Raw genomic sequence first — 461,373 nt, forward strand, 5'->3', positions numbered from 1 at the left:
AGAGGCTAGCAAAGCTTTACAGATGGGTGCACATGCAGTAGTTGTTGGTGCGGCCATTACTCGACCGCATCTTATCACAAGACGTTTTGCAGATGCACTGGAAAATAACTTTCCAATAAAATCAGGAAACATTAAAAATTAAGGAGGAATTCTGATGAGGTTATTAAACATCGGCCTAATTGGTGCAGGAGGAATCTCAGATCTTCATTTTAATTCGTATGAAAAAAATCCAGAGGCAAATATTTATGCAATTTGTGATTTAAACAAAACAAGAGCAGAAGAGAAAGCTGAAAAATATGGCGCTTCAAAAGTTTATACAGATTATCGTGAACTTCTCACAGATCCTGATGTGGATGCTGTCAGCATTTGTACATGGAATAATTTACATGCCGAAATTATCATTGATGCATTACATGCTGGAAAACATGTATTAGTTGAAAAGCCACTCTGTACTACATTAGAAGATGCCTACAAAATTCAAGAGGCGGTTCAAAGAACAGGAAAATTCCTTCAAGTTGGATTTGTAAGAAGATATGGTGATAATACTCAGCTATTGAAAAAATTTATTGATAAGGGAGAACTTGGTGAGATTTATTATGCCAAAGCGTCCTGCATAAGAAGACTTGGCAATCCAGGCGGCTGGTTTGCTGACAAAGAGCGTTCTGGCGGAGGGCCTCTTATTGACATTGGGGTCCATGTCATTGATCTATGCTGGTATTTAATGGGGAGACCGAAAGTAAAAAGTGTAAGTGGAAATTCATATAAAAAATTAGGGAATCGAGCGAACATTAAAAATTTATCGTTTTATAAGGCGGCTGATTATGACGCGGAAAAAAATACAGTAGAAGATATGGCCAATGCCATCATCCGTTTCGAAAATGGGGCATCCCTAATGGTTGATGTCAGCTTCACCCTGCATGCTAAACAAGACGAGATTACCGCAAAAATTTACGGTAACAAAGGCGGAGCAGAAATTGAACCGGAGTTATTTATTGTTTCAGAAAAGCACGATACGATTTTAAATATCAGTCCGCAAGTCGATCATTCGACTTATGACTTTGAAAAAGGGTTCCAAAATGAAATTGATGCTTTTGTTGATAGCTGTCTAAATGGGACCCCAGTTATTAGCCCGGTCGAAGATGGGGTAGAGATTATGAAGATTTTAACAGCTATCTATGAATCTAGTGAAAAAGGCTGTGAAATCCAGTTTACACCAGCAGCAATTAAATGAGACGTCCATATTAAATAATCACTTACCTGCTAAGAAGCTTATGAAAAGAGAGTAAATTGAAAATGAATGAAGGTGGCGTTTCATGAGTACAGAAAATGAATATTACATTGGAATTGATATTGGAGGTACAAAAATTGCTGCAGGTATTGTTGGAAACAACGGTACCATTCTAAAAAAAATCCTTCATCCAACACCGGAAAGTGGCAGAGAGGAAGTTCTTTATACTTTAAAGGAAATCATTTTTGAACTAAACAGCTATTCAGTTAAAGAACAACTCCAACCGATTATTGGCATAGGTATTGGAACAGCTGGTCAAGTAGATATTCAATCAGGTGTAGTATTAAGTGGCACAACTAACATAAAAGATTGGAATAATGTCCCGTTGCGTGAAGAACTTTCAAAAATTTGTGATATTCCAGTCTATATTGACAATGATGTGAATGCTTTAGCGATTGCAGAAAAAATATTAGGTGAAGCTCAACCAGCAGATCATTTCGTTTGTCTTGCTCTTGGTACTGGTGTTGGTGGTGCTGTTTACTCTAATGGGAATCTATTAAGAGGTTCTTGGGGGGGAGCAGCAGAACTCGGACATATTTCGATAGATTTAAACGGGGCCCCTTGTAATTGCGGTTTTCGAGGTTGTTTAGAGCAATATGCATCAGGTACGGGAATTGCTAAAAGAATGCAAGAAAGAATAGCTGCTATAACGGATCCATTACATCCGTTATTCAGTTGGAAAAATAGCCCTGAACCAATAACAAGTTATCAAGTGTTTCAATTATATGAACAAGGTGAATCAACAGCGAAGGAAGTAATTGATCTAATGATCCAATCACTTTCTTATGGGATCGTATCGATTATTCATTCGTTTAATCCTTCTATGGTTATTTTAGGCGGGGGAATTATTAAGAATCATCAATGGATTTGCGAAACTGTGTCCGAAAATATAAAAAAAATGGGGATTTCTTCATTAGTTAACCCAGTTAAAATAAGACAGGCAGCCTTTGTAGAGGATGCAGGTTTAATCGGTGCAGCCTATCAATCAAAGTTTTACAGGAAGCATACTAGTTTGAAATTAATTTAACAGGATCTTTCTAATTTTTCAGTAGCAGGCTCTCCCTCGTCAAGGAAATAACTTTTGAGCAGGTTGAAGGATAAGCCACTTTTTTTTGATACGCTGGTACCAAAAAAAGATAACAATGAAATCAAATAAAAGGTACTCAAAAAAGAGTATCTTTTTCCTTTTTTAAGTAATTAAAACGCTTTCGAAACTACGAAAGAATTCCTTCTCTTAACAATAATCCAACTGCATGTGAGCGGTTCTGGGGCTCCAAGCTTTTTGATGGTAGATTTACATGTAAATGGAATTTTAACAAATTTCCGAAAGAATTCCCCTTCTTCAAGGCTTAATGACAGGGTTGCTGCTCTAGACCGCAAAGTAGAGTTTTTACCCTCTATTCAATAGTATGCATTGAATAGAGAAGACTTAGGTAACGGACTTCCGTCCGTGCGACAAAAAACAAGGTTTAAATCATGATGATATAGGGGTCCTAATGCAATTTTGTCTTCATTTTGTTTTTTAAAATTAAAATGAAGAGCATCTGCAAAACTTTTACTGACATTTGCTCTATCTAAGTCAATACAGTCAACTTCCTTGCCCTCAACTTTGAAATAAAATCTATATCTAATATCACCGTCAATATCTCCATTTTCATAATAACAAATGTAGTAATTTGATTTCTGCAATCCGATGGAGCATATAACCTCTGGACTTTCCTTATTATAAAATTTCCCTTTATTATCCTCAGTGCGAAGATGAATACAATTTCAAAAAATAATATGGTTAACAGACTATTTAAGTTTGTTAACTTGGGTAGCGCTACACCACCATCCCCAAAACGAAAATTTTATCTCTTCACAGTTAATGATAATAATTCATCTCATTTTTTTCGTTTTGGGGAACAACCAATTTCTTAACTTGATGGCGATGTGGCGCTACCCCTGACGCTACCCCAAGAATAGATAATAGTTTTTACTTTCTGATTGTTCTACTGCAATAGTTCGGTTATTTATTTACGCTCTGTTAAATTTACACATCATTTATACGTAATAAGAGAGATAAAGAGCAAACCTTTACAGAGGTTTGCTCTACTTTTAGTTATCGATATAATGTTGCAGCCGAAACCCCTGTTGCTTCCTGAATTTTCTTCACTGTCATCCGTTTAGAATGGCACATTATAATTGTGAATTAATTTTTGTTGATTGACTTTTGGTCTGCCCTGTTAAAAAGCCTACTTTTTAAAGACGTACTAAAATGAACAAATGTATTTCTAAAAAAAACCCCCACCAATAATAGGTGAGGATGGCAATAAAAATTTGCCGAATAATGACTTACTTAATATAACATATTTCACAGTAACGCAACAACGTAATAAAGTTATACGAAAAAGGATGAGCAATTTATCTTTAATACATATTATAGGAAAGTTTAAAGATCCACTTCTATGAGTGAAGTTCATTAAACAAGGTAAAAGACGGTAGAGTGATTCAAAACGTGCAACAACTATTCTAAGTTGTTCGCACGTTTCTTTCCTATTTCCACATATAGGGGTAGAGTCATTGGTAGGACCCCAATGAAACAAAATATCTATTTAGTAGGTAGTAGGTTGGATTTCTAAGAAATCCCGTTATCCGACTTAGTAAGGATACCCCCAGAATGCATAATAAAAATTGGTTTTTCTGATCTTGTACTAATCAAATCAGCATGAAGATTTTTGGATGGGAATTGATACGCCTAAAGATTTAGAAGATGCGAACAAAATTTGGGGGAAATATTCAACATAATTCTTTAAAATGAAAGCAGTCAGTTATGACTCCGGTATATGCCGGAGTCATTTTTATTAGATAGTGAAATGAATAGACAGTTTACTGACTGTATTTTTTTATCCTTAGTTTTTAAAATACTATATTGTTTTTAATGATACATATAAAACCAAATTTTGGTACCTCCTAATTCTGACGTTTCGAAGATTAATATTACGCTTTAGTTTTACACTTGGTTATATTGTTCCAAGGATTGAAATGCACAAAATTCTTAATGTTAAAAATTATTTTATATTTGAAAATTATTAATTATTGAACTAATAACAGAATATCTTAACATAGTTGCTCTTTATTTATATTATGCATACCTTTTTATATGTGAATCCTCATATAAAATAGTCCAGCATAAAATATCTGAGCTAATTAACTTCTAAAATGAAAAAGGTATCAATATTAGATAAATTGCAAACAAAAATCCGTAAATATAACACGGGAGGAATAGTATGAATAATCATGAAGAAGAACTGAAAAATCAGGACAGACAAGATGAGAAGAAAGGCGAAAAACTAAAGAAAAAAGAACTGAAAAAACAACAAAAAAAAGTGAAGAAAAAAGCTGAAAAACTAAAAAATGAAGAATTGAAACAACAAAAAAAGGAGAAGGCTGCCGCAGAAAATAACGCTTTGGAAGAACAAGCACTCCTGCAACAGGCTGCTGATGCTGCATTAAAAGCAGAGGAGGAGTTAAAAAGCCAGGATTCTCATGTGTCACTAAATACGGCAAGAAAGGTAATTCGACAAAAAGCAAATACAAGAATTCATAAATCTGGAAACAGCAAAAAACAGGCGTTGGAAGAACAAGCACTCGTGCAACAGGCTGCCGATGCTGCATTAAAAGCAGAGGAGGAGTTAAAAAGCCAGGAACAGGCTGCTGCTGAAAAACAGGCGTTGAAAAACAAGCACTCGTGCAACAGGCTGCTGATGCTGCATTAAAAGCAGAAGAGGAGCTAAAAAGCCAGGATTCTCATGTTTCACAACATACAGCAAGAAAGGTAATTCCACAAAAAGCAAATACAAGAATTCATAAATCCGGAAACAGCAAAACCCCTTGATTATGAACTGCACCTCCAATTGTTAGATAATGTCTAACAATTGGGGTACAGTTCAATTGGTGTCAGGTTTTTTTTATAATTCTAAATATTTTATTGAGTAAAAAGGTTTTATAAGAGCAATCAGCGAATATCTCTGGATGTAATAAACCTAAAAGGTTGTATGGTTAACGAATCTAGAATTATAAGAGAGAGAAATGTGGGTGATAGAACACTTTGGAGTAGCTCCAAGCGAAAGAAAACTAACTGGTAATAAAACAAGCGTTAGTCGTTTGTTTCCCATTCATATACGCCAGGCCCAAAACTACGTATAATTAGTAAAGAATTGCAGCAGTGTCTTTCTGAATTTTTCAGTGAGACACTTTCTCTTTATTTTACTAGAGCTGAAAATTATCGTATATTAGAGAAGAAAAGAATGTAAAAAGCATTTGATGTTTGGGAGGGAATTTGCAGAAAATGAAACTTGATACAAGTAAAGAGGCGGCACCCCTCTATATTCAGGTGAAGAATGATATCAAGAAGAAAATCGAAAACAAGGTTTGGAATCCAGGTGATAAAATACCTTCTGAATTAGAATTTTGTAAAACCTATGACGTCAGTAGAATTACTGTTAGGGAAGCCATTAATGAATTAGTTTGGGAAGAGTACGTAGTTAGAAAAAGACCGACAGGTACTTTCGTATTAGATCAAAAAGATCAGTTTGAAGAAAAAAATAACTATTATACATATGTTAAAGGCTTCACCTTTGAAATGAATGAACTAGGAAAAAAAGTAACTACTATAAAAGCAAAGATATCAATAGTCCAAGCAGACCAGCATGTTGCGAAGCAATTAAATATTTCTGCAGGGGAAAATGTATATGAGATAAGACGGGTACGAGGTACCGAAGATAATGTAATGGTCTATTTTAAAACGTTTATTAAAACAACTGTTATTTTACCAACAGACCCAAAGGATTATTATGGATCGTTATCCAAAATGTTAAATGAAAAAGGTATTCACATTTCGAAGATTAAAGAATATCTAGAAGCAGTAAAGCCAACGGAAGAAGTAATAGGGGAATTAAATATTGCAGAAGATATTCCAGTCCTAAAACGGGTAAAAAAAACTTTTTGTAAAGATGTTGATTTTGCAGAATATACAGAATGCTATTATAATGGAGACCAATATCGTTATTATATTGACGTTAATTCGACCATTTAAGGAGAAATACAAAATTTCAAAAAAATGTATTGCAATAGATATTTTTTGGGGCATTCTATTATCATAACATTATGATGTTGAATATCTTTTTTCTTTAATGATCGAATATCAGTTAGCTGCCATCTCTACTCCAGAGATGAATGAAAGTGATGAAATCATACATGGAAGAAAAGCAAAAGATTGGGTTTATGGATATAATGTCAATAGCGATGGAACAGACATCAATCAAAATCGTATCCATCCAGTCTATAATGCAGCTGCAACCGGTGTAAACAGCTCGATTGTTAATAGCTTAGTTGGCGAAAAACTTTCACTAGCTGCAAAATACAATTTGGACAATCTTTATAGTGGATTATCTGAAGCAACTTTACATCTCCACCGTATGATGCGCCGGGTGGAACAATTTATATAAAAGATTCTGGCGAAATATATTATCCTCAAGGTACGGACTGGGGCAATGATGTATTTGCCAATATTGATATTTCTGCTTACGTAAATGGATATGATAAAGATGCAAAAAAAATGGGCAGAATTACATGCAAATAAAATATTAGAACAACAAGGTCGCCATAAAGATGGTCATACATATGAGAAGTATCTCCAGAAGAACTAACATTTGAAAAGATTCTTAGACTCAATATTTTACAATTTTGAATATTCGTTAAATCCTGTATATACAGGATTTAAATTTTGAATTATATAGTTATAACAATATATCGATATTACAAAATGTTCACATTGGATTTACACTCTATTAATATTTATCACTTACCATTAAGCAGAAAAGCAAATTTGATTCTGAAGGGGGGGGTTCAAATGATAATGTTTGGTCGTTTGTAAAAAAGTTGCACCGTTTATAAAAAAGATTGATTAAAATACAGTACATATTTTATAAGAACATTGATAAATCAAGGTATGAATATTTTTTGTTCGAACTTTATTCTAAAAATGTTGTCTGAAACATGAGAGGATTAAAGGATTTGATCAACTTTTTTCAAAAAATAAACTTCGTCGTATTGATAAATTAATGTTCATAGCGTATTTTAAATCAAAATTTTTTACAAGGCAACACTTGCTACGCTTAGGGGTCCGTCCTCGGTTCAGACAGGATCTTCATTCAGCACCAATTTCGGCTTTGACAATGATAGCGCAAATTCCGCGGTATATGTGGCGGATATCTTATTAAGCTTTGGTACCAATGCCATTGATTTTGTATCGGTGGAACCGTTAAAGCCCGGATTTACAGTGTCGAATTATAGCTGCTAGCCAAGGCGTAACATTTAGTTGCTTAATCTTACAAAATTTCAATTAATGCTTAAAGTTCCCAAGTTAAACACGGCAGCTTAACGATTGATTCATACAGATCCGGAGAAGATGCAGCGTTTGACACTTACACTATTATCAGAAATGATAGCAAACCTAATGCGGTTGAAGAATTAGTGGCAAACAAAAATGATAATGGAGATATTGTACTTTCTTGGAGAAAGCCAATGGAATCCGACGATAAGGACCTTACACGCGGCATCCGAATTATTGAGAAACACGGTCGCTTAGGGTCAAATTGGAATGTCTATGTTCCAGTAGAAGCAGAGAAGAACAACTATCAATATACTGTGAAGGATGTCAAAGCTGGTCAAGCCTATGATTTTGTAGTCAAAGCGGTGGATGAGCGCGACAATTCAACTCCTAGCTTCGTAAACCACAGAGTCTATTAAACCTATGGCACCAACCAATCCTAAGGTTGACGATGGATTTAATACATATGGCTGGACGGATGTCCCTGGATATTCGGAACCAACAGATTATGAATACAGTGTCAACAATGGTCAGACATGGAAGCAAGTAACCAATCCACAGCCTGCCGGGGATGGCGAAATCTGAACTGGTGCAGTGCAGGTTCGGGTAAAATTCAGTGAAGAGACAGGAGACCCTGCAGGTTTGCCATTGAAATCGAATAAAGATTTTACCGAAAACAATGTTCACGATGTGTATTTTGTAGAGGGTACCTTGACTAGAGGTAATGAGCTAGCAGTGAATGTGAAAATTAATCAACAAGCTGCTTACAGTGATGACGCATATGTGGTATTCGAGCTGTTTAAGGGCAATAGATCAATGATGATCAATGCAATCCCTATTCATCAAAGCTCGATGGAAGTCACTCAGTATCTTAATATAAGAGGATCTTAATACAAGGTTAAAGTATTTGTGTTCCAACAGTGACATTCCTGTCCATTTGGCAGAACACTCGTGCTTAAGTAAAAGATAGAACTATAGGTGAATAAAAGATTCATAATTAATGATATTGGGAGGACAGATTAAAATGGGAAAAAAGCTTTTATCCATGTTTATGATCGTATTGATTCTATTGACTATGATGGAACCATTATCGTCGGACTCCGTTATGGCAGTATCCGAATCCCATCCGCAGGAATCAAAGACAACGAATGTGGCTTTGAATGCGAAGGCGACAGCCAGCGGTCAATGTAATGAATATGAAAACCCTAGTTTTGCCGTGGATGGCAGAACCGATACGAAGTGGTGTGACAATTCTGGTACTCCTCAGAAATGGCTAGAGTTGGATTTGGGCAAAGAATACAACATTAACCAATGGGTTGTACAAAATGCTTGTATTGGTGAATCAAAAAATTGTCCTTACTGGAATACCAATTCATTTCGTTTGCAGATGAGTGAAGACGGAAAGACCTGGGAAGATATCGATGTTGTAAAGGATAACTATCAGACAATCGTTGACAGATACGTCCCTACGTTTAAAGCTCGTTATATTAGGCTCTATCTAGATAGACCTTCCACTCAAGACTCAAACGCTAGGATTTACGAGTTAGAATTGTATGGCACAGATGTAGAACAAACGCCTGTTTATCCGGAGATTAACAAAAAACCTGTAGATTATGTCGATCCATTTATCAACACATTAGGCGATAATGGCCAGACGAATCCTGGTCCAACAACGCCGTTCGGTCTAGTATCATTGGGACCGGATTCCGATGGTGGGGCATTTAGTGGATATTATTATCAAGATAAATATCTGAAAGGGTTTTCACACCTTCGATTCAGCGGTGTCGGCTGCAGCGGTGCAGGTGGAAATATCTTGATGAAGCCTGGGATCGGTTCGTTTACGAATGACAGCAAAAAATATAAAGAGAAGTACGACAAAAACAGTGAGGAAGCATCACCTGGCTATTATAAAGTGAAACTTGAATCCGACATTGAAGTGGAACTGACTGCTTCGAAGCGTGTAGGATTCCATAAATATAAGTTTCCTAAATCACAAGATGGGTATGTGCTAATTGATCTAGCAAACTCATATGCAGGGATGCTAGATGCTAGTCTTAAGGTTGAAAATAACAATGAAATATCAGGCTATATTACAGGAAAAAATGTATGTGGTCATGGCTACTATAAAATGTATTATTCTATTCAGTTTGATCAAGATTTCGACTCCTATCAGTCTTGGTCTGGCGATGCTGTCGGAGACGATGAGAGTCGCAGCGGCACAAAGATTGGGGTATTTGCAAAATTTGACACAAACAAAAATCAGGAGATAAAAGCAAAAGTTGGTCTTTCTCCAATTAGTGTAGAAGAGGCAAAATATGAAAGAGATCATGATATTCCGAATTGGAATTTTGACCAGCAACGGAGCAAAACGAGAAAAATTTGGAGTAAGCTTCTAAACAAGGTGGAAATCACCGACAACGATGAGGAAAACAAGACGATTTTCTATACGCAGCTGTATCACTCCTTCCTTCACCCAAATAATGTCACAAGCTCAAAAGGCGAGTTCCGAGCGGCAAGGGATGAGAATACGATTCGCAGCACCTCTGAGTTTGGCAAGGACTTTGAATATTACTCAGGCTGGACGACATGGGATGATTTTAGGAAATACTCCTTGTATTCAATACTTGCTCCTCAGGAGTTTGATAATATTGTGAAATCTATGGTGGATGTATATAAGACTAGGGGCTCCTATGTCCAGTGGGGGCAAGGGTACTGGCCAAGTCCGACTGTACGGAATGAATTTAACGGTGCGGTAATCCTTGATGCTTATACAAAAGGATTTGATGATTTCGACGCGTATACGGCTCTTCAAGGGATGGCTGTCGATACAGATCATTATGTTCCTAATAAAGTATCCGGAGCACTAGAGAAAGCATACAGTGCTTATTACCCGATGAAGCTAGCTTCTCTTCTTGGAGACAAGGCAACCTATTTGAAATACCGGGAAATTGCGTTGTCTTATCAGGATCTCTGGAACCCAACACAGAAGGATGACCAACAAAATGTACGAGGATTTTTTACGCCGAATGCAGAAACAGTTGCAAGCGTTTCAAAGATCAATGAATTTGCTTATCAAGGAAATCTGTGGCATTACCGATGGTTCGTTCCGCATGATGTCCAAGGTCTGGCCAAACTAAGGGGGAGCTCTGAAAAGTTAGCTGATGACCTAGAGTATTTCTTTGAAATTGATGAATATATGGCAATCAACGAACCGGATATTCAAGCGCCGTATATGTTTAATTATTTGGGCAAGCCTTATTTAACCCAGAAATATGTGAGAGAATACACGACGGAAGTAGTTACACAAAAGTACCATAACCATGGATTGTATGCTTTGCCGATCAAATCACGTGTATACCGTGCTGATCCAGAGGGGTATTTGCCTTCGATGGATGATGATGCCGGGGCAATGTCTTCCTGGTTCGTGTATAGCGCAATGGGGTTATTCCCTGGAAATCCCGGAGACCCTTACTATATGATCGGTTCGCCTATCTTCTCTGAAATGACATTGCATCTTGAGAAAGGGAAGTCATTTACGATAAAGGCAAACGATGTATCTAGTAAAAATCGCTATATTCAAGAGGCGAAGCTGAACGGGAAAAGCTTTGATCAGGCATGGATCAGCTACGAGGATATTATGAAAGGCGGAAAACTAGAATTCCAAATGGGCTCAACCCCGAACAAAGAATGGGGAGCTGATCCAAGTAAAACTCCTCCTGCTACGGATTTCACAAAAGAGGTCGATCTTAAATTAAACAGCATCACTGCGCCTGCTGACATAACAGGGTTGACAACCGGAACGGCGAAGACAGCGGACGCCCTTGGATTGCCAAAGACAGTAGACTTGGTTACCGATTCAGGCAGCTTGAATGGGGTGGCCAAGGTGACATGGAATGTAGATGCTTCAGACTATGATCCTACGGTAAAGACTGTACAGACCTTTACTGTAAATGGAACTGTAATTTTGCCAAATGGGGTGGAAAATCCCAATAACGTCCCTTTGACAACAAGCATTAAAGTAACGGTTAATGTTAATAAGATCCCTCAGTCTCAAATGACGGCAACGGCGACAAGTCAGGAAACGATTGGTGAAAATAATTCAGCATCCATGGCGATTGACGGAAATTCACAAACTTTTTGGCATACAAAGTGGGATAAATCTGATGTTCTCCCCCAATCGATCACCTTAAATCTTGGAGGAACTTACGCAATCGATAAGGTCGCGTATTTACCAAGGCCATCAGGCAGCAACGGAAATATTACAGGATATAACGTTTATGTAAGTACAGATGGAGTGACCTTTACTAAAGTTGCAAGCGGAACTTGGGCAAACGACAATGCGGAGAAAGTAGCAACTTTTGATCCGACAGAAGCATCGTATGTCAAGCTCGAAGCAACGGCGGGTACTGGCGGCTTTGCATCGGCCGCGGAGATTAGCGTCCTTGAAACAGTAACTGTAAAGAATTAGCTTCTAAAAAAGAATTTATTGTATTGAATTCTGAATTTGAAGATGAGATTGCAGGTGAATTTGCTAAAGGAGAGGTTCAGGTAAGAGTGAAGGCCGACGAGAACAAAAACCGCCTGGCAGGGAAAGTGCTTGTTTCAGATCAAGCTTATTCTTACGACTAACTATGGAACGTCTACGAGTTAGATGGGAAGGTAACATGAAGGTTAATGTGAGCGGTTCATTAACTGCCGACTATGACGGTTCTGCAGTAGTTGTTTATCAAATATTAAATGGTAATAAACCGTATCGACCATTCGTGATCAAGGAGGTCGAGAAATTTCGAGGCTGTGGAGATAGGAAGAAAGGGTTCAAGCCCTTTCTTTGTGAGAGACTCCAAATGTTCGGAAAGTTCCTTATCGATGTAAAGGCCGATGTTGTAAGATCTGTTCAGTGGGAGAAAGCGAAGAATGGAGTCAGATTTTAGCTGAGGATGTGCTACAAGTGAATCAAAAAATGGCATCTTCATAACCAAAATGTAATTGTTTTTTACATTAGTTAAATAAAACCTATATATTAACTCTGTACAATTATGCTTGAGATCTAAGAGAGGTGAGGATGAAATGAGAAAGGTATCGTTCATGTTGGCTGTTATGGTTTTAGTTGTGTCACTATCATCTTTAGTCGGGAATGCTTTTGCCGAAGAGCAGGAATTCCCGCGCGGAAAATCGGTTAATGTCAATGTTATGTCTTATAATATTCATCACGGCGAAGGGGTAGACGGCGTTTTGGATTTGGAACGAATTGCAAGTATCATTGAAGAGGGGGAAGCCGATATTGTTGGTCTGCAGGAAGTGGACAACCATTTTTCCGATCGCAGTGACTTTCAAGATCAGGCAAAATGGCTGGCAAACCGGCTTGGAATGTTTTATACATATGCCGCAAACCTTGACTACGAACCGTTAAATGAAGGTGAGCCACGTCGCCAGTATGGGACAGCCATTTTAAGCAAGTACCCAATTTTAAAATCTGAAAATCACCTGCTGCCTAAAATTGGAAATACAGAACAGCGAGGACTGTCGGAAGTGACCATCAACGTGAAAGGGAATCACCTTCATGCTTATAACACACATCTATCACATCTGACTTCAGCTGAACGTCAAATCCAAATGGAGGAAGTTATCCAGATTACTGGTGAATCAAAAGGGCCAAAAGTTATTATGGGTGATTTGAATGCGACACCTGAAAGTAACGAAATGAAGCTAATGTATTCCAATTATATTGATGCATTTGCAAATCAAAATGAGGCATACACTTTTCCTGCGGAAAACCCAACAAAAAGAATCGATTATATTTTTACCTCAAATAATATTGAAACAAATGGTGCCCGGGTGATTGACACTCTTGCATCAGATCATCTTCCATTGATGACTACGATTGTGCTGGATCGGGCTGAGCCTTTTAATAATGGAGAAAAGTAATTCGGGGTCCCTTCGCTTTTTGCGAGGGGCTTTTTTAAAACGTGCAATCTGTCAGGTTAAATAAGAAAAAATTTTCAATTTTACCCTAATTATTTAAATGGTAAAAAGGGTAAATGATTTTTAATTTTTTTTGCTAAATCAGCTAATAGAATCTAATGTGTTATTCAATTAAAGGGCACGATTGTGAAAGATCCTAACTAAATATTTAAACGACTTTAATGTTATATTTTTAGTTTACGGTGGATGAATTTGCTAGTCGAATTTTGCTTAGCGTATGTTTTTCGCGAAATGTTGGTGAGACCCCATCGCCATCAAGCTAAGGGTGCCAAGAGGGTACATATGAGTGTTATTTCTTTAAATTTCTACGACTATACTAAAGATATGCATAACAAATAAACCTATTAAATAGGTGCTTTAAAAAATATTATGCTACTTTGAAACTTTGAGCTAACGTACAATTATACACAACGCCTAAGATATCAAAGACTGTTTTCTTTTCGTACCGATGAGATTTTTGCCCATTTTTCTCTAAAAGATAAAACAAACGCAGCAAAACTTTTAATAATTCATGGATGTCCTTTTGTAATCCTTCATAAAACAACAGATAATAATTCTTTATCATATAGATGGATTTATATTCACTTAACTCTTTCTTTTTCTTATCCAAGAGTAACTGACGCATTTTAAACATCGTTGATGAACAGAGTAAAATACTAATGAGTTTTCCATATAAATGGCATTCTAAGCGTTTTTTCTTGATTTCTTTGCACTTGTCAATTTGAAAGAAAGATTTCCATGTTTTAAATAAAATTTCAATTTGCCAACGTAATGAATAGAGGTCATGGACATGTTCCGTTGGAACGTTTTCTGCAGAAAGATTTGTAATATATACGTTTATTCCACTTAACCGTTTACTCCGTTCTTTGTAGGTAATACCTTTCTTTTTTTCTCTTTTGGCTTGTTCTTTCAATCTTTTCTCTGTTTGTTCCTTTGTTAATCTGTGAACAATAACACGAGCTGGTAATTTTTGATACTGTCCAATGTATGCTTCTGAAATTTCCATTGTTTGACCAGGATGTAATTGATCCATGAGTTCTTCCATGTCCAATGGAATATAGAGTGTTCCTTTCTTCACGGTCCCATTTCGAAAATACTCTGGTTCATCATTCTTACGATAGATTCGAGAATTTAATTTCAAACGTGAGACATAGTAAGCTCCTTTATCATGGATCTTCTGTAAGTCATGTAAGTCGAAATAGCCTAAATCTCTTATGTACAAGTCTTTTGGTTGAATGGTTTGTAGGCTTGTTGAACCAAAGGTTTTATCATTTTCTCTTCCTTCTCCTACATAAACGTGCAGGAACTTTCCACTCAATAGGTCATACTCCAATTGAATTTTAACTCCTGCCGTATGGCTACTTCCACCTGAACCTTGATAATGTGAAGAAAACTTATCTGGAAGCTGAAATGTTGTAGAGTCTAGAATCCGAATACACTTAAATATCGCAGTATATTGATGAATCATTTCTTGTGTTGAATGGATTCTTTGAGTTAGAAGGTTAGCTAGAACTTGTTCAAAAAACTGTACTGCGGAAACATTAAATCGTTGATTAAGTCCTTCAGGACTGATAAGAACACCTGTAGATACTTCAAGACAGCTACATAATTGTGTGAGTGATGTACTTGCGACCTGTTGACTAAGCCATACACATAAAGCAACTAACTCCTGTGCTTGATATTTACTCTTTCGCTGAACGAATCCTTTTTCTTTGGCTAGGTGTTCTAGAACATGAGGAGACATATGTCGTTGTAATTCTTCAGCAATCAGCTGAAGTTCATCAAGAATCGAAAGATTCATAAAGAAACGCCATCCTTTCGTATAATTCTACAGAAAGGATAACGCCTTTTTTACTTTATAGATAGTGCAAAACCTTAGCTTTATAGCGTTGTAGCGATGCCTCATATAGCCGTTTAATAATTATTTCTGTTACCTTTATATATTTACATAATCTTCGTTATTGGGAGTGAAATGAGCTTACACATCCAAGCTGTTGATGATAGCTAATACTTGATGATCTGTCCATTTGCCATTAATCTTTACATTTTCTTTAGCTATACCTTCTTTTTTAAACCCTACTTTTTCTAATACACGAATAGATGCTATATTGTCAGGCATAGCTCCTGCTTCAATTCTATGTAGTTTTAATTCTCTAAAAGCAAAGTCTACAACAAGTTGAAGAGCTTCTGTTGTATAGCCCTTTGCATTATACTCCTTATCTAAAGTAAATCCCGTATAACAGCTTTGGACGTTTCCCCTAACAATTTGAGTTAATGAAATGTCTCCGATAAGTTTATCAGTTGCTTTTAAAAAGATTCCAAAAGCATATACTTGCCCTTCATCTGTCTTTTTTAATACCTGTTCAATGCGTATTTTTTGATGTTCTTCTGTATAAAAGGCTTCTGGGAGTAATGGGGAAACTCGTTGAAAAAATTCACGATTTCTAGTATGTAAGTTAGCTAACTCGCTGGCATCAGAAGTTTTGTAAAGTCGAAGATAAATTTGTTGTCCTAGTAGCTTCATAAAATCCCTCCAATCTCTTTTTACTATTTTATTCTAATTAGGCAAAAGTATGATGTATATCCTATTCAAGTCTTGTTCACATAACGCAACATTATCAGTAGTCAACAATGGATAGAATTTTCGTTTTGGGGGGATTTTGATTTTTTAGGTTGATGGGCATGTGGTGAGACCCCTGATAGGGATTATTTTTTATAGTCCGTAAACGAAGCCTTTTCTATAGCAACCATTTTTATAATGAGTGAGTATTAGTATGAATATCCTTGATGGTACAACTTCATTATTTGTTCCCTTCCCATTCTTAATCTCCTTGGATATAGGTCAAAAGAGGTTATTTTTAATGAGCGTAAAAGTGATTCCTTTTAGTTGTCTAAGCTAGTGAGGCGAAGAGAAATGATAAGGATCCCTTGAACCCCGTTCGCAAAAATACACTTTTGTGAACAGTTTTATTACCCATACAAAATGCAGTTTTCACCGTTCATTAAAATACGAAAAGACTTTTTTCACAACCATATTCAGTAAGTATAATAATTTGCCGATTTAAGTTTTGGTCAATAGTAGAGACACGTGCATATCCGATAATCATATGTAACCTCCAATATACTTGTATTTTTTAATTTTAATAGAGGTATCTTTATTGTAAAGGTTTTTTGGAATCTTTTTGGTGACTAGTCATTCAAGATTAACAAAAATGATTCTTAACTGGAGGATTACTTTGCGGTTCATAGCAGAAACCCTGTCACCAAGCCTATTTAAACGTAATTTTATAAGAATTGGCTGGTCTGTGCTACCGACAGGATTATTAAATCGTATTCTCTTTCGGGGAAGGAGAGTTTTGTAGTTGGTGAGGCATTTTTATTGTATGATCCCTCTCCGCAAAGCTTCGGCCACTCCCTGCACTCGATTGAGTCCCCCGAGTTTTCGAATGGCGGTTCGGACATAATCCTGGACGGTAAATTCGCTAATCCCAAGGGATACAGCCATTTCCTTCGTGCTTTCTCCCCAAGACATTTTCTGCAATACTTCAATTTCCCGCTTGCTAAGTCTTTTGGGGTCTCGGGAGTAGTCATCATCTCCAAATACTTGTCCTAAATGTTGCCCATATATATCTAGAGAGTGAAGAAGGATATCTCTAACGGTAAAGGAATCGGTACTCCCCATACAGGCATAGCCAACTACGTGTGAGCCATGGCTAAGGGGAACTACTAGAATTTCAGTTTTCATACCATTGGTGTATTTTTTCGGTAATTGGTGAATTAATTGAGAATCCACATGTTTTGGCTTTCTCTCTTGAATGGCCGAATAGATGGGCGGCATGTTTCTAACATCTTCTCGCCATTCCCTTAAGGAAGATACCCCATGTTTATCGATTCGCAAAATACCTTCACCGATTTTGCTTAAAGTCGAATAGAAATAGAGACCCACACGAGAAAATTGGAAAAGATCCATAAATCCCCGAACGGCAAGGATTTGCTTTTCATCAAGGGAACGAGCTGACTCAATGGATTGAATTTGCTTTTTTATGGCTGTACTAAGCATGGATTGATCTCCTCTATTTTATCTAAATATTCATATTATACATAATAATCATTTAATTATAAACCCTATAGCCCCTGTTATTAATAATTTAATTTCAGTGTAATATTACACTTTCTGTACAATTTTATTGATGACAATAAGGTAAAGGGTGAATCATCTATAAATAATCGAGGAGCGGAAGAGAAGCTTAATGGGGAAGTACCCCCTATTTTTAGGGGATATAACATTCGAAAAAATTAGCTTATTATCAATATTGTAAGCGGTTACGATGGTGAAAGCCATGAAAGTTTAGGAATGATAAAAGTCATTTTCTATTCGAATGAATTCATATTTTCAGAAAGCAGGTGGTGGAAATGATTAGTTCTTTTTCTGAATTTCATTTAAGAACATCCATATTCAGCGGAGCGGGGTCAAGAAGCTTACTTCCGCAGATGATTCAAGGGTTAGGCGGAAAGCGGGCCATCCTGTTTACGGATAAGGGATTAATCCAGGCAGGCGTTGCTGCCCAAATCATTGGACTGTTTAAAAGAATACAGGAGAACGTAGAGATTGTTGGTGTCTTTGATGAGATCGAACAGGATACCAAAGCGGAAAATGTCACCAAGGCTGTCCGGTTTTTCAAAAAGCATCAGGCGGACGCTTTGATTGCTCTTGGAGGTGGAAGTGTTCTCGATGCTGTAAAGGGCATCAAGTGGATGCTGCACAAAGGGTATGACGATACGGAGGAAGTTCTCCATACCAGTATCAGAGAATTTCCGCCGGTAGCCCAACCAATGGGCATCCCGCATGTGGCGATTCCTACCACAGCGGGAACGGGTGCAGAAGTATCGCCGATGGCTGTCATTTTTAATGAAAAACTCGGCTTGAAAGTAGTGCTTAGGACTCCGTTTCTCAATGCCGACATGGCTATCTTGGATCCCGAGTTGACAGTTGGATTGCCGCCGAAGATAACGGCCTTTACGGGATTTGATGCCTTGACGCATGCGGTAGAAGGTTATTTCTCAACAACAGCCACCCCGTTTACGGATTCTTATGCTCTGCATTCAATCCAGTTGATTGTAGAGAATCTGCCGATCGCAGTTAAGGAGGGATCTAATCTGGAAGCCAGGGCCAACATGCTGATTGCAAGTGCGATGGCAATTACTGCATTCGGCTTTGGTAACAATGGAGTTCCGGTGCATAACATGGCTCATATATTTGGGGCCAAGTTTAGAATTCCGCACGGCCTGGCCAATTCAGTGCTCCTGCCGAACATGATGGCTGCCCTGCCTTCCTTATATTTGCCGAAGATTAAGCGGTTTGCCGAAGCACTGGGAATTGTAAAACCGTCTTCTAATCCTCAAGAGTGCTTGACGGAGGTGATCGGATTAATCCGTGATCTGCGGCACCAAATCGGGCTGCCTGATACCTTTGCTGAATTTACCATCGACCCGGATTTACTTCAAAGCATTGTGGTTGAAGTGCAAAGTGATCCCGCCTCCGCTCGGTTTCTCATCCCGGCTGATGTGATCACCAAAGTGACGGACGAAGTTTCCGGACTTGCTTCAGGAAAGGCTAACTCATAACACCTTTAAAGGAGGGATTAGTCCAATCATGTTAGATCCTCAAGCGAAAGCATTCCTGGATCTGTTAGGGGAAAGGGAACCAACCTCTGCTCTGACACCTGGGCAAAACCGAGTCAGAGCGGCGGAACTGAGAAGACTGGCAGGTCCAGCAGAGCCGGTCGCCAAGGTAGAAGAGTACTTGATTCCCGTGAAAAATGGTGAAATCAAGGTGAGGGTGTATACACCAGAAGGGGAAGGGCTATTTCCAATTTTTATCTACCTTCATGGCGGAGGATGGGTTTTTGGAGATCTTGATAACGCAGACTCACCTTGCCGCAGTCTGGCTAATCAGGCAGAGTGTATTGTGGTGTCCGTAGATTATCGTCTGTCTCCCGAATATAAGTTCCCTACCCCCCTCGAAGATTGTTATGCAGCAGCAAGATGGGTGGCCGATCATGCGAGAGAGTGGAATGGAGATCCGACGAGAATCGCCATCGGTGGGGATAGTGCTGGTGGAAACCTGGCTGCTTCCGTCTCCCTGAAGACAAAAGATCAAGAGGGACTCACTTTTGTGGCACAAATTTTGATCTATCCGGTAACGGATTTCTCTTTTAGTACGTCATCGTACGAGACGAATGGGGAGGGATATTTCCTCACCCGTGATAGTATGGAATGGTTTATTCGTCAATATCTAAATGAAGAAGAAGACAAGCTTAACTTCTACGCAGCACCGCTGCAGGCCGAAGATCTAAGCAAACTTCCCCCGGCACTCGTCATTACGGCAGAGTATGACCCGCTTCGTGACGAGGGATTGGCCTATGCTAATCGGCTACGTCAAGCGAGTATTCAGGTAGAATACATCTGCTACGAAGGAATGATTCACGGATTCTTCTGGATGGCGGGAATTATGGATAAAGGCAAGCAGGCAATTGAACAAGTAGCACATCACTTGCATTCGGCTTTTCATAATAAGTACGATTTTTCATAATTGTAATTAATGGGGAGGAATAAAAAGTGACAAAAACGAGTCAAAGCATAAACTTGGATGCAGTCGTTGTCGGGGCAGGTTTTTCGGGGTTGTACATGCTATATCGATTACGAGAGGCCGGATTTTCCACCCGTGCTTTTGAGGCCGCATCTGATGTCGGGGGTGTATGGTATGCGAATCGTTATCCTGGAGCGCGATGCGACTCAGAGAGCATCATTTATAATTATACTTTCTCTGATGAGCTACTTCAGGAATGGACATGGACTTCTAGATTTCCAGAACAGGCTGAAATATTAAATTACCTTAATTACGTGGCAGATAAGTTTAACTTGCGCCGTGACATCCAATTCAATACACGCATTACGTCTGCTCATTACGACGAAGTCAATAATAGATGGAGGATCCAAACGGACGATGGCACCAGCTTGACTGCTAAGTACTTCATCACAGGTGTAGGCTGCCTCTCTGCCTCCAATATACCCAACTTTAAGGGCTTAGATAGTTTCGAGGGTGAGGCATACCACACCGGACACTGGCCACATGAAAAGGTAGGCTTCAGGGGGAAGCGTGTCGGTGTGATCGGTACGGGTTCAAGCGGTATCCAGGCTATCCCAGTCATTGCGGAAGAAGCAGGCCACCTTACTGTCTTTCAGCGGACCCCAGCGTACAGTACTCCAGCGAGAAACTATCGGTATGACCCCGAGTTCATACGTCAAACTAAAGCAAACTACAAAGAGATTAAGAGACAAATACGTTGGTCCAAAATGGGCTATCTTCATACGGTGATCAATGATAAATCAGCGCTGGAAGATACACCAGAAGAACGCCAGCGGGAATACGTAAAGGTCTGGGAGAGAGGGGGATTGGGATTTAGCCAAACTTACAATGACTTGTTGGTAAACGGAGAAGCCAACGAAACTGCTAGTGAATTTATCCGCTCTAAGATAGGTGAAATCGTAAAGGACCCAAAGGTGACCGAGAAGCTGAAGCCAACCCATTACTACTCCGCTAAACGGCCAGTCCTGGACACCAATTATTATGAGACGTTTAACCGTGAAAATGTCACCTTGGTAGATGTAAAGGCTGCACCAATTGTGGAGATCACGCCCAAGGGGCTTAGAACCTTGGAAGCGGAGTATGAACTGGATGTCATTGTTTTTGCTACTGGCTACGATGCGATGACAGGACCGTTGTTTAAGATCGATATCCGTGGTAAAGATGGGGTGGCACTAAAGGAGAAATGGGCTAACGGAACACTAACAAGGACGTACCTCGGTATCGCAAATGCCGGTTTTCCGAACATGTTTATGATTACAGGCCCAGAGAGTCCTTCCGTACTATCCAACGTGCCTGTATCTATTGAGCAGCATGTTGAATGGATTGGTGATTGTATCGAGTATCTTCGCGAGCATGAGGTGGAAACGATTGAGGCAAAGGTGGAGGCAGAAGAGGCTTGGAGTAAGCATTGCAAAGAGTTGGCTGAATCCACGCTCCTTACTAAGGTTGACTCTTGGTACACAGGCGCGAATATTAAAGATAAGCCACGTGGATTCCTCATTTATATCGGGGGTGTTGGGGAATACCGTAAGATATGTGACGAAGTCGCGGCTAAAGGCTACGAGGGATTTTCTTTAATATACACGCCCTCAAGCGAGACGGTTTCCTAAATGACTGTATTACGCAGATAAGGTGTACCTGAATGTGTCTATCGTATTTTGAATACCCGATCCTATCACGGAGAAACCGTGATAGGATCGGGTATCGTTCCAAAAAATCCTGATGTGACGGAAGCGGAGATACTCGAATGATGCAACTAGAAGCTGGATCGTTACAAAGTACCTCGCGTCATTGAATTTCGAAAAAATGGCCCAAATCGGCTGTTGGCAAAATCCTACACAGTATATGGATAGAGAATGGAAAAAAGGAACAGTCCAATCTCACCATAGCTTGAAAGCAGATGTGCAGGAAGCATTCATGGTAGCATTCTGATAAGCTTCATTAATTCTGGAAAAGTCGACTATTCCTAGTTCGGCTTTTCCGATAGATATAAGATCGTGAGGGAGTGTTGATGATGTATATCAATGGTGAATGGTTGAGAACGGATCAGGTATTTGAAGTGAATAACCCGGCTACAGGGGAAAAGGTGGATACCGTTTATTTTGCCGGTGAAGAAGAGACGAATTGGGCGATTCAGGCCGCAGAGAATGCGTTTCCACAATGGGCCGCATTCACAGCAGAACAGCGCAGTTCCTATTTATGGCGGATTGTCGAGAAACTTCGGGAAAAGAAGGAAGAAATGGCTCAAATCATTACAAAAGAAATGGGGAAAACAATTCATCATGCCAGGCAAGAGGTAGCTTCGACCGTGGCTTTCTTTCAATGGTATGCCGAAGAGGCACGCAGAATTTACGGAGAAATCATTCCTCCATCTGCAGCCAACAAACGCCTTCAGGTGATTCGTCAACCTGTCGGTGTTGTAGGGGCCATTACTCCTTGGAATTTTCCGTTGTCCATGGCAGCCAGAAAGTTGGGGCCAGCCCTAGCTACCGGGTGTACAGTAATACTGAAGCCTTCGAAAGAAGCTCCGTTGTCTTCAGTTGCGTTATTTAAAATCTTTGATGAAATTGGTATGCCGAAAGGAGTGGCTAATCTCGTCATCGGGCAATCTGGTCCTATAGCCAACACGCTCATGAACAGCAAAATCGTAAAGAAAATTTCCTTTACTGGTTCAACGGAAGTGGGGAAAGTTCTCATTGCCCAGTCTGCACAAACCGTTAAGCGTGTATCGATGGAATTAGGGGGCCATGCTCCTTTTATCGTTTTTAATGATGCTGACATCGACTTGGCTGTTGAAGGCTTAGTGGGAAGTAAATTTGGTTCAAATGGCCAACAATGCGTTTGCCCGAATCGGGTTTATGTGCAGGAAGGAATTTATTCGGAATTTGCCGAAAAGTTGAAAGGGAAAGTCCAAAACATCAAAGTAGGTAACGGACTGGATGAACAAAATGAAATGGGGCCATTAGTATATGAAGAAGCCATTGGAAAGGTACAAGAGCAAGTTGATGATGCCGTTCGCCTCGGAGCTTGTGTACTTAACGGTGGCAAAAGGCTGTCGGGTGGAAGCTACTCCAATGGATATTTTTATGCCCCAACTGTTTTGGCGGATGTTACGGATAATATGCTGATTACCAGGGAAGAAACGTTCGGACCCGTCATTCCACTCCTAAGGTTCCGCAGTGAGGAAGAAGTGATCGAAAGAGCGAATAACATTGAATATGGACTTGCCTCTTATTTTTATACGAAAGATCTTTCCCGCATGTATCGCGTTTCTGAAAAACTTGATTATGGCATGGTCGGAGTGAATGATGCTATTCCCTTTGCAGTCCAAGCGCCATTTGGCGGTGTAAAAGAAAGCGGGTTAGGTCGAGAAGGCGGAAAGTATGGCTTAGATGACTATTTAGACACAAAAATGATTTCCGTACAGATTTAATGGATTATCGATACATTTAAATTTCGTTTTGCCTAATTAATGGGAGTGGAAAGCCAATTGCCGTTTGTTTTTGATACGGTATCTGATTCTCTGCTAGACAGGTATATGGGAAGAAGGTTCGCGTATGCCCGCTTGTCCTTGTTTATTGTAAGCTTCTGTATGAAACCGTTGTCACACATTTATAGCTAATTACCCGGTGTTGTGCATTTCTTTATAAATTGAGAATCAAGGTTTTTAAGCTGAAACATTTATATCCATAGATATGGGGGAATGCTTATGCGCTGGGCTGTTTTGGCCATGCTATTTTTCGGCTTTCTGATTAACTTTGCTGACAAGAGTATTGTCGGGTTTGCTGCTGGTCCTTTGATGAAGGAATTGGGTTTGTCTTATGGACAATGGGGAATTATTGGAAGTAGTTTTTTCTGGATATTTCCCTTGGCCGCGATCTTAGTGGGAGCCCTTACGGATAAAATCGGAGCCAAGAAAATGATAAGTATTATGCTTTTGGCATGGTCTATCCTCCAGTTTGGAGGATATGTGATCGCAGGGTTTTCGACGCTTCTTTTGTATCGCTTTTTGCTTGGCTTCGCTGAAGGAGGGTACGCTCCTGCAGCCCTTAACCAATTGTTTTCTTACTTCCCACCGCATATGCGGGCCCGGGCGACTACCATTTTCACCACCGGTTCAACGGTTGGAGCTTATGCTGTTGCCCCATTGATAGTGGCCCTGATTCAAATCGTAGGTTGGAGGCATACGTTTGCCATTACGGGACTATTCAGTTTACTTCTGTTAGTCGTGTGGATTATCGTAATCCCTAAGCGAAGTCCAAAGCTACAAGAAGTAGAAGAGAAGCCCGTCGCCAGCCAAAAAAGTAAAGTCACTTGGTCAGAATTATACTCGGTTTTGTTGTCACGGACATGCTTACTAACCTTATTTGCCACGGCTGGATTCTTTTTCCTGTCGACTTGGATGCAGATTTGGATGCCTTTATACTTCGTGAAAGTGGTTCAAATCTCTGAAATGGGAATGGCGTATTCCACGTTAATGGTCGGAGCGATATCGGTGATGACGGCGATAACAATGGCAACAATTTCTGACCGCGTATTTAAGAAAACACAAAATCTTCGTGCTGCACGGGTGTGGGTAACAGGAAGTGGAATGATGACCAGTGCCCTGATTTTTGGATCACTCTTCTTCATTCACTCAGCGGTGTGGGCTGTTATCGCTATTGGGTTGGCACATGGCTTTTCATTCATTATCCTTACAACATCTCACATCATTATGAGCCATCAGCTTCCCGAACGTACATCCACCCTCTCTGGGGTGATCGTAGCTTTTCAGAATATTGCAGCGGCTATAAGCTCGATTGCTACCGGATTTATTATTGAATTTGCCGGAAAAGATAATGTGATTCAAGGGTTTAATTATTCTTTTCTGATGGTCTCTTCAATCATCCTAATTATCTCATTGCTATTTACGATCTTTGTTTATCCTGATCGAAACAAGAATAAAATCAATTTGGCTGATATAGGGGAGGCATCATCTGTTTCCTAATGAATAGGGACTTGATACATGCAACAGAAAAAACTTTGCTCAAGGAGGAAGAATAATGGATTTTGCAGGAAAAGTCGTATTAATCACAGGGGCTGCAGGGGGAATTGGCAAGGAGACCGCTCATTTATTTGCCAAACACGGAGCGAAACTGGCGTTAGTCGATTTGAATCCCCAAGCACTAGAGTCGCTTACTAAAGAACTGGAGTTAGAGGATTATTTTCTTCAAACTGCTGATGTGACAAGTGAAGAGCAAGTAGAGAATTTTGTTCTGCAAATTAAGAAGAAGTACGGAAAAATTGACGTTTTCTTTAATAATGCAGGAATAGAAGGAAAGATTGCTTCTATTATAGAAACATCTTCCGAGGATTTTGATAAGGTTCTGAATGTCAATATAAAAGGTGTCTTTTTGGGTTTAAAGCATGTTATGGCTATCATGATGGAGCAAAGATCAGGAAGTATCATTAATATGGCATCCATTACGGGGTTAAGAGGCTCCGTCGGCTTGGCTCCCTATTCTGCCTCAAAACATGCAGTGATCGGATTGACCAAAACAGCATCCTTAGAATCAGCAGAAATGGGGGTTCGCGTGAATGCAATCTGCCCTGGATATGTCGACACCCGGATGATGCAGGCCATTGAGGAGGCCAAAGCACCAGAGCATGCGAAACTGGTGAGAGAAAAAGCTTTGGCGAAGGTACCGATGAAGCGCTATGCTCAGCCAGATGAAATTGCAGAACTTGTTTTGTTTTTAGCTTCAGATAATGCTTCTTTCATCACAGGAAGCCATTATGTCATTGATGGAGGGATTCTGGCATAAGATCGTGTGGAACAGCAGTCGATATGGCGGGCTATTTCTAAAGAATTGGCCACTGTTCGAAAAGACTCGATCCTCTCTAAATAAGCTAAAACTGCCTTTACTTTAGATTCCAAGGAAATTTGGCCATAGAAAAACTGCACTCTAATTGTTTGGTTTGTCTAGCAATTAGAGTTCAGTTCAAATAATCCACTTCACCAATTGAACCGAAGTGAATCTCTGCTTCGCCAGTTGCTTCAGAATATAGGAGTTACCCTCCCTTTTGAAGCCAAAGTAGTTTTTATCAATCCCGAGTTCATCCTATACCAACGGCAATCTAATACAAACTTTAAAACTATGCGGTCATAGATTGAATAAGGATACTCTTTATGCAATCTGGTATTGGGACAAAAGTAAAAGTGTGCAGCAATAGAGTATTTACATAACCTGGTTTTAATCTGTGAACTTCTTCAACTCCCTCAGTTAAATACGATTTTCTCACGAATACTCGCTTATTCGCAGGATTTCATAACCCTTGATATGGAGTTAACGATTAAATGATATGAATTTAGATCATCATGGCTTCGTAAAAGACCTTTGAGACATTCAAAACGTGCAACAACTATTCTAGGTTGTTTGCACGTTTCTTTCTAATTTCCACATATAAAGTTGCTTTAGGAACACTAGTGAGTTTCACAATGTCTTTCACACTTAATCCATTCGTGTTTCTACTATTATATAATCGTAATGCTTCTTCTATATTCTTTCTCGGTTGTGAAGGATGACCCATGTGTTTACCTTTAAATATAGCTCTTTCTCTGCCTTCAGATGTTCGTTCAACTATTATATCTCTCTCAAACTGCGCAAAAGAACCTAATACATTGAATAATAAAGATTTTAGAGGGTTTGCTGTATCATTGACCTTAAAAGATAGAATATCTTTGATAAAATAGATATGAACTTTTTTTCTTGCAGTGTTTCTATAATTTTATTTAAATCAATAATCGATCTGGCCAAACGATTTATTTTTGTTACCATCACTGTATCTCAAGGTCTCACATTTTCTAATAACTTTTTTAGCTCATTTCTATTCTTTGTTGTCGTGCCAGTAATTTTTTCTACATAGATACGTTCGCAGCCATTCTTAAACGCAAATTATCGGTCAAAGTGACAGAGTGGGTATGATAGGCTCGGATGATGAAACATTTGCTTCAGCCTTTCAAGACCGATCATTCCCACAGAGGCTCTATGTCAAGCCCTTAACCACTTATCTTGGCATACTCTTATACACAAAGATAAAAGGTGCATTCTATCGTCGATGAAACTGTAGACCACAGACGGCGATTAAGACAGCATTTATTGAGTTGATGGTTGAAAAGAATTTTGACCACATCACGATTCAAGATATTGCCGATCGAGCGAACGTCGGAAGAAGAACAGTCTATTCACATTACTTAGATAAATTTGATTTACTTGAGAAGTTAATCGATGAACATTTAGAGGAATTAAAGCTAATTTGCGAACAAAAAGCAGATGAAAGGTTTGTAGATGGAACCATTATCTGGTTCGATTATTTTGATAAGCATGAGTTATTTTTCTCCACGATGGTGGCGAGTAAGGGAGCTCCAACATTTAGAAGTCGTTTCTTGCTTTAATATTCATTCAGGTTCAGTTAATACTGACCAAGTTTTAATTTTTTGAATATCGAAATGTTCTTTCCTTTATTATACAAAACAATAGAAAAGACGATATGAAATTCCAATTCATACCGTCTTTTTTAAACAACTATTTTGCTGTTCTATCCATTTACCGTAGTAGAAAAGCTAAACAATTAATACTAGAACGTGGAGAAGGGGGTTTTTATTAAGTAATATAGAAAATAGCCTCGGCATTACTCAGTCGAGGTTTTCAGATTTTCCCTTATCAAAGTAGTCTTTAAGCAGTCTCATAATTGCTATCCCCGCAAGCACACTTCCCACAGCAATACCTGATAAAGCGACAACGAGCGAAATATATTCAAAAACAGAATAACCGGCAAGCTTGCTCCACTCAATTTTTCCCCGCCAGTCTTCAATCACCAGATTCATTCCGTAAATACCGGAGATAACGGTATAGGTCGTTAAGATCAGCAAAAGAGAATTATGGCGTTTGCTGGCAAGCTTTTCCTGGTTTTGATAAAGACTATCCATTGTGTTTTTTACCTCTTTGTAAAGGGTTCCGATTTTAAAACGATCTTTCATCATAACAGAAAGCTCTTGTCCTTCAGTCCGGCTGCTGATTTCAGAAAAAATATATTTGGCGGTAAAATTGGCGATCGATCGAATCAGTTTGTCCATTTTATCTTGTTTTTGGTCAATATAGAGCTGTGAATAGCTGTATGAAAGCTTTAAAAGGACAATTTTATAAAATATGTGCAAAATCATGTTGTAATAAAGCTGGCCATACATTTCTTCAGCAATGAGTTTTTCATTTTTTGTGTCTCTGCTGATGCAAGTAAATGTATGGTCGCTGATAATATGAAAACTATCCGGGGACCATCTGTCATAAACATGATCATTTACGTATTTTTCGATATACTTTTGATTGCTTGCAGAGGTGTATGGCTGTTTTTTTTCTTTATATCCATTCATGTGTCCGATTCTGAATAAATCGTTATTTGTTATTTGATCATCAGGTGCAGCCGTTAAAAAACTGGATACGAACATCCTTTCATCAATAAAATAAGGGAGGCTGCCCAGATAAGTTGATTGATTATTCTCGCTTTTTTCTATGAAGGGGACGATGAAAGGGCAAAGGTCCTTGAAGATAAAATCCTGTGTCTTGTCAAAACGCTTTTCCCCAGTATAGAGAACAGTACCTTTTTCTTCTGTAATTGAGGGCTCTAGAACGCGAAAATGATCCATAAAATCCAGTGCATCACTTAAAGAGAAATCTTCATTGGTATTATAAGGGTCTGTTCGAATCGTTACCATGCCGATAGAGAAGGGACAAAGGTAGATATCAATTGAATGAACTTTCATAGAAAATGTATTGTGTGCAGTCTCAAGTCTGCAATTCAAATTTAAAGGCTTTGAATAACGGTTTATGGCTTTTTCTTTATATTTGTCAGGGAATAAGATTTGTTCTATGTAGGGCATAAAATAATGATTTAATCGTTTATGCGGGATATCAATGCTCTCCCCGTAATATATATTTTGCTGGTTAACATTATCAATTGAAAAAAATTCAAACCCGTTGGCTAAGAGCTTCTCAGTTAACTCCTGAATGCAGTCCTTAGCCCATGAAAAGGGAAAAATGAATTGGCAATTCGTTCGCAGAATGGTTATTTCATCATAGTTAATTTTGGAATTCATAGGTTACCTCTTCTAAATTTTATCAACTATTATATTCCCCTTGCTGGAGCGCATAAAACCCAAAAATAAAAATCTTTGCTGCTCAGCAAAGATTTTTAATGAATATTCCGGTAAACCCCAATGACTTTCCCTAAAATCGTAACATTTCGCAGAATAATAGGATTCATAGTTGAATTTTCAGGCTGGAGGCGAATGAAGTCTTTTTCTTTAAAGAAACGTTTTACTGTTGCTTCATCATCTTCTGTCATGGCTACTACGATATCACCGTTATTTGCCGTCTTCTGCTGTTTAACGATAACCATATCCCCGTCCAGAATTCCTGCTTCTATCATACTGTCTCCCATAATTTCGAGCATGAATACTTGATCATCTGCTGCTGCAAACGTATCAGGAAGCGGAAAATATTCCTCAACATTTTCGATGGCCGTTATGGGAGATCCCGCTGTAACCTTACCGATAATCGGAACATTAATAACATTTGATCTAGGAATATGTGAAGTCTCTTCTTCTAAAATTTCAATGGCTCTGGGCTTAGTTGGATCGCGTCTGATTAGTCCCTTGCTCTCTAGCCTGGCCAGGTGGCCGTGTACAGTTGAACTAGAAGCAAGGCCGACAGCTTCGCCAATTTCGCGAACAGAAGGCGGATAACCTTTTTTCTGAACTTCTAATTTGATGAAGTTTAAGATATCCTGCTGTCTTTTTGATAATTTTGTCATCTTTTGCACCTCGCGTCCTGTAATTTATGTTGATTATAGCATGTTTTTCCTGTGCATACAAACATAAGTTCGAAAAAACCCGTTGACAGAAACGTTTGTTCTCATTATACTGAAAATATCAAAAGTGCGAACAAACATTCTATTTCGAGGTGGGGATTATGTTGAAAGAATCATTTTCTTATTTACTCTCATTTTTTATCGTCGTTATTGTCGCTGTCTTTGCTTTGTCTTATACTGGTGAAAAAGACAGAATGGATCACTACGTAAATATAGAAGTTACTGAAGGGGACAGCATCTGGAGCATTGCTGACCAATTTAAAGATCATCATAACCTTTCTAAGACAGATTTTGTCGAGTGGGTACAGGAAAAAAACGGCATGGAGACAGCAGTCATTAAACCTGGTGAACAAGTCTTTATACCAATAGAGAAAACAGCCTATTATGAGGTCAATCAAATAGCCAGCAAGAAATAGGGAAGTGAGTACACTGAACGCCATCATCTATTGCAGAGTCAGCACAGTGAAAGAAGAACAGGAAACATCTCTTTTAAGACAGAAGGAAGAGCTTATAAATCTTTCTGAGCAGCACAGCATGAATATTGTAAAAGTGATTGAAGAGCAGGCCAGCGGCTACGATATAGAGAGAGACGGAATATTTGAACTGTTTGACTGCATCAAAAATCAGCAGGTAGATGCAATCCTGATCCAGGATGAAACAAGGCTTGGGAGGGGAAACGCCAGAATTGCACTCATTCATTTTCTGCTTAAAGAGGGAATAACACTTTATTCCGTCACGCATAACGGCAGGCTTCTGCTATCAGAAGCTGATTCCATGGTACTTGAAATCGTCAGCATTGTTGAAGAATATCAGAGAAAAATTCACAATCTGAAAATCAAAAGAGGCATGCAGCGAGCGGTCAAAAACGGGTTTAAGCCTCAAAATAACCTGTCTAATATTCATGGGAGCCCCGGAAAGGACAAAAAAGAGCTTCCTGTTTCAGAAATAGTCCGCTTAAAACAAAACAAACTGACCTTTTCAGAAATTGCTGCTACTTTAAGAGGCTTTGGACATGATGTTTCAAAGGCAACGGTACATAGAAGATATCAGGAATATATAAAACAATCAGGAGACCAATAAGTTGTCTTTTACAGTCATTTTTAGTACGATAGCATAGTGAATCTACAAAAAGGAGTTACCATCATGCTTTCAAAAGAAAAAATGGCTAGAATAAATGAGCTTTCAAAAAAGGCTAAATCAAGCGCTTTGTCACCTGAAGAACTAAAAGAACAGCAAAGCCTGAGACAGGAATACCTGCAGGTGTTTCGCGGTTCCATGAAAAATACATTAAAAGGCGTTACGATCCTCGACCCAAACGGTACGGATGTAACACCTCAAAAACTAAAAGATGAGAAGAAGCGAAACCTTCATTAATAAGAGGAATACGTCAATTTGTGATGTATTCCTTTTCAATTTGCATATAATACATTAGAATAGTTTCTTACACATCTTAATGCACTATTTCATTTCATGATTAATGGTTGTATCATAAAGTGTGTACCGCTATGATAAGAAAGTAGAATGTTATTTCTGAAAGGATGATCAAATTATGACACATTCAATTCAAGACTTATCTATTGCTACGATTCGAACATTATCGATCGATGCAATCGAGAAAGCAAATTCAGGACATCCTGGAATGCCTATGGGGGCAGCTCCAATGGCTTACTCGCTTTGGACACAATATATGAATCATAATCCTAAAAACCCGGAATGGTTTAACCGTGACCGTTTTGTTTTATCAGCTGGTCATGGATCTATGCTGCTGTATAGTCTGCTTCATTTGTCAGGCTATGATCTATCTATGGAAGATCTAAAATCTTTCAGACAGTGGGGAAGCAAAACTCCAGGCCACCCTGAATTCCATCACACAGCTGGTGTTGATGCAACGACAGGTCCATTAGGCCAGGGAATCGGCATGGCTGTAGGAATGGCCATGGCAGAGCGCCATCTTGCACATACATACAATAAAGAATCATATTCTGTAGTAGATCATTACACATACGCTATTTGCGGAGATGGAGACTTAATGGAGGGTATCTCTTCTGAAGCAGCATCTCTTGCAGGTCACCTGAAGCTTGGCAAATTAGTCGTTTTATATGATTCAAATGATATTTCTCTTGATGGCGACTTAGATCGATCATTCTCTGAAAATGTTGAAGATCGTTTCAAATCTATCGGATGGCAGGTCATCCGTGTTGAAGACGGCAATAATTTAGAAGAGATTTCTAAAGCAATCGAAGCCGCTAAAAAAGATGAAACTCGTCCAACGTTAATTGAAGTGAAAACAACAATCGGCTACGGCTCTCCAAATATGTCCGGAAAGTCTGACGTACATGGCAAGCCGCTTGGGATTGACGAAATTAAATTGACAAAAGAAGCTTATGCTTGGACATTTGAAGAAGACTTTTATGTTCCAGAAGAAGTTTATGCTCATTTCAAGGAATCTGCTGAACAATTCGGATCTAAGAAAGAGCAGGAATGGAATGATCTTTTCGAAAGCTATAAAAAAGAATACCCAGAGCTTGCAAAACAGCTGAACGCCGGAATCAAGGGCGAATTGCTTGAAAACTGGGGCGAGGCAGTACCGGTGTATGAAGAGGGAAAAGCTCTTGCATCACGTGCATCCTCTGGTGAGGTATTAAATGCACTGGCAAAAAATATTCCTTATATCTTTGGAGGATCAGCGGATTTAGCGGGTTCTAACAATACATCCATTAAAGGAGCTGCTGATTTCACAGCAGAAGATTACAGCGGCCGTAATATTTGGTTTGGCGTACGTGAATTCGCAATGGGTGCTGCATTAAATGGTATGGCTTTGCATGGCGGCCTGCGAGTATATGGAGGAACATTCTTTGTATTCTCTGATTACCTGCGTCCGGCAATCCGTTTAGCTGCACTTATGGGACTTCCTGTAACATATGTATTTACACATGACAGCATTGCTGTTGGGGAAGATGGACCAACCCATGAGCCGATTGAACAGCTTCCATCTCTGCGTGCAATGCCTAATTTAACAGTAATCCGCCCGGCAGATGGTAATGAGACTGCTGCAGCATGGCGTATTGCATTAGAATCAGAAACGTCACCAACTGCACTTGTCCTGACTAGACAAAACTTAAAAACAATTAAAGGTACTTCTGAAACAGCTTATGATGGCGTTTCTAAGGGAGCTTACACGATCTCAGCAAGCAAAAAAGAAACAGCAGATGCCTTGTTATTAGCTACAGGATCTGAAGTTGGGCTTGCGGTTGAAGCTCAGGATGCCCTGCTTAAAGAAGGTATAGATGTTGCTGTTGTCAGCATGCCATCATGGAACCGATTTGAAAGTCAATCAAAAGAGTACCGTGAATCCGTTCTACCTAAGACTGTTAAAAAACGTCTTGCGATTGAAATGGCAGCTCCACTGGGCTGGGAACGCTATACTGGAGATGAGGGCGATGTTCTTGCGATTAACCAGTTCGGCGCATCTGCACCTGGAAATAAAATTATGAAAGAGTATGGCTTTACTGTTGAAAACGTAATGGCAAGAGTAAAAGCGCTGCTTGAACAATAATCACCTCTGAGAGAGAACGATTTTGATCGTTCTCTCTTTTTCGACAAAAAAAGTGATGCATTTCTCTGTTATTTAGACAAATTTCTAATACTTGATTCCATTATAATTGACGATAACAGTTATTTCGGAGGGGTGGAAGAATGAGGCACTATTATGTCTATTTAATAGAAGAGGAATTTGCGAACCACTTTTTTGGCCGAGAAGCGAAACTGTTCCATCTTTTTCAGGAATATCTCAGGACAAGCCCTGAGCAGCAGGAATTTTATCACTTATACAAACAAATAAGATATGTAACTAAATCAATTTCAGCTGATTCAATGGATAATATGATTGAATCAAGTTTAATGAACCAATACAATTATGTTCATACTGAAGGTTATCATCGAATCGTCAGCGAATCGAAGCAGGGGAATGCTATGCTGCAAGTAAGGGATCAATATATAGAAGTCACTTCTATTGGAAGTTTTGATATGGAAGCGATCTTTTTTGAAATACTGAGAAAAATTGACTCCTGTTTTTTAGCTATGGATTTTGAAGCTAAACGATATGGCTGGCTAAAACCGATAAAAGAAAGAAAATTTGTCTAAAAAGGCAGAAATTATGGAGTATTTGTTGTATAATATCCTATGGTTTAGTACACTGTAAAATAGACAACATGAAGGAGGAAATACGATGGATCTGTGGGTAGTCATTCTAGTAGGCGTTCTGGCATTACTTGCTGGAGTAGCACTAGGATTTTTCATTGCTCGCCAGTATATGATGAGTTACTTGAAGAAAAATCCGCCAATTAACGAGCAAATGTTAAAAATGATGATGATGCAAATGGGAATGAAACCATCCCAAAAGAAAATCAATCAAATGATGTCTTCTATGAATAAAATGCAAAAGTAATGAACCCTTATATATCAAGGGTTTGACCCTTGTTCAAGGAAATTCTGAGACAAGATTTGGTTTAACTTTTGTTGAAGAGTGAATCTTTCATCAGATATTTTCTTTATTTTTGCTTTATCTTTCATAAAACTAATCTGAAACCACTTTTTCTGATGGAAACTAAACCAGAGGAAGGTGGTTTTTTGTATGTTGTTAGAAGATATTCTTGAGGAATACATGTGCCATTGCCAAGCAAAAGGATTTACAGCAAAAACTATAAAGAACAAAAGGCAAGAGTATAAGCAGTTGAAGAATTTCTTAAAAGAAAAGAGAGCAATTACAGAAATTGAAAGCATCACTACAAAGCATATTTAAGAGTGAAACAGAAAGATGGATTGCAACCACAATCAATTGTGTCCATGTTTAAAATGATTAAGGCATTCTTTGCGTGGTGCGAGCAGGAAGAATATTTAAAGGGAAATATCGCAAAGAATGTTGAGACACCCAAGTACCAAAGAAAGTGTTGAAGGGTTTTACTCCCAAAGAAGTTTATTCCATGATTGAAGCATTTACTTATAAGAACTATCTAGAAACCAGAAACAAGGCAATCATTGCAATTTTGTCTGACTGTGGATTAAGAGCAATGGAGATTAGAGGGTTGACTGATAATGTAAGGGAAACATCAATCTTGGTTAATGGTAAGGGAAATAAGGAGAGGATTGTTTTTATATCTCCTGCACTCAAAAGAATCCTTATCAAGTACGAAAGAATGAAGAAAGAGTATTTCCAAGACAAAGACACAACAAATCATTATTTCTTATCTTACACAGGTAATGATATTTCACATGTGGCTCTGGACAATGTAATTAAAAAAGCGGGGAAAAGAGCAGGTGTTGAGGGTAAAAGGGTTTCACCTCATACATTCCGTCATTTCTATGCCGTCCAATGCTTACAGCAAGGAATTGATGTTTATTCATTATCAAGATTGTTGGGGCATTCAGATATTTCAATTACTTAAAGGTATCTCCATTCAATGGATGATGAACAGTTTTTGGATAAAGCAGTTTCTTCTAGTCCTCTAATGAATATTAGGAAGTTGAAGAAATGAATAAACAGTTGAAACATATTGTTTACTACACTAAGAAAGTTGCAGAAAAAGGTGCAAAAGCAAGTCCAACATAAGAATAAAATACTTAAAAATTAAATACATTTAGAACGGTCTTACGGAGGGTGGATGGTAAATTAGTGATACTAGGTCTTGTGAAAATTGAAAAATCATGGGCAGGGCTAAATGGCTATGATACAGATAACATTAGAGAAAAAGTAGAATTAACATTATACGGTAATAAGTTTTCAAAATTTATATTTAATGAACAATAAAAAATGTGCAAATATTATTAAAGCATCCATAAAGATATGGGTGCTTTTTATTTATGAAAGGAAGAAGGAAATGAATATACAAGAGTATATTAAAATCGTTCACTACGGAAATCCTTTCTGGTTCGTGGATGAAGTATCCCATTATACAAGTCAAAAACGTATTTTGGAAACTATTGAAAAGAAAAAATATTTAGATGACAGACACACTATTTCAAATAGGGTGGTAGAAAACTACAATGGTAAACCTTATGAGCGTAGCGTTGTACTTCAATATGCAAAATGACCTTGATGACTTCATTAATATCATTGATGCTATGGAAGACTTATTATTAAGCAAGTTTAGTGATTCATTCTATAAATTCCATAATCCAATCCCTGTTGTTATAGGTCAACAATTGAAGGGCGAAGGATTAAATCCCCATATCGTTGGTGGTGGTATTACATTAGATGATAATGCTGACTTTAAATTCGCTCATGGTGAATTGAATCATCAAGCGTTTGATACTATCTTAAATCGTTTTGGGGCAACGAAACTATGATATTACAGGTGTCTCTATTGAGAAAAAAGGATACCTTGATATTACTTGTTAAGACGACTGTTGAAGTTGGAGATGTGACAACATACACATTCAATCCTGTAAAAACAGGTCAATTTTACTTCTTACTTATCAGAGCAATGTATGTGAATAAGGGTAATGTATTTTATGCAACCATGCAGGAATCGCCAACTGTTGCAACAGAACAAAAACCACTATGGTAAAACTAGTTCGGCTTCTTCAGAAGTCGGCTTTTTTCATGAATTAAAATTTCAACTAAATAAAAAGATAAACCACTTTCCTACTATAATAATATAGGAAATGTAGACATGTACTAATAAACATGGTATATTTTTCATCATAGAATAAGTGATTCGGATTAGGCGTAAAAACGTTGATATATCAATGTTAAAAATGATGATGATGCAAATTGCAAATGGGAATGAAACCATCCCAAAAGAAAATCAATCAAATGATGAAAATGATGAACAATCAAGCAAAATAAAAATTCTGCGGGATTTTTATATGATAAAAAGCACGCTCAGAAGCGTGCTTTTTTGTATGGTTTTTAAGAATAAGTCATTCGTTTCATTGAACTGTAGCTATAACGATTGTATTCATTCAGCAAGTGATCGAGTTCCTGACTGTATTGAATGGACACGTTTGAGTTAATTCCATTTTTCGTTGCGATATCGATCATTTCCGCTCGTTTTTTTTCAATAAGTTTCAATAATTCTTGTTTAGACACGAAAACTTGTCCTTTCTGTATGTAAGTTCTATCCGATCCTCTTGCTAATAATTTCTATTATATCCTAATTTGGAAAATAGTTCGAAGGGAAAATAAGGATTTTTCCAATTAATATATGACTATTATAAAGGTAACAGCTCTATGAAGAAATCCCTTTGAATAGTTGTTAAGGAATTGACATAAAAATGTCACATAGTGAAACATATAATTCTCTGGATGTATTTGCTAAAATGTAATGTGACTCAACTAAGAGAGGAGGACAGTACAAATGACAGATTTGAATCTATTTATAGCCTTTGGAGCTGGTTTTTTATCTTTTGTCTCTCCTTGCTGCCTGCCTTTATATCCAGCCTTTTTATCATACATAACTGGTGTATCGGTCGGAGAGATAAAAACGGAAAATGCTATGCTGCAAAAGAGGAGTCTTCTTCACACACTGTTCTTTTTACTTGGATTCTCGATTATTTTTATCGCACTCGGTTTTGGGAGTTCTTTTATTGGGGAGTTCTTTTTTGGATATTCTGAATTGATCAGGCAAGTGGGAGCTATTCTTATTATCTTCTTTGGACTTGTGATCGTGGGTGTTTTCCAGCCGAAGTTCTTAATGAAGGAACACCGCTTTGAATTAAAAAACAGACCGTCTGGGTATCTAGGTTCTGTTTTAATAGGACTTGCATTTGCCGCAGGCTGGACGCCGTGTACAGGGCCAATCTTAACAGCTGTTTTCGCTTTGACGCTCAGCAACCCAGGTTCTGCAATGATCTATATGATAGCCTATATACTTGGTTTTGCTATTCCATTTCTTGTAATGGCTTTCTTTATTGGCAGGCTGGGATGGATCCGAAAACATAATTTGAAAATCATGAAGATTGGCGGATGGCTGATGATTCTTATTGGAATCATGCTCTTTTTCGACTGGATGACACAGATCATTATCTTATTCAGCAGATTGTTTGGAGGGTTTACAGGATTTTAGACCTAATAAATTTTATTTTTAGATCGATTTTACTACCTCTTGCTCCTTTTTTTGTTATAATAACCCATAGAATAGTAGAATTTGCTTTCGGAAAGACTGTGAGGAGGAGCTTGCATAGCTAAAGTACTGATAGTGGATGATGCCAAGTTTTATGAGGGTAACACTATCTAAAATACTTACAAGCAATGGACATGAAATTGCAGGAGAAGCTGATAATGGAGCAGAAGCAATTTACCTTTATCAAACATTGCAGCCAGACCTGGCTGCAATGGATATCACAATGCCGGAGATGAACGGCATCGAAGCATTAAAAGAAATTAAAAAAGAATTTCCTAAATCAAAGATTATTATGTGTTCAGCGATGGGGCAGCAGAAAATGGTCGTTGAAGCTATTGAAGACGGAGCGAAGGACTTTATCATAAAGCCTTTTGATGAAACAAGAGTGTACGACGCCATAAATCGTGTTTTGGGATAAACTCTCTGATAATATCAAAGAACCTTCGGATATTTGACAAGATGGTTTTTTATTTATGACTAAACTGTATTATAATATAAGTAACTCCGTGAAAAGGATTGATCATATTGGTCATTTTCTCAACAATTATTGCAATCGTGATGGCATTAGGTGTCATGATGATACGCAAGAGAGCTTCTAAAAAGCCTGCTAGTGCCAAAAAGATTATCTTGCCGCCAATCTTTATGAGCACTGGTGCATTGATGTTTTTGCACCCTATGTTCCGTGTGACTCCGTTTGAATTTATGGAAGCGATCACGCTTGGATGTATTTTCTCTATCTTTTTAATCAAAACTTCAACATTTGAAGTAAAAGAAGACAAGATTTATTTGAAAAGGTCAAAGGCTTTTGCGTTTATATTAATCGGACTGCTGATAATCCGAATCGTTTTAAAATTTTACTTGAGCAATACGATAGACGTAGGTGAACTAAGCGGAATGTTCTGGATCCTTGCGTTTGGAATGATTGTCCCATGGCGAATTGCCATGTATCTTTCCTATCGGAAACTCGAAAATCAGCTCAACCCGCCAAATATTCAGGCTACATGAAAAACCCACCAGGAGATCTGGTGGGTTTTTCAATGATAGAGAAGGATAAAATTTTGCACATTGATGTTCAGCTCCAGCGCATAACTCTTCGGTCAGAACGGCTCTGTCATGCCTGCGTAATAAGGCGCTTGTGCTTTCCTTAGAATAAAGCTCTGTATGGTGTATGATCGATTTCTTTTTCCTTAAGTCTTTTTAACAGGAATTTATGATCTCGTTTAGGAGTAGCTGTAATATAACCGCGAATCACCAAGTCCTGAGTGATTCGGTCTGCATTTTCCTTTAATGCAATCTCCCCGATTTTGCCTGCAATTTTAGCTCTTGCGACATCTCTGAATAATTCAGGCACAGGTTCTACAAGGTCTTCTAAAAGCTCTTTCTGCCTTGAATCCCATAGGTGCCTTGTTTGCTGTATGTAATAATCTTCCCAATCCAGGTCCGATTTTCCATCCTCTTTTGGTAAACGCTTTAAAAATTTGCGGAACATAAAAAAACCGCCTATTCCAAGCATTCCTGCCAAAAAAACGACCCAGAAAAGAATAAACCATAGGAACCAGCCGTCTAACATCTTTCAAACCCCCGATCCAGCCTGCAATCTGCCTCTATTATACACCACGAAATGGGGGTTGAAAAGTTGTCTTATCCGGACTGGACCTGTTTTGAGAGCTCCAGCAAGGATTTTTTTACCGCTTTGCGCTTATTTCGGTCTTTGCCTGATGAGAGGTGTCCCAGCAGCTCTGCATGTGCAATATAAAAAGAGCGTTTGTAAGAGAGGTCAATACGGATTGTCCCGGAATTTGTGGGAAGATACAGAATTTCATACAGTAACGTCATAAACACTCCTCCTCTTTCAGCAGTTTCTTATTCATTATATGATTAAAAACGACTATAAAAAAGAATTATTTACCTTATTAATGTAAATTTTTTTTAAATTTATTTGATTTTATAGTTCTATATACCCATAAAAGAAACTTCCCTACGTCAGGAAGTTTCATCCATTTCTTGAGTGAATTGGAAATAAAGGTTGCGGAGAACGAAGGTTTTATACAATTTTAATTTCCGTCTTTCAGTTGGGTGTTTAGTGATCCCCATTTCTCTCGTTTTTTAACATACCATCCTTTTGAACCGTAATAAGCCATAAGAAAACCCCTTTTTATATATTTAGGAGAAAATATGATAAAAAGAGGTTTTTCAGAACAAGTACAGTTTTTAATATGAAACTTTCAAGTCTCCCCATCATATATTGATCTATAGGAGGCTTAGACATGGAGAAGTATTATTGTACAAATTGTATGCTGCTTTTAAACCAAGACCAATTATGCAATCGCTGCGGTAACAAGGTGATTAATAAAATTGAAATAAATGTTCAAACCCACCAGCCGAAGAAAACTGGCTTAAAAAAAGAATCGGACTCTTAGCGGCGGCATCTTTATAGGTGCCGTTTCGCTCGTTTCCTGCTCTGAATCCTGAACAGTCTTACTTGTTTCATTTGACCCTGTATGAATGGAATTCCCAAAATTCACTACTCCGCCTGTAATTTCATGAATGACGAGATTTTTAATAAATACACCCAAACCTTCCACGCTCCTTCTCAATACTTATATGACAATTGAAAAGGACTTGTCTAAACCATTACCTAAACAGAAAGAAAAAGGCTTGCTCCTGATTTTGCTCAGGCATGGCTATAAAGAAATTTAGCCAAAACAAAAAGCAAGACAAAATCTTGCTTTAATTTGTAAATTGGACAGGAATGTGACATCCGTTGCGGGCACAGCTGCCTTCTTTGCATATTTTTACTTCCAGAATATCATTTGAAAAAAAGGCTTCTATCATTTTTTTCTCAAGTGAAAAAGGAAGAAGAATGGATCTTTCCAGCTGATCTTTATCTTCATTTGCAGATAGAGAAGGATGGGCCGAGATGATTAACGTTTCTTGATTGGTTACTATTTTTATATCTTCTGGATTTATATTTGTGAATTCTGCTTCTACAATATATTCATCACTTGTTTCAAATAAATCCACACGGAAAGAATGGTAATCAAGCAGAGCTGAGAATGGATCTGTGAAAAATTGATTCATCCAGTCTTCAATACAGCTTAGATCAGATGGCTTTGAACGTTTTTTTTTATCCATCTAAAATTGACCTCCAAAAACCATACTACTTAAATCATATTCAGTTCATAAACATTGCGTGAATGAAAGTAAATGAAATATAGAAGAGTAATAATAATGAAAGGGTCATACTTTTTTCTGGCGGATGATTATGCACAAGATAATTGAGCTTGAGGGGATGAAAAACTGTATAAAATATTTTATTATCTGTCAGGAACGATAATGCTTAGCCAAAAAAATAAAAAATAGATGAACGGATGCCTGAAGCAGAGCCGTTCATATTATTGATTACATGTCGTGGTGAGAGTTATGTTTTTGGCGGGTATGATTGCGGTTCTTCACTTTTTTAGATCCGCTTAAAGGTTCAGGCTGACCCGGATTATTGCCTTTAGGTGCATTCTTGCGCATATCTTTACTATCATTTTTATTGGTCATGTTTTTTCACCATCCTTTCTAATTAGGATGAAACTTTTAAGATGCAATCATACAAATTAAAGCCTGTATAATATGACCATTTATATCCCACAATAAGCTACATATAGCACATTACAGGAGGGAATTATATGCCATACCATAAAGACAAACAGCAGGCTTTTCAGGCTGCCCAGCAAGGAACTGCTCAGGCGGAAAATATGTACCAGCAGCTATCCGCTGACAGCTCAGATTACGGCATTCAGCTTAGCCACTTAAAAGAAGAAGTGAATGAAGCATATGAACAAATTAACAATGCACTTGAAGTGGCCTCAGAAACACAGCGTGCAACATTAGAGCAATACAGAAAAGATCTCTCAAGAATTGTTGCAGAGGTGAATATTGAGAATCAATAAGTTAAAAAACGACGGGAATTCCGTCGTTTTTTGATTACTGATTTTTTTTGCGTTTTTTATTATTCTGCTTTTGGGCTGCAGTTAGAGGCTCATTCGAAAATTCCTCATTATATCCTGTCCCTTTTCCTTGTGCTGAAGCAGCGTTCATGCCTTCTATGACATGGTTTGCTTTGCGTTTTGCCATTCTCTTTCACCCCCGTGGATATAGTGTGTGTTTTTTAAAGAAAATGATGTGCGCGTTTACAATTCTATATATTAAAAAAGTACTGAAGCTTTCAACTATAAGAACTACTTATGTAGTTTGATAACAGCATTGTTATTTACTTATGTTAAAACATGTATTAAGATGAAATTGTGCGAATAATTTGGTGGGAGAGACCGAGGTTTCGACACACTTCGATTTTGATTTAAAAGGGGAGAAAACATATGACGAAACAACAGCAATTATCACATCACGATGTTTTCCAAGCGCGTAAAAGTTTTACAGTAGGCGGAAAAACATACAACTATTACTCATTAAAAGCATTAGAAGATGCAGGAGTCGGCAATGTTTCAAAATTGCCATACTCAATTAAAGTTCTGCTTGAATCAGTTCTGAGACAAGTAGATGGAAGAGTCATCACAAAAGAGCATGTCGAAAATTTGGCAAAATGGGGAACTGCAGAGCAAAAAGAACTTGATGTGCCATTTAAGCCATCACGTGTTATTCTTCAGGATTTCACAGGCGTTCCGGCTGTAGTAGACCTTGCTTCGCTCCGTAAAGCAATGGCAGACATCGGCGGTAATCCTGATGTCATTAATCCTGAAATCACAGTGGACTTGGTAATCGACCACTCTGTACAGGTTGATAAAGCAGGAACAACGGATTCCCTTCAATTCAATATGGAACTTGAGTTCGAACGCAACGCTGAGCGCTATAAATTTTTGAGCTGGGCAAAGAAAGCGTTTAATAATTATCGCGCAGTACCTCCTGCAACTGGAATCGTTCACCAGGTAAACCTAGAGTACCTGGCTAACGTTGTTCATGCAGTAGAAGGCGCGGACGGAACATTTGAAACATACCCAGATTCACTTGTAGGAACGGATTCACATACAACTATGATCAACGGCATCGGCGTATTAGGATGGGGTGTCGGCGGTATTGAGGCTGAAGCTGGAATGCTTGGACAGCCATCATATTTCCCGGTTCCTGAAGTAATCGGAGTAAAATTGACTGGCCAAATGCCAAACGGCACAACGGCAACAGACCTTGCCCTTAAAGTAACACAAGTTCTTCGTCAAAAAGGCGTTGTAGGCAAGTTTGTTGAATTCTTCGGACCTGGTGTACCGCAGCTGCCGCTTGCAGACCGTGCAACAATTGCCAACATGGCACCAGAATACGGCGCAACTTGCGGATTCTTCCCGGTAGACGATGAGGCATTGGAGTACATGAAGTTAACTGGCCGTGACCAGGAGCTTGTAGATGTTGTTGAAGCATACTGCAAAGCCAACGAACTATTCTTCTCACCAGATGATGAGCCGGTATACACATCTGTTGTTGAAATTGATCTTGCTGAGATTGAAGCAAATCTTTCAGGACCTAAGCGTCCTCAGGACTTAATTCCTCTATCAGCTATGCAGAAATCTTTCCAGACAGCTCTTGCTGCTCCAAGCGGCAACCAGGGCTTTGGTTTAGAAGCAGCAGAAGCTAAAAAAGAAATCAGCGTTATTCTTGCAAACGGTGAAGAAACAAAAATGAAAACAGGAGCTATTGCCATTGCCGCGATTACAAGCTGCACAAACACTTCTAACCCATATGTATTGGTTGGAGCTGGTTTAGTAGCTAAAAAAGCAATCGAAAAAGGCATGAAAGTTCCTGCATATGTTAAAACTTCTTTAGCTCCAGGTTCAAAAGTTGTAACAGGCTACCTTGAGAACTCAGGATTGCTTCCTTATATGAACCAACTAGGCTTCAATGTAGTCGGTTATGGATGTACAACATGCATCGGGAACTCCGGTCCTCTTGCAGAAGAGATTGAAAAAGCAGTTGCTGAAAACGACTTGCTTGTTACATCTGTTCTTTCAGGTAACCGCAACTTTGAAGGAAGAATTCATCCGCTAGTAAAAGGAAACTATCTGGCTTCACCGCCGCTGGTTGTAGCCTATGCTTTAGCTGGTACAGTGAATATTGATCTTAAAAATGACTCATTAGGTAAAGATAAGGATGGCAATGATGTATTCTTTAACGATATCTGGCCATCAATGGACGAAATCAATGAGATCGTAAAACAAACAGTAACACCTGAGCTCTTCCGCCAGGAATATGGCAGAGTATTTGATGATAACGAGCGCTGGAATGCAATACAGACAACAGATGAGGCATTGTATCAGTGGGATCAGGATTCCACTTATATTCAAAACCCTCCATTCTTTGAAAACTTAAATCCAGAGCCGGGTCTTGTTGAGCCGCTTACGAATTTGCGCGTCGTTGCAAAATTCGGCGATTCTGTTACAACAGACCATATTTCGCCAGCCGGTTCAATCGGAAAAGATACTCCTGCAGGACGCTACCTTCAGGAAAAAGGCGTCAGCCCGAGAGAATTTAACTCATATGGTTCACGCCGCGGAAATCATGAAGTTATGATGCGCGGAACATTTGCAAATATCCGTATTAAAAACCAAGTAGCACCTGGAACAGAAGGCGGCTATACAACATATTGGCCAACAGGTGAAGTGACTTCCATCTATGACGCTTGCATGAAGTACAAACAAGACGGAACTGGTCTTGTCGTTCTTGCTGGCAAAGACTATGGTATGGGAAGCTCACGTGACTGGGCAGCAAAAGGCACAAACCTTTTGGGCATCAAAACAGTTATTGCTGAGAGCTTTGAGCGTATTCACAGAAGCAACCTAGTGTTCATGGGCGTTCTACCTCTGCAGTTCAAGCAAGGAGAAAGTGCTGAGGTTCTTGGCTTAACAGGTAAAGAAACAATTGAGGTTCTGATTGATGAAGCAGTTAAACCTCGCGACCATGTGAAAGTAAGAGCAACTGATGAAGAAGGCAGTGTAAAAGAATTTGAAGTGCTTGTACGCTTTGACAGTGATGTTGAAGTCGACTACTACCGCCATGGCGGCATCCTTCAAATGGTCTTACGCGAAAAAATAAAAGGCTAAATTGTGAAAAGGACGGAGTTTCCGTCCTTTTTTTGCGTGGTTTTATTGTCCTTTTTAATAAGAGATGATTTAATAAAATAGAACGTAAATAGGTGGTTGTCCTAATACCATCTTCCTTACATATAAATGAGATATTAGGGATATGCAGCAAGGGGGAAATGAAATTGAAACGAATACTTGCCATTTGTCTGCTTGTGTTTTTGGCGGGCTATGCAGTCTGGTTTGCGATCCTGCCTAAAGAACCAAAAGAAGGGCTTGAGATAGGAAATAAGCCACCAGAATTTGAACTTGAGATGCTAAACGGAGAAAAAGTTAATTTAGAAGACGTAAAAGGCAAAAAAGTGATGATCAATTTCTGGGCTACTTGGTGTCCGCCATGCGAAGCGGAAATGCCGGAAATGCAGAAGCTGCAAAATGAGCACCCTGATGAATTGGTTGTTCTTGCAGTTAACATGACAAATGCTGAAAAAAGCAGGGAAGATGTTGAAACATTTATTTCAAAACGGAATCTGACCTTTCCTGTAGCTTTGGATAAGGATGGAAGAGTAAGTGTTCAATACGAAGTTTATTCGTATCCGACAACTTATTTTCTCGATGAAGAAGGAAAAATCTTAAATATATCCCGCGGTGCGATGACACAGGAAACAATGGAGAAACTGCTTGAAATCTAACTTTTAAAGACTGTTTAGGTAAACTAAGCAGTCTTTTTTTGTTTTTTCTAAAAACTTGTACTATTTTTCTTGTTTATGGCAAAACTGAATTTAATACGTATGGAGGTGTCCAGCTTGAGAAAAATAAAAAAGATGACGTTTGAAGAGTTAGTTCTTGAAAATAAGAAGGAACTGCTGAAGGATCAGGAAGCTTTAAACCGGCTTGAAGAGAGAGTGGAGCAGCGTCTGTTCGATAAGCTCAGCTAAATCCAACACTTGGTTGTCATGTTTGCCCCTTAACTGGAGAAGATAATGGTGAGGAGGCGAGAGAACATGACAAATTCAAATGATAAACAAAGCCATTTCACTCCAAATCACATTGGAACAAAATCCAGAGGGTTTGGCGGAAATAAAGGGAAAAAAATGCAAAATAAATCGAATGAACATCCACAGGTAATGCAAACAAAAGGTGAGTAGTGTAAAATAAGTTTCCATAATAATATTATGTAAACTTATTGACTGTTTGCATTTATTCTTTTTTTAATCAAACTTAGTAAAGGATGTGTTCACATGGGTTATAAATCAAATCCAGATGATCGTTCAGATAATGTTGAAAAGCTGCAGGATATGGTTCAAAACACGATCGAAAATATAGAAAAAGCACAGGAAACGGCAGAGTTTTCAAGTGGCGAAGAAAGAGCCCGCATTGAAGCTAAAAACCACCGCCGTGAAGAAAGTCTTGAAGCCTTCCGTTCTGAAATCAGTGATGAAGCATCTGCACGCGAGAATGGCTATAAATAACTAAAAAAATTATTAAGGATGTCCCTCTTATACAGGGGCATCCTTTATCTTTTGTTGCAAATGACAGCATATGGTATGATAATATTTATTCGTTGTCCTAAATTTGGATGCTTCATAAGGAGAGGGAACACATATGCTTGTTTCAAAAAAAGAGATAGAAGTAAGGTACGCAGAAACGGATCAAATGGGTGTTGTTTATCATGCCAATTATTTAGTATGGATGGAAGTGGGCAGAACACAGCTGATTCAGGATCTGGGCTTTTCCTATGCAGATATGGAAAAAGAAGGGATTATATCTCCAGTCATTGATCTCCAGGTTCAGTACAAAAAACCGATGAAATACGGTGAAACCGTTAAAGTACATACTTGGATAGAAGAATATAATGGCTTTAAAGTCGCATACGGCTACGAAATGTACACACCTGACGGAGAGCTAGCACTTCAGGCAGTTTCAAACCATGTGTGTGTCAAAAAAGAAAATTTCAAACCGATACAAATCCGCAAAAAATATCCGGAATGGCACGCGGCATATGAAAAAGCGAAAAAGTAGGGATTTCTGTGGCATTTGGAATAAAACGCAAGGAACTGGCTGATTGGAAAGTGAAGATAGCAAAAGGAGAGCTTGCATTTCTGACCCATTTTTGGACAGATCCAAGATTTCCTGCTTCACACGCTGTTACAAAGGCAGGCTGCTCTAATTTACCAAAGCTCATCGAGTGGGGAGAAGCGTTTGGATTAAGGAAAGAGTGGATTCATCATGACAAGGAATATCCGCATTTTGACTTGATGGGAGAGGTACAGCTCAAAGTCTTGGAAGCACATAATTTAATGGACCACATCGAACGTTTCCGTTTACGTTAAAAAACCGCAGATTATTCATCTGCGGTTTTTTTATAATCAAAAACGGGTTCCCCTTTTTCTTCGTCAAAGCCAATGACCAAGTCATTTTGATCGAAATACCAAATGTCACTTTCTTCAATAAAGAAGGTAATGCCGTTTTTTTCTGTTTTTGCACCCATTTGCTTTGGCTGATCTTTCACTACACCTAAAGAAAAACCCTTTTGAATGGTGCTGCTGCCTCCGTATCGGACAAAAAATCGAAACGAATCTCCGCTTGCAACATTCATTTCACTTTGATACCACTCTGCCGCTTTGTCACTAATATGTATGTTCATCCTGAGTATCACTCCTTCTCTCATACGATACCACGAAAAGACAAATCAAAAACAGAACGAAGCAAATTTCTTATAACTTTCTTATTTTAAATTCTGAAACATATGCTCTTGGATCGCTTTATTTTGAGTCTGATCAACATTTTTCAGCTCTTTTACACGATAGGCCCGGTTGTTTTGACTGACGACAATCGTCGGAACGAAGCCTGGGTCTGTCAGCTCCATTGTTTTAGTTCCATCGGTAAGTTTTTTCGTAAGATTTATGGAGAAAATACCGCCGATTTCTTTGTATTCACCAACTTGACCTGATAAGAAGTTTCCTAAAGAATAGATGACAAATGTGTTATTTCCATTTTTTCCTTTTACCCATTCCATGGGCTGAAGGACATGCGGGTGATGACCAATGACCAAGTGAACACCCTGATCAGCCAGGAACTGTGCAAGCTCCTGCTGCTCCTCGTTTGGAAGCCGGATATATTCTACTCCCCAATGCATGCTTACGATGACGGCATCTGACAGCTTTTTCATTTCCTCAATATCTTTTATCATTTTCGGTTTATCAATTAAGTTTACGAGATGAGGTTTTCCTTCAGGAACTGGAATGCCGTTTGTTCCGTATGTATAAGCCAAAAACCCTAATTTCACGCCATTTTTATTAATGACCCGGGGTGTATCTGCATCTTGGCTGTTTCGGTAGCCGCCAACATAAGGCATTCCGATTTCATCATAACGGTCAGTAGCATTCAATATGGCTTTTTCGCCGCGGTCAAGCGTGTGATTGTTGGCAATACCAGCTATGTCAACACCTGCATCCTGAAAAGCATCTACAACCTCAAATGGGCTGTTAAATGAAGGGTAAGTGGACAAGCCAATTTCAGTTCCGCCAATCATTGTTTCCTGATTAGCAAATGTAATGTCGCTCTTGCCAATCAAAGGTTTTACATCTTTTAACATTGGTTTGAAATCATAAGAACCGCTTTCTGTTTTTGCATCATTGTATACACGCCCGTGAATTAATATATCTCCGATTGCCGAGAGTGTAACGGTTGATTTAAATGATTTGGGCGGCTGATTCACATTCATTCCAGAATGCGCTTTCACAGGGTGTTCTGTCTCTTCTTTCGGATTTGCAAAAAGAAAGAATGCTGTACCGATTGCGGCCAGCAAAACGAAAGCTGAGATAATCCATTTCTTCATCATGTTGTATTCTCCTATAAGGATTCTTTTTTACTATCATAAACGATAGGATAAAAAAAGGAAATCCTATTTAGATTGCACAAAACATGAAAAAAGCTGCCCGGGGACAGCTTTAAATCCATTTTACTTTCGGTTCTGTTTTATCTCTTATACGTTTAATATTGGCACGATGACGGTATATAACAAACAGGGACAGAATGCTGACAACTGCAATTAATACCGGATCACCGATGAAAATGCTGAAAATGATTGCATAGATGCCAGTGAGCATGGATGACAGTGATACATATTTTGTTAAGTATAAGAACAGGAAGAAGACAGCGAGCATCGTTATGAACATCAGCGGTGCAGAGAACAAGAGAATGCCTCCTGAGGTAGCAACTGCCTTTCCGCCTTTGAAATTGGCAAACAGCGGGTACGTATGGCCAATGACAGCGAAGATTCCGATCAGCAGCGGATGCACGTTCTCTAAACCAAAAAAGAATGGGAGGGATGCTGCAAGCGTTCCTTTTAGAATATCCGCGATGGTCACAAGCAGTCCTGCTTTTACACCAAGAGTGCGGAATGTATTCGTTCCTCCCAGATTCCCGCTCCCATGTTCACGGATGTCAATTCCGTAACCCACTTTCCCGACGATTAGGCCAGATGGAATGGAACCGAGTAAATAAGCTAAAATAATAATGGCTGCAATAATCAATGAATCCGCTCTCCTTAGTTTATAATTGAATAAAACTATTTTATCATGTAACTAGCACTTAAGACTACGTCATAAAATAGAAACGAAAAAAAATCATACAGAAGGAGTTTTTACTATGAGTATATCCATCCCATCGAGAGAAAAAATTGGAAAAATATTAAAAAAGAGCAAACGAATCGCTGTCGTGGGCCTGTCGGATCAGCCTGAGCGCACTTCTTACATGGTCAGTAAAGCGATGCAGGATGCAGGATATGAAATTATTCCGGTGAATCCGACAATCAAAGAAGCGCTTGGTGTGAAAGCAGTGGGCTCTTTAAAAGATATTGACGGTCATATTGACATTGTGAATGTATTTCGCAGGTCAGAGCATTTGCTCCCTGTTGCAGAGGAGTTTTTAGAGATTGATGCAGACGTTTTCTGGGCTCAATTAGGTCTTGTAAATGAGGATGCTTATCATTTATTAAAAGATAAAGGCTTCACGGTTATCATGGACCGATGCATTAAAGTAGAACACGCTTTAACAAAATGAAAATCACAGGGGATAACCCTGTGATTTTCTTATGCCAGAATTCTTTGAAGAAGATGATGGTTTGTATATCGCGGCCAATGCCCCTAAAACAATCGTCGCAGCACCTGCATACACTAGTACACTGGCTGAGCCTATCCAATTGGCGATAATTGCTCCCGCTGTTGGAGCAGAAAGCATAGCAAGTGTCTGCAAAGCCATGGCTGCAGCAGAAACCCTTCCCATCAGTTCTTTCGGCGTTTCAGACTGAAGCAAATAACCAAAAGGAATCGAAGAGACTGAACCGAGCAGGCCAAGCATGAACGCACTTGTAAACCAAACCCAATGATCCAGTACAAATACCTTTAATCCTCCCAGACCTGTCATGACAATGAATATGCCGCTAAAGAGTGTAGCTATTGCCATAAAGCGTAGTGAACGGTTCTTCCATGCAGTCCATTGCCCTATAATAAGGGAGCCGATAACGCTGCCAAATCCTACTGCACTCATGACAACACCGAAGCTGCCATCATCAAACCCCAGTTTTTGAATGATGAAGATAAAAAGCCCGTCATACAAAAAAATAATAAAAAAAGAAAGGGAAGCAAAAAGAATAGATGCTCTTAACAGAGCAGTCCTGTTAATATGCGATATTCCTTCTTTAAGTTCATGCAAATATGACTTTTTTTCTTTCTCGTTATGGACAGCTTCTGTTTTAAGCTCAGGAAGAAAGGCCAAAAATCCAATAGCCGCAGCAAAGCCAATGATTTCAGCAATAAAAGGACTTCTAACACCGTACAAAGCAATCAGTAATCCGCCTAAAGACGGCCCGATAATTTTCATTGAATTGACTGAAAGAGTGCTCAGGGTAACTGCTTCAGGAAGCTGTTCTTCGGAAACGGTCATCCGAATTGCACTTTGACGTGCAGGATCATAAAGAGCAGCTGCAATTCCTTTCAGCAAAACAAACAGCAAGAGAATATGGAGGCTGGGAGAAAAAAATAATCCGATAACAAATACAAGCCGAAAAAGCAAACAGATTAACATGACCTTCTTTTTCGGCAGGTGGTCAACAAAGACGCTTGCAAAAGGTCCAATAAGGACCCAAGGAAGGGCCATAATTGTAATTAATGCCGCAATCGCTCCCTCTCCATGATGCCAGTGATAGGCGATGATGACCTGCAGTGCGATAAAATCGAGCCAATTGCCAAGGTCGGAAAAGACCTGTGCACCAAATAAAGAGCGATAAGCGGGGACTTTCAAAGGTTTAAATAGACCTGCTTTCACAGCACAACCTCCTGTCAACTCATGAATTTATTACGCCGGTCAAGAAGCTTTTTTTCCATGCTCCGGGGTTCTTGTGATGGCGGCAGAGCACCCGTTTTTAATTGTTCAACAGATTCATTTATCCAGTGGATTTCAGTTTCCAATTTCATTTCTGCATAGCGGATGCCAATCATTCCGATACTTGAAATAAATGAAGTGCCATTTTTCTGCCAATGACGGACGTATTGAAGGAGCTCCGTACTTTCTGTTTTCCTTTTTTCTAGATGGGATACTAGGAGATTTTCGTCAATTTCCGTATGCCAGGCTGCCCATTTCATAAATAATTCATCATTCACAGATGGATAGGACAGGGCTTCCGACAGCCAGTTTTCAAGTTCGGTCCAGCCTTTTTTCGTCAATTCATATTGCTTTTTCTGCCGGCCGCCTTGTTCTTTTAAAACAGAGTAAATGTAGCCATTCTCCTCCAGGTTTTTAAGCTTGGGATAGATGCTCCCATAGTTATTCCCCAAAAAAGACTTGACGCTTTGGTCTCAAATTCACTTTTTATTTCGTATCCTGAAGCGGGAGTACTAATGACGGCTAAAATAGAGTGTTCAATCGACAATGAGAGGCCTCTTTATGGATTGATGTATCAATCTGATATATCATAATGTTATGTCTAAAAGGGAGTATTTTCAACATTTTTCCAAAATATTTTCAATTTCAGCGTGCATCTGCTAAGATTTAGTTTGCGAAATTTTTAGCAACAGATAAAATATAGCTAGGTATTTATTTTTATACGCTACTTTTTCTAAACAATGGTAAACTTGAAAAAGAGTAAAGGTGCAGGGCTTGTCACGTTGCCTGATGGTAGGATATGATATAGAAACATACGTTCTTAATGTATAGCAATGTCTGACGTGACATTTGTTTTTTTGAAAGGAGCTTAAATCGTTTGGGTAAGCAGCAGCAGTTTGATTACAATGATGATGCGATTCAAGTATTAGAAGGATTAGAAGCAGTGCGGAAAAGACCGGGTATGTATATCGGCAGCACTGATGCGAGAGGCTTGCATCACCTCGTCTATGAAATCGTTGATAATTCCGTTGATGAAGCATTAGGCGGATTTGGTGATCACATAATCGTTAAAATACATAAAGATAATAGTGTGTCTGTTCAGGACAAAGGGCGCGGAATGCCAACAGGGATGCACAAGCTCGGTAAACCGACAGCAGAAGTCATTATGACAGTCCTGCATGCCGGAGGGAAATTCGGCCAAGGCGGATATAAAACAAGCGGCGGGCTCCATGGCGTTGGCGCCTCTGTAGTTAACGCACTGTCTGAATGGGTTGTCGTCACCATTCATCGCGATGGATATGTCTATGAACAGCGATTTGAAAATGGCGGTAAACCTGCAACAACTCTAGAGAAAATCGGGAAGTCGGGTAAAACAGGCACAATCATTCATTTCAAGCCTGATCCAGCCATATTCAGCACCACAACATATAACGCTGAGACATTAAGTGAGCGCTTAAGGGAATCCGCTTTTCTTTTAAAAGGCTTAAAAATTGAGCTGATTGATGAACGGAATCAGACTAAAGACGTTTACCACTACGAAACAGGGATCGAAGCGTTTGTCTCCTATTTGAATGAAGAAAAGGATTCCCTGCACAATGTTGTCTCCTTTGAAGGGATACAAAACAGCATTGAAGTTGAATTCGCTTTTCAATTTAACGATGGATACTCAGAGAATATCCTATCGTTTGTAAATAACGTCCGGACAAAAGACGGCGGAACACATGAATCTGGTTCCAAAACGGCCATGACCCGTGCATTTAATGAATACGCAAGAAAAGTCGGCATTTTAAAAGAAAAAGATAAAAATCTGGATGGATCAGATATACGAGAAGGACTTTCAGCGATCATTTCCGTCCGGATCCCTGAAGAGCTTCTGCAATTTGAAGGGCAGACCAAGGGAAAGCTCGGCACAAGTGAGGCAAGATCTGCAGTTGATTCTGTCGTATCGGAAAATCTTGCTTACTTTTTAGAGGAAAACCCGGAGACAAGCACGCTGCTTGTCAGAAAAGCGATAAAAGCTTTCCAGGCACGGGAAGCAGCCCGGAAAGCCCGCGAGGAAGCAAGAAGCGGAAAGAAAAGAAAACGTTCTGAGGCCACGCTCAGCGGAAAACTTACCCCTGCACAATCCAGAAATCCTCAAAGAAATGAAATTTATCTGGTTGAGGGTGATTCTGCCGGCGGTTCAGCGAAACAGGGACGGGACAGACGCTTTCAGGCAGTTCTTCCATTGCGCGGAAAAGTCATTAACACAGAAAAAGCAAAGCTTGCAGACATTTTTAAAAATGAAGAGATTAATACAATCATTCATGCCATCGGAGCAGGTGTCGGAGCCGATTTTAATGTTGAAGATTGCAATTACGATAAAGTCATTATCATGACAGATGCTGATACAGACGGAGCGCATATTCAAGTTCTTATTTTGACTTTCTTTTACCGCTATATGAAGCCGCTCATTGAAGCAGGAAAAGTTTTTATCGCTCTGCCGCCTTTATACAAAGTCAGCAAAGGAACAGGAAAAAAAGCGGTCGTGGAATATGCCTGGTCAGATGAAGAGCTTCAGGATGTTCTAAAGAAAGTTGGAAAAGGCTATATGATTCAGCGCTACAAAGGTCTTGGAGAAATGAACGCAGATCAGCTGTGGGAAACGACAATGGATCCGGAGACTAGAACATTAATCCGTGTCCGCATTGACGATGCCGCACGTGCTGAGAGACGCGTCACAACATTGATGGGTGACAAAGTTGAGCCTAGACGGAAATGGATAGAAAGCAATGTAGCATTTGGCTTAGATGAAGAAACCAACATCTTAGAAAACGAGAACTTATCCGTCGCAGAGGAGGAATAACTAAATGACACAGCCAGAAAAATTTCGCGATCTCCCTCTTGAAGATGTGATAGGTGACCGTTTTGGGCGTTACAGTAAATACATTATTCAAGACAGAGCATTGCCTGATGCACGCGACGGGCTTAAGCCTGTTCAGCGCAGAATCCTTTATGCAATGCATGTGGATGGAAATACGAATGACAAAAACTTCCGCAAATCAGCAAAAACAGTCGGTAATGTAATCGGCAACTACCATCCTCATGGAGATACATCCGTATATGACGCCATGGTGAGGATGAGCCAGGATTGGAAGGTCCGGAATCTCCTGATTGAAATGCACGGAAACAACGGAAGCAACGACGGAGATCCTCCAGCTGCGATGCGTTACACAGAAGCAAGGCTTTCTCCGATTGCTTCGGAACTTCTCCGTGATATTGATAGACGTACGGTTGAATTTGTGCCAAACTTTGATGATACCAGCCAGGAACCTCTCGTCCTGCCTGCCATGTACCCGAATTTGCTCGTAAACGGCTCAACCGGGATTTCAGCAGGCTATGCGACGGATATTCCTCCTCATCACTTCGGTGAAGTGATCGACGCTGTCATGAAAAGGATTGATCAGCCGAACTGTTCGGTTGATGAGCTAATGACGGTGATTAATGGTCCTGATTTTCCGACTGGTGGAATCATTCAGGGAATCGAAGGCATTAAGAAGGCCTACGAAACAGGAAAAGGCAAGATCATCATTAGAGGCAAAGCAGAAATAGAAAGCATCAGAGGCGGAAAGCAGCAAATTGTCATTACAGAAATCCCTTTTGAAGTGAATAAAGCCAATCTTGTTAAACGGATGGATGAGTTCAGAATTGAACGGAAGCTTGATGGTATTGCAGAAGTCCGTGATGAAACAGACCGCACAGGCATGCGGATCGTGGTTGAGCTGAAGAAGGAAGCAGATGCACAAGGCATCCTGAACTATCTCTATAAAAACAGTGATTTGCAGGTGCCTTACAATTTCAATATGGTTGCCATTCATAACAGAAGGCCGACGTTAATGACGCTTCCGACAATCTTAGATGCGTATATTGCACACCAAAAAGAAGTCATTACTAACCGTTCCAACTATGACTTGCAAAAAGCACGCGAGAGACAGCATATTGTTGAAGGATTAATCAAGGCTTTATCGATTCTTGATGAAGTAATTGCGACAATCCGTGCTTCAAAAGACAAGCGGGATGCTAAAGATAACTTAATTTCTAAATTTCAGTTTACAGAGCTTCAGGCAGAAGCCATTGTCTCCTTGCAGCTATACCGATTAACCAATACGGATATAACGGCGCTTCAAAATGAAGCAAAAGAGCTTGATGAAAAAATCACAGCCCTTCTTGAAATCCTGAATAATGAAAAAAGATTATACCAAGTTATCAAAGCAGATCTGAAAAAAGTCAAAAAGATGTATGCTGATGAAAGAAGATCTGTGATTGAAAATGAAATCCAGGAGATTAAAATCAATCTTGAAGTGATGATTGCTTCAGAGGATGTCATCGTCACGGTGACGAAAGACGGCTACATTAAACGCACAAGCGGACGATCCTATGCTGCATCAAACGGCCAGGACTTTGGAATGAAGGAAACAGACCGTTTGCTTGCGAAGTATGACGTAAACACAACAGAAGTCGTTCTTCTCTTTACGAATAAAGGAAATTACATCTATTGCCCTGTGCATGAATTGCCTGATATCCGCTGGAAGGACCTTGGGCAGCATATCGCCAATATCGTAAATCTCGAGCGGGATGAACAGCTGATAAAAGCGATTCCGGTCAAAGACTTTACAACTGAGCAATACATGCTGTTTGTCACTAAAAACGGCATGGTCAAAAAAACGGAGTTAAAGCTGTATAAAGCACAGCGATATTCTAAGGCATTGATGGCTGTAAATTTGAAAAATGATGATGTCCTGATAGATGTGCATGTTACATCTGGAAGAGATGATCTCTTTATTGCAACACAGTTCGGGTACGGCTTATGGTTCTCAGAGGAAGAAGTGAACATCGTTGGAGCAAGAGCAGCAGGTGTGAAAGGCATTAACTTAAAAGAGGGAGATTCCGTAATCGGAGGCTCAGCATTTACAGCCGGAGAAATTCCTCAAGTTGTCATTGTTACTCAAAGAGGAGCCGCGAAAAAAATGTCACTCAAGGAATTTGAAAAAACCTCACGTGCAAAACGCGGATTGATCATGCTGCGCGAGCTTAAAAATAACCCTCACCGGTTAGTCGGCATGCAGATCATTCAGCCGGAGGATACGATTATGATCAAAACGGAAAAAGGACAGATTGAAGAAATTGCACCTAAAACCTTAAGAGCAAATGATCGTTACAGCAACGGTTCATTTTTCATAGATGAAGGAGATTCAGGATCTGTAAAAGAAGTTTGGCGCATAACGAAATAATTAATGATAAAAAAGACATCCTCAGAAAATAGAGGATGTCTTTTCGTTTTATTTGCTCTTTGTAAAGTAATCAGTGAATGCATGCATAATCTCGATTCCCTGATACAAAAATAGACTGACTGCCGTTAATGAAAAGCATGTCACCATAATAAATCTCAGCCAAAACATCGCGTCGCCCTCCTTTACATATAGTCTCTAGGTTGGAAGCGATGCTTTATCGAAATAAGATGATTGGTAAAAAACAGCCAGTAAAAATTTCTTTCTGAAATTCCATCCTGTCAGCATGGCAATGAAATAGACTGCAGCTAAAAGATACGATTCAATTTCTGCAAGACTGTGTTCAATGAAGAAAGGGAACTTCAGATCGTCTTTTTCATCAGCAGAGGATGGCTGCACATGATCTTCAAGATCAAAAGCAGGTGCAGCAAATGAATGATGATGGATTTGCGGAACGGTTCCTGCAAGGAGTAAGGCAATGAGAAAAAGTAAGATAGGCCGTCTCATAACTTTCCTCCTTTTTTTATAATAGAACTATCATAACGCACTATTTCAAATTAGAATAGAGGAAATTTCTTTGTTTTTTCTAGCCAAATCGACAAAAAGCGATATAGACTTGCTAAGTCATGATAGATAAATTGCCATAACAGACACTTGGTGTTTTTTTGACACAATCATTATATGCAGCACAACTGCATTCCTCATTCTTTGTTTGGTACGCCCCCAGACTTCGGCATAAGGCGGAATTCTGATTACCCAGGCTGCATGGCAATCGCATATCGGAGATTGGGCTGGAACATTCCTGGAAGTTGCGATCCTTCTGTTCGCATTCAGTTCGGTTATCGGAAATTACTGCTATGGGAAGACCAATATTGAATTTTTGAACGGGAACAAATCTGCGCTTTTCATTTACCGAAAAAGCTGTCATTTGCATGTTGGCTCTATAAATAAATGGTTTAAGGATTGTTCCAGGTATATCAGCTGCATAGATAAACTTTTGATAAGCCTATTTTTTAGATAGCATGGAATTGCGATCAATCTTAAGGTGATAGTTTTCAGTTTCAAAGCCTCTGGAAGTATTTAAATCAAGGACATCAATTGAAAGAGAAACATCTGAATAAGCTGAGCCTCTTAAATAATCCTCTAGAGGTACTTTTAATTCGCCAGTTTTATCAGAAGAAACCTTTAAAAGCTCTTTTGATTCCTTTTTGACACCATCTTCATAAAAAGTAAGATAGAATTTATAGGCTATTTGATCTTTATTTGCTATTCCAAACCGCAGCACCTGATCCTTGATGCCAAGGAAGTCAGGAGTTTTTATATAGGGGGAATCATCTATCTTCAAACCGCTTGCTTCTTCCAAGAACTGAAACATTTTTTTATTATCCAGCACATTTGGAATTCGTTTATTTTCATGCTGCGTTCTTAAATAAAAAGGTTCATTGCTGCTCTTGACCTCTTGTATGTCAGTTTCTTCAGCAGCTCCATATAAGAGGACATAATCCTCAGCAATAATCTCCTGCGGGTACCATTGGTGAGCATCGTCTGCATAATTCCAAAACGTATCCCATCGAATAGGTAAATCATCAATTTCTCTGATTTTACTCCACTCAGAAAAAGGCAAATGATGTGATAACACGTAATGATAAGCAAAATGATGGCCATATTCATGGGAAAGGGTGTCCCTTTACAAAGACACTTCAGTATATTTATCCCCTTGATATAATGTAATGCTGTCTGTCAAGGCATGAAAGCTTCCTTTAGTTGAAGATTCTCCTAAAGAACCGCCTCTGACCCGCACTTCCTGAAGCAGGGAAAGCTCATCTCCATGCTTATTTTGAATCAGCTCTTTGTATAACTGCTTAAGCTTCGTTTCATCCCAGGCATCTGTATAGCTTAAAAACATGATTCCTTCCGGAGATTGATAGCTTGCATGATAGTCAGAATCATAGACCAAAGGATCCAGACTGAGTAAAAACGGAAAAGACAGGAGAAGAATTAGCACCATTTTCATCTAACGATCACTTCCTCAAATGTCATTCTATCACGCATTCCAGCACAAATAGTCTGCATGATTTTTCCAATAAATGTTTGTAAAGGAAAGCATGCTAAATCTCCTAAACTTATTCACAGTAAAGATATTATTCTGATATATCCTCTTCACATTATATATACAATGATCTATTAAACTAAAGCTGTTGGAAAAAATAGCGAATGGGAGACGATGAAATGAATAAAAAGTGGGCAGCGGGAGCGGGTATTGCACTCGCATTGTTAGTTGGTCCAATCACACAGCCATCTTCAGCAGAAGCAGCGGGGACCAAGATTGATAATGTAGCACATCGGGGAGCTTCAGGATATGCACCTGAGAACACGATTGCAGCGTTTGACAAAGCTGTCGAAATGAAAGCTGATTACATTGAAATTGACGTTCAAAGAAGTAAGGACGGGGAATTAGTCGTCATTCATGATACTACAGTAGACCGTACCACAGATGGCAGCGGACCCGTTCAAAGTTTAACGTATGAAGAAATAAGAAATCTTGATGCAGGCAGCTGGAAAGGCACAGAATTTGCAGGTGAAAAAATTCCGTCATTTGATGAAATCCTTGATCGCTATCACGGGAAAGTAGGAATACTGATTGAACTTAAAGCACCAGAGCTATATCCAGGAATTGAAGAGAGCGTTGCACTTGAGCTAAAAGAGAGAAACTTAGATAAACCTCAAAATGAAAAAACAATTATCCAATCATTTAATTTTGAATCAATGAAGAAAATGAATGATCTTCTTCCAAAAGTACCAATTGGAGTTTTGACATCATCTCGATTACATACAACACAGCAGGCATTAAAAGAATTCAGCGCATACGCTGACTATTTCAACCCAAGCTATACAATCGTCACAAAAGACCTTGTTAATCAAGTACATGAAGAAGGAATGAAAATTCAATCCTGGACGGTTCGAAGTCAAGAAACGGCTGATTTTCTTTTAGAGATGCAAGTGGATGGAATTATTACGGATTATCCGGATTATGTAGATCCGAGATAAGGAATAAAAAAAGATTGATCCTTAATAGAAGGGTCAATCATTATTATTTTTAATTAAACTATGTTCTAAATACTCATAAATAAAATCGCCGCTCAGACACTATCAGCTAGATAACCATGTTCAGAAATACTTCGCCATGTCTTATTTACATAACACTGAATTAGAGGAAATCAAAAAAGCCTTAGATCAATAGAATCTAAGGCTTTTTTGAATATGGAAATAATTAATCTTTACAAATAAATAGGATGGGTTTTATAATCATGTTAACTTCAAAGTAAGGTGGGTTAACATAATGGAATTAAAAAAAATAGTCTATGTTTCTATGTTTGCGACAATTATGGGAGCACTAGGGATTGTTCCGCCAATCTTTTTAGGATTTTCTCCCGTTCCGATTACCTTACAAACGTTAGGTGTCATGTTATCAGGAAGTGTGTTGGGAGCGCGTTTAGGTCCCAAATATGCGGCCCTTAGTCAAATCTTATTTTTATTATTGGTAATGACCGGTTTACCTTTATTATCTGGCGGCCGGGGTGGAATCGGTGTTTTTTTCAGTCCATCAGGAGGATATCTCATGGGGTGGATCGTAGGTGCTTATGTGATCGGATTTTTATCTTATCGTATGAAAAACGTATCATTTGTTAAGATTTTGCTTGTTAATATTCTTGGTGGTATTTTTATTGTTTATTTATTCGGCATTCCGATTCAAGCCTTCATGATGAATATTCCTATTGCAAAAACGGTTATTCTTAGCCTGGTGTATCTTCCTGGTGATTTTATAAAGGTAATTGTTGCTTCCTTGCTTGCTATTAAGTTGCAAAAATCTATCCCAATTTCGAAAAAACTGGAGGCCTAAATGAGAATTACCAGCACTTATAGAACGTATGCTCAAAAAAATAACAAACGGCCTGCCATCGTAACAGATAAAGAAATAGTTTCATATAGTGAATGGTATGATTTAGTTCAGCGAACAGCTGCCTCTTTTTATAAAGAAACTGCGATTTATAAAAGAGTTGCCTTATTCTTGCCAAATGGACGCTTGTTTTTACAGCTATTCGCTGGAGCGAGTGAAGCAGGCTGGGCTAGTATGGTCGGAGATATGAGGTGGAAAGAGCAGGAAATAGAAGAACGGCTTCAACATATAACTCCTGATCTTATCATTGCTGATGAAAAGATGAAGGAATATTTTCATCAGCATTCAACAAAGACCATTTTTTCAGATGAAATCGAGAAATGGCTATGTGCCAGCATTGATTTTCAAGAGAATGACGATAATGTCCCTTTTTACATTGGTTTTACCTCTGGTTCAACAGGCAAACCAAAAGCATTCATACGTTCCCATGCTTCATGGATAGAAAGTTTTCGGTGTAATCAAATAGATCTCGGGATGACAGAGAAAGAACATGTGTTAATACCCGGTTCATTTATAAATTCTACCTTTTTATATGGAGCTTTAAGTACCTTGTTTTTAGGAGGCACGATTTATGTGCTGACAAAGTTTTCGCCCGCACGTTTGATGGATTTCTTACATGACTATCCGATTTCTACTGTATATGTAGTACCTACAATGATTCAGGGACTATTAAATGAAGGATATTATAATGAACAATCAGTTTCCTTTATATCTACAGGGGCGAAGTGGCTGCCAAGCGTGAAGACCAAAATGCGCCTTCAGTTTCCAATCGCTAATTTTTATGAGTTTTACGGGTCGTCCGAGCTTAGTTTTGTCACGGTTTTAAAAAATAACGAACAGATCCAACATGCGGATTCAGTTGGAAGAGTATTTCAGAATGTTGAAATTAGTATTCGCAATGAAAAGGGAGAAGAAGTAGGTGTTGGAGAAGAGGGAGTTTTATATGTAAAAAGCAAAATGCTTTTTGATGGATATTTAAATAATGAGGAAGAAACAAAAAAAATATTACAGGGAGATTGGGCAACAGTTTATGATATCGCCAAAATAGATGAAGAAGGTTTTGTATACATTCTTGGCAGGCAAAATGATATGATTATTTATGGCGGAATGAACATTTACCCCCAAGAAATAGAACAGGTATTAATGAAATACGATGGGGTCGAAGAAGCGATTGTTTTGGGAATTAAAGATGAGTATTGGGGGGAGAAAGTGGCTGCTTTCATTAAAGGAAATGTGTCCTTGCCCTCTTTAAAAAATTATTGCCTTCAGAATCTATCTTCTTATAAAATTCCACGCGTTTGGAGAAAAGTAGCAAATTTCCCCCACACAGCGGGAGGGAAGATTTCACGCCAGGAAGTAAGAAAATGGTTTGAGAAAGGGGGGTTAGAATGACGCGAGCGGTAATCGTCAAAGCAAAGAGAACCGTAATAGGAAAGAAAGGCGGTATCTTAAGAAAGTATCCCCCCGAACAATTAGCAGCTTTTGTTATTAGAGACATCGTTCAAGATCTGCCTGAACAAGTTGATGAAATTATTTTCGGAAATGCGGTGGGGCCTGGAGGAAATATTGCGAGATTGTCAGGCTTGGAGAGCGGTCTGTCTTTTACTGTACCAGGTATGACAATCGACCGGCAGTGCGGCTCTGGATTAGAAGCAATTCGCCTTGCTTGTTATCTGATCCAAGGCGGAGCGGGGCAAATATATATTGCGGGTGGTGTCGAAAGTACCAGTCAATCTCCGTACGATAAACGGGCGCGTTTTTCACCGGAACAGATCGGAGACCCTGATATGGGTGTTGCTGCGGAACATGTAGCTCAAAAATACGGGATTACACGGCAGATGCAGGATGATTATGCTCTGCTTAGTTATCAACGGGCCATTCATTCATTAAAAAAAGACTATTATTCTGATGAACTCGTTAAAATTGCTGATATTCCCTTGCAAGATGAAAGTTTAAATCCAAAGCTTAATTATGAGAGAATGTTGCGTCGATTGTCTCCTTGTTTTAAGGAAAATGGGACGGTAACGTTGGGAAACTGTTGTGGAATCAATGATGGGGCATCGGCGGTCCTTGTCATGTCTGAGAAAAAAGCCAAGGAACTAGGATACCAACCAATCATGTGTTTTGTAGATAGTGTGGTATCAGGAGTGAACCCAAACTATCCAGCCATTGGTCCAATTCCTGCCGTTTCCCAATTATTATCTAGGCATTCTTTATCGATTCAGGATATCGATCTGTTTGAATTAAATGAAGCTTTTGCTTCAAAAGTAGTTGCATGTGCAAGTGAGCTTTCGATTCCTTATGAAAAATTAAACGTAGAAGGCGGCGCCATTGCCTTAGGCCATCCTTATGGGGCATCAGGAGCTATTTTGGTGACAAGATTATTTTATGAAGTCCAGCGTTACAAAGCGAACTATACTATTTCTGCTATAGGAATTGGCGGGGGAATTGGAATCGCTGTTTTATGGGAGAGTATGATATGAAAACAGATGTGACTTTAGTTCCGATAACAGAAGAAATGGTCCAAAGATGCAATTTCTAAAACCAATATTTATGAATGATACGATTCATATATTTGCGGAAATGAAGCTGGAAAATGAGTCTACTTATCTTGTCATCATAGGCAGGAATGGAAAAGAAGTGGTAGTTAGGGGGCAATTAAAGTTGGAGGAAGCAGCATCGTTTTAAAACCATGAAAGAAACTAAATAGCAAATTTTTTGTTATTAGTCATTTCCATTGCGACTTCTCAGGAAATTCAAGGTATAAAATCGGTCTACCTTTTATTGCTTCAATTGGAAATACCGCTTTCTACAGTCATGAAAGCTGCCGAAATTGCAAACAAACACGGGGTGAAAATCATATTAAATCCTGCTCCTGTTCAATCGCTTCCTAGATCACTGCTAAATATGGTGGATTATCTGACGCCTTACGAATATGAACTGATGTATTTTAAAGGAGTGAAAGATCTTCAAGAAAAACTAATTGTAACTCAAGGATCTAAAGGAGTCCTCCTATATGAAAATGGAAAAGAAAAACAAATTGAGGCACATAAAGTAAAGGTTTTAGACACCACTGGTGCAGGGGACACATTTAATGAAGCTTTAGCAGTTTCTTTAAGTAAGGGAGATTCATTATATCAGGCATGCCGCTATGGAAATGCTGCGGCTGCTCTAAGTGTGATGAAGTTTGGGGCTCAGGGTGGAATGCCAGTTACAGAAGAAGTAGGAAAATTTTTACAAATAAATATTCCTGGTTAATGAGCATTGCTGGATAGCAGTGTGTTTTTTTTTTTGCACATAAAAGGAAATCAAATAACAATTCTTTAGTTAAGATATGTTCTAAATAATCAATAGTAGGCAAAAAAAACTGTACTCAAAATGAAAAAAGTACTAGGTGTTATGTAAACTAGAAAGAGAGAGTAATGTAAGAATTAATGAAGGGCAAACTTAAAAACAACGAGATTTTAGGAACTGAGCAATCTATAAGATCAAACCAACCAGAAGTGAACTAGATAAAACAATAATTTAAATAATAAATAATCAAATATAAATCGTCTCACTATCTTAAGTTTACTTAGATTGTGAGACGATTTATATACCTCATTATATAACTGCCTATAATATATATTATGTAAACTTCGAAAAAAGTGTATATAAAAAGGTATTGGATACCCCTCCTTTAACAACTGACGCCAATTCACATTAAACTTACACTTTCGTGTCACCCTACACTTCCCCTTTAATGCTGTTAAGACAAAGGCTATGTTATATCTTAGTGCTGATTTTTGACAAAAAAAAAACCGCTCACAAAAATGGCGGTTAATTGAACTATCGTTCCCGTTAGTTGTGCTGTAAAACCTCGAAAGTTGGCTTGTTTGTAGAAGTTAAATAGACTGGGCAAGACGAAATCCAAGGTCGTCTATGCAAAATGACGGATGGCTGCGACGACGACACGTTGCCCCACAACCCCTAGCCTCAGCTCCCTCCTCGAAAAATTCGGTAGGAGCCGTACACTTGTTCATCATATAAATCCCAACACCACTCCCAAACATTCCCTAACATATCATACTGACCCCATGCATTCGGTTCCTTTCTTCCTACTTCATGGATTTTGCCTCCAGAATTTTCATTATACCAGGCAATCTTATCAAGCTCTCCGTATCTATAACCAGCAGTCCCTGCTTTACATGCATATTGCCACTCTGCTTCTGAAGGAAGTCGATAGCCGTTTGATTTCCAATCACAAATAATGTTTTCACCGTTATTACTTATAGAATAACACTCTTTCAGTCCAGCTTTTTGTGAAAGTAGATTACAAAAAGAAACTGCATCATTCCAAGAAATATTCACAACCGGTTTTAGATCTCCGTCAAAAGGATTAGGTGTTTTATTAGTAATATCATAGTATAGACCCATAGTTACAGGATACCGTGCAAGAAGAAACGGTCTTATTTCAGCTTTCCATTTGCTTTTTATTCTATCGTCTCTTAATTCTATTTCTCTCCCTGGAATTTTAACCATTAGATAGTCAATGTAACTCTTTATTTCATTTGACACTCTACCTTCCTCCTAATGATCTTGATTTTACAAATTCCACCGTTGATGTTTTCCAGATAACTGTCCGTTAGTTCAACAAGAATACGCTGAACCCCGAAGTTTGATGGTTGGTCTCGTAAACTAGAGCAAAAATCCTCATCTTCCCATCAAAGTTATTCTTTGCTTATTCATGATTAAATTTTTTATTGGCAATCCAATAATTCGTTACAAAGAGTATCAGCACAATCCAAACAATCGTTACTAGTGCGTTGTCTATTGCTTTTGAATTTACTGATCCTGTGACCAGCACTTCCATTGCATGTTTGCTCATACTTGCAGCATTTACAAAATCGATAATTGGACTTAAACCAACAATAATTCTGCACCCTAAAAGGAAAACAATTGAAATTAATGCGATAATACCCTGACTGTTAAAAATAGTACTAATCATCGTTGTAAAAGATACGATAAAAAGAACCCATAAAAGATAAAATAATAGTGCAGAAATCATGTGTGAAAATGGAACATCTGTAAAAAGATAATTTACATATAGATAAGAAGCAAAGTATCCAATTGCTACACTAAAAGCTGCCATTAAATAATTTGCTGCAATTTTTCCAGCTATATATGAAATAACAGTAACAGGTCGTGTTAAAATAAAGGCCAACATGCCATTTGCTTTATCTGTTTGAATAATACCCATTAATGAGATTGCAAGAATCATAAGCCCGAGCTGATCAAATTGAGATCCTAATGTGCTGGCCAGTACTTCTCCGCCTTTTTGAGCTGTCATGCTCGGATCAATTGTAATTCCCTGACCACCGCCTAATGCTCCCAAAATTGCTGGCAAGAAATGAGTTACTATAGGCTGAGTTATCCCTAAAAAGATAAAGACGATCGGCAGCCAAAAAACTTTAAAGTCACGTACCATTTGAACAAATTCTTTTTTTATCAGTACAATAAAATTATTCATTTCTTCACCACCAATTTTAAGAAGATTTCTTCTAAAGTATCGTTATTAATTTCGAATTTTACGATATCTACTTCATGCTCAAGTGCATTTACTAGTAACATATTTTTGTTTTTTTCGATGTTTTCTACTTTTATTTTGAGTTTATACCCAATGACCTCTATTTCCTTCACATAAGGTAATTTTTTTACAACGTCAATCCATTTTTTATCCTTCGCAGTGATTTCTATGTTTAGCTTATTTTTGCTATTGCGGTTTAACAGTTCATTGATTGTTGTATCTTCAATTTTTGTACCATTTTTTATAATTACAAATCGTTCGCATATTTCTTCCGCATCTCCCAATATATGGGTTGATAGTAAAATCGTTGTTTCTTTTTTTATTTCTTCGATCAGGTTTAACACTTCTCTTCGGCCGATTGGATCTAATGCGGATACCGGTTCATCCATGACAATAAGCGAAGGCTTATGCAGTAGTGCTTGTGCAATACCGAGTCGCTGTTTCATTCCACCTGAAAAAGTGCCAACTTTTGAATTTTCTTCCCCTCTTAGTCCAACTTTTGTCAAAATTCCGGGTATTGAGTTTGTTAATTCTTCTTTTTGCAATCCAGAAAGCTGCCCCATAAACGTAAGAGTTTCCTTCGCTGTCATCCAATGAAAAAAATTAGGGTACTGTGGCAGGTAGCCAATTTCTCTTTTCATTTTCGTTATCTTTTTCCCGTTCAGTAAAACTTCGCCTGCGTTTGGGGCGATAATATCTGAAATCACTTTTATTAAAGTGGATTTCCCAGCTCCATTCGGCCCGATCAAACCGACGCATTCTCCCGATTGCAGTTCCATTGAGAAATTATTGACAGCGATTTTTTCTTTAAATGTTTTCGTCACATTTTTGATTTCCAATTTCATAATCTCTCACTATCCTCTCGCCCTATAACAAAGTACAGAATTGGACCAAGTGTATTAACAAAAAGAATAATAAATGTCCACATGAGAACACTTTTTCTCTTTTTTCTATGACTGTATAAATCAATTAATGCAATTAGAACTAATAGGATACCTACTGCAATAAACGGCAATATTATGGGGATAAAAGTCATAAAGTCAATATCTTTTAAATCATCAAACCCATAGTGAATTTGCATATTTAAACACTCCCTTTTCATCTCATTATCGTTCTTGATAATGATAACTTTAAAGGAAGTTCATTGCAATACCTATTCTCATTATTTATAATAAGAATAAAATTGATAGTAAATAGAAACACAATTAAGGAGAACATTATGGCGAATAAAGTTGAAGTTTTAATGCATCCAGTAAGAATGAAAATTTCTCAGGTGCTAATGAGGAATAAAGACAATGGATTAACACCATTAGAAATGGTGAAAATTATTAAAGACGTACCTCAGGCAACTCTATATAGGCATATACAAGTCATGTTGGATTCTGGTATTATTCGCGTTATTAAAGAAAAAAAGGTCAAATCTGTTTCTGAAAAATATTACGCTTTAAATGAAAGTGAGGCTAGACTTAATATAGAAGATTGGAAAAAAGCTTCTAGTGAGAAGAAGCTTGATTATGTTTCATATTATCAATTATCACTTATGACTCAATATCAAAGTTATCTTAAGAAATTAGAAGATCAAAACTGCCGGGAAGATGGAGCTACTTTTTCTTTAGTAGAATTAAAGATAGATGAGGAACACTTTATACAATTTCAAAATGAATTAAACGAATTAATGACTAAATACTACCATACCTCGAGGAATGAAATGGATGTTCCAGTTCGAACAATCGCTATTACAATTATTCCAGATACTTAAACGAATTAACATTACTGACTTTTGTAGTGACCGGTGATTTGAATGTTCGACAAGTAGTTCACTTAGGCATTATACAAGTCTTGAACAAATTCGACGCTGAAATCCCAATTATTCACCAATCCTCCATCACGAATGGTACAGACTGTCGATATGGGATTATCGGGTGGAGACAGTTCTAAAATAATAATCAGAAACTCTCCTACTAAGGGAGAGTTTCTTCAAATCTAGTCTCGGTCTGTTTTAAATTCATTATAGGATTTTTCTATTTACATGGTGGGAGACATATAACACGTGTTGTGGGCGTTAGGCACCTTTTGATTATTTAAAATTGTTCATCTCACGATATTCATAATTTCGGTAGAGATTCAGCATTTTCCAAAGGCTTGGATTGGTGATATCTGGAGTTCCGTTTTGGTCCAAACCAATAGTTGCACTTATTCCATACGGCCAGCGACTAATTCCAACCGGGGTGGCTATGCCGTTACTATTCGGATTTTTCCCAAGGAATTGTACCAAGAATGAGTAAGTTCCTGATGTTTGATTAGGGAACTCCCCGATTTTTCCAAACACTGGATGATTAATGGGAATACTTGGTCTTGGAACTAGCCATTTACTCATGTCTTGTGTTTTAAATTGAGTGGATAGCTGTTCAAGAGAACTGATAAAACTTTGTAAAACCAATTGATCTTTTGTTTCAATTTCCGGAGTTTGGGTGTTATCAAAATAATTCCGCGACATTGATGTTTTCTCATCTAATGCACGCAATAACATATTGATCCGATCATCTTCAGAGTTAGATTTAGAAACAAAACCGCTTAATTCATCATTAAATACATTATTCAATAATGTGGAAATCCACCTATCAAAAAGTAATTGTTCTGTATTTAATTGATTGCTAGTTACTACATCATCTATCCCTTGACCATTCCATTTGGCAAGAAGTTGGTAGGCACTATTCAGTTTTTCATAGTTTGTATCGCTTTTCGGAACTGTTTTTAGTGCATTTTCCAACAATGGCAAGAGATCCGAGATTAGATATCCAGCTTCATAAAGCCCTGTTGCGGTCCCCATAACGGTTCCAATTTTCTCTTGGAGTTCCTCCATCTCTTCCATTGTCATATTATTTATTTCCATTAAATCACGCTCTAGCCACAGTCCTCGATTATATGGACCAAAATACCTTGAATCCGGATTGTTGAAAGACGGAGTTGATTTTCCATTCCATCCTGTTACATGGCCTTTCTTTGGATTAATGGAAAATGGATTCGGAAGATATTCTCCTGTCCATTCCATATCGCCTTCACCGCTTAAAGGGAGTCGGAAATCAGAATTTTCTGAACGTACCGGCATTAAGCCGGTTTGAACATAGCCAATATTTCCTTTATCATCTGCGCTTACCATATGTAATGAGGTATTAACATTTTTTGATGCTTTAATAAGATCTTTAACAGAATTGGCCTTCATTAAATTTAAAAATCCGCCAACACTTCCTGCATCTTGCATCCAGTGGGCCGATTTCCAAGTAAACACTTTTTCCCCATTATAATTGTTTGGATCAAATTCTACAGGTGCAATAACCGGTCCGTGAATAGATCGGTAAACCGTGTATTGTACAGACTGTCCTCCTGCAACTGAAATGGTCTCTACTCTTTTTTCAAAATCTACCCATTTTCCATTGTATTTATATTGATTTTTGTTATTTGGATTCAAGGTTTCTTGATAGATATCAACGTTGTCACCCATACCAACCATGAAGGACCAAGCAGTGTGGTCGTTTAATCCTATTGCGATTACTGGCATCCCCAGGATGTTAAAGCCCTCAACCTCATATCCTGAGCCACCAGATAGACGTGCTTCGTACACAATACTTGGGTAATCAAATCCCATCTGCGGATTTCCTGACAACATGGGACGACCTGATTCCGTTTTATCACCTGAAACCACCCAAGCAAAACTTGCCAACTGAGCAGTTGCACTCAACCCTAATTTTTTTACTTCCACGTCTGCTTTTTGTTCGAGTCTTTTAAAGGAAGCAACTTGATTTTCAACGGTACTTAGTCCCTCTAAATATTTCTTTGCAGCTTTTTCATCAAATGTATTAGCAAGGTTTTTATTGTTTACCTCATTATCTTCATTTACATAAGTTGGTGCATATGGGTCGTTTGCCCAATACCTATCATTAAATATATTCCAGCCTTCTTCATCTCCATAGTGGCTAATAAGCTTTTGCAATTCATCCAGCTTGGTAAGTTCTGTCCCGCCGATTGTTCCAAATCTGCGCATCATTAGTGTTCCAGCGGCTAATGAGTCTGTAACTGTCCAATTGGAAGGCATGATTTTTAATGTTTTAAATTCTAATGGAAGGCTATTCGGTTTACTCTTCCATTCTTCTATTCTTTTATTAATTCCGTTTACATATGCCTTAACGGCTTCTTGTTCTTTTGGATCCATGGATACTAAAATCTGATTATACTCTTCCTCCGTGTAACCTTGTAATCTTGTTTTTTTATCAGCAGCTATGAAATTGGGACCGAAAATTTCGGCTAAAGTACCTTTTGCTCCTCTTTTAATGATTTCAAGCTGCCATAAACGGTCTGTTGCTACTGTATACCCTAATTTTTCAAATAATTGTTGATCCGTATTAGCTATAATTTTAGGGACGTCATAGCTGTCTCTTACGACTGAAGGTTCTTTTTTTTCAGCAAATGTTACTGGCTGTCCAACAAATGGAAAAAATGAGGATGCACATAAAGCTGCACTAAGGACAACGCTTGATATAACCTTTATCTTCATTGTTTTAACCTCCTTAGATTTGAAACCGCTTTCAAAAAATATTAAAAAACGTCCATTTAATCTAATATGTATTATGTATCTAAGAAGTTTTTAAAGAATAATAAATTCTAAGACTCTCCTTTCTTTTTTGGTAAATACATCCACAATATTCATTATAGAGAACAAAGTGAAAAAATTCAATCAAAGAAGTTTGACATTTATGGACCTTTACCAACACCTTTTTACTGTGTATCATGAGCGTTTAAAGTCTGTTTTATATCCAGCTTATGAGACTTCTACATGAGAATGAGTTCTCTAAAGTACAACATTAAAAGGGGAATCGGTTTAAACGCAAAGATTTGGCGGTTGATAGTATTATAAAAGAGTTAAAGCAAATTGCCTGGCAATATGAGGTGCCAACTTTCCTGTTGTCCCAGTTGTCGAGTGTGAAGCGGTGGACGGACAAACGTCCGGTGATGTCGGATTTGCGGAATTCGGAAGTATTGAGCAGGATGCCGATGTTATCATGCTATTAAGCTGGGATGAGTTTGAACAGCAGTTCAATCAAACGTAATACATGCAAAATAAGACTGAGTGACTGTGACTTAATTAAAGTCAAAATAAAGTTCAAAGGACCATCTTTGATGGTCCTTTTTCAATTTCACCAACTCTTTTCCTATGCATTCATCTAATCATTGCAAAATAAAGGGACATCCCCTCATTTTGTAGGTACGTCCCTTTATTTTAATCAAGCTGCATGTGAATAATATAAACGTGATCATACTGGATTTTACTTAGATGAATTAATTTATCAATCCCATTTTTTCCAGACAACCGCTAAGCACATTTTTATCTATCTCATTTATTTTTTCATATTTCTCTTTATACATAGCTCTAATAATTTCTTTAACCTCTTTAAGTGTTATTACGGAATCTTTCAAGCTTTTTAAATAAAGATTCAATAGGATACTGTTATCACCAGAATGCAGCGGAGGCTGCAGATAATGAATTCCTTCAAACCGTTTGTATTCATTTCTTCCAAAAAATGTCTTTCTCTTCAAACAGTTTTCTTTTTCTTCTGCTGTACGGGCCATTTCCTCTGTTTCTGTTTCCAGAATTAAAGATTCAAGGGCTGAATTTCCCGCTCGTATGGCATCTTCTTTTAATAATTGTTCCATTTTAACTAGTGTTTTTCCACCTAATCCTTTACTTCTTACAACAGGGTTAGTGACAATATAAACGATAAAACCTGAGTTAACATCAGCCAGATAGTGTCCAGTTGCAAAGGAAATAAGCTCCTCTCCATCGAATCCCGCTAAGAACCGAAAAGTGTTAAGCTTTTCATTTTCTGCATAGGCTAAACTCTTTAAAAAAATAGAGTTTGGCTCTCTTACTTCAAACGGAAATGTTTGGTTGTAAAGTTTGAATACTTCTTCCATATGATTTAAATGCTTACCTGTGATTTCTTCCCATCTAATCTCCATACTAACCTGCCTTCTTTCAAAAAACTTACATAGCTTTAAATTATGTATAGTTCTTATTTTATAACAAGAAGGATAATCAGTCTCCTAAAAAACAGACTCTATCTAAATTCTTAGCCCGCTCTCATAAAAATTAGTACTTTAGCACTCTATTCAACTAAAAATCAATAAACTAGTAGAAATCTTCAGAAAGTTCTGTTATAAATATGTTACTCTGCTAATATAACAAGTTTCCATATTAGTCAGGGTCTATCGTTCATTTTATATTTAGGAGGAATTTCTTTGAAGAAGAATGTTGTTGCCGTTGGTTTATCAGTCGGTCTTGCCTGCAGTGGTCTGCTTAGCACCAGTGGATTCGCTGCTTCATCCCTAGATTCACAGCCAGGTAAATTCATCAAAAGCTATGGAACTCCTGAGTTCACTGCTGGAAAACTGACGAACCCATCTACAAAAGCTGCAAAAGATGTGCTTTTCGATTATCTTGAAAAGAATAAGTCGAAATACAGCTTGGGTGCTAAGTCAGCTAAAGAATCTTTTATTATAAAATCTTCAGAATCTGATGAACTTGGCGGTGATGTAGTAAGACTTCAGCAAGTATACGACGGTATACCGGTTTGGAGCTCTACCCTGGCAGCGAGAGTCGATGATAACGGAGTTCTTCAGGCAGTCAGCGGAACTTTTTCAAAAGATCTGGATAAAAAGATAGGAAAACAACTATCAAAAAAGAAATCCCTTAAACAGGCAATTGAGCTTGCTGAGACAGATTTAGGGTTTACTCCTGTTTATGAACAAAAGCCTTCTGCAGAATTAGTCATTTATCCGATGACGGATACTGCTGTTTACGCCTATCATGTAAATCTGAATTTCCTCAGTCCTGAACCCGGCAATTATCAATACTTTATAAATGCTGAAACGGGTGCAGTCATCAATAAATACAACTCGATCGACACAGCAGGTAAAACAAATCCTCCTTTAACCGGAACGAATACGGTAGGATCTGGTATCGGAGTATTAGGAGATACGAAGACTCTAAACACCCTGCTCTCGAGCGGATACTATTATTTGCAGGATAATACAAGAGGATCCGGTGTTTTTACCTATGATGCCCAAAATCGTCAGAAAACTCCAGGCACCCTTTGGAAGGATGCTGATAATAATTTAAATGCTTCCTATGACCGGGCAGCTGTTGATGCCCACTATTATGCAGGACTAACCTATGATTATTATAAAAACACGTATAATCGCAATTCTTATGACAATAAAGGAGCGGCATTGAATTCAACTGTTCATTATGGAAGAAGCTACAATAATGCATTCTGGAACGGGGCACAAATGGTTTATGGCGATGGTGACGGCACTACCTTCATCCCTCTTTCGGGAAGCCTTGACGTTGTAGCCCATGAACTGACACATGCAGTGACAGATTTCAGTTCAGATCTTGTTTACCAGTATGAATCCGGTGCATTGAATGAAGCGATTTCCGATATATTTGGAACGCTCGCTGAATACTACGATAATAACAACCCTGATTTTGAAATTGGAGAGGACATCTTCACGCCTGCAAAATCAGGAGATGCCCTTCGTTCAATGAGTGATCCGACAAAATATGGTGACCCGGATCATTATTCTAAGCGATATACGGGTACTTCTGACAATGGCGGAGTTCATATTAACAGCGGTATCATTAATAAAGCTGCTTTTCTGCTTAGCCAGGGCGGTACTCATTACGGTGTGACTGTATCAAGCGTCGGAATAAGCAAAATGGGAGCCATTTTCTACCGTGCCAATACAGTGTACTTTACATCTTCAACTAATTTCAGCCAGGCTAAAGCTGGAGCGGTACAAGCTGCTAAAGATCTTTACGGCAGTACTTCACCCGAAGTAACTTCTGTTGTCAATGCTTTTAACGCTGTAGGTATTAACTAGACTTCTGACAATTTATAACTTCTGTCCAAAAAAAAGGGTTCCATTTGTTAAGTCATTTGGAGCCCTTTTGCTATTCACCTCAAAGTTTTGAAGCGGATTAATCGTTTTCTTTTATCGCTTTCCAAAATTCTTTCGCGATAGCCTTGTACCCTCTAACATTAAGATGATTATCTTCTGGGTTAATCATATATTTTTGGTTAGAGGGATCAACTCTTTCTCTTGTTGGCACATAGGTATCTCCATTCAACTGAGCAGCAGATTCAATCGCCTCATTTAAAGCATTTTTCAATGGAAGTAAGAAGTATTCCTGGCTTTCTGCTGTAATAGGCAAAAGGATTGTAATAGCCCATTACAAATACCTCTGCATTCGGATTAATTTCATCGATAGTCTGAAGAATCACCTGAAGGTTTGTGCGTGCTTCTGCTATACCTGATGTCTTATCTTTTTATATTCTTATCTAAAATAAAAACGCTCAGGAAAGATTATCCCAAGCGTTTTCTTTCACCAAACCTCTTTAAGTGTTTCCCTGAAAATTGCGTTTAATTTAGAAGTAGGATCTTCCTTCTTTAAGTTCAACTGATTCGCGTACTCTTTAAGTCTCATGATTTCAGAATCTAAAAACCCGTTAATAACTTCAATTTTAGGTTCTCTATCTAATTCATCTCCCATCTTCTTCCGTTCAAGCAAAGTTAATATTTCATTCTTCAGTAATCCATCCGGCAGCATTTCTTCTAAGAGGATTTGAAATTCCATTGGTGGAAACTCGCCTTTTAACTCAATCCATCGCGCTGCAAATAAAGGACGGAGCACATAGAAATATTTTTTAATTTTTACGGTACCCCCTTGCAGGTACTCCCGGTAGTTCTTGCTCGCCATGTTCAAGTAGTGATAAATAGCTGAATGCGGGGTGAATACCTCTGATTGCAAATAAGCGATTTTATCAATTGCTGAATATGCTTGATAATAAACAATCGGTGATTTCATCCACTCCATTAAAGGCGGATTTGATTTTCGGAAAAGCTTGAGTGCCTTAGTCAGGTCCCAGCCTGAAACATCCAGGAGGTCATTTATCGGACGTTCTATGACATCACGATTGGAGCCGACTCCAATTGGATCAATGCTCAGATAGTGATCTGCTTTATGTATATAGATAAACCTTACGTCATAGTCACTGTCTTTTGAAGGAAATCCCCAAGCTCTGCTGCCGGATTCACATGCATAAAGAATTTTCACTTGATGTGACTCTTCAATTTCTTTTAGGACTTCCAGAATTTGTTCCCTCATTGTTGAATTCTCCATAATGTTTTTTCTTTTAAGTATACATGAGGTTTTTCATACTCTAAATGGCAGTATATTTTACTTTCATAAAACTAAAAAGAAGCTGCCGCAACAGCTTCTCCTTAACCTTCTTATTCCAATCCCTCAAGAACTTCATCCAAACAGTCAAACTGAGAAGACATACCCTGTACGACTCCCATTTCAACGATTTTCTTCAATTCTTCTTCTGAAGAGAATTGGGAGCGGATCGTGAGGTTTGTTTTTTCACCCTGATCGTCAAACAGCATGGTAACAATCATTTCTGGCATTTGATCTGATGTGCTCCCGTCTTTGTCGGAGAATGCATCGACATAGACAATTTTTTCAGGGACAACAATTTCTTTGTAGGTAGCTTTGCCCCATGATTCCATACCATAAAAGTCTCCTTGGTTTTTATCCTCGCAGCGCATGCAATAGTGCCAAACACCTTCTGGTTTAAATTCAAACGTTTTGTTTTCTGTTTTCCATCCTTGCGGTCCCCACCAGCTGGCCAGATGTTGCGAATCCGAGAATGCTTTAAAAACAAGCTCTCTTGGTGCATTAAACGATCTTTCCATAATAAGTTCTTTTCCCTCAACACGTGAAGTCATGTTTACAATCCCTTTATTTGCTGACATCCTAATTCCTCCCAATTTTTTTAATTTTACCCTTTGTCTTTCTTCTCGCTATCCTTGAGTTCCTGCAAATAGTCATCAAGCCGGTCAAATCTGTCATGCCAGAGACGCTGAAATGAATTTAGCCATCCTTCTAGATCCTGAAATGGCTGCGGCCGCAGCTTATAAATTCGCCTGTTGGCAGCCGCCTCTGCCTCTACAAGACCTGACTGACTGAGAATACGGAGATGTTTGGACGTCTGCGGCTGAAGCAGCTGAAGCCGTTCAGCAATTTCTCCCACCGTATGCGGACCATCACGTAATAATTCTACAATTCGCTGTCGATTGGGCTCTGCAAGTGCTTGCAAAGTTGCTGTAATGTTGATGCCCATCATTCATTCTCCTTTCTGTTTTAATATACCCTAAAAGGAATATTCTTGTAAAGGAATATTTAAATATAATTGAGTTTTTTTTCCAGCACATAAAAAATGCTCCCGAATTTTCGGAAGCACTTTTTTAAAAAAACGTTATCTTTCTTCTCCAACTTTCACAACTTGCTTAGAAACTATTGTATTTTCTTTTAATTTAAATAGCGGGAGAATCAGCAATGTTCCTAATAAGAACAACACTCCTGAAACCGTGTAAACGCCAGATAGAGTAAGCGGAGTCTTGAAAAGACCTGAGAGTGACATACCGGCAACCATCATTCCCATAAACAATGGATTAAGAACACCATTCACACGGCCGACAAAGGATTCATCTGTATTTTTAAGAATCAGAGTATTGATTCCGATGTGGATGCATGGGAAAAAGAATCCGTTCAGCAGCTGAAGGGCAATAGTCAGCGGGAAGCTTGTTGACCAGCCGATGCTGATGGTAAAGATCATGCTGGAAAAAATACCTATTGCGAGCAGCTTTTGAGGCGAGATTTTTTTAGAAAAGGCAATGACAATACCGCCGCCGGCAAGCATTCCAATTCCATTCGCCATGATCAGCCACTGAAGATAATCCTTGGACAATCCAAGATTCTCGATTGTAATAAAAATCATCAGCGGAGAAATTAACCCGACTGCCAGACCGCAGGCAGCAAAAACGCCGCCCATTGTAGTCAAAACTTTTTTCCCGATAACATAACGGAAGCCGTCTGCGAGTTCTTTCTTGAAACTTGTTTCTTCCTCTGTTTTGGCTTTTTCAAGATCACGCGGAAGGAAGGTCAAAACGGCAGCTGATAGAAGGAACATAACGCCCATTACAATTATTGATGTGTAGATACCGTATGATTGGTATACAAGTGTCCCGATAACTGGACCGATGACCATAAAAACAGCCATTAGGGATTGGAAAATAGCCATTGCAGATTGCAATTGCTCTTCTGGTACGTGCTGCTTTAACAGTCTCATAGCAGAAGGCATCGAGAATTGCGACAAGATCGCTGAAACCAATGTGGCAAAGAAAATAGCATGCCAAGAACCGTATATCAAAGTTAAAAGAACAACAAAGATGGATACCGACGAAAGGACGTCACACCATACCATGGTGAGTTTGGGCTTCCACCTGTCGGCAAATGTTCCTCCGATAATAGAGAAAATAAAAATCGGTGCGAACTCTGCAATTGATATAAGGGATACATACACTGGATCATTGTTGGTAAGATCAGTTACGTATAATAATATGGCAAAGTTTCTGATCCAGATGCCGAGCTGCAGCAAAAAGTTAGAGCCTATGATCGCAAGCACGATCCTGTTTTTAAATAAGTTTCCTGAAGACTTCCCCTGCGCGGGCAAAGCTTCAGTTATGTTTTTTTCCATTTTTATCATGCCTTTCCAGCTATTAGAATTAGCACTTTAGTGATGCGATAAATTTAAATTCGTTTATCTTACATGTTCCCCTTTCATTTATCATTTAAGACCTAGAAAAAAACAGACACTCTCTAAAATTAATGTCATTTCCCAGAATCATTCGTCATTTATATTCTGTTCCTTTCCCTGAAACCCCTCTTTCTTTTTTCTTAAAAAAAGAGAACCTGAGAAGATACAGAGTAAATTATATACGATTCTATAAACAAATAGATATTAATTTTATAAAAACAAAAAAAGGGCTCAGCCCTTTCTTTAAATGATTATTTGATTTTTCTCGCCATTCCATGCCAAACGTGATAAACGTCATTGCACAATGCTGCAGTATCCTGCTGAATCCAGCCTAAAAGGTCTCTCATCCGCCGTTCCTCTTCGGAAATGGGAACGATGCCTTTTCCTGTTTCCAGCATGATCAAAATTACTTCCTTCTCAAGCTCCAGTACTTCTTTCAAAAAAAACCGGTAGACTTCTCTCAATTTGGAAGCATCCCGGTTGTCTTCCATTATCCATTGTTCAAATCCTTCGAAAACAAGCGGTGCTTTCGAAGAATTTTCTTCCTTCCATTGCAGCAAATGCTGCCCCTCATATGCTGAAATCCACGAGGCATCTTGCCACTTCCTTTTCACAAATGCTCTTTTCCCGCTGTAGGCTCCACCGATAATGAGATGCATTTCCAATTCCTCCTTTCTTCTTTTAACTCAAGGACGAGCGCTTTTCCAAAAGGCGCAGAAGTGTCCCAGAATGAGGCTCCAGAAACAAGGTCAGAAACGATTTTTCTAATAACCCCTCCATGAGTCATAATAGCTGCGCTTCTGAGGTTCGATTTGAGGATTTCCGATAAGAATGATGAAACACGTTCTTGAAATGCCATGCCGCTTTCTCCGCCGGGCGTGCTGGTTATCTCCCAATTATCGAGCCAGCAGGAATAATGCGGGTCATTTTTCAGATCTTCATATGTTAGGCCTTCCCAAACCCCAAAGCTGATTTCCCGCAAGCGCGGGTCATTGATAATGGATACTTCTGGGAACAAAAATGCTGCTGTCTGCTGACACCGGAGTAAATCGCTCGAATAAACTGCTTCAGGATGATTATTCATTATGTATTTTTTAAGAGGTTCGTACTCTATTAACGAATCATCTAGTACAGGAAGGTTCGTGCGGCCTAAATATCTTTTTGATTTATTCCATTCCGTCATACTATGCCGAATAAGAATAAGCTGCAAAGAACGGCAAGATTCCATAGCTCAGCCCCCTCAATTGAAGCACCGACTGTGTCTCCGTTTATTCCTTGAAAATGTCTGACAGCCCATTTTCCGAAGATAAAAGAAAAGCAGATTTGCAGACTGAACATAATAATAATAACCAGCGTTACTTGAGTGAATGCAAATGGCAGAAGCCAGCAGGCGGCGATGATCACATCCAGCATGGATAAATGCTGTTTCCAGTAATGCGCCATTCCCTGGCTTTGGAAAGGATGAAAAAAGAAAAGCTGCAATAAAGCCTGAAATCTGGCCATCATAGGGATGGCTATAATAAACAGATCGTTCTCACTAGAATCTAAAACTGCATACAACAGCACACTTTTCCAAAGCAGCAAAAAGATAACGATCAGCACCGCAAAGCTCCCTACGCGCGAATCTTTTAAAATTTCAATCTTTTTTTCTGTACTCCCATTTGAACCAACGGCATCAGCCACGTCCATGACACCATCTAAATGTAGACCTCCTGACAGGAAAACCCACAGAGTGAGAAGAATGAGTGTGAGCATATACAGGGGCAGGAGTCCGTTCAATAAATAATAGAAGAGATACAATATTCCTCCTATTGCTAAACCGGCGAAGGGATAAAACCGCAAGGCCCACTTAAGGGTTTTGTGATCCATAGAGCAGTTCACCGGGAGAGGAAACCTTGTAAGAAACTGCAGAGCAAGAATCGCTCCATACACTATATTTTTCATACTTGTCCTCCAGATGAAATCATTGAAACATTTTTGCTCAGGACGCCATTGATCTTCCAGTCGACTGGTATTCCGCAGATTACTTCAAGTACTGTGTCTGCTTCTCTGACAGCGGTTTTATGTAACTCTTCAAGACAGCTTATGTAGTTTGCAACATGTCTGTCTTGAATGGGAATTCCTTCATTTACGTCGTTAGACACAATGAAAAGGGAGAGTTCTTTTCTCCGGGCAATGGATAATGTCCAATCGAAACGCTTCAAAATCTTTTTTGGAGATAGGTTTTCACTGAACATTAAGCTGCTGATCCAGACGGTCAAACAATCAATCATGACGATGGCTTTATTTGGAAGGAGATGAAGTGTCTGATCAATATAATAGGGTTCTTCAATGGTTTCCCATGTTTCTCCCCTGTCCTTTCTATGCATCTCAATCCGCTCAGCCATTTCCTCTCCAGTATCTTTAGCTGCAGTTGCAATATAGTATGGCTTCTCATCACTAACTGCGTCCAATGCCATTCTTTCTGCTAAACTGCTTTTCCCGGACCGTGCTCCGCCTGAGATAAAGGTAATCATGATGGATCTCTCCATTTCCTTAATGCAGAAAGCAATTTTTTATTCTCTTCACTTGTCCGAATAGCGAGTCGGACAGATGACCCTTTTATGCCATGAAAATTCATTGTATGCCGTGCAAGGATTCCTTCATTAGCAAGAAATAACAGCAGTGGCTCATGGTTTTCAAGAAGCGGATCGTTTAATAAATAAAAGTTGACCGCTGAGTCTGAAACGCTGAAGCTTAAAGCTTGAAGCGCAGTTCTCAGCTGCTTCCATTCTGCTTGCAGCCATTTTTTTGTTTCTGCCAAATGATCGTATGTATGGGGCAAAGCATGAATCATAGCTAGAGCAGCGCAATTGACGCTCCATGGAACGGACATGGCTTCAAGTTTCTGGATGAGAGAATCATTGGCCAATATGTAACCTGACCTTATTCCCGGCACTGCATAAATTTTGGTAAGTGAACGAATGATGATGAGATTGGAATAGAGATGCAGCAGGTTTTCAAGACTTTCATCACTCTCCGTAAAATGGATGAAAGCTTCATCAATGATGACTGCCTGTTCATTCAGGGAAGCTGAATCCAGAAGGTTTAGAACGATTTCCTTAGAAATCATTTCTCCAGTAGGATTGTTAGGTCTGCACAAAAAAAGGACATCACCATCTTCTTTTTGAATCCTTCCGGTACCCGTCTTTAATTCCTCATGGCTCAGATTTGTCACTTGTATGTCGTGGCTGCGGCAGGCACGCTCATATTCACTGAATGCCGGCTGAAAGATGCCTGCTTTCCCGTTTTTAAAAAGACTCGTGACAAGGAAAATAGCTTCTGCACCACCATTTGTCAACAGAATGTTTTCAGGTTTTACCCCTTCAAATCCTGCAAGTATAGCTCTTTCTTCCGAATACTCAGGGTCAGGATAAACATTGCTAGAATGAGCGATGCTTTCTTGCATGGCTTTAAGAATTAATGAAGGTGTTCCAAGCGGATTTAAATTTGCACTGAAATCGATGAACTCTTTTTCGTTAATTCCCTTATTTCTTAGAATAGCTTTAATGCTAGCTGTTTTCCCGCCGTGCTGTGGCCACATTTTTTTACCTCCCTAATCCAAAAAGGATTAAATAACCTGTCAAAAAAAGAATCCAGGCACCGTTCATAATAAGAATCGTTTTTTTTATATGGATAAAAGACAAAGGTTCGAGCGGATCACCCAGCTGTGCACGTTCTGAGACAATTTTGCCATATATATTCATTCCCCCCAGCTGAACGCCGAGCAGCCCGGCAGTCATGGCTTCTGGCCAGCCGCTGTTTGGACTGGAGTGCTTTGATGCATCTCTTCTCGTGATGGAAATTGCGTACTTTCCTCTCATTTCTTTCATAAAATAACTGCCCAACCACATGCACACAGTGCAAATACGGGCCGGCAGCAAATTCATCAAATCATCAAGCCTTGCTGATCCGAAGCCGAAGTCTTTAAATCTTTCATTCTTATACCCGACCATTGAGTCCAGCGTATTGACTGCTCTGTATGCAAGAGCAAGCGGCGCACCGCCTATGATGGCAAAAAAGAGCGGGGATATTATGGCGTCCACGGTGTTTTCTGCAACGGTTTCTACCGTGCCCCTGACAACTTCAGGGGCAGGAAGCCCGTCAGTATCTCTCCCTACAATAAACCCCAGTTTTTTCCTGGCTTCGGAAAGGTCTCCTGACTTTAGAGGATGATAGACTTCCATTGCTGCATCTCTCAGCCCCTTAATGGCGATGGTCGTTGAAATCAGATAGATTTCAATCGCAATTCCCAGGAGATAAGAAATCGCATAAAGCAGTTTTAGTAGAAACAAAGAAATAATGAAAACAGAAAAAGGCAGGAACGCAGCAAGAATGATGCCTTTAAGCTTTTTCCTGCCCCCTTTATTCCATGTTTTTTCAATGGTGCTGATGATTTTTCCAAACAAAATGACCGGATGCGGCAGCCATTTCGGATCGCCGATTATAAGATCAAGCATCACACTCAGCAAAATGAGCAGGACAGTTTGCTCAGCGAAAGGCTGCATGAGGAGTTTCCAGCCTTATTAAAGCCGTCTGCAGAAGTTCTTCGGCTGCTTCAAAGATACGTTCTTGATCAGCTTGATTTTGCTGTTTTTTCTGAATGCCAACCACGATTTTACCAAAGTTCTGCTCAGAACGGCTTTTGATTGCATTTATTTTTAAAGCCAAATTAATTAAATCGGAGTCGTCCAGAGGTGCATCCGTCAAGATAGCTGCGTGCACTTTCCCGTCATAAGGAGAATGAGATACTATGGCACAAAACGAGAACCCGCTTTGATTTGCGATAAATGAATTCTGACGCAGCTCTTTTTGAGGCAATTTCGCATCTATAGACCACAGAATATAAGGCTGTTTGCTTGAGAAAAAGATGGATTCTTCCTTCTCTGCCTGTTCTGCTTGAGAAAAAATCCACTGCCTGCTCCAATGAAGACCTTTGCCGTCAGCCCCTGCAGAAAGTGTTCTGAAAGGTTTCTCCATTTTTATGTACGCTGTCTCCTCTGTTTGCTGAACTTGGACAGCAGATAGGAGATTTACAGGTTTTTCTTCCATATATTCAGGAGAGAGTGAAATTTGAGTTTTTGAAACAGATGGATGAGAGGTAAACTTGAGCTTAACTTCATACACATTCGAAAAGGAATTCTCGTTTTGCAGATGAAGTCCCTCATACTTCCCTTCCAGTTCTCCATTATTAAGCAATCCGATCGAATCAGCATAGAGGGATGCCAGATTCAGGTCGTGCAAAATGGCGAGGATGGTCAAATTCATATCTTTCTGCAATTTTTTCAGTAATTCCAAAAGCTCCTTCGTATGCTTCACATCTAAATGATTCGTGGGTTCATCGAGCAAAAGCAGTTCCGGTTCCTGAGCCAGCGCTTTAGCAAGCAGCACTCTTTGTTTTTCCCCGCCGCTTAAGGAATGATAAGGGCGTTTGCGGTACTCCCAGACGGAAGTCTGCTTCATGGCAGTTTCTGCTGCTATCATGTCAGCCTGAGTGTTTTCTCTAAAAAACAGCGCTTTTTGATAAGGATACCTGCCGAGCATGACTATCTCTTCTACTGAAAAATCCAGCCCTGCTTCATTTTCCTGGGTCATAACTGCAGCTTTTTTTGCGAGTTCCCTTTGTGAATAAAATGCAAGTGGCTTTGCATCGAGCGCGATTTCTCCATTGTGAACCGGCAAGGCGCCCATGATCAACCGGATAATCGTTGTTTTTCCGCTGCCGTTTGGTCCGATTAAAGCAAAAAAACGTCCTTTTTCAATGGAAAAAGAGAGATCCTTGATGACCGCTTTTTTATCATCGTAACCTCCCGTCAGATTTTTGACTTGCAGCATATGCATCCTTCTTTCCTTTAAAGATGTGCCTTCTTCTGTTTTCGGTTTTTGATAAGCAAAAAAGTGAATATAGGCGAACCGATCAGCGCAGTTACGACTCCTATCGGAAGTTCTTTAGGAGAGATAATGGACCTTGCGAGCAGATCGGCGAGAACAAGATACCCTCCTCCTATCAGCATGGAAAGCGGAAGAACATGCCGGTGATTCGCTCCGGCCATCAAACGGACGAGATGAGGAATAACAAGCCCGACAAATCCAATCGCTCCTGAAACAGCTACAGCGCTTCCTGTCAAAATGGATGCCGCAATCAAGACAATGGTTTTTTTCTTTTTTACGTTCATTCCCGAAAATTGTGCTGCCTGCTCACCTAGTGCCATGTTGTTCAGTTCACGGTAATGGAAAAGAATGATCGCAGCCCCCAGAACAAAGAATGGAACGATTAATTGAACATGCCCCCATCCTCTCATCGCCACGCTTCCCATGATCCAATAGAGAATCTGACTGATATCCTCACGGGGAATCAGGGCAATCAGCAGGGAAATGAAAGCACTGATGAACGAGGAGATGATAATGCCTGCGAGGATAATGGTTTCATTTGTAAGCTTTCCGCTTGCCAAATGAGTCAGAGCAAAAACGATGAACAGCGTTATCATACCAAAGATAATTGCGATGATCGGCAGTGTGAAACTGCCCAGAATCGTTACTTGAATCTGAAAAAAGATAATGATAACCGCTCCCAGAGAGGCTCCCGATGAAACACCGATTGTATACGGATCAGCAAGCGGATTTTGAAGCAGTCCCTGAAAGGCAGCTCCGGCAAGCGACAAGGATGCTCCAACAAAAAAAGCGAGCAGAACTCGTGAGAACCGGATCTCCCAAATAATCATTTCTGTACTTTTTTCTCCCTGATACAGCGGAAGATGAAACATTTTGCCTGTAATGATGTTTAAAATATCAGGGACGGTAACATTCACCGCCCCTACAAATACTCCTGATATTATGCTGATGATGGCAAAGACTGCTGCAAATAGAATGAGGAACCGATGTTTATTTTTTGAAAACATCTGGATAAATGAGTTTTCCAAGCTCTTCAACTCCATCCGCTAAACGGGGGCCAGGACGGGTCACCATGTCGCTGTTTACGTCAAACACCTGTTTTGACTGAACAGCTTTTACTTCCTTCCAGCCGCTTCTGTTTAGAACTTGTTCAGCTGGATTTTCAACGTAGTAGCCATATGTAGTGATGATCACATCAGGATTGCTGCTGACGATTTTCTCTTCGTCCATTTTTACCCAGCCTTCTTCAGATGCAGCTACATTTACCGCTCCAATCATTTCAAGCATTTCATTCATGAATGTTCCTTTGCCTGTTGTGTAAATATCAGGCTGAGGAGAGACTTCAACCCATACTCGTTTTTCGTCTTTGACAGCTTTTGCTTTTTCCTTGATGGTCTTAACTTTTGCTTCCATATCTGCGATGATGCTGTCAGCTTTATCTAACGTGCCTGTTGCCTTCCCGACTGTGCGGATCGCTTTGTATACTTGGTCAAACGAATTTTGTGAGCCGACAATAAACACCTTGATGCCTGCTGCTTCAAACTGTTTGATGATTTCCCCGTGATTTTGGGCATGGTAATCCTGCAGAAAAGCTACATCCGGCTGCAGGGCAATGATTTTCTCTGCATTTAAATCCTGTGCTCCTACTTTTTCCTTTTTTAAAGCTGCTTCAGGATAGTTATCATAATCTGAGACACCGACGATTTCCTTGTCCAATCCAAGGGCAAAAAGCATTTCTGTCGTGCTAGGAAGCAGAGAAACAATTTTCTCAGGTTTTTCCTCAAGCGTTATTTCGTTTCCGGCATCATCAGTGACGGTTACCGGGTAAGCTTCTTCCTTTTTTTCAGCCTGCTGTGTTTGTTCCTGGCTCTTGCTCGCTTGCTGTGTCTGTTCTCCCTGTGTGCATCCCGAAAGGATTCCTGCCAGTAAAAGAAGCATAATGGCAATACGATGAAAATAGGTGCCGAATGATGTTTTCATTTGTTTTCTCCGCCTTTTATGGAATTGTCTTTTTTATTTTATTTCACGTTCCTTTGATACTCCTGCCGTATCAAAGGTTGCCATCCCTTTTACCATTTCAGCGGCTGCTTCAACCAGCGGGTAGACAAGGACAGCTCCTGTTCCTTCTCCAAGCCTCATCCCCAGTGACACCAGCGGCTTTTTCCCAAGCAAATTCAATACATGAAGATGTCCCGGTTCAACCGATAAATGCCCGGCAATCATGTAATTACGCACATGCCGATTTAATTTAGAAGCAACGAGCGCAGCCGTTGTGCATATAAATCCATCTAAAATTACCGGAATTTTTTTAGATGCTGCGTAAAGCATGGCACCTGTCATCGCTCCGATTTCAAAACCGCCTACCTTAGAAAGAACATCGATCGGGTCATTGGCGTCAGGCTTCAGCTTATTTAGAGCTTTTTGAATAACCTCGGCTTTATAAGCAACCTGCTTCGACTCAATTCCTGTTCCTCTGCCTGTGATATCCTCAGGCTTTAATCCGCTCAGGGCGGATGCAATGGCACTGCTTGATGTTGTATTGCCAATGCCCATTTCTCCGAGGATCAGGAGCCTTGCGCCATTATTAATCATAGCTTCAGCCCTTTCCATTCCCACTTCCAGTGAACGGAGTGCTTCTTTTCTTGTCATGGCAGGTTCAACCGCGAAGTTTTTTGTTCCATAGCTGATCTTTTCAGAACGAACTCCTGGAATATCTGTTTTCACTCCTGCATCCACGATTTCCAGTAACCCATTTACCCGTTTTGTAAAAACGTTTATGGCTGCCCCTCCACTCAGAAAATTGCTTACCATCTGAGCAGTCACCTCTTGAGGATAGGCAGAGACTCCTTCCTCTGCTACTCCGTGGTCTGCAGCAAAGACGATTACACCCGGGGGAAATACTTCAGGTTTTACATTAGATGTGATTTCTGAAAGCTGCACAGCAATTTTTTCAATTTCTCCAAGGCTGTTCATTGGCTTTGTTAAGGAATGTATGTAGGCTAAAGCTTCAAGACCTTTTTGTTTACTGACAGGCTCTATCGCATCTATCTGCTGATAAATATCAATCATTTTATTTCACCTCCTTTAAATTAAACGTTTTCATTGCAGAATAAATCTTTTTCATTTCAACAGAGACTTTGACGTGGGCAGCAAGTCTGTCGTATTCGCTTTCTTTGAAAGAACGAAAGCGGAGCGAGCGCTCAATCGGCGTCAGGCCTTTTTTCTGGCGCAGCTTATTCAAATAAAGCCATCTGAATTCATCGTTATGAAAGACATCATGCAAGTACGTGCCGAACACCTGGCCATCTCGAGCGGTACAGCCTTCCTCTGTTCCGGCGAGGACTGAAAAAGGATCTACTTTTCTTGTTTCTGCTGTTTGTCCCATATGGATCTCATACCCTGATAAAGAAATTCTGCCAAAATCTTTTAGTGCGCAATAGCCCTCTGAGCGGATGGTTTTCTTTTCGGAGTAGATGGTTGTACGGAGAGGAAAAATACCAAGTCCACCGAGTTCCTGATGAGCTGATTCAACGCCGTTTGGATCCATCAGCTTTTCGCCGAGCATTTGAAAGCCTCCGCAAATGCCTGCTAGTTGAATTCCTTTTTCATAAGCAGATCTTATTTTGTCAAAGAGTCCTGTCTCCTTAAGAAACAGCAGGTCTTCAGCTGTGTTTTTCGTTCCAGGCAAGATAATGAGATCTGGATTTCCAAAATGCGCAGCTTTTTTAACAAAACGGATATTCACATCAGGCTCCAGTCTTAACGGATCAATATCTGTAAAATTGGATAATCTCGGATAAGAAAGAACAGCGACGTCAAGTTCTGCATCGTGATTGGTACCGTTTGAATACTGGCTTAAAACAAGGGAATCTTCCCCATCTATTTCAAGGTCTGGCAAAAAGGGAACAACTCCGAGTACCGGAAGCCCCGTATATTCTTCAAACCAGTCCAATCCAGGCTGAAGCAGTGAAAGGTCCCCTCTGAATTTATTGATAATGACACCAATAATCCGCTTCCGGTCACACTCGCTAATGAGCTGAAGGGTCCCGACCAGACTGGCGAAAACGCCTCCTTTGTCAATATCTCCGATTAAAATCACTGGAGCTTCTGCAATTGCTGCTACTCTCATATTGACAAGCTCGCGGTCATTTAAATTGACTTCTGCAGGAGAACCTGCGCCTTCTATCACAATGACCTCATATTTGTTCGACAGCTTCCTCAGCGATTCTTTGATCGCCGCAAGACCTAACTTAAAAAAGTCCTCTCTGTACTCGGATGCCTTCATATTTGCATAGGGCTTCCCGTGAAACACGACCTGAGATTCCGTCTCTTTTGAAGGTTTAATTAGGATTGGATTCATATCAGTTGTGGCTTCAATTCCGGCAGCTTCCGCCTGAATTCCCTGAGCTCTGCCTATTTCCTTGCCATCACTCGTAATGTAAGAATTCAGAGCCATATTTTGTGATTTAAAAGGCGCTGTTTGATAGCCATCCTCTCGAAATATCCGGCATAGTGCCGTGACGAGCATGCTTTTTCCAGCGTCAGAGTGTGTACCCTGAATCATCAGTTTTAATGTTTTATGCTCATTAGTATTCAATCCCATAGATGGCATCTACACCTTCTTCGTAGTAGTGCTTTTCCACATTGATAACAGACACAAGGTCAGCGATTTCTTTTATTTCATCCTTTGCATCTCTTCCTGTCAAAACAATGTGAACATGATTTGGCCGGTTTTGAATCGTATGTATGACATCCTCAATAGGCAGGACGTCATCGATCGGAAACGTATGAATAGCAAGCGCATTATTGATTTCATCAAGAATGACGACATCATACTCACCGCTCAAAATCTTTTCCTTAGCGATTTGCCAGGCTGATTTTAAAGCTTTCCGGTGCACATCAGGTGTTTTAGTCCAAGTGAATCCTGTTCCAAGCTGATGGATTTCAGCACCGCTGAGTTTTTCAAGCACGTTTTTTTCTCCATAGGTTCTCTCAGGTGATTTTATAAACTGCAGGATGGATACTTTCATATCTCTTCCAATCGCCCGGACAGCAAGACCGATGGCTGCTGTTGTTTTTCCTTTGCCATTACCCGTATAAACAAGCAATCTTCCTTTTTGATCATTTCCTGTCATTCACTCATCTCCTCTTTTTGTCTATAAACATAAAAAAGACCTTGAACTGAATGGAAGTCAGTCAAGGCCTTTAATAAGCAAAGTCATACACACTAAGGGTACCTGACTTATTCTTCCCACCGAAAAACAAGCAAACAATCATTAAAAGCAGGTTTCCTGGCTTGCGCTTCATTTTCCATTGAACCTCCCCAACTTGAAAAGTCAGTGGCGTCTCAACTGAATCTGCGCTTACAGTAGCGGGGGCTGCACCGGATTCTAACCGGTTTCCCTATTATCCTGAACACATCAGGCACTTTTAAAGAATCATATTTTTTGTTCATTGTAATCTATAAATCTGGAAATGTCATCAACTTCTTTTTCCTGAATCTGATAAAGGACTCAATTAGTCAGGCTATTTCTCGATTAGGATTAAATCCTCAAGCTCGAGGCGCGTCGTTGTTTCCATTTGAATTCTCTCGCCAAATTGCAGTTGGATCAGCTTGTTAAATAACGGGCCATCATACACAAAGGTATGATATTCTCCTGCCTCACCCATTGGACATATCTGTGTGGACTTCATTCTTTCTATAAGCTGCTGATCAATTTCCTGTCCGAGCCATGTGTCATCAAGCACATCATCCTGAGTTCTGATGATGACTGCTTTGTATCCGCTATCTGCAAAAGCTTGAAGGGCTTGAGGTGCTTCATCCTTCTTCATCCATAAAGGATATAGGGCTTCTAATCCAGCTGAGTCTGACGCATTTTCTCCCCAGCTGCGGTGTTCATCAAGATATAAATCTCCGAAAGCTGCACTTGTAAGATGGTACTTCTTCTTCAAATCTTTAAGTGAATCTATAAAACTTTGAGTATATCCTTTAAATGTGCATCTAATAAAATGTACAGGAATACCTAAGGCTTCGCTTTGTTTTAGTATTGCTTCCATTTTCTCACCATGACCGAACGTTCTTTCAAGCTCAACAGGTACAGTGGTTATAAGACAGGAAATTTCATGACCTTGGCCAATGAGCTTATGCAGTGCCATACAGCCATCTTTGCCGCCGCTCCATGATAGAGCAATTTTTTTCTTCATTTTTATTTCACCCCATATGTAAGATGCTTGACCATTTATTAATCATTATGATTTATCGGAAACCTTGTGTCAAAATGAATATTAGAATACAAAAATGGTCATTCGATAGAAAACAATTAGTTTAAAGGGTTTTAAAATTGAATTAATATACACCGGTTTGATTGACTTTACCGATAATTTTATAAAAATAAACGCCTGAATGAATATTTATCCATTTAAGCGCCAAAAAGAATGGATTGTTCTTTTGTTCTTTCATCTCTGCGAATTAATCAAGTGCCATTTTCATAGCCGTTCTGTATAATAGCTCCGTTCCAAGTGAGATATCCTCCATTGTTGAAAACTCTTTAGGATTATGGCTGATACCGTCTTTACAGCGGACAAAGATCATCCCATACTCACATTCGTACGACATCGCTAATGAATCATGAAAAGGGCCGCTCATCAATTCAATCGGATTCAGTCCGATATGTGCACTCTCCTTTCTCATTACCTTCATAATTCTTTCAGAGCAATACCGCGGTTCACTATTTGTATCTTCTGAAATGGTATAAGTTAATCCATGCCGTTCAGAAATGGTGTGGATTTTTTTTCTCAGCAGATTTTCAATAAAATCGCGTCTTTCAATCTCAATATCTCTTAAATCGATTGTAAAGCTGACTTTTTCCGGAATGATGTTTCGCGAGTCAGGGAAGATCTTCATGCTTCCGACTGTACCAACTGTAGGCGCAGTGACATCCTCACTTGTTAATTCATTAAGGGCAACAACAATTTTTGCAGCTCCAACCAGCGCATCCTGCCTCATATGCATGGGAACGGATCCTGCGTGACCTGCAAAGCCCTCGAGTTCTACCGTCAGCCATAATGGTCCTGATATACCTGTAACGATTCCAACTGGTGTATCTTTTGCTTCAAGAATCGGCCCTTGTTCAATGTGGAGTTCTATAAATGCGGAAATGCTTCCAGCAGGATATTCTGAGTCATTAAATTTTTCGGGATCGCATCCAAATTCAATCAATGCCTCTTTTCGCGTGATTCCATTTTTATCTGTCCGGTCTAACTCCCCTGCTTCCAGTTTGCCAAGGATTCCCCTCACTCCGAACAATCCTTTATTAAAGCGGCAGCCCTCTTCATCACAAAATGCGACGATTTCAATTGGCATATTGGGAATAATATTCAGCTCTTTCAATGTTTGAGCGGCCTCTAGTGCACCTAAAACACCGATTACTCCGTCAAATCTGCCCGCATACGGCTGTGAATCAATATGTGAACCAATCATTAATACGGGAGCTTCAGGATTCCTTCCTTCAAGCCGTCCGATCAGATTTCCAAAGTGATCAATTCTTGCGGTTAATCCTGCTTCTTCCATCCAGCCTTTTACTGTTTCGACTGCTTCTTTGTCTTCAGGTGACAGGGCAAGCCTGCAAACTCCGGTCTCACTGATTTTTCCTATCTGTGATAGAGCATTTATTCTTTTTTCCAGTCGGGCTTTGTTTATTGTCAGTGTTTTTTCAGCCATAAATATCCCCTCCTCTATTAATTTATAGAATATTCTGTATCAATAGTATAGCAAAATTAAATCTATTACATTTTTCTTAACGTAAAAGGAATCATGATATTTTTTTACACTTTGTCCAATTGAATTAGTTAGAATTATTATGCCGGTTCATTGTGCTTTTCTTTTTATAGCTATAAAATAGACTGTATAATATATACGGCCACTGGAGGTCCTATCATCAATGAAAGCAAGATATGAACTAAATAATATGAATATAACACTCAGCAATGTAACGCTGCGTGATTCGGTAGACAGCTATGTCCTTTTAAAAGCTGCGGATGAAAATAATAACGAAGTTACCATTAAGCTTTCGCACGATCAGGCTGAATTTCTTGAAGCAGAATTCAAAGATTTAAACCGGAGAAGAAAAACATACTCTGACACTGTGCGTGCAGTCGATAAAGAAGAAGAGGACACATATAACCTGTTTAGCAGTGAGTTCTTTAAAGAAGAATAAGAAAAGGTATGTCGGATATGACATACCTTTTCTTTATTATAGATTTTCATTCTGCTGCTTGATTTCATCTCCGCCCAACATGATGTTTGCTGATTCTGTATTTCTAAGTTCATCTATGGAGTCTCCTGATATGTCTTTGAAATTTGCATGTGCCTGATCATCTCTCAACTTCAGAAACGAAGCATCTTTTTCTTTTTTCATAATTAACCCTCCTTTTTCTAAAGGGTGTGTTAAAAGAAAGCTGTCTATTCGCCCTTTTAATTGAAATGATAAGACAAGTTTCCACTTCTCCTAACATATAAATTTAAAAATGAATAAGGAGGTTCAGTCATGCGCTTTGTTTTAATTAAAAAGAAATGGATTTTGGTTGTTGCCGCTCTTGTTGCTATAATAGGGTTTGGAGGCTGGTATTATTTCAATCCGGCAGCATCTCCAACCTTGAAGATGGAGAACAGCAGCGGGAATTTAGAAATTAATATGGTTACGGGCGAATTTAAATCAAAAACGGAAGATGGAAAAGAGATTGAAGCATACAGGTGGGACCCGGGAACGATTTATGTGCCTGAAGGAAAACAAGTTACTTTAACCATTTACGGCATAAATGGGAGTGAGCATCCCTTCCGGATTGAAGGAACAGATATAACAGGTGTCGTGAAGAAAGGTGCTAAAACAGTCATACCATTAAAATTCGAAAAAGAAGGGATTTATCGTCTCATATGCGATACGCACTCCCATCACGGACAAGGTGTGCCGATGATTGCATATATAGTTGTAGATTAAGAACAAAAAGCGCAGTCGACTTTGTCAGATTCGGGCAGGCAGATTTGTTCTGACCGCGGATCTGGGCGCAGGAGCTGGATGTAGATAACTTATTTCAGTATATACAACCTTTTACTTTAATAAATTTCTAAACCATAATGAAAAAGAGCTGTCATCAGCTCTTTTTATTCTTTATCCTCTCCAAAAATCGCGATGCTTTGCCGATCTGTCACAAATTCATGTCCATCCCACTTCAAAACATTCATCATGTATCCCAGCCTATCTGCACTGTACCTGCCTGCAATATTCTGATACGCATCCAGTTCATATATACCGTCACGTTCAAAATCAACAGGGTACAGCCCTGACAGTGCAGCTACCCACCCCTCTACAGGTTCCTTTAAAGTGCCGTCTTTCTTGTAAATTTCGTTCAGGTACTCTTCCCCTTTATACTGAAGATCAAGTATATATCGTTTAGCAGGCTTTAAGCTATCCACTTGTGCTTTGAATTGATCTTGATATAAAACTTCATATTTTTTTGAATCATTAAAAGCTTCAGAGTCGAAAATCTGCTTGAAGCTCCTGTCCGTGTACGTAAATACATAGGCGAATATAAAGCCGCCGCTGCCGCCGGAATTAATGACTACTAAAATATCTTCCACTTTATTGCCAGTAAAATCACCCAAAAATAAAGATGGATCATATCCTGCATTTTCTTTTAAGGGAATTTGCTGTACTTGGCCATTTCTTCCATTCTTGATATTAAGCGTGATATTGTTCAGAAAAGAACTATCAGGGGCAGTTTGATTGGCCGTCAAAAAAACAGTATCAGGAATGCCATCTCCTGTGACATCTCCCATTTCTTCTGTCACAATAAATCTGTCATACTCCGCAACAGAATAGAATTCTGCGAAAAAAGCGCTGTTTCCTTTCATATTCGCTGCCTGGTGCCATGTGTTATGATTATTTTTTAAGATCATAACATAATGCTCGCCATTCAAACGGTAAGCAGCAGCTATTTCAAAAATCTGATCGCCATCTAAGTCCGCTGTAAAGATAGCGATACGATTATCTGGCCCGGTCAGCTCAAAGACCTCTGCCTCAGGAGGCAAAAATTGTTTTACAAGCGGCAAATAATGATAATACTCACTCATTGTGCACCTCACATTAGAACATTTGTTAAACTATGATATGCACAGGCATGGTCAGTTAGGCAGAAATTAAAAGAAGTAATATAAAACTTCATGTATCGTACTAAATATAGTCAAAGGATGAATGGTATGAAAAAAATCATTATTGTAGGTGCAGGCATATTAGGTGCATCTGCTGCTTATCATTTAACAAAGCTCGGGGCGGATGTCACAGTCATCGACCGTAAAGATGCAGGACAAGCAACTGATGCTGCGGCAGGGATAGTTTGTCCCTGGGTGTCACAGCGCCGAAATCAAGCATGGTATAAGCTTGCCAAAGGCGGAGCGAGGTACTATCCTGAACTAATTGAAGAACTTCAAAAAGATGGAGAAACAGACACGGGTTATAAACAGGTTGGCGCGATTATCCTTCATCGTGAAGAAGATAAAATCAAGAAGATCCAAGAACGGGCCTTGAAAAGAAAAGAAGATGCACCAGAAATCGGCAGCATTACTCCTTTATCCAAAGAAGAGACAAAAAATAGCTTTCCTCCCCTCTCAGAAGACTTTTTTTCTGTTCATATTGAAGGAGCTGCACGTGTAGATGGACGTGCCCTAAGAGACTCCCTTTTGAGAGCTGCCGTGAAAAAGGGAGCCGTTTATATTCATGGGAATGCTAAGCTCCTATTTGAATGTGAACACGTTAAGGGAGTGTATGCAGATGGTAAATGTCTTTATGCAGATGAGGTCATAATCTGTGCAGGAGCTTGGGCAAATGAATTATTAAAGCCGCTTGGCTTGACCTTTAAAGTCACCTACCAAAAAGCTCAGATCGCCCATTTGAAAATGGAAGATGCAAATACATCCTTCTGGCCGGTTGTCATGCCTCCTAGTGATCAATATCTGCTTGCATTCGATGAGCAGCGGATCGTGGCCGGAGCCACGCATGAAAATATTATGGAGGGGTTTGATACGAGAGTCACAGCCGGCGGCCTTCAGGAGGTTTTTAATAAAGCTTTAGAAACAGCACCCGGCTTAGAAGAATGTACCTTTCTTGAAGCAAGAACCGGCTTTAGGCCATTCACTCCGGGCTTTTTGCCTGTTGTGGGATTCGTTCCTGGCTGGAGAGGCTTAGCAGCAGCAAATGGACTCGGAGCATCGGGGCTGACGATGGGACCTTATATTGGCCGTGAGCTTGCAAAGCTTGCACTAGGCATGGAGCTTGAAATTGATCTTAAGCAATATGAAATAAAAGGTGCATTGGGGGACTGAATCTCCCCCCTCCCTATAAGAATTCTATTCAGTACTAATCCCTGATTATCCGTGACTTGTTTCAGTTTCCTTTTGATTCCGATAAACAGACGCCATTTAACTTTTTTGTGTCCTTCTATTGTTCAATATTTTCAATCGTAATTCGATTTTTCTCTTGCATATACACGCTTTTTTTGACGCCCTTTTTTTAGGATGGAGACGATTTTACTGTTCCATACTCACGCTTTGACACGCTTTGACGCCTTTTTTTCATGCTGAAGACGATTTTTCTGCTCCATACACACGCTTTAACGCCTTTTTTTCATGCTGAAGACGATTTTTCTGTTCCATACACACGCTTTGACACTTTTTTTCAGGCTGGAGACGATTTTTCTGTTCCATACACTCGCTTTGACGCCTTTTTTTCAGGCTGGAGACGATTTTTCTGTTCCATACTCACGCTTTGACGCATTTTTTTCAGGATGGAGATACATGTGATGGCATCTCCGGTAAAGACAGGCCAGATAAATTCACTTGTCATCTCCCTTGCGATGTAATTCAAATCTCCCCCTATCTTCGTTCCAATACTTGCAGTCATTAAACCATGCACCATCAGCCTTCCCTTTTCATCATGCTCCAAATGATGCCTGCCTTTATCACCCGGCAACTCAGCAAATTGCAGCGTTTCTTCTGCAGTAAAAGTTCGTTCCCATGTAAAAATGTCTCCCAAATTAAGTTTCAGATCCTGCAACTCCCTTATTAATTAATAACTAAACTATGTCAAGATCCCGAATATGAATACTCATTCATTTTTTTGCTGTAAAAAAAGATATACGGTTACCGTATATCCTTTAAATTAACCCAATTAACTTTAATCCGATGAAAACAAAGATCCAGCTGTCCAGCCTGTCCAAAATTCCACCATGTCCAGGAAGCAGCTTGCCCGAATCTTTTACTTTGAAATGTCGTTTTAAAGCTGACTCTACCAAGTCCCCAACTTGTCCGGCAATAGAAACGATGAAAATGAGCAGAACCGTTTCACCGTAATTGTCAAATGGCTGAAAACTCATTTGCATAATAAGGCCAATAATAAGAGCAATGATGATGCCCCCGATTGAACCTTCAATTGTCTTATTCGGGCTTACCTTTTCAGCAAGCTTCGTTTTACCAAACTTTCTGCCGACAAAATAGGCTCCTGAATCAGTTGCCCAAATTGAGATTAAAACAGCCAATGTCCATATAAGCCCTTCATCAATTCTTGCTTCAGCCAAAAACACAAAGCCAAATCCGATGTACAGAACTCCGATCAGCAGCGTTCCAGCCTTTTCAATCGAATATTCAGTATTGAAGACAGTGGATGTCAGGAAAAACAAAACGAGTGCCAGCAGCACTTTAATTTGGATAATCTCAAACGCTACATTCAAAAACGGAAGCAGCGGGAGAAATAACAGAACGATTCCTGCAAGACCTACAAAATATTTCGTCCCATATTTCCGTATTTTTATGATGGTTGTCAGTTCATGAAAGGCAATTATGGCCAGTACCATTGCTAAATAAGTAAACCAGAATGCTCCAATGTAAAATGGAATCATGAATAAAATCAAGATAATAATGCCGGTGATGACACGTTCTTTCATTTGTTACACTTCCTTATCTTTTTTTCCATTAGAATTGATTGTACTATAAAGATAAGAAAAACGAAAAACAAATCTGTATTTTTATATAGATGTTTCCTGAATTCCTATTAAAATCCATCAAAAAAGACCAAATGCACAAATGCACTTGGTCATAGTATATGTAAATCAGTTTTCTTCTTCATCCATCAATTCGTCAAAAGCAGCAGATACTTTATCGAACTCATCGTCGCTCTCGATTGCAGTGAAATCTCCTTCTTCGTCTACTCGAAGGAAATAGATATCAATGTCTTCATCAGTTTCCTGCTGTATTTCTTCTACAAACCCGACTGCAGCATATTCTGTGCCTTCTACTGTTAATACCCCAAGAACTTCTACTTCCTGCTCCTGATCGTTCTCATCGCTGATTGTGAAAATCTCGCCTACTTCAATTTTATCCAACGTAAAATCTCCTTCCATTAGTTGAAATTCTGATGAATTCTTTGCTTTAGTTATTTTCTCTAACTCAAGTAATATAATCCTCTTTTAGAACCCAATTTATTATAACACTTTGAAAGGAAATTACCTATTAAACGTTAAACAGCCGCAGATTCACTAATGAAGCTGTTTTTCTTTTCTTTAAACACAAATAAAAAGTAGAGAGCCCCAATGAAATAGATCATGCCGGTTATCAAAAAAACATAGGAGTAGCCCCAATAAGATCCATACTTTGCTACAATGAAAGTTGAAAGCGGCCCCATCGTTGCCCAGCCGAATGAAAAGGCCATCTGGCTTAAAGAATTGGCAATGCCCTTCATTTCATCAGGAACTCTGTTCATCATTAATGACATTTGGATGGGGTTTCCGGCATTCATGAGCGCCTGACGGAATAAAAAGCCTATAACAGCAAAGTATATATTCGTTGTAAACCCAGTTAATAACAAAAACGGCAGGGAAAGCAGCTGCAGGAGAACTACCGCTTTTACTTCCCCCATTTTGTTCACTATGGCAGGACCGATAATCATTGCAATTGCGGTCGCACCCTGGCCAAGTGAGAGAATCATCCCGATTGCTGAGTAGGAGGTTTGAAATCGATCAGCAAAATAGAGATTTAAATAAGGTATGACTAGTCCTGATCCGATTCCGATAATCGCCTGTGCACCTACAAATAGAATCACAAGTTTCCATTGCTGTTTTTTATTTGCACGAACCTCTGTATTTTCTGCTTTCTTGCTTAATCTTTTTCTGTTCTCCTTCATTAAGAAAATGGGAATTAAGCCTATTATGTATAAAGCGGTTCCAAACAGCAGTGTGATTCTTAGACTGGATAGAGAACTGAGTCCTGCTGCAAACGTGAATAAATCAGTCAAAACCCCTCCAAGCAGGTTACCAATAACATTTGCAGCCATCATTACCGCAAAGTGGAAGCTGAAAAGATGAATTCTCTGTTTCTCATTTGAATTTTCCGCAAGCCATGGAATCATGGATACTTGAATAAAAGACATAAAAGTTCCGCTGGCAAAAGCGAGGATAAGGAGCATCATCTCCCATTCAAAAATAGATCGGCCAAGCAGGGTCATGGAGGCAAATAATGAACCGATCAGCATCACGTTTTTTCTGCCGGTCCTATCACTCAGAAAACCGGCCGGTACCAGAAAAATCGTTTGGGCAAGTGCTGTCAGTGCAATCACATTTCCATTCGTTAATTCGCTGTAACCTAGATCGCGCAAATATAGATTATAAAGGGTCATGAAAATGCCCATGCCGATTTGAGTCATGATATTTGCGGCGACGGCAAGCTTGATGTTCCTGTTATACGACTGATAATTATTGATTAATTCATGCAGATACATGCTCATAAAAGTATTTCGCCTCACTAAATTTTCGTCTTCTTAAATATAAGGCATTTATTAAAATTAACATACAATTTTTTCATTGGCTGTAAAAAAAGAGCATACGGAAGCGCCAGATGAAGGTTCTTTGTGAATTTGCTGTCAGATTACATCAGAATAATGAGCAAAATTACTCAAAAGCAATAACTGTCTGTCAGCATTATACTTTCAAACGCCAAGGAAATATAAAAATACAAATTAAAAAGCGGTGACATCATAGTCACCGCTTCAGAGTGTAGACAAACCCTATTTTCTAATATCATATTGTTGAAATAGGGTTTTTTCTTTCGTTTTATTCGTATATTTAGATGTCTTTTTGTAAAAAGACCACAATATCTTGTGCCTGACTTTTGGTATAAAAATAGCTGTCGACTTTGTCGACAGCCTGAAGCGGTGACATCATAGTCACCGCTTCTTGCTTATTATTTATAGAAAACTTTATCTACATTATATTTAGCCTGAAGCTCATTAATAATGTAAGTCTCGTATATTTCACGATCCACTGCGTTGTCTACGACACAAACAGCAATTTCATGTACTTCATCACGATTATTTTTGATTGGGGATACGGTATCTTCAAAATGCTTTTTGATTCTTTGTCTAAGTTTGCGAGCTTTTCCTACAAACAATAGCTCATCATTGATGTTGTAAAACATAAATATCCCGCCTTTATCGCGGGGAATTCTGTTGTAATCAGTAAATCCATATTCACTGCTTAATGGAGCCTCAACAGGCTGGCCTTTAACCGGATTTCTAGTCAGAACAACATCTGCTCTAGGTATTTCAATTTTGATCATTAAGATTCACTTCCTATATTATGTGACTTGTTCTTATCAATTTCGTGCGAAAAATGAACTTATGTATTATCTCATACGTATAGCGGAAAATGCCACCAAATCTAATAAAAAGACTATTCAATATATTAATTTGTTTTCGGCTATAAGGTACACATGATTTTGTTTTTCTGCGAATACCGCTGATTGCCCGGCCTTGAGAGAGTCATAAACAAATGCTGAAACTGACAAAAGTCTTCCTGATGAAAGTTTAATGTGATAAACCTGCTGAGATATGACATTTATTCCTGATTCTGCGATGTCTGTTGTCTGATATTTTTTCACAACATATCCTTTATGAGTTGTGACTGTCAGTTCACTTTTAACAAAGCCTGCCCAGGCAAAGTAGAGTAAAAACGCTGATATGAATAGAATGATTGTTCCAATTGGCCGTTTCAATGAAATCACCTCTGTTTAGTTATATCCAATTTCAAAAACGGCATAATAAAAAACTGCGATTTATTCCGCAGCTTTTTTCAATTTTATTTCTTTTACTTTTTGATGTATTTCATCAGGCCACCATGCCCCGCAATCATCAGAAACTATGCATGCTGCACATTTTTCGAGATCATAGACCTTCATTCCGGTGATTGGCGGAGAATAGAGGTGAAGTGTCACAAGGTTTGTGCCATTAGACTCCCCCATTTTATGCACCCCTCCTTTTGGTGCAAAAAAGCTCCTTCCTTTCTCTTTTTTTTCTGTAAATAATTCAGAAGGCAGCTGATTTTCTTTCACTTCATAAACCGTGTTTTCAGAAACCCCGTTTATGACCTGAATCCAACCATGCGACTTCCCGTGATCATGAGGTACACATTCCAATTCAGACCAGTTCATCACAAGTAATTCGAGTGTTTCATTTTTATATAGAAGCTTTCGGTAGTATGGTTTATTCTGTTCGTTTTTTAAGAAGGGCTTCAATTCTTCAATTTGTATGTTCAGACTTTTTAAAGCTTCCAATAATTCCATTTCCGATGCTGAATGAACACTTCCAAGAATGGTTTGCATCCTTTCAGAGAGCTTCAATTCTTAAACCTCCTCTCAAGTTCAAGTATCACTTTAAACAATATGATAAGATATCTCATCCATATGTAAAAAAATTTTTCATTTGTCTTTATTCACTCTGTCACAATATTCGTTCTAGGTGAATAACCTAATTCGCAGAGAAGGGATTATGATGAACAATTACCAGTATGGGTATTACCCTAATAATTGGCCGCAGGAAGAACCATTCGAAAATAGAGAGGATGCAATAGACAATATGGATATAGAAGAAGATTCAGACGGTACCGCAGACGCCGTTTTCCCTTTTACGTATTTATCTATCCATTCGATTATTAACAGCTAAAACTAAGGCAGTAAAGAGGCTTCATATAGAAGCCTCTTTCTTCTTCTATTCATTACACAGCAAAAATCCTGTGCTATGATAGGTATAATATCGATACATAGTAAGGAGTTTTAAAAATGAATTCAAAAGAAACACAAGAACAAATTATCCGCAATTATCAGCGGGACGAGCAAATGATGATTCTTGTCTTTGCGCAGTGGTGCATTAATTATGATCTTGATCCTGCAGAACTTTATTTACGCGCATATCCTAACCAGTCTGAAAATCACGAATTAAGGCAAGCAATTAAATTAGCTGTGTCCAAAGAGGAAGCTGGCGAAATTTCAAACGATACCCTTCTTGGCGTACTATCATTGTTTGGAAATGACGATCTTGCGTTTGTAGTAACGGAGGAGATTGCTAAATTGAAAAATAAATCATAATAAAAACCAACAATTAAGTTGGTTTTTTAGAATCAAAGGTTTGAAAGGTCTTTTTTCTTAGATGGTTTTGTAATGGTATATTCTTTAATAGATCCACTCTTTGAGAAAAGATTGAATATATACTCTTTTGTCACCTTGAAATTCTCTTCAACTTTTTCAGCAATATAAGATACTCTCTCATAAATAACCGATTTTAAGTGATCTATATCTCTTGAAATTTTTTCGGTCAAAGCTTCTTGATGACTGATCCTCTCGATTACACTCTGATGAAACACTTCTTGCAGTTCCAGCCTGCCTTTAATCTGTTCTTTAAGTTCAGCATTCGAATCCAGCTGGTCTATTATTTTTTCCTGCAAACTCTCGTACGTTTTAAATCTCCCTGAAAGTTCTCTTATGGACTGATCCTGGAAAGTGAGCTGATCAATAATTGCCTGGCTTATATGACCTTCACTTAATAACTTAAACATCAATTCTTTGTTTGATTTTTCAAGACTTTCTAAACGTTCACTCATTATTCTTGATGCAGACTGCTGAGTTTCTATATTTGACAGCAGCGGTGAAGTCGCAGCTTCCTGTTTTTCTAAATGCCTGTATACAGCATGAAAGTGTTGGGTTTGCTCTGATCTAGATTCATGCAGCAAGCTGTTTAAGGTTTCTGCAGCATGTGAAAGCTCAGTATTAACATGCTGCTGGTGTTTCATAAATTCTTGCATATAATTTACACGGAAACATTCCTGGTTTGAAGTACTTGCTTTTGCAGGAATCGTTAAATAAGCCTTTGATTGACCTTTATGGCTGTCATTTTTGGACACGCTTTTCCTCCTTTCTTCCCTATTCATTCTTTATAGTCTATGTAGGTGTCTTTGACCATGTGACCCGCATCTATTTGAGCTCCGTTTAAAAAAAGTGAGAATGTGAAATAATGGGAAACAGAAAAAAGAAATCGAGGAATACAGGAGAAGTTCTTTGTTCGGATAGATACCAAGAAATGATTTTTCATGTTGAACCAATTTTCAGGTTGAGAATAAATCTTTGCCGGCATCTTTTTCATTTGAACGTGATCAAGATGCCAGTCCTTAAAGTCATATGGATCAATTCGATGCGTTGTAAGGGCTTTCAATTTTGAAAGCATCAATTGTTTTTGTTATGGATGATATGATTAATTTATAAATAAATGATGCTGATTTTACAGGAGCTCCAATTTACATGAATCTGGGACATATGTCAGTTTTAAAAACATAAAAAACTGCCAAACTATTTAAGTAAGGACATAAATTTATTATTTACGCAGACCTTTATTTCTCTTTCAAGTTTTTTTGATTGAACGAACACTTTGAAATCTTCTTTTGAGACATCAGATTTTATTGCTGTTTCGACCAAGAATGCCAATTCTTTATTTGATATTATCGTTTTCATAATAGTCCTCCTGTATCTGAATTAGTATAATATTCGTTTTTAAGAACGGATTTCCGAGGGTTCATCAAAATTTGCTATTTAAATCCATGATTTAGGGCATAATAGGTGTGGAGGTGAATGAAAATGAGCAGTAAATTTACAGGATCAAACCGCGGTAAAGCAGCACCAAGCGTGAATCCACAGGGCCAAGGAAAAGATACTGAGTTTTCAACTGAACCTAAAAGCGAGCTTGAGAATCGAGCTAAAAAATCCAATACGAAAATATAGAAAACAGGAGGCACTGCTGCCTCCCTTCCTTCCCTTCCTAAGGATTTCTTAGGAGAGGTTATTGAATCAGATTATAGCAATCTTACAAATTTATATGATGAATTTAATTTAGATCATGAAGAAATGGTATTCCTATTAGAAGAAAATGGAGAAAGTTTAGAAGATTATATATTCATTGATTTATGATAAAAGCATTGCAAATTTTGAATCTGTTAAGCAGCTTGAAGATTTTCTTGGAGAAGTTATAAAAGCTGATTTGAGCAACTTGGTTTACTTTAAAGAAAATTATGATCTTGATCGGCAGTCATTGCTTCAATTGCTTGCTGAGAATGATAAGGATCTTCATGATTACATCTATATTTTCAAATTGGAAGAATCAGTATGGACTCACTTGAGGCGTCTTGATGATTTAGGAAACCGCATGTCGGCTATCGGGGAATTTGAAGTTACAGAAGATTTATCAGCAGGTAAAATAGCCGAGCTTGCTTCTATCTATGATGAAATTCTTTCTATTTTTAACTTAAAGGCATCGTACAGTCTTGTTAAAGATGGATCAGAAACTTCATTGTCACTTGCAGACTTAATCAGATTAGATGAATTAAAAGGAGCAAATTTAAAAGTAGCCCTCTTTTCAGCAGATGGAACGTTTCTTGCTGACCTTATCATTACTGGTGAAATGGTAAGTTCTGAAGTTCTTGAAGAAACGGGAGAGCAAGTTGAGGAATCAGCAAAGCAAGCTGCTAAAACAATTGAAGCTTCCGAACAGCCTGTAAAAAAACACATCACCAAACAAATGAATCATGCAGAACCGAAAACCGTAAAGGCGCTAAATTGCCAAAAACAGCAGGTCATTACCTCATCTATGCGGTATTTGGGGTAATCTTATTGGCAGCTGGAAGCTTCTTATATCGAAAGGTTCGCTATGTATAAATTGGAAAGAAGAAGAAGCAAAAAGCGGCTGATTCTCCTTTTCTTTCCTGTGTTTTTAATCCTGATCGGTTTGCTGTTTACTTCAACTAATCTCTATAAATTTGCTGCAGGATCCTTTGCTGCTTCCCCTGATTTCAATTCAGGAGAAGTAAAACAAAAAAGCATACCCGAAGAAAAAGATCCGGAAATAAAAAAAGTGCTGTACCCCAGCAGGCCTGAACCTGGAGAAGAAATGGGAGAACTTTATATTCCAAAATTAAAGGCGGTCCTCCCAATTTTTCATGGTACTGATGAAAACGAGCTCGAAAAAGGTGTTGGCCATTTTGCTGAAAGTGTACTCCCTGGCGAAAATGACAACTCTGTGCTATCAGGTCATAGAGATACAGTATTTAAAAGGCTTGGCGAAGTTGGCGAGGGTGAATTCATATTCAAAGTACAAAAAGTAAGAATTGTTGATGAGGATGACCGCACAGTAATTGTTCCAAAGCCGCGGGCAACACTTACAGTGAGCACATGCTACCCATTTGAATTTATTGGTTCGGCTCCTGAACGATATGTTCTTGTAGTACTTGACATCTAAAACAATTTATAAATAGTCTGCAGTAAAACCTCTCTTGGTAAAAAGAGAGGCTTTTTAATATGGCATCATGTATTTTGCCTCTTTCAAAAAATGTTTAGTCAGGAAGGATTTGTTAGCTTTAATTTTTTGAAAAATACAGAACCTATAACTGCATTAAAAGTAAATATGAAGCGGGTGAATTAAAATGAATAAAAACAATATCCAAATTCTTCCCATCATTGCTTCCATCGGCATTGGTGCAGCTGCTTATAGTTTGATGACAGGCCGCGGAGGACAGCTTCAGAATATGATGCCTCAATTAACAGGAATGAGCAGCCAAGGGGCAAATAATCAATTTTCTGCTCAGCCGGATCAAAACCAGTAAAATTTGCATGACTGATCACATAAAAAGGAGAAGCTATATGGATATTCATATATCTAACATGATAAATAGAACGAAAATGAATCTGATTCAGGCGGCTGCATATGTTAAACAGCGAATTGATTCTCTTACAGGAACTCAGGCAGTTACAGTTGAACAATTAGCTGCTTATATCCAATACCATCCAGATACTAAAAAAGAGACCAAGAATCTTTTAGGTCTGACCTTTTCATTTTATACTTTGGACCAAGTTGATGTTCATTACAAGCTGGAAACCAAGGGATCTGACATCTTACAGCTTGACGTCCGGACTTTAGAGCATCATGTTGTGTCTTATCGTTCTTATCGTGATCAAAATAAATTGAATGTACCGATACGCTTTTTTAAATTAACCATATAGAAAATAGAGCTAAATGTTTGTTTAGCTCTATCTTCCCTTTCATGTTTGTTTTATAGTTTTATCTCATCTGCTATTAATTCGTATAGATCAATAAAGCGTGAAGAAGTTTTTTCTCCTTTGATTTTCTCCAGCTGATCTACCAGTTCTTTCGCTTCTGACAGGTAAGTGATTGCTTCTTTCATTTTGTCCTTATAAGCTTTAGTTGTTCGATTGATTACGGCTGCGAATTTTTCATCTGTCCCGGGCGTTATGCAAGTTTGATACATATCAATAATCTCATCTGTTTCTCGTTCAGGTTCATATTCATGAGGTGCCGTGCTGTCAAATATTGCAATGCCTTTTTCACGAAGAATGACCATGTCCAAGCTGTTTGGATCAAAACCGCAATGATAAATTTCAACGTCATATCCCTTTTCTTCTCCAGCAGCTGCAATCTTTTTCAGCATAGTAGATTTTCCTGAACCTGCCCTGCCTTTTATAAAATACCGTTTTCCGATATCTTCTGTTAAGTTTTGGATAAAATCTACTGCTCCATCGGGTGTAGCAGCGCCTAAGAAGCGGTGTTTTACATTCGAAGGTTTGTGAGCCTCTTCCTCTCCAAAGAAAAGTTCAATCAAATCAACCGACAATTGATTGGCTTTAGTAAAATCCATATTTGCAATGTAAATATCTTCAATATCATCATGTGCTTTCAGTGCTGCGGCAAACGTTCCGTACGCATCCTGAAATTTAGAAGTGATATCGGCGGTTAGCTGTCCTATTGCATCCCTATTTGCAGAATGATGTTTCATTTCATTTTCAAGAACAATTACTTGCAGGTTTTCAACCGAAATTTGTTTGCGAATCTCAGGCACCGCATCATCGATTATACCGATACCGGCATCAGTAACAATAAATCCTTCAATCCAGTCATTATTAGAAGGGCAGTGTAAATATTCAATCGAATGACCTGCCAAAAGCAATGATTCACTTATTGTTTTCATGTATTCAGATTTGCAGGCTCTTGACCCGCCTTGTAGCAAAAATACCCGATTTAATTCTTTAACTGCAAATTTATACAGACTGAAATACCCTTTAGCCGTATTGCCGCTAGCATAATAGTGGATAGCTTTTCCTTTCATCCAATTCATCCTCTCCCTCTTTTCTACTAACATATGTTAAGAGTGAATAAGGGTGAACGCCTAATTTTTCAAAAAATGAAAAACCTGCATTTCTGCAGGCTTATGTACTCTATTATTGTCCTTTCCTATCTAATTCCTTCACAAGCTGAAAGAGGAAATCATAGATTAATTCAAAAGCTGCATTAAGGGATAAGTTTTCGTGAAAACCTTCTATCAGATCACAGTCGAAATTAACATCCCATAAACCGTCTTTGTCATTAAAAAGCAGCTGGAATTTTGTTGATTCACCATTTGCCTTTTCATTAAACCATTCGCGGATGCTGCTGCCTGCAGCTTTTTTTTGCTTTAAACCAAGAAGGCCTTTAAAGGATCCAAAAACATCATCATGCTCAAGGGTTAATCCATCAATTTTAATGATGTCAAACCATTCAGATTCTAAATAAACAAACTCTTTTTGATTGATTTTTAAGAAACTTACTTTTTCGTGAAGAAAATCAGATGGCTTCTCAGCAGCAATCAATTCCTCCGTTTCTTTATCCACTCGTTCAATATAGGAATGCATAAAACGGGAAAGATCTTTCTGCTCTTCTAAGGTAACTTGCTCAGGGACCAGACTGTGTGCCTCTGCATATTCCTTTTCTGCTTTGTAAATTCCAATTGATTGATTTTCAGGATGATTGGCCATTTCATTTTCAATGTATGCTTTTATTGTTTTTTTCAGCAATTTTTAGTCCTCCAGTTTTTTTGCGGCAATTCTATTACTTATCATAACCTAACATAATCATACTTCAAACAAAAAAAGAACCCGTTTCATGGATTCTGAAGTACTGTATAATTTTAAGAGAAATTATCCTGAATAGCCTTATCGAGAAGTTTTTGACACCGATCCAATTCTGTTTTCAGCTGTTTTTTGTATAGCTTTGCCTTCTCATAATCTTCAAATTTGTAATAAACGACTTCCTGCAGCTTCATGCCCTCTTTTTTACGCTTCACTTGCTTTAATACACCATCTTCAATTAATTCGTGTAATGATTTATAAACTTCAGAATGATTAGGCCTGTATCCATACCTTCTGAATTCATCCCGCAGCACATCCAGAAGCTTTAATCCATAAAGCCGATCCTGTTCTGTCATGCGAATCATGTAGAGCTTTAAAAAAGCTCTCTGTTTTAACAAAAATCCGCTCGCACTTCTCTTTTCACCCAATTAAACCATCTCCTTTTTGAAGATTGATTACATGCACTATGTTCTAATAATTCAATGTTTTTAGAAATTCCCCTGCATGAAGACGAAAATTGAGTCTTTTGACCCTTTATATACTTTTTTAGTTAGAATGTGAAATGTAGGAATGGTGAAATATAGTCTGAGCATCTTTATTAATATAATGATTATTTAGAACATAGTTTATTTAAATAATTATGTGAAAAGAATTCTTATTAAAAAGGAAAAATTTTACTAAATCAAAAATAAGATTTGCTGCTTTTGGTTTGCCTTTTATAAATGACCACAGATATGTCAATTATTTTGTGCGTCAAATTGATTAGTTAGAACATAGTTTAAAAAGACGAAAAAACAGCAGTTTTTATTCTGCTGTTTCATTTGTTTGAAAATCAATTTTTGAAAACAAAATACTTCTGCCCCAAAAAATTTAAGATCGTATAAAAACCTGTCCCCACTAGTACAGCAAGCATATCTTGAGTCAGGATAAAGGCATGGGGGGATCCAGTATAAATGAATTCAGCTGCCGCTTTGGCGAAGGAAAATGACACAAAATAACCAAAAACAATTACTATTATAAACCGCGGGAGACTCCTTTTGATGCTGGCCTGGCTTGAAAAGGTGAATGAACGATTTAAATAATAGCTGACGGCTGCACCTATGATATTACCCAAAAAAGTTGACAGCCAGTAAGAAACGTTTATAACGTTCAGAAAAAGAAAGATTGCTGATAAGCCTGCGGCTGTATTCATAATTCCTACGAGAATGAATTTTAATAAAAGCGGATCAATTCGAATAAAATTACTTTCTGAGCTCATAGCGATAGTCTTCTTCTTGAATCAAATTGTTTTTTGGGATGGGAAGATTGAATAAATCAATCTCGACAATATATTTGGGACGCCTTTTTGTTTCTTTGTACACTTTTCCGATATACTCCCCAACTAATCCTGTAGAAATCATCTGCAAACCTCCTATTAACCATATAGAGGCAATTAAAGACGTCCATCCTGTTTGAGTCCTTCCTAAATATTTCATCGTCAAACAGTAAACGCTGAATAGAAGACTAACAATAAAAGTAATCAAACCCATTGATAAAACTAAGCGGATCGGTGTAACAGAAAAGGAAGTGATGCCATCAAAGGCAAAGGAAAGCATTTTCCTAAAAGGATACTTAGTCTGGCCTGCAAGCCTTTCTTTCCGGTCATAATAGACCTTGGCTGATTTAAACCCAATGAGCGGAACGATGCCCCGCAAGAACATATTTGCCTCCTCAAATCCTTTCAATTCCTGTACAGCACGATTGCTCATCAGCCGAAAATCCGCATGATTGTATATGAGCTCGACTCCAAGCTTTTTCATTAACTTATAAAACCATTCAGCCGATTTGCGTTTGAAAAGAGTATCTGTTTCTCTTTTCTTTCTGACTCCATAAACGATTTCATACCCTTTTTGATAGTTGTCAATAAATTCATGAATGACTGTGATATCGTCCTGAAGATCTGCATCAATAGAGATAATGCAGTCAGATTCATCATTTGCGGTGAACATGCCTGCAAGCAATGCATGTTGATGCCCTGCATTTCGTGATAATTTTAACCCTGCCACCCTTTCCATATGAAGGCATGCTTTATTAATAATTGACCAAGTAGAGTCTTTGCTGCCATCATCAATGAACAGGACTTTGCTTTTTGAAGATATTTTCTTCTCTATAAACATACTGTCCAGCAATTGACTGAGTTTATGAATTGTTTGAGGAAGAATTTCTTCTTCGTTATAGCATGGAACTACAATAGTTAGCGTTGGTGCATTCATTATGTGAAGTCCCCCATGGTGTTTATTTGACTTTATAAAGATAAATTCTCCACACAGATTCGTGAGAATGAAATACTTTATCCAAAATTAAATGGTTCAATTCAGGATGTTCGATCGGCAAGCTTGAAAAAATATACCTTCCCCCCATTTTTTTAAATGGTTCCATATTCAAATCAAGATCTTCCAATTTAATTGTTGAATTTTTAGTAAACATATACCTTTTCCCGAGCTCGCTGCTGAAAAGATAGCATCTGCCTCCCCACTCATCAAAGTAAATCCGCAGTCTCTTATTTTTACTAAGTTCTTTTTCAATAATTTGCCGAAATTGATATTTATACGAGAGCGGGTAAAAGTTGTTGTACGTATCGAGAGTATAAAATCCGTTGTATTGTGCGATAGCAGGATGAAGACCCAGGCTTGCAACTCTGTAATCCTCAACAGGTATGCCGATATGTTTTTTAATTTCGGCGAATTGTTCCTCTGCGTAGAATTCTTTTACAGATGGTTTATTTTGATAGATAATTTCATCGTTAAAGATGCCAAGCAAAAATACTTGAGCTAGAATACACGCCCCGATTACCCATTTTTTCTGGAATTCACTGTATAAAATTTTTAGTCCGAGAGCAAATCCAATATAAATAATGATAGGACGCAAAAAGTGAAATCTAGCAAAGTTGAAGGTATCCAAGAAATGAAAACGTTCCGTTAAAGGAAGCCAGCCTTTATAAAACCAGAAAGCATACCATGCTGATAAACAGAAATTCAAGCTTAATAAAAAGACAAAAGGCTTTTCTAGTTTCCATATTCTTTTTCGAATAATTATGTATAAAGCAATCAGTGTAACCGGCAGGATAATCAAGCCATGGACGGTCATGACATGTGTATGGCCTAATACAAAGTTCTTAAATGTGAGCCTTATGACCCGCCATAAAGGAAGTCTCGCATGAAAGTATTCATCACGGCTATTTGGTTCAGATGAAAATAAAAAGGAATAGATTAATCGGTATTCAACTATAAAAAAGACAAGTGTCATGTATCCGATGGAGACAAAAAAAGGAAAATTCCATTTCTTTTCTTTCATCACATCCACAATCCATAGAATACCCATAGCCGTTAAAAAAAAGAAAAAACCTAAGACAAAGCTTGAGTAAAAAGGAAGCAAGGTTAAAACTGCAAGGTTGCGCCAAGAATGATTTCCCTTTCTGATATTTAAAAAGGCCCATAATGCAAGAGGCATTCCAAGCGTACTGAGCATCCCTTGGGGCCAGAAAGGTGTCAGGGCAAATGTTAAGGCCGTCCCTGCGACAATGAATAAATATTTCCTTTCTATCATAAAATGGTCCTTCAAGAGAAGAAACATGCCCAAAAAGGCAATAACTCTTGTTATAGATTGTGAAAATGCATAAGCTGTCATAGTCGGAAACCAATTATACAGCCAGATTTGAAGATTCCATTCTGAACCAAGAGCATTTCTTGGCAGTCCGTTTATGATTTTCGGCAAAGTTCCATTCAGTCCGCTGAAAAGATAACCATTTTCGGTCAGCACTTTATACCAGGCAAGGTTAGAATCCAGGTTATCATGAACGCGGATGTGCGCATTTTCATTTAGGATATAAAGTGGTGACAGATATAAAGCAATGGCCAACATGCATAAATAGATCAAAATGCGTTCGATTTTTTTATTCCTTTTTTGTTCCATAAATTCACCTCGGGGATAAAGCAGGTGTGCTTTCTTTAATTTTTACAACTTCAGATAAAATATTCCATTTTTATTGCGTATAAAAAAAGGGCTTGTTTTCACAAGTCCTTCTCGATTTTATTCATTGCTGTCAGAAAAATAAGGATTAAATCCAAAGTTTTTTCTAATTTCATCTGTTATTATGAGTTGTTCGTTCAAATAGATCTCCTCATCAGAAACAGCTTGTACACTGCCGTCATAATGTAAAGGCTTTTGTCCCATAATATACAATCCCCCCTTACCTTTTTGTGTCTGTTATGCCATTTAAAGTAAATATTTTACTTATTTTAAATATTTTTTCCTATTAATTAAAAAACATCCAATTTATTAAATAGGATGCACATGATTTTATTAATTATGATGGCTTACTGCATTAGACGGCCAATATAGTCTGATACAGATGCCCACCCAATTCGTCCAAAGCCATTAAATAACCCCATAATACCTACCATAGCAGCGGCTGCAGCTGCGCTTAATCCCGCTGCAAAACATAGCGTAGATAGAAGACCGGAAGCTCTGGGTCCATATTTTTCAACAAAGTGTCCCATAAATGCTGCAGATAATCCTAAAAAAAGTATCGCAATGCTGAATGCAAGCGAGATTTCGCTTAATCCCAATTATGTTCATCTCTGAGAGGATTGGTAAATACACTCCATGAATAAACAGAGCCAATTGAAATATGGATCCCTACCGCAGCAACTGCTATCAGCCAGCGATTTTTCGTTTTCGTCATTTTTTCTCCTCTTTTCTAAGCATTAGGGTGAAGGCAGACACATTTATTGCCTTCACCATTTCCTTATTCCAGAGTTTCATTTTTATGACGCACTTGATCTTCTTTACTTTGATTGGTTTTTTCAATGTGCTCCGTCTCCTGTCCCATACCCTTCAAGAAACTGATCAGCAATGTGACTGCCCGGTTTACTTCAGGATCCTTCAGCGAGCGGGCAAGATCAAAATAGCTCGTTTTTTCTGCTGGATCTTTATTTTCAGCTGCTCTTGCGATTCCTGCATTCACTTTTAATAAAAAGGGCTCCAGCTGCTTGACATTGATCATGCCAAGCACCCCTGTCATTAAAAGCAGGTTTTTTAAACTGTTGGTCGTTTCTTTTTTATCCACTGTCTTGACCAGAATGTCCATCACTTTGTCACCCTGTCCGAATAAGCCCTTCAATAACGGCAAAATCCCTCTATCCTGCATGTACTGAAGAATCTCAAGCGTATCAATAATGGCGTCTTTATGATCAATTAAAGCATCTTCAACTTCTCTTAAGTCTTCTTTTCGCTTTTCTTCTTCTGTTTTCTCAATTCGTGTAATGGTTTTAGTTGCCTTTGCCAACCTTATTTCCCTCCTTTTTAACGAGGTCGCCTGGGAACGCATAGTCTTTGCGCTTCCATTTTCTTTCTACTTCCACACCTCTTTGCGGATTAGGTTTTCCATACCTGAAATTATTTTTTGGCAATGGATTGACACCCTCGATTTCCAGCACCTCAAGCTTTGCTTTTACTTCTTTATATGCAGGTGTATCTGTGTCTTTATCCGCATAGCTGCTCGTAATGAGATTAATGGCTGATTCACCTGAATCATTCATCGGCAGGTACACTTCTTTTCCTTTCACGCGATCTGTTATTACACATTTAACCTTTACTTTTCCATATGGGGATATCAGCCTTACAAGAGATCCGTCTTTTAAACCGCGCTCTAAAGCAAGTTCAGGAGATACCTCAAGGAAAGCACCAGGAGTTTTTGAAGTAATACCTTTTGATTTATAGGTCATATTGCCTTCATGAAAATGTTCGAGCAGCCTGCCGTTATTCACGTGAATATCATATTCATCTCCAAATTGGAGCGGCTTCGTCCAATCGACTGGAAAGAGGCGGGCCTTGCCATCCGGAAAAGGAAACTCATCCAAGAAAAGAACAGGCGTATCCGTGCCATCAGCTGCTACAGGCCATAGAAGACTTTTGTACCCTTCAAGACGCTCATAGTTTACTCCTGCAAAAAGAGGGGCAAGCATCGCTGCTTCTTCCATGATGTCGCCTGGTTGTTTATAATCCCATCCAGCTCCGAGCTTATTCGCAACTTCCATGATGATTTTCCAGTCCGGCTTGGAGTCTCCCAAAGGTTCAAGGACCTGATATAAACGCTGAATTCTGCGTTCAGTATTCGTAAACGTTCCTTCTTTTTCAAGACTTGGACTTGCCGGAAGCACAACATCTGCATATTCCGCTGTTTTCGATAAAAAGAGGTCCTGAACGACGAAGAAATCCAATTTTTCATATGCAGCATGGACGTAGTTCAAATTAGAATCCACAATCCCCATTTCCTCTCCTTTTAAATACATGGCTCTCACGCTGCCGGCGTGAATACCGGCCACCATTTCGTGGTTGTTTAAACCCGGCCGCTCCGGCAATTTGACTCCCCATCCTTTTTCATATTTAGCCCTTACAGCAGGATCGGTGATTTTTTCATAGGACGGAAGCCTGTCTGGCATACTTCCAAAATCACTTGCTCCCTGCACATTGTTGTGGCCTCTCAAAGGATAGGAACCTGTGCCGGGACGGCCATAATTTCCTGTAATCAGCAGCAGGTTCGAGATGGCTGTACTGGTGTCGCTTCCGCCCGAATGCTGAGTGACGCCCATCGCCCAAAGGACAACTGTGCTTCTCGCTTCATGGATCATCTCAGCTAGTTTTATGAGCTCACTTTTCGAAATGCCTGTTGTTTTTTCTGCATATTCCAGTGTGAATTTCTCTAAGCTCTTCTTATATTCATCAAATCCATTTACTCTGTTTTTCAAAAATTGCATGTCCGCAAAGCCCCGGTCGATTATATAGTTGGTTACCGCAGATAGCCACACAATGTCTGTACCAGATTCAGGCTGAATAAATAAGTCGGAGCGGTCAGCCATTTCATGTTTTCTGAGGTCTGCGACAATCAGCTTCTGTTCATGCAGCTTGTGAGCCCGCTTCACTCTGGTGGACAGAACAGGATGCGATTCTGAAGTGTTTGAGCCGATGATCAGGACAAGCTCTGACATCTCAATATCTTTTATCGTGCCGGAATCACCTCCGTAGCCGACAGTTCGGAACAATCCCATTGTGGCCGGGGTCTGACAGTACCTTGAACAATTATCAATATTATTCGTACCAATTACTGACCGGGCAAGCTTTTGCATTAAATATGATTCTTCATTTGTGCATTTCGAGGAACTGATAAAGCTCAGTGCGTCAGGCCCATGTTCATTTTTTATTTGAGAAAACTTTCGCTCAATTAGCGTCAGCGCCTCATCCCATTCAGCTTCTCGGAAGGAATCTCCTTCTCTGATAAGCGGCTTCGTAAGACGTTCTTCGCTATTGACATAATCCCAGCCGAATTTGCCTTTCACACAGGTTGATATCCCGTTTGCTGGTGCCTCAGCTTGAGGTTCAACCTTTAAAATTTCTCTTTCTTTCGTCCAAATGTCAAAGCTGCAGCCGACTCCGCAATATGTACAGACGGTTTTTGTCTTCTTAATTCTTTCGTCACGCATAGCTGATTCCATGTCAGATATTGCAAGGATTGAACCGTATCCGGTTTCAACATTTTTCGTGATCTCAATCATGGGGCGCAAAGTTTGTTTGGAGATCCCTGTTAAATAACCCGCTTCCCCTTCCATCCCTTTTTCCATCATTGCGTTGCATGGGCAAACAGTTGAACAATGACCGCAGGAAACACAGGATGACTCATTGATTGCCACGTCGTTGTCCCAAATCACACGGGGCCTGTCTCGTTCCCAGTCGATTGAAAGGGTCTCTGTAACCTGTACATTCTGACATGCTTCTACACATCTGCCGCAAAGAATACATTGATCGGGATCATAGCGGTAAAAAGGATTCGTCTTGTCTATTTCATAAGGCTTCGGGGCAAATGGTATGCTTTGATGATTGATTTTCATTTCTTTTACCGTATTGTGTATTTCACAGCCACCATTATTGTAATCACAGACTGTACAATAGAGCTCATGATTGTGCAAAATCCGGTCCATGCCTATGAGCTGGGCCTCTTTTACTTCAGGTGATAGTGAATCAATCTCATCCCCGATCTTGATCTCAGTTGAACAGGCCCTCACAAATTCGCCGTTTACTTTAATGATGCATGTATCACATGTTTCAATTGCACCAAGGCTCGGATGAAAGCAAACGCTGGGTACCTCAAGTTTATGACCTGAAAGAATTTGTAGAGCTGTCTGATTTGCATATCCTTTAGCTTCAGCTCCGTTTATTTTCATGTTAAAACTATCTGACAAAAAGACCTCCCCTTTCAAGAATAGTTAAAATGTTCAATCCATTTTCAATACAGCATTTTATTTACCCTCTACTATCAGGAACAAAACAAGGCGGCAATTAAGCGCCCTCTAAATTGTAGCAAGATTCTGTCTTTTCAACAATCGATAAACCTAAAACTGTTCATGTCTTGAAGAAAAGGAACAAAAAAAGAGTTTCAGCTAAACTGAAACCCTTCTTATCCTACCCTCCGCTTACAGGAGGAATGAACGCAACAGTATCTCCATCTTTAATGACATTATCTTCATTTGCAAAGCTTTCATTAACCGCGGTCATGACACCGCTTAATCCTTGCAGCCCGTGGTTATCCTGCAGCCACTGTTTTAAATCGTGCACGGTAAGGCCCCTTTTGTCAATTTCTATTGCAGGGGTTCCGGCCTCGTCCTGTAAATGGGCAAACAGCAAGATTTTAATCATTTTTTCCGCCCTCTTTCTTGGGTTTTCCCTCAGGATATGGTGTTTGCCCAAGCTGATCTCCAATCCACATTGTCCCATCTTCCCAATGTTCTTTTTTCCAGATGGGAACAATCTGTTTGATCCGCTCTATCGCATATTCATTTGCTAGATATGCTGTTTTCCTGTGTGGAGAAGAAACGGCAATCACAACAGCTATATCTGAAATCTCGAGCTTGCCTATTCGGTGGGTAATAGCTGTTATGGCATCCGGCCAGCGTCCTTTTATTTCATCGCCGATTTGTTCAAGCATTTTTACAGCCATCGGTTCATAGGCCTGATACTCTAAATAAAGCGTTCTTTTGCCTTGAGTAAATTCTCTTACTGTCCCAATAAAAGTTGTAATGGCTCCAGCTTCTCTTCTTGCAACTTTATTCGTCACTAGATCAGCTGAAATTGAATCCTTCGTAATCTCAAAATATTCCTGACTCATGCTGCCCCCTCACAATTCCCATTATGTAGTCGATGTAATTCTGTTCATCTTCGATATGAAAGATTGGAACATTTATGTTTAAGCTGTGGATATCAGGCCATGTAATGACGCATAAGATTCCGTTTAATTTTAATAGAGAGAGATCGCTTTCTTCTTTTAATAAAACTACTTTTGGAAAATGTTCTTTCTTATATCCCTCTATGAAAATTGTATCAATGGACAGAGATTGGTAGATTTCCACCAGCTTTGCAAGCGGCCAATGCTGACCCGCCAAACTGAGCAAAAGGACACCGTCCCCTTCAACCCCTGCTAAAACAGCTCCTGCTTTTGAATGGCGATCACTGTCTTTCACCTGAAATCCATGATCTGGAATGCCTCCGTGTCCGTGATGCTTGATTGTTCCAACTTGATGACTGTTCTCTTTTGCTCTTTTTATGAGCTTTTCCAATAAAGTTGTCTTTCCTGTGTTTTGATGTCCGATTATTTGTATGACGGCACAATGTTTTCCCACGGCCAATCACTTCCCTTTTGATCATCCAATAATAAGACATCCACCATCATGCCGGCCTGATAGCCTCTCGTTCCGCCTGGAAGAATAATAAGTGCGTTTGCTTCTGCTAAAGATGAAACGGCACTTGATTTATCAAAGCCAGAAGGAAAAGCAGAAAGCCTGCCCTCATTAAAATGAAGCTCAGCCCTTACAAACCTGGTAAATGGATTAGCCTTAGAAAAATCCTCGCCCAAATAAGCTTTTTCTTTTCTTACATGCGGTGATGGGTGAAAGTTGTGATGCCGGATGACAGGCCGGACAAACAATTCAAATCCGACAAAACAAGCAGACGGATTTCCTGAAAGGCCAACCAGTAATTTTTGATCTAAAGCAGCAACGGTAGTGACACTGCCCGGCCTCATCGCAATCTTGTTAAAAAGAACATCTGCACCGAGCTTTTCATAAATGGCGGGCAAATAATCATAATCACCAACAGACACTCCGCCTGTTGTAATCAACAAATCGACTTGACTTAGTGCATCTCTCACGGCATTGATGCATTGTTCAAGATCATCACTGAATTTCCCGAAATATTTCGCCTCTCCCCCTGCCCGTTCAATTTGAGCGAGAATCATATAAGAGTTGCTGTTGCGGATTTTTCCGGGCTGCAGCGGTTCATTGACATCAAGCAGTTCACTGCCCGTTGCAAGCACTCCGATTACTGGCTTTTTCGCTGCCGGAACCTCACGATATCCGAACGTCGCAAGCAACGCAGCAATGCCTGGCGTAATGACGCTTCCTTTTGCCGCAAGTATAGTTCCCTTTTTTGTATCTTCCCCTTTAAAAGAGATGTTTTCCCCGCTTTTCAAGGGGCGCTTTAATTCAAATCTTTTTCCTTCTTCAGCTGCAATCTCTTTCGTTAGTTCGAGCATGACAACCGCATCTGCTCCAGCAGGTATTTGAGCTCCGGTCATAATCCTTACAGCCTGATTCCGTCCAACACTGTTATGAAAGACAGAACCTGCTCCAATTTCTCCGATGACTTCAAAAACGCCTGGGTTCGTCCTCGTGATTTGAACAGTATCTTCAGAACGGACAGCAAATCCATCATAAGGGGACCTGTCAAAAGACGGCACATCATGGTCTGCGATTAAATCTTCTGCTAAAAAGCGGCCATATGAGCTTTCAAGCGCCACAAGTTCAACTTTACCTCTAATCGCAAAATCCATGACTTTTTGAACAGCGTCAGAAACTGCAATAGGTGTCCTTTTTTCTACCAAACTGCCATCTCCTCTCTATTGATTATCCTCCGATATGAGACATCTCTACTTTATTCCTCTGGCGTGTCTCACTTGTCCGTTCATCAGAGTACCGGTCGCTGCGGTGATTCCATATTTCCCGAATGATCGCTTTTAGCTCCATATTGCTTTTTCCAGAACGAAGCAGTTGCCTAAGGTCTGTCCCTTTTGATGCAAAGAGACAGGTGTATAGCTTGCCTTCAGCAGATATGCGGGCCCTTGAACAAGTGGAACAAAAAGAATCTGTCACAGACGAGATGATGCCGATCTCAGCAGATTGATCTTGATACTCATATCTTTCAGCGACTTCTCCGGTATAGTTCGGAGGAATCTTATTTAAGGGATGACGCTCTCCTATCTCACTTAAAATTTCACTTTTTGCAACAACATGGTCCAGCTGCCAGCCATTAGAGTTTCCCACATCCATATATTCAATAAATCTGAGGGTATGACCTTGCGCTTTGAAATAATCGGCCATCGGAAGAACGTCTTCATCATTAACCCCTTTTTGTACAACCATATTAATCTTGACCTGTAAACCGGCTAAAGCAGCTGCCTCAGTTCCGGCCAGGATGTTTTTCAACTTGCTTCGGCGGCCATTCATCTCGGCAAAACGCTCTTCATTTAAAGAATCCAAACTTACCGTGACGCGTCTTAAACCTGCCTCATACAGTTCAGCTGCAACCCCTTTTAAAAGCGATCCATTGGTCGTCAGCCCGATGTCTTCAATTCCATCAACCTTTTTGAGCATCCTTATTAAGATAGGAAGCTCTTTTCTGAGCAGAGGTTCTCCTCCAGTAAGGCGGAGTTTTTTCACACCTAAAGATGAAAAGATGACAGCTAATCTCTCAATCTCCTCAAATGATAAGATTTTCTCAGATGACAAGAAAGAATAATCAGGGCCGAATATCTCCTCCGGCATGCAGTAGCGGCAGCGGAAATTACACCGGTCTGTGACAGAGATTCTTAAATCACGGAGCGGACGGTCCCATGAATCAAGTACAGAATTTTTCATATCCCTCGCCTCTCTTCTGTTATGTATTTTACATGCAAGCTTCAGAATATGCTAACTAAATGTAACAATCAGATATTTCGTTCCAGAATGATTCTTTGAGGATGTGTATAGACATTCAAGGATGAATCTCTAATAAATCCGACTACTGTAATTCCAAGTTCTTCAGCCATCTCCAGCGCTAATTCAGTTGGAGCAGATTTAGACAATACAATCTCACATCCGATTTTAGCAGTTTTCATGAGAATTTCAGAAGAGATTCTCCCGCTGAAAACAAGGATTTTATTATGAACGGAGATATTATTTTTAAGGCAGTGCCCATAAATCTTATCCAGCGCATTATGTCTCCCAATATCCATTCTGCAAAGGAGCACTCCATTTTCATCACATAGGGCTGCATTATGCACACCTCCTGTTAGATGAAAAACACCTGCCAGACTCTGCATATCATTCATAAGGGAAAAGCATTTATCTGAGGTTATTTGAACATGTATACCGTCGATTTTTTTTGCTGTCCTTGCATCACTGGCAAATACAAAGCCCTGCCGGCTCATCCCGCAGCATGAAGTCAGATAGCGTTTATTTTGAAAATGATGAAAGTAAGGATAGTCTTTCAATGTTTTCACGTGAACAAACCCTGCTTTTTCCTGAATCCAGATTTCTTTTATATCCTCGCAGGTCTGAATGATTCCTTCTGACGCCAGATACCCGATCACCATGTCTTCAATAAATTCAGGCGAGCAGATCATCGTTACAAATTCTTCCCCGTTAACCTTAATGGTTACCGGATATTCTGTAACGATTGAATCCTCTTCCCCCATAGCGATGCCGTCTGAAATGCGGAGTATTTTGCGTTTTATTTCTACTGGTTTCAAAATGGCTGCTCCTTTACCCCTTTTTTCTCACATATTTACATTATGATAATCCAACTTTTGTTTTTTTGAAAGCAGCAAATATAAAGGCTCTCCCACATTTAAGTGAGAATGCCCCCATTTTTCATCCTGAAAATGGCTTCATATTCTTTCCGTAAAAAATTTCGTCCATTTCAATTTTTAATCGGTCTGTAATTTCGTTTCTCTCATTTTTACTGAGCTTGTCCTTCGTATAACCGAATAAATAATTATTTAAATCAAATTCCTTCAGTTTGCATTTAGTGTGGAAGATATTCTGAGGGTACACATTTACATCGATCATGTCGTATGCGTCCTTCACCTTTTCCGGGATGTAATTTTGAATAGAATTGATGTCGTGGTCAATAAACAGCTTCTCGCCGTTAATATCCCTCGTGAAACCTCGCACCCTGTAATCCATTGTCATTATATCTGTATCAAAGGAATGGATTAAATAATTGAGTGCTTTAAGGGGTGAGATTTCCCCGCAAGTTGACACATCAATATCCGCTCTGAAGGTGCTGATTCCTTCATTCGGGTGGTATTCAGGATATGTATGGACGGTAATATGGCTTTTATCAAGCTGCATAACGACCGAATCAGGAAGCGGACCTGGTGATTCTTCGTACGATTCATTAGGAACTTCTACAACTGGACCCTCGGATACGAGAATTGTCACGCTTGCCCCCTGCGGCACATAGTTTTGCTGTGCCACATTCAGTACATGCGCACCGATAATATCCGTAACATTTTTTAAGATTTTGGTTAAACGCTCCGCATTGTACTGCTCATCAATATAGTGTATATAAGCTTCACGTTCTTCTTTTGTTTTCGTGTAACAAACATCGTACATATTGAAGCTCAGCGATTTTGTAAGGTTATTGAATTCATGCAGCTGAATCCTCTGTTCAGAAGTTAGTTTCAAGATTTTGTTCTCCCTTCGATTTAGAAAAAATCTCTCTTAAGATGCTAAGTTTTTAACAGGTCATTTTGTTAATATATTACCCACTTTAAAGAGGAAGAAACGGACCGTTCTCAATTCAGAAAAACATTTCCTTGAAAATAGGAGTGTTTATTCACATTGTATGGGATTTTCGCCAATTCAACTATCTATACTCATTCATATAAATAGAGTATATAAACTAAAAAGGAGATCATCTTATGTCAGGAAGGAAGAACATTAAAAAAAGGCGGCGCTGTATTTTCCCTGAATACAGATGGTGTGGTCCCGGCTGCAGCGGCCCAGGACTTCCGATCAACGATGTGGATGCCTGCTGTCAAAGACATGACCGCTGCTTAGACCGCGGAATTTCATCTTGCGAATGCGATTATGCTTTTATTGAGTGTCTTCGCCCGAAAATCAACAACCATACTCAAAAGGGACGAAACGCTGCGCTTATGTACAAAGTAATGAAATTAAAAACATTATTTACATGCGGCGGCTGATTTGATTTTAGATATCTGCCGTAATCAACAATCATAAAATATCCCATATGCTGTAATAATGAAAGATTTATTATGGCCGCGAGGTGCCTGCATGAAAGAAACTTGCATGAGAAGATAGAGGAGCCTTCATCAGAGGCTTCTCTTTTCGTTTCCTCTCTTAAAATTTCCTGTTGATTTAGCTAACAGAAGCTGGATATCTTTCTCTGTTTCTGCCGAGTCTGCATTCGAAAGGAATTTAGCTGCTGCCTTGCCTTTCAAAGCTTTTATTTGTTTTTTTCCAGACCAATAAATAAGGACCGTTTTATCTTTTGATGTCTGATAACTAAAAACCCCTTCATTTAACTTATTTCTCTTATCCACATTTCCCATTTATTTAATCTCCTTTCAATTGACAATCTTTCCATTCATTCGTTTAGCGGAAAGCAAATTGGGTATTGAATGATTACTATGATTTTTTAGGAGGCTAATCTTATGACTTGGAAAAAGAAATGCCTTGCAGGCGGAATGACTCTTGCTATTATGCTTGGAGGCCTGGCTGCTTGTGATGATGGCGAACAGGATGAAATGAACAATGATGTTGAAGAAGAAGTGGAAGAAGAAACGGATGGCGATATCACAGATGAAGATAATGAAGAACTGGAAGAAGAGGGACAATAATGTCCCTTTCATTTTTTTAAGAGATGTCTAGCTCCATCGCCCAGCTCCTCAGCCACTGCCAGATAACTTATCGGCCATGCCTGAGTCAAATAGGCTCTTGTTCTTTTCTATTCTTCTCGTTCAATGGTTAATTCAGAATGTCTCTTGTTCATCTGCACTGCTTTTTTTCGATTTTCGGCTGATTCGAAAATGATGTCAAAATCGTAATCCTCAGGATAAAGGTCTTTAGCTGAAATATGAAGCTGCATTCGTTTATGATTGACGGATCGTTTTGTCCCTTTCACAAAGACCGTGTAATTTCCGCCTTTATCTGGACCAGTATAAACGATAGCATGCTCATTTGTTGCTTTTATAAGCACGTTATCTCCTTTTAAAAAAGTCTGAACCTCCGCCTCTTTTGCTTTTGGCTGTTTCGTCTTGTAACGATTAATTGAGATTTGTTTATCCAGTTCCTTTTTTTCATATAAATCATATTGATCTTTCCCATACTTTTTTGTCTCTTTATAAGTGATAGCATGGGCTTTTTCAATTAATTCGGGATGCATGCCTAAGCGCAGTGCGATTGAAAATGCCTGACTCTCTCCGCCTTCGCCTATCTTCAGATTATATGTGGGCTGAAGGGTCTCTAAATCAAAATCCATCGATCCATTTATGAATCCTTCTTCACTTTCAGCAAAATCCTTTATTTCACTGTAATGTGTGGTGGCAAGCAAGGTGGCGCCTTTTTGATGAATCTTTTCAAGGATGACACTTGCAAGCCCCATTCCTTCACCCGGATCTGTTCCTGAACCTAATTCGTCAAGCAAAACAAGGCTATATTCATTTGTTTTCTTTAAGATTGAAATAATATTCGTCATGTGAGAACTAAACGTGCTCAAGTTTTGTTCAATGCTTTGACCATCGCCAATATCCAGCAGAATCTGCTGATAGATGCCGATATAACTTTCCTTATCAGCAGGTATATGAAAACCGGATTGCGCCATCAGAACAAGTAGACCTACCGTTTTTAAAACCACCGTTTTTCCGCCCGTATTTGGACCGGTAATGACGAGTGCCTGAAAATCCTTGCCGATTTCGAAAGTCAAAGGAACGGCTTTGCTGCCTAAGAGCGGATGCTTGGCATTTTTAAGATAGATCATTTTTTGATCATGAACAGCTGGTGCGGTTCCTCCAATAGCGCGGCTGTATTTTGCTTTTGCAAATAAGACATCGTAGTGCACCATCACTTCTATAGATTGAAGAAGCTGTTTTTCATGGGACTCTGCCAAGCCTGTTAAATAGCTTAAAATCTTTTCAGACTCCAGCTCTTCCTGTGACAATAAAAGATTGATCTGATCCTGAATGGCGGCTGCATCTTCCGGTTCAACATAAAGTGTTGAACCGGAGGCTGATGCATCAAGAACGGCTCCTCTGATTTTTCCTTTATATTCTTTTTTAACAGAAACACAAAAGCGGCCGCCTCTTTCACTTATAATTGCATCCTGCAGATAGCTCTTATATTTTGAAGACTTAATGATGGAATTCAGTTTTTCTTTCAAACGTTCATTTGCAATCGCCAGCTGCTTTCTTACTTTTGACAGTTCTTTGTTCGCCATGTCGTCAACTCTTCCGTTGCGTATGCATCTGATGATTTCAGCAGCGATCTCCGGAAGCTCTTCAATCCCAAATACATACGAAGAAACACGAGGTGCCAGCATTACTTTATCTTTCATGAAACGTTTCATTTTTAAGCCATCTTCAATAAATGACAGGAGCTGGGAAAAGTGATGCGGTCTTAAAGCAACACCTTTATTGAACTGCTTTACGATGGCTTCAATGCCCTCAAGTCCTGAAATAGGAACACTGGAACTTTTCTCTATAATTGCTGCTGCTTCGTCTGTCTCTGATAAAAGTGCCTGTATTTGCTTTACATGATTAAGCGGCATAATGGCTAAAACACGCTGCCTGCCTGAATCTGTCATTGCATAAGTGCTGATTGTTTCTTTTATAGTACAGTAATCTAAAATGTTAAAAGTATTGTCGTTCATTTGAATATCCTCCTTAGTAACGAAAAAAAGCCGCAGTGAACAAATGTTCATTGCGGCTGAAATGGTATATAGAGCGCTTTTTCTCCATACTGCTCTCATCCTTTTTTGGACAAATAAAAAACTGTGCATAAAAACACAGCTGAGCAGGCACCTCTCATATGCTATGATTTGTTCTTAACTCATCGATCTGCGCATAGTTAAATAAGCGCTGCAAAAACTTTTTTTTGCACGCTGGACACAGAGATGACCGTATGAAATTACGGATTAGTTAAGAACGACACCTAACATATAACAAAACCCCTTTTTAAGGATGATTGTATGGAGAATGATAAAAGCTTACCTCAAATTTACTTCACTTTCCTTTTCTTGTCAAACCCAAATTATTAAAAATCTTATTTGAATTCTGAGCGCTCTTATTATAAGATGAACTACATCTAATATGAATAACTTATTCATATTTATACATCAATTTTAGGAGGTGCTGAAATGGAGTTTACCCTAAGTCCCTTAGGTGATGCCGCAATAATTATCGAACTTGGAAAGAAAATTGAAATGAATATTCATGAAAACGTTCAGCATGTTTTCTCCTATTTTGATCATCATTCGCCTGATTGGGTGATTGAATGCATTCCTGCGTTCACAACAGTCACGCTTATTTATGATCCTATTAAAGCAGGCAGGGCCAACCAGCATTCCCTTCCCTATCAGATTGTTTCAGAATACATAACAGAAACGATGAAAACCTTGGATAAAACACAATCTGAGTTTGGAAGAACAATTGAAATCCCAGTGTGCTATGGCGGAGAGCTCGGTCCGGATCTGGAATTTGTAGCAGAGCATAACAAGTTATCAGCTGAGGAAGTGATCGGCATTCATTCAGCCAACGAATATTTAGTGTATATGATTGGCTTTGCTCCCGGTTTTCCTTATATTGGCGGAATGTCTGAAAAAATCGCAGCACCAAGAAGAAGTTCTCCAAGATTAAAGATACCCGCTGGCTCAGTTGGAATTGCAGGAAGCCAGACAGGTATCTATCCGATTGAGACACCAGGCGGATGGCAATTAATTGGACAAACCCCTTTAAAACTGTTTCAGCCTGAAAGGAAATCTCCTAGTCTATTAAAAGCCGGGGATGTTATTCAATTCAAACCGATCTCATATGATCAATTTCTTGAAGAAAAGGAGAAAATGATATGACGATTAAAGTCAAAAAATCAGGACTTCTGACATCTATTCAAGATCTTGGCAGATATGGTTCCCAAAAGTATGGTGTAATCGCAAGCGGTGCGATGGATACCCTCTCTCACAGAATCGCCAACATGCTTGTAGGAAATTCTGAGAACGAGGCAGCAGTTGAAATGACGATGCTCGGAGCCCATTTTGAATTTCAGTCAGATTCACTGATCTCTATTTGCGGCGGAGATTTATCACCCGTTCTGAATGACCGGCCTGCAAAAATGTGGCGGCCGTTATTTGTGAAAAAAGGCAGTTTGCTTACATTTGGAAGGGCTAAAAAAGGATGCAGAGCTTATCTTGCAGCCGCTGGGGGATTTGATGTTCCCGAGGTGATGGGAAGCAAATCAACCTATTTACGAGCAGGAATTGGCGGATATGCAGGAAGAGCTATCGAAAATGGGGACATACTATCTTTTGGAAAGATGTCTGAGCAGTCCACTACCCTTTTTGAACGTTTTTTTGACTCTGCTCCTTATTCGGAAATTGATTGGTCCGCATCTCCGGAATTTTTTCCTTTCTTAAGAGAGGATGTATGCGTACGTGTTGTAAAAGGAAGGCAATTTGATGACTTTACAGAGGAAAGCCAATCTCTGATCTTCTCTGAACCTTTTAAAATCACGCCTCAATCTGACCGCATGGGCTACCGGATGGAAGGTCCCAAGCTTACATTAGAAAACAAAGCAGAAATGATTTCGGAAGCTGTCACCTTTGGAACCATTCAAGTTCCTGCTGACGGGAACCCGATTATTCTGCTTGCTGACAGGCAAACAACGGGAGGATATCCGAAGATCGCACAGGTAGCATCTGTCGATTTGCCCTACCTTTCCCAATTCAAACCTGGAGAAGTTGTTCAATTTAAGGAAATATCGCTCGACGAAGCTCAGGAGCTGCTGATTGATAGAGAAAGAAGATTGCAGCACTTAAAACAGGGGCTGTTCCTAAAAACGAGTTAGGGAGATGATTATCATGCATAAAGTTGATTTAAACTGCGATATGGGAGAAAGCTTTGGCGCTTATAAAATGGGGAATGACGAAGAAATATTGAATTACGTTTCTTCGGCTAATATTGCCTGCGGCTTTCATGCCGGTGATCCCTCAACAATGAGAAAAACGGTTAAACTTGCGATTGATAAAAGCGTTGGAATCGGGGTCCATCCCGGTTTTAATGATTTATCAGGGTTTGGAAGAAGAAATATTGACCTCACTCCTAAAGAAGTATATGACCTGGTTGTCTATCAAATTGGAGCATTATCTGGCTTTGCCGCAGCTGAAGGAGGATCTCTCCAGCATGTGAAACCGCACGGTGCCCTTTATAATATGGCTTCTGTAGACAGCCACATCTCAGAAGCCATTGCTGAGGCGGTTTACAAAGTTGATTCGAACCTGATTCTCTTCGGCCTTGCCGGCAGTGAATTAATTAAAGCCGGAGAAAAATTAGGTTTAAAAACTGCAAGTGAGGTCTTTTCTGATAGAACGTATCAGGATAATGGCACGTTAACCTCAAGACGAGACCCCCGCGCATTGATTGAGGATCACGAAACGGCAGTAGCTCAAGTGATACGAATGGTGAAAGATGGGAAAGTCACATCGCTTTCCGGAAAGAACCTGTCAATTAAAGCAGATACTATTTGCATTCATGGAGATGGCGCACATGCCCTTCAATTTGCAAAATACATATCCGATGCCCTGCAGCATGCAGGAATAAGCATCAAAAAAGCAAGCAAAGTTCTTACTTAAAAACATTCAGGAGGTATCACCATGAAAAAACAATCAAACTTCAGCCTGCTGCTTGGAGCAGCCTTTTTGATGGCAACTTCTGCCATCGGCCCTGGATTTTTAACTCAAACCACTCATTTTACACAGGTTCTAGCTGCAAGTTTCGGGTTTGTGATTTTGATGTCTGTCATTATTGATATTGGTGCACAGCTGAATATATGGCGCATCATTGCAGTGGCTGAGAAACCAGCTCAGGATATAGCGAATGCTGTACTCCCTGGTCTTGGGTATTTTATCTCTATCTTAATCGTGCTTGGGGGACTTGCATTTAATATTGGGAATATCGGCGGAGCTGGACTAGGCACAAATGTGATGTTCGGGATGTCTACTCAAACAGGAGCCATCCTGAGCGGCATCATTGCAATTGGGATATTTCTTGTAAAAGAAGCCGGTAAAGTGATGGACCGTTTTGCACAAGTAATGGGTTTTGTCATGATTGCCCTTACCCTTTATGTCATGGTTTCTGCCCAGCCGCCTTTAGCTGAAGCAGCTATAAAAACGGTTAAGCCTGACACTATTGATTATCTGGCGATTGTCACTCTTGTAGGAGGAACTGTTGGAGGATATATCACATTTGCCGGAGGACACCGATTGCTTGAAGCTGGCATTAAAGGACAAGCAGCCCTGCCTCAAGTAACGAAAAGCTCCATCTCTGCAATTGGCATTGCATCTATCATGCGCATATTCTTATTCTTAGCTGCCTTAGGTATTGTTGCTCAAGGGCTGGTTTTAGATCCTGCCAATCCTCCAGCTTCTGTTTTTAAACACGCTGCAGGAAATGTCGGATACAGAATGTTCGGAATTATTATGTGGGCAGCTGCTGTGACGTCTGTAGTCGGTGCTGCTTATACATCTGTTTCTTTCATAAGAACCTTCAACCCAATGATTGAGAAATATCATAAATGGTTTATTGTTGGATTTATTGCAGTCTCCACGTTTGTATATGCTATAATCGGGGAACCTGTTAAAATTCTTATTCTGGTTGGTTCACTCAACGGGTTAATTTTACCTATCGCCCTTGCAGTTATGCTGATTGCTGCACATAAAAAGAAAATTGTCGGTGATTACAAGCATCCTGTATGGTTAACTATTTTTGGCGCATTGATCGTTGTAGCCATGTCACTTATGGGCGGATACTCGCTTATTAATGGAATTCCGAAATTATTTGAATAAGTATAATACCCCGTCTGCCATCCAAGCAGCCGGGGTTTATTTATAAGATCTATTTATCATGAACAACAATATAGGATGCTTTTATCGGCCCGTGAACCCCAACAATCAGATTAAGTTCGATATCGGCACTGTTGCTTGGTCCCGATATAAAGTCAACACATGACGATAAATGATTACCCTTTTTAATTAGGGCACTTATTTGTTCAGCCGCTTGAGTCAATCTTGGTACAATCGTGCTTTTTGGAATGATGCAGAGACAGGTTTTAGGAAGGAGATTTATGGACCTGCCTTTGCTTTTATCACTGAACACCACAACGGTTCCTGATTCAGCGAGGGTCATGTCGCTGAATATGATTCCGATATCGGCTCTTTCCGAAGCTTCAATATTTTTCTCTTTTAATTTGTGATCCCATTCGTGAACATGTATGCCAGAATTTGGCCATGCTTTCGTGATTTCATTAACCAAACCAAATTCTAGAAAGCGTTCGTCTTTGGCGATTACCGCTGATTTTACCTCATATTCGTCAAAAACATGCATCATTTTATCAGAAAGCTGAGAAGCAGTCGTTTCAATAAACTGTGTATGGATTAACAGACACTGCTTTTTTAAAACTTCTACTAGCTCATCTGCATCCGCATGTCTTAATACTTCCCATTGAGGAGTAGTGGACCAATCGGGTTTAGTAACTTCTTTTCTTCTGCCCCTGCCGAGTTTTGCAGCAACTGTTTCAAGAAATGGATCCCGATTTTGTATGTTGCCTTTTATCATTTCTCCTCTCTCCCCTTCATCCAATCTCTAAATCTCTCTTTACTTGGAGCAGGAAAGTCCCGTACATCTGTCCAAGGCTTGATAGGGCCAGGTCCTTTTTTGATGCTGCCTGAACTCGTAAATGGCGACATCACCGCTGATGCTGATTTTGTTCCAGCTCCATATAAATTTGGCGAGCTTGCAGCCAACTGGTAGCCTTTCATTGCAAGCTTTTCCCCAAATGTCGATTTCCCTTCATCTTCGACAATTTTTCGGCGGTGCTTGATTAATAGTTCATGCAGAGGAATTTTAACAGGGCAGGCATCTGTACATGCTGCACATAGAGATGATGCGAAAGGAAGCTCTTTGTAATCTTCATAGCCTCCAAGCAGCGGCGAAAGGACGGCACCGATTGGACCCGCATAGATTGATCCGTAGGAATGACCTCCAATATGACGATAAACAGGACATACATTTACACAGGCAGCACAGCGGATGCAATGAAGAGCACTTTGAAACTCAGTGCCTAGTATATTTGAACGGCCGTTGTCTACGATAACGAGATGAAATTCTTCTGGACCGTCTGCATCCCCATCGTCTTTTGGACCAGTTAATCCCGTAATATAGCTCGTTAACTTTTGTCCTACTGCGCTTCTGCACAGCAAACTGACTAACACATCAAGCTCTTCCCATGTAGGCACGATGCGCTCCATCCCCATCACCGTTATTTGTGTTTTCGGCAATGCTGTTACAAGGCCTGCATTTCCTTCATTCGTTACCAAACTGATTGAGCCGGATTCTGCTACTGCAAAGTTACATCCCGTGATGCCCAAATCTGCGCTTAGGAAATCCTTGCGAAGCTGCTCTCTGGCGAACAGGGCGAGCTCTTCAGGCATTTCTGTTTTTTCGTAGCCGCGTTTTTCTTTAAATGTATCACGAATTTGTTCTTTGTTTTTATGAAGTGCAGGAACAACAATATGCGAAGGGGGATCATGGTCATCAAGCTGAAGAATATATTCCCCAAGATCTGTCTCAATCACTTCACAGCCTGCTTTTTCCAAAGCATCATTCAGGTTGATTTCTTCTGTTACCATCGACTTTGATTTGACAACCTTTTTTGCTTGTTTCTGCATAGCAATATCTGTTATGTATTTGTTAGCTTCTTCTTTTGTTGCGGCAAAAAAGACATGGCCGCCGCGTTTTGCAACATTATCACTCAGCTGCTCCAAATAATAATCCAGGTTTTCCATTGTATGTGTGCGGATTTCTTCCCCAAGTTTCCGCCACTCTTCCCAATTACCAAGCTCTTCCGTTGCCTGAAGGCGTCTTCCCTGCATTCGTTCTTGTGCAGAAGCAACGGCATTTCTCATGAACGGATTGTTTACTCCTTTTTCAACCCGGTCGAAAAAAGCTTCGTTTCCTATTTTCATTGGCATGTCATTTCACCCCGCTATTCAGTACTTCTGCAATATGCATCACTTTTATAGGAATCCCTTTGCGGTTGATTCTGCCGCCGATGTTCATCAAACAGCCGCAGTCTGCACCTATTAAAAGTTCAGCATCCGTATCTTGAATATGCTTTACCTTCTCGTCTACCATTTGCTCTGAAATAGGAACCATTTTAACAGAAAACGTTCCGCCAAATCCGCAGCAATCATGACTGTTGGGAAGCGGCGTAACATTTAAACCGCTTACATTCCGAAGTAATGTTTCAGGAGCATCCGTCACCCCTATGAGCCTGGTCATATGACACGATTTATGATAAGTAGCATGGACTGGAAGATACGCATTTACATCTTCAACTTTCAGCACGTCGACTAAAAATTGTGTAAGTTCAAATGATTTTGCAGCAAGCTGATGTGCCTTTTCTCTCCAATCAGGATCATTTGCAAACAGTCCCTTATATTCATGCAGCATGGCCACACATGAACCGGATGGCCCTACAACATAATCAGATTGTTCAAAAGCTGTGATCATATGCTTTGCCACTTCTTTTGTTTCCTTATGATAGCCGCTATTATAGGCAGGCTGGCCGCAACAGGTCTGACTGTTTGGGAAATCAACCTCACAGCCAAGCTTTTCAAGCAATTCAACCGTGCTTTTACCGACATTTGAATAGAATACATCTGCTAAACATGTAATGAACAAGGATACTTTCAAAAAAACTCCTCCTATTCTTTTAGTCTATTTCTTTATTATACACTATTTGAATATTTGGATATTTCTAAAAGGTTCTATAATGATATAGAACCTTTTACCTCATTATTCAGTTTCAATTGATTCAATCAGCAAATCGGCCAGGTGAATGGCACGGGTATTTTCTTCAAGTCCTTCTCTAACAATGCCAAGCTTCATTTGCAGCAGACATCCTGGATTTGCCGTTACAATGGTATGCGCTTTTGTTTCCTTAACACGCTCCATTTTATAATCAAGAATCTGCATGGACATTTTTTCTTCCGTCAGATTGTAAATGCCTGCTGAACCGCAGCACTGATCGGCTTCTTTCATTTCTCTGAATGTGACTCCCGCTATTGAATGCATTAGGATTCTCGGTGCACTTGATGTTTTCATAACATTCCGCAAATGACAGGAATCCTGATACGTGATGATTTGATCTGGCAGTGATAAATCCTGTTCCATGAAATTTTGCAGTATCAAGATTTCTGAGAAATCTTTCACTTTTTCAGAAAAAGCCTTTGCCCGGTCTTTCCACTCCTGCTCATCCTTTAACAGGTGATCATATTCAACAAGTAAAGCACCGCAGCCGCCGGCATTCAGAACGATATCATCAACTTCGAGTGATTCAAATGCTGCAATGTTTTGCTTTGCAAGTTCCTTAGCTGCCGACTTTTCTCCGCCATGTGCATGCAAGGCTCCACAGCATACTTGCATCTCTGGAAGAATGACGTCACACCCGGCCTTTTGCAAAAGCTTTATGGTTGCATTGTTAGTATCCATGAACATCGTATCCATTAAACAGCCCGTGAAAAATGCAACCTTCCTCACTGTTGTTCCTTCAGCTTTAAATGATGATGGCCGGTTATTCAGTTCTTTTTTTCCTGGAATAACAGGCAGGATTTTTTCCATGTCAGCTAAATTACCCGGCAAAATATTCAGTACTCCCGTTTTCTGAACCGCCTTTTGTATTCCGCTCTTTTGATAAAAACTTAATAAATAATGAACTTTCTTTAACCGCTCTTTATGTGGGAAAAGCTGATCAAACACTACATGTCTGAGTACTTTGACAGGCCACTTGTGCTTCTTTTTCTGCTGAATGATATCTCTTGCCTCTTCAAGCAAATGTCCATATTTCACGCCAGAGGGACAGACCGGTTCACATGCACGGCAGCCCAAGCAGAGATTTAATTGCTTTTCAACCGAGTCATCAGGCTCAATTAAGCCGTCAACTACTCCTTTCATAAGCGCAATTCTCCCTCTTGGTGATGCAGCTTCATACTGATTGGTTTGACCGTAAGTTGGGCAGGAAGGCAGACAAAAACCGCAGCGCATGCAGTTCATGAGCTCGTCATAGTCTAGTCGTTCTTTAAATTCAGTTTGAATTTCTTTAGCAGTTGTTTGATTCATGAAGAGATCACCACTCTTTTTCTTGAATCCTTTGCAAATATCTTTCCGGGATTCATGATTCCATGTGGATCAAGAGATGATTTGATTGCTTTCATGGCAGCTATTCCTTCTTCCCCTATTTTCATGGCTAAATAAGGAGATTTCATTTCACCTACGCCATGCTCACCAGTAATAGTGCCTCCCAGTTCGATCGCTTTTTGAAAAATTTCCTCAAAAGCAAGTTCCACCCGGTGAACCTCTTCCTTATCACGTGCATCTGTCAGGCAAGTAGGATGAAGATTTCCGTCTCCGGCATGGCCAAATGTACATATCTTCAGGTTGTATTTTAAAGCAATCTGATTAATCGCTTGAACCATTTCACTTATTCTTGAACGAGGAACTGTTGCGTCTTCAAGAATGGTTGTCGGCTTCATTCGTGCCAGGGCAGACAAAGCTGATCTTCTTGCCGTACTCAGTGCTTCTGCTTCTTCTTTTGATTTTGCAATTTTAACAGAAACAGCGTTACCCTGTTTGCAAATCTCTGAGATTGCCAATATATCACGTGCAACTACCTCTGGAGGACCATCTTGTTCGATCAGCAAGACAGCGTTTACATCAGTCGGCAAGCCCACCTTTGCAAAATCTTCGACTACCTCGCATGTAGGCTGATCTAAAAATTCCAGGGTAGCAGGAATGATTTTATTTGCGATAATGGCTGAAACCGTTTTGGCTGCTGCATCCATGTCTTCAAAAAGAGCCAGAAGTGTTTCCTTTGTTTCTGGGATTGGAATCAATTTCAAGATGGCTTCCGTCACAATTCCAAGTGTTCCTTCCGAACCAACAAAGAGACTGGTCAAATCATAACCGGCTACATCCTTAGCGAGTTTTCCTCCGGTACGAATGATGTCTCCGTTAGGCAAAACGACTTCAAGGCCCAGAACATAATCCTTCGTTGTACCATATTTAAGACCTCTCAATCCGCCAGAACACTCATTAATATTTCCGCCGATTGTCGAGATTTTCATTGAGCTTGGATCTGGCGGGTAAAACAAGCCTTTTTCTTCAACGGCTTGAATGATATTCAGCGTAATCACGCCAGGCTGAACAATTGCTGTTAAATTCTCTTCATCAATTTCCAGAATTTTATTCATGTGATTAAACAGCAGAACGATGCCGCCTTCTGTCGGACAAGTGCCTGCACTTAAGTTAGTGCCTGATCCGCGTGGAACAATCGGTATACCTGTTTCGCTGCATATTTTTAAAATCGCTGAAATTTGTTCTTTATTTTGAGGCATGATGACTCCGTCTGGCATCGCTTGAAAGTTTGGCGTAGCATCATATGAATATACCAGTCTCGCTTCATTCGAATCTTGAAAATAGTCCTTTCCTACGACGTCGATCAATCGTTTCTTTATGGATTCATTAAGCATTTTGAACGCCCCTCTCTATACTATTCATTATAAAGAGAACTATGCGAAAAACCTATGTATGAACATACAAAAAAACATATAAAAATAACTATATTTTTGTATGTTTATCTTCACTTAAAAAAGACAATGCGAGATAAAACATAGCAATCCCCTCAGCACATTTTGGATCGATACCCGTCAGTTCTTTTATTTGCTTAAGTCGATAATGAAGCGTATTAATATGGATATGAAGAGCATCAGCAGTCTTCTTTAATGAATGATTATGTGAAAAGAAGGATTTTAAGGTGATCAGCAATTCGGCATCATTTCGGATTGATGAAATGACTCTGTCTAAAAAGACCTCTCTTGTCTCCTCAGTCACTTCCTCTAAAACAATATCCAGCAGCAGATCATCATAGCAAACAGCACGATTTCTCTTTTGAGAAACTTTTAATGCTTTTCCAGCCTCCTGATACGATTTTTGTACATTTTCAATTGATTTTCCGCCGCCAATTGAAATGGAAATTTGACAGTTCGTTAAAAAATCCAAACGAAGCGCTTCCAGCTCCTGTTTTAAAATCTTCACCGATTTTGAATGGCGTGTATCTTTAAATAGGACAAACCGTCCATGACCCCAGCGCAAAAGAAAGTCATTTTTGCAGGCTGCAAATTTTGAGTCAAACCATGATGAAAGTTTAGTTTGAACTTCTTTATACTCTTCTGCAGATAAGGATTGATCCACTTGAAAAAGAAGACATAAATAGGGAATTGTTAAGTCAACGCCCAAAATATGGCCTCGATCAATAAAATCCTGATCTATGTTATTCGTATAGATCCATTCATAAAAGAATGATTCAAGTCCCCTTTGTTCCCATTCTCTTTTCTCCACAAACGCGGCCTCGCGGATGATGAGTTCGGTCATTCTTCTGATTATTTCTGCATAGGGTTCGACATTTGAGGGAATTCCGGTGATGCCGATGACGCCAATAACTTCATGTTCAAAAAAGATTGGTAAATTGATGCCTGGTTTCACTCCTTTAAGTTTTTCAGCTTTTCCTTCTGTTATGTACAGCTTCTTTTTAGTCTCCATCACTATGGATGCGCCTTCATGAAAAGAGTTCACCCTCTTTTCATCTGTTGAAGCAATGATCGTTCCGCTTGGATTAATGACGATGAAATCTTCGGAGATCACACGCTGCACTTCATTTATGATTTTTTTTGAAAGTTCAGGCACAAGCTGCACAGGGACACCTTCTTCATCTAGTTTTCTTAAGTTTAGCAGGTTTTTTTATAAAAAGACTGCAGGAAAGTCATTCCTGCAGTCTTTTTTGAGTTATCGGCATCGGTTATTTGCGGAACGTACAGACGCCTGCGCTCGCTGCTTATACGTTTGCTTCTTTTTTTACATTTAATAGTTTAAAGAATTCTCTCATAAATCCAGGTAAATCAGGCCATGCATGCCCTGTAACTAAATTTCCGTCCACATGTAGCATTTCTTCTATATATGTAGCTCCGGCTGCCTCTACTTCTGGACGACATGCTGAATACGCAGTCATTTCACGTCCTTGAATGTATTCTCTGACAGTTGTTAAAACTAGCTGTCCGTGGCAGATGACGCCCAGCGGTTTGTCTTCTTTTAAGAAATGGGCAGCAATTTCCTGAACCTTTGTATTCATTCGGATATATTCCGGTGCACGTCCTCCCGGAATAATCAATCCGTCATAGTCAGCTGGATCAATGTCATCAACAGAAGCATGAGAATCTATTTTATATCCCCATTTTTCTGTGAAGGTTTCCATCTCAGGTAGAAAATCATGAACAACGGTCTGCAGCTTTTTTTTCACAGGTGAAGCAATGGTACAATTAATATCATCTTCCAGACAGCGATAATATGGATAAAATACTTCCAAAGCCTCTACAGCATCCCCAGTTAAAATTAACACATTTTTACTCATAACTATTCATCCTTCCCATTCCTAAAATTTATTTCAAGAATGCAATGCATTCATGATCCAAGTTTTATCTTTCTGCAGGTTTTGCTGGTAAATCATACAGACCTCTGCAGTACTGGCCTCCTATATCCATACTGAGTTCGTTTTGCTCCAGGCAAATACTCTGAAAATGTTTCTCGAATGAGTGCATCCCGTCAGGAGTAGTAAAAGCAAGGGATGTTTTATGGTCAAATAATTCTTTTTTGGACAACTCATTTTTAAGAAGATATTTTATTATTTTTTCCTGTCTGGCATAAAACGCTTTTATTTGGAAGGTTTGACGCAGTTCCTCTAAATCACCGCCAGATAATTTGCTGAAAGACTCACTGAAGCGTTTCCGGTCTTTCACACCATTGTTAATTTCATCTGAAGCACAGTGATCAATTAAATTGACCTTTACCTCTTTAACCCAGCCTAATTCGGACACATATTTATTGATATCCTCTGCCATGATGAAAGCGAAGTTGGATGAACACCAATAGGCTGGCAGACGGAATATGACCTCTACACTATCCTGATCAATATCTATAGAATCAATAAATCCTAATTCTGTTAAGGGCTGATCTAACTCAGGGTCATGAACTTTATCAAGCCTCTTATATACTTGTTCTTCTTTGTTCATCGGAACACCTCCCTGTTTTAATAGATTTCTTTTTATACTCTATGAGCTGCAAGTTCACAGCCGCTTAATAGTACTTTCTGTGCTTCAATGTCAATGTTATATAGCCTTGCTGCATTTTCAGCCCTACATGCTCCACAATAAAATTCAGCTCTGGAAATGCGCTTGCAGCATGATCGATATCAGCAACATTGAAAGCATCTCGATTAAGAGGAGTCACGATAGGACCTTTAAAGTTAATAAAACGATGTCTTAACAACGGGTTCTGTAAATGATATCTGTATATTTGTAATATTCCAACTGAATTATAGTAGCCGTTTTGTGAAAATGATATATAGATAAATCCAAAATTAAGAAGAGATTACTCATTAATTTTTGTAAAAAGAAACAAATGCATTGGATAAAAAAACATGTGCAGTCTAATCAGCACATGTTTTTTCTGCATCTCACTATTTGTTATTTTCCTTCATTAAGACTGTTTTTTTATTAGCATCTAAAGTAATTATGACATCGGCCATTTTTGTAAACAAACCATTTTCGACTACACCAGGGATCATATTAAGAACGGTTTCCAATTCATTAGGCTGTGAATTTTCAGGAATCTCACAGTCGAAGATATAGTTGTGATTATCAGTAATATAAGGATTCCCATCCGAGAGCCTCATTTCAGGGATACAGCCAGTTGAGCTGATTTGTTTTGCAGTCTGCTCATATCCAAATGGAATCACTTCAACTGGAAGCCGAAATGACCCCAGTTTTGCTGACAATTTAGACGAATCTGCTACAACTATAAAGGTATTAGCTGCTGCCGCAATGATTTTTTCCCTTAATAGGGCTCCCCCGCCTCCTTTTATCAGATTAAGGTCAGGATCTACTTCATCCGCACCATCGATTGCCAGATCAAGATAAGTGATCTCTTTAAAACTTGTAAGTGGTATTCCGAATTCTTGTGCCAGTTTTTCTGTTGCCTTTGAAGTAGGGATCCCTTTCATTTGGAGTCCTTCTTTAACCAGCTGACCAAGCTTCTCAAGCGTGTAGTATACAGTTGAGCCAGTACCAAGACCTACGGCCATGCCGTCTTTAACGAATTCAGCAGCTTTTTCACCGACTAGTTTTTTTTCATTCATTGGTTTCTCCTTATACATTTGAATTAATCATATCCTATTTCTTTTAAATCCCTGTTTTCTGAAAGGTTATTTTTACAATTAAATTTGTTTAATTGAAGGGTATATGGTGTTGACAGAATGTTTTTGGATCTGAGCAAACTGGTTCTTTTAAAATATATAACGCTATATTAATCGCACATCCAGCAAAGCAAGCCGCGGACAGAAAGAAACGACATGTTAAGAATTGTTTTAGGTTTTTTATCTAATAATTGAGTTCTCATCTTATATCGTCTTTACTTTGCATCGTGAAAAATAATTCCCAATCCATATCGCGTTCCAGTTAACAGGGTGCTGACCCCATGTCGTACCGTATTTTTGTAAAAGCCGCGCTTTCCTTCTACCGGCCGGTGGCTTGCAAGGAAAAATAAGCGCTTCCCCTTGTTCTAATGTAATCACATGCCCCCTGCAAGAATGGATTCGCCACCAGTGTAATCCTCTCCTCGCTTGCTTAACGTAATCAGAACTTGAAACGGAAAAAATACTTCCCCATATAAATCTTGATGCAGACAGTTATAACCCCCATCTTCATATTTCAGTATTAAAGGTGTTGGGCGGTTCTGTCCTTTTTTATGGCAAACTTCTAAAAATGCTGCCAGTGTATCTGGGTATTCAGCTTCCTTGCCCAACAGCTCTAACCATCGATTGGCTGCTTTTGAAAGCTCCGGGTAGAATGAAGTGCGCAGCACCTGCAATAATGAAGGTAATGGAGAATCAAAATATTTATATTCCCCTTCACCGAAGCGATAACGACTCATATTTATAGTGCTGCGATACAGCCCTTCTTGTTCATACAGCATCATAAACTCTCGACATTGTTCAGGATTAAGCAGCGGGGGCAATTTTACAAACCCTGCCTTGTCTAATGCCTGATGAATTTTGTCCCAGCTGAGTGAATTAATTTTAGAACTCACTTCATTATGCATTTGGCATCCCCACATTTTGAGTTTCTAATTGGAGCAGATATTGTTTCATTTCCGTGCCTCCCCTGTAACCTGTTATAGCTCCATTCTTTCCAATGACACGGTGGCACGGAACAGTAATCAAAACCGGATTGGCACCAATTGCTGTTCCAACAGCACGGACCGCTGCAGGTCTTTGAACGAGCGCAGCTATATCTGAATAAGAACATGTTTTCCCATAAGGAATTTGCTTTAAGGCTTCCCAAATTGCTTCTTGAAATGGTGTTCCTTTTACATCTAATCTTAATGAAAAAGATTGCCGAATACCTTCAAAATATTCTCGCAGTTCATTCATATATGGCATTAAAGATTCTTCATTTTCGATTAGGCTCGCATAAGGAAAGCGTTTTTGCATCAAGGCGTAAAGCTCCTCAAACGTTTGACCTGGTGAACCTATATAACAAAGTCCTTTTTCAGTCTTAGCTACATATAATTGCCACTGGCCGTATTCCAGAATGCCCCATTTAATGATTTGTTTTTCCGTGTTCATCTCTATTCACCGGCTCCTTCTTCAAGTTTTGGCGGTAAGCTATTCGATAGCCTGATGGTGTATATCCCAACTTCTTTTTAAATAGCGTAATAAAATATGGTGTGCTTGAGAATCCCACAGCAGGCCCGATGTCAGATATCGATAACCCGGTTGTCTCAAGCAGATAGATTGCTCTTTCCAGACGTATTTGCTGTACATATTCAGATGGTGATATGCCTTTAACACGTTTAAACAATCGCTGCAGGTGATAAGGACTGCCATGGGATATATCCGCCAATGTTTGCAATGTTAGAGACTCAAAATAATGCTGATCAATCCATTGAACAATTTGTTCGATCCATTCCTCAGCAGGCAAATGCAAGCCGTCGGGTTTACATCGTTTACAAGGTCTGAATTTTTCTTCTAAAGCAATGTATGCATTTTTGAAGATTCGCACATTTTCTTTATTGGGCTTCCTTGATTTACAGGAAGGACAGCAAAAGATGCCTGTCGTTTCTACACCATAGTAAAACTTGTCATCATACGCTGAGTCACATTCTGTAATGGCCTTCCAGTAAACATCAGAAATGTTCGGTTTTTTCATATCCAACTCGTTCACCTCCGTTTTCAGTATATACTTTTAACGTTGGGAACCAAACACTTACTCAATATAATAGCAAGATAAAGTAATTTAATAATAAAACTATTAATAGCAGATTTTTATATGATTCAGAAAGGTGCTTCCTTTCAACTATACCTTCTTGCAATAACAGAAAAAGCCTATTTCATCTAACATAAAAAGCTGCCATTTAAAATGGCAGCTTCTGCAAAAATAAATCCTATGATTTCATATTTCGATCATTGCCCACAATCAATGCTGCACGCTTCTGATTCGTTGCCACTATATAAATGGCAGCCATTGCAATCGCTGCAGCAACATAGGAGCCAAGATTGAAGATTCCTTTTTGTGAATACCATACAATCGAATAGCCGACTGCACCAGATAAAAGAGCATAATAACAGAATGGAAATAACGTTTTCCTAATCACAACTCCTTCTTTTCCAATTAACCCTACTACCGCTGATGCCGCAACGACATTATGAACACAAATCATGTTTCCTGCAGCTCCTCCTACGGCTTGAAGCGCTACAATCCAAGTAGGATCTACACCAATTTGTGAGCCAACATCATATTGGAATAAACTGAACATCATGTTGCTGACCGTGTTGCTTCCGGCGATAAATGCTCCAATTCCACCTATGAAAGTAGCGAAAAACGGCCAAAATTCACCTGCTATTGCAGCTGCTCCGTTTGCGAGTTCGATTGGCATCGCGTCAAAACCCGCTGCTCCTCCTTTTGAATTTGTAAATACCTGAACCATTGGCACTGTAAATACAAGTGCTGTAGAAGCGGCTAATGTAGTTTTAGCTGATTGAGACCATGCCAATTTGTATGCGCTCCCATTCATCCCATGAAGAAAGAAAGTAATGAGTGATACTAAGATAAAGATGGTTCCAGGCAAATAAAGCGGCTGAAAGCTTGCACTGACTTCAGAGCCGAACATGTTCGGAAACGACACAACCCATGATTGAAGCCAATCTATTACAGGAAGCGCTTTCAATCTTGAAATTACTAAAAATGCTCCAACTAGAATATAGGGTGCCCACGCTTTAAGCATGCTCATATTTCCGCTCTTGTGAGTGATATCTTTCATTTCAAGTGAACCCGTCCACTCAGGATCCCATTTTGACTTTTCTTCAAAATCCCATGCTTCTTCTTTTGGCGGCATCAGGAAACCCTTTTTAGCAGCGAAAACTACAATTGCAAGTCCGGTCAAACCGCCGACCATTGATGGAAACTCGGGTCCTAAAGTATTTGCTACGATGACATATGGAATCGTCATAGCAAATGCTGAAAACAATGCAAATTTCCAAACTTTCAATCCTTCAGTAAATGATTTGTTTTTACCGAAATATCTGGTCATCAATGCGACTACGAACAGCGGAATCAGCGTTCCGGCAATCATATGTAAAATCGCAACCTGACCTCCAATTTCGGTGACAAGTGCAAGGAAATCATCCGTAATGCCAGCATCTGCAGATAAGCCTGTTTGAACGCCGACAAGCATTGGTGTTCCAACGGCACCAAATGAAACTGGAGTACTTTGAATGACCATTCCAGCAATAACAGCTGCCATTGCCGGAAATCCAAGTCCGACCATCAAGGGTACAGCAACAGCGGCCGGTGTTCCAAAGCCTGATGCTCCTTCAATAAATGAACCGAACAGCCACGCGATGATGATGACCTGAATGCGTCTGTCCACTGAAATATCCGTAAAGCCCTGACGAATGGTTTTTATTCCTCCGCTCTCCTGCAGTGTGTTTAACAGCAGGATCGCCCCGAAAATAATATACAGCAGCGTGGCTGCTACCACTAGTCCATTGACAGATGCTGCTGCAACTGTTGCTCCAGGTACTTTCCATACAAACAGCGCAAGTCCAATCGCGGTTAAATACGATATTGGCATGGCTTTGCTGGCTGGCCACCTGAGACCTACCAAGAAGATTCCCACAACTAAGATCGGCAGCAGTGACAAAAATCCCAACATCCCGGTACTCAAAAACATTTCCCCCTTTTTGTTTCGAAATGCGCAGCATTTACAAGTAAAGAAACATGTTATACAAAAATATTTATTATTGTTGTATAACAAAAGTTACCTCGATAATATTTGGAATATTTAATTTCTTTTATTTCTCAAAAAAAATTTGTCCGGTATACCTATAAAAAAGTGAACCCGAACAAATCATACAATTTAAGATCATTCTTTCTTTTCAAAGCCAAGTCTTGCGGATATTTGCCTGCCGATGTGCTGCATGCGGGACTGAAGCTGTTCCAGCCTATGTTCTGTCATTCGTATAGTTGGACCTGAAATACTGACAGCTGCGATTGCATTGCCTATATGGTCAAAAATCGGCACGGCAATGCATGTGATCCCGTTTTCATTCTCTTCAAGGTCCAAAGCATATCCCTTTTGTCTGACGGTATTCAGCTCCAAAAGGAAATCATCTTTATTTGTAATCGTTTTGTCCGTATGCATTGGCAGGCCTTTCCGCTCTAAAATATCCAAAACCACACTTGATGGAAGATGGGCAAGAATCGCTTTTCCAACTGATGTACAATGCATTGGAGCACGCTTGCCGACTTTTGAGTGCATCCGCAGTGTTTCACTTCCATCAAGCTTTTCTATATACACAACCTCACCCTGATCATACACGACTAAATGGATGACCTCATTTGTTTCATTTTCAAGCTCCTGTAAATACATTCTTGCCTCAGCTCTAAGATCGATTGATTCAAGCAGCTTTGAGCTGATTTCCAGGAATTTATAGCCAAGCTTGTACTTTCCCGTCTCAGCATCCTGTTCTGCATATCCGTATTGCACTAGCGTAGACAATATCCTGTAAACGGAGCTTTTGTTTATATCGATTTGATTCGCTATTTCGGTAACCCCAAGTCCGCCTTTTTTTAAACTTACGAGCGTGATTATATCAAGTGCCCGGCTGACGGACTTTACCATATTTTCTCGATCCAATGCTCTCACCTCTGGTGCAAATTGACTTTAACTCTAGTATATCCTGCCTGATTCCGGGTAAAGAAAAGGATCATTTAACTTTTAACGCTTTCTCGTGCTTTGGCAAATGAATTCCTCAGAATGCCGATTTCCTTGATTTCGCATTCAATGACATCACCTGTATTGACTAATTCTGCCCCAACAGGACTTCCTGTTAATATCACGTCCCCTGCATTTAGGGTCATAACGCTGGTCAAATAGGAAATCATTTTTCGAATCGAAATAATCATGAGTTCGGTCGGGCTATCCTGTTTCAAAGTCCCGTTTAATCTGGCTTCCACATTCACATTGAATGGATCCAGCTCTGTTTCAATCAATGGTCCTAAAGGCGTGAATGTGTCAAATGATTTTCCGATTGTCCAGTGTCCGTCTCCGTGGAAAAAGGCTGGAGCTGTTACGTCATTTCCTACAGTGTAGCCAAATACATAGTCCAGAACATCTGATTCACGGACATTTTTTGCCTCTTTCCCGATGATAATTGCAAGCTCTGACTCGAATTTCACCTGTTTTGCACCATCAGGTATGACAATTTTTTCTTCCGGTCCAATTACGGATGATGTCGGCTTGAAAAAAAATACCGGAATTTCAGGCAGAACCTCAGGCAGATCCTTCTTATCAGAAACATAGTTTGCACCTATTCCGATAATCTGATTTGGCTGTAAGGGCGCTAGAAGCTGAGCCTGTTCTCTTTGAAAAGAACGGCCTGTATACTCCCAGTCTTTAAACATATCACCTTGTATTTCTTTGATTTCAGAGTCTTGTAAAACTCCATGATAGATAGCTGACTGATCTGTAAATCGGACAAATTTCATGGCTGTAATCCTTTCAAACAGTTGATTTGCGGGCAGCTCCAGATCTGACGGCTGCTTTTGCAACAGCTTCTGATACAGCGGCGGCAACTCTTTTATCAAAAGCATGCGGAATGACATACTCATATTCAAGCTCTGATGGTGTAATTAAATCCGCAATGGCATAGACAGCAGCCATTTTCATTTCCTCATTGATTTCAGTGGCATGCACTTGCAGGGCGCCTTTAAAAATCCCTGGAAATGCCAGGACATTATTGACTTGATTAGGCAAATCTGACCTTCCTGTTCCAACGATCACTGCTCCAGCCGCTTTTGCAGCTTCAGGCATGATTTCCGGATCAGGATTCGCCATGGCGAAAATAATTGCATCCTTATTCATCCCTTGAACCATTTCAGATGAAACAGCTCCCGCAGCAGAAACGCCAATAAAAACGTCCGCATTCTCTAAAGCCTCGCCGAGCGAACCTTGGAATAAGCTTTTATTTGTCAGCTCTGAAATCAATTCTTTCATCGGATTCATGCCGGAAGATCTTCCTTTGAATATTGCGCCTTTCGTATCACACATGATGACATTTTCTGCTCCCATTTCAAGGAGCAGCTTAGTAATCGCAATTCCGGCAGCACCGGCGCCATTTACAACGATTTTCACTTTTTCAAGGCGTTTATTAACCATCTTTAGAGCATTTATCAGTCCTGCTGCTGTTACAATTGCTGTTCCGTGCTGATCGTCGTGGAAAACCGGGATATTCATTTCCTGTTTTAAACGTTCCTCAATGATAAAACAATTTGGAGCTGAGATATCCTCTAAATTAACTCCGCCAAAAGTAGGTTCCAGCGCTCTCACAATTGCAATGATCTCATCAGGATCATTCGTATTCAGACAAAGCGGAAAAGCATCAATGTCGGCAAATGCTTTAAATAAAGCGGCTTTTCCCTCCATTACAGGCATTGAAGCGGCTGCTCCGATATTCCCTAAGCCTAATACAGCTGATCCGTCTGAAATGACAGCTACCAAATTGCCCTTCATCGTATAGTCGTATATTTTTTCTGGATTTTGATGAATTTCTCTGCAAGGCTCTGCCACCCCTGGGGAATAAACAAGACTTAAATCATGTGAATTTTCTACAGAAACTTTAACAGTAACACTTAATTTCCCATTTGAACGCTTGTGAAGTTCCAGCGATTTTTCCCGAAGGTGCTGCATTGCCTCATCTCCTTAAAATAAATGAATAGGTTATTGCTTTACAGCAAATTTAGCTTTAGCTTCTAAACGGCGTCGATGCAGAATTGGTTCTGTGTATCCATTTGGCTGATCGTAGCCTTCAAAAACAAGGTCGCATGCTGCCTGGAAAGCAACCGAATTTTCGTAATTAGGCGCCATCGGCAGATAACGCGAATCTCCTTCATTCTGTTTGTCTACAACTTTGGCCATGCGTTCAAGTGTTTCTTTCACTTGCTCTTTCGTGCAGATGCCATGGTGCAGCCAGTTTGCAAGATGCTGACTTGAGATCCTGAGCGTTGCACGGTCTTCCATCAGGCCGACATTATAGTAATCGGGCACTTTTGAGCATCCGACGCCCTGTTCGACCCAGCGAACAACATATCCAAGTATTCCTTGTGCGTTATTATCAAGCTCCTGCTGAATTTCCTCCTTGCTCCAGTTTGCTTTTTCTGCAGCAGGAATGGTGAGGATGTCATTTCTTAGATCCTTCACATCATCCTTAAGCTGATTCTGGACTTCTGTTACATCTATCTTGTGATAGTGCAAGGCATGAAGTGTAGCTGCTGTAGGTGAAGGAACCCACGCGGTGTTTGCTCCTGCTTTTAAATGGCCAGACTTTTGCTTAAGCATCTCTGCCATTAAATCCGGCATCGCCCACATGCCTTTGCCAATTTGGGCACGGCCCTGAAAGCCGCTTTCAAGGCCTGCATAAACATTTGATTTTTCATAGCCCTGAAGCCATGCTGAAGATTTCATATCATTTTTAGGAATCATTGGGCCAGCTTCCATAGAAGTATGAATTTCATCGCCGGTGCGGTCCAAGAATCCTGTATTAATGAATGCGATTCGGTCTTTAACTTCACGTATTGCTGCTTTCAAGTTTAGAGACGTCCGTCTTTCTTCATCCATAACCCCGATTTTAATGGTATTGCGTTCAAGCCCGAGCAAATCCTCGACTTTATTAAAAAGAGTGTTGGCAAAAGCAACTTCTTTTGATCCATGCATCTTCGGTTTAACAATGTAGACAGATCCTTTTGAAGAGTTTTGATATTGTCCGGTTCCGAGTAATGAGTGTTTTGCAAGCATTGCAGTCATCACGCAATCGAGGATGCCTTCTTGTATTTCATCACCGTTTTCATCAAGAATGGCATTGTTCGTCATAAGATGACCTACATTTCTTACAAACATGAGCGATCTCCCTGAAAGAGTAAACTCTTCGCCATTTACTGAGGTATACGACCGGTCAGGGTTCAAGGTCCGGATCATTGTTTGGTTGCCTTTATTGAAAGTTGCTGCTAAATTTCCTGTCATTAATCCTAGCCAATTTCGATAGACGATAACTTTATCATCAGCATCAACAGCTGTAACGGAATCTTCACAATCCATTATAGTGGTCAGCGCTGCTTCAAGCAGAATATCTTTTACGCCGGCTAGATCTGTTTTGCCGATTGGATGCCTGCGGTCAATTTGTATTTCAAAATGCAGCCCGTTGTTTTTTAATAGGATTGCAGCTGGAGAATTTGCTTCCCCCTGGTAGCCAGCCAATTTTTCTTTCTCTTTAAGAACTGTTTTTTGACCGTTGCTTAACGTGACTGATAATATTCCATCCATAATCACGTATTCTGCAGCATCTTTATGGGATGCATCTTTTAAAGGCACTGTTTCATCAAGGAAATTGTGCGCAAATTCAATGACTTTTTCTCCGCGCACTGGGTTATATTGTCCTTTGCTGTGTGCACCGTCCTCTTCACTGATGGCATCTGTACCGTAAAGGGCGTCATATAGGCTGCCCCAGCGTGCATTTGCTGCATTGATGGCATAGCGCGCATTATTGACCGGCACGACTAATTGAGGTCCAGCCTGAACAGCAATCTCATCATCAACATTTTGTGTTGTAATCTTAAACTCTTCTGCCTCAGGCTCCAAATATCCAATTTCATACAAGAATGCTTTATACGATTCAACATCAAATGTTTTATTGTTTTCCCTGTGCCATGAATGAATTTTGTTCTGAATCTCATCGCGGATTTTCAATAGTTCTTTGTTTTGGGGAGTCAGCTCCTTAACAATGGCCTCAAAACCTGACCAGAATGCATCCTGATCTAAACCTGTCTGCGGGAGTGCTTCTGAATTAATAAATTTATAGAGAGTGTCTGCTACCTGGAGATTGCCTTTTTGAATATAGCCTTTCATCATTCGTTCCTCCTTGTGTTTGTTATTACGAAACGTTGTTTTTCTTTTTGTTAAAAAAATAATAGCATGAAAATCAAAGCGGTTTCAATCATTTTCAGAACATTTTACCAATTTATTTTACAGCGCTGCAGCTTTCATTTCTTTTTTCACTTCAGCACAGCGTCCCGGACTTGGAAATAATTTACCTGCATTCAATAGATTATCAGGGTTAAAGACTTCCCGGACTTTTGTTTGGGCTAAAATCTCTTCATCCGTAAAGACAAACCGCATTTCTTCTCTCTTTTCAATACCCACCCCATGCTCGCCTGTAATGGTTCCGCCAACTTCAGCACAAACCTTTAGACATTCACTGCCTGCTTTTAAGGCTGCTTCTGTTTGACCGGGAATCCTTGAATCGAACAAGACAAGCGGATGTAGATTGCCGTCTCCGGCATGAAAGATATTGGCGATCCGAAGACCCGATTCTTTGCTGATCTGATTGATTTTTTCAAGGACTTCTGGAAGTCTGCTTCGCGGAATGACTCCATCCTGTACAAGATAATCCGGTGAAATAGCCCCCATTGCTCCAAAGCCTGTTTTTCGGTTTGCCCACCATCTTGCACGCTCTGCTTCACTTTCAGCAGCCTTTACTTCACGGACATTCCATTTTGTGCACACCTCAAGAATCTGCGCGATCTGTTCATCGATACCGGCGGAAATGCCGTCTACTTCTATTAATAAAACAGCTTCAATGTCTCTTGGATGGCCCACTGGAAAGGCAGCAGCTTCAACTCCTTCAATTGCAGCCTTATCCATCATTTCAAGTGCTGCTGGAACAATTCCTGCTGAAATAATATCTGAAACAGCTCCGCTGCCGTCTGAAACACTATCAAAGTAAGCAAGAACCGTTTGCTTTGACTCTGGATTTTTTAAGATTCTAACAGTGATCTTTGTGACGATCCCGAGCGTTCCTTCTGATCCAGTTATTAATCCAAGCAGGTCATAGCCCGGCGAATCAGGGATTCCGTTTTTTCCAATTTCAATAATCTCTCCGTTCGGCAGTACAACCTCCAGTCCAAGGATATGATTTGTCGTTACACCATATTTAAGGCAATGGGCTCCGCCTGCATTTTCAGCAACGTTGCCTCCGATTGTGCAGCAATATTGACTGGACGGGTCCGGTGCGTAGTAATAACCTTTATCTGCAATAGAATTTGTTAATTTTAGATTAATAAATCCGGGTTCAACCACCGCACGTCTATTTTCAAGATCTACACTGATCAGCTTTTTCATCTTTACCAGACTGATTATGACTTCACCGTTAATTGGAATGGCGCCGCCGCTTAAACCTGTTCCGGCACCTCTCGCAAGGAATGGCAGCTGATTTTCTGAACAGTATTTGACAATTGACGCAACTTCCTCTGTATTTTTCGGAAAGACAACCGCTTTTGGCAAATGTTTGTGAATGGTAAAACCATCGCAATCATAGGCAATTAAATCTTCCTTATGATAGAGAATGTTTGATGGACCCCCAGTCAGCTTTGCAAGGCTATGAATATGTTTATCTTTCGTTTTAAGTCTTTTAATAGCCATTACAGTTCTTCCTTTCCTTTTTTCTCCATTTGATAGGCCCAATCCAGCAGCTGGACAGTATGAACAACCTTTTGATTTCTTCCGAATTTTTGAACACCCATAGCCATTTGCAGCATGCAGCCCGGGTTGCCCATTGAAATCATTTCAACATCATCAGGGACATTTTCCATTTTGCTTTCAAGCACAGCCCCTGCCATTTCCGGATTTGTTATATTGTAGATGCCTGCACTTCCGCAGCATCTGTCAGCGTTTGGCATATGAACCATTTCCACGCCCGGAATATCGAGTAAGATATCGCGGGGCTCTTGGCGCACTCCCTGTCCATGTGCCAAGTGGCATGCATCGTGATACGTGATTCTAGTGTTTAATTCAGCTTTAGGCTTTTCATAGCCGGTGCCATGGAGGTATTTCGAAACATCCACTACTTTTGCCGCAAATTCTTCTGCTTTCTCATGCCATTCTGTCTCTACTTCTCTGAATAATTCCCCGTACTCCTTAAGCATGCATCCGCAGCCTGCTGCATTCACAATGACTTTATCCGAATCTTTAAAAGCCTCAATGTTTTGCTTTGCAAGTTTGCGGCCTGTATCTCTGTCGCCCGCATGAACGTGAAGGGCTCCGCAGCATGTCTGATTTTGCGGAATGGTGACTTCATTTCCGTTCTTTGTTAACACATTTATTGTAGATTCATTAATATCACTGAACATAACGTCCATTACACAGCCTGTCAGGAAGGATACTTCAGTCTTTGTCTCCCCCTGTGCCGAAATGACCGTATGATTTTTGTACTTTTTGCGGACCGGCTGCTTGATTTCCGGCATAATGGCTTCCATTTCAGCAAGATGTTTTGGCATGACCTTCAGCATCCCCGTTTTGCGCACAGCTTTTTGCATTCCGCTTTTTTGATAAAATTTAAGCAGACTGCCCACAGTGTTCAAACGGTTTTGATGAGGGAACAGCCCATTTAAAAAAAATTTGCTTACGGTTCCTTTTACACCCGTTAATGGCATAGCCTGACGGATTTGGCCCCTTGCTTCTTCAATGAGACCCCCGACATCCACATCTGCCGGACATGCCGTCGTACAGGCTCTGCAATCCAGACAGGCGAAGACAGGATCCATGAATTGTTCGTTTACTTGAAGCTTCCCATCTGCTACTGATTTGATCAGATGCACCCTGCCTCGCGGAGAGTGCTGCTCCTGACCGGTGATCTCATAGGTTGGACAGGACTCCAGACACATGCCGCAATGGACGCAATCTGCCCACTTGCTCTCGTCCGGATGATCCTTCCACAAATAATTGCTGAGACTTGTGTCCTTGCATGCCGGGGCAGCTTGCTTTAAGTCGCTTTCTCTTATGCTCAACTAGATCCCTCCCAAGTAACGTTTGTAATTCAGGACTGAATGTGGATCAATTGCGGTTTTAATTCCTTGAATCAGAAAGAAGCAGGATGGCTTTTCTCCCCATACTTCCGTTTTGTGGCGCAATGCGTAAGGCAGATGCTTAATGATTGTATAGCCTCCCAATTGAGATGCAGCTTGCTGTATACGCTCAATTGCATTCATGACGTCATTGCTGCTTCCCTTCAGGATGACTTGGCATAATCCGTGTCCTAATCCGCCATGAGCTTCAATAGACGACGCCGTCTTGTGCAATTCGGCACATTCCTTCACGATTTGGAAAATATCCATGTTTTTTACGCCTATTTTTAAGCAAGCTTCCGTAATAGAACCAGGCTTTGAGGTAACACCATTAGGCGCTGTCTTGTAAAACGCATCCCAAAACAATTCTGCTTCCGCTTGGGGCAGGAGAGAGAACAGTGAACCCGCAGGCACAATGCTTTTAATAAATTCTTCCTGATAGCGGACTGATGGCTCGAAATCCTCAAAACTAATTGCAAGCGTATACATATCGTGATTTGTTAAACGTTTAGATATGGCAGGGCTCAGCAGTTCTAAAGCAATGGGCTCCATCATGGAATCCAGCAGTTTAATCACAAACAGCCTCATTTCTTCCTGAAGTTCAATTGGAAAAGATAAAAGAATAAGACTTTCGTATTTTGGGATCGGCCTAAGCTTTAAAGTTATCTCCGTCACAACTCCAAGCGTGCCCATTGATCCTATAAAAAGTTTATTCATATCGTAGCCAGCAACGTTTTTTACCACTTTTCCGCCAGAGCGAATAACGCGTCCATCAGGATAAACGATTCTAAGACCAATAACTGAATCTCGTGCTGATCCATATCCAAGCCGTTTGGGACCGCTTTCATTCGAAGCGATAATTCCTCCAATAGTTGAATACTCCGGCCAAGCTGGATCGAGTGAAACTTTCTGCTGATGCTTTGCTAAATAATCCTGCAATTCTTTAAATGTTGTCCCTGCTTTTACGGTTACTGTCATATCACCGGGAGTATGCTCTGTAATACCGCTGTAATGAGTCATGGATAATTGGATATCTGCATATTCTGATAATCCTCCAAATCCGCGCTTTGTCCCGCCGCCGATTATGGAAACTTTTTTGTCATTCTGATCAGCAAATTTAAGGACTTGTATGATTTCCTCTTCTGTAGTTGGAAAAACAGTCATTTCTCCATTATTGCCAAGCAAGTGATTTGCCTGTCCCTCCGTCTTTACTTTTTCTTCAGGTAAAAGAGAAATTAATTCTGTCAATATCAAAACCAAACCTCCTATTGTTTCGTAATAACAAACAACGTTTCGTTTTATTTTCAAAAAAATTCAGCTTCTCTGCTGAAGACTCTTGTGAAGGATGGATTCTACGAATGTTAAATGCTGCAGCATGTAATCATTTGATAGATTTGGAGTTCCGGATGAAATGCTTTCGAAGATGCGTTCATGGTGTTCTGCAATGGTTTCTATCGCCTCAGAATCACTTTTGATAAATTGGTGAAAATCAATCATTGCATTTTTAATCGTGGTGGAAATAACTTGTACAAACTGAATCAGCAGCGAGTTTCCGGTTGCTTTTGCAATCGATAAGTGAAACTGATAATCATCATCCCAGGGGGCATCTGTCTGAGTTGTTAAGATCATTTTCATTAGCGTAAGATCTTTTTCAGAGCGATTACATGCAGCCATTTCAGCCATGCCAGTTTCGACGATTTTTCTTACTTGAAAAAGCTCAGTAATATCATTCGCATTTGGAAGCATAACAGCTTTGTTGAAAATCTTTGAGGAGTCAAACTTGCTGACGTACGTGCCCTCGCCCTGTTTCACTTTTACAAAGCCTTTTCCTTTTAAAACAGTTATGGCATCACGTACGGCTGATCGTCCTACTCCAAACCTCTCGCAAAGCTCTCTTACTGATGGAAGCTTTTCGCCTGCAGGTATCGAGCCGTCTAAAATTATTTTCTCGATTTGCTCGCTGACGGTATCTGAAACTTTCTTTGTTGAAATTTTTTCAATTAGCACCTATTCACAGCCTTTCTTTTCAGACATCACATATCTGACAAGTGATCAGTTATAATTACATTTAAACATTATGAATTACATTTTTCAATTAATTATTAGAATTTACTGAATAAATATAAAAATCAGCATAAAAAAGCAGCCTGCTGTTATGCAGACCGCCAGAAATAGTTTTTTATAAACCCAATGCCTGTTTGGCCATAATATAATGCTCATCTGCCCCAGTGGTTAAAGCAAACTCAGCAATATCGATGCCATAGGCAGCCTTAAATTCCATAATATGCTCTCTCATTTTTGGCCATACTATTCCGCCGGATTTTTCATACTCTCCCAATAAATAGCCGAGTTCTTTTTCTCCAAAGATAGTAGCAAACAAGACAAAATCCTTACCAGGATCTGTCACTTTTGCTTCTGTCCAGTCGAGAATTCCGCAGACCCTCTCCTCTTTATCTATTAATATGTGAGGCGGATGCAGGTCTCCATGGATAAATGAAGAATGTCCCGGCCAAAACGAATCATCTGATAGCCATTGCTGCCATCGTTTCCACAGTTCATCAGCTGTCCCTATTTCTTTTTTCACTTTATCCATTCGTTCACTGAGTGATTGACGTACTTGGTCAGGGCTTAATACTTCAACTCCGCATTTGGCTGCTTCAAAATGGTCTATGTTATGCAAGGCAGACATCACTCCTGCCAATGATTGAACAAATGATCTTGAAAGGTTTTCGGTGTTTATATTAAAGACATAGTTACGAATGTTCATATCAATCGAACCTGTCTGGATTCCCGGAACCGTCGGATAGGCAATTAATTCAGGGGTATTTAATTTCCACTCTGGCACACTCACAGGGAGGTGTTTTTGAACTAAATTCAAAACTTTCCCTTCATTACCGCCTCTTTGAATAACATCAGGACGTCTCGGCTTTCTGAGAACCCACGAAACGCCGCTCTCATCTTCTGCAATTAAGACCTGAAAATCCATTCCTGACTCATTCAATACGGCCGTTTCTTCAATCAGGTTTAAACCATTCTTACGTGCAAGCTTTAATATATCAACAGTCATTCGTTATCTCTCCTCTTTAAGATCGGAAGAGGACCCGCCTTTGGCTGAAACTTTTTTTGCAAAGCAAAAAGAGGCAGAAAGCTCTCCCTCTTCTTTAAAATACTATTAGAATTTCTATAAAAGGCAGACCTATCCGATTTATTTGTCACTATTCAATTAGCAGAACAATGTACGCAGTCGGATACGCATGAATGCCATTAGAAATCCCTCCGTTCAATAAGGTTACACCCAGTGTAGCATTTAACAGCTTAGTTAATCCAGCTTTTTTCACATAGTAAAATGCTCGAGAACAATTTTGCCGATTGTTTTTCCAGACTCAAGAGATTGATGTGCTTTCTTTATATTTTCAGCATTTATTGGGGATAAGGTTTGATTTATAGTTGTTTTTAGAATTCCCTGATCAATCAATTCGCTGATTTTGTTCAGCAGGATCTGCTGCTCTTGCATATCTGCCGTTTGATACATCGCTCTGGTGAACATAAATTCCCAGACAAAGGTAACACTCTTGCTTTTTAACAAATTCAAATCAAGAGGCTCTCTGTTTTCTACGATTGAACAAATCTTTCCTTGTGGCTTAATGATTTCGCTCATGCCACTCCAATGCTGATCCGTGTTATTCAGACAAAAGATATATTCTACTTCTGAAATTTGGATGGTTTTAAGTTCAGCTTTTAAAGATTTATGATGATTTATGATATGATCTGCACCGTACCGCTCTGCCCATTCTTTTGTTTCAGGGCGTGAAGCTGTTGCAATGACTGACAGTCCGGCCCATTTAGCAAGCTGAATGGTTATAGAGCCCACTCCCCCTGCACCGCCAATAATCAGAATACGTTTCCTGCTGTTTCGTTCTTTGTCAGCGGGATCAATTTCCAGGCGATCGAACAGCCCTTCATAAGCTGTAATCGCAGTCAGCGGAAGAGCAGCTGCTTCTGCATGGGTAAGAGCAGCAGGCTTCTTTCCGACAATTCTTTCATCAACAAGATGGAATTCGCTGTACGTTCCCTGTCTCGTAATACTTCCTGCATAAAACACGTCATCGCCAGGTTTAAAATCTGTACAATCCTCACCGGTTTCGACAACTGTGCCGCTTGCATCCCAGCCGAGTATTTTAGGCTCTTCCTCTACTTTTTCTTTTGGTGAACGTACTTTTGTATCAACAGGATTGATGGAAATGGCTTTAACCTGGACCAGCAGATCTTTTCCTGAAGGGATTGGTTTTTCAATTTCAATGTCGAGCAAGCTTTCTTCATGTTCGATTGGCAAATATTTATGCAGTCCAATTGCTTTCATAAAATAATTCCTCCACTCCTTTTTATATTATTTAGTATGAGGAGAATATTGTTATAAATCAATTAATTCAACTCGTTTAACATAACAAAAAACGCCTAAATTCATAGGCGTTTTGGTAAACTGACATACTTAAACAAATACCGGAACCTTAATATCTACTTCTTTACCTAGAGCAGAGGAACGGAGCACTCCGTCAATAATCGCCTGATTGATTAAGATTTGTTCTGCAGGAATTGGGGCTGGACGATTTTCTTTTATCGCTGACACAAAATCTCTTACTTTTTCATGGAAAATATCTATTTTATGATCAATTACAGGAACCAGCGTTTCGGAATGCTGTCCGACAATATCATGGAAGAGTGAGATACTTCCAATACCGCCGTCCCAGACTCCGCTCCAAGGCCCTTGCCCTGCAGGTGTCAGTTTAAGTCCGGCGTTTGTACCGAGAAAAATGGTAGGGCCTAATGAATCCATGTGCATCGCCCATGAAATTTTAAAATTGAGCACCTTCCCTCCCTCTAAACGAACCATAGCTACACCAAAGTCTTCTACCTCAAATCTGCCTGCTTCATGATGATACAATGGATTTTTGCCAAAATGACTCGATGTATAGGCTGAAACTGTTAAAGGTTTAGGATAATTCAATGCATTTAAAGCTAAATCCAGGGAATAACAGCCGATATCCGCCATTGCGCCAGCTCCTGCCAGCTCCTTATTAATGAAGGTTCCCCCCGGCATCCCCCTTCTTCTTCCTCCGCCTGTTTGAATATAATAGACATCGCCAAGCTGACCTGATTGAACAATTTCTTTAATGGTTTTCATATTTGGATCGTATCTTGGCTGAAATCCTACTGTCAGCATTTTCCCAGTACGGCGTGAGGTCTCAACCATTTCAATGGCTTGTTCTAAGGTGACGGCCAGCGGTTTTTCAACTAAAACATGTTTATCCGCAAGCAGTGAATCAATGCTGGTTCTGTGATGTGTAACATTTGGCGTGCAGACACTTACACCATCTAAATCAAGTTCAAGCAATTCAAGATGACTGTCGAATGCCTGGGCATCGTGAATTCCAAGCTGTTCAATAAACTCCTTTGCTTTTCCGGGAATGACGTCTGCAACTGCAGCAATCGTTACATCGGTCATTTGCAAGTAAGCTTTGGCATGTACTGCAGCAATTCCTCCGCTTCCAATAATCCCAATTTTAATGTTTGACATCTGCCATTCCCCCTGTGTTCTTTTTATGAAAAACGTACTGAAGAAAATCTTTAGCACGCTTAATGCCTTCTTGTTCAGAAGCAAGAGTACCCCAATAATGATGATCCTCAAGCTCGATGCTGATTGGACCTTTATACCCGAGAGCATCTAATCTGACAGCGACCTTCCTCCAATCAACCTCCCCATGACCAGGAATCGTATAGCGCCAGGCTCCTTCAGAAAAGTCATACTTAGAATCGAATACGCCAGGCAAATTGCCTAAATCATATTGTTCCTCATTGAGCAGCGCTGTATCTTTTCCATGACAGTAAAGAACTTTTTCCCCAAACTCATCAAGAAAGCGAAGATAATCAATCCCAAGTCTCACCAAATGAGATGGATCATAGTTTACTCCGAAATGCTTGGACGGCACCTCGTTGAACATATATCTGAGCACTTCTGGCGTCGCTCCAAGCGTTGGATATGCCGGTGCAGGACCAGGCCAGCCTTCAAGTGCTAGATAAAGATTGTTTTTCTCGGCTAGCCCGACTACCTCTGGAAACGTTTCTTTCCATATTTCTAAGCTTCTTTTTTTGGGGATCAGGCTGTTTTCCGGCACAAGACACATGAAAATTACCTTTCCTCCCAATGCTGATACTTGTTCAAACTGTTCCTTTAAAGAGAGGACTGCATTCCAGCGTTTCCCTTCATCCTCGCTTAAAAGATCTGTGTTCCCAACACTCCCTTTTCCGTCGATTGAGCCAATATCTAATTGATAGTTTGATACTATTTTTTTAACTGACTCATCAAGGTTTGGAAGGTCAAGTACCTCAATCCCATTTTCATTCGCCCATCTTGCTGTGAATTCAATCCCTTCTTTCCCGAAATACGGGGGTATCCTCATGCCGATTTTATTGTTCATTTTTATCCCTCACACTCTCTTAGATTGATAGTCAATTTGAGATTTTTCAGTACCAGCTTCATAGATTGCTTTTGTAAACTTCAAAACCTGAACGGCAAATTCGCCGGGAACTTGGACCTCTTCATCCCCAGTAATGGCGCTGATGAAGCTTTTATCAGTGTTTGTACTCGCAGCTTCAATGCTTTGTATTTCAGGCGCTTCCCCGTTTCGAACGAGTGATACCTTTCCATTCTCGTAGAAGATGGCTCCTTTATCTCCTAAAAATGAATACGTTTCATGCCAGCAAGGCGACATGCCTGCAATCGTGATCGTTCCCATTACATTTTGTGTGTATTTGACTGTTGTAAATGAATCAATATCTACTTCTGTTCCGCGCTGATGAATAAATGATTTTGTTTCAACCGGTGTAAGTCCAGTAATCCATAGAATAGAATCTAAAATATGACTGCCTGAATCAAACAGCATGCCGCCGCCTGATAAAGCTGGGTTCTGTCTCCATGTACCGGCTGACAAGTAAATCCAATCCTGATAAAGAGATGCATTTACACTAGTAAGTGTGCCGATTTGATTTTCTTCGATCAGCTTTTTTATATGAAGAAATTCAGGCTGATAATGACGCTGGTACGAGATTTGCAGCACGCATTTTCTCTCTTTGGATAGGTCAATCAATTCTTCCGCTTCGAAGGCAGAACATACCATTGGCTTCTCAAGCAATACGTGACAGCCTTTTAAAAGAGCAGCTTTGGCATGATTGTAATGAAGCGTATGAGGAGAGCAAATAATCACTCCTTCTACTTCAGATTGATTCAGCATTTCTTCAAAATCATCAAATTCCAAAGCTTCAATTTCATGAGTTTGCAGGAAACTGCGCCTGCTATCAGGATTCGGGTCGGCAATTGCTGTGATAAGGACATTCTCTAATTCTTTTAAATGTGAGGCATGGTAATGGGCAATTCCTCCAGAGCCTATAAAACCAATTCTGATCTTTTCCACGCGGATTCATCTCCTGTCATCCTTTTATACCGCTGAACGTAATGCCTTTAATAAACGTTTTTTGCAGGAAAAAGAATAAGATAATGATAGGAAGCGTCATTAATGTTGAGACTGCCATCATCAATCCCCATTCTGTTCCTCTTTGGCTCTGAAATTGCTGCAGGCCTAAGGAAAGGGTGTAAGATGTTTCGTCAGTCAGATAAAGCAGCGGTCCTAAAAAGTCGGTCCAGCTTCCCATAAATTGAAACAGACCTACTGCAAGCACTGCTGGTTTTGCAAGCGGAAGCATAATCTGCCAGTAAATGCGAAATTCTCCTGCACCATCAATTCTCGCTGCATCCATTAACGTATCAGGCAATCCGAGAAAGAATTGCCGCAGTAAAAAGATGTAGAAAGGAACACCGAAAAAAACAGGTACAATCAGCGGGAGAGGGCTGCCAACCCAGCCAAGTTTTTCAAATAGGATGAACAGGGGAATCATTGTAACTTGTCCAGGGATCATCATGACGGCAATGGTCACTATGAATAAAGCATTGCTGCCTTTAAATTTTAATTTCGCAAAACCGTAAGCTACCAAAGGGCACGTGATAACAGCACCGATTGTGCTGAAAATGGTAATCACAACTGTATTTTTCAAATAGCTGAAAAAAGGAATATATTCTACAGCCTCCTGATAATTGCTCCATTTAAAAGGGGTTGGAATCCATTCAGGAGGAAACGAAAAAATTTGCGTTTGATCTTTTAACGAAGTAGACAGCATCCAGAAAAACGGAACTAAAAAGAGAATCGAAATCAGAATCAGAAATGCATGTGCAAAAATACGGTTTGAAGTTTTTGTTTTCATCGTATCCCTCCTTATTTTCCTTGATAATGAACCCACCTTTTAGATGTAGAAAAGATAACGGCTGTTAAGATCATAATGATGGCAAAAAGGATCCAAGCCATTGCTGAGGCATAGCCCATTTTGAAGAATTTAAATCCATTGTCATATAAATACATGACATAAAACGTTAAGGAATTTGCGGGAGTACCCTGTCCGCCTGTAAGCGCGTATGGCAAGGCAAACTGCTGAAATGCGCCAATGACACCCATTACGAGGTTAAAAAAGATCACAGGAGTTAACAATGGCAAGGTAATATGTAACGTTTTCTGAAGCCAATTTGCCCCATCCACTTCAGCAGCATCATAGTAATCTTCAGATATATCCGTAAGACCTGCCAAATAGATAACAACTGCCTGTCCGATGCCCCAAAGCGACATCATAACGATAGATGGCTTAGACCAGGTTTCACTGCCTAACCATGCGGGACCTTGAATTCCCAGAAGATCCAGCATTCCATTGACTAACCCAAACTGCGGGTTTAAGAGCCACATCCAAAGTACGGCAAGTGCAACCTGAGGCACTAGTGTTGGCAAGAAGAAAATCGTGCGGTAAACTGTCATCCCTTTTACCTTTAAGTTCAAAATCATCGCCAGACATACACCAAATATGATGCTTAGCGGAACATAAAAGACTGCGAAATAGATGGTATTTGAAACAGACTTCCAAAAAAGATCATCACTCATCAGCTCTTTATAATTCTGCATTCCCACAAACTCTCCGGGCTGAAGGATGCTATATGTTGTGAAACTGAAATAGATGGATGAAATTAATGGAAAGGCATAAAAGATTATAAGTCCTAAAATCCAGGGTGTTACAAAAAGCAACCCGTATAAGGATGATTTGTTTCTCCATACTTTCTTTTTTATGACCGGAACCTCTTTTACAGTGGCTGAGTTTTTTATAACTGGCTGCTGCATGAAAACATACCTCCTTTAGTTTTGTTTCAGGGATTCCCCAAATGGAGAATCCCCTTGCAGCCTTATTTTAATGATTTCGTGACTTTATCATTTACTTTTTTCAATAATTCCTCAGGCGTGCCATTGCCTCTGGTGGCATTTTCAACTGCACTTGCAAGTTCGTTCCAATACAAGCTTCCTTGTGTCATTACAGGTCTGTGCTTGCTTGAAGGCAAAATCTCAACAAATTCTTTAAGTATTGGATCATCTTTGTACCCTAATTCTTCATTTACAGAATCAATAATTGAAAAGTCTTTTGCAATTCCGCTGAATATTTTTTGTCCTTCTTCTCCACTGAAGAACTTAAGAAATTCCCAGGCAGCTTCTTTTTCTTTCGCACCTTTTGGAATGACAACTGACCAGCCCCCAGACCAGGTTGAGTAGTTATCACCTGTTGGAGTAGGGATAGGGAATACACCATACTCTAAATCGGGCTTGAATTTATTGATTGCAGATACTGTCCATGGACCGCTTACTTTCATGCTTATTTGCCCAGTTAAGAATGGATCCATCGCACCAGTGCCTTGTGAATTTGTGAAAGCTGTAATGTCCTCAATATTGTATTTTTTAGAATAATCTGTGATCCACTTAAGTGCTTCAACATTTTTCGGATCATCAGCTGTTACTTCCTTTGTTTCAGGATTATAAAATTCTCCTCCAAAAGCCCATCCCCAGCCGTAGAACCAGCCTTGGTCAAGCCATGGAATAAATCCGATCTGAGAGAATCTTTTTCCTTTTTTTATCGTTAATTTTTCTGCAGCTTCTTCAAGTTCTGCAATTGTCTTAGGAGGGTTTTCTGGATCGAGTCCAGCTTTTTCGAAATGTTTTTTGTTGTAGTAAACTAAGCGGGAATCTGTCGTTGTAGGTAATCCGTAAAGTTTATTTTCAAAGGTAGCTTCCTCCCATGCAAATGGGTAGAAATTTTCTTTGGAAATATTATCTTTCTTGGCGAGATCACTCAAATCTTCAAGCGAGCCTTGTGCGGCCCAGGAAGCTATCTCAAATCTGTCGAAGTAGGCGACATCTGGAGGATTTCCTCCGGCAATGGAAGAAAGCAGTTTTTCATTAGAGCCTTCGCCTTGGTTTGCAATATAAACTGATTTCACTTTAATATCAGGATTTTCTTTTTCAAAAGCTTTTACAACCTCTTTAACCGCATCACCAGTAATATCTGTCATTGGATGCCAAAATGTAATCGTCGTTTTGCCATCAGCACTTTCCTTGCTTGATGCTGAGTCAGAACTGCATCCTGACAAAAGGAGTAAAAATGAAACAGCTACTAAAAAAATACTTTTCAAATGCCTCATGAAAAATCCCCCTTTATTCTTTTAATGGAATAACGATTGTTAGTAAAAATCCCCCTTTCCGACATAAAATAAAGCGCTTACACATAATATAATGACATGTCATGTTGTTATGTTTTATAGTTACTATATTAATAGCTTGGGAAATTGTAAGTCAATATATTTTTTCAGAATTTTTAAAAATAAATAAAAAAGGCCTGATTATTCAGACCTATTTCATAGAAAAAGCTTTCGCTGTTTCTCCTTCAATAATCGTGTGAGGAATAAATATCTGCTGCACAGCAAAGTCTGAATCCAGCATTTTTTCTTTCAGAAGATTTACCGCTTTAATAGCAATACTCTGTTCATCCTGTTTGATATGAGTAAATTGAATTCTCGAATTCTCCGGCGAATCAAAACAAACTACAGACACCTCATCCGGCATTCGCCTTCCAAGTCTCGATAATCCTGCTGCTACTTGTTCTCCAATAGAATGTTCGCAGGCTACAATGGCTGTTATACTCCGATGCTTTTTCAGGAAATTGTCTAAAATTATGCTGTCCTCTTTAAAAACGTCTGAATCTGTTAATTCGTGTATTGGCATATTGTTTTTAATTTCAGTCAAGATATAGTCTCTATTCAGCTTCACGCCTTGTTCTGAATGGGCAATATGAAAACCCATCACTCTCTCCTCAATAGCTGTCGTTCCCTCTGAAGGAGAAGAAATGAACCCGATTTCTCTGTGTCCCATCTTAATTAAATGATTCGTTAACTCTACCGTTGCTTTTCTGTGATCAGTACATACAAACGATGCAGGAATCCCTTTTATGAATCGATCAATCAAAACGACGGGAAAATTCTTTGAAACCAGCTCAAGAAGTTTATTATTTACATGCTCTCCATGAACCGGAAAGACAATCAAACCTTCAGCCCCCATATTCAGGAAATCATTCACTGCCTGTTCCTCAATTTCCTTCCTTCCATAGCTGAGTTTCAAAAGAATCGTAAAACCAAGTTCACTGCATCTCTTTTCAATCCCCTTTACAAGTTCTATTCCATAGCTCTCATCAAAACCCGGCAGAATAAATCCGATTAAATGGCGTTTTGAATTATCCTGCTTTGCAGAATAAGAAGCATCACTAGTAGTGTCAGGATGAATAACAAATGAACCCTTTCCTTGAATTCTTTCTATATAGTTTTCTTCTGAGAGAAGATCCAATGCTTTTTTGGAGGTAATACGGCTTACTTCAAATTGATCTGCAAGCTCTTTTTCAGAAGGAACCTTATCTCCCTGCTTTAATTTTCCGCTCTTAATCTGGTTTAACAGTAAATTATACACTTTTAGGTAAAGAGGATTAAAAGTTGTCATAGCGTCACCTTTCAACGGTTGATATATTCAATATAACAACTATTTCTTCTACAGAAAAGTGTTTTGTATGGTAAATAAGAATATTCATACATTATTTTAAAAAAACCTCAATAAAACATAAAAAAAGCAGGATTCCTCCCGCTTTAGCTCAATTGTTCAATTTTCTTTGGAATGGAAATCCATTTCTTTTCTTTAGATGAACGCTCAATAGCATCAAGAATGAGCTGATTCTGCAAGCCATCATAAAAATTAGGCTGTTTATGTTCATTTTTCGAAATCGCTTTCATCAATTCAGATATTAAGTTCACAAATGTATGCTCATAGCCTATAATATGACCTGCGGGCCAGTATGCATGGGCATAAGGGTGCTCTTCTTCCGTACAGTTAATGACCCTAAAGCCCTGCAGGCCTTTGTCATCTTCACTTAAGTACACATGCAAATTGTTCATGTTCTCAAGGTCCCATTTGATGGATCCAAACTCAGCATTGATCTCAAAACAATTACGATTTCTATTTCCTGCTGCAAAACGAGTTGCTTCAAATACTCCCATTGCTCCATTTTCAAATTTTGCGATGAAAGAAGCAGCATCGTCTACATCAACCTTCCCTTTTTTCCCTGCTTCCCCTTCAATCGGCCGCTCTTTTATGAATGTCTCCATTGCACCAACTACCTCTGAAATCTCACCAACTAGAAATCTTGACAGATCAATGATATGTGCCCCGATATCACCCAAAGCTCCAGAGCCAGTGACCTCTTTTTTTAATCTCCATGCAATCGGGAAATCAGGATCCATAATCCAGTCCTGAAGATATGTTGCACGAACATGATAGATACGCCCAAGCCTGCCCTGCTGAATCAGCTTCTTCGCATATTGAACAGCTGGGGCAAACCGGTAATTATGCGAGATCATATGAATGACCTTATTTCGGGTCACTGCTTCAAGCATCCTTTTTGCCTGATCAACATTTAATGCTAAAGGCTTTTCACATATTATATGTTTTCCGGCTTCGGCAGCTGCAATTGCTATTTCTGCATGAGAATTATTTGGAGTGACAATATCAATTAAATCAATATCGTCTCTATCTATCAATTTCCGCCAATCTGTTTCATAGCTTTCAAAGCCAAGCTCATCAGCTGCCTTCTTAACACCCTCTTCCCTGCGACCGGCAATTGCCTTGAGTACAGGCCTTGCTGCTCCCGGAAAAAAGAATGGAACATTCCGATAAGCGAGACTGTGAGCTTTTCCCATAAACTTATACCCAATCATACCAACTCGAATCTCTTTCATCACAGATCACCAGCTTTCATATATTAGTTGTTATAAAAATGCTGTCATTATAATCACTAATTAGTCTTAAAAAGGAAAAGTCCTCTTTTTCTCGTCACAATTTTTTGATTTGGACCAATAAGACTAGATTTTTTTAAAAAAGCCTTGCTTTGAAAGCAAGACTTTTCCTTTATTTATCGGCCAATATATCTTCAATTCTATCAAGCTCAGCCGCAGTAAACTCAAGATGATTCAGAACAGCAACATTCTCTTTGATCTGGCTTACTCTGCTTGCCCCAATAAGTGCTGAGGTCACGCGTCCTTCTCTTAAAACCCATGACAATGCCATTTGGGCAAGGTTCTGGCCGCGGTCTGCTGCGATCTCATTAAATTGTTTGATTTTATGTACCATTTCTTCAGTCACACGTTCTTCATTAAGGGCGCCAGTTGATCTGGCAGCTCTTGAATCAGCAGGAACTCCAGATAAATATTTGCTTGTTAATAAGCCCTGTTTTAGAGGACAAAAGGCAATTGATCCTATCCGATTTTCCTGAAGAACATCCTGCAGGCCATTTTCAATCTACCGGTTCAGCATCGAATAACTTGGCTGATGGATGAGCAGCGGTGTGCCGAGACTGTTAAAATTTTTGCTGCTTCTTCCGTTTGCTCAGCTGTGCAGCTTGAAATTCCAACGTATAAAGCTTTTCCCTGACGCACGATTTGATCTAACACCCCCATTGTTTCTTTAAGAGGTAGGTGTATTTGGATCAGGACGGTGGGAATAGAAAATATCTACATAGTCCAGACCCATTCGTTTTAAGCTTTGATCTATGCTTGAAATCAAATATTTTTTTGAACCCCATTCACCATATGGGCCTTCCCACATGTGATAGCCTGCTTTTGAGGAAATGATTAATTCATCCCGGTATGATGCAAAATCCGTTTTCAGAACTTGTCCAAACATTTCTTCTGCAGATCCAGGCGGAGGTCCGTAATTGGTTTGCGAGATCAAAATGAGTAATCCCGAGATCAATTTTCCAATATTTAAAAAATGAAATTGAAACGTCACTCGGCGAGCCTTATAGAATAAGATAAGAATATGCCACGACAATGGAGGCGGAATCATGGCAGTTGTGAAAGCGACAAACTCAGATATTGATTTAATGGCCAGATTGCTTCGAGCCGAAGCTGAAGGCGAAGGAGTCAGAGGCATGCAACTGGTAGGAAATGTAGGGATTAATCGGGTTAGAGGAAATTGTTCGGACTTTAAAAACATACGTACCATACCTCAAATGGTGTATCAAGAACACGCCTTTGAAGCTGTACAGCACGGTTATTTTTACCAAAGAGCAAGAGAAAAGGAAAGGAGGCTGGCGAGGCAGAGTATAGCGGGAGAAAGGTATTGGCCTGCAAAATTCAGCTTATGGTATTTCAGGCCGCCTGGAGACTGCCCTCCTACATGGTATAATCAGCCGTTCGTCGCACGCTACAAGCTGCATTGTTTTTATCAACCCAGAGCTGGTGAATGCGATAATATTTATAACACGTTTTAGAACGAAAAAATCCTCGTCATTAAATGAGGATTTTTTGTTCATTATAATGGCAGTAAGCAAGCTTTTTCTTTTGTCTCCAAATTTCCGATCATTTCTGCCCATGCACCCACAATCTCTCCATTGTTAACGGCAACAAAAAAATGCGAATACCCGGATCTTCAAGCCTTTCCAAAGATCAAATTCAAGTACTTCCTCAGTAAGGGAGACTTTTTGCAATCATTCATGCATGGATTTGAACAAAAGAGTCAGCAATGCTATTTATTTTTTTATATTCCATACTTTTTATTTTTTATAAGGATTTCTCCACTCCATTAACGTGCCATAATTGCACGATTCCTCGTCCTCTAAATAATTGGGTACAACTTGGACAGGCGTTCTTCCGCAGCGCAGCAAGAATGAGATAACTGGATCTTTTAAATTTCCCTCTACCACACAATCAATATATTGCTCTGGCGTCCATTTATCTGAATGCTGCTTATAACCAGGCATTCTTCCCCCGCCAAGCAGCCTATCCAATCCCTTGTGTACAACCACATCATACATGGAAAACATCAGCCATTTTCCAAGTCCTGCCTTTCTGTAGGCGGGACGAACACCAATATCAACTACATAAAGAGTATTTCCGTTTGGATCATGAGTACGAATATACCCATTGTCTGTGATCTCCTCCCATGTTTGCACAGGGTGATTTGGATCAAACTGTACAAGCAGTCCTGTCATGGAACCCGAGACTTCTCCATTTATTTCAATACAAAGTGCGCCCTCTGGAAAGAGCGTGATATGATTTGTCAGCTGTTCATCATTCCACCACAGTTCAGACGGAAATGGAGGAGGAAAGCTCTCCTGCTGAATGCGTATTAATGCATCAAAATCCTTTTCCGTATAGTTTCGAACGACTGCTTTAACAGGCTTGTCACCATCAAAAACAAAAAATTCTTTTACATACAAGAGAACTCCTCCTTATAGCAGAGTCCGATCCCCCTGCTTTGCTTCCCAATCAGGGTATAAATCTGTACGGCGATCACGCCATGTTGTAACTGAACCGCTCGCACGGACTTTATAAAGAAGCTCAAGATCAAGATCTGCCGTTACAATCATAGGCTGATTGATTTCACCTTCAGCCGCTATCCCTTTCGGAGGAAAAGGTACATCATTTGGTGTAATAACAGCTGCTTGACCAAAGTTCCCTCTCATAAAGTCAACAGTTGGAAGGGATCCTACAGTACCAGTAGTTACTACATACACTTGATTTTCGATTGCCCGGGCATGACTGGTATAACGAACTCTGTGGAAACCGTGACGATCATCGGTACAGGATGGACAAAAAATAACATCTGCACCTTTTGCTTTTGCAATACGGACTACTTCGGGGAACTCGATGTCATAACACGTCAGCATGGCGATTGTTCCTTTTTCTGTTTCAAATACTTCAAGATTGTCTCCAGGCGTCATATTCCACTCATGTACCTCTGTCGGTGTAATGTGAAGCTTTGCCTGTTCAGCCACTCTTCCATCCGGATAAAATAAGTGAGCTACATTATAAAGGCGATTTTCTCTTTTAGTAACATGCGTCCCTCCGATAATATGCATACCAGTTTTTTGCGCAAGGTTTATAAATAATTCCCGATATTGATCTGTAAAATCAGGCAATTCGTTTATGGTTAAAGCATTTCCATCTGCATCACCTATGGACATAAGCTGAGTTGTAAAAAACTCCGGAAATAAAACGAAATCAGAACCGAATTCCTCTGCTGTTTTCATATAATGCTCCACCTGATCTGCAAATTCTTTAAAGGAACGGATGCTGTGAAGATCATATTGTACTGCGGATACTCTAAGTTGCATAAAACCCCTCTCTTTCTCTTTCACTTAATAAAAACATTATTAGATAAATAAGCAAATTTAACAAGTACGCACTTTTGTGTTAGTTAGTCAAAAAAGTATACTGTATGAGATTTTTTTGAAAGGAGAAAATAATAGAAATCCATTATAACGAGGGAACTATGCTGGCAAAACATGAATTTAATAAAAAAAAACTGTATATATACCTTGCTCTAAACGTATTCATGATCACCCTGCTTTTGATAGAAACATTTTTAACACTAAATATACCTCATTACATACTTTTAATAGCTTTATTATTTATGCTCCTCATTTGTTTGTTTTTTCTTTTTGAATTTATTATCACTATCCCCAAAACGGAGGAAAGCCTTCAAAGCATCTTTACAGGCTCTGGCTTTCTTCTCTCATTAATTATTACAACTTATGCAAATCTTTTTATGCAAATATACCGGATTAAAGGAGAAAAATCCTTTAAGTTCTCGGGAAAAGAGCTTTCAGGTGATGACTTTTTGTACTACAGCATTACGACGTTTACAACAACTGGATATGGAGATATTACTTCGATTGGTGTAGTCTCTAATATGATTGCTGCTTCTGAAATGCTGATTGGATTTATTATCAGTACTTTATTTATGGCGATTATCACTTCAAAATTAATAAAGAATTTAAAATAGACCTGGATTCTATTCCAGGTCCTCTTTTATGCGGTAATATGCGGAAGTGATAAGGAGAACCGGGTCGATTGCTCATCAGAAGAACATTGAATCGTCCCTTGATGACTTTCAATTATTTTTCTGCAGATGTAAAGGCCGATTCCCGTTCCTAATTCTTTTGTAGTGAAAAACGGTTCAAAAATCGATTGAATTTGCTTTGGCGGAATCATTGGACCATTGTTTCCAATATATACATATGTCATGTTATCAATCATTTCAAATTCAATCGTAATCGTACGGTCAGACTCTATTTTCTGAAGCGCATCAATGGAATTAAGCAAAAGATTTAAAAATACTTGCCTTAATTCATCTTTGCTCGCCATAACCGTGGTTTCTCTTTTGGAGATTTCCTGCACTTTGACGCTACCGTCAAGAAGACTGGGATACATAAATGATAGAACCTCATCTAATAATTCACTGAGGTCAAGCAGTTCACGTTTACTCTCTATCGTCTCTTTTTTGGATGCATGGAGAAATTGTGACACCCTAAAATTCAGCTGATCAACCTCATGACTGATGATGTCCAAATACTTCAAATCAGGATGATCATTTTGCATCAGTTTTATGAAACCTTTTACTGCTGTCAGCGGATTCCTGAATTCATGGACAAAGCTTGATGACATTTGACCCAATATGGTCAGCCTCTCTTTATGGCTTTGATCAATGAATGAAATTTTTTCCTGCAGTATTTCTTCTTTAACCTCAGTGTATTTCTTCACAGCAAAATAAGAAAACTGATCAAAAAGAGCATTGATTTCTTCAATATAAGGCTGCAGGTCATTTCGCGGAATTCCAGAACTGACAATATACCCGATCACTGCACGTCTTCCAAGATTCACATTATTTATGAAATCACCCATGTTTACATTTGCTTCTACTCTTTCTAGAGCTACTTTACTAGCCAGAATATCAATTTCATATGAGCTTAACGGCTTCTGAATGGTTTTTTTTACCAATCCGTACATCCTCATCCCGTTTTTCTCTACTTCTTCCTGATGAAGATCGTCTTCTGAAATCGTAATATTTTGCCTCCATGCAGTGATAAAACTAGAAATATTATCATCTAAAAACCGAATTAACTCTGAAGCTGTCATAAGTAAAAGCACCCCTAATTCTTGCAAAAGAATCATATGTATTTCTATTCTTGTTTAGAAGAGGAATAATAAATAGGGCTAAAGTTTGGAATATTCCTGCTAAACTATACAATTTACATTCTATCATAATATGTATTATTACGGTATTTCCCTTTTTACTTTTGGTATAATAAAATGTGCGGAAGGATGTGTCTGCCATATATGTTAAATATTAGAATGAAACAATTCGTTACCCTATTATTTAAAATAATCCTAATCATTCTTGGCAGCTGCAGTATTGCAGCTTTACCCTCTTTAGTCTTCTTAGAAAAAGATGGTTTTCCTGTTGAATTTGGATTTTTCCCAGTATCCTATCTAAATGCCATTGGGCAAATAACTGCTGAGATTCTTACTCCTTTTGATTTAACGTTTGAAAGCCATGGAGATAAGCTTGAATTAGTTCCTTTTATTTTTAATGCCTATTTTTATTCCATCAGCATATTATTCCTTTCATTTTTGATTTCACTGGCTTCAGCATTTTTACTATCAATCATGTATATCCTTGCTTCATCCCATGTGCGGAAAATCGCTCGCGGCATCCTGATGATCTTAGAATCAATACCAGATGTTATATTGATTTTGGCCCTTCAATACGGAGTTATCTCATTTTTCAAAAGCACGGGAATAAAGATGCTTCAGATTTATGGTTTAGAAGATAAGGTTTACCTATTTCCGATTCTGTGCCTAAGTTTTGTTCCAATCGCCCTGATGGTTCGCTCACTTATCAATATTTTAGAAGAGGAGCATGAAAAACTATACGTCCAGTTTGCAAAAGCCAAAGGAGTATCCAATTTGCATATTCTCATTAAACATGTTCTGCGAAATGTTTTTATTTCTTTGCACCATCACATTTCCTCTATTTACTGGTTTATGCTTTCCAGCTTAGTGGCGGTTGAATTTCTTTTTCAAATGAATGGCATCACGGGATTTTTATTTGGATATAAGGAACAGGAAGTAATCGCAATTGGCATTCTGCTTATCCTGATTCCATTCGGGTTACTGCAGTTGATTTCTAAAAAATGGTATTCTTTGTTATTGAGAGGTACTCAGTATGAATAAAAAGAAGCTATTATTTGTCTTTTTTCCCTGCGTGCTTATTGGGCTGCTTCTCCTTATGAGTTTTATTTATGAGTTTGGATTTAAAAGCCAGACAACTTCTGTGATGATAAAATACGATGAAAATGGCGATATTGCGGGCAGAGCTCCTTTTCCTCCATCTCTTAAGCAGCCATTTGGGACAGACAGAAATGGAAATGATTGAGGACTCAGATTATTGGAAGGAGCAAAATACACTATTACTTTCGCTCTTGGCGTTTCGATTCTAAGAACACTGGCTGCTGTGGCTGCGGGATCTGTTTTTGCCTTTTTGCCCAGGTCCATCCAATCATTCGCAAAGTGCTTTTTGATTCCTTATCAGTACATACCTGCGTTTATTTTGGTGTTTGTCTTGATCTGGCCTGTGAATTTTATTAGAGATGAAATTGGGTATACATCTTTGGTTGCCTTTCAGTTTTCAGTTATTGTCATCGTTGGAATTGCACCGGTCATGCTGCTGGTTTCCGGCGAAATTAAACAAACCCTTAAAGAACCGTATATTGAAGTTTCCTATCATTTAGGGGCCAGCAATAGACATGTTATTTTTAAACACATATTACCCGTACTGAATAAACGAATTCTGATTATCTTTTTCCAGCAGATGATTCAAACCCTTTTGTTGCTCATTTATTTAGGGATATTTGAAATTTTTATTGGCGGAGATAAACCTGGCGGGGTTTTTGGAGATGACGAACGCTCTCTTTCTCAGTCAGGTGAATGGGCAGGCATGATCGGCCAAAGCAAATTTGATTTGATAACGGCGCCCTGGATTGCATTAGGCCCAGGAATTGCATTTATCATTTTGATTTTACTTTTAAATATCGTATTAAACTATTTGCTCTATCCTGAGAAAAAGTAAAATGCAGAGGCTGCCCTCTGCATTTTTCACACTGAAGCATCTTCTTCATTTGTACCTGTTCTTTTATAAGTTCCTGTGTAATCTGTATTGTATCCTGCTGCAATTTTGCAAGTCTCACTTTCGACAATAGCCAGATTGATTAATCCTTTACGCGGAGGAATAACCTGAACTGTACCAGGTATTTTCTGATTAAAGCATTCCCACCTTAAGTCAGCAAACGCACTTTCTTCTGTTAGCAAAACAATCTTTAGTTCCAATCGCAACTCAAGCAGAAGCAGTAATGATTGATGGAATTGATAAAGAGGACATTGAATCGCCCCTATTTAGATAAAAGATAATTTCAAGCTTCACTTTTTTTCATTCTTTCCCTTCTCACCTATCTATAAATATCCCCTGCAAGTTTTCGCAGTTCACTCTCATTCATTACTTCATAAGCATTCTCACTTTTTCGGATTGTTCCTTTTTTACAAAGCAAATCAAGTGTCCTCAGCAGATGGCGATAGCTGGTGCCAAGCATTTCAGAGAGGTACGTCAGGTTTTCTTTAAACAGGATGCTTTCCTTTTTACCACCAGTAGCTAAAATATAGCTTGAAAGTCTATGTTCAAGCGGATAATACAGATTGATGGAGCTATTTTTTGAAAGCCTGTTCAGCTTGTCGGATAGAGAATATCCCATAAAGGTTAAAAAAACAGGATCCCGCAGCAATTTTTCTCTTACTTGCGGCAAATAAATGCCAATACAATATGTATCGTCAATAGCCTGAACACTTGATGCTGCTCCCCGCACCTGGAATAGTTCTACATCTCCCAGCACTTTAAATCCTTCATAAAATGAGAGCAGCAGGGATTTCCCGTTGCTTAATGTCGTGAAAACCTTCGCACGTCCATCTACAAAAAAATAGAGATAATCCATTTCTGCTCCTTCCCGGCATAAATATTCATTTTTTGAAAAGACGTACAGTTCCATCCATTCTTTCATATCCTCGGAAAAATACCCGGCAATTTTGTTCACCGCAATGTACTCTTCAAACAATTTCTGATTTTGTAATTTTTTCATAAAAAAACCTCTGGCAATGTGACATATGTCATCATTATATCTCTTTTATATATGGATAATGAAACAAGACATCTATAGAAGGAGTGAATATTTTTGTACAACCTGATCTCTGCTGCAGTTGGCGCTTTTATTGCCATCATGATTGTATTAAACGGAGAACTCTCAAATGGCATAGGAAATTACACCTCTAGTGTTGCTATTCATCTCGTCGGGCTTCTTGCCATTTCCGCCGTTTTCTTATTTATAAAAAAACCGATTCATTTTCAAAAAGGACTGCCGCTTTATTTGTATAGCGCTGGCGCCATTGGAGTGCTTACCGTCCTTTTTTCAAACATTAGCGTCATGTCGCTCGGAGTTTCTGTTACGATTGCCCTTGGATTGTTAGGGCAGTCACTGGCTGCCATTATCATCGATCACTACGGGCTGCTTGGCATGAAAACAGTAAAATACCACAAATCAAAATGCATTGGTCTGGCATTTATTCTGCTGGGCAGTGCTGTTATGACGTTTTATTAAGGAGGTATTTACAATGGTCTATTTAATTATTTCTATTTTAGCGGGTGTTTCAATTGTTATCGCAAGAATTATCAATTCCAACCTTGCAGACAAAATCGGGTTACTAGAAGGAACACTCATCAATTTTGCAACAGGTCTGATGTTATCCTTGGTTTTTCTTTTCTTCAGCAGCGAGGCTGTTTCCTTTTCGTCTTTAACCTTGTCTGAAGTTCCAAGCTGGGCATATTTAGGCGGTGCAGCAGGAGTCATAGTCATCTTTCTCTCAAGCTACCTCACGCCGAAAGTATCTGCTTTTTATTTAACTCTCTTTATTTTCATTGGACAATTATTTACGGGGATCGTGATTGACTACTTTACACTTGGTGAATTGTCTCAAGGGAAAATACTTGGAGGATTGCTTGTATTATTTGGTCTTGTGTTTAATTTAAGAATTGACAGGAAAGAAGAAGTGGGATCTGCATAAGATCCCATTTCTAATTAATCTTCCTGATATGTATATGAATTTTTACCTGCATTTCTCACTAAAGCAACAAGTCCTCTTATGGTTAAAAGTGTAAAGCTGATACTTGCAAATGTATGAAAGACAGACCACTTCTTCCATTTAAATAAACGGGTTGTTTTTTCCATATACCACTGGGCAATGGACATCGGCACGCTCCAGGTTAAGCTTTTCAACAGAACCCCAGGTAATTTATCTTTGTATGATTGACGGACCCAAATCACACTTAATAACGGAAAAAACAACATATCAAACAGAATATTTGTTTTGAAAATTTTTGAAAAGGGCCTTACAGGGTACTCGACTCTTTTAGTGTTGACAACATTAGCATCAATAATGGTAGACAATATACCCTTGGCAAAAAAGACAATCAGCATTTCCTTTACATTTGGCTTCCGTATTACAAAAGGAAACAATACCGCACAAAGTGCAAACAGCCCTTTGATCATCGTTTTTTCCATCTTCAACATCCTTATCATTTTTTTGATAGTATTTGCTTTTATCAAAAAAAATAATACGGATTATACAGGAACTTATCCGTTTATCCTGAATATGCTAATGATGATCATCTTGAGGAGGTTTTACATTGTATCATTACATGCCATATCCATACGCACGATATCCTAAGCCAGTCATGCAAAAACTAAAATCATCAACATTAAGTGCTGTTCAGCCATTTGTACAGCATGGTTTAAAAGAAGCACATTTCACTTCGTACCAGCATGCTCTAATGGAGGTAGCCGCCATGTCCTATCTGCTCGGAAAAGGATATGATTACAATGCTGCCTATCAATTAGTAGAAGCCTGGGAAGTAAATGAATCTTTTTAAAAGGCTGGATATCTAGCCTTTTTTTCTGGAATGAACCCTCTGCCAATAAAATTTGCTCCAACAGGCTCCCTCCCAATGTCCCTTGCCCAGACAGACAGCTGTCCCGCGTGATGAATTTCATGGGCTATGACATGGCGGATGATTTCCCCTTTTTTATAGGTGCCGTCCATCCAAGGCGGAGATACATTTTCATTTTCCCATGCGATGTTCCAATTCTTTAGATACGTGATCATTTCTGGCTGCAGCTCTCTGGATAATCGGATAATCTTTTCAAGTGAGTCGTATTCCCTGATTGTAAAATCGATGACCGCATCACTCTTAAGTACATTGATCCAGCTGTATTCTACATCAATGATATGAAGCAGTGTTTCGATAATACTACCTGCCCCTCCTGACCGTTTTTCCTGCAATTCTTCGCCATTCAGGTCTTTGCACCATTCAAACCACTCTTCTCTGACGCGCCAATTGTATTTAAAAAATAGCTGCATTACTGATTACCCAGATATAAGGGGATTTTTTCTTCTTCGTATATCGAATCTTCTGATTTATTGACAAAAAATGCTTTAGCATCCTGTCTGGAGCTGACGATTTTATAAATTTTTTCATCTGTAAAGTGAATCGCAGCACCATCATCAAGGCCGTATCCTGCTTTCATTTTTCCGGATAAAATATGTACCTGATAAGCAGGTCTGCGTTTTTCCTCCCCATCATAATGAGGGCAGCAGCTGCCATGCAGGAAGCCAAGTCCGTTTAATTTATACAGCGGAGCGTTCATGGGATCTGTCAGCCCCTCTTCAAACCAGCAAATAGCCTCCGCACTCAAGCCTGCAAGAATGGTCCCGTTCTCATAAGCCTTTTTAATAATCGAATCCAAACCCCACTCTTTCCATAAAACAAGCAAGTTTCTCGTACTGCCGCCTCCAACATAAAGAATATCCTGCGACATGACAAAATCCTCCAGATCATGAAAATGGGGATCAAACAATGCTAGATGATCAGGAATACATGAATAGGAATGAAAGGCATCATAAAACCTTTCTATATATTGATTCTGATCTCCGCTCGCAGTCGGCACAAAACAAACTTTCGGAAGATCCTTCATGCTTTGCTTTACTATGTATTGATCAAGCAGCGGATTTTCAGGCTCCATCGAAAACCCTCCGCCCCCCATCGCAATAATCTGCCTCACTGACAACATCTCCTCCTGTTAAATTAAAACTTCCCTCAGCAGCAAGCCAAAGAAAATGCCAAGAAACATGGATGTTAATGTCCCAAGAAGAAAATACTCAGCCCAATTCCGGTCGTCCATCTGCTTAAATCGCGCGATCGACTTAGCCGTTACAATAAATGCAATCGCAGGATAAGCACTATAAAAAGTTAAAATTATGACAAGCAGCCTCTCGATGTACCCAATCAGCTTTCCCCGCGATAGATCATGTTTATTAAAAGTATAATAATTGTACTCCTCTACAAGTCCGCCGGCTGAATTCATCTGCTCCTCTTTCCGCTCATTCTTAAAAGCATACCTGCCCTCAAACGAAAGCAGCTGAGCCGGCAGCGTTCCGAGCAAGATCCGTATTATATGCCCGCTCACACTTGTCACCAAAATCACAATGATGATTATAAAAAGAACGGAATTCAGTATACTTAAAGAAGAATTCTCTGTTAAGAGCTCAATTCCTTTTTCCTGCAGTTCAGAAAAAGTCACCTTAAAAAACAAATGACAAGCAATGATAATCATTGCCAGATGGATGATCTGATCTGCAATAAAATAGAAAAGCTTTTTCATGTTTTGCTGGCCGGCTGTTTTGTCCAGCAGCTTTATTTTTAGAAAATCGATCAGAAAATGAGTGCCTAATAAAAATAAAATCGGCAAAACTACATATTTCAGAGGCTTTGCAAAATCAAAGGACAACGCCCAGAACACAAGCGATACCGGTAAAAGGACTATAAAATGATGCAGCATATGCTTTTTCAAATTCTTCAGCTTTTCTCTCACCATCTCATCCGATTGGAGAAAAAAATCAGCAATTAAATGAGCCAGAATGAGACTTAATAAAATCATGTGTTCCCCTTTCCTTCCTCTTTTGAATACCATTCGCTGATGTGCATCTGTAAATGGGTGCGGATGGACTGCTGCAATTTTGGCAGAGCTGGATGTGAATCAGGGAATTCTTTTTGCTGAAGCAAGTTCATAACAATGATCAAATTATTGAAAATCATTCTCAAATCATCCCCGCTGCCTTTCTTAAAGTGACTTGATATTGTGGATGGGGATTTATCTAAGATGCTTGCTGCTTTTCTCTGCTGATTAAAAATCTCCAATAAGGAAAACACAAGCTTCTGCAGATCTGTTTGTTCATTCACCAGCTTTTGATGCATCATCAGCAGGGAATTCATCAAAAGTTGAACCTCAGCCCTGTTTTCTTTTATATAAAACTTGAACTGAGATCTGTTATCTCCCTCTTTTTTCAGAGATTCATTGGCTTCCCTCGCAAGCTTGATCATAGGATGAATCCACGTTTCAATCTCGATCTCTTTCAGTTCTCTATTGATGTCTCCAAAGGAAACTCCGAAATATGGAGGATTGTCTGGCAGGTTCCATATGATGCTGATGAAATGGGCAATTTCATATGCTGTTGAATACCCATTTGCAATCAAGATGATTTCATCTCCCCTGCGATGTTTCACAATCACATCTTCATTTGTCCAAGTCTTAATCCATTTTACCATTTTTTCTAAATAGGCTGATAATTCTTCACCCATTCCCTCTGCAGAGGAATTTTGGATGTCCATGATGAAAATTGAGGCTGGGTGTTGGGGCATTTAATGAAACCTCCTAGAAATTCGATTATATAAGCAAATATATCAATAATTCGATTATATAGTCAAACTTTTATAATGTGCTACTATTTAGACGAATAATCATTAATTCTTTAAAAATGTGAAAATAGTACTGTTTGTCGAAAAATAAAACTACCATCGGACGTTAATAAGAACTATAATTTATTTTATAAAGAACAAAAGTCTTCTATGCTATTCTGAAAAAAATAACTACAAGCATTTTGTTCTTTATAAAGAATTATATTAAGAAATGAGGACTACTATGAAGAATGAACGTGAAGGAAATGTATCACGTCCAATGGTTTTAAGTCACCAGCCGGTTCGGTTTGAGACAGCTCAAAGCTGGAATAAAGGCCATGGAAATGTGGATCACCCTGGAAATGGAAATGGCGGGATTCATTATCCTAATCCACCATATACCGGTCCCCGCCATGATAATGGGGGAGGAAAGGGAAAGGGAAAGGGAAATTAAAATCCACAATAAAGAAGGTCCATATGTCTTATGGCCTTCTTTATATGATGATTGAGGAGAACTATATGACCTTTATAAATACTAAAATTGGTGAGTATAACATTAGACTGCATTGTGAAAATAAGAAACTAGTTAAATTTTTAACTCACCAATTCCTATTAATAGATAATGGCAGAAATATAGATTTATCGGTATTTATTGCTGAAGGCTACGGTCAGCCCTTTAAAAATTATGATGTAGAGATTTCTGAAACCCGAAATTCCATCACTTTTAAAAGAGCAGATTACAAAATTACAGTTGACCCAAATTACACGCAAGCGGAACTACATGTTCACAACGAACTAGCACTAAAACACGCTTTAATGAGCCTTTACAGTTCATTTATTGTTCACAAAAACTGGGGGATTCTTCTTCATTCTTCTTGTGTCCTTGAGACAAATGGTGCACACATTTTCACAGGACATTCTGGAGCAGGAAAATCCACAGCAGCAAAACTGTCTTCTCCCCGCCCGCTTTTGTCTGACGAAGCAACAATCATAAAAATCGAAAAAGACGGAGTTAGGGCCTATGACTCACCATTCAGAAGTGAATTGCATGGACATGCACCAGTTTCTAATACAAAACTGCTGAGCATTGACCTTCTCCATCAATCTCTTTCAATTGAAAGAAACCGGGTCGATAAATCATCAGCCCTTTTAGCATTATTAGATAAGGTATTCTATTGGCCCAGCAATAAAGAAGAAACGAAAAAAATTCTTACCATGCTGCGATTTCTCGTAGAGCATGTTGACATTTATGATCTTTATTTTCAAAAAAACAATCGATTTTGGGAGATGATTTCATGACAACTTATTATAAACAAGCACCAGATTGCGAAACAGTAGAAATCGATGGAGAATGGATGATTCTTCACTCCGTGCATTTCACCATTACAAAGTTAAATGAAACGGGCGGATTCTGCTGGTCATTGCTAAAAGATGCACACACTGTAGACGAACTGGTTCTGACTTATCAAACTCAGTTTAACAACAACAAACAGAAAACAAAAAATGAGCTTCAGTGCTTTCTAAAAGAACTAGAACATTACGGATTGATTGAGCATGCGGTTTGATCAGAATACAATCAATCTATTGAAAGCGACCATTGAAAAACACGGATGGATTGACTTGCCTGCTGAAGGCTTCAGCATGTATCCCTTTATTCAAAAAGGTGAAATTTGCCGATTTATAAAATTCGATAATAGTAACCTTAAAAAAGGGCAGATCCTTCTCTTTTATTCAAAATCAGGGAAGTTGATTGCCCACAGATTATACCGCTATGAAAAGGGGCATTACATCCTAAAAGGCGATACAAACGAATGCCTGGATGAGCCAGTATCACCTGCTCAAGTGATTGGCTGCCTGGAATCTGTTCAAAAACAGAAAGGCATGATCAGTATGTATAAGCCTTTTGCATTTCTATACAGTCAAGCAGTCGTTACATCTCCCTTCTCAGCACGGCTGTTCCGCTTCTATTTAAAAAGAAGACTCGGTAAAGCGCTATGATCAAAAAGAAATGGACCACATTCAAAAACATGTTTTTAATAGAAGATATCCGCAGGACATTCACTTTGCTTGGTCCCTATCTATTAAAGTACAAAAGTTTCTACATATCTCTTTTTTTGATTATGCTCTCACAAATTTTATTAACGATCGGTTTTGCTTGGTTCTTTGGAACAATCACAGATGCTGCCGTTCAAAATGAAACGGATAAACTAAAATGGCTGCTGCCACTGGGTCTTGGCTTACTAAGTATAAGTTTGGCAACGACGTACTCTTACACTTATTTAGAGTCCATAACAATCAATAAAGTAAAACTTGAACTCAAAAAACAAGTATTAAAGCATCTTCTACTTTTGCCCGTGAAAAAAACAGCAAACATGCGAACTGGAGATTTAATGACCCATTTTACAAACGATGTCAATTGCATCGAAGGAGTCATCGGCAGCAACCTGCTTTATCTCATTCAGCTCCCTTTAACATTTGCTGCTGTTTCTGTTTACATATTTATCATCAATTGGCAGATGGCTTTAATAGGTTTTACTGTGATCCCTCTTGCCATTATTATTGGGGCTGTTTTTGGCATCCTGCTCAGAAACAACAGCAGAAAAATGTTTACTCAAATCAGTGATATTAACAGTACACTTAATGAAATTTTCCAGGGTTTATCCGTTATTCGATCTTTTCTTTTAGAGAAAAAAATGTCTCAAAAGCAAAACAGTCAAAACCAGGAACTCTTTACATTAGAAATGAAAAATACAAAGCTCCGCGGCTTTTTTTATATTGGCGGAGAAGCCATTACTTCCATCACATATATAACTGGACTTTGCTTGGGAGCTTATTTTGTTTCTAAATCAATGATTACAGTTGGTTCGCTGCTCACCTTCGTTACTCTGATGCAGCACCTGATCTCCCCGCTTACCGGTTTAGCAGGAATTTGGGGCAGCTTCCAAAGTTCAGCATCAGCAGTTGAAAGACTATCAAACGTATTAAATGAAGAAGTTGAACTAAACCATTTTCCTGAATACGTTCCATCAAAAATTAAAGGCTCTATTCAACTGAAGAACATTACCTTCAGTTATGATCAGCAAAAAAATTCGATAGATAACATGACATTAGACATACCAGCCGGCCAAACAGTTGCGATTGTCGGTCCAAGCGGTGCAGGAAAATCAACACTCTTTCACCTTATCCAAGGCTTCTATCAGCCAGACAGCGGAACGATCATGCTGGATCACAATCCAGAAGAACACCTTCCGCCCTCTGTGGTAAGAAGTTCTTTCGCATATGTTGCGCAAGAGACCTTTCTTTTCTCTGGAACAATCAAAGATAACCTCTTGCTCGCACGGCCAAATATCTCAAATTCAGAGCTGATCACTGCAGCAAAACAAGCAAACATTCATGATTTTATCATGTCATTGCCAAATCAATATGACACACAAGTTGGAGAAAGAGGCGTCCGTCTTTCAGGAGGGCAAAAACAAAGGCTTTCTATTGCAAGAGCCATCCTAAAAAATGCACCTATTCTGTTACTAGATGAAGCAACATCCGCACTCGACAGTGAAAGTGAGCTATTAGTTAAAAATGCGCTGGAAGCTATTAAAAGTAAAACAACTTTAATTATCGCCCATCGCTTATCAACTATACAGCATGCTGATTTTATTGTAGTTATGGATGAGGGGAAAATTGTTCAGATGGGGAGACATGAGGAGCTGATTACTCAAGAAGGTCTATATAGAAAATTATCAAACCTGCAATTTAAAACAAAAGAAAAACTGCCTTCATTACAAGCAATCTCACAATAAGGGATGGATGAAAGATGATCATACACTTTTTACAATCATTATATAATCAAACAAAATTACCAGAAATAGAAAGCGATTATCAATATTTAATAGAAGACATCCATCACTTTTCAATTGAACCTCAAGTTTATTACCTATTAAAACAACATGACCGTCTTAATGAAACACCTGCTTTTTTCACTGACTACTTAAGGAAAGTAACAGATCAAATCTTGCTTCAAAACCTTTTTATTAAAGTACAAATGGAAAAGATATTAAAATTATTTGAAACTCAAAAAATAGACACCATCCCTTTAAAAGGTGTCTATTTTGCGGAAAAATACTTTGGCCATATCGCTGCAAGATCTACTTCTGATATTGACTTACTGATACATCAAAAGGACAGACAAACGGTTGATGAATTACTAAGAAATCGAGGATTCATCTATGAAGATGAGGGTCCTAAAGATCACTTTCACTGCAGCTACAGATTGTATTTGCCTGGTTCTTCCATTCCATTAAGAGTCGAAATACATTGGAACCTATTAAAAGAAAATACCTCAGATCTGGACATTATTGAGTTTTGGAATGATGCGGTTCCTATAACGGCTTATCAACATATTAAAGAACTCTCCAACCAGCATGCTTTTTATATGATTGTGCTTCATGCATGGCGTCATAATTTAGATTCATTGAGGCATTTTATTGATGTTGTACAAATGGTGAATATTTTGGATGAAAAGATTTGCTTTGAATCTCTTTTTAACCAGGCAAAGAAAGATAAAACTTTGAAAAGAGTTCAGAGAACGTTAAAAATCGTTTATAGGGTGTTTGGAGAAATAAAATATCCTGAACAACTATCTGTACAAAAGAATTACGGTAAGTGGTGGGAATATGAAAAGATTAGGGATCGGGAGTATCGGAGTTTGAGGGTTTATTTGGATTTCGTGGATTACTTATTGTTTAGTGTTGATAAAATAATATAAATAAAAGCCACTATGAAAGATTAATAGTGGCTTTTAACGTTATCATTCAACTATTAGACGTTAAAGGCTTGCATCTTTTTGATTATTTAATAATTTCCCAAAAAGATTTTTCTTATCTTTCGCCAGCTGACCAAACTCACCTTTTTGGATGACATTCCCTTGATCTAAGACAATAACCTGATCCGCGTTTCTTATTGTTGACAGTCGATGAGCTATGACAATGATTGTCATACTTCCTTTGAGCCTTTCTAATGCTCTTTGAATATTTGCCTCGTTTTCGGTATCTAAAGCACTTGTAGCTTCATCTAAAACAAGTATAGAAGGCTTCCTTAATATTGCTCTTGCAAGGACAATTCGTTGTCTCTCCCCACCTGATAGACGTATACCCCTATCTCCAACTAATGTATCTAATCCATTTGGCAGTTTTTTAACAAATTCAGCAGCTGATGAAAATTCTAATGCTCTCCATATTTCTTCATCTGCAGCTTCAGATTCAACCATTAGAAGGTTTTCTTTAATACTCGCATTGAATAAAAATGGATCTTGCGGCACGTAACTAACTGCTTTACGCATTGAAAGAAGGTTTTCACTTGTCAGAGGTGTGCCGTCAATTAAAACTTGACCTTTTTCTGGAAGATTTAAACCCATTAAAATATCAATTAATGTACTTTTTCCTGCGCCAGATCTGCCGACAAATGCAGTCATTTTATTTGCAGGAATAACAACATTTATATCTTCTAAAGCATATGAGTCAGAAGGGTTCTGAGAATAGCGAAAATATACACTTTTACATTCAATCTCTTTCTTGATTCGAATAGGAATAATTGTAAGGTTCTCATAGTCTTTGAATTCAACAGCTTTTCTGGATTCATTTTGTAGATTCTTTACAGCATGAAATGAGGGAAGCATAGTAGCAATCTGCTCTAAAGAACTTTGAATTCCTGCCACTCTTGGCCATAACCTTGAAAAGATCACAACAATCAGCATTAATTCCCCCGCCTGTGCATGAAACATGTTTACTGCAATGAAAATAAACACAGCTATAAGTATAGAAGAAGCCACTTTGTAATATAGTTGGGACATGGTCCTTAATGTGGTGTATTCAATCTGTTCATCTTGCATTCCTTCAGTTACGTTTAGAAACCAATTCATTTTGGATTTTTCAAGAGTATTACTTTTAATATCCTTAATACCATTAATTTGATCGGTAATCCCAGCAAGGTATTCTTTCCCCAGAGAATAATTTTTTTTCCCTAAAGCCAGTGACATCCTTAAAAATTTCCTGTTTAGAAAGACAATAAGAGCCCCGCAAAGCAATAAGAAAAACGTAATACTGGGAGAAAGAAAGAAGGCTAGACCGATTTGAATAACGGTAAAAATAAGAGATGCCAAAAATTGCAGCAGCGAATGAGTTCCGGCGCTAGAACGGGCAACTTCAGTTGTTAATAAATTGATTAAGTCTGATTTTCTATTTTTTATAAAAAAAGCCCAGTTTGCGTGGAGCAAAGAATGGTAAGTGTTTACTCGCAAGTGGCGAAAAAAACCATGCTGGATTTTTATGTTCTGAATCGTTATGTGACGATGTAAAAAATTTTGTAAGATCACGATAAGAACAAAATTTAATAGAATAAATGGCAGACCGAAACTGCTTGGAATACGGTCAAAAAAAGAGAAAATCTCGTTAAAAGGGGTATTCCCCACATTAAAATCGATAATGCCAGTAATGCTTATCATGGGAATAAGCAATAAAATACCTACACCATCTAATAAACTTATAAACACAGTAGCTAATAAGTTAATATATAGTCTTTTCCCAGCATAAGATTGTATTTGCTTCAGAAAATACAAGATTAGATTCAAGATTTTTGCCCCCTAAGGTATCTTGTTTCTCTTTTCGTTTTCCTCCATGCCCATAAAAAGGGGCGTAAAAGGAAATACAAAAAATGAAGCCGATTTGGCAACGGGAGTGTTTCGGCGTCTTCTGGCAAAGGATGAATGCAACTAAGTAGAAAGAGTAATTTTTGTTTTGGCGACATTAAACTAAATAAATGTTTTGCATGATATTTACAGATATCATCAGGCACAGGATCTGTATGTAAGTTAACCATTCTTTCAAAATAAAAAATTGCCTCCTGAGCGAGTCCTCTTGATTTTTTATTTTCCACCATATGTGTCATATCGGTATTAACTTCTGCATTTAACAATTCCGATGCTAAAACCAAAGCCTGTGAACCTTGATTAATGAAATGGTACTTTTTTAGCAATACCTGTATTCTATTCCAGTCTATATCCTGCCCCATCATATGCTGAATATCTGACAGCCACCTTAATCTTGACCATCCATGTCTTGCTCCGTGCGACACCAGAAACAAAAATAAGTCTTCTTTTCCTAAAAAGTAGATTGGTGAAAATGTCAGGTTACTTTTACGTCTTTCCTTCCATAGATCATCAAAATGAGGTTCAGGGCCAGGTCCTGGATTCAATCGCCAATGAACCTCAGCTTTAATTTTTTTGACTGGATGAAAATAAGTAAAATGATGATGTCTCCACTTCCAATCGCCTAGCACAGAATGTATATATTCATCTTTTTTATAACCAAGGCTTTCCAAAAGTTCTTCTGTGATTTCAAGTTTTTCAAAAGGTACAAGAAAGTCCAGATCACTAGAAGTCCGGAGAGAAATATCTCCGTATAAATCATGGGCAATTACTGGCCCTTTTAAAAAAAGAACACGTATCTGTTCTTCTGTTAATTTCATGCTCAGCTGCTCCATTTCTGCACTTAAGAAAAGCATTTTGAATGTATTATTCTTGTATTTGTCGGCCAGATATTGAATAACGTTTGATGGGATCATGTCTTCAGGAAGCTGTTTTAAGCGGGGATAAATCATTGTATAAACACGATGATGTGTACATAATTTTAAAAATAAAGTCCAATCAATCTTAGTAAACAAATACCTGCCTTTTTCGACTAAGTTTTCAACACTTTCGTCCTTTAAAAGTTCGAAAATGATCTTTAATTCTCTAGGCACCTTTGCTAAATTAAGTCTCATTCTCAAATCCTCCAATTTTCTTAGCAAATTTGCCAACAACCGTATAATTCTCCTTACCCTCTGAACCCGTGACAAAATATGGTCCACTGCGCAGCCAAGCATGAGCTACAAGCTTCCCTGACTCATCTCTTGCTGTTCCCAAATATAAAGTGCTTTCAATGTTTCGCTTCTCCAGCATTTTCATTGCTGCAATAGCTTTTACAAGACATTGGCTTTCCCAAAATGTATATTTGCTCATTATCTTAATAGCTTGAGAGACACTGGCTATCGTTTTTTTGTTAAAATTAATAGTTTCATAAGCTGTCTCTTCCATATGCTGCCCCAACGAAGGAGCTACTTTTGAAAAAGGTATACTTTTAAGATACCGACCAAGTCCTAAGTAAAAAAAAGATTCTGCCAAAAGTAATTTAGTCTTCATATCCATTGAATGAAGCAGTAATAATTTATTCAAGATCTCACTATCCCTTACTTAAAATAGATCGCACAATAAACTAAATATCTTTTTCTAATTTAATTAATTTTTCTTTATTTAAGGACTCTAAAAAAGAAAGTACCTGTTTCTGGCATTCTTCTCTTTCAACTTGATATTGTGAAAGCAAACTTTCGATTAATTGATTAAAGTTTATAGGGCTTTCTATAAGATCCCAAATTACACCGCCCATTTCACCTAGATTATAGTATTTTCCATTACTTATACTGAGCATCACTTTTTCCCCGTTCATATCACTTACGATGTTTCCTTCTCCTTGGCGTACAATAAAATTTGTCGAAGACATTAGTGCGTTAACCATACAAATTTTTCCTCCTCTTTGATAGCATTTATTATTTCTTCAGCCAGTTCATGTGAAGTGAAACGGTTAGCTGGCCTGCTAAGCTGGTATAAATTGATTTTCTCAGCCATTGCTACAGTTATATTAAAATGCCATTCCATCAAACCCATTTGAGCGATAAAGAAATTACGATATGTATGTTTGAACAAAGTTTGAAGACTGTTTAGTTTATGGATTGGGTTTAATATTATCTCTGCAGTGTCCGATTTAACTAACTCAAAAACCCCCGAAAGCTGAAGCTTCTGAGAAACAAATTGATTTTTCACTGGAACTGCGTATTTAGTTTCTCTATTAAAAATCTGTTTATAACCATTTGCATCCATTCCAAACTCATTAAGACTTTCTAACCAAAGTTTTTGCTGAGGATAAGCCGGAGTTATTAAGGGAAGTTTTTCTTCATTTAGAGTTACGGGAATAACATCATCACTGATAAGCTGATACCCCTTATTTAATAAAGAAGAAGCCAAAGTTGATTTGCCTGCTCCTGAGTCACCTATAATGGCGTATGCTTTACCGTCGATTGCTATAGCACTGCCGTGCAGGGGCAAAACTCTTCTTTGCATTAATATTGCACCCATACATGTTCCAAGCAGGTAAAGACGAATTAGATCATCATCAGCATCAGCCAAAGGAGAATAGAGAATTTCTCTTCCTTTTTGCACCAAAAAAATACCAACTGCTTGAATTTTGAACATGATAAATTCTTTTTTTATAACAAAAGATTTATTTTTATCTGATAGTTCTTTCCAGATCGAGGTCAAATCTGATATTTCTATTATTATTTGAGGTTCATTCTCTTCTATTATAATTAGAGGCAGTTCAAGCAAATCTATGTCTGACTGTATATTAAATCCAAAAGCATGGTACAGCTGTGTCTTCAAACGAACTTTATTCAAGAAAACATCCCCCGAATTTTTATTAAAATCATGTAGATAAGATTATCAGTAAGTACCCCTATACTATAAAAGTATAAGGGTACGATTTAAATTTATTAAAATAATTAACTATAATGGACTACCTCATCTTCATCAGGCTGAACTGCGTCTGGTGTTTTAATTCCTGGTCCAGCCATTGTCAAACTTACATCCAATACTTCTAGTTCTGGTGTTTGCCAAGATTTCATGTAATCACCTCCCTTCAATTTTATTTAAAAATCTATATAATATTAAACTTCGCATTAAAATTCTAAATTCATATTCAAAGATAAGCCTAGGTGTGTAGTCCATTTCAATTCTCTTAATGTATTTCGCCAATAGTTCGTTATTTACAAAAGATGAAACTTTAGGATCTTTAAGTAGTTTGTAGAGTTCATCTATAAATGCTTTCCATGAGCTTATCATTCTATGAACTCCATCAGCCCCTTGTACTCCACGGGATCTCTGATTAAGTCTTATATCTTCTGGCAATAGTCCGTTAGTAGCTCTGCGGACAAGTGCCCGATCAAGTCCACTCTGGACGAATTGTTCATCTGGAACAGATAGACAAAATTGAACTACCCTTATATCGTTTGTAGGATCGCGCTCCCATAATGAATGTCTTAATGATAATTTGGTGCCGATAGTCCCATTTAAACCCCAAAAATGTAATTGTTTAAACTGATTATTTTTTATGTGATAAGCATCAGTCGTATTAGTTCCGCTTATATCGATTTCCTGCTCTTCCAGTTTTTCAAAAACTTTAGTTCGAGATGCAAATTCAGGATTTATCCAAATAGGAAAACTTTCTTGATTTTTCGAGTTAGAAAGCCTTGCAATTTCAGGAAACGCTTTTCTACTTACAAATTTCATAATTCTTGATTTTTTCACACCTATATTTTTACTATATAGGTTCACTTCTTTATATAAGCTCGATAATTTGAATTGCCTTAACAAGCGGGCATAGTAATCTAAAGCTGGTCCAAAAGAAATTGTCCAATTGCCTCTTTGACCATTTAGAAGTAATCCAACTCCCTGACTACTTGCTTGCTCATAAATTCCTTTTAGCCAAAAAGAGTTTTCAAAAAATTTATAAGGCATCTCCAAAGTTTGCAGCCAATCATCGATTTCAGAATATGGATTAGTATCCGAAAAGCTTAAATACTTATCATTAATGTTACCTACAAAGTTAACCGTCGATTCAATTAACGGTCTCTCATTAGCCACTCTATATCTATGTGTCCAATCAACAAAGTCATCCACTGGAACGTAACTAAATGTATGTAATCTTTTCTTTTTCTCTTTCAAAGCTTTAGCTGCAAAGCTAACAACGGAGCCAGAATCTAACCCTCCGCTAAGGTGAGCACCGACACTTCGATGAGTCCGAAGTCTATCAATAACTGCTGTATTAAATACTTCTTTAAAAGCTTCTTCATATTCTCCATTAGATTTCAATTTCAATTTAACCGAATAATCAAATTTAGAATATTGTCTCAGGTATAAACGTCCATTTTCGAGTTTAATAGTATGTGAAGGCGGCAATTGCTTAATATTGTCATAAACAGTCGTGTCGGTGGAAATGGAATCCGTTGTAACAGGTATTGCAATAAATTCAGCAAGCCACTGGTCATTCAGTTTTTTACTAATATTAGAGATGGAGAAAAGAGGTTCAATAATTGTACTAAACGCAAATTTTGAACCGTCATTATAAAAATAAAGGGTTCTAGTACCAGAAAAGTCTCTTGCCCCGAAGAGCAATTGACGCTTTTCATCCCAGATCATAAAGGCAAAATCACCAACTAAATACTTGGGGGCTTCTTCTCCCCATTTTTCATATGCAAGCAATATTAACTTGCTGTCGGTAATATCTTTTCTCAAAAATTTACCCACTGCTAATCTATCAAATAGTTCCATACGATTATCAATAATGGCATCTGCAGTAATTGCCATTTTTAACTCATAATCATAGTAAGGCAGTACTTCGCCCACTGATTCAGGTGTGATCCATTGCGCGTGGCAGCCAAGAAACAAATTCTGAATAGTCCATGTCTGAACATCATCTGCGGGAAACTTTTGCAAAGTTTTCATTACATTCTTACATTCTTCAATTCTTATTGGTTCACCGTCAAAATGATAAACTCCAACTATTGCACTCATATTTCCCTCTCCTACAGATCATTTCATTAGTTAAATAACTTCTCATTAAAGAACGAATAAACTAATTGTATTCTATATTAAGAACATTACATTACTTTTTTACTAAAAGCAATAACTTTATAGCTATTTATCTGGAATAAATTTCACCTTTTTATTACAGTAATATATAAACTAATTAACAGAAACGGGCATCGATTTTAAAACAACTATCTGTTTTTTGTTTTCTACCTCATATCCATTCGGATTATTGAGTTGCCAACGCCAAGAGTCAGAACACATTTCTTCAATTCCTTTTTTTGCAACCCAATCTAACTCCTTTTGTGCTTTTGTAGGATCCGCATAACTAATTCCGATATCTCCTGGTCTCCGGTCAATTATTTTGTATGGTATATTCTTACCTATTACTTTTTCAAATGCGTGGATCATTTCCAACACACTATACCCTTTACCAGTCCCAAGATTATAGGCACTGACACCTACAGAGGATATTACCTTTTCAAGTGCTTTTATATGACCAGCTGCAAGATCAACAACATGTATAAAATCTCTTATTCCTGTTCCATCATGGGTAGAATAATCATTGCCAAAAACGTTCAGCTCTGTCCTCTTTCCTATCGCCACTTGTGTAATATAAGGAACTAAATTATTTGGAATACCATTTGGATCTTCCCCAATTAGACCACTAGGATGAGCCCCAACAGGATTAAAGTACCGCAGGAGTGTTATGCTCCATTTATTGTTTGACACATATATATCTCTTAATATCTCCTCAATCATCAATTTGGTTCTGCCATATGGATTGGTTGCTTCAAGTGGTAATTCCTCAATAAGCGGAACATGTTCTTGCGTACCGTAAACGGTTGCTGATGAACTGAATACAAGATTTCTTACTCCGAATTTTTCCATCAATTCAAATAGAATAACAGAACCTGTTATATTGTTGTGATAATAATGCAGCGGCATTTCTACTGATTCTCCTACAGCTTTAAGCCCTGCGAAATGAATTACAGCTTCAATTTGATTTTCAATAAAAACAGATTGTAATGCAGCTCTGTCTAATAAATCTAAGTAATAAAATTTAAAATCTTTTCCAGTAATTTCTTTGATCCTGTTTAGTGAACTTTTATTTGAATTAGATAAATTATCAATAATAATAATGTCATATCCTGCGTTCAACAATTCAACACATGTATGTGAGCCTATGTATCCTGCACCGCCTGTAACTAAGATTGCCATTTCTACCAACTCCAAACTAATTAGTTTATTATAAGAATTCTTAATAAAGAACATTTTATGTTTAATTTTTATTAAATGAAAATAGGTCAGAAATACTATAAGTAAATTAAGTTCTTTATAAAGAACTTAATTTAAATTATACGTTGTAACTTTTCTATATTCAACTTTATTAAATGAAAATTCTAAAAAATATATCTCTGTCTCAACCTAAAAGAAATTCCCTATTTGTAGGTCTATTTTTTTGTATTCTACTTTTCCTTAAATTTCATCAGGAGACTTAGCCTAGTAGCTAGAAATGCAAAATGTTTTAGCTATTATTAAGTTCTTGAAACCTTTTTATGTAAACTGTTAAACTCGGTACACACACTTTTCATTTAACGACCTCTAGTATTCTCCTCTTGTAACGGTAACTTCTGTCTTCCATAAAATGTGCCTAAGTGGTGAAAGGTATCTGTAACACCTTTCTACTCTTAATGTAGATCCTTGTTTTCGTAATATGAATTTAATAATTCTAAACATAGTTGTTTTGCTTAATCAAACCTTTTTATAGTACATAATATATAGTATTTAATAGAAAGTTGTGTGATATTAGAAAATGAATATTGAAGATTTGGATAATGTTGATTTAACAACCGAGCCGTTATTTAATAATAGCGTTTTAAGTTACGACAGTAGTACTGCAAAATGGGTTTCAAAAAATGTAAGTAATTTTAGTTATCTGATTGAATTAGAAAGATGGGGAATAAAAAATGATGGTACTGAAGCTGTAAATACAACTAAAGGAATCAATGACGCTTTGAATTGGGCAGCAACAAATAGTTATGGAGAAGTAATGTTTCCTAAAGGGACCTATCTAATTGATGAAACTAACCCAATCTTAATCAAAAGCTTCATGACTTTGAACCTAAATGGATCAATGCTGAAAATACAAGACAATAGCTTAGAAAAATACGATGTTGTTATTTTTGATAATGTAATATTCTCTCGTATCACTAATGGTGAAATTAAAGGGGACAGAGACACACATATATATTTAAAAGATGGTGTAGATTCCGATACTCACGAAGGTGGGATAGGAATTAAAATATATAGAGATTGTAGATTTATTTCTGTAGATAATATAAATATATATAATTTCACGGGAGATGCAATTGTATCTGGAGGGACATTCCCTTCACTTCCCTATTACCTTAGGCAATCAAGTGCTGAACTGGGTGCATATAGCATAAGTGATGGCTCTCCTATAACTGATTCAAAAAAAATAAGATTTACAACAAAAATTTTAATGAACGATCCAAATATTGTTAAGGCTGGCCATTGGGGCATATATGGTGGTGGTTACGGTAATTTAGGTATCGATGTAAGTGCAGAATTTTATGATGTTATTTTTTATAAATCAGATGATACTTTTCATTCTGCTATTGAAAAAGTTCAATTTTTTGATGAAGTTCCTAAACCAGATGGTGTTAGTTATGCTAGAGTAGTACTTTATCAAAATACCATTCCTTCCGATAGTAATAATAGTTTATGGGTAAGAGTTAACAGTCATCCTGAAAACATATTTTTGGAAAAATTAGATATACATCATTGTCGAAGACAAGGTATGAGTCTTGGTGGAAAGCATATTTATGTTAGAGACAATAAAATTCATCACATTGGTGGAGATACTTTCAATATTGGAACTGACCCACAAGGTGGAATTGATATTGAAGATGGATATGATCTTAACCAACATTACTATATAGAACAGAATCACTTTTATAATAATTGGGGTTATGACTTAGTCATTACAAATGGCAAGTATATGTATATCAATGGAAATCGTTTTAATAAAGTAGCTAAATATGTCTCTGTAGCAATAAATGCACCAACAGATAAGTCATTTTTCATCAACAATATTCTTCATCTATGTAAAGTAGTTATAGCTGGAGAAGTCATCGTTTCAGAAAATCATTTCTATGGAACAGCTTGTTCTTTTGGAAGCAACGATTCTATAAAAAGGTATGGAAGAAGTATAGAAATTAAAGACTCTGTTTTCCATAACTCTGTTTTAACTATAGATCAAATAATTCCTTACACTATTAGAGTTGAAGGCTGTAAGTTTCTAAATGATTCTTCAAAAATAAGTACTTTTGGTTCACTTAATTCCACTCTAATACTAAAATCGGAACCACAAATAATAATGAATTGTTCATTTGATGGGGATGATGTTAACTATACCATTTATAATTTAAACTCCCCTAAAGGAGGATGGATCTTTGATACTTTAACTTTTAAAAATATTAATAAGCAATTCAGTTTCCCTCCGTCTTCAATTCGCAATTGCAAGTTTATGGATATTTCAACAATTGGAATAAATACTTCAATTTTAAACAATGATTTTGATGTTGAATTTATTGATTGTTGGATAAAAAGTAAAGATCAAAATAATCCTTTATTCACACTTAATAATATGAAGACATTTAAGATGGTGAACTGTTATATTGAAAAGAAAGATAGCCCATTATTTATTTTTCAAAATATTAAAGACCAAGTAATAATTAGAAATAATACATTTAAATATCCTTCATCTGTATTTAGCAACAGAGTCGTATTCAATATTAATTCTACTTTCTTAGGTAACGTTATATTAATTGAAAATAATATTATCAACTCATCTTTAGATAAACCACTTCTTTTAAATGAAACTACAAATGATCCTAAAATCTTAATAGCAGGTAATATTTTGAATGGAATTAATTTAAAGCGTGGAAAGGAAAAATTAATAAATAATATAATAAATGGTGTACTTGATCCTTATTACCACATGGATTCAGAACCCACATCAGGATATTATGTTAAAGGAGATATAATTTATAACACTAACCCAACCCCGGGTGGATATATCGGATGGATATGTACAACTTCTGGGTACGTTACAAAAAAAACATGGATACCCTCAACTAACTTTACAAAGGGAACATTAATTTACTTTAATGATCATATTTACCAAGCACAAAACGACGGCATTTCAGGTTCAACTCCTCCTTTTTTTTCGACTACCCCAGAACAACCAATTATTGATAATAATTTAATATGGAAAGTAGCAGGAAACGAGTCAATATTTAAGAAATTTGGCTATATTGAAAACTAACTTTACACCTCTAATTCTAATTCTAAAACAGAAATATATGCCGCCTTTCTCTTTGCAATGTTGCTGCTATATATTAATTTCATCCAAAAGATCATTATTATAGTCAAATGAAAATGTTCTAGTTTAACGGTACTCAAGCAGACGATTTGTTAAAAAACCTCTTGTAGAGATAATTTCCTCTACAAGAGGTTTTTTATAAACTATTTATGGTAATATTGTAAATAAATCCAAGAAACTAGAAGTTTAATTATATACCTCATTCTTCATAATTTTTCCTGAAGCTAGTAATTTAATTAAATCTATTATACGTTCTTGATCTTCAGCTGACATGCTAGAGCCAGAAGGAAGACATATTCCGCTATTAAACAGCTGTTCTGACACATTGTGCACACTACAGTGTGGATAATATCTTGTTTCTTTAAATAAAGGCTGTAAATGAAGTGGTTTCCAAACATGTCTAGCTTCAATATTTTCTTTATCCAAAAACCGAATTACTTTTGTTGTATTCAAACCACTTAATCTCTCATCAATCGTTAGAGCTGTTAGCCAACGATTTGACATTGAATTTTCTAATTCAGGCATGAATTTTATTCCAGGAAGATTTGATAATTCACGAAAATATTTATTATATATCTTTCTTCTACTACTTACTCGATCTTCTAGTACTTCAAGTTGAGCTCTTCCTATTCCGGCTAAAACGTTACTCATTCGATAGTTATAACCAACTTCAGTATGTTGATAATACGGAGCCACATCTCTTGCTTGAGCAGCTAAAAATTTTGCTCTAATTAATGCATCCTCATCATCAGAAACAAGCATTCCTCCTCCTGAAGTGGTAATAATTTTGTTGCCGTTAAAAGAATATATACCAAATTTTCCAATAGTCCCACTCATTCTATTATTATAAGTAGAGCCGAGAGACTCTGCAGCATCCTCAATTATTGGAACATCATACTCTTCGCACAATTTTTGAATTTCAAACATTTTAGCACTTTGACCATATAAATTTACCACTATTACTGCTTTTGGACGTCTGCCCTCATGTAATTCTTTTTTAAATGCTTTTTCTAAAGCTTGAGGAGACATGTTCCATGTATCAGGTTCAGAATCGATAAAAACAGGTATAGCACCTTGGTAGAGAATTGGATTAGCAGAAGCTATGAATGTCAGTGATGAACAGAATACAGTATCACCTTTTTTAACATCTAAAAGAATTAATGCTAAATGAATTGCAGCCGTACCAGAACTAACTGCAAGCGCTTTATTTACACCTAAAAATGAAGCTATCTCTTTTTCAAACATGTCAACATTTGGTCCAAGTGGAGCTATCCAATTTGAATTGAAAGCATCATTTATGTATTTTTCTTCTCTCCCTGACATATGAGGAGGAGATAAGAAAATTTTTTTGTTTTTCATCAATTACATCCTTTCAGCTTTTTTTAAAAAGAGATGTCTTAATATCGGCAGGTCTTCTAATTCTCTTAAACTTGTAACTTTATAATGAGCTGAATAATCTTCATTTAGATCCAACTTGAAATAAATCCCTTTTTCCCTCTCGACATGAACCGTGGTCCATCCTAATTTCTTTGCAGTTATAAAATCTTTTTTTTCATTATCTCCTATATAAATACATTCGTTATGTGCAACTTGCAATTCATTGCATGCAACTTCATATGGAACCTTACTTGGTTTCCATTGCTCTCTACCTAAAGTATCAGTTAAGATTATTGTTTCAATAATCTGATTTAAGCCTAAAGCTGCCACTTTCTTACTTTGAGCTTCATAATAACCATCAGATATTAACCCTAGTTTTACTTTATTATTCAATTTATCGAATAACCATTTGGTATCTTCACATAATTTAATAATAGGTGTATGTGATCTATATAGCTTAATCATTTGTTGAATAAATTTATCATCATACGTTACTTTTAAATAATCTAATGTTTTGTTAAAAACTAATTTATTTTCCCCTGATTCAAACAGATTAATAGCTATTTTGCTAAAACCCTCCACTTGAAATTCATATTTTAACCAATTGTCAATGTGATTAAAACCGCTAAATACATAATCTTTTTCAAGATATAATGTATCATCCATATCAAAAACAATGGCTTTAATCATACTCTAAAGTCTCAGTAAAAACAGCTTCGTCAAATCTAAGCATAGTAAAATTTTCTTTCCAATCAGTGTACATACTTGTAAAACCTTCACCCAATAGTAGCTGAATCGTCCATAGTGGAAAATTCGCACCAGCTGCAATAGATAAAGGGAGTCCTCCTCCAAATCTTGGATTAATTTCAATGAATGTAATATCTCCATTTTTTTGTTCAAAGCATTGCAATGTAATACATCCAAATGGTTCAGGAAGTACTTTTATTACTTCTTTTGTAGCACTGATAATTTTTTCATTCTTTTTTGTAATTCCTTTACTTACTTCTCCTGCCCTCGTTTCAATCCTCATTCTGGGAACTATTGTTTTAATATTGCCTTTTAAATCAACCATTACGTCAACGGTATACTCTTTCCCCTCAATATATTCTTGAACCAATGCATTTGGGATATAATCCTTAAAAAAGATTAATTCTTCTTTTGAATTTACTATAGTAACACCCTTACTCCCACTACCGTTATAAGGCTTGATCAACAAAGGATATAATAAATTATGTTCCATGAGTTCAAGACTGTTATATACTTTTGGCGTTTTAATACCATGTCCGATAAAAAATTCATATGTTTTATTTTTATCATTTGATATTTCATTTAACATTAAACCGGAAACCAAAATAGTAACATCTATTTCTTTAAAGAGACTTCGATTTTTTGATAATAAAGATAACTCTGTATCTATTAAGGGTATAATTAAATTTATTGATTCTTCTATACAAATATCCATTAATTTCGATATATACTCAGGCTCAGACACTTTTGGAACTATGTAATGATTATCTGAAAAATATTTAGTTGGAGCTGAGGATTGCAAATCAGCTGTAATAATTTTCCCATCAATATTCTGATCAATAAATGTTTTTTTAAAACTCTTAATCAAACTGACTCTTCTACCTGAACTTGTAAATAATATATTAATTTTCTCTCTCATTATTTATACTCCCCTTAAACACTGGCATTGTAGCATGATTTTCATGTTTTATTCCTTCTGTTTTTAAAACTTTAATAATAGTTATAAATAAAATTTTCACATCCAATAATAATGATTGATTTTCTACATACCAAATATCTAAATTGAATTTTTCTTCCCATGATAAATTGTTTCGACCGTTAATTTGTGCCCATCCAGTAACTCCGGGTCTCACCAAATGTCTTCTAGCCTGCGATTCCGTATATAAAGGTAAATACTCCATTAACAATGGTCTTGGACCAACTAAACTAATATCTCCCTTTATTACATTAATAAGCTGTGGAATTTCATCTAGACTATATTTTCTAAGCAGTGCACCAAATGGCGTTAATCGTGCATCATCAGGTAATAAAAAACCATTTTCATCTTTTTGATCAGTCATCGTACGAAATTTAAAAAGATAAAAAGGTTTAAATTTCAATCCTGGTCTTTTCTGTACAAATAAAATAGGAGAGCCTAACTTTATTCTTACAAAAATAGCAATGATTAGTATGAATATTGAAAAAATTAATAGTAGAATTGTTGCTACAATAATGTCAAATACTCTTTTCATGCTTTCATTCTCCTAATCATTATTTATAAATATATTCTTTTTATCGATTGAGGTACCAAATTTATAAGACTTGGCCAAATTAAATATGTAATTGAATTCTTTCGATTTTCTACAGAATATAAAGAAAATCACATTTACAACGATAATACATATTACCAAATTCAGTATTAGTGACTCGCTTTTTGTAAGATTAATTATACTATCTGTGATAAAAGATGTACTAAAGACTAGTGATCCATAATAGGTGTATTTGATGAAATACTTTAATGAATTTTCTTTAAAAACGATTTTATATATTAAGAATGGGTCGTACCAAAAAAATGTAAATGCTCGACTAATAATCGTGCCTAAAAATACGCCAGCTATACCAATAACCTTGACAAGTAGAATGGAGGTTATCAAATTGATAATCGCTGCTAAAACTGGTCTATATTTACCTTTCACAAATAATCCGGTAGTGTCTCTAAAAATCGTTGATGCATTTTGCATGCCGGTTGTATAAAAATTCAATAAAATCACAAAAACAACAAAACTATTAAATAAATAATTACCATTTAACCAATATTTGATAAATGGATTTATTAAGTTCCATAGACAAACCGTTGAGAAACCATAAATCCAAAAACTCATAAAAAAAATAACACGAAAAATAAGATATTTTTTTTCTTTTTCCTCTTCTACGTTTAAGTTCCCTACACTGGCAGTTATGGAGTAAAATATATAACTTAAGAAAGTACTAATTGTTGAGAGAATTAAAAGATAATTGGAATAAATACCTACTGCAGATATACCAATATAAGTAGATATAATAATATTATCTGTGCCATTAATTACTATTCCACTAATTTTATATAAAAACATGGAATACAAATTTTTAAAAAACACCTTTTTTTCTTCAATAGATAACCTTGCATTATTTTTCTGCATTAAAAAAGGATAGAATTTATTAGCTCTATTGGAAATAAAAGCATTTTCTGCGATTCTAAATGATACTTGAACAATTAGGACTAAGATATAATTCCCAGTAAGCAATAGAAATATTATTTGTATTAAGTTTGAAAGGATTATAAAAATACTGTGTATTTTGGAAATAATAAAGTTTTTTTGATCAGCAATTATTAAGGATTGTTTATAAACAAAATAATAGGACAAAACGGAATTTGATAAAAATATCAAGTATATAAGATTGATATTATTAATTGATGTCTCACCATTTATTAAAAAAGGTAAAAAAGGAAGTAATGTCAATCCTATTACTAATACAACTAGGCCAATTAGTTGATATGCATTTTTATATAAATTCATCAATGCCTGAATCTTTTCGATATCTTTTTCTGCAATTGGTTTATATAAGCTATAAATCATGGAGGTGTCGAATCCTAAATTAGCAATTGAAAGCATTAATAATATGCTTGTAAACAATCCGTCTATTCCCAAGTATTCAACACCTAAAGTATATATAAAAATGGTTCGAACCAGAAATCCCATAGCTGAACTAATAATTTGTCCAGACATGCCAAAAAACATATTTTGTAATGAATTTTTTATTCTCATTTTTTACCTTCAATTTATGACTTTTGAATGATTAATCTATCAAATTTATAAGTTATTTTCCTGATAATTATAGGAAAAAAATTAATAATTCTGTACTTTAATAGTTCTTTTTTTCGTTGAGAATTGAAATTATAGTCTAAAAACCAATCTAGCAGATCTTTATATACTATATTCTTCTCGTTTTCCTTCATTCTTTGTTGGATTATTGTCCAATAGATATAAATAAATATATCTGTAAAAAATTTGACTTCATTATTCAAATGATGTTTAACATGATCTGAAAGAGTTCCATCAAAATAAAAACCAAAATTATTTGGATCCTCACCTTCGGCTACGATACCCAACATTGTCCTTAAACATTTTTCACACTTACAGCAATTCTCTTCTCGCTTAAAGCAAACTCTGATATTAACTGGGGCATTTGTTTTTGAATAATAGTCCACTACGACCTTTACTTTTTCTTGTCTATTAAGTTCGTATGCGTCATGGAATACTTCGCCTGAAGAATATTTGATAAGATTATCAACTGTAGGATCTGATGCACATGGTACTTTATAAATTGGAGAATTAGAACTCGCTATATTTATACATTTTATTTTTAACTTATGAGCAATGGGGATAGCAGCTGTGATTATAGCTAACCCATGATGTAATCCATGCCACCAGGAATCACCTAGTCTTTTTTGAAAATCGTAGTCTATTTCTTGAGCATTAAGAATTGTTCCATAATTAGATTGAATTAGAATATTATTTAATCCATAACCTTTCGCAAAATTAATTGCATTTATTTTATCAGCATTCCAAACATCACTATTTTTAATAGTCTTTTCATGCCATCCATATTCTGTTATTAATAGTGGTTTTTTTGCTTTTTTTCTAATGAATGTAGTAAGTGCATCTAAACCGCCACTAAATAAGCATGCAACTTCATGTACAGGTTGATAAGAATTTTCAATAATGTTATTAATTTTTATTTCGCCTTTAAAAATAACTCTTGGAAACATTTCCTGATATGCATTTCTGATATTATTTATACTTTCTTTAAAATTTTTATCTAGTTCGTTTATTTCTAAAGTTGTATCCGTAATCCAAACTAATGGCATCACATTGGCAACAAATGTAATAGTTAGTATGCTAAATGGCACATCAGATAGGTCGTAGTTATATTCAAAAAACAAGTGATTTGATTTAAAATACTTTTTCAATTTACCTGTTACATTAAAGTGAAAATCCACTCTATTATTTTCCACAATTATATTATCAAGAGAAATAACATCCATATTTTATCTACCTCATTATTTGTCGAATTGGTCAAGCCATTGATTTACTACATCAAAATTAATTTTAACATCTGTAATAATTTCTGAATTTATCATTACTTCCAAGTCTTTTAAATTTTCTCTTTCAATTAAATTGAGGTTGTAAGTTGTACTCATTCCACGTGCTCTTTCATCAATAGATATTATTATTGATCTTTTTTTGTGTCTCATTGCATAAATACCACCATGCAAACGTGTTCCAATATAATCAACACCTAAATTAAGAATTTTTTCGTAATCTTCAATTGTAGGAGGAACGATTTGGATATTCTCAATATTTTTGAGTTTATTAAAATATACTAGATCCCCAGCATCTTGAACCCAAAAATACACCTTTTTGTAGTTTCTGTTTAATACATCAATTAACAACTGATCATTTTTCAAATCTTTAGAATGATGGGTTAAAGTAAAAATTACAGAATCAGATTTTACAGTTGGAATTTCCTTGCAAAAATCAGGAATAAGTGTCCATAGAGAAGCACAACCCGTATTTAATGCTTTAAATCCCATTTCTTCCAAAAAATATTTTGTCCTTTCATCCCTTACACTGTGTATGTATTTGTGAGATAGCACTTTTTTATATAAAAATTTTGTATAACCATTAATTTTGTTTCCTTTTCCAGCTCCCACACCAACCATTATGCTGCCCTTAAGAGGCCCAAAATTAAATAAATTAATATTCCATTGTGGAAAATGTGTTAACATATCCATTGTAAGTAGATTTGAACCACCTACAAATTTGTATTTAGCATTATCATATATCTGAACTCTACTTGAGTTTCTAGCTACTTGATACCAATGAAAAGGTGAAACATGAGTTGGTAATGTTAAAACGTAAGTTTTTTTTGTAATATCAGACAATTGATATCTTACACATTTCATGATGATATCGTCTCCCTTATTTAGGGAAGCTACTGATGTATCTAATAAAAGAATATTCTCCAAAATTAAACCTCCATTTAATTACATTCATAAACTAATTCTCTATAAGTTCATAAATCTTACTTAATTCATTAATATTACTATAGTTGTTATTTTTTATATTTTTCGTTAATTTATCTTTTAGCATCTGATTTCTGTATAATTCTTCAACTTTTGTTGCGATATCCTTTGGATTTAAATCACATATAATACCTTCTATTCCATCCTCTATTTGACTTTTTGCCGTAGGATAATTTGTAATCAATATAGGTTTTCCTAATATTTTAGCTTCCGTAACAGTAACTGCTTTTCCTTCATATCTTGATGGCTGTACATATAGGTCACAAGTTTCCATATATGGATATGGATTTTCTTTTTTTCCTAAGAGTATGAAACTTTCAAGTAAATTATTTTCTTGTATTAAGTTTTTAAGTTCAGACTCCATCCCGCCATAACCTATTATGAACCACTTTATATTTGTTAATCCTTTGTCGTGTAGTATTCTGAGAGCTTTTATAGCAAGGTCAAAACCTTTTACATAAGAGTATCTTCCAACTGATAGAATTTTATAACTGCTTATGTTCATTTCATTATTTGTAATTTCTTCTCTAGCCATTCTTATTATAAAGTTTGGTGCTGATATATTTTCTATTAAAGCAATTCGATCTTCTAAAGATGGATATTTTGAAAGGAATGATTTTGTACATTCATCAGATATTGATGCAATATAATCGAATTTCTTCCATGTCAAAAGATCGATTTTATTATCTATTTCTAACTTGCTATAATCGGTATGAATCCAGGCAATTTTCTTATAAGCAGATACATTGTTTGCCACTAGATCGTGCGGCCAGGCATAACTAATCGCTAAATCATATTTTTTATTCAACTTTGGCAAAATATATGAAGAGTACTTGATAGCCAACTGCATCTGAATATAGGCAGATCCTTCCTTAAATTTCTTTTTTCTTGCTTTCATGATAGATGCATATTTACTTAAAACTCTAACAATAGACGTAGCAAAATGTCCCTCTTTTAGACATTGAGCAATAGGCTTTCTAAAAACAGAGTAAGAAGAAAACTCAGGAAGGATATTTACCTGTTTTGGTATAAGCTTCATAAACTCTCCCTTATGTTCAAAAATCAGAAGATCGACATTGTAGTGTTCATAATCAAAGTTTTCAAGCATATTTATTAAGCTTCGTTCAATCCCACCAATTTCCATATCATATAAGCAGATGATAATATTCTTTTTCATGGCATCCTCTTTCAAATAGATTAAGTTGCTATGATTTTTTGTTTAAAGCTCTTTAGTTTATTTGTTCTTTCATTCAAAAATAATGAATTCTCAGGAACAACTCCCTTAACTACACTGCCAGCAGCAATCACAGAATTGTCTCCAATCCATGTGTCCTTTAAAATAACTGCGTTGGCTCCTATCCAAACGTTTTTGCCTATGTGAACCTCACCTTTTATCAAGTGTTGGTTACTACTGTTTTTATAATTGTGATCGTGATCGTTTATACAAACATTAGGAGCAATTTTAGTCTTTTTTCCAATCGTAATCTTATTTACGCAATTGATCGTGCAATTATCGTTGATAAATACTTTGTCATCAATAAAAAGTCTTCCATCGAAATCAAGTCTAAAGCTTGCATTTTTTCTAACAAAAACAAATTTTCCTATAGAGAAAAGTGCCCGCTTATTAAAGATTTCAATTTTGCTGTTTTGCTGCATGGAGAATACAGAGCATTTTACGTTTTTGAAATATAAACATTTATAAAAAATAGCTCTGGTCAATCCCCTTAAGTGGGAAACATTCATGATAAGAGCAATCCCTATCCCCCTATTTTTGGATTGAATTATAACTTCTCTTAAGATTTTCTGAGTTATACCAAACATTGAAAGAACTCCTTAGGAAAATAATTTTCTTACTCTAGCAATGTTATTTCCTCCGATTAATCTAGCAACAACATACTTTATAAAGCTCTTCACTTTCACCCTGAAAGGGAGCCAACTTTTATAAAAATAGTGAATAGCGTAGGTGTTTTCAGTGATGAATTTTCTGCTGTTAATATAGTCATAAGGTGAAAAATATGTCTGAGGATAAAAAGCCCCTATACCTTTAATTACCTGGTACTCTCCATTCAGGAGTAGTTTTTTGCTTTCCAATAATCTTGTGACAATAGCAACATTTGTTAGACTGTCAAAAGAACCGTCTTCTTTTAGAAAGCGTTTATTTTCGTAAGAGTTCAGAAATTTTTTTATAAACTGGTTACCCTTAACCGCTCCAATTGTACTCGTAGCAATAAAATTTTCTTGCTCAAAGCCCCAAAAGGATTCCTGCATGAGCATGCTTTCATCGAAAGGCTTGAAAATTTCTACATCTGTATCTAAATAGATCCCTCCAAAGTGATAAAGTGCGTATACTCTAACATAGTCACTTACAAAAGCGAATTTACCCGCTTCATACGCTTCCTTTACATATGTAAAGGAATTTATGTCAAAATTCTTTTCATTCCACTCAATGATTTCATAGCCAATCAGATACTTTTTCCAGCTTTGAATGCACTTTTTGATGATGGCGGGTTTTTCTTTCTTTCCGAACCAGCAGTAATGTATCTTTTTAGGAATAACGGAATCATTCTTCAATTAAATCTCCACTCAATCATTTAAATTTAATTTTGCTCATTATATTATTTCTTTATGATTGTTTATATCTTGATGAATTCTTGTTCTATTTTTATAAATATTCCTTATATTTTTACGCATTGGCTCTTCATAGCAGTGGTATAAAAAAACACTTAAAAGTATAGTACCGATAAAACAAAATGAAATTAATAAACTGTTATTAATATTGGGTTTCCACAAAAAATAGATATATGACAAAACTAGGTTATGAACCATATAAAATGAAAAACTTATTTCTCCTAGGTAACTAACTTTTTTAAATGATAATAATGTTGATATTTTTCCTTTTTGGAGACCAAAAATAAATATCAAAAATGTGCATGCAGGAATAAAAATTAACCCATACCTCAGATTTTGATTAAAGTAAGGTGAAACAAACACCAATAATATCAAAAGCATTAATGATGATACTTCTAAAGTCGTAGAATAAAATATAGATAATTTTCTTCCGATTTTTGGTGAATACTTAGTAAAAAATAATCCAGCCACCAAACCGACATAAAATTCAAACAATCTTGTGATAGGAAAATAAAAACTAATCCATACAGAATAATAACTCTCAGGTGAGAATTTAGAAAAAATAAACAACAAAGATATCCAAATTAAAAAAACAAAAAACAACATTTTTGAATTCTTCTTTAAGACGCCTACTGAAAAAAATAAAAGTATTGGAAACATAATATAAAAAAACAGTTCATCAGATAAGCTCCATGAAACACCATTAAACGAAATATTTCCAAATGGTATAAAGCTATGAATTAAAGTAATGTTAGTTATTGCTTGGAAAACGTAGAGGATAGGCTCATGTTTTAAAGGTATAAAAAAATAATAGGGAACTGCCAGGAAAAAAGTTAATAAATGTAATGGATATATTTTTGATACTCTGGCAACAAAAAAATATTTTAGTTGGCGTGTATTTTGAAAATTTAAGTTTTTATAGTTGTATGCAAGTATAAAACCTGAAAGTATAAAAAAGAAACTAACACCTAAGTAACCTAATTGAAAATCTTTAAACAAACCAACATGAAAAACGAATACTAAGCAAGCTGCAATAAATCTAAATGAAGTTAATGCTTCTAGTTTTTTAGGTGAATGTTGCAAACTTTTTTCCACTTTATACCACCCTGTGTTCTTATAAATTTATATAGTCACTAATATAATGAAGGTCAAAACTAATTACATGTTCATAATAAAAATAAAGAAAGTAACAAACTAAAATTCCATAATAAACCAATCTTTCATGATTTTTATTAAAAAGTTTTACTGACCATGATAGTAGGATTAGATTATATAAACCGAAGTAAATATTGAATCTGGCAAAGATCCAGCTTTGAGTAGCAATTACCATGAAGATAACACTAATAATCGACATGTTCACAATATAATCGCTTTTGGGCCAGAACTTTCTTAATTTCTCCCTCCCTAAAAAAGCAATAATTACTGGAACTGCAGATACAATGACGCGGATTTTATTTGCTCCTCCCTCTGCAAATTCACTGTAATGCCCATATTGTGTATTGCCAATGGCTGAAAAAAGAAGATTTGAAAACTCATTAAATCCTATGACTATTAAGACGGCTAAACCAAATAGAGCAAATGAAACCTGTGTCCAGGCTTCTCTCCTGACAATAAAGTAAATCGGCAGCAATACAAGGGCGCTTTTGTGTATTGTGGAGGCAAAGAGAACGACAAGTAAATACTTTTTGAATTGACCATTTAAGATATATTTTGTGGCTATGAAAACAATAGCAGCTGCAAGGTATTGTCTGATACCATTCATTGAAGTGGTATACATACCAGATGTTATATATACATAAATGCTAAGTTCAATCATTCTAGAATATTTAAATAGGACTGAAACTATTAATACATTTGTAATTAAAGCAGTTGTAATGATAAGGATTTGAGGATCTGATGAGAGATTTTGCAGTAACATTTGATATATATTAAAACCAAAATCTCCTGCATAATCAATCGTTTGCCATGTCAATTCATTTGTTTTAAAGGAGTGCATGTAATACACAGTGTCTCCAATGTTTTTTTGGAGCCCAGCAACAGTTATTAAAGAAACTGTTGCTAAAAAAACTAATAGTTTATTAGGTTTTACATAATCGATATGAATGGAAGGGCGGATACTGAAATAACGTCCGAAAAATGAAAATAAATAAACAATACCCAGATTTAACCACATGACAGTCATACATGATTTCCTTTCAATCTTGACTATTTACAATCGGAAATGTTTTTCTATTCGAATCCTTCATAAATAGAAACAAGGCTAAACCAAATGGAATAGCCGCCAGGGTTGTGAATCTTCTAGGTGATTCATTCAAAAACATTCTATTTTTCATCATCAAACTGCTCGATACATAATGAACTGATTCCCTGAACCTGTCCTTAAAAGTCGGAGAATATTGCATGCCAATTTTCCGAAAAAAAGCAAATCCTTTTGGATTCTTCTTATATTGATTAATCATGTTTAAACTTGAACCATCTGGTAAATATTCTACGTGACATAATATCTCGTTCATCAACAATAATGGACGAATCTGATCAATTAGAATGTATTTATAGCTGAGCGGACAGTATTTTTCCCCCTCAAAAATAGGATAAGGCGGAGTTTTACTTGTAATCTCTGTCCGATAGACAAGCTTTTTGTCCCCCTTCACTTTAAACCTTGAGTATAGTCCGGTTAATGTTGAGTGATGCAGATTTTCAGGCATCCTTGTTCCAATGATTTCACCATTTGGCGATGCATCCAAACCCACAATTCCTGCAAATTTTTCACTTCCGTATTTTTTCCAGAATTGAACGATTTTTTCTACAGCATCATCTGCCATGTAATCATCAGAATCAATGCACACGTTTAATTCTGTTTCGATTCTTTCGTATGCTGTATTGTGTGCTCCATGCATTCCTTGATTTTCTTGGTAGTGGTAAATGATAGGAACTGTATTTTTAGTCTGCCACTTTTTTACTAATTCGCTTGTACCGTCTGAAGATCCATCGTCAATGATGAGCCAAACAAAATCTTTGCTTGTTTGTCTTATTAGACTTTCATAACATAGATGGAGAGTGTAGGCGCGATTATAAGTAGGTGTAAAGACTGTTAAGGTTGGTTTCAAAGATTATACCTCCACTTCTTTACTAGATTGGTTGAAGTAGAATTCTGTTAGCCAATGTGACATGGTTGATGTATCATAACCCTTTTCACGCAAGATTTTTAAAGTATTTTTATGTTCATATGTGGAAGATAAAATCTTATTTGCCCAACTTTCAGATGGATCTTTAAGACTTAAAAAATCTAGCTGCCCAGTAACGTTTGTTTCTTCTGTAATCGTATTTGAAACAAACGACTTTAGGCCTGCTGCTTGTGCTTCTACTAAAACAACCGGCAAACCTTCGAATAATGATGGAAAAAGAAATACGTCCATAGCCTGCATCAGTTTGTGTACATCTTTACGAACTCCAAGGAAATGAACATTTTCTGAAAGACCAAGTCTTTTCACTTTATCTTCTATAGAAGGACGTAAATGACCTTCACCTGCTAAAAGCAGAAGAGAGTTAGGCATTCTGTTGTAAATAGATTTAAATACTGCGATTAAAAAATCGTGGTTTTTTTGTTTATTGAATCTTCCTATATGACCTATTACTAACTGATCTCCAATGTTGAGATCCTTTCGTATTTCAGACCTTACTTCTTGATTAAAACTAAAGTCATTCACATTTACTGCATTGTTGAGAACTGTAATATCATTCCGCTCTCCGAAAAGCCATTGACCGGCTTTTTTAGAGCAGGCAAAAAATTGTGTTGGATTATCTTTCATATAATATCGGGCATAAAGGCGAAATGGCAGTTTCAAATCAATTCCTAAATCACTTAAATGACTGTGAGCAATTCTACATGGTACCCCTGCCTTTTTTGCTGCTCTTAAAACAAAACTGCTGTTTTCATTGTTGTGAGCATGGACAACTTTATAATCTCTATTCTTTGCAAAAAAATCTTTTAATGAATGAAAGTATTTTCTGTAATTTCCTGGACGTATTGAAGGCATTCGATATATATGTCCGCCTAACCTTTCAATTTCATCGTCATAATGGCCTCTTTCCACACGGTGAACCATAAAATCGAATTGAATCTTGCACCTGTCCATTTTCCTGTAATAATTCATCAACATCGTCTCAAGACCACCGCGATTCATGATAGTAACTACTTGCAAAACACGCATTGGTTTCATCTTATTCCCTCCTAACGCACCGTTTTTCTTAGAAATTCTATGGATGTTAACATCAAAAATAATCCTACTGCAATGCGGTTTTTTGCAAAGAAAAAAAACGTTTTCCAAACAATTGGACAGTGATGCATGTCAAATTGGTTTAAAGAACGTTTTATATGCTTACTTTTTAATACTTCATCTAATTCAATTATTTTTTTTACTATCGAGTTTGAATTTCCTCTGCTGATAGTATTCAACCCTAATCCAAGTGTATTAAAGCTGATTCTGTTCGTTAATGCGGTTTGAAATTCTCCGCTGAGTTCTTTTTCTTGAAGGAAATCCTCCATTCTAGTATAGAGCGTTCCAAACTGATGTACCAATTTTTGATTATACTTGGATGTAACGGATGTCTCGTTCACCCGCCAGTAATGATATAAAGGCTGATTAAGGAATACAAATGATTTTGCATGATAAAAAGCTTGAATATTGAATAATGTGTCTTCATTACTTCCTATTTCTTTTAGATCCACAAATTCCAGTTTATTTTGTTTAATCAGTTCCGATTTATAAAGCTTCGACCAAACAGTACCCCAGGCATCTAAATATTCTGGATTAGATACCTCTTTTTCAATCGGACCAATAAGCCTTCTTAGAATTTTCGTCTTCAATTCCTCATGAACATATTTTCTATTGTCAGCTTCTTCGAAAATCTTCTCTTTTGAATGTGTTCCAAATTCACGAATGTACGAACACATAACGATGTCAGCTTGTTCTAGTTCCGCAGTTAGATAAAGGATTTCGTACATTCTTTCGTCAATCCAATCATCTGGATCAACAAATCCTATATATGTTCCCTTTGCCTTTTGCAATCCATCATTCCGTGCTGATGATACTCCATTGTTTTTTTTGTGAATTGCAATAATCTTATTATGCTTTTTAGCATATTCATCTAAAATACTTCCGCTTGAATCAGTTGAACCATCATTAATGGCTATAATCTCAAAATCTTTAAATGTTTGTAAAAGGAGACTGTCCAAGCATCTGGATAAATATTTTTCTACATTAAATATAGGCACGATTATACTGATCTTTGGTTTCATCTGTATCCCTCAACATGTATCTGGAGTAGATTTCTGAAAGTTCGTAACTGACGCTTGATAATTCATAATTTTTCACTCTTTTAATACTCATTGATCCTAAATTTTCGAGTAATATTTTTGATAGGGCGATGTCATTGATTTTTCTTGAAAACAGCTTAACATCCTGATTTTTAATCAAATAGCCATTCACCCCATTCTCCACCAGCTCCCCATGCCCTCGATTCTCCGTAGCAACAACAGGCAGCCCGCAAGCCATAGCCTCCATAATATTGACTGGAAGTCCCTCACGTAAACTGGATCCTACTGCTAAATCGCACATTGGCAAGATGGTATCGATATCTTTTCTGAATCCAAGGAAATGAACCATTTGCTCGATTCTGAGCGTTTTAGCAAGCTGTTTATATTCTTCCATAAGAGTTCCTTCGCCAGCTAGGAGAAGCTTAGAGTTTGGAAGGTTATCTTTTAATCGTGCCATGGCATTCAGCAAGAGCTGCTGATTCTTATTCTTGTTAAACTCTGCCGCGTAGAAAAGAACGAAATCATCATATGCAATTCCGAAAGATTTTCTTCTTTTCGTTTTCTCCGCTTCCGTTATAGGCTTGAACTTTTCAGTGTCTATACCCACGCCATGAACGTGTTCAACTGTCCCTGCAGCAAATCTGCGTTCTATTGCCAGAAGATAATCTTCCTCATTTATAGTAATCAGACAATCTGTATAGGAAGATAGCCATTTTTCAATTGGATAATATGTTAGCCAATTTTGAAGCGGCGCTCCTTTACAAAAGTGAAAACCGTGTGCCGTATAGATGACTTTTGTCCCTTTTTTTCTTGCTTCTCTCGCAGCCAGTCTAGTGAGAACACCTCCAACAGGTGTATGGCAGTGAATGATGCTGTAGTTATTTTCATTAATAATTTCCTTTAATCGACTGTATGCAACCGAGTTTCTTCTATTAAAAGGTGACCGTTGAATGGGAAGATTGAATTTCTGGTCAACATATGGAAGTTCAATATTTCCAAGTGCAGCCACATGAACTTCCCATCCCTGTTCTTTGAACCATTTTAGGATTGGAAGATGAAAGCTTTTAAAGTGGTAATCGACCGTTGCCGTAAAAAGCACTTTGTCAGGCATTTTTTTATCACCCTGTTCAATACGAAAAACACTCATGTTCATGAGTGTTTTCTTTTTTTTATTTTTTTCAACGCCCTTAACTCGGTATCGACAATAGTTCTTTAATAGGAACACGGTGATTAGCAAGATCTAACAGCTGTTCACGCAATTCGTTTTTCTCCATTTCCGAAAAAGTATCAATGATATGATGTATTTCTTCTATATAGAGAGTAGTTGTTTTTCCTACGTAGATTTTAGGATACACTTGCTGTTCATGAACTTCATCATCTTTAAGCAATTCTTCAAACAGCTTTTCGCCAGGCCTCATGCCGGTGACTTCAATATCAATGTCATCAAGTGAATGACCTGACATTTTTATTAGGTTTTTAGCTAGATCAATAATTTTGACAGGTTCGCCCATATCAAGTACAAAGATTTCTCCGCCACGTGCAAGTGAGCCTGCCTGAAGGACAAGCCTTGATGCTTCCGGAATAGTCATGAAATAACGGACCATTTCAGGATGGGTGATAGTTACAGGGCCGCCTTCTTCAATTTGCTTCTTAAAAAGCGGTATCACGCTGCCTCTGCTTCCTAAAACATTTCCAAAGCGGACGGCTACAAATTTTGTCTTGCTGATCTGGTCAAAGTGCTGGACCAGCATTTCAGCGAGTTTTTTAGTTGCACCCATGACGCTAGTGGGATTTACAGCTTTATCTGTTGAAACCATGACAAAGATCTCAACGTTGGCCCATCTCGCAGCACTTGCAGCATTACGTGTACCTATAACGTTGTTTTTGACAGCTTCTTCTGGATTTCGTTCCATTAGCGGCACATGTTTATGGGCGGCTGCATGGTACACTATATAGGGCAGATGCCTGCCCATGACATCAAACATTTTTTTCTCATCCTGAAGATCCGCAATTTCGGTGACAAGTTCAATCTGATGTTTTTCTGCTTCTGCTCTCAGCTCCATTTCGATGGAGTAAATGCTATTTTCTCCGTGACCCAAAAGGATCAGCTTCTTTGGTTTAAACTTTGTAATCTGTCTGCATATTTCTGAGCCGATTGATCCTCCAGCCCCAGTAACGAGAACGACTTTTCCTGAAATATTGTCAGAAATGCTTTCAATATCAAGTTCAACAGGCTTGCGTCCTAAAAGATCTTCTACACGGACTTCTCGGATTTGATTGACAGAAACTTTTCCGGTTATTAAATCTTCAAGCATGGGAATGATTTGTGTTTTTGCTTTTGTTTTTAGGCATTCGTTGAAAATATTCTGGAGTCCTTTTTTGCTTAAAGAAGGTATAGCTATGATAATATTTTCAATTTCAAGCTCATGGACTTTTTCTTCTATTGTACTTACACCGCCAATAACCGGAATGCCAAGAATATCAAGTTTCTGTTTGTGAACATTATCATCAATAAAAGCAACTGGATACATATCAGTATCGGCATTCTTTTTCAGCTGCCTTGCAACCATGGTTCCTGCTGAACCTGCACCGATTATTAACGTTCTTTTCTTGCTGATTGATTTGCTTATATATGTATCACGGACCATTCTCCAGCAAAAACGAGATCCGCCTATTAAAAGCATATGAATCATCCAAGTCACAGCCAGCAGTCTAAAATGCACTTCAGTTTCAATCAGCTGCTGCATAACAGCAGTAGCTGCGATTGAGTATGTTATAGCTTTAAAAATAATAAGCAGTTCCCCGATGCTCGCATATTCCCAGGCCTTGTTATATAGCTTATATATGAATGAAAAAATATGATGACTGATTAATAAGGTCATTGAGCTGATGACTAATGGGATTGTAAGGACATGCAGGTCTGCCTCTAGAAGGAATCGGCTGAAGAAGATGGCAGAAAGAACGATAAATGAATCAACTAAAATTAATAATGACAGCCTTCGATGGTAGGTCATCAGCTCATCCTCCTGCGCATTCTTTTTTTCTTTCGGTCCCTTTTGAAAGAAGCAGCGATCTTTTATAAATGGAAACATCGATGAGTTTTTTTATTTCATTCAGCTGCTCTAAGCTTGCATCCTGCTTAATAAAGCGGACCATTTTTTTCAACGATTTCGGGTACTGATCAAATGGATTCAAAATAAGTACTCCCTTCTCTTTAATATAAATCTTAACTTTATGCTCTTTTGAAAAAACATAAAGTTAAAATTTATATGAATTGGGGCATTTAACCCCTCCTCACACCACACTACCGACGACTCGCGTCTAAGGCTTTCAGGCCCACAGCATGATCGAGTGCCCCCATTGATAGTGGATAGGAGACATCACCAGATATTCTTAATCAAGAACGAATTTTGCAAATTTTTTTATTTGTATTCGTTGAGCACGATTCCGAGCAGTGTTGCTCTTACAGCTGACAGGATTTTGTTTGCTTCTAACGCTTCTTCTTTATCTGTTTTGCCGTTGTTAACGACCAGTACTACTCCATCACATTCATTGGCTAAGATTTTCGTATCAACCACATCAAGAACAGGCGGACAGTCAAACAAAATCAAATCGTATTGATCAAACAGTTGGGCCATCAAGTCTTTCATTGCCTGAGATGCAATGATTTCGGAAGGATTATGCGGTATCGATCCGCTTGTTAAAATAGCCAGCCTTCCAATCTCTGTTTGGTGAATCGCTTCACCTAAAACGGCATTTCCTATTAAAACATTTGTTAGTCCAACGTTATTTTCAAGTTTAAAAGCATTATGTATGGCAGGCTTTCTTAAATCACCGTCAATGAGCAGTACTTTTTCTCCCTGAAGAGCAAATGAAACCGCAAGATTTGTGACAGTGGTAGACTTCCCTTCTCCATACCCTGGAGAGGTAATAAGAAGTGAGCGATACTTCTGATCAATAGATGCAAATTGCAGATTTGTAAGGATCGTGCGATACTGATCTGATATCCTGCTGTTGGGATTAAAATAAGAAATTAAGCTTTTTTTTCTCGGAGGAACGGTGTTAAATGGATTTTGAACCAAAGGTTTCACTCCTTAATGGCTGTTTTTTTTTTACATTTCCTTTTGTTGTATTCCGCTTTGACATTTTTGAAACAGCACCCAGAATTGGTGCATCAAATATCTCTTCTACCTCTCTCTTGGTGCGGATACTGTCATCCAGTGAATCCAGCAGGAAGACCAGGCCGACTCCAATGATGATTCCTGCAATAACTCCCATCATAATATATCGGGAATGATTTTCATTGATAGGATAATAGTTTGGCTTGGCTATAGCTAATATCTTCATGCCGTCAATGACAATAAACCTTGGAATTTCATCTTTAAAGATTTCAGCTGTCGTATTAGCGATTTTAGCTGCTAGTACTGGATTTGAGTCTATCACTGAAATATTGATAATTTGTGAGCTTCCTATCGTTTCTGCATTAATCTGGCCGCTGAGAGCTTCTCCTGAACGGGGCAATTTCAGCTTTGCAGCTACTTTCTCAAGAACAGCTGGATCCTTAATAATGACGTTCAGTGTGTTTATTGTTTCTGCAGTCGTATTAATCATGATACGGGTAGATGTGGCATACAAAGGGCTAGTATAAAAGTAACTGTAAAATCCGGCTAAAAAAGTTGTAAACAGCGTAATCACCGCAATCATCCAAAAACGCCTTTTAATAACTGTGAAAATTTCTTTAAGGTCGATTTCCTTTTCTTTTCCGGAAATCAGAGGTTCGTCATGAAAATTTGGATTTTTCATAGGATCCACCTTTCAAGTGAGAGTTCTTCATAAAGAACATTAACGGTAAAAAAAGAGAGATTTGATTTCCTGATATGTGTTTTATTTTAGTTCTTTATAAAGAACGTGTCAAGCAGATAGTTCTATATTATTATGAATTTTTCAAATATAAATTCTATCATTCTATTTTTGTTTTCTTCTTATAGTGACAATTATCTTGTTTTCGATAATATGAGCTGTTCTTAATGTATGCTATTTTACCTAATTGTAAAAACTGTCAAAATTCATTGTTTTTTCGTTAAAAAGAACGAATAACTCTTGATTACTCAGTTATACTCGCTTAATCGTACAATTTTAATATTTTATAAAGAACAATATGTTCCTTATAATGAAAGAGCAAGTTACTATTTTATCAGAATTGACTGATTAAGGAGACAAGAAATGGTTGGTGATCGGTTACGGGAGCTAAGACAGGAAAAGGGGTATTCAATTAGCGAGCTTTCAGAGCTTGCCGGAGTTTCAAAATCTTATTTAAGTTATATCGAACGCAATATTCAAAAAAACCCGTCGCTGCAGTTTCTTCGTAAAATTGCCATGACTCTCGAGGTAGATTTAGAATATCTTCTAGGGCATGAAAGGAATCAGTTTAGTGAAAACATTGATGATGAGTGGCGGGAGTTATTGAACAAAGCAATTGAAGATGGACTAAGCAAAAAGGAATTTAAAGACTTTCAGGAATACGCCAAATTCAAAAAGTGGAAGCATGGAAAAAGGCAGATATCTGAATTTATTATTGATGATAAGACGCCTGGTTCTAAATAAAACATGTTTTCAGTGTTAATAAAGAAGACCTCTCATCCTTGGGATAAGAGGCTTATTTATTATATTCTCCTAAACACAACATCCCCCTTAGCAACTTCTGCCCCATCCTGATTAACAGTCCTCACATGAAACTTTGCAGATTCATCATTCATCTCATAAAGATCCGCCTGATGAGTCAGCACATCGCCCAGGAAAACCATTCCTTTAAACCGGATCGTATAATCTTCTATAAAGCCTTCTTCATAGAACGGAGAGAAGAGTTTGGACAAGCTGCCCATTGTCCACATGCCGTGTGCAATGATGCCCGGCAGACCTGCTTTTTCTGCTTCTTCGTCAATGGTGTGAATGGGATTGTAGTCGCCTGAAGCTCCAGCATATTTGATGAGGTCAAGCCTTGAGACAGGCGGAAGTGTGATGTCCTCTAAGGGCTCGCCAAGCCGAAAGTCATGGATTGTCATACTCTCATCACCTTTCTGACTGCTTCGGTAATAATAATGACTTGTTTCATTGTGAAAATGAGTTCTCCGTTTTTTGTTTCTCCCATTCTCTCAATTGTAAGCACGCCCATGCTTCTCCCGCTCCCTGTTCTCTCCCTGTAGTTTACAAGTTTTGAGGAGCAATAGACCGTATCGCCTACAAACAGGGGTTTTTCATAATGAAACGACTGTTCACCATGTATCAGTCCTTTTGACGGCAGCTCCAATCCTTCAATTGTGCCGTAGTTTAAGGTGACGGGAAATGTGGGCGGTGCCAGATTCCGCTTGTATTTTGAACGAGTGCCAGCTTCTTCATCAATAAAAAGGGGGTTCGCATCTCCGATCGCATCAGCAAATTTTCTGACTGCCCCCCGCTCAATTGAATTCTCCACTTTTTCAGAAGCGCTTCCAATTAAGTGTTTGAACATAGGTTTCGCCTCCTTTATTTAGATAAATTTGTATAGAGATGATTCTGTAATTCCAGTCTAATAGCGTCTGGAATTCGTTCTGATTGTTTTTCATAAATATTATAATGCACATAGATAACTTTCCCTTTTGCGCATAATTCCCCGTCCTGATGAATTTCTTCATAAAGCTCTAAGCTTGAGTTTCCGATTCTTTTCACCCAGGAATAGACTTCGACTTTTTTTCCGTAATAAATTTGACTGATAAATCGACATTCATGTTTAAAATAATCATTTTCCAGTCTTTAAAAGACCGCTCAGGATTGAATAAAGCAAAGAGCTGATTTCTTCCTGCTTCAAACCAGACTGGCACTGTTGTATTGTTGATATGGCCGACGGCATCTGTTTCGGAAACTCGCGGTTCAATTGTTGTATGGAACATGCTTCATCACTCCTTCTGCCTTTAACGTTCCGTATAGGGCTGCATTATAGACTTGTTTCACATCCTGGAGCTGAAAGGCTCTTGGACTTCTTGCAAGCAGTCTTGTTTGCTTGATGCCGCCCGCCGCTAATTTTTCAATATCCTCTTCAGTAATGCCATATGCTTGAAGAGTATGGGGCAGGCCAACATCTTCCATCAGATTTCTAATTTCTAAAACGGCTGACTGCGCGAACTCACGATCGTTTTTACCGTTTCTCTTAATACCCAGAGAAGTAGCAAGAATCGTCATTTTATGTAAGCAGGACGGCAAAATATAGTCAAGGACATATGGAAGCAGTACAGCGTTTGACTCTCCATGTGAAACTTTAAACAAGCCGCCGAGAGGGTAAGCTAAAGCATGTACACCGGCGACACCCGCATTAAAAAAACTGAGTCCCGCAAGCATACTTCCCCATGACATGCTTCTCCGGGCTTCGCGGTTTTCACCCTGCCAGACTGCAGTGCCGATACTCGAAGCAATTTTTTCTACTGCTTCTAAAGCCAGAGTATCTGTAATAACCGTTGCATTAATAGATAAAAAGGATTCAATTGCATGTGTCAGCGCATCACCCCCGCTTGCAGCAGTTACTCGCGGCGGCAGAGAATAGGTTAATTCCGGATCTATGATGACGGCATCTGCGAGCAAATAGTCATGAGTAATGACGTCCTTTGTTTCTTCTAATGAAAAAACGGCTATATCCGTCATTTCTGCACCGGTGCCTGATGTTGTCGGGATCATGATTTTAGGCAATCCCCGCTCTGACAGTTTTTTTGATCCTGATAAATTCAAAAAATCCGCAATTGTGCCTTCATTTTTTGCAAGAACGGATGCAGCTTTAGCTATATCAAGACAGCTTCCTCCTCCTATGCCAATGACAAGATCAGCTCCTGAGTTCCTGAGAGCTTTGACTGCACCATCACCAATAGAAACTTGTGGTTCAGGCTGAATTTCTGTATAGCATTCGAATTGGATTTTATTTTTTTCAAGCGTCTGTTCTATTGGAAAAAGAACTCCAAATTTGTTTAAAATTGGATCGGCAAAAATAAAAACTTTAGAAGCGTGATATTCTTTAATAAGGTGAAGAAGATTTTGAATAGATCCTTCACCAGTTACAATTTTATTAGGTGATCTGAATGTTTTCACAATGCTCCCTCCTGTTCTTTGGAACAAAAAGTTTGAATAACACGGCCATTTACCGCACGCTCTGCATAATCCCCGGCTGTATATTCTTCAATAACCTTTCTCCAAAAGCTTTGAGCCGGTTTATTCCTTTCAATTTGCACGACTTCCCATTTTCCGCTATGCAGCTGGAAAACATTGTGGGCAATTTTTTTACCGAGACCCGATCGCCGACATTTTTTCATGATGAAAAACTCCGCCATCGAAAAATAATTTTCAGATGCATCGTACCTTACCATGACAAAACCTGCATACTCTTCCCTAACTTTGATCAGATAAGGATACCGGCCTTTTTCAGTCCAGTAGTTTTCGAAATAGGGATAGTCATTGAATCTTCCTTGATCATTTACACTAGCGCCGTTAAATTCAGTGAAATCGTAAAAGTAATATTGCAGGAGATTTTCTACAATGGCCCTATCAGATATTCCTGCGGGAATTAAACTGTACCCCATTCTTTTCCACCCTTTCCATTCATATATAAAGGGTACTATTTCGAGAAAAAGATCCATGTTCCTTTTTTTATGAAAAGGAGATCTTCGTGAGAAAATGCTTAACGGTTTTTTCCGAATGCAGCCTCGCTGCTACATAGGGAGGCTGCACTCTGTTTGCTCCCGCAAATGGCTGTCCGAGCCATAATATTTGATCATCAATGATAACAAATGGAAATGGCAGATTTTCTTGAATCCAAGTACATTTAAGCACTGGCTTACTGTCAGAAATGACCGAAAGAGTGATTGCAGGTCCAGCTTTTTTCAGTACATTGGTTAAATCCTTTTCGAGACTCATAGATTTCGGCAGTGAAAGAATGATCCGGTGCTTTGCAGAACGGATGTCTTCAAATAGAGGTTCCTGTTTTGGAGCGTGCATCCATTTCAATTTTGGATGATGGTGCTGAACCCATTTTCCAATATGCTGATGAGGGACGGACTGATGATTTTTCTCCTGATGGTCAACAAGCTGTCTGAGCGCTTTGCTGCGGTAAACGTTTTTACGGATAAAGTCTGTATTGCTGACATGTATGAACTTTCCCTTAGTCCTTGTAATGGCAACATTGATAAGTCTTGCACTGTCCTTACCGGTAGTCAGCATTCCGGCACGATTCTCCGGAAAACTGTCAACACTGTCAAAAATCATCACATCCCGCTCGCTGCCCTGAAATTTATGAACGGTTGCTGCAAGAATATCTGCATTCAATAGTTCTTCTTCATATAAATCCCCTAAAAGCTCTTGCATCAGGGAAGCCTGTGCCCGATATGGTGTCACATATCCGATTGATCTTACTCCAGAGAGATAGGATTCGTGAATGCTTTGAAAGGAAAGCAGCAGATGCCACAAATTAAGCTTGGAATGCGACGTCCTTTCTTTTATGCAATGCTCGCCAGTATAACTTGCATCAAGCAAAATAGATGCTCTGTTGGGAAAAGGAGCGTTTATTACTAGCTGATTTCTGCTTTTTTTGACACTCTCATGGTCGCCTACTTGATTTTGATAAACATATTGATTGGTGAATGCAGAGATTTCCGGATGCATTCTTCGCTGTTCTTTCAATAGAAGCATTTGCGGGTGCAAGTCTTGTTTGATGTCTGAAACTCCTGAGCGGATGAAAATATCTTCTTTCAGCCATTTTTCAACAAGCTCATGACGTGAAGATGCAATAGGCGGCAGCTGTTTAAAGTCCCCGCACAGAATCACCCGCCTGCCAAGCGATGCAGCAAACGCTGCCTGCGGTACGTACGCCATGCTTGTCTCATCAACAATAACAACGTCAAATTCATCTTCATATATGTTTGAATCACTTGCTGCTTTAGCAAGGGTTGTTCCAACTATAAATGCTTCTTTTACAAATTCAGATTCCTGCTTGCGTATTTTCTCAAGGACTCTGCTTATTCTGGTTTCAAGATCAAGCAGCTGATTGGAATCCCGCTTGCTGAATGTATCCGATAAATCCTTTTTTAAGAGCTTTCTTTCATCGAGAAGCTGATGTCTGTCCTTTGATAATGCAGGGTCCTTCTGCAGAAGGAGTTCACTTGTTGTAAGGGGTACAGGAAAGGCTGTGTCTGCGCTCCCAGTACCATAGCGAAGCAGTTCCCCTTCTTTAAATTTCTCCTTTTTGTGAATAAAAGCTGCGATTTCCTTCATTAATACATCCACAGCACTGTTGCTGTGTGACAGAATCAGCACACGTTTTCCTTTAAAATAGTGATTGGCTGCTGTTCTTGCAAGCGTAAAGGTTTTCCCCGTGCCGGGAGGTCCCCAAACGAAAGTGACCGGATTGTATTTGGACCTTATAAACAATTCATGGACTGAGCTTTTCCCTTTCTCTGCCGGATGCTTTGGGGGCATCGAGGGATCCATCAGCTTTTTGATTCTGGCCCGCTTGATTTTGCTTTTTTTCATGTCCTCAAGCCTTGCAATCAGTTCCTCAAGCAGTTCCCACGGGTCGTGGAAAAGAAAAGCCTCATGGATGAGATCTCCAAACGATCTTTCAAAGGATAGAATGATGCTTTGTCCTTCTGAAGAGAGAACTCTTCCTTTGTGCTTCACGCCGTCCCATTCTAATTTGATTGAGGATCCAACAGGAATTTTCAGGTAGCCGCTGCTTTCAAAATAGTAAGTAAAGGCATCCCCAGTTGATAATAGATGTCCATTTGCAACACGATATTTCGTGCTGCCATATTTCTTTAAATAGCCGATTTCAATTTGAAGGGCCTGCTGCCATTCTTTTATATAGGTTTTCGTTGTAATCAAGTTAATCTGCTCCGTTCAATGAAAGAGGCAAGCCCGTTTAGCTGAGCCTGCCTGTCTGAGCTTTTAACTATACAATATTTTCACCTTGCCGTCATGTTAATTGAACCAGCGCTGTGTGACCACTTTTTTCCTCGTGTAAAATTCAACGCCATCTTTGCCGTTTGCATGAAGGTCTCCATAAAATGAATTTTTCCAGCCTGAAAATGGAAAAAAGGCCATTGGTGCAGGGACATTCACGTTGACTCCGAGCATGCCAGCTTCAATTTTTTCACGAAATTCCCGTACTGCTTTACCGCTTGATGTATAAAGAACGGCGCCATTGGCAAAATCAGATTCATTTGTCAGCTCAATGGCTTCCTGCAGGTTTTTCACACGGACAATACTTAATACCGGTGCGAAAATTTCATCCTTCCAGATGGTCATCTCTTTTGTTACGTTATCAAAAATGGTAGCCCCGATATAGTATCCTTTATCATGTTTTTTTGCATCGATTCTGCCGTCTTTAATAAGATTTGCTTTTTCCTTTTCTCCTAATTCAATGTAATTTAGGACCTTGTCGAGATGGGAACTTCTGATGACAGGACCAAGGAATACACCCTCATCCAGGCCATTGCCCATTGAGATGGCATTAGCTGATTGAACGAGTCTTTCAACAAATTCATCCGCAATTTCATCTACAACAGCGACCACAGAGCAGGCCATGCATCTCTCGCCTGCACTGCCAAACGCAGCTCCAATAATGCCAGTAACTGCTTTTTCAATCTCACAGTCAGATAAGACGATTGAATGATTTTTTGCACCGGCTAGGGCCTGCACTCTTTTTCCATGAGATGCTGCTGTCTTGTAAATATATTCAGCTACAGGCTGTGAGCCTACGAATGAAATGGCTTTGATCCCTTTGTGTTCAAGCAGACCGTTTACGACATCGTGCGCTCCATTGACGACATTTAGCACGCCGGCAGGCAGACCCGCTTCTGAAAAGAGCTCTGCCAATTTAGAAGCTAAAATAGGCGTACGTTCCGACGGCTTCAGAACAAACGTATTTCCGCACGCAATCGCAAGCGGAAACATCCAGCACGGAACCATCATAGGAAAATTAAACGGAGTGATTCCGCCAACGACTCCAACAGGGTAACGGTACATGGCCGACTCAATATCTGTTGCGATATCCGGCAGCACAGATCCCATCATCAATGTAGGGGCACCTGCGGCAAATTCAACACATTCAATCCCTCTTTGCACCTCACCGCGTGCTTCTTCTAAGCTTTTGCCGTTTTCCGTTGTAATCAGGGCAGCAAGTTCTTCAGCATGCTTGATCAGAAGCTGCTGATAGCTGAAAAGAATTCTTGCACGCTTTGGCACAGGTGTTTTGCTCCATGATTCAAATGCGGCTTTGGCTGCAATTACAGCTGCATCTACGTCTTCTTTGCCCGATAACGCAACCTTCGCAAGAACTTCTCCTGTAGCAGGATTTGGTACTTCATCAAATTTGCCGGTTTTACCTGCTGTCCATTCACCGTTTATATAATTTTCAATTGTTTTCATCGTTTTTCCCCCCCGCTGTTTGTTTGACAGGCTGAAATGAACACGTATAGGAATAACGGTAAAGCTCAGCTATTTCATCCATTGAAGGCACTCTTGGATTATGACCTGGACTGCCGCTTTCCAGTGCGTCAGAAGCCATTTTGGGAATGGCCTGCAGGAACGCTTGCGTATCTATTCCCCATCCCTTCAAATTTGGGATGTTTAAATCCCGGCAGAGTGCTTTTATTTCATCAATTGCAAGCTGAGCAGCTTCGCTGTCTGACATTTTTTCTTTTGAAAAAATACGGCCGACATCTCCTAGCCTGCTGGTACAATAATCCTTGCTGAATTCAAGCACAGCAGGCAGAAGCATGGCGTTTGATATGCCGTGCGGAACGTGAAAAAGCGCGCCGATCGGACGTGACATGCCATGGACAAGACAAACAGAAGCATTGGAAAACGCCATTCCTCCCTGAAGAGACCCAAAGGACATCGCTTCTCTTGCTTCACAGTTTGACCCATCTTCATATACAGCCCTAATGTTTGGCAGAATGTGATTCATGGAAGAGAGAGCAAGTATATCTGTCATCGGCTGGGCTTTTCTTGACAGGTAAGCCTCAAGCGCATGGCTGAGTGCATCTATTCCTGTAGCAGCCGTTATTTCTTTTGGTGAAGAGTAGGATAGAACAGGATCAACGATTGCTGCTTCAGGCATGAACGCAGGCTGCTTAATCATCATTTTGACATCATTTTTTGTATTGGTAATGATGGTGACCTCTGTTGCTTCAGAGCCTGTACCTGCTGTTGTCGGAATCGCGATCAGAGGAACAGGGGGATGCACGGCTATTTTTTTGCCTCCCATATAATCTCCGATATACCCGCCATTTGTCGCAAGTACAGCAACTGACTTAGCCGTATCAATACAGCTCCCGCCGCCAAGAGCGATGACCACATCGCATTTTTCTGTTTGCAGCTGATGTAGAGCTTCTTGTACATAAATATCCGTCGGTTCAGAAGCTACACCAAGATAAATACTGCTTTTGCCGCCGCACTCTGATATCAAATGCTGCGCTTTCTCAATATAGCCAAGGTTTTTCATCACACGATCACTGATAATGAGAGCATTTTTCCCATATTGAACCGTAATTGAGCCTAACTTCTCAAAAGAATGATTCCCATAAAAACAGGTTTTCGGACTTCTAAATACAGAAAATGTATTCAATCTGATCTTCCTCCCCTTTTATAAAACGCTTACATTTTAAGCAGGTGAATCAGCTGTTTATCCCGGATGTCTAAGCTCCCGTCTCCTGTCCCGCTATATTCATAAATACCTTTGCCGGTTTTTGAACCCAGATTCCCCTGCTTGACGCTTTCCACAATAAACCGCGGAGCTTCCTTGCTGCAGTCAAGTTCCGGGAACAAATTTCCAGTTACTTTTTCCCAAATATCAAGTCCACCCATGTCCGCAATCCGGAGCGGTCCGTTCAAGGCCCATCTCATGCCGGGTCCTTCTGACATGACCTTATCAATGTCATCTGCATTGGCGATGCCTTCTTCAAGCAGATAAAAAGCTTCCCTGACTACTGCAGCCTGCAGACGGTTCGCAATAAAACCCGGAATGTCCTTATTGAGCATGACAACTTTTTTGCCGGCAGCTTTTAAGAGATGGATAACCTCTTCTGCAGCCCAGGGAACAGTGTGCTCATGTTTAACTACTTCAACCAGTTTGACTAAATGAGCAGGATTGAAGAAATGCGTGATGAGCAAGCGCTCAGAAAAAGCGCACTCTTCAGCAAGCTTTGAAATTGGAAATGTGGAAGTGTTGGATGCGACGATTGCAGTTGAACGTATCCTCGTTTCAAGCAATTTGAATAACTGCAGCTTAAAATCAAGCACCTCAGGAATCGCTTCAATAATCAGATCAGCGTCATGAACAGCTTCACCTAGGTCCGTTGAATATGAGAGCATTTCAAGGGTAATGTTTTGTTCCTCGCTGTTTATGTAAAATTCCTTTTTCATCACCTCTAGATTCTGAATGATCATTCGCCGAGCTTTTGTTAATAGGTCTTCTCTTAAATCATAAATGGTCACCGGACATTGAGCAGCAGCAAATACTTGGGCAATGCCGTGTCCCATTGTTCCAGATCCAATGACAGCAACCTTCTTAATCAAACTTAGCTTCCTCCCCGTTTCTGAATTATCGGTATATTCTATCATTATATCGCAGTTCGAAAAAAATTGTCAGTTAAGAAGTGATGTCACCATTTGACGGTTAGCTCGAATATTCTTTAAATGGGAGTTTTCGATAATAAATACAGGATTTTCGATATGAAAAGTTCTAGTAATAAATAGCCCGCAGAGACATTCAGCTCCAAATCTATAAAAAAAGCACTGCTTCTAATCTGGCAGTGCTCCCTTTTCAATATTAAGCATAGACTCCGACAAAAAATTCCTCATAAAGTGCCTGAACAGCTTTTTTCTCCTGAGCTTCTTTTACACCGAACATCATGCTGACTTCTGATGACCCCTGGTTGATCATTTCGATATTGACGCCCGCTTCTGCGAGAGCTTTTGAAGCACGGGCTGCTGTGCCGATATTATGGCGCATGCCTTCCCCAACCATCATAATGAGAGACAGATTATGTTCCACTTTCACCTCATCCGGCTTCAGGTCTGTGCGGATCCTCTCTAGAATAAGCTCTTCAGTCTCAGCATTCATTTGTTTTTGTCTCAGAATAATACTTAGATCATCGATTCCAGATGGACTGTGCTCATAAGGTAACCCGAAATCCTCTAAAATAGAGAGCAATTTCCGTCCGAATCCAATTTCTTTATTCATTAAATATCTATTTACATATATACTGCAGAAATCATCATCGCTTGCGATGCCGATAACGGGTCCATTCGTATTTTTTCGTTCGTTCACAATTCTGGTGCCTGCAGCTTCCGGATTATTCGTATTCTTAATATGAACAGGAATACCGGCCTCAAAAGCAGGAATCAGCGCTTCATCGTGAAAAACCGAGAATCCGGCATAAGAAAGCTCCCGCATTTCCCGGTAGGTAAGCTCGCGGATTTCTTTTGGATTTGGAACCACATTAGGATTAACAGAATAAACCGCATTCACATCAGTGAAATTTTCGTATAGGTCTGCTTTTGTTCCATTTGCAAGGATGGATCCGGTAATATCTGAGCCGCTTCGCGAAAACGTCACAACTTCGCCTGCTTCGCTGTATCCAAAGAATCCTGGAAAAATAAGAATGCCGGGAAGGTCCCTTAAAGCTTTCAGATTTTCGTACGATTTTTTCAGAACTTGTGCCGTTCCGCAAGTTTCTTCTACAAGCAGCCCTGCATCTCTTGGATTAATATAAGAAGCTTGAATGCCTCTGCTTTTAAAATATTCAGCAATAAGCTTTGCATTGCTGTCTTCTCCGCTTGCTTTTATAGCGTCTATGTATCTGACTTGCCGAGTCTTATCTGCATCAAGCAGTTCAATAAGATCATTTTCGATTTTGGAAACGATCTCAGTCGGCAATTTCAGCTCTTCTGCCACTTGTGAATACCGGGCAATAACAGCAGTCAAATATTCGGTTGCTGCATCCCCTCGCAAAGACCTTTCGCCGAGTTCAATTAAAAGATCCGTCACCTTGCGATCTTCTGCATACCGTTTGCCGGGTGCTGACACAACGACCACTTTTCGATCAGGGTCAGATGTGACGATATCAAATACCTTTTTAACCTGATTTCCAGATGCTAACGAACTTCCTCCAAACTTCACCACTTTCATGCGAACATCCCCTAATGTTTAAATTTTCAGGTAAATTTTAAAATCTATTTTACTCTTTTTACATGAACATTCAAGGGTTTCTTCTCCAAAAGCATTTTTTATTTGAATTTTTTGATTTCTCACCTCTCATTTTGTGGTAAAATACTTTTCGTCTATCGAAATATTCAGTTGAGAAAGGACTTATAAAATGGAAAAGGCAGCTTCATTAAAAAAACCGGTTTCAAAACCGTCTCCGACTATTTACAACATCCTTTTCATCATTGGTTTATGTCATTTATTAAACGATTCGATTCAATCCGTTATCCCTGCGATGTTTCCGATTCTTGAAAATACGATGGGGCTCACGTTTACACAGCTTGGCCTGATTGCTTTTACGCTCAATATGGTTTCCTCTGTCCTTCAGCCGGTTGTCGGCTGGTATACAGATAAAAAACCAATGCCATATGCCCTGCCTATGGGCCTTACGAGCAGCTTAATCGGTATTGTCGGCCTATCTTTTGCTCCTTCTTTTTCAATGATCTTATTAAGTGTCTTTTTCATTGGACTAGGTTCTGCGGTCTTTCATCCTGAAGGATCAAGAGTGGCATATTTAGCAGCTGGAGAAAGACGAGGCCTCGCGCAGTCAATCTATCAAGTTGGAGGAAATACCGGATCCTCTTCTGCTCCGCTGATTACAGCGCTTATTCTCGTTCCATTCGGGCAGTTTGGCGCGATTTGGTTCACTATTGCAGCAGCTCTTGCAGTTATTTTCCTTATTTATATAGCAAACTGGTACACATTGAAACTTTCAGACATTAGAAGAGAAGAAAAGAAAAATGGCACTAAGAAAAAAGAAGTAAAACTGACGAGAGCCATTTTTTATGCCTTAGCAGTTATCGTATTTCTCGTTTTTGCACGTTCATGGTATGGAAGTGCCATTTCAAATTTTTACACGTTCTATGTTATTGAAAAGTATGATTTAAGTATTGCCCAGTCACAGGTTTATATCTTTATCTTTCTTATCATGGGTGCACTTGGAACCTTTGCAGGGGGACCTTTGGCAGACCGGTTCGGCAAACGTACAATTATCCTTTATTCTCTGCTTGCTACAGCGCCTTTTGCCCTCATTTTGCCGTTTGCAGGTCCAATTGCGGCATATCCGCTGATCGCTGCAATTGGTTTTATATTAAGTTCAAGCTTTTCTGTAACAGTTGTTTATGCACAAGAGCTCATTCCAGGAAAGATTGGCACAATGTCCGGTCTAACAGTTGGACTCGCATTTGGAATGGGAGCAATTGGTTCCGTTGCTTTAGGCTCATTGATTGACGCTTTTGGATTAACATCTGTTATGACAGGCATCGCTTGTCTGCCGATTTTAGGAGCACTTGCTTACCTCCTCCCCACAGATCAAACCTTAAAAGAGTGGCAGCAATAACCGACAGCCTTTGACGATTTGCCATGGATTATTTTCATTAATTTGTCGCATATTGAATGATTTAACAGATTTGTAATCTAAAAGACCCCTTTTTTGTGGTATAACTAAAATACAAGAAAGGGGTTGTTTTATGAGATTTTCAATGCGTATGATTGCCGCGCTTTCTGTCGGTTTTGTTACTCTATCAAGCTATAACACTGCCCTAGCGCAAACGAATCAGGACACCTTGCATAAAGCTGAGAAGCAGCTTGACCAAAATCAGGAAGTGCTGAATCAAAAAGAAAAACAAAAGCAAGCAGTACATACCGCTGTTCAGAAAATGGAAAACGAACTTCAGAACATGGAAGCTCTTATTGTGAAAAATGAAAAAGAATACGCCTCCATACAAGAAAAGATTAAAAAGACAAATCAATTAATCGATGAAAAGAAAATAGAAATTGTGGCACTTCAGGACAAGGTATTAAGCCGTGAGGAAATCATGCATGCAAGGCTTGTTGCCCTTCAGGAGAATGATCACGCTGATATTGTCATTCATACATTAGTAAATGCGGAAAGTGTTTCGAACTTTTTTGAGAGAATTGGAGCTGTTGCCACTCTCCTAAATGCTGATAATGACATTCTAGAGCAGCAGCAGGCTGATTTAAAGAAAATCGAAGAAGATAAAAAAGAGATCGACAGACAAGAGGTTCTGCTGACTGAACAGAAGCAAACATTAGCATCAAGCGGTGCCAAGATTGAAGAAACGATGCAAAACAGACAAAAGAAAATGACTGCCCTTCAAACTGAATATCAAAAGATTTCAACAGAAGTGACGCTTGCTGAACAGGAAAAATCAGCGCTTCAGACTCAAATGAAATCAATTGAAACAAGCATTAAAAAAGAACAGGAAGCGGCAATTGCACGGGCCGCAAGTATTGCCGCTGCGAAAAAGAAAGAGCAGGCCGCTCTTCTTGCTGAAGCTAACGCCCGGGCAGAAGCTGCAAAAGCAAAGGAAGCAGCAAAAGCAAAAGCTGCAGCAGCACCGGCCAAGCCTGTAGCTGCTGATAAACCTGCTGCCAATGAGCCTCCAAAAGAAGAAAATGATGAAAGCAAAATCTTCTATGTAACCGCTACTGCTTACAGCCACGAAGATACGGCCAGCGACTATACGGCCATTGGCATAAATATTAAAGAAAATCCAAATATGAAACTAATTGCTGTTGATCCAAAAATCATTCCTCTGGGCAAGAAAGTCTGGGTTGAAGGTTATGGAGTTGCTATTGCAGGTGATACAGGCGGTGCAATCGTCAATCATAAAATTGATGTTTTGATGCCTAATAGTGCAGAAGCCAGAAAATGGGGCCGTAAAACCGTAAAAGTCGAAGTATTAGATTAATAGAATCAAAAAAAGAGAACATTATGTTCTCTTTTTTTTGATTCTATAAGATTAGATGGACGAACCATTCCTTAAAATCCAACAGCGTAAAATAATTTCAATATAAAGACTATTTCAAAAGAACAGGGTCTTTCCTGAACAAATTCTTCATCATAGCTGTAAACTGACAGGTTTGAAACTCATAATCTGATCCGCTGTGGACGCTTCTCATTCTAAACCCTGAAGACATCAGGACAAACAGTTCAGCAGTCTGATTTGCATCAATCTCCGCGCTGATCACTCCATTTTTTTGACCGGATACAATCCAGAGCTTTGAAAACTCAAACATCCATTGATCAAATTCACGGAGAGCTTCCTTTGCATTTTTTTGTTCATTCCTGCCGATAAAGTATAACAGGATTTGATTCACTACATCTTTTGGATGATTAATTGCTTCGAAACTCTCCGATAAAACATCGATAGGGTCCGTCATATCCTCTTTTCTCTTCCCCATTTTTTCAAAGAATTTTTCATTTGTTTCATGAATCCTCGCTTCAAGCACTTTAGCGAATAGCTCATCTTTGCTTTTAATATAATGATAGATGGCTCCCTTTGACAGGCCTGTCCTCTCCATGATTTCTGAAAGGGTGGTTTTGGCGCAGCCCACTTCTTTAATCAATGCAGATGCAGCTTCAAGCAATGCCTTCTCTGAACGCACTCTTCTTTCAAATTGCTTCATGATTCGACGCCTCCTTTCTACATTTTAAAAACAGACCGATGGTTTGTAAAGTAGATTTATGTCACCAATTGTTGATTGAAGACTGAGTAACGCAATTGATGTTCTGATGCCGGTTCTGATCATGCGAAACTCACAGACCCAAAGTATGTTGTTTCCTTAATTATAGAACTTAAAGCAATAGGCTGAAAAAACAAGGCTGAAGGCAAGCCCTGTTTTTTCATGTCATTATTGTAAAATTATACTAAAAAAATAATTTATATGACATTTTTACCGTTTTTTTTTGACAATTCAATTTTAATAGTAGTATTATTAATCATGGTAAAAAGGAGGCTTCTTGTATCATGTCATCGATTGACAAAGACAAAATTGTACAAAGTGTACCGCAAAAAGGTTTTTTCGGTCATCCTAAAGGATTGTTCACGCTATTCTTCACAGAATTTTGGGAGCGTTTTTCTTATTATGGGATGAGAGCTATTCTTCTGTACTATATGTATTATTCCATGAAAGATGGCGGACTTGGTCTTGATCAGACTACTGCTCTTTCCATTATGTCCATCTATGGTTCCCTCGTTTATATGTCCGGAATCATCGGAGGCTGGATATCCGACAGATTGCTTGGAAATACACGAACTGTTTTTTATGGCGGAGTTCTTATTATGCTTGGTCATATTATTCTTGCTTTCCCTGGAAGCATTGCAGCATTTTTCGTGTCGATGTTCTTCATTGTAATCGGTACCGGGTTGCTTAAGCCGAATATTTCGAATATTGTGGGTGATCTATACAGCAAAGATGATAATCGCCGCGATTCGGGATTCAGCATTTTCTACATGGGAATCAACTTAGGCGGTCTGCTAGCCCCAATTATTGTTGGTACTGTAGGTCAAAAATACAATTTCCACTTAGGTTTTGGACTTGCTGCAATCGGTATGGCCATAGGATTAATCGTCTTCTTGCTGACAAAAAAGAAAAATCTTGGATTGGCTGGAAATGCAGTTCCAAACCCGCTTACTCCTTCTGAAAGAAAAAGTGTTTTCGGAAGATTGGCTATTGGTATAGCTGTTATCGGAATTTTAGGAGCTATTTCTATTTCAACCGGCTATCTGACGATAGAAAGATTTACTTTCTTAATCAGTATTTTGGGTATTTTAATTCCTACGGTTTACTTCATTGTGATGTACCGCAGTCCTAAGTCAACAGATGTTGAACGCTCTCGCCTTCTTGCTTATATTCCACTGTTCATCGCAGCAATGGTTTTCTGGGCGATACAGGAACAAGGAGCTACGATACTTGGAGCATACGCTGATACTCGAACTCAATTAAAATTTGGCGATTTTGAAATCCCATCATCATTGTTTCAATCGTTAAATCCATTATTCGTTGTCTTCTTGGCGCCGGTGTTTGCATGGCTCTGGATTAAACTCGGCAATCGTCAGCCATCTACATCGAAAAAATTTGCGTTCGGTTTGTTTTTTGCAGGTTTATCATTTTTGATTATGATTATTCCTGCTTACGTGAACGGAACAGATTCACTTGCTAACCCGATTTGGCTAATACTTAGCTTCTTCCTGGTTGTACTCGGAGAGCTTTGTCTGTCACCTGTTGGTTTATCTACAACGACAAAGCTTGCTCCAGCTGCATTCTCAGCACAGACTATGAGTCTATGGTTCCTGACAAGTGCATCTGCTCAAGCCATTAACGCTCAAATTGTAAAATTCTACAAACCCGAAACTGAAATTCTCTATTTTGGTATCATTGGCGGTATAGCGGTACTTTTAGGAGTTCTGATGCTTCTTCTTTCTCCTAAAATTCAAAGTTACATGAAAGGTGTCCGCTAAGATGCCTAACAAGCCTGTTCCTTTTTAGGAACAGGCTTGTTTTTTGATTAAACTGGAGAGACTTATACATTTGCAGCCTCTCTTGCTTTTTCTCTGCAGAATCAGTATCCACCCAGCGCCGGCATCTGCAAGCTCCTGAAGCACCTGAACGTATAAAGGAATCAATTTCTGAAGTACTTGGTCTTTATTTTCGCCTTTTGATAAAGTAACTAAGGTAAGCGGACCGACAATAACAGGCTTACCGTAAATGCCGAGCTCTTCTTTTGCTTAAAGGTAAAGATGCAAAAGCCGGTTTTCGGTCAGGCTTGGCTCTGCCTGACCCAGTTCCGGTACAATATAATGATAATTCGTGTTAAACCATTTTGTCATTTCAGCCGCCACTTGCTCAACTGCTGCCTCTTGCCATATTAAAGTATGTCTGAAGGGAATTTGCATCCTGATTCCGGAACCTCTCCGGAAGAAGACCAAACATAACAGCTGTATCCAGTATATGATCATAATAGGTGAAGTCACCAATAGGAATTAGATCAATTCCTTTATCCATCTGCTTCTGCAAATGAGACAGACTGATCTCTTTCATCTTCTGTTTAAATTGCTGCTCTGTTAAATCGCCTTTCCAGAATGATTCTAACGTCTTTTTCCACTCTCTTTTTTATTCGATTCTCGGATAACCTAAGTTTTAATTTTTAATGCTCATTGCTGCTCCATCGTTTCTCAACCTTCGGTGCATGAAAAAAACTCTCTTGCAAGAAGAGAGTTTGATGGACAAAGCTAACTTGAGTTGAGACACAAGACAGGTTTCTACATATCGCATCACCCTCCCTATTCCGCGTAGGCATGAAGTGCATACGATAGGCAGGTCTACTGACTCAGGTTCATTGTATTCTATTCCCTTCCCATTTTTCATTAGAAAAACAGTGGGCTTTTATTGAATTCTCCCCATTACAGTGGCGCGACCGTGTCGGATTTTCACCGAGCTTCCCTATTAAGCTAATACAGAAATGTACTCTTGTAATTAGCACCTATCGCTTGTAAAAATATTAAATTTTTAAAATTCATTAACAATTGTTTCTAAGCATAGCTGAAGCTTCGCTATCGTGCAAGCATAATATTAAGAGTCTTCTGAAATTCCAAGGACTTTCCATTTTGCTGCCTCATAAAATCCAAGCTGTTTATAAAGATTTCCTGATTCTGGATTATTATAAAACAAATAAATGGCCTTTTCTTCATTTGCAATCTCCTTGCAAATGGCACGAATCACTTCAGAAGCATATCCTTTCCTCCGATGAACCGGTGGTGTAGCTACACCGGCTATAATGGCAGTATGGCAGCTTTCAATAAACACGCCGGCCGTTGAAACCATTGTTCCTCCTACTGCTTTGTAGAATACTTTCAACTTGCCTGATTCTATGTTTTGATAGTGATCATTTGCAAAGAAGTCTTCATTTGGGCCAATCATTTTATATTCATCGACATCCATGAACAAATCGTATAGTTTTCGGCATTCTTCAAGACTAGTAATCATTTTAACATCCTGGCTTGCCTGAAAATCTGTGTTTCCTTCATATCTGAGCATGAACGAATCACTCTCAAGATCCATTTGAAAGTGACATTTAAACTCTTCGATCAATTCTTTTTTCCCGACAATTTTCCTGATGCCGGTTTCCCGTATGATTAATGCAAATTCTGCTAATGGGAGATTGATAACGGGGCTGTAGTAATAAATTTTTTCAGGATAGATCATTAAAATGGCGTTTAAATGCGTATTCAAATAACCTCCATAAACCATCATATGTTCTTGTGTCAAGTCTTCTATAATTAAGGCATTCAATTCCATATCAGTCCGCAAAAATTCTGCTGCCAGATCGTATTCTATTTTAGCGATTAACTTAATTTGCATGTGCTGTTTGCTCCATTACATTTCTCCTGACAAAAAATTTAAAGTCTTTTAGAATATTCTAACATTCTCTAGTAAATTTGATATATATTTTAATAGAGAAATTTTTTAAAACTTTTGCGGATAAGGTGAGAACTACATGGGAATGAAGGATGTATTACTGAATTTTTTACTCGTATTTTCCCCGCTGTTGATTATACAGCTGTTATATATGAGAAAAGAAACGAATAAAAAAATGAATAAATGGCTTTTTGCTTTATTGCCTGCACTTGCGATTATCTTAAGCATGCTTTATCCGTTTATGATTGAGGACGATTTTTTCTTTGACTTCAGACGGATACCTTATGTAATGGGACTTTTGTACGGAGGATATCCGCTTGGATTCTTTTTATTTGCTGTTACCGCTGTTACCCGCCTGCTTCTTGGAGGATTCGGCACCTATCCGACTATTGTGATGGCTGGCATTCTTGTTCTTTTCGTGCCGATGCTTTCATCCTATTATTTAAAAAGCAGACTCAGAAAGAAATTAATTCTTGTTGTAGCCATCGTGCTGGCATCTCTGCTTTTTTCAATCCTGCATATTGAAATGATTTATGGTTCTTTTTTTCATCTGGAATCTTATATTGAACTTTTTATCCTCCATATATTTGCAGCTTTCATAGGAACGATTCTTTTTGAAACGATTGTCCAAAACTTTAATTTGCTGAAAAGGGTGATTAAAGCAGAAAAACTTGAAGTAGTCAGTCACTTAGCAGCAAGCATATCTCATGAAGTCCGAAATCCTCTGACGACGACAAAGGGGTTCCTGCAGCTGCTTCGAGAAGAAGATATCAGTCAGGAAAAAAAGGAAGAATACATAGAAATTTCATTAAATGAGTTGGATCGAGCGACTAACATTATCAAAGATTATCTGACATTCGCAAGACCTGAAGCTGAAAATAATGATCCGATTGAGATCCATACTGAGCTTAGGAACTGCATCAACGTCATGACGCCTCTTGCACAAATGGAAAATGTGCAGTTTAATGAAAACTTCAGTTCTGATGACATTTTAGTTCTTGGAGATCCTTTAAAACTTAAGCAATCACTGATTAATATTCTCAAAAATGGTATAGAGTCTTATTCTGCAGGCGGTTTAATAGAAGTATCAACTTTAAAAGAAGACTCTTACATCAAAATCGTGATATCTGACTATGGTAAAGGAATGACAGAAGATCAGGTGCTTAGGCTTGGGGAGCCCTATTTCTCTACTAAATCAAACGGAACCGGTCTTGGGATGATGGTATCTTTCAGTATTATTAAAGCTATGAACGGACATATATATGTGACAAGCCAGCCTGGTGCCGGCACTTCATTTACAATTTTTCTGCCAATCTATTTGAAAAATGAGCGGTAGTCTGCCGAACCGACTTCCTGCATAGGGAAAGTTCTTTTACTTCATCAACAGCTCATCAATGAAGATAAAGCATATGTTTTCGGTGTATTCAGGTTAGCAGATGGAATGCATGTCGGATATGTCGATTTCTCAACTTTGCTCCGTGATGATTTTCAATGGGCCCGCATGGGATATACAATTCATAATCAATTCTGGAGAATGGGTTATGGCAAGGAAGCTGTTAAAACGGCTATCAGACTTGCATTTGATCAATTGAACTATCACCGTCTTGAGGCGCACATCAATCTTGATAACCACCCATCTGTAAAGCTGGCCGAGAGTTTGGGGATGGAGTTTGAGTGCCTGTGCAAAGGGTTTCTTTATGAAAATAAAGAATGGGCAGATCATCTTGTTTATTATATAAATAATGATCATTTCATGGCATAGAAAAGGCCGGTCTCATATTTGAGACCGGCCTTTTGTCACACTTGCTGCTTCGCATCCATCATCCGTTTTATCGCAAGCTCTACCCCGTCTTGATCATTTGTAAGAGTAATATCCTTGCAGATGGCTTTAATTTCTGGGCGGGCATTCCCCATTGCAATGCTTTTTCCCGCTATTTCAAGCATTGATTTGTCATTCATGCTGTCGCCGATGGCTGCAATGTCTATCAATTCAAACCCAAGATGGGCAGACAGTTTCTGAAGAGCAATCCCTTTAGATGCAAGCTCATGCTCAATTTCAAAGTTGTGTGCGGCAGATGTAACCAAAGTGATATTTTCTGTTTCTTTAAATTTCTCCCAGCCTGCATCAAGCTTTTCCTGGTGAAAAGAAAAAGCGAGAATATTATAGATCTCCCCAGTTTGATTTAGAATGTCCTTATACGATTCAACGAACCTAAAGCCTGTCTGGCTGTATTGTTTTGCAGCAGCCTGCAGAAGCTGAGCGCGGTCCGCATCCGGATTTGCACTTTCGACCCGGTCAATTTCGATATTTAATAGCTCTCTTCCGCTTTCAGGCGTATAGATGGCATCGCGGCCGAACACCTCATAGTAGTAATGATTCTGTTCCAAAAATTGAAGCACTGCAGCTGCTGTTTCATAATCCATAGGCTGTGAATGAAACAATACCCCCTCTGGATTATGAATCGTAGCTCCATTGGCAGCAATAATCCATGTTTTTACACATGTATCCTTAAAAATTTCTACTACATCAAAATGTGCTCTGCCAGTAGCGACAACCACTTCTATGCCCTCTTTTTGAGCAGCTTTTATTGCTTTCAAATTTTCTGCGCTGATTTTATTGTCACTGTTTAATAACGTTCCATCAAGATCTATTGCGATTAATTTGGTCATTCCATTTCCTCCTTTGCCTCGGCCACAAGCAATTCCACATTATGTTTATCAAGCAAGTCTCTGAATCCTTTATCCGGTTCTTTATCTGTTATAAGCAAATCGATTTCGTGAAGTTCTGCAAAAAGGAAAAAATCAGTAACACCGAGCTTTGAATGATCAGCAAGTGCAATAACTTGATTTGCCTGGCTGATCATTTTCCGTTTAACCATTCCATCTTCTTCATGAGCGATGGACAGCCCTCTCTCAGATATGCCAACAACCCCGATAAATACTTTATCAACCTGATATTTTGAGAGTTTTTCCACCACTTGGGATCCATATAAAAAACGGTGCTCCTTCTGAAGCTCTCCTCCGAGAAGATGAATATGAATGCCTGGTTTTGTTGATAAAATATCAGCCTGATTAATGGAATTCGTAATAATCGCTGCATTTTTGACATCTATAAATTCTGCACAAGCCTGAACAGTAGTGGAGGCGTCTAAAATGATTCTGTCTCCTTCCCGGATCAGACTGGCAGCTTTTCTGCCGATTAATTCTTTTTCATAAGACACCATTTGCAGGCGGTTTTGGTAGTCTTTGATTTCGGTGTGCGAGCTTGGCAAGATGGCGCCGCCTCTTGTTCTGATAATCAATTTCTGTTCTTCAAGCTTTACGAGATCACGCCTGGCAGTATCTTTGGATACATCATAAATTGAACATATTTGATCAGCGGTGATTCGCTTGTTTTCTTTTAAATAGTCAAGAATGGAGATTAAGCGTTCTTCTTGGTACAAAATGCCCACCTAACTTTCAGAAATGTTTCTACAATAACATAGAATTTAAGCTGTTATAAGTGATTATAATTGATATCCAATCAATATTCAAGTTTTTATAATGATATGTAAGTATTGTGTGCAGGTTTATAAGGATTATGCACAAAAAAAAGAAGAGGCCGATATGGCCACTCCTATACAGTAACGCGTTCTTCTATTGCTAACGGGTTTCTCACTTCTCCAAACTCTGAAGCATGCGGCCGGTCATCTCCGTCTCCATACCCATACTCAATCATCCGATTGCGGTTGAGACAAAGCTTTTTAAACGTTGGCCGCAAGAGGTCAAAGAGTTCAAAGCGTTCTTTCAGCTCCGGAAATTGAGCTTGATAGGAGAGAATCGATTCCCTTAGCTTATTCCAAAATACCGTTTCATGAAAGGCTGCTTTTCTGTGAAGGATATCGGCTAAATACCTGAAATGGCAGACAAATAATCCAGTGAAAATAAATTGACACAATCCCTCAGGCGCTTCACTTCTCAGCACATTTTTAAGCTCAGCCGAAATGGCATTCAGCTCAGGAAGCGGCTGATCGCTGATATTTACATCATCTACAAAATCCTTAACAGCCAGTCTGTGAGGTTTGCAGTCTTTTAAAATGACAACCGTATTTTGTCCATGGGGGGAAAATACGGTTCCGTATTGATAAAGATAATGAAGCAGCGGCGGCAAGAGGACATCAAACAGCTGCTCCGTCCATTCTTCTACGCTGAGCCCGGACTTTTCTATCAATTCCAGGGTATACGATTTCCCGTCTTCCCCTTCATATAAAAGAGCGGCAAGTGTAATAGCCTGTTCGCCTTCGTCTAAGAATGAGTATATGCTTTCGCGCCAAATGACTCCAAGCATCTCCATAAATTGATACGGTGCTCCTTCTAGTTTAACGTAATCAGGATGATGGTAATTCATGCTCGCCACTTCTCCAGGAAGAATGACCCGGCATGTATCTTTCAAAAACGAATCATTATCCCGGATTCCTTGAATATGAGCTGTTATTTCCGGCGCAAGCACAACACGCTCAGACGGCAGTCCCCTATAGACAAGTGTATTCAGAATACTCATTGGCAGCTTTACATGATGCTTCTTCTTATGATCCATATTGACAAATGTCCGGATAGACTGCTGAGGCAGGTATTGATCTTCTCCTCTGCCAAGGCAGATGATGCGCTGCTCAAAAAGTTCTTCAGAAAACAGCGGAACAATGACGTGATTCCATTGCCACTCGTGGACTGGCATAAAGAAAAAGTTTTGAGGCTGCAATCCTTTATTTAGTAGTTTCTCATTAAATTCTCTTATTGCTGATTCCCCGATCTCACTTTCTATTAAACGTTCATACTCTGCTTCTTTGGTTGCATGGTGGAATGTCCCCCACTCCTTTGAGACCGCAATCCAGTCAAGCGTTGTCTGCTGCTTTTGTTCTGGGGCATATTGCAAATAGTCCGAATAGGAGAATCCAATTCGCCCTTTGTTGTAGGTAATCCAGGGATGACCTGTCATCTCCCCTTCAAGCTCTGCATAGTCCAGATCCGTTAAGTCTGTTGTTGACCTGTGTTGCTGATTGGCGATTATATGGGTATCAGCAAGTAACGTGCGTTTATATTCTTCTATTAAATAAGCAGCGGTGAAAGGTTTTATTTTAATTTCTTTTTGCAGTTCCAATAAAAACTCAATGGGGTTCACAGTTACTGTCCATGAGCCATGTTTATTTGTTTCAATAGAATGCTCATCAACCCAATAACTGTCCATCAGCCTTTCTTCAGCAAGAAAGCGGTAGGATATTCCGCTGTCAAAGCTCAGAATATGTTTGCCATCCTTTTTTTCCGCCTGAATCATTTCTTCGTATAAAAACTCAGATATCATTTTAGCAAGCAGCCGTCTGCTCGCTTTCTTCCAATGATCTGCATTCCACTTTTGTTCAACCCTCATCTCACTCACTCTCCTAAACTGTTTGTTTGCTGCGGACAAGATGGCCTGCACCAAAATGCTGAAAGACATTTTTTTCGGGAAGGTCAAACACTTTTCTGCAAGCAAGCTGATTGATGATCTTTGCATTCCGGTAAGCGCCTAGCCCAAGATCCGGTGCTCCTACCCCATGAGTATGCATTTCTCCGTTTTGAATAAAGATTTTGTTTTCCCTTTTTTCCTGCAGCTCTATTTCATAGTCTTTTGAAATAACAGGACGATTATTGCTGTCCCATTTCATAAGATTTGATAAGTTTGCAAAAGCGCTTGGCCAAACTGTCTTATAGCCGGTTGCTGCGATGACGATATCCGAATGCAGGTTAAATGCTTCTCCCTGCTCCCATTGATGGCATTGCAGGTTTAAGTCTGAACAAATAATCTCTATATCAATAACTGCCGTTTTGGCCAGAAGCTGAACATCCGGCTTTTGTCCCGCAATCGTTCTTTCATATAAAAGATCATAGATTTCAGCAATTGTATCAGCACTTATTCCTTTATATAAGGAGTCCTGTTTTGGCACGATCGTATCCTTTAATGCCTGTGGAAGCCTGTAAAAGTATTCCGTATAGTCAGGCGAAAAATGCTCAAGCCCAAGCTTTGAATACTCCATCGGGAAAAATCCGTCCGTTCGTGTGAGCCAATTTAGTTGATAGCCTTGTTCATTTTGTTCCTTCAGCAGCTCAAGAAAAATCTCGGCCGCACTTTGACCAGAACCAATGACGGTGACAGCATCAGCATTTAAACTTTCTTTTTTCTTATGCAAAAATTGAGCAGAGTGAAAAAGACTTTCAGATTTTCCTTTCGCTGACCATTCTGGAATATTTGGAGCACTTCCCATGCCAAGGACCACATGCCGGGCAGTAAAGTGTTCCATTTCCCCAGTGCGAACATCTTCTACAAGAACTTCATAACCTTCAGCATGAAGCAAAACATCCGCAACCCGTTTACCGAATCGGCAGCTTTCAAGTTCTTCAGCCACCCATTGCAGATAGTGATTATACTCTCTGCGCGGAATATGGAACGATTCAAGGAAGTAGAAATGGTAAAGTCTTTTTTGTTGATGAAGATAATTCAGAAAGCTGTATTTGCTTATTGGATTGACCATTGAAACCGCGTCTGCCAAAAATGGCACCTGCAAGGTTGTCCCTTCCATTAAAAGTCCTTCGTGCCAATTAAACTGGGGCTTTTGATCAAAAAAGAGCGCTTCTACATCTTTTACATCCTCAAGCAATGCTGCCATTCCAAGATTAAATGGTCCAAGCCCTACTCCTATAACGTCATAAACCATTCTTTATCCCCCATTCGAAATCTTCTCTTTCACAAATCATGAAGAGAGCTTTTTTATCAGGCAGCTGAATTTCCTTCTGCGGAAGGAATCCGCATTTTTTGAAAACATGGATCATTTTCATATTTCGGCTGTCAGGCTCAGCGACTATCCTCTGTGTCCGCTTGTCCGTAAACATCTGCTTCATGATTTCACAGAGCATTGGCAGAGATAAACCTTTGCCAAGGTAAAAAGGATCACCAATCAGCAAATGAACACCCTGATCATAAGGCTCTGCTTCATAATAATCTCCAATGATGTCATCATCCGCCCAGTACGTTTCCCAATAGCTCATTGCCGCACCGTTCAGATGCCCGATCCACAGCGTTTGATGATCATCCGCCAAAAGTTTTTTCAGATGCTTCGTATATTGGCTGAATGGATAATCTTGATTCCAATAAGGAATAACATGCGGTTCATGGTGCCATTTATGAAGCATGGCAGCATCCTTTTCAAAGTCGGCTTTTCGAAATGATATGGATAAACCCGTCTCCAGCTGATTCATGTAAAGGCCTCCTTCTTTGTACATAAAGGGTTGTTCACTTGGACATAAACAGACTGTGTTTCAAGCGGTCCAACCAGTTCATCTAAATCATGAAATCTCGTTAATAGATTCGCTTTGCAGGGCAAAGTCTCGTCTTCCAGCAGCGTTTTCAGCAAAAGAGATGGATGAGCTGCCGGAATGGACTGCTCTTCCAATTCCTCCCGAATCAGGTGAAGAAGATTTTTCTCATCTGCCAGGTTTGACGTTCCAAAGGCATTCACAAGTCCGAATAAATGATTGAAAAAGAAATAATAGCGCAGCCGTTCATCTGCAACCGCATCTGAACAAACCGTTTCACTTTTCAAACCAATTCCCGGAAGATACGAATTTAATTCATTCTTTTTGGATTCGCAAAAGTAAAATCCCTGATTGTCTCTATAAAAAAATCGCGATGGATATCCATTTTCCAGCTGAACGACACTGTTTTGCTGATGGGCTTCAAGCGCAATGCCCTTTACAAAATAAAGCCACAGAATCGGCTTTAATGAAATAGCCAAATAGCGTTTCAGCCAGTCTGAGCTTATTTCTTCTGTTGACCGATTTTCCTTTTTTGAAAGGTCACGAACGATGCTTGCAAGTCTTGACGATTGTGGCAGCATTCCGTCCTGACAAAGGGCAACTAGAGCAGTTGCTTGTTCCGCACTCCTTTTATAAAAAGGATTTTCCCTCAGAATGACTTCAAAACCAGACTCCTTCTGATCGTGCAGCTTTAATGTAATAAATGCAGGATCGTGAATGATTTTAAAACCAGGAAATTGTTCAGATAACTCACTCCCAAGCTGTGTGTCCATCAATTCTTTCACTTCAACTCCGCGTTCAAGCTCTTTTAATAGGTTCACCCGGACAGAATTTGTTATTTTGATGTTAAGTGAAAACTTCAACATAAAGGTAACATCTGGATGATAGACCGTTCGCAAGGATGAAGTTGCATAAAAAGCCTGTCCATGCTGACCTAGATTTTCAAGCATGCCTTCTTGAATGAATTCTTGAACAGCTGAGTCTTTCAGCAAATACTCTGCCTGCCACGGATGGATTGGAAGAAGTGCGTATTCATCCTTTCCTGAGTACTTCTCTTTAAACTCATCACTGATCTCCGGGTCATCCTTGACAAGCTGCTTTATAAGTTCAATTGCCGACTGTGGCATTGTTGACTTTGAATAAATGGACGCAGCATGAGCTCTAAAATAATGCAGCGGAAATGCTCCTTTTAATTCAGGTGAATACACCTTAATATCTGATTCTGTCATTCCTTGTCTGCTTTTTGGTGTCGGATGAAGCAAGTGCCCAAATAAAAGGGACTGCTCTGCTGCAATAAAATCAAATGAGGTTTGATAAAGTTCATCCTCATCATCTGAACGCTTTTCAAGAAATTGAGCCATTGATTCGCAGCTTTGTTTGACACGCAAAAGCAATTCTTCATTTTTTTCAGCTGATGAAGCATTTGCACCCAGTTCTTTCAGCGTTTTTTCAATGCATGTTATGTAATCGATTTCCTCACTTTCACAGTACACTGGGTAGTCTAACAAGTGACGTCCTGTCTCAGATAGATAGCCTGCCGGAATATAAAGACTGGAATTTTGATGTTGTAAAATAACATGAATCCATTTGCCACTGTGCTTCTTTCTTAATTCTTCAGGTGCATCTGCACTTAGATTCCCGCTGTTTGTCTCCCGCAGAAAGCAATTTAAATAGCTTTGAAGAGTTGCTTTTTCAGCAAGAGCCATTGCTTCAAGTTTGTTCATACTGCAGCCTCCTTGTTTCATCTTCGCCAATTTCTTTCATTCTTCTTATGATTTTTTTAACATCAGCCATTTTTGTTAATGGATTCAAAAAGGTAAATTTCAGGCAGGCATCGCCGTCCACCTTTGTCCGGGCCATGATCACTTCTCCATTTTTCAGTAGAATTTCCCGAATTTGATAGTTTAGCTGATTGAGCTTCTCATGCGTGAGAAAGCCTGCCCCGATGTATCTGAAAACAACCGTGCTCAGTTCGGGCTGATGATAGACGCTGAACTCACGCTCTTTTTTCAGGAGCTCATACGTTTTCTGTGCTACAAGCAAAGTGTGATCAATCATTTCTGCCCATTCTTCTTTTCCGACTAATTGAAAAGAAAGAAACGGCTTCAGTGCATCAAAGCGTCTGGTTGTCTGAATGGATTTGAAGACTAAATTTGGGATGTCATCTTCCTCGTCTTCAATTGGATTCAAATAATCAGCATGATGCCTGATAAACGAAAATGACTCCCGGTTTTTTATCAGAAAAGCTCCGCAGCTGATTGGCTGATAAAACATTTTATGAAAATCTACTGTAATGGAATCTGCTTTCTCTAAACCTGCGAGTTTATGCTTATGGGTATCTGTTAAGACAAGCCCGCCTCCATAAGCAGCATCTGCATGGAACCACAGGTCATGATCTTTAGCCAGGCTGCTCATTTCCTCCAGCGGATCGATGCTGCCAAAGTCTGTTGTACCTGCAGTGCCGATCAGCGCAAAAGGCAATTCCCCATTTTCTTTCAGATTGAACAGGCATGCAGCCAAGTCGTCCATACACATGCGGTACTTTTCATCCGCTTTAACTAATACAACAGAATCTTCGCCTAAGCCTAATATCGAGGCTGCCTGCTGGACAGAAAAATGAGCGGCTTCTGAGCATAGAATTTTCAGACGATGCTGTTCTTTCGGAAGACCCTGCTTTTTAATATTCCATCCCCAAAACTTTAAGGCAGCGCGTTCCCTTGCAAGCAGGAGGCCCATTAAATTGGACTGCGTTCCGCCGCTTGTCATCACACCGTCTCCGTCCGGCAGCTGGAACATCCCGCACAGTCCATTTAATACATACTGCTCAACCATTGTAGCTGCACCGCTTTGATCCCATGAATCCATCGATTGATTTAATCCGGAAATAACGGCTTCAGCCGCTAACCCCGGAATCATTGGCGGGCAGTGAAGATGAGCAGCAGTTAACGGATGGCTGACATGAATGGTATTTGAAGTGATGGTATCCGTAAGTTTTTCAAATACTGCTTGCTGATTTTGATTCATTTTAGGATGAAAGACAGGAAAGTGTTGATTTATTTCTTTCTTCACATCAAAAGGAGTCATCCCGCTGTAGGGATTTTGTGACATCATTATCCTTTTAACGGAGTTCATTGCATGGGTCATTTGGGTTTCATAATTTTTCAAACTTGATTCATAATTTGATAAAAACAAATGTTCAAAGGCTGTTTTTTCCTGAATGGCTGTCAAATGATCCACATCCTAAACTAAACTTGGGCTGAGCGTTCTTTCTGCAGCTTTAATAGAATCGAAGAATATATCACATACTGTGTCTAGCTGTTCTCTTGTAATAATCAGCGGCGGCAAGAAACGAACCACGCTGCCGAAGCGCCCCCCAAGCTCTAGGATAAGGCCCCGTTTGAAGCATTCCTGCTGAATAAGCTTCGCGAGCTTCGGATGAGCAGGATAACTTCCGATGGCATCTGCAGCTGCTGTTTTATCTACAATTTCAGCGCCAACCATCAGTCCTAATCCCCGAACATCTCCTATAGATGATACTTCTTGCTTCATCTTTTTCAAACGGAGCATTAAAAACTCTCCAAGCAGAGCTGCCTGTTCTTCAAGCTTTTCCTGCTTAATATATTTCATTGTTGCTGTTCCGGCAGCAATTGCAATCTGATTTCCGCGGAATGTGCCTGAATGCGCACCCGGGTCCCATTGATCAAGATCTTTATGATAGACTACAACCGCTAAAGGAAGGGTTCCGCCGATTGCTTTTGAAAGAACAACAACATCAGGATTGATGTCAGCATGTTCAAAGGCAAACATTTTTCCGGTGCGTCCAAATCCCGTCTGCACTTCATCGATAATGAGAGGAATTTGCTGTTCTTTAGTAATATTCCGTACTTGTCTCACCCATTCATCAGGAGCTGGAATGGCGCCTCCCTCCCCTTGCACGATTTCCATGACCATGCCTGCGGGCTTCACAATACCGGATTCAGGATCGTTCAGAGTGCGCTCAATAAATGTAGAGCCGATTGCCGCCCCGTCGTCTCCCCCAATGCCAAATGGGCAGCGGTATGAATATGGATAAGGAAGAAAGTGTACGTCTGACATTAAATTGGGTATTTTGCTTTTAGGACCAAGGTTTCCCATTAGACTAAGAGAGCCATTTGTCATGCCGTGATATCCGCCTTGGAAAGAAAGCATGCCGCCTCTGCCGGTTGCTGTTTTCACGAGTTTCATAGCGGCCTCAACAGCATCTGATCCTGATGGTCCGCAAAATTGGATTTTTGCATGTTCAGCAATTTTTTTCGGAAGAGCGTCAAACAGCTCCTCCACAAACTCCTCTTTCATTGGTGTAGTAATATCCAGCGTATGGAGCGGACGCTTGCCTTTTATCACATTTTCCATTGCTTCTATAACAACAGGATGATTATGTCCAAGTGCAAGAGTACCTGCTCCTGCCAAGCAATCTATGTAGGTTTTATTCTCAACATCCTTCACATAAATCCCTTCTGCCTCACTGATCGCGATTGGAATTCTGCGCGGATAAGATCTTGCATTTGATTCTCTCTTGCGCTGGCTGCTTAAAAAAAATTCATTTGTTAGCATGAATAATCACCTTTCTTATTTGAAAATAATTCTCATTCTCATTTAAAAAAATTAAAAATTTTTTCTCAGCAAAATTTTAAGCTGGTTTGTCAAATCTATCATCGCAAGATCCGCCCTGTTTACTTGTCCAATCATATTTGGGAAGCTGTGAACTAACTGTTCATAGTACAAATATGTGACAGGAACTCCTGAATCTTGAAGTTTTTCAGCATATTGCTTCCCTTCATCTCTTAACGGATCGTATTCAACAGTTACAATCATTGCCGGAGGCACATTTACAGAATTTATTGCAAGCAGCGGAGATGCATATGGATTCTTCCCCTGCTCTTGATTGCTTAAATAATGATTCCAGAACCATTCCATTTTCTCTTTCGTCAGATTAAACGAATAGTCTGATTGATAAGACTCTGTGTAAAAATGGTGATTCAAAACAGGAGTGATTAAAAACTGCATTGTAAATGCTTGCTTTCCTTGATCCTTCAGCCAAAGTACTGCTGCAGCTGCAAGGTTTGCCCCGGAAGATTCTCCTCCAATTGCAAGTTGGGCTGGATCACCATTCCATTTAGATATGTTTTGAGGCACCCATTCTGAAACGGCAAGAACATCCATAAGCGCTGCAGGAAACGGGTGCTCTGGCGCAAGCCGGTAACCGACGGATACGATCACACAATTCGCGTGTTTTGCAAGATATCGGCACATAGAATCGGCACTGTCGAGATCTCCAAAAACCCACCCGCCGCCATGCATAAATACCAATACTGGCATCATTTTTACCGATGAAGGCTGATAAATTCTTACAGGGATTTGATGATCAGCGGATTCAATTTTTTCGTTGTAAATCATAATGTCATTCATTTCAATCTTTTGAAAGAATGTTCGTGCTTCCTTATAATAATACCTTGACTGCTCAGCCGATAAGTCGCTTAATGGAGGATGTTTGAGTTCACCCATTCTAGCACCTATTTTATCCAGCAGCTCTTTCATATCATCATCAATTGGGAGATGGGTTTTCACATAACGCTCCTGCCTTTTCATTTAATAGATCCTTATCTTCACTTGGAAGCATGATAAAGTTTACATTCTTGCTGGACATATAATTATTAAAACGATTATTTTCACCTATAACGAGGGCAGCTCTTTTATGAGGAAGCTGAATGGTATCCGCAACATATCCGCCAATCTCTTTTAAGATTGGAATGACGATCCTGTTTCTTATATCAGGTTCGCCAATGATTCTGCTGGATCCGAATTTTTTCATAAGAAATGCAGTCATTGCCCTCACAATCATTAAGCCATGCTCTTTATTCAAAAGCTCTCTTGGCCCAATTAATAAATGCATCCCAAGATCACCTGGTTCAGCTTGATAATAGTTCCTTATAGAATCATGCTGGATAGAATACGCAATCAAATAGCCAGCCGGCCTGTCATCTAAAAAACATAGAAAAACTCGTTTGTGCTCTGCTTTAACGGTGCGTTCTAAATAAGCCTTAAACTCTTCTTCACTTACATTCAGCTTCCAAAAAGGTGCGATATGCGGCTGATGCATCCAGTTGAATAAAACTTTAAAATCTGTTATTTTGACCTGCCGAAGAGAAATGGTATGATTTAACTCCCCATCTTCTATGATGGCTTCAAATTCATTTACGTTTTCTATATGATTCAGCTCCTTACTGTCTTGTTAGTGAATACATATGAATATTAATTGAAAATGATTATCAATGTCAATGAACTCTGAAAAATCAGTCATTCCTGCCTATGCATTTTCTAATAACAAGAATGAATTCTAGCACATCATACCTACATATACTTCCTTTCCATTTATTCACAAAAAAAAGAACAGAATTTAATCTGTCCTCCATTTTTCTAGTACAGTGATCCTTACTTCAGGTGCAACTTCAATCTCTCCTGTTTTCATAAATTTAAATGATTGATAAAGTGTTATGGCCGGGATATTTTTTGTGCCAGTAGACACTTTTACTCTTTTATTCGTATTCTGTTTTAATAAATAATCTAGCAAAGTTGATGCGATCCCTAATCGAAAGTAATTTGGATGTATGACTAGTCTGCAAATATTCAGGGACTCTGCATCCATTTCATAAGATAGAACTCCGCGTATTTCATTATCGATTATGCAGCCTATAAAGGTTTCTTCTGAATCAGCTATGTCTTTTGCTGTTTCTTTAAGCTGGGGGATATCTCTGAACCCTATCAAATCAGCTTCAATTTGGTAGGCTGGGATTTGAATTCTCAGAATTTTTTCTGCTGTGCAGTATTCTTTGTGGTTTAAGTGCTTAATCATTTTACTCGCTCCAGTTTACATAATATTATTATAAAAAATTTAGGGGACTTCTTCATCTTTTATTCTATGTATTTTCTCCGAATCCTTCTGAACCGCCTTAATATTCCAGTAATCCAGTATTCATGAGAAATTTACAGAAGAACCATACTAGATTTAATGTTATCGGAATCGGAAAAGAAATCGAACTGGATCGTACGTTAAAAAATCAAAACAATAAGAAAACGTGCAAATGATCATCAAGATTTGCACGTTTTCTATTACTCTCCTATTCAAGATACAGATTTCTTCAAAGCAGCCGCGCTTTTATAGACATCTTCAGCAAGACTTATCGATGTAATCACCGAGACCCCGTCAGCACCTGCTTCAATAACTGCACGTGCATTTTCAGCTGTAATGCCTCCAATTCCTACAATCGGAATCAAAATACCGCAGTTTCTTACTTCTTCTAGAAGAGAAGTCCCCTTAACAGGTTCTGCATCTGTTTTTGTAAGCGTAGGGTAAATAGGCCCTGCTCCGATATAATCGGCTCCATCATCGATAGCCTTCTCTACTTCTGCAAGGGTATGGGCTGAGACACCAACTATTTTTCCCTCGCCTAAAATCTTTCTTACTGTTCCGGCATCTTCATCATCCTGCCCGATATGAACTCCATCTGCATTAAGTGCAAGAGCAAGTTCTATGTCATCATTTATGATAAATGGGATTCCATGGTCCTTACAAAGTTTCTGCAGTTTTCTTGCCAGGTTCTTTTTTTCGGTGCCTGTTAAAGCATCCGTTCCTTTTTCCCGGAACTGAAACATGGATATGCCTCCATTTATTGCTTGGAACAGGACTTTTTCAGGGTCTTCCGTACAGTTTGTGCTGCCCATAATAAAATAAAGCTGAAGTTTCGCACGCACTTCCTCATTCCACATACAAAGGTCCCCTCTTTTTCTTTTGATATGCCCAATGATTTGTAGGTCCATGGCCCTGTCCTAATTTAAGATCTTCTTTTATCGCTTCCCGGATGAATGCAACGGCGGTTTCTGCCGAATGATAAATTGACTTTCCTTTTGCGATCTCGGCTGTGATGGAAGCTGCGAAGGTACAGCCTGTTCCGTGCGTATTTTTTGTATGAATACGTTCACTTGTAAAATAGCTGAACTCTGTTCCATCAAATAACAAATCTACTAACTGTTCCTCATTTTCAGCATGCCCCCCCTTAATCACAACATTTTTCACGCCGAAAGAGTGCAGGATTTTGGCTGCAGTCTGACGATCATCGAGATTGTGAATAGTTAAACCCGTCAGCACTTCAGCTTCTGGAATGTTAGGAGTAATGACCAAAGCAAGCGGCAGCAAATGATTTTTCAATGCTTCCACTGCTTCATCCTGCAATAATGAAGCACCGCCTTTGGCTATCATGACGGGATCTACAATCACTTTGCTCCAATTGAACCTCTTTATTTGTTCAGAGACTGCTTCTATAATTTCACTATTAAACAGCATTCCGGTTTTAATGGCATCAGCTCCAAAGTCTGAGCCAATCGCTTCAATCTGCTGCACAACCTCGTCCGAAGTTAATGGAAACACACCATGCACACCTAGTGAGTTTTGAGCGGTAACCGCTGTAATGGCAGACATTCCATAAACATTCAATTCCTGAAACGTTTTTAGATCCGCTTGTATTCCTGCTCCCCCGCCGCTGTCAGAGCCTGCAATCGTCAGTGCTTTAGAGATTGACATGGTTAACCTCCTCAAGTGCAGAAAGTTTTTGAATATCATTTGCTGAAATGTTATAAAGCTTGTTTAAAAACTCGATTTGAAAGCTTCCGGGACCTTCCATTCCTTCAGCTGCAAGTTCGGCAGCACTCCCGTAAACAGCTAATGCTGCAGCAGAAGCACGAACATAGTCTTTTTCAACGGCGCAAAATGCGCCGATAACAGAGGTGAGCAAGCAGCCCGCACCTGTTACTCTTGTTAGAAGAGAATGACCATTTTTGCATATATATGTTGTTTCTCCATCTGAAACAACATCTTGTTTTCCTGTAATGACCGCAATCGTGTTAAACTGCTTTGCAGCCTTTACAGCAAGTGCGATTAAGTCTCCTTCGCCGTCACCGGAGTCGACTCCTTTTATCGACCAGCTCTCACCAACGACATTTGCCACTTCAGCAGCATTCCCTCTAACTGCAGCGATGTCCAGTTCTCTTACGATTATTTGCGCTGTTTCTGTACGGTATTTTGTTGCGCCTGCACCAACTGGATCAAAAATGACTGGCACGCCATGCTTATTGGCAGATTTCCCTGCAAGCAGCATCGCTTCTACATTTTCTTCGTTTAAGGTACCAATATTTAATACAAGTGCCCCTGCAATTTTCGCCATATCCGCCACTTCTTCCTTGGCGTAAGCCATGACCGGCGATGCTCCGATTGCCAACAGGCCATTTGCTGTAAAATTCGTTACCACAACGTTTGTAATATTGTGCACCAGAGGTTTTTCTTTTCTTAATTTTTCTAGAATCGCATCAATCGTTTTAGGTTCCAGCATTTTTTTCCCTCCCCAAAAATAAAGAGCACTCTGCCGCGGCAAAGTGCTCATATGTATCCCTGAATCACATCCCTGCGCTGGCATTATCCAACAGGTTCATTCGGTCTACGGCAGTTAGCCGTACTCTCAGCCTGATTCCACAAGCTCCCGATTTATTTGATTTTATGATACAAAGTCTACTCTTCTCGAGCTTGAATTGCAACAAATTATCTCTTATTAAACAGCTGCATTCTTATTTTTCTTATTGTTTACCCTTGTCTTTATCAGTAAAATCACGATGAGAAGTATTGCCATCCACCTCAATAAAAACATCTGATTATTTACAAATGGAAATATCATGAGGAATACAGCCAGCTCTCCGAATGGAAACGTTATTTTAGTTAGGAAAATCGTGTCAAGTACTGTTTTCCAATCCGGTTTAACAAGAGGCAGGATATTTACCCATTGAAAAGGTACAGCTAATACACTTATCAATGTTGGAGCAGGGACTAGTTCTCGCTGAGAAACAATACCCACACGTAAATTTGTCGGAAGTAGTCCAGGGTGAAAGGGTACCTATTGTGCTAAAAGTATTTTCACAGAAGCCAGATGTTCAGCCAAACATAAAAAAGACACCGTAAATGATGTCTTTACTTTCTTTCCATTGCTAATTTAATGCCAAATCCTATGAGTACTGCTCCGGTTATGCCTTCCATCCACTTTTGTACAGCAGGCTTTTTCATGAAGGCACTCAATTGATGAATCAAATATATATAAATAATAAACCAAATAAAAGTAAGAATTGTGTACGTTAATCCCATGATCATAAACTGTGTAAAAGTATTCGATCCCGGCTCCAAAAATTGCGGCAAAAAGGTTAAAAAGAAAACAGCTACCTTAGGGTTTAGGAGATTAGTCAAAAATCCCTGCCTGTAACAGTTGGCTTGCTTTTCAGGCTTTTGTTCTTCGCTGTCTTGTATTCTGCGCGTTTTTTTTAGAGTCCATAGAGATTTAAGTCCTAAATAAATGAGGTAGCAAGCTCCCGCGTACTTCAGGATTGAGAAGAGAAAAGCTGATTTGACAATAAGGGCTGATAAACCTAATACTGCTGCAAAAGTATGAATTAAAAGTGCTGTCAAAGTCCCGAACACTGTTTTCATTCCTCCTGCCCTCCCGCCAGTGATTGTATTCTTAGTAGCGATGGCTGTATCAGGTCCAGGCAATAAAATTAATAAAATAGACATGATTATAAATAATGATAAGTGCTCCAAGCTGATTCCCTCCATATACTGAATTTTACCAATTTTAACATAAGGAGGGCAAACTTGATAGAGCTGATTTAACGGGAAAGCAGTTTCCAGATTCCCAAAACATCCAGCAAAACGAGGAAAATAGCGATTGGAACTACATATCTCATTAAAAAGAACCAAGTGTTAAAGAGTCCTTTAGATAAAGACGAACCGTTAGCAAGTTCTGAGTAAAGCATGGATTTTTTCATTTTCAAAGGAACAAAGATGGAGATCAGCAAAGCGCCAATCGGCATCAGAATGTTGCTGACCAAATAATCGGCTGCATCAAAAATTGATTTTCCGAAAATGCTTACTTCACTCCAGATTCCAAAGGATAAAGCAGATGGCACTCCAACTGCGAATATAAGCATTCCAATGATCCACGACCATTTAATCCGTTTGTCAGCATCACCTTTAGAAATCACAGATACAATAATTTCAAGCATCGAAAAAGCTGATGTTAGAGAAGCAAATAAGAAAAGCAGCAGGAAGGCAACGAAAAATGCCATTCCAAATGTCATTTGATTAAAAACGGTCGGAAGTACATTAAATAATAAGACAGGACCTGCATCAGGCTTCAGTCCAAATGAAAAGACTCCCGGGAAAATAGCTAATCCTGCCATAACAACGATAAATATATTCATACCTACAATCGAGATCGCAGATTGCGGCAAATTCGAATCCTTTGGCAAGTATGAACTATAGGTAAGCATAACTGAGACACCCACACTTAGTGTAAAAAAGGATTGTCCAAGTGCTGCAAGAATGGCTTCAGAAGTTAATTTTGAAAAATCAGGATAAAATAAAAATTTTACACCTTCCATTGCACCTTCTAGTGTAATGGAACGGAATATCAGCACTAAAAATAATAGAAATAAGGCCGGCATCATAATTTTGCTTGTACGTTCAATCCCATTTTGTACACCCTTTGCAACAACGGCAATGGTTATGATCATAAATACAAGGTGGGCTCCAACGCTAAGCAGCGGATTTGAAATCGTAGCACCAAATAACTCCCCATACTGCTGCTGATTAAGTCCATTCAATTCTCCTGATATCGCTTTAACTAAATATAAAATGATCCATCCGCCAATGACACTATAAAAGGAGAGCAGGACAAAGCAAGTAATCATGCCCAGGTATCCAATAGAATACCATTTTGAATCCGGTGCAATTTTTTTATAAGATTCAATCGCATCACTTTGTGTGCTTCGCCCGATTGCAAACTCTGCAAGCAGCAAAGGCAATCCAAGCAGGATCGTGAACAACAGGAAAATGAAAAAGAACGCGCCCCCGCCGCTTACCCCTGCAATATACGGAAATTTCCAAATTGCTCCAAGTCCGATGGCAGATCCTGCTGCAGATAAAATAAATCCTAGTTTTGAAGACCACTGCTGATTTTCTTTCATGTTGCACCTCTTTAAAGTTTCTATATTATTAATGAAAACGCAAAAAAGCCGCCCCTATAAAAATATAGGGGCGACTATTCATCGCGGTACCACCCTAGTTGAGAATAAAATCATTCTCCGGCTCTGAAGTCTATATCGGGACAACCCGTTAATCCCTTCCAATAGGTCGAAATTAAAACTCAGGGACCGAAATTCATCTTTTTTGTATGTACTGATTTCCACCAACCATCAGCTCTCTAAAACAGTGACAATAAGATTACTTTGCTTCCCATCAACGTTACGTTCCATTAATTTATAGATAATTTAAACATTTGAGACATGAGCTTGTCAACATAAATTGTATTATTAAAAAAGGAAAATAGATTTTTCAGCTGCTGTTTCGCAAAAAAGAATCCAATCAATGAAGGAAGACTATTCATCAAAAACTTCCGGTTCATTAAAAACGGTAATCACTTTTGAAGCGCTATTTATCTTACAGTCCAAATTCCAAATGGTTTTCTTAAAGCAAACGACATCCTCATTTTCAAGGTAAAACTTTAAGAGCACATCATCTTCGGCATCAATAATCGCATATTTATCCTTGCTTCTGAAAAGCTCGTGTTCTTTATGCATCACGACTTTCCAGCCATGTTCCAATGAGAATTCTTTAAAATCTTTGGTGAACTTTTTTAAATTCATAAAGCTTTACCTCCAATCAGCATTTATTTTCATAAAAAAAGCTTGTGTACAGATGGATTAAATGGTATATTACTAGAGCGATGAGCTGATTTGTGTAAGTCGAAGGACATGCGGTTTTCCGCACACATGAATGTGGTCATGTGGTTTTTCGCCTCAAAACGCAAGGAGACGACTGTTTTTACAGCGTCTCCTTTTTTATTTACTTTGCTTCAGAAGCCATGAAAAAAACTCAGGATCATTGTAGGCAGCTGTCCAAGAGTCATGACCTGCTTCAGGGTAAGAAGTAAACGTTACATTCCCTCCCGCAGTTTTAATAGCATTCACCATATCCAAGCTTTCCCTGATTGGGATAACATCGTCTCTTTCCCCATGAAAGATCCATGTTGGAATTTCTTTTAACCGCTCTGCTTTTTCAGGGCAGCCTCCCCCGCAAATAGGCGCTAATGCAGCAAATAGATCAGGCATCCTTGATGCAAGCTCAAAAGCCCCATAAGCTCCCATACTCATCCCTGTTAAATATATTCGCTTGAGGTCGACGCGATGCGTTTTAATAACCTCTTTTAGAAGTGCAGACACACCATCTAATTCCATGATCCAATTTGCTATCCTTGCAGTGGAAATTGGACATTGAGGTGCAAGGAGAATAAACGGATAGTCTCCTTTATCAACGACTTCCGGCAGACCTATTTTTTTTACATGCTCTGGATCTGTTCCCCGTTCCCCGGCTCCGTGAAGGAACAAAACAAGCGGTACCTCTCCAGTTCCTTCTTCATATCCTGCTGGAAGTTTTAAAAGGTAGGACAGATTGACATCTATTACTTTTGTGATTGTTTTTTGAAACACATCTGATCTCATTTGGTTACTCCTTTAGTTGTTTTCATTTATGTCATCTATTACATTCTGCCTGATAAGCAGCAAACCCTTTTTTAAGCAGCAAAAAAGGCCAATTCACTTAGAATTGGCCCTGGGTGTTATGATTTCGCTATTGATAATGAGCTTGGTTCTGCTTGAAATAGCTTCTTTGTAAGCAATGTTTGAAGGATGACAAAGATTCCGCCGATCGTCCAGTATAGAGGCAATGCAGCAGGTGCTGTCAGAGAAAATATGCCAATCATGATTGGCGAGAGATAGCTGAACATCGCCATTTGCTTTCTCTGCGCCTCATCAAGACCGATTAATGTAACTCTTGACTGTAAAAAATAGATCCCGGCAGCTAAAAGAGTCAATGTTAAATCAGGACTGCCCAAATTGAACCATAAAAACGAATGCTCAGCGATTTCAGGAGTTCTTTGAATGGCATAATAAAAGCCTGTCAGAAACGGCAGCTGTATAAGAAGAGGCAAGCACCCTCCCAAAGCAGCCAGCGGATTAATATTATGCTTTTGATAAATCTTCATCGTTTCCTGCTGAATCTTCTTCTTTGTTTCAGCATCTTTTGCTTTTTTCATTTTTTCCTGCAGTGCTTTTAATTCAGGCTGTGCTTTTTCCATTTTGCTTTTCATATGCATCTGATCTTTTGACTGCTTTAAAGCAAATGGCAAAAGCAAGAATCTGATCAACAGCGTGACCAGGATAATTGACAATCCGTAGCTTCCTTGAAACCAGTCCGCAAATGTTGTAAGCAATACAGAGAAGGGATACACAATATAGTGATTAAAAAAACCAGGTGTCTGGCCTGTAATATCCTGAATGTTTCCATTTGCCTGCTGGCAGCCGCTCAGTAAAATCAGCAGTGTAATTCCTAACAGTATGAGTGATGTTTTCCGTGAAATGAATGCAGCTTTCTTTTCCATTTAAATCCTCCTTGGTGTTTTCCATTTTGAGCTAAACTTCCAAGAAGGATATTAGATGGTACATCATCACCTGAATCATACCGCCTCATTTGTCTGGTAATCCATATGGATATGGCATTCGTTTCATTTTGCATCCGCTGCGAGGGAAATTGATTCTCCTGCTCTTTTTTCATGACCGGCTTTAAAAACGGATGCTTCTTTAATGATTGATTCAGCAAGTAGCCGAAAGCAAACATGGCTGCTACAGTAAAGAAAAAGCTTAACAGCGATAAATATGTCGCCAAATCATGTGTAAATTCTAAGATCATCTGCTGCATGCATTCACCTCCTTTTCATACCATCAGTATATACTTATAAATAGGAAAAAGAAAGTGGATGACAATACCATGGCACGCCACCTTGAAAAAGTTTTGAGCAGAAGTAAATGGCTCTTTTTCACCACTATCATAAACAAATACGTTAACTGGGTCCTCGATGTTACCTAATTTCGTTTCGATTCTCGTTCATATCGGTTTTAATGGCAGTGATTAATTCTTCAGCTCTGTCTTCCACTCGAAAGATTCACTGATTCGAAATGCAGAAATTAAGACAAATAAAAAACGCCCACCGAAACCATGAGCGAACTTAAACTAAAACGAGAAAAAAGGATATACTTAAAAGCACTTCTCGTCCCGCCCTCTCAATTCCCGAAGCAATAAAGGCAGATCTCCTGATTTATGAATCACCCTGCTTTAAGGCCTTCCCATAAAATAAAATTACAGTGCGTTCGCATTTACAGCTGCGGGGAAAGTTCTGGATTCACACCACATTTCCCTATTAAGTCCACCTTAGGACACCTTCACTGTTAAATAATTATGTGTTTCAATCACCTTGATGTTTGTTTTCTCCCCATTTATTCTCATAGATAAGCTTTGCTAGAGGCTGCCTTTTTTCCCAATTAGCTAATTCTAAAATAGGTTTCTCCGGATATTCATCCGTATAACCAATAGATAGAAGAGCGATAGGATCAATATGCAGCGGGATATCTAATATGTCACGAATATCATTCTTTTTATAAAAACTTACCCACCCTAAGGCAAGCCCTTCAGCACATGCTGCCAACCACATATTTTGAATGGCACATGCTGTTGAAAGAATATCTGTTTCAGGAATTGAATTTCGCCCTAATACATGTGAACCTCCTCTTGCAGGGTCGCAAGTTACACATATTGTGATTGGAGCTTCTTTTAAACCTTCCACTTTTAAACCAAGAAATCTTGTTTCTCTTTCCCCATCATAATGAATAGCTAATGCTCGTCTTTCCTTGTCTGCTGCCCAAGCTAATTTTTCTTTTATTTCATCAGAAGAAATGATTATGAAATTCCAAGGCTGCATAAATCCAACTGAAGGTGCATGATGAGCAGCGTTTAATATTCTATGTATAATATCTTTAGAAATAGGGGCAGACAGAAAGCTTCTAATATCTCTCCTCCTGTAAATCACTTTATAAACAGATTCTTTTTCTTCTTTAGAAAACATAAAATTTCTCTCCTCTATTTTCTAAAAAATTTTCCCTATCTTAAATTTTCCAGAATCTCGCAAAACTTCATTGAACATTTATTATGTTTAGTCTACTCTAGTCTGATCTATGAAAATAATAGAAAGGTTTCATGTCAGGCTGATTGCTTAACTGGATAATACGTTTAGAAATTGTTTCTGAAATTTCGCCAATATTCTCAAAAGACGGATTCAATAAAACCCCTAGAACAGTGCCGCTGTGAGCGATGATAAGTCCTCCATCGTACTTTGAAGCAAAGCTTTTAAATTCACTAAAATAACGTTTAGGCAATATTTTTTGGTTTATACCGGCGCTTAGTGTCGCTGCTTGACAAACAAAAGACAAATCCTGAAATTCTATTCCTAATTTAACCAAATGATATGCCTTTAAGAAAACGGCTTGATCCTCCTTGCTATATTGTTTGGGCTGTCTGTTAAATTCAAGCGTATTAATTGTTCCTCCTAAATCCATTCCGATCAAAACGAAGGATGGTAAAGGACCAAGCGTCTCTATTAATTGGCCATGAATGTAGTCGTATGCAACCACCTCTTTATACATAACACCATCAGTAGGCTCAATCTCACTGGAAATCCGTGAGATGATCTCTTCTGACAAGGGTATGGAGTAACTATCCGCAACAGCCTTCATTGCAGCAACAACATCAGCTGAACTACTGGCCATCCCTTTACCCCTCGGAATATTCGAGTTAACCTCCAAATGCCCCCCACCTTTTAAATCAAACCATTGAAACACCTTTTTGCATGCTTCTACCGCTTTTGCATTTAAGAGTGGCCCAGTAATATCACCCTTCTTGTTATGAGGAATAAAAACAGCGTTACTCCTTAGAATTGGTATAGGCAGCGATATTAAAAATGGGCGTTCACATAAAACGCCTTGAACAAGTTCGCCAAACGTGCCATTGCACCTTCCTCTTCCCACCTGCATGCCAAAAACCCCTTTTTCCAATCAGCCAAACCATTAGAGGATACAAAAAACATAATCAATTAATAGAATCTACTTCGCTTAAATAGATTGAGGTTTTTCAATATTTTCCTCCTACAAGAGGCAGCCGCATTGTAGAATGGGGTTCAGCCTGTTGGTTCTTCCTTCATATTGTCTCTTCTTTCTATAACCAAACCGTTTTTTCTTCAAAGGATGTTCTTGCGGAAGTCTTCATCTTCTTTAACGCCTCTTCATCTGGATATCCAATAAAAATATTCCCTATTATCTTCTTATTCTCAGGCGCACCAATGAACTGATACATGCGTTTATCATGAACAAGCCCCACGCCTCTTGTCCGCCATACAAATCCTAATCCCAGATCCTTCGCGGCCAGCCACATTGAATGAATCGCACAGCATACTGCATATTCATTATCTCGAGACGCTTCTTCATCCTCAGGAACGATATCAGATGTAACAACGATATGTACCGGTGTGTTCTTTAATACTTTCAGGGAACTTTGTACTAAATTCGGTTTTGTTGGAAAACGTTCTTGCAAAAACTCTTCTGCCAGCTTCTCATACCTTTTTTTAGCTTCACCTCTTATCACATAAAACCCCCATGGCTCTCTCATCCGATCGTTTGGCGCCCAAGTTGCTATTTCCAGTAATTTTTTAATCTTTTCGTCTTCTACGGCATGATCACGATAGTCACGTATTGCCCTGCGACTTTTTAATTCCGTTATGATTGACACGCTGCCCCCACCTTTTTTTTATCTTTGTCTTTTAATAATTCCATCTCTTCAAACCACTTTATTTTCTCCCTTAACTTAACCACATCACCGACAAGGATAATTGCAGGATGCTTTATTTGTGCAAGCTCCGCCTCTTTTTCAATCGTATTCAGGCTCCCTGTGACTGTTTTCTGTTTTTCCGTTGTCCCCCATTGGATAACGGCTACTGGGGTTTCCTGACTTTTTCCATTCTCGATTAACTTTTTGCAAATATAAGGTAAGTTTCCTACTCCCATGTAAAAAGCAATTGTATCTATTCCCTGAGCAAGGGCTGACCAATTCAGATGATCCTCTTCCTTTTCAGCGCGGCCATGACCTGTAACGATTGCAAAGGAAGAGGCGTGGTCCCGGTGTGTAACCGGAATTCCCGCGTAGGCAGGGGCAGCGATACCTGAGGTAATGCCAGGCACAATTTCATATTTTATACCACTTGCTGCCAGCACCTCAGCTTCTTCCCCAACACGTCCAAATACACATGGGTCTCCGCCTTTTAATCGTGTCACCGTTTTCCCTTCCAGTGCGTACCGAACTAAGAGTTCATGAATTTGTTCTTGAATAAGTTCATGTTTTCCGGGAAGCTTTCCGCAAAAAATAAATTCCGCATCGTTTTTGGCATGGTTTAATAGCTCATTATTTACTAATCGATCATATAAAATCACGTCAGATTTTTGGATGCACTCCAAACCATAAACTGTAATTAATTTCGGATCTCCCGGTCCTGCCCCGACAAGATAAACGTATCCTTTTGTCATGATCATTTCTCACTTCTTTCATTTTTCTCTATAGTCATATTCCTTTGTTAGAACTCTTCCTTTTCGACATTCTAATAGGAGTGGAGCAAGATTGTCATAAAGCTTCGATTCCCCATATGAATCTTGTAACCTTTTACATGGAATGGGTGACGTTGAAACTGGAGCTTCTCTTTCTATATATTTTGGATACAGGAAAACAGCGATCCATTTCCTTCTGATGGTTGGGTATTGCCGTAACCTATTTTAAAATGATTGAACAGCTTTACCCATTGGCTTTAATTTCCTTGCACCTCTCTATCCAATTCATTACCATTTCAGAACTAGAAGCAAAATGAAAATGAGTATACCCTGCTACCAGGTTATGTTTCAAATAACCTTCTTTCTTCGTACCGCGCATGCCTTTAGTTTCATATGCATACTCTATTTCATTTTCAGAATGGAAGGTTGAATAATGAAATTCATGACCTTTTGCTTTTTGTTTCTCACCGATTAAAAAATTATTTTTTCGTCCGCTAATTTCTCTGTAACCTAATGCAGCTCGTTTTGATTGCATTTTTACATCGCCGGAAATGACTCCTGCCATTTGGTAGCTGATTTTATTGGTTGTTTCGATTGAATCTGTCAGGTACATAAAGCCACCACATTCAGCAAGTGTTGGTAATCCTTGCTCAATTGCCTGTTTTATGGAGTCTTTTGCAATATGATTATTTGAGAGAGCAGGAGCGAATTCTTCAGGAAAACCTCCGCCTAGATAAAGTCCATTAACACCAGCTGGTAATGCTTCGTCTGCCAATGGCGAGAAAAAAACAATTTCAGCACCGTAAGACTCCAGGATTTCTAAGTTCTCAGGATAATAAAAATTAAAAGCCGCATCTTTTGCTACCGCAATTTTAACCGTTTTTTCTGCTTTTTTTTCAAAAAGCGAAGATGTTCCGGTTTTATTCAGCGGCGAAGCTAAAGATATTTCAAGTAATTTATCAATGTCGACAGTTTCAAGAACAAGCTCTCCTAATCTATCAAAAAAAGGATCAAGATTTCCTCTTTCAATAGAAGGAATAAGTCCAAGATGCCTCTCTGGTATTTCAATATCAAGCTCACGTCCTAAATAGCCGATAACAGGAACCTGACATTCTTGTTCTATTGCCGTCTTTACCAGTTTAAAGTGTCCTTCGCTTCCAACTTTGTTTGCTATAACTCCTTCAATCCTAGGGCCATCTGCGAATATTTGGAATCCTTTGACAATGGCTGCTGCACTTCGAGCCATACTGGCACAATTTACAACCAGCAAAACAGGCGCTCTCGTTATCATGCTAATCTCTGCAGTACTTCCTTGATTCGTTTTCGGGTTTTTTCCGTCAAAAAAGCCCATAACCCCTTCTATAATTGAAATGTCCGCTCCACGGCTTCCATGTGTAAAAATATCAACAACTGTATCTTTTGATAACATCCAACTATCCAAATTACGGGCAATCCGTTTTGTCACAGCGGTATGATAGGATGGATCAATATAATCTGGTCCGCATTTGAATCCTTGTACAGTTAACCCTCTTTTAATTAATGCGGACATTAACCCAATTGTTAATGTTGTTTTGCCGACACCGCTTCCGGTACCAGCGATCACGATTCTTCGTTCTGCCACCTAACATTCCACCTCTCTAAAAGGAAATGACTGCAACGGATATTGTTACATTGCCTGATTTCTTCTTGCAAATCGACAGAGATTCTGCACCGCTGTACAAACGTGCAGCAGGCTCACTAACTCCATAGGCGCCAGTAAATTTAAACACCGTCTCAGAAGGTTCTGCAATTTGAACACGATTTAATTCTTCTGATGAATAACATATAAATTCCCAGTTATTTTTTTGAGATACAGCAATTAACCCTTCTTCATCTTTTTTAAGATCAATAGAGCAAATAGCTTTAACACTTTTAATCGAAAAATGCAGCTCATTTAGTGTTTCATGAATGACTTGATCGATTTCTTCCATTGAAGTACCTCTATTACAGCCAATACCAAGTACTATGACTTTAGGACGGTAAAGAACACCATTATGTAATATTGCTTCTTCATTCTTGTTTAAATTTCTATGAGTAACAACGAGTGCTGCATTCGGTTTAGCATGAATTGCTTCTTCAATCGATTGATAGACTTTAATTGTTTCCGGAAGGGGACTATTGTAATTCCACCATTCTTTTTCTCCAGATTCCTGAATAATTGCAACATGTTCTTCATTTACGACTGATGCACTGACAGGAGTTAATTTTTCGGCACTTTCCCAAACCCAGCCAAACTTACTCCCAAATAGATCGACAGGTATTGTTTTTTGAACGTCAGATGCGGTTGTAATTACAGGTGCTGCACCTAGTAAATCAGCGACTTCCTTAGTTAACTCGTTTGCCCCTCCTAAATGTCCGGATAACACACTAATAGCATGCTTCCCTTTGTCATCAATAACGACAACAGCCGGATCTGTTTTTTTATCTTTTAAAAGAGGTGCAATCATACGTACGACAGCACCTAATGAGATGATCATGATGATTCCTTTATATGATTGAAAGAGTGATGGAAGAAGAAGCCGCACATTCCCTTCAAAAAGAAAAATATTTCTTCGTTCTTCATCACCTCTCTCAAATTTACTCATATAAAATAAATCTGTCTGATGAAATTTCGCATGCAAGTTACGAGCCAGTTCAACACCGTGCTTTGTAATCGCTACAATGGCATATGTTCCTTTTTGTTCAAGCGATACGTTTTTTCCCTCTTCCAGGACGAGTGTCATTCTTTCACTCCTTTACGAAATCCGTGTGTGAACGCTTTATCATAAAGCTTTGACCTAAAATCTTTTTGATGAATATCCTTATCTAGTGCCCACCCCGCTAAAATCATCGCTTGTTTTCGTATTCCGTTGGCACGCATATCTTCATCAAGGTGTTCGAGGGTTGATCTTACTATTTTTTGATCAGGCCATGATGCTTTATAGACCACCCCGACTGGTGTATCCTTTCTCCAGCCTGCATCGAGAAATTCTTTGACAATCTTTTTTGTAAGCGTAGCACTTAAAAACAAAGCAACTGTACAATGGTGTTTTGCTAAATCTCTCAGCTTCTCAGCATCAGGTACAGGTGTGCGTCCTTCAGCACGTGTTAGAATCACTGTTTGTGTCAACTCAGGAATCGTCAGCTCTGCACCTAGTGCTGCTGCTGAGGCAAAGACTGAGCTAACTCCCGGGATAATTTCAACACTTACGTCTTTCTTGTTTAAAATAGAAATTTGCTCCATGATTGCTCCGTAAACAGCTGGATCTCCTGTATGGACGCGCACTACCTTTTTTCCTTCATGAACTCGATCCACCATGATCTCAACCATTTCATCAAGATGCATTCCTGCTGTCTTGATAATCTCTGCTTCAGGTTTTGCCCGTTCTATTAGTTCCGTGCTTACCAATGAATCAGCATACAGTACAACATCGGCTTCTTGAAGTAACTTTAATCCCTTTACAGTAATTAATTCCGGGTCGCCCGGTCCTGCACCTATGATTGTTATTTGCATTATTTTCTCACCACCATTAATGTTAAATATTCCAATTCTGCTCGATCCAGCTCCTGAATGTCCCATATAATCTCCTCATCTGAAGTTACCTTTGTCACAACTGAAGCTTTGTCGAGTAAATCCAGTTCACGAAGAATTTCCAGCATTAAATCCATTACTTTCGCGACCTTAATAAAAATAATGCAGTCGTTTTCAATGATTACTTTTTTCATAGCTTCATAGTCATCTCTTGCAGGAATGATCGCGACATGGTCATCCCCTTCTGCAAGCGCAATACCAAGTCTTGAAGCTGCACCGTTAATTGATGAAATCCCAGGCACCGTTTTAATTTTCACTTCGGGATAGCGGACCTTGACAAGGTTCATCATATGAATAAATGTACTGTATAAAAGGGGATCACCCTCTGTAACAAACGCGACATCCTTGCCTGCCTTTAGCTTTTCCCAAACAAGCTCCACTGTTTTTGACCATTCACGTTCAAGAATGTCAGGGTCCTTTGTCATTGGGAAAACAAGGCCTAACATCTCTTTTTCTCCCGGCGTTATGTACACATCAATAATTCGCTGGGCATAGCTTTTGCTGCCTTTTCTTTTTTTAGGGTATGCGATCACTGGAGATTCCTTAAGCTTTCGAAAAGCTTTTACTGTCAGAAGCTCCGGATCACCAGGACCTACGCCTAAACCGTATAATGTTCCTATCATGGCTGTTCCCCTTCCGTATGCTGTGCGGTAATAATATAGATCGGATTCAATGCATCAAATCGTGTGAGGTTTAAAATCGGTTTACTCCTGGAAACCTGAGCGAGTGTAATTTTTGTTTCAAAACCTTTGCTTTTAAATCCATTAACAGCTTGCATTAAATTTTCAATTGTTACTGCATTTAACACAATTCGTCCGCCCTTTTTTAAACGCGAACAGCAAACAGTCAGAATATCCTCCATACTCCCAGCAGTACCGCCAATAAAAATCGCATCAGGATCTGGAAATTCCTCTAAATGATTTGGTGCTTTTCCATGAATCAGTGTAAAGTCCGTTTTGAATTTCACCATATTCAGCCGGCAATTTTCAAGGTCATGTTCATTTTTTTCAATCGCAAAAACCTGTCCTTCTTTTGCAATCAAACAAGCTTCAATTGCAACAGAACCAGTACATGTTCCAATATCCCAAACAATGCTGCTTTCTGTTAGCTTTAATTCACTTAAGCTAATCGTTCGGATTTCTTTTTTTGTCAGTAATCCCTTTTCTGGCTTTCTTTGATAAAACTCTTTATCATCAATTCCAAAATGGTACGTTTTACTCTCTGATATCTTTTGCAGAATAACAACGTTAAGCGGGGAGAATTCGAGGCTCTGCAATTCTTCAAGTTCATAAAAAGCAAAGCGTTCATTCTCTCCGCCTAGATTTTCAGCCACAAATGCCCTGTACTGATTCATGCCAAATGATTGTAAATACCGGGCTATTTCGGAAGGAGTATTTTTAGCATCAGTAAGCAGCGCTACTTTTTTACGCCCATTTATTCGTTGGGCCAGTCCTTTCATGCTTCTCCCATGAACACTAAGTACAAATGCATCCTGCCAGCTCTCATTCATTCTTGCAAATGCTAGCTGGACCGAGCTTATATAAGGATAAATTTCGACATCAAGCTTCTTGGCTAAATAACTGCCAATTCCATAAAATAAAGGATCACCAGATGCTAAAACGACAATTCTCTTAGTTTCTTTGCTCAAATATGTAACTAGCGAAGGTAAACTACCTTTAATGGCTACTTTTTCACCTTGATAATCTTTGAAAAAAGATAATTGCCTTTCGCCTCCTACTAGAATTTCACTCTCATAAATCCATTTTTCATAGATAGGAAGAAGACTTTGTTTTCCATCATCACCTATTCCAATTAGCTTAACCTTCTTTGTCATTTTTCCCAGCCTTTCCAAGTAGCGTACCCTTCATGGAGTACAAACTTGTTTCAATCGAAATCCCGCCGCCAACTTCTTTTAACCCAGCTGTACAGCAATATTCACAAAGAATTGTAAAAAAGTCGTTATAACCAAGCTCAAGCATGAGATCACCTACTTGTGACGCTGTATTGGCTTGCCGAATTGTTTGGATCAGTTGTTGATCTTTAACACCTGCTTCAAAAGCCACATTTGCTAAAAAGTTAAAATCAACGGGTGCACTTTTGGAATGAACCATCATGACGCCTTGTGCTACTTTTGAAAATTTCCCCATCATTCCAACCAAAGATACTTTCTTAATCCCCTGACGTTTACATTGTTTTAATGTAAAGCCGACGAAATCCCCCATTTCAACAAATGCCTCTTCTGCAAGGTCAGGATATTGTTTGATCCCGAATTTTTCACTTCGTCCGCCTGTAGTAATTACAACGTGGTCACAATTACTTGCTCGTGCCACACTTATGGCTTGCACGATACTTGCCATATATGCAGAACTAGAAAATGGGATAACAGTTCCTCTAGTCCCTAAAATTGAAATCCCGCCGATTATTCCAAGTCGCTTATTGAGCGTTTTTTCTGCCATTTTTTCACCATCAGGGACAGAAATAATGATTTTGATCCCTCTTGTAAGTCCATGAGAGGTTAGAATTTCTTCAGCAGTTTCATAAATCATTTTCCGCGGTACTGGATTTATTGCAGCTTCACCGACGGGTACTGGGAGTCCTTCCTTTGTAACACGGCCAACTCCAACACCGCCATCAAGGGTGATGCCAGGTTTATCACACCAAGAAACAGTGGATATAATTAAAGCACCATGTGTGGCATCTGGATCATCACCAGCATCTTTAATTGTTCCAGCTTCAGCCAGACCAGGCTCAACGATGCAACTTTCCATTTCAAAGGTGGCAAATTTCCCGACTGGCAAAAAAATCGTTGCTTCAGCCTGGGGCTTTCCTGTTATTAATGCCACTAATGCCGCTTTCGTTGTTGCCGCTGCACATGCGCCTGTGGTATATCCAGAGCGCATTTCCTTTTTTTCTTTTTTTTTTGCTTTTCCTTCCATCGTTTATTCCTTTTCAGCTAGAAGTGAGATTGCATTCAGTGCCGCAACCGTAATCGTACTACCGCCTTTTCTGCCTGCATTTGTAATAAAAGGTACATCTAATTTTGCTAACTCTTCTTTTGATTCCGGAGCTGAAACAAATCCTACTGGAAGCCCGATGACTAAACTTGGTTTTGCTTCCCCTTCTTTAATGAGTCGAATTAATTCCAATAACGCTGTTGGAGCATTCCCGATTGCGAAAATCCCGCCATCAAATTGCTTAATGGCTTTTCTAACTGAAATGATTGCCCGGGTCGTATTTAAACGTTTTGCTTCTTCCATTACATCTGGATCGGAAATATAAACATTCACGCTGCCGCCATGTTTTTCAATTCTCCCTTTACTGACTCCACTTAGAATCATTTGAACATCCGCATAAACCTGTTCCCCATTTCGAATGGCCTTTATCCCTGCTTGAATGGCGTCGTCATGAAAAAGCATACTATGTCCCAATTCGAAATCAGCAGAAGCATGAACAACCCGCTGAACAATCTTGTATTGCTGTTCTGTAAAAGCATGTTCACCAAACTCTGAATCTATCATGTTAAAACTCAATCCCTCAATTTCTTGAGGCTGTACAGTTAAAGGCTTAAATTCTGTACGAAAATCCATCATAAATTCCTCCAATTCATCCATTTATTTTTGGTTATTTAGAATTTCATTTATATGTGCCAGGATATCCGAAAAATCTGAATAAGCATTTCCATAATCAATCTTTGGTCTCTTTATCATGATCGTTTCAATGCCAAGTTCGATTGCAGCTTCTAATTTTTCATCAACAGACCCCGCTTTCCCGCTTTCCTTTGTAATCATTGTTGTAACGCCATATTGCTTGTAAAGCGCAAGGTTAAACTCCTTTGTAAAAGGACCTTGTATGGCAACAATGTCTTTTTGCGGAAAGCCTAACTTCTCACATTTCTCCATATTATCTTTTCTTGGCAGCATCCGGGCAATTACACGAGTGTCAGGCTGATTAAGGAGTTTCTGAGTAAATGTCTGCAAGGTCTTGCTTCCTGTAGTCAGCATAATGACGCCTTTTTTTTCAGCCGCTCTTTCTGCTGCTTCCACGTAGCTTTCGACCATCGTTATTCCGTTATTTTCATATGATTGTGACTCTCGTTCATAGCGGATGTATGGAATTTCAGCTTCTTTCGCTCCTAAAAGAGCATTTTTACTTGCTTCTTCCGCAAATGGGTGGCTAGCATCGACAACCGCATTAAATCCTTGTTCTCTTATAACTCTCACAAAATCCTCACTTGTCAGCCGGCCAACATACACATCTAGTCCAGCCTTCCTCATTTCCTTTCCGGCATTTTCAGTAACAACAGTCGTTAGCAGTTTATATCCGGCCTCTTTTATCATGATGGCTAACGATCTTGCATCACTCGTTCCAGCTAAAAATAGAATCATAGTTTTTGGGCCTCATGATGGTGGTGATGATCATGGTCATGATCGTGATGATGGTGATGATCAATATGCTCCATTGCTTCAATACGGTAAAGGCATGTATCACAATTCATTTTCACATCACCTTGCAATGATTCCTCAATTCGGTCTTTGATAATTGTTTTTAATCTTGAGTGAAACCCGAAATAACCGGCTAGCTTGAATTCAATACTCCGATGCTCGTTTCCGAATTCTTCCATCATATTTTCAAGACGTTTAATTAAAATACCTGTGAATAAAAAGTATGGTAATATAATGATCTTTTTCGCACCTAATTTAATGCAGCGCTCTACCCCTTCTTTAATTAATGGATCCGTTACACCCATAAATGCTGGTTCTACTAACCTATAATTTAATTTTTCCCATAATAAGCGAGCAATTTTATATAAATCACTATTCGCATCTGGATCGCTGCCGCCTCGACCCAGCAAAATTACAGCCGTGTTTTGTTCAGGTTCGGTTATGTTCCCGTCAACTTCTTCTAAACGATCTTTACAAATTTCTACCGTTTCCTCGTGAATTCCGAAAGGTCTTCCGTATGTAAAGTGAACCTCTGGATATTTTACTTTTGCTTCATCAATGGCTGCTGGTATATGAATCTTTGAATGTCCAGCTGCTAATAACATCATTGGAATAATAAAAACACTTGTTGCCCCTTTTTCAACACACGTTTGGATGCCTTGTTCAATTGTAGGTGTTTCAAACTCTAAGAAGCACGTTTCAATTAAAAGCTCCCGGTCGAGTTGCGGTTTTAAATCTTCTATTGTTTTTCTTACCTGCTCATTTCCTTCTGAATCCCGGCTTCCGTGTCCAACTAGTAAAACAGCTTTCATATATTTCTCCCCTACCCTTTAAATTAGTCTCCACATGGAGCTGGTTCGATTTCTACCTTCGGTGTCATGTCCTTATAGGTATAGCCTTGAATATTTCCAACACGTTTAAAGTACTTAAAAAATCTTTCATTTGGATGACCTTTCTCTTTATATTCGTATATAATATTTTCAATAACCTTCACTATTTTATCCGGCTCAATTCCTTCCGCCACAGGCTGTCCGGCATGAGCTGTTCTCCCTACCGTTTTCGCTCCCAAAAACAAATCAAACTTTCCTTTTCTAAAAACAATTCCAATGTCTTCGTTTACTGCACCAAAGCACGCCATACCGCAACCATTGAAGCCAAGCTTCAGCTCTTTAGGCAATTCGAGTCCACTTAGCTTTTGGTGTAACTCTTCAGCATGAGGAATCGAATCCTTTTTCTCACCTTCGCAGAAATCACAAGCTTTCAGCTGAAAAACATCACCAATAGGTTCTAATAGGAAACCTACACCTCTTAATTTTTGAGTAATGATCTCAGGACTCGCAGTTGGAATCTTTAAATATATTTGATGGTGAGGCGTGTATTCCATTGTCCCCTCATCACCGACTACCTCAGCGAGAGTTATCATTTGGTCTGGTGTAAACTTCTTATTTGCGATTCCTGGACTTACGGCTAATTCAAAGATTGATACTACTGGATTATTAACAGTCTTGTTTTCTTGAATACTTTTAGGTACATCTTCTACTTTACTAAGAGCTTCTAGAGCTAATTGTAAGGAGGTATGAATATCACGTTTAGAATTTACTTCAATACTATGATCAGCTTCATTCTTTCCTTTATGGAGTGCCCATGGTTCATTTTCATGTCTCAAGCGTTCATGCGGCTTTAATTTTTGTTCATTTGTATTTAATGTATACTTCCTTTGATACCCCCTTGGAGTAATCATTTTATTATCGTATAAAAACGTAGACGAATTCCCAATGACTACAGTCGTCAGCATTCCGATATCGTAATCAAGCATATGTGCAAGATCGGTTATCACAATCTTTTCGCTATCACGATATGCACTCTTCACTAGCCCAACAGGTGTATCGGGTGATCGATAGTGTAATAATATCCTTTGTGCCTCTTGAATTTGTCTTGTGCGGCGTCCACTCTTTGGGTTATACAGAGCTACAACAAAATCAGCTTGTGCTGCCGCTTCAATTCTTTTTTCAATTAGATCCCATGGAGTTAAATGATCACTTAAACTAATCGTACATGCATCATGCATGATTGGTGCCCCTAGGAGAGAAGCACAGGAATTAATGGCTGATATACCAGGGATAACCTCAACACTTACACCTGTTTCTTCTTTCCAGCCTTTTTCAATCAATACCTCATAGACCAGGCCTGCCATCCCATAAACACCTGCATCACCACTGGAAATGACAGCAACTATGTTTCCTTCTTCAGCAAGACGAACAGCTGCTTGAGCACGACTTACTTCCTCGGACATTCCTGTACTAATAATTTCTTGATCGGTTAAGAGATTTTCTATTAACTCAACATATGTTTTATAACCAATGATATAGTCGCTCTCTTGTATGGCTTCCTGTGCTCTGTTTGTCATATGTTCAAAACTTCCAGGTCCAAACCCAATTACAAGTAACTTCCCTCGCATGTATACTCCTCCTTTCAAACTATCAGCCAACATTAAAATAACGAACCCTAACCTAAACGTTTCCGAGATAATATGCAGAAATAAATGGCATTCCAACCGTCTGCAATACCAGTGAGATTTGTAATACATGGAATTAGTGATTTCATCATGCTCTAATTCCTTATTCATAAACTCTCTTGCTGATGAAAAATCAAAAATAATAAGTGTGAAACTAACCGTAAGTTTCAGTGTATGTAAAGTTGTTTGAGGAATCCGACATTCAACATAAGTCGAAACAGTCAATAAATCCGCATAATGGTGTGATCTCCCAAGGCATACATGATCTCCTATCTATTCCAAATCCCCATCAAATTCATGCTGCTAAATTAGTAAACTGAAAGATGACGAGTTAACTGCCTTATTTTATTGGTTTAGATATTCCGATTACACACTCTGTTTTTTCAGGAGCAGCAAAACCTTGTTGATCATATTTGTAAATAACGGCTTCTTCTAATATTTCTTCCCCTGCCAAATGTTTCTGTACGATTTCACTGCCTAGTTCCGGAGTAATCGCCTTGTACCATGTTCCTTCAGGATACACAATGACAACACAAGCATCCTTGCATCTTCCGTTACAGCGTGTTCTTGTCGTATGTATGGCGGCATCAAGGTTCATATTTGCGACTTCCTCCCTAATCGCCTGCGTTACCTCCTCGCCTCCTTTCCTCATACAGCTGCTGCCATTGCAAATCAATACATGATGTTTCGTTTCCCTCAAATTCCAAGTTGTCATTTTAGCACTTCCAGTCTATTATTTTTCAAAAAATTAAAAATGCACCCCTATATAGATAGAGGTGCACAAAAAATACATAGCAAAAGAACATAGCATTTTCTACTACACATCTACCTATAAGCCCGTAGGTATGCGTAAAAGATAGGCAGGTCTCCTGACTAAGGTTCATTGCTTTATTGCGTCTTCCCGAATAATATCAGTGACATTTGCAATATAGCTCCCCATTACAGTGGCGGGTACCGCGACGGCTTTTCACCGTACTTCCCTTTTAATCAAAATCTTGGTAAGATTTTTGAACCTATCTTTAATTTATTTAATTATTATTCTTAATGTTATTATTTTTTCGTAAATTTGTCTATTTCGAAATATATATTAAACAAGAATGCAGAAATTAGCAAACTGCTTTTACATCACATATTGAATTTAAACTGTTTTTTTCACAAAAAAACATCCGCTCAGTTCTCTTTGCGGATAAAACGAAAGCACTAAAAGACATAAAAATAAGCCAATCCCGCTGCTGTTAGTTACACCGTTCATATCCCCTGAAATGTCACAAAAAACCTTTTTGTTCACGCTAAAACATAGAAAAATAAATAGACAACTGCAAAACCTTGTAGTAAGGTAAAGACAAATTAATCAATCTTAACAGGTGCTATGCATGTGAGAGTGTGTATAGCTTAATAGGGAAGCTCGGTGTAAGTCCGACACGGTTCCCGCCACTGTAAATCTGAGCGACCTGCATAATGTCACTGCTTTTTATATTAAAAGCGGGAAGACGCAGGAAGCAATGAAGATGAGTCAGGAGACCTGCCTGTATAAAGAACATAATGTGACCTACGGGAAATAGGGAGGTGTGTGCGAAGGGGATATTTATGTGTCTGTATGAAGGCCAGACAATCGTCTTTTAAGCATTTAAACTCTAGTGGGTTTAAATGCTTTTTTATTTTGGCCACAACTAATTATAAGGGGGATGTTAGGATGACAACAAAATCATGGCCGGTTTCACTTATCATGCTTCTGTGTTTATCAAGCTATTTTTGGCTGAATTCGTACGAAGAAGCTTATGCTATGCATATCATGGAAGGTTTTTTGCCTTTTGGCTGGGCGATATTTTGGTGGGCTGCAACGCTTCCCTTCATACTTGTCGGCTTGCGTTCTATACGGAAGAAGCTTAAAGAAAACCCTGAAATGAAAACAATGCTTGGCTTGTCTGGCGCTTTTGCGTTTGTATTATCTGCCTTAAAGATTCCCTCGGTAACAGGCAGCTGCTCTCACCCAACTGGAGCAGGTTTAGGAGCCATATTGTTTGGACCTACAGCAATGAGTGTTTTGGGTACGATCGTTCTATTATTTCAATCATTGTTATTAGCGCACGGCGGTTTGACAACATTAGGTGCAAATGCTTTTTCAATGGCAGTCGCAGGTCCATTGTTAGCATATGCAATCTTTAAGATCAGCCGAAAAATGAAATTATCGTTTGCAGTTTCTGTTTTTTTGGCAGCTATGCTAGGAGATTTAGGTACATACTTAGTTACTTCAGTTCAATTAGCGCTAGCATTTCCAGCTGAAGCCGGCGGATTTGCAGCATCTTTTTCAAAATTTGCAGCCATCTTTGCCTTTACTCAAATTCCGTTAGCAATTAGTGAAGGATTATTAACGGTTATTGTTATGAATTTACTTCAAAAATATAATATGCCTGAATTAAATCAACTGCCTGCTGTTAAGGGGGTTAAGTAATTATGAAAAATTTCATTTTGTTTTTATTCGTTATTGTGTTGGCAATTATCCCTTTATTTCTTCAAAAAGATGCTGAATTTGGCGGCGCTGACGGTCAAGCAGAAGAGGTTATTGAGGAAATTGCGCCCGCTTATGAGCCTTGGTTCAGTTCCATTTGGGAGCCGCCAAGCGGCGAAATCGAAAGTTTACTATTTTCATTACAGGCTGCGGCTGGAGCGATTGTCATTGGTTATGTAATCGGATTTGGTCGTGCCAGGAAAAAATATTCCTCTAAATAATGAGCAGAAACAAGGGATCCTATGTTGAAAATCGATGATTATACTTATACTAATGCATTAAAAGATGTTCATCCAATTGAGAAGGTCGGGTTTGCTTTTTCTTATTTACTATTTACGATCATTACTAAGAATATATGTATTGCTTTTCTAACATTTATTTTGATGAGTGCAAGCATTGTTTTAGGTGCAAAAATACCATTTTATTCTTATGTAAAGCTTCTTCTGTTACCGTCTTTTTTTCTGCTTTCCAGCATAGTTGCCATTATCGTTTCAATTGCTCCTGCGAAAGGCGAAATCTTAAATGCAATGTGGAGTATTCAAATAGGATCATGGCAACTATATGTTACCCCATATAGTATAAATCAGGCCTACCACCTCGCTGCAACTGTCTTAGCAAGCGTGAGCTGTTTGTACTTCCTGATTCTGACTACAACTCTACACCAGTTGATTTGGGTACTACAAAAAGGAAACCTTCCAACACTTATTATTGAATTAGTGGGATTGACTTATCGCTTTATCTTTGTACTTTTGGATAAGATGCATGAAATCTATCTTGCACAATCTAGTAGACTGGGTTATCAGAATTATAGAGTTTGGATATCTTCTATCGCACAACTTATCGTTGGTCTTTTTATTAAATCGATACATTCTGCCAGAGAATTGCAAATAGCAATAGACAGTCGCGGCGGAGATGAGGGTTTGTATGAAGTGGAATTGAATTTGAAGTATAATCGCTTCCATTGCGCAGGAATTATTCTTTCCATGGCAGCACTTTTTGCAATAGTCATTTTAACAAAGAAGATTGAATGAAAATTTAAAAGGGGCATCAGCAGTGAGATCACCAATCCTTTCATTTGAAAATGTTACTTATAAATATGCAGATGGTACTATTGCGTTAAAAGATATTTCATTATCCATTGAGCATGGGAAGAAGATTGCCTTAATAGGCAATAATGGAGCTGGAAAATCAACATTGTTCTTACTTCTAAATGGTATTTTAAAACCAACGGACGGTAACATTAAATTCAAATGGAAAAAACTAACATATACACGTAATGAGATCCGGCAAATTCGCAAACAGGTAGGAATTGTCTTTCAAAATCCTGAGACTCAGCTTTTTTCATCAAGTGTTTATGAAGATATCAAATTTGGCCCTAAGAATTTAGGAATGTCTCCTGAAGAGCTAGAAAAAACAGTTCACGAGGCGATGATTTTAACAGAAACGGAATCTTTGAAAGATAAACCACCCCATTTTTTAAGTATCGGCCAAAAGAAAAGAGTTGCAATTGCAGGAATTATTGCAATGAATCCAGAGTTAATGATATTGGATGAGCCAACTGCAGGACTTGATCCCTATTATTCTATGAAAATTATGGAGTTATTGAAAAACTTGAATAATGAAAACCGTACGATTTTACTATCTACCCATAATGTTGATCTTGCTTATGAATGGGCTGATGAAGTCATTATTTTAAATAACGGAAAGATTATTGCGCATGGTTCTCCTGCAGAAGTATTTCAAAATGCAGAAGCTATCCAACAAAGTCATTTAGAAAAGCCTTGGGTAATGGAGATTTTTGAAACCCTTGCTGAAACAAAAATTCTTTCACAAAAAAATTATCCTAAATCCAAAAAAGAGTTATTTGAAATAATGAGTACATTAAATAAATGCTAATTTGATAGGGTCCCGTTAAAAGGTGTGATTAACATTTAATTATTTCATTAAAAAGCATTCGATGTTCAGAGACATCGAATGCTTTTTTAATCAAATTTTCTTAACATACATCGGCAGTTCTGTATGTCCTAGTATACGAGCATAAACAAATAGATTTCCTTTATGATTTACTTCATGCTCAATTCCCATTTTAATTAGTGCGGACCCGGGAACTTTGAAACCGAATACACCTGTTAAATCAATGACTTGATTTAAATCTTCCTCTGTTAAAGATTCAAGGATCTGCACCGTTTTTTCCGTATAGAGCTCTGCAAGTTTCAGCAGGTTCGTTTCCGTTATTTCTGCTTCCTGCATGAGCGGCTGTGCATTTCCTGCTTTCACTACAGCTGTAAATTTGTACATCGAAGTCAGCATATGAGTAATCAGTTTTTCTGTCGTCATGGATGTTTCAGCAGGTTTAAATTCAGGGTTATCATGCTGCATTTTTGCTATTAATTCCAGTGTTACAGCTCGGTGTGATAGAAAATGGTTAATCAATTTTGAGTTCATTAAATGGCCTCCGGTAAGTTATTTAGCAAATCCCATTAACTGCTTCAGCATAGAAAGGCCATATTTGCGTTCATCTCTCGATTTTTGATGCTGCTGAACAAACGCAAGAAACTTTTGCTCGCGAATTTCAATATGTTTTTTTGCGAGCTCCCGTTCGTATCTGATTTCTTCTTGATACATATCCCTTTCATTGCTTGACGTTTCATGGATCACATCAAGCTTATCATGAAGCGCGGAGAATTGTCCTTCAGAAGCACTCAGCTGAGCGTAAGATTGTTCATTTATCTTATTATGAAGGGCTGAGAATTGACCCTTTGCAGCACTCAGCTGAACTTTAGATTGTTCATTTATCTTATTATGAAGCGCCGAGAATTGACCTTTTGCTGCACTCAGCTGAGTTTTGGAATGCACATCAAGCTCCTGCTTGACCGTTCTCTTCATTTCATCAATCAGCGTCAGCTCCAGCTGATCCATTTTCAGCTCCAAAATAGAAATATCCTGTTTCCCTTTTTCTTCGATTAAATTAAAGATTTCCTCAAGCGCAATCTTTATATTTTTCTTTGCTGAAAGTTCAATATCAGTATCCGCCTTTGCTGCAGCAGCCTCAGATTTCCCGTTCATGTTCAGCATTTGGATAATCGTTTCGTGGTCAAGCTGACTGTCTTTTAAGTGCTTAATTTTACGAAGCACTTCAATATTTTCCAGCGAATACACACGTGCATTCTTATGATCCCTCTCGATTTCCAGATATGCTGAGAATTCCAGTTCCCACATTTTTAAAATATAAGAAGATTCCCCAAGCAATGAAGCAACCTTTGAAATATTTAATGTTTTCCCCATTTAAAACCCCGCCTTTTCTAATTTTTTGTTGCTATATCATTCGAGGCGGGCATAAGAGGATTCCTGCAAGTCGACAAAGGTTCTAAAATAAAGTCATCATCCTATGTATTCATGTGTTTTTCGGCATTTTCTGCTTACTATGATTTTAATAATTACTCTTTTTCAAGGAAGTATGCTTTCTCGATTTTACAAATTTCCACTTTATATTCAGAGTACCATTTTTCTTTTCCAGCTTTCTGCGCTCTCAAATGCTGGGTGTGCTGCTTCCATTCTTTTATGGCATCAAGAGAATGCCAATAGGAAATGGTGATTCCGAATCCTTCGGGCCCTCTAACACTCTCCATGTGAAGAAAGCCAGGCTGTTTTTTAGCGGCTTCTTCCATTGCTGCAGCCATTTTTTCATAACCGGCATCATCCTTATCTGTTCGCTGTGAAGTGAAAATAACTGCATATGTATCCAATGTTTCTGCCTCCTTTCTAAAACCCTTGTATAGTCATGCCGCCATCAACAAATAATGTTTGGCCAGTAATGTAGCTTGCAGCATCAGATCCCAAAAATACAGCTGGTCCGACAAGCTCTGGCAGCTGGCCAACTCTTTTTAACGGGGTGACAGCTAAAATGTCAGATACGTATTTTTCGTCGCTCAATATTTTTTCGGTAAGAGGTGTTTCAAAATACCAGGGACCAATAGAGTTAACGGCAATATTATGCTGCCCCCATTCAAAGGCCAGTACTTTTGTCATTTGAATCATCGCCGCTTTTGTCTGGGCATAGACGACGCCTGTACGCAATGCGGTATGTCCTGCAACGGAAGAAATATTAATGATTCTGCCGCCATTTCCCTGCTGTTTCATCAGCTCTCCCGCTTTCTGTGACATAAAAAAAGCAGATTTCAAGTTTGTATTCATAATCGTTTCCCATTCTTCCTCTGTTACATCAAACGCTTTAGACCGGATATTCATTCCGGCATTATTGATTAAAATATCTATAGCTGGATTGATCTCTTTTATTTGCTCAAATGCCTGATTTATACTGTTTTTATCTGTAACATCGGTGACAATCGGAAAAGCTTTTTGCCCCATTGCTTTAATTTTGTCTGCAACCTCAAGAAGATCACCTTCTGTTCTGGAAAGCAGTACAACATCCGCTCCTGCTTCTGCATATCCAATGGCTAATGCTCTTCCAATTCCCCGTCCTGCTCCTGTAATAACGGCTAGTTTGTTTTTCAGATGAAATGATGGTAAATACATGCTAATCCCTGCTTTCAATGAAATATCTCTTATTCTATCACAAATTTCCGATTTTTCTGTTTTATAAATCAAACTCTTTAAATGGCAGATTGCTGATTTTAAAAAACACAAAAAAAGAGCAGACAGTTGTCCGCTCTTCCTGCTGTTAAAATTTTCCAACATCACTTCCTGGAATGGAAGTATGTGTTGTTGGTATTTCTGGTGCTTTTTTAGATGCAGAACGATTTGTTTCAGATCTTCCAGTTAACTCACTGCCAGCTTCTTTTACCTTTGAACCGATTGATGCCAGATCTTTTTGTGCGTCTTTAGCTGTAGAAAGTGTATCATTTGAAATTTGAACGGCGTCATTGACGTTATCCATAACATCTTCATTTAAACGGTCATAGAGTTTTTTTGCCTCATTGATTGCATCTTTTAATGAATCTGCTGCACTTTTAAATTGTGATACCATTTGATTTTTGACTTCACCTGGATTTTCTTTTACTTGTGTAAAAACATCAAGAGATGAATCCTTCAAATTAACAGCTGAGTCTTTCACTTGATTTCGGGTTTTACGGTCAAATAGGGTGACTAGTCCCCCTACAACTGCACCTGCTAATATTCCCTTTACCAGCTTGCTGTTATTTTTATCTTTGCCTTTTTTTGCAATGCTTATCTCAGTCTTCGAAATTTCTGTTGGTGCTGGTTCTGATCCCAGTGTATTGTTTTGGTTTGTATTATAGATTGTCATTGTATTAATCCTCCTGTTTAGTTAATGTCATACTCCCTACATACCCACCTTCTTAATAAAATGAAACCTATTAATTTAACACCTTATAAGATTTTTAATAATTTGGAATAATCTGTTCATATTTTCTTAGAAGATGTATAATTACTTGGGAACACGAAAGATCAATATTCGTTTGGAGGGAATGTCCATTGGAAAAAACGATTGAAAAACGTTTATATCGCAGTGAAGTGCCAGCAGAACTGACATGGAATTTAGAAGATTTGTTTGAAACACATCAGGATTGGGAGTCAGAATTAACGACCATAGAACGGGACGCCGCACAAATCAGAAAATATAGAGGGAGGCTCGGTGACGGTGCAAACTCTCTATTGGAATGCCTTCAAGCTGAAGAGAAATTATTTAAAAAAATAGTGAGAGCCGGAACATACATCAGCCTGCAGCAATCTGCAGACGGAACAAATCCCGAGCATCAAGGAAATTACTCACGGTTTGCCGCCGTTCATTCAAAAGCAAATGCAGATTTATCTTTTATAGAATCTGAACTATTGTCTCTTCCTGAGGGAACCATTGATGCATACATAAAGGAACAAAGCGGATTAGCGGCATTCAGCATAAAATTAAAAGAATTGCTTCAGTCGAGAGTTCATCAGCTGTCAGAAGAAACAGAAGAAGTATTGGCAGCATTGGGAGATGTCCACGGTTCACCTTACCGAATCTATCAAACAAGTAAATCTGCTGATATGGATTTTGACCCAATTGAGGATGAAAATGGAAATGTTCTGCCGAATTCATTCGCTCTTTATGAAGACCGCTATGAATTTACACCGAATACATTTGTAAGAAGAAAAGCATTCGATTCTTTTGTAATAACACTGAAAAAATATAAAAACACTTTTGCAGCCACTTACGCTACTGAGGTGAAAAAACAGATCACGGTTTCACGCTTTAGAAAGTATGATTCAGTAACAGACATGCTGCTGAAGCCCCAGCATGTGACAAAGGAGATGTATCATAATCAGCTTGATATTATTCAAAAGGAACTAGCGCCCCATATGCGAAGGTTTGCCTCCTTGAAAAAAAGGGTCCTGCAGCTTGAAGAATTGCATTTTTGTGATTTAAAGGCACCGCTTGATACAGAGTTTAATCCTAAAACGACCTATACTGAAGCTTGCCGTGTGATCTTAGAAGCACTTGAAGTAATGGGCCCTGAATATACACAAATTATGAAAAAAGCATTAACGGACCGCTGGGTTGATCTGGCGGATAATGTAGGGAAATCAACAGGTGCATTCTGTTCAAGCCCTTACGGTGTGCATCCATATATTCTGATCACGTGGCAGGATACGATGAGAGGTGCTTTTGTACTTGCACATGAACTTGGCCATGCCGGACATTTCTATTTGGCAAACAAAAATCAGCGCATTATGAATACAAGACCTTCTACATATTTCGTAGAGGCCCCTTCAACATTAAACGAAATGCTGCTTGGCAGGCATTTACTTAAGAATACGCAGGATAAACAAATGAGACGCTGGGTCATTCTTCAGCTTCTCGGAACGTATTATCATAACTTTGTTACACATTTACTTGAAGGAGAATTCCAGCGCCGCGTCTATGAAGCAGCCGAAAAAGGCATCCCGATTACAGCTAAGATGCTTTGTGATCTTAAAGGGAATGTGCTCTCCTCTTTTTGGGGTGACGCGGTAACATTTGATGAGGGTGCCTCATTAACTTGGATGAGACAGCCTCATTATTATATGGGTCTCTACCCTTACACGTACTCAGCTGGACTGACAGCTTCAACTTTGGTTTCACAATTGATAGATGAAGAAGGAAAACCTGCAGTAGACCGATGGATCGAGGTGTTAAAAGCTGGAGGAACCAAAAAACCAGTAGATCTATTAAAAGATGCAGGCGTGGATATGACAAATCCTGAAGCCATCAGAAAAGCCGTCGCATATGTCGGCACGCTTGTTGATGAGCTGGAGAAAAGTTATGAATAACTAGAAAAGCGGAACCGACTGTTCAGACTCGGGCAGACAGATAAGAATTCACCCGAAAAGTCCGGGTTTGACTTTCCTGAGGGAATTTGTTCTGGCCGAGGGGCTAGGAGGTGGAGCTGGACAATGAAAAGCGGAACCGCCCGGTTAGCGCAGGCAGACTAAAAAGGATCCGGCAATTAAAGAGTTCGTAAAATAGTTTTGCCCTATAAATATAGACCAGCTTGAATCAGCTGGTCTTCTTATTTATCTATACCGTTCTTCCCTGTTAGTGAACCAGTTCTCTTTTTACAATGGCCGCTTTAATCATAAAATAGGTCACCTCATCAGGAAGGCATTCTTTCAGCGGCTTCAGCAGGCCATAGCCATGTGTCCGGATCGCCTCTTCGATTTGCCTTTCATACTTGGCTGGGATCCAGGCATCAAAATCTATGTCAAGTCCTTCTTTGGCACAGCGCAGCAAGTGATTTTCAATTGTTATCACCGACAAATCTCTTTTTTCAGCAATTTCTTCTACACTCAGACCTTCTTTGTATAAGTGCAGGGAGTCCAGATAAGATGATTCTTTTCGCTCTTTTTTAACAGGAATCAACGTTTGAGCTGGCTGCTCTATATTAGGGTTCTCGTTTACATATGCGGTTATTTTCTCAATGAAGATTTCACCATACTTATGCTGTTTCGCTTCTCCAACCCCCTGAACTGCAAGAAATTCATCCAGCGACTTCGGCATTTTGGCACTCATATCCTTTAAAGATTTATCTGAGAAAATAACGAATGGCGGAACATTTTCCTCTGTTGCAAGCTGTTTTCTCAGCTCTTTAAGCTGCATGAACAGCCCGTCGTTCGCTGCAGCTTCAACAATTCGCATTTTTTCCTTTCTGTGCACTTCTAAATTGCCCTTCAGAACCTCTAGTCCCTTCTCTTCGACTACCAGAACGGGAAATTGCCCGCCAGTAATCGAAATATATTGTTCTGAAGTCAAATAATCAATAAATTCACTGACTTCTTTAACTGTACGATGCTTTAAAATGCCGTATGTTGAAAGCTCATTAAATTTAAAATCCAACACCTTTTTGTTGGATGAACCCGTCAGTACCTGACTGATCATGGTTTTACCGAATCTTTGCCCCATTCTGATCATGCAGGAAAGAACCATTTGCGCTTCTTTTGTTACATCCTCATGCGTGCGTTCGTCCCGGCAATTGCTGCATTTTCCGCACGGTTCAGCTTCACTGTCCCCAAAGTAATTCAAAATAAATGATTGGAGACACCCTTCCGTATGGCAATAATCGCGCATTTGATGCAGCTTAACAAGCTCTGCCTGCTGTCTTTCTTTATGAAATGTTGACTGTTCAATTAAATAACGCTGAATTTGAATATCCTGCGGGGAATACAGCAAAAAACATTCACTGTCTAATCCATCTCTTCCAGCTCTCCCCGCTTCCTGGTAATAGCTTTCCATATTTTTAGGAAGCTGATAGTGTATGACATACCTGACATTGGATTTATCGATTCCCATGCCGAATGCGTTGGTCGCTACCATTACAAGAATATCATCCCTTAAGAAAAGGTCCTGCTGCAGCCCGCGCTGAACATCACTCATTCCCCCGTGGTATCTGCCTGCTTGAATTCCTTTTTTAATAAGACGTTCATATATATGATCTGCTTCTTTCCTCGTAGCAGCGTAAATAATTCCTGATTCGGTGCCATTTTTTGCTATGTATCTTTCAATAAAGTCGTATCTGTTTTCACCTTTGCTTACATTGAATGATAAATTCCCCCTCTCAAATCCTGTTACTGTGGTATATTGCTCTTGTATTCCAAGAGAGGTGCATATATCTTCTTTAACAATTGGAGTCGCTGTAGCTGTCAATGCTAGAAAAACGGGATTTGATTTAAGCTCCGTTTTTAATTCTTTTATTCTTAAATAGCTCGGCCGGAAATCATGACCCCATTGTGAAATACAGTGGGCTTCATCGACTGCAACCATAGAAACATTCATTCTTTGCAGCTGCTCTAAAAACAAAGATGATTCTAATCTTTCAGGCGCAACATATAAAATTCGATAATTTCCTGCTTCTAAATCTAATAGCCTGGCACTTGTTTCTGTATGGGAGAGTGTGCTATTGAGGAAGGTTGCAGGGATTCCTGCCTGATCAAGAGAGTCCACCTGATCTTTCATGAGTGAAATAAGGGGAGAAATGACGAGGGTAATGCCAGAAAATAAGAGTGCGGGGATTTGATAACATATGGACTTTCCGCCTCCAGTCGGCATAATGCCTGCTGAATGATTTCCATTCAAAACGCTGCTGATAATTTCTTCCTGTCCCGGACGGAATGATGAATAACCAAAATAGTGCTGCAAATGCTGTTTCGCTTGTTCTAACAAAATAATATCCCTCCTGAAAAATAACTGTACTCCAATTTTACATGCGCGGACATAAATTAGCTATACCTCTAGCTGAAATCGAATTTTGTATAAATAAAAAAAACTCTAAAATAGAGTTTTTTTAATACTTTTTATGATTATTTATAACCTCAAGCACTTTAGTACTTGCTTTCATTTCGCTTTTGCAGAGCGGACATACAGGTGTTTCGCTTTCACTGCTTTTAAAGTTATCGCGAACCCATCCTTTGCAGTCCTCAGACGTGCAAATCCATACCTTCGTTTCCTCTGTTACGATATCTTCTGGTTTTTTTCTATACATTCATGACTCTCCTCTCAGGTTCTGATTAATGAATAGCTTGAAACAGTTTTAGAAAAATCATAAACGTTAACTGGAAGAAAAAAATTCACCAATTATAAAAAGTACCCATTTCGTGATGACTCTTTATAAGTAGTGAATTAAAAATGCAATACTGCTTGATTATTTTATATGTTTTTACTGCATTTGTCAATAGATATTCCTATTTGAGGATAACCGCCCCCATGAATTAAGCTCGTTTCAGGAGGTGCCAATCATGGACTTAATTTTATATCTGATCTTTATACTCTTATACTTTATATTATTTGGTTTTGGATTCTTTTTAATAACGAGAAAGGCAACAGTCCCGGGAATTATTTTGGTTCTCATTACTCTCGGCATCAGGAGCTTTAATTGGAGCTCTAGTATTTTGGAGAAAAACGAAAAAACCGATTATGCTGATTGGCAGTGCCGTATCTTTACCAATACCAAGCTCCGCTGCTGCTAATGCGTTTGAACTTATCTTTATCCTTTCTCTATAGATCACATCCAGAAAAAGACTCAAGGCTGCCGGCTAAATCGGCAGCCTTTGTTCTATTTACTGAAAGGATTATAGTCCATTTTTATCTGCGGCAGCTCACGCACTTCTTCTGTCATCTGACTTCCGCACATCGGGCAGGACAGATCTTCCGTTGAAAAATCTTTTCTCATCCAGCCATTACAAGCTTCCGATTCACAAGCGTATACTGTTGTGTCTTCAATAATTGTAACGGGTTCTTCAGCACCCTTTTTCGCAAAGTACATGAGCATAACTCCTTTTTTTATATAGTATACGCTTTTCAAACAAAAAATATTTATGTCATTTTTCTTTTTTCAATTGGAATCGAAACTTCATAAAATATGTCTTTGAAATCGTATTCTCATTCGTGTATCAAAGCAGTTTGATTCATTATCTACTATTCAATCGTTTGATGTTTTTCAGGATACTTATCATTTTCAGCTTCTTTTTTAGTAGTATTTATGCAATAATTAATACTAATTAAGTCGTACAAAAAAGCCGGATGAATGATTCAATCCGGCTTTAGCACTATATATGAATAGGCATTGAAATGCTGAAGGCTGACCCTAGACCTTCTTCACTTGCAACTTCAATTCTGCCATTATTCGACTTAACGATGTCAAAACAAACAGCAAGACCTATGCCTGTTCCTTGTTCCTTGGTTGTGAAGAATGGTTTAAAGAGAGAATCTACCGTCTCCTTTCCCATTCCTATTCCATTGTCTGTAATCTGAATAACAACATGGCGGTCTTCTATTCTGGTTGTAATTGCAATCATTCCATTATCTTTTTGATGACTGATTTGAATGGCTTCCATAGCATTTTTAACAATATTCAGGAGCACTTGTTTCATTTGCTTGACATCAACCGTAACCATTAAGTCAGGGTCATTAACCGTGTAAGTCAGCTCACAATTTGATAGTATAGCTTCACTTTTACAAATCAGAATAATGTCATTTATCAGGTTTCGAAGCAAAATGGGCTGTCTGTCTTTGTTCTGCTCTTTGGAGTTATCTAAAAACTCATAGATGATATCGTTTGCACGATTTAATTCTTCTAATGCAACATCAGCATAATGGCCTTTTCCGATTTCGATTAAGTGAGGCTTTAGCAGCTGCAGAAAACCCTTTACGCTTGTAAGCGGATTACTGATTTCATGTGCAATGCTTGCGGCAAATTGTCCAACCGTTGCCAGGCTGTCCTGCTTTATGGCAATCTCCTTCATCTGCTGGAGCGATTTCTCGAGCTGCTCCTGCTTTTCAAGCAAATTAAGGTTAGCATAAAGCAAATCATCTTCAAGCGTTTTAACAGCCTGGTAGATTTGATCAGCACTTTCTTCTTTATCAATGCAAAAGATATGAATAAAGTTTTTGCCCTCATATTGAATATAGACATCAAATAATGTCATCGGATTTGATTTCGTTTTTAAATTCAGTTCAATTTTTGTAATGGACGGCGTGTCCAAAATGAACTTAGCTGCTTTTTTCTTGCTTCCAATTCCTACTATATCGAGGAAATGGCTTTCCTCATCAAAGATATTAAACGTGCATTTTGAAACTGATACGATCTTAAGCTTTCGATCGACCAGAAAATAAGGAAATGGTATTTTGTCATATTTACTTGCGATTAATTGCATTTCCATGGCGATCATTCCTTGAGTTAGATTTTTCAATCCAGCTGCCGAGCTGATCAATATTTTGAATCACCACGGTGTTGGGCGGGCAGTAATAATCGAGATCAAAATCGTTTGTCAGTTTCCCTGCGAGCATAATCGTCGGAGAATAATTCAGTTTTTGCAATTCATCCATATAGTAAAAAACAGTCGGGATGTTGCAGATGACACTAGTGGAGAAAGCAATCACATCCGGCTTCCATTTCTCTGCATACTGACAAATATGATCCATTGAAACATTTGACTCAATACAGCTTGCTTCCCAGCCATATTCTTTAAATAAGAAAGAAGTCATCATCATTCCTATCGTATGTTCTTCGTTTCTCATAGAAAGCAGCATAACACGCGGTTTCATTGTTGCTTGCGATTGTATATTAGGTTCTTTATGTAATTGTTCCACTTTTAAATAGTAATAACTGGCGATCATAGATTTGCAGACAGCCGCTGCTACATGTTCATCCGCCACAGTCGCACGGTTCATTTCCCACAATTCTCCTACATTGTCCATGGTATCTGATAGAAATCCATACACTTGAGTACTGGTGGTATCTTCTTCAATCATACTGTTTAAGTAGTTCCATGAAAGACTGTGTTCGCCATCGATAAACAATTGACTCAACTCTTTAACGGGATTCATAGAAATCACCAACCAATCGTTTTCATCTTCTCATCTGCCTAAAAACAGCTGTCAAGAGAGAATATACGGTAAATGGCATTATAGTTTAAGGGTAACACATAACTAGACAACTAGAAACAAATATTCGTTCGCAATAGTATATTTCATAAATCTTTACATACTGCCTCTCTCTTATGAGAAAAGACAGAGTTTGATACAATAAATAAGAGAAGATTTGGAAAGGATGCTTTAAATGAATGAGAAATTATTTTATACCTCCCCTAAAACTTTTGAGTGGAAAACAGCGGTTACGGGCACAGAAGAACGCAACGGGTTAAAGCTGTTAAAATTAAAGGAAACCGCTTTTTATCCCGAAGGCGGCGGACAGCCTGCTGATCATGGCTGGATTGAATCTATTTCAATTGAAGGCCTGCTAGAAGACGGAGAAGAAATCTATCATATCGTCTCTCGCTTTCCATCTGAAAAAGAAGTCACTTGTAAAGTAAACAGCAAACGGAGAATCGATCATATGCAGCATCATTCAGGTCAGCACCTCTTATCTGCTGTCTGCCTTGAATTATTTGATTATCAAACAGAAAGCTTCCACTTAGGAGCTGACACGGTAACAATTGATTTAAGGACGCCTCAATTAACCTCTGAGCAAATGAAGCTCATAGAGAGGAAAAGCAATCAATATATCTTTGAAAATAGAAAAATACATACGTTTTTCGCTGAAGAAAATAAATTGCGTGATTTACCGCTGAGAAAACTGCCTGATGTTAAAGAAAAGATCCGGATTGTTCAAATAGAAGGAATTGATACGTCTGCCTGCTGCGGCACCCATGTTGAGCGCACGGGTGAAATCGGAATGCTTAAGCTTATTAAGACCGAAAAACAGAAAGGTATGATCCGTCTTCATTTTAAATGCGGTTTCCGTGCTCTATCGGATTATCAAAACATGCAAGAAACCGTTCAATTTGCAGGACAGTTTTTCCAAACGTCCGCGAATGAAATTTCGGCAAGATTAAAGGCATTGGATCAGGAAACAAAGCTGATTCAAAAAGAAGCAGAGCAGCTGAGAGCAGAAAATGCAGCTTTTACTGCAGAAAAAATGGAACTTGAACAAAATGGTTTGTTGGGTCATGGGCTGTTTGAAAAGAAAACTACAAAAGAGCTGCAATTGATTGCCTCCCGTTTACTAGAAAACGGAAAAAAATATGCTCTTCTGGCATCAATCAGCGAAAATTATGTTCTTTTCTCACAGAAAGGCACTGTTCATGCTGGCACCTTATTTAAAACCAATCTTGCTGACTTCGATGGAAAAGGCGGAGGCAGCGAAAAGCAGGCCCAGGCGAAATTTTTTACTAACTCCGAAACAGAGCGCTTCTTTTTACAAATAAAAGAAAAAATAGACCAGCTTATATAAGCGGTCTATTTTTTAAATGCCAAATGTATTCCGCCCTTTACTGAAATAGATTGGCCTGTATGTAATCAGAATCTTCAGAAGCAAGGTAAGCGACTGTCCTCGCAATGTCTTCAGCAGTCCCCATGTGCTGCAGCGGAATGCTTGATTGATAAGCTTTTTGCCTGCTTTTAAAGATTTTTTTATTGTTGCCATATGATGTTTCTAAACAGTTAAAGGATGATATTCTTCCCTAATATAATCACAATTGGTAAATGATACAAATTTAACCTCCATATCTTTATTTCTTAACAAAGCGTTCTAATGAAGGCTTCACTTCTTCTTAACGAAAGTACAAAAATACCAGCCTCCTTCACGAATGATGGGTTTTAAGTCTTTCATTTTCATATTGGATTGGTCCGCTATCGAAGAAAGCTCCTGTTTTGTAGGTAAAGCATAAAGATTATCAAATGCAGTAAAGAAACTATTAAATACACTTGAAAACTGCTTACCGTGCTTATGTTTCCTTATCGGAGTATTGATGGATATCACCCCGCATCCCGATGAATCCCAAATTGAATGGCTGGCTTTCTCATAACAAGGCAAATAAAAAACGCTTTCCTAAAGAAAGCGCCTGTTTTACGAAGAAAAACTAATCATGATCGAATCTTGAATCGGCTGATACCCTATTTTTTGATAAATGCTGTTTGATGTTGGATTAGAGAGGTCAGTATAGAGCGTGCAAAAGGAAAAATCTTTTAACAAGTGCTCGCTAAGCACAGCAACGCAGCTGCTTGCGTACCCATTACCCCTTAATTCATCTGGAGTATAGACGAGCGAAACGCAAATTCCATTTTTCGTGGTCCTTGATTTCTTTGCCATTGATACAGGTTTGCCTTCGGCCATCCAAAGGAAGACTGATTTCTCTGAAATAAACTGCTTCATTCTTCCTGCCGCCTGCAGTGCTGTAATTGGAGGCTCGTTTGTATAATTCATAAAATCCACCATCCATTCTGTTAGGAGGGGAAGATGGGCTAGTTCTGCCAAAACAAATTTGCCGTCACTGCGTTTTTGCCTAGTCACTTCATGAAGACGATAAATCTTTTGTTCCATTACAATTTCAGCTCTGTCCTCTGTTTCGATCGACCATATTTTCGCGAATGCCTCTGTCCATTTCCGTTCTCCTACCACACCAGGTATATGTAAACCTTTCTTAACTAGTGCGCGGACTGTTTCAAGTAGAATTGTCTCAGTCATTCCATCCTCATTAAAAGACAGGATCAGATTATGCGGAGGTGTCATCAGCATCGTTAGTGCTAGCTCTCCGTCTTTAACCACCGCAGCGGTATATACATCTGAAGCAGGAATCGTCCGTTTGAAAGCTCCTATAAGTCCTAGCATAAGGTTATTTTCTGCTTCTTTTTTCAATAGAAAAGGTTCCGCTAATTCAATAAATCGACTTCTATCTGTGTATTCTGTCAGTTTCATCTGATTTCACCTCTGCTATATAATTAGCTTTCAGCTTTAGAAATTCCTTTGCAAATAAAATAAAAAACTCCGGCTTTTTTGCCGGAGTTAAAAGGCTGGAAATCTGAAAAATTTCTGAACGGCATAGATCGCACGCTTAATAAATGGCATGTCATCTCTGTACTTTTCGAAATCCAAGGTGTAATCAGCACCGTCATTTTTCCATAGTTTGATAAAATAACCTTCTACTTCCTTCATGACTGGAGTTCTTCTTCGACCGGCCGATTTGGAAGACCGATTTTCTCCTGACCGAAAGCATTTTGATTCGGATCAAGAATCATTTTGATTTCTGCACCGCGATTAGACGCGGCAACGAGGGAATCAATGACTTTTCGATCTGCGAGGTAAAACATACCAATCCAGATTTCATCGCCTTACTCTGTATTTGTTTGCTTCTGACTATTTCGCTTGAGGAAAAACACGCTTTATCATTTCGCTAAATTCATCTGCAAGTCCGGCAACCGGCTCTCCGCCGCGGATTTTATCTCCATAATCTTTCATACGGTCAAAAAAGTCCGGGTTTTCAGAGACGTATACATTGTTAAGATCCCTGTCCGTTGATCTGACTTGATCTGCTACCTTGTCCTTGACTTCATTTGAAAGCTTCCCTTTAGGATCTCCTTCCAGCACCACGGCTGCATACGCATTATTGTTTGTTACGATGACGTTTGCATATTTTATTTCCTCTAAATCAGCCACCTTTTTTGCGGCATCATCCGCTACATCCATTTGGTTTTGCTCATTTGTTTGTTCATCATACGTGACATTTTTCAGCTCATTGTTATTGATATTATCGTTTTCACGGGCATTGTTATCCATTCCGCATCCTGCACTTATCATGAGGGAAAGGACAATGCCCGCTCCAGTTAACAGCTTTCCTTTTTGCATAACTTAATTCCTCCATTCATTTCATTGCCATTATTTTTTGCTGAAATGAAGGATTTATGCAAAAAAAGAATGTTTTTCTTTCTTCAATCACATTTTCATATTCCGTCACGTCACGTCTCGCCATGTTAAAACAAACCCAGTATCCTCATTAAGATGATTCTTTAATCGATCAACGGCGATTTGAGCAGTGAAGCGGTTAAATAGTTTGATCTGCGCACTATGCGGAAAAGGTTCGCTGGTGAGGATTTTCTGCTCTCGTTCATATATCCCATAAATCCTTCAGGACCTTCCATTCCAACGTACAGTCCAACCTTTTCTAATATCTGTCTTGCCTTATTATTAAACCAGATTATATGAAAATCATTATCACAAAATATGAGCCCTTCTCCAATGCTGTTCAGCAGCGCGTAAACGTTTATATTCTCTAAAATGGAGGTTTTATTATCAAGTTCAGTCTTCCCCCTAAGGCGTTCTTACATATATAAATTATAAACATTTCTTACTTTTGGAAAGGATAAAATACCTGGAATGAAAAAAGCACAGAAAACCCGCAGGTCCATTGCGGCTGCTGGTTTTCGCTTTTAGCCTTTACCGGCCTGAAAGCTTGGATATTTCGTCATTCCGCCATCTGCATACAGGGTAATTCCCGTTACATAGCTTGCCTCTGATGATGCAAGCCACGCTACGCATGCAGCAATCTCTTCAGGCTTTCCGATATACCCCATCGGGATAAGGTCAATGACATCTTTTTTTGCTTCAGGATCTGCAAACTTCTCTGCATTGATTGGAAGTATCAATGGCTCCCGGTGCGATATTATTTACGCGAATTCCTGAAGAAGCGTACTCGAGTGCAAGCGTTTCAGTCAGCAGCTTGATTCCGCCTTTGCTTGCAGCATAATGGGCGAAGTGAGGCCAGGGAATCTGCTGATGAACAGACGACATGTTAATAACAGTACCTTTAATATTATTGTCGAGCATATGTTTTATCGCTTCTCTGCTTCCCAAAAATGCACCGGTTAAATTGGTCTGAATGACTTTATTCCAGTTATCAAGTGAAAGCTCCTCGGTCGGGATTTCAGCCTGAATACCTGCGTTGTTCACCATCACATCAAGCGTCCCGTAGGTTTTAACAGCAAACTGAACGATCCCTTTTACATCGTGCTCTTGTGAAACATCTCCCTGTATTTTTGAAGCCTCTCCGCCATTTGCTTTTATTTCATCAATGACCAGATCCGGTTTGTCATCCTCTGTTAAATAATTGACGACTACCTTTGCCCCTTCTTCAGCAAAGCGCTGAGCAATGGCTTTTCCTAGACCAGAAGAAGCCCCTGTTACAGCAACAACTTTCCCTTTTAAACTTGGATACATGTTTAATTCCTCCTATCGTTTTGTATAACCGAGTAAGACTCCGCCTGCGATAATCAATACACAGCCGATTATGACAAAAATAATTTGTTTTTTTGTTTTCTTTTCGCCAAGCAGAAAAATTCCGCCGAGTGTCGAAATGATGATTCCGGTCTGCGAAAGAGAGAAGCTTGTGGCAACTCCTATTTTCTGAAGAGAGAGAAGCAGTCCCAAATTTCCCGCTGCCCACATTAACCCTGTTAAGATATTGCGAAGTGCAAATTTATCAAAAGGCTTATGTCTCGCAGTTAAAGCTGCAGCAGCTGCAACCATCCCGATTGCCTGTGGCAAAATAGCTGCCCAGCCGTTAATTTCAAAATATCTGATGATAATGACATATCCTATGTACCCTAATGAAGAAATAAATAAAATCAGTAATCCTTTTTTGAGGCTTTTGCCTGCATCTTTATCGTCTTTTTGCCCGATTGAAGTAAAAACAACACCGCCAATAATTAATAGAATGGCGATGATTCCAAGAATGACCGTCATTTTCGTATCCCATTCTTTAAATAGAAGAACACCGAATAGAGTTGTGCCCATCAGCTGCATACCTGTTGAAATAGGCACTGTTTTAGAGACGCCAATGTATTTGACGCTTGCGAGCTGATTTAATTGTCCAACGGTCCAGAAGATACCTGATACAATCCCGATTGACCAGACCAGAGGGGTTAAATCAGGGTTTGAAAAAAAGAACATGACAAGGGAGAATAAAAATGCTCCAATGGTAATGCCGAGTGTCTGACTGTAAGCATTTCCTCCAAGCTTTACACTGACAAGCACAAGGCTTCCCCAGGCAACAGCAGGAATTAATGCAAGAAGTATACCGATCATGATGATTTCCTTTCCATGTATGTAGTATGAGTATCCATTTACAGCATGCATCAAAAATAAGAGCAGGTGAATTAAGCAGGTCAGTGTTAAAAAAAGAGCCTGCTGCACTTCTTAAATTTATGGTTTCCTGCTAATTGAAAAATTAACACGCTTCGTCATGAATCTCCTACACCTTTCCACTAAAACAAAAGCATAAACTTTAATGTTTAGAAAATGAGTATTTTCTTCATACTGATAGCTGGAAAGGATGATCATAATGGAAGAAATTTTTAAGGAATCCGGAGCTGGAGATTTTTTTCAGAGGCATCGTTATCCGCTTGAGATGTCAGGAATACTGGATTCGATCAGTGAGGGACAGCTGCAGAGCTTCTTAGAGAGGTTTGAATGTGATACATTTGAAAATTTTGTTTATTTTCTCACCCTGTTTCTGTCTATCCAAGAAAAAAACAGGCACCTTGTCTAATTCAGGGGATGCCTGACCCATTTATCGCTCTTTCCATAAACTCAGCAAACATGATCATATCCTGATTGGACGGTTTCAGCCATGGATCTGTCTGCTTCTTAGTATACGATTTCAAATAAAAATTAACTGCGGCGCGATGCGGTTCAGGAAGATTCTCTTGACCCCATTCTCCTCCCACTTTTTTTGTATAATCCTTTGAAAAATAAAACTCATAAGGAGTTGGAGAGTCAAAATGATGAATGCTGTATTCTCTTATGACGCTGAACTCAAGTCCCTTTAGCCTGCAACTCGGATTTTAATGACTTGAGCCGATTTAATAGCATCCGTTTCTCCTCTATTTTCATTGAACTCTTCATTACAGTCAGAATATCCACTCGCTTGCCACTTTATTGAATCCATTCATCGCAAGATATCCATGAAGATAGATTCCAGATAAGTTCTTTTTGCAAATTTTTTTATAAGCTTAATAAGCTCGTTCAACAATCATTTCATTTCTATCACTTCAGCAAGTCCCAATCTGCCATATTCATATTTTAAAAGATATCAAAGACTTATATATTGTAAATTATGAATTTTTAGTATATTATTTTTAGTGTAATCGCTTACAATATAGTATCGTAATTGGCAGTCCGTCTGCCCGTCTTCAGCATGATTTCTACATATTTTTTCACCACTACCATTTAGGAGGCTGATTTTATGAGTCAAGCTACGTTAAAAGTTGGAGAAAAGCTGGAGAAATTTCTGCAGGGAAAGAAAAAGCTGTTTATCAATGGTGAATTTGTAGAGAGTGTTTCTAAAAAGACGTTTAACACTCCAAACCCTGCCACAGGCGAAACACTTGCATCCGTTTATGAAGGCGATAAGGCTGATATCGATCTTGCTGTAAAGGCTGCAAGAAGAGCATTTGATGCAGGTCCATGGTCTAAAATGAGCGCTGCTGAACGAAGCAGACTGATGTACAAGCTTGCTGATTTAATGGAAGCGAATAAAGAAGAGCTTGCTCAGCTTGAAACGCTTGATAATGGCAAACCGATTAATGAAACAACAAATGCTGATGTACCATTGGCAATTGAACATATGAGATATTATGCAGGCTGGTCAACCAAAATTGTCGGACAAACCATTCCGGTGAGCGGGCAATTTTTCAATTACACAAGACATGAAGCCCTTGGTGTAGTTGGACAGATTATTCCTTGGAACTTCCCTCTTCTAATGGCGATGTGGAAATTGGGAGCTGCACTTGCGACTGGATGTACAGTCGTGCTAAAACCGGCTGAGCAAACGCCTCTTTCCGCTTTATACTTAGCTGAGCTGATTGCAGAAGCAGGGTTCCCTGAAGGAGTCGTCAACATCGTTCCGGGCTTCGGCGAAACAGCCGGAGATGCACTTGTTATGCATCCTGATGTGGACAAAATTGCATTCACAGGTTCTACACCTGTAGGGAAAATGATCATGGAGAAAGCATCAAAAACACTGAAGCGCGTAACACTTGAGCTTGGCGGCAAGTCGCCTAACATCATTCTTCCTGACGCAGATCTCTCTGCTGCAGTTCCGGGTGCTCTAACTGGAGTTATGTTTAACCAAGGTCAAGTATGCTGTGCAGGATCACGCGTTTTCATCCAAAAGAAGCATTATGATAACGTTGTGGCCGACATGGTTTCCCATGCAAAAAATATCCGCCAGGGTGCAGGTATTGAGCCGGAAACTCAAATTGGGCCTCTTGTATCGGATGAACAGCAAAACCGCGTTCTGAATTATATCCAAAAAGGTGTAGAAGAAGGCGCTGAAATCTTAACTGGCGGCGGATCTCCATCTGAAAACGGCTACTTCGTCTCACCTACCATTTTCTCGGCAGTTAAAGATGAAATGACCATTGCAAGAGAAGAAATTTTCGGCCCGGTTATTGCTGCCATGCCATATGATGACCTGGATGAAGTCATTAACCGTGCAAATCAAAGTGAATTTGGTCTTGCTGCAGGATTATGGACACGGGATATTGCCAATGCCCATTATGTAGCAAGCAAATTAAAAGCTGGAACCGTCTGGGTCAACTGCTACAACGCATTTGATGCTGCTTCGCCGTTCGGCGGCTACAAGCAATCCGGACTTGGACGTGAAATGGGATCCTATGCATTGTCTAACTATACAGAAGTTAAGAGTGTTTGGATTAACCTTCAGCGTTAAAAGAAAAGCGGAACTGCCTGGTTAACGCGTGCAGGCAAAAAGCCATCTGATCAAAATCAGATGGCTTTTTTATCGTTTACTTCTCTTCAAAATAATCCTTGTAGAACCCGCTCACTTTTCCATTGTTATCAATGACAAAATAAAACTCTTCTGTTTCGTTTTTCACTTCATATGTATTTCCGGCTGTTAAAACTCGGTTTACCATGTATTTTTCTGCATTTGTATGTTTGCATGTTACCACTTTAATTGTCTCTTTGTTCAGCCATTCTTGATGAATCATTTCAGCATTCTCCTTTGTGCATTTTGACCTTATTATACTATATAAACCATGTGCGGAACACCGTTACTGTGATAACACCCCCTTTTCGTGAATAGATTGAAAAAGATGAGGTGAATTCAGTGATTTCAATGAACATTTTAAACGAACAAATCCAAAAGATGACAGATGAGCTCAGACAGCTGCAAAAAAGTGATGGTTCATGGCGCTTTTGCTTTGAAGGCGGGCCAATGATGGATGCATTTATGATTATTCTTCTTCGTTCTCTGAAATATAATGATGAAGATTTAATTAAAAATCTGTCAAATCGGCTGATAAATCTGCAGACAGATGAAGGCACATGGAAACTTTACGAAGATGAAAAAGAAGGCAATTTAACATCAACTGTTCAGGCTTATACAGCCCTGCTTTTCTCAGGATTATATAAAAAATCAGACTCCGCGCTGATACGGGCAGAATCTTATATTATCTCTCAAGGCGGACTCGCTAATGTTCATTTCATGACAAAATGGTTCCTGGCAGTAAACGGAATTTATCCATGGCCTAAGTATTTTCGCTTTCCGCTTGCCTATTTGCTGCTGCCACCCGGTTCCCCGCTCAGCATGTATCAATTGAGTTCCTACGCAAGAATCCATTTTATGCCGATGATTCTTGCGATGAATAAACGATATATTCACAGTACTCCCCATTCTATAAATCTATCGCATTTACATGTTTCAAAACCAAGATCCATTGATTGGCTGTCGTTTTCAGACAGCCATCGCACAAAGACAGTTTTTTCATTGAAATTCTTCGGTCCTTTTTTTCTTTTCCATCTTATGTTCAAAGAGCCGGTGAGAACGCTGCTGAAAAATATATGCTCCAGAGGATCGAATCAGATGGAACACTTTTCAGCTATGCCAGCGCCACATTTTTTATGATTTACGCCCCTTCTCGCGCTCGGGTATAAAGAAAACTCAGCTCAAATCATGCAGGCAGTTTCAGGATTGAAATCAATCATCTATCAGGATAACAAGATAATCACACTGGAAAATTCCACTTCAACAGTTTGGGATACTGCCCTTCTAAGCTATAGCCTGCAAAAAGCTGGTGTACCTTATAAAGATTCACTAATTATGAATGCTGCTTCCTATTTGCTATTACGGCAGCATACGAAAATGGCGGACTGGAGCATTCATAATTCAGCTTCATCTCCCGGTGGCTGGGGTTTTTCAAACATCAATACCAATCATCCTGACAACGATGACACAGCTGCTGTTCTGCGTGCTATTACTCAGCCATCCGCTAGAGATTCCTTATATTTTGAAGCGTGGAATAAAGGGTCATCTTGGCTTTTGACAATGCAAAATCGTGACGGGGGTTTTGGTGCATTCGAGAAAAATGTCAATAATCCTATATTTGCTTCCATCCCTCTTGAAAATGCCAAAGACGCAGTGATACAAAGAGGCATAAAGCGCCTAATGCAGCCTTTCGATGAAAAAAGCTCTGTATATCCTACAGGAATCGGGCTTCCGAAGCAATTCTATATTCATTATCACAGCTACAATAAGATTTTCCCGCTGCTGGCTTTGAGTCATTATAGGAATCTGTGATAACTCTTTCCTTATTAAAAGAAGTCATAAAAGAAAGCTTTTCTTGAGGGAATAAGCGTTTCTATTCCTTTTATTGCTTCTTCCCCGCCTTCAATATGACCGATTTCATATAAATCAGCAGGCCGTTTGTAACCAAACAGCATCACAGACAGAGTATTAATATCAAGCGACAGTCCCTCAGATTCTGATCCGATCACTTTAGTGACTTCTTTGTTCTTAATCTTATACGTTCCAGCATTCCAAGGAGCATGCTGATCTTTTAAATGAATGACAAGTTCAGAAACCTCTTCTGACCATTTGAAATCATAATTCTTTAATAAGCTTTCGGCATCAACGATCCTCACCATAAAATAAGGAGTCACTTCCGCTTTAATTCTCGGTTCATTGAGCGAAAAAAATAACGGGTCGCTATCGTATGTAGCGATCTCAAGTTCTTTAATCATTGAGTCATGCTGGCAGATGAAATTCCATAGCCCATTTCTTGAGTCAGTTGTTAGCGGAACAAACTCCTCAACTGTCATTTTAGCTTTTTTCACTTCATAGAGCAAATAACCCTTAGCTTCTCCAGCTTCATTATAATAGACAGCTGCAGTAAGTTCATCATAAATGGACGCCTGCCACCAAGATGTTTCACGGACGAGCATGCCTGAGAATTGCTTGGCATATTGATTATATATTTCTTCGATTTGAGAAGAATGCTCGTCCTTTTGAAAGCGTCTGATTTTCCCTTGCACTTGCTTTTTCATGACAAGGTCTTCTGATTTTAATGAAGCTTTTAATTGGCTGCTGAACAGCTCCCAGCCGAATTTTCTGTAAAATGGCACGGAAAATGGGTGCAGCATGGAAACACTGTAGCCTTCTTTTCTCATGTATTCTAGAAGAAAGGTGATCATTTCTTTCACATACCCGCTTCGGCGGTACTCCGGATAAGTGGCAACACCGGCAATACCGCCCATTTTCCATTTTGTTTCACCAAGGTATACCTCAAGAGGCAGCAAGTGAAGCTTAGCTGCCATCTCTTCCCCTTCCAGAATACCGAATAATTCGTGATGCTTCTCCATTGTCTTCAATCTTTTTTCAATGTTTTCCTCAGGAACTTTATATTGAAACGCATATTCGGATAGTTTCAATGCTTCACGATATCGGTCTTTCGTTAGCTTGATTACTGTCATATGTATCCCTTCCTTTTTAACATTTACGCTTTATATGAAAATTTTTTCATTTCGGTATTTTTTTTACATTCAGGTCCTTAAAAATCCGCCCTCAGAGTGAATCGTCTGCCCTGTAATCCATTCACCGGCATCACTTGCAAGAAACGCAACAAGACGGGCAGCATCTTCAGGCTGCCCAATTCGATTCATTGGAAATTTCTCAATAAGCACGGTTTTTAAATCAGCTGACATCCACCCTGTATCTGTAGGACCGGGATTCACTGCATTCACGGTAATGCCTTTGTTGCTCAACTTCAGCTGCAAGTGTTTTGGTCATATCCGGTATGCATGCTTTTGTCGCCGCATATGCCAGCTCGAGAGGCATGGGTCCTTGCGATTGTCCGGAAGTCATGTAAATGATTCTTCCGCCTTTTGCATATTGAAATCTTTTTGCAAATTCGGCACTTAACATAAAGGGCGCCCGCACATTTACAAAATAGTGATGATCGAGATTTTCAGCTGTTATCGTCTCAAAATTATTTTCAGTTGAGTATGCTGCATTATTAATAAGGATGGATGGTTCTCCAAGCGTTTTCTCCACTTGGTCAAATAAGATGGGGATCGATTCTGTTTTTGATAAATCCAGTTCTATTTTTGCAGAACGCACTCCAGTTTCTCTAATGAGTAACTCAAGAATTTCAGTCTCTTGATTATCAGATTCATAAGGCTGCTCAGCATCATACGGCCGGTAGTAAGTAAAGAAGATATCCGTTCCCGCTTTAGCAAGCTCGGGCAGATTGCTGCCCCAATTCCTTTAAGCCTGCTCGCTCCTGTCACGATGGCAATTTTCCTGTTTTTCAACTGTTCACCTTCTTTTATAAATACTGATTGAAAAAATCAGCGATTGCGCGATAAACGAGGATTTCATTCTCTTTTTTTGAAAAGCCGTGTCCCTCGTTTTCTAATACCATGTAGTCTACTTTCCGGCCCTTTTGTCTTAGGGCTTCAACAATTTTATCAGATTCTGCTTTTACAACCCGTGGATCGTTGGCACCCTGAATCACGAGCATCGGTTTTGTCATTCCATCTATATGTGTAATGGGTGAAAATTCAATCAGTTTTTCGCGGTCGCGCACAGGATTACCAACCCACTGGTCCATAACAGGCTTCCAAAAATCCGGCACACTGTTGATAAACGAGAAAAGATCGCTCGGTCCAAAAATATCGACAACCGCTTTGAAGTATTCCGAATGGCGTCCATGAAGAAGAAGGGCCATATAACCTCCAAAGCTTCCTCCCATTAAGAAAATCTTCTCTTTATCGGCAATTCCCTTTTCTATTAACCAGTCAATTCCAGCAACCATATCGTGGCGGGGTCCATTCCCCCATTCTCCCTCTACCATTTTCATGAAAGAAAGACCATAACGGGCTGATCCTCTGAAATTAGGAGTGAAAATACTGTAGCCGCTGTTCAGCAAATATTGAAAAAGAGCCCTGAACGAGTTTGTTTCAGCAGCCTGCGGACCGCCGTGAGGCCAGATAATCATATGTCCGTTGCATGTTTCAGAATGAGATCTGTAAAGGGAAGCTTCTAACTCCAATCCGTCAAACGACGCATATGTAACGGTTTCCGGTTCAACTAAATCTTCAGGTCTCATACCTGTAACCCCATGATTCGTGATTTGCTTCCAGCTGTGTGAAGGCGTTCTGCTGAAAATATTTAATGGAATTGTCGCAGATTGTCCAAGAATAAACAGCTCTCCCTCATCTGTCACTTCGATTTTGTTTACCCGGTCAACAGGAATCTCGATGACTTCTGACGAATTGTCTGCTAAATCATAGGAAACCAATTCATCTTTAACCCCTTTTGCCGCTATCACATAAATCTTCTGCAGAGTTTCATCAAATTTTAGAGTACTTGCATCTTTCCCTTTCAGTTCAAGTACTTTTGAAAACTCCCGCTTTTGCAAATCAAATTTTGCTAAATAGGAAAAATCAGATTCATAGTTTGTAATAAAATAGATTTCCTGCTCAGAAATGTAAACAGGATCGCTTTGAGTAAATTGCTGATCACTTTCAGGGGTAGCCAAGACATCTTCTCCGTCTATTTTCACTAGCAGCAAGGAGGAAGTATTGCCATAATCTTTTGAATACACAAAGCTTTTTTCTTCAGGGGAAACAGCCATTAAATAGACAGCCGTATCCGTCCCCTCAATAAGCTTTTCTTCTGTTTCAGCTGAAAGGTCATACCGATATGCTGCAAGATAGGTATCGTGGCCATTTTTAGTAGATGTATAATACAAGGCATCTCCATTTTTCGAGAAAAATGGGAACATGTGACGCTCTCCTTTTTCATACCGCACCGGAACCTGAGAACCGCCTTTTGGAGAAAGCGCATAAAGCTGAGATTTTTCATCTCCGTCCTGATCAAAACCTGCCAGGATAAACTTCGATTTCTTGTTATAGAGAAGACTGCCGCATGCTTGATTAATGGTTGTTAACTGGTAAGGATACTGGTTTGGCAAATCCATTGCCCATAAGTTATAATGTCCGCCGATGTTTGTGCTGAACACCAATTGTTTTTTATCTGGAGAAACCGTAAAATCCTGAATCGTAAGCACCTTTAAAAACTGCTCGACATCCGGCTTTTGAAACGTAATCATGTATAACACCCCTTTTTTACTGATTCTCTTATCCTATTCTACAGAAATAGGAAATTCCCTGTTCTTGCAGTTAAAAAAGATAGGTATCCCCCAATGATACAGCTAGTGTCTAAGAGTTTTTACCTAAATATAAGACATAATAATATTATGTTAACTTATTTCACAAAAAAAACAGCGTCATGAACGCTGTTCTTTCTGATCCTTCATCGTTACAAACTGAATACCTGTATGAAGATTAGAGAAGGTTTGAATATTATCTATCGATATGCCGAGGTTTATCAGGGTTTGTGCAATTTCCGGGCGAATGCCGACAATGATGCAGCTGGCGCCTAGCAATTGGACGGCTTCCGCTGCCTGAATCAGATGGTTTGCAACGAATGTATCGACAACCGGGACGCCGGTAATATCTATAAATATATGATTGCATTTGTAGTGTTCGACGCCGATCAGGAGATTTTCCCTTATCACCTTTGCCCTGTCATCATTAATGTTGCCAATCAGAGGCAGGATACATATGCTTGTCGAGATTGGAATCATTGGAGCCGTCAGTTCTTTTACAATATGCTGCTGTTTGCGGAATTCAGTATTCCAAGAACTTGAACAATCACTCACTAAATCTGCAATAATGGGATCGAACCAACTGTCCACGCTCTCATATAAGTCATTCACCCGGATTGCTGAATTTTCATCTGAGAGAGCAATTTCAATGAGAGACCTTCTGAATTCCTGAATGGATTTAACTAGATATGTTAATGAATCATCCTGTATAAAAAATCTCTCGTACCAATCTCTCAAATAATCGGCAGACTTTTCATCCGATCTGCTGATGATGCTGAAAATCATATCAAATAATTTTTGCTTTTCAACTGAATCTATAAATTGCGGACTTTCGACTCTGTTCTCCCATCTCTCATAAAGAAGGCGTTCATTCTGGTTCATCATGTCTATTACTTGCTGCATATACACTCCCCCAACTTTCTTTCCTCTCTACCCTCTACCCTATGGAGACCCGGAGTCAAACGTTTTCTTTAAAAAGGAAGTTCTATATTTGTTTCAAGAGTTCCTCGAATTTTTTTCAAATAGCTGTCTTTTCCTTTTAGCCATTCTTTAAATGAAAAGACAAGCGGCTGAGTGTCTCCTCCAACTCCGATCAGAACCTGAAGGGATTTTGGAATATACACAGCAGTATGAAGGGTTCCGGCCCAATTATGATATTCTTTTTTGAAAATCACACTGCTTCTGCTGTTAAAAAAAGTAAAAGCTTCCGATGCTGTAAAATCTTTTCGGAAGGCTTCTGAAAGCTGTTCCTTCCTGGTATGTGTTTCCACTAAATGATGACGGTTTTCCACCAGTTTAGAAGGACTCTCAAAATGATTTGTGCAAGCCAATTGATGACTCGACGTGATAGATACTCCCTTGCTGGATGCTTCTGCTATGGCTGCATTTCCAGCTGCATCATAAATAGAATAATTAAATGCATGTCGATGTGGAATCTCTCTTAATTTCGCTACGGCTTCTTCTGTCGTTTTGCAAGTATCCAGGATAAATCTTGCAATGCTGCAGCAAATAAAACCGTCTCCGGCTTTTAGCCTGTTAACGAAATGATAGCCTATGACAAGGCCTTTTTCATTCATGCCGTCAATCCGACCAATCATCCTTGCTGCAAACCCAATGCTCGCGTACCCATTTTCAGGCTGCCAAATCAAAAATCGTCCTTCGTATGTTTTAGGATGGTAGTCGTAGTTTCTTGCATAATAGCCGTTTTGCATAAGGGCACTGCACCCTGACTTTTTCCAATCTGCCTGATACCCGCTATATTCATGAACAACATCCTCAAGCGGCCAGTTAAGTCCTGCAGACAAGCCCTCCAGCTCCTGCCATAGTCCTGGAGCGAATCGTTCATAAAGTCTATGAGCCGTTTTCAGGACTGATTGATAAGATTTGTTTGATTTTATTCTTCTTTTTCGATGATTTTGAAAGAGTTTAGTATCTTTATGTATTTTTCCCTGTTTTACACCAAGGTCATAGTAGCTGCCTCGTCCCTGTATGACTTCTGCTTCAATTTTCATCATCTCTTTCACGCTCCATACCTTCTATGATGAATGATTTGCAGCGATAAAACAAATTCTAATGAGCATATTTAATGAAACTTTGAAATCAAGAAAGTATTATGTAGATGAATACATGAATACGGAGGTCGAGAATTATGAATTCAAAGTATCTGCCGATATTACAGCCATTTGATTTTAAAAACGGTATTCAATTAAAAAACCGGATTGTGATGGCTCCCCAATGACGAACTTTTCATCAAATGAAGACGGAACAGTAACAGAAGCAGAAACTGCTTATTATAGCCGCCGTTCAAGCGGAGTTGGAATGGTGATTACTGCATGTGCCTATGTTACGCCAAGCGGTAAAGGATTCCCTGGCGAATTTGGAAGTGATTCTGATGATATGATTCCATCATTGAGAAAGCTTGCATCATCTATTAAGGATAAAGGGGCAAAAGCCATTCTCCAGATTTTTCACGGAGGAATAATGGTTCCTGAAGAACTAGTGCCGGATGGAGATGTAGTCAGTGCAAGTGCACGAAGAAAAAAACAGCATTATTAATGACTTTGGAGAATCAGCCCGCCGTGCCATTGAAGCTGGCTTTGACGGTGTTGAAATACATGGTGCTAATGGATATTTAATTCAGCAATTCGTCTCTCCTCATTCAAATCGCCGTGAAGACGAGTTTGGAGGAAGCATTGAAAACAGGCTTGCTTTCCCTCTTGCAATCGTTGACGAAGTGAAAAAAACCGTTGCTCATTATGGTACAGAAGAATTTCTAGTGGGCTACCGTTTCTCTCCTGAGGAGCCGGAAACACCTGGAATTACGATGGAAGATACATTAGCGCTTGTTGATGCGCTTACTGAAAAAGACTTGGATTATCTGCATATCTCACTGATGGAATATTGGTCAGCTCCAAGACGGGGTATTGATGACACCCGCTCTCGCCTCGAAATTATTCAAGAACGTGTTGCCGGCAAGGTACCGCTGATTGGCGTTGGGTCTATTTATACACCAGATGATGCCATAAAAGCGATGAGTACTGGAGTGCCGCTGATTGCCCTCGGACGGGAATTAATCATCGATCCAGATTGGGTGAAGAAAATTTCCGAAGGCCGGGAACATGAAATTGAGACTGAACTTGATAAAACTGCCCAGTCCCGACTGGTCGTACCTGATCCTTTATGGCAGGCGATTATTCATGCACCTGGCTGGTTCCCTGTTAAAGTCTGAAGATAAAAAGAAAATACATCGCTGATTAATGGGTTCTGTTGAAAGGTGCTAAACGTTAAATAACACTCCCTATAACCTATTAATTAGCATAGGTGAATAGCAGGACTTTGTTGCTCAGCAAAGCCCTGCTATTCATTTTGTGCTGGATAAAAAGAAGGGAACTCTACTTGAAGTCCCCGCAGTTGTTCTATCAAAATCCTTATTCTGGAAAGATCCGGCACTTGTCAATTGTGCCCGTTTTCCATAACTCGAGGTTCGCTGAAACGACTTTTGAGTGCTCAAACGATCATTATCCTTTATAACTGATTTTTCCTGTCTCAACTAATTCCTTAAGGCCCATAAACATTAAATTCCAGCCATGTTCAGATCCATCATGATACTCTCCAAGAGCTTTTTCGATATCAGATTTTGTCCAATTTTCTTCGTGAGGAACGTTGATGTTTTGTGAAAATGTCATTTCACATCCTTGTTGCAGTTCTCTAAGCTCGACTGTTATCGTATCTTCTGATTCGCTAAACTGCGGCATTTTAAAAGTAAACACTAATTTTTTGGGTGGATCAATTTCAAGGTATTCCCCGATCGCCCGATAATCTTTTCCGCCTCGATGGTCAATAATTTCCCAAGTGCCTCCTACTTGAGGGTCATTTGTTGCCGCCTTATTTGTCCCTTCCAATGTAAAGAACCATTTTCTCATCATTTCAGGGTTCAGCCATGCATCAAAAACTCTTTCTGGTTCAACATCAAAATTTCTTGTCATTTTTAAAGTAGTTGTAGAATAGTTTTTCATCTTAATACTCCTTTATGTAATTTAATGTTCTTTCTTTTTTGCTTTCAATAACTCATTCTCAAGAAGATCAAAGCGATTACTCCAAAATCCTTCATAAAAACGCAGCCATTCTGCAGCTTGAGATAATGATTCAGAATTTAAGCGGCATATGTGAGTTCTGCTCTTAACACTCCTATCTACTAAATTTGCCCGCTCCAACACCTTTATATGTTTTGAAACGGCAGCCAAAGACATATCAAACGGCTTTGCTAATTCTGAAACTGTCCTTTCTTTTAGAGCCATCATATGAACCATTTCTCTTCTTGTAGAATCAGCTAAAGCATGGAAAATTTCATTTAAATGATCATTGTTATAGTTAACCATGTAGTTAAATATAACAATGATCATTTATATTCAACTGTTTAGTTAAATATATAGCATTCTACCTTATTTCTATTATTAGCCCCTTCTACTAAAATTCCGGCCCTGCATAATCCTGAACGTCAATAAAAGAATTCAACCCGAAGAGCGTTAACCCATCTTTGATTAACGCTTCCGAACCTTCCTAATCTCTTTTGCTGTTAGTTCATTTATTGAATCGGCTACACTAAGTTAGACAATTATTTTAAGGTCAAGTAGACTAACGGAAACAATGAAAAAAGGAGATTCTACTATGACTAAACGAGAGCGCCGAACATTCACACAAGAATTTAAAGAACAAATCGTACAACTATACCTAACTGGAAAGCCACGTAAAGAAATTATAAGAGAGTACGATTTGACGCCTTCCTCGCTGGATAAATGGATCAGTCAACAACGCAACTCAGGTTCGTTTAAAGAAAAAGATAATTTAACGCCTGATCAAGTGAAATTAGCTGAGGTAATGAAGAGAAATAAACAGCTAGAAATGGAGAATGATATTTTAAAGCAAGCCGCGCTGATCATGGGACGAAAGTAAATGTGATTCGAAACAACACCCACAAATACTCGGTATCAGCAATGTGTAACGTCCTCGAGATTCCAAGAAGCACGTATTATTACGAAGAAAAAATTCACCCTCAAACAGATGAGGTAACCCTCAAGGTGATTGAAATCTTTCATGCCAGCCGCCAAAACTATGGGACGCGGAAAATTAAAGTGGAACTCCAGAAATGTGGATACCAGGTTTCAAGAAGACGGATTGGCAGAGTGATGAAAGAGCAAGGTCTAGTGTCCACTTATACCATTGCCCAGTTCAAGCCCCATGCATCAACGTGTAACGAATCGAAACAAAAGAATGAGCTTAACCGTGAGTTCAGACAAAAAGCAGCTTACAACGTGGTTGTCAGTGATTTAACGTATGTGAGAGTCGAGAAAAAATGGCATTACATATGTGTATTTGTTGATCTTTACAATCGGGAAATTATCGGGTACAGTGCTGGTCCGCAGAAGGACGCACAGCTTGTGTACCGAGCCATTTCTTCAATTGAAATTGATCTAAGCAAGATCAAGCTATTTCACACGGATCGAGGAAGTGAATTCAAGAATAAATTGATTGACGAAGCCCTAGCAACATTTAAAATCAAGCGTTCTTTGAGTATGAAAGGCTGTCCATATGATAATGCGGTGGCGGAGGCAACATTTAAAATTATCAAGACAGAGTTTGTGAAAAAACGCCACTTCGAATCATTATCCGACTTAAATAGAAAACTATTTGATTATGTGAACTGGTTTAATGGAACAAGAATACATGGTACATTGGGTTATTTAAGTCCAAGAGAATACAAAAATTTACACCTTAAAAAAACTGTCTAGTTTAGTGTTGACATACCATATTTTCTTATTCACTTACCATTCAACTAACAAAAAACTTAAGGTCTAGATGAACAATCGCTATGTCCTGCACTCTTCACCTAATATGGAATATGAACAAGTAAAGGATCGCAGATAATTCTTGTATATATCACTACTAATTTTCTATTATTTTCTGTTCTTCCTTAAATTTGCTTAGACATTTTTTACATATACAATGTCTTCTTTTACTTTCGGCAGGAACTAATTCAAAGATTTCATTAGGAAACTTTTCCTCGTTGCACCAGCAGTTATCGTTTTCTCCAGAACCTGTATTACACTTGTTCTCTTCGCCACATATTGGACAAAATTTATTAATCAATGACAACCCTTCCTCAGTCCTTCAAATTATATTTATTATCTATCTCCCTACATTGTAGTAGATCATGCAGCTGCAATTGAGCAGGAATGCAGAAAAGCCCTCTTTCATCCAATGCTAACCAAGTTACTCTTTTCAGGCTCAATCCGGAGATTTGGGTACTCATACAGCGCGTATGATACCCTAAATCAGACATACTCCGGCTTTTGAGTACTCATACAGGCCGTTTGATACCCTAAAATAGACATTCTCCCCGGGTTTGATCCTCATACAGCGCGTTTGATACCCTAAAATAGACATTCTCCCCGGGTTTGGGTACTCATACAAGGCGTTTGATACCCTGAATCGCCGTATGATACCCTGAATCGCCGTATGATACCCTGAATCGCCGTATGATACCCTGAATCGCCGTATGATACCCTGAAATAGACATACTCCCCGGGTTTGGGTACTCATACAGCGCGTTTGATACCCTGTATCAGGCATACTCCGGCTTTTGAGTACTCATACAGGCCGTTTGATACCCTAAAATAGACATACTCCCCGGGTTTGGGTATTCATACAGCGCGTTTGATACCCTGTATCAGGCATACTCCAGCTTTTGAGTACTCATACAGGCCGTTTGATACCCTAAAATAGACATACTCCCCGGGTTTGGGTACTCATACAGCGCGTTTGATACCCTGAATCAGGTATACTCCGGCTTTTGAGTACTCATACAGGCCGTTTGATACCCTAAAATAGACATACTCCCCGGGTTTGGGTACTCATACTGGCCGTATGATACCCTAAAGTAGACATACTCCCCGGGTTTGGGTACTCATACTGGCCGTATGATACCCTAAAGTAGACATACTCCCCGGGTTTGGGTACTCATACAGGCCGTATGATACCCTAAAGTAGACATACTCCCCGGGTTTGGGTACTCATACAGAACGTATGATACCCTGAAATAGACATACTCCACAGGTTTGGCTACTTAAAGCGAGCTTTTGACACCCACAAAACAGTCTTATTCCAACGATAATAAAACAAAAAACGGATACAAATTGTTGTGCAATTTAGTATCCGTTTTCTTCAGTATTTTTGTTTTTTCTCCCTCAATCCATAACAATTAGATTAATGTCATGAGGTTTTCAAGTTCTTTTATCCTTCAATCAGCAATGATTCTGGATCTTCTAGCAAATCTTTGACAGTTGCAAGGAAGCTTACTGCTTCTTTGCCGTCTACGATACGATGATCGTATGAAAGCGCGATGTACATCATTGGACGGTTTTCCATTGTATCTTTGTCAATCGCAACTGGACGAAGCTGAATTTTATGCATGCCCAGAATTCCTACTTGCGGTCCGTTTAAGATTGGTGTTGACATAAGAGAACCGAACACACCGCCATTTGTGATCGTAAATGTACCGCCAGATAGATCACCAATCGTTAATTTGTTGTTTTTCGCTTTTCCGGCAAGCTCGCCAATTGCTCCTTCGATTTGGGCAAATGATTTGCGGTCTGCATTACGTACAACTGGTACAACTAATCCTTCTGGAGCTGAAACGGCAATGCCGATATCATAGAACTTTTTAATAACAAGCTCATCACCCTGAATTTCAGCATTCAATAATGGGTATTTCTTAAGTGCAGCAATAACTGCTTTTGTAAAGAATGACATAAAGCCTAGGCGCACATCATGCTGCTCAAAGAATTTATCTTTTCTGCGTTTACGGACATCCATAACCGCCGTCATGTCAACTTCATTAAATGTCGTAAGCATCGCAGCTGTTTGCTGTACCTCAACCAGGCGTTTAGCAATCGTTTGTCTGCGGCGTGACATGCGCTCGCGCTCAACTGGTTTATCGAAAGAGTCAGAAGCTGATTTTGCAGGCTTAGCTTCAGGTGCTTTTTGAGGTGCAGCTGGCTTTGAAGCCGACGCGTTTGGAGAATAAGCTTCAACGTCATGCTTACGCAATCTTCCAAGCGGATCTCCTGAAGGAACTTGAGTCAAATCAATTCCTTTTTCTCTTGCAAGCTTTCGTGCTGCCGGAGAAGCAATTGGACGCTGTGATTTGCTTTCAGTCTTTTCATGCTTTTCCTCTTTAGGAGCAGAAGCTTTTGGCTGTTCTTCTTTAACCGGTTCTTCTTTAACTTCCTCTGCTGGAGCGGCTGCAGTCTCGCCGTTTTCATCAATCACAGCAATCACTTCGCCAACTTGAACCGTGTCACCTGAATCTTTGACAACATCCTTCAGCACACCAGAATAATCAGCTGTCAGTTCAACGTTAACTTTATCTGTTTCAAGCTCAACCAGATATTCCCCTTTTTCAACATAGTCCCCTGGTTGTTTCAGCCATTGTGCGATAGTTCCTTCTGAGATGGATTCAGCTAATTCTGGTACGATTACTTGTGCCATGATCAAATTCTCCCTTCGTTTTTCCACGTCAATGCTTCTGTTACGATACGCTCTTGATCTTTTTTATGAACGTTTGGATCTCCCTCTGCTGTCGAAGATCTTCTTTTTCTTCCAATATAATTCACTTTCACATGAGCCGGTGCTACTTCTCGGAGTTCTGGATCCATGAATGTCCATGCTCCCATATTCATTGGCTCTTCCTGTACCCAGACGATTTCTTCCAGCGCCTCGTAGCGTCCAAGAATTGCTTTTATTTCCTTTTTAGGGAACGGATATAATTCTTCCACTCTTACAACGTGGATTTGATTTACATCTTCTTCTATTGATTTTAATTTATCTGTTAAATCAGTGGCAATTTTGCCGCTGCATAAGACAATGCGCTTTACATCTTCATGTTTCAGGCCAAGTCCAGGCTGTTCCACAACCGGAAGGAATTCCCCTTCGCTCAGTTGTTCTATCGAAGAAATGGTTTGCGCGTTTCGAAGCAGACTCTTAGGTGTCATAATAACAAGAGGACGTACTTCTTCACGTTTCAGAAGCGCAGCCTGTCTTCTTAAAATATGGAAATATTGTGCAGCACTTGTTAAGTTTGCGACTGTCCAGTTGTTTTCTGCTGCAAGCTGCAGATATCTCTCAAGTCTTGCACTTGAATGCTCAGGTCCTTGTCCTTCATAACCGTGAGGAAGAAGCATCACAAGCCCTGATTTTTGACCCCATTTCGCGCGTCCTGCTGAGATGAATTGATCAAAGAATACTTGTGCAGCGTTTGCAAAGTCACCGTATTGAGCTTCCCACAGCACGAGTGTTTCAGGAGCAAATACGTTGTAGCCATATTCAAAGCCAAGTACTGATCCTTCTGATAATGGACTGTTATGAACGGCAAACGAAACATTTGATTTAGATAGTGTATGCAGCGGTGAGTAAACATTGCCTGTTTCACTATCGTGAAGCATTAAGTGTCTTTGAGAGAATGTGCCGCGTTCAGAATCCTGCCCCGACAGACGAATTGGCGTGCCGTCTTCAAGGATAGTCGCGAATGCAAGCGTTTCTGCTAATGCCCAGTCAGCTTTTCCATCCCCGACAAAGATATTTGCGCGTCTTTCTAGAATTCTCTTCAATTTATCAAAAACATTGAAGCCTTCAGGCCATTTCACAAGCTCATCATTAATTCTTAAGAGAGATTCTTTATCAATGGACGTTTTGATTTTCGGCAGTCCGTTGATAACGATTTCAGGAAGCTCTATGTCATGAACCTGCGTTACTTTTTTCGATGGCACTTTTTGATAAGCTGCATCAAATTTGTCCAATGTATGCTGATCAATTTCAGCAATCTTTTCTTTGCTTAAATATCCTGCTTCTTCAAGCTGTGCAGCATAGAGTGCACGGACTGTCGGATGCTTGCGGATTTTTTCATATAGTTTCGGCTGTGTCGTTGATGGCTCATCCATCTCATTGTGGCCAAAGCGGCGGTAGCCGATTAAATCAATCAAGAAGTCACGGTTAAAGAGCTTACGGTACTCAATCGCAATCATGACTGCTGCAAGACACGCCTCTGGGTCGTCTGCATTTACATGAACGATCGGGATTTCGTATCCTTTAGCAAGGTCACTTGCATATTTTGTTGAACGCGAGTCTCTGCTTTCAGTTGTAAAACCTATCATATTGTTGGCGATAATATGAATGGAACCGCCGGTCTGATAGCCTGTAAGAGAATTTAAGTTCAGTGTTTCTGCAACAATCCCCTCACCCGGGAATGCAGCATCACCATGAATAATAATCGCCATTGATTCTTTTTCGTCTTGTTTCGGATAGCCGGTTGTTTGGCGATTATCCTGAGCTGCACGCGTGTAGCCCATGACAATAGGGTCCACATATTCAAGGTGACTTGGGTTGTTTGCAAGTGTCAGCCTTGCACGTTTTGTGCTTTCATCTGTAATTTGACGATCTGCCCCGAGATGATATTTTACGTCTCCGCTCCAGCCATAGTTAATGCCGACAGACCCTTCAGAAGGAACAAGCTCCTTGTTTGGCGAATGCTGGAATTCCGAGAAAATAATTTCATAAGGCTTGCCGAGAACATGTGCCAGCACGTTTAAGCGTCCTCTGTGAGCCATACCAATGTTTACATTATTTGTTCCTGCGTGAACAGCGTTCGAAATCAGTTCATCAAGCATTGGAACAAGCATGTCCAGTCCCTCAATTGAGAAGCGTTTTTGCCCAACAAACGTGCGGTGCAAAAATTTCTCAAAGCCTTCAACTTCTGAGAGGCGGCGCAGAATAGCCGTGCGTTTTTCATTTGAATGACTTTTGAAAATTTCTCCGGATTCAACCATTTTCTTAAGCCAGTACTTTTCTTCAAAACGGTGTACGTGGGAGAATTCAAAAGCAATCGTTTTCGTATAAGCTGCTTTTAAATATTGAATGGCCTGTAATCCATTCGTTACTTCCTGAGGTGCATCCGCACATAAAATGGATGCCGGAATTTCTTCTAGGTCAGATTCTGTCAGCCCGTAATCCTTAAGCTGAAGAAACTCTTTTTGTTTGACACTTTCAAATGTATAAATTGAAGCGTTTAAATGACCATAAGTGCGGATATCATCTGCAAGCTTGACTGCATAAGCAATCTTCTTCATTTTGTCCGCGCTTGTTACGTTTTGAACAGACGCTGCTGTGCCCGCTGATGTTTCATTGCTAACTTGTTCCTGCGGTACTGTGTCCCATCCATCAAACATTTCTCTTAATTCTTCATCAACCGATTCTGGATCCTGCTGATATTGATCAAACAGCTCCAGTACATAGCCAAGGTTCGGTCCATGAAAATCCTCAAGTCGAATCTTGGGCTTTGTTGTAGTTCCTGACATCTTACATAACCCCCAGCAATGGTAGTGAATCTGATTGAATTTTTTAATAAACAGATTCAAATGGATATTATTGTAATATACTATCCTATCTTACTTAGAAAGATAGGTTTGGATTAAAACGCTTCCAATTCCATTTTAACACTCCTTGCCCGTATAATCAAAGGCGTATCACAAGAAAATTTAAAATAATACTGAAAAACAAAAATTAAAAGTGAATCTAAAGAACAAAAGATGCAAAATATTCATTTTTCAAGAGAAAAATCAGCCTCTTCAACTACTGAGGCCGACATATTTTCTTCTTTTCCTTCTAAATTCTATGTATTTTGATAAAAAATGATCCGGTTAGCAAAGGGATCTTGAACTGTTAATTCATATGTATTCCATGGAGTCTTTTCAATTCCTGGATTTGATAAAGGAAATACTTTAGATTTGAGTATACTATGATAATTTCTGAGATCTTCGCACTGAATTCTGACGGCTGCCCCCGGCGAGCAATCTCCGTGATGCTCGGAAAGATGAATCTGAACGGCTTCGTTTGAGATTTGAAAATAAAGTGGATATTCCGGCTCAAACCGGTGCTCCCAGTCAAGCTTAAAGCCTAAGTAGTCCAAGTAAAACTCCTTTGCTTTCCGTTCATCAAACATACGCAAAATTGGAATAACGGATATCATTTTTATCTCCCCCTATTTATATAGTAGCAAAAGGAAGAAATCGTTACAAAAAGAGTGCCTCTAATTGAAGTGACCCCTAAAAGTTAGACACAAGATTTCGTTAAGCTACTTGTTGGGCAAGAGTCCGGTATTGTACCGGGCTCTTGCCTTTTAATTTTGTCTTAATTCGTTTGTGGTTATAGTAATGGATGTATTTCCTTAGTTCTTCTTTGAAATGTTCCACATTTTTGAAGTCTTGGTAATTAAGGAATTCTGATTTTAGAATGCCAAAGAAATTTTCAATGACCGCATTGTCATAACAGTTCCCTTTACGAGACATGCTTTGTATGATGTCCTTTTTCTTCAAAGCCAGACGGTATTTCTTCATTTGATAGTGCCATCCCTGATCCGAGTGAATGAGTAACGTATCTTCTTTGCGCTTTTTTCTTAGGGCTTTATTTAACATACTCGATACAAGGGAATAGGTCGGTCTAGAGCCAATCGTATAGGTGAGAATTTCGCCATTGTATAAATCTAGCATAGGTGAAAGATACAGTTTTTCTCCAAATAATTTGAATTCGGTAATATCGGTTACCCATTTCTCATTCGGCTTGGACGCCTTGAAGTTCCGATTTAGCACATTTTCGGCAACCTTGCCTGCTTCACCTTTGTACGACCGATATTTCTTTATGCGGACAAGGCACTTCAATCCTAGTTCTCTCATAAGTCGATAAACTTTCTTATGATTAACATGCAGTCCTCGGTTGGCTAGCTCAGCACGAATACGCCGGTACCCGTATCGGCCTTTATGTTCATGAAAAATCTCTTTAATCACCGTTTTTAATTCAGCATCTTTATCTGGGCGGTCAAGCTGTTTCGTCAAATGGTAATAGGTACTGCGAGGGATACCCGTAAGCTTTAAGAGTGATTTCACCGGGAATTCCTGCCTCAATTCATAGACTACTTTCGCTTTGTCTTGTTTGGTGATTTTTCTTTGTTCTGAACTAAGGCATTCAACTTTTTTATATAAGCAAGCTCCATACGTAATCGTTCATTTTCAGCCTGAAGAGCTTCAATAGATTCTGCCACTGGTTCTTTTATCTCAGATACTTTTGGGATTTCTTTTTTCATCGATGACCGCCCCTTTTCTCTTGGAATAAGGCCGTCCACTCCTTGTGTGTCGAATAATCTCTTCCATTGAGTAATCGTAGAGGGAGATTGAATTTTAAAGATCGCAGCTGTCTCACTGAGGGACGTCCCGTGTTCGTTCATATAGGTAAGTACCTTTAGTTTATCGTCCAAAGAATAGGTTGTATATCGTTTTTTAAACGCCTTTTCTCCGTTATATTGATACTGCTGGATCCACCTATGAAAAACCCCGTGAGCTACTCCTATGGATATTGCGATCGCTTTGTGCCCTTCTGTGCCATTAAGATATCGCTTAACGGCATTTACCTTTTCCTGCTCTGTAAATTTAGCCATAAAAAAACTGCACCTCCAAATGTTAGATCGTGTCTAACATTTGGGGGGCAGTTCAAATAAAGGCACTCTTACGCATGGATGCTTTTCTGCAGCAGTTTTTTCAGGATTGGAAACAGCACTTCAGGCAGCTTCTCAATGTCAGGAACAACGATGCTGAATTTTCCGTAAATGTTTTGTATCGTTTTTTGCTGTCCTTCGTCAATTTCTCCATTTGCGAGAAAAATATTAATCACTTCAATTCCCCGTTTTCTTGCTTCGAGCACGGCCTCGTGTGTGTCGATTATCCCATTTTGCTCGTAGCCTGTTGCCGCAGGCTCCCCATCTGAGAAGACCAGCATAAACTTCTGATTTTCACTGCGGTTTAAAAGCTGCTTTGTCATATGACGAATAGCATAGCCGTCGCGATTATCTTCTTCAGGTTCAAGCTGCAGAATTTCAGGACCTCGTTTTTTTTGCAGAGAGGACCCAAAATCAATGACCGTTTTAAAATGGTTTGGCTGTTTCGTTTCAGTGGCTTCATTCGTGTCTTCCCAAAAACCGACAACCTGGTGGACAACGGAAACAGATTTCAACGCCTCGTGAAACAAGGTGATGCCAAGCTTCGTCTGCTCCATCTTATCGAACATTGATGCTGAGCAATCGACAAGCAGGCAAAAAGCGGCATCAATTTTAGCAGACGGCTGATTTTTCTTATAAAATAAACGCGGATTCTCATCAGTAAGGAGCTTCAGCAGTTTTTTGCTTAAGCGTCCGGTATGAAGATCGCTTCTTGGTGAAATTTTTTTATGCTCAAGCGTTTTTTCAATCATTTGCTTCAGCTTTTTTTGAAACGGAACGATGATTTCTTTTTTTTCCACGTAAGCAACTTGCTCAGCTGCATTTGGCTTTTCGGGGGATATAAATACAGGATATGCATATTTGTTTTCTTTTCCGAAAGCCTCGCTTTCCCCGCGCTCTTGTTTGTTTTCAGCGTTTTCCATAGCTTCAAGCTTAGAATAATCATTCCTTGCTGTTTTTTTGGAAGATCCCTGTACCATTCCAAGCGCCTGATCTCCATCATCGCCTTCTCTGACACCTTCGCCAAGCAAGTCTGTTTTGCTTCCCTGCTCCAGATCAAATTGCAGAAAACTCTTTGTCGCTTCACTGGTTTCCCTGTGCCAGGTCGGAAGTTTATCCTCATGAATGTCCTCATCCTCTTCCTTTTCCTGTTCAAGAATATCGTCATTTTTAAGCTTTGATTTTCGTTTAAGATCATCAAAGGTTAAGCCTGATTCTGCTTCTGAGTAGTTTAATAAAGGAAGATGAAAATACATATTCAGCATGTCTTTTTCAAGAATGTCGTCAAGTACATCGGCTATGTTTAGAACAATCTTACCTATGTCAGCAGTATTGCGGGCTTCATAGAGCTTCAGCAGTTCGCCCTGGATAAAGGGCACGGCCAGATCAATCGAATTTGTCAGCGACGGAAACTCCTCAAGCGGAGATTCTGATGTTGCTTTTAAATAGAATGCATTAAAGAGCGCATCTGTATAAATGCTTCTCTCTTGGTTTATCGTTAATTGGCTTTTAAAAAAACGTCTGTACATAGATCTTCTTGCAGCAAACACGTTTGTTGTGCCTGGACGTTCATGCTTGCAGTGTTCCTCTAGCCGCAAGTCCTCAAGCATCACAAACAGCTGTTTGGCAAAGCTTGAAACGGCAAGTTTCTGAACTTGTGATAAAAAGAAATTAACTGCATGAAAATCTGTGTATTTATAGCTGCCGATGCTTCTTAAAAATACATCGCTTTTTAAACCATTTACCATATCAAGGCGCGGCCGGTTATCCCAGAAGTGGCTGATGTACACTTTCTGTATGAACGGATCGTAGTAAGACTGAACAGCAAATTCAACTTCTGTCTCATCTTTTTTTGTAAGAGTTTTTGCCAAGTCGGAGAGCTCCATAAATAAAAAGGAGTCGACACGCTTGTCATTAAATTTAATATATTTCATGACGGGCCCCTTTACACAAAAAGAGTTTCTGCAATATTTTGAATCGCTGCCTTTTCCCTGTCGTCTTCAAGTTTTTCAGTAATGCCGCGTGAAATAGCACGAAGCGGCGGCATATAAACGGCTAGATCACACGTGTCAATAAGTGCTCTTACAGATGCTGCCTCTTCTGAAATTTGTCCATTTTGCACCTGAGTGATCAGATCAGAAGAAAGTGTGACAAACTGACTGATCAGCTTTTCATTTTTCAGCATAGATTGAGAGCGCAGTACGGCTTTTAGCTGTTCACCTTGAATATATGGCACTTCAATTACAACGAAACGATTTTTTAAGGCTTCGTTCAAAGGAACGGTCCCAACATAACCTTCGTTAATAGCTGCAATCACGCCAAAGTCTTTGCTCGCTCTGATCACTTCTCCTGTAAATGGATTCGTAATCATTTTACGGTAATCAAGGACTCCATTTAGGATTGGAAGCGTCTCAGGCTTTGCCATATTAATTTCATCAATATATAAGATATGGCCTTTTTTCATCGCATGAATAACAGGCCCTTCAATAAACTCTATGCTCGTTTTTGAACCATTCTGCGAAATGGTTTTATAGCCAAGCAGTGCTTCAGCATCAAGATCCACGCTGCAGTTGATACTGTGCATTGGCTGTCCGAAAAGATTTGAAAGCGTTTCGGCCAGCTTTGTTTTACCTGAGCCTGTAGGTCCTTTTAATAGAACATTTTTACCTAATGATAAAGCAATCATGGCATCATATAAAATTGCATCCTCTGATGGCATATATCCGCCTTTGCCGATCTGCATGGCATCATCGCTGTTTTTGAATATTTCCGATCTATTTTTTATATCAGACAGTATATGATCCGGAAGGTTTAAAGCTTCTAATTGTGTTGTCATAGTTTGATTTTTCCCTTTCCTGGTACAATTTCTCTGACCAAGTATACTAGAAATCCTCTGCTTACTCAAAGGGATTGATTACTGAAAACGCCTTCAATATGTTAAAGCATATTGGAAGCAGTATATCCTCTGAAACCAGAGCTACATTTCGATACGAATAAGCTTCCTGGCTGGCCACTCATCAGTGGATCATTTTGGCTTCGGGTTTGCCCTGGCTTTATTTAAAAAAAAGAAAAAGAAAAAGAAGAATTACTGAAAAAACTGCAGGATATAAAGCGGATCCCCTCGAAATAGGAAAACGCTCCGCCTGTGAGAAAGAATGGCTGCGGGAATGGGAAAATATAAAAGTCAAAGTAAGCTATCAACTTGAAACTGAACCTCTAACGATCACGAAAAATAAAAAAGAGTGAAACCATTCAAGTTTCACTCTCAGATTGTAGACAAAAGGCATTCGGATGAACTCTATCCGAATGCTTTTTGTCATTTCTGGGGCTAATTTGATGTTTGTAGGCCTATTCGTTGACTATTTTTATACCGCTTTCGCTGGCTTCCATGTCCAGGATGCCAACTTTTTCAAGTTCATGGCAGCAAAAGTAAGCATCGCCTGCATGGACAATTTTTTGAGTCCTCTCAACGTTGTCCAACGCATACCATGCTTTTCTTTTGCATCTGCAAAGACACGCTCTATCGTTTCTTTACGTTTTGCATAAATTGTTTTGTTCTCTTCTGTATGACGAAGGTGTTCAGCTTCATCTAAGTATTCTTGCCAGAGATGCCTTTCAATCAATTTCTGATGATTTTGGCTCTCCGTACATTGGCTTAGGAATGGGCAATTTTCACAAACCTTCGGATCGGAAGAGTATTGTCTGTATCCTTTTTTCGTAGTAGTTCTGTAAGGAAGCACTTGATCGTGCGGGCATATGTAACAATCAAAATGTTCGTCATACACATAATCACTTTTCTTGAAAAATCCATCTTTTGTTTTTGATTTTTGGTTTTGTTTTCTATAGTGGCCCCTTAAATCCAGAATTGTTTCTGGTCTCATTATGATATAATCCTCTTATAAAACTAAACATAATTTATTTTAAGCCTGCCAAATAAAAACTAAACATAATTTATGGGGTTGTAAGATTATGAGTTTGATTGAGAATTTTGTTAAATATCTTCGTTTGGAAGATAAATCCGAAAATACCATTTGTAATTACCGATTGGCTGTGAAAGAATATTTTTCTTGGTTTGAGGACACCTTTGATAAACAACCAAGAGCTCTTTACATACAAAATGTAAAGGACTACCTCCAATATCTTCAGGTGATAAAAAAACGAAGTGCCAAAACGATTAACGCTAAACTTTCGGCTCTTCAAAAATATAATGAATTTCTGATATCAGTAGGCGTTCAAGAAGACATGGTCATTACAAAGAAAATGAAGAAAAAAATTCAACAAACCTATGCCTCGCCAGCACAATTTACCGAAAAAGAGGTTCATAAGTTCAATCAAGCTGTAGTTGAAAAGCAAAATGTTCGAGACTATGCCCTGGTTATTTTGCTTACTTTTACAGGCTGCCGGATTAGTGAAGCTTTAAGTATTGAGATTAGTCGAGATTTACACCTATTATCATCAGAGTTAGTCATTCGTTCTGGTAAGGGAGACAAACAACGTACTGTCCTTTTAAATCAAAAAGTCATTCAAGCTTTAAAAGATTACTTGGAATTACGAAAAAAACATAAGTATACAGACAGTCCTTATTTATTTTTATCTAACAAAGGACCAAAGTTAAGCCGTATGACGGCTAACAATATGTTTCGAAAGTATAGTCACCTAGCTGGATTGGAACAAGTGTTAAGCCCTCATGATTTAAGACACTATTTTTGTTCTCATGCTCTTGAGAATGGATTTGATGTACATGAAGTGGCTCATATTGCAGGTCATTCAAATATTCATACCACGTTGATTTATACTAATCCGTCTAGGCAAAAAATGATGGATAAATTGAATCAGTTGTAGGATAAACAATGATAGACTTTACGGATATTTCTTTATTCCCAATAAAAATAAACAACCCTCGGTTAAATTAAATAGTAACCGAGGGTTTCATTTGTAAAATAATGTCTTATGACATAAAAAGGAAGGAATCGTTGTCGTACCCCTTGTACATGAAACTGTCCGAACATCATAGCTATGTCTTCTCGAATTGATTGCCCCATAATCGTACTACACGATACTAATCCTTGTGCGATGTTCATTGAAATAGCAGCTGCTATTTCTGGATCCTGAAAACGTGAATGGCTTCCTCCAGTAATTTTTGTAGGTCTTTATCACCTGCATGGTTTAGGTGAGTTTGATAACCTGCAATTAACCCTAGTGGGAAACAAGAAATCAAAAGCCATCCCATATAGCAAACATATAAAGACAGGGATAAAACATAAGCCATTGATAGTTAACATGGTCAATAGCTGCTTAAATTTCACCTTGAAAGCTATACATAATCACTTTATTGAAATTTGATTGAACGTTAACTATAAATTCTGATAGTATCAAAAGTAGTCCTTTGAGAAACTTACCATTTAAAATTTGTCCAAAGCCAGGTAATGCAATACTCCAAAGGACTTTCTCCATTCGTCCTTCCTTTGACATTTAACCACTTCCTACTGGTTAACCAATCCAAGGAATTTTAACTATTTTGGTTCTTTTTTCTTGCAAGTTTCTCTTTATCCATCGTTCCGGGTGGTTGTTCGATCCATTCATTACTAATCATGATGTCGAGACCATCCTTCGCATATTGAGCGATTTCAAGTGATAGACGTTCGTAATTTATGGCTAAATCATTTCGCTGACTTGCGGCTGCTGCCGTTGCATAATTACCTGTTCCAATGGCACTTAACAATGACATAAAAAACATTGTTAATTTATCTGAAAACGGCGGTGTTGTTGAATCAGTAATAGCAACTTCTGACGAAAGAGGTGGTTGTATATCGTTATCTATAAGCATCTTTGTAAAGACTTGAACATGTTTTTTTGTAATATCTCTTCCTCTTAACATCCATTTTTGAATATTTTCACTCGAGGATGTTTGAGCAAAACTAAGTGCCAAGCTTCCTCCTATAACGTTGGTTTGGGTATTCATATGTAAGTAAGATATCTCTATTGCATTTAGTGGTCTTTTGTTGGTAAATGGATTTAACCCACTAAAATAATTTTTGCTGTCTATAAAGTCTGTTTTAGTTGGATAAGCAATATAAGGTGCTCTAACAAATAATCCTTTTGAAAGAGATACATCCGCACCAGTGTTGTATAAGTTAGATACTTCTGTAAGCCCCTCCATAAAATAGGCTCTTATGTCTTTTCTAGCACTCATTGCAACGTAGCCACCATATGCAAGTAAACCAGCTCTCGATATGTGGCCAATATATTCAAGCATAAACGTATCAGTATATAAGCGAGGAGCATTCATATTCACATCTTCACTTGAAAATGCTGTAGGTAATGGGAGTTGTTCTTCTTGAAACAAATAAGTAAGTTTTTCGATGTGGGTAGATGAAAGGTCATAGGCTTGTTGGATAATAGAACGAATTTCTTGATCCTCTACATCTTTAAGAAAATAACCTAACATGCACTTGGACATACTATCATTCATGTAAGCAGTCCAAATTGCGCCTATTTCGGCTGAGGTTAGTTTTGTACGGTTTTCGGTCATAATTAGTTACCTCCAAAGAATATTTTTTCTGACATAGATATATCCTTTGTAAATAATCGTATATTATGACAAAAGCTACCTAAAGCTAATCTTTAGTCAATAAGCAGTAGAAAAGGATCTTCGTTTGAAGATCCTTTTTTAATACCGATAATATCTGATTATGTTAACTAGATTTGTATACAGCATTCATATTTTCCTTAGAAACCTTGTTCAATTAAAGGGCCAGATTCTGAAGTAAGAAAGGAAATTAGATAGTTCATCTTGAATTTGTAAGTTATTCCATTAAAGGGCAGGATTGTTTAATAAGGCATAAGAAATATATGTAATATAAAATAAGAGTGTAAGGGGTGCATATTATCAAAAAGGATTTCTATAAGGGCAAAGATTTTTGGAAAAAGAATAACAAAGATAAACGGATTGAATATCCGATAAACGATGAAATCATAAAAAAAGCAGAGAGTATTTTAGGCATAAACTTCCCTCAATCATTTACAAAGTTAATGAAGATACAAAATGGCGGGGAATTAAATTATCCTTACTTTATGTTACCTGAAGGTGATACTGAAAGTATGGTATGTCAACACTAAACTAGACAGTTTTCTTAAGGTGTAAATTTTTGTATTCTCGTGGGCTTAAATAACCCAATGTTCCATGAATTCTTGTTCCATTAAACCAGTTCACATAATCAAATAGTTCCCTCTTTAAGTCGGATAGTGATTCGAAGTGGCGTTTTTTCACAAACTCTGTCTTGATAATTTTAAATGTTGCCTCCGCAACCGCATTATCATATGGGCAGCCTTTCATACTCATAGAACGCTTGATTTCAAACGTTTCTAAGGCTTCGTCAATCAATTTATTCTTGAATTCACTTCCACGATCCGTGTGAAATAACTTGATCTTGTTTAGATCAATTTTTATCGAAGAAATCGCTTGATACACAAGCTTTGCGTCCTTCTGTGGACCAGCACTGTATCCGATAATTTCCCGATTATAAAGATCAACAAATACACATATGTAATGCCATTTTTTCTCGACTCTCACATACGTTAAATCACTGACAACCACGTTGTAAGCTGCTTCTTGTCTGAACTCACGGTTTAGCTCATTCTTTTGCTTCGATTCATTACACGTTGAGACATGGGGCTTGAACTGGGCAATGGTATAAGTGGACACTAGGCCTTGCTCTTTCATCACTCGACCAATCCGTCTTCTTGAAACCTGGTATCCACATTTCTGGAGTTCCACTTTAATTTTGCGCGTGCCATAGTTTTGGCGGCTGGCATGGAAGATTTCTATCACTTTAAGGGTTACCTCATCTGTTTGAGGTAGAATTTTTTCTTCGTAATAATATGTGCTTCTTGAAATCTTGAGGACGTTACACATTGCTGATACCGAGTATTTGTGGGCGTTATTTCGAATCACATTTACTTTCGTCCCATGATCAGCGCGGCTTGCTTTAAAATATCATTCTCCATTTCTAGCTGTTTATTTCTCTTCATTACCTCAGCCAATTTCACTTGATCAGGCGTTAAATGATCTTTTTCTTTAAACGAACCTGAGTTGCGTTGTTGACTGATCCATTTATCTAGTGAGGAGGGAGTCAGGTCATACTCCCTTATAATTTCTTTGCGTGGCTTTCCATTTAGATACAGTTGTACGATTTGTTCTTTAAATTCTTGCGTAAATGTTCGGCGCTCTCGTTTAGTCACAGTAGAATCTCCTTTTATCGTTGTTTTCGTTAGTCTACTTGACCTTAAAATAATTGTCTAACTTAGTGTAGCCGATTCAAAGTAAGAGACCCAGTGGCTTGGGCAACTAGCATCCAAAAGGCCATTGATTTATGGGGAAGAAAATTAGCGTCAGTATTTGGAGTGCACAACTGGCCTCGTTTTGGAAACCAAACAGCAATTGAATATTTGGAAAAACAAAGAGACTTATATCAATATATAAATGACCAAACATTAAGGTTGATTAATAAAGGGTATACAATTGAAGAGGTTGGAAGAATGGTGAAGCTTCCAGAAAGTTTGACGGGTGAATGGTATAATAGTGAACTTTATGGAACTGTCAATCATAATGCAAAAGCAGTGTATCAGAAGTATATCGGCTGGTATAGTGGAAACCCGGTTGATCTAAATAAATTATTACCTGAAGAATCAGCAAAAAAATATGTGGAATATATGGGTGGAGAGGAACGTGTTATAGAGAAAGCTAAGCAGGACTTCAGGAAAGGAGAATATCAATGGGTTGCAGAGGTTACAAAACAGGTTATTTATGCAAATCCAAGTAACAGAGAAGCCAAACAGACCTATTACCTGAATGAACATATTGATTCCTATAAGGATTAATGTATGGATGGGTATAGTTGTTCAACATATGACCTCCTAAAATTTATTTTGATTTAATGTAGTATATGAAGGGCATGACATCAAGGAACCTAGTAATATCGTTTGTTCCTTGTGTCCATAACACATATAAAAACTCCTCTTGAATAATTTATAGTTAGTTTCTCTAACTATTTTCTTCTGTATCGTTAGATAAGGAACTCCTTAATTGTAAGTAAAATGGGTCCTTTGGTGCGCAAATCGAAACAAATGAAATAAGGGAACAGGTTCATCGTCCCTGTCCCATTAAATACTCATTTCTCCATGGGCCAGATTCAGCAATATTTGAAATAGGCACAAAACTTACAAATTTGTCATACCATTATTATCAGGGCTTTCACAGATTTAAGGAGATGAAAATGATGTATCGAAACCCAATGTTGAATGAATTTACTGATGATAATGGTAATGTTAATAAGTTTGTCTCAACATTAGAAGAGAGAGGTTTTATTGTACAGGAAGGGGAATTAAGGTATATAGACATACTAAAGCTTGTCAGTGAAGGTGTTGTGGATAATGCTATGGGGAATCAAGCTGGTGCTCCCTATTCACCCGTCTTACTGCCGCCAGCTCCTAATCAACATCCATCCGAAGGACAGGAACCTCCAATTGGATATGACCCGGATGCGCCTACTAATTATCCTTCTAATATAAATTATATAGTACCTGGATTTACTTATAAACTCAGGCCTGATGAGGCTGTTGTATTAATCGGACAGACACCTCCACCAGCTGTTTACTTCGGTTTTCGGAGCTACCTTGGGTTTGTTGAAAATAAACCTGGAAAGGATTACAGTGGGACTGTAACGGCAGGAGATGCCGAAAAAGGTTTTTATCACGGTATTTTTGCAAGCCTCGGTGATCAATTAAATAATTTCAATATCTGGACTGAAAATACTCAAGGAGGAACAGCCGGCAATCCTTTTAACAGTTCTACAATTATTATCAGCACGGCTGACCAGAGTGTAAATAAACAAATGCGCGATGCGTTGGCGGGAGCAGGCTTTGATCCGGATATCATGAATGATGACAATATTCCTATGGGTTTGGTTAACATGGGGCTTGAAAAGGGGAAGGATACCTTTTCCTTTATCATGAGAGCTGCGATATGGGCAGAAAAATTTATTGGTGATCAATATCTTAATAATTCATGCTCAAAGCCAGGCTCATCTTGCAAATAATAAAAAGCAACCAGAAGACCGATTGAGTTTGCACTGGGGGGATTGTCCAATCCCATATCGTCCCCATTTTCGACTCTTCTAATGTTCTCCAATCAGGAATGAGGACTTCAGGTAAATTGTTATACACAACTTCCAGTAACTTGATAATATTGTTTTGACGTTGAAACAGTTCGTCCTGACGTTGAAATAGTTTGTCAAGAGTTTTCGTTATACTTTGAATGGCATTACCTGTGCCATAAAGTTTATTCTGGAGCTCTACAAGCCCTTGCTGTATCTTTTCAATTTTATTGTCAATTACATCGGCGTATGCGAGCCATAGCGTAAATTCGTACATAAAAGGATTAGATTAGTCATGCCTAGGTCCATTTTAAAAAATTGGCTATTGCTAGGTCTAGTTTCGTATTGCCAAAAATGTGCTATTGCCGTTTATTATTTTCAGGATAGTATTTAACAAAAAGAGTCAAATTGAACAGTTGTTTTTCAGTCTTTTTTCATATCGAGAAACATATACTCAATAAGAATGACTTTAGAATAGGAGGATCTAAATGACAAACAACGACCTGTTAAGCTTTTATGATCCCTATGTTTATCAGACATTAACAACCATTGTTGGCAAAATGGTTACTGTTCAAACCATAAGAGGTAGCGTTCGTGGCTCCTTGAAAAATGTATTGCCAGATCACATTGTTGTCGAATCTAACGGAACTCCCTTTTTTATTCGTACCCAGCAAATTATTTGGGTTTTTCCTGGTTAACAAAAAGGAAGTGGAGGGGAAATAATGTTTAAAAGAATAAATAAATTGGTAATTGAACTTCCTATACCCGCACACGGCGATATGAATGCTGCAGCAGCAGTACAAGAGCTCTTGGGTGGCAAGTTTGGGGAGATGTCTACCTTAAATAACTATATGTTTCAGTCTTTTAACTTCAGAAATAAAAAAAAGCTAAAACCATTCTATGAGTTAGTGGCAAGCATTACAGCAGAAGAATTTGGTCATGTAGAACTTGTTTCTAATACGATTAATTTGTTATCGGTAGGTAATACTTTTCCAGGGAATCCGGATATCACTCCACTTCAAAATGGGAAGGATGCGAGAAACACCCACCATTTTATTTCTACAGCTCAAACGGCTATACCAGGTGATTCAATGGGAAGACCTTGGACTGGTGATAATGTTTTTAATAGTGGAAATCTGGTTTTAGATTTAACACATAACTTTTTTCTAGAGATTGGTGCACGTACACATAAAATGAGAGTTTATGAGATGACTGATAACCCAGTTGCTAGAACCATGATTGGGTATTTACTTGTTCGTGGAGGAACACATATCCTCGCCTATGCGAAAGCAATCGAAATTGCTACAGGGGTAGACTTGACGAAAATGCTTCCAGTTCCAAATCTTGATAACTCAAAATTTGATTATGCCAGACCGTTCATAGAAAAAGGCTTAAGCAATGTGCTATTCACATGGAGCGAAACAGAATACAGGGATATCGGAATGATTTGGAAAGGAACAAATCCGGAAAATGGGCAACCGCTTGAAGTGAAAATTGGTACTCCTGAAGGCGGACCAATTCCAGACTTAGAGGAATTACCTGAAGAATTTGCTCCTGGTATTACTAGGGACGATTATGAATTAATCAAAAAACGTCTAATGGAAAATTTATAATGGATTTTTTGTAGGAAAAATATTAATAAAATTTGGATTTGTTTAGCGAACGGCAACAGCCACTTTTCGCTATTTTCATTCATACTTCAACAATCCAAGTTGACACTTAAATAGAATCAGTTTGAAGTCGTCTTATGAAAATTTTCCTTGTTTTTTTTATTGTTCTTGGAGAAACTTAAGGAATTTCTCTTGTACATGTGGATGATTAATTAACCTCTTAACAACTTAAACTCCTAATTTGTGTTTGTTAATTAATGATTACACTCTTATTTTAACTTTTGCTGAAACTCCCTCGTGATTTAAGTCACTAAAATATCGAGAGTTGGTGAACATTTTTGTGAAATAGTGAGCAAATGAATTCAGCACATGAAGCACAGGTGAAGCACGTGCTTCTCATGGCCCTATCTCAACAAAAACAGAAAAAAGCAAGAGAACCGTTATCTTGCCTCTTTCTGTTTTTATGGTAGACACTCATGCCGCGTTGCGGCATTGGAGAAGATCGCTTTTCCGGTTTGTTGCAGCTGATCATACTCTGGCTTCCCTAAGTTTTTTATTATTCGTAATCTCAAATCTTATATACCCCTTAAAACCTAGATATAAAGCCATTTTAGGACACACTAGAAAACTATAGAAAATTTTACTTTCCACGCTGGCAGCGAAGAGGTCAGTTATATTAGTCTCCGTAGTTCATGACAATAAATAAGAGCCTCCCCACTCAGGAAAGGCCCCCTACTCACTGTTACATCTTTATTTATCTTTACTTACAAGTAGTGAACAGCACTCCACATGCGTAGTATTAGGTATTTATGAAACCCTAGTTATTACACTTTATTTAATTGATTTAAGTGCGTAAATCCAAGTTCCTTCATACTTTACGGTTAAATGAATTTACTTTAGAAACTTAAGTGTGTGGTCATCGTGTGATCATGTGGTCAATTTGTTATCACTTTAAAATAAATATTTATACACATTATTGACTATTATTTAATATGGTAGAACGATGAATAAGGGAGGTTTAATTCACCCTCCCTTTTTTTATTCAGCTATCACAACTTTTATCGTGCTTAATTCTCATCTGTTCTTCACTTACACACATATAATTTCTTTTTGTTTTTTGCATCAATTTTGTTGTCTTCCAATAGGTATGTAACATTATGAAATATTGTTTCTTCTTTCTAAAAAGACAACGTCTCTCCATACACCATTCATTTTACCGATACGTTCTCTGATCCCTACTTCTCGAAATCCTTCTTTTTTATGTATTTTTAAACTAGGAATGTTTGCCGGAAAAATTCCTGCTTGAAGTGTCCAAAAACCTTCTTTCTCACTTAAATCTATAATTGAACGAAGTAAGGCACTTCCAATTCCAAGACCTTTATTTGTATGGTTTATATAAATGCTCACATCTGCTACTCCTGCGTATATGCATCTTCCTGAGACAGGACTTAATGCTGCCCAGCCAAGAACATTCTTTTCAACTTTAGCAACTAGTCGACAAGTTTTGGAATGACCTTCATCCCAGCTTTCCCAAGAAGGGGCATCCGTTTCGAATGTAGCATTTCCGGTCGCAATGCCTTCAAGATAAATGGATCTGACTTGTTCCCAATCATTGTCCAACATTTTTTCGATCTGATATTGCAAAATAAACACCTCTCATGATTATTAAATTAATCTTTTCATACCTTTACAACTTATCATAAAATTCAGTTTACTTATTACTGAAAGAAAAAAAGTCTCAGAATTCTAATTAGATTTCTGAAACTTTTATAGTTAACAGCACTCGCTGCCGCCTATTAATACAAATCCTGCTCCATCAGCAGTGTTCTCTTTGTCTAAGGTTACTTCTTCTACAGAAGAGGAGATTTGAGGATCTAATGCAACCTTGATGCCATGGTATGTCAACACTAAACTAGACAGTTTTTTTAAGGTGTAAATTTTTGTATTCTCTTGGACTTAAATAACCCAATGTACCATGTATTCTTGTTCCATTAAACCAGTTCACATAATCAAATAGTTTTCTATTTAAGTCGGATAATGATTCGAAGTGGCGTTTTTTCACAAACTCTGTCTTGATAATTTTAAATGTTGCCTCCGCCACCGCATTATCATATGGACAGCCTTTCATACTCAAAGAACGCTTGATTTTAAATGTTGCTAGGGCTTCGTCAATCAATTTATTCTTGAATTCACTTCCTCGATCCGTGTGAAATAGCTTGATCTTGCTTAGATCAATTTCAATTGAAGAAATGGCTCGGTACACAAGCTGTGCGTCCTTCTGCGGACCAGCACTGTACCCGATAATTTCCCGATTGTAAAGATCAACAAATACACATATGTAATGCCATTTTTTCTCGACTCTCACATACGTTAAATCACTGACAACCACGTTGTAAGCTGCTTTTTGTCTGAACTCACGGTTAAGCTCATTCTTTTGTTTCGATTCGTTACACGTTGATGCATGGGGCTTGAACTGGGCAATGGTATAAGTGGACACTAGACCTTGCTCTTTCATCACTCTGCCAATCCGTCTTCTTGAAACCTGGTATCCACATTTCTGGAGTTCCACTTTAATTTTCCGCGTCCCATAGTTTTGGCGGCTGGCATGAAAGATTTCAATCACCTTGAGGGTTACCTCATCTGTTTGAGGGTGAATTTTTTCTTCGTAATAATACGTGCTTCTTGGAATCTCGAGGACGTTACACATTGCTGATACCGAATATTTGTGGGTGTTGTTTCGAATCACATTTACTTTCGTCCCATGATCAGCGCGGCTTGCTTTAAAATATCATTCTCCATTTCTAGCTGTTTATTTCTCTTCATTACCTCAGCTAATTTCACTTGATCAGGCGTTAAATTATCTTTTTCTTTAAACGAACCTGAGTTGCGTTGTTGACTGATCCATTTATCCAGCGAGGAAGGCGTCAAATCGTACTCTCTTATAATTTCTTTACGTGGCTTTCCAGTTAGGTATAGTTGTACGATTTGTTCTTTAAATTCTTGTGTGAATGTTCGGCGCTCTCGTTTAGTCATAGTAGAATCTCCTTTTTTCATTGTTTCCGTTAGTCTACTTGACCTTAAAATAATTGTCTAACTTAGTGTAGCCGATTCACCATTTACTTCTTGAATGATGTCCGTTTCTAGAGGTGCATCTAAAGATAAGCCGATTTGTGGACCGCAGCACCCCGAACCCAATGAATAGACTCTAATACCTTCAGCATTACGTTCTTTAAAAATGCTTTCTAATAATTGTTTTGCATTCTCTGTAATTTTCAATTTCTCCATCTCCCTCATTGTAAGTTAAGCGTTTGGGTATAATCTTTTTAACGTTTCTTGCATTTCAGGCTTTACATTGATTTTTGGGCGAGCTGTTTTAGCAATGTTCTCTGCTTCTTCGATCGTTTTTGCTTGTTCAAGTTCTAATAATGTTCCGATTGCTACTGTACCGGTACGGTTACTCCCACCCTGACAATGGAAATATATTTTTTTTCCTTCCTTATACGCACTCACCACTTGCTCAATGGCTTCTTTTACTGATTCATCTTGTTCACCTGCATCGTCAACGATTGGGCTATGAATACGATTATATTCAGGATTATGGTTTTTTGCTTCTGCTCTTAAATCGAATACGATGTCAGCTTTTTCATTATTCATCATATCTTGTGCATCATCTGCACCGCCAATATAAATGCGATTCTTGATTAATTCGTGATAGTTTTTCGTTGTCATGTTGTATTCCACCTTTAGTATAATGTTTGACTCCAGTCATGTGTTGCTTGACCTTCTAAGTATCTTTCCGCATCTAGTGCTGCCATACAGCCTGTTCCAGCTGCAGTAATGGCTTGACGGTATTTCTTATCTTGTACATCTCCACATGCAAAAACCCCTGAAATATTGGTTTCTGTTGTACCTGGAATGACATTAATATATCCTGTTTCATCTGTATCAATTTGTCCATTTAAGAACGCTGTATTCGGAAGGTGACCAATGGCTACAAAGATCCCATCTGTTTCAATCACTTCTTCTTTACCTGATTGATTATCCTTTACCTTTAACCCAGTTACTCCCTTTTCGCCTGACAGGACTTCTACCGGTGTTTTGTTCAACTTCCAAGAGATTTTTTCATTGTCTCTCGCACGATCCTGCATGATCTTCGATGCACGGAGTTCATTTCTACGGTTCACAATGACAACTTCACTGGCGAATTTGGTTAGAAAGTTTGCCTCTTCCATCGCAGAATCTCCACCGCCGATGATAATGACTTTCTTACCGCGGTAGAAGAAGCCATCGCATGTCGCACATGTGCTGACTCCGCGACCGATGTTTTCTTTTTCACCTGGAATATTGAGAAGCTTCGCAGATGCACCTGTTGAAATGATCAAAGCTTCCGTTACAATTTCACCTAAACCATTTACCTGTAAACGAAAGGGCTTTTTAGACATGTTTACTTCTGTCACCCAGCCACGCTTAAATTCTGCTCCAAAACGTTCTGCCTGTTTTCTCATGTTATCCATAAGCTCAGGACCCATGACACCATCAACAAAGCCAGGAAAGTTCTCGACTTCTGTAGTAAGTGTTAATTGACCTCCTGGTTCAGTTCCTTCTATAACAATCGGGTTCATATTTGCACGTGCTAAATAGATAGCTGCTGTTAAACCTGCAGGACCTGTTCCTAAAATGACCACTCTATTCATGATGATGATCCCTCCATTTTTGTCTTGTTAAAGCACACTTATTAAGGAAACAAATTTAAGTCAAAGTATATGGTTAAAAATCTAAACAGACTATAGAAAAACATACCTAATAACATCGAAACCGAAAATGTGATCAGAGGGTTAACCGGCTTTTTAGGATTATTTTTCATTGTCTTCTCACATGGTAGATAAATAATCCATTAATTTTTCATAACCAAGCTTTTCTTCCCTCATCCATGGAATAATGGCTGTATGTGAAGAAAAATCTGATTTCACTTTTTGAATCCAATCCTTTTCTGACATCGCCCTTCCACTTAAAACCGGGTCTTTTGTATCCGTCGCATATAAACTCTGGTTAATGACCCACCATTTTGGTTCAATCTGTGCACGTTTCAAGTCTTCCTGCAGTCTGCCGGCTTCAAGAACGGGTGTTGCTTCTGCAAGTGTGACAATGACAACCCCAGTTTCTTTTGAATCTCTGAGCCGAGGAAGCAGCTTTTTCACACTCTCTGGAACTTCACCTGTGGCCCTGGTCATTTCTTTATGATAAGCCTCCGCAGAATCAAGTAATAACAAGGTGTGACCTGTTGGAGCTGTGTCAATCACCACAATTTCTTGTTCTGATCGGTCTACAACATCCGCAAATGCCCTGAATACAGCAATTTCTTCTGTACAAGGTGAATTTAAATCTTCCTGCAGGTACGCAAGACCTTCTTCATCCAGTTCATTTCCAGCATTCAATAGAATTTCACGTTTGTATTTTTCGACTTCTTCAACGGGATTGATACGGCTGATAGACAGATTGTCCGTACCAATGCCTTGCTCAAACATATACTCTATATGTGCTGCCGGATCAGTTGTTGTTAAATGAACCTTATGACCCTTTTCTGCCAAACCAACAGCTATCGCAGACGCCACAGTAGTTTTGCCAACTCCCCCTTTACCCATTGTAAAAATAACTCGTGTCCCGTCATGTAAAAAGCTATCAACAACTTGGTGTAAACCAGGTATTGATATAGAGCCTTCTGTATGATCCTTAATCTTTGAAACAGGCAAAGTGTATTGTTTAAATAAATAACGAAGATTTTGAATGCCTGTCAGAGAATACGAAACAAAAGGCAGGGAATAGGTGACTACTTGTTTTAACGCAGCAGGCATTTCTAGTAAGGCATGACGCTGACGGTGATAAAATGCAGCTGAAACCTCATCTTCAGACACGTGCGTTTGCAACAGCCCATTAATTAGAAGCAGCTGATTGTTAATCCCAATTTCTTTTAACTCAAGTGACGCTCGATTGGCTTCATACAAAGAGGACGCATCAGGTCGAGAAACTAAAACTAATGTTGTTTGGCTGGGATCTGATAATGCTTCAACTGTTTTCGAGTACAAATCTTTTTTATTTCCTAGTCCGGATAAAGGCCCCAAACATGATGCTCCATGAGTGCTTTCCTCTAAAAAGCCACTCCAAGCGGTTGGAAGCTGCAATAATCGTAATGTATGCCCTGTTGGAGCCGTATCAAAAATGATGTGATCATAAGAATCTACAATGGCAGAATCACCGAGTAATCGTGTAAACTCATCAAAAGCAGCAATTTCAACAGTGCATGCCCCTGATAATTGTTCTTCCATGGTCGCTACAACAGTGTCCGGAAGCTTCCCGCGATAAGGACCAACAACTTGTTCCCGATAAGCAGAAGCCGCCTCTTCTGGATCAAGGTTACATGCATATAAATGTTCGACAGAAGGGACTGGGACGATTCGATTGGTCAACTCCAGTTCAAGCACATCCTGCAGGTTGGAGGCAGGATCTGTACTGACTAATAAAACTTTTATTCCCTGATCTGCCAGGGCAACTGCTGTGGCACAAGCTGTTGATGTCTTACCAACACCGCCTTTCCCAGTGAAAAATAAGAAAGGAGTGCCGATTCCATTTTTCGGATTATAAGGCTGGTACATTTCAGATCACCTAACTTCCTATTACAATTGATTGAGATTGATGGACAGTCTTGCTTTTGGTTTTTGAGTTAATTCATCCTGTTTTACATTAAACCATGTTGCAAGTTCTTCATTTGTTGGATATGTTCCCTCTTTTACAATTTCACCATCCAAAAGGGTAAGAGGTAATACGTCTGGTCCTTTTTCGTGAAGCAATTGATTAATTGCTTGATTGTCAGTGAATGCCCCTGGATCGTTTGCCAGATTGTATCTCGTTACGCTATATCCTTTTTGGCTTAATGAATAAACCGCAGATGCCACCCGTGTTAATTCAGGATCGACACTCGGACCGCAAACTCCTGTTGAACAGCACATTGCCGGATCAAAAATTTCTACTTTTTTCATCATTGTAAGCTCCTTCATTAAAATATAATGATTTACTTATACGTCTGATAGAAGGAAAGCCGGGAGATTATCTCACGGCTTTTCTGTTTAATTATTCGCCAGTCTTGGCAAAACGCTCAATTCTTTCACCAATCTCATCACGCACACGCTGGAAGAACGCCCATTTTTCTTCTTCCGTTCCTTCTGCTTTCGCAGGATCATCAAATCCCCAATGCACGCGTTTGATATGCGGAGGTGTAACAGGGCAATTGTCAGCTGCATGTCCGCAAAGTGTAACAATCAAATCAGCATTGTTTAAGATTTCAGGATCAATCACATCTGATGTTTGGTTTGAAATATCAATACCTGTTTCTTTCATTGCCTTAACAGCGTTAGGATTTAAACCATGTGCTTCAAGTCCGGCACTTTTCACATCCCATTCTTCGCCAAGATGTTTTTTCGCCCAGCCTTCAGCCATTTGGCTTCTGCAAGAGTTTCCAGTACATAAGAAGTAGATTGTTTTTTTAGACATAGTTGTTGTCTCCTTTTAAGTTGAGTTTGTTGGTTTAAATAATGAGCAGCCACAGATAGAGTCCAACAAGAGTAATAAACAAGGTTGGAATCGTTAAGATGATACCTGTTTTAAAGTACGTGCCCCAAGAGATTTTGACGCCTTTCAAGCTCAAAACATGGAGCCATAAAAGCGTGGCAAGAGATCCGATTGGCGTAATTTTAGGTCCTAAATCTGAACCAATCACATTTGCATAAATCAATGCTTCTCTAAGCGTGCCCGTCGTATCTGTATCGGCAATGGCTAAAGCATCAATCAAGACTGTGGGCATGTTGTTCATTAAAGAAGAAAGGATTGCAGCTATGAATCCCATAGAGATGGTTGCAACAAACAACCCTTGATCGGCTGCCATTTGAATCACATCAGCTAAAACAGATGTTAATCCAGCATTTCTGAGTCCGTACACGACGACATACATCCCGATTGAGAAAAAGACAATTGCCCATGGTGCCCCTTTTAACACTTTTTTGGTATGAACAGCTGGGCTTCGTCTAGCCATAGCTAAGAAGAAGATGGCTACAACACCGGCGACAATCGATACTGGAATGTTCAAGAACTCACTGATAAAATATCCGATTAGCAAAATCCCAAGTACACCCCAAGATAAGCGGAACATTTTCTCGTCTTTGATGGCTTCTTTAGGAGTTTTTAAATCTTTAAGATCATAATTCCTCGGTATGCTTTTACGGAAGAACATATAAAGAACCAAGATACTGGCACCTAACGCAAAGAAGTTAGGAACAATCATCCTTGAAGCATATTCGATAAATCCAATGTCAAAGTAATCAGCAGAAACGATATTAACCAAGTTGCTGACGACTAAAGGCAAAGACGTTGTATCGGCGATAAACCCACTTGCGATGATAAATGGAAACACCATTTTCTCTTCAAAGTTCAGGTTTCGAACCATTGCAAGAACAATGGGAGTTAAAATGAGAGCTGCACCGTCATTCGCAAAGAACGCAGCTACCAGTGCTCCTAAAATCGATACATAAACAAACATTCTAACGCCGTTTCCTCTTGCTGCTCTCGCCATATGTAGAGCAGACCATTCAAAGAAACCAATCTCATCTAAGATCAGAGAGATGATAATAATTGCAATAAATGCAAGGGTTGCATTCCATACAATCGACGTAACATCAATGACGTCACCAAAATCAACTACTCCAACTAATAAAGCAACGATAGCTCCCCCACAGGCTGACCACCCTATGGAGAGGTTTTTTGGCTGCCAAATCACCAAGATGAGAGTTAAAAGAAAAATGATGGAAGCTAAAAGTACTGAAGTCAATCTTTCTTCCCCTCTCTATTCACATGTAATACGTAAACCTTGTGCTTCTAAATCTGTTAGTAAGTTATCTTGTGCAGGTAAATAATCTAATAATCCTTTTATGAATGGATAGTATTCACTTTCTTTATTCATTGAATAAAAAATCCACTGACCTTTGCGTTTTTCTTTCACCAATCCTGCATCACGAAGTTTACGCAAATGCTGACTGATCGCAGGCTGACTTGTTTTAAAAATCGCTGTAAATTCACAGACACAGCATTCGTTTGTCTCAAGCATCTTCACCATGGTGAGCCTTGTCTTATCCCCAAGCAATTTAAGGATTTGGGATACTTTTTGAATATCGAGCGTTGAAGTCACTTCCATACCAACACCTCCATGTCGAAATCATTATATAATAATTCACTTATGTATGCAAAAGATAAATATCAAAACTTTCGTCTTAATTCATGAGATATCGGCTTTTTGGAAGTATAACCTTATTCAGGACAAGGAAAGGATGGAGGGTTACACCAAATCTTTAATTTCAGGTCATCGAAGGGGATGCTAAGTACGTTAGAAATCTCAGCAATTAACGAATCCGTTGGATGTACCTCTCCTCGTTCCAGTCGTCTAATAAATGAAACAGATGTTTTTAATAGCAATGCAAATTTCTCTTCTGAGATGTAACTCCTTTCTCTCGTATGATTAATAAACTCACCAAATTCCTCACAAGGTTTCTGCAGCATAAACATCCTCCTTAATCACCATATAACATTACACTTATATAATAAGACACTTATGTATAGGGATTATGTAGAGAATGTAAATTTAGTGTAAACCTTTTTACCATTCAAACTTAAAAGGTTTTTAGCATTTATCATAAGAATCACCTAAGGTTAATTCTAAAACTTGGTATTAAGACAGTAACTAGAATTGGGCTTTTTTGTTATATAATAAAAAGAAAAAAGGGGGGAAACTAATGGCTCCAAAAGATGAACATTTAGCTCTTAGTTCTGGAATTGGCTTAGCAGGATTTGCTGTTTCAAATTTCTGGGACTATAGTTCAGAAGTATTTGAGATTTATAAAGATGAAATTATTGATTGTATTGTCAAACCAGATAAAATGACAGCTGTTCATTGGTATATGCATTTCTTTCAAGATATTAAAGAAGAGTTGCATAAACTTTGGAACAATGTTGAAGTGGAATGGGTTTATAGTTATATAGAGAGAACGCTTGATGAAGTTAACTTACATCCAGACCTTCCAAAACCTGACTTTGACAGTTGTATAGATGAGTATTGACATCATAATTGTGGTTGTAGTGAGATAATCCATGAATGGATGGATTATATTAAAGAGAATCAAGATAAAATAGATGAGTTAATTGTACATTCAGCATTTCAATTTATCTTTCAGGATAGAAAATTCTTACACGATTTTCATTTAGAGTTAGCGGAATTTCTTATAAAATATATGGATGATATCGAGAGTAAATATCCTCAATTTGTAACAAATAAAAAACGAATAGCACGTAGATATTTTCCTACTTGGTTAACTTCAGCAGTTTTTTACAGAGATAAGGGAACTTGCTCTAATGCTGACTGTCGATGTGATCTGTCTAATTTAATTAGAACACAAAATAAAATACATATAGATCATATTGTCCCCTTAGAGCTCTTTGGTAGTAATGATGCTTCAAATTTTCAGCTTTTATGTGAAACTTGTAACACTACCAAAGGGGCGAGGTCAACTGCTACCAGCTCTATAAACGTCCCTTTTTGGAATTTATAAAGATTCTTTAGCTAACAAGTGGCGTAAGTAAAAGATGCTTACAAAATTTAAAGCCTGAGGGAAATATCCCTCAAGCTTCTTTCTATGTAATTCATTTAATATTACTTCAACACAACTGGAACTTATTTAGATATTGAGTTTCTTGATTCTATAGGATTCAAGGCTGAAGCCTTTTCTTGAAAATAAAGGATCATCCAAAATGAGGCTAACACAATAAAGATTCCTGCCCCACCCCAATAGAGATATGTAAAGCCATTTTCAATTTCAATTAACATGTAACTAATAAACGGGCCTAATGCCGCCCCAACATCTTGAACAATTGAGTATAGAGTAAGAAAAGAAACAACATTTGCAGTCCTTGCAACATCAATCGCTATGGCATCAGTTACTGTAGAAATAGCTATCGCACCGATCATCACCAACAACGTAATTAAGATCCATCCAATTAACGGTAATTCAATCGAGATTATCCCAAATGTCACCCCAGTAATAATGAGTGAAAAGACGAAAATAGGGACTCTTCCATTTGGTCCATCCGACCAGATTCCAAATCTTCTGCCTAAGAAAGGTTCCCACATCCACCTAGCAGATTGTATGAGACCAGATAAAAAAGTCACGCTAATAATGAGACCGAATAGATTGATATGCTGACCATAATTACGTTCGATGAGAGAACTTAAAGTAGAAGTAAGGACACCTTGGAATAACATAGTGGTTAAAAATCCACTTACAATAAGGAGATTCTTTTGTTTATGAGCAAATGACAAATGAAAAGTGGATTGTGCTCTAGGCTTCTTTTCAACCTGTGTACTAAATCCTGTACCAAAGGTATAAAAAATGAATGGCAGACCTATTAGAGTAAGACAGCCAAATAAAATGGAAACGGATTGTAAACCTACAATGGGTACAAGGATTCCCCCAAGCAGCATTCCAATTAAACTGCCTAAACGATATATGCCATTGTATATACCCATTGCTTCACCGCGACGGTTCTCATCCGCATAATAAGCCACACTAGAAAGTCCACCAATTCGGAAAAAAGACCAGGCAATACCCCATATCCCACGTAAAATAATCCAGGCAATAAACCCTTTAAATAATCCATACCCTAATGTGGTAAAAGCTCCTATCAAAATAGCAATGATTAGTCCTGTCCGTAATGAGATCTTTTTATAAATCCATCCCACAATGGGGTTAAAGGGCAATCGAATCAACCGATTGATGGAAAGAAGAATTCCTACTTGCCAAATGGAATCCAATCCAGCTTCTCTCCAGAAAATTGGCAAGGCAATATATAGCATGGAATCTCCCAATAAACTTAATGCAGTAATGATTGCGACAATCACAATGACGTTTGAATTACGGGATTTGCTTATTGAATCCTGCATGCAGCATATCGCCTTCTTTCAAATATGAAGATTTAACCTCTCTTCTTAAGGTAAATTCATTGTTTTATTTCTTCATATGCCTGAAGAAATTGCTGATAGCTTTCTTTGCCTAAATAATCTTCTTTTAATCGAAACAAGCGTTCAAACGTTAGGTCACGAGCCTGTTCAATCGGACATTCGAACGCATTCATAATCAGCTTCATATAGGCAATAAAATATTCTTTTCTCAACGCTCCTGCATGATTAATGACCATATTTCACCACACTTCTTTCTAAATTATATTCCAGAAAGGGAGAATAGTTAGATCTCCCTTTCTGCATGTTTTAACAGCAAGAACTAGTTTCGTCACATGAGGATGTGGATTTAATATTAACACTGCAAACACCAGTTTCAGGGAGGTCTAATTCCACTTTTTCAGCTGCATCATGGTCACCGCTAAGGGATGCAACTACAGACCGAACTTGTTCATAACCTGTTGCCATCAGGAAGGTAGGAGCACGTCCATAACTTTTTGCACCCACAATATAAAAATTCTTTTCCGGCTGACGAAGTTCCTTTTCCCCATGCGGACGAACTGTTCCGCAGCTGTGGAGATTCGGATCAATCAGTGGTGATAACGCTTCAACACTTTCGGTAGCAGAATCAATGGATGTCCGAATTTCACTGATCATAGCAAGATCTGGACGGCTGCCTGCGTTAACAATCAATTGATTTATTTCAGAGAGTGATCGCTGTTTTCCATGTTGGGTACCTACAATGTCCATTCCTTTGTCAGATTTTTTAAGGAACTGAATAAGAAAAGGAGTTTCAACGGTAATCAGGTTTGCATCAACCAGCTGATGGATGCGGCTGCCTAGGGCTCCTCTGGCAGCAAGAGCATCTTTTTCTTCACCGCCATATGCATCTTGAACATTCTGTCTTCTCATTATCCAAATGATCTCCGTTTCCGGGTAGGATTCTTTCAGTTTTGCCAGATCCAATAATGCATTAATTGCTGAATGACCGCCGCCTACAACTGACACCCGTTTATTGGCATAGCGTTCTTTTTCTTTTCCTAAAATGTCAGGTATTCCGTAAAAGATTTGATTTTTAAGAGTTTTTTCCTCTTTAAGCCATATTCCATTTGAATTTGATGGATTTGGATTTCCCCATGTACCAGTAGCATCTAACACAGCTCTCGCTTCAAACGTCTTAAACTCGCCATTTATTTCTGCGTAAATGATAAACGGCACATGATCACGATTCGCCGTTTTCATTTTATCGGTATCTTTTTTCCCAATGGACAAAACCTTTGTATTTAGATGTAAAAACGGTTTAATTTCAGGAAGGTTGGAAAGAGAATGCAAATATTCTTCAACGAGTTCTTTTCCTGTTGGCAAAGCTTCTAAATCCGGTTGAGTCCAGTCATGCTTTTCGAGTAAGGCTGACGCAGCTTTATCAATGTTATATCGCCATGGTGAAAATAACCGCACATGTCCCCATGATAATATATTTGCCCCTACTTGATTGCCAGCTTCTAATAGGAAAAAGGATTCTCCTCTGCTTTCTAGATGGGCTGCGGCTGCAAGACCTACAGGTCCACCGCCTATAATCGCAACAGGCAACTTGTTTGTTTCTTGAGTAACCTCAGAATTTGTTGGTGCATTTTGAGCTGTTGGGGCACAGCACCCATTTGATATATTTAATTCGTTCATAATAATCCTCCTCATAATTTTGTATTTAGAATAAAATCAAAGAAAATTGATATTGATGAAAAAAATACAAATAAACGTTGTTGAAATCACTTATTCAGATGTTTCAAAAGCTTTTGCAAAACATACTTAGCGTCTCCTCCCACCCCCCTTAAAGTAGCGGAAGAAAAGGAACGCTGACCTTCAAACCGACATAGTAAATACCGGGGACCGACGTACTTACGCCTGCTACCTGTAATGGATTCCCTTCGGAGTCCAACGCCCCAATAGGGTTAAGGTAGGAAAGATTGAGACGATACCCAGTTGCAAAGATGACCGTATCCACTGGCTCCATCTTTCCGTCCGACCAGATCACACCATCAGTGTAAAAGGATTTAAACATGGGCAGTTGATCCGGCTTTCCCTCAGCTAGTCGTGACTTGTATTCACCTAAATCTGCGGCCGCATCTGGACTTGGCGCCTTTTTGCCAAATCTCCAAAATGGGAAGGTGTCTAAGCCGATAACCCTAATCCAAAAATGTAAATCTTGCCCTAATACCCGTTGTTTCACGAGTTGAACGGGCTGCCGTACAGCTAAAGACGTTCGGCTTAATTCACCCAGTTCAATTGCAATTTGAACGGCGGAATTCCTACGCCCCACAACCACAACCCTTTGATCAATAAAAGGTTCCGGATTCCGATATGTTGAAGAATGTAGGACATGACCCTTGAATGTCTGTTGTCCCTTTATTACAGGGATAAATGGACTGTGAAAAGAACCGGTTGCATTGATGATGGTTCTGGTCTGAAATGTATCCCCAGAGATCGTTCGAATTCTAAACACTTCACCGTCTTTCTCTACAGACTCAACTCGCTGATTTGTAATGACCGGCAACTGAAATTCTTTCATGTAATCTTGCAAGTAATGAATCACTTCATCTCTAGACGGATAATGATCAGGGGGTCCCGGGAATTGCATGCCAGGTAACGAAGAAAAACGTGCTGGAGAAAACAATTTCAGACTGTCATAATAATTAGGCCAAGAGCCCGTTGCCTGCTCACTCGCTTCTAAAATCAGAAAGTGTAGCCCTTTCTTTTGTAAATGATGTCCGGATGCAAGGCCTGCTTGCCCTCCTCCGATTACAACGGAATCCAATATTCCTTTCAACTTAAATCCCTCCTATAAATTTATTTGCATTTTGCAAGTATTGATTAAAAAGAATTACCCCAATGGCGGTGTGCAGCAAACGCTGGATTTTGCCATGGAGTCATTCAACAGCTTAATGGAGCGTATGACTGTTTCTTTTTCAAATTCGTTCATATGAGAGAAAACTTCATTTAAATAAGCATTCATCTGATGATCAATCGTTGTTGCAATATACTTACCTTCAGTAGTTAAAGAAAGAACGTAAACTCTTCTATCATCAGGATGAGTCGTTTTTTTGACTAAGTTCATCTTAATTAATGATTGGATTTGTCTGCTGAATGTCGTAATATCCGTCCCCAATGCATCTGCTACTTGTTGAATAGAAGGTTGATGCATATGGTCGATTTCATAAAGGATATGGCTCTGTATTAATGAAATATCAATTCCTCCTGCTGTACAGCAGTTTTTATTAAGTAAACCAAAGCGTCTGGTCATGATTTGAAATAATTCGCGTGTGTTTTCCATGTAAATTCACCTCATAAGATAGTTATACACTTATTATTTGCAAAATGCAAGTAATTTATTTGAATTTTTCAGTTTATTCTTTATCTTGATGATTAAAGTAACTCATTACTACTTATTGTTGTTCACTATACTAAATGCATTCATTGGAGTGAAGTACATGAAAGAAAGGCTTGGACAGCAGATAAGGGACTTACGATGCAGAAAAGGTATGAATAATAAAGAACTTGCTAAAGAGTTTGGTGTTTCTACAGGTACTTAAGTCAATTAGAAAACGGTAAACCCCTTATAACTAGCCGGTAGGTTAAGGAAAGTTCTAAACTAACTGGAGTTCCCTAAATTTTTACCGCAATAAAATTAAGTCCCATACAATCAAACTAAGAGGAAAGAGATATTAATTCTGGACTCTCTGCATTTCTTATTCCACAATACCAGCTACTAGGAGGTCAAGAACTTATTAAAAAATGAACTAATTTCCGTGATATAATAATTTTAGACATACCAAATAGCCTTCTCAAACTCGTTGGAAGGTCTTGGTTCTATAGTATTTTATTGTTTATTTACCTAAAAGCCTCTTTACGTTTCAAAATGTAGAAAATCCATTGAATGAGCTTATTAGCACAAGCTATCATGACGACTTTATGAGGTTTACCTTCTTCTCGTTTTCTCTGATAAAACTCTATTAGCTTACCATTTCGAGATTTTCTTAAACCGCATAATACCGCACTGTAAAGAACCTGACGAAGCCTACTTGAACCTCTTTTTGTTATTCGGTTATATGTCGCTTTAAATTTCCCCGATTCGTGAACTCTTGGATCAATGCCTGCGAAGGCTACAAGTTTTTTCGGGTGTATAAAGCGATCTATCTCCCCAATTTCAGAGATGATTGTTGCCGCAATCTTATCTCCTATACCGGGAATAGAACGAATAATATGGTAGTCTTCCATGTCTTTTGCCAGAGTATCTATCTCTTCTTTTAACTTGGATAGATGCTCTTGGTATTCCAATAGAATTTGAATATACATTTTCAGACTGATTAGATTACTCTGATAGAGATTCTGTTGAAATGGGTCTCTAGATGCTGCTCCCTTTAATTCTTCAGCTTTCTTTATTGCCCAGTTATAAGACCTAGTTGGACAAAGTTCTTTGATCGTTTCAGCTAAGTGCTTATGCTCCTCATTTAATACCTTTTCTGAAGTAGGATATAATAATAAAGTTTTCAACGATACCCTAGAATACGTATCCCCGAATACCTTCTTGTACTCTGGAAATACCTGGTCTAAATTAGCTTGAAATTGTAGCTTCATTTGCACATAGGAGCTTGTTATCGCGTCGTGTTGCCTTGTCAAATTGCGTAGGTTCAAAACCTGAACACTTTTCTTATGATAAGGCTCTAGATCCTCTTTATAGTACAGTTCACATAGATGGGAAGCATCAATTGCGTCTGTTTTCACCTTTCTCATACTCGACTTTTTTGCACCATGAGAAACAATAGGATTAACCATGATATAGACGATTTCTTCCCTTTCTAAAAATTGCACTACTGGTTCATGATAATGACCTGTAGACTCAAAGATTACAATTGGAGGTTTGTCTGCCTCGGCTTCTACTTCTTTATAAAACTTGTAAAATACATTCAATCCATCTAAATGATGTTCAAATTTGAAACTCTTTTTGAAAGGATGTTTCCTTTGTAAAAAGGCTTGAACCTGACTCTCTTCTTTTGCAATGTCCAGACCTATAACTGGATCCATGCTCTAAACACTCCCTCTCTACTTCATCATTGCCGGTACCTCTAAACACCCTTGTAGTATCATTTCTTCGCTTGTTATACGAGATCTATGTCCCAACCAGCCTCACACATGTTTCTACAAGTAGAGGGTGAACAGTTTTGTGGACGGGATCTAGTCCCACTGGCCCGAACGTTCTACCCCGGCTACTTCAAGAATAGTACCTAAAAAAAATAGGTCAACCAGAAATATAACTGGCTAACCTCATAATACGATCTGGCCCGATTGTTGAATAACACTTACCTTGCTTTCAGGCCATTAATCATATTCTTAATTCTATGGACAATATCATAAAATCGATCACCAATTGTAGTTGGATAAATGTACGTATCAAAATTGATTGTAGTTCCTGTCAAATAGCAAAACTCAATAATGTCCTCATTGAAGGCAATATGTATACGTATGTGTATATTCTCTCTGCATAAAACCTTCCAATCTAAATTTATTCTTTGAACGTTTAAACCTCTACAAAAGGAGCTATCGCATTGTGCTGCAATTGCCCCCGATTGCTGCATAAGAAAATTAAGTCTCTAAAAAATTCTCCCAAAATAAATGCCTTATATCATCTACCTTTAGAACTTCTCTCCTGAACCATTCCAAATTACCAGCAAATCTTTCGGAACAAAGGAACTCAATCCTACCCTCTCGATTCCCTTGTATACATCTAAGTACTCCTTTATAAATAGGCTGGCTATTAGCTTTTTCTTGATAGGTGATTGCATATGGGACAATTTCATAATGGTACTTAACTTCGAGTGAATCAAAATAATTCCTTGTCACTTTTTCTTTAATTCCTTTATAACTAAAATCATCTATTCCCCATCGAATTACGGAAGTTCCGTCTTGAAGCTGAACTTCCATTTTAATGTAGTTACCTACTTTATCCTTTGACACTTCAATGATTTGAAAATTGTTTAAAATAATATACATCCCCTTTACTGGGCATATAAGCTAGACCTATTGATTCAAAATCATATTATCTAATTCATATGAAAGTGGCTTACCTTCTTCAACATAAGCCCCCGATTGTTGAAGATCATTTATGTTGTCTTATCGAAGAATAGCGCCCGATTGCTGAAGATCGCTCACCCGTTTAAGTACAATCGTTACAATCCAGACCTCTAATGGTCGGGGCTATATAGTGGAAAAAGGAATGTGTAATCAATTTATTTCATTAAAATAATTATGGATAACCCTCAAGGTTATCCACTTCATATGAATTTCATCGAAAAATTTCCTTTAGGCTCACAAAGGAGACTATTTTTCCAAACATAATTTCGGGCTAGGCCTCTTTCGAATGCATCCAAATGGTTCAATGATGCATTTCTTAACTGTGTAAATACTGTTCTTACATCCGTTGGAAGATTTAAAGAAAGAAATTTATTATACATACTTATATTCTCTATCTCACCTTGTACTCAAAAGCAAAAGCGTTTTTTATTGTTTCTGGGGTAGTAACAAACATCCTTGAAATATCTTCTGGAATAGGTACTTGATATCGTTCAAAAAGAGGAAGTAACGCACTAATATGCCTTAATTCAGCTTCTTGGATTCGGGCAAATGTACGATTATAACCAAAGTTTAAAAGAATATTATTATACCTAGCCTGAGCAAGAAATTCGTCTTGTAAAGCATAAGTTAGCATCTGAGGTAAGGTTAATGTTGGGGCATTCAAAGCCCCTTTGGCTCCATAGTCGTTAGCATTTTGTCTTTCCAATGATTGTTGCAAATTATGATAAGGGGGTTGATTATGGGAGTAAAAATTTTTCGCATACATTGATTGTATTTTCACCTCTTAAATTATTTTCCTGCTGCTGAGCAGTTGTTGTGGCTCATCGTGCTCCTAATTCCAAATTATTCTCGTAATAGAGTATATAAAAGGAATCGAAATGTACCTTGGATACTCGAAGTGGTCATTTAACATTAATAAGTACATTCCTCTTCTACCGTACATAAGATAATTTATTAATAATAAATAATATGAAGGGATTGAGGAAAATGTACTATGTGCCCTATACGTATCAATATCCTTATTATGCAAATGTACCAACGCATACTTACGGAAATCCTACTGGTTATTGGGCTCTTCCTAATGAGTTGGCATTTAGTTCTTATCGGTCTTTTTATGGTGATAGCAGAAACGTATTAAAAGATTATGGAGCAAACCCATTTGTTATAAATATCAATGAGGCCACCAAACAAAACAACACGTATCGTACTGCACTTTGGACAGGAAATCATTTGCAAGTCACATTAATGAGTCTCAATGTTGGTGAAGATATCGGATTGGAAATGCACCCTGATGTGGATCAATTCTTACGTGTTGAACAAGGTCAGGGGATTGTACAAATGGGCAAAAGTAAAGATAATTTAAGTTTCCAATGGAGAATCTTCGATGACTCTGCTATTATGATACCCGCTGGAATGTGGCACAATATCACAAATACAGGAAATGTTCCGTTGAAACTATACTCAATATATGCCCCACCAAACCATCCATTTGGTACTGTTCATAAGACTAAGGCAGATGCAATGGCTATGGAAGGAAGAAGGTTTGGGTAATGGAAATGGGAAAACAGTAATTTTCGGAAAGACTCCAGATGAATAGGTAAGACATACCGAGTTTTTGGTAAAAGAAGGCTTGGAGGACGTTAAAAGAGGAATTAATATGACACACATTCTTCAAGAGTTTATTCTAATGGGAGTTCTTGTAGGCAAGGGATATTCTCCTGAAAAAGCATATGAAACAGTGGAAGAATGGGAACGTACTGGAGAATCCAAACTTCTTCAGGAAAGCAAAAATATGTAGAGCAACCGTAATTAAACAATCAGATGCTTTTGTTGAAAAAAGGCTATATTATTTCCTGCCTGCATTAAAAACTCGCCGTGATCGGCGAGTTTTTTTGTGTTATTATGAGATATTTTAATTGTCAATTCATGTGTCAATTTAGCTTTAAATTTTAAAAATGCACCTCAAATGGAGTATCTAAAATCTTAATTTTCAATTTAAATTATTTGGGTTCTTCTTTAGCTGCTGTATCTGTTGTTGGAGCTGTGTAACATGTTGCATATGTTCATCCCTTAGTTGGGTGAACAGCTGTCTGACTTCAGAATTTGTAATCTGAAGCATATATTTGTTATATAACATTTGGTCTGCTATTTCTGTTTCAACTATATCATGAAGCTTGTCTAATTTATTCATACTTGCATCTCTCCTTTTTATACAATTCCTAATCCTTTCATTTTTTGTGAAAGAACGTTATAACGCGTTCGGGCTGCCATTTCCAATCCCTGAAACATTTTCTGTATTTGAGGATCAGTAACTTCTTTTTGAAGTTCAGCATATTTCTTTGCCAACACTTCTTCATGGAAAAGTACATCTTTAAAGGCATTATTCATAATTTCTTTTTCGGATAGCATATATTTTCTCCCCTCCATTTTATGAGCTGCTTTTTACAGAATAATAGAATTCTCCGTTTGGACTGATCGTTGCTAAATACACATCTTCTATATTTATAATCCCAAGTTTATTAAGTTGCTCTTGTAACCATTCTTCCTTATAATTTAACGATTTCAAATTGTCATACATGACTTTCCCATTATTGACGAGAACTTTCGGCAGACCACCAGAAGGTATAGGAATTTGAAAATCAACTGGAGTAGGTGGAATGTGTCCCGATTTTTTTATCACACTCAAATGTCCGCTGGTCTCCAGAATGACTTGATCCACTTCAGTTAAATCAGGCGCATCCGATAATCTCATTTCTGAAAGCAGTAAATCGGTACTAAAAAATGAACGACGCATATTTACTTCATTCATTTTTCCTTTTTCAATCAAAACGGTTGGTTTTCTAGTAAGAAGTGCTGCAAAAGCATGATTTTGAACGGATAACCAAGAAAGAGCAAAGTGCCAAAAATAAAGAGTTGCAGTTGCGAGGATCGTTGTTGTAAACAAAATTTTTCCATCGAGTACAGGAGCAACAGCTAATGCCCCCAGCATCCATAGAAATGTAAAATCAAATGCGGTAAATTGTCCAGCAGCCCGTTTCATGAGAAATCGGCTCATAAAATAAATTAATATAACCGATACTACTGCTCGAACAGCGAACCCCGCAGTGCTTAGTTTTTCTGTTAGCTTAAAAAAGTCCAGTAATTGATTCATGTTGCTTTCACACTCACATGGATATTTCCTGTTGATTCTAACGTTGCCAACATCACTTGAGGAATCGAATATCCTTTCTTGGAAATTTCAGCTTCTAACCAATTTTCTTGAAATCCAAATGCGTTCAGTTCTTCTCTCTTAACCTTTCCGTCATAGATGAGAATTGTTGACATACCCATTGGTATTTGGGGAAGATTCAACAGACTTCTTGTTATAGGAGAAGATTCAGGATTCTTTATGATACTTAATTCTCCCATCGGCTCTAAGATCGCTTCTGCTACATCTGATAAGTTATGTACTTTTTTTAGCCGTAGTTGAGCTAACAAATCATCAATTGTAATATGAGCCTTTTTTAAGTTTGACCAAGAAGGTTGTCCATTTTTCACTAAAGAGAAAGGACTTGTTCCCACCAAAGAAGGAAATTTAAAATCAATCCAAGAAAGAAGTAGGCTTAAAGAATAAGCTACTATAATAATAAGGAGAGCAGCAGCAAGTGAAGATTCGGGGTTAACCATACGAGCAGTAGCCACATGAGCCATCCCCGCATGGGTAATAAAATTAAAAGCTGAAACAATTCCAACTTGACGGGGACCCATTAACCTTGTCATAGACAATATTAAAAAATAAAGCATGGTTACTCTTAAACAAATTTCCAATGGATTTAAAGAAGTTCCACCATTCCAAAAAGTATTCCAGTCCATTACTCTTCTCCTATTCGCCAACTAGTTAAGATTCCATTTATTATTTTTATCTAACTAAAAATTAATAAACTGGTAATGAAATCCAAAAGTAGATACTGATAACACTTTAATATTGTAATACGGTTCTGGTGCAAGAAATCTATAAAACTGAGATATACTGATACTATTACTCTAAAAAAGGAGCATGATCAGTATGGACAACCAAAATGCATTCAAATGGAAACAGTATCAGCCTGAGATTATCCTTCTTACAGTGAGATGGTACCTACGGTACAAATTAAGCTTTCGGGATTTAGTGGAAATGATGGAAGAGCGAGGTCTATCGATAGTTCACACAACGATTATGCGCTGGGTTCATCAATATAGTCCTGAGTTGGATAAGAGAATTCGGTGTCACCTTAAGCAGACCAATGACTCGTGGAGAGTAGATGAAACATACATAAAAGTAAAAGGTCAATGGATGTATTTGTATCGTGCAGTCGATTCCAAAGGTAATACCATTGATTTTTACTTAAGTGAAAATAGAAATACCAAATCAGCCAAGCACTTTTTCAAAAAAGCCTTGGCTTCTTCACATGTATCCATTCCTCGTGTCATTACTGTAGATAAGAATCCGGCTTATCCAGCAGCCATTGATGAGCTAATAGAAGAAAAGAAGATGCCGGAAGGCATCCAAATAAGACAAATCAAATATCTGAACAACATCGTGGAACAGGATCATCGGTTTATTAAGAAACGAGCCCTTCCTATGTTAGGATTCAAATCCTTTGACACAGCTACATCCCTTCTTTCTGGAATAGAAGCCATGCATATGATCAAAAAAGAACAGATTGATATACAGGATCAGTCTGTCCAAAATCAGCAAGCATTCATCCATCAATTGTTCGGACTTGCAGCATAAGATTCGATTCCGTTAGGAATATATGAGCTTTATTCTTTTAATTTTATTTTTGCACCAGAACCATATTTACCCTTCTGTTTCTCACTAATACTAGATTGTTTATTTGACAATTACTTTTACCTCCAAAAATTTAAAATATTTTACCTCATAAGGATTAGAAGGCAAGCATATAACACTGCTCTGCCTTCTTACTCTAACGACGATGCTCTACAAGGTCAATTACGCCTAATACTACGTGTGCTAAACCGAAACCAAAAACGGTATTTGCAATCATTTTGTTTGACCCGCGATTTTGTTTCATTGCGAAACCTGCAGCCGTTACAGCTGAACCTAATGCAGTTGGTATTAGACCTTCACGAATATTCATAGTAAAATCCCTCCTACATCGCAGTTATTTGGTGTTTATCCACCACCGTTATTGTTACCTTCAAAAGTGTATATATGCTAACTTTAAGTCCGAAAAAATCTAAACTTCATGTGAAATATTCCAATTTTGCATTTGGGAATAAATTTTCCATATAGCGATATAGGTGAGATTTCAAGTCCTCTTCCTCTTCTTTTTGATAGATGTATTTTCCAATACCATATTTCCCCCACTTGTACCGTCTTTTTTCTTCATCTAATTCTAATTTTGTCATGGGATAGTTTTTTTCGATTACTTTCTTTGCTGGCTTTGTAAAACGATGTTGAATAAACTCAAATGTTAAATCCTTTTTCGCCTCCTGAGGCAATTCCGCATCCAACCTCTCAAACATTTGACGGTATCCTTCCTCCCATCCTTCGTGCAGATAAATAGGGGCTACAATAAATCCAAGTGGATACCCAGTTCTTGCTACTTTTCCTGCAGCCTCAATTCTTTTTTCTAATGGAGAAGTCCCTGGCTCAAAGTTCTTAATCACATAATCAGCGTTAACACTAAATCGAAATCGGGTTTTCCCGTTATGTTTGGCATCAAGTAAGTGATCTACATGATGAAATTTCGTAACAAATCTTAATTTTCCATACTCCGATTCTCCAAAATGTTCTATCGCCCGTTTTAAGGTATGTGTCAAATGATCAATTCCAACAATATCGGATGTACAGGATGCTTCAAACCTTGTCAGCTCGGGAGCACGTTCCTCCATGTATTTGTCGGCAGCTTCCAAAATTTCATCGACGTTTACATATGTGCGGATATATGGCTTGCTTCCCATCGTAGTTTGTAAATAACAATAATGACAATGACCCATACAGCCTGTTGCAAAAGGAATGGCATATTCTGCTGAAGGCTTTGATGTGTCAAATTTAAGTGTTTTTCTAATCCCAACTACTAGTGTTGACTTGGCAACCCGATATCTTTGAAAATCGTTGTCACCAGGTAGATTCCTTACTTGATTATGGGAAGTGGTATAGCCAATTTCAACATCCATCTTTTCAAACTTTTCTTGAAGCTCTCTTCCTAATGGATAATCTAATGCTTTTGGTTCGATATATACAAGCTTTGGTGTAAAAGGGTTATTCATTCCAATATCCCCTCTGCAGCATTCCCATAATAGTAATTATAGGCTTGGTTGGCCTCTTCTTCTGTAGAATAAACAGCCATTTCATTTGAAAGTGGATAATACGTTTCATACAGAAACAATGCTAATTCATTCAAATTTTCAGGGTTATTTACAACTGCTGCTGCCTGTATATTTGCTACATCCTGAGTGTGTGGATTTCGGTAAAATACATAAACAATATCTCCTGCACGATACTTACTGTTTTCGTTATTCAGTTCCATCCCATCACCTTTTTTCTTATTTAGGGCTAAATTATTCGTTATTAAAATTTTGCCTTTAATTCCTAAAATTATGTTTTCATGATTATGGAAAAGGTTTAAAGATTTATATTTGGCTCATAATAACTTTTGATGTACATAATTTATCGAAATAGGAAGTTTAATCGCAAATGAAGGGAGAGACTTTTTTTATTGATGAAAAATATCTACTTGTGGAAAATGGCGGTAGCTAAGCTTCTGCTAATTCCTTTACTATTACTCCCTTTTGCAGCTTCATCTGTACCTATTCCAATATTTGTTATTTCTGTAATAGTTTCTGTGATGCCTTCTGCCCCAACGATTTCTCTATATTCACAAAAATATGGTGCAGACACTTGTTTTGCCTCATTAGGAGTACTATTAACTACCTTGTTATGTATCATTACCATTCCTTTTCTTTATATAGTCTTACATTTTTATAAGTAATAAAAAAGAAATGACATGACCTTCTATACTAGTGGACTAATCGATTTAAGAAATTTACATGCTCTCTGTCCTTATCTAAAATCTCTTCAATTAATTGCCGGCTTTCAGGGTCTAAATCTCCTTTTACAATTTCTTCTGATATTTGTATCCCATAGTAATCTTCTCCCTTTAATACACTTTCGATGATTCCAGCCGAATTATCAGGAATCATAAATTGACCCATAAAGCCTTGGACTGAACCAATTAACCCCTCATCATCCACTGGGGTTCCTCCCAGATTTTGAATTCTTTCTGCAACTTTTAAGGCATGATTCTTATGATCTTGTTGAATTCTTTGAAATTCATTTTTTAAGTAAGGATCTTTTAATTTCTGTATGTGGTGTTCATAAGCATGGATACCCATGTATTGCCCCTTTAAAAAGTTATTTAATGTTTTTACTACATCGTTAACTGCCATTATCATCCACTCCTTTTTTATTTATTATTTTCTTAGTAGTAATGGTTATCCTTCGCATAGTTTAGTAAATTTTCACAGTTTATTTACAATAATTTAGAGGGAAATTAAACATAACTTATAAAAAAGGAGTAGAATTAATGAGCGATCAAGATTTAAAGGAGCAGGTTGTTAAAATTATCTCTGATCACAGAAAGGGTATTCTTTCATCGGTTGAAAATAACAAACCCCATTCACGATATATGACGTTTTATAATGATGACTTAACATTATTTACACCAACGCAAATGGATACTGAAAAAATAGAAGAAATAGAAAAAAATCCATCCGTTTCTGTACTGTTAGGTTATGAAGAAAAAGGACTAAGCGATGCCTATGTTGAAATTTTAGGAACATCTGCCATTAATGATTCGCAAGCTTTGAAAAAACAATACTGGGACGAATCATTTAATAAATGGTTTGACGGCCCTGAAGATCCGAACTACGTGTTTCTTCAAATACAACCTGAAACTGTCCGTATCTTAAACATCCATGGTGAGCCACCGCAAGAACTTACTATAGAAAATGAAGGTAAATCAAATTAGTCTGACTTCCATACAAATCATTATATCCGTCCTTTAGCTCTTCTTTTCATTTACTTCAAGTGAAAAGAAGAGCTATCAATGGTATCAACATCCTCCCTTGTTTTGACTTCTTCCATTAATTTAAAAAGTGCCTCATCTTTTCTCTTGGCTTCAATCATACAGTCAATTTGTGAAATACTTCCCTTTATCTCTTTAAGAAATTTGAAAAACATATCGGTGTCTACATAATCTGAATGATGGCGAAACTCTTTATCACTTTTTGGACTTGAAATGTGCATTTTTATAGGAAGTGGAGAATGTCTCCAGGTTTGCACAACTCTATTCCAGTTGACTTCCCAATTTGCATTTTGATGATGGGCAAGGTGATGATGATAATCGAATACAAGAGGAATATTCAGTTTTTCACATAAGTAAAGTGTATCTTCTAAGGTAAAAGAAGTATCGTCATTTTCAAGCATGATCATTTTTTGAATGGGTCTTGGGATGACCATCCAATTTTCAACAAAACGTTCAAGTGAATTTTCGGTATCCTTATAATTACCACCTACATGCATGACACAGCGATGAGTCGAGTCAATCCCCATAGCCTTTAGTAATAAATAATGCAGCTTTAAAGTATTTATTGAGTTTTTCAAAATGTGTTTCTGCATAGAATTAATAAGGACAAAGTGATCTGGATGAAAGTCAATTCTTATATTATGTTTTATGGCGAAATCCCCAATCTCACGCAGCAGTCCTTTTAGTGGCCTCATATAATTCCAATCGAGAAGCTCTTCATGGTTCGCCAAAGGAATAAGACGGGAGGTTAAACGATAAAAATGAATGTCAGAAGCTACATTATGTTTTAATAGCCTTAATGTATTTTGTAGATTTAAAAGCGCTATACGCTCCAATTTTCGAATGGCAGCTTCCCGGTCATCAATTTTCTGAAATTGGGCAAAAGTCATCGTTTTCGATGGAGACGCGTTGTTTAGTTCCATACTCATAGCAACATAACCAAGACGTACAATCGTCATTTATTCCACCATTATTCCATTAGCAAAGTTGTTTCAAGCTTTTGTACTATCGACTTTCCATTATCAATCAATTTTTCTGGGAAGCTTGCATCCTTATCAACAGGTTCAGAAAATTGATTAAACGTAGCTGAGATATTACCAATATTCGATTGATCATCCAATCCTATCCGGTATTTATGTGATAGTAAAAACGGTTTACCTAATTCAACAGTGCATTCTCTTGAATCTAATTGACCATCAATTGCTTGAAATGGTAATCTTAAGAATTGATAACCAATATCATCATCTATTTTGTAGTCAAAATAACCATGATCGTAATCCTAATTTCCTCCAATTGTATAACCAAGTGGTTTCTGTTCAAGTTTATACAAATCAAAATGCTTGCCATCAATTTTTGAAGGTATTTCAATCATATACATACCTCTTTTTAATTTTTTGTTTAGTGTGTATCAAAAAATGATATTCTATTCTGTGCTTGTTACGTCCTGACAATGAATGAAAATATAAATGAAATAAGACTAATATAGTCATCCATTAAATCTATCCATCAAAATTCACCATTCCACAGCAGAGCTTGATATACGTTTAACCCCTCTAAGAGAAGCGACCTCTTCTATCAGTTTTTGCATGGCAAGGTTTTTTTGTTTCGCTTCGATCATTATGTCTAAGTCCTGATTCAGTTCCTTTGCCAATGTTAAAAAAGGAAGAACAAATTCCAGAGAGACATAATCAGCATGGGAACGATATTCTTTTTCTGATTTTGGAGAGGATAGGTGAACTTTTGGAACAGAATCGGTTTTACTCCAAGTGTTAAAGATGCGTTGTAAATAAAGAGTAAGGTCGATCTCCTCTTTATTGGCCATATGATGGTGATAATCCAGGATCATTGGTATTGTTTCTTTTTCACAAGTGATAAGGGTTTCTTCAATATTATAGGTCTTATCATCATTTTCAAGCGTCATATGCATTTTAATTTTATTAGGTAATTCCTTTACATTTTTATGGAAGCGCTCTAATGATGTGTGTTTATCCCCGTATGCACCACCAATATGAATATTAATAATTCCATGTTGTAGTGCATTCATCGCTTCAAGCATCTTAAAATGATACTTCATGTCCTTCACTGCATTCTGGGTCACTTCTTTTCGCGGACTTGTGAAGAGTGTGAATTGATTTGGGTGAAAACTAGGGCGAAGCTTAAATTGTTGTATTAATTGTCCAAGTTCTTCCCACTCGGTTTTGAAAGGGGTAATGAAATTCCACATCACTTCCGGATGGGTTGCTAAGGTGACAAGTGAGCTTGAAAACCGATATAATTCTATTTCATGCGCGATATTATAAAACAAAATTCTTTTAGTATGATGTAAATTTTGTGCGGTAACAGATTTAAGCTTTTCCATTCGCTCGTTTTTAGGAAGAGCTGAATACCGTGCAAAAGTTAAAGTCTTTGAAGGACTTGCATCCCATAAGCCTAATGCATTCGCCACATAGCCAAAACGAATCTTCATCTATATTCCCCTTAATTTAGTACCTTGCTATTAATACCTTATTTGATAGATTATTTACAAGAAAACTTTTAGACATTAAAATGCAGTAAATTAATTAATTCCCCTTATGTTATACGAAATCACTTTTCGGTATACAAATTCTTGTGTTATTCAAATAGCAGACTTTATAACTCTGATATTAATCTTTCTAACAAAACAGGCTACTAAAGAAGTTTATTGGTCCCATTGCTTATGTTTCCCTGATTTCAAATCACTTCACCTTATTGAAAAGTGTAGTTTTATTCAGCCTCTTATTTCACTATATGGCCCTTTTCTGAAACAACTTTATTAACATTAAACATCTAGTGTATAAGGAAAAACCGGACGAATTTCTTTTTCGTTCAAATAGTGAGCAAGAGCAGGGTTCTTGTAAGCAGCATCGGCAGCAACAGCAGCAGGTTTCTTGTGAAGCTCAGTTACTTGATCAAGTAGAGGCTCGAATATTGCACTGTCGTGCACGTTACCAGGCGTAACGATTGTCCCCAGAACAAATCCTTTTTCGTCAGAGGCTGCGTGAAATGAGTAAGCGAACTGTTTTGTTCTTTCATCTTTTACGTAATAGCCACTTTCCGGATCCGTCGTACTTTCTTTAATCTCTTTCTCTTCCGGTTCAAATTTATCTGGGGGAAAAGGCTTTTTTCCGTTTTCTTCGCGGTCTAGATTGAGTTCGTTTTGGAGCCTTTCCTCATATGATTTCGTTTCTTTTCGTACGATTTTTTTCTGATACTTTCGTTTATTAGCACTAGCCTTTACGTGAGTTGAATCAATAAATACCTGTTCTCCATTGACCAGTTTCTTATCAATCGCCTCTTTTAAGATGCGGTAAAATATCTGCTCAAACAGATCTGTATCCTTAAAGCGCCGTTCATAGTTTTTACCGAATGTTGAGAAGTGGGGCACCTTGTCATGAAAACCAAAACCCAAAAAACCAACGGTAGGCTAAGTTGGTTTCAATCTCTTCAATGGTTCTTCTCATGGATCGAATACCGAAAAGGTATTGGATGAAGGTCATTTTAATCAATATGACCGGATCAATACTTGGACGACCTCGATCTGCGGAATAGACTTTCTCTACTAATGGATAGATGAAAGAAAAATCGAGAGCTTGTTCAATTTTACGGACTAAGTGATCTTCCGGCACCAACTGTTCAAGTGTAATCATTTCTAGTTGATCACGATTCATTTGATTATTTTTAGACAACATCCAAATCACCTCTTTATTGTTCTATTTTCATTATATAAAAAAACTGCCGACAAATCCCCCAGAAAGGGGGGGATTTGTCGACAGTCTGAGAGTGAAACCATTCAAGTTTCACTCTTTTTATTATTTAATGCCTATGGCTGCCTTTACTTGAATTTGTAATGACAAACCCTGCCTGCGGCACATAAAAATACTGAATCCAGACGCCGTCTAAAAAGTCTTCGCGCTGATCCAGCAGCACGTCAATTTCTTTGTCTGTTTTCACAATTTCATCATGCTCAGTCGGTGTATCAAGCGTGATATCATAATGTGCGTGATCGCCGTGCATTTCTGTCACAACAACACGTATCATTTTGCCTTCAGCTTCTTCTCCGGCAAGGAGCTCTTTTAATTCTTTAGCTGCATTGCGGTTGATTTTGCATTTCATGATCTTGCCTCCGTTGTCTTTTACTTAAAAAGCTGTGAAACAATTTCAAAGGAACGCAATCGTTCTTGATGATCATAGATTGAGGCGTTGACCATAATTTCGTTTGCCCCTGTCTCTTCTATGAATTTTTCAAGTTTCTCATTAACAGTACTTTTACTTCCGACAATTGATGATCCAAGCTGCTGATGAATGGCTGCTTTTTCATACGGTGTCCATAGTTCTTCCATATTTTCTACCGGCGGCTGCATTTTCCCTGGGCGATTGCGGACAAGATTCAAAAATTGCTGCTGCATGGTAGTAGCTAAATATGCTGCTTTTTCATCGCTGTCTGCGGCTATTACGTTTGCGCCTACCATTGCATAAGGTTCTTGAAGTACATTAGACGCTTTGAAGCTGCTTCTGTACAGGCGCATGGCAGGAATAGTGTGCTCTGGGGAAAAATGACTTGCAAATGCAAATGGCAATCCTAATCTTCCCGCTAGCTGAGCACTGAATCCGCTTGAGCCGAGCAGCCAGATTGGCACGTTCAGGCCTTTTCCTGGAACAGCGCTGACATGTTCTGCTTCAGCAGGCTGAAAATACCCCATAAGTTCATTAAGCTGTTCTGGGAAATCCTCTCCATTGCTCATGTTTTCTCTGCGGAGCGCTCGGGCGGTGAGCTGATCGGTTCCCGGAGCGCGTCCAAGCCCAAGATCAATTCTGCCTGGATAAAGGGATTCAAGTGTTCCAAACTGTTCTGCAATAACTAAAGGTGCATGATTAGGCAGCATGATACCGCCTGATCCTACGCGAATATTTGTCGTACCCCCTGCTACATGTCCAATCAAAACAGCTGTGGCTGAACTCGCAATTCCCTCCATATTATGATGCTCTGCAAGCCAAAAACGGTTATAGCCCCATTTATCAGCATGCTGAGCAAGATCAAGAGTGTTTTTAAAAGCTTCGCTCGGTGTGCTCCCTTCTACTACAGGCGCAAGATCCAATACGGACAGCTTTACATCTTTTATAGTTTCACTGGACATTTTTTGTCCTCCTTCATCTAAACCTTGAATATTCAAATAAACAACGTCATTGTATCAAGTTTTATTGATGAATGAAAACAAAACGACTTGTATTTGCTGATGATTTTCCCTTGCCTTATAGATCAAACACTTCTGCAAGAAGCTTATAAGAATCCAGTTTTGCTTTAAAATCAAATATATTTGTAATGATCATAATCTCATCAGTCTGATAATCTGAAGCGATAATTAGCAATTCTTCTTTTACCTTATAAGGAGTGCCAACTACCATGCGTTTTCGATTTCTTTTTATTTTCTCTAATTCCACCTCAGAAAAAACCAGCCTTTTCACTTCTTCAGGAGAGGGATTTTTGCATTTTCTCCTTTTTCTACATTTAACAGCCATGAATCCTGGCTTAGTGCAAGGAATTCAGCCTCTTCCTCGGAACTGGCGCACACAACAAAAATACAGAAATTGGTTTTTGGCTCAGGCTGATGACTTGAAGGCTTAAATTGCTCCATGTAATTTTTCATTGCCTTTTTTCCTCTTAATGGATTAATAAAATGACCATATGTAAATGCCATACCATGCTCAGCAGCTGTCCTGGCACCGCGATGTGAAACCCCAAGCAGCCACATTTCCGGAAATGCAGCTGAATCAGGCATGGCTTGTACATCTGAATAAACATGCTTCTCAGGCAAAGCTTTTCTCAAGAATCCCTGTAAATCCTTCAGCTGTCTTGGGAATTCGTTTAAACTTTTTCGCAGCCCATCTGTTAGAGCCAGACGTGTTTCAGCAGATCCTCAAGGTGAACGGCCAATTCCAAGTCAATTCGATTTGGAAAGAGCGTTTCAAGAGTGTTGAATGTATCAGCCACTTTTAATGGACTGTATTGCGGCAGCAGGCCCCCTTCAGAACCGGCTTTAATTCGGCTTGTAAGCGATGCAATATGTGATATTAATATTTCAGGAGCTGTGCTTGCGAGCCAGTTTGTATTATGATGCTCTGCAAGCCAAAAGCGAGTATAGCCAAGTTCTTCAGCTGCTTTTGCTAACTAAAGTGTGTGCTTCAAGGGCATCACTTGCTTTGGTACCTTCAGAAATCGGTGACTGATCTAGAATACTTAGCTTCATTGCTTCATCTCCTCATATGCGTAATTCTTATTTTTGCTCAAACAGCGCATCTGAAAATGCAGCAATGGCTGTGTCGATTGATTGCTTAGCAGCTCGTCCAAATGTAAACCTGACACAGCCTTTTTTCGAACCAAGAGCAATTCCAGGCGTATAGATTACCCCTTTATCCACTGCACGATTAAATAGTTTTTCATCATGATGATTTTGTCTAATCCGGCACCATAAGTGAATACCGCCTTTTGGCACTGAATATTCCACTTGACCAGGAAGATGCTTTTCAATAGCTGAAACCAACAAATCTCTTCTATTTTTCAATTCAATTTTCAACTGGCAAAGATGTGGTTCAAAAAAGTCTGAATTCAAAAACTCACTTGCCAGCCAATCCGAAAAAATGCTAGATCCAAAATCGATTTGCTGTCTGGCATCTGATAATCGTTCAATAATTTGCTTTGGAGCCAATATCCAGCCGATTCTTATGCCTGAGGATACCATTTTTGACAGTGAGCTGATATAGATAACAACGCCATGAGAATCTTCGGATTTTAAGGTTGCTGCTCTTTCATTCTCAAAAGACAGTAAAGAGTAAGGATCATCTTCAACGATTGGAATGCCAAACTCAAAAGCAGTTTTGAGGATTTTTTTTCTCCGCTCAGGATGTAAGACGGCACCAGTTGGATTTTGATAAGCCGGACTTAGAAAAATCATCCGAATTCTGTGGTTTATATATGCATTATGAATATCATTTGGATGCACACCATTTTCATCCACTTCGAGTAAAATTGTCTTAATGCCAAGCGATCTGAAAATAGGCAAGGAATATGTATATGAAGGATCTTCTATTGCAACAGCATCGCCAGGTTTCAATAAACACTGAATGATAAGGTGAAGAGCTTGCTGGGCTCCTGATGTAATTAGAATGGATGATGGTGTACATTCTATTTTTTTATCTATTTTCAGATGTCTGGCAATGGTTTCCCTCAATTTCAAATTACCGTGCGGATGATCATAGCTTAAGGGATGATCGAAGGTCTGATTCTTTAATATGTGCTGAAATTGCTGATTTGGGAACAATTCAGGCGATAATTGCCCTGTAGCTATATCAATCAGATGTTTATGATTGGTTTCTTCCGCAATTCTCTGAATGATCGGTACATTTGGCAGCAGTGTTCCAGCTATCAGCATGCGGTTCCAGTTTGGCATCCGTCCGCCTTGATAGGCACGATTTGACCCGCGGACAACTGTACCGCTTCCCTTTTTGCTGATAATTAAATCGGACGCACTAAGTTCAGCATAGGCTGTTGCTACCGTGCTTCTGTTTACCCCTAAGTCCTTTGACAGCTTTCGTTCAGAAGGCAATTTGCTTAATGGAGGCAGTTCCCCGTTTCGAATCTGCTTTTCAAAATAATGAACGATCTGTTTATAGATTGGCTGCTCACTAGAACGATCGGGCTTCCATTCATTTGCCATAATATAAACTACTCCTTACTATTTAGAAATTCTTTAAAAGTGGATGGCATCAAATTCTGGAAATTGGATGGCCCTATCTCTTAGATCATATGTAAAATGATTAATAAAAGCAGGGATTTTATACAAAAGGGGTTATTACAGTGTCAATTTGGATCAGTGTCATAATTATTTCAATCATTAGTATTGTCGGCTTAATAGTAACCATATTAATCGGTAAGAATCAAGCAGTTGAAACTTACCGTGATTCAACGAAGGCCAGAATGAAGAATTTATCCGCCATATATATCGTCAGTCTTGTTCTCGCTTTGATTTTACTTGTTATATTTTTTGTGTATAGATAATTTAAAGGGCGAAGAAATGACTACTGAGCTTACGTCAAAATGGCTAGACCTATTAAAACGGCATCATAGAGAGACGTTCCACCATTCATTCAGGTTTGCTTCTCTTTCAGGGCAAAAGCATAAGAAATGGGATTTTGTCTTAAAGTACAGCATCTATTCTTAAAGGGAGCGCTTCTACAGGATATCGGAAAATTGTTGTAGTTGATGCCGAAGAATTTACTGATTAATCAGACCTGATAATCATGTTTGAGTACCAGCACCTTTTTGAATCAAAAAAAGACCAAGATCCAGCATATACGATCTTGGTCTTTCTTATATTAAGGGGAAATTACTTAATCTACTCACTTATTTCCGGCTTTTCTTCAGCGAATTTTCCATATAGATCTTGCCCCATTCATACATGGCGTCAAGAATCGGCATCAGCGTTCTGCCTTTGTCAGTCAGTGAATATTCCACTAAAAGAGGAACAACAGGATGTACCTTGCGTTCAGCGATTAAGTCTTCTTTAAGCTCCCGCTGCTGATTGGCAACGCTGGGTAATCCCCGGCATAAGTGAATTTCGTTCCTGGGGATCTGCTTTTTCAGTGTTCAGAAGGTTTCATTATAATGTGTGTTATTAAACCAATTATTCCAATAGTGACACATGAAAAGAAAAAGCTTCTCAATCCCAGTGTTTTATAACCTGCCGCTGCTACAAGCCCGTCTATCATTAAAATCGAAATGCCAATATTTAATTTTGTACTGTCTGAAATAAGCCGTGCCAATAAATCCGTTCCCCCTGTGCTTGTATCATTTCGGAGCATGACTCCGATGCCAATTCCTATTAAAGCTCCTCCTATCAGGGAACTTAAAAAAATCGGCAGAGTAAATTGAGTTCTCAGTGGATCCAGCAAATCAATAAAAAATGCAGATATCAATAAACCGTGGATACTGCTGTACAAATAGACCGGCTTGAAAAACCACGAAAAAAAACAAAGGGGCAAGCTTAAAAATAGAATGCATAAACCCGTTTTATAATCAAAATAGTAATGTAATATCAAGGCTATTCCGTCGACCCCGCCATCAATCAAATGATGCGGAACTAAAAAGCCATTGATGCCAATACTGATCAATAAGCTTCCTATTAAAATCGCTGCTAATTTTTGAGTGATAATAATCACCTTGCCTAAGTAAAGAGTCTTCTAAATATATGTCCAAGCATGAAGATTCAGAAGTATCTTTTTCCTAAGGCTATTCAGCCAAAACGCGATTATTATGTATCAAGAGAATCAAAACAAAGACTCTTTCATAATATCCAAAGCCTTATTTTCGAAGCTCTGTCCGTTTTTCATAAGCAACTTCATTCGTTGAATAAATGGTGACCATCACACTTGCCCCATAAACAGCCGCCCTGATCAATACAGGCTCGCTATATTTGTTCGTGAACCGAAAATCGGGTCCATACCAGCTGACGGTAGCATCTCTTCCGACGGGAACATAAGGGACTCGCCTGCTGTGAGAATACCGCTCGATCACTTTTAATCCGGCATTGTCGATGGCATTAAATAAGGTTGAGGAAACTTGACAAATGCCCCCTCCAATTCCTTCAGACAGTTCTCCTCTAATAATGATCGGAGCCCGCAAATAGCCCTTCGCTGCTGTCCGGTTGCCGACCACGCCGTTGAAAGAAAACGTCTCGCCAGGAAAAATAACTGTGTTATTGATCGCTTCTGCAGCAAGATATATGTTCTTTGTACGTTGTTTATTATTCTTGTTAAAAAAAGTTACATAGGTCCCAATCCTTTCAGAGCGAATACTGGCAAGCAATTCTTTATCTACTCTGGGATACAATTTTATTCTTGGTGCTTCCACACTTGCTGCACCGCTCCCAAAAAAGTAAGCGTGGAATTTTCCCCTGAAGATCTCACGATTCAATCTGTAGCCGGTTTTTTCGGGCATTATTTTTCCGCTCTTGTCGATTTCAGCATTTACTGGAGCCTTATACATTTGATGATCCAAATGATTCATGAGTTTATCCAATTTTATTTGGTCAATTAGTAATGTCTCTGGCATCAGCATTGCCGCATCATTCCGGTCCAATTTTCCTATAACATGATTATTATGGGTAATCGTCAAGCTGTCATCTGTTGGTATTTGCTGGGCTAGCAGGAGAATAGCTCCAATTAAAAAGAATTTCATTCATAATCACCCCCAATTTTACTATGTATAAGGAAGAGGCTTTTTATGTAACCAGTCTGATGAATTGTTATGGAAAATAAGTCTAATCTCTTAATGATAATTTAATAGATGCAAGATTAATTGAATAGTTAAAAAGTTGACTTTTAGTCCCTCTTTGCGTTATGATGACTCTTATCTTTTGCTGAACAAATTCCTGTTTATAATCTATGAACAGGGTACTGAACATGACCGTTAAAATACGAATTTAACTGATTACTAGAGGTGAAAAAAAATGAAAAATGTATTTGCTAAGAGTTTTTTGAATAAGCATCTTGGCTTTTTTCTGTTAGCAGTCGTTATGCTATGGATAAAGACTTATACTGCTTATCGCGTCGAACTGAATTTAGGAATTGATAATGCCATTCAGCAGTTCCTGCTGTTCATCAACCCGATCAGCTCTGCTGTGCTGTTTTTAGGTTTAGCCTTATTCGCCAAAGGAAGAAAGGCATTTATTTGGATGATTGTCATCGATTTTCTTCTTTCTTTCCTATTATATGCCAACCTTGTGTATTACCGATTCTTCAACGATTTTATTACAGTGCCAACATTGACACAGACTAAAATGAATGCTGGAGACTTGGGACAAAGTACCATTGCTTTGATGAAACCATACGATGTCCTTTACTTCCTGGATGTCATCATTTTAATGGTTCTTGTTTTTGGGAAGTTCATTAATCCTGAAAATGTAAAAATGAAAAGCAAAAGAGTTTCGGCAGTCCTGATTTCAGCTGTGATTATGTTCGGAATAAACCTTGCTTTAGCTGAAATGGACCGTCCGCAATTATTAACGCGCACGTTTGACCGCAATTACATTGTTAAATATTTAGGCATGTATAATTACACGATTTATGATGTGATTCAAAGCTCTAAATCATCTGCCCAGCGTGCACTTGCTGACGGCAATGATGTAACGGAAGTTGTAAACTATTCAAAAGCAACACATGCTGAACCTAATCCAGAATACTTTGGAAAAGCAAAAGGCATGAACGTTATTTATATTTCACTTGAATCATTGCAGACATTCGCCATTGATTATAAAATTAACGGTGAAGAAGTAACACCGTTTTTAAATTCTTTAACAAAGAACAAAAATACACTGTACTTTGACAATCTATTCCATCAGACAGGCCAGGGAAAAACGTCTGATGCTGAGTTCATGGTTGAAAATTCACTATTCCCTCTTCCGCAGGGAGCTGTTTTTACAACAAAAGCAGAAAACACATATCAGGCAGCACCAGCAATCCTTGATCAAAAAGGGTACTCAACAGCGGTTTTCCACGGCAACTATAAATCATTCTGGAACCGCGATGTGATGTACAAATCATTAGGCTATGAGCAATTCTTTGATGCAGCCTATTATTCAATGAAAGATGAAGATGTTGTGAATTATGGACTAAAGGATAAACCGTTCTTTACCGAATCCATTCCGCTGCTTAAATCAATGGAGCAGCCATTTTATTCAAAATTCATCTCATTAACAAATCATTTCCCTTACCCAATTGATGAGGACGAAGCTACTATCGATCCTCATACAACAGGTGATGATTCTGTAGACCATTATTTCCAGACTGCACGTTACATGGATGAATCCTTAAAACAGTTTTTCGAAGACCTGAAAAAGTCAGGGTTATATGACAACACAATGTTTGTGATGTATGGTGATCACTACGGAATCTCTGAAAACCACAACAAAGCGATGTCTCAGGTAATGGGCAAAGAGATTAATGGGTTTGAAAATGCTCAGCTGCAGCGGGTTCCTCTTTTCATTCACGCTCCAGGCCTTGAAGGCGGAAAACAGCACCAGTTCGGCGGACAAGTTGATATTCGCCCTACTCTCCTTCACCTGCTTGGAATAGATACAAAAGATTACGTTCAAATGGGTACGGATTTATTATCAAAAGACCATCAGCAAGTGGTTCCTTTCAGAAACGGCGACTTTGTAACGCCTGAGTTTACTTCAGTTGACGGAAAGTTCTATGATACTGCTACTGGAGAAACAGTTGAGGAAAACGAAGAAATTAAACAAACAGAAGAAATGGTCGATAAAAAATTGACCATTTCAGACAAAATTGTATACGGAGATCTATTGCGTTTCTATACGCCTAAGGGATTTGAACCTGTAGATCCAACTAAATACCGTTATATGGGTCCTGAAGAAACAGAAAAATAAAAATAAAAATTTAAAAAGCTGATGAGACAACAAGTCTCATCAGCTTTTTTATTTCCGATCCAATTTGTCAAAACGGCTTTGTTTTTCTAGTTTACGAGGGCCCCGCAAGCAATCCGGTTCCCTGAGTTTCCTGCAGGATCAGTCATGTAGTCATCCACTCTTTCATGGATAATGATCGTACTGCCGTCTTCATCAAGCAGCGAATTTTTCTTAGCCTGCTTCAATGTCACGTCAGCTGCATGCAGCTCGACATCCAAAGTGCCATTCTCGTCAATTTCGATGTTAGGCAGGTCTCCGGCATGAAAGCCTTTTGGATTATCAAACCCATGCTGCTTTTTGGAAGGATTAAAATGCGCTCCGGCAGATGTGAAATCAGGCTTTTCGCATTTCCCCGTCTCATGAAGATGAATGGCTTTCTTTCCAGGCTCTAAACCCTCCGCTTTTAATCGGATTGTCACTCCTTTAAGCGCTTCAGTCAGAGTAGCTGTACCAATTTCAACTCCCTCGCTGTTGATCATATCAATGTTTACCGGTGCAACTGCTTTTTCACTGACCGGCAGTGATTCTTCTTTCGACTCAAATTCTGTTGAAGCCTGACAGGCGCTCAAGCCTAAAGAAGCTGCGATTGCTGTGAAAATTATTTTTCTGTTCATAAGCAATCCCTCCATCTTAAAATTCTTTAGCATGATAGCCATAAAAGCAGAATTTTAAAACGGAGGATACAAACAACTACATTTTTTCAGGAGCCTTGATTCCAAAGATGCTCAGTCCATCCTTAAGAACATCTCTTGCGGATTGAACTAGGAGAAGTCTGGACGTGAGGGTTTGATTTTCTTCCAGGATTTTCACTTTAGCATAATAAGAATTAAACGCTCTGCATATCTGCAGTAAATATTTATCAAGTATGGATGGGTCATACTTCTCAAATGAAGATTGAATGACTTGCCCGTACTGAACAAGCACTTTTTGCACTTCCCAGCTGTGCTCTTTTTTTCTCTGACTTGATCCCGCTGACTTTGCTTAATATAGAGCAGGCTCTTGCATGTGTATACTGCACATATGGACCTGTCTCCCCTTCAAATTTAAGCATTTCATCCATTGAAAATTCAATCTTGTTCGTACGGTCATTTTTGAGATCATGAAAAATAATTGCTCCAACTCCAACCGCACTGGCAACTTCTTCTTTGTTTTCAAGCTGAGGATTTTTCATTTCAATATTTGCTTTTGCAGCAGATATAGTTTCTTTTATTACTTCATCTAGAAGAACGATTTTGCCCTTCCTTGTAGCCATTTTCTTTCCATCCTTCAAAATGAATCCAAATGGAATATGTTGAATATCTTTATGCCAGCTAAAACCCATTTTCTCTACAACAGCAAAAACCTGTTTAAAATGAATCGTTTGTTCCATTCCTACTACATATAAAGATTGATCAAACTTGTATGTTTCCTTCCTGTGGAGGGCGCAAGCCAAATCTCTTGTTGCATAAAGGGTCGCTCCATCACTTTTTCGGATCAGGCATGGCGGCAGCTTCACGTTTTCCAAAGGAACTACCATTGCACCTTCAGAATGTTTAAGCAGCCCTCTTTTCTCAAGCAAATCAGAGATAGGCGATAACTGATCATTGTAGAATGCTTCTCCATTATACGCATCAAATTGAACGCCCAATAACTTATAAACCCTCTGAAAGTCCTCCAGTGTTACTTCTCTGAACCATTTCCACAGTTTTAATGCTTCTGTGTCTCCATCTTCCAGACGTTTAAACCAGCTTCTTCCCTCTTCAATTAAGTCAGTAAGGACTGCAGCTTCTTCATGAAACTTTACATAAAGTCTAAAAAGCTCCTGTATTGGGTGCTCCTTGACAGATTCTTCAGTCCCCATCTTTTATAAGCTGCAATCAGCTTACCGAATTGTGTGCCCCAGTCTCCTATATGATTGATTCGGATTACGTTATAGCCACATTTCTCTCCAAGATTGGCAATTGCCTGGCCAATGACCGATGAGCGCAGGTGTCCCATTGAGAATGGCTTCGCAATATTTGGAGATGAAAAGTCAATGGTCATTACTTTTGTTTTTTCTGGGCACTGATATGGTCCATTTGTCTGCAGTCATTCCCTGCTTACAATCTCCCGGTTAAGGTGGAAGTTAATGTAGGGTCCAGCAGCTGCTGCTAGTGTAATAAATTCATCATTAAACTTCCCTGCAAGCTCCAAAGCAATTTGATGAGGATTTTTATTATAGACAGCAGCAAGAACGAAACAAGGAAAGCTGCAATCCCCTAATTGTTTTGCTTTAGGAATCTCAGGTGACCTCCACTATCTCATCAAGGGTAAGATCGTTTTTTAAGGTCCCATAAATAATCGCCCCAAGTCTCTTTTTCATAAGTCGTCCTCCTCTAAATAAAATAAAACGCCCGTCTCTTTTCAATAAAAGAGACGGGCGTTTTCCCGCGGTACCACTCTGATTGTTCATTACTGAACCACTCGAAGCGTTTTAACGGCCAGCCGACCGGCATGCCCTACTATCCAAGTTCAGGCATGCTCCTAGAAAGTGCGTTTCACCATCCCGTTCATTTTAGGCTTTCACCTTCCCTAAATCGCTGATTCAAGAACTGGATATGATTACTCTCTTCCTCATGGGATTTTTTTCTATTAAGAGTTATTATATGCGAATCTTTGAGGAATGCAAGATTTTTTTATCTATCCATATAATCTGGGGAGAGGACCATCTGGATTGATGATATCCTGCAGATCATAAATGGAGAGGGGAAAGTACAGAAATCCATAGGCATAAGCTGCAATTTCATAGAGCTGAAAATAGAGGACAAGCGATTTATCAGCTAAATAAAAATCCTGATCAGGGCGAATCGATTTAAAGGGAGGATCGAGTAAGGTAATCTCTCTTTCCTTAAGCTGCTCATCAATAATGGAAGATAATCGTTCTGTATAGTTGCTGTCTTTTTTAAAAAGGTCCTGAAGCTTATACTTCCTGCCTGTCTTGGTATCGTATGTCAGCCCTTTTAAATAAGACATGCCATGAGCGCCGCCGCTATACACATAATTCAGCAGCGTTAAGCTTAACAAGTCCCGCTCATTCGTCTTGAGTTCATAGGTACCCTGCATGTCCGTTTTGACTCCCCCGTCATACCCTCCAAAACGAATTTGATTCTGAACGTTTTTAAGGATGTCCGCATTGATTTTCTGCTGACTGAATGACTGCGGACCAGTTATTGAAGGATACAATATCGAAAGCTTTTTCCCTGCTATCTTATGAGTCGTGACACCTACCGGCAATGCCGTCATCCAACCCGCCTCCTGATTGCTTTTATTTCAATCATATGAATGGATTTGTTCATTCATCCATCTGGAAGGCAGATTGTTTTTTGCAAAAAAAAGAAGCCATGATGGCTTCTTACTTTAAATATCGTTTTGCTCCAAGGTATCTTGCCTTCCAGTAGGAATTATCCAATTTAGAGATGGTAACACCTGATGAACTTGCATGAATAAATTCTCCATTGCCAAGATAAATTCCCATATGTGACGGGCCTGCCTTATATGTAGTGAAATAAACTAAGTCACCTTTTTGCGGAGAGCTGACCGGCGTCATGATGTCCCAATACCCAGCAGTGCTGAGACGGGAAACAGACGTCACTTTGTTCAGTACATAATACATGAATCCGCTGCAGTCAAATCCAGAAGGAGTATTTCCAGCCCATCTATAAGGCACTCCAACATGTTTCTTGGCTTCAGCAATCATCGTATCAATTTTACTGTTTGCAGATGGCTTTGTTTCTTCCACCTTACTAGGCGGTGCTGCGCTTGAACCTTGCACTTTAAGGGTCTGGCCTGCGTAAATCACAGCGGATTTGAGATTGTTCATCGCTTTTAACTCTGCGACGGTAAGATCGAATTGATTAGCAATCTTTCCGAGGTAATCACCAAGCTTTACTTTATAGGTTGATGCCGCGGGCTGATTAGCAGCTGGTTCAGGCGCTGCTGCAGCCGGAGCTTTTCCAGTCGTCTTGCTTACTTTTAAGGTTTGTCCGGGTCGAATAAAATCGGACTTCAGCCCATTTAAACTTTTCAGCTCATTTACAGATACATTATGTTTTCGTGCAATGACCCAGAGGGAATCGCCTGATTTCACTTTGTATGTAGAGACAGAGGTTTTAGCGGGTGCAGCAGGTTTTTGAACACTAGATGCAGGTTTTTCAGCAGTTCCTGATATCTGCAGAACTTGTCCTGGAATAATCATATCTTTAGAAAGCTTGTTTCTCAGTTTAATCGTTTCAACTGTTGTTTTATACTCGCGTGACAACTTCCATAACGAATCGCCTTTTTTAACGGTTATGCTGTCTGCAGAAGCTGCGGAACCAATTAAAGTGGAACCGATGACTGCTGAAGCAGCTAAACCAATAATTTTCTGTTTCATTGTTCGCTAAGTACCTCCTTTTTTCTTACATGATTATTTTAATAGATTAGGGTATTAATTACTACAAATTTCTAAAAATAGCACTATATTCTTACTAAAATAGCTAAAATTCTCTATTTTTATCCCGATTTTCTTGCGAATTATGACATTATGAGTTTTTTTTGGCCGGCTCGCGAGATAGCATATCCAACTTGGAATTCATATAGTATTAAAAAAGAAACAGGGTGTTTAAAGATGGCGAAAAGATATCGGGGTAAGACATTATTAAAAATGGCCTCAAGAGGCCGCGGAACTTGTCCAATATGCGGGACAAAACGAATTAAACTGCTCTATCCAAATCTTCAGGCAGACGGACAAAAGCTTACAGTATGCAAGAAATGCAGAGACTAAGAAAAGCGGAACCGACTGGTTAGCTCCAAGTCAGAGGGCCATTCAGGATCGAATCCCATGAATGACACAAGTAAGGTGGATCATATAATATTCATTTAGCCGAAATCGTGAATTTAATTGCCAAAATTTGATTTTTTCTAGCCAAATTCCCGTTTTTAATAGCTGTTTCGTCGTGGCAATTGTCATGATAACGCGTGTATAGAAAGTTTCTTCTCACATTTAAAAACAGAGAAGTTATATTTGGTACGCCCAAAAACAGCAGAGCAAGCTTATGTAGCTATTCAGGAGTATATAGCCTTCTATAATACTGATCGCTTCCAAGAAAAATTTAACGGCCTTTCCCAGATTGAATACCGAGAAAAGGCCGTAGCTTGAAATACTCTTCTTTTATTGTCTACTTGACAGGGTTATGTGCATCTCCCTCTCTTTTACTTGCTTTCACTTAAACTGCTTACTTCTGTTTTCTGAAAATACATCATTCCATATAATACGACCATTATGAGTGATAATGTTCCAAAGATAAGCACCATGAACTGCAGGCCGATTGTATCAAGGAAAAGACCCGTACCGAGGAGAACGACCTGGAACATAACACGATCAAGCATATTTCTAAACGAAAAAAAACGGCCGTGATATTCTTTTGGAATCTTCGTTTGAAAGATGGTCGAGACAATCGGAAAAAAGCAGCCAACCCCAAGACCGAATACTCCAAATGAGATGAGCGACATCCACATGATATCACTAAAGAATAAGCTTAAATGTGCAATTGAAATTAATAGAGCAAAAGCAAAGAGCATGTGAACGGATGAAAATCGATGAGTAATTTTTTTTACAAAAAAAGCGCCGATCATAAATGCAATTCCTTCAACGGTGTAAAGAAGCCCTTTAATGGACGTGCTGTCCTGGAGCTCGCTTATGTTGATCACCATCAGATTAAATCCGCCGATAAACAAAACAGGAATGATTGTCAGAACAAGAGCTGTAATGGCAATAGGAGTCGCTTTTAATACAGGAAGAACATCTTTAAAGCTGCCGGACTTCCCTGATTTTGACTGCTCCCTCTTTTCTTCTTTAAAATCAAGCAGAAAAGTTGCTCCAAAAAGAACGGCATATGCAGCCATGGACAGTGCATAAATCGATGTCAGACTCATAAAGACAAGCAGCGCACCGGCAAGTGCTGTGCCAATCACCCTCGCCATGGTCGCAACATTCATATGGACCCCATTCATTTGTATCAAATCATTGTCCTTTACAATAATAGGTATTACAGCCTGAAGTGCAGGAAAATAAAAGGCTGCAGATAATTGAATACTGATCATAAACAGAATCATAAAGAAGAGAGAATCAAATTGTATTGCCATAAACATAAAGACAACACTGAGCATTCTTCCAAGGCCCGAATAAATAAGCACGGTCTTTTTGGAGCAGCTGTCAATCATTCTGCCGGCAAGAGGACCGACAAGCACCCCTGCAAGCAGTCCAATAAATAGAATAAGAGATTTCATGAAATCAGATGGTACATTTTTTTGCATAAATTCAAGGTTTCCGATAATGCCAAACCATAAACCAAGCCCTGCAATAAATTCACCGCTGAGCACAATCCAGACATTTTTATTTTTCCACATGGCGATATCCCCATTTTCTGTTTTTTTCACTATTTCTACTATAGCACCGCTGCTATTATTTCGCCTAGCGAAATTTTTTCATTCAAAAAAAGCCCCCTTAAGGGAACCGCTAAATCATTGTATAGAAATTTATTAAAAAGGCTGCAGTAATGATATACATCATCCAGTGAAGTTCTTTTGTTCTGCCGGTAAAAACCTTTAATAATGTGTATGAGATAAAACCGAATGCTACACCTTCTGCAATACTGAACGTTAATGGCATCATAATGAGGGTTAAAAATGCCGGGATCAATTCGGTCAAATCATCAAAATGAATTTCCTTCAGTTCTGTCATCATAAAGGCTCCAATAATAATTAAAACTGGACCTGTCGCAGCGTTTGGGATGAATTGAATCAGAGGTGTAAATAAAAGAGTCAGCAAAAACAGCAGAGCAGCAAATACTGCTTTTAAGCCAGTTCTTCCTCCTTCTGCAATTCCGGTTGCATTTTCAATATAGGTATTCATGGCTGTGCTTCCAAACACCGCACTGATCATTGTGCCGATCGCTCCGGTCGTCAATGCGCGTTTCATATTAGGTGTTTCGCCATTTTCATCATTCAGATTCGCTTTTTTTGTTAATCCGATCAAGGTAGCCAATGTATCGAATAATTCTACGATCGTAAATGAAAAGATGACTGAGAAAATACCATATCCGATCGCAGCCATAATATCAAGCTTCATAAACGTTAATTCAACCGATGGCCAGTCAAAGGAAAGGATATCCCCTGCAGATTTTGGCACAGGCGAGTGACCGATCAGCATGGACAATGCCGTAATGACAAAGATGCTTAAAATCAATCCGCCTCTAATATTTCTGGATACAAGCACCGCTGCAAGGATCAATCCTGAAAGCGCAAGCCATGTTCCCTGATCTGCAATGTTTCCGAGTGCAACATAGGTTGCTTCATCGGGAACAATGATGCCTCCGTTTTTAAGGCCGATAAATGCTACAAATAATCCGATTCCTGCAGTAATGGAAGCTTTCAATGTTTTAGGAATTGCAGAGACAACTTTTGAACTGACTCCTGAAACAGATAATAGAAAGAAGACAAAACCTGAGATAAATACAGCCCCAAGAGCCGTTTCCCAAGATAATCCCTGGCCAAGGACGACAGTATATGTAAAAAAGGCATTTAACCCCATTCCGGGTCCGATGACAATCGGCAGGTTTGCCCATAACCCCATTAATAGAGTCGTAATGACAATAGCTAAGATTGTACCGGCGAGTGCTGCTTCCTTTGGCATACCGGCTTCAGATAAGATAATCGGGTTAACAAGGATGATGTAGCTAACCGTCATAAAAGTTGTCAGGGCCGCAATAAATTCCGTTTTCACCGTTGTTTGCCGTTCATCTAAACGGAAAAACGAGTTTAAAAACGAAAGTAGGTTTTTCTTGTCTTGCATTTCTTCTTCCTCCTCATAAATAGAAGAGCGCTGTCTTATCATGCTGATGGCTGAAGCAAATAATGAAGGCATAGCTCATAAAGTAAAAACTACATTATAAATGATAATTTTTATTATGAGAAGCATTTATTCAGAGCTGAACGGGTACAGCCCCCCATTTATGGCAAATGACATCTTCCCTGTTTCTTCTGATACAACTAGCGCTATTGCATCTGTTGATTCTGTTATGCCAAGGGCAGCCCGGTGCCTCGTACCAATCTTGGCATCTGCGGTTTTAGTAGAAAGCGGAAGTACGTTTGCTGCAGAAATGATTTTTGTACCAGAAACAAGCACTGCTCCATCATGCAGAGGATTCCCTGGATAAAAAATACTTTCAAGCAATGACGCAGATAAATAAGCATCAATCGGCACACCGTTTTGAAGAAAAGGGACAATGCTGTCTTTTCTCTCTATCACTATCAAACCTCCGTGTTTATGAGCAGACAGATGCTGAATGACTTTTGAGAGTAATGCGTAATGCGGAGTGTACTCTGTTAAATAAGTCTGCAAGTAAAAGGATGATGCCTGCGACTGCAGCTGCTGAAAAATCGTATGCAGATCTTCAAGCTCACAAAGCAGACAGTGGTCTTTCTTATGAAGAGAATTCATAAGCTGCTGAGATTCATTGATGATGTTTCCCAGCTGGTCATAAATGTATTTATTAATGGGATCAATTATTTCTTTTTTCAAAACGTTCAGCTCCTCTCCCCGTTTAACATCGCTTTTTTTATTGTTTGAAAAATCTCCGCATTCCATGCAATAATTTTCCATTTGAAGTTCATACTACTAGAAAAGCGGAATTTCCTTGGTCAGCACGGAAAGGTAAATAAGGTTCTGATGGAAAACTTTTTTGTCGGAGCTGTTCTGACTGAGGTGTTACGCGCTGGAGCTGGATATCAAAGCGCAGCATTTTCATACTTTCGCTAAGTTTTAAAATAGCAGCTTAAATCCAGCTGCGTTACGGAGGTTTGATTCATGACGGCAGTTAAAATTTTTCAATACCTTTTTTCAGGATTAGGTGTGATGATTTTAAGTTATTTTTATTATCAAATGTTTAAGCCTGAGAAAAAAGAGCTTGAGGAGAAGTCGAAATAGTCACGCGATCCATTTTTCATGTTATAATTCTTTCGTTACTCTACGAAAACGAGGATATTTAACATGAAACAAACCTTTACACTTTCGGAGAAAGGCAAGCAATTTTCTCTCATCCTATTGCCGATTTTAATAACACAGCTCTCTCTTTATTCAATGAATTTCTTTGATACGACCATGTCAGGAAAAGTAAGCCCCGGAGATCTTGCAGGTGTTGCAATTGGATCAAGTATCTGGGTGCCTGTCTATACCGGACTAAGCGGTATCCTGCTTGCAGTAACTCCGATTGTTTCACAGTATGTTGGTGCAAAGCAGAAGGAAAAAATCCCTTTTACAGTTATTCAAGGCTTGTACCTGTCTGTATTGCTGTCAATTATAGTGGGAGTTATCGGTATTTTTGTCATTGATCCAATATTAAATTCAATGACACTGGAGGATCATGTCAGAGAGACGGCTAAATTTTATCTTGTTGCTTTGGCTTTTGGAATTTTGCCTCTCTTTGCATATAATGTTTTGCGCTGCTTTATTGATGCTCTTGGGTTTACGAGAGTATCAATGTTCATCACATTATTATCTCTGCCCATCAATATTGTATTTAATTATTTATTTATTTTTGGGAAGTTCGGTTTTCCTGCTCTCGGCGGAGTAGGATCTGGTGTTGCTTCAACCATTACATACTGGTGTATTTTTCTGATTTCCGCTTTTGTCATTGTGAAAAAGCAGCCTTTTGTTGACTATGGTATTTTCAAGAAATTGTACAGCGCTTCTGCAAAAGCCTGGCTAAGTCTATTAAAAATCGGAATCCCTATAGGAATCGCAATATTCTTTGAAACTAGTATTTTTGCAGCCGTTACCTTATTAATGAGCAATTACGACACGGTCACGATTGCCTCCCATCAAATCGCTATCAACTTTGCCTCTCTTCTGTATATGCTTCCGCTCAGCATTTCAATGGCGCTTACGATTGTCGTCGGATTTGAAGTTGGCGCGAAACGATACAGGGATGCAAAGCAATACAGTTATTTAGGGATTGTCATGGCTGTTATCCTGTCGCTTATTACCGCAGCGATTATTTATTTCTTAAGAAGTGAAATTGCAGCGATCTATACGAATGAAGGCATTGTCATAAAGCTTTCAGCACATTTTTTGATCTATGCGATTTTCTTTCAGCTCTCAGATGCAATTGCCGCCCCTATTCAAGGAGCGCTGCGCGGCTATAAAGATGTAAATGTCACCCTGGTGATGGCGCTTGTTTCTTACTGGGTCATAGGACTTCCAACGGGATATTTGCTCGCAAACAATACGTCTTTCATGGCTTTCGGGTACTGGATTGGCTTGATAGCAGGCCTTGCCGCTGCTGCACTAGCTTTGTCTGCAAGACTGTGGTTTATTCAAAATAAGGTTTATACGCTTAGTGAAAAACAAAAGGGATCAACCTATAATATTAAGAAAGATGATCTCTAATATAAGAGATCATTTCAGGCTGTCGACAAAGTCGACAGCTATTTTTATACCAAAAGTCAGGCACAAGATATTGTGGTCTTTTTACAAAAAGACATCTAAATATACGAATAAAACGAAAGAAAAAACCCTATTTCAACAATATGATATTAGAAAATAGGGTTTGTCTACACTCTGAGATGATCTCTAATATAAGAGATCATTTTTATATAGCGTATTTCCGGCACAAAAAAACGAGTGACTTCTCACTCGTTTTTTTGATCGTAACAGTTCTCGTTTATCAGTCATTCCAATGATAAGTCCAGAAAATCTCCTGCTCCACCCAATGCATGACTTCTGGTTCTTTGTTTTTGAACTTTTCTTCCATTTGCTTTAGCATACCTTCTGTCTGGCTTCGATGAGCGCGCAATGCATTTAATTTCATTTCGGCTACGCTTGAGATATCAATTGTGACATCATGCTCGCCAAGCGCCTCTACCCGGTTTTTTGTGATGGCAACACAGTAAGTCTCAGGGCGGTCTTCATGCGGCATTCTGCTTAATGCACGAATGGTTGCAGCACCTGTAGCGTCATGATCAGGATGAACGCCATGTTCAGGATAAAACGTGACAACAAGGGTAGGCTTCACATCTTGAATGATTTCTTCAATAATATCTGCAAAACGGTCGATGTCTTCAAATTCAAGAGTTTTGTCACGCAGACCCAGCATTCTTAAATCCTGAACATCAAGTGCATCACATGCATCTCTTAGTTCTTTTTTACGGATTTCAGGCAGGATCTCCCGGTTTGCAAACAAAGGATTTCCCATGTTTCTTCCCATCTGGCCAAGTGTTGCGCAGGCGTAGGTAACAGGAATTCCTTCTTTACGTTTTAATGACATTAAACCCCCAACTCCAAATGACTCGTCATCCGGGTGAGGCAGAACAACTAATACATGCTCTCTCATTTTCATTCTCCCTTTCTACTCTGCAAACGGAGTCTCGCTGATTTGAAGCGCAATGGCAAGCTTTCCTTCGCGGTCATGCCCTGCCATCAGCAGCTGATTCTTTTCATTGTACACCCAGTCTGTAAGGCCTTCTGCATAAATCCACCCGTGATCTATTTTGAGTCCGACACGGAATGGACCCTGTCCGGTGATCTTTGCCTGGTTAAAGGAAACTTTTGCATTTCTGATAAAAGCCACAACTGTCATATTATTTTCATTCATGTGGGCAGAATAAGCGCCTGTCGTCGTTTCCAGGTGAACATAAACTTCCTTCTTCACCAGAACGTCTAAATGTTTCTGAATATCATCTTTCGTAATGGGGACCATCTTTCTGCTCCTTTTTATGTAGATTGTTGATTTCTTCATACGCTTTTATATGCAGGTCAATCAAGGTCATCTTTTCCTGATTGCCGAGCCTTGCCAATGAAATCCGTTTGACTGCTGAAAAAAACTTCTGCTCTGTATTTTTCCGCAGGCGCGGATGCGTCATTTCATCCTGCAGTTCAATTTTAATGGCGCCGAGAAGTGTCTGCATGTCATCACCGCTGACCTCAAGCTGCCGATTTGACCAAAGCTTCCGGTATACCTCTAAAAGCTTGCGGTTCTCCGTCATCTCCTGTCATCATCCCTTTCCTGACTCTCTTATTGTATACTGAAAAATCATTTCAATGAAAGAAAAAAGCCTTGCACAAGGCAGGCTGTTTTACATTTCCATCGTTTTCTTTTTTTTCAGCTTCCATACATTTTCCTTTAATCCTCTAACGTGTGAAAAGGAAAAGAGCACAAGTGCACTCCAAATTAAGGAAAACGTAATGATTTCTGTACTCGTAAACGATTCATTATAAATTAAAACTCCAAGTAAGAGAGTGATGGTTGGTGCGATATATTGCAGAATTCCAACCATAAATAAAGGAATATGCTGTGCCCCTTTTGCAAACAGCAGCAATGGAACCGCCGTTACGATTCCCGCTCCAATTAAGAATGCATTCGTTCCTAAACTCCATTCAAAAAAAGCAGACTCTCCTTTATTTGCAATCGTTGCTAAATAAATCAGGGCAACAGGCGTGACCATCATTGTCTCCAGTGTAAGTCCAATTGAAGCATTTAATTTGGTCACTTTTTTGGTTAAACCGTAAAAACCAAAGCTCAATGCAAGTATGATCGCTACAAATGGAAACTTACCATATTGCATCGTCATGAAAAGAACACCCGCCGCAGCAAGGATGAATGAAGCATATTGCCATCTATTGAGCCGTTCTTTTAAAAACACCATACCAAGGAGAACGCTGATTAAAGGATTAATATAATACCCTAAGCTCGTTTCCAGGATATGATCATTATTAACGGCCCATATGTAAAGGAACCAGTTAATGCTGATCAGAACTGATGACAGGATAAGTGAAACCAGGAGCAGAGGTTTTTTCAGCATTCTATTGCAAACTTCCAGCAGCTGAGCCCACTGTTTATTAATCTGTATCAGGCTCATCATAAAAAGAAATGACCAAAACACTCGGTGTGCCAGGATTTCTTCAGCCCCGACATGATCGATCAGCTTCCAATAAACCGGAAGGATACCCCATAAAAAATAGGCTAGTGCTGTGTGCATCAGGCCTGTGCGATATGTATCTGAATTTCTTTGCTCCATTTTACAGCACCTTCCTTTTCAAAACTCCATGCTCATTATAATCCCGATACAAGGTCTTCTACAAGAAAAAAAACTTAACCAAGACCCATCCTTATACATATAGTGAATTATAACTGCAAAAAAGGGCGTGAACATCATGTTTCCCTGGAAAAAAAACTTTCCATTTAATCAATCCGGGCAAATGCCTGATGCTTTTAAAAATATGAATCCTAAAAATGTTGAAGACTATATTCAAAATGTCATGGGAAATGTTTTCGGCGAGGGCTTTCCCCAGCAGTTCCCTTTTCAGGGCAATATGGCAGGAAATATGGCGTATAACAACAAACATACTCCTGCAAATCAAGGCAGTACAGAGCTATTTGAAACGAACGACCACATCTTCGTCAAAGTGCAGGCTTCAGAAGAACAGCTTGAAAATCTTCGAATACAGCACAGCAGCAATCAGCTTTTCATTTTGAACTTCCCTTCAATGGGTGAACAGAAAAAACTCGTCCTTCCTTCCCTAGTTAAGCGTAAAGGTACAAAAGCATCTTACCGGAATGGAATTCTTGAAATAAAGCTTCATAAAAATGAGGACCTGCAAATATCCGAGATTGAAATAACTCAAGATTAACAGACTGTGTGGAATTTTGGCTGCGTATGTGCTGAATTCTGTAGTAAATAAACCGATTTTGGAATTTTATCTGCCTGTTTCCATAATTCATCTATTTTTAAATTTAGTATCAAAATAAACGATTTATCAAAAAACAATGGACCAGAGAGCATGCTCTGATCCATTTCTATTATGCTTTTTATATTGTTCTTTTTAATACGGACCTCCTTTATATGGTCCTCCCGGATAACCAGGATAACCAGGATAACCGCCTGGTCCAGGTCCTGGGCAGCATCCATAAAATGGAGCCGGCGGTGGCGGCGGATAATAATAAGGTCTTGGATAGTTAAAAAGGGCACTTCCAAGAAATCCACCCAATAAGCCTCCTACAAACGGTGCTCCAAATCCGAAAAAGAAAGGTCCTCTATTTCCTGCGCTGCGGTAGCCTCGTGCTACATAGTGCGGGTACATGCATTCCCCTCCTCCATAAGTCACTTACCTTATAAGGGTATTCACCTAAAAGGTTTTGGAGTGGGCGAATATCTTGAGAAAAATGAATTTAATGAAAAAGCATTCCTCTATTTATTTATTTTGCTTTCAATTGAGCTGTCTTTCAGATGGACAACCAGCGTGGAATTATTTTTCTTCACAAGCTCTCTTCCCTTTGTAAGAGCCTCCTGTTTTGTCTCAAATCGATAACTTGCACGTTTATTTCCCTCTTTTTTTAGCATCCATCCATCTTCATCTGACAACAGGAGATATTCATCTTTATCCGTGTCATTGTCTGCCCATTTTTCTGCCTGTGAAACGGCAATCGGAATGGCCCGCCCCTCTTCGTATCCATCATCAAGCAAGGCATTTCCGATCTCAATTGCTTTTTCAAGGGTTTCATCAGGAAGGTTTTTCATTGAATTTGGGTAATCTTGTTTTGTCCAAGGCATTTCAACTCATTCCTTTCAAGGTTATTTATTCGTTCTTTACCCCGGTTATATGATTTCAAACGAAATTATGAAGATTTCAGATACAGAATATACCAAATAATCATAATCAAAATCAGTTAGAGAATTTTCTTCACCATCGAAAATATTCTTATATTCCAATTCATTTTCTTTTTCTCCTGATTTCACCCAGCAGACAAAGTCCGGCAAACTGTTTGACATACCCGAGCATAATGGTAAAAGTTACAAAAAAAGACTGCCTATGGGCAGGCAGTCTTAATGTTCATATATCATTTTTCTTGTCATCCCGCCATCTACGACAATATTTGATCCTGTTACAAAGTCGTTTTCAGGATCTGTTAAATAAAAACAGGCCTTGGCAATATCAGCAGGCGTGCCTACCCGTTTTGAAAGATGCTGATCATGATCGATCTGTCTCAGGTTCTCGTAATCCTTTGTTTCAATCCAACCAGGTGAAATGCTGTTCACTTTAATCCGCTCTTCACTAAAGGAAGCGGCAAGCGCATGAGTCAGCGCAACAATTCCGCCTTTTGTAGCGGCATAAGCCTCTGAACCCGGTTCTGACATCGATGCCCGTGTAGAAGCGATATTTACAATAAAACCGCCGGCAGAATTCTTCCTCATCACTTTCGCTGCCTCTTTTGAACAGAAGAACGTGCTTCTTAAATTCGTGTTCATAACATCGTCCCAATCCTCCAAAGTCAGCTCAAATGGGGATTTAAATCTGGATACTCCCGCGTTATTAATTAAGATATCAATCCTTCCGGTTGTACGTTCTGCTTCTTGAATAAACTGTTTGATTTCCTGAACATTTCTTACATCCGTTTGAACGAAATAAGAGTTTTCATAATTACTTTTAATGCTTTTACCCTTTCTTGCATCAATATCAGCAAAAATAACCTTGTCGCCTTTAGCAGCATACTGTTTAACTAGTTCTTCCCCTATCCCGTTGGCACCGCCTGTGATGATGACTGTTCGGTTCATTCCTTTTTCCCCTCCTCAAAGCAATAGCGATCTGCCCATTCTTTCACTTCTTTCATTACTTTTTCTAAAGAGTGGCCCATTTCTGTGAGCTGATATGTGACCTTTACTGGTGTATCAGGAATTACAACCCGCTGTACAATGCCCGCCGATTCCAATTCTTTCAATCGTTCCACAAGCATTTTTTGGCTAATACTAGGAATGGTATCTGTTAAATCCTTAAATCGTTTAGGTCCGTCTAACAAGACATGGATGATTAAACCTGTCCATCTTTTTCCTAAAAATCCGAATGCTTTTTCCATTTTGGGACATAAATTAGATTCCATCCTGAATCTCCTTTACCGTCTTTTTTCTTGACATATATTCTTAATCATTTTATGATAGCAAAAGTCAAACACTTAACTTACGAAAAGTTAGTCTGTAACTTTTTGTATATTATAACTTATTTGTAAACGATATTCAACATTGGAGGTTTTTCACATGTCAACATCTACAACAGAAAGTATCTTGTCTATTATGTCTGAACGCAGCTCTGTGCGCAAATATGATCCATCTGCAAAAATCAGCAAAGATGAACTCAGAGAAATTCTTGAGATTACTGGAAAGGCTCCATCTGCATGGAACCTTCAGCACTGGAACTTCATGGTTTTCCATAGTAATGTGTCTAAAGAAAGACTTCTTCCTATTGCTTATAACCAAAGCCAAATTACTGAAGCCTCTGCAGTAGTAGCCATTTTGGGCGATCTTGAAGCAAATAAGAACACAGATCAAGTTTATAATCCGCTTGTAGTAGCAGGTTTTATGAAAGAAGAAATTAAAGAAACACTTACAGGCCAAATCAATGGCGCTTATCAAAATCCGATTTACGCCCGCGATGCCGCTTTCAGTAATGCCTCACTTGCAGCTATGCAGCTAATGCTTGCTGCAAAAGCTAAAGGTTTTGATACATGCGCAATCGGCGGCTTTAATGCTCAGCAGCTGTCTGAAACATTTAAAATTGAAGACCGCTATGTACCAGTTATGCTCATCTCTATCGGAAAAGCAGCTAAACCTGCACACCAAAGCTCACGCATCAGCATCGATGAATTGAGCACATTTTTATAATTAGCAGACCGGCAAAGGAAATTCTTTGCCGGTTTTTATTTTATTTTTTGGCAGGAAATTAACGTTGGGTAAATAGACCAAAGGAGCTTTAGCAGCATGATAAAACATGTAATGTGGACTTGAAAAAGTGCTCGAAGAGGTCATCTTCCCTTTTGTACCGCAAAAGCGCCTGCTATTAGTTAAGGGGAATCATACGCTCTCTATGTGTATCCAAATCCAGGATTGAGACTGTAAAGAGGAATCATACGCTCTCTATGAGTATCCGAATCCAGGATTGAGACTGTTATGGGGAATCATACGCTCTCTTTGAGTATCCAAAACCAGGATTGAGACTGTTATGGGGAATCATACGCTCTCTTTGAGTATCCAAATTCAGGATTGTGCCTGTTATGGGGAATCATACGCTCTCTATGTGTATCCAAATCAAGGATTGAGACTGTTATGGGGAATCATACGCTCTCTATGTGTATCCAAATCAAGGATTGTGCTTGTTATGGGGAATCATATGCTCTCTATGAGTATCCAAATCAAGGATTGAGACTGTTATGGGGAATCATACGCTCTCTCTGTATCCAAATCCAGGATTGTGCCTGTTATGGGGAATCATATGCTCTCTTTGAGTATCCAAAACCAGGATTGTGCCTGTTATGGGGAATCATACGCTCTCTATGAGTACCCAAAACCAGGATTGTGCCTGTTATGGGGAATCATACGCTCTCTTTGAGTATCCAAATCAAGGATTGTGCCTGTTATGGGGAATCATACGCTCTCTTTGAGTATCCAAATCAAGGATTGTGCCTGTTATGGGGAATCATACGCTCTCTTTGAGTATCCAAAACCAGGATTGTGCCTGTTAAAGGGAATCATACGCTCTCTATGAGTATCCAAATCAAGGATTGAGCCTGTATAGAGGAATCATACGCTCTCTATGAGTATCCAAATTCAGGATTGAGCCTGTAAAGGGGAATCATACGCTCTCTATGTGTATCCAAATCAAGGATTGAGCCTGTAAAGAGGAATCATACGCTCTCTATGAGTATCCAAAACCAGGATTGAGCCTGTTAAGGGAAATCATACGCTCTCTATGAGTATCCAAACCAGGATTGAGACTGTTATGGGGAATCATACGCTCTCTATGAGTATCCAAAACCCTGTAGCAGGCTTTTTCAGGGAAACAACCGTCCGCCATGAATACCTAAACCCCTGTAGCAAGCGTGTTTAGGAAGATGAAATCGCTGACTATCCTTTTTTCTTAGCAAGTAACAAAGCAAATGGCGTGTCAGGCCAGCGGGCTAGAATAGCGGAACCGACCGTTTAGCCCCGAAATACATAAATGTCCGGGTTTGACTCTTATGGCGGATCTGTTCTGGCGGTGGAGCCAAAAACCACGAAACGGAACTGCATAATCAGGTACATCAAAAAGGAGTGCCCAGCTGAACTGCCCCCGATGGCACTATCAAATGAAGAAATACCGTCTGGCTTTGAAGAAAAAGGACATCATACAAAGCATGTCTCGTAAAGGGAACTGTTATGACAATGCGGTCATTGAAAATTTCTTTGGCATTCTAAAATCAGAATTCCTTAATTACCAAGACTTCAAAAATGTGGAACATTTCAAAGAAGAACTAAGGAAATACATCCATTACTATAACCACAAACGAATTAAGACAAAATTAAAAGGCAAGAGCCCGGTACAATACCGGACTCCTGCCCAACAAGTAGCTTAACGAAATCTTGTGTCTAACTTTTAGGGGTCACTTCAAGCCGGCACTCCTTTCTGATGCATACCTTATCTTAAATTTAAATCATACCAAGCAGCTGCAGCCTCAACCTCAGATGACGTCAGCTGATGACCATGGTTTTCCCAGTGGATGACTACTTCCCCATTGGCTGCTTTCAGGATGTCTGCGAGATCACGCGTTTCCTGAGGCAGGCAGATTGGATCATTCATGCCTGCACCAATGAAAATCGGTGTTCCGCTTAATGGTGGGATTTCAATATTTCTCCTCGGTACCATTGGATGATGAAGAATAGCCGCCTTCAAAGAGTTTTCATAATGGAATAGCAAGCTTCCTGCAATATTGGCTCCATTCGAATAGCCGACTGCAACAAGTTCTGAACGGTTAAATGAATACTTTTCAGCTGCTTCTATTAAAAAGTCATGTAATTCACCTGTTCGGAAAATCAGGTCCTCTTCATCAAATACGCCCTCTGCCAATCTTTTGAAGAAGCGGGGCATTCCATGTTCGAGAACGTTTCCTCTGACACTTAAAATATTGGCATCTGCATCGATATGTTTAGCGAGCGGAATGAGATCATTTTCATCCCCTCCTGTTCCATGCAGCAGCAGTAATGTTCGATTGCGGTTTTTGCCTTTTTCAAAAATGTGTTTCATGGTTAATCGCTCCTGTTTTGAAATCAAAAGGTTTGGCATGTAAGCCAAACCCTTTTTTTATTTTCATTAACGTTTTTTTCGTGTTATTGCATTCCTTTTTTAATGGATTCTGCAACTGTAACAGTTCTTTTAGCCTGATGCTTCACGGCTGCTTCAACATTTTCTTTTAAATTTCCGTTCTGATCGGCTGTAACAGAGGTACCGTACGGATTTCCGCCTGCTTCAAATAGAGACTGATCCGTATAGCCCGGTGCGGCTACAATTGCCCCCCAGTGATACATCGTTGTGTATAAGCTTAAGATTGTTGCTTCCTGACCGCCGTGGGGATTGCTTGCAGAAGCCATGGCACTGACTACTTTATTGGCAAGCTTTCCTTGAAACCAGAGTCCGCCGGTTGTATCAAGAAATTGCTTCATTTGAGCAGGAACATTACCAAATCGAGTCGGGACACTGAAAATGATGGCATCTGCCCATTCCAGGTCATTTAATGTAACTTCAGGAACATCTTTTGTCGCTTCAAGGTGCGCTTTCCAAGCAGGATTAGAATCAATCGCTGATTGCGGTGCAAGCTCAGGAACTTTAAGCACTTTTACCTCGGCGCCAGCTTCTTTTGCTCCAGCTTCAGCCCAAGCCGCAAGCTTGTGGTTCGTACCTGTAGAACTGTAGTAAATGACAGCTAATTTCACATTTGACATTCCGATCTCTCCTCGTGTAATGTACGTTATTTTCGAGAATGACTATCTTCAATCCATATATCTCGAATTCAAATTAATTATAGGTTGTTCCAATTTGAAAGTCAACTCATAACCGGTTGTTTTTCCATTATTACTTTACCCTTCCTATTATAGAAAAAACTCCTTATTATGGAAAAAAGCGCAGACAATGAAGCCTGCGCTTTTAAATCCTTTTTCTCTACATTTGTTCCTTTAATACTTTGATAGCTTCTTCCATCTGCGTATCATTTTCTTTCAGCTGTGCCTGCAGCGTTTCAAGCATTTTAATCGTGGTTTCTCCACTGATAGTTCCAGTAGATTTCAGGCTGTTCTTTGCTTGAAATTCTGTGACAGCATTTTTTGTTGTTTCTTCATAAAATCCGTTTGTTTTTATATTTTTGTAGCCTAATGCCTCAAGCATTTGCTGAGCTACTTTCACTTCAGCAGATGAATCTCCCTGCTTTAATTCTTTATCTGGATTTAAATATGGAAGATTTGCGTATGCCGGCAGAGAAACTTTATGCTGCGGTTCGATTCCTTTTTTATGAATCCATGATCCGTCAGGCGTAAGCCATTTCGCGATCGTGTATTTAATCGAGGATCCGTCTTCAAAGCTTTTGGCTGTTTGGATCGTCCCTTTCCCAAACGTTTTTTCTCCGACAATTGGAATACCTGCAGATTGATTCAAAGCACCGGCCATAATTTCTGCAGCACTCGCGGTTCCATTATCTACAACAACGACAACTGGAACATTCACGGCAGAATCATTTTGGGATTTTTGAACTTCTTTTGAACCATCTTTGTTTTCGATTTGCATGATGGTTTTCCCTTTAGGAACGAAAATATCACTCATTGCAATCGCCTGATCAAGCAGACCGCCTGGATTTTGTCTTAAATCAAGCACAAGTCCCTTTACTTCCTGATCATTCAGATCGTTTAATGCATCAGCCAGTTCTTTTCCGGTCGTTTCTGAAAACTTTGTAATCTGAACCTTGCCAATTCCGCTTTCAACCTCTGTATAAACGGTTTCTATAGGGATGGTATCTCTTGTCAGATTAAAATCGAGCTCACCTACACCGTCACGTTCAATAACGAGCTGAACCTTTGAGCCTTTTTCACCACGGATCAGCATAACAGCTTCGTTGACTGTCATTCCTTCAACGCTTTTGTCATCGACTTTCAGAATTTTGTCTTTTGGCTTAAGGCCGGCTTTTTCAGCGGGTGAACCTTTAATAGGAGAAACAATCATAATTTTCCCGTCAGATTCTTGAACCTCAGCACCAATTCCTTCAAAAGATGATGAAATATTCTCATTGAAACCCTTTGCTTCCTCCTGATCCATATAAGTTGAATACGGATCATCCAAAGATTGAAGCATTCCTTTAATTGCTCCGTCTACAAGTTTTTCCTGATTTGTATCCTGATAAAATTCGCCTTTAAGCGTGTCGTATGTAGAATAAAGCTTTTCAAAGGGGTCATCGCTTTTCCCCTGGGCCTGACTCAGGCCGCTGTCTTTCTGAACGACCGCAAACGTAATACCTGCGCTAATGATGGCAGTTAAAAGGATTGCAAACAGAAATTTCACATTGTTATTTTTAAACAAATTAACACCACCCTCATTATGTAATCATTATGAGTAACGAAAACAAAATCGTCAAGAACAAAAGTACAGGCGCCAGAGCTTGACGTCGATAAATTTATTTCATTACCCACAACCTTATGACCTTTATCATTTTCTGTATCTAAAACACAGCGAATCCCAGGTCCTTCACACAGTATTTACTATAAAGCTGAAACCATTCCAGTGTTTTAAAATTCAATTTTCATTTAATGTTTTCGGACAAATTGGAGAATCAACTTCACAGGAAGATGGAAATCCGCATAATTTAGTTTGAAAGGAGTTCATGCAAATGCCTGGCTATCTTGATTTACTTGCACAACTTGGAGTTGGGGGCGCCCATCCAGGCGGCTTCATGCTGACAAAGGAGATTATCGAACTTGAAATGATTCCTGAATCAGCAGCCATTCTTGACGCTGGCTGCGGAACCGGCCAAACCTTACAGTTTCTAAAATCGCTGAATTATAATGTGACCGGTTTAGATATTGACCCCATTATGCTTCTAAAAGCAAAAAACAGATTAAAAGAAGATAAATGCCTTGTACAAGGATCAGTCGAGAACCTTCCATTTAAAGAAAAACAATTTGATTTCATTTTTTGCGAGTCTGTTTTGAGCTTCACAGATTCTATTCAGTCATTGAGAGAACTGAACCGGGTAATGAAAGATAACGGTGTTCTTCTCGCGATTGAAGTGACAGGTGCAGATCAGACTGACCGCAAACTAAAGGAAAAAATACAGTCATTTTATGGATTTCACCATCTATTTAATGAAGAGGAGTGGAAGTCCGCAATAAAATCAGCAGGCTTTCAAAAAATTGAAGTCCGCACAGAAGATGACTTTATAATAGAAAAAGATGAACCGACAACAGAGTTTGATATGTCAGAAAATCTTGAGCCCGTTTATTTTGACATGCTTGCTGAGCACGAAAAACTCCGTGAAGCCTATCATCTCGCAGTTGAATTTCGCATTTTCAGATGTGTGAAATAAAGCATATCGGGGTAGACGTACAAACCCTTCTCCCTTATTTTTCATAGTTTATGAAGAGCAGGTAGAAGGGAGGAAAAAAAATTGTCACAAAATTATTATCACCTTTGCTGTCAGTACCATGGTAAAGTTGTCCGCATCAGTGATCGATTTGGAAATCAGCATGTTGGCAGAATTACAAATGTTACACGGCACAAGGTTTATATTCAGCCCTTAGGAGGACGCGGGCGCGGCGGTTTCGGCATGGGATTCTACGGTGGCTATGGCGGCTATGGCTATGGTCGCCCTTATGGAATCGGCTTAGCGTTTGTAACAGGCGTAATTTTAGGCGGTTTGCTGTTCTGGTAAGAAATTGAAAGAACTAAAAAAGCAGTCTTTTCATTATTAAATGAGAGACTGCTTTTCTTTGATCAAATTAGCTAAACTTTTATAGATATCAACAATCTCATTCTGCTTCATTCTCACCAGTCCGCTTGAAGAAGGAGCAGTGAATTCCATAACGCCTTGAGCAACTGAATCGGGCTGCAGACCCCATTCTGCTTTCTGTTTTCCGCTATAGGATAAATAAACACCTTTACCGACGAAGCAGGCTATTTTCGGCTGATAGAACATCAGCTTATTCAATAGCACTTTTTTGCCTTCACGATACTCTTCAGCTGTTATTTCCGCAGCAGTCTTCGTTGGTCTGTGGACGATATTAGTAAAACCAAATCCTCTTTCAAGAAGCTTGAAATCTTCACTAGGCAAATAAAGCCTGTCCGTTATTCCTGCATGAGAAAGAATTCTCCAAAAACGATTGCTTTTACTTGCATAATGATGCATGACTTCAGCTGAATACAAACTCGGATTAAACCCGATGAAGATGACATCCAGGTCGTGATTCAACAGATCAAGATCAGGATGACTCATTACATTTTCTTCACTTTATCAAAAAATTCTTCAAGCGTCAGATCGTTTTCATAGATTTCCGCTGCTTCATTTACTCCTACATAGCGCAAATGCCATGGCTCATATGCAAACTGTGTAATATCTTCTTTTCCTTTTTGATAGCGGATAATAAAGCCGAATTTATGGGCATTCTCCTTAACCCATTTTCCTTCTGGCGTATCTCCGAATTTCTCGGTTATATCCATACCGGCACTTCTGCTTGTAATATCCATTGCAAGGCCGGTCTGATGCTCGCTTTGACCTGGAAGAGCAACTGTTTCAAGTGCCACTTCATCGCCTTTACGTGCTTTCTCAACATTTAAAATGCCGGTTTGACGTTCATACGACCTGTATCCGGATACTGCAAATAGCTCAATACCTTCTTTTGTTGCCTGTGCAAACATTTTTTCAAGGGCAATAGCTGCTTCTTTACGAATGTAACGCTGCGGTACATCTGTATCTCCAAATGAGAACGCCACCTTAGGAGCAACAAGGTCAGCGGGCTCATATGCAGAAGGAAGAGAATATTCCTTATTCACGAGCACCATTCGATTCTCGGGATTTGTAATCGTCGGCTTTCCATTGACTTCTTGAATCTTGTTGAAAAATTGCTCTTCTAATTGGAACTGAGCGGTTTCTTCTTTTGGCTTTTCCTGTTTTTCCTGCTGGGTTTCAGATTGGCCTTCTTTAAATGGATTAAGATCCTTTGACAGTTGAATTCCGGTGCATGCCGAAAGTAAAAGCGTCATGGGAATAATAGTCATTACTTTTGCTTTTTTTACGTTCAAAATTAGTTCACCCTACCTGCCTGTATGTCTTTCATACTTTCATTTTATCACTATCGCCTAAAATGAGAAAAACTATATCTGTCAATTGTGGCAGATCTTGTCGAAAAAAGGGAAAACACACGAAAAAATTTTCGTGTGTTTTTCCTTTTTTATTTAATTGCTGCCTCTAATGCAATTTCCATCATTTCATTAAACGTCGTTTGACGCTCTTCAGATGTTGTTTCTTCGCCTGTTAAGATGTGGTCGCTTACTGTCAGCACGGATAATGCCTGACGGCCGAATTTAGCTGCAAGCGTATAGAGTGCTGCTGATTCCATTTCAATTGCCAGAACACCGTATTTCGCCCATTTCTCAAGCTCGGAGTTGTCATTGTAGAACATATCTGCAGTAAAGACGTTTCCGACTTTCAGTTTTAAACCTTTTTCAGTTCCGGCATCATATGCGTACTTCAGCAATTCAAAATCAGCAGTTGGCGCGTAATCGACTCCGCCGAAAGTCATTCTGTTCATTTGTGAATCGGTGGACGCACTCATCGCCAGAATGACGTCTCTTACTTTAACGTCCTTCTGAATGGCACCGCACGTTCCAACACGGATTAATTTTTGAACATTATAGCTTTGCATAAGCTCATTTACATAAATCGCAATTGATGGAACACCCATGCCTGTACCCTGTACAGAGATGCGATGGCCTTTATACGTTCCAGTAAATCCAAGCATCCCGCGTACTTCGTTATAGCATACTGCATCTTCTAAAAACGTTTCTGCTATATATTTAGCTCTAAGCGGATCTCCAGGCAAAAGAATGGATTCTGCAATTTCGTTTGGTTTTGCTCCAATGTGAACACTCATCTTTCATACCTCCAGTTATATGTATAAAAAGGTGCTTTTTCAATATACCATAATCAGCACTCAAAATCTTTTCTCCTTCTACATTTTCCGATTTAACCAGCATCTTATACATGAAAATTATTTACTGTAGTGAAAACTGATCAGTTTGTAAAAAATATAGAGGACAAGGAGGGGTTACTTTTGGGCAAAAAACACCGTAATCGCATCAATGGGCAAAAAAAGAATAACCATATACCGCCTGAAGCTATTGAAGCAGAAGAAAATGCTCACGGCAAAGAAGAAACTTCAGCCAAACGAAAAAATGGGCCTGGTCATAACTTATAAAATTAGAAAGGCAGCGATGTTAGATCGCTGCCTTTCTTTATCTGACATGAACCCTGTTAATCTTTGTCCAGCCGCCAGATAACAGCTTGTAGTATGTTTGTCCACGTTTTACTTCGTCAATTAAAAGAATATCTCCAGTTGATATAAACCTTGCCTCATAATCATCCGGCACTCGGTCAGAAACGTTAAACATACAAAAAACATGTTGAAGAGCTTCGTTATGTCCTGAAGCCTTTATATTCAGACGGTATACTTGTTCATAGCCTTTTTCTTCACCAAATTTAGGTGTTTGGAAGATGGTGATGTCGTAATTCTGGCACCTCTTTTTTACCGTAAAAAGAATCAAACCCATTTTACGATTCCCCCTTCAATTCGATACATTATGTATTAGAGGGGAAAAGGCAAATTTCCTTCATCTAAGATAGTCTAGTTTTGTCGATTTTATCATTTCGTATACTTTTATTAGGATGAGCAGCCAGACCATACCAGCTGAAAATCCGGCCAGAACATCTACTAAGTAATGCACGCCCAGATAGATTCTGCTCATGCCGATTAAGCCTATCAAAATAACTGTGATTCCGATCCACCATGTTCTGCTTCTTTGCTTTGATGAAGTGAACGAAATCACCAAATAACAAAGAAATCCATAAAAAGCAGTTGAATTCATTGCATGTCCGCTTGGAAAACTGTAATGCGCTGCATGGATAACTGCATCAAAGGACGGTCTTTCCCTATGAAAAAAATCCTTTAGCTCATCATTGATAAAGCGAATGGAATAAAAAGTTCCCCACAAAAATATGACAGGCATAAACTTTCTAAAAAACAAAAGAACAATAGATGCGAAGATCATAATGGGAAATTCCACTTTGATTGACCCAATATCACTGACTGCGAGAAAAAAGAAATTTAAAGGCTCAGTCCGAAAATCCTCTGCACCTTTTACAACTGCATTATCCATCTGCTGAATGCCTTCCATTTGATAAAGTACAGCTAGAAAGATAAAAAGAGAAAGAAAAAGAGGTATTTTTTTCATTGAAACTCCTCCCCCGCTGCCATCTTTATATTTTTTTATGTTTTTTTTGCTCTTTGTGCCCAGGAGCCGGCTTTGCTTTATGAGCGATCTCGTTTGAAAACTCTTCCTGATGCTTTGCAGGCTGTTTTTTCGCTTTCTGCTCTGCACTATTTTGATGTTTATGTGCCATACTTGTTCCTCCTTCCCGAAAATTTGTCACCCTTTTATTTTTTCAAAACTCAGGAGAAACATTCACATAAACGCTTTGTCCATCAATGGCATATTATAGGACATAAGACTCTGATTCAGTCAGAAAGGATGATTTAACTGAAATATCTGGTGGTCATTGTATTTTTGCTTTCCTTCCTTGCTCATTATTTTCTGGCGGCTGATTCGCCATCCTTTGATGAAGAGCTTTTTATTGCACACCGCGGACTATCCTCTCTCGCTCCTGAAAATACGATGTCTTCGTTTAATTCTGCCGCCCGTGAAGGATTCAATATGATTGAGCTTGATGTTCAAATGAGCAAGGACAAACATTTGGTTGTCATTCACGACATTACCCTTAAAAGAACCGCAGGCCTTGATAAAAAAATTTCAGATCTGACATTGAAGGAGCTGAAAACTCTCGATGTCGGTGAATGGTATGACGAATCGTTCGCAGGCGAAAAAATTCCTACGTTAGATGAAGTTTTTATGAAATATAAAGGTCGCTATCATCTGCTCATTGATTTAAAACGCCCCTCTATTTATCCTGGCATCGAAAAAGTCCTTACAGATAAAATATTGAACGCTTACTCTCCTCATGAGTTTTCTATGCTCTCGATTCAATCAACTGAGCTTAAGAGCATTATGCTTCTTAATGCATTCCTGCCCCAAATCAAAAAAGGACTTGTTATCTCTTCTCCTATCCCCTATCATCAGCTAAATGAGCTGGGAGCAAAAATTGATTTTATCACAATGCACAAACGATGCCTGAATTATTATTTTTATCAGCAGGCCAAACGGGCGAAACTGACTCTCTATATTTGGGGCATACACAATAAATATGATTATAAAAATGTAAAAAGACTAGCTGTTGATGGGGTTGTGGTGGGGAAAAGGTTTGATTAGAAAACCGAGAATGTCCTTATTTCGCAGTTAAGGCGAAATAAGGACGTTCTCGGTTTGGCTTTTATATAAAAAAAGCCGCTCAATAGGAACGGATTTTATTTCGTCGGGTTATAAAGGACGCTGCCATTTTAATGTAAAGTAAACCTAAAAATAAAAACAGAATAATCATGCCCAAAACTTCAAAGCCAATCAATTTCATGCCTACGCTCATTGCTGTGAAACAATACAGCATGCCAAGAAGCAATTTCATCTCTGCATGTTCGTATTTGGCTGTCATATAAGCACCGGCCTGAGCACCTGCAAGGCCTCCCGCTATCAAAAAAGCGCCTATCGATAAATCTATGGGAGATTTTATGAAATAAGTGATAAAGCCACTGCTGACAATAAATAATACACTGAGAAGACTTGTACCGATTGCGTCTTTAGGATGAAAACCGGATAACGAAATTAAGAGCGGCACGATGATAAACCCTCCGCCGACACCAAGCATAGTTGAGATAAATCCACCAATTGCTCCCGTAAGTACTAAAAGGACTATCGCCCATTTTTTAATTGGTTTTACCCCGATGCTCTTCTTTTTCTTTCTGAACAGCAAGCTCCAGGCAAAATAACTCAAAAGGAGAATATAAGTGACGGGAATAACGGTTTCATCATATCCATTATTATTCAAGTAATAGACAAAAGGATTGGCTGCCTGAGTTGCTGCCACTCCGCTTAGACCTATAATTATAGCTTCTTTCAATCTCAGGTTTTTCATTTTTAGATGAGCAATCATCCCCGAAACCGATGTTCCGATTGTATATAATAAACTGATCGTTATTGCAGTAATTGGCTCTGTATTCATCAGCAGCAAGACAGGGGTTAATATAAAACCGCCGCCGACACCGAAAAATCCGGATAAAATGCCAATCAGAAGGCCTACTGCGGCAAAAAGAAAGAAAATAAGAATCACACCTTAAGGCAGATTTACAACTCATTTCTTATTTTATAGATGGGTGCTGCAAAAGAAAAGGTCACACCTTATTTTCAGAATAAATACATTTCTGAGATGCGGCTTTAAAATGGTCACTAAAAAAAGGCTGATGTCACAGCCTTTTCAAAGTATTCCACTTATTTTTCAATCAGTCTCCCGGTTTTTCACTGAAACAAGAATAACACCGGCAATTATACAAGCTCCTCCCAGAAAAAAAGACGGACTCAGTTCTTCGTTCAAAAGCAGCCATCCTAAAAATGCCCCCGTCAATGGCTGGAAAAAGAAGAATAGGGAACCTGCTCCCGCTGTATTCCATGTTTTGCTTGTACCCAATGACTGTGATGACCCCAATTGTCGCCAAAAGAACAGAGATCAGTTTTCTTGGCGTAATCTTTTCCTTAAGAATAACACCTGCAAACAGAACCACAAATGCAGGTGTGGCCGATGTGAGCAGTGCTCCAGTATGAGCATCAGACAATTTTGTGCCGATGAACTGACATAGTATGGAAACGAAATAGCCAATGAATCCGATCCATGCAAAGAGAAGATAATCCTGTTTTGTATACTTAGGCTTTATGCCTTTTTGAGAATGCTTCAGCAGAGTGAATAAAACTGCCAACGCAATAATGAAACGCAGCCAGACTAATGTAAAAGGGGGAATGTACTCAAGCACGTATTTGCTGACCACATACATTCGGCCCCATATGCCTGCGGCAAGTGATAAACAGACCGCTCCTGCCCATGATTTTTTCATTGATGACGCCTCAATCCAGTTAGGATTTTACTTTCCATATCCTAAAGACAGGGCTGGAATTCATCCTTTCCCTTCTTTAGGAAAGAATGGTTGGCTGGTCATTTTCAAATAGAGAAAAGAATAGCATTTTATTTTCCACCTTTTTTTAACGAGTTCTGGCAATAATTCCGTTATGAACTTTAATAAAACCGTGCCTTAAAATATCGAAACCATTTTCATAAATGTACATTCCCATTTGCTGAATCGTCATTAATTCCCTGTACGTATGATTCATGACATCAGCCATGATCTGATAATATAATTTGGATTTCAACTGAGCCCTCGGGGTAGTTAAGATCGCATATCCCCCATCTTTTAAAAACTTTCTGTGCCAATCAATGGACTCAGGTTTTTGGTCATCAGGAAAATGTTCAATCATGCCAACGCTTATGACGATGTCAAACTCTTTTCCAAATGGAAGATTTCGAATATCTTCGACAAGGTAAGTGATGTTAAAATCGTTCTTATACCACACTTTGGGTGCGCCAGTCACAGGTTTTTCACCTAAAAAAGGGTAATGCTCAGGAAATTCGGCAAACCGGCCGTCTCGGCAAAAAGGATCATAGTCCACCATGACAATTTCACCGCCTGGATACATGGCAGCAAGCTGCATCGCTTCATTGCCTTCGGCAGCACCTAAAAATAGAATTCTTGGTTTTGAAACATGCAGCCCCTCAAACAGTGCTCTTTTCCCCCGCGGATCCCAGATGCCATCTTCAGTGCGGTGAATATAATTCCAAAGCCTGAGCTTCATTGATTTGCCTAGAACTTCTTTAACCTCAGCCGGACGGAATGCAGCAAAATTTTTCTTTAGTTCATCATTAAATGCATTCATTTCTTCTGGTCATCTTTAACAAACCATTCATGGAAGGATTTATTAAAATACTGCCATGATGTATGAACAGGCATGGACTTTTGATTTTCTTTTTCCCAGTCCTTTCGATCTTTTGCAAATGTTTTGACTTCGTAAGGTTTTCCAACATCCTTCCACGTCAGCATCGACCAGTCCTGAACCAGATTTGTTGCAAAAAGCTCGCCTTTTTCTTCCTCTGTATAGGCGCGAAGATCAATTTTAAAGCTTTCAGATAAAGCTGTTTTTCCAATATCACTTTCTGTAAAAGGACGTACTTCAGCTTCTGTCGGCATGGAAAACCTCCATTTTTTCTGAATTTTAAATTAATTTTATCAACCCTTGTCCGTATTAGCAAAGAATATTTAAGCACAGCAGAAAAATAAAAAAATGAAATTCAATGAGAAACTAAGAAAAACAGAGAATTTGAGAGATTTACAAGTTGTAAACGCTTTATTTGACTTTATACAGATTATTCTGAATCTTTAATTATTGTAAAGATTTTGTTAAGATGAATTTACTCACTCATAGGAAGGCGTGATTCCAATGACGACGGTAAGCGAAGCATATCAGAATCACATCCAGTATAAAATCAGCCCGTGAAAACTGATTTTGAGGTGTGTGGATATGCGGGGAAACATGAATCTGACTAAGGGGATGATTCCAATGACGACGGTGAGCGAAGCATGCTAAGATCATGATGCAGATGAAAATAGCCCGTGAAAACTATTTTCGCAGCATGTGGGTATGCGGGTAATCAAAGCAAAAGAATAAACTGATCGAATCCGTGCAAGACATTAATTGAAAGCAATCAATTGATTCACAGCAACGAATGGTTATTAGTAAGAAAGGAAAGAACAAAAAAGTGAATATGTTTGATTCAAGATAAGACGCTGTTTATGTTCTGTATACATAGACAGCGTTTTGTTTTGAGCTTTTTTTCATAAAAAAACGTTTCTTTATAGAAACGCCTTCAGCTTGAATATTTAGTTGCTTGCATTTTCTATAGACTTATATTCTTCCTCTAAATAATGAAGGAAGCGGTCTGCTGCATCATGCACCGGTCCATATTTCCCTGTATCTTGAACACGCTGTTTTGCAGCATCTAAATAAGGATAATAAGCTGCCTGAATTTCCAGGTCCTTGATTAATTGTTCCCGCGTTTTATCCAGTACTGTATACTTTCTAGTCCAAAGATTCTCACTCATATCCACTTTCAACCCTTCCCTTTTCACAAGAAGCGCGGAGCTCGCTTCGATTCTTTATGTATATAGTTCGCCCGAAATTTATCTGCGGTATTTATTATAAGTTTAAACAGTTTCTAATAATGCAGCAGACAAAAAAGGAAACTTTTCAGCTGTTTCCCCGCCGAATTCCTCTGTAAGAGCTGCTGCAAGCATGCTTGAGACCGTTTCTCTTTTTTGAATATCAAATGACATGATTTCATTGGCATTTAATCCGAATGTAAGGCCTGTATGCGTGTAGCCTATAAAAAAGCGGTCTGTCTGCAGACTGTTAATGACGTCTTCTTTCTCTAATCCGAGAGTGATTAAAGATAACTTTCCTTTTTCTGTGCCGATTTCAATTTCGTAGATCATGGCTGCATCCTCCTTAAATTGTAGTGCGTTAAAACTATGTAATGTTCATGACAAATCGTTTCCATTAAGTCAGAAATAAATTGTCTTTCTATACTATACGTTCCCTGCCGCTCTTTTTTTGTCTGTTCTATTAAAATGGAGGATTTTTTTAATGCTGAAACTCTTGTTGATTCAGTATTAAAATAGGCTCTTTACTCGTGCCATGCCTTAACGGGCCGGTCATCAGGATACCCGAATGTTTCACGGTATTTCTTACGCTCCCCGGTAAAATCCCACCAGTTTTTATCACTGCCTGGATGATTTGCATGATAGACAGCACATCTCATGACGTCTTCTACACAAGGATCCATCCATACACCGTATTTTTTCTCAAGTTCATGAACAAGCTCTTCTCCTTTCCTGTTCTTTATATCCGCTAAAGCAGAGAAGCCAAAATCTACAGCCAAATTATGGGCAAGCTTTGGGCCCACTGACGGAATAGACTGAAAGACAGCAAGTCCAATTAATTCCCCGGCACGTTCGTTTGGAACTTCAATTAAAGCAGCTAATTCGTTTGCCTTCATCTCTTTTATCTCTGAGAGTTTGATTTTGCCCTTTCTCAGGTGTTCCCTCTCCTTGTCAGTTAGGGGAAGTTTTGGTGATTTTTGCTTCATTTCGTTTCTCCTCTCCTATTAAATTGGTTTTCTCAATCAAAAAACAGCAGTGATAAACTCTTCACTGCTGTCACCTTGATTAACTATACCGCTGTATGACATTTTCAAGCGTTCTTCTGATAGATGCCTGATCTTGCTGAGTAATCATAACTTTTAACAGGGATTCATCCATTTCGAGGGCCTCAGATAAAAAGCCTCCGAGTCCCCTTGCCCGGCGATCTACTTCGAGCAGCAGCTCAACTCCGTGATGGCTTACATTTGAAATGACGACTTCCAGTTCATCGAGCTTGCCGCGGAATGGACCTGCGGTTGGATAGAACTCAAATTCCTGAATGAAAGGAAGCCTTTTCCTCAAATGATACGGAGCTGCCTCGTTTTCTACTTTTCTCAGGTTAAAGCCAAGGTCCCTTAGTGCGGAGAAAATTGTTTGCACGAGCGGCGGTGCTTCCACAACTAAAATGTCTTTGTCACTCGGGTCAACTGCTCCTTTAATATCAAGCCCGGTTTCTAGCCAAACCTTTGATGAGCCGAGGGTGATTGGTGTGTCAGCAGGCAATGGAAAAGCAAATGGAATTTCTTTTATTTCATTTGCCATGATTACAAATGGTTCATTAATTTTCACCTTTGTAATGGTTGCAGACTGATGATATTTTTTATCATCTGATTCTTTTAAATAAGTTGTTTGCAGAGAAAGGTAGATTTCATCGATCTGCTGTTCGATGTTTCCGCCTTGGACGTGAATGATCCCTTTCAGCTCTTCTCCCAAAACAATTTTATCAGAAGCTAATCGCGCATCCACTTTAGCTGCACCAATCCCTACACTTGAAAGAATCTTATTAAAAAATGACATTCTGTTCTCTCCCATCCGCACACTTCAATACTTCCACTATAAGCTCATCAATAGAATCATATGGCTTTAGAAGCTTGAGCATCCGTTTTATAATTTCTTTAGCAAACGATGATAATTCAAGTTCATCTTCCCAGCTTCTGCTCTTTCTTGAAGAAGGAACATAGCCTGAATACAATAAAAAAAGCACGAAATGTCCCAAAGCAAAAAAATCGCTCTGATAGGAAACCTCTCTGAAAAGAATCTTTTTTTCGGAGTATTTTGTTTCAGATTTGCATATTTCATAAGAATCCTTCAGTCTTCTGGCTAATCCAAAATCAATAATATGAATGGACTGATTTTTCATGAGAATGTTCGGTATTCTTAAATCCCTGTGAACAATTCCATTTTGATGAAGAATCTTTACTGCCTTTAATACTTTCAACAATATATGAAAGGATTCCTTCTCTCCATAAGCTTCTTTTTTAATAAATATTAAATCCTCGAATGTCTCGCCTTCTATATACTCCATTGAAATAAAGTGGTTCTTTTCCCATTGAAATGATTCGTAAAAATCGGGAAAGGCAGAATTGCGCATGCTTGACTGAATGTCAGCTTCCCGCATGAACGAAAGCAGCCCTTTACTGGTACGCGCTTTATAAGCTCTAAGCTGCTTTACGACAGCAGTCCTACAATGAATATCTTCGGTAAGATATGTAATGCCATAGCCTCCCATACCCAGCACTTTTTTTATGAGGTATTTGCTGTTAATCGTTTTACCTGATTTTAACGGCCTTTCCCCATATTTTAATAACAGGTTAACCATTAACTGCTGTAGGATCTTGAAAAACGGCTTGATCCAGATTTCCGCTTATAATGCTTGTGGCCATACTTAGCGGGATTTCCATAATGTCTATTACTGCGGTCGCTGCTGCTGTATCTGTGATGTGATTTTTTCCCTAAAAATGAATTGATCAGTTTTTTTAACATATAGATCCCTCATTCTTTCTTTCTTTATTTACTACGTTTCATAAGAACAAAAGTTTCAGCTTTTTCATATGTAAGTAGGAGGCACGGATATAGGAGCTGGCTATATGAATATCCTCCCGCTTTTTAAGAAGAAAGCATTACCTGTCCTTTTACCCAATACGGAAAAATTAAACCTGGAAAAAACTTTGTCAAACTCTTTGGATTTGAAAAGTCCCCTAGTACTTTATGGAGAAGAAAGACTTGCTGTTTTGGACATAAGGGCTCAGACTGCCGAGTTGAACAGGAACAACCTGACAAGAACGGAAGCCTATATAGCTTTTTATTTAAAGCACCCTGAAATTCACTGGTCTTTTCTTGCCCATATGGTGTCAAGAAACGGGGGCTACAGCATGACTGATTTGAAAAATGGCATTGTCGGTCATCCAGAAAAAGAGATTATCGCTCTTTTTCAATTTCTTGAAACGGCAAACGCTCTTATTTTCCATGATGCCTATCCGCAGCTGATGCTATACGAAAAAAGTCTTTTTTTCGGCAGACCGCTTTTTCATTTATTGCCCGCTTTAAATGTTTCGCGATTTATGATGCCAATCTGGGAGATATTTTTTATAAAGAGACGCTCTGACGTGCTTACGCTTGTCTTAATTACAAACGAGCAGCATTATGTGAAGAATCAGCTGCTGTCAAAATCGTCCGGCATCTTAAAAACATTCCCTTATGCCCTGCAGGAAAAATGCGGACTGACGAATGTTGTCTTTCCATACAAAAAGCACTTTTATGATAAAAAATATTCCCTTGCAGGAATGGAAGTAGATAACTTTATTAAGCCTGAAGCAAGAATCAAAATAGGAAAGATCCTTTATCAAACTCTTTTTCATCCAGCCGTCTTCAATGAGGCAATGTTATTTTCAAAGCATTCCCCGCATACTGGCTCAAGAAGTGACTATTGGCCACACCTCTTCTCAGCTGCTAATGAGAAGCAAAAATTCCAGAGCCCGAAGCTGCTGGATGCATGGGAAGATGTTCATCATACTTTTCACAGATACAGCGATTGGCTTTTGAATATAGATTTAATTTCAGATTTTGATGCTTTTCCGCACACAGGCACCTATAAAGACATAACAAAGAATGTAAAAATGAATTTGCTGAAAATGAGCTCCCTCCATTTGATTGCAAAGAAAATATTTTGACATGATGCCAATAAAAAACGACGAGAATCCTCGTCGTTTATTCTATGTCTTCCAAATCTTCATCAATTATGCATTTTTCGAGTAAATAATCGAATGCGATATCTGCTATTGTATCCAGTTCGAGTTCTGAGGGAATGTATCCCCTTTTCGTCAGCTCATTGTAAAAGAATTCTGCCATTTCTTCTGTATCAATAATAACTTCAATTTCTTTCACAACATCGCCCCCTTAGTAATTGTTTATATGTCCCAATTTTCAAAACTATGTCTGGAATGAATAAGCTTTCGATAAATTTTATTGTTCATAATCTGTCCATGCCTGCATACCATTTAAGTAAATGGACAAGCCAAAGAGGAGATGACCTGAAATGAAGAACTTACAAGCGGTTTCAAAAAAAGAAGAAGAAAATATCGTGCTGCAATTTATAGACGGAGCAGGTTTTGATCAACTGCTTGAACAAACGATTAAGATCCTTCAGGGGGCTATGCTCTTCGGGTGTGTGCCGTATTTTATTTACTTGCTGGTTTCACTGTTTTCTTAATGATCCTTTGTATACTTGCTTAAACTATCGATTATAAAATCCATCATTTCTTTATACTCAGGATCACCAAACATATCGTATAATGACAAATAATCATTGTATATATCAAGAAGTTCATCAACAATATCCTTTTTGCTTCGTTTTACTTTGCGGGCGGCGGGTTCTTGCTTTGTCAGCTTTTCTTTGGCAAGGAGCTGTTCCATCGCTTTACTTTCTGGAGAAACAATATGCATCAGGCTCAGCTGCTGAACGAATGTTCCTGCCTGTTTTTTCCCAATAACGAATACAAGCTCTTCCTCGGATGCTTCAAGCCATTCCCCGTCGTTGATGCGCATGAGCTCATAGATAATATCTTCCCAGCCATCCTCTGTATATCTCCAGATTTCTGTACGAAAACCGACTACCTTGAACAATACTTCTTCGTAGCCCTTTACTTGTACAATATCTCCAATATGGTACTGAAATTCAATTTCTATTTTTTCGGAATCAATGACTTTTCCGGTGTATTCTGAGTAAAGCTGGATCGCGTTTTCGAAGTATAAAATCTCGCTGTGATTCACTTCATATAGATAATGCTGATCGATTTGATGAACGTTTGTAACCGTTCCAACCGTACTGTACATAACAATCACGACAGTATCACCGACTTTATACTTTGGAATTTTTTTGTTCACTAAAAGATCCTCCTCTGCCGCGATTCATAAAAGTTAGAATAGTATATGCTGTAAAACCTGAATACGTAATAGGCAAATCAGCAAAGGATTTTCTAAAATAATAGACAATTTGGCTTCATTTAAATGATTGACTCATTTTTTCAGGACACCTGGAGATAGTAAGAATATGAAGTCATTTTAGGAGGTCATATTTTATGGAAAACACATCTAATTACGTTGAAGACTTACATGAAAAACAGCAAAAGGACGAGCAGAACAGACAGCACCAGGGCAAAGGTAACCCGGGCAAGAAAAAGCCGAATAAAACGCATAAATGATAGGGAAATGCGGAATCGCCTGGTTAGCTCCGACAAACAGAAAAGGCTCCGCCATAAAAGTCTGGGTTTGACTTTTATAGCGGAGCCGATCTTTCCGAGGAGTTAGGCGATGGAGCTGGACAATAACGAGTTGCGGAGCCGACTGGTTAGCCCAGATATGGCTTACAACAATTCCCCCAGAAAGTCAGCGTTTGACTTTTTGGGGGATTTCTTTTGATTGAGGAATCAGGAGGTCCAGTTGGACAATGACGCAGGCTCCTTAATGATAATAGCGAACTTTCGCACCTTCAGCTGGGAGGCATCTGGAAAAAAGAAAGTATTTCCTATAAATAGGCAAGTATTTTACCAAATCCGGCCAGTAAAAGATGTAATCTGGAAAGTATTTTACTCGTTTCAGCAAGTAAATCGCCAATCGCTTTATATCCAAATGCCAAATGCACACTCCTCTTCAGTTTTCCCCAGATATTTTTATATTGGCACTATCCAGCTCCCCAGCATTCCTACAACAAACTTTCATCTAATCAAAACGTAATTGCTTCAATTTAATACACCCGTATAAAAAGAGAAAACTCGCAATCATAAAGACCTCCATCCAAAGCAAATACCACGGCCAAGCCCCAAGAAAATCTAAAAATGAAGCATTTTCAGGTTTTTTCATGATGTAGAGATAATTTGAGCCAATCCCTTTATTTAAAAGATAAATACATCCGGCATAAACATTGACAATCAGCACTGAAGCCCATAATGAGCGCCATGTTGGCAAAAAGTGATAGGCCAGTATCATAAACAAGCATGCAATGATCACTCCTCCATGTGACAGAAAGAAAACGATATACTGGAAATGCGGAAAAGAATACTCTCCAAGGTCGGGTGTGAGAATGGCCTGAATGGAACTTGCAATTCCTGCGTAATACAGAAATTGAAACAGTCTGGTGCTTTTTGCAATGAGCATGATAATGGCCAGAATGACAGTAATATCACTAAGGTGAAGGGGCAGTGAAGATTGGGGTGCCCATGCCCCTTCTGATATTAGCCACAGCTGTTGCACAAACATGGAAAGAAAAAGAATAACTGCCAGTGCAATACGCACGGGGTGTCTCGTTACTTTAACTTTTTTCTTAAAAATAAATAAAAGGGAAGTCAAAAACAGGATTAAAACCAATGTCCATATGTGTTCTGCTGAAAATAGACGGAAATTTTCAAGCTTGGGGTCGTGCTGAAAGTATTCGTACATTCATGCCACTCCGTTTTTCTATTTAGTTTGAGGCAATTTCACATAATCTATGCCGATAACCGCTGCAAAAAAAAACTGACCTCAAAGTCAGCTCTTTCTTCCCATTAAGTTCCCGTACTAGCATATGCCTTTAAGCCATAAAGCCAAAATACATAAGCAAGTGTTATGCTCCCCGCTCCAACCAGAGGCGAGACCGCACCGACAAATGAGTACCCATTCCCGTCCAAAAACCACGCTGCCGGATAAAAGGCGGTAAACCCGTAAGGAATGATCCACGTCAGGAATACACGAATGGTTTTGTTATAAATCGTAAGCGGGTACTTAGCAAATTCACTTAAATTAAAAACCGCATAGACAACAGGAAGACTATCGACCATCCAAAATGAAAAAGTGGCAAAGAATAAATTGATGGCGATGAAGATCAATCCGCTTGAGATGATCATCACAACAAGCATGATCCAGTCCATTACCCCAAATGCAAGGTCTAAATGCGGAAAGGCCGTTGACAATATAATGATGCCGATAAAAAGCTGTCCGATACCATCCTGCTGCAGCCTGTCAGCACACACATGAAACAGCGGGTTGATTGGCCTTATCAGCAGCCGGTCCATTTGCCCCGGACGGACATACTGCCATCCAAGCGTCCATAAATTGTCAAAGAAAATATGATGCAGCGATCTTCCCGCAGCTGCGATGCCATAAATAAATAAGATTTCATAAAATGTCCAGCCGTTGATTTGCTCGATATGATCAAAGACAACTTTTACAAAGAAGATGCTCGCAAACTGCTGCAGCATAACACTGATCACACCGATAAAAAAATCCACTCTGTATTCCATCATTACTTTTACATGGTTTTTAGCAAAAATATAATATAGCTTTGCGTAGCGTTTCAGCATAAATTCACTCCCTTACCCGCCAAATATCGTTACCTTTTTGATTGCCTGAGCCCAAATCAGCTTCATGACAAGAAACATGCCCAGGCACCATCCGAGCTGGATCAGCACTGCAATATACGCCGCTTGCCCATCAATAATCCCTGTATAAATAGAGACAGGTGTGAAAACCATCGCCTGAAATGGCAAGAAGGAGCTGATTGTCTCAAGCCATCCTGGAAAAAGGGTAATTGGGACAAGCGCTCCTGAGAAAAAGGTTATGACTCCCTCCTTCAATACTCGAAGCCCCCATACATTTACTGTCCAAAATGCGATAATCCCGATCATTAAATCAAAAAACGTTCCAATCCAAATGCCAAGACCGGCACTGATCACAAATAAAATCGCAGCTTCAGGCGAAGCCGGCAAAGCAATATGTATAAAGATAAATGCAATAACCATCAGCGGAAGGGTTTCTCTGAATAAGTGAGTGATTTTCCCTCCAAAGTCCATAAAAATAAGCTTAAAAATCACATCATAAGGCCTCATTAGTTCAATGGCGATATTTCCATGTCTGATTTCTTGTGCAAGCTCATTTCCTACACCTGATACGTATCCCTGAATGAACATCGCAACAACGATATAAGTAAGCATCTCCTGCAGCGTTAAATTTTGAATGGTGTCCTTGCCTTCATATACGGCATGCCAGAAATAAAACATAATCATCAGACGCATGACAGATGAGATTGTTCCGGCCCAATACCATGCAGAATAAGCTGCATTTATCTGCATTTGGGATTTCGCGAACATCAAGTATTTTTTCAACACTCACACCCCCTATAGTCCGCGGTTATAAATTTCTTCAACAATCGTCTCAATCTTTGGATCATATAACGAAAGATCGATAATTTCATTTTCAGCAAGAACGGCAGAAATCACTTCAGACGCGGATATTTGTTTTTGTGAAAAAGCCAAAATGACTTTCTGCTGCTGTTCTTCATCAATCACACTCATTTCAGCGCGGTCTCTTATAGACAGCGGGAATGAAAACGATTGCACAATTTTGATCTCAAAATGGATTTCTCTTTTTGCTGCAAACTTGTCTTTAATTGCATGCAAATCTCCATCATATAAAATCGTTCCATTATCAATGATAATAATCCGATTGCAGATCTCTTCAATGTCCTGCATATCATGGGTTGTAAGCAACACAGTCGTTCCAAAGCGCGCATTCATTTCTTTAATAAATTTACGGATTCTCACTTTAACTGCAACATCAAGACCAATGGTCGGTTCATCCAAATAAACAACATCGGGTCTGTGCAAAAACGCAGCAGCAAGCTCACATCTCATTTTTTGCCCCAAAGAAAGCTGTCTAACTGGAATTGACAGCAGCGGTCCAAGCTGCAGAACCTCTGTAAATAGCCCCAGTGTCTCCTGATACTGCTCTTCTGGAACTTCATAAATGTGCTTCAACAAATCAAATGACTCTGAAACCGGAATATCCCAAAACAGCTGTGTCCTCTGTCCGAATACCGCTCCAATCTGTTTTGCATTTTGTTTTCTGTTTTTGTAAGGAACAATTCCTCCTACCTTTACTTCACCTGAAGAAGGCGTCAGGATTCCTGTCAGCATTTTTATCGTGGTTGACTTCCCTGCTCCATTCGCGCCGATATAGCCGATCATTTCGCCTTTTTCAATCTTAAAATTGACCCCTTTTACAGCTGTCTTCGTCATATACGTCCGTTTAAAAAGAGATTTCATCGCGCCTCTAAGACCCGGATCCCGTTTAACCAGCTTATATTCCTTTTTTAAATCTCTAACTTCAATCACCCTATAATTCCCCCATTCAGAATCAGCTGCTTCTATGTAACTATAAAATTATAGAATGATTTGAAATTTATGTAAATCACTTTTTTAGCTGCACTTGCATAAAATCGAATTTGTTTTTAACAGGTAAGATTACGGGATAAATACTTGTTAGCCTTTATTTCTCCAACCAATAACACCTATGTAAAATCCTACTATAGAAGAATGTGATAGAGGTTTAAAAATGGTAAAATTCACTATATGAATTTCAATTATGATTTTGGGGAGTGATAGATATGAAACGCCGGATTTGTATTGTTGGGACCGGGACAGCTGGTCTCCATTTAGCATATGCTCTTAAAAAGGAGTTTGATGTGACGGTGATCTCCCATCGCACAGCAGAACAGATCAGAAATGGCAGAATTCAGTCAACACAAGTACATTTCGGCTCGACACTTGAAAGAGAAAGACGTTTTTCTATGCCAAAATGGAGTGAGCATACACGAATTAAAAGCATCCATATGACCATTGGTCAGCAAAAACTGTTTGCTGGAATGCTGGCTGAACCCGCACTATCTGTTGATCAGCGCTTCTATTTTTCACATTGTTTAGAGGAACTAAAAGAGAGAAAGGTCCCTGTTCTTTTTAAAAAAATAAATAAAGAGAATCTCAATGAATTAATAGAAGAATTTGACTTGATTATTGACTGTACAGGCAAAAAAGGGCCGCTTTTTCCCTTTCCTATAGAAAAAGATTTTTCACCATTCCAGACACCTCAAAGAAAATGCATCGTTGGATACTTTAGAGGCATAAAGCCGCTTACACCTCAAGGAATTAATGTCACTATTCTCCCGGGGGAAGGAGAAATGTTTGAAATACCTGCATTAACAGACCAGGGTCCAGTGACAATCTTGTTTATTATGGCAATTCAGGAAAAGAGTCTAGATATTTTCAAAGCGATTCGCTCATCAGACGAATTCACGTTAAAAATACGGACGGTTTTACAAACCTTTTTCCCGGAAATCGCAAGCCGTATAGTAGAGGAAAGCTTTGCTCTAAATGACGAAAAGGGCTTTCTGCAAACAGCGATCACACCCGTTATTCGAAAACCGTATACAATTATACAAAATAAATTAGCAGTCGGATGCGGAGACAGCGTGTTTTTGAATGATCCGATTACAGGACAAGGCTGCAATCTTTCTTCTTATTGCGCAGAAAAACTGTATGAGACGTTGATTGAGTTTAAAGATGAACCTTGGAATTCACAGCTCGGGGAGTCATATTGGAATAGAACCAAACCATTAGTCAAGCAAGTGACAGAATGGACAAATGCGATGACAATGCCGATGCCTGAGCATGTTATCGAACAAATCCTTCAAGGTTCCGGTGAACAGGCAAAAGCCGATCGAATTGCCGGCTGGTTTGCTGATCCAAGCACAGCCTATCAGGATATTTTTCAAGCAGCAAAATCCAGCAGTTAATAAGGAGAAGGGTGAACTGCTGATTCACCCTTCTTTCATTCTTGCGGCATTTCGAAAACGAATAATTGAAAAATTCAAGGATGATGAAAGAACACGATTCCTGATTGGATATAGGTCTGGAGTAAACCTAAGTTCAGCGTTTGCCTTCACAATCTTCTCCAATAAATCGCCTGCAGGCTCAACGTTCAGCGGCACAACTTCTTCAAAAGAAATATAGTATCCTGCCGTTTTCGCTTCTTCAAACAACTCAAATGATTCCGGCTTAAATGTATAAACGTATAAATTTGTGCTTCGGATCCGTTCAAGCCATGAGCTTTCAATCACAATAATCTTATCTGTACTAGTCTCACCAAAGAATCTGGCTGAATCCTCTTCCTTCGTTTGCTCACCCTTCCAATATATAACTCTTGGACAATCCCGCGGAAAATAATAATGAAGCGCATGCTCCTGATCAATGGCCCAGACAACTGGACGAAGGTTTGAAAAAGAGGCAGATTGCCGCGGTTTAAAAAGATCAATAGAAGGATCTTCACTAAAATGGTATAGCATTCACTTTGGTCCCCTATTCTATCCTTATTAAAAATGAGTGCATTCTTCAACCTTAGTATGGTCTAATAAAAACCACCTTTGCTATACTTTACAATAAAATAGTTAGTTTTTGGAGGAAACAAAATTGAGAAGCGAAAGCGAAATGATGAAATTAATTCTTGATGTTGCCAAAAATGATAAAAGAATCCGTTTAGTAACTCTAGAGGGTTCCAGAGCCAATAAAAATGTACCAAGAGACAAATTTCAAGACTTTGATATTTCCTATTTTGTAACGGATATTGATTCTTTTAAATCCAGCGATGAATGGTTAAATCAATTTGGCAAAAGAATCATGATGCAAAAGCCGGAAGATATGGAACTTTTCCCACCGGAACTTGGCAATTGGTTTTCCTATTTGATGTTATTTGCAGATGAACATAAAATCGATTTAACTCTTATCCCAATTGATGAGCTGGAACAGTATTTATCAGAAAGTGACGGCTTGGTAAAATTATTGTTGGATAAGGATTCAGAGATAAATAAAAAAATGGATCCTAATAATGAAAAATATCACATAAAAAAACCTTCAGCTGGAGAATTTGATGATTGCTGCAATGAATTTTGGATGGTGTCAACGTATGTTGTTAAAGGTTTAGCACGAAATGAAATCCTTTTTGCAATTGATCATTTAAATGACATAGCTAGACCTAACCTCTTACGAATGATGGCTTGGAATATTGGGATCGAAACTGATTTCTCTTTAAGTGTTGGAAAGAACTATAAGTATATTCAAAAATATTTAGACATAAACGACTGGGAAAAATTGCTTAATACGTATGCAGAGAATAGTTACGAAAATATGTGGCAATCTTTATTTGATTGCTATGATCTTTTTAGAAAATATTCCAAATTAGTTGCACATAATTTAAGTTACGACTATCCAGATTATGATGAACGGATTACAGGATATACTAAAAAAAATTTTCATTCCTTTCGTAAAAACTCTTAAAAGCGGGAAATGAAAAAACCTGATCAGCAGCTGCTGATCAGGTTTTTTCATACATTTAAATATGTGATTGAATCTTTTTGTCAGCTGAAAGCTGTTTCCTAAACGGAAATAGACTGCGTACGGTTTCATCCCGCAGCCATAAGCCTCCCCATGCTAAAACAGCTAAATATACAGGAAACAATGTATGAGAAAAGAGCGGGGCATCCAATCGCAAATGTGTGACGATGACGCCTCCATAATAGCCGGTCAGGAGCACTGCCCCCAAGAAAGAAGTCCGCGGTACAAGATACAGAATCGTAGATAGTAGCCCAAGCAAGCCAATGATAAAAATGTGATGCTCCTCAAAACCAAGCGAAAGGGTCCCTTCAACAACTTGAGCAGGCTTAACAAATTTCATAATACTGTCAAGTAACATAAACATGATAACCAGTCCGCTCATCACCCAAGCAGTCAACAGGCGGCCTTTTGAAACACTTTTTGCCATGATTGTTGGTACCTCCTGATTTTTGTATGATACTCTGTAAACTTTAGTTCCTCATGTGTAATCCTACATCATTTCAAGATACTGAATGGGTTTAAAAATTATGACTTCCAATTCTGTTCTTATATCCGAGGCTAATGAAATCCTTCTCTTTCTTTTTTTCTATAAACATCTTTGAAATCCCGGATTATCATAATGCACAATGCAATATGGACGACTTGGAGTTTGAATTTATTGCATCTACTTTCCTTTCCAAATCTCACATTTCATGCAAACGGTCCTCTTAACTTTCCGAATTACCGTGAAATAAATATAACTCCTTTTTTCATTCATTTTTGCAGACAACATTTTGATTTCAAATTGCCGCTGATCAGCTCTTTTCAGTCAAACAAACCCAAGTTTTGTTGCTTCATTTTTACTCTTCCTTCAGCTTAAAAAACGATCAGTCTCCTATTCAAACATCATAACCCCGGGATCTTTTTTATAACAATGCACAAGCATCGCATGCAGCTGGCCTCGATGATGATACAAATGAACGGCCATTTCTAAAAGCCATTCAAACCGGGTATAAACGGTTCCCCAATAAGAGGTCATTTCCTGATGAAGTTCTTTTTCATTAAATTGACTGAACCGTTCTGATAAAATAACGTGATTCTTAATCAATGCTTCTTTTATGTCGTGAAGGTTATTTAAAGCTGCAGAAGAATAAAAGCCGGCCATCTCTTCCCCGCTTGCTCCTTCAGAAATCAGCAGATCTGCATGACAGATCATTGCAATATGTTTGAGCAGCTCTCCGATGGAATGCTTGTCAGCTGTCGGTCTTTTCATCAAATCACTTTCTTCCAGCGTTTCTATGATTTTAATAATAGTGTCAATTGCCACTTCAATTTGATGCAACGCATATTTAACATATGGATTCAAAAGTCAAACCTCACCCTCTATTTCCTCTTTAAAATAATTATCGGGTATTTGACTTTTCTCTACAAGAAAAAAAGCCGCTCTATTCGTTAGAATAAAGCAGCTGATTCAAAAGATTAATATAATTTGCTGATTAAATCATTTTCCAAAAACATCGTTGATAATTCTATATCTTTATATAACGTTTTATAGTTTTCTCTGCAAGCTTCAATTCCTGTCTGCTTTTTGGTTTTATTATCAATAAATTTACCAGATGAAAAAACGCCATCATGAGAAGCGATGTAGTCATAGTTATCAGAGTAAAACGAATAACGCGTTGCTTCGTAAGCAAATCCTGCAAAGCCCTCATGATCTGCATCAAGAGGTTTCCCAAACTGAATCAGCTTCTGGTCGATTCCAAGCAAAGACGTGATTGTTGGAAAGTTGTCCATCTGGCTGGCAGTTACTTCATTGACTGCACCCTCTATTTGCCCGGGATGATGAATGATAAGCGGGATATTGAATTGTTCTTTTTCATTAAAATCCACACCAAGCAGTTTATTGATTTCATCTTTATCCATTGGCAGCGGTCCATAGTGATCGCCATATACAAAAAAGATTGTATCGTCCCACAGGTTTTTCTTTTTCAGATCTTCGATAAATAGACCAATTGTATCGTCAAAGTATTTTGTAGACTGCAAATAATGACCTGTATTCGTACCTTCAAACCTTTTTGGAAGATTTAAATATTGATAGTCTTTCGGCATAACAAAAGGAGGATGGTTGGTGAGCGAGACAATGAAGTTATAGAAAGGCTTTTTATCTTTTATGTATATCTCAGCCATTTGTACTTTCATCAGAAATACCAAGTCCAACAATTTCATCCGCTTTTATTTTCGGGTGATTTTTTTGATAAAACGTTTGATACCCTTGTTCTGGATAGGCTTGATGCTTTTCCGCTTCGTTTTTTATGAATGAAAACATTGAATTAGTAATGAAGCAGGACATGGAGATTCATCAGGACGGAATACAGCTTGAAGAAATCGAGGTTCCTCCTTAAACAGCAGGTCCTGTTCCCCAAACAGCGCCAATCAGTGTCTTTGTGGAAACAGACACCATTCCAACAATATCAATCGATTCCCTATGAATGGCTAAAGGAACATTACACTGCAAGCTTTTTAGGGAGAATCAGAAACATTTAAAGAAGATGCTGCAAAAATAGTAAATGAATTTAAAGATCAATACGCAGATGAAGGCTAAAGCCTGACTTTTGGCGGACGCTGCTGATCGTTCGTGCTTTATATATAGTCGCAGAGAAACTTCGTGGCAAAAGAAGAAAAGCATGTTACAGGTCTGCCTATTATTGGCAGCCTTTTTGTTTCATAGTATAGTAATAAAATAGAGAATGAGATTGGGGGATCTAATTTGTTTGCACATATAATAGATAATGAAGTTTCACTAAAATTAATGGATATAAGAGATGGAGATGGGCTGTTCAAGCTCACAGATCAATCAAGAAACCATCTGCGTGAATGGCTTCCCTGGCTTGACTTCACAACAAAAGCTGAGGATACAAAAACGTTTATTGAAGGCTGTTTACGGGCTTATGCAGAAAATAAAAGTTTAAATGCGGTTATTTTATATAAAGGCGAACTCGCCGGAACAGCAGGCTTTAACCAAATCAATTGGTCAAACAAGACAGCTTATATCGGATATTGGCTCGGAGCAGAGTTTCAGGGCAACGGGATTATGACAAAAGTTGCCGGAGCCTTGACGGATATAGCCTTTCAGAAGTACAACTTGAACAAAGTTGAAATCCGGGCTGCTGTTCTGAACACTAAAAGCAGAAGCATCCCAGAGCGGCTTGGCTTTGTTCATGAAGGAAACATAAGACAAGCTGAATGGCTCTATGATCATTTTGTCGATCATGCCGTGTATGGCATGCTTGCTGAAGAGTGGAAGCAGAAAAAATTCAAAAAGCACCTGACTTAGTCAGATGCTTTCTTCCATTTTAATAAGTAGACGCGGCTGTCCGTTCTTTTGTAACCCTTCTGCCCTTTCCTTCTAAAAGAGTCAGTATCATGGGTACGATAAGAAATATGCTCGAAATTTGAAAGAGAACCGCCGTTTCAAGATATTGGGCCAGCAAGCCAAAAACGATTCCGCTTAGACCTATCCCAAAATCAATCGCAGAGAAAAACATTCCATTTGCCACACCCCTGCGGCTGTCCGGCGTTTTTGAAAGCGTCCATGACTGCAGAGTCGGAAGCAGCGAACCGAATCCGATTCCAAATAAAATCCCGGCAATAGCAATACCTATATTGGTGTGAGAGAAAGAAAGAACCCACATTCCAGCAAAAGTCAGTGTCGAACAGACAATGATCAGCCCCTTAGGCCCTCTTTCGTCAAACCACTTCCCTGCAATTGGTCTTGAAATCGAAGCCATAACTGCATTAAACAGATAGAAAAGGAAAATCTGATCGATTCCTCGTTCTTCACCGAAAATCACAATAAAAGTCACAACAGATCCATAGCCGAATGTCGCAATCATCGTGATAAAAGCCGGATACCAGCTTGTTTTTTCCACGAGCGAGCCAAGATATGAGAATTTCAGATCTTCTTTTTTGGCCAGTCTGACCGATTCCGGTGTGCAGTAACGTACAGCTGATAAAAGAATAATCGCAATGACCCCAAGTGCACAGGAAATATAGATTAAATTGTTAAACGTTGTAACCCCGAATAAAAAGATACCAAGGCTTGGCGCAATAATCATTCCGAGCGTAACGGAAAGGCCAAAATACCCCATTCCTTCCCCAAGACGGGAATTCGGAATCACATCCACGGCGGCCGTTCCGTTCACTGTGGTGGAAAAACCCCAGGCAAGACCATGGATAAACCTGAACATCAGGAAAATAAGAATGACATTTGAAATGGGGTAAAAAATGGTGATCGCAAGAAGAGCGGCTGCTCCAATCAAAACGAGCGGCTTGCGGGCTTTATATTCAAGCATGTACCCGATAAACGGACGGCTCAAAACCGCTCCTATCGAAAATAAAGCCGTAACTAACCCAATCTCAAGTCCCGAAGCTCCCAAAGATTTAATATAAGGCGGGAGTGTGGGAATCAGCATTTGAAATGACATAAAAATAAATAAGTTGCCAAGCATAAGCATAATAAACGATTTGGTCCAAAGAGGTGCTTTCGTTAATTGATTCACTGTATCTCTCCTAATTTAACTGAATACCATAAATTTATTTCGGATTACTAAATAATATCACAATCAATGAAGGGATGAAATTATAAAGTTTTATTATCACTTATGGTTATTTATACCAAATAAAAGGATTTTTTACTTTTTAGGGAGAAAGAATCTAATAAAATTTGGTTTTTCATAGGAGAAGCTGATTTTGAGATTGTAGCGGTTTGTTATTTTATTTTTTCTATTGTTGCTTATTGGATGTTCTGCTAATGAAGATCACACAAAATGGTTTGCTACTCAAAAGCAGCCATCCAAAACGGTCTAAAAGATGAAGGCTTATTAACAGGCAATCTTTTAGGAAAAATACAATCAGATGGAGAACTGTTTGTATTTTTCAAAAGAAAAGTTGATGATGGTGATGCAGCAGGCTTTGTCCACCTAAGAAAATCTAATGGGAAATACGCGTGGTATAAACCAATGCTGAGGTACTGGTTAAGTATAAAGATAGAAAAAAAGCACCACATGTATCATTTGAATTAAAAACTCATTCAGACAAGGCGTATAAAGCCTATTTTGGAATCGCTGATTTAGCTGATATGGCGATTTCAACAGATTATGGACCAAAGGTTTCTCCGGTAATTGATAAAGAAAGTCAAATTTATTTTTGCATTGTGCCAATTAATAATTATAAAGTGAAAGGTTCCTAAAATTCACCTGATAATGGGTTTTGGGGAATCATAGCGTAGGTTGATTCCTCAGTTTTAACTGCTCCATGTTTTTGGGTACTCATAGCTTGCCTTTGAGTACTCCCCTTCATCTTTTTCAAGGTTTTGGGTACTCATAGCTTGCCTTTGAGTACTCTCATTCATCTTTTTCAAGGTTTTGGGTACTCATAGCTTGCCTTTGAGTACTCCCCTTCATCTTTTTCAAGGTTTTGGGTACTCATAGCTTGCCTTTGAGTACTCTCATTCATCTTTTTCAAGGTTTTGGGTACTCATAGCTTGCCTTTGAGTACTCTTATTCATCTTTTTCAAGGTTTTGGGTACTCATAGCTTGCCTTTGAGTACTCTCATTCATCTTTTTCATGGATTTGGGTACTCATAGCTTGACTTTGAGTACTCTCATTCATCTTTTTCAAGGATTTGGGTACTCATAGCGTGCTTTGAGTACTCTCATTCATCTTTTTCAAGGTTTTGGGTACTCATAGCTTGCCTTTGAGTACTCTCATTCATCTTTTTCAAGGTTTTGGGTACTCATAGCTTGACTTTGAGTACTCTCATTCATCTTTTTCATGGATTTGGGTACTCATAGCTTGACTTTGAGTACTCTCATTCATCTTTTTCATGGTTTTGGGTACTCATAGCTTGCCTTTGAGTACTCTCATTCATCTTTTTCAAGGTTTTGGGTACTCATAGTCTGCCTTTGAGTACTCTTATTGACCTTTTTCAAGGTTTTGGGTACTCATAGCTTGCCTTTGAGTACTCTCATTCATCTTTTTCAAGAATTTGGGTACTCATAGCTTGCCTTTGAGTACTCTCATTCATCTTTTTCAAGGATTTTGGGTACCGCATAGTCTGCTTTGACTCCTCTCATTCACCTGATCATGGATTTTGGATACTCATAGCGCGCCTTTGAGTACTCAAACTTGCCTGATCATGGATTTTGAGTCCTCATAGCTTGCCTTTGTTCCTCAACAACAAAAAAACGGATACCAATCGCTGTGCAATTTGGTACCCGTTCCCCTCTGTGCTTTTTTCTCTATCACGTTATCTATCTATCATTAATTAAAATGATAAACATCCCATATATCCGAAGTTTCTGAACCTATATACCATGCTGCAGCTCCGCCTAAATGATTCTCTTTCACCATCTTCATTCTCAGCTCAATTGATTTTTTATCCTCTATCCACAATTGATGTTTTTCACCGTTTTCAGTGAATTCAGCATAATACTGTGATGTTTTCTGATCCCATACCTTCTTAAGCCCTTTTGATGAAATCATTTGATTCACTTCGGCCATCGAGCGGTCGATGCTTCGCAGCTCGCCATCAGATAAGTCTGTCACCCATTCTCTCGTATAAAAAGGCACAGCGAGAATGATTTTATGTGTGGGCACATCTTTCATTAGCAGCTTAATGCCTTCTTCAACCCAAGGCAGGGAAGCAACAGAACCCGCTTTCAGTCCCCCTCCCCAATGCTCATCGTATCCCATCATAATCACATAATCGGCTATTTTGCCGAGTTCTTTGCGGTCTAAGCTACCAGACCAGAATGGGTCATCACTTGTTCTGGTCACATCGACAGACACGATAATTCCATGAGGTTTCAGGGCTGTTTTTATTTCCCTGATAAACGTTACGTAATCCTGTTTATTTTTTATATCAATGTTTTCAAAATCCACATTAATTCCATCACTCTTGCTTTTAATTAAAGCAGTCTGAAGTTCTGAAACGAGTTTTTGTCTTTTTTGAGGATTGCTTATGATTGAATCTGTCAGAACAGGGTCAAAGTTGTTGCCAAGAAGCGGCCAAACGTTTTTCCCTGCAGCATGTGCTGCCTTTGTATATGCAGCATCCGTTTTAATAGAAACACCTGCTTCAGATTGATTTAACGTAAACCAGCGCGGAGAGACAACATTTAAATTTGGTTTGTTTTTCATTTGCTGAATGTAAGTATTTGCTGTTCCATTAAAACTCCAGCCCATAACAACACGTTTGCTTGTTTTCACTTGCAGGTGCGATTTTTTGATCCACCCTTTTTTCCCGCCAAGCAGCTGAACTTCATAATAATACACAGGAATTTTTAATTTTTGGCCGATTTTAAGCTGAGCAGTCTTTATATCATTTAGCTTGGTAATATCATTGACGGCTACTCCATATTTGTTCGAGATTTTCCATAGTGTATCACCTGAACTCACTTGATGAGCTTGAACGGTCTGAGGAATCTTTATATTTTGCCCGAGGGAAATCTTATCGTTTTTTAAGCTATTGAACATTTTCAGTTCGTGAACGGTTGTTCCATATTGGCTGGCTATTTTCCACAGCGTATTTCCGCTGGTAACTTTATGTGTAATAGCATCGGCAGAATCTCCCGCTGCTGATTGAATAAGAGGATATTCATCACCTTTTTGAAGAACAGCTGCCACAGCCGAGCTTAATTTTGGAGAAGAATATACATTGACGCTGTTCCCTTTTACAGACCCGATTTGCTGAGTATTCGACTCAGCTTTGCCTATTAGAGGCATTTGATTTTGCATCAGGAATAAAACTAGTAAACTGCTGAAAACCTTTTTCACTGCCTTCATCTTCTTTCTCAAACCTTTTAACATATAAATGTAATCATACTCCCGGAAGATATGAATTGAAAAGTGGGATTTAGTGGGGATTTTGTATCAGGGATAGGCTCTATAGAATTCATGCTGAAATTGCAATTTCAATAAAAAAACAAGACCCAATGTTCTTTAGATCTTGTTTCATTTTTTCTTATTTACTAATTATTTTTAACTGTTTCAATACCTCTATTGTGATATTCTTTGCCTCGGTTCCGCTTCCGTCTATATTTGCCGCAAAAACCCATTCAGCTTTTTCTGTTTCGGCGTACCCAACATACCAGCCGAGTCCAAGATCTGAAAGGCGTGTACCCGTTTTGCCATGCAGCACATATGAATCCGCTTCTTCATTAATCATGATTCTTTTAACTGTTCTCATTTGCTGCTTATCAAAAGGAAGTGTCTCTTCAACAAGATTTTCAAAAAAACGGATTTGTTCTTGTGCAGATATTTTTAAACTGCTGTCAAGCCAGAAACGATCGATCCCTCCGCCTATGTCACGATTTCCATAGTTCAGCAAATCAACATTTTCCTGCATTACAGCAGGACCTATATCTCTTGCCATCGATTGGTAGTACCAAATGACGGAATACCTCATACCAGAAGCTAAGGTATGATCCCTGTTCCAATCTTCAATTTCCCTGAGTGTTCCGTCCCATCGCTTCACTTCATATTCATCTTTGACAGCACCTGTTTTTAACCCAATTAACGCATTTGGCACTTTGAAAGTCGATTCAGGTGTCATGCGCTCCTTGCTTCTCTTTTTGTTATAAACATAAATTTTATCTGTTTTCAGATTTTTAACCACAATGGTTCCTTGTTTTCCTTTAAACAGCTCGGCCACCTGCAGGTTTTCTGGTTTTGGCGATTCAGCAATTGCGGGGGATCCCGTCAAGCACACTAATAAGATACTGAGTAAAAACATCATCATTTTCTTCATTTTTTGCATTCTCCTTTTTAAAGTATTTAATTTTAAACGAAGCTTGCCAGGCATTTCCACCTTCTTTCGCTGCTTTTCTATACTGATGAGAAGCACCATTTATTTATTGATTTCAAGTATACTTATCCTTATCAGGAACCGAAATCCCATTTTTCTTGCTCTGTACCCGTACAGATTTAGGAGGAGAAGCTGATGACAAAGAAAAAATACGAAGAGGTTATGATGGAAATTGCACATCGTGCAGCGGCTGGAGTATTAAAGCCTGGGAGCAGACTCCCTTCAATAAGAGCTTTATCTGAAGAACTATCCTGCAGTAAGAATACAATTATCAAAGCTTATCAGGAACTGGAACTGAATCATCAAATCTACTCAGTCAAAAAGAGCGGTTATTACCTTGTAGAAGACTATCAATTTCAGAAAAAAGAGTCCTCACAAAACAGAAAGATTGATTTTTTATCAGCTGGACCGGACAAAGAAGCTATGCCTTACTTGGACTTTAAGCATTGCATAAATCAGGCAATCGATCGCTACAAAGAAGACATGTTCTCCTATTCAGAGCTTCAGGGCCTGTATTCCCTCCGCAAACAGCTTGCCAGGCATTTGCAGGATCTTCAGGTATTTACTGTGCCTGAACGGATTGCTGCCGTAACTGGCTCACAGCAAGCCCTTCATCTTCTTGTCTCTCTTCCATTTCCTAATGGAAAGAGCAAAATATGTGCAGAACAGCCGACGCATCCAGGATTTATTGAATCGCTTAAGACACAAAAAGCGGATGCTGTTGGCATTGAAATTCAAAAAAACGGCATTGATCTGGATCGTTTAGAGGAAATCTTCAAATATGAAAACATAAAATTCTTTTATACCGTCTCACGCTTTCATAATCCAACCGGATACAGCTACACAAACGCAGAAAAGAAAAAAATCGTTGAACTTGCCCAAAAATACGACGTATATATAGTGGAAGATGATTATATGGGTGACCTTGATCCGAATATGAAGCAGGATCCAATGTTTGCATATGACCCCTCAGGAAGAGTCATATACACGAAAAGCTTTTCAAAAACGCTGCTGCCAGGGCTCAGACTTGGTTTAATTGTCATGCCTGAAGCGCTTAAAGCAGATTTTTTGCAGGTAAAGTTCGCTGCTGATGTTCACACCCCTGTTCTCACACAGGGTGCACTTGAAATTTACTTGAAAAACGGAATGTTCGATGCGCACATCTCAAAAATCAGACAGACTTACCATGAAAAAGGAAAGCTGCTGCAGAAGGCCTACTCGGAATTCTTATCTCCTGATGCAGTTTATACAGGTTCATCATCAGGATTTTACTCAACTATTCACCTGCCTCCTCCTTTAATAGCACAGCAGCTGATTAGCTTATTAGAAAAAGAAAATGTCTTTTTAGATAATGCCGAAAGAATGTATCTCCCTGCATATAAAAAGGAAAATGTCCTGAGACTTAGTGTTTCACAAGTGGAAGATGAGTTAATTGCTAAAGGAATTCAAAAAATTGCCGCCGGTATTCAGACGATGATTCTAGAAAAGAAAAAGGTCCTGACTTGGTCATTTAAATAAGAAGGGAGCCGGAGATCCGGCTCCCAAAAGTTCATGATTTTCGTCAAACTTCATTTTGAAAGGAAAGCATAATCTTTTTTATATCTGATTCAAAGGGCCCGTTATTTTCAGGTAAAATACAAGCGTTGTTTGATCATTCAGCTTTTTTCTTATACCAGTCACGGAGTAACCCATTTTTTCATAGAGATAACAATTGCGTTCTTCCTCCAATATTGTGGCTAATTCCCAACTGGCTGCTTGAGGGAACATCTTTTCAGCCATCTTTATTGCTCTCTGAGCGATCCCCTTTCCTTGAAAATCAGGCAGAATAAACATTGGACTTATCCAAAATTGTGATGTTTCCACTTTCCAGCATATACATATTGCCCCCACAAGAATGTTATCATCCAATATTTTATAAAATTCACCTGAAGGATTATTTATTCTAGTAATAACTCGATTGATGGTTTCATTTGCAGGACTAGTATCGTAGTCTTTATATTTCTCCAATAATGGCGTAAATGCCTTTACTTGCATATCAAAAATAGAATCTGCATCAGAGTCTATTGCCTTTTCTAAAACTATTTCCATAATAACCACTCCAAGATTGTTATTAGAAGCAATATCTGACAGTATAGATAAATTGAATATGGTTATGTTCAACCGATCATCATAAAACTCCTTCTTTAACCCCTCCATTTGTGAAAAAAAATGCCTATTAAGATTAGTAATTTTTTCTTTGGGTTTCCTTCTGACAAAACATGCAACAAGTTGAAGATCTATCTTTCTTATCATCTTCAATTCTATTCGATCACATTAGTGTTGAAAAAAGCTTTACGATAAAGTGACACTTCACTCAGTGGGGTTTCTCTTTTCACCTATGGTGGTTTAGTAAGGCCAAAGGACTTTACAAAGGTAAAGATAAAGATAAAGACAAAACAAAAATCCCATATTAAAAGTTTAATACAGGATTTGATACATTTAAATTTAATCTCCATGTATACCTTAGTTCATGGTTCGGAATCATTTATTACCTTGGCTCAACCTCTTTTCCTGTTTTAAGGTCGATAACCTTCGTTGTATCATCAGGGACAGGAATTGTTTTGCTTCGAGGTGCCTTCTCCCCATTCTCTACCCAATCTACCAATAAATCAAATGACTGATGGGCATAAGGGAGCAGCGGCTGCAGTTTTTTGTCTGAGTCCGTTGTAGAATTCCATACTAGACTGTCAACATGATTTCCATTTTCAATCGAATACATGCGGTGAAGCTTTTCCTTGCCAGCTTTTTTCACAAGTTTTTCATAGCCCCTTGCATGAATATCAGGGAAAATCAATGCATCCAATGTTCCTGTAAAACTGATAAGCGGAACGTCTATGTCACCCGTATTAGCAATTTCTTTTATGTTCTCTTTAACACTTTTCGGACGGCTTTGATACTTGTAATCTTCAAAAATATAATCGTAGCTTCTGTCCCTGACTCCATTTATAAAGTTTAAGTAGTTTCTCCACGGAATGCTGTCCGGGGCATTTGGATCAAAATGGTCACGGTAGATGTTCGCTGTAATAAACCAATAAACCTGATCATGGTATGACCACAATTTTTCCGATCCTTTTGGAAGACCGGCTTTATACATTTCTTTCATAGCTTTTTCTTTTTCTTTTCCAGTGCCGTAGATGGCAGCCTCAGCATGATTAACAACTGCTGTGAGAGAAGAAATTAAGTTTGGCTGCTTTTCCGTCCAAAGAACACCTTCCCAATCTACACCTCCATCAAACAGGCGGTTTTCTTTTTTCTGGCGGCCGTCATGCTCCAGAGCATACCTGACGACATATCCCCCATTTGAGATCCCCATTGCATAAGTAGGAACACTGTGATTCTTTCTCACCAAATGATGTGCTGGATTTGATTTATCTTTTGAAGAAATCAGCTGCTCTTGATAATGTTCCGCTAAATACGATTGTGCGGCTTTCGTGATTTGTCTGAAGCGCTTATGCCACTCTGCGACGCTGTCATCTTCGGCAGCCAGGGCGTTTTTCGCTTTTGCAAATGGGTCACTAGGATCCATCTCTCCTTGTGTCCCCTTGTCAATTGCTGCAAACGCATACCCTTTTTCAAGAACAAAATCACTGAACAGTAAGTCTGTTGACATTTCATTTCGAGTAGCAGGAATACCAGCCACCACAAGTTTCCCATTCCACTTATCAGGGACACGTATTACAAACTGAGCGTCTTCAAAAGCGCCATTTATCTGAGTTCCGCTGATGGCTGCGGGTTTATTCATCTTGTACCAGCCTGTCCCTTCATTTACACTTCCCCAATTGACAGGAGCAAGACCTATGTTTCCAAACAATGTTGCATTTTGAAATTGAAGAGGATTTTTCGTTGTTAAGTAATTTCCGTTCACTCCATCAAAATAAGTTTCAACTACATTCTGTGTTCCTGGTATAGGAAGACTCTGCAGCTGGGAGGTTTCTGCATTTACAGCATGGTGTGGAATCGGCAGCACTGATGCAAGCATAGCTGCCGATAAAGCAAACGCTATCATTTCTTTTTTCAATAAAACACATCCTTTATTAGAATTTTCTGCAAACTAAGCAATTCTAGTTTACTCTTTTAGGAAATGATAGACATGGTGCAAAAGATATAACTGGATTAATGGTCTATAGACCTATAAATTATTGTTGCTTAAGTAGAATCATATGATTTTATTAAAAATTTTCTATTATTAATATAATTAGTAATTAGAGGAATTTCTCCATTTATGTCGAAAATGAATAGGATAAAGGGGATGACCCAATGAATAAAGATAAATTATTAAAAAAAATGCATCACGCCAGCCGAGGTAATTTGTTTTCAATTGAAGTTCAAAAGGCTACGAAAGAAGATGAACGGCAGATTGATCAATTTTTATCTGAATTAGAAAGAGAAGGAAAAATCAAATTAAGAGAAGTTGTGCAGCGCGAATATTCCGTTTATTTACACGGAATTGTTAAGTATGCATCCGAATAATAGGATGCTTTTTTTCATTTCTTATCTGCGAATATTGAGCAGGATGATGCATATCCACTTTCAATATCCTGCTCTTTATGGAGCTTATCCAGTCATTTTTGTAGAAACTCCCATCCTCCGCATAACCAGGTGTAATGATATCACTGCAGATAAAAAAGGGAGCATGATAAAACTTGAAAAAGCATAAAAAAATAACCTTTTCGCAAAGGTCATTTGTACATTTCATTTTCTTATAAATTTGCTTTTTTTAGTCTCGCATCCAGAATCATGTTGCCAAACGGAATAAACGCTACAGCGACTGCACTGAATACCCAGGCGAAGGACCATCTGATTTTATACGTAGTATAGGCAATGATCAGCAAATACGTGATAAAGAAAAAGCCATGAATTGATCCCACAATTGTTACGGCCATAGGGATTTCTGCCAGATATTTTAAAGGCATGGCAATAAAAAGAAGAATCAGCAAAGACGCTCCTTCGATGAATCCCATGAGCCTAAAGCGGCCAATTGGTGATTGAAGCATAGGTGAACCCCCAGTACACTTTTTTCTTTTATTATAGAATATGAAGGGTCTAAAAACTACTTTTGCCAAGCAGACGTCATAGAATGTTCATTTCTATATGTATGTCCACTAAGAGGTTTTATTCTTTTGATTTAGCCGGATTGAGATTGCCATGTAAAGGACTGCAATAAAACCAATGACTCCAAAGATGATTTCCATAACATAAGGCAAAGTAAATTCGAAATAATAAATGCCCCGAATAAAGCTTAACACCACCAAAATAACGAGCAGCTAATGTCCATATTTATTCAATGCTGCTTTTTCTTTTCATAAAGATAAAACACATAATCCAAAGATACACCTGGCACACCCTGCTGCCTAAGCATTGCTGTGATGTTTCCGCGGTGATAGGTTCCGTGGTTTGCTACATGCTGGATCAATTCAAAAACATTTGTCTCTAAATTTCCATACATCGGGTGTTCAATAGTAAATGCTCTTTCCGCATCTCTATTGTCTTTTAAAAATAATTCGTATTCATTCGCAAGTTTTGCAAACATTCTCTCTAATTCTTCCATACTCCTATTCTCTGTTTCTTTTTGAGCCTCGCCAAGATAAGCCATTATTCGTTCAAAAGAATCCCGCTTGATTACTTTCAGCCAAAGGGCATCCGTAAGATAAATGTGAACCATGACGTGTGACAGAGACGGAAATACACTTTCTATTTCGTTAGTATACAATTCCTTCGGCAGTTCCTTCAATCGGCTAAACACTCTGGTATTAGACCACTTGTGAAAATCGTACAGCTGAATAGCATTTGTCATTAAGCTCATCCCTTTCCTTATATATGAATTCTCCTCTCAATTATAGCTTATTATGGAAAAAATTTCATTTTAGAATCTAAAAAACCAAGGCAAAAAATGCACCTTGGTTTATTATTAATTTTCGTTGCTCTGTAATTTTCCTGTTTTAATGACGTTTTCTTTTTTTACAGATGACTGATCCTTTGCACTTCTGAGCGGAATTTCTTTAATAAAGAATGTTAAGAGAATCGCGACGGCCATGGTGATGGTGACAAAGATAAAAACACCAGATAATGCATAGCTCAGAGAATCCTGAAGATTGAGAATGACATTATCAAAGAAAGGAATCGCCTCTTGCGGCAATGTATTTTTAAGCCCCTCAAGTTTTTCATGGTCCAGCAGAAGCTGAGGATTTTGAAGAGATTCCAATTTGCCGGCAAGTTCCGGTGAAGCGGCCATTTGATTGGTGTCTCCCGTTTGACTCATGGACGCCATTTTATCCTGCATCCGTGAGTTGAGCAAGGTTCCCATGATGGCAACCCCAACCGTTCCGCCTACAGATCTGAAAAGCTGTGACGAAGCAGTTGCTACACCGAGCAGTTTTTGATCTACCGCATTTTGTACCGTTAAGGTAAAGACGGTCATACCAATTCCTATTCCAAATCCTACTAAAGTTAAGTAAAACACCAATAGGTATTGAGACGTTTCTACAGTCATTGTAGAAAGCAGGTATAGACCTATTGCAGAAATAAAAAGACCGATGATGGCCTGCAGCTTATATTTTCCTGTTTTCGAAATAATCTGGCCGCCAAGAGCACTGGCAAAAACCAACCCAAGAGTCATCGACATCGTCAGAAAGCTGGAATGTGTAGCTGAATAGCCAAGTACTCCCTGAATGAAGTAAGGCACGTACATGACGCCTCCGAACATCGAAACTCCGATGACAAAACCAATAATATTTGAAATCGTAAAAATGCTGTTTTTAAATAAGTCTAGTGGCAAGATCGGACTTACCGCTTTTCTTTCAACAAAGACAAAAATGATCAGAGACAGTGCGGAAGCTCCAAACAACGATAAAATCTGAACAGAGCCCCAGTCGTATTTTGTTCCTGCCCATGAAAAAGCCATTAATGCCGTTGTGATCGCTGATGATAAAAAGACAGATCCAAGATAGTCGACTTTCTCACCTGCTTTTTTAACAGTTGATGGGAAAAGCTTCCAAATTAGAACGAGAGCTACTATACCAAGCGGCAAGAACACCCAGAAGACCCATTTCCACTCAAGGTTATCAACGATATATCCGCCAAGGGTTGGACCAAATAGACTTGAAATCCCGAAGACTGCACTCATGGCACCCTGCCATTTTCCCCGTTCACGCGGTGCGAAAAGATCTCCAACAGCAGTAAAAGCTGTAGACATAATCATCCCTGCACCAAATCCCTGAATTCCGCGGTAGATAATCATTTGAATGATATCCATTGATGTTCCGGCTAAAAAAGCCCCAATTGAAAAGATGATGATACCAATAATGATAAACGGCTTTCTTCCATAAATATCTGACAGCTTACCGACAAGGATCGTAGTGATCGCACTTGTCAGCATGTAAATCGTAAATACCCAGCTATAATAGTCCAGTCCGCCGAGATCCGAAATAATCTTCGGCAAAGCATTTCCGACGATCGTTTGATTGACAGCTGCGAAAAACATCGCGGCAATAATCGCAATCATAATCGTGATTTTTTCTTTATGACTTAAATGTTCCATTGTTCCACCTCTATTGTTCATCTAGTAGTTTCGTTAATAATTTATTAAACACAATGAGTTCATCATCGGTTACGTTTTTTAGTTTGTGATGAAAGTATTCCATAATGGTCGTTTCCACTTCAGTCTTCACTTTTTCACCTATGTCAGTCAGCTCCAGATAGACCACTCTCCTGTCATCCTCAGCGCGCATCCGATTCAAATAGCCCTTTTTGATCAGTTTTTCACTTACAGATGTGATATGGCTGCTTGAAACACTTAATCGTTCAGCAATTTGGCTGACATTTTGATGGCTCTGTTCATGAATCAGACGAAGGACCATAAATTCATTGAACGGGAGATAAGTTTCCAGCATTTCATTCAAATTTGTCCGGGTCATTTTATTTAACTTCCGGTAATTAGAGAGAAATTCATACGTAAGTTCCTGTCTGGTTTCCATTTTCCCCTCCTGTACACTTAATGAAATTAATACTTAACCTACTTAACTATTAACTTTATTAACTATATGATTATTCGAAGGTAATGTCAAGAATAAAAGTTGAGGGAGTGATTTAGCATTTGCCTTCCTATTTGTGTTTTTTGCTGGTGAATCTCGGGTAACCATAAGCCCTCTTTAATACCTTGAAATCTCGAATTAGATCATTTTAGGTAACCATAGACCCTCTTTGACACACTGATATCTGGACTGATTTTTGTCTCTTTTTCATTTTATTCGGATCACTATTTTTATCAGGCTCTATCAGTTTTATCACGCTCTATTCCGATAACTATCAGGCACTATTTCACTTTTTTCCGGTGCACTTTTTAAATGGTTAAGACGGCACGCAAATGAAATTTCGCGCACAATTAATGTCCAAAATTTGCACAAAAAAACAACCTACAAAGTAAGTTGTTTTTAGATCGATGCTTTTTTAAGGATTTCGGTTTCATACAATTCCCAGGCATCATCGAAGACGACGAGGCTGTGAAGGTAAGATCCATTCAGTTCGAGGTAGGAGCTGATTTCATGGTAATCTTCGGATGATTTCGGGAAGCTGTGGTCGTCATAGGCGTCGTTTGCAAATTGGCTGATGTCATCGGCCGGTTTTGGATGACGGTATTTCATCAGGTAATGGTAAAAAGATTTCACGGTAAATCCCCCTGTCGCAATTACGTTTGGAAATTGACCCTATTATAACGTTTATTGTACAAGAAGGAAACCTCAGAAGGTTCTTTAGGTTCAGGTAAAATCAAAATAGTTTCGCTTCAGGTGACGCTTCCATTTCATCAGTTCTTTGTAATCTATGCGGTTTGGCAGTTCTTTAACGGCAATTAAAAGCAGCTGATTTTCGATTTCGTTAACGGTTTGTTCGCTTTGATAGCTGATACCGCAGTCCGGACAAGTAATACATGGTGTGTCTGAAATTTCGATGGCGCGCGAACCGTCAGGCAGCTCCCAGTGAACTAGATTGCTTGAGCTCTTTGCATTTTGCGATTCACACCAGTCGCAGCGTTCATTCATTTTCTGCCGCCTTCTTTTCTTCGGATTTTAATAGCTGCGCACGGTACTTTTTATCCTTTAACTCATCACGCTTTTCCCGTTTATCCTTTAATGTGGAATGAGCAGGGTTTGTTTCAAACGTTTTTCTCCTATTTATTCTTCCGATGCCTTCAGGGATTAAGTTAAATTGAGCGTCTTCGTACAAACCAGCAATTCCTGATAGAGATTTTTTTGATGCAGAGTCTGGATAGACTTCATTAAAGTAATCATCTGCAAGCCCAGGCGTATAGTTTTCCGGCTCCGGATAGGTTGTGATGACTCCTTCAAAGTTACGGAGCACAACTTTATCCGGGCTTTGAGAAATTAAATAGTTAGGCTGAAGGGCAATTTTCCCGCCGCCTCCCGGAGCATCGACGACAAAAGTTGGAACCGAATAGCCGCTTGTATGTCCGCGGAGTCCCTCAATTATCTCAAGTCCTTTTGAAACTGGCGCACGGAAATGCCCGATTCCTTCTGACAAATCACATTGATAAATGTAATAAGGCCGCACTCTTATTTTGACAAGATCATGCATCAGTTTTTTCATAATTTGCACACTGTCATTAATTCCCGCAAGAATAACGGCCTGATTTCCGACTGGCACGCCGGAGTTCACAAGCATTTCACATGCCTTCTTAGATTCTTCAGTAATTTCAATGGAAGTATTGAAATGTGTATTCAGCCAGACCGGATGATATTTTTTCAAGATGCTGCAGAGATTTTCTGTGATGCGCTGAGGAAATACTACAGGCGCGCGTGTACCGATTCTGATGATTTCAACATGATCAATCGCTCGGAGATTTTTCAAAATATATTCAAGAATTGTGTCATTAATCAGCAATCCGTCTCCCCCTGAAATCAGCACATCCCGGACTTCTGGCGTTTGAGCGATGTAGTTAATCGCATCATCAAGCTGCTTTTTAGGCACACCCATGCCAATTTGGCCTGAGAAACGTCTTCTCGTGCAATATCTGCAGTACATCGAGCATTGATTTGTCACTAGAAATAAGACGCGATCGGGATAGCGGTGTGTCAGGCCAGGTACAGGTGAATCTTCATCTTCGTGAAGCGGATCTTCAAGGTCATATTTTGTTTTATAAAGCTCCTGTGATATCGGAACCGACTGCATGCGGATCGGACATCTCGGATCATCTTCGTTCATTAGCCATGCATAGTAGGGAGTAATATTTAAGGGGATGGTTTTCGTTGATATTTTAACCCCTTCTTCTTCATCAGGAGTCAGATTAATTACTTTTTTTAGGTCATCCAGTGTTCGGATGGTATTTGTAAGCTGCCAGAGCCAGTCATTCCACTGTTCATCTGTGACATCTTTCCAGAGTTCGATGTCTTTCCAGTCGCGCTTCGGCTTGTATAGATCGTATTTCATGGAAGTTCCCCCAATTCGGTCTTTACCATTAATACATGCAAAAACCATGCCAACGTGACTGTAAGCTGTTACAATCACATCCGCTATTTATGCTTTCAATTTTGGTGCCGAAAATTGGTCAGGAAAATATTTTTTCACTTTGTATTGAAGGGTTTGTCTCGGAATTTGGAGCAGCTTTGCTGTTTTCAAAATATTTCCTTCGCTTTGAACAAGTGCTTGTTGGATGATCTCTTTTTCCATCATTGACATTTTTTCATGAAGAGAATGCGCTTCCTTTGCCGTCTTTTCCTCTTTCTGTAAATATGGCGGTAAATGACCGGTTATAATTCTATTCCCATCACACATATTCATGGCAAACTCAATGCAATGCTTCAACTCTCTTACATTCCCAGGCCAGTGATGGTGCTTTAATAGGGCTTGTGCTTCATCTGATAATCCGGCAACACGCTTTTGAAATTCATGATTGTACTTTTTAATAAAATAAGAAATTAGTAAGGGGAGGTCCAATGGCCGTTCTCTGAGCGGGGGAAGATTGATTCCGAAGACGTTTAAGCGAAAATAAAGATCTTCCCGCATTTTCCCCTCCGAAAGACATTGTTCAGGGTTGATGTTCATAGCGGCAATCACTTTGACATCGACTGTGATTGAATGACTGCTTCCGATTCTCCTGATTGTGCCATCGTCAATGACTCTAAGCAGCTTTGCCTGCAGGTTCAGAGGCATCGATTGTAGTTCATCCAGAAAAAGCGTTCCGCCGTGAGACAGTTCAAATAAACCTGGCCTGTCTACCGCGCCTGTATAGCTTCCTTTTGCTGTCCCAAATAATAAACTTTCAAGCAAGGCTTCAGGAAGCGCCGCACAGTTTTGTGCTATAAAAGGAGCATCTCTTCGCTGTGATTCGTTATGAATGGCCTGTACAATTAATTCTTTTCCAGTACCTGTTTCCCCATAAACGAGAACATTTGATGAGGTTTTTGCCGCTTTTTTCACAAGCGTTTTAATCATAAGAAGGTTCTTGCTTGCAGTAATGATGTCATCAAGAACATACTTTGTGCCGTTGGATCCCTCTGCTTTTGGTGGGGAATGCACTTGTTGCTGCAGGTCAGCCAGCCGCTCTGTCAACCGCTTGATCGCTGAAAAATCCTTTGCAATTTCAACAGCGCCGATTACTTTATCCTCAGATAAAATCGGCAGGCTCGTGTTCACTGTCTCAATTTTTTCGCCCTTAACATTTATGTACGTTTGGGAATGGTGATAAATCGGTTTTTTCGTTTTAATGGCTTTTAAGAGTGTGCTCGTTTCTTCAGAAAGGGACGGAAAAACATCAAATAAATGCTTGCCCACAACCTCATCGACTTTCAAACCATCATGATAGGCTGCAATCTCGTTGTAAAAAACTGTGATTCCTTTCTCGTCAACCGCATGAATCCCCTCATCAATCGTTTCTAAAATATGATGAATGATTCGATCCCGATTTTGATTTGTCAAAGGTTCCACTCCTCTTTACATAACCTGCCGGATTTTCGGCATATACTGCTCAATTTTCGGCAGACAGATCTTTGCACCATACATTCATGTTTTCAAGATCTGTACTAATGATACAATTATTTGTAAGTCTGCCGGTATATTCATAATCCAGCTGATGCAAAACGGCGTTCATGCCGAAAGAATCCGCCCTTGCAATCGAATAAGCACAAAAAATACCGTTTTCACAAAGCTTTTGCTCAAGTAATAAAATCAGGCTTCTCATTAATTTATGCTTTCTGACTTCGGACAGCGTTGCACAGTCTGTTATTTCAGCATTGTGGTATGCTGAATTGATTTCAGCAGAAGCAGCACTTACGATGTTGTCTCCTTTTTCAGCAAGATAATAGATGGTGCCATCCCTCATCGTTTTTTGTATATAATCACTTGAATGGAGGGGTGTTGGATACACTTCGAATACTGCTCTGTATAACTCTGCAAGCTTCTTTGCATCATGTTCTTCAGCTGCACGAAATATAAATGCTGCTGACTGCACTTGTCCTGTCTTCTTTTTTTCATATATGGATGTGATGATGCTGTCCTGCTTTGTCCAGCTGTCAGTTTTTCTTCTTTCTTCACTTAAATATTTCGTGAAAAAATAGGCATCATCACTGTGAAAATAATTTTTAATGATGGCTTCAAGCTGAAATTGCTGCATCAGTAAAAAAGGGATGTCACAGGCTTTTGCCTTGACAATCACTTTTGTGAAGCTATAATCTGAAGCTAATTTGAATGCATCTGTGAGCAAGGACTCTGTATTTCCGCGATAGTCATCGATTCGGAGCCTTTTATTAAAATAATCGAGTACTGCTTCAGCACGATAATTCTTTTTAGCTAACGTTTTTGTTTCGAAGTACGTTTTTTTCAAGACCAGTCCCCCTAAAATAAAAATTACCCTGAAAAAATAGAGTGCGGCAAAGCACACTCTATTTTTTTTCAGCTTAGAACTTGGCATGATTAAACGAGATCAGCTTCAACTCGGTCAGTTCTTCAATGGCATATTTAATGCCTTCTCTGCCGAATCCGCTGTCCTTCACACCGCCATATGGCATATGATCGACACGGAAGGTTGGAATGTCATTGATCATGACACCGCCGACATGAAGGGCTTTTGCTGCTTGAAAGGCCAGGTCGACTTTATTTGTAAATATGCCCGCTTGAAGACCATATCTCGAGTTGTTCACTTCTTCAATTGCTTCATCAAATGTTTTGAATGAGTTGATGATGACAATTGGAGCAAATGCTTCCTCACAGGAGAGATTGACTTCAGACGAGACATTCAGCAAGATAGTCGGCTGAACAATCTGATGATCCTCTGATTTGCCGCCGCATTCGATTAGAGCTCCTGCATTCTCAGCTTCTTCAATCCAGGAAATGGCGCGATCCACGTCTTCACTTGAGATTAATGAGGAGACATCTGTCTCTTCAGCAAGGGGATCGCCGAGTTTAAGTTTTTTCGTCTCTTTAACAGCCTTTGCAACGAACTCATCAAATACGTTTTCGTGTACATAAATTCGCTGCACGGATATGCAAACCTGGCCCGCATACGCGAAAGCTCCTGTTATACATCTTGGAGCTACCTTTGAAACATCAGCATCTTCCGCGACAATGACAGCTGAATTTGATCCTAATTCAAGCAGCGTCTTTCTCAGGCCGGCTTCTTTTTTCAGTTTTTTCCCGACGTCTGGACTTCCTGTAAACGTAAGGGCCTTTACGCGTTCATCTGATGTAAAATGCTGGCCGATTTCACTGCCTTTTCCCGTTACAATGTTCAGTGCGCCTTCAGGCAGACCCGCTTCATGAAAAAGCTCTCCGATGAAGTAGGAGCTTAAAGGTGTTTGCGTCGCAGGTTTTAATACAACTGTATTGCCTGCGGCAAGAGCAGGCCCAAGCTTGTGCGCAACGAGATTCATCGGGAAATTAAAAGGCGTGATCGCTCCAATAACTCCGATTGGCTCGCGCACTGTGTAGGCTGTCCGGTTTTCACCGCCTGGCGCTGCATCCATTGAAATCGTCTCACCGTTCAGCCTTCTCGCTTCCTCAGCGGCAAATGTGTATGTCATAACCGTGCGGTCCACTTCTGCTCTCGCAGTTTTAATTGGTTTAGCGGCTTCTTTAGCAATAATCACTGCCGCTTCTTCTTTTCGTTCAGCAAGAAGATGGGCTGTTTTCAATAAAATATCTGCACGCTTATATGCAGGCAAAGCGTTCATCTTACTGATCGCTTCACTTGCTGCGTCAACTGCTGCTTTTACTTGATTCTGATCTGCAATGGCTACCTCTGCCAGCAATTCATCCGTGTAAGGAGACTTTAATTCCTGATACTTGCTTGCTTCCATATTCTGTCCATTGATCCATAAATGCTGCTTCATTTGCTAACACCTCAATTATATAGTCGTTATCTTCAATTATTTACCCTTTCCATCAATCTGTAAAAACATCTGCTCTGATACACCGCACCAGTGCATTAAGAAAACAGCCAGAATTTTTGTACAGTCGATGATTTTATCAATTTCAATAAATTCATTCGGAAAGTGAGCCACCTCTGTTTCGCCGGGGCCAAATACAATGGAAGGAATATCGCCTGCATGAGATATAAGGCCTGCATCTGTTCCCCAAGGAGATGCTTCAATGATCGGTTCTTTATCCATGATCTCTTTATAAGAATTTATCAAAGTCGCGGTTAGAGGATGTTCGCTTCCGATTTCATTTGGAAGCCACCTTGCCCCAAACCACTCCAGTTCAACCGGATGTTCATTGAACCATTCATCCTTTGAAGAAAGGCCAGAAATCCAATTTTGAAATTCTCTCTGCACCTCTTCTATCGTTTCATTCGGTGCGATCCCGCACCTTCCTTCTAAGGTGACAAGATCTGCCACAGAGGATGGCCACGTGCCTCCTTCTATTTTTCCAATATTAATAGGAACTGGAATCGGAACCTTATTGTAAAGAGCATCGTTTATTTTTTCGTTTCGCTTTTTTTCAAGCTCCAGGATATGCTTGACAACCAGCATGCTTTTTTCAATGGCGCTGATTCCCTCATATCTCGTTCCCCCATGTGCAGAACGCCCCTTTATTTTCAGCCTGAACCACATAGATCCCTGCTGTTTTTGAAAAATTTTCATTTTAGTAGGCTCCGGAATAATAGCTGCATCTGCCTTGTATCCGCGTAAAATGGCAGCAAGAGTTCCCGCTCCGCCGCTTTCTTCTTCAATGACACTTTGAAAAATGACGTCTCCCTTTAAGGAAATACCTGATGCTTTAATAGCTTCCATTGCCATTAAAAGACAGACATTCCCGCCTTTCATATCCGTCGATCCGCGTCCATAAAGACGGTTTTCGGTTACCACTGCCTGATAAGGGTCCACATCCCATTGCTCTAAGTCGCCTTCCGGCACGACATCGATGTGTCCATTTAAAATAACGGATTTCCCGTCTCCTTTTCCTTTTAAAACTCCGACAATGTTCGGGCTGTCTTTAAAAGATGTTCTCGTTGCCACAAAATGCGGGTGCTGTTTAAGGAGTTTGCCGCCAGGCTCCCACAGATCTATATCCAGGCTAAGCTGACGGCATTTTTCCAGCACGACCGCTTGGGCTGACGCCTCATTTCCCTGAACACTTCTCTGTTCGACCATCTTTTTAAGTAATTTAATTGACCGGTTTCGATTTTCTTCTATCCATGTGCAAACTTGCTCTTGCAAGTTATTCATCGAATCACTCCTTCAAAGATTCATGCCGATTTCAAGCTTTGCTCCTGTGCATTTCATCACATCCTGGACTGTGAATGGAACCATGATCTCTTTTAATATAAGTCCTGTCTCATGCACTTCAATTACCGCCATATCCGTAATAATTAAATCGACACATTGTTTGGATGTAAGCGGCAGGGTGCAGCTTGTGAGAATTTTCGGATCGCCGTTTTTATTGACATGATTCATGACGACAATGACTTTTTTTGCTTTTCCGGCAAGTTCCATTGCTCCGCCCATTCCAGGCACACGCTTACCAGGTACGATCCAATTGGCGAGGTCTCCTTTTTCGCTTACCTGGAGAGAACCTAGAATCGTCAAATCAATGCACCCCCTTCGAATCATGCCAAACGCTGTGGTTGTGTCAAAATAAGAGGCTCCTTTTTCCAGGGTTACAGGATAGCCTGCAGCATTGCACAGTGTCTCCTCTTCTTCTCCTTGCAAAGGTGTTGATCCAATGCCGAGGATGCCGTTTTCAGCCTGAATCATCACTTGAGGTTTGTTTTTCAGATAATTCGGCACGAGAGAGGGAATCCCTATGCCAAGATTGACGATCATGCCGTTATCAATTTCCTGTGCTGCACGTTTCGCAATATTTTCTCTTACTTCGGTTCCCATACCCACTTCCAGTTCACCCCTTCACTTTGTACGATGGCTTGAACAAATACACCCGGGGTGATGATGGCTTCGGGATCAAGCTCGCCTAAAGTTACGATTTCATCGACTTCCGCAATGGTATAATCTCCTGCCATGGCCATAAGCGGGTTCATATTCCGTGCACTTTTTTTGTAGATGATGTTTCCGAATTCATCCGCTGTCTTTCCGCAAATGATGGCCACATCAGCAGTTAAGGCTGTTTCAATAAAATAGGTGCGCCCTTCCACTTGCACAAGCTCTTTTCCTTTTTCTGCAATCTCACTTCCCATGCCTACATCTGACAAAATGCCTCCAAGACCCATTCCGCCGGCACGGATTCGCTCGCCAAGAGTTCCCTGCGGCGAAAATTCCACTTCGAGCTTGCCTTCTGACATCAAGTTTCCGGCGATTGGATTTGAGCCAATATGCGAGGCAATTACTTTTCGGACACGCCCTGCCGAGATCAGTTTCCCTATTCCGATATGCGGAAAACCAGTGTCATTGCAGATAATTTCGAGTTCCCGGACCTCTTTTTCCAAAATCGCGTCAATCAAAGACGGAGGGGTGCCAACACCGCCAAATCCACCTGCCATCAGCGTGCAGCCGTCATTGATTTTGCCTATAATCTCATCAATTAGTCTGATTTTCTGAAAAGAGTTAGCAATCATACAGATTCTCCTTTTTATGACATTGGCAGCACTTCGGCTTCTATTTCTGCTGTCGTTTTTGAAAATAGCTGGACAAGTTCGTTTAGCTCTTCATCATTAATGGTCAGCGGCGGGGCAATTAATATGGCGTCGCCGTCGCCGCCTTCAATTCCAGCAGCAGACGGATAGACAAGCAGCCCGTTCTGATTTGCTTTCTTAATGATGCGGCTCGTAAGATTATAAGATTTCGGAAAAGGCTGTTTGGTCGTCTGGTTTATAACAAATTCAATTCCTATTAATAATCCTTTTCCCCTGACATCTCCAATGATTTCTGTTTTTTCCTGCAATTTTTGCAGGTGTTTGATCAGTATCTTTCCTTTTTCAGAAGCTGCATCGTTCAATTGATTTTTTTCAATATAATGCAAGACTGCGAGACTGACAGCTGCGGATTGAGGATTCGCGCTGTACGTATGCCCGCTCATGATTAATTTTGATCCTTGCTGAATTGGCCGCATCACCCTGTCACTGATTAAAGTAGCAGCAACTGGAGCATAACCGGCACTTAATCCTTTCCCGAGTGCAACGATGTCAGGCAATGCTCCCCAATGCTCCATCGCAAGAGTTTTTCCTGTTCTTCCAATGCCTGTCATGACTTCATCCGCTATGAACAGAATGTCATTTCGATCACAAATATCGCGGATTTTTTCGTAATATCCTTCTGGAGGTGTAATTGCTGCTCCCGCTGCACCGACAACCGGCTCTGCAACAAAAGCAGCAACGTGATCAGCACCGACTCTTCTTATTGCCGTTTCCAATTCTTCTGTACATTTCGCCTTGCAAGAGGAGGGTTTTAATCCATATGGACAACGATAACAGTACGCAGGAGATACCACCGGATTTGCTTCAAGCAGCGGCTGAAACCGGAAACGGCGCTCTGGATAGCCTGATAAAGAAAGCGCGCCAATTGTAATCCCGTGGTAGCTCATCCACCTGGAAATAATTTTTGTTTTTTTAGGCATGTTTTTTTCCTGAAAATACTGTATTGCTGTCTTCATGGCCGTTTCAATGGCTTCAGATCCGCTGTTGACCAGAAAGGTCCAGTTAAGATCACCCGGCGTCATCTCTGCAAGCTTCTTTGACAGGCCCTCTGCTGCATAGCTAGAGAATTGGGACCGATAGACAAACGATACTTCTCGCGCCTGCTCCACCATAGCCTCCACTATTTCACTGACACCATGTCCGATTGAACAAGTTACAGCTCCAGATGATCCATCCAAATATTTCTTGCCAGAAGTATCGTATAAATAAACACCTTGTCCATGGCTGACCTTTTTATAGCTTTCATCAAGCATCGGTTTAATTAAGTACTCCCTCTCCATCCGGAAACCCACCTCACTTGCATTCTGAATATCATACTTCTTACATTCTATGTGAAGGATAAACAGGTTATTTCTATAGATGAAGGATGCTTTGAATTAGATAATCAATTCAGTTTGAAAGCGCTGTCATTTTTAAGGACTAATTTATCTCCGACTCATAATGAAACATATGATATATGAAAAAGGCAAAGGTGATATTCTTTGAAGTGGATTGTGAATGTAGTGTTCCTTCTTTTATTCATGCTGCTGGCTTTCTTTGGAATCGGCCCTGCGCTGTTTTCAGACGGAGCTTTGGATGAAAGAATTGTAACAGGATTTTTTGTCATCATGACAGCGAGTTTTCTTTGTGTTTTGTATCATTCTTTCACAAAAAATTTCTTCAAATAAACGCTTGGAAGTCTTCCAAGCGCTTACTTTTTCCTCTCAAATGGAGTAGGTCAGAAAGTCTCCTTTTCTGCCTCCCATCTTTTCATAAAAGCGCTGTGCTCTTGCATTATCCCGCGCTGTTTCCCAGGTCATGGCAGCATATTGATGCTGCTTGCTGTATGTCTGGCAGCTTTTGAAAAGTTTTTCTGCTGCTTTAGATCCCCTGTATGCTTCGGCAACATAAAGGTCATTCATAATCGTAATGGGTTCAGCTCTAGTTGTGCTGTAAGTGAAATAAAGTGTCGCGAATCCGACAGCCTTGCCGTTTTCCTCCGCCAAAAATTGAATACCCTTCTCTTCTTGCTGAAGTGTCTTAATCAACTGATGAATTTTTTGCTCTGGAGGTTTTGGACATTGATAAAAATCGACGATATATTCATACATAAGCGCTGTCAGAGCATCAAAATCCATTTCATTTGGATGACGTATGATTAGTGACATGATCATCTCTCCTATTCTATTCTTTTTTTCCCAGTGAAAACCCTTCAAAAAATCTGCCGCCGTGGGGCTCCAAAATCGAATCCGTCAAGGCAATAACATTGTCTTTGCATCCTGTACGGTAATACTCGTCAAAAACGGAGGTGAATTCAGCGGCGAATACAGGATCATACTGCATGAGAGCCCTTGGAATCCATTTTGATTTCCCTATATATATTCCATTTGTCAGCAGGACAAATTCATGGATCAGCTCTGCGAGTACCGCAGCAATAAAAATTTCTTCCGAGCGTTTGCCGCTCCCCGTAAAATCATCAAGTGCATCAGTTATAAAATAGCGTCTCATTTCTATATCTTCTTTCGAAAGAGGATCCGGACCTTTTTCTAAAAGTTCCTGAGCTTCCCTTTTAATTGGCTCAAGCAAATCTTCTCCTTTTAAGACAAGTCCTTCATATACCATTCTCGGCATGGATGGCGTGCCGCTTTTGCAGTCACTCTGAAAAAACTGCCGGTATGACTCGAAATTATGGACGAATGCTTCGACTGGCCATTCAAACATAACATATGATTCCCGGTAGGAAGACTCTAATGCTTGATCAAAAATAACGAGATCAAGATCTGACGTTTTAGTGCTTTCCCCTCTTACCACACTGCCTGATAATACAGCGGCTTTGCATGATGGGTACCGTTTTTCTATGATTCTTTTTGCAGCTGCTACTGGATCCAGTCTCATATTTATCACTCTCCCCTTAAGGATTTTTCAGCAGATTGATAAAATCTATGTGATATTTTCGATTTGATATTTCTGCAGCACTTCTTTGTTCGCCTCTTAGGGTGTCTGCTCCGTTATGTATTAATAGACTTCCAATCTCTGTATTCCCTTCAAAAGCTGCGTTCCTTAATCGGAGCATCTCAGTCGATGTCGATTGGGTTAACATCTGCACCGTCTCAGAAGCATGTCAATAAACTTTGGAGACTGTTTCCCTGAAATGGCTGCATGCAGATCTGAAATTGCTGCTTTTTCAAGCAGCAAAGGACAACGGAATGCACATTTTATCCACATACTTCCACCCTTTTCATCCCCCTGGTGTAACTGGGGTCATTGTTTTATCCACCTCCCATATGTCGATTCACACATAGCCAGAAGAAAGATATGCTTCACTTAATTTTTATACATACGGGGAACATGATCCTGAATTTCAGGCAGAATCTCTTTTATATGGCCTTCATCTAAAAAAGCTCTGATTTACTCCATTTCCAGGGGAGTAAGCGGATCACAGCTTGTTTTTCCGAAAGAAATCAAAGCTCTGGATTCTTCACAAGGAGGGAATCAATTTGAGTCTTCATAATAAAAGCGCATTAAACCGTGGCTTTCTTCCGGCAATATAAATCATGAAAGGGCTTCATCCTAAAAACTCAAGACCAAAACGAACCGATGAAGAAAGTGTACAGGGAGACAACTGGGATAAAATTGGACTGAATGAAATGTTAAAAAGTAATCACCGTAATTTATTCGATAAAAAGAGCAGGTTCCAAAAGATACAAATTTTAGAAGCAACTGATCTGCGTATGTATCTAGATGTCCAGCTCCAATTCAGTTAGCTTAATGAAAGGATTAATCATGCTGTATTTTATTTAAAAAACGTTTATCGGATTCATCTTTTTTCACGAAATAAAAGGAAATGTTTCCTTTTATTTCTATAAGGGTATATCTAGAATCATATTCATACATATATAAATAACAGCTTCTAATGGATGAGAACTTATTGCCGATAAAAGGAGGCTACGCATGTGAAAAACATTGAAGAAAAAGAAGATCTATGCGACGAATGCTCATTTCATAAAAAATTGACATTCTCCGAAGCGGAAAATTTATGGCTGTGCGATACTTGCTCAAATGAAGAAAGCTAAACAAAAGAAAGCCAGATCACTGGCTTTCTTTTAAATGTAAACCTTAAAACTCTCCTGTCAGCATAAAGCTTAATTTTATTGCCCCATTAAACATTTGTAAAAGATATCCCGCAAATTCTGAATTTCTTCATCTGAAAGCATTCCGAACATTTTTTGGATCTGCTGATTGATTTGGCTCCTGGCCGACTTCAGAAGATCTTTACCAGAATCCGTGATTTCAAGATTGTATGCTCTGCGGTCGCGTTCGTTTTGACATTTTTGGACAAACCCGTCTTTGATAAGTTTGCTTGTGAGGACGGTCACACCGCCAGTAGTAATCTGTAATTGTTCTGCAAGTATTGACGGACGCTTCAGCCCTTCCGTTTCAAGAATTTGCAATATCAAAATATGAGTTTTCGAAAGGCCGACCTGGTTCAGATGATTCCAGTCATTCGTCCATTTACGTTCAAGTGAAACGAATATCTCAAATAAGGAGACGATATTTTCACTTCTTTTTATATTCATACAAATTCATCTCCAAAGACAGTTCCTTATTTTAATGAGTTTAATAAATCAATGGGAAGCTTAAATTGTTTATTGCTTAACAGCAGCTGGGACAGTTCCCCGGCTGGTTCCTCTGCTTCTTTTAAATCTGTCATTTCATTATGAAGCTTCTCCATTTTGAGGTCTAGTTCCGCAGCAGAAACTGCCGCTTCTTTTAATTCTTTTGTAAGCCGATCAGGAATTTCCTTATTATATTTATAATAAATCTTGTGTTCAAGGCTTGCCCAAAAATCCATCGCGATCGTTCTAATTTGTACCTCTACAAGGATGTCTTCCTGGCGGTCTGACATAAACACTGGAATTTCCACTATTAAATGCAGACTTTGATAGCCGTTTGGCTTAGGATTTTTTATATAATCCTTGCATTCAATGACGGTGATATCTTTTTGGTTTTGAATCATCTCGCTGATTTGATAGATGTCAGACAAAAAAGAACAGGTGATGCGAACACCTGCTATGTCTTTAATGTTCTTTTTAATATCTGTCAGGGAAAGGTCGTAGTTCTTCCTGTAAATTTTGTTTACAATGCTATCAGGAGACTTCAGACGCGAGCTGACATGTTCAATCGGATTATACTCATGAATATATTGAAATTCCTGTTCAAGGATATTTATTTTCGTGTTTATTTCTTCTAACGCAAATTTATAGGACATCATAAAGCGCGTTAATTCTTTTTTTATTTTCTTAAGCTGATCAAAATTCATGTTAGGTAATTGCAATTCTTCCACTTCTAATTCTCCTTTATCAGTCAAACCATTAATTAGGCAGCATTGTTTTCGCTTCAAGCAGTTTTAAAAGGTAGGCCCGTATATTGCGGGGAAGGAATTTCCGGATCTCATCTTCGTTAAATCCCACTAAAAAACGTTTTTCATCAAGTATGATCGGGCAGCGCATAATTCCCGGCTTCTCTTGAATAAGTGCAAGTAATTCCTGCAGATGCAATGCATCTAAATTCATATCCAATTCCTGAAATTGCTTTGAGCGGGTGGATAGAATTTCATCTGTCCCCTCTTCTGTCATGTGAAGAATTTGTTTTAGTTCTTTCATTGTTAAAGGCTGAGTAAGAATATTTCTTTCTATATAGGAAATTCCATGCTCTTCCATCCACATTTTTGACTTTCTGCAAGATGTACAGCTGCAAGACGTAAATATAGTAATGGCCATTTATGAATTCCTCTCCTTTAATGATTGATTTTACATTCACTGGTTCGTGAAATGAATTTAATTAATTATTATATATATATCTTACAAGTAAGATATATATAAGTCAACCCTTAGGAAGGAACCCTCTTTTTTTAGCTTTCCTGTTTTGTCTGCCTTTTATTACTTACGAATAAAACCATCAATAAAATTGATGGTTTCATTTTCTGACCATGAGTCCCTGTTCGTTACTACTTTTTTACCAAGCGTTTTCCGGCGCTTTTTAAGGATATAAGGCCAAAATGGAATCCATGACTGTATGTCCGCACACCTGGCACTTACTGTCTGTATGCGTTTGAAGCATTCTGCATTTAGGACAATTCTTTACTTCTTCTTCCATCAGTCATCCTCCAGCCTGATTAAATACTTTCCTTCTATATCGGCCAATTTTTCAAAACTTTAACACGGACATTAAATTACTCGCTTAAAATGATAATGATTTTTAGAAAAATGGATTCCCTTCCATGCCAATCCACAGATCAGATTGTTCAAGCTGACCTGCCAGTGCAAGAAGCATGTCTTCTTTCCCTTTAGGTGCCACAAATTGAACACCCAAAGGCAATCCTTCAGCTGTGATATGAGTGGGCACACTCATCGCAGGCTGTCCTGTCAGGTTTGCAAGCTGTGTAAAAGGTGTAACCGTTAAGCTCTTTAAGAACATGTCATAAACGAATGATAAATGTTCTTCTTTTTTCAGCTCACTTACCTTCAGCAGCGACTGGATTTCTTCTTCAGTCTGGGTGAGCTCCCCGGCTTTAGGAGCTGGAAATGCAGTTGCCGGAGTTAAATACAAATCGAACGTTTCATGAAAAGCAGCCATTTGAGCAGCTGCAGTATCCCATTCAGCCAGACTCTGTGTAAATTCGGCAGCGGTTACGGAATGTCCTGCAACACTTAACACCCAAGTCACAATTTCTACGTCATTTGCTGCAATTGGTCTGCCGAGCATTTTTTCAAGGCCGAGAATAGTTGCAGCCATTTCACCATTATTCATAATATAGTAGTTTTCCATCAGTCTGACACCGTCGATGCCGTTTCCGCGCTCTTCTACTTCATGCCCCTGATCTTCAAGCCACTTCACCATACGATTAACGGCTGTAATTGCTTCGTCACTGACTGGTGTTCCGACAGGAGACTGGGTTTGAAACGCTACCCGTAAAGGGCGTTTTATCCCTTTTTTCGAAACATCCGTATATTTGCCTGCAAACAACGGGGTATGGAAAGCAGCTTCCGGCTGAATGATTTGGAGAATATCAAGCATAGCGGCACTGTCGCGGACGGTTTTTGTCAGCACAAAGTCAATCGAAGCTCCCTGCCATTGCCTGCCGACACTTGGTCCTACTGGCGTTCTTCCTCTAGTAGGTTTTAGTCCAAACAGGCTCGTAAAAGAGGCCGGAATTCGGATTGAGCCTCCCCCGTCACTTGCGCCGGCAATCGGAACTATGCCTGCAGCCACGCTCGCTGCTGATCCGCCGCTCGACCCGCCTGCTGAGTACTTTGTATTCCATGGATTCTTCGTCTGTCCATGAACTTCAGGCTCTGTAATATTTTTTAAACCAAATTCAGGAGTGTTCGTATGGCCCAAAAATAAAAATCCCGCGTGTCTTAACCGTGCAACAAAATTAGAATCTTTGCCTGAAATGTTATCTTTAAGGAGCCTTGATCCTGCCGTTAAAGGTTCCCCTTCAACCGCCTGAGAAATATCCTTCAGCAGCATGGGTACCCCCGCAAACGGCTGCTTCTGAAGATCCAGCTGCGCAAGCTCTTTTAAAACCTTTTCCTGCCGCGTGCGGACCACACCATTTAAGATAGGATTGACATGCTCAATTTGTTTAAAAGCGGCTTCTGTCAATTCTTTCGGTGTTACTTCTTTCTTTTTCACCAATTCGGCAAGTCCAGTGCCATCGTATTTTGCATATGTATATAAATCCACAATTTAACCTCGCTCTATGATTTTGTGCTGCTTTGCTCTATGTTTTTAAATAATCTGACAAGGGTTTCGGCCGCAAGACATTTATCCGAAATCGATTTAGGGGACAGCACTACCTGATTCGTTCATAGGCTGCCTCCTGTTATTCTGTATGATTTAACTTTACCAAATATCCAGGAAAAAGAGCCAGATTTTAAAGCTCTCCATATAAAAATTACAGCGTTTATCTATTTTCCAGGATGTTCTTCAGTTTTTTTAAATCTTTGGTATTCGCTCTTTTCATCATGATAGACATAAACGGAGCTAACCGTTTTGAAAAGCCTGTCGGATTCCCTATATTTTGAAGTGTCATTCGGGTTGTATGCTGATCAGCTGCCTGCCAAGTGTAGATGGTCTCCATTGGAAAAGGTCCGTCAGCCGTTCTCATGACCATTCTTTCACCTGGAATGAATTCTGCAATTTCATAAACATACGAGAGCTCCCTCCTGAGGAATTTTGCTTTAAATGCAATTTGAGAGCCAATTGTTAACGATTTTGCGGTCATCCATTCTGCCGAATGAATATTTACATACCATTCAGGTGCATTGTCAGGATCTGAAGCAAACGCTGACACCTTTTCAGCAGTGCACTTGATTTCTATCTCAGTGAATACGTCGACCATTCTCTTTAATCCTCCAAAAGGCAACTATCAATTATTTTGTTCTGCATATTTTTTTAATAATGTTCCCAGCAGATGTTTCCATCCTTCAGTATGATCCTGCTCCCAGTTTTCTTCAATCAATCCTGAAGCGGTATGGGAAAGCTGAAGGATTGTAGCATCATTTTTTTCAATTAAACGGTACGTATAAGAACTATTGACTGCTCCCTGCATTCCCAAATGCCCATGAAGGCGTATCTCTTCCGGAGCATTAACATAATAAACATTCCCCCACACTGCCCCTTCTGTTTCACCCCATCTTTCAATAAACTGGCCGCCTGGCACAGGATCAAACGTAAACTTCGATGTCACTCCTTTTGGAGCCAACCGAAACTCCCACCAATCTTCTGCCTTTTCTGTCAATGCCTTGAATACCTGTTCTCTTGGTGCGTCTATGAAAACCTCTTGTTCAATTCGAAACACTTTTGCTTGTTCTGTTGAGTTCATTTCTTCTTCTCCTTTTTGTTCAGCAGCCAATTTTAATTGAAGTAAAGAACCAGCCGCTGTCTCCATGTATTTTCCCACCCACCGGTTATGCATTTCCTGCAGAGGAACGGCGTTTAAGTAATTAAGTCTGTATTTTCCTTCCCGTCTTACAACAACCAAGTTCCCTTCCTCAAGGGCGGTCAGATGTTTCATGATTGCATACCTTGATACTTCAGGAAAATAATCATTTAATTCGCCAGTTGTTTTAGCTGATTCTTTAAGAATATCAAGAATGCGTCTCCTAATTGGGTGGCCCAGCGCTTTAAACAATGTGGAAAGCTTGTCTTCCATATCCACGATCCTTTCGTTCTTTTCAGCATGGAATGCTCACACGTGACCAGATAGTCACATATGACGTGTGACTTCATAGTAACATGTTAATTCAAGAAGCTCAATCATTCAAATAACGGGAATTGTTTCCATTATAGATTCTTGCCTGTCTCTATTTTTGAAACTCCTTTCTAAAAATATTTATTAGAGGATCCCTTTAGTGAAATACTTATAATATAAAGAAAGGCGGTTCAAGCATTCTCAAAGAATAAGAAAAGATGGGAGCAGGTTTCATATCCTGCTTCCATCTTTTTTCTTCTGCCCCCTGCTCTATACTTCTCATTCGTTATACCTATTCCCAGCATATTGGCGAATAGATTTTAGCACTCCCATTTTCTGATGGTGCATTCTGAAAAAGTCAACTTATCCCATACCCCTTGCATTTATCATAAAAACTTGTCTTCCCAATTCCAAGCAGTTTGGCTGCCTCCATTTTGTTCCCTTTCGCTTCCGTAAGAGCATGGAATATTGCTTCTTTCTCAGCTTCCGCCACGATGTCTTTAAGCGGTTTGACAGGTCCATAAAGTTTGCTGCCGTTCATAGGACTATGCGGCAGATGTGCAGTGTATGCTTGGCTATGGCTCTTCCCTTCCTGCTGAAGATACAGAGGCAGATGTTCAGGATAAATCATTTGGCCGTCCAGTACGTTAACTGCACGTTCAAGTACGTTCTCAAGCTCACGAATGTTTCCGGGCCAAGAGTGTCTTTCCAGGTCAAGCTTCACCTCTTCAGAGAGATCAAGACCATACCTGTGAAATTTAGTCCCCAGCTTTTTTAATAGAATTCTTGAAATTGGGACTATGTCTTCCTTACGATCCTTAAGTGAGGGAATATCGATTTTGATGACATTAAGGCGATAATAAAGATCCTCCCTAAACTCACCGTCCAAAACCATTTTTTCCAGGTTGCGATGGGTAGCGGCAATCACTCGTACATCGATTTGAATAGGAGCGCGTCCGCCGATTCGCTCAATTTCTTTTTCCTGAAGCACACGAAGCAATTTGCTTTGCATCTGAAGAGGGAGGTCGCCAATCTCATCAAGAAAAATTGTTCCTCCGTGTGCCAGCTCAAACTTTCCCTTTTTTCCGCCCTTTTTTGCACCGGTAAAGGAACCTTCTTCATACCCGAAAATTTCCGATTCAAATAAATGCTCGGGAATCGAAGCGCAATTAACCCTCATGAAAGGGGCAAAACGTCTTCCGCTAGTCTGATGAATGGCATGGGCAAACAGCTCTTTTCCAGTTCCAGATGCCCCAAGCAGGAGAACGGCCGACTGACTGTCCGAAACCCGCTCTGCCAGCTTCTTGGCTTCCATGAATTTGGGACTGCTTCCAACCAGATCCCCAAAATGATATTTGCTGAAAAGTTCTTTCTCAAATTTCGTTTTATAATAGTTTAATTCTTCCATGATCGGCTGGATTTTCTTAGAATAGTCCAGCCATTCCTGAGCATTGCGGAACATCACTGTTCCTACAGCACCCACCAGCTGTCCTTTCACATAGAGGGGATACCGGTTTGCAATCATTTCGCTTCCGTTAATGGGATGAATGGACGCCACTTCCGCCTGACCGGTTTTAGCTACAATTTGCATTCTCGTATTTTCAATAACCTCCTGAACCGGTTTCCCAATTGATTCTTCTGCGGTTACATTCAGGAATTCACAATAGGCCGAATTGAGATAAACAACAATTCCTTCATGATCCACTACTACCATGCATTCTGCCGCTAAATTGACTACTTCTTCAATCCAATCATAGGGAAGCTTTTCCATTAATCCTTTCATTTTCTCCACCTCTTTCCTTACTGTCTGAAATAAACCGTTTACATTTGTATGATTATCTTACACAGACCTATTAATAAAAATCAATATATTGGGAGATTCAGATCAATAAATCACTTTGGTAAAGACAGCCATTTACTTTATCATTGCAAAAATAAAGGACAGCATGGGCTGTCCCTTTTCTGAATATAAGTATTATTGAACCGTATACCCACCATCAAGAATAGCTGCCTGACCGGTAATTCCTTTTGCTTTATCACTTGCCAGAAAGACTGCATAATCGGCAATTTCCTGAACTGAGAGCAATCTTTTCTGCGGAACGAGAGGATAAATCACTTGTTCTAGAACACGTTCAAGCTCTACGTTTCGCGTTTTCGCAAGGTCAGCAAGCTGGTTGCGAACCAAAGGGGTATCAACGTAGCCCGGACAAAGTGCGTTAACGGTGATTCCATGTTCCGCCCCTTCAAGCGCAGCAACCTTAGTCAGTCCGATGACACCGTGTTTGGCGCTGTTGTAAGCTGCTTTTCCTGCAAAACCGATAACTCCATTAATAGATGCCATATTAATAATCCGGCCAAAATTTTGTTTTTTCATGATTGGAAAAACGTGTTTTGTAGCTACAAACGGCGCTGTCAGCATGACTTTGATCAGGAATTCAAACCGGTCAGTCGGGAATTCTTCGATTGGAGAAACATGCTGCAGTCCAGCATTGTTAACAAGAATGTCCAAGCGGCCGTACAGTTTTTGAACGGTTTCAATCGTTTGAATGATCTGATCTTCCTTTGTTACATCGCAAGCAGCAGCAATGGATTCAAAACCTTCTTCCTTCAATTTTTCAGCTGCTGCTTCGGCTGCTTCCAGATTCACATCGGAAATGACTACTGCCGCTCCTTCTTTTGCAAATTCCTTAGCAACTTCAAATCCGATGCCGCTCGCGGCACCTGTCACAAGCGCTGCCTTTTCCTTAAGTAATCGATTCATCGCCATTTCCCTTTCTATTGCTCGCCTTAATGGGCGGTCAGCAGTGATTGACTTATTGTAAATGAGGCTTCTGTTTTCTCTTTTACTTCCTCAATGGTCACCCCGTCCTGAAGTTCAACGAGCTCCATCATGCCATCTGCAAAATCAAATACAGCAAGCTCTGTAATTAGGCGGTTGACAACCTGTTTCCCTGTCAAAGGAAGAGTGCATTCTTTTTTAACCTTGGATTCACCATATTTATTGACATGTTCCATAATAACAATTATCCGTTTGGCGCCATTAACAAGATCCATGGCACCGCCCATCCCCTTAACCATTTTTCCAGGGATCATCCAATTCGCAAGGTCTCCCTGTTCAGAAACCTCCATGCCTCCTAGAATAGCAAGATCAATATGTCCTCCGCGTATCATGGCGAAAGATTCTGCACTGTCAAAATAAGATGCGCCAGGTACACTTGTTACCGTTTCTTTTCCTGCATTGATCAGGTCTGGATCTTCCGTTCCTGCAATCGGATACGGTCCGATTCCAAGCAGGCCATTCTCCGATTGCAAAAGCACATTATAATCATCTGGAATTTCATTTGCTACAAGAGTAGGCATCCCGATTCCAAGATTTACGTTCATGCCGTCTTTTATTTCTTTAACTGCTCGCTTCACCATTTTATGTCTGCTGTCACTCATGTTTTTGCCTCCTTTTTATGCCTGACGAACCGTAAGGCGTTCGATTCGTTTTTCATAGTTCTCACCAAGCAATACATGCTGAACATAAATGCCAGGTGTATGAATTTCGTCTGGATTCAGCTCTCCGGTTTCAACAATTTCTTCGACCTCTGCTATTGTAATTTTCCCGGCCATCGCAGCCACTGGATTAAAATTTCGGGAAGTTTTCCTGAAAACCAAGTTACCAAGCGGGTCCGCTTTCCATGCTTTAACTAGGGCAAAGTCTCCAACGATTCCTCTTTCAAGGATATACGTCCGGCCATCGAAATCTTTGTGCTCCTTGCCTTCAGCCACCTTCGTTCCAACTCCGGTTGCTGTATAAAAGCCAGGAATTCCAGCGCCTCCAGCCCGCATTCTCTCAGCTAAAGTTCCTTGAGGGATCAGCTCTACTTCCAATTCACCGCTTAAATACTGACGTTCAAAAATTTTGTTTTCTCCTACATAAGAAGACATCATTTTTTTGATCTGTTTGTTTGCAAGCAGCAAGCCAAGGCCCCAATCGTCAACTCCGCAGTTATTGCTTACAACAGTAAGATCTTTGACACCTTTATCTCTTAAAGCAAGAATCGTTTTTTCAGGTATGCCGCAGAGGCCGAAGCCTCCAACGACCAATGTTGCACCGTCTTCCACCGTATCAATTGCTTGTTTAAATGAGTCTAGAACTTTTCCCTTTGCCATCTAAGTTTCCTCTCTTTCTGTGATGATTGTTTAAACTAGGCCGAATAGGCTGTAAATCGCGATAATGACAAATACGGCAACTGTCTTAATAATCGTAATGGCAAAAATATCACGGTAAGATTGACGGTGAGTAAGACCTGTAACCGCAAGAAGCGTAATAACCGCTCCATTGTGAGGCAGAGTATCCATACCGCCTGATGCCATAGAAATAACCCTATGCATAACCTCCGGAGGAATATTGAACTTTTCAATTGCCTCCAAATACTTATCAGACATTGCGCTTAGCGCAATTCCCATCCCTCCGGATGCGGAGCCTGTGATACCTGCAAGTGTGGTTGTCGTCACAGCTCCGTTTACAAGCGGATCCGTAAATGTTGAGGAAATCCCATTGCTCACCGTTTTAAATCCAGGAAGTGCAGCGATGACTCCGCCAAATCCATACTCAGCTCCTGTATTCATGGCGGCAAGCAGTGCACCGCTAATCCCAGCATTCAAACCGTCTTTAATGTTAGCGGTTACAGCTTTCCAGTCAAAAGCAATTGTCGTTATGATTCCTATTAATAGCGCAAGTTCAACAGACCATATTGCAACAACAGATGGAAGCTCGATTTTACCAAACGCTTCAAGTCCGATCGCTGAGAAATCAAATCCGTTTGGATACCATTTCGGAAAAGAAACGGTGAAGAATTTGTTCATGACACCAACCAAAATAAGTGGCACGAAGGCTAGAATCTGACGGGCAACACTAAGTTCCGTTCCTGCAGAAACAGCAGCCTCTTCTTTTTCACGAGCAAGCTCAGGGTCTAGTCCTGCAGCAGTCTCTGAATGAAATCCTGCATACCCTTCACCTGCTTTTTCCGCTTTTTTGCGTCGTGATTCCAAATACCACATTCCAAGTGACAAGACAAAAATCGCACCTATAATCCCAAGAACAGGAGCTGCATAAATATCAGTTTTGAAGAAGGTTGTCGGGATGACGTTTTGAATTTGCGGCGTACCCGGAAGTGCGTCCATCGTAAAAGTAAAAGCTCCAAGAGCAATTGTTCCTGGAATCAGACGTTTTGGAATGTCTGCCTCAATGAACAGATTTTTAGCAAATGGATAGACAGCGAACACCACAACAAACAAACTGACACCGCTGTATGTCAGGATGGCACCCATCAGAACAATGGCAAGAATCGCTCTCCTTGCTCCTACAAGCTTAACAATCGTTTTGGCAATGGATTCAGCAAGACCGGACATTTCCACGACCTTCCCAAAAATAGCTCCAAGCAAGAATACCGGAAAATAAAGTTTAATGAATCCGACCATCTTCTCCATAAACACGTTGGAGAAAAACGGCAGTACATAACTAGGATCTGTCAGCAATACTGCAAACAGAGCACAGATCGGAGCAAACAAAATAACTGAAAATCCCCGATAAGCAACAAACATCAGTAAACTTAGTGATAATAAAATAATAATGATTTCCACAAACATCCCCCTTTTTGGCCTCTTTGATTCTTGCATTGAGCAGACCTTTACCGGTAAGCGCTTACATCGTGTGCAATCAGACCTGTTTTCGCTCTCCTTCTAAATGACCAGCTCGTTGTTATACTTGCAAGAAGCGTGCCAACTATTTATTTTTATGAAAATTCGTATAATAGCCACAATTCTGTTTTATTGTTGGCTTTGCGTATCAGATAGACTGCATGTTTTAATATTAAGAGTCACTAAAAATTCCGGATTTCAGGAATAAATTTCGAATAAGTTCCGTTATTTCGGAAAATTCCGCAATAACGGAAGTCAGTATACTCTTTCACCTGTCACTTGAATGCAGAACAAAAAAACCGACTGGTTCCATACCGCTTAAAATGACGACAGGATGTTTTTCATGTGTTATTTCCGCCATCTGATTTGGTAAAGCAGTGAACAGAAGCTGATCCTCCTGCAGGTTGAATCCATTGATAGAATCGAAATATTCAGAATTATAAAATTGTACCTTTATTGGTTTCATAAGTATCCACCTTCCTGAACAGGATGAATAGTTTCGCCTGCAAGGTAAACATTCCTAGATAAACTTGTATTCAAGTAATAATCTTTATTTAATGATGCTCATCCAATTAACAAATTCTCTAAATTCATTTATATTTTTCATTACTTGATTCGGCTGTGTGACAAAATCAATCGTTTGATATTCCTGCAGCCATTGCACCCCGATTGTATAAGCATTTGCTCGTACTCCTGCTAGAATGTCTGCCTCACTGTCTCCGATAAAAAGGGCTTCATTATTTTCCGCCCCAAAAATAAATAATGCCTTCTTTACTCCCTCAGGATGAGGTTGTGGTTTTTCAACATCGTCTCTTGTAATGATTACGTCAAACAAATCAACCATGCATGCATAAATAAAAGAGGGTGCCCCAAAACACCTTGCGGGCACCCTCCTTTATAACTTATGACTGGTTTTAAAGGCCTGACTTACTCCGTACATTTTTCCAAACCGACATATACTTCTTTTGATACTTACTCTCTTCTTCCATTTCAATCAATTCCAATGCTTTTTCTTTTATTTCTTCTTCATTTAATTGCTCATATAAGTTTTTAAGATCTTGGATAATATCAAACCGAATCAACGTGTAATTCTTCTCATTGGAACAGGTTTGAAAACGTTCTATTAGATGATCCAATACTAACTTCTTTTGCCGGGATCCAGCAAGGCCAATTTTCCAAATGGACTGCAGGCTGTGCCGGGCGGTAACGAATTTAGGATCTTTTGTCACTTCCCAGACGGCCGGAAAATCATTAAGCATCCGATTATCGGGATCACTGATTGCCAGACTGGATAGGAATTGGGCTGAACGAGATCTTTGATGATTGTCTTTTGAGCTTAAACCTCCCAAACATCATAAGCCCAGGCCACTTTTTCCTGTATTGCTGAGAGAATGCCTTGATAAGCTTCGTATTGAACGTCCCTGTCTTTTGAATTCAGCTGCTCAAAGTATGTTTTGATTACCTTGTCCATTTTCACCATCTCCTGTAAAAATCATCTATTAAAGCATAGGGACATTTCATGATAAACCTGAATGATGTGTGAAATCAATAATCAATGCTGAGACCATCTTGTTATTTCTTCTTTTCTCTCTTAAAAAATCCTTTCATTCACAATAAAATAGACGGCCTTTTTAGAAGAGCCGCCTTTGTAAACTAATGGTATTCTTCTGTGTGAAATTCACTCGATTGAGCACAAATCCTGTAACAATTTCATTGAATATGTTCCATTTCTTCGTAGGAAGCTGATGATTTTGGTTTGTAAATAGGAAAAACTCTGCGTGTTTGCATTTATTTCGATAAAGTTTTAAATAATAGTTCGACCAGTCTCCTGCTTCTCCGTACATAAACAGCATAGGCATCGTGATGTGATGAAGTTTGTCGAGACAGCTGTATTGCAAAGAGTGAATATAATACTGCTTCCAAACTTCTTTGTCCGCTTTTTTCATATGGCCACTTAGCATTTTTCTCATCTTTTTATCTTTTGTATGACTCCTTGAAATAATTTCTATTAATAAATTCAAATAATTCTCTGCCATATATATGCCTGAATGATGCAATATTTGTCCTGATGCATCATCAACGCATGGATAGGCACCTGATAAAATGAGCAATTCGATTCTTTCTGAATGATAAATGGCAAGATGCTGGGCGATCATGCACCCCGCTGAGTATCCGCATATAACGGCTTTTTCCAGATTTAAAGCATCCATAAAACATAATATTTCACTTGCATAATACGGAATCGAAATTTCATGCGAAGCTGTCTCACTATCTCCGTGGCCGCTTAAGTCCGGAAAAATAACTCTCATATGCTTTGATAAATTGTGCTGATAAAAAAACACTTTTTTTCCCATACCGGGAGGATGAATAAATATAACCGGTATCCCTTGACCGAATTCCTCGTAATGGAAAGAATTGCAGCTGTCTATCTTGATTGAGGGCATAATTTTTTCACTCCAAATGATTCTTGAGCCGACTAATTGATTTTCTTTTCGCCACCTTACCTTCCCCGAATAAAAAATTCTTTATTCACTTTTTGATTACGTTTTTTAACATGAATGCGAAGATATTGTAAATAATAAGGAGAACTTGTAAACCGAAGGTGGAGTCTGAATGAAGAATTGTACGCTAGCTCTAGTAACCCTTTCAATCATCCTGATTACCGGCTGCTCAGCCAATAATGATCAAGTATCTCCAAACATGATTCAAACAAAGGACTCCTCTTCACCAAAAGTGATTCTTCTTGTTGTGGATTCATTAATGGACAAACCATTAAAAAAAGCGATTCATGAAAATAAAGCCCCTGCTCTCGAATTTTTCCTGAACAATGGTCAGTACAGTAAAGAGCTGATAAGTGCTTATCCAACTATGTCCGTTACCATTGACAGCACTTTGCTTACAGGAACAAACCCGGATAAGCATAAAATACCCGGTCTTGTTTGGTATAACGAAGATGAACAGCGGGTGATCAGCTATGGGAATGGATTCTTAGAAACCTTGAAATATGGAGTTAAGGATGTGGCAGACAACAGCCTCTATCAAATTAATAACGAAGATCTAAGTAAAAATGTGAAAACAATCCATGAAGAACTGGATGATAGAGGAAAACAAACTGCCTCTATCAACGCTGTAATTTACAGGGGAAATTATCAGCATACCTTGATGGTTCCAAAAATTTTAGCAAAAACGACTTCCCTGCCAGACAAATACAATACAAACGGACCGAAGATATTAACTTTAGGAGATTTTCTTAATCAGGATCCGGAAAACAATCATGTGATCAATCGATTAGGTATTAATGATGCTTTTGCTGTTCAAGAGTTAACCTATCTTCTAAAAAACAAGCTTCTTCCTGAATTTACAATTTTGTACTTGCCCGAAAATGATCATGCAGTCCATAGAAAAGGACCTAAAACAACAGATGGGATTGAAAAACTTGATAAACATCTTCAAGAAATATTGAATTCTTATCCAAAGTGGAATGACGCTCTCGCAAACACAGTATGGATTATTATGGGAGACGGTAATCAATCAGCTGTAGAAAAGAACAAAAAGAAAGCCTTGATCAACTTAAGAGATGCCCTATCGGATTACCAGCATTTAAAGCTTGGTGATCAAGTTCAAAAAAACACTGAAATTGCGATTACTGCAAATGAACGAATGGCATATATTTACAAACTAAAAAAGGATCCCTCTATAAAAAAAATAGCCAGTAACTTGCAGACAGATCCTCGAATTGCCTGGATCGCCTGGAAAGAAAACGATATGGTGCAAGTACTTTCAAATGGCCGCAAAGGAACTCTCCAATTTAAACCTGGAGGCCTTTATCAAGATCGTTATCATCAAAACTGGGAGATAAAAGGGAACATGGACATTTTAGATGTGAAAGCAAATAGCCACAAACAGCTTAGCTATGGGGATTACCCTGATGGTTTATCAAGATTGTATGGAGCCATTCATTCACAAGAAGGAGAATTTATAATAGCGGATGCAAAACCCGGCTATGAATTCATAGGAGAAAGCTCTCCAGAACATACTGGCGGAGGAGCCCACGGTTCTATGCACAGAGTTGATTCTTATGCTCCTATAATCGTTACAGGAACCGACCGTCACATTGATCAATTACGGATTGTTGATTTAAAAAACTGGATTATTAATATCTTAGGAGAAGAATAATTACATGAGATGTTTATGTATGAACAAAATAAAGACAGGATTACTGCCTCATACAGTCCTAATATTTCTGTAATTCATTCACCGTAACAAATTGATACCCGTCTTCAGTTAATGATTTGATGATTTCTTCAAGAGCTTTTAGTTCTTTTCCTGTCTCATCGTACATTGGATGAAGCAAAATGATGGACCCTGGTTCAGTCTTTTCGTTTACATAACTTACTTTGTCAGATATGGAACTGCAGTAAGTGTCAGGTTCAATGTTCCATGTGATTGTATCCATTTGACGTTTGTTTAAATAATAGGGCAGCAAGGCTAATTTTTTCCCGTTAGGAGGCCGAAAATCAATTTCTCCTTCATAGCCTGTGAGGCGTATTAAGTTGTTTGTTTTTTCGATTTCCTCCTTGATGAAGGATGGTGACTTGAAAATCATTCTGCTGTGAGAATATGTATGATTTCCAATCTGATGTCCCGCTTCCTCTATCATTTGTCCTTCTTTCGGATGATTTTCCAGCTCATTCCCGATTAAAAAGAAGGTAGCCCTCGCATGATATTTATCCAGTATAGCCAATATTTCATCCGTATTTCCAGCCGGCCCATCATCAAACGTCAAAGCGACTGCTTTTTGTGCCGTTTCAACATTGCTGGTTAACCCGCCAAATAATTGAAAGGTTCTTGAATTCATTAAATGATACATAGAGAATAATAGAATAATGAATGAAACTAAGCCTATAAATGGTGTGACGTATCTTTTTTTCAGCATAAACCACTACCTCTTACTTCTTTTCTTTATTTTGTATTATTTTCCAACTAATGAATACCCAATATAATCAAGAGCGTCACTCTATTTCTCCTAAAAAATACATGATACCTAATTATATCATTTGTGAAGAAGTAAGTATTTCCACGTTTGAAATTAGAAAAATTCCATATGTTTTTTCTCCTGTCGATAATAAGCTAATCTGTCTTCCAATGTACCCGTATGAAACTCAAACTTATGACCATCCGGGTCTGTAAAATATATCGATTTTTTATCTTTCTCATCTCTTGAACGTCCAGAAAGAATGTTTACATTTAACTTTTCCAACCGATCACACATTTTATCAAAATCCGCTTCATCTATTGAAAAAGCTATATGTGTATATGATTGATTCTGTTCACTGCGGGAAATATTTTTTTCCACATTGAGAGCGAGCCACATGCCATTTAAATCAAAATAGGCAGTGCTTCTTCCTTTTACCAATAACTTTGCATCAAATACATGCTGGTAAAATTCGATTGAATGCTCCAAATTAGCAACGGAAAATAAAAAATGATTCAAACCTTTAATAGTCATGCCTTCACCTCATTAAATGTTTATTATACATCCGATGTGTCATTTAGCGTTTCTATTTGATAAAATCACTATCGTTATGAAAATTTTCTCATCCTGTTTCACTAGTGTGTAAAAGGATTCTGCTATCTCTTCTTCCTGCACGAACCAGGCTTAAAACGATTTATTCTTCATTAAATTCAGAAGTCCTTTCCCCAGCACTTTTTTATTAGCGGACAAGTATAATCCTTTTATAAAAAAGATAAAAACAAAGAAGCCGGATTTTCTCATAAATGAAAATCCGGCTCCAATGCTGTGACCTGAATTTATACTAGGTATTCATATCTTTTCTCGAGGTAATTTTGGACAATTGTCAAAAGAGAACAAATTCCCCAATAAATGAGGGCAACGAGAATATACATTGTCATGTAATCAAGCTCCCTGCCCCCGACAATTTTAGCCTGCTGAAAAAGCTCCGGCACAGTTATCATCGCGGCCAGTGAGGATGCTTTCGTCAAATCAAGCAGCACGTTAGAAAGAGGGGGCAGCGCAATTCTGAAAGCCTGCGGCAAAATAATCCCTCTCATCGTCTGCCAGTAGGAAAGACCAAGCGACTTGGAAGCCTCCCACTGTCCTCGGTCAACAGAGGCTAAAGCTGAACGGTTAATTTCCGCCATATAGGCAGCACTGTTTAAACTGAATCCGATTAAAGCAGCCGTTATGGCTGTGAACTCGATTCCGATAATCGGAAAACCAAAATATAAAATAAACAGAATAACAAGAATCGGAACCCCTCGCATAAACGAAATATAGATTCTAGCCGGCCATGTGAAAAACGAGTACTTAGAAGTGCGCCCTAGTGCGAGAAAAAAACCGAGCACCAAACCGATTGCCATGCTGACTAAGGAAATGAGCAGGGTATTCCAGATCCCTTGTATCACATATGAAAAAGAGTCCACAGCAAGTTCATAATTAAAGACGTATTCCCACTGAATATCTCCCATCGCACTCACCTTCTTCTGTTACCAGTTACTCAAAATCAACATCCGGTTTTTTTGAAACATCAGCACCATCAAAGTATTTCTTCGAGATCTCGGAAATGGTTCCATCTTCATGCATTTCTTTTAATGCTGCATCAATGTTCTTTTTCAATTCAGCGCTGCCCTTTTTCATAATGATGCCCTGGCTGTTAGGGTTGAACTTGATGTCAGGATGAATGGCAATATTTAAGTCAGGAAACGCTGCAACCGCAAGGCGCTGCAGGTAATAATCATTTAAAATAACGTCGGTTCGTCCAGTTGATACATCTCTTAAGTATTGATCATTTGTTGCATTGTCATAAATAACTTCCTCCGCACCGTATTCTCGGGCAACAGCCATGTATGTAGTAGTTGCTTCTCCCGCTGCTTTTTTCCCTTCTAAATCCTCCAATGATTTTATTCCAGATAGATCATCTTTCCGGACCATCGCTGTACCGTATGAGAATTTATATGGATTGGCGAATTCGAATTTTTCTTTTCGTTCATTATTAATCATAATATCGTTTGCAGCGATATCCACTTTTCCGCTTTGGATGGATGTCAGCATTCCGTCAAATGCCATCTCAGAAAATTCTGCTTCCAGATCCATGCGCTTTGCCATTTCACGAACTACCTCTACTTCATATCCAGTCAGCTCATTTGTTTCAGAATCGTGGTAAGACGTTGGATAAAGCGTGCCAGAAGTAGCAACTGTCAGCTTGCCTTCTTCTTTTATTGTATCCCATGCCGTTTTTTCTTCTTTTTTCTCTGTAGAACTGCTGCATCCGGCAATCACTAATGCAAATGCCATCATAATCATCATGGCATTCAGCTTGTTTGAAGTAAATAATCTTGTCATTACGAATCCACCTTTTTTCTATAATCCTATAAAAGATAGCATTACAGCAGGGATTTCGCAATTTTTTTGTTCAAAAAAAGCTTACAGAAGCTGTAAGCTTAAGACCACTTTATCTTTTTATAGATCTTTCAAGTGCATAAAGATCTTCTTCCATCGTCTGCATTCTTTGTTCAACTAAATTTTTGGCGTCTTTAATCGCCTGATTATAAAAGTGAGGTCCGATGGATTCTTTAATGAACTCCAATAGATTTTCTGCCGCAAGCTCGCCAATTTCATCCCCATTTTCCTGGTAGTAATAGCGCTGAATATCTTCAATCATCATCATTTTTTCTTCTTTGGAAAATTTAATAAACATTTTCATCAGCCTTTCTTTCTTGTTATCTTCCCTTTTTTGATGATAACAAGAAAGAAAAAAGAAAGGCAGACTGGTATTTAAAAAAATTCTGTGTACAAAGTGAGAAGGATCGTCTAATTATCTTCCCTAACAATTTCCTCTATAATAGATTCTCCCTCTGTCTTGTCCCGGTCAAACCACTGCCATTTTTCATGAAGTCTGATTCTGCCGTCAGATAATATCTCTGGCTTGGAAAAGCAGTGCCCTCCCCTGATTTCATTGTTTAAATTGATATGATTATACTTAAATTCTAATGTGCCATCTTCTTTGACAAGCCCAATTAATGTCCCTTTGACAATCTCTCCGCCTTCATAAGCTGCTGAAAGTATTCGGCCATCTTGCTTATACGTGAAAACAGTTTTAGAGGAGACCTCTCCATTTGCTGTATTTTCTACAGACAAAAAGCGGCGATTATGGTAATTGATCAATTGGATTCTCCTTTATTAAAATTTAAGCCATCTTATCATATTTAATAAATGTATCCAATTATTTATTTCAATTTTATAAAAATTACGTATAATAAACAGTACCACATGTACAATATATTGCACACATGCTGTCTAAGGGAGGATTATTTATGAGAGAAATCTTGATCGGTATTATTGCTTCCATGTTTTTTGCAGTCACTTTTATCTTAAACCGGTCAATGGAACTTTCAGGGGGAAGCTGGTTATGGAGCTCCTCTCTCAGATTCTTTTTTATGGTTCCATTTTTACTGATGATCGTGATTTTCCGCAAAAACATGAAACAGCTTCTTGCAGAAATGAAAGCAAGTCCGTTTCAATGGCTTATTTGGAGCTTTTCAGGATTTGTCTTGTTTTACGGACCTATTACATACGCTGCTGCATATGGTCCGGGCTGGCTTGTTGCTGGCACCTGGCAGCTGACGATCGTAGCCGGAATCCTATTGGCACCCTTTTTCTATGAGAATAGTCATTCTATTAAAACGCGAAAGAGGATTCCGTTTCAGGCTCTCTGCTTTTCGATGATTATTTTAGCAGGTGTCGTCTTGATTCAAGTAAGAAATGGGACGGATATCAATTTTAATCAGCTGCTTGCAGGGATCCTCCCAGTCGTCATCGCGGCTTTTGCTTACCCTTTAGGGAACCGTAAAATGATGGAAGTCTGCGGAGGCAGACTCGATACATTTCAGCGGGTGCTAGGTATGACCCTTGCAAGCCTCCCTTTTTGGTTTATTCTTGCAGTTTATGGGTTAATTAAAGTTGGTCCCCCATCTGCTGAACAAACCACCCAGTCGTTTATCGTTGCCGTTTCCTCGGGTGTCATTGCTACAACATTATTTTTTATTGCGACAGATCGCGTAAGAAATGATGAGGAAAAATTAGCTTCAGTTGAAGCCACACAATCCACTCAAGTCCTGTTTGTTCTTTTTGGTGAAGTGCTTCTGCTCCAAGCACCGCTGCCGGACGGATTGACGCTGATTGGTATTTTCCTTATCATGCTTGGAATGCTTCTGCACAGCTTTTTTTCCGCTCCCCAACGGATAAAAATAAAAGGGCAGCACGCATAAAACAAAAATGTTCCGTTTTGAGGTACTTTTCTCAATTTGAAATCCTAATTGACGCTCAGACTGACTTAAGCTATAGCAATAAACACAAAAAACTCGCCGTAAAATTGGCGAGTTTTTTCTTAATCCAAGTTTCACAGGTCAGTAGACTTGGGACCTTACTCAACTAAAGCGCACCTTTAAATGAAGGAAATTCTTCGTGAAATTGGAATGATAGCAAGGGCATTAGACTCTATAAGTAATATAGAATTTAAAGAATATGATGTTAATAATTCGAGAATTAACTAAATTGAATATACTATTACATTTCTTCCGCTGGCAGTGATATATTCTGGAACATTATTGCTGTTACAGTAATTCCAAACAGAATTAGCATCATCTTCAAAGTCTAACTTAAACAATTTGCCACAATTGGAATACGATAAGACTCTGAAGATGGAGCCTATATAATTAAGGCGTTTAATTATTTATGTGAGAGCAACGCATCAAGATATTTTTTTCTAGTTGTTCAGGATCCTCGTTTTCAATCACTATTTTGTCAAATTCAAATCTTTTCAAACCAAGAATAGCTACTTTATTTGCGTCATGATAGGATAAGAAATATTTCTTTTTATCAATAATGAAAATCCCAGCTTTATAGCCGATTGTAGTAATGCCTGTTCTTTTTATAGCTGTCAAAGGAAACTTGAAATTTCCAACCTGTACTTCTTCGACCGAATTGTAAGGAATTTCTATCTTTTTTCTTAAAGTAGTAACCATTGTCTGACCTGAAATATTCAATATTAAAGCAGTATCACCAAATTCAATTTGAACACTCACCTTTTATCACCTCCTTTATAATGTCAGAAATCGTTTCTTTTAATCTCTCTTATACGTATGCTCCATCATATTATTGATATAAAATTAGTCACATAGAAGGCAACTCTTTTCGGTATAAATAATATTTTGATAAAAACAGGATAAATAATATGAGCAGTAACTTTACAGCCACTGTTGTGAAAAAATGAGGTAAAGCATTGCCGGTTATTATGATGTTGACAGCATGATTCGTCAAATATGAGGGATTTAAAATTTGAAATACCGAACCAAATACGGTTACGACTTTCAAAAGGATCAGAACAAAAATCGATATCACAGCAACTGCCGAAGATCTAGAAAGTAAAGCACCCATCATTAGTGCTACCGTCAATATAAACAGGCACCAAATGTAATAAACACCAAGCCCTGCTACAACTCTAGCTAATGGAACAAAGTGATACAAATAGGAGGTATAAAATACGGCCATCAGAAATCCTGTCGTCACTGACCCTGCAACAATAGCAGCCTGCCCAATCCACTTGCTCAGCAAATACTCGCCTAGTGTTGTGTTGCGTGTCAAAATAAACGTCAGCATTCCGTTTTTTTTATCTGCTACAACAATATCCATCATACCAATTACGATGACTATTAAGCCTAATTGGTCAAATTGATTGGTTAAGGTCGAAGTCAAAACATCTTCTGCGGTAAACTGGGGTAATGTAATATCCATACCTTCAGGCAATCCACCAGCCATATGCAAAATTTGAGGTAAATAATAGCACGAAAGAGGTTGAATGATTCCCAAAAACATAAATACCACAGGAAACCAAAGTAGTTTGTAACTTCTTCTAGCTTCAAGCCACTCTTTCTTTAATAGAACAAAAAGATGGTTCATGGTTACTTCACCATCCTTAAAAAGATTTCTTCAAGACTTTCTTGCACTAGTTCGAATTTTTGAATCGGCAGTTGCAAACGATTAATATTGTCTAATAGCCAGATTCTCCCTTGTTCAATGTTTTTAACGCGAAATTTTGCGAAACTACCTGTTTGTTCAATGGATTCAACGATATCTTCATTTGCCAGTTGAGAAGCCCACTCGTTAACTCGAGGGGCTTGAATAATAAAAACAGGTTGTTGATTCTGGTTTATCACTTGATTAATGGAGCCGTTAACAAGCAATTTACCTTGGTTTAAAATAAGTATCTTATCGCAAAGCTCTTCTGCATCATGCAGGATATGAGTGGAAAAAAGAATAGTCGATTTTTGTTTGATCACTTTAAGTAATTCCAACATGTCTCTTCGTCCTAGCGGATCAAGTGCTGAAACCGGTTCATCCATAATTAGTAACTTGGGTTGATGGATAAGCGCCTGGGCAATGCCCAACCTCTGCTTCATCCCTCCTGAATAGGTTTCTATCCGTCTATCCTTCTCCTCACTCAGCCCCACTAAGTCCATTAATTCGTGTATTCTTTGTTTTAAACTTTCCTTATCCATACCTGAAAGCCCACCCATGAATTCGAGCAAATCCTTTCCTGTCATCCACGAATAGAAAGTGGGGTGTTGGGGCAGGTATCCAATAAACTCAAGCATTTTGGCATGGCGTTCTCCTTGAAATAGAATTTGACCACCGGTAGGTTTTGTTATATCTAAAAGCATTTTGATAATAGTGGTTTTACCAGCTCCGTTTGGACCAAGAAGAGCGACACATTCGCCATATTCGATTTGAAAGTCAATGTCTTTTATAACCTCAATATCCCCGTAATTTTTTTGAAGATGGCTCACTTGAATTATGCTCATATTACCGTCCTCTCCTCCCTATGGTAAAGTACAAAATCGGACCGAAAATATTGACTAAAAGAATGATTGCAATCCAAATCCATTTGTTTTCATTGCTAAAGTCCCTTTTTAATAAGTCCCATAATGCCACAGAAAATAATATTAATTGTAAGATTAGGAAGGGAAGAAGAAGCGGCAGCCAATTCCAAAGTTCTTCTATCCCAATTTCATAACCAAAATGCATATGCGATTCCTCCTGACTATTCTTTTGATTTTTGAGGAATAAACATGCCTGCAAAAATCCGAGTGGTTCTTTCAGATGTCGGTTTGTTATTGATCGCTTTTTCAATAGACTCATTAATAGACTGGATGAGTTCCTGAAATTCTTCATCCGTTAGATGAATAGGTGTATACCAATAAGCGAAACCATCTTCTTGATATTGTTTTGGGGAAGTCTCCGTCAGATAAGTTGTTGCTAACTGAAGCAAATTACCATGAAATACTGAAAAATGCCGGATATGGTCTTCCTGTGAAGTCGATTCGATTTCATTTTCAGGAACCTGTAAATTCTCTTTCTTGACCGAAAACACTCGTTCTTCCGTTCCTTTAACTTTTTTCGTATCTATGACCTCAATAAAATTTCCCTCCATTAAAAGATTGATATGGCGATATAAAGTTGCCTGAGGAACATCCCCAAGCGCATCTAATAGCTCTGCAATTGTTAGTGGTTTGCCTAGCAACAATTGTTGGATAATTCGTATTCGAATAGGATGAAGAAGTAAATCAGCTTTTTTTGTCATTGTATTACACTCCATAACGATTATCATTTTATAAAATGATAATACTATTTATTTTTGAATTCGTAAATAATTCAAATTAATCAGATATAATAAAATGCATGTAAAATCCACCACTTTCATCCTATTCAGAGCAATTATAATAATTGTTAAATATATCCCAATTAAAAACAATCTTCGAATTTATTCAATAAGCCTTGCTCTTTTAAATGGCCCAATTCATTAAGAAACGCGCATTTCTTGCTCAAGAATGCGCCCGGTTGTAGAAGATCATTGCTTTAACCTTATGATAAGCACCCTTTAGTTTAAGTGTAATATTTCACAATCTTTTGTTAAAATAGAAAAAGGCAACCTTCAGCTTGAAGAATTACCTCCGTATTAAAAATACCTTTTTCTACCCATTACACTGAATATTTTTAATTTGTAATAGTGTATTAAAAAACAAGTCATGTTGATCAACCATTGTCATATGTCCAGCATTAGGTATTAAATATAACTTTTTATGCGGAGCATTGATTCTGTTAAAGTGTTCTTCTGCAATAACATAGGGAATCTGCCAGTCATTACTGCCTAAAATATAATATATAGGTATTTTATATTCTGATGGCTCCGAATTTATATCAAAACTTCCTAAAAAATCAACTAATTCTCTGTTAGCTTTAGCCCCTTTTATCATCGCAGAAATATCTGATAATTTAAAAACAGGACTCGAAAATATCATTTTAAATGTAGAAAAATTCATCTTCAAAGTAAAATTATATTTACCTTGAAGTTTACGTAATTTTAAACATTTTTTTTGCCATTCATTATCAAGTTTTTCTCCTGGATATTCACCTATTGCCTCTAACTGTTTTAGAGATTTCTTATCGTTTGATTATAAAATTAATTCCTTAACTTTTTCATAGCCAACACGCTCATTTTCGAGCATATTTATAATTTGTCCTACCCCAATATAATAATCTGCATCTTCTGGATATCGCTTGATAAAGATACTACCTAAAACACTTCCCCAAGAATGACCAAGTAAAATTATTTTATTTCTATTATATTTTTTCTTTAGATATTGAATAATTTCAAACAAATCCTTTAAAAGCAAATCAATTGTCGGATATTTATCTGGATTCATAGTAAGAGTTTTTCCAGTTCCACGTTGGTCCCAATGAATCACTGTAAAAATATCTTCCCATTTTTTTTGAAAGGCGTGTGCAAAAATGGATCCAGCACTGCCGGGTCCTCCGTGCAAAAATAACATTACTGGGTTTTCAAGATTTGTACCAGAATGAAACAGATATTGATTTATCCCATTGATTGGTACGTATTCCTCAACATAAATTAATTTTTTTGACATATTTTTCATAACTTCAATCCTCCCACTGTAACTTCATATTCCCCTTTAAATGACTGTTACGTTGGTCAAGTCTACTTTAAACCCCTTTAAAACGGAATAAGTCTATTTCCATTTTGGCACCATCAAGAATAGCTTTTGAAAAATCGGTATACTTAATGGAAATTTTTCTAAAAGTGGAATTTTTAAAAGAGGTTCCTGCTAACCCAGTACAATTAAAGATAGTGCCAATAAACATTTGGTTATCAAAGCATATGCCGGACAAACTTGAATAACTAAAATCCGTATGTGAATTCCAAGCAATTTCTCGCACATCTTTTGTTATTTGTGTTGTTTCTGTTTTTGTTTGCTTATCTGAGGTTTGGCATCCACCTGAGGAGAAGACTATGGCTGATACTGTATAATTTTCATTAGTTTCAAGGTAATTCTATTCTCTTTGTATACATTTATTACTATCTATGCATCTTAATGTTTTTTCCTTCTATCAAT

483 protein-coding genes, 32 pseudogenes, 6 riboswitches and 2 other annotated features (1 of these 523 running past the window's edge) are annotated in these 461,373 nt (G+C 38.9%); of the genes and pseudogenes, 145 read left to right on the plus strand and 370 right to left on the minus strand.

Annotated features, from left to right (window positions below):
- The 13 genes from LIT25_12240 to LIT25_12300 all read left to right on the plus strand — a co-directional run.
- Positions 1-142 carry the 3' end of an N-acetylmannosamine-6-phosphate 2-epimerase gene (locus LIT25_12240; protein ID USK35979.1) on the plus strand. The gene continues 578 nt to the left of window position 1, outside the view, so the window shows 142 of its 720 coding nt (coding positions 579-720); the start codon falls outside the window, past its left edge; it ends in the stop codon at positions 140-142.
- Positions 143-154: 12 nt separating this feature from the next.
- Positions 155-1,231 carry a Gfo/Idh/MocA family oxidoreductase gene (locus tag LIT25_12245; protein ID USK35980.1) on the plus strand — a complete coding sequence of 359 codons (1,077 nt, stop codon included), beginning with the start codon at positions 155-157 and terminating at the stop codon, positions 1,229-1,231.
- An 82-nt stretch (positions 1,232-1,313) separates the two neighbouring features.
- Positions 1,314-2,315: an ROK family protein gene (locus LIT25_12250; GenBank protein ID USK35981.1), complete on the plus strand. Its 1,002-nt coding sequence runs from the start codon at positions 1,314-1,316 to the stop codon at positions 2,313-2,315.
- Positions 2,316-4,557: 2,242 nt separating this feature from the next.
- Entirely contained in the window at positions 4,558-5,046 is a 489-nt protein-coding gene (locus LIT25_12255) for a hypothetical protein (GenBank protein ID USK35982.1), read from the plus strand.
- Between the two features lie 572 nt (positions 5,047-5,618).
- Positions 5,619-6,365: a GntR family transcriptional regulator gene (locus LIT25_12260; protein USK35983.1), complete on the plus strand. Its 747-nt coding sequence runs from the start codon at positions 5,619-5,621 to the stop codon at positions 6,363-6,365.
- 97 nt (positions 6,366-6,462) lie between these two features.
- A complete protein-coding gene (locus LIT25_12265; GenBank protein USK35984.1) occupies positions 6,463-6,777 on the plus strand; it encodes a hypothetical protein in 315 nt (104 codons plus the stop codon).
- A gap of 1,027 nt (positions 6,778-7,804) precedes the next feature.
- Entirely contained in the window at positions 7,805-8,080 is a 276-nt protein-coding gene (locus LIT25_12270; GenBank protein USK35985.1) for a fibronectin type III domain-containing protein, read from the plus strand.
- A 4-nt stretch (positions 8,081-8,084) separates the two neighbouring features.
- Positions 8,085-8,246 (plus strand): hypothetical protein, encoded by a 162-nt coding sequence (locus tag LIT25_12275; protein ID USK35986.1) that lies wholly within the window; start codon positions 8,085-8,087, stop codon positions 8,244-8,246.
- Positions 8,247-8,255: 9 nt separating this feature from the next.
- Positions 8,256-8,552 (plus strand): hypothetical protein, encoded by a 297-nt coding sequence (locus tag LIT25_12280; protein USK35987.1) that lies wholly within the window; start codon positions 8,256-8,258, stop codon positions 8,550-8,552.
- A gap of 133 nt (positions 8,553-8,685) precedes the next feature.
- Entirely contained in the window at positions 8,686-12,129 is a 3,444-nt protein-coding gene (locus tag LIT25_12285) for a GH92 family glycosyl hydrolase (protein ID USK35988.1), read from the plus strand.
- Between the two features lie 23 nt (positions 12,130-12,152).
- Positions 12,153-12,290 carry a hypothetical protein gene (locus LIT25_12290; protein ID USK35989.1) on the plus strand — a complete coding sequence of 46 codons (138 nt, stop codon included), beginning with the start codon at positions 12,153-12,155 and terminating at the stop codon, positions 12,288-12,290.
- A 35-nt stretch (positions 12,291-12,325) separates the two neighbouring features.
- The gene (locus LIT25_12295) at positions 12,326-12,592 is read left to right on the plus strand and encodes a hypothetical protein (GenBank protein ID USK35990.1); all 267 of its coding nucleotides are present in this window, start codon (positions 12,326-12,328) and stop codon (positions 12,590-12,592) included.
- 136 nt (positions 12,593-12,728) lie between these two features.
- Positions 12,729-13,586, plus strand: coding sequence for an endonuclease/exonuclease/phosphatase family protein (locus LIT25_12300; GenBank protein USK35991.1), 858 nt, complete (start codon positions 12,729-12,731; stop codon positions 13,584-13,586).
- A gap of 424 nt (positions 13,587-14,010) precedes the next feature.
- Here the strand turns inward: LIT25_12300 and LIT25_12305 are convergent, their stop codons facing one another.
- The 4 genes and pseudogenes from LIT25_12305 to LIT25_12320 form a co-directional block, all read right to left on the minus strand.
- Entirely contained in the window at positions 14,011-15,444 is a 1,434-nt protein-coding gene (locus LIT25_12305) for an IS4 family transposase (GenBank protein ID USK35992.1), read from the minus strand.
- Positions 15,445-15,621: 177 nt separating this feature from the next.
- The gene (locus LIT25_12310) at positions 15,622-16,167 is read right to left on the minus strand and encodes a GNAT family N-acetyltransferase (GenBank protein USK35993.1); all 546 of its coding nucleotides are present in this window, start codon (positions 16,165-16,167) and stop codon (positions 15,622-15,624) included.
- 496 nt (positions 16,168-16,663) lie between these two features.
- Positions 16,664-16,750: pseudogene (locus LIT25_12315) on the minus strand (recombinase family protein).
- A 269-nt stretch (positions 16,751-17,019) separates the two neighbouring features.
- The gene (locus tag LIT25_12320; GenBank protein USK35994.1) at positions 17,020-17,703 is read right to left on the minus strand and encodes a LuxR C-terminal-related transcriptional regulator; all 684 of its coding nucleotides are present in this window, start codon (positions 17,701-17,703) and stop codon (positions 17,020-17,022) included.
- 353 nt (positions 17,704-18,056) lie between these two features.
- Here LIT25_12320 and LIT25_12325 point away from each other — a divergent pair, with 353 nt between their 5' ends.
- The 7 genes and pseudogenes from LIT25_12325 to LIT25_12355 all read left to right on the plus strand — a co-directional run bounded on the left by LIT25_12325 (position 18,057) and on the right by LIT25_12355 (position 26,402).
- Entirely contained in the window at positions 18,057-19,268 is a 1,212-nt protein-coding gene (locus LIT25_12325) for an iron-containing alcohol dehydrogenase (protein ID USK35995.1), read from the plus strand.
- Positions 19,269-19,296: 28 nt separating this feature from the next.
- Positions 19,297-20,235 (plus strand): alpha/beta hydrolase, encoded by a 939-nt coding sequence (locus LIT25_12330; GenBank protein USK35996.1) that lies wholly within the window; start codon positions 19,297-19,299, stop codon positions 20,233-20,235.
- A 26-nt stretch (positions 20,236-20,261) separates the two neighbouring features.
- Entirely contained in the window at positions 20,262-21,902 is a 1,641-nt protein-coding gene (locus LIT25_12335; GenBank protein ID USK35997.1) for an NAD(P)/FAD-dependent oxidoreductase, read from the plus strand.
- 404 nt (positions 21,903-22,306) lie between these two features.
- Entirely contained in the window at positions 22,307-23,725 is a 1,419-nt protein-coding gene (locus LIT25_12340) for an NAD-dependent succinate-semialdehyde dehydrogenase (protein USK36258.1), read from the plus strand.
- 276 nt (positions 23,726-24,001) lie between these two features.
- Positions 24,002-25,279, plus strand: coding sequence for an MFS transporter (locus tag LIT25_12345; GenBank protein ID USK35998.1), 1,278 nt, complete (start codon positions 24,002-24,004; stop codon positions 25,277-25,279).
- Between the two features lie 55 nt (positions 25,280-25,334).
- Positions 25,335-26,096 (plus strand): SDR family oxidoreductase, encoded by a 762-nt coding sequence (locus LIT25_12350; protein USK35999.1) that lies wholly within the window; start codon positions 25,335-25,337, stop codon positions 26,094-26,096.
- 183 nt (positions 26,097-26,279) lie between these two features.
- Positions 26,280-26,402 (plus strand): annotated as a pseudogene (locus LIT25_12355) (NERD domain-containing protein).
- 292 nt (positions 26,403-26,694) lie between these two features.
- On the opposite strand, the gene LIT25_12360 reads toward LIT25_12355, so the two are convergent.
- Positions 26,695-27,027 carry a recombinase family protein gene (locus LIT25_12360; GenBank protein USK36259.1) on the minus strand — a complete coding sequence of 111 codons (333 nt, stop codon included), beginning with the start codon at positions 27,025-27,027 and terminating at the stop codon, positions 26,695-26,697.
- 412 nt (positions 27,028-27,439) lie between these two features.
- On the opposite strand from LIT25_12360, the gene LIT25_12365 reads away from it, so the two are divergent.
- Entirely contained in the window at positions 27,440-27,727 is a 288-nt protein-coding gene (locus LIT25_12365) for a TetR/AcrR family transcriptional regulator (GenBank protein ID USK36260.1), read from the plus strand.
- A gap of 240 nt (positions 27,728-27,967) precedes the next feature.
- Here LIT25_12365 and LIT25_12370 read toward each other — a convergent pair whose 3' ends face one another.
- Positions 27,968-29,425: a hypothetical protein gene (locus tag LIT25_12370; GenBank protein USK36000.1), complete on the minus strand. Its 1,458-nt coding sequence runs from the start codon at positions 29,423-29,425 to the stop codon at positions 27,968-27,970.
- A gap of 95 nt (positions 29,426-29,520) precedes the next feature.
- Positions 29,521-30,141, minus strand: a complete 621-nt coding sequence (gene lexA, locus LIT25_12375) for a transcriptional repressor LexA (GenBank protein ID USK36001.1) — start codon at positions 30,139-30,141, stop codon at positions 29,521-29,523.
- 158 nt (positions 30,142-30,299) lie between these two features.
- On the opposite strand from lexA, the gene LIT25_12380 reads away from it, so the two are divergent.
- From LIT25_12380 to LIT25_12440, 13 genes and pseudogenes are all read left to right on the plus strand, one after another.
- Positions 30,300-30,614 carry a LysM peptidoglycan-binding domain-containing protein gene (locus tag LIT25_12380; protein ID USK36002.1) on the plus strand — a complete coding sequence of 105 codons (315 nt, stop codon included), beginning with the start codon at positions 30,300-30,302 and terminating at the stop codon, positions 30,612-30,614.
- Between the two features lie 13 nt (positions 30,615-30,627).
- Positions 30,628-31,278, plus strand: coding sequence for a recombinase family protein (locus LIT25_12385; GenBank protein ID USK36261.1), 651 nt, complete (start codon positions 30,628-30,630; stop codon positions 31,276-31,278).
- Between the two features lie 63 nt (positions 31,279-31,341).
- Positions 31,342-31,572, plus strand: coding sequence for a DUF896 domain-containing protein (locus LIT25_12390; protein ID USK36003.1), 231 nt, complete (start codon positions 31,342-31,344; stop codon positions 31,570-31,572).
- A 175-nt stretch (positions 31,573-31,747) separates the two neighbouring features.
- Positions 31,748-33,754 carry a transketolase gene (tkt, locus tag LIT25_12395; GenBank protein ID USK36004.1) on the plus strand — a complete coding sequence of 669 codons (2,007 nt, stop codon included), beginning with the start codon at positions 31,748-31,750 and terminating at the stop codon, positions 33,752-33,754.
- Between the two features lie 140 nt (positions 33,755-33,894).
- Positions 33,895-34,341 carry a sporulation inhibitor of replication protein SirA gene (gene sirA / locus LIT25_12400; GenBank protein USK36005.1) on the plus strand — a complete coding sequence of 149 codons (447 nt, stop codon included), beginning with the start codon at positions 33,895-33,897 and terminating at the stop codon, positions 34,339-34,341.
- 85 nt (positions 34,342-34,426) lie between these two features.
- Positions 34,427-34,645 carry a YneF family protein gene (locus LIT25_12405; GenBank protein USK36006.1) on the plus strand — a complete coding sequence of 73 codons (219 nt, stop codon included), beginning with the start codon at positions 34,427-34,429 and terminating at the stop codon, positions 34,643-34,645.
- Positions 34,646-34,831: 186 nt separating this feature from the next.
- Positions 34,832-34,999 (plus strand): hypothetical protein, encoded by a 168-nt coding sequence (locus tag LIT25_12410; protein ID USK36007.1) that lies wholly within the window; start codon positions 34,832-34,834, stop codon positions 34,997-34,999.
- A gap of 38 nt (positions 35,000-35,037) precedes the next feature.
- Positions 35,038-35,151: a hypothetical protein gene (locus LIT25_12415; GenBank protein ID USK36262.1), complete on the plus strand. Its 114-nt coding sequence runs from the start codon at positions 35,038-35,040 to the stop codon at positions 35,149-35,151.
- On the plus strand, positions 35,145-35,642 hold the full coding sequence (locus LIT25_12420; GenBank protein ID USK36008.1) for a tyrosine-type recombinase/integrase: 498 nt from the start codon (positions 35,145-35,147) through the stop codon (positions 35,640-35,642). The genes LIT25_12415 and LIT25_12420 overlap by 7 nt, the downstream gene beginning before the upstream one ends.
- A 212-nt stretch (positions 35,643-35,854) precedes the next feature.
- Positions 35,855-36,004 carry a hypothetical protein gene (locus LIT25_12425; protein USK36009.1) on the plus strand — a complete coding sequence of 50 codons (150 nt, stop codon included), beginning with the start codon at positions 35,855-35,857 and terminating at the stop codon, positions 36,002-36,004.
- A gap of 70 nt (positions 36,005-36,074) precedes the next feature.
- Positions 36,075-36,519 (plus strand): annotated as a pseudogene (locus LIT25_12430) (phage portal protein).
- A 20-nt stretch (positions 36,520-36,539) separates the two neighbouring features.
- Positions 36,540-36,764 carry a hypothetical protein gene (locus LIT25_12435; GenBank protein ID USK36010.1) on the plus strand — a complete coding sequence of 75 codons (225 nt, stop codon included), beginning with the start codon at positions 36,540-36,542 and terminating at the stop codon, positions 36,762-36,764.
- 160 nt (positions 36,765-36,924) lie between these two features.
- Positions 36,925-37,045, plus strand: a pseudogene (locus tag LIT25_12440) (YneF family protein).
- Positions 37,046-37,108: 63 nt separating this feature from the next.
- On the opposite strand, the gene LIT25_12445 reads toward LIT25_12440, so the two are convergent.
- On the minus strand, positions 37,109-37,288 hold the full coding sequence (locus LIT25_12445; protein USK36011.1) for an aspartyl-phosphate phosphatase Spo0E family protein: 180 nt from the start codon (positions 37,286-37,288) through the stop codon (positions 37,109-37,111).
- A gap of 268 nt (positions 37,289-37,556) precedes the next feature.
- On the opposite strand from LIT25_12445, the gene LIT25_12450 reads away from it, so the two are divergent.
- The 3 genes and pseudogenes from LIT25_12450 (at position 37,557) to LIT25_12460 (ending at position 39,326) form a co-directional block, all read left to right on the plus strand.
- Entirely contained in the window at positions 37,557-38,264 is a 708-nt protein-coding gene (locus LIT25_12450) for a cytochrome c biogenesis protein CcdA (GenBank protein USK36012.1), read from the plus strand.
- A gap of 114 nt (positions 38,265-38,378) precedes the next feature.
- A pseudogene (locus tag LIT25_12455) lies at positions 38,379-38,739 on the plus strand (response regulator).
- Positions 38,740-38,843: 104 nt separating this feature from the next.
- The gene (locus LIT25_12460) at positions 38,844-39,326 is read left to right on the plus strand and encodes a DUF1453 family protein (protein ID USK36263.1); all 483 of its coding nucleotides are present in this window, start codon (positions 38,844-38,846) and stop codon (positions 39,324-39,326) included.
- Between the two features lie 139 nt (positions 39,327-39,465).
- Here the strand turns inward: LIT25_12460 and LIT25_12465 are convergent, their stop codons facing one another.
- The 6 genes from LIT25_12465 to LIT25_12490 all read right to left on the minus strand — a co-directional run bounded on the left by LIT25_12465 (position 39,466) and on the right by LIT25_12490 (position 41,870).
- Positions 39,466-39,891, minus strand: coding sequence for a DUF2621 domain-containing protein (locus LIT25_12465; GenBank protein USK36013.1), 426 nt, complete (start codon positions 39,889-39,891; stop codon positions 39,466-39,468).
- Between the two features lie 71 nt (positions 39,892-39,962).
- Positions 39,963-40,157: a hypothetical protein gene (locus LIT25_12470; GenBank protein USK36014.1), complete on the minus strand. Its 195-nt coding sequence runs from the start codon at positions 40,155-40,157 to the stop codon at positions 39,963-39,965.
- Positions 40,158-40,304: 147 nt separating this feature from the next.
- Positions 40,305-40,415 (minus strand): YflJ family protein, encoded by a 111-nt coding sequence (locus LIT25_12475; protein ID USK36015.1) that lies wholly within the window; start codon positions 40,413-40,415, stop codon positions 40,305-40,307.
- Positions 40,416-40,717: 302 nt separating this feature from the next.
- The gene (locus tag LIT25_12480; GenBank protein USK36016.1) at positions 40,718-40,897 is read right to left on the minus strand and encodes a hypothetical protein; all 180 of its coding nucleotides are present in this window, start codon (positions 40,895-40,897) and stop codon (positions 40,718-40,720) included.
- A gap of 154 nt (positions 40,898-41,051) precedes the next feature.
- Positions 41,052-41,456, minus strand: a complete 405-nt coding sequence (locus LIT25_12485; GenBank protein ID USK36017.1) for an Hsp20 family protein — start codon at positions 41,454-41,456, stop codon at positions 41,052-41,054.
- A 267-nt stretch (positions 41,457-41,723) separates the two neighbouring features.
- Positions 41,724-41,870 (minus strand): small acid-soluble spore protein P, encoded by a 147-nt coding sequence (locus tag LIT25_12490; protein ID USK36018.1) that lies wholly within the window; start codon positions 41,868-41,870, stop codon positions 41,724-41,726.
- 128 nt (positions 41,871-41,998) lie between these two features.
- Here LIT25_12490 and LIT25_12495 point away from each other — a divergent pair, with 128 nt between their 5' ends.
- Positions 41,999-42,262: a hypothetical protein gene (locus LIT25_12495; protein ID USK36019.1), complete on the plus strand. Its 264-nt coding sequence runs from the start codon at positions 41,999-42,001 to the stop codon at positions 42,260-42,262.
- Positions 42,263-42,296: 34 nt separating this feature from the next.
- Here LIT25_12495 and sspO read toward each other — a convergent pair whose 3' ends face one another.
- Positions 42,297-42,446: a small acid-soluble spore protein O gene (sspO, locus tag LIT25_12500; protein ID USK36020.1), complete on the minus strand. Its 150-nt coding sequence runs from the start codon at positions 42,444-42,446 to the stop codon at positions 42,297-42,299.
- A 242-nt stretch (positions 42,447-42,688) separates the two neighbouring features.
- On the opposite strand from sspO, the gene acnA reads away from it, so the two are divergent.
- The 7 genes from acnA to LIT25_12535 all read left to right on the plus strand — a co-directional run bounded on the left by acnA (position 42,689) and on the right by LIT25_12535 (position 47,727).
- Positions 42,689-45,415, plus strand: coding sequence for an aconitate hydratase AcnA (gene acnA, locus LIT25_12505; GenBank protein USK36021.1), 2,727 nt, complete (start codon positions 42,689-42,691; stop codon positions 45,413-45,415).
- A gap of 158 nt (positions 45,416-45,573) precedes the next feature.
- Positions 45,574-46,086 carry a redoxin domain-containing protein gene (locus LIT25_12510; protein ID USK36022.1) on the plus strand — a complete coding sequence of 171 codons (513 nt, stop codon included), beginning with the start codon at positions 45,574-45,576 and terminating at the stop codon, positions 46,084-46,086.
- Between the two features lie 114 nt (positions 46,087-46,200).
- Complete coding sequence (locus LIT25_12515) at positions 46,201-46,332, plus strand: FbpB family small basic protein (GenBank protein USK36023.1); 132 nt, start codon at positions 46,201-46,203, stop codon at positions 46,330-46,332.
- Between the two features lie 66 nt (positions 46,333-46,398).
- Positions 46,399-46,542 (plus strand): acid-soluble spore protein N, encoded by a 144-nt coding sequence (locus LIT25_12520; GenBank protein USK36024.1) that lies wholly within the window; start codon positions 46,399-46,401, stop codon positions 46,540-46,542.
- 93 nt (positions 46,543-46,635) lie between these two features.
- The gene (gene tlp, locus LIT25_12525; GenBank protein ID USK36025.1) at positions 46,636-46,866 is read left to right on the plus strand and encodes a small acid-soluble spore protein Tlp; all 231 of its coding nucleotides are present in this window, start codon (positions 46,636-46,638) and stop codon (positions 46,864-46,866) included.
- Positions 46,867-46,999: 133 nt separating this feature from the next.
- Complete coding sequence (locus tag LIT25_12530) at positions 47,000-47,416, plus strand: acyl-CoA thioesterase (protein USK36026.1); 417 nt, start codon at positions 47,000-47,002, stop codon at positions 47,414-47,416.
- A gap of 8 nt (positions 47,417-47,424) precedes the next feature.
- A complete protein-coding gene (locus LIT25_12535; protein USK36027.1) occupies positions 47,425-47,727 on the plus strand; it encodes a hypothetical protein in 303 nt (100 codons plus the stop codon).
- An 11-nt stretch (positions 47,728-47,738) separates the two neighbouring features.
- On the opposite strand, the gene LIT25_12540 is transcribed toward LIT25_12535, so the two are convergent.
- From LIT25_12540 to plsY, 3 genes are all read right to left on the minus strand, one after another.
- Entirely contained in the window at positions 47,739-48,041 is a 303-nt protein-coding gene (locus LIT25_12540) for a HesB/YadR/YfhF family protein (protein ID USK36028.1), read from the minus strand.
- 81 nt (positions 48,042-48,122) lie between these two features.
- Entirely contained in the window at positions 48,123-49,238 is a 1,116-nt protein-coding gene (locus LIT25_12545) for a CapA family protein (protein ID USK36029.1), read from the minus strand.
- 109 nt (positions 49,239-49,347) lie between these two features.
- Positions 49,348-49,932 (minus strand): glycerol-3-phosphate 1-O-acyltransferase PlsY, encoded by a 585-nt coding sequence (gene plsY, locus LIT25_12550; GenBank protein ID USK36030.1) that lies wholly within the window; start codon positions 49,930-49,932, stop codon positions 49,348-49,350.
- Positions 49,933-50,053: 121 nt separating this feature from the next.
- Here plsY and LIT25_12555 point away from each other — a divergent pair, with 121 nt between their 5' ends.
- Complete coding sequence (locus tag LIT25_12555; protein ID USK36264.1) at positions 50,054-50,461, plus strand: CoA-binding protein; 408 nt, start codon at positions 50,054-50,056, stop codon at positions 50,459-50,461.
- Positions 50,462-50,464: 3 nt separating this feature from the next.
- Here the strand turns inward: LIT25_12555 and LIT25_12560 are convergent, their stop codons facing one another.
- Both LIT25_12560 and LIT25_12565 read right to left on the minus strand, forming a co-directional pair.
- Positions 50,465-51,724, minus strand: a complete 1,260-nt coding sequence (locus tag LIT25_12560) for an MFS transporter (protein USK36031.1) — start codon at positions 51,722-51,724, stop codon at positions 50,465-50,467.
- Positions 51,725-51,738: 14 nt separating this feature from the next.
- Positions 51,739-52,233: a PadR family transcriptional regulator gene (locus LIT25_12565; GenBank protein ID USK36032.1), complete on the minus strand. Its 495-nt coding sequence runs from the start codon at positions 52,231-52,233 to the stop codon at positions 51,739-51,741.
- Positions 52,234-52,658: 425 nt separating this feature from the next.
- On the opposite strand from LIT25_12565, the gene parE reads away from it, so the two are divergent.
- Both parE and parC read left to right on the plus strand, forming a co-directional pair.
- On the plus strand, positions 52,659-54,626 hold the full coding sequence (gene parE / locus LIT25_12570; protein USK36033.1) for a DNA topoisomerase IV subunit B: 1,968 nt from the start codon (positions 52,659-52,661) through the stop codon (positions 54,624-54,626).
- A gap of 4 nt (positions 54,627-54,630) precedes the next feature.
- Positions 54,631-57,051 (plus strand): DNA topoisomerase IV subunit A, encoded by a 2,421-nt coding sequence (gene parC, locus LIT25_12575; GenBank protein ID USK36034.1) that lies wholly within the window; start codon positions 54,631-54,633, stop codon positions 57,049-57,051.
- Positions 57,052-57,246: 195 nt separating this feature from the next.
- Here the strand turns inward: parC and LIT25_12580 are convergent, their stop codons facing one another.
- A complete protein-coding gene (locus tag LIT25_12580) occupies positions 57,247-57,555 on the minus strand; it encodes a hypothetical protein (GenBank protein USK36035.1) in 309 nt (102 codons plus the stop codon).
- A gap of 244 nt (positions 57,556-57,799) precedes the next feature.
- On the opposite strand from LIT25_12580, the gene LIT25_12585 reads away from it, so the two are divergent.
- Entirely contained in the window at positions 57,800-58,069 is a 270-nt protein-coding gene (locus tag LIT25_12585; GenBank protein ID USK36265.1) for an alanine:cation symporter family protein, read from the plus strand.
- Here the strand turns inward: LIT25_12585 and LIT25_12590 are convergent.
- Both LIT25_12590 and LIT25_12595 read right to left on the minus strand, forming a co-directional pair.
- Positions 58,055-58,687, minus strand: coding sequence for a hypothetical protein (locus LIT25_12590; protein USK36036.1), 633 nt, complete (start codon positions 58,685-58,687; stop codon positions 58,055-58,057). The two genes, LIT25_12585 and LIT25_12590, sit on opposite strands and share 15 nt — an antisense overlap.
- Positions 58,688-58,735: 48 nt before the next feature.
- On the minus strand, positions 58,736-59,062 hold the full coding sequence (locus LIT25_12595; protein ID USK36037.1) for a hypothetical protein: 327 nt from the start codon (positions 59,060-59,062) through the stop codon (positions 58,736-58,738).
- Positions 59,063-59,277: 215 nt separating this feature from the next.
- On the opposite strand from LIT25_12595, the gene LIT25_12600 reads away from it, so the two are divergent.
- The 6 genes from LIT25_12600 to LIT25_12625 all read left to right on the plus strand — a co-directional run bounded on the left by LIT25_12600 (position 59,278) and on the right by LIT25_12625 (position 64,264).
- Positions 59,278-60,096, plus strand: a complete 819-nt coding sequence (locus LIT25_12600) for a glycerophosphodiester phosphodiesterase (protein ID USK36038.1) — start codon at positions 59,278-59,280, stop codon at positions 60,094-60,096.
- A 292-nt stretch (positions 60,097-60,388) separates the two neighbouring features.
- Positions 60,389-60,949, plus strand: a complete 561-nt coding sequence (locus LIT25_12605; protein ID USK36039.1) for a biotin transporter BioY — start codon at positions 60,389-60,391, stop codon at positions 60,947-60,949.
- Positions 60,950-62,398: an AMP-binding protein gene (locus tag LIT25_12610; GenBank protein ID USK36040.1), complete on the plus strand. Its 1,449-nt coding sequence runs from the start codon at positions 60,950-60,952 to the stop codon at positions 62,396-62,398. It begins immediately after the preceding gene.
- Positions 62,395-63,489 carry an acetyl-CoA C-acyltransferase gene (locus tag LIT25_12615; GenBank protein ID USK36041.1) on the plus strand — a complete coding sequence of 365 codons (1,095 nt, stop codon included), beginning with the start codon at positions 62,395-62,397 and terminating at the stop codon, positions 63,487-63,489. Before LIT25_12610 ends, LIT25_12615 begins: the two co-directional genes overlap by 4 nt.
- 46 nt (positions 63,490-63,535) lie before the next feature.
- The gene (locus tag LIT25_12620) at positions 63,536-63,694 is read left to right on the plus strand and encodes a hypothetical protein (protein USK36042.1); all 159 of its coding nucleotides are present in this window, start codon (positions 63,536-63,538) and stop codon (positions 63,692-63,694) included.
- Positions 63,695-63,724: 30 nt separating this feature from the next.
- Complete coding sequence (locus LIT25_12625; GenBank protein ID USK36043.1) at positions 63,725-64,264, plus strand: PfkB family carbohydrate kinase; 540 nt, start codon at positions 63,725-63,727, stop codon at positions 64,262-64,264.
- A 626-nt stretch (positions 64,265-64,890) separates the two neighbouring features.
- On the opposite strand, the pseudogene LIT25_12630 reads toward LIT25_12625, so the two are convergent.
- From LIT25_12630 to LIT25_12645, 4 genes and pseudogenes are all read right to left on the minus strand, one after another.
- Positions 64,891-65,527, minus strand: a pseudogene (locus LIT25_12630) (formylglycine-generating enzyme family protein).
- Between the two features lie 199 nt (positions 65,528-65,726).
- The gene (locus LIT25_12635) at positions 65,727-66,515 is read right to left on the minus strand and encodes an ABC transporter permease (protein ID USK36044.1); all 789 of its coding nucleotides are present in this window, start codon (positions 66,513-66,515) and stop codon (positions 65,727-65,729) included.
- Positions 66,512-67,417 (minus strand): ABC transporter ATP-binding protein, encoded by a 906-nt coding sequence (locus LIT25_12640; protein USK36045.1) that lies wholly within the window; start codon positions 67,415-67,417, stop codon positions 66,512-66,514. Before LIT25_12640 ends, LIT25_12635 begins: the two co-directional genes overlap by 4 nt.
- Positions 67,414-67,653 (minus strand): PLD nuclease N-terminal domain-containing protein, encoded by a 240-nt coding sequence (locus LIT25_12645; protein ID USK36046.1) that lies wholly within the window; start codon positions 67,651-67,653, stop codon positions 67,414-67,416. Before LIT25_12645 ends, LIT25_12640 begins: the two co-directional genes overlap by 4 nt.
- Positions 67,654-67,791: 138 nt before the next feature.
- Between LIT25_12645 and LIT25_12650 the strand changes: the two genes are divergently transcribed.
- Entirely contained in the window at positions 67,792-68,331 is a 540-nt protein-coding gene (locus tag LIT25_12650; GenBank protein USK36047.1) for a transcriptional regulator, read from the plus strand.
- Between the two features lie 318 nt (positions 68,332-68,649).
- On the opposite strand, the gene LIT25_12655 is transcribed toward LIT25_12650, so the two are convergent.
- Positions 68,650-71,124 carry a penicillin acylase family protein gene (locus LIT25_12655; GenBank protein USK36048.1) on the minus strand — a complete coding sequence of 825 codons (2,475 nt, stop codon included), beginning with the start codon at positions 71,122-71,124 and terminating at the stop codon, positions 68,650-68,652.
- Positions 71,125-71,462: 338 nt separating this feature from the next.
- Between LIT25_12655 and LIT25_12660 the strand changes: the two are divergent.
- Both LIT25_12660 and LIT25_12665 read left to right on the plus strand, forming a co-directional pair.
- A pseudogene (locus LIT25_12660) lies at positions 71,463-71,543 on the plus strand (hypothetical protein).
- A gap of 14 nt (positions 71,544-71,557) precedes the next feature.
- Complete coding sequence (locus LIT25_12665; protein USK36424.1) at positions 71,558-71,677, plus strand: DnaB-like helicase C-terminal domain-containing protein; 120 nt, start codon at positions 71,558-71,560, stop codon at positions 71,675-71,677.
- Between the two features lie 229 nt (positions 71,678-71,906).
- Here LIT25_12665 and LIT25_12670 read toward each other — a convergent pair whose 3' ends face one another.
- Positions 71,907-72,542 (minus strand): hypothetical protein, encoded by a 636-nt coding sequence (locus LIT25_12670; protein USK36049.1) that lies wholly within the window; start codon positions 72,540-72,542, stop codon positions 71,907-71,909.
- A 324-nt stretch (positions 72,543-72,866) separates the two neighbouring features.
- On the opposite strand from LIT25_12670, the gene LIT25_12675 reads away from it, so the two are divergent.
- Positions 72,867-74,510: a M4 family metallopeptidase gene (locus LIT25_12675; protein ID USK36050.1), complete on the plus strand. Its 1,644-nt coding sequence runs from the start codon at positions 72,867-72,869 to the stop codon at positions 74,508-74,510.
- 97 nt (positions 74,511-74,607) lie between these two features.
- Here LIT25_12675 and LIT25_12680 read toward each other — a convergent pair whose 3' ends face one another.
- The 19 genes from LIT25_12680 to LIT25_12770 all read right to left on the minus strand — a co-directional run bounded on the left by LIT25_12680 (position 74,608) and on the right by LIT25_12770 (position 91,940).
- Positions 74,608-74,841 (minus strand): SGNH/GDSL hydrolase family protein, encoded by a 234-nt coding sequence (locus LIT25_12680; protein ID USK36051.1) that lies wholly within the window; start codon positions 74,839-74,841, stop codon positions 74,608-74,610.
- A gap of 171 nt (positions 74,842-75,012) precedes the next feature.
- Complete coding sequence (locus LIT25_12685; GenBank protein USK36052.1) at positions 75,013-75,795, minus strand: nucleotidyltransferase domain-containing protein; 783 nt, start codon at positions 75,793-75,795, stop codon at positions 75,013-75,015.
- 125 nt (positions 75,796-75,920) lie between these two features.
- A complete protein-coding gene (locus tag LIT25_12690) occupies positions 75,921-76,445 on the minus strand; it encodes an SRPBCC domain-containing protein (protein USK36053.1) in 525 nt (174 codons plus the stop codon).
- A gap of 26 nt (positions 76,446-76,471) precedes the next feature.
- Entirely contained in the window at positions 76,472-76,816 is a 345-nt protein-coding gene (locus LIT25_12695; GenBank protein ID USK36054.1) for a metalloregulator ArsR/SmtB family transcription factor, read from the minus strand.
- A gap of 132 nt (positions 76,817-76,948) precedes the next feature.
- Positions 76,949-78,229 carry an MFS transporter gene (locus tag LIT25_12700; protein USK36055.1) on the minus strand — a complete coding sequence of 427 codons (1,281 nt, stop codon included), beginning with the start codon at positions 78,227-78,229 and terminating at the stop codon, positions 76,949-76,951.
- A gap of 311 nt (positions 78,230-78,540) precedes the next feature.
- The gene (locus LIT25_12705; GenBank protein USK36056.1) at positions 78,541-78,948 is read right to left on the minus strand and encodes a bifunctional adenosylcobinamide kinase/adenosylcobinamide-phosphate guanylyltransferase; all 408 of its coding nucleotides are present in this window, start codon (positions 78,946-78,948) and stop codon (positions 78,541-78,543) included.
- Complete coding sequence (locus LIT25_12710) at positions 78,900-79,517, minus strand: histidine phosphatase family protein (GenBank protein USK36057.1); 618 nt, start codon at positions 79,515-79,517, stop codon at positions 78,900-78,902. The genes LIT25_12705 and LIT25_12710 overlap by 49 nt, the downstream gene beginning before the upstream one ends.
- On the minus strand, positions 79,469-80,233 hold the full coding sequence (gene cobS, locus LIT25_12715) for an adenosylcobinamide-GDP ribazoletransferase (GenBank protein ID USK36058.1): 765 nt from the start codon (positions 80,231-80,233) through the stop codon (positions 79,469-79,471). The genes LIT25_12710 and cobS overlap by 49 nt, the downstream gene beginning before the upstream one ends.
- On the minus strand, positions 80,230-80,805 hold the full coding sequence (locus LIT25_12720; GenBank protein ID USK36059.1) for a bifunctional adenosylcobinamide kinase/adenosylcobinamide-phosphate guanylyltransferase: 576 nt from the start codon (positions 80,803-80,805) through the stop codon (positions 80,230-80,232). Before LIT25_12720 ends, cobS begins: the two co-directional genes overlap by 4 nt.
- Positions 80,802-81,872: a pyridoxal phosphate-dependent class II aminotransferase gene (locus LIT25_12725; GenBank protein USK36060.1), complete on the minus strand. Its 1,071-nt coding sequence runs from the start codon at positions 81,870-81,872 to the stop codon at positions 80,802-80,804. Before LIT25_12725 ends, LIT25_12720 begins: the two co-directional genes overlap by 4 nt.
- A 4-nt stretch (positions 81,873-81,876) precedes the next feature.
- The gene (gene cbiB / locus LIT25_12730) at positions 81,877-82,836 is read right to left on the minus strand and encodes an adenosylcobinamide-phosphate synthase CbiB (protein USK36061.1); all 960 of its coding nucleotides are present in this window, start codon (positions 82,834-82,836) and stop codon (positions 81,877-81,879) included.
- Positions 82,820-84,163, minus strand: a complete 1,344-nt coding sequence (locus tag LIT25_12735) for an ABC transporter ATP-binding protein (protein ID USK36062.1) — start codon at positions 84,161-84,163, stop codon at positions 82,820-82,822. The genes cbiB and LIT25_12735 overlap by 17 nt, the downstream gene beginning before the upstream one ends.
- A 17-nt stretch (positions 84,164-84,180) precedes the next feature.
- Positions 84,181-85,227 carry an iron ABC transporter permease gene (locus LIT25_12740; protein ID USK36266.1) on the minus strand — a complete coding sequence of 349 codons (1,047 nt, stop codon included), beginning with the start codon at positions 85,225-85,227 and terminating at the stop codon, positions 84,181-84,183.
- Positions 85,211-86,200, minus strand: a complete 990-nt coding sequence (locus tag LIT25_12745) for an ABC transporter substrate-binding protein (protein USK36063.1) — start codon at positions 86,198-86,200, stop codon at positions 85,211-85,213. The genes LIT25_12740 and LIT25_12745 overlap by 17 nt, the downstream gene beginning before the upstream one ends.
- A gap of 33 nt (positions 86,201-86,233) precedes the next feature.
- The gene (gene cobT / locus LIT25_12750; protein ID USK36064.1) at positions 86,234-87,289 is read right to left on the minus strand and encodes a nicotinate-nucleotide--dimethylbenzimidazole phosphoribosyltransferase; all 1,056 of its coding nucleotides are present in this window, start codon (positions 87,287-87,289) and stop codon (positions 86,234-86,236) included.
- A gap of 1 nt (position 87,290) precedes the next feature.
- Positions 87,291-88,823 (minus strand): cobyric acid synthase, encoded by a 1,533-nt coding sequence (locus LIT25_12755; protein ID USK36065.1) that lies wholly within the window; start codon positions 88,821-88,823, stop codon positions 87,291-87,293.
- A complete protein-coding gene (locus LIT25_12760) occupies positions 88,807-89,355 on the minus strand; it encodes a cob(I)yrinic acid a,c-diamide adenosyltransferase (protein USK36066.1) in 549 nt (182 codons plus the stop codon). The genes LIT25_12755 and LIT25_12760 overlap by 17 nt, the downstream gene beginning before the upstream one ends.
- A gap of 128 nt (positions 89,356-89,483) precedes the next feature.
- Positions 89,484-89,667: riboswitch (cobalamin riboswitch) on the minus strand.
- A gap of 79 nt (positions 89,668-89,746) precedes the next feature.
- Positions 89,747-90,424: a diphthine--ammonia ligase gene (locus LIT25_12765; protein USK36067.1), complete on the minus strand. Its 678-nt coding sequence runs from the start codon at positions 90,422-90,424 to the stop codon at positions 89,747-89,749.
- Between the two features lie 265 nt (positions 90,425-90,689).
- Positions 90,690-91,940, minus strand: a complete 1,251-nt coding sequence (locus tag LIT25_12770; protein ID USK36068.1) for a M20 family metallo-hydrolase — start codon at positions 91,938-91,940, stop codon at positions 90,690-90,692.
- A 220-nt stretch (positions 91,941-92,160) separates the two neighbouring features.
- Here LIT25_12770 and LIT25_12775 point away from each other — a divergent pair, with 220 nt between their 5' ends.
- Positions 92,161-92,436, plus strand: coding sequence for a hypothetical protein (locus LIT25_12775; GenBank protein ID USK36069.1), 276 nt, complete (start codon positions 92,161-92,163; stop codon positions 92,434-92,436).
- A gap of 36 nt (positions 92,437-92,472) precedes the next feature.
- On the opposite strand, the gene LIT25_12780 is transcribed toward LIT25_12775, so the two are convergent.
- Positions 92,473-92,637 (minus strand): hypothetical protein, encoded by a 165-nt coding sequence (locus tag LIT25_12780; protein USK36070.1) that lies wholly within the window; start codon positions 92,635-92,637, stop codon positions 92,473-92,475.
- A 129-nt stretch (positions 92,638-92,766) separates the two neighbouring features.
- Between LIT25_12780 and LIT25_12785 the strand changes: the two genes are divergently transcribed.
- Positions 92,767-93,216: a cupredoxin domain-containing protein gene (locus LIT25_12785; GenBank protein ID USK36071.1), complete on the plus strand. Its 450-nt coding sequence runs from the start codon at positions 92,767-92,769 to the stop codon at positions 93,214-93,216.
- Positions 93,217-93,380: 164 nt separating this feature from the next.
- Here LIT25_12785 and LIT25_12790 read toward each other — a convergent pair whose 3' ends face one another.
- Complete coding sequence (locus LIT25_12790; protein USK36267.1) at positions 93,381-94,130, minus strand: FG-GAP-like repeat-containing protein; 750 nt, start codon at positions 94,128-94,130, stop codon at positions 93,381-93,383.
- A gap of 345 nt (positions 94,131-94,475) precedes the next feature.
- On the opposite strand from LIT25_12790, the gene LIT25_12795 reads away from it, so the two are divergent.
- Positions 94,476-95,597 carry an FAD-binding oxidoreductase gene (locus tag LIT25_12795; GenBank protein ID USK36072.1) on the plus strand — a complete coding sequence of 374 codons (1,122 nt, stop codon included), beginning with the start codon at positions 94,476-94,478 and terminating at the stop codon, positions 95,595-95,597.
- Between the two features lie 352 nt (positions 95,598-95,949).
- Here LIT25_12795 and LIT25_12800 read toward each other — a convergent pair whose 3' ends face one another.
- The 7 genes from LIT25_12800 to LIT25_12830 form a co-directional block, all read right to left on the minus strand.
- A complete protein-coding gene (locus LIT25_12800) occupies positions 95,950-96,318 on the minus strand; it encodes an enoyl-CoA hydratase (GenBank protein USK36268.1) in 369 nt (122 codons plus the stop codon).
- Positions 96,319-96,427: 109 nt separating this feature from the next.
- Positions 96,428-97,213: a phosphatidate cytidylyltransferase gene (locus LIT25_12805; protein USK36073.1), complete on the minus strand. Its 786-nt coding sequence runs from the start codon at positions 97,211-97,213 to the stop codon at positions 96,428-96,430.
- A 165-nt stretch (positions 97,214-97,378) separates the two neighbouring features.
- Complete coding sequence (locus LIT25_12810; GenBank protein USK36074.1) at positions 97,379-97,669, minus strand: DUF1292 domain-containing protein; 291 nt, start codon at positions 97,667-97,669, stop codon at positions 97,379-97,381.
- 116 nt (positions 97,670-97,785) lie between these two features.
- Complete coding sequence (locus LIT25_12815) at positions 97,786-99,048, minus strand: MFS transporter (GenBank protein USK36075.1); 1,263 nt, start codon at positions 99,046-99,048, stop codon at positions 97,786-97,788.
- A gap of 455 nt (positions 99,049-99,503) precedes the next feature.
- Positions 99,504-99,878 carry a nucleotide excision repair endonuclease gene (locus LIT25_12820; GenBank protein ID USK36076.1) on the minus strand — a complete coding sequence of 125 codons (375 nt, stop codon included), beginning with the start codon at positions 99,876-99,878 and terminating at the stop codon, positions 99,504-99,506.
- Positions 99,879-99,995: 117 nt separating this feature from the next.
- Complete coding sequence (locus tag LIT25_12825) at positions 99,996-100,313, minus strand: hypothetical protein (protein ID USK36077.1); 318 nt, start codon at positions 100,311-100,313, stop codon at positions 99,996-99,998.
- 60 nt (positions 100,314-100,373) lie between these two features.
- Complete coding sequence (locus tag LIT25_12830; protein USK36078.1) at positions 100,374-100,937, minus strand: cysteine dioxygenase family protein; 564 nt, start codon at positions 100,935-100,937, stop codon at positions 100,374-100,376.
- A gap of 151 nt (positions 100,938-101,088) precedes the next feature.
- Here LIT25_12830 and LIT25_12835 point away from each other — a divergent pair, with 151 nt between their 5' ends.
- Both LIT25_12835 and LIT25_12840 read left to right on the plus strand, forming a co-directional pair.
- A complete protein-coding gene (locus tag LIT25_12835) occupies positions 101,089-101,259 on the plus strand; it encodes a hypothetical protein (protein USK36079.1) in 171 nt (56 codons plus the stop codon).
- A gap of 116 nt (positions 101,260-101,375) precedes the next feature.
- The gene (locus tag LIT25_12840; protein ID USK36080.1) at positions 101,376-101,681 is read left to right on the plus strand and encodes a hypothetical protein; all 306 of its coding nucleotides are present in this window, start codon (positions 101,376-101,378) and stop codon (positions 101,679-101,681) included.
- Between the two features lie 32 nt (positions 101,682-101,713).
- Here the strand turns inward: LIT25_12840 and LIT25_12845 are convergent, their stop codons facing one another.
- Both LIT25_12845 and LIT25_12850 read right to left on the minus strand, forming a co-directional pair.
- Positions 101,714-102,493 carry a hypothetical protein gene (locus tag LIT25_12845; protein ID USK36081.1) on the minus strand — a complete coding sequence of 260 codons (780 nt, stop codon included), beginning with the start codon at positions 102,491-102,493 and terminating at the stop codon, positions 101,714-101,716.
- Between the two features lie 442 nt (positions 102,494-102,935).
- Positions 102,936-103,097, minus strand: coding sequence for a hypothetical protein (locus tag LIT25_12850; GenBank protein ID USK36082.1), 162 nt, complete (start codon positions 103,095-103,097; stop codon positions 102,936-102,938).
- Between the two features lie 123 nt (positions 103,098-103,220).
- Between LIT25_12850 and sspL the strand changes: the two genes are divergently transcribed.
- The 5 genes from sspL to LIT25_12875 all read left to right on the plus strand — a co-directional run bounded on the left by sspL (position 103,221) and on the right by LIT25_12875 (position 105,635).
- Positions 103,221-103,364, plus strand: a complete 144-nt coding sequence (gene sspL, locus LIT25_12855; GenBank protein USK36083.1) for a small, acid-soluble spore protein L — start codon at positions 103,221-103,223, stop codon at positions 103,362-103,364.
- A 175-nt stretch (positions 103,365-103,539) separates the two neighbouring features.
- A complete protein-coding gene (locus tag LIT25_12860) occupies positions 103,540-104,244 on the plus strand; it encodes a processed acidic surface protein (protein USK36084.1) in 705 nt (234 codons plus the stop codon).
- Positions 104,245-104,286: 42 nt separating this feature from the next.
- On the plus strand, positions 104,287-104,874 hold the full coding sequence (locus tag LIT25_12865) for a sortase (GenBank protein ID USK36085.1): 588 nt from the start codon (positions 104,287-104,289) through the stop codon (positions 104,872-104,874).
- A gap of 184 nt (positions 104,875-105,058) precedes the next feature.
- Positions 105,059-105,238: a hypothetical protein gene (locus LIT25_12870; protein USK36086.1), complete on the plus strand. Its 180-nt coding sequence runs from the start codon at positions 105,059-105,061 to the stop codon at positions 105,236-105,238.
- 37 nt (positions 105,239-105,275) lie between these two features.
- Positions 105,276-105,635 (plus strand): hypothetical protein, encoded by a 360-nt coding sequence (locus tag LIT25_12875; GenBank protein ID USK36087.1) that lies wholly within the window; start codon positions 105,276-105,278, stop codon positions 105,633-105,635.
- 50 nt (positions 105,636-105,685) lie between these two features.
- On the opposite strand, the gene LIT25_12880 is transcribed toward LIT25_12875, so the two are convergent.
- The 17 genes and pseudogenes from LIT25_12880 to speD form a co-directional block, all read right to left on the minus strand.
- Positions 105,686-106,765, minus strand: a complete 1,080-nt coding sequence (locus LIT25_12880) for a PRK06851 family protein (protein USK36088.1) — start codon at positions 106,763-106,765, stop codon at positions 105,686-105,688.
- Between the two features lie 103 nt (positions 106,766-106,868).
- On the minus strand, positions 106,869-107,480 hold the full coding sequence (locus tag LIT25_12885; GenBank protein USK36089.1) for a hypothetical protein: 612 nt from the start codon (positions 107,478-107,480) through the stop codon (positions 106,869-106,871).
- Between the two features lie 113 nt (positions 107,481-107,593).
- Positions 107,594-107,962 (minus strand): Replication termination protein, encoded by a 369-nt coding sequence (locus LIT25_12890; protein USK36090.1) that lies wholly within the window; start codon positions 107,960-107,962, stop codon positions 107,594-107,596.
- A gap of 404 nt (positions 107,963-108,366) precedes the next feature.
- Positions 108,367-108,792, minus strand: coding sequence for a GtrA family protein (locus tag LIT25_12895; GenBank protein USK36091.1), 426 nt, complete (start codon positions 108,790-108,792; stop codon positions 108,367-108,369).
- A complete protein-coding gene (locus LIT25_12900) occupies positions 108,776-109,786 on the minus strand; it encodes a glycosyltransferase family 2 protein (GenBank protein USK36092.1) in 1,011 nt (336 codons plus the stop codon). The genes LIT25_12895 and LIT25_12900 overlap by 17 nt, the downstream gene beginning before the upstream one ends.
- A gap of 22 nt (positions 109,787-109,808) precedes the next feature.
- Positions 109,809-111,485 carry a DUF6044 family protein gene (locus LIT25_12905; protein USK36093.1) on the minus strand — a complete coding sequence of 559 codons (1,677 nt, stop codon included), beginning with the start codon at positions 111,483-111,485 and terminating at the stop codon, positions 109,809-109,811.
- Positions 111,486-111,602: 117 nt separating this feature from the next.
- Positions 111,603-111,746, minus strand: a complete 144-nt coding sequence (locus tag LIT25_12910) for a hypothetical protein (GenBank protein ID USK36094.1) — start codon at positions 111,744-111,746, stop codon at positions 111,603-111,605.
- A gap of 242 nt (positions 111,747-111,988) precedes the next feature.
- A pseudogene (locus tag LIT25_12915) lies at positions 111,989-112,257 on the minus strand (MFS transporter).
- A 63-nt stretch (positions 112,258-112,320) separates the two neighbouring features.
- Positions 112,321-112,860 (minus strand): DUF1641 domain-containing protein, encoded by a 540-nt coding sequence (locus tag LIT25_12920; protein USK36095.1) that lies wholly within the window; start codon positions 112,858-112,860, stop codon positions 112,321-112,323.
- Positions 112,844-115,792: a formate dehydrogenase subunit alpha gene (fdhF, locus tag LIT25_12925; protein ID USK36269.1), complete on the minus strand. Its 2,949-nt coding sequence runs from the start codon at positions 115,790-115,792 to the stop codon at positions 112,844-112,846. The genes LIT25_12920 and fdhF overlap by 17 nt, the downstream gene beginning before the upstream one ends.
- 238 nt (positions 115,793-116,030) lie before the next feature.
- Positions 116,031-116,264, minus strand: coding sequence for a molybdopterin converting factor subunit 1 (moaD, locus tag LIT25_12930; protein USK36096.1), 234 nt, complete (start codon positions 116,262-116,264; stop codon positions 116,031-116,033).
- Positions 116,257-116,733, minus strand: coding sequence for a molybdenum cofactor biosynthesis protein MoaE (locus LIT25_12935; protein ID USK36097.1), 477 nt, complete (start codon positions 116,731-116,733; stop codon positions 116,257-116,259). Before LIT25_12935 ends, moaD begins: the two co-directional genes overlap by 8 nt.
- A complete protein-coding gene (mobB, locus tag LIT25_12940; GenBank protein USK36098.1) occupies positions 116,714-117,244 on the minus strand; it encodes a molybdopterin-guanine dinucleotide biosynthesis protein B in 531 nt (176 codons plus the stop codon). Before mobB ends, LIT25_12935 begins: the two co-directional genes overlap by 20 nt.
- Entirely contained in the window at positions 117,214-118,503 is a 1,290-nt protein-coding gene (locus LIT25_12945) for a molybdopterin molybdotransferase MoeA (protein USK36099.1), read from the minus strand. Before LIT25_12945 ends, mobB begins: the two co-directional genes overlap by 31 nt.
- A gap of 22 nt (positions 118,504-118,525) precedes the next feature.
- A complete protein-coding gene (gene moaA, locus LIT25_12950) occupies positions 118,526-119,536 on the minus strand; it encodes a GTP 3',8-cyclase MoaA (GenBank protein USK36100.1) in 1,011 nt (336 codons plus the stop codon).
- 68 nt (positions 119,537-119,604) lie between these two features.
- Positions 119,605-120,408: a formate dehydrogenase accessory sulfurtransferase FdhD gene (gene fdhD, locus LIT25_12955; protein ID USK36101.1), complete on the minus strand. Its 804-nt coding sequence runs from the start codon at positions 120,406-120,408 to the stop codon at positions 119,605-119,607.
- 121 nt (positions 120,409-120,529) lie between these two features.
- A complete protein-coding gene (gene speD / locus LIT25_12960; GenBank protein ID USK31592.1) occupies positions 120,530-121,348 on the minus strand; it encodes an adenosylmethionine decarboxylase in 819 nt (272 codons plus the stop codon).
- Positions 121,349-121,584: 236 nt separating this feature from the next.
- Here speD and LIT25_12965 point away from each other — a divergent pair, with 236 nt between their 5' ends.
- Positions 121,585-121,869, plus strand: a complete 285-nt coding sequence (locus LIT25_12965) for a phospholipase (GenBank protein ID USK31593.1) — start codon at positions 121,585-121,587, stop codon at positions 121,867-121,869.
- A 129-nt stretch (positions 121,870-121,998) separates the two neighbouring features.
- Here LIT25_12965 and LIT25_12970 read toward each other — a convergent pair whose 3' ends face one another.
- Complete coding sequence (locus LIT25_12970) at positions 121,999-122,238, minus strand: hypothetical protein (GenBank protein USK31594.1); 240 nt, start codon at positions 122,236-122,238, stop codon at positions 121,999-122,001.
- 102 nt (positions 122,239-122,340) lie between these two features.
- On the opposite strand from LIT25_12970, the gene LIT25_12975 reads away from it, so the two are divergent.
- The gene (locus LIT25_12975) at positions 122,341-122,526 is read left to right on the plus strand and encodes a hypothetical protein (protein ID USK31595.1); all 186 of its coding nucleotides are present in this window, start codon (positions 122,341-122,343) and stop codon (positions 122,524-122,526) included.
- Between the two features lie 107 nt (positions 122,527-122,633).
- Here the strand turns inward: LIT25_12975 and LIT25_12980 are convergent, their stop codons facing one another.
- Positions 122,634-124,553: an endonuclease MutS2 gene (locus LIT25_12980; protein ID USK31596.1), complete on the minus strand. Its 1,920-nt coding sequence runs from the start codon at positions 124,551-124,553 to the stop codon at positions 122,634-122,636.
- 486 nt (positions 124,554-125,039) lie between these two features.
- On the opposite strand from LIT25_12980, the gene pxpB reads away from it, so the two are divergent.
- Genes pxpB through LIT25_13000 form a run of 4 tightly spaced genes read left to right on the plus strand, consistent with a single transcriptional unit; the run spans position 125,040 to position 128,738 of the window.
- Positions 125,040-125,750, plus strand: a complete 711-nt coding sequence (gene pxpB, locus LIT25_12985) for a 5-oxoprolinase subunit PxpB (protein ID USK31597.1) — start codon at positions 125,040-125,042, stop codon at positions 125,748-125,750.
- A 2-nt stretch (positions 125,751-125,752) separates the two neighbouring features.
- On the plus strand, positions 125,753-126,742 hold the full coding sequence (locus tag LIT25_12990) for a biotin-dependent carboxyltransferase family protein (GenBank protein ID USK36270.1): 990 nt from the start codon (positions 125,753-125,755) through the stop codon (positions 126,740-126,742).
- Positions 126,743-126,755: 13 nt separating this feature from the next.
- Entirely contained in the window at positions 126,756-127,526 is a 771-nt protein-coding gene (locus tag LIT25_12995; protein ID USK31598.1) for a LamB/YcsF family protein, read from the plus strand.
- A gap of 21 nt (positions 127,527-127,547) precedes the next feature.
- Positions 127,548-128,738: a divalent metal cation transporter gene (locus tag LIT25_13000; protein ID USK31599.1), complete on the plus strand. Its 1,191-nt coding sequence runs from the start codon at positions 127,548-127,550 to the stop codon at positions 128,736-128,738.
- 49 nt (positions 128,739-128,787) lie between these two features.
- On the opposite strand, the gene LIT25_13005 is transcribed toward LIT25_13000, so the two are convergent.
- From LIT25_13005 to LIT25_13165, 33 genes and pseudogenes are all read right to left on the minus strand, one after another.
- Complete coding sequence (locus LIT25_13005; GenBank protein USK31600.1) at positions 128,788-129,507, minus strand: lactate utilization protein C; 720 nt, start codon at positions 129,505-129,507, stop codon at positions 128,788-128,790.
- On the minus strand, positions 129,504-130,922 hold the full coding sequence (locus LIT25_13010) for an iron-sulfur cluster-binding protein (GenBank protein USK31601.1): 1,419 nt from the start codon (positions 130,920-130,922) through the stop codon (positions 129,504-129,506). Before LIT25_13010 ends, LIT25_13005 begins: the two co-directional genes overlap by 4 nt.
- A gap of 1 nt (position 130,923) precedes the next feature.
- Positions 130,924-131,646 carry a (Fe-S)-binding protein gene (locus LIT25_13015; GenBank protein USK31602.1) on the minus strand — a complete coding sequence of 241 codons (723 nt, stop codon included), beginning with the start codon at positions 131,644-131,646 and terminating at the stop codon, positions 130,924-130,926.
- Between the two features lie 102 nt (positions 131,647-131,748).
- Positions 131,749-133,071 carry a (Fe-S)-binding protein gene (locus LIT25_13020; GenBank protein ID USK31603.1) on the minus strand — a complete coding sequence of 441 codons (1,323 nt, stop codon included), beginning with the start codon at positions 133,069-133,071 and terminating at the stop codon, positions 131,749-131,751.
- Positions 133,068-134,480 (minus strand): glycolate oxidase subunit GlcD, encoded by a 1,413-nt coding sequence (gene glcD, locus LIT25_13025; GenBank protein ID USK31604.1) that lies wholly within the window; start codon positions 134,478-134,480, stop codon positions 133,068-133,070. Before glcD ends, LIT25_13020 begins: the two co-directional genes overlap by 4 nt.
- Positions 134,481-134,568: 88 nt before the next feature.
- Positions 134,569-135,702, minus strand: a complete 1,134-nt coding sequence (locus tag LIT25_13030; protein ID USK31605.1) for a helix-turn-helix domain-containing protein — start codon at positions 135,700-135,702, stop codon at positions 134,569-134,571.
- A 139-nt stretch (positions 135,703-135,841) separates the two neighbouring features.
- Positions 135,842-136,414: a DJ-1/PfpI family protein gene (locus LIT25_13035; protein USK31606.1), complete on the minus strand. Its 573-nt coding sequence runs from the start codon at positions 136,412-136,414 to the stop codon at positions 135,842-135,844.
- 64 nt (positions 136,415-136,478) lie between these two features.
- Positions 136,479-137,072, minus strand: a complete 594-nt coding sequence (locus tag LIT25_13040) for an iron-sulfur cluster assembly protein (protein USK31607.1) — start codon at positions 137,070-137,072, stop codon at positions 136,479-136,481.
- Positions 137,073-137,136: 64 nt separating this feature from the next.
- A complete protein-coding gene (locus LIT25_13045) occupies positions 137,137-137,289 on the minus strand; it encodes a hypothetical protein (GenBank protein ID USK31608.1) in 153 nt (50 codons plus the stop codon).
- A gap of 229 nt (positions 137,290-137,518) precedes the next feature.
- A complete protein-coding gene (rpiA, locus tag LIT25_13050) occupies positions 137,519-138,196 on the minus strand; it encodes a ribose-5-phosphate isomerase RpiA (GenBank protein ID USK31609.1) in 678 nt (225 codons plus the stop codon).
- A gap of 272 nt (positions 138,197-138,468) precedes the next feature.
- Positions 138,469-139,158 (minus strand): annotated as a pseudogene (locus LIT25_13055) (2OG-Fe(II) oxygenase).
- Complete coding sequence (locus LIT25_13060) at positions 139,151-139,684, minus strand: methylated-DNA--[protein]-cysteine S-methyltransferase (protein USK31610.1); 534 nt, start codon at positions 139,682-139,684, stop codon at positions 139,151-139,153. Before LIT25_13060 ends, LIT25_13055 begins: the two are co-directional and overlap by 8 nt.
- A complete protein-coding gene (locus LIT25_13065; GenBank protein USK36271.1) occupies positions 139,659-140,267 on the minus strand; it encodes a bifunctional transcriptional activator/DNA repair enzyme AdaA in 609 nt (202 codons plus the stop codon). The genes LIT25_13060 and LIT25_13065 overlap by 26 nt, the downstream gene beginning before the upstream one ends.
- 235 nt (positions 140,268-140,502) lie before the next feature.
- Positions 140,503-142,284 carry an L-lactate permease gene (locus tag LIT25_13070; protein ID USK31611.1) on the minus strand — a complete coding sequence of 594 codons (1,782 nt, stop codon included), beginning with the start codon at positions 142,282-142,284 and terminating at the stop codon, positions 140,503-140,505.
- A 198-nt stretch (positions 142,285-142,482) separates the two neighbouring features.
- Positions 142,483-143,256: an IclR family transcriptional regulator gene (locus tag LIT25_13075; GenBank protein ID USK31612.1), complete on the minus strand. Its 774-nt coding sequence runs from the start codon at positions 143,254-143,256 to the stop codon at positions 142,483-142,485.
- A 74-nt stretch (positions 143,257-143,330) separates the two neighbouring features.
- Positions 143,331-144,107, minus strand: a complete 777-nt coding sequence (locus tag LIT25_13080) for a fumarylacetoacetate hydrolase family protein (protein ID USK31613.1) — start codon at positions 144,105-144,107, stop codon at positions 143,331-143,333.
- A 13-nt stretch (positions 144,108-144,120) separates the two neighbouring features.
- Positions 144,121-145,308, minus strand: a complete 1,188-nt coding sequence (locus LIT25_13085; GenBank protein USK31614.1) for an NAD-dependent malic enzyme — start codon at positions 145,306-145,308, stop codon at positions 144,121-144,123.
- A 30-nt stretch (positions 145,309-145,338) separates the two neighbouring features.
- Positions 145,339-147,519: a malate synthase G gene (locus tag LIT25_13090; protein ID USK36272.1), complete on the minus strand. Its 2,181-nt coding sequence runs from the start codon at positions 147,517-147,519 to the stop codon at positions 145,339-145,341.
- Positions 147,520-147,636: 117 nt separating this feature from the next.
- Positions 147,637-149,091 carry an FAD-binding protein gene (locus tag LIT25_13095; GenBank protein USK31615.1) on the minus strand — a complete coding sequence of 485 codons (1,455 nt, stop codon included), beginning with the start codon at positions 149,089-149,091 and terminating at the stop codon, positions 147,637-147,639.
- Positions 149,091-150,455, minus strand: coding sequence for a (Fe-S)-binding protein (locus tag LIT25_13100; GenBank protein USK31616.1), 1,365 nt, complete (start codon positions 150,453-150,455; stop codon positions 149,091-149,093). Before LIT25_13100 ends, LIT25_13095 begins: the two co-directional genes overlap by 1 nt.
- The gene (locus LIT25_13105; protein ID USK31617.1) at positions 150,456-151,766 is read right to left on the minus strand and encodes an FAD-binding oxidoreductase; all 1,311 of its coding nucleotides are present in this window, start codon (positions 151,764-151,766) and stop codon (positions 150,456-150,458) included.
- 60 nt (positions 151,767-151,826) lie between these two features.
- Positions 151,827-152,519, minus strand: coding sequence for a FadR family transcriptional regulator (locus LIT25_13110; GenBank protein USK31618.1), 693 nt, complete (start codon positions 152,517-152,519; stop codon positions 151,827-151,829).
- Between the two features lie 172 nt (positions 152,520-152,691).
- Positions 152,692-153,579, minus strand: coding sequence for a macrolide 2'-phosphotransferase (locus tag LIT25_13115; protein USK31619.1), 888 nt, complete (start codon positions 153,577-153,579; stop codon positions 152,692-152,694).
- Positions 153,580-153,846: 267 nt separating this feature from the next.
- On the minus strand, positions 153,847-154,872 hold the full coding sequence (locus LIT25_13120; protein USK31620.1) for a zinc-binding alcohol dehydrogenase family protein: 1,026 nt from the start codon (positions 154,870-154,872) through the stop codon (positions 153,847-153,849).
- A 129-nt stretch (positions 154,873-155,001) separates the two neighbouring features.
- Positions 155,002-156,087, minus strand: a complete 1,086-nt coding sequence (locus LIT25_13125; GenBank protein USK31621.1) for a Gfo/Idh/MocA family oxidoreductase — start codon at positions 156,085-156,087, stop codon at positions 155,002-155,004.
- Entirely contained in the window at positions 156,074-156,988 is a 915-nt protein-coding gene (locus LIT25_13130) for a sugar phosphate isomerase/epimerase (GenBank protein USK31622.1), read from the minus strand. The genes LIT25_13125 and LIT25_13130 overlap by 14 nt, the downstream gene beginning before the upstream one ends.
- 9 nt (positions 156,989-156,997) lie before the next feature.
- The gene (locus tag LIT25_13135) at positions 156,998-157,981 is read right to left on the minus strand and encodes a Gfo/Idh/MocA family oxidoreductase (protein USK31623.1); all 984 of its coding nucleotides are present in this window, start codon (positions 157,979-157,981) and stop codon (positions 156,998-157,000) included.
- 16 nt (positions 157,982-157,997) lie between these two features.
- Positions 157,998-158,825, minus strand: coding sequence for a carbohydrate ABC transporter permease (locus LIT25_13140; GenBank protein USK31624.1), 828 nt, complete (start codon positions 158,823-158,825; stop codon positions 157,998-158,000).
- An 11-nt stretch (positions 158,826-158,836) separates the two neighbouring features.
- The gene (locus tag LIT25_13145; GenBank protein USK31625.1) at positions 158,837-159,781 is read right to left on the minus strand and encodes a sugar ABC transporter permease; all 945 of its coding nucleotides are present in this window, start codon (positions 159,779-159,781) and stop codon (positions 158,837-158,839) included.
- Between the two features lie 62 nt (positions 159,782-159,843).
- Positions 159,844-161,127: an ABC transporter substrate-binding protein gene (locus tag LIT25_13150; GenBank protein USK31626.1), complete on the minus strand. Its 1,284-nt coding sequence runs from the start codon at positions 161,125-161,127 to the stop codon at positions 159,844-159,846.
- A gap of 208 nt (positions 161,128-161,335) precedes the next feature.
- Positions 161,336-162,472: a GntR family transcriptional regulator gene (locus LIT25_13155; protein USK31627.1), complete on the minus strand. Its 1,137-nt coding sequence runs from the start codon at positions 162,470-162,472 to the stop codon at positions 161,336-161,338.
- 143 nt (positions 162,473-162,615) lie between these two features.
- Entirely contained in the window at positions 162,616-163,761 is a 1,146-nt protein-coding gene (locus LIT25_13160; GenBank protein USK31628.1) for a Gfo/Idh/MocA family oxidoreductase, read from the minus strand.
- Between the two features lie 169 nt (positions 163,762-163,930).
- Positions 163,931-164,771 (minus strand): annotated as a pseudogene (locus tag LIT25_13165) (aldo/keto reductase).
- Positions 164,772-164,864: 93 nt separating this feature from the next.
- On the opposite strand from LIT25_13165, the gene LIT25_13170 reads away from it, so the two are divergent.
- Complete coding sequence (locus tag LIT25_13170; protein USK31629.1) at positions 164,865-165,293, plus strand: cell wall hydrolase; 429 nt, start codon at positions 164,865-164,867, stop codon at positions 165,291-165,293.
- A 282-nt stretch (positions 165,294-165,575) separates the two neighbouring features.
- Here the strand turns inward: LIT25_13170 and LIT25_13175 are convergent, their stop codons facing one another.
- On the minus strand, positions 165,576-166,241 hold the full coding sequence (locus LIT25_13175) for a GNAT family N-acetyltransferase (GenBank protein ID USK31630.1): 666 nt from the start codon (positions 166,239-166,241) through the stop codon (positions 165,576-165,578).
- Between the two features lie 12 nt (positions 166,242-166,253).
- The gene (locus LIT25_13180) at positions 166,254-167,138 is read right to left on the minus strand and encodes a carbon-nitrogen hydrolase family protein (GenBank protein USK31631.1); all 885 of its coding nucleotides are present in this window, start codon (positions 167,136-167,138) and stop codon (positions 166,254-166,256) included.
- A 158-nt stretch (positions 167,139-167,296) separates the two neighbouring features.
- Between LIT25_13180 and LIT25_13185 the strand changes: the two genes are divergently transcribed.
- Positions 167,297-167,809 carry a potassium channel family protein gene (locus tag LIT25_13185; protein USK31632.1) on the plus strand — a complete coding sequence of 171 codons (513 nt, stop codon included), beginning with the start codon at positions 167,297-167,299 and terminating at the stop codon, positions 167,807-167,809.
- A gap of 26 nt (positions 167,810-167,835) precedes the next feature.
- Here LIT25_13185 and LIT25_13190 read toward each other — a convergent pair whose 3' ends face one another.
- The gene (locus LIT25_13190; protein ID USK31633.1) at positions 167,836-168,942 is read right to left on the minus strand and encodes a HAMP domain-containing histidine kinase; all 1,107 of its coding nucleotides are present in this window, start codon (positions 168,940-168,942) and stop codon (positions 167,836-167,838) included.
- Between the two features lie 201 nt (positions 168,943-169,143).
- On the opposite strand from LIT25_13190, the gene LIT25_13195 reads away from it, so the two are divergent.
- Genes LIT25_13195 through LIT25_13205 form a run of 3 tightly spaced genes read left to right on the plus strand, consistent with a single transcriptional unit; the run spans position 169,144 to position 170,935 of the window.
- Positions 169,144-170,040: an ABC transporter permease subunit gene (locus LIT25_13195; protein USK31634.1), complete on the plus strand. Its 897-nt coding sequence runs from the start codon at positions 169,144-169,146 to the stop codon at positions 170,038-170,040.
- Entirely contained in the window at positions 170,033-170,242 is a 210-nt protein-coding gene (locus LIT25_13200) for a hypothetical protein (GenBank protein ID USK31635.1), read from the plus strand. Before LIT25_13195 ends, LIT25_13200 begins: the two co-directional genes overlap by 8 nt.
- A gap of 12 nt (positions 170,243-170,254) precedes the next feature.
- Positions 170,255-170,935, plus strand: a complete 681-nt coding sequence (locus LIT25_13205; GenBank protein ID USK31636.1) for an ABC transporter permease subunit — start codon at positions 170,255-170,257, stop codon at positions 170,933-170,935.
- 26 nt (positions 170,936-170,961) lie between these two features.
- Here LIT25_13205 and LIT25_13210 read toward each other — a convergent pair whose 3' ends face one another.
- Positions 170,962-171,192, minus strand: a complete 231-nt coding sequence (locus tag LIT25_13210; GenBank protein USK31637.1) for a hypothetical protein — start codon at positions 171,190-171,192, stop codon at positions 170,962-170,964.
- Between the two features lie 119 nt (positions 171,193-171,311).
- Positions 171,312-171,992, minus strand: a complete 681-nt coding sequence (locus LIT25_13215) for a cyclic nucleotide-binding domain-containing protein (GenBank protein USK31638.1) — start codon at positions 171,990-171,992, stop codon at positions 171,312-171,314.
- A gap of 93 nt (positions 171,993-172,085) precedes the next feature.
- Here LIT25_13215 and LIT25_13220 point away from each other — a divergent pair, with 93 nt between their 5' ends.
- Both LIT25_13220 and LIT25_13225 read left to right on the plus strand, forming a co-directional pair.
- On the plus strand, positions 172,086-172,508 hold the full coding sequence (locus tag LIT25_13220; protein ID USK31639.1) for a DMT family transporter: 423 nt from the start codon (positions 172,086-172,088) through the stop codon (positions 172,506-172,508).
- Positions 172,509-172,521: 13 nt separating this feature from the next.
- Positions 172,522-172,971: a DMT family transporter gene (locus LIT25_13225; protein ID USK31640.1), complete on the plus strand. Its 450-nt coding sequence runs from the start codon at positions 172,522-172,524 to the stop codon at positions 172,969-172,971.
- A 14-nt stretch (positions 172,972-172,985) separates the two neighbouring features.
- Here LIT25_13225 and LIT25_13230 read toward each other — a convergent pair whose 3' ends face one another.
- Positions 172,986-173,468, minus strand: a complete 483-nt coding sequence (locus tag LIT25_13230) for a hypothetical protein (GenBank protein ID USK31641.1) — start codon at positions 173,466-173,468, stop codon at positions 172,986-172,988.
- Positions 173,469-173,593: 125 nt separating this feature from the next.
- On the opposite strand from LIT25_13230, the gene LIT25_13235 reads away from it, so the two are divergent.
- Positions 173,594-173,836, plus strand: coding sequence for a hypothetical protein (locus LIT25_13235; GenBank protein USK31642.1), 243 nt, complete (start codon positions 173,594-173,596; stop codon positions 173,834-173,836).
- Here LIT25_13235 and LIT25_13240 read toward each other — a convergent pair.
- From LIT25_13240 to LIT25_13255, 4 genes are read right to left on the minus strand one after another with little or no spacing between them, the layout of a single operon-like run.
- Complete coding sequence (locus LIT25_13240; protein ID USK31643.1) at positions 173,833-174,324, minus strand: DinB family protein; 492 nt, start codon at positions 174,322-174,324, stop codon at positions 173,833-173,835. The two genes, LIT25_13235 and LIT25_13240, sit on opposite strands and share 4 nt — an antisense overlap.
- Positions 174,324-175,025 (minus strand): peptidase E, encoded by a 702-nt coding sequence (locus LIT25_13245; protein ID USK31644.1) that lies wholly within the window; start codon positions 175,023-175,025, stop codon positions 174,324-174,326. Before LIT25_13245 ends, LIT25_13240 begins: the two co-directional genes overlap by 1 nt.
- Positions 175,026-175,043: 18 nt before the next feature.
- The gene (locus tag LIT25_13250; protein USK31645.1) at positions 175,044-175,901 is read right to left on the minus strand and encodes a DUF3307 domain-containing protein; all 858 of its coding nucleotides are present in this window, start codon (positions 175,899-175,901) and stop codon (positions 175,044-175,046) included.
- Positions 175,898-176,662 (minus strand): hypothetical protein, encoded by a 765-nt coding sequence (locus LIT25_13255; GenBank protein USK31646.1) that lies wholly within the window; start codon positions 176,660-176,662, stop codon positions 175,898-175,900. Before LIT25_13255 ends, LIT25_13250 begins: the two co-directional genes overlap by 4 nt.
- 280 nt (positions 176,663-176,942) lie before the next feature.
- Between LIT25_13255 and LIT25_13260 the strand changes: the two genes are divergently transcribed.
- From LIT25_13260 to LIT25_13285, 6 genes are read left to right on the plus strand one after another with little or no spacing between them, the layout of a single operon-like run.
- Complete coding sequence (locus tag LIT25_13260) at positions 176,943-177,152, plus strand: hypothetical protein (protein ID USK31647.1); 210 nt, start codon at positions 176,943-176,945, stop codon at positions 177,150-177,152.
- A gap of 23 nt (positions 177,153-177,175) precedes the next feature.
- Positions 177,176-177,997, plus strand: coding sequence for a hypothetical protein (locus LIT25_13265; protein ID USK31648.1), 822 nt, complete (start codon positions 177,176-177,178; stop codon positions 177,995-177,997).
- Positions 177,994-178,263: a PqqD family protein gene (locus LIT25_13270; protein ID USK31649.1), complete on the plus strand. Its 270-nt coding sequence runs from the start codon at positions 177,994-177,996 to the stop codon at positions 178,261-178,263. The genes LIT25_13265 and LIT25_13270 overlap by 4 nt, the downstream gene beginning before the upstream one ends.
- Positions 178,253-178,696, plus strand: a complete 444-nt coding sequence (locus tag LIT25_13275) for a S24/S26 family peptidase (GenBank protein ID USK31650.1) — start codon at positions 178,253-178,255, stop codon at positions 178,694-178,696. The genes LIT25_13270 and LIT25_13275 overlap by 11 nt, the downstream gene beginning before the upstream one ends.
- Positions 178,693-180,495: an ABC transporter ATP-binding protein/permease gene (locus LIT25_13280; protein USK31651.1), complete on the plus strand. Its 1,803-nt coding sequence runs from the start codon at positions 178,693-178,695 to the stop codon at positions 180,493-180,495. The genes LIT25_13275 and LIT25_13280 overlap by 4 nt, the downstream gene beginning before the upstream one ends.
- A gap of 14 nt (positions 180,496-180,509) precedes the next feature.
- Positions 180,510-181,460, plus strand: coding sequence for a nucleotidyltransferase family protein (locus LIT25_13285; GenBank protein USK31652.1), 951 nt, complete (start codon positions 180,510-180,512; stop codon positions 181,458-181,460).
- Positions 181,461-181,520: 60 nt separating this feature from the next.
- Here the strand turns inward: LIT25_13285 and LIT25_13290 are convergent, their stop codons facing one another.
- The 8 genes from LIT25_13290 to galE all read right to left on the minus strand — a co-directional run bounded on the left by LIT25_13290 (position 181,521) and on the right by galE (position 189,647).
- Positions 181,521-183,320, minus strand: coding sequence for an ABC transporter ATP-binding protein/permease (locus LIT25_13290; GenBank protein USK31653.1), 1,800 nt, complete (start codon positions 183,318-183,320; stop codon positions 181,521-181,523).
- Entirely contained in the window at positions 183,317-184,510 is a 1,194-nt protein-coding gene (locus LIT25_13295) for a nucleotidyltransferase family protein (GenBank protein USK31654.1), read from the minus strand. The genes LIT25_13290 and LIT25_13295 overlap by 4 nt, the downstream gene beginning before the upstream one ends.
- Positions 184,500-184,928 (minus strand): lasso peptide biosynthesis B2 protein, encoded by a 429-nt coding sequence (locus LIT25_13300; GenBank protein ID USK36273.1) that lies wholly within the window; start codon positions 184,926-184,928, stop codon positions 184,500-184,502. Before LIT25_13300 ends, LIT25_13295 begins: the two co-directional genes overlap by 11 nt.
- 73 nt (positions 184,929-185,001) lie before the next feature.
- Complete coding sequence (locus LIT25_13305; GenBank protein ID USK31655.1) at positions 185,002-185,301, minus strand: lasso peptide biosynthesis PqqD family chaperone; 300 nt, start codon at positions 185,299-185,301, stop codon at positions 185,002-185,004.
- The gene (locus LIT25_13310; protein ID USK31656.1) at positions 185,286-186,236 is read right to left on the minus strand and encodes an aldolase; all 951 of its coding nucleotides are present in this window, start codon (positions 186,234-186,236) and stop codon (positions 185,286-185,288) included. The genes LIT25_13305 and LIT25_13310 overlap by 16 nt, the downstream gene beginning before the upstream one ends.
- Positions 186,237-186,340: 104 nt before the next feature.
- Complete coding sequence (locus LIT25_13315; protein USK31657.1) at positions 186,341-186,463, minus strand: paeninodin family lasso peptide; 123 nt, start codon at positions 186,461-186,463, stop codon at positions 186,341-186,343.
- 4 nt (positions 186,464-186,467) lie between these two features.
- Positions 186,468-188,411 carry an asparagine synthetase B gene (locus tag LIT25_13320; protein ID USK31658.1) on the minus strand — a complete coding sequence of 648 codons (1,944 nt, stop codon included), beginning with the start codon at positions 188,409-188,411 and terminating at the stop codon, positions 186,468-186,470.
- 171 nt (positions 188,412-188,582) lie between these two features.
- Positions 188,583-189,647: a UDP-glucose 4-epimerase GalE gene (gene galE / locus LIT25_13325; protein USK31659.1), complete on the minus strand. Its 1,065-nt coding sequence runs from the start codon at positions 189,645-189,647 to the stop codon at positions 188,583-188,585.
- 595 nt (positions 189,648-190,242) lie between these two features.
- Between galE and LIT25_13330 the strand changes: the two genes are divergently transcribed.
- Entirely contained in the window at positions 190,243-192,780 is a 2,538-nt protein-coding gene (locus LIT25_13330) for a right-handed parallel beta-helix repeat-containing protein (protein ID USK31660.1), read from the plus strand.
- Positions 192,781-193,023: 243 nt separating this feature from the next.
- Here LIT25_13330 and LIT25_13335 read toward each other — a convergent pair whose 3' ends face one another.
- From LIT25_13335 to LIT25_13430, 20 genes are all read right to left on the minus strand, one after another.
- Positions 193,024-194,196, minus strand: coding sequence for an aminotransferase class I/II-fold pyridoxal phosphate-dependent enzyme (locus LIT25_13335; GenBank protein ID USK31661.1), 1,173 nt, complete (start codon positions 194,194-194,196; stop codon positions 193,024-193,026).
- Between the two features lie 3 nt (positions 194,197-194,199).
- Positions 194,200-194,904: an HAD family hydrolase gene (locus LIT25_13340; GenBank protein USK31662.1), complete on the minus strand. Its 705-nt coding sequence runs from the start codon at positions 194,902-194,904 to the stop codon at positions 194,200-194,202.
- The gene (locus LIT25_13345) at positions 194,897-195,883 is read right to left on the minus strand and encodes an ATP-grasp domain-containing protein (GenBank protein ID USK36274.1); all 987 of its coding nucleotides are present in this window, start codon (positions 195,881-195,883) and stop codon (positions 194,897-194,899) included. Before LIT25_13345 ends, LIT25_13340 begins: the two co-directional genes overlap by 8 nt.
- Positions 195,864-196,472, minus strand: a complete 609-nt coding sequence (locus LIT25_13350; protein USK31663.1) for a sugar transferase — start codon at positions 196,470-196,472, stop codon at positions 195,864-195,866. The genes LIT25_13345 and LIT25_13350 overlap by 20 nt, the downstream gene beginning before the upstream one ends.
- A 12-nt stretch (positions 196,473-196,484) precedes the next feature.
- Positions 196,485-198,026: a sugar translocase gene (locus LIT25_13355; GenBank protein USK31664.1), complete on the minus strand. Its 1,542-nt coding sequence runs from the start codon at positions 198,024-198,026 to the stop codon at positions 196,485-196,487.
- A 14-nt stretch (positions 198,027-198,040) separates the two neighbouring features.
- Positions 198,041-199,306, minus strand: a complete 1,266-nt coding sequence (locus LIT25_13360; protein ID USK31665.1) for a peptidase — start codon at positions 199,304-199,306, stop codon at positions 198,041-198,043.
- 15 nt (positions 199,307-199,321) lie between these two features.
- Positions 199,322-200,290 carry a polysaccharide pyruvyl transferase family protein gene (locus LIT25_13365; protein ID USK31666.1) on the minus strand — a complete coding sequence of 323 codons (969 nt, stop codon included), beginning with the start codon at positions 200,288-200,290 and terminating at the stop codon, positions 199,322-199,324.
- A gap of 31 nt (positions 200,291-200,321) precedes the next feature.
- Positions 200,322-201,524, minus strand: coding sequence for a glycosyltransferase (locus LIT25_13370; GenBank protein ID USK31667.1), 1,203 nt, complete (start codon positions 201,522-201,524; stop codon positions 200,322-200,324).
- 20 nt (positions 201,525-201,544) lie between these two features.
- Positions 201,545-202,168, minus strand: coding sequence for an acyltransferase (locus tag LIT25_13375; GenBank protein ID USK31668.1), 624 nt, complete (start codon positions 202,166-202,168; stop codon positions 201,545-201,547).
- Between the two features lie 12 nt (positions 202,169-202,180).
- Positions 202,181-202,918 carry a glycosyl transferase gene (locus LIT25_13380; protein USK31669.1) on the minus strand — a complete coding sequence of 246 codons (738 nt, stop codon included), beginning with the start codon at positions 202,916-202,918 and terminating at the stop codon, positions 202,181-202,183.
- A 39-nt stretch (positions 202,919-202,957) separates the two neighbouring features.
- Positions 202,958-204,070, minus strand: a complete 1,113-nt coding sequence (locus tag LIT25_13385; protein ID USK31670.1) for an acyltransferase — start codon at positions 204,068-204,070, stop codon at positions 202,958-202,960.
- A 19-nt stretch (positions 204,071-204,089) separates the two neighbouring features.
- Positions 204,090-205,157: an EpsG family protein gene (locus LIT25_13390; GenBank protein ID USK31671.1), complete on the minus strand. Its 1,068-nt coding sequence runs from the start codon at positions 205,155-205,157 to the stop codon at positions 204,090-204,092.
- A gap of 13 nt (positions 205,158-205,170) precedes the next feature.
- Complete coding sequence (locus LIT25_13395; protein ID USK31672.1) at positions 205,171-206,082, minus strand: glycosyltransferase family 2 protein; 912 nt, start codon at positions 206,080-206,082, stop codon at positions 205,171-205,173.
- Between the two features lie 3 nt (positions 206,083-206,085).
- Positions 206,086-207,195, minus strand: a complete 1,110-nt coding sequence (locus tag LIT25_13400) for a glycosyltransferase family 1 protein (protein USK31673.1) — start codon at positions 207,193-207,195, stop codon at positions 206,086-206,088.
- An 11-nt stretch (positions 207,196-207,206) separates the two neighbouring features.
- The gene (locus LIT25_13405; protein USK31674.1) at positions 207,207-208,274 is read right to left on the minus strand and encodes a glycosyltransferase; all 1,068 of its coding nucleotides are present in this window, start codon (positions 208,272-208,274) and stop codon (positions 207,207-207,209) included.
- On the minus strand, positions 208,237-209,403 hold the full coding sequence (locus LIT25_13410) for a glycosyltransferase family 4 protein (GenBank protein USK31675.1): 1,167 nt from the start codon (positions 209,401-209,403) through the stop codon (positions 208,237-208,239). Before LIT25_13410 ends, LIT25_13405 begins: the two co-directional genes overlap by 38 nt.
- Positions 209,404-209,479: 76 nt before the next feature.
- Entirely contained in the window at positions 209,480-211,306 is a 1,827-nt protein-coding gene (locus LIT25_13415) for a polysaccharide biosynthesis protein (protein USK31676.1), read from the minus strand.
- Between the two features lie 4 nt (positions 211,307-211,310).
- Entirely contained in the window at positions 211,311-211,487 is a 177-nt protein-coding gene (locus tag LIT25_13420) for a hypothetical protein (protein USK31677.1), read from the minus strand.
- A 227-nt stretch (positions 211,488-211,714) separates the two neighbouring features.
- On the minus strand, positions 211,715-212,374 hold the full coding sequence (locus LIT25_13425) for a CpsD/CapB family tyrosine-protein kinase (GenBank protein USK31678.1): 660 nt from the start codon (positions 212,372-212,374) through the stop codon (positions 211,715-211,717).
- On the minus strand, positions 212,355-213,095 hold the full coding sequence (locus LIT25_13430) for a capsular biosynthesis protein (protein USK31679.1): 741 nt from the start codon (positions 213,093-213,095) through the stop codon (positions 212,355-212,357). The genes LIT25_13425 and LIT25_13430 overlap by 20 nt, the downstream gene beginning before the upstream one ends.
- A 420-nt stretch (positions 213,096-213,515) precedes the next feature.
- Here LIT25_13430 and LIT25_13435 point away from each other — a divergent pair, with 420 nt between their 5' ends.
- Positions 213,516-213,896, plus strand: a complete 381-nt coding sequence (locus tag LIT25_13435) for a helix-turn-helix domain-containing protein (GenBank protein ID USK31680.1) — start codon at positions 213,516-213,518, stop codon at positions 213,894-213,896.
- A 59-nt stretch (positions 213,897-213,955) separates the two neighbouring features.
- Here the strand turns inward: LIT25_13435 and LIT25_13440 are convergent, their stop codons facing one another.
- From LIT25_13440 to LIT25_13490, 11 genes are all read right to left on the minus strand, one after another.
- Entirely contained in the window at positions 213,956-214,354 is a 399-nt protein-coding gene (locus tag LIT25_13440; protein USK31681.1) for a dehydratase, read from the minus strand.
- On the minus strand, positions 214,351-214,800 hold the full coding sequence (locus tag LIT25_13445; protein ID USK31682.1) for a MaoC family dehydratase N-terminal domain-containing protein: 450 nt from the start codon (positions 214,798-214,800) through the stop codon (positions 214,351-214,353). Before LIT25_13445 ends, LIT25_13440 begins: the two co-directional genes overlap by 4 nt.
- Positions 214,801-214,814: 14 nt before the next feature.
- Positions 214,815-215,078, minus strand: coding sequence for a hypothetical protein (locus LIT25_13450; protein USK36275.1), 264 nt, complete (start codon positions 215,076-215,078; stop codon positions 214,815-214,817).
- Positions 214,994-215,218 carry a hypothetical protein gene (locus LIT25_13455; GenBank protein ID USK31683.1) on the minus strand — a complete coding sequence of 75 codons (225 nt, stop codon included), beginning with the start codon at positions 215,216-215,218 and terminating at the stop codon, positions 214,994-214,996. Before LIT25_13455 ends, LIT25_13450 begins: the two co-directional genes overlap by 85 nt.
- Positions 215,199-216,401 (minus strand): iron-containing alcohol dehydrogenase, encoded by a 1,203-nt coding sequence (locus tag LIT25_13460; protein USK31684.1) that lies wholly within the window; start codon positions 216,399-216,401, stop codon positions 215,199-215,201. Before LIT25_13460 ends, LIT25_13455 begins: the two co-directional genes overlap by 20 nt.
- The gene (locus tag LIT25_13465) at positions 216,398-216,889 is read right to left on the minus strand and encodes a GNAT family N-acetyltransferase (protein USK31685.1); all 492 of its coding nucleotides are present in this window, start codon (positions 216,887-216,889) and stop codon (positions 216,398-216,400) included. The genes LIT25_13460 and LIT25_13465 overlap by 4 nt, the downstream gene beginning before the upstream one ends.
- 67 nt (positions 216,890-216,956) lie before the next feature.
- A complete protein-coding gene (locus tag LIT25_13470; GenBank protein ID USK31686.1) occupies positions 216,957-219,185 on the minus strand; it encodes an AAA domain-containing protein in 2,229 nt (742 codons plus the stop codon).
- 96 nt (positions 219,186-219,281) lie between these two features.
- Complete coding sequence (locus LIT25_13475; GenBank protein USK31687.1) at positions 219,282-220,730, minus strand: CoA-acylating methylmalonate-semialdehyde dehydrogenase; 1,449 nt, start codon at positions 220,728-220,730, stop codon at positions 219,282-219,284.
- Positions 220,717-221,931 (minus strand): iron-containing alcohol dehydrogenase, encoded by a 1,215-nt coding sequence (locus LIT25_13480; protein ID USK31688.1) that lies wholly within the window; start codon positions 221,929-221,931, stop codon positions 220,717-220,719. Before LIT25_13480 ends, LIT25_13475 begins: the two co-directional genes overlap by 14 nt.
- A 29-nt stretch (positions 221,932-221,960) precedes the next feature.
- Positions 221,961-222,881, minus strand: coding sequence for a 3-hydroxyacyl-CoA dehydrogenase family protein (locus LIT25_13485; GenBank protein ID USK31689.1), 921 nt, complete (start codon positions 222,879-222,881; stop codon positions 221,961-221,963).
- A gap of 253 nt (positions 222,882-223,134) precedes the next feature.
- A complete protein-coding gene (locus LIT25_13490; GenBank protein USK31690.1) occupies positions 223,135-224,496 on the minus strand; it encodes an aspartate kinase in 1,362 nt (453 codons plus the stop codon).
- 187 nt (positions 224,497-224,683) lie between these two features.
- On the opposite strand from LIT25_13490, the gene LIT25_13495 reads away from it, so the two are divergent.
- Positions 224,684-225,910, plus strand: coding sequence for an MFS transporter (locus LIT25_13495; protein ID USK31691.1), 1,227 nt, complete (start codon positions 224,684-224,686; stop codon positions 225,908-225,910).
- A gap of 130 nt (positions 225,911-226,040) precedes the next feature.
- Positions 226,041-227,285, plus strand: coding sequence for a hypothetical protein (locus LIT25_13500; GenBank protein ID USK31692.1), 1,245 nt, complete (start codon positions 226,041-226,043; stop codon positions 227,283-227,285).
- Positions 227,286-227,394: 109 nt separating this feature from the next.
- Here LIT25_13500 and LIT25_13505 read toward each other — a convergent pair whose 3' ends face one another.
- On the minus strand, positions 227,395-228,003 hold the full coding sequence (locus tag LIT25_13505) for a TetR/AcrR family transcriptional regulator (GenBank protein USK31693.1): 609 nt from the start codon (positions 228,001-228,003) through the stop codon (positions 227,395-227,397).
- 341 nt (positions 228,004-228,344) lie between these two features.
- Here LIT25_13505 and LIT25_13510 point away from each other — a divergent pair, with 341 nt between their 5' ends.
- Positions 228,345-229,838, plus strand: a complete 1,494-nt coding sequence (locus LIT25_13510) for a peptide MFS transporter (protein USK31694.1) — start codon at positions 228,345-228,347, stop codon at positions 229,836-229,838.
- A gap of 114 nt (positions 229,839-229,952) precedes the next feature.
- On the opposite strand, the pseudogene LIT25_13515 reads toward LIT25_13510, so the two are convergent.
- Both LIT25_13515 and LIT25_13520 read right to left on the minus strand, forming a co-directional pair.
- Positions 229,953-230,499: pseudogene (locus LIT25_13515) on the minus strand (5-methyltetrahydropteroyltriglutamate--homocysteine S-methyltransferase).
- 175 nt (positions 230,500-230,674) lie between these two features.
- Positions 230,675-230,879: riboswitch (cobalamin riboswitch) on the minus strand.
- A 70-nt stretch (positions 230,880-230,949) separates the two neighbouring features.
- Entirely contained in the window at positions 230,950-231,738 is a 789-nt protein-coding gene (locus LIT25_13520) for a GNAT family N-acetyltransferase (protein USK31695.1), read from the minus strand.
- 136 nt (positions 231,739-231,874) lie between these two features.
- Between LIT25_13520 and LIT25_13525 the strand changes: the two genes are divergently transcribed.
- Together LIT25_13525 and LIT25_13530 are read left to right on the plus strand one after the other, a co-directional pair.
- The gene (locus tag LIT25_13525) at positions 231,875-233,131 is read left to right on the plus strand and encodes a two-component sensor histidine kinase (GenBank protein ID USK31696.1); all 1,257 of its coding nucleotides are present in this window, start codon (positions 231,875-231,877) and stop codon (positions 233,129-233,131) included.
- A gap of 30 nt (positions 233,132-233,161) precedes the next feature.
- A pseudogene (locus LIT25_13530) lies at positions 233,162-233,557 on the plus strand (GNAT family N-acetyltransferase).
- 35 nt (positions 233,558-233,592) lie between these two features.
- On the opposite strand, the gene LIT25_13535 reads toward LIT25_13530, so the two are convergent.
- The 36 genes from LIT25_13535 to LIT25_13710 all read right to left on the minus strand — a co-directional run bounded on the left by LIT25_13535 (position 233,593) and on the right by LIT25_13710 (position 269,015).
- Positions 233,593-234,465, minus strand: a complete 873-nt coding sequence (locus tag LIT25_13535) for a Cof-type HAD-IIB family hydrolase (protein ID USK31697.1) — start codon at positions 234,463-234,465, stop codon at positions 233,593-233,595.
- Positions 234,462-235,238, minus strand: coding sequence for a DeoR/GlpR family DNA-binding transcription regulator (locus tag LIT25_13540; GenBank protein ID USK31698.1), 777 nt, complete (start codon positions 235,236-235,238; stop codon positions 234,462-234,464). The genes LIT25_13535 and LIT25_13540 overlap by 4 nt, the downstream gene beginning before the upstream one ends.
- Before the next feature lie 173 nt (positions 235,239-235,411).
- Complete coding sequence (locus LIT25_13545) at positions 235,412-237,199, minus strand: IucA/IucC family siderophore biosynthesis protein (GenBank protein ID USK31699.1); 1,788 nt, start codon at positions 237,197-237,199, stop codon at positions 235,412-235,414.
- A 13-nt stretch (positions 237,200-237,212) separates the two neighbouring features.
- Complete coding sequence (locus LIT25_13550) at positions 237,213-238,523, minus strand: lysine N(6)-hydroxylase/L-ornithine N(5)-oxygenase family protein (protein ID USK31700.1); 1,311 nt, start codon at positions 238,521-238,523, stop codon at positions 237,213-237,215.
- Positions 238,513-239,064, minus strand: a complete 552-nt coding sequence (locus LIT25_13555; protein ID USK31701.1) for an acetyltransferase — start codon at positions 239,062-239,064, stop codon at positions 238,513-238,515. Before LIT25_13555 ends, LIT25_13550 begins: the two co-directional genes overlap by 11 nt.
- A complete protein-coding gene (locus tag LIT25_13560; protein USK31702.1) occupies positions 239,061-240,845 on the minus strand; it encodes an IucA/IucC family siderophore biosynthesis protein in 1,785 nt (594 codons plus the stop codon). Before LIT25_13560 ends, LIT25_13555 begins: the two co-directional genes overlap by 4 nt.
- Complete coding sequence (locus LIT25_13565) at positions 240,832-242,349, minus strand: aspartate aminotransferase family protein (GenBank protein ID USK31703.1); 1,518 nt, start codon at positions 242,347-242,349, stop codon at positions 240,832-240,834. Before LIT25_13565 ends, LIT25_13560 begins: the two co-directional genes overlap by 14 nt.
- A 12-nt stretch (positions 242,350-242,361) precedes the next feature.
- Positions 242,362-243,714, minus strand: a complete 1,353-nt coding sequence (locus LIT25_13570; protein USK31704.1) for an aspartate aminotransferase family protein — start codon at positions 243,712-243,714, stop codon at positions 242,362-242,364.
- A 51-nt stretch (positions 243,715-243,765) separates the two neighbouring features.
- A complete protein-coding gene (locus LIT25_13575) occupies positions 243,766-244,728 on the minus strand; it encodes an alpha/beta hydrolase (GenBank protein ID USK31705.1) in 963 nt (320 codons plus the stop codon).
- Positions 244,706-245,311 (minus strand): acetyltransferase, encoded by a 606-nt coding sequence (locus LIT25_13580; GenBank protein USK36276.1) that lies wholly within the window; start codon positions 245,309-245,311, stop codon positions 244,706-244,708. The genes LIT25_13575 and LIT25_13580 overlap by 23 nt, the downstream gene beginning before the upstream one ends.
- 246 nt (positions 245,312-245,557) lie before the next feature.
- Positions 245,558-246,013 (minus strand): GNAT family N-acetyltransferase, encoded by a 456-nt coding sequence (locus tag LIT25_13585; protein USK31706.1) that lies wholly within the window; start codon positions 246,011-246,013, stop codon positions 245,558-245,560.
- A 269-nt stretch (positions 246,014-246,282) separates the two neighbouring features.
- Positions 246,283-246,927: a thiamine phosphate synthase gene (gene thiE / locus LIT25_13590; protein USK31707.1), complete on the minus strand. Its 645-nt coding sequence runs from the start codon at positions 246,925-246,927 to the stop codon at positions 246,283-246,285.
- A complete protein-coding gene (thiD, locus tag LIT25_13595) occupies positions 246,917-247,738 on the minus strand; it encodes a bifunctional hydroxymethylpyrimidine kinase/phosphomethylpyrimidine kinase (GenBank protein ID USK31708.1) in 822 nt (273 codons plus the stop codon). The genes thiE and thiD overlap by 11 nt, the downstream gene beginning before the upstream one ends.
- Entirely contained in the window at positions 247,725-248,543 is an 819-nt protein-coding gene (gene thiM / locus LIT25_13600) for a hydroxyethylthiazole kinase (protein ID USK31709.1), read from the minus strand. The genes thiD and thiM overlap by 14 nt, the downstream gene beginning before the upstream one ends.
- Positions 248,544-248,595: 52 nt before the next feature.
- Positions 248,596-248,704, minus strand: a riboswitch (TPP riboswitch).
- Between the two features lie 55 nt (positions 248,705-248,759).
- Complete coding sequence (locus LIT25_13605; protein USK31710.1) at positions 248,760-249,059, minus strand: spore germination protein; 300 nt, start codon at positions 249,057-249,059, stop codon at positions 248,760-248,762.
- 113 nt (positions 249,060-249,172) lie between these two features.
- Complete coding sequence (locus tag LIT25_13610) at positions 249,173-249,793, minus strand: LysE family translocator (GenBank protein USK31711.1); 621 nt, start codon at positions 249,791-249,793, stop codon at positions 249,173-249,175.
- 68 nt (positions 249,794-249,861) lie between these two features.
- Complete coding sequence (locus LIT25_13615) at positions 249,862-251,220, minus strand: sodium-dependent transporter (protein USK31712.1); 1,359 nt, start codon at positions 251,218-251,220, stop codon at positions 249,862-249,864.
- Between the two features lie 63 nt (positions 251,221-251,283).
- Positions 251,284-251,504, minus strand: a binding site (T-box leader).
- 127 nt (positions 251,505-251,631) lie between these two features.
- Positions 251,632-251,898, minus strand: coding sequence for a hypothetical protein (locus tag LIT25_13620; GenBank protein USK31713.1), 267 nt, complete (start codon positions 251,896-251,898; stop codon positions 251,632-251,634).
- A 195-nt stretch (positions 251,899-252,093) separates the two neighbouring features.
- Positions 252,094-252,753 (minus strand): prolyl oligopeptidase family serine peptidase, encoded by a 660-nt coding sequence (locus tag LIT25_13625; GenBank protein ID USK31714.1) that lies wholly within the window; start codon positions 252,751-252,753, stop codon positions 252,094-252,096.
- Between the two features lie 116 nt (positions 252,754-252,869).
- Positions 252,870-253,691 (minus strand): membrane protein insertase YidC, encoded by an 822-nt coding sequence (gene yidC, locus LIT25_13630; GenBank protein USK31715.1) that lies wholly within the window; start codon positions 253,689-253,691, stop codon positions 252,870-252,872.
- Positions 253,640-254,008 carry a hypothetical protein gene (locus LIT25_13635; protein ID USK31716.1) on the minus strand — a complete coding sequence of 123 codons (369 nt, stop codon included), beginning with the start codon at positions 254,006-254,008 and terminating at the stop codon, positions 253,640-253,642. The genes yidC and LIT25_13635 overlap by 52 nt, the downstream gene beginning before the upstream one ends.
- A 364-nt stretch (positions 254,009-254,372) precedes the next feature.
- Positions 254,373-254,546: riboswitch (cobalamin riboswitch) on the minus strand.
- Between the two features lie 6 nt (positions 254,547-254,552).
- Positions 254,553-255,209 (minus strand): 5,6-dimethylbenzimidazole synthase, encoded by a 657-nt coding sequence (bluB, locus tag LIT25_13640; GenBank protein USK31717.1) that lies wholly within the window; start codon positions 255,207-255,209, stop codon positions 254,553-254,555.
- A gap of 97 nt (positions 255,210-255,306) precedes the next feature.
- On the minus strand, positions 255,307-256,194 hold the full coding sequence (locus tag LIT25_13645) for a kinase (GenBank protein ID USK31718.1): 888 nt from the start codon (positions 256,192-256,194) through the stop codon (positions 255,307-255,309).
- Positions 256,195-256,354: 160 nt separating this feature from the next.
- Positions 256,355-256,924 (minus strand): nitroreductase, encoded by a 570-nt coding sequence (locus LIT25_13650; protein USK31719.1) that lies wholly within the window; start codon positions 256,922-256,924, stop codon positions 256,355-256,357.
- Positions 256,912-257,715 (minus strand): uroporphyrinogen-III C-methyltransferase, encoded by an 804-nt coding sequence (cobA, locus tag LIT25_13655; GenBank protein USK31720.1) that lies wholly within the window; start codon positions 257,713-257,715, stop codon positions 256,912-256,914. Before cobA ends, LIT25_13650 begins: the two co-directional genes overlap by 13 nt.
- 262 nt (positions 257,716-257,977) lie before the next feature.
- Positions 257,978-259,354, minus strand: coding sequence for a cobyrinate a,c-diamide synthase (locus LIT25_13660; protein ID USK31721.1), 1,377 nt, complete (start codon positions 259,352-259,354; stop codon positions 257,978-257,980).
- A 16-nt stretch (positions 259,355-259,370) separates the two neighbouring features.
- Complete coding sequence (locus LIT25_13665) at positions 259,371-260,495, minus strand: cobalamin biosynthesis protein (protein ID USK31722.1); 1,125 nt, start codon at positions 260,493-260,495, stop codon at positions 259,371-259,373.
- Positions 260,492-261,265, minus strand: a complete 774-nt coding sequence (gene cobM, locus LIT25_13670) for a precorrin-4 C(11)-methyltransferase (GenBank protein ID USK31723.1) — start codon at positions 261,263-261,265, stop codon at positions 260,492-260,494. Before cobM ends, LIT25_13665 begins: the two co-directional genes overlap by 4 nt.
- Positions 261,265-261,966: a precorrin-2 C(20)-methyltransferase gene (gene cobI, locus LIT25_13675; protein USK31724.1), complete on the minus strand. Its 702-nt coding sequence runs from the start codon at positions 261,964-261,966 to the stop codon at positions 261,265-261,267. The genes cobM and cobI overlap by 1 nt, the downstream gene beginning before the upstream one ends.
- Positions 261,963-263,177 (minus strand): precorrin-6y C5,15-methyltransferase (decarboxylating) subunit CbiE, encoded by a 1,215-nt coding sequence (gene cbiE / locus LIT25_13680; protein ID USK31725.1) that lies wholly within the window; start codon positions 263,175-263,177, stop codon positions 261,963-261,965. The genes cobI and cbiE overlap by 4 nt, the downstream gene beginning before the upstream one ends.
- A complete protein-coding gene (locus LIT25_13685) occupies positions 263,161-264,279 on the minus strand; it encodes a cobalt-precorrin-5B (C(1))-methyltransferase (GenBank protein USK31726.1) in 1,119 nt (372 codons plus the stop codon). Before LIT25_13685 ends, cbiE begins: the two co-directional genes overlap by 17 nt.
- 3 nt (positions 264,280-264,282) lie before the next feature.
- Complete coding sequence (locus LIT25_13690; GenBank protein ID USK31727.1) at positions 264,283-264,930, minus strand: precorrin-8X methylmutase; 648 nt, start codon at positions 264,928-264,930, stop codon at positions 264,283-264,285.
- A gap of 24 nt (positions 264,931-264,954) precedes the next feature.
- On the minus strand, positions 264,955-265,728 hold the full coding sequence (cobK, locus tag LIT25_13695; GenBank protein ID USK31728.1) for a precorrin-6A reductase: 774 nt from the start codon (positions 265,726-265,728) through the stop codon (positions 264,955-264,957).
- Positions 265,725-266,597, minus strand: coding sequence for a sirohydrochlorin chelatase (locus LIT25_13700; protein USK31729.1), 873 nt, complete (start codon positions 266,595-266,597; stop codon positions 265,725-265,727). The genes cobK and LIT25_13700 overlap by 4 nt, the downstream gene beginning before the upstream one ends.
- 23 nt (positions 266,598-266,620) lie before the next feature.
- Complete coding sequence (gene cobJ / locus LIT25_13705) at positions 266,621-268,243, minus strand: precorrin-3B C(17)-methyltransferase (protein USK31730.1); 1,623 nt, start codon at positions 268,241-268,243, stop codon at positions 266,621-266,623.
- A gap of 397 nt (positions 268,244-268,640) precedes the next feature.
- Positions 268,641-269,015, minus strand: a complete 375-nt coding sequence (locus LIT25_13710; protein USK31731.1) for a (2Fe-2S) ferredoxin domain-containing protein — start codon at positions 269,013-269,015, stop codon at positions 268,641-268,643.
- A gap of 126 nt (positions 269,016-269,141) precedes the next feature.
- Positions 269,142-269,332: riboswitch (cobalamin riboswitch) on the minus strand.
- Between the two features lie 313 nt (positions 269,333-269,645).
- Positions 269,646-269,845: riboswitch (cobalamin riboswitch) on the plus strand.
- Between the two features lie 181 nt (positions 269,846-270,026).
- Here LIT25_13710 and LIT25_13715 point away from each other — a divergent pair.
- Genes LIT25_13715 through LIT25_13730 form a run of 4 tightly spaced genes read left to right on the plus strand, consistent with a single transcriptional unit; the run spans position 270,027 to position 272,705 of the window.
- Entirely contained in the window at positions 270,027-270,752 is a 726-nt protein-coding gene (locus LIT25_13715; GenBank protein ID USK36277.1) for an energy-coupling factor ABC transporter permease, read from the plus strand.
- A gap of 2 nt (positions 270,753-270,754) precedes the next feature.
- Entirely contained in the window at positions 270,755-271,030 is a 276-nt protein-coding gene (locus tag LIT25_13720) for an energy-coupling factor ABC transporter substrate-binding protein (GenBank protein USK31732.1), read from the plus strand.
- Between the two features lie 24 nt (positions 271,031-271,054).
- Positions 271,055-271,840, plus strand: a complete 786-nt coding sequence (gene cbiQ, locus LIT25_13725) for a cobalt ECF transporter T component CbiQ (protein USK31733.1) — start codon at positions 271,055-271,057, stop codon at positions 271,838-271,840.
- 22 nt (positions 271,841-271,862) lie between these two features.
- A complete protein-coding gene (locus tag LIT25_13730; protein ID USK31734.1) occupies positions 271,863-272,705 on the plus strand; it encodes an ATP-binding cassette domain-containing protein in 843 nt (280 codons plus the stop codon).
- Positions 272,706-272,795: 90 nt separating this feature from the next.
- Here LIT25_13730 and LIT25_13735 read toward each other — a convergent pair whose 3' ends face one another.
- The 5 genes from LIT25_13735 to LIT25_13755 all read right to left on the minus strand — a co-directional run bounded on the left by LIT25_13735 (position 272,796) and on the right by LIT25_13755 (position 276,075).
- A complete protein-coding gene (locus LIT25_13735) occupies positions 272,796-273,254 on the minus strand; it encodes a DinB family protein (protein ID USK31735.1) in 459 nt (152 codons plus the stop codon).
- An 18-nt stretch (positions 273,255-273,272) separates the two neighbouring features.
- Complete coding sequence (locus tag LIT25_13740) at positions 273,273-274,094, minus strand: helix-turn-helix domain-containing protein (GenBank protein ID USK31736.1); 822 nt, start codon at positions 274,092-274,094, stop codon at positions 273,273-273,275.
- A gap of 152 nt (positions 274,095-274,246) precedes the next feature.
- Positions 274,247-274,555, minus strand: a complete 309-nt coding sequence (locus LIT25_13745) for an antibiotic biosynthesis monooxygenase (protein ID USK31737.1) — start codon at positions 274,553-274,555, stop codon at positions 274,247-274,249.
- Between the two features lie 16 nt (positions 274,556-274,571).
- A complete protein-coding gene (locus tag LIT25_13750; GenBank protein ID USK31738.1) occupies positions 274,572-275,345 on the minus strand; it encodes a glucose 1-dehydrogenase in 774 nt (257 codons plus the stop codon).
- Positions 275,346-275,490: 145 nt separating this feature from the next.
- Entirely contained in the window at positions 275,491-276,075 is a 585-nt protein-coding gene (locus LIT25_13755; GenBank protein USK31739.1) for a YtxH domain-containing protein, read from the minus strand.
- A gap of 188 nt (positions 276,076-276,263) precedes the next feature.
- Between LIT25_13755 and pepF the strand changes: the two genes are divergently transcribed.
- Positions 276,264-278,078 (plus strand): oligoendopeptidase F, encoded by a 1,815-nt coding sequence (gene pepF, locus LIT25_13760; GenBank protein ID USK31740.1) that lies wholly within the window; start codon positions 276,264-276,266, stop codon positions 278,076-278,078.
- A 265-nt stretch (positions 278,079-278,343) separates the two neighbouring features.
- On the opposite strand, the gene recQ is transcribed toward pepF, so the two are convergent.
- Positions 278,344-280,467, minus strand: a complete 2,124-nt coding sequence (gene recQ / locus LIT25_13765; GenBank protein USK36278.1) for a DNA helicase RecQ — start codon at positions 280,465-280,467, stop codon at positions 278,344-278,346.
- A gap of 118 nt (positions 280,468-280,585) precedes the next feature.
- Entirely contained in the window at positions 280,586-280,783 is a 198-nt protein-coding gene (locus tag LIT25_13770; protein ID USK31741.1) for a cold-shock protein, read from the minus strand.
- Positions 280,784-281,036: 253 nt separating this feature from the next.
- Between LIT25_13770 and LIT25_13775 the strand changes: the two genes are divergently transcribed.
- Positions 281,037-281,267, plus strand: a complete 231-nt coding sequence (locus LIT25_13775) for a hypothetical protein (GenBank protein ID USK31742.1) — start codon at positions 281,037-281,039, stop codon at positions 281,265-281,267.
- A gap of 86 nt (positions 281,268-281,353) precedes the next feature.
- On the opposite strand, the gene LIT25_13780 is transcribed toward LIT25_13775, so the two are convergent.
- The 3 genes from LIT25_13780 to LIT25_13790 form a co-directional block, all read right to left on the minus strand.
- Positions 281,354-281,563 (minus strand): cold-shock protein, encoded by a 210-nt coding sequence (locus LIT25_13780; GenBank protein USK31743.1) that lies wholly within the window; start codon positions 281,561-281,563, stop codon positions 281,354-281,356.
- Between the two features lie 283 nt (positions 281,564-281,846).
- Positions 281,847-282,959 carry a GHKL domain-containing protein gene (locus LIT25_13785; protein ID USK31744.1) on the minus strand — a complete coding sequence of 371 codons (1,113 nt, stop codon included), beginning with the start codon at positions 282,957-282,959 and terminating at the stop codon, positions 281,847-281,849.
- Complete coding sequence (locus tag LIT25_13790) at positions 282,934-283,626, minus strand: cobalamin-dependent protein (protein ID USK31745.1); 693 nt, start codon at positions 283,624-283,626, stop codon at positions 282,934-282,936. Before LIT25_13790 ends, LIT25_13785 begins: the two co-directional genes overlap by 26 nt.
- 232 nt (positions 283,627-283,858) lie before the next feature.
- Here LIT25_13790 and LIT25_13795 point away from each other — a divergent pair, with 232 nt between their 5' ends.
- A complete protein-coding gene (locus LIT25_13795) occupies positions 283,859-285,031 on the plus strand; it encodes a DHHA1 domain-containing protein (protein ID USK31746.1) in 1,173 nt (390 codons plus the stop codon).
- Positions 285,032-285,068: 37 nt separating this feature from the next.
- Here LIT25_13795 and LIT25_13800 read toward each other — a convergent pair whose 3' ends face one another.
- From LIT25_13800 to LIT25_13830, 7 genes and pseudogenes are all read right to left on the minus strand, one after another.
- Positions 285,069-285,254, minus strand: a complete 186-nt coding sequence (locus tag LIT25_13800; protein USK36279.1) for an SDR family oxidoreductase — start codon at positions 285,252-285,254, stop codon at positions 285,069-285,071.
- Positions 285,255-285,646: 392 nt separating this feature from the next.
- Complete coding sequence (locus LIT25_13805) at positions 285,647-286,495, minus strand: GNAT family N-acetyltransferase (protein ID USK31747.1); 849 nt, start codon at positions 286,493-286,495, stop codon at positions 285,647-285,649.
- Between the two features lie 87 nt (positions 286,496-286,582).
- Positions 286,583-286,732, minus strand: a complete 150-nt coding sequence (locus LIT25_13810) for a hypothetical protein (GenBank protein ID USK31748.1) — start codon at positions 286,730-286,732, stop codon at positions 286,583-286,585.
- Complete coding sequence (locus LIT25_13815; protein ID USK36280.1) at positions 286,729-286,899, minus strand: hypothetical protein; 171 nt, start codon at positions 286,897-286,899, stop codon at positions 286,729-286,731. The genes LIT25_13810 and LIT25_13815 overlap by 4 nt, the downstream gene beginning before the upstream one ends.
- A 34-nt stretch (positions 286,900-286,933) precedes the next feature.
- Positions 286,934-287,422, minus strand: coding sequence for a YhcN/YlaJ family sporulation lipoprotein (locus LIT25_13820; GenBank protein USK31749.1), 489 nt, complete (start codon positions 287,420-287,422; stop codon positions 286,934-286,936).
- A 581-nt stretch (positions 287,423-288,003) separates the two neighbouring features.
- Positions 288,004-288,790: pseudogene (locus tag LIT25_13825) on the minus strand (glucose-1-dehydrogenase).
- Between the two features lie 12 nt (positions 288,791-288,802).
- On the minus strand, positions 288,803-289,654 hold the full coding sequence (locus LIT25_13830) for a GRP family sugar transporter (protein USK36281.1): 852 nt from the start codon (positions 289,652-289,654) through the stop codon (positions 288,803-288,805).
- A gap of 259 nt (positions 289,655-289,913) precedes the next feature.
- Between LIT25_13830 and LIT25_13835 the strand changes: the two genes are divergently transcribed.
- The gene (locus LIT25_13835; GenBank protein USK31750.1) at positions 289,914-290,120 is read left to right on the plus strand and encodes a hypothetical protein; all 207 of its coding nucleotides are present in this window, start codon (positions 289,914-289,916) and stop codon (positions 290,118-290,120) included.
- A gap of 1 nt (position 290,121) precedes the next feature.
- On the opposite strand, the gene LIT25_13840 is transcribed toward LIT25_13835, so the two are convergent.
- Positions 290,122-290,298 (minus strand): hypothetical protein, encoded by a 177-nt coding sequence (locus tag LIT25_13840; GenBank protein USK31751.1) that lies wholly within the window; start codon positions 290,296-290,298, stop codon positions 290,122-290,124.
- A gap of 518 nt (positions 290,299-290,816) precedes the next feature.
- Here LIT25_13840 and LIT25_13845 point away from each other — a divergent pair.
- Positions 290,817-292,304: an aldehyde dehydrogenase family protein gene (locus tag LIT25_13845; protein USK31752.1), complete on the plus strand. Its 1,488-nt coding sequence runs from the start codon at positions 290,817-290,819 to the stop codon at positions 292,302-292,304.
- Positions 292,305-292,380: 76 nt separating this feature from the next.
- Here LIT25_13845 and LIT25_13850 read toward each other — a convergent pair whose 3' ends face one another.
- The gene (locus LIT25_13850) at positions 292,381-292,584 is read right to left on the minus strand and encodes a DUF6501 family protein (protein ID USK31753.1); all 204 of its coding nucleotides are present in this window, start codon (positions 292,582-292,584) and stop codon (positions 292,381-292,383) included.
- Positions 292,585-292,712: 128 nt separating this feature from the next.
- Between LIT25_13850 and LIT25_13855 the strand changes: the two are divergent.
- A pseudogene (locus tag LIT25_13855) lies at positions 292,713-294,173 on the plus strand (hypothetical protein).
- Between the two features lie 14 nt (positions 294,174-294,187).
- Here LIT25_13855 and LIT25_13860 read toward each other — a convergent pair.
- The 5 genes and pseudogenes from LIT25_13860 to LIT25_13880 all read right to left on the minus strand — a co-directional run bounded on the left by LIT25_13860 (position 294,188) and on the right by LIT25_13880 (position 300,059).
- Positions 294,188-295,345: a GNAT family N-acetyltransferase gene (locus LIT25_13860; GenBank protein USK31754.1), complete on the minus strand. Its 1,158-nt coding sequence runs from the start codon at positions 295,343-295,345 to the stop codon at positions 294,188-294,190.
- Between the two features lie 69 nt (positions 295,346-295,414).
- Positions 295,415-296,203 (minus strand): annotated as a pseudogene (locus LIT25_13865) (SDR family oxidoreductase).
- A complete protein-coding gene (locus LIT25_13870; GenBank protein USK31755.1) occupies positions 296,200-297,987 on the minus strand; it encodes a S9 family peptidase in 1,788 nt (595 codons plus the stop codon). Before LIT25_13870 ends, LIT25_13865 begins: the two are co-directional and overlap by 4 nt.
- A gap of 177 nt (positions 297,988-298,164) precedes the next feature.
- Positions 298,165-298,947 carry an STAS domain-containing protein gene (locus LIT25_13875; GenBank protein ID USK31756.1) on the minus strand — a complete coding sequence of 261 codons (783 nt, stop codon included), beginning with the start codon at positions 298,945-298,947 and terminating at the stop codon, positions 298,165-298,167.
- Positions 298,948-299,015: 68 nt separating this feature from the next.
- A complete protein-coding gene (locus LIT25_13880) occupies positions 299,016-300,059 on the minus strand; it encodes a C45 family autoproteolytic acyltransferase/hydrolase (GenBank protein ID USK31757.1) in 1,044 nt (347 codons plus the stop codon).
- Between the two features lie 134 nt (positions 300,060-300,193).
- Between LIT25_13880 and LIT25_13885 the strand changes: the two are divergent.
- Positions 300,194-301,273: pseudogene (locus LIT25_13885) on the plus strand (NADH-dependent flavin oxidoreductase).
- Between the two features lie 289 nt (positions 301,274-301,562).
- On the opposite strand, the gene LIT25_13890 reads toward LIT25_13885, so the two are convergent.
- Together LIT25_13890 and LIT25_13895 are read right to left on the minus strand one after the other, a co-directional pair.
- The gene (locus tag LIT25_13890; protein ID USK31758.1) at positions 301,563-302,060 is read right to left on the minus strand and encodes an SRPBCC domain-containing protein; all 498 of its coding nucleotides are present in this window, start codon (positions 302,058-302,060) and stop codon (positions 301,563-301,565) included.
- Between the two features lie 21 nt (positions 302,061-302,081).
- Positions 302,082-302,447 carry a metalloregulator ArsR/SmtB family transcription factor gene (locus LIT25_13895; protein ID USK31759.1) on the minus strand — a complete coding sequence of 122 codons (366 nt, stop codon included), beginning with the start codon at positions 302,445-302,447 and terminating at the stop codon, positions 302,082-302,084.
- A gap of 265 nt (positions 302,448-302,712) precedes the next feature.
- Here LIT25_13895 and LIT25_13900 point away from each other — a divergent pair.
- A protein-coding gene (locus tag LIT25_13900) for an IS3 family transposase (GenBank protein USK31760.1) occupies positions 302,713-303,833 on the plus strand; the annotation gives its coding sequence in 2 pieces (ribosomal slippage) (positions 302,713-302,962 and positions 302,962-303,833; 1,122 coding nt in all).
- Positions 303,834-303,987: 154 nt separating this feature from the next.
- On the opposite strand, the gene LIT25_13905 is transcribed toward LIT25_13900, so the two are convergent.
- The 8 genes and pseudogenes from LIT25_13905 to LIT25_13940 all read right to left on the minus strand — a co-directional run bounded on the left by LIT25_13905 (position 303,988) and on the right by LIT25_13940 (position 315,468).
- Entirely contained in the window at positions 303,988-304,191 is a 204-nt protein-coding gene (locus LIT25_13905; protein USK31761.1) for a cysteine-rich CWC family protein, read from the minus strand.
- A gap of 1,143 nt (positions 304,192-305,334) precedes the next feature.
- A complete protein-coding gene (odhB, locus tag LIT25_13910) occupies positions 305,335-306,591 on the minus strand; it encodes a 2-oxoglutarate dehydrogenase complex dihydrolipoyllysine-residue succinyltransferase (protein ID USK31762.1) in 1,257 nt (418 codons plus the stop codon).
- A gap of 2 nt (positions 306,592-306,593) precedes the next feature.
- Positions 306,594-309,452, minus strand: a complete 2,859-nt coding sequence (sucA, locus tag LIT25_13915; protein USK31763.1) for a 2-oxoglutarate dehydrogenase E1 component — start codon at positions 309,450-309,452, stop codon at positions 306,594-306,596.
- A gap of 314 nt (positions 309,453-309,766) precedes the next feature.
- On the minus strand, positions 309,767-310,123 hold the full coding sequence (locus LIT25_13920) for a VOC family protein (protein ID USK31764.1): 357 nt from the start codon (positions 310,121-310,123) through the stop codon (positions 309,767-309,769).
- A 100-nt stretch (positions 310,124-310,223) separates the two neighbouring features.
- A protein-coding gene (locus tag LIT25_13925; GenBank protein USK31765.1) for an IS3 family transposase occupies positions 310,224-311,584 on the minus strand; the annotation gives its coding sequence in 2 pieces (ribosomal slippage) (positions 310,224-311,128 and positions 311,128-311,584; 1,362 coding nt in all).
- 68 nt (positions 311,585-311,652) lie between these two features.
- Entirely contained in the window at positions 311,653-313,575 is a 1,923-nt protein-coding gene (locus LIT25_13930) for a VWA domain-containing protein (protein USK31766.1), read from the minus strand.
- 11 nt (positions 313,576-313,586) lie between these two features.
- Complete coding sequence (locus tag LIT25_13935) at positions 313,587-314,477, minus strand: MoxR family ATPase (protein USK31767.1); 891 nt, start codon at positions 314,475-314,477, stop codon at positions 313,587-313,589.
- Between the two features lie 529 nt (positions 314,478-315,006).
- Positions 315,007-315,468, minus strand: a pseudogene (locus tag LIT25_13940) (transposase).
- A 142-nt stretch (positions 315,469-315,610) separates the two neighbouring features.
- Here LIT25_13940 and LIT25_13945 point away from each other — a divergent pair.
- Positions 315,611-316,483: a tyrosine-type recombinase/integrase gene (locus LIT25_13945; GenBank protein ID USK31768.1), complete on the plus strand. Its 873-nt coding sequence runs from the start codon at positions 315,611-315,613 to the stop codon at positions 316,481-316,483.
- Between the two features lie 62 nt (positions 316,484-316,545).
- On the opposite strand, the pseudogene LIT25_13950 reads toward LIT25_13945, so the two are convergent.
- The 3 genes and pseudogenes from LIT25_13950 to LIT25_13960 all read right to left on the minus strand — a co-directional run bounded on the left by LIT25_13950 (position 316,546) and on the right by LIT25_13960 (position 318,173).
- Positions 316,546-316,871, minus strand: a pseudogene (locus LIT25_13950) (DUF3231 family protein).
- Positions 316,859-317,113 (minus strand): annotated as a pseudogene (locus LIT25_13955) (hypothetical protein). Before LIT25_13955 ends, LIT25_13950 begins: the two co-directional pseudogenes overlap by 13 nt.
- Positions 317,114-317,150: 37 nt before the next feature.
- Positions 317,151-318,173, minus strand: a complete 1,023-nt coding sequence (locus LIT25_13960; GenBank protein ID USK31769.1) for a DUF3231 family protein — start codon at positions 318,171-318,173, stop codon at positions 317,151-317,153.
- 347 nt (positions 318,174-318,520) lie between these two features.
- On the opposite strand from LIT25_13960, the gene LIT25_13965 reads away from it, so the two are divergent.
- Positions 318,521-318,760 carry an SMI1/KNR4 family protein gene (locus LIT25_13965; GenBank protein ID USK31770.1) on the plus strand — a complete coding sequence of 80 codons (240 nt, stop codon included), beginning with the start codon at positions 318,521-318,523 and terminating at the stop codon, positions 318,758-318,760.
- 1 nt (position 318,761) lies between these two features.
- Here LIT25_13965 and LIT25_13970 read toward each other — a convergent pair.
- A protein-coding gene (locus LIT25_13970; protein ID USK31771.1) for an IS3 family transposase occupies positions 318,762-319,882 on the minus strand; the annotation gives its coding sequence in 2 pieces (ribosomal slippage) (positions 318,762-319,633 and positions 319,633-319,882; 1,122 coding nt in all).
- A gap of 93 nt (positions 319,883-319,975) precedes the next feature.
- Here LIT25_13970 and LIT25_13975 point away from each other — a divergent pair.
- From LIT25_13975 to LIT25_13990, 4 genes are all read left to right on the plus strand, one after another.
- Positions 319,976-320,521 carry a hypothetical protein gene (locus LIT25_13975; protein ID USK31772.1) on the plus strand — a complete coding sequence of 182 codons (546 nt, stop codon included), beginning with the start codon at positions 319,976-319,978 and terminating at the stop codon, positions 320,519-320,521.
- A 413-nt stretch (positions 320,522-320,934) separates the two neighbouring features.
- The gene (locus LIT25_13980) at positions 320,935-321,738 is read left to right on the plus strand and encodes a hypothetical protein (GenBank protein ID USK31773.1); all 804 of its coding nucleotides are present in this window, start codon (positions 320,935-320,937) and stop codon (positions 321,736-321,738) included.
- Between the two features lie 545 nt (positions 321,739-322,283).
- A complete protein-coding gene (locus LIT25_13985) occupies positions 322,284-322,493 on the plus strand; it encodes a YuzF family protein (protein USK31774.1) in 210 nt (69 codons plus the stop codon).
- A 24-nt stretch (positions 322,494-322,517) separates the two neighbouring features.
- The gene (locus tag LIT25_13990; GenBank protein ID USK31775.1) at positions 322,518-323,408 is read left to right on the plus strand and encodes a manganese catalase family protein; all 891 of its coding nucleotides are present in this window, start codon (positions 322,518-322,520) and stop codon (positions 323,406-323,408) included.
- A 1,152-nt stretch (positions 323,409-324,560) separates the two neighbouring features.
- Here the strand turns inward: LIT25_13990 and LIT25_13995 are convergent.
- From LIT25_13995 to LIT25_14045, 11 genes and pseudogenes are all read right to left on the minus strand, one after another.
- Positions 324,561-325,052, minus strand: coding sequence for an N-acetyltransferase family protein (locus LIT25_13995; GenBank protein USK36282.1), 492 nt, complete (start codon positions 325,050-325,052; stop codon positions 324,561-324,563).
- A gap of 265 nt (positions 325,053-325,317) precedes the next feature.
- Positions 325,318-326,438, minus strand: a protein-coding gene (locus LIT25_14000; GenBank protein ID USK31776.1) for an IS3 family transposase whose coding sequence is annotated in 2 segments (ribosomal slippage) — positions 325,318-326,189 and positions 326,189-326,438 — 1,122 coding nt in all. Because the reading frame shifts where the segments join, the coding sequence is not laid out codon by codon here.
- A gap of 78 nt (positions 326,439-326,516) precedes the next feature.
- Positions 326,517-326,681 (minus strand): annotated as a pseudogene (locus LIT25_14005) (adhesin).
- 24 nt (positions 326,682-326,705) lie between these two features.
- Positions 326,706-327,134: a dual specificity protein phosphatase family protein gene (locus LIT25_14010; GenBank protein USK31777.1), complete on the minus strand. Its 429-nt coding sequence runs from the start codon at positions 327,132-327,134 to the stop codon at positions 326,706-326,708.
- A gap of 14 nt (positions 327,135-327,148) precedes the next feature.
- Positions 327,149-328,099 (minus strand): thioredoxin-disulfide reductase, encoded by a 951-nt coding sequence (trxB, locus tag LIT25_14015; GenBank protein USK31778.1) that lies wholly within the window; start codon positions 328,097-328,099, stop codon positions 327,149-327,151.
- A 177-nt stretch (positions 328,100-328,276) separates the two neighbouring features.
- A complete protein-coding gene (arsA, locus tag LIT25_14020; protein USK31779.1) occupies positions 328,277-330,055 on the minus strand; it encodes an arsenical pump-driving ATPase in 1,779 nt (592 codons plus the stop codon).
- Positions 330,056-330,076: 21 nt separating this feature from the next.
- Positions 330,077-330,439 carry an arsenite efflux transporter metallochaperone ArsD gene (gene arsD, locus LIT25_14025; protein ID USK31780.1) on the minus strand — a complete coding sequence of 121 codons (363 nt, stop codon included), beginning with the start codon at positions 330,437-330,439 and terminating at the stop codon, positions 330,077-330,079.
- A 91-nt stretch (positions 330,440-330,530) separates the two neighbouring features.
- Positions 330,531-330,950 carry an arsenate reductase (thioredoxin) gene (arsC, locus tag LIT25_14030; GenBank protein USK31781.1) on the minus strand — a complete coding sequence of 140 codons (420 nt, stop codon included), beginning with the start codon at positions 330,948-330,950 and terminating at the stop codon, positions 330,531-330,533.
- 34 nt (positions 330,951-330,984) lie between these two features.
- The gene (locus tag LIT25_14035) at positions 330,985-332,280 is read right to left on the minus strand and encodes an arsenic transporter (GenBank protein USK31782.1); all 1,296 of its coding nucleotides are present in this window, start codon (positions 332,278-332,280) and stop codon (positions 330,985-330,987) included.
- Between the two features lie 15 nt (positions 332,281-332,295).
- Positions 332,296-332,643, minus strand: a complete 348-nt coding sequence (locus tag LIT25_14040) for a metalloregulator ArsR/SmtB family transcription factor (protein USK31783.1) — start codon at positions 332,641-332,643, stop codon at positions 332,296-332,298.
- Between the two features lie 113 nt (positions 332,644-332,756).
- Positions 332,757-333,005: a helix-turn-helix domain-containing protein gene (locus LIT25_14045; protein USK31784.1), complete on the minus strand. Its 249-nt coding sequence runs from the start codon at positions 333,003-333,005 to the stop codon at positions 332,757-332,759.
- A 233-nt stretch (positions 333,006-333,238) separates the two neighbouring features.
- On the opposite strand from LIT25_14045, the gene LIT25_14050 reads away from it, so the two are divergent.
- Both LIT25_14050 and LIT25_14055 read left to right on the plus strand, forming a co-directional pair.
- On the plus strand, positions 333,239-333,562 hold the full coding sequence (locus LIT25_14050; protein USK31785.1) for a hypothetical protein: 324 nt from the start codon (positions 333,239-333,241) through the stop codon (positions 333,560-333,562).
- A gap of 39 nt (positions 333,563-333,601) precedes the next feature.
- Positions 333,602-334,051: an HNH endonuclease gene (locus LIT25_14055; GenBank protein ID USK31786.1), complete on the plus strand. Its 450-nt coding sequence runs from the start codon at positions 333,602-333,604 to the stop codon at positions 334,049-334,051.
- A gap of 122 nt (positions 334,052-334,173) precedes the next feature.
- Here LIT25_14055 and LIT25_14060 read toward each other — a convergent pair whose 3' ends face one another.
- From LIT25_14060 to LIT25_14095, 8 genes and pseudogenes are all read right to left on the minus strand, one after another.
- A complete protein-coding gene (locus tag LIT25_14060) occupies positions 334,174-335,439 on the minus strand; it encodes an MFS transporter (protein ID USK31787.1) in 1,266 nt (421 codons plus the stop codon).
- Positions 335,440-335,495: 56 nt separating this feature from the next.
- Positions 335,496-335,693, minus strand: coding sequence for a hypothetical protein (locus LIT25_14065; protein USK31788.1), 198 nt, complete (start codon positions 335,691-335,693; stop codon positions 335,496-335,498).
- A 70-nt stretch (positions 335,694-335,763) separates the two neighbouring features.
- Positions 335,764-337,134, minus strand: a complete 1,371-nt coding sequence (locus tag LIT25_14070) for an NAD(P)-binding domain-containing protein (GenBank protein ID USK31789.1) — start codon at positions 337,132-337,134, stop codon at positions 335,764-335,766.
- An 86-nt stretch (positions 337,135-337,220) separates the two neighbouring features.
- A pseudogene (locus tag LIT25_14075) lies at positions 337,221-338,278 on the minus strand (NAD(P)-binding domain-containing protein).
- A gap of 54 nt (positions 338,279-338,332) precedes the next feature.
- Positions 338,333-338,782 carry a MarR family winged helix-turn-helix transcriptional regulator gene (locus LIT25_14080; GenBank protein USK31790.1) on the minus strand — a complete coding sequence of 150 codons (450 nt, stop codon included), beginning with the start codon at positions 338,780-338,782 and terminating at the stop codon, positions 338,333-338,335.
- A gap of 557 nt (positions 338,783-339,339) precedes the next feature.
- Complete coding sequence (locus LIT25_14085; protein ID USK31791.1) at positions 339,340-340,533, minus strand: IS110 family transposase; 1,194 nt, start codon at positions 340,531-340,533, stop codon at positions 339,340-339,342.
- Between the two features lie 558 nt (positions 340,534-341,091).
- Entirely contained in the window at positions 341,092-341,499 is a 408-nt protein-coding gene (locus tag LIT25_14090) for a hypothetical protein (protein USK31792.1), read from the minus strand.
- 347 nt (positions 341,500-341,846) lie between these two features.
- A pseudogene (locus LIT25_14095) lies at positions 341,847-342,265 on the minus strand (rubrerythrin family protein).
- Positions 342,266-342,567: 302 nt separating this feature from the next.
- Between LIT25_14095 and LIT25_14100 the strand changes: the two are divergent.
- Both LIT25_14100 and LIT25_14105 read left to right on the plus strand, forming a co-directional pair.
- Positions 342,568-343,131, plus strand: a complete 564-nt coding sequence (locus tag LIT25_14100; GenBank protein ID USK31793.1) for a cupin domain-containing protein — start codon at positions 342,568-342,570, stop codon at positions 343,129-343,131.
- A gap of 106 nt (positions 343,132-343,237) precedes the next feature.
- Positions 343,238-343,378, plus strand: coding sequence for a hypothetical protein (locus LIT25_14105; GenBank protein USK31794.1), 141 nt, complete (start codon positions 343,238-343,240; stop codon positions 343,376-343,378).
- 192 nt (positions 343,379-343,570) lie between these two features.
- Here LIT25_14105 and LIT25_14110 read toward each other — a convergent pair whose 3' ends face one another.
- Genes LIT25_14110 through LIT25_14125 form a run of 4 tightly spaced genes read right to left on the minus strand, consistent with a single transcriptional unit; the run spans position 343,571 to position 345,432 of the window.
- A complete protein-coding gene (locus LIT25_14110) occupies positions 343,571-343,771 on the minus strand; it encodes a ferritin-like domain-containing protein (protein USK31795.1) in 201 nt (66 codons plus the stop codon).
- A gap of 17 nt (positions 343,772-343,788) precedes the next feature.
- On the minus strand, positions 343,789-343,989 hold the full coding sequence (locus tag LIT25_14115; GenBank protein USK31796.1) for a hypothetical protein: 201 nt from the start codon (positions 343,987-343,989) through the stop codon (positions 343,789-343,791).
- Between the two features lie 19 nt (positions 343,990-344,008).
- Entirely contained in the window at positions 344,009-344,731 is a 723-nt protein-coding gene (locus tag LIT25_14120) for a DUF421 domain-containing protein (protein ID USK31797.1), read from the minus strand.
- On the minus strand, positions 344,728-345,432 hold the full coding sequence (locus LIT25_14125) for a DUF421 domain-containing protein (GenBank protein ID USK31798.1): 705 nt from the start codon (positions 345,430-345,432) through the stop codon (positions 344,728-344,730). Before LIT25_14125 ends, LIT25_14120 begins: the two co-directional genes overlap by 4 nt.
- A 193-nt stretch (positions 345,433-345,625) precedes the next feature.
- Here LIT25_14125 and LIT25_14130 point away from each other — a divergent pair, with 193 nt between their 5' ends.
- Entirely contained in the window at positions 345,626-346,333 is a 708-nt protein-coding gene (locus tag LIT25_14130; protein USK31799.1) for an IS6 family transposase, read from the plus strand.
- 193 nt (positions 346,334-346,526) lie between these two features.
- Here LIT25_14130 and LIT25_14135 read toward each other — a convergent pair whose 3' ends face one another.
- The 5 genes from LIT25_14135 to LIT25_14155 form a co-directional block, all read right to left on the minus strand.
- Positions 346,527-346,700: an asparagine synthase gene (locus LIT25_14135; GenBank protein ID USK31800.1), complete on the minus strand. Its 174-nt coding sequence runs from the start codon at positions 346,698-346,700 to the stop codon at positions 346,527-346,529.
- Positions 346,701-346,806: 106 nt separating this feature from the next.
- Entirely contained in the window at positions 346,807-347,835 is a 1,029-nt protein-coding gene (gene splB / locus LIT25_14140; protein USK31801.1) for a spore photoproduct lyase, read from the minus strand.
- A complete protein-coding gene (locus tag LIT25_14145; protein ID USK31802.1) occupies positions 347,832-348,095 on the minus strand; it encodes a transcriptional regulator SplA in 264 nt (87 codons plus the stop codon). The genes splB and LIT25_14145 overlap by 4 nt, the downstream gene beginning before the upstream one ends.
- Positions 348,096-348,298: 203 nt before the next feature.
- Positions 348,299-348,514: a hypothetical protein gene (locus LIT25_14150; GenBank protein USK31803.1), complete on the minus strand. Its 216-nt coding sequence runs from the start codon at positions 348,512-348,514 to the stop codon at positions 348,299-348,301.
- Between the two features lie 71 nt (positions 348,515-348,585).
- Entirely contained in the window at positions 348,586-349,014 is a 429-nt protein-coding gene (locus tag LIT25_14155; protein USK31804.1) for a ferritin-like domain-containing protein, read from the minus strand.
- A 137-nt stretch (positions 349,015-349,151) separates the two neighbouring features.
- Here LIT25_14155 and LIT25_14160 point away from each other — a divergent pair, with 137 nt between their 5' ends.
- On the plus strand, positions 349,152-349,595 hold the full coding sequence (locus tag LIT25_14160) for a pyridoxamine 5'-phosphate oxidase family protein (protein ID USK31805.1): 444 nt from the start codon (positions 349,152-349,154) through the stop codon (positions 349,593-349,595).
- A gap of 50 nt (positions 349,596-349,645) precedes the next feature.
- Here the strand turns inward: LIT25_14160 and uvsE (LIT25_14165) are convergent, their stop codons facing one another.
- The 11 genes and pseudogenes from uvsE (LIT25_14165) to LIT25_14215 form a co-directional block, all read right to left on the minus strand.
- The gene (gene uvsE, locus LIT25_14165; protein USK31806.1) at positions 349,646-350,611 is read right to left on the minus strand and encodes a UV DNA damage repair endonuclease UvsE; all 966 of its coding nucleotides are present in this window, start codon (positions 350,609-350,611) and stop codon (positions 349,646-349,648) included.
- An 11-nt stretch (positions 350,612-350,622) separates the two neighbouring features.
- Positions 350,623-351,024 (minus strand): annotated as a pseudogene (locus LIT25_14170) (YugN-like family protein).
- A 141-nt stretch (positions 351,025-351,165) separates the two neighbouring features.
- Positions 351,166-352,119 carry a UV DNA damage repair endonuclease UvsE gene (gene uvsE, locus LIT25_14175; protein USK31807.1) on the minus strand — a complete coding sequence of 318 codons (954 nt, stop codon included), beginning with the start codon at positions 352,117-352,119 and terminating at the stop codon, positions 351,166-351,168.
- A 345-nt stretch (positions 352,120-352,464) separates the two neighbouring features.
- Positions 352,465-353,362 (minus strand): annotated as a pseudogene (locus tag LIT25_14180) (IS1182 family transposase).
- Positions 353,363-353,486: 124 nt separating this feature from the next.
- Complete coding sequence (locus tag LIT25_14185; protein USK31808.1) at positions 353,487-353,786, minus strand: iron-sulfur cluster assembly accessory protein; 300 nt, start codon at positions 353,784-353,786, stop codon at positions 353,487-353,489.
- Positions 353,787-353,806: 20 nt separating this feature from the next.
- Complete coding sequence (locus tag LIT25_14190) at positions 353,807-354,808, minus strand: LLM class flavin-dependent oxidoreductase (protein USK31809.1); 1,002 nt, start codon at positions 354,806-354,808, stop codon at positions 353,807-353,809.
- 115 nt (positions 354,809-354,923) lie between these two features.
- A pseudogene (locus LIT25_14195) lies at positions 354,924-355,918 on the minus strand (LLM class flavin-dependent oxidoreductase).
- Between the two features lie 27 nt (positions 355,919-355,945).
- Entirely contained in the window at positions 355,946-357,385 is a 1,440-nt protein-coding gene (locus LIT25_14200) for a PLP-dependent aminotransferase family protein (protein USK31810.1), read from the minus strand.
- 686 nt (positions 357,386-358,071) lie between these two features.
- Positions 358,072-358,257: pseudogene (locus tag LIT25_14205) on the minus strand (winged helix-turn-helix transcriptional regulator).
- A gap of 50 nt (positions 358,258-358,307) precedes the next feature.
- Positions 358,308-358,886 carry a YitT family protein gene (locus tag LIT25_14210; GenBank protein USK31811.1) on the minus strand — a complete coding sequence of 193 codons (579 nt, stop codon included), beginning with the start codon at positions 358,884-358,886 and terminating at the stop codon, positions 358,308-358,310.
- A 142-nt stretch (positions 358,887-359,028) separates the two neighbouring features.
- A complete protein-coding gene (locus LIT25_14215; GenBank protein USK31812.1) occupies positions 359,029-359,904 on the minus strand; it encodes a VanW family protein in 876 nt (291 codons plus the stop codon).
- A gap of 271 nt (positions 359,905-360,175) precedes the next feature.
- Here LIT25_14215 and LIT25_14220 point away from each other — a divergent pair, with 271 nt between their 5' ends.
- Positions 360,176-362,113 carry an LTA synthase family protein gene (locus LIT25_14220; GenBank protein ID USK31813.1) on the plus strand — a complete coding sequence of 646 codons (1,938 nt, stop codon included), beginning with the start codon at positions 360,176-360,178 and terminating at the stop codon, positions 362,111-362,113.
- Positions 362,114-362,199: 86 nt separating this feature from the next.
- On the opposite strand, the gene LIT25_14225 is transcribed toward LIT25_14220, so the two are convergent.
- The 4 genes and pseudogenes from LIT25_14225 to LIT25_14240 form a co-directional block, all read right to left on the minus strand.
- Positions 362,200-362,766, minus strand: coding sequence for a superoxide dismutase family protein (locus LIT25_14225; GenBank protein USK31814.1), 567 nt, complete (start codon positions 362,764-362,766; stop codon positions 362,200-362,202).
- A 76-nt stretch (positions 362,767-362,842) separates the two neighbouring features.
- Positions 362,843-364,493 (minus strand): annotated as a pseudogene (argS, locus tag LIT25_14230) (arginine--tRNA ligase).
- A gap of 46 nt (positions 364,494-364,539) precedes the next feature.
- Positions 364,540-364,757 (minus strand) — a binding site (T-box leader).
- A gap of 53 nt (positions 364,758-364,810) precedes the next feature.
- Positions 364,811-365,413, minus strand: coding sequence for a DUF3298 and DUF4163 domain-containing protein (locus tag LIT25_14235; protein ID USK31815.1), 603 nt, complete (start codon positions 365,411-365,413; stop codon positions 364,811-364,813).
- 109 nt (positions 365,414-365,522) lie between these two features.
- Positions 365,523-366,542: a LysM peptidoglycan-binding domain-containing protein gene (locus tag LIT25_14240; GenBank protein USK31816.1), complete on the minus strand. Its 1,020-nt coding sequence runs from the start codon at positions 366,540-366,542 to the stop codon at positions 365,523-365,525.
- A gap of 234 nt (positions 366,543-366,776) precedes the next feature.
- Between LIT25_14240 and LIT25_14245 the strand changes: the two genes are divergently transcribed.
- Both LIT25_14245 and LIT25_14250 read left to right on the plus strand, forming a co-directional pair.
- The gene (locus LIT25_14245) at positions 366,777-366,932 is read left to right on the plus strand and encodes a hypothetical protein (GenBank protein USK31817.1); all 156 of its coding nucleotides are present in this window, start codon (positions 366,777-366,779) and stop codon (positions 366,930-366,932) included.
- Between the two features lie 168 nt (positions 366,933-367,100).
- A pseudogene (locus LIT25_14250) lies at positions 367,101-367,307 on the plus strand (IS3 family transposase).
- Between the two features lie 53 nt (positions 367,308-367,360).
- On the opposite strand, the gene LIT25_14255 reads toward LIT25_14250, so the two are convergent.
- The 3 genes from LIT25_14255 to cdaS form a co-directional block, all read right to left on the minus strand.
- Complete coding sequence (locus LIT25_14255; protein USK31818.1) at positions 367,361-368,557, minus strand: MFS transporter; 1,197 nt, start codon at positions 368,555-368,557, stop codon at positions 367,361-367,363.
- A gap of 109 nt (positions 368,558-368,666) precedes the next feature.
- On the minus strand, positions 368,667-370,001 hold the full coding sequence (locus tag LIT25_14260; GenBank protein USK31819.1) for an NCS2 family permease: 1,335 nt from the start codon (positions 369,999-370,001) through the stop codon (positions 368,667-368,669).
- 126 nt (positions 370,002-370,127) lie between these two features.
- Positions 370,128-370,730, minus strand: a complete 603-nt coding sequence (cdaS, locus tag LIT25_14265; GenBank protein USK31820.1) for a sporulation-specific diadenylate cyclase CdaS — start codon at positions 370,728-370,730, stop codon at positions 370,128-370,130.
- 468 nt (positions 370,731-371,198) lie between these two features.
- On the opposite strand from cdaS, the gene LIT25_14270 reads away from it, so the two are divergent.
- On the plus strand, positions 371,199-372,596 hold the full coding sequence (locus LIT25_14270) for an MATE family efflux transporter (GenBank protein USK31821.1): 1,398 nt from the start codon (positions 371,199-371,201) through the stop codon (positions 372,594-372,596).
- A 277-nt stretch (positions 372,597-372,873) separates the two neighbouring features.
- Here LIT25_14270 and bshB2 read toward each other — a convergent pair whose 3' ends face one another.
- The 4 genes from bshB2 to rarD all read right to left on the minus strand — a co-directional run bounded on the left by bshB2 (position 372,874) and on the right by rarD (position 375,223).
- The gene (gene bshB2 / locus LIT25_14275) at positions 372,874-373,539 is read right to left on the minus strand and encodes a bacillithiol biosynthesis deacetylase BshB2 (protein USK31822.1); all 666 of its coding nucleotides are present in this window, start codon (positions 373,537-373,539) and stop codon (positions 372,874-372,876) included.
- Positions 373,540-373,554: 15 nt separating this feature from the next.
- The gene (locus LIT25_14280) at positions 373,555-373,905 is read right to left on the minus strand and encodes a YojF family protein (protein USK31823.1); all 351 of its coding nucleotides are present in this window, start codon (positions 373,903-373,905) and stop codon (positions 373,555-373,557) included.
- Positions 373,883-374,191 carry a hypothetical protein gene (locus LIT25_14285; protein USK31824.1) on the minus strand — a complete coding sequence of 103 codons (309 nt, stop codon included), beginning with the start codon at positions 374,189-374,191 and terminating at the stop codon, positions 373,883-373,885. The genes LIT25_14280 and LIT25_14285 overlap by 23 nt, the downstream gene beginning before the upstream one ends.
- Before the next feature lie 90 nt (positions 374,192-374,281).
- The gene (gene rarD, locus LIT25_14290; GenBank protein USK31825.1) at positions 374,282-375,223 is read right to left on the minus strand and encodes an EamA family transporter RarD; all 942 of its coding nucleotides are present in this window, start codon (positions 375,221-375,223) and stop codon (positions 374,282-374,284) included.
- Positions 375,224-375,359: 136 nt separating this feature from the next.
- Here rarD and LIT25_14295 point away from each other — a divergent pair, with 136 nt between their 5' ends.
- Positions 375,360-375,836 carry an Hsp20/alpha crystallin family protein gene (locus LIT25_14295; protein USK31826.1) on the plus strand — a complete coding sequence of 159 codons (477 nt, stop codon included), beginning with the start codon at positions 375,360-375,362 and terminating at the stop codon, positions 375,834-375,836.
- 192 nt (positions 375,837-376,028) lie between these two features.
- Here LIT25_14295 and LIT25_14300 read toward each other — a convergent pair whose 3' ends face one another.
- The 4 genes from LIT25_14300 to LIT25_14315 all read right to left on the minus strand — a co-directional run bounded on the left by LIT25_14300 (position 376,029) and on the right by LIT25_14315 (position 378,081).
- Positions 376,029-376,286 (minus strand): hypothetical protein, encoded by a 258-nt coding sequence (locus tag LIT25_14300; GenBank protein ID USK31827.1) that lies wholly within the window; start codon positions 376,284-376,286, stop codon positions 376,029-376,031.
- 107 nt (positions 376,287-376,393) lie between these two features.
- Positions 376,394-376,756, minus strand: coding sequence for a DUF2188 domain-containing protein (locus LIT25_14305; GenBank protein ID USK31828.1), 363 nt, complete (start codon positions 376,754-376,756; stop codon positions 376,394-376,396).
- A gap of 273 nt (positions 376,757-377,029) precedes the next feature.
- A complete protein-coding gene (locus tag LIT25_14310) occupies positions 377,030-377,758 on the minus strand; it encodes an SDR family oxidoreductase (GenBank protein USK31829.1) in 729 nt (242 codons plus the stop codon).
- Complete coding sequence (locus LIT25_14315) at positions 377,755-378,081, minus strand: helix-turn-helix transcriptional regulator (protein USK31830.1); 327 nt, start codon at positions 378,079-378,081, stop codon at positions 377,755-377,757. The genes LIT25_14310 and LIT25_14315 overlap by 4 nt, the downstream gene beginning before the upstream one ends.
- Positions 378,082-378,235: 154 nt before the next feature.
- Between LIT25_14315 and LIT25_14320 the strand changes: the two genes are divergently transcribed.
- Positions 378,236-378,859: a nitroreductase family protein gene (locus LIT25_14320; GenBank protein ID USK31831.1), complete on the plus strand. Its 624-nt coding sequence runs from the start codon at positions 378,236-378,238 to the stop codon at positions 378,857-378,859.
- A 1,448-nt stretch (positions 378,860-380,307) separates the two neighbouring features.
- Positions 380,308-380,586, plus strand: a pseudogene (locus tag LIT25_14325) (IS3 family transposase).
- Positions 380,587-380,648: 62 nt separating this feature from the next.
- Here LIT25_14325 and LIT25_14330 read toward each other — a convergent pair.
- The 3 genes from LIT25_14330 to LIT25_14340 all read right to left on the minus strand — a co-directional run bounded on the left by LIT25_14330 (position 380,649) and on the right by LIT25_14340 (position 383,570).
- A complete protein-coding gene (locus LIT25_14330; protein USK31832.1) occupies positions 380,649-381,254 on the minus strand; it encodes an alpha/beta hydrolase in 606 nt (201 codons plus the stop codon).
- An 83-nt stretch (positions 381,255-381,337) separates the two neighbouring features.
- Positions 381,338-381,949 (minus strand): NAD(P)H:quinone oxidoreductase, encoded by a 612-nt coding sequence (wrbA, locus tag LIT25_14335; GenBank protein USK31833.1) that lies wholly within the window; start codon positions 381,947-381,949, stop codon positions 381,338-381,340.
- Positions 381,950-382,166: 217 nt separating this feature from the next.
- The gene (locus LIT25_14340; GenBank protein USK31834.1) at positions 382,167-383,570 is read right to left on the minus strand and encodes a PDZ domain-containing protein; all 1,404 of its coding nucleotides are present in this window, start codon (positions 383,568-383,570) and stop codon (positions 382,167-382,169) included.
- 307 nt (positions 383,571-383,877) lie between these two features.
- Here LIT25_14340 and LIT25_14345 point away from each other — a divergent pair, with 307 nt between their 5' ends.
- Both LIT25_14345 and LIT25_14350 read left to right on the plus strand, forming a co-directional pair.
- Positions 383,878-384,573, plus strand: a complete 696-nt coding sequence (locus tag LIT25_14345) for a methyltransferase domain-containing protein (GenBank protein ID USK31835.1) — start codon at positions 383,878-383,880, stop codon at positions 384,571-384,573.
- Positions 384,574-384,654: 81 nt separating this feature from the next.
- A complete protein-coding gene (locus tag LIT25_14350) occupies positions 384,655-384,918 on the plus strand; it encodes a hypothetical protein (GenBank protein ID USK31836.1) in 264 nt (87 codons plus the stop codon).
- Between the two features lie 36 nt (positions 384,919-384,954).
- On the opposite strand, the gene LIT25_14355 is transcribed toward LIT25_14350, so the two are convergent.
- From LIT25_14355 to deoD, 3 genes are all read right to left on the minus strand, one after another.
- Positions 384,955-385,479: a mismatch-specific DNA-glycosylase gene (locus LIT25_14355; protein USK31837.1), complete on the minus strand. Its 525-nt coding sequence runs from the start codon at positions 385,477-385,479 to the stop codon at positions 384,955-384,957.
- Positions 385,479-386,261, minus strand: a complete 783-nt coding sequence (locus LIT25_14360) for a M15 family metallopeptidase (protein USK36283.1) — start codon at positions 386,259-386,261, stop codon at positions 385,479-385,481. The genes LIT25_14355 and LIT25_14360 overlap by 1 nt, the downstream gene beginning before the upstream one ends.
- Positions 386,262-386,434: 173 nt before the next feature.
- Positions 386,435-387,136: a purine-nucleoside phosphorylase gene (gene deoD, locus LIT25_14365; protein USK31838.1), complete on the minus strand. Its 702-nt coding sequence runs from the start codon at positions 387,134-387,136 to the stop codon at positions 386,435-386,437.
- A 180-nt stretch (positions 387,137-387,316) separates the two neighbouring features.
- On the opposite strand from deoD, the gene LIT25_14370 reads away from it, so the two are divergent.
- The gene (locus LIT25_14370) at positions 387,317-387,460 is read left to right on the plus strand and encodes a hypothetical protein (protein USK31839.1); all 144 of its coding nucleotides are present in this window, start codon (positions 387,317-387,319) and stop codon (positions 387,458-387,460) included.
- Between the two features lie 37 nt (positions 387,461-387,497).
- Here LIT25_14370 and LIT25_14375 read toward each other — a convergent pair whose 3' ends face one another.
- From LIT25_14375 to LIT25_14385, 3 genes are all read right to left on the minus strand, one after another.
- Positions 387,498-387,806, minus strand: coding sequence for a hypothetical protein (locus LIT25_14375; protein USK36284.1), 309 nt, complete (start codon positions 387,804-387,806; stop codon positions 387,498-387,500).
- Between the two features lie 66 nt (positions 387,807-387,872).
- Positions 387,873-388,493 (minus strand): phosphatase PAP2 family protein, encoded by a 621-nt coding sequence (locus tag LIT25_14380; protein USK31840.1) that lies wholly within the window; start codon positions 388,491-388,493, stop codon positions 387,873-387,875.
- A 25-nt stretch (positions 388,494-388,518) separates the two neighbouring features.
- The gene (locus LIT25_14385; GenBank protein USK31841.1) at positions 388,519-388,662 is read right to left on the minus strand and encodes a hypothetical protein; all 144 of its coding nucleotides are present in this window, start codon (positions 388,660-388,662) and stop codon (positions 388,519-388,521) included.
- Between the two features lie 149 nt (positions 388,663-388,811).
- On the opposite strand from LIT25_14385, the gene LIT25_14390 reads away from it, so the two are divergent.
- Positions 388,812-389,585 (plus strand): glycerophosphodiester phosphodiesterase, encoded by a 774-nt coding sequence (locus LIT25_14390; GenBank protein USK31842.1) that lies wholly within the window; start codon positions 388,812-388,814, stop codon positions 389,583-389,585.
- A gap of 79 nt (positions 389,586-389,664) precedes the next feature.
- Here LIT25_14390 and LIT25_14395 read toward each other — a convergent pair whose 3' ends face one another.
- The 10 genes and pseudogenes from LIT25_14395 to LIT25_14440 all read right to left on the minus strand — a co-directional run bounded on the left by LIT25_14395 (position 389,665) and on the right by LIT25_14440 (position 396,268).
- Entirely contained in the window at positions 389,665-390,537 is an 873-nt protein-coding gene (locus tag LIT25_14395) for a sulfite exporter TauE/SafE family protein (GenBank protein USK31843.1), read from the minus strand.
- A 165-nt stretch (positions 390,538-390,702) separates the two neighbouring features.
- Positions 390,703-391,312, minus strand: a pseudogene (locus LIT25_14400) (DMT family transporter).
- Between the two features lie 145 nt (positions 391,313-391,457).
- Entirely contained in the window at positions 391,458-392,186 is a 729-nt protein-coding gene (locus LIT25_14405) for a class I SAM-dependent methyltransferase (protein ID USK31844.1), read from the minus strand.
- Positions 392,183-392,497: a hypothetical protein gene (locus LIT25_14410; protein ID USK31845.1), complete on the minus strand. Its 315-nt coding sequence runs from the start codon at positions 392,495-392,497 to the stop codon at positions 392,183-392,185. The genes LIT25_14405 and LIT25_14410 overlap by 4 nt, the downstream gene beginning before the upstream one ends.
- 690 nt (positions 392,498-393,187) lie before the next feature.
- Complete coding sequence (locus LIT25_14415) at positions 393,188-393,409, minus strand: hypothetical protein (GenBank protein USK31846.1); 222 nt, start codon at positions 393,407-393,409, stop codon at positions 393,188-393,190.
- A gap of 102 nt (positions 393,410-393,511) precedes the next feature.
- The gene (locus LIT25_14420; GenBank protein ID USK31847.1) at positions 393,512-393,799 is read right to left on the minus strand and encodes a hypothetical protein; all 288 of its coding nucleotides are present in this window, start codon (positions 393,797-393,799) and stop codon (positions 393,512-393,514) included.
- 191 nt (positions 393,800-393,990) lie between these two features.
- Entirely contained in the window at positions 393,991-394,452 is a 462-nt protein-coding gene (locus LIT25_14425) for a helix-hairpin-helix domain-containing protein (GenBank protein USK31848.1), read from the minus strand.
- A gap of 79 nt (positions 394,453-394,531) precedes the next feature.
- Positions 394,532-395,302, minus strand: coding sequence for a sporulation protein (locus tag LIT25_14430; GenBank protein USK31849.1), 771 nt, complete (start codon positions 395,300-395,302; stop codon positions 394,532-394,534).
- On the minus strand, positions 395,289-396,104 hold the full coding sequence (locus tag LIT25_14435) for a protein kinase (GenBank protein ID USK31850.1): 816 nt from the start codon (positions 396,102-396,104) through the stop codon (positions 395,289-395,291). The genes LIT25_14430 and LIT25_14435 overlap by 14 nt, the downstream gene beginning before the upstream one ends.
- Positions 396,104-396,268, minus strand: coding sequence for a hypothetical protein (locus LIT25_14440; protein ID USK31851.1), 165 nt, complete (start codon positions 396,266-396,268; stop codon positions 396,104-396,106). Before LIT25_14440 ends, LIT25_14435 begins: the two co-directional genes overlap by 1 nt.
- A 104-nt stretch (positions 396,269-396,372) precedes the next feature.
- Here LIT25_14440 and LIT25_14445 point away from each other — a divergent pair, with 104 nt between their 5' ends.
- Positions 396,373-397,455 carry a DUF2515 domain-containing protein gene (locus LIT25_14445; GenBank protein USK31852.1) on the plus strand — a complete coding sequence of 361 codons (1,083 nt, stop codon included), beginning with the start codon at positions 396,373-396,375 and terminating at the stop codon, positions 397,453-397,455.
- Between the two features lie 37 nt (positions 397,456-397,492).
- Here the strand turns inward: LIT25_14445 and LIT25_14450 are convergent, their stop codons facing one another.
- Entirely contained in the window at positions 397,493-397,669 is a 177-nt protein-coding gene (locus LIT25_14450) for a YozD family protein (protein USK31853.1), read from the minus strand.
- A 151-nt stretch (positions 397,670-397,820) separates the two neighbouring features.
- Here LIT25_14450 and LIT25_14455 point away from each other — a divergent pair, with 151 nt between their 5' ends.
- Complete coding sequence (locus LIT25_14455) at positions 397,821-397,994, plus strand: hypothetical protein (protein USK31854.1); 174 nt, start codon at positions 397,821-397,823, stop codon at positions 397,992-397,994.
- Here the strand turns inward: LIT25_14455 and LIT25_14460 are convergent.
- Positions 397,991-398,668, minus strand: a complete 678-nt coding sequence (locus LIT25_14460) for a hypothetical protein (GenBank protein USK31855.1) — start codon at positions 398,666-398,668, stop codon at positions 397,991-397,993. The two genes, LIT25_14455 and LIT25_14460, sit on opposite strands and share 4 nt — an antisense overlap.
- 194 nt (positions 398,669-398,862) lie before the next feature.
- On the opposite strand from LIT25_14460, the gene LIT25_14465 reads away from it, so the two are divergent.
- The gene (locus tag LIT25_14465) at positions 398,863-398,985 is read left to right on the plus strand and encodes a DUF4023 domain-containing protein (GenBank protein ID USK31856.1); all 123 of its coding nucleotides are present in this window, start codon (positions 398,863-398,865) and stop codon (positions 398,983-398,985) included.
- A 517-nt stretch (positions 398,986-399,502) separates the two neighbouring features.
- On the opposite strand, the gene LIT25_14470 is transcribed toward LIT25_14465, so the two are convergent.
- The 4 genes from LIT25_14470 to LIT25_14485 form a co-directional block, all read right to left on the minus strand.
- A complete protein-coding gene (locus LIT25_14470) occupies positions 399,503-400,219 on the minus strand; it encodes a TIGR02206 family membrane protein (protein USK31857.1) in 717 nt (238 codons plus the stop codon).
- 104 nt (positions 400,220-400,323) lie between these two features.
- A complete protein-coding gene (locus tag LIT25_14475; protein USK31858.1) occupies positions 400,324-401,118 on the minus strand; it encodes an ABC-2 family transporter protein in 795 nt (264 codons plus the stop codon).
- Positions 401,119-401,130: 12 nt separating this feature from the next.
- Positions 401,131-401,919 carry an ABC-2 family transporter protein gene (locus tag LIT25_14480; protein USK31859.1) on the minus strand — a complete coding sequence of 263 codons (789 nt, stop codon included), beginning with the start codon at positions 401,917-401,919 and terminating at the stop codon, positions 401,131-401,133.
- A gap of 12 nt (positions 401,920-401,931) precedes the next feature.
- Complete coding sequence (locus LIT25_14485; GenBank protein ID USK31860.1) at positions 401,932-402,927, minus strand: ATP-binding cassette domain-containing protein; 996 nt, start codon at positions 402,925-402,927, stop codon at positions 401,932-401,934.
- A 272-nt stretch (positions 402,928-403,199) separates the two neighbouring features.
- Here LIT25_14485 and LIT25_14490 point away from each other — a divergent pair, with 272 nt between their 5' ends.
- Positions 403,200-404,384: a styrene monooxygenase gene (locus LIT25_14490; protein USK31861.1), complete on the plus strand. Its 1,185-nt coding sequence runs from the start codon at positions 403,200-403,202 to the stop codon at positions 404,382-404,384.
- Positions 404,385-404,408: 24 nt separating this feature from the next.
- On the opposite strand, the gene LIT25_14495 is transcribed toward LIT25_14490, so the two are convergent.
- On the minus strand, positions 404,409-404,933 hold the full coding sequence (locus LIT25_14495) for a hypothetical protein (GenBank protein USK31862.1): 525 nt from the start codon (positions 404,931-404,933) through the stop codon (positions 404,409-404,411).
- A 124-nt stretch (positions 404,934-405,057) separates the two neighbouring features.
- Here LIT25_14495 and ant(6) point away from each other — a divergent pair, with 124 nt between their 5' ends.
- On the plus strand, positions 405,058-405,921 hold the full coding sequence (gene ant(6), locus LIT25_14500) for an aminoglycoside 6-adenylyltransferase (protein ID USK31863.1): 864 nt from the start codon (positions 405,058-405,060) through the stop codon (positions 405,919-405,921).
- Between the two features lie 55 nt (positions 405,922-405,976).
- Here the strand turns inward: ant(6) and LIT25_14505 are convergent, their stop codons facing one another.
- From LIT25_14505 to LIT25_14515, 3 genes are all read right to left on the minus strand, one after another.
- Positions 405,977-406,405 carry a DoxX family protein gene (locus tag LIT25_14505; GenBank protein USK31864.1) on the minus strand — a complete coding sequence of 143 codons (429 nt, stop codon included), beginning with the start codon at positions 406,403-406,405 and terminating at the stop codon, positions 405,977-405,979.
- Positions 406,406-406,852: 447 nt separating this feature from the next.
- On the minus strand, positions 406,853-407,323 hold the full coding sequence (locus tag LIT25_14510) for a DinB family protein (protein ID USK31865.1): 471 nt from the start codon (positions 407,321-407,323) through the stop codon (positions 406,853-406,855).
- 113 nt (positions 407,324-407,436) lie between these two features.
- Positions 407,437-408,174 (minus strand): sulfatase-like hydrolase/transferase, encoded by a 738-nt coding sequence (locus LIT25_14515; GenBank protein ID USK31866.1) that lies wholly within the window; start codon positions 408,172-408,174, stop codon positions 407,437-407,439.
- A gap of 550 nt (positions 408,175-408,724) precedes the next feature.
- Here LIT25_14515 and LIT25_14520 point away from each other — a divergent pair.
- Positions 408,725-409,291, plus strand: coding sequence for a GNAT family N-acetyltransferase (locus LIT25_14520; GenBank protein ID USK31867.1), 567 nt, complete (start codon positions 408,725-408,727; stop codon positions 409,289-409,291).
- Positions 409,292-409,310: 19 nt separating this feature from the next.
- Here LIT25_14520 and LIT25_14525 read toward each other — a convergent pair whose 3' ends face one another.
- Positions 409,311-410,471: an MFS transporter gene (locus tag LIT25_14525; protein ID USK36285.1), complete on the minus strand. Its 1,161-nt coding sequence runs from the start codon at positions 410,469-410,471 to the stop codon at positions 409,311-409,313.
- 312 nt (positions 410,472-410,783) lie between these two features.
- Between LIT25_14525 and LIT25_14530 the strand changes: the two genes are divergently transcribed.
- The gene (locus LIT25_14530; protein ID USK31868.1) at positions 410,784-411,038 is read left to right on the plus strand and encodes a hypothetical protein; all 255 of its coding nucleotides are present in this window, start codon (positions 410,784-410,786) and stop codon (positions 411,036-411,038) included.
- Positions 411,039-412,278: 1,240 nt separating this feature from the next.
- On the opposite strand, the gene LIT25_14535 is transcribed toward LIT25_14530, so the two are convergent.
- Both LIT25_14535 and blaOXA read right to left on the minus strand, forming a co-directional pair.
- Positions 412,279-413,802, minus strand: a complete 1,524-nt coding sequence (locus tag LIT25_14535; protein USK31869.1) for a LysM peptidoglycan-binding domain-containing protein — start codon at positions 413,800-413,802, stop codon at positions 412,279-412,281.
- 178 nt (positions 413,803-413,980) lie between these two features.
- Complete coding sequence (blaOXA, locus tag LIT25_14540; protein USK31870.1) at positions 413,981-414,766, minus strand: class D beta-lactamase; 786 nt, start codon at positions 414,764-414,766, stop codon at positions 413,981-413,983.
- A gap of 192 nt (positions 414,767-414,958) precedes the next feature.
- On the opposite strand from blaOXA, the gene LIT25_14545 reads away from it, so the two are divergent.
- Complete coding sequence (locus LIT25_14545; protein USK31871.1) at positions 414,959-416,341, plus strand: PLP-dependent aminotransferase family protein; 1,383 nt, start codon at positions 414,959-414,961, stop codon at positions 416,339-416,341.
- 78 nt (positions 416,342-416,419) lie between these two features.
- Here LIT25_14545 and LIT25_14550 read toward each other — a convergent pair whose 3' ends face one another.
- Positions 416,420-416,911: a GNAT family N-acetyltransferase gene (locus LIT25_14550; GenBank protein USK31872.1), complete on the minus strand. Its 492-nt coding sequence runs from the start codon at positions 416,909-416,911 to the stop codon at positions 416,420-416,422.
- Positions 416,912-417,350: 439 nt separating this feature from the next.
- Positions 417,351-418,880, minus strand: coding sequence for an alpha/beta hydrolase (locus tag LIT25_14555; GenBank protein ID USK31873.1), 1,530 nt, complete (start codon positions 418,878-418,880; stop codon positions 417,351-417,353).
- A gap of 239 nt (positions 418,881-419,119) precedes the next feature.
- On the opposite strand from LIT25_14555, the gene LIT25_14560 reads away from it, so the two are divergent.
- Positions 419,120-419,332, plus strand: a complete 213-nt coding sequence (locus LIT25_14560; GenBank protein USK31874.1) for a hypothetical protein — start codon at positions 419,120-419,122, stop codon at positions 419,330-419,332.
- A 230-nt stretch (positions 419,333-419,562) separates the two neighbouring features.
- On the opposite strand, the gene LIT25_14565 is transcribed toward LIT25_14560, so the two are convergent.
- The 14 genes from LIT25_14565 to LIT25_14630 all read right to left on the minus strand — a co-directional run bounded on the left by LIT25_14565 (position 419,563) and on the right by LIT25_14630 (position 433,237).
- Positions 419,563-419,856, minus strand: coding sequence for a DUF3817 domain-containing protein (locus LIT25_14565; GenBank protein ID USK31875.1), 294 nt, complete (start codon positions 419,854-419,856; stop codon positions 419,563-419,565).
- A 287-nt stretch (positions 419,857-420,143) separates the two neighbouring features.
- Positions 420,144-420,656, minus strand: coding sequence for a DinB family protein (locus LIT25_14570; GenBank protein ID USK31876.1), 513 nt, complete (start codon positions 420,654-420,656; stop codon positions 420,144-420,146).
- 114 nt (positions 420,657-420,770) lie between these two features.
- Positions 420,771-422,399 carry an MFS transporter gene (locus LIT25_14575; protein USK31877.1) on the minus strand — a complete coding sequence of 543 codons (1,629 nt, stop codon included), beginning with the start codon at positions 422,397-422,399 and terminating at the stop codon, positions 420,771-420,773.
- 10 nt (positions 422,400-422,409) lie between these two features.
- The gene (locus tag LIT25_14580) at positions 422,410-422,835 is read right to left on the minus strand and encodes a MarR family transcriptional regulator (protein ID USK31878.1); all 426 of its coding nucleotides are present in this window, start codon (positions 422,833-422,835) and stop codon (positions 422,410-422,412) included.
- Between the two features lie 456 nt (positions 422,836-423,291).
- Entirely contained in the window at positions 423,292-423,525 is a 234-nt protein-coding gene (locus LIT25_14585) for a YozE family protein (GenBank protein ID USK31879.1), read from the minus strand.
- A 90-nt stretch (positions 423,526-423,615) separates the two neighbouring features.
- The gene (locus LIT25_14590) at positions 423,616-423,897 is read right to left on the minus strand and encodes a YokU family protein (GenBank protein USK31880.1); all 282 of its coding nucleotides are present in this window, start codon (positions 423,895-423,897) and stop codon (positions 423,616-423,618) included.
- Entirely contained in the window at positions 423,890-425,302 is a 1,413-nt protein-coding gene (ablA, locus tag LIT25_14595) for a lysine 2,3-aminomutase (GenBank protein USK31881.1), read from the minus strand. Before ablA ends, LIT25_14590 begins: the two co-directional genes overlap by 8 nt.
- Before the next feature lie 87 nt (positions 425,303-425,389).
- Entirely contained in the window at positions 425,390-426,790 is a 1,401-nt protein-coding gene (locus tag LIT25_14600; protein USK31882.1) for a sigma 54-interacting transcriptional regulator, read from the minus strand.
- Positions 426,791-426,839: 49 nt separating this feature from the next.
- Complete coding sequence (ablB, locus tag LIT25_14605) at positions 426,840-427,694, minus strand: putative beta-lysine N-acetyltransferase (GenBank protein USK31883.1); 855 nt, start codon at positions 427,692-427,694, stop codon at positions 426,840-426,842.
- Positions 427,695-427,767: 73 nt separating this feature from the next.
- Positions 427,768-429,198, minus strand: coding sequence for an aldehyde dehydrogenase family protein (locus LIT25_14610; protein ID USK31884.1), 1,431 nt, complete (start codon positions 429,196-429,198; stop codon positions 427,768-427,770).
- Between the two features lie 36 nt (positions 429,199-429,234).
- A complete protein-coding gene (locus LIT25_14615; protein USK31885.1) occupies positions 429,235-430,536 on the minus strand; it encodes a peptidase in 1,302 nt (433 codons plus the stop codon).
- Positions 430,537-430,548: 12 nt separating this feature from the next.
- Positions 430,549-431,199 carry a 3-oxoacid CoA-transferase subunit B gene (locus LIT25_14620; protein USK31886.1) on the minus strand — a complete coding sequence of 217 codons (651 nt, stop codon included), beginning with the start codon at positions 431,197-431,199 and terminating at the stop codon, positions 430,549-430,551.
- Complete coding sequence (locus LIT25_14625) at positions 431,178-431,885, minus strand: CoA transferase subunit A (protein USK36286.1); 708 nt, start codon at positions 431,883-431,885, stop codon at positions 431,178-431,180. Before LIT25_14625 ends, LIT25_14620 begins: the two co-directional genes overlap by 22 nt.
- An 8-nt stretch (positions 431,886-431,893) precedes the next feature.
- Positions 431,894-433,237, minus strand: coding sequence for an aspartate aminotransferase family protein (locus LIT25_14630; protein USK31887.1), 1,344 nt, complete (start codon positions 433,235-433,237; stop codon positions 431,894-431,896).
- A gap of 201 nt (positions 433,238-433,438) precedes the next feature.
- On the opposite strand from LIT25_14630, the gene LIT25_14635 reads away from it, so the two are divergent.
- Positions 433,439-433,624 carry a hypothetical protein gene (locus LIT25_14635; GenBank protein USK31888.1) on the plus strand — a complete coding sequence of 62 codons (186 nt, stop codon included), beginning with the start codon at positions 433,439-433,441 and terminating at the stop codon, positions 433,622-433,624.
- A gap of 36 nt (positions 433,625-433,660) precedes the next feature.
- Here the strand turns inward: LIT25_14635 and LIT25_14640 are convergent, their stop codons facing one another.
- Positions 433,661-434,104 (minus strand): GNAT family N-acetyltransferase, encoded by a 444-nt coding sequence (locus tag LIT25_14640; protein USK31889.1) that lies wholly within the window; start codon positions 434,102-434,104, stop codon positions 433,661-433,663.
- Positions 434,105-434,120: 16 nt separating this feature from the next.
- Entirely contained in the window at positions 434,121-434,825 is a 705-nt protein-coding gene (locus LIT25_14645) for a nucleotidyltransferase domain-containing protein (protein ID USK36287.1), read from the minus strand.
- 284 nt (positions 434,826-435,109) lie between these two features.
- On the opposite strand from LIT25_14645, the gene LIT25_14650 reads away from it, so the two are divergent.
- On the plus strand, positions 435,110-435,238 hold the full coding sequence (locus LIT25_14650) for an S-adenosylmethionine decarboxylase (GenBank protein USK36288.1): 129 nt from the start codon (positions 435,110-435,112) through the stop codon (positions 435,236-435,238).
- 846 nt (positions 435,239-436,084) lie between these two features.
- Here LIT25_14650 and LIT25_14655 read toward each other — a convergent pair.
- From LIT25_14655 to LIT25_14725, 15 genes and pseudogenes are all read right to left on the minus strand, one after another.
- The gene (locus LIT25_14655) at positions 436,085-436,513 is read right to left on the minus strand and encodes a MarR family transcriptional regulator (GenBank protein USK31890.1); all 429 of its coding nucleotides are present in this window, start codon (positions 436,511-436,513) and stop codon (positions 436,085-436,087) included.
- 26 nt (positions 436,514-436,539) lie between these two features.
- Complete coding sequence (locus LIT25_14660; protein USK36289.1) at positions 436,540-437,256, minus strand: GTP pyrophosphokinase family protein; 717 nt, start codon at positions 437,254-437,256, stop codon at positions 436,540-436,542.
- 52 nt (positions 437,257-437,308) lie between these two features.
- Positions 437,309-437,716, minus strand: a complete 408-nt coding sequence (spx, locus tag LIT25_14665; protein ID USK31891.1) for a transcriptional regulator Spx — start codon at positions 437,714-437,716, stop codon at positions 437,309-437,311.
- 478 nt (positions 437,717-438,194) lie between these two features.
- Positions 438,195-439,685, minus strand: a complete 1,491-nt coding sequence (locus LIT25_14670) for an amidase (protein USK31892.1) — start codon at positions 439,683-439,685, stop codon at positions 438,195-438,197.
- 220 nt (positions 439,686-439,905) lie between these two features.
- The gene (locus tag LIT25_14675; GenBank protein ID USK31893.1) at positions 439,906-440,343 is read right to left on the minus strand and encodes an SRPBCC family protein; all 438 of its coding nucleotides are present in this window, start codon (positions 440,341-440,343) and stop codon (positions 439,906-439,908) included.
- A gap of 27 nt (positions 440,344-440,370) precedes the next feature.
- On the minus strand, positions 440,371-441,156 hold the full coding sequence (locus tag LIT25_14680; protein ID USK31894.1) for a helix-turn-helix domain-containing protein: 786 nt from the start codon (positions 441,154-441,156) through the stop codon (positions 440,371-440,373).
- Positions 441,157-441,553: 397 nt separating this feature from the next.
- Complete coding sequence (locus tag LIT25_14685) at positions 441,554-442,978, minus strand: sigma 54-interacting transcriptional regulator (protein ID USK31895.1); 1,425 nt, start codon at positions 442,976-442,978, stop codon at positions 441,554-441,556.
- Positions 442,979-443,170: 192 nt separating this feature from the next.
- Positions 443,171-443,956 (minus strand): 3-hydroxybutyrate dehydrogenase, encoded by a 786-nt coding sequence (locus tag LIT25_14690; GenBank protein ID USK31896.1) that lies wholly within the window; start codon positions 443,954-443,956, stop codon positions 443,171-443,173.
- A 26-nt stretch (positions 443,957-443,982) separates the two neighbouring features.
- Positions 443,983-444,636 (minus strand): CoA transferase subunit B, encoded by a 654-nt coding sequence (locus LIT25_14695; GenBank protein ID USK31897.1) that lies wholly within the window; start codon positions 444,634-444,636, stop codon positions 443,983-443,985.
- Positions 444,637-444,651: 15 nt separating this feature from the next.
- On the minus strand, positions 444,652-445,353 hold the full coding sequence (locus tag LIT25_14700) for a CoA transferase subunit A (GenBank protein ID USK31898.1): 702 nt from the start codon (positions 445,351-445,353) through the stop codon (positions 444,652-444,654).
- 30 nt (positions 445,354-445,383) lie between these two features.
- Positions 445,384-446,826: a GntP family permease gene (locus LIT25_14705; protein ID USK31899.1), complete on the minus strand. Its 1,443-nt coding sequence runs from the start codon at positions 446,824-446,826 to the stop codon at positions 445,384-445,386.
- A gap of 325 nt (positions 446,827-447,151) precedes the next feature.
- The gene (locus LIT25_14710; GenBank protein USK31900.1) at positions 447,152-447,349 is read right to left on the minus strand and encodes a hypothetical protein; all 198 of its coding nucleotides are present in this window, start codon (positions 447,347-447,349) and stop codon (positions 447,152-447,154) included.
- Between the two features lie 84 nt (positions 447,350-447,433).
- Positions 447,434-447,772 (minus strand): HAD hydrolase-like protein, encoded by a 339-nt coding sequence (locus LIT25_14715; GenBank protein ID USK31901.1) that lies wholly within the window; start codon positions 447,770-447,772, stop codon positions 447,434-447,436.
- Between the two features lie 25 nt (positions 447,773-447,797).
- A pseudogene (locus LIT25_14720) lies at positions 447,798-448,354 on the minus strand (hypothetical protein).
- A 160-nt stretch (positions 448,355-448,514) separates the two neighbouring features.
- Entirely contained in the window at positions 448,515-449,327 is an 813-nt protein-coding gene (locus tag LIT25_14725; protein ID USK31902.1) for an alpha/beta hydrolase, read from the minus strand.
- 169 nt (positions 449,328-449,496) lie between these two features.
- On the opposite strand from LIT25_14725, the gene LIT25_14730 reads away from it, so the two are divergent.
- Positions 449,497-451,059 (plus strand): alkaline phosphatase family protein, encoded by a 1,563-nt coding sequence (locus tag LIT25_14730; GenBank protein USK31903.1) that lies wholly within the window; start codon positions 449,497-449,499, stop codon positions 451,057-451,059.
- 58 nt (positions 451,060-451,117) lie between these two features.
- Here the strand turns inward: LIT25_14730 and LIT25_14735 are convergent, their stop codons facing one another.
- The 6 genes from LIT25_14735 to LIT25_14760 form a co-directional block, all read right to left on the minus strand.
- A complete protein-coding gene (locus LIT25_14735) occupies positions 451,118-451,819 on the minus strand; it encodes a polysaccharide deacetylase family protein (protein ID USK31904.1) in 702 nt (233 codons plus the stop codon).
- A 153-nt stretch (positions 451,820-451,972) separates the two neighbouring features.
- Positions 451,973-452,392, minus strand: coding sequence for a FosM family fosfomycin resistance protein (fosM, locus tag LIT25_14740; GenBank protein USK31905.1), 420 nt, complete (start codon positions 452,390-452,392; stop codon positions 451,973-451,975).
- A 302-nt stretch (positions 452,393-452,694) separates the two neighbouring features.
- Positions 452,695-453,372: an amino acid ABC transporter permease gene (locus LIT25_14745; protein USK31906.1), complete on the minus strand. Its 678-nt coding sequence runs from the start codon at positions 453,370-453,372 to the stop codon at positions 452,695-452,697.
- A 25-nt stretch (positions 453,373-453,397) separates the two neighbouring features.
- A complete protein-coding gene (locus tag LIT25_14750; protein USK31907.1) occupies positions 453,398-454,246 on the minus strand; it encodes a transporter substrate-binding domain-containing protein in 849 nt (282 codons plus the stop codon).
- 109 nt (positions 454,247-454,355) lie between these two features.
- A complete protein-coding gene (locus tag LIT25_14755; GenBank protein ID USK31908.1) occupies positions 454,356-454,601 on the minus strand; it encodes a DUF2164 domain-containing protein in 246 nt (81 codons plus the stop codon).
- Between the two features lie 113 nt (positions 454,602-454,714).
- Complete coding sequence (locus LIT25_14760) at positions 454,715-455,068, minus strand: n-acetylglutamate synthase (protein USK31909.1); 354 nt, start codon at positions 455,066-455,068, stop codon at positions 454,715-454,717.
- Between the two features lie 149 nt (positions 455,069-455,217).
- On the opposite strand from LIT25_14760, the gene LIT25_14765 reads away from it, so the two are divergent.
- A complete protein-coding gene (locus LIT25_14765) occupies positions 455,218-456,171 on the plus strand; it encodes a multidrug resistance efflux transporter family protein (protein USK31910.1) in 954 nt (317 codons plus the stop codon).
- Between the two features lie 180 nt (positions 456,172-456,351).
- A pseudogene (locus tag LIT25_14770) lies at positions 456,352-456,426 on the plus strand (MarR family transcriptional regulator).
- A 201-nt stretch (positions 456,427-456,627) separates the two neighbouring features.
- Here the strand turns inward: LIT25_14770 and LIT25_14775 are convergent.
- The 8 genes from LIT25_14775 to LIT25_14810 all read right to left on the minus strand — a co-directional run bounded on the left by LIT25_14775 (position 456,628) and on the right by LIT25_14810 (position 461,122).
- Positions 456,628-456,987: a PH domain-containing protein gene (locus LIT25_14775; protein ID USK31911.1), complete on the minus strand. Its 360-nt coding sequence runs from the start codon at positions 456,985-456,987 to the stop codon at positions 456,628-456,630.
- Positions 456,988-457,075: 88 nt separating this feature from the next.
- Entirely contained in the window at positions 457,076-457,861 is a 786-nt protein-coding gene (locus tag LIT25_14780; GenBank protein ID USK31912.1) for an ABC transporter permease, read from the minus strand.
- A gap of 2 nt (positions 457,862-457,863) precedes the next feature.
- On the minus strand, positions 457,864-458,763 hold the full coding sequence (locus tag LIT25_14785) for an ABC transporter ATP-binding protein (GenBank protein USK31913.1): 900 nt from the start codon (positions 458,761-458,763) through the stop codon (positions 457,864-457,866).
- A 1-nt stretch (position 458,764) separates the two neighbouring features.
- Complete coding sequence (locus tag LIT25_14790) at positions 458,765-458,986, minus strand: PLD nuclease N-terminal domain-containing protein (protein ID USK31914.1); 222 nt, start codon at positions 458,984-458,986, stop codon at positions 458,765-458,767.
- Between the two features lie 16 nt (positions 458,987-459,002).
- Positions 459,003-459,542 carry a helix-turn-helix domain-containing protein gene (locus LIT25_14795; GenBank protein ID USK31915.1) on the minus strand — a complete coding sequence of 180 codons (540 nt, stop codon included), beginning with the start codon at positions 459,540-459,542 and terminating at the stop codon, positions 459,003-459,005.
- Between the two features lie 391 nt (positions 459,543-459,933).
- Positions 459,934-460,281: an alpha/beta hydrolase gene (locus tag LIT25_14800; GenBank protein ID USK31916.1), complete on the minus strand. Its 348-nt coding sequence runs from the start codon at positions 460,279-460,281 to the stop codon at positions 459,934-459,936.
- Between the two features lie 132 nt (positions 460,282-460,413).
- Positions 460,414-460,896 carry an alpha/beta fold hydrolase gene (locus tag LIT25_14805; protein ID USK31917.1) on the minus strand — a complete coding sequence of 161 codons (483 nt, stop codon included), beginning with the start codon at positions 460,894-460,896 and terminating at the stop codon, positions 460,414-460,416.
- A gap of 67 nt (positions 460,897-460,963) precedes the next feature.
- Positions 460,964-461,122 (minus strand): pentapeptide repeat-containing protein, encoded by a 159-nt coding sequence (locus LIT25_14810; GenBank protein ID USK36290.1) that lies wholly within the window; start codon positions 461,120-461,122, stop codon positions 460,964-460,966.
- Positions 461,123-461,373 lie beyond the last annotated feature (251 nt).

The organism is Bacillus sp. F19 (assembly GCA_023823795.1).
In the GTDB taxonomy this organism is placed as follows: domain Bacteria; phylum Bacillota; class Bacilli; order Bacillales; family Bacillaceae; genus Bacillus_P.

Bases quoted from the DNA above. Each gene is read 5' to 3' on its own strand.
- LIT25_14690 (USK31896.1), bottom strand. From the start codon at position 443,956: ATGAATCGATTACTTAAGGAAAAGGCAGCGCTTGTGACAGGTGCCGCG.
- LIT25_12870 (USK36086.1), top strand. From the start codon at position 105,059: ATGAATAAAAACAATATCCAAATTCTTCCCATCATTGCTTCCATCGGC.
- LIT25_14050 (USK31785.1), top strand. From the start codon at position 333,239: ATGGCTCCAAAAGATGAACATTTAGCTCTTAGTTCTGGAATTGGCTTA.
- LIT25_13240 (USK31643.1), bottom strand. From the start codon at position 174,324: ATGCAGCTATTTTTTAAATACAATTGGCGCGTCAGAGAAGAGTGGTTT.
- LIT25_14745 (USK31906.1), bottom strand. From the start codon at position 453,372: ATGGGAGATATTCAGTGGGAATACGTCTTTAATTATGAACTTGCTGTG.
- LIT25_12330 (USK35996.1), top strand. From the start codon at position 19,297: ATGTTAGATCCTCAAGCGAAAGCATTCCTGGATCTGTTAGGGGAAAGG.
- LIT25_14430 (USK31849.1), bottom strand. From the start codon at position 395,302: ATGTCATTTTTTAATAAGATTCTTTCAAGTGTAGGGATTGGTGCAGCT.
- LIT25_14805 (USK31917.1), bottom strand. From the start codon at position 460,896: ATGAAAAATATGTCAAAAAAATTAATTTATGTTGAGGAATACGTACCA.
- LIT25_13805 (USK31747.1), bottom strand. From the start codon at position 286,495: ATGAAACTGACAGAATACACAGATAGAAGTCGATTTATTGAATTAGCG.
- LIT25_13850 (USK31753.1), bottom strand. From the start codon at position 292,584: ATGATTCATCAAGAATGGCTGAACAAAGAGACAATTAAAGTGGTAACA.
- moaA (USK36100.1), bottom strand. From the start codon at position 119,536: ATGAAAAATTCTGTACTTGATTCATGGGACCGTCCGCTCCGTGATTTA.
- LIT25_13090 (USK36272.1), bottom strand. From the start codon at position 147,519: ATGAAAGGCTATATTCAAAAAGGCAATCTCCAGGTAGCAGACACTCTC.
- LIT25_14405 (USK31844.1), bottom strand. From the start codon at position 392,186: ATGAATGCATTTAATGATGAACTAAAGAAAAATTTTGCTGCATTCCGT.
- LIT25_13465 (USK31685.1), bottom strand. From the start codon at position 216,889: ATGGGGTACAGTTTAATTCCCGCAGGAATATCTGATAGGGCCATTGTA.
- LIT25_12485 (USK36017.1), bottom strand. From the start codon at position 41,456: ATGGATAAAAAAAAACGTTCAAAGCCATCTGATCTAAGCTGTATTGAA.
- LIT25_14225 (USK31814.1), bottom strand. From the start codon at position 362,766: ATGAACAGAAAAATAATTTTCACAGCAATCGCAGCTTCTTTAGGCTTG.
- LIT25_12965 (USK31593.1), top strand. From the start codon at position 121,585: ATGTCAGGAAGGAAGAACATTAAAAAAAGGCGGCGCTGTATTTTCCCT.
- LIT25_13870 (USK31755.1), bottom strand. From the start codon at position 297,987: ATGATTACGTTTCAAAAGCCGGATGTCGAGCAGTTTTTAAAGGTGCTT.
- LIT25_13065 (USK36271.1), bottom strand. From the start codon at position 140,267: ATGAAAAAACCGAACATTTCTGATGTTTACTGGAAGGCCATTACAGAA.
- LIT25_13185 (USK31632.1), top strand. From the start codon at position 167,297: ATGCTGGCAAAACATGAATTTAATAAAAAAAAACTGTATATATACCTT.
- LIT25_12530 (USK36026.1), top strand. From the start codon at position 47,000: ATGCTTGTTTCAAAAAAAGAGATAGAAGTAAGGTACGCAGAAACGGAT.
- LIT25_14570 (USK31876.1), bottom strand. From the start codon at position 420,656: ATGACAAATGCTATTCAGCTGTACGATTTTCACAAGTGGTCTAATACC.
- LIT25_13770 (USK31741.1), bottom strand. From the start codon at position 280,783: ATGTATAGAAAAAAACCAGAAGATATCGTAACAGAGGAAACGAAGGTA.
- LIT25_12620 (USK36042.1), top strand. From the start codon at position 63,536: ATGCAATTTCTAAAACCAATATTTATGAATGATACGATTCATATATTT.
- LIT25_13935 (USK31767.1), bottom strand. From the start codon at position 314,477: ATGACAACACAATTAGAAGCTTTAAACCTTCCGGATCATATACTGTCT.
- LIT25_12495 (USK36019.1), top strand. From the start codon at position 41,999: ATGCCATACCATAAAGACAAACAGCAGGCTTTTCAGGCTGCCCAGCAA.
- LIT25_14785 (USK31913.1), bottom strand. From the start codon at position 458,763: ATGAGCATAATTCAAGTGAGCCATCTTCAAAAAAATTACGGGGATATT.
- LIT25_12790 (USK36267.1), bottom strand. From the start codon at position 94,130: ATGAAAGGAAACAGCGCTTTTTTCGCAGAATTCTATTCTGTTGCGGAG.
- LIT25_13180 (USK31631.1), bottom strand. From the start codon at position 167,138: ATGCAACTTAGAGTATCCGCAGTACAATATGATCTTCACAGCATCCGT.
- ablA (USK31881.1), bottom strand. From the start codon at position 425,302: ATGAAATACGATCTATACAAGCCGAAGCGCGACTGGAAAGACATCGAA.
- LIT25_14435 (USK31850.1), bottom strand. From the start codon at position 396,104: ATGGTTAACCTGTTATTAAAATATGGGGAAAGGCCGTTAAAATCAGGT.
- cobM (USK31723.1), bottom strand. From the start codon at position 261,265: ATGCAAATAACAATCATAGGTGCAGGACCGGGCGACCCGGAATTAATT.
- LIT25_14345 (USK31835.1), top strand. From the start codon at position 383,878: ATGCCTGGCTATCTTGATTTACTTGCACAACTTGGAGTTGGGGGCGCC.
- LIT25_12735 (USK36062.1), bottom strand. From the start codon at position 84,163: ATGCTGCAAGTCAAAAATCTGACGGGAGGTTACGATGATAAAAAAGCG.
- LIT25_13330 (USK31660.1), top strand. From the start codon at position 190,243: ATGAATATTGAAGATTTGGATAATGTTGATTTAACAACCGAGCCGTTA.
- LIT25_12905 (USK36093.1), bottom strand. From the start codon at position 111,485: ATGGAACAAAAAAGGAATAAAAAAATCGAACGCATTTTGATCTATTTA.
- LIT25_13445 (USK31682.1), bottom strand. From the start codon at position 214,800: ATGTTCAAACACTTAATTGGAAGCGCTTCTGAAAAAGTGGAGAATTCA.
- LIT25_12935 (USK36097.1), bottom strand. From the start codon at position 116,733: ATGAGTCAGGAATATTTTGAGATTACGAAGGATTCAATTTCAGCTGAT.
- deoD (USK31838.1), bottom strand. From the start codon at position 387,136: ATGAGTGTTCACATTGGAGCAAAACCAAACGAAATTGCAGAATCCATT.
- LIT25_14280 (USK31823.1), bottom strand. From the start codon at position 373,905: ATGGTCCCCATTACGAAAGATGATATTCAGAAACATTTAGACGTTCTG.
- LIT25_13560 (USK31702.1), bottom strand. From the start codon at position 240,845: ATGAACAAACTTGAAGCAATGGCTCTTGCTGAAAAAGCAACTCTTCAA.
- LIT25_14115 (USK31796.1), bottom strand. From the start codon at position 343,989: ATGCTATCCGAAAAAGAAATTATGAATAATGCCTTTAAAGATGTACTT.
- LIT25_12705 (USK36056.1), bottom strand. From the start codon at position 78,948: ATGCATCTCATTATCGGTGGAGCCTACAGCGGGAAAAGAGCATTTGTG.
- LIT25_13845 (USK31752.1), top strand. From the start codon at position 290,817: ATGAGTCAAGCTACGTTAAAAGTTGGAGAAAAGCTGGAGAAATTTCTG.
- LIT25_13510 (USK31694.1), top strand. From the start codon at position 228,345: ATGTCATCGATTGACAAAGACAAAATTGTACAAAGTGTACCGCAAAAA.
- arsC (USK31781.1), bottom strand. From the start codon at position 330,950: ATGTCTAAAAAAACAATCTACTTCTTATGTACTGGAAACTCTTGCAGA.
- LIT25_12995 (USK31598.1), top strand. From the start codon at position 126,756: ATGCATAAAGTTGATTTAAACTGCGATATGGGAGAAAGCTTTGGCGCT.
- LIT25_14590 (USK31880.1), bottom strand. From the start codon at position 423,897: ATGAATGAACGCTGCGACTGGTGTGAATCGCAAAATGCAAAGAGCTCA.
- LIT25_14695 (USK31897.1), bottom strand. From the start codon at position 444,636: ATGAGTGACAGCAGACATAAAATGGTGAAGCGAGCAGTTAAAGAAATA.
- LIT25_14535 (USK31869.1), bottom strand. From the start codon at position 413,802: ATGAAGGCAGTGAAAAAGGTTTTCAGCAGTTTACTAGTTTTATTCCTG.
- pxpB (USK31597.1), top strand. From the start codon at position 125,040: ATGGAGTTTACCCTAAGTCCCTTAGGTGATGCCGCAATAATTATCGAA.
- LIT25_14090 (USK31792.1), bottom strand. From the start codon at position 341,499: ATGTATATTATTTTAAACAATTTTCAAATCATTGAAGTGTCAAAGGAT.
- LIT25_13305 (USK31655.1), bottom strand. From the start codon at position 185,301: ATGGTTAACGCACTAATGTCTTCGACAAATTTTATTGTACGCCAAGGA.
- LIT25_13435 (USK31680.1), top strand. From the start codon at position 213,516: ATGGTTGGTGATCGGTTACGGGAGCTAAGACAGGAAAAGGGGTATTCA.
- LIT25_14710 (USK31900.1), bottom strand. From the start codon at position 447,349: ATGAAACCAATAAAGGTACAATTTTATAATTCTGAATATTTCGATTCT.
- LIT25_12720 (USK36059.1), bottom strand. From the start codon at position 80,805: ATGATTACCTTTATCTCAGGCGGAGCACGGTCCGGGAAAAGCAGTTTA.
- LIT25_13215 (USK31638.1), bottom strand. From the start codon at position 171,992: ATGAAAAAATTACAAAATCAGAAATTGTTTGAAGAGTACATTGCGGTG.
- LIT25_14080 (USK31790.1), bottom strand. From the start codon at position 338,782: ATGGAAAACACACGCGAATTATTTCAAATCATGACCAGACGCTTTGGT.
- LIT25_14780 (USK31912.1), bottom strand. From the start codon at position 457,861: ATGAACCATCTTTTTGTTCTATTAAAGAAAGAGTGGCTTGAAGCTAGA.
- parC (USK36034.1), top strand. From the start codon at position 54,631: ATGACACAGCCAGAAAAATTTCGCGATCTCCCTCTTGAAGATGTGATA.
- fdhF (USK36269.1), bottom strand. From the start codon at position 115,792: ATGAAAATAAACGGAGCTGAAGCTAAAGGATATGCAAATCAGACAGCT.
- LIT25_14725 (USK31902.1), bottom strand. From the start codon at position 449,327: ATGCCCTCAATCAAGATAGACAGCTGCAATTCTTTCCATTACGAGGAA.
- LIT25_12250 (USK35981.1), top strand. From the start codon at position 1,314: ATGAGTACAGAAAATGAATATTACATTGGAATTGATATTGGAGGTACA.
- LIT25_14220 (USK31813.1), top strand. From the start codon at position 360,176: ATGAAAAATGTATTTGCTAAGAGTTTTTTGAATAAGCATCTTGGCTTT.
- LIT25_12635 (USK36044.1), bottom strand. From the start codon at position 66,515: ATGAATAATTTTATTGTACTGATAAAAAAAGAATTTGTTCAAATGGTA.
- LIT25_13085 (USK31614.1), bottom strand. From the start codon at position 145,308: ATGCAGCACCTTCGGGAAAAATCGCTGGAACTTCACAAGCGTTCAAAT.
- LIT25_13920 (USK31764.1), bottom strand. From the start codon at position 310,123: ATGATATCCGTTATTCCAATTTTGCGTATGTTTGATGAACGGAAAGCA.
- LIT25_14245 (USK31817.1), top strand. From the start codon at position 366,777: ATGGCGAAAAGATATCGGGGTAAGACATTATTAAAAATGGCCTCAAGA.
- LIT25_13160 (USK31628.1), bottom strand. From the start codon at position 163,761: ATGAAAGAGATTCGAGTTGGTATGATTGGGTATAAGTTTATGGGAAAA.
- LIT25_14800 (USK31916.1), bottom strand. From the start codon at position 460,281: ATGAATTTTTCTACATTTAAAATGATATTTTCGAGTCCTGTTTTTAAA.
- LIT25_14010 (USK31777.1), bottom strand. From the start codon at position 327,134: ATGACAACGAAAAACTATCACGAATTAATCAAGAATCGCATTTATATT.
- LIT25_13980 (USK31773.1), top strand. From the start codon at position 320,935: ATGTTGAATGAATTTACTGATGATAATGGTAATGTTAATAAGTTTGTC.
- LIT25_14270 (USK31821.1), top strand. From the start codon at position 371,199: ATGAAACAAACCTTTACACTTTCGGAGAAAGGCAAGCAATTTTCTCTC.
- LIT25_13080 (USK31613.1), bottom strand. From the start codon at position 144,107: ATGAAATTTGTCCGATTTACAGATCAGTCAGCTATCTATCATGGAGTT.
- LIT25_14105 (USK31794.1), top strand. From the start codon at position 343,238: ATGACACACATTCTTCAAGAGTTTATTCTAATGGGAGTTCTTGTAGGC.
- LIT25_14795 (USK31915.1), bottom strand. From the start codon at position 459,542: ATGACAAAAAAAGCTGATTTACTTCTTCATCCTATTCGAATACGAATT.
- LIT25_13225 (USK31640.1), top strand. From the start codon at position 172,522: ATGGTCTATTTAATTATTTCTATTTTAGCGGGTGTTTCAATTGTTATC.
- LIT25_14490 (USK31861.1), top strand. From the start codon at position 403,200: ATGAAACGCCGGATTTGTATTGTTGGGACCGGGACAGCTGGTCTCCAT.
- LIT25_13475 (USK31687.1), bottom strand. From the start codon at position 220,730: ATGAAAACAATTGAAAATTATATAAACGGTGAATGGACAGCAGGTAAA.
- LIT25_13155 (USK31627.1), bottom strand. From the start codon at position 162,472: ATGACAACTTTTAATCCTCTTTACCTAAAAGTGTATAATTTACTGTTA.
- LIT25_14255 (USK31818.1), bottom strand. From the start codon at position 368,557: ATGTGGAAAAATAAAAATGTCTGGATTGTGCTCAGCGGTGAATTTATT.
- wrbA (USK31833.1), bottom strand. From the start codon at position 381,949: ATGTCAAATGTGAAATTAGCTGTCATTTACTACAGTTCTACAGGTACG.
- LIT25_13130 (USK31622.1), bottom strand. From the start codon at position 156,988: ATGAACAATAAAATCGGCATGAGGATACCCCCGTATTTCGGGAAAGAA.
- LIT25_12745 (USK36063.1), bottom strand. From the start codon at position 86,200: ATGAAAACATCATTCGGCACCTATTTTCATCGTATTGCCATTATGCTT.
- LIT25_12645 (USK36046.1), bottom strand. From the start codon at position 67,653: ATGCAAATTCACTATGGGTTTGATGATTTAAAAGATATTGACTTTATG.
- sirA (USK36005.1), top strand. From the start codon at position 33,895: ATGAGGCACTATTATGTCTATTTAATAGAAGAGGAATTTGCGAACCAC.
- LIT25_13620 (USK31713.1), bottom strand. From the start codon at position 251,898: ATGAATTTAAAAAAGTTCACCAAAGATTTTAAAGAATTCTCATTGGAA.
- LIT25_12265 (USK35984.1), top strand. From the start codon at position 6,463: ATGATCGAATATCAGTTAGCTGCCATCTCTACTCCAGAGATGAATGAA.
- LIT25_14730 (USK31903.1), top strand. From the start codon at position 449,497: ATGAAGAATTGTACGCTAGCTCTAGTAACCCTTTCAATCATCCTGATT.
- LIT25_12245 (USK35980.1), top strand. From the start codon at position 155: ATGAGGTTATTAAACATCGGCCTAATTGGTGCAGGAGGAATCTCAGAT.
- LIT25_12785 (USK36071.1), top strand. From the start codon at position 92,767: ATGCGCTTTGTTTTAATTAAAAAGAAATGGATTTTGGTTGTTGCCGCT.
- LIT25_14545 (USK31871.1), top strand. From the start codon at position 414,959: ATGACAAAGAAAAAATACGAAGAGGTTATGATGGAAATTGCACATCGT.
- LIT25_12805 (USK36073.1), bottom strand. From the start codon at position 97,213: ATGAAAGAACGTGTCATCACCGGCATTATTATCTTGATTTTATTCATG.
- yidC (USK31715.1), bottom strand. From the start codon at position 253,691: ATGGAAAAGAAAGCTGCATTCATTTCACGGAAAACATCACTCATACTG.
- LIT25_12325 (USK35995.1), top strand. From the start codon at position 18,057: ATGATTAGTTCTTTTTCTGAATTTCATTTAAGAACATCCATATTCAGC.
- spx (USK31891.1), bottom strand. From the start codon at position 437,716: ATGGCCATTACTATATTTACGTCTTGCAGCTGTACATCTTGCAGAAAG.
- LIT25_14790 (USK31914.1), bottom strand. From the start codon at position 458,986: ATGCATTTTGGTTATGAAATTGGGATAGAAGAACTTTGGAATTGGCTG.
- LIT25_13285 (USK31652.1), top strand. From the start codon at position 180,510: ATGATCATACACTTTTTACAATCATTATATAATCAAACAAAATTACCA.
- LIT25_14465 (USK31856.1), top strand. From the start codon at position 398,863: ATGGAAAACACATCTAATTACGTTGAAGACTTACATGAAAAACAGCAA.
- LIT25_12970 (USK31594.1), bottom strand. From the start codon at position 122,238: ATGGGAAATGTGGATAAGAGAAATAAGTTAAATGAAGGGGTTTTTAGT.
- LIT25_14310 (USK31829.1), bottom strand. From the start codon at position 377,758: ATGAACCGAACAGTCATCATCACAGGCGGTGCCAACGGGATAGGGGAA.
- LIT25_14475 (USK31858.1), bottom strand. From the start codon at position 401,118: ATGCTGAAACGCTACGCAAAGCTATATTATATTTTTGCTAAAAACCAT.
- LIT25_13635 (USK31716.1), bottom strand. From the start codon at position 254,008: ATGCAGCAGATGATCTTAGAATTTACACATGATTTGGCGACATATTTA.
- LIT25_12310 (USK35993.1), bottom strand. From the start codon at position 16,167: ATGAAGCTACTAGGACAACAAATTTATCTTCGACTTTACAAAACTTCT.
- LIT25_13000 (USK31599.1), top strand. From the start codon at position 127,548: ATGAAAAAACAATCAAACTTCAGCCTGCTGCTTGGAGCAGCCTTTTTG.
- LIT25_14200 (USK31810.1), bottom strand. From the start codon at position 357,385: ATGGCAAATGAATGGAAGCCCGATCGTTCTAGTGAGCAGCCAATCTAT.
- LIT25_13190 (USK31633.1), bottom strand. From the start codon at position 168,942: ATGACAGCTTCAGAGTTAATTCGGTTTTTAGATGATAATATTTCTAGT.
- LIT25_13615 (USK31712.1), bottom strand. From the start codon at position 251,220: ATGAAAGAAAATCAGCAGTGGTCTTCAAAACTAGGATTTATTTTATCT.
- LIT25_13820 (USK31749.1), bottom strand. From the start codon at position 287,422: ATGCAAAAAGGAAAGCTGTTAACTGGAGCGGGCATTGTCCTTTCCCTC.
- LIT25_12835 (USK36079.1), top strand. From the start codon at position 101,089: ATGAACAATTACCAGTATGGGTATTACCCTAATAATTGGCCGCAGGAA.
- LIT25_12980 (USK31596.1), bottom strand. From the start codon at position 124,553: ATGAACGACAATACTTTTAACATTTTAGATTACTGTACTATAAAAGAA.
- galE (USK31659.1), bottom strand. From the start codon at position 189,647: ATGGCAATCTTAGTTACAGGCGGTGCAGGATACATAGGCTCACATACA.
- LIT25_14660 (USK36289.1), bottom strand. From the start codon at position 437,256: ATGAATTTTGATCAGCTTAAGAAAATAAAAAAAGAATTAACGCGCTTT.
- LIT25_14385 (USK31841.1), bottom strand. From the start codon at position 388,662: ATGGCACATAAACATCAAAATAGTGCAGAGCAGAAAGCGAAAAAACAG.
- LIT25_12605 (USK36039.1), top strand. From the start codon at position 60,389: ATGGAATTAAAAAAAATAGTCTATGTTTCTATGTTTGCGACAATTATG.
- LIT25_12365 (USK36260.1), top strand. From the start codon at position 27,440: ATGGTTGAAAAGAATTTTGACCACATCACGATTCAAGATATTGCCGAT.
- LIT25_13860 (USK31754.1), bottom strand. From the start codon at position 295,345: ATGACAGTAATCAAGCTAACGAAAGACCGATATCGTGAAGCATTGAAA.
- LIT25_12690 (USK36053.1), bottom strand. From the start codon at position 76,445: ATGTCAGCAAATAAAGGGATTGTAAACATGACTTCACGTGTTGAGGGA.
- cobA (USK31720.1), bottom strand. From the start codon at position 257,715: ATGACAAAAGGATACGTTTATCTTGTCGGGGCAGGACCGGGAGATCCG.
- LIT25_14130 (USK31799.1), top strand. From the start codon at position 345,626: ATGGACAACCAAAATGCATTCAAATGGAAACAGTATCAGCCTGAGATT.
- LIT25_13500 (USK31692.1), top strand. From the start codon at position 226,041: ATGAGATTTTCAATGCGTATGATTGCCGCGCTTTCTGTCGGTTTTGTT.
- LIT25_12390 (USK36003.1), top strand. From the start codon at position 31,342: ATGCTTTCAAAAGAAAAAATGGCTAGAATAAATGAGCTTTCAAAAAAG.
- LIT25_12685 (USK36052.1), bottom strand. From the start codon at position 75,795: ATGAGGGAACAAATTCTGGAAGTCCTAAAAGAAATTGAAGAGTCACAT.
- thiD (USK31708.1), bottom strand. From the start codon at position 247,738: ATGTCAATCTCTAAAGCACTGACGATTGCAGGCTCTGACAGCGGCGGG.
- LIT25_13750 (USK31738.1), bottom strand. From the start codon at position 275,345: ATGTATTTACCATCATTTCATCTGAAAAACAAACTAGCCGTTATTACA.
- LIT25_12340 (USK36258.1), top strand. From the start codon at position 22,307: ATGTATATCAATGGTGAATGGTTGAGAACGGATCAGGTATTTGAAGTG.
- LIT25_13525 (USK31696.1), top strand. From the start codon at position 231,875: ATGGGAATGAAGGATGTATTACTGAATTTTTTACTCGTATTTTCCCCG.
- LIT25_14190 (USK31809.1), bottom strand. From the start codon at position 354,808: ATGTCCAGTGAAACTATAAAAGATGTAAAGCTGTCCGTATTGGATCTT.
- LIT25_13665 (USK31722.1), bottom strand. From the start codon at position 260,495: ATGACACTCGTCCTGGAAGAGGGAAAAAACGTATCGCTTGAACAAAAA.
- LIT25_13415 (USK31676.1), bottom strand. From the start codon at position 211,306: ATGACCTACCATCGAAGGCTGTCATTATTAATTTTAGTTGATTCATTT.
- LIT25_14145 (USK31802.1), bottom strand. From the start codon at position 348,095: ATGGAACTGAATAACGAAAACAGTAAGTATCGTGCAGGAGATATTGTT.
- LIT25_14135 (USK31800.1), bottom strand. From the start codon at position 346,700: ATGAATATTCGTGAAGGTCTAATACCAACTGCATTAGGTTCAGCTGTA.
- LIT25_14045 (USK31784.1), bottom strand. From the start codon at position 333,005: ATGCTGCAGAAACCTTGTGAGGAATTTGGTGAGTTTATTAATCATACG.
- LIT25_14755 (USK31908.1), bottom strand. From the start codon at position 454,601: ATGTTTATTAAATTTTCCAAAGAAGAAAAAATGATGATGATTGAAGAT.
- LIT25_14685 (USK31895.1), bottom strand. From the start codon at position 442,978: ATGAAAGGATTAATGGAAAAGCTTCCCTATGATTGGATTGAAGAAGTA.
- LIT25_13535 (USK31697.1), bottom strand. From the start codon at position 234,465: ATGACCAAATTAATCGCAATAGATCTTGATGGAACGTTATTAAACAGT.
- LIT25_13775 (USK31742.1), top strand. From the start codon at position 281,037: ATGGACTTAATTTTATATCTGATCTTTATACTCTTATACTTTATATTA.
- tlp (USK36025.1), top strand. From the start codon at position 46,636: ATGGGTTATAAATCAAATCCAGATGATCGTTCAGATAATGTTGAAAAG.
- LIT25_13795 (USK31746.1), top strand. From the start codon at position 283,859: ATGAATGAGAAATTATTTTATACCTCCCCTAAAACTTTTGAGTGGAAA.
- LIT25_14445 (USK31852.1), top strand. From the start codon at position 396,373: ATGAATATCCTCCCGCTTTTTAAGAAGAAAGCATTACCTGTCCTTTTA.
- LIT25_14455 (USK31854.1), top strand. From the start codon at position 397,821: ATGAAGAACTTACAAGCGGTTTCAAAAAAAGAAGAAGAAAATATCGTG.
- LIT25_12900 (USK36092.1), bottom strand. From the start codon at position 109,786: ATGAATGCACCAACGCTAACTATTGTAGTTCCATGCTATAACGAAGAA.
- LIT25_14240 (USK31816.1), bottom strand. From the start codon at position 366,542: ATGAAACAGAAAATTATTGGTTTAGCTGCTTCAGCAGTCATCGGTTCC.
- LIT25_13700 (USK31729.1), bottom strand. From the start codon at position 266,597: ATGAAAGCTGTTTTACTAGTTGGACACGGAAGCCGGGATTCAGAAGGA.
- LIT25_14355 (USK31837.1), bottom strand. From the start codon at position 385,479: ATGAGTCATCCTGATCTTGATCTGTTGAATCACGACCTGGATGTCATC.
- LIT25_14420 (USK31847.1), bottom strand. From the start codon at position 393,799: ATGATCTACGAAATTGAAATCGGCACAGAAAAAGGAAAGTTATCTTTA.
- arsD (USK31780.1), bottom strand. From the start codon at position 330,439: ATGAAAAAAGTAGAAATTTTTGATCCGGCAATGTGCTGTTCAACAGGA.
- LIT25_13545 (USK31699.1), bottom strand. From the start codon at position 237,199: ATGAGGGTTGAACAAAAGTGGAATGCAGATCATTGGAAGAAAGCGAGC.
- LIT25_14700 (USK31898.1), bottom strand. From the start codon at position 445,353: ATGGCAAAGGGAAAAGTTCTAGACTCATTTAAACAAGCAATTGATACG.
- LIT25_13895 (USK31759.1), bottom strand. From the start codon at position 302,447: ATGATCATTGTTATATTTAACTACATGGTTAACTATAACAATGATCAT.
- LIT25_14110 (USK31795.1), bottom strand. From the start codon at position 343,771: ATGAATAAATTAGACAAGCTTCATGATATAGTTGAAACAGAAATAGCA.
- LIT25_13570 (USK31704.1), bottom strand. From the start codon at position 243,714: ATGCTAACAAATGAATTTTTTTTAAGCAGCCAGCGCAAGAGAGAATCA.
- LIT25_12810 (USK36074.1), bottom strand. From the start codon at position 97,669: ATGGAAGGAGATTTTACGTTGGATAAAATTGAAGTAGGCGAGATTTTC.
- LIT25_13890 (USK31758.1), bottom strand. From the start codon at position 302,060: ATGAAAAACTATTCTACAACTACTTTAAAAATGACAAGAAATTTTGAT.
- LIT25_13490 (USK31690.1), bottom strand. From the start codon at position 224,496: ATGAAAGTGGTGAAGTTTGGAGGAAGTTCGTTAGCATCTGGAAATCAG.
- LIT25_12350 (USK35999.1), top strand. From the start codon at position 25,335: ATGGATTTTGCAGGAAAAGTCGTATTAATCACAGGGGCTGCAGGGGGA.
- LIT25_12545 (USK36029.1), bottom strand. From the start codon at position 49,238: ATGATGAAGAAATGGATTATCTCAGCTTTCGTTTTGCTGGCCGCAATC.
- LIT25_12795 (USK36072.1), top strand. From the start codon at position 94,476: ATGAAAAAAATCATTATTGTAGGTGCAGGCATATTAGGTGCATCTGCT.
- LIT25_14735 (USK31904.1), bottom strand. From the start codon at position 451,819: ATGCTGAAAAAAAGATACGTCACACCATTTATAGGCTTAGTTTCATTC.
- LIT25_13780 (USK31743.1), bottom strand. From the start codon at position 281,563: ATGTACTTTGCGAAAAAGGGTGCTGAAGAACCCGTTACAATTATTGAA.
- LIT25_12320 (USK35994.1), bottom strand. From the start codon at position 17,703: ATGCTTAGTACAGCCATAAAAAAGCAAATTCAATCCATTGAGTCAGCT.
- LIT25_13960 (USK31769.1), bottom strand. From the start codon at position 318,173: ATGACCGAAAACCGTACAAAACTAACCTCAGCCGAAATAGGCGCAATT.
- cbiB (USK36061.1), bottom strand. From the start codon at position 82,836: ATGCAGCCTTTCGCTGAGCAAACTGTCCTGCTCATTTTGCTGAGTGTG.
- LIT25_14065 (USK31788.1), bottom strand. From the start codon at position 335,693: ATGGTCATTAATCATGCAGGAGCGTTGAGAAAAGAATATTTTATTGCC.
- lexA (USK36001.1), bottom strand. From the start codon at position 30,141: ATGACAAAATTATCAAAAAGACAGCAGGATATCTTAAACTTCATCAAA.
- LIT25_14560 (USK31874.1), top strand. From the start codon at position 419,120: ATGAATAAAGATAAATTATTAAAAAAAATGCATCACGCCAGCCGAGGT.
- LIT25_12255 (USK35982.1), top strand. From the start codon at position 4,558: ATGAATAATCATGAAGAAGAACTGAAAAATCAGGACAGACAAGATGAG.
- LIT25_14580 (USK31878.1), bottom strand. From the start codon at position 422,835: ATGGAAACCAGACAGGAACTTACGTATGAATTTCTCTCTAATTACCGG.
- LIT25_13115 (USK31619.1), bottom strand. From the start codon at position 153,579: ATGACTGTTGATATATTAAAGCTTGCACGTAAGAATGGTTTAAACCTG.
- LIT25_12670 (USK36049.1), bottom strand. From the start codon at position 72,542: ATGGAAGAAGTATTCAAACTTTACAACCAAACATTTCCGTTTGAAGTA.
- LIT25_12610 (USK36040.1), top strand. From the start codon at position 60,950: ATGAGAATTACCAGCACTTATAGAACGTATGCTCAAAAAAATAACAAA.
- LIT25_12765 (USK36067.1), bottom strand. From the start codon at position 90,424: ATGAAGAAAAAAATTGCTCTATCATGGAGCGGCGGCAAAGATGGCTGT.
- bluB (USK31717.1), bottom strand. From the start codon at position 255,209: ATGTTTTCTAAAGAAGAAAAAGAATCTGTTTATAAAGTGATTTACAGG.
- thiE (USK31707.1), bottom strand. From the start codon at position 246,927: ATGTGGAATGAGGAAGTGCGTGCGAAACTTCAGCTTTATTTTATTATG.
- LIT25_13275 (USK31650.1), top strand. From the start codon at position 178,253: ATGCGGTTTGATCAGAATACAATCAATCTATTGAAAGCGACCATTGAA.
- LIT25_13060 (USK31610.1), bottom strand. From the start codon at position 139,684: ATGAACACGGAAAAACAAATCATTAAATGGGGCATTCTGGAATACGGC.
- LIT25_13315 (USK31657.1), bottom strand. From the start codon at position 186,463: ATGAAATCTTGGCAAACACCAGAACTAGAAGTATTGGATGTAAGTTTG.
- LIT25_12380 (USK36002.1), top strand. From the start codon at position 30,300: ATGTTGAAAGAATCATTTTCTTATTTACTCTCATTTTTTATCGTCGTT.
- LIT25_14295 (USK31826.1), top strand. From the start codon at position 375,360: ATGTTTCCCTGGAAAAAAAACTTTCCATTTAATCAATCCGGGCAAATG.
- LIT25_13400 (USK31673.1), bottom strand. From the start codon at position 207,195: ATGAAACCAATGCGTGTTTTGCAAGTAGTTACTATCATGAATCGCGGT.
- tkt (USK36004.1), top strand. From the start codon at position 31,748: ATGACACATTCAATTCAAGACTTATCTATTGCTACGATTCGAACATTA.
- cbiE (USK31725.1), bottom strand. From the start codon at position 263,177: ATGACAAAGAAGGTTAAGCTAATTGGAATAGGTGATGATGGAAAACAA.
- LIT25_13010 (USK31601.1), bottom strand. From the start codon at position 130,922: ATGCCAATGAAAATAGGAAACGAAGCTTTTTTCGACCGGGTTGAAAAA.
- LIT25_12450 (USK36012.1), top strand. From the start codon at position 37,557: ATGACAGATTTGAATCTATTTATAGCCTTTGGAGCTGGTTTTTTATCT.
- LIT25_12710 (USK36057.1), bottom strand. From the start codon at position 79,517: ATGGAATCTTGCCGTTCTTTGCAGCTTATTCTTATTCGGCATAGTATG.
- LIT25_14300 (USK31827.1), bottom strand. From the start codon at position 376,286: ATGTACCCGCACTATGTAGCACGAGGCTACCGCAGCGCAGGAAATAGA.
- LIT25_12875 (USK36087.1), top strand. From the start codon at position 105,276: ATGGATATTCATATATCTAACATGATAAATAGAACGAAAATGAATCTG.
- LIT25_13710 (USK31731.1), bottom strand. From the start codon at position 269,015: ATGACAACTTGGAATTTGAGGGAAACGAAACATCATGTATTGATTTGC.
- LIT25_12580 (USK36035.1), bottom strand. From the start codon at position 57,555: ATGAGACGGCCTATCTTACTTTTTCTCATTGCCTTACTCCTTGCAGGA.
- sspO (USK36020.1), bottom strand. From the start codon at position 42,446: ATGGCAAAACGCAAAGCAAACCATGTCATAGAAGGCATGAACGCTGCT.
- LIT25_12435 (USK36010.1), top strand. From the start codon at position 36,540: ATGATATTACAGGTGTCTCTATTGAGAAAAAAGGATACCTTGATATTA.
- LIT25_13295 (USK31654.1), bottom strand. From the start codon at position 184,510: ATGAGACTTAATTTAGCAAAGGTGCCTAGAGAATTAAAGATCATTTTC.
- sucA (USK31763.1), bottom strand. From the start codon at position 309,452: ATGTCAGGAACTACAACAAAGCCCAAGATTCGACTTGAGGATTTTCAT.
- LIT25_12345 (USK35998.1), top strand. From the start codon at position 24,002: ATGCGCTGGGCTGTTTTGGCCATGCTATTTTTCGGCTTTCTGATTAAC.
- LIT25_14750 (USK31907.1), bottom strand. From the start codon at position 454,246: ATGACAAGATTATTTACTTCAAACAAGCTGAATGCCATGATGATTATG.
- LIT25_13005 (USK31600.1), bottom strand. From the start codon at position 129,507: ATGATAAAAGGCAACATACAAAATCGGGATCCATTTCTTGAAACAGTT.
- uvsE (USK31807.1), bottom strand. From the start codon at position 352,119: ATGAAGATTCGTTTTGGCTATGTGGCGAATGCATTAGGCTTATGGGAT.
- LIT25_14410 (USK31845.1), bottom strand. From the start codon at position 392,497: ATGCCGACAGAAGCTGAAGTACGTCCTTTTACAGAAAGTGATATTGGA.
- LIT25_14810 (USK36290.1), bottom strand. From the start codon at position 461,122: ATGTTTATTGGCACTATCTTTAATTGTACTGGGTTAGCAGGAACCTCT.
- LIT25_13340 (USK31662.1), bottom strand. From the start codon at position 194,904: ATGATTAAAGCCATTGTTTTTGATATGGATGATACATTATATCTTGAA.
- LIT25_13875 (USK31756.1), bottom strand. From the start codon at position 298,947: ATGCAGCAAGTAATAGACATGATGAACCAGAATGAACGCCTTCTTTAT.
- LIT25_14610 (USK31884.1), bottom strand. From the start codon at position 429,198: ATGAAGCAGCATTTATGGATCAATGGACAGAATATGGAAGCAAGCAAG.
- LIT25_14055 (USK31786.1), top strand. From the start codon at position 333,602: ATGGATTATATTAAAGAGAATCAAGATAAAATAGATGAGTTAATTGTA.
- acnA (USK36021.1), top strand. From the start codon at position 42,689: ATGACGAAACAACAGCAATTATCACATCACGATGTTTTCCAAGCGCGT.
- LIT25_12895 (USK36091.1), bottom strand. From the start codon at position 108,792: ATGAGCTCAGAAAGTAATTTTATTCGAATTGATCCGCTTTTATTAAAA.
- LIT25_14330 (USK31832.1), bottom strand. From the start codon at position 381,254: ATGAAACACATTTTTGAAAAAGGCAAAAACCGCAATCGAACATTACTG.
- LIT25_12595 (USK36037.1), bottom strand. From the start codon at position 59,062: ATGAAAATGGTGCTAATTCTTCTCCTGTCTTTTCCGTTTTTACTCAGT.
- LIT25_12285 (USK35988.1), top strand. From the start codon at position 8,686: ATGGGAAAAAAGCTTTTATCCATGTTTATGATCGTATTGATTCTATTG.
- LIT25_13790 (USK31745.1), bottom strand. From the start codon at position 283,626: ATGAATCCCGTTAAAGAGTTGAGTCAATTGTTTATCGATGGCGAACAC.
- LIT25_13335 (USK31661.1), bottom strand. From the start codon at position 194,196: ATGAAAAACAAAAAAATTTTCTTATCTCCTCCTCATATGTCAGGGAGA.
- LIT25_14185 (USK31808.1), bottom strand. From the start codon at position 353,786: ATGAAATGCAAAATCAACCGCAATGCAGCTAAAGAATTAAAAGAGCTC.
- cobS (USK36058.1), bottom strand. From the start codon at position 80,233: ATGAAAAATATAGTGTATGGAGCGATTCTTGCTCTGCAGTTTCTTACA.
- LIT25_12880 (USK36088.1), bottom strand. From the start codon at position 106,765: ATGAATTGGATGAAAGGAAAAGCTATCCACTATTATGCTAGCGGCAAT.
- LIT25_13150 (USK31626.1), bottom strand. From the start codon at position 161,127: ATGAGGCATTTGAAAAGTATTTTTTTAGTAGCTGTTTCATTTTTACTC.
- LIT25_13040 (USK31607.1), bottom strand. From the start codon at position 137,072: ATGAACAAAGAAGAACAAGTATATAAGAGGCTTGATAAAGTTCATGAC.
- LIT25_14070 (USK31789.1), bottom strand. From the start codon at position 337,134: ATGAACGAATTAAATATATCAAATGGGTGCTGTGCCCCAACAGCTCAA.
- LIT25_12410 (USK36007.1), top strand. From the start codon at position 34,832: ATGTTGTTAGAAGATATTCTTGAGGAATACATGTGCCATTGCCAAGCA.
- LIT25_13985 (USK31774.1), top strand. From the start codon at position 322,284: ATGACAAACAACGACCTGTTAAGCTTTTATGATCCCTATGTTTATCAG.
- LIT25_13785 (USK31744.1), bottom strand. From the start codon at position 282,959: ATGGAAATGCAATTAATCGCAAGTAAATATGACAAAATACCATTTCCT.
- LIT25_14530 (USK31868.1), top strand. From the start codon at position 410,784: ATGGTTTGCTACTCAAAAGCAGCCATCCAAAACGGTCTAAAAGATGAA.
- LIT25_13810 (USK31748.1), bottom strand. From the start codon at position 286,732: ATGAAGGAAGTAGAAGGTTATTTTATCAAACTATGGAAAAATGACGGT.
- LIT25_13625 (USK31714.1), bottom strand. From the start codon at position 252,753: ATGAGATCAGATGTGTTTCAAAAAACAATCACAAAAGTAATAGATGTC.
- LIT25_14495 (USK31862.1), bottom strand. From the start codon at position 404,933: ATGCTATACCATTTTAGTGAAGATCCTTCTATTGATCTTTTTAAACCG.
- LIT25_13585 (USK31706.1), bottom strand. From the start codon at position 246,013: ATGATTAAGCACTTAAACCACAAAGAATACTGCACAGCAGAAAAAATT.
- LIT25_14505 (USK31864.1), bottom strand. From the start codon at position 406,405: ATGGCAAAAAGTGTTTCAAAAGGCCGCCTGTTGACTGCTTGGGTGATG.
- LIT25_14675 (USK31893.1), bottom strand. From the start codon at position 440,343: ATGGTCGACGTATTCACTGAGATAGAAATCAAGTGCACTGCTGAAAAG.
- LIT25_14425 (USK31848.1), bottom strand. From the start codon at position 394,452: ATGAAGCAAAAATCACCAAAACTTCCCCTAACTGACAAGGAGAGGGAA.
- LIT25_13455 (USK31683.1), bottom strand. From the start codon at position 215,218: ATGTTCCATACAACAATTGAACCGCGAGTTTCCGAAACAGATGCCGTC.
- LIT25_13260 (USK31647.1), top strand. From the start codon at position 176,943: ATGAAGAATGAACGTGAAGGAAATGTATCACGTCCAATGGTTTTAAGT.
- LIT25_12305 (USK35992.1), bottom strand. From the start codon at position 15,444: ATGAATCTTTCGATTCTTGATGAACTTCAGCTGATTGCTGAAGAATTA.
- LIT25_13715 (USK36277.1), top strand. From the start codon at position 270,027: ATGCTTCTGTGTTTATCAAGCTATTTTTGGCTGAATTCGTACGAAGAA.
- LIT25_13930 (USK31766.1), bottom strand. From the start codon at position 313,575: ATGAAATATATTAAATTTAATGACAAGCGTGTCGACTCCTTTTTATTT.
- LIT25_13735 (USK31735.1), bottom strand. From the start codon at position 273,254: ATGAACTCAAAATTGATTAACCATTTTCTATCACACCGAGCTGTAACA.
- thiM (USK31709.1), bottom strand. From the start codon at position 248,543: ATGCTGGAACCTAAAACGATTGATGCGATTCTAGAAAAATTAAGAAAA.
- LIT25_13740 (USK31736.1), bottom strand. From the start codon at position 274,094: ATGGGGAAAACATTAAATATTTCAAAGGTTGCTTCATTGCTTGGGGAA.
- LIT25_13495 (USK31691.1), top strand. From the start codon at position 224,684: ATGGAAAAGGCAGCTTCATTAAAAAAACCGGTTTCAAAACCGTCTCCG.
- LIT25_13375 (USK31668.1), bottom strand. From the start codon at position 202,168: ATGTTTGGTATAACTCAGAAAATCTTAAGAGAAGTTATAATTCAATCC.
- rpiA (USK31609.1), bottom strand. From the start codon at position 138,196: ATGAATGAAAAAAAACTAGTCGGTGAAAAAGCTGCTGAATTCGTTAAA.
- LIT25_13250 (USK31645.1), bottom strand. From the start codon at position 175,901: ATGATTTTATTAAGTCTCATTCTGGCTCATTTAATTGCTGATTTTTTT.
- arsA (USK31779.1), bottom strand. From the start codon at position 330,055: ATGTACCAGCCTTATAATCCGAAAAATGGAATCGGCACTCCTTTCTTA.
- LIT25_12695 (USK36054.1), bottom strand. From the start codon at position 76,816: ATGATGGGCATCAACATTACAGCAACTTTGCAAGCACTTGCAGAGCCC.
- LIT25_13550 (USK31700.1), bottom strand. From the start codon at position 238,523: ATGGTTTATGACGTTATAGGAGTAGGGCTTGGACCATTTAATCTTGGA.
- LIT25_13835 (USK31750.1), top strand. From the start codon at position 289,914: ATGGAAGAAATTTTTAAGGAATCCGGAGCTGGAGATTTTTTTCAGAGG.
- LIT25_12540 (USK36028.1), bottom strand. From the start codon at position 48,041: ATGAACATACATATTAGTGACAAAGCGGCAGAGTGGTATCAAAGTGAA.
- LIT25_14440 (USK31851.1), bottom strand. From the start codon at position 396,268: ATGTTAAAAAAACTGATCAATTCATTTTTAGGGAAAAAATCACATCAC.
- LIT25_14285 (USK31824.1), bottom strand. From the start codon at position 374,191: ATGACGGAGAACCGCAAGCTTTTAGAGGTATACCGGAAGCTTTGGTCA.
- LIT25_14085 (USK31791.1), bottom strand. From the start codon at position 340,533: ATGGATCCAGTTATAGGTCTGGACATTGCAAAAGAAGAGAGTCAGGTT.
- LIT25_13555 (USK31701.1), bottom strand. From the start codon at position 239,064: ATGAATCAGCTGGAGACGGGTTTATCCATATCATTTCGAAAAGCCGAC.
- cobJ (USK31730.1), bottom strand. From the start codon at position 268,243: ATGCGAGGGAAGTTACTTGTAATTGGGTTTGGACCTGGAAGTTTTGAA.
- LIT25_14575 (USK31877.1), bottom strand. From the start codon at position 422,399: ATGGAACATTTAAGTCATAAAGAAAAAATCACGATTATGATTGCGATT.
- moaD (USK36096.1), bottom strand. From the start codon at position 116,264: ATGATTAAAATCTTGCTGTTTGCCCATTTACAGGACGAGGCCGGAACC.
- LIT25_12510 (USK36022.1), top strand. From the start codon at position 45,574: ATGAAATTGAAACGAATACTTGCCATTTGTCTGCTTGTGTTTTTGGCG.
- LIT25_14155 (USK31804.1), bottom strand. From the start codon at position 349,014: ATGGCAGTTAACGATGTAGTAAAAACATTAAATAACTTTTTAAAGGGG.
- LIT25_12975 (USK31595.1), top strand. From the start codon at position 122,341: ATGACTTGGAAAAAGAAATGCCTTGCAGGCGGAATGACTCTTGCTATT.
- LIT25_14640 (USK31889.1), bottom strand. From the start codon at position 434,104: ATGTCACTAATCATACGTCATCCAAATGAAATGGATTTTGATGCTCTG.
- LIT25_12475 (USK36015.1), bottom strand. From the start codon at position 40,415: ATGGGGATCACTAAACACCCAACTGAAAGACGGAAATTAAAATTGTAT.
- LIT25_13410 (USK31675.1), bottom strand. From the start codon at position 209,403: ATGCCTGACAAAGTGCTTTTTACGGCAACGGTCGATTACCACTTTAAA.
- splB (USK31801.1), bottom strand. From the start codon at position 347,835: ATGAATAACCCTTTTACACCAAAGCTTGTATATATCGAACCAAAAGCA.
- LIT25_14235 (USK31815.1), bottom strand. From the start codon at position 365,413: ATGACGGCATTGCCGGTAGGTGTCACGACTCATAAGATAGCAGGGAAA.
- LIT25_13255 (USK31646.1), bottom strand. From the start codon at position 176,662: ATGCCCCAACACCCAGCCTCAATTTTCATCATGGACATCCAAAATTCC.
- blaOXA (USK31870.1), bottom strand. From the start codon at position 414,766: ATGAAGAAAATGATGATGTTTTTACTCAGTATCTTATTAGTGTGCTTG.
- glcD (USK31604.1), bottom strand. From the start codon at position 134,480: ATGCTTAATGAATCCATAAAGAAACGATTGATCGACGTCGTAGGAAAG.
- LIT25_12600 (USK36038.1), top strand. From the start codon at position 59,278: ATGAATAAAAAGTGGGCAGCGGGAGCGGGTATTGCACTCGCATTGTTA.
- LIT25_13945 (USK31768.1), top strand. From the start codon at position 315,611: ATGAGTTTGATTGAGAATTTTGTTAAATATCTTCGTTTGGAAGATAAA.
- LIT25_13120 (USK31620.1), bottom strand. From the start codon at position 154,872: ATGAAAGCAATTGGACTGCATAAATATTTGCCAATCGAACATGAAGAA.
- LIT25_13230 (USK31641.1), bottom strand. From the start codon at position 173,468: ATGGAAAAAACGATGATCAAAGGGCTGTTTGCACTTTGTGCGGTATTG.
- LIT25_14470 (USK31857.1), bottom strand. From the start codon at position 400,219: ATGTACGAATACTTTCAGCACGACCCCAAGCTTGAAAATTTCCGTCTA.
- LIT25_12840 (USK36080.1), top strand. From the start codon at position 101,376: ATGAATTCAAAAGAAACACAAGAACAAATTATCCGCAATTATCAGCGG.
- LIT25_13020 (USK31603.1), bottom strand. From the start codon at position 133,071: ATGAATCAAACAACTGCTAAAGAAATTCAAACTGAATTTAAAGAACGA.
- rarD (USK31825.1), bottom strand. From the start codon at position 375,223: ATGGAGCAAAGAAATTCAGATACATATCGCACAGGCCTGATGCACACA.
- LIT25_14160 (USK31805.1), top strand. From the start codon at position 349,152: ATGAGCGATCAAGATTTAAAGGAGCAGGTTGTTAAAATTATCTCTGAT.
- LIT25_14655 (USK31890.1), bottom strand. From the start codon at position 436,513: ATGAATATAAAAAGAAGTGAAAATATCGTCTCCTTATTTGAGATATTC.
- LIT25_12910 (USK36094.1), bottom strand. From the start codon at position 111,746: ATGGGACAAAAGCCTTTACATTATGACGGCAGTGTACAAGCTGTTTCT.
- LIT25_12650 (USK36047.1), top strand. From the start codon at position 67,792: ATGGCGAATAAAGTTGAAGTTTTAATGCATCCAGTAAGAATGAAAATT.
- LIT25_14360 (USK36283.1), bottom strand. From the start codon at position 386,261: ATGACTATTATTCCCATGACGCTTTTACTTTCGGCATGCACCGGAATT.
- LIT25_12470 (USK36014.1), bottom strand. From the start codon at position 40,157: ATGACGTTACTGTATGAAATTCTGTATCTTCCCACAAATTCCGGGACA.
- LIT25_13270 (USK31649.1), top strand. From the start codon at position 177,994: ATGACAACTTATTATAAACAAGCACCAGATTGCGAAACAGTAGAAATC.
- LIT25_13145 (USK31625.1), bottom strand. From the start codon at position 159,781: ATGCAGCAGCCAGTTATAAAAAACTCAGCCACTGTAAAAGAGGTTCCG.
- LIT25_14315 (USK31830.1), bottom strand. From the start codon at position 378,081: ATGGAATCTAATTTATGTCCCAAAATGGAAAAAGCATTCGGATTTTTA.
- fosM (USK31905.1), bottom strand. From the start codon at position 452,392: ATGACTATTAAAGGTTTGAATCATTTTTTATTTTCCGTTGCTAATTTG.
- LIT25_13360 (USK31665.1), bottom strand. From the start codon at position 199,306: ATGGATGTTATTTCTCTTGATAATATAATTGTGGAAAATAATAGAGTG.
- LIT25_14260 (USK31819.1), bottom strand. From the start codon at position 370,001: ATGCAAGACAAGAAAAACCTACTTTCGTTTTTAAACTCGTTTTTCCGT.
- LIT25_14615 (USK31885.1), bottom strand. From the start codon at position 430,536: ATGAATAACTTGCAAGAGCAAGTTTGCACATGGATAGAAGAAAATCGA.
- LIT25_12755 (USK36065.1), bottom strand. From the start codon at position 88,823: ATGGGATTGAATACTAATGAGCATAAAACATTAAAACTGATGATTCAG.
- LIT25_13170 (USK31629.1), top strand. From the start codon at position 164,865: ATGGCAGTTGTGAAAGCGACAAACTCAGATATTGATTTAATGGCCAGA.
- LIT25_12820 (USK36076.1), bottom strand. From the start codon at position 99,878: ATGATCAAAATTGAAATACCTAGAGCAGATGTTGTTCTGACTAGAAAT.
- LIT25_13265 (USK31648.1), top strand. From the start codon at position 177,176: ATGTCTTATGGCCTTCTTTATATGATGATTGAGGAGAACTATATGACC.
- LIT25_14215 (USK31812.1), bottom strand. From the start codon at position 359,904: ATGAAATTCTTTTTAATTGGAGCTATTCTCCTGCTAGCCCAGCAAATA.
- LIT25_13350 (USK31663.1), bottom strand. From the start codon at position 196,472: ATGAAAAGAGTATTTGACATTATTGTAGCAACAATTCTACTATTAATT.
- LIT25_12260 (USK35983.1), top strand. From the start codon at position 5,619: ATGAAACTTGATACAAGTAAAGAGGCGGCACCCCTCTATATTCAGGTG.
- LIT25_14305 (USK31828.1), bottom strand. From the start codon at position 376,756: ATGCCTTGGACAAAACAAGATTACCCAAATTCAATGAAAAACCTTCCT.
- trxB (USK31778.1), bottom strand. From the start codon at position 328,099: ATGAATAGAGTGGTCATTTTAGGAACAGGTCCTGCAGGTTTAACAGCA.
- LIT25_12865 (USK36085.1), top strand. From the start codon at position 104,287: ATGTATAAATTGGAAAGAAGAAGAAGCAAAAAGCGGCTGATTCTCCTT.
- LIT25_13755 (USK31739.1), bottom strand. From the start codon at position 276,075: ATGACAATCTATAATACAAACCAAAACAATACACTGGGATCAGAACCA.
- LIT25_13405 (USK31674.1), bottom strand. From the start codon at position 208,274: ATGAAACCAAAGATCAGTATAATCGTGCCTATATTTAATGTAGAAAAA.
- LIT25_14765 (USK31910.1), top strand. From the start codon at position 455,218: ATGAGAGAAATCTTGATCGGTATTATTGCTTCCATGTTTTTTGCAGTC.
- LIT25_14320 (USK31831.1), top strand. From the start codon at position 378,236: ATGTCAACATCTACAACAGAAAGTATCTTGTCTATTATGTCTGAACGC.
- LIT25_12300 (USK35991.1), top strand. From the start codon at position 12,729: ATGAGAAAGGTATCGTTCATGTTGGCTGTTATGGTTTTAGTTGTGTCA.
- LIT25_12520 (USK36024.1), top strand. From the start codon at position 46,399: ATGACAAATTCAAATGATAAACAAAGCCATTTCACTCCAAATCACATT.
- LIT25_13320 (USK31658.1), bottom strand. From the start codon at position 188,411: ATGAGTGCAATAGTTGGAGTTTATCATTTTGACGGTGAACCAATAAGA.
- LIT25_14415 (USK31846.1), bottom strand. From the start codon at position 393,409: ATGAGTGAGAATCTTTGGACTAGAAAGTATACAGTACTGGATAAAACG.
- LIT25_13520 (USK31695.1), bottom strand. From the start codon at position 231,738: ATGCAAATTAAGTTAATCGCTAAAATAGAATACGATCTGGCAGCAGAA.
- LIT25_12775 (USK36069.1), top strand. From the start codon at position 92,161: ATGAAAGCAAGATATGAACTAAATAATATGAATATAACACTCAGCAAT.
- LIT25_14060 (USK31787.1), bottom strand. From the start codon at position 335,439: ATGCAGGATTCAATAAGCAAATCCCGTAATTCAAACGTCATTGTGATT.
- LIT25_12780 (USK36070.1), bottom strand. From the start codon at position 92,637: ATGAAAAAAGAAAAAGATGCTTCGTTTCTGAAGTTGAGAGATGATCAG.
- LIT25_13720 (USK31732.1), top strand. From the start codon at position 270,755: ATGAAAAATTTCATTTTGTTTTTATTCGTTATTGTGTTGGCAATTATC.
- LIT25_14150 (USK31803.1), bottom strand. From the start codon at position 348,514: ATGATACATAACAAGGTAGTTAATAGTACTCCTAATGAGGCAAAACAA.
- LIT25_13280 (USK31651.1), top strand. From the start codon at position 178,693: ATGATCAAAAAGAAATGGACCACATTCAAAAACATGTTTTTAATAGAA.
- LIT25_12740 (USK36266.1), bottom strand. From the start codon at position 85,227: ATGTTTTCAAAAAATAAACATCGGTTCCTCATTCTATTTGCAGCAGTC.
- LIT25_13880 (USK31757.1), bottom strand. From the start codon at position 300,059: ATGATGAAAATTGAAGCAGAAGTCATACAGGGACGAGGCAGCTACTAT.
- LIT25_14630 (USK31887.1), bottom strand. From the start codon at position 433,237: ATGGAGAGGGAGTACTTAATTAAACCGATGCTTGATGAAAGCTATAAA.
- LIT25_13300 (USK36273.1), bottom strand. From the start codon at position 184,928: ATGAAGACTAAATTACTTTTGGCAGAATCTTTTTTTTACTTAGGACTT.
- LIT25_13990 (USK31775.1), top strand. From the start codon at position 322,518: ATGTTTAAAAGAATAAATAAATTGGTAATTGAACTTCCTATACCCGCA.
- LIT25_13355 (USK31664.1), bottom strand. From the start codon at position 198,026: ATGAGAATAAAAAATTCATTACAAAATATGTTTTTTGGCATGTCTGGA.
- LIT25_14680 (USK31894.1), bottom strand. From the start codon at position 441,156: ATGGAAGACAAGCTTTCCACATTGTTTAAAGCGCTGGGCCACCCAATT.
- LIT25_13200 (USK31635.1), top strand. From the start codon at position 170,033: ATGAATAAAAAGAAGCTATTATTTGTCTTTTTTCCCTGCGTGCTTATT.
- odhB (USK31762.1), bottom strand. From the start codon at position 306,591: ATGGCACAAGTAATCGTACCAGAATTAGCTGAATCCATCTCAGAAGGA.
- LIT25_13125 (USK31621.1), bottom strand. From the start codon at position 156,087: ATGTCAAACATTAAAATTGGGATTATTGGAAGCGGAGGAATTGCTGCA.
- LIT25_14550 (USK31872.1), bottom strand. From the start codon at position 416,911: ATGGAAATAGTTTTAGAAAAGGCAATAGACTCTGATGCAGATTCTATT.
- LIT25_12760 (USK36066.1), bottom strand. From the start codon at position 89,355: ATGACAGGAAATGATCAAAAAGGAAGATTGCTTGTTTATACGGGTAAT.
- LIT25_14120 (USK31797.1), bottom strand. From the start codon at position 344,731: ATGAATCAATTACTGGACTTTTTTAAGCTAACAGAAAAACTAAGCACT.
- LIT25_12295 (USK35990.1), top strand. From the start codon at position 12,326: ATGAAGGTTAATGTGAGCGGTTCATTAACTGCCGACTATGACGGTTCT.
- LIT25_12275 (USK35986.1), top strand. From the start codon at position 8,085: ATGGCACCAACCAATCCTAAGGTTGACGATGGATTTAATACATATGGC.
- cobI (USK31724.1), bottom strand. From the start codon at position 261,966: ATGATAGGAACATTATACGGTTTAGGCGTAGGTCCTGGTGATCCGGAG.
- LIT25_12370 (USK36000.1), bottom strand. From the start codon at position 29,425: ATGAATTCCAAAATTAACTATGATGAAATAACCATTCTGCGAACGAAT.
- LIT25_12815 (USK36075.1), bottom strand. From the start codon at position 99,048: ATGAGCATGTATCTGCATGAATTAATCAATAATTATCAGTCGTATAAC.
- LIT25_12700 (USK36055.1), bottom strand. From the start codon at position 78,229: ATGGAAAAAAACATAACTGAAGCTTTGCCCGCGCAGGGGAAGTCTTCA.
- LIT25_13370 (USK31667.1), bottom strand. From the start codon at position 201,524: ATGAAAAAGAATATTATCATCTGCTTATATGATATGGAAATTGGTGGG.
- bshB2 (USK31822.1), bottom strand. From the start codon at position 373,539: ATGAGAGAGCATGTATTAGTTGTTCTGCCTCACCCGGATGACGAGTCA.
- LIT25_12465 (USK36013.1), bottom strand. From the start codon at position 39,891: ATGTTAGACGGCTGGTTCCTATGGTTTATTCTTTTCTGGGTCGTTTTT.
- LIT25_14565 (USK31875.1), bottom strand. From the start codon at position 419,856: ATGCTTCAATCACCAATTGGCCGCTTTAGGCTCATGGGATTCATCGAA.
- LIT25_13430 (USK31679.1), bottom strand. From the start codon at position 213,095: ATGAAAAATCCAAATTTTCATGACGAACCTCTGATTTCCGGAAAAGAA.
- LIT25_13095 (USK31615.1), bottom strand. From the start codon at position 149,091: ATGGCTATTAAAAGACTTAAAACGAAAGATAAACATATTCATAGCCTT.
- LIT25_13440 (USK31681.1), bottom strand. From the start codon at position 214,354: ATGACAATCCATGACTTTCGGCTTGGCGAGCCCTTAGAGGACATCACA.
- LIT25_13505 (USK31693.1), bottom strand. From the start codon at position 228,003: ATGAAGCAATTTGAAAGAAGAGTGCGTTCAGAGAAGGCATTGCTTGAA.
- LIT25_12850 (USK36082.1), bottom strand. From the start codon at position 103,097: ATGAAAACGATAATATCAAATAAAGAATTGGCATTCTTGGTCGAAACA.
- uvsE (USK31806.1), bottom strand. From the start codon at position 350,611: ATGACGATTGTACGTCTTGGTTATGTTGCTATGAGTATGGAACTAAAC.
- LIT25_12655 (USK36048.1), bottom strand. From the start codon at position 71,124: ATGAAGATAAAGGTTATATCAAGCGTTGTCCTTAGTGCAGCTTTATGT.
- cobK (USK31728.1), bottom strand. From the start codon at position 265,728: ATGATTCTATTTTTAGCTGGAACGAGTGATGCAAGATCGTTAGCCATC.
- LIT25_14100 (USK31793.1), top strand. From the start codon at position 342,568: ATGTACTATGTGCCCTATACGTATCAATATCCTTATTATGCAAATGTA.
- LIT25_12615 (USK36041.1), top strand. From the start codon at position 62,395: ATGACGCGAGCGGTAATCGTCAAAGCAAAGAGAACCGTAATAGGAAAG.
- LIT25_13140 (USK31624.1), bottom strand. From the start codon at position 158,825: ATGAAAACAAAAACTTCAAACCGTATTTTTGCACATGCATTTCTGATT.
- LIT25_12640 (USK36045.1), bottom strand. From the start codon at position 67,417: ATGAAATTGGAAATCAAAAATGTGACGAAAACATTTAAAGAAAAAATC.
- LIT25_14525 (USK36285.1), bottom strand. From the start codon at position 410,471: ATGCTTATGCTTGGCAACTTATTTATTTTTATGTCATTTCAAATGCTG.
- LIT25_12725 (USK36060.1), bottom strand. From the start codon at position 81,872: ATGTGGCCACAGCACGGCGGGAAAACAGCTAGCATTAAAGCTATTCTA.
- LIT25_14380 (USK31840.1), bottom strand. From the start codon at position 388,493: ATGAAAAAAATACCTCTTTTTCTTTCTCTTTTTATCTTTCTAGCTGTA.
- LIT25_12770 (USK36068.1), bottom strand. From the start codon at position 91,940: ATGGCTGAAAAAACACTGACAATAAACAAAGCCCGACTGGAAAAAAGA.
- LIT25_14125 (USK31798.1), bottom strand. From the start codon at position 345,432: ATGGACTGGAATACTTTTTGGAATGGTGGAACTTCTTTAAATCCATTG.
- LIT25_13690 (USK31727.1), bottom strand. From the start codon at position 264,930: ATGGATTTTCGTACAGAATTTAAGCCTTTAACTGTACAGCCTCAAGAA.
- LIT25_14040 (USK31783.1), bottom strand. From the start codon at position 332,643: ATGGAAGTGACTTCAACGCTCGATATTCAAAAAGTATCCCAAATCCTT.
- LIT25_12490 (USK36018.1), bottom strand. From the start codon at position 41,870: ATGACCAATAAAAATGATAGTAAAGATATGCGCAAGAATGCACCTAAA.
- LIT25_12405 (USK36006.1), top strand. From the start codon at position 34,427: ATGGATCTGTGGGTAGTCATTCTAGTAGGCGTTCTGGCATTACTTGCT.
- LIT25_13685 (USK31726.1), bottom strand. From the start codon at position 264,279: ATGGAAGGAAAAGCAAAAAAAAAAGAAAAAAAGGAAATGCGCTCTGGA.
- cobT (USK36064.1), bottom strand. From the start codon at position 87,289: ATGATTGATATTTATCAGCAGATAGATGCGATAGAGCCTGTCAGTAAA.
- sspL (USK36083.1), top strand. From the start codon at position 103,221: ATGAGCAGTAAATTTACAGGATCAAACCGCGGTAAAGCAGCACCAAGC.
- LIT25_13035 (USK31606.1), bottom strand. From the start codon at position 136,414: ATGAGTAAAAATGTGTTAATTTTAACTGGGGATGCTGTAGAGGCTTTG.
- LIT25_13390 (USK31671.1), bottom strand. From the start codon at position 205,157: ATGACTGTCATGTGGTTAAATCTGGGTATTGTTTATTTATTTTCATTT.
- LIT25_13195 (USK31634.1), top strand. From the start codon at position 169,144: ATGTTAAATATTAGAATGAAACAATTCGTTACCCTATTATTTAAAATA.